The 461373-nt window shown below is 67.9% G+C and carries 406 protein-coding genes, 2 tRNA genes and 2 pseudogenes (2 of these 410 running past the window's edge); 223 read left to right on the top strand and 187 right to left on the bottom strand.

Going from position 1 to position 461373, the window contains the following annotated elements; genetic code table 11:
• The 3 genes from BAMB_RS16065 to dprA all read right to left on the bottom strand — a co-directional run.
• Positions 1-2296 carry the 5' portion of a DNA topoisomerase III gene (locus tag BAMB_RS16065; protein ID WP_011658238.1) on the bottom strand. It extends 302 nt beyond the left edge of the window, so only the first 2296 of its 2598 coding nucleotides appear in the window; it begins with the start codon at positions 2294-2296; its stop codon lies off the left edge, out of view.
• 191 nt (positions 2297-2487) lie between these two features.
• The gene (locus tag BAMB_RS16060) at positions 2488-2868 is read right to left on the bottom strand and encodes a thioredoxin family protein (RefSeq protein WP_006750078.1); all 381 of its coding nucleotides are present in this window, start codon (positions 2866-2868) and stop codon (positions 2488-2490) included.
• A 36-nt stretch (positions 2869-2904) separates the two neighbouring features.
• Entirely contained in the window at positions 2905-4218 is a 1314-nt protein-coding gene (gene dprA / locus BAMB_RS16055) for a DNA-processing protein DprA (RefSeq protein WP_041491297.1), read from the bottom strand.
• A 186-nt stretch (positions 4219-4404) separates the two neighbouring features.
• On the opposite strand from dprA, the gene def reads away from it, so the two are divergent.
• From def to BAMB_RS15985, 14 genes are all read left to right on the top strand, one after another.
• A complete protein-coding gene (gene def / locus BAMB_RS16050; RefSeq protein WP_011658236.1) occupies positions 4405-4908 on the top strand; it encodes a peptide deformylase in 504 nt (167 codons plus the stop codon).
• 34 nt (positions 4909-4942) lie between these two features.
• Positions 4943-5926, top strand: a complete 984-nt coding sequence (gene fmt / locus BAMB_RS16045) for a methionyl-tRNA formyltransferase (RefSeq protein ID WP_011658235.1) — start codon at positions 4943-4945, stop codon at positions 5924-5926.
• 110 nt (positions 5927-6036) lie between these two features.
• Positions 6037-6678, top strand: a complete 642-nt coding sequence (locus tag BAMB_RS16040; protein ID WP_011658234.1) for a LysE family translocator — start codon at positions 6037-6039, stop codon at positions 6676-6678.
• A 100-nt stretch (positions 6679-6778) separates the two neighbouring features.
• A complete protein-coding gene (htpX, locus tag BAMB_RS16035; RefSeq protein WP_006750073.1) occupies positions 6779-7636 on the top strand; it encodes a zinc metalloprotease HtpX in 858 nt (285 codons plus the stop codon).
• A gap of 176 nt (positions 7637-7812) precedes the next feature.
• Positions 7813-9201, top strand: a complete 1389-nt coding sequence (gene rsmB / locus BAMB_RS16030; protein WP_011658233.1) for a 16S rRNA (cytosine(967)-C(5))-methyltransferase RsmB — start codon at positions 7813-7815, stop codon at positions 9199-9201.
• Complete coding sequence (locus BAMB_RS16025; protein ID WP_011658232.1) at positions 9198-9791, top strand: DUF4390 domain-containing protein; 594 nt, start codon at positions 9198-9200, stop codon at positions 9789-9791. Before rsmB ends, BAMB_RS16025 begins: the two co-directional genes overlap by 4 nt.
• Entirely contained in the window at positions 9781-12195 is a 2415-nt protein-coding gene (gene esaS, locus BAMB_RS16020; protein ID WP_011658231.1) for a sensor histidine kinase EsaS, read from the top strand. The genes BAMB_RS16025 and esaS overlap by 11 nt, the downstream gene beginning before the upstream one ends.
• A complete protein-coding gene (gene esaR, locus BAMB_RS16015) occupies positions 12196-12897 on the top strand; it encodes a response regulator transcription factor EsaR (protein WP_011658230.1) in 702 nt (233 codons plus the stop codon). It begins immediately after the preceding gene.
• Between the two features lie 62 nt (positions 12898-12959).
• Positions 12960-13035, top strand: a tRNA-Phe gene (locus BAMB_RS16010).
• A 350-nt stretch (positions 13036-13385) separates the two neighbouring features.
• On the top strand, positions 13386-14120 hold the full coding sequence (queC, locus tag BAMB_RS16005; protein ID WP_011658229.1) for a 7-cyano-7-deazaguanine synthase QueC: 735 nt from the start codon (positions 13386-13388) through the stop codon (positions 14118-14120).
• A 74-nt stretch (positions 14121-14194) separates the two neighbouring features.
• Positions 14195-14827: a 7-carboxy-7-deazaguanine synthase gene (queE, locus tag BAMB_RS16000; protein WP_006755430.1), complete on the top strand. Its 633-nt coding sequence runs from the start codon at positions 14195-14197 to the stop codon at positions 14825-14827.
• 18 nt (positions 14828-14845) lie between these two features.
• A complete protein-coding gene (gene queD, locus BAMB_RS15995; RefSeq protein WP_006755431.1) occupies positions 14846-15298 on the top strand; it encodes a 6-carboxytetrahydropterin synthase QueD in 453 nt (150 codons plus the stop codon).
• 266 nt (positions 15299-15564) lie between these two features.
• Positions 15565-16350 (top strand): HpcH/HpaI aldolase family protein, encoded by a 786-nt coding sequence (locus BAMB_RS15990; protein ID WP_011658228.1) that lies wholly within the window; start codon positions 15565-15567, stop codon positions 16348-16350.
• Complete coding sequence (locus BAMB_RS15985) at positions 16347-17129, top strand: tetratricopeptide repeat protein (RefSeq protein ID WP_011658227.1); 783 nt, start codon at positions 16347-16349, stop codon at positions 17127-17129. Before BAMB_RS15990 ends, BAMB_RS15985 begins: the two co-directional genes overlap by 4 nt.
• Before the next feature lie 99 nt (positions 17130-17228).
• Here the strand turns inward: BAMB_RS15985 and rodA are convergent, their stop codons facing one another.
• The 5 genes from rodA to BAMB_RS15960 all read right to left on the bottom strand — a co-directional run bounded on the left by rodA (position 17229) and on the right by BAMB_RS15960 (position 23540).
• On the bottom strand, positions 17229-18377 hold the full coding sequence (rodA, locus tag BAMB_RS15980) for a rod shape-determining protein RodA (RefSeq protein ID WP_011658226.1): 1149 nt from the start codon (positions 18375-18377) through the stop codon (positions 17229-17231).
• Between the two features lie 11 nt (positions 18378-18388).
• A complete protein-coding gene (gene mrdA, locus BAMB_RS15975) occupies positions 18389-20659 on the bottom strand; it encodes a penicillin-binding protein 2 (protein WP_041491296.1) in 2271 nt (756 codons plus the stop codon).
• Positions 20660-20777: 118 nt separating this feature from the next.
• Positions 20778-21290, bottom strand: a complete 513-nt coding sequence (gene mreD, locus BAMB_RS15970; protein ID WP_011658224.1) for a rod shape-determining protein MreD — start codon at positions 21288-21290, stop codon at positions 20778-20780.
• Complete coding sequence (gene mreC, locus BAMB_RS15965) at positions 21287-22357, bottom strand: rod shape-determining protein MreC (protein WP_011658223.1); 1071 nt, start codon at positions 22355-22357, stop codon at positions 21287-21289. The genes mreD and mreC overlap by 4 nt, the downstream gene beginning before the upstream one ends.
• Before the next feature lie 139 nt (positions 22358-22496).
• Positions 22497-23540 (bottom strand): rod shape-determining protein, encoded by a 1044-nt coding sequence (locus BAMB_RS15960; protein ID WP_004189550.1) that lies wholly within the window; start codon positions 23538-23540, stop codon positions 22497-22499.
• Between the two features lie 368 nt (positions 23541-23908).
• Here BAMB_RS15960 and gatC point away from each other — a divergent pair, with 368 nt between their 5' ends.
• The 5 genes from gatC (at position 23909) to BAMB_RS15935 (ending at position 29035) form a co-directional block, all read left to right on the top strand.
• The gene (gene gatC, locus BAMB_RS15955) at positions 23909-24208 is read left to right on the top strand and encodes an Asp-tRNA(Asn)/Glu-tRNA(Gln) amidotransferase subunit GatC (protein WP_006477478.1); all 300 of its coding nucleotides are present in this window, start codon (positions 23909-23911) and stop codon (positions 24206-24208) included.
• A 66-nt stretch (positions 24209-24274) separates the two neighbouring features.
• Positions 24275-25765: an Asp-tRNA(Asn)/Glu-tRNA(Gln) amidotransferase subunit GatA gene (gatA, locus tag BAMB_RS15950; RefSeq protein WP_011658222.1), complete on the top strand. Its 1491-nt coding sequence runs from the start codon at positions 24275-24277 to the stop codon at positions 25763-25765.
• Positions 25766-25769: 4 nt separating this feature from the next.
• Complete coding sequence (gene gatB, locus BAMB_RS15945) at positions 25770-27245, top strand: Asp-tRNA(Asn)/Glu-tRNA(Gln) amidotransferase subunit GatB (protein ID WP_011658221.1); 1476 nt, start codon at positions 25770-25772, stop codon at positions 27243-27245.
• A gap of 126 nt (positions 27246-27371) precedes the next feature.
• Positions 27372-28211 (top strand): polyphosphate kinase 2 family protein, encoded by an 840-nt coding sequence (locus BAMB_RS15940; RefSeq protein WP_011658220.1) that lies wholly within the window; start codon positions 27372-27374, stop codon positions 28209-28211.
• Positions 28212-28261: 50 nt separating this feature from the next.
• A complete protein-coding gene (locus BAMB_RS15935; RefSeq protein WP_011658219.1) occupies positions 28262-29035 on the top strand; it encodes an exodeoxyribonuclease III in 774 nt (257 codons plus the stop codon).
• 115 nt (positions 29036-29150) lie between these two features.
• Here BAMB_RS15935 and BAMB_RS15930 read toward each other — a convergent pair whose 3' ends face one another.
• Positions 29151-30203, bottom strand: a complete 1053-nt coding sequence (locus tag BAMB_RS15930; protein WP_006755229.1) for an NAD(P)-dependent alcohol dehydrogenase — start codon at positions 30201-30203, stop codon at positions 29151-29153.
• 227 nt (positions 30204-30430) lie between these two features.
• Here BAMB_RS15930 and BAMB_RS15925 point away from each other — a divergent pair, with 227 nt between their 5' ends.
• Positions 30431-31375: an AraC family transcriptional regulator gene (locus BAMB_RS15925; RefSeq protein WP_011658218.1), complete on the top strand. Its 945-nt coding sequence runs from the start codon at positions 30431-30433 to the stop codon at positions 31373-31375.
• 54 nt (positions 31376-31429) lie between these two features.
• Here BAMB_RS15925 and BAMB_RS15920 read toward each other — a convergent pair whose 3' ends face one another.
• The 4 genes from BAMB_RS15920 to metX all read right to left on the bottom strand — a co-directional run bounded on the left by BAMB_RS15920 (position 31430) and on the right by metX (position 35743).
• On the bottom strand, positions 31430-32464 hold the full coding sequence (locus BAMB_RS15920; RefSeq protein ID WP_011658217.1) for a M48 family metallopeptidase: 1035 nt from the start codon (positions 32462-32464) through the stop codon (positions 31430-31432).
• Positions 32454-33875 (bottom strand): AmpG family muropeptide MFS transporter, encoded by a 1422-nt coding sequence (locus tag BAMB_RS15915; RefSeq protein WP_011658216.1) that lies wholly within the window; start codon positions 33873-33875, stop codon positions 32454-32456. Before BAMB_RS15915 ends, BAMB_RS15920 begins: the two co-directional genes overlap by 11 nt.
• A gap of 117 nt (positions 33876-33992) precedes the next feature.
• Positions 33993-34601: a methionine biosynthesis protein MetW gene (gene metW / locus BAMB_RS15910; protein WP_011658215.1), complete on the bottom strand. Its 609-nt coding sequence runs from the start codon at positions 34599-34601 to the stop codon at positions 33993-33995.
• Positions 34598-35743: a homoserine O-succinyltransferase MetX gene (gene metX / locus BAMB_RS15905; RefSeq protein ID WP_011658214.1), complete on the bottom strand. Its 1146-nt coding sequence runs from the start codon at positions 35741-35743 to the stop codon at positions 34598-34600. The genes metW and metX overlap by 4 nt, the downstream gene beginning before the upstream one ends.
• Before the next feature lie 645 nt (positions 35744-36388).
• On the opposite strand from metX, the pseudogene BAMB_RS36280 reads away from it, so the two are divergent.
• From BAMB_RS36280 to BAMB_RS35350, 8 genes and pseudogenes are all read left to right on the top strand, one after another.
• Positions 36389-36526, top strand: a pseudogene (locus BAMB_RS36280) (ESPR-type extended signal peptide-containing protein); the annotation flags it as partial.
• A 60-nt stretch (positions 36527-36586) separates the two neighbouring features.
• Positions 36587-49204 (top strand): YadA-like family protein, encoded by a 12618-nt coding sequence (locus BAMB_RS33055; RefSeq protein WP_050812311.1) that lies wholly within the window; start codon positions 36587-36589, stop codon positions 49202-49204.
• A 153-nt stretch (positions 49205-49357) separates the two neighbouring features.
• Positions 49358-50089 carry an OmpA family protein gene (locus BAMB_RS15890; RefSeq protein WP_011658211.1) on the top strand — a complete coding sequence of 244 codons (732 nt, stop codon included), beginning with the start codon at positions 49358-49360 and terminating at the stop codon, positions 50087-50089.
• Positions 50090-50196: 107 nt separating this feature from the next.
• Complete coding sequence (locus BAMB_RS35355; protein ID WP_011658210.1) at positions 50197-53076, top strand: Ig-like domain-containing protein; 2880 nt, start codon at positions 50197-50199, stop codon at positions 53074-53076.
• A 411-nt stretch (positions 53077-53487) separates the two neighbouring features.
• Positions 53488-55818, top strand: a complete 2331-nt coding sequence (locus tag BAMB_RS15880; RefSeq protein WP_011658209.1) for a type I secretion system permease/ATPase — start codon at positions 53488-53490, stop codon at positions 55816-55818.
• Positions 55815-57065 (top strand): HlyD family type I secretion periplasmic adaptor subunit, encoded by a 1251-nt coding sequence (locus BAMB_RS15875; protein ID WP_011658208.1) that lies wholly within the window; start codon positions 55815-55817, stop codon positions 57063-57065. Before BAMB_RS15880 ends, BAMB_RS15875 begins: the two co-directional genes overlap by 4 nt.
• A gap of 269 nt (positions 57066-57334) precedes the next feature.
• Entirely contained in the window at positions 57335-58555 is a 1221-nt protein-coding gene (locus BAMB_RS15870) for a TolC family protein (protein ID WP_041491408.1), read from the top strand.
• A 45-nt stretch (positions 58556-58600) separates the two neighbouring features.
• Entirely contained in the window at positions 58601-59467 is an 867-nt protein-coding gene (locus BAMB_RS35350) for a hypothetical protein (RefSeq protein ID WP_011658206.1), read from the top strand.
• Between the two features lie 68 nt (positions 59468-59535).
• Here BAMB_RS35350 and slmA read toward each other — a convergent pair whose 3' ends face one another.
• The 3 genes from slmA to argB are packed head-to-tail and all read right to left on the bottom strand — an operon-like array spanning position 59536 to position 61855.
• On the bottom strand, positions 59536-60201 hold the full coding sequence (gene slmA, locus BAMB_RS15865) for a nucleoid occlusion factor SlmA (protein WP_041491294.1): 666 nt from the start codon (positions 60199-60201) through the stop codon (positions 59536-59538).
• Positions 60168-60959 carry a pyrimidine 5'-nucleotidase gene (locus BAMB_RS15860; protein WP_011658204.1) on the bottom strand — a complete coding sequence of 264 codons (792 nt, stop codon included), beginning with the start codon at positions 60957-60959 and terminating at the stop codon, positions 60168-60170. Before BAMB_RS15860 ends, slmA begins: the two co-directional genes overlap by 34 nt.
• A complete protein-coding gene (gene argB / locus BAMB_RS15855) occupies positions 60956-61855 on the bottom strand; it encodes an acetylglutamate kinase (RefSeq protein WP_006754950.1) in 900 nt (299 codons plus the stop codon). Before argB ends, BAMB_RS15860 begins: the two co-directional genes overlap by 4 nt.
• A gap of 295 nt (positions 61856-62150) precedes the next feature.
• On the opposite strand from argB, the gene BAMB_RS15850 reads away from it, so the two are divergent.
• The 3 genes from BAMB_RS15850 (at position 62151) to BAMB_RS15840 (ending at position 64470) form a co-directional block, all read left to right on the top strand.
• A complete protein-coding gene (locus BAMB_RS15850) occupies positions 62151-62375 on the top strand; it encodes a cysteine-rich CWC family protein (RefSeq protein WP_041491293.1) in 225 nt (74 codons plus the stop codon).
• A gap of 132 nt (positions 62376-62507) precedes the next feature.
• Positions 62508-63914 (top strand): ATP-binding protein, encoded by a 1407-nt coding sequence (locus BAMB_RS15845; protein ID WP_011658201.1) that lies wholly within the window; start codon positions 62508-62510, stop codon positions 63912-63914.
• A 13-nt stretch (positions 63915-63927) separates the two neighbouring features.
• Positions 63928-64470, top strand: coding sequence for a response regulator transcription factor (locus BAMB_RS15840; RefSeq protein WP_011658200.1), 543 nt, complete (start codon positions 63928-63930; stop codon positions 64468-64470).
• Positions 64471-64588: 118 nt separating this feature from the next.
• Here the strand turns inward: BAMB_RS15840 and hslU are convergent, their stop codons facing one another.
• The 9 genes from hslU to BAMB_RS15795 all read right to left on the bottom strand — a co-directional run bounded on the left by hslU (position 64589) and on the right by BAMB_RS15795 (position 73866).
• On the bottom strand, positions 64589-65932 hold the full coding sequence (gene hslU / locus BAMB_RS15835; protein WP_011658199.1) for an ATP-dependent protease ATPase subunit HslU: 1344 nt from the start codon (positions 65930-65932) through the stop codon (positions 64589-64591).
• 10 nt (positions 65933-65942) lie between these two features.
• Positions 65943-66479 carry an ATP-dependent protease subunit HslV gene (hslV, locus tag BAMB_RS15830; protein WP_011658198.1) on the bottom strand — a complete coding sequence of 179 codons (537 nt, stop codon included), beginning with the start codon at positions 66477-66479 and terminating at the stop codon, positions 65943-65945.
• Between the two features lie 235 nt (positions 66480-66714).
• Positions 66715-67131, bottom strand: coding sequence for an RNA polymerase-binding protein DksA (gene dksA / locus BAMB_RS15825; RefSeq protein ID WP_006477498.1), 417 nt, complete (start codon positions 67129-67131; stop codon positions 66715-66717).
• Positions 67132-67621: 490 nt separating this feature from the next.
• Entirely contained in the window at positions 67622-68701 is a 1080-nt protein-coding gene (locus BAMB_RS15820; protein WP_041491292.1) for a CobW family GTP-binding protein, read from the bottom strand.
• Between the two features lie 192 nt (positions 68702-68893).
• Positions 68894-70108 (bottom strand): class I SAM-dependent rRNA methyltransferase, encoded by a 1215-nt coding sequence (locus BAMB_RS15815; protein ID WP_011658195.1) that lies wholly within the window; start codon positions 70106-70108, stop codon positions 68894-68896.
• A gap of 76 nt (positions 70109-70184) precedes the next feature.
• Positions 70185-71105: a tyrosine recombinase XerC gene (gene xerC, locus BAMB_RS15810; protein WP_011658194.1), complete on the bottom strand. Its 921-nt coding sequence runs from the start codon at positions 71103-71105 to the stop codon at positions 70185-70187.
• A gap of 13 nt (positions 71106-71118) precedes the next feature.
• On the bottom strand, positions 71119-71844 hold the full coding sequence (locus tag BAMB_RS15805; RefSeq protein WP_041491291.1) for a DUF484 family protein: 726 nt from the start codon (positions 71842-71844) through the stop codon (positions 71119-71121).
• Between the two features lie 37 nt (positions 71845-71881).
• Positions 71882-72751 carry a diaminopimelate epimerase gene (gene dapF / locus BAMB_RS15800; protein ID WP_011658192.1) on the bottom strand — a complete coding sequence of 290 codons (870 nt, stop codon included), beginning with the start codon at positions 72749-72751 and terminating at the stop codon, positions 71882-71884.
• A gap of 230 nt (positions 72752-72981) precedes the next feature.
• The gene (locus tag BAMB_RS15795) at positions 72982-73866 is read right to left on the bottom strand and encodes a lipid A biosynthesis lauroyl acyltransferase (protein WP_011658191.1); all 885 of its coding nucleotides are present in this window, start codon (positions 73864-73866) and stop codon (positions 72982-72984) included.
• A 265-nt stretch (positions 73867-74131) separates the two neighbouring features.
• On the opposite strand from BAMB_RS15795, the gene metK reads away from it, so the two are divergent.
• On the top strand, positions 74132-75319 hold the full coding sequence (gene metK / locus BAMB_RS15790; protein WP_006753004.1) for a methionine adenosyltransferase: 1188 nt from the start codon (positions 74132-74134) through the stop codon (positions 75317-75319).
• A gap of 110 nt (positions 75320-75429) precedes the next feature.
• On the opposite strand, the gene BAMB_RS15785 is transcribed toward metK, so the two are convergent.
• Positions 75430-75771 carry a hypothetical protein gene (locus BAMB_RS15785; RefSeq protein ID WP_006753005.1) on the bottom strand — a complete coding sequence of 114 codons (342 nt, stop codon included), beginning with the start codon at positions 75769-75771 and terminating at the stop codon, positions 75430-75432.
• A 353-nt stretch (positions 75772-76124) separates the two neighbouring features.
• Between BAMB_RS15785 and BAMB_RS15780 the strand changes: the two genes are divergently transcribed.
• Positions 76125-76898, top strand: coding sequence for a phytanoyl-CoA dioxygenase family protein (locus BAMB_RS15780; protein WP_011658190.1), 774 nt, complete (start codon positions 76125-76127; stop codon positions 76896-76898).
• Positions 76899-77115: 217 nt separating this feature from the next.
• Here the strand turns inward: BAMB_RS15780 and BAMB_RS15775 are convergent, their stop codons facing one another.
• A complete protein-coding gene (locus BAMB_RS15775) occupies positions 77116-77322 on the bottom strand; it encodes a DUF3185 family protein (protein WP_011658189.1) in 207 nt (68 codons plus the stop codon).
• A gap of 184 nt (positions 77323-77506) precedes the next feature.
• Between BAMB_RS15775 and mgrA the strand changes: the two genes are divergently transcribed.
• Entirely contained in the window at positions 77507-78550 is a 1044-nt protein-coding gene (mgrA, locus tag BAMB_RS15770; protein ID WP_011658188.1) for an L-glyceraldehyde 3-phosphate reductase, read from the top strand.
• 120 nt (positions 78551-78670) lie between these two features.
• On the opposite strand, the gene BAMB_RS15765 is transcribed toward mgrA, so the two are convergent.
• Both BAMB_RS15765 and BAMB_RS15760 read right to left on the bottom strand, forming a co-directional pair.
• Positions 78671-78856, bottom strand: coding sequence for a hypothetical protein (locus BAMB_RS15765; protein ID WP_011658187.1), 186 nt, complete (start codon positions 78854-78856; stop codon positions 78671-78673).
• 297 nt (positions 78857-79153) lie between these two features.
• Entirely contained in the window at positions 79154-80035 is an 882-nt protein-coding gene (locus BAMB_RS15760; protein ID WP_011658186.1) for a DMT family transporter, read from the bottom strand.
• Between the two features lie 1001 nt (positions 80036-81036).
• On the opposite strand from BAMB_RS15760, the gene BAMB_RS15745 reads away from it, so the two are divergent.
• Positions 81037-81249 (top strand): hypothetical protein, encoded by a 213-nt coding sequence (locus tag BAMB_RS15745; protein ID WP_006753011.1) that lies wholly within the window; start codon positions 81037-81039, stop codon positions 81247-81249.
• A gap of 58 nt (positions 81250-81307) precedes the next feature.
• Positions 81308-82330, top strand: coding sequence for a serine/threonine protein kinase (locus BAMB_RS15740; protein ID WP_082089604.1), 1023 nt, complete (start codon positions 81308-81310; stop codon positions 82328-82330).
• 73 nt (positions 82331-82403) lie between these two features.
• On the opposite strand, the gene BAMB_RS15735 is transcribed toward BAMB_RS15740, so the two are convergent.
• Positions 82404-83846 (bottom strand): coniferyl aldehyde dehydrogenase, encoded by a 1443-nt coding sequence (locus tag BAMB_RS15735; protein ID WP_011658182.1) that lies wholly within the window; start codon positions 83844-83846, stop codon positions 82404-82406.
• Between the two features lie 720 nt (positions 83847-84566).
• Between BAMB_RS15735 and BAMB_RS15730 the strand changes: the two genes are divergently transcribed.
• Positions 84567-86207 (top strand): GMC family oxidoreductase, encoded by a 1641-nt coding sequence (locus tag BAMB_RS15730; RefSeq protein ID WP_011658181.1) that lies wholly within the window; start codon positions 84567-84569, stop codon positions 86205-86207.
• 33 nt (positions 86208-86240) lie between these two features.
• On the opposite strand, the gene BAMB_RS15725 is transcribed toward BAMB_RS15730, so the two are convergent.
• Genes BAMB_RS15725 through fliF form a run of 6 tightly spaced genes read right to left on the bottom strand, consistent with a single transcriptional unit; the run spans position 86241 to position 93063 of the window.
• Positions 86241-87608 (bottom strand): flagellar hook-length control protein FliK, encoded by a 1368-nt coding sequence (locus BAMB_RS15725; RefSeq protein ID WP_011658180.1) that lies wholly within the window; start codon positions 87606-87608, stop codon positions 86241-86243.
• 31 nt (positions 87609-87639) lie between these two features.
• A complete protein-coding gene (fliJ, locus tag BAMB_RS15720; RefSeq protein WP_011658179.1) occupies positions 87640-88098 on the bottom strand; it encodes a flagellar export protein FliJ in 459 nt (152 codons plus the stop codon).
• Between the two features lie 5 nt (positions 88099-88103).
• Positions 88104-89645, bottom strand: a complete 1542-nt coding sequence (gene fliI, locus BAMB_RS15715) for a flagellar protein export ATPase FliI (RefSeq protein WP_011658178.1) — start codon at positions 89643-89645, stop codon at positions 88104-88106.
• Complete coding sequence (gene fliH / locus BAMB_RS15710) at positions 89639-90322, bottom strand: flagellar assembly protein FliH (RefSeq protein ID WP_006753018.1); 684 nt, start codon at positions 90320-90322, stop codon at positions 89639-89641. The genes fliI and fliH overlap by 7 nt, the downstream gene beginning before the upstream one ends.
• A complete protein-coding gene (fliG, locus tag BAMB_RS15705) occupies positions 90315-91310 on the bottom strand; it encodes a flagellar motor switch protein FliG (RefSeq protein ID WP_006753019.1) in 996 nt (331 codons plus the stop codon). Before fliG ends, fliH begins: the two co-directional genes overlap by 8 nt.
• The gene (fliF, locus tag BAMB_RS15700) at positions 91300-93063 is read right to left on the bottom strand and encodes a flagellar basal-body MS-ring/collar protein FliF (RefSeq protein WP_011658177.1); all 1764 of its coding nucleotides are present in this window, start codon (positions 93061-93063) and stop codon (positions 91300-91302) included. The genes fliG and fliF overlap by 11 nt, the downstream gene beginning before the upstream one ends.
• 249 nt (positions 93064-93312) lie before the next feature.
• Here fliF and fliE point away from each other — a divergent pair, with 249 nt between their 5' ends.
• The 6 genes from fliE (at position 93313) to BAMB_RS15670 (ending at position 97329) form a co-directional block, all read left to right on the top strand.
• Positions 93313-93657 carry a flagellar hook-basal body complex protein FliE gene (gene fliE, locus BAMB_RS15695; RefSeq protein ID WP_006761724.1) on the top strand — a complete coding sequence of 115 codons (345 nt, stop codon included), beginning with the start codon at positions 93313-93315 and terminating at the stop codon, positions 93655-93657.
• A 148-nt stretch (positions 93658-93805) separates the two neighbouring features.
• Positions 93806-94240 carry a flagellar export chaperone FliS gene (gene fliS / locus BAMB_RS15690; RefSeq protein ID WP_006756023.1) on the top strand — a complete coding sequence of 145 codons (435 nt, stop codon included), beginning with the start codon at positions 93806-93808 and terminating at the stop codon, positions 94238-94240.
• Positions 94237-94569: a flagellar protein FliT gene (locus BAMB_RS15685; protein WP_011658175.1), complete on the top strand. Its 333-nt coding sequence runs from the start codon at positions 94237-94239 to the stop codon at positions 94567-94569. The genes fliS and BAMB_RS15685 overlap by 4 nt, the downstream gene beginning before the upstream one ends.
• 73 nt (positions 94570-94642) lie before the next feature.
• Positions 94643-96013 carry a flagellar hook-length control protein FliK gene (gene fliK / locus BAMB_RS15680; RefSeq protein WP_011658174.1) on the top strand — a complete coding sequence of 457 codons (1371 nt, stop codon included), beginning with the start codon at positions 94643-94645 and terminating at the stop codon, positions 96011-96013.
• Positions 96010-96330 carry an EscU/YscU/HrcU family type III secretion system export apparatus switch protein gene (locus BAMB_RS15675; protein WP_011658173.1) on the top strand — a complete coding sequence of 107 codons (321 nt, stop codon included), beginning with the start codon at positions 96010-96012 and terminating at the stop codon, positions 96328-96330. Before fliK ends, BAMB_RS15675 begins: the two co-directional genes overlap by 4 nt.
• A gap of 264 nt (positions 96331-96594) precedes the next feature.
• Positions 96595-97329 (top strand): PepSY-associated TM helix domain-containing protein, encoded by a 735-nt coding sequence (locus tag BAMB_RS15670; protein WP_041491290.1) that lies wholly within the window; start codon positions 96595-96597, stop codon positions 97327-97329.
• 91 nt (positions 97330-97420) lie between these two features.
• Here the strand turns inward: BAMB_RS15670 and BAMB_RS15665 are convergent, their stop codons facing one another.
• The 8 genes from BAMB_RS15665 to BAMB_RS15630 form a co-directional block, all read right to left on the bottom strand.
• Entirely contained in the window at positions 97421-98446 is a 1026-nt protein-coding gene (locus BAMB_RS15665) for an XdhC family protein (protein WP_011658171.1), read from the bottom strand.
• Between the two features lie 288 nt (positions 98447-98734).
• Complete coding sequence (bcaP, locus tag BAMB_RS15660; protein ID WP_011658170.1) at positions 98735-100135, bottom strand: branched-chain amino acid transporter BcaP; 1401 nt, start codon at positions 100133-100135, stop codon at positions 98735-98737.
• Between the two features lie 223 nt (positions 100136-100358).
• The gene (rqpR, locus tag BAMB_RS15655) at positions 100359-101015 is read right to left on the bottom strand and encodes a response regulator transcription factor RqpR (protein ID WP_011658169.1); all 657 of its coding nucleotides are present in this window, start codon (positions 101013-101015) and stop codon (positions 100359-100361) included.
• Positions 101016-101022: 7 nt separating this feature from the next.
• On the bottom strand, positions 101023-101838 hold the full coding sequence (gene rqpS, locus BAMB_RS15650; RefSeq protein WP_011658168.1) for a quorum system sensor histidine kinase RqpS: 816 nt from the start codon (positions 101836-101838) through the stop codon (positions 101023-101025).
• A gap of 416 nt (positions 101839-102254) precedes the next feature.
• Entirely contained in the window at positions 102255-103025 is a 771-nt protein-coding gene (locus BAMB_RS15645) for a ferredoxin--NADP reductase (protein WP_006751917.1), read from the bottom strand.
• Positions 103026-103252: 227 nt separating this feature from the next.
• The gene (locus BAMB_RS15640) at positions 103253-103900 is read right to left on the bottom strand and encodes a LysE family translocator (RefSeq protein WP_011658167.1); all 648 of its coding nucleotides are present in this window, start codon (positions 103898-103900) and stop codon (positions 103253-103255) included.
• A 101-nt stretch (positions 103901-104001) separates the two neighbouring features.
• Positions 104002-104817 (bottom strand): endonuclease/exonuclease/phosphatase family protein, encoded by an 816-nt coding sequence (locus BAMB_RS15635; RefSeq protein WP_011658166.1) that lies wholly within the window; start codon positions 104815-104817, stop codon positions 104002-104004.
• Positions 104818-104822: 5 nt separating this feature from the next.
• Entirely contained in the window at positions 104823-105311 is a 489-nt protein-coding gene (locus BAMB_RS15630; RefSeq protein WP_011658165.1) for a hypothetical protein, read from the bottom strand.
• 418 nt (positions 105312-105729) lie between these two features.
• On the opposite strand from BAMB_RS15630, the gene BAMB_RS15625 reads away from it, so the two are divergent.
• The 10 genes from BAMB_RS15625 to BAMB_RS15580 all read left to right on the top strand — a co-directional run bounded on the left by BAMB_RS15625 (position 105730) and on the right by BAMB_RS15580 (position 117051).
• On the top strand, positions 105730-106710 hold the full coding sequence (locus BAMB_RS15625; protein WP_011658164.1) for an AAA family ATPase: 981 nt from the start codon (positions 105730-105732) through the stop codon (positions 106708-106710).
• A 124-nt stretch (positions 106711-106834) separates the two neighbouring features.
• Complete coding sequence (locus tag BAMB_RS15620) at positions 106835-107944, top strand: NAD(P)/FAD-dependent oxidoreductase (protein WP_011658163.1); 1110 nt, start codon at positions 106835-106837, stop codon at positions 107942-107944.
• Positions 107945-108094: 150 nt separating this feature from the next.
• Entirely contained in the window at positions 108095-108406 is a 312-nt protein-coding gene (locus tag BAMB_RS15615; protein WP_006751923.1) for a high-potential iron-sulfur protein, read from the top strand.
• Positions 108407-108597: 191 nt separating this feature from the next.
• Positions 108598-109905 (top strand): MFS transporter, encoded by a 1308-nt coding sequence (locus BAMB_RS15610; RefSeq protein ID WP_011658162.1) that lies wholly within the window; start codon positions 108598-108600, stop codon positions 109903-109905.
• Between the two features lie 315 nt (positions 109906-110220).
• On the top strand, positions 110221-111849 hold the full coding sequence (locus BAMB_RS15605) for an ABC transporter substrate-binding protein (RefSeq protein WP_011658161.1): 1629 nt from the start codon (positions 110221-110223) through the stop codon (positions 111847-111849).
• Positions 111850-111966: 117 nt separating this feature from the next.
• Complete coding sequence (locus BAMB_RS15600; RefSeq protein ID WP_011658160.1) at positions 111967-112977, top strand: ABC transporter permease subunit; 1011 nt, start codon at positions 111967-111969, stop codon at positions 112975-112977.
• A gap of 4 nt (positions 112978-112981) precedes the next feature.
• On the top strand, positions 112982-113899 hold the full coding sequence (locus tag BAMB_RS15595) for an ABC transporter permease subunit (protein WP_011658159.1): 918 nt from the start codon (positions 112982-112984) through the stop codon (positions 113897-113899).
• A 2-nt stretch (positions 113900-113901) separates the two neighbouring features.
• Positions 113902-114900 carry an ABC transporter ATP-binding protein gene (locus tag BAMB_RS15590; protein ID WP_011658158.1) on the top strand — a complete coding sequence of 333 codons (999 nt, stop codon included), beginning with the start codon at positions 113902-113904 and terminating at the stop codon, positions 114898-114900.
• Complete coding sequence (locus BAMB_RS15585) at positions 114897-115913, top strand: peptide ABC transporter ATP-binding protein (protein ID WP_011658157.1); 1017 nt, start codon at positions 114897-114899, stop codon at positions 115911-115913. Before BAMB_RS15590 ends, BAMB_RS15585 begins: the two co-directional genes overlap by 4 nt.
• On the top strand, positions 115906-117051 hold the full coding sequence (locus tag BAMB_RS15580; protein WP_011658156.1) for a TraB/GumN family protein: 1146 nt from the start codon (positions 115906-115908) through the stop codon (positions 117049-117051). The genes BAMB_RS15585 and BAMB_RS15580 overlap by 8 nt, the downstream gene beginning before the upstream one ends.
• Positions 117052-117608: 557 nt before the next feature.
• On the opposite strand, the gene pxpA is transcribed toward BAMB_RS15580, so the two are convergent.
• Genes pxpA through pxpB form a run of 3 tightly spaced genes read right to left on the bottom strand, consistent with a single transcriptional unit; the run spans position 117609 to position 120152 of the window.
• The gene (pxpA, locus tag BAMB_RS15575) at positions 117609-118373 is read right to left on the bottom strand and encodes a 5-oxoprolinase subunit PxpA (RefSeq protein WP_011658155.1); all 765 of its coding nucleotides are present in this window, start codon (positions 118371-118373) and stop codon (positions 117609-117611) included.
• A gap of 55 nt (positions 118374-118428) precedes the next feature.
• A complete protein-coding gene (locus BAMB_RS15570; RefSeq protein ID WP_011658154.1) occupies positions 118429-119499 on the bottom strand; it encodes a 5-oxoprolinase subunit C family protein in 1071 nt (356 codons plus the stop codon).
• Positions 119496-120152 carry a 5-oxoprolinase subunit PxpB gene (gene pxpB / locus BAMB_RS15565; RefSeq protein ID WP_011658153.1) on the bottom strand — a complete coding sequence of 219 codons (657 nt, stop codon included), beginning with the start codon at positions 120150-120152 and terminating at the stop codon, positions 119496-119498. Before pxpB ends, BAMB_RS15570 begins: the two co-directional genes overlap by 4 nt.
• A gap of 148 nt (positions 120153-120300) precedes the next feature.
• Here pxpB and BAMB_RS15560 point away from each other — a divergent pair, with 148 nt between their 5' ends.
• The gene (locus BAMB_RS15560) at positions 120301-120813 is read left to right on the top strand and encodes a winged helix DNA-binding protein (RefSeq protein ID WP_006751934.1); all 513 of its coding nucleotides are present in this window, start codon (positions 120301-120303) and stop codon (positions 120811-120813) included.
• Between the two features lie 68 nt (positions 120814-120881).
• On the opposite strand, the gene BAMB_RS15555 is transcribed toward BAMB_RS15560, so the two are convergent.
• On the bottom strand, positions 120882-121490 hold the full coding sequence (locus tag BAMB_RS15555; RefSeq protein WP_011658151.1) for a 5-formyltetrahydrofolate cyclo-ligase: 609 nt from the start codon (positions 121488-121490) through the stop codon (positions 120882-120884).
• A gap of 8 nt (positions 121491-121498) precedes the next feature.
• Between BAMB_RS15555 and BAMB_RS15550 the strand changes: the two genes are divergently transcribed.
• The 4 genes from BAMB_RS15550 to BAMB_RS15535 all read left to right on the top strand — a co-directional run bounded on the left by BAMB_RS15550 (position 121499) and on the right by BAMB_RS15535 (position 126621).
• Complete coding sequence (locus tag BAMB_RS15550) at positions 121499-123451, top strand: lytic transglycosylase domain-containing protein (protein WP_011658150.1); 1953 nt, start codon at positions 121499-121501, stop codon at positions 123449-123451.
• A gap of 269 nt (positions 123452-123720) precedes the next feature.
• Positions 123721-124680: a complex I NDUFA9 subunit family protein gene (locus tag BAMB_RS15545; protein WP_011658149.1), complete on the top strand. Its 960-nt coding sequence runs from the start codon at positions 123721-123723 to the stop codon at positions 124678-124680.
• A 55-nt stretch (positions 124681-124735) separates the two neighbouring features.
• Positions 124736-125383, top strand: coding sequence for a glutathione S-transferase family protein (locus BAMB_RS15540; protein ID WP_011658148.1), 648 nt, complete (start codon positions 124736-124738; stop codon positions 125381-125383).
• A complete protein-coding gene (locus BAMB_RS15535; RefSeq protein ID WP_011658147.1) occupies positions 125380-126621 on the top strand; it encodes a multifunctional CCA addition/repair protein in 1242 nt (413 codons plus the stop codon). The genes BAMB_RS15540 and BAMB_RS15535 overlap by 4 nt, the downstream gene beginning before the upstream one ends.
• Positions 126622-126666: 45 nt before the next feature.
• On the opposite strand, the gene BAMB_RS15530 is transcribed toward BAMB_RS15535, so the two are convergent.
• Complete coding sequence (locus BAMB_RS15530) at positions 126667-127476, bottom strand: helix-turn-helix domain-containing protein (RefSeq protein WP_011658146.1); 810 nt, start codon at positions 127474-127476, stop codon at positions 126667-126669.
• A 436-nt stretch (positions 127477-127912) separates the two neighbouring features.
• Here BAMB_RS15530 and BAMB_RS15525 point away from each other — a divergent pair, with 436 nt between their 5' ends.
• Positions 127913-129763 (top strand): M24 family metallopeptidase, encoded by a 1851-nt coding sequence (locus tag BAMB_RS15525; RefSeq protein WP_011658145.1) that lies wholly within the window; start codon positions 127913-127915, stop codon positions 129761-129763.
• Between the two features lie 151 nt (positions 129764-129914).
• On the opposite strand, the gene BAMB_RS15520 is transcribed toward BAMB_RS15525, so the two are convergent.
• The 3 genes from BAMB_RS15520 to flgA all read right to left on the bottom strand — a co-directional run bounded on the left by BAMB_RS15520 (position 129915) and on the right by flgA (position 132202).
• Entirely contained in the window at positions 129915-130355 is a 441-nt protein-coding gene (locus tag BAMB_RS15520; protein ID WP_006755733.1) for a flagella synthesis protein FlgN, read from the bottom strand.
• Between the two features lie 85 nt (positions 130356-130440).
• Entirely contained in the window at positions 130441-130773 is a 333-nt protein-coding gene (gene flgM / locus BAMB_RS15515; RefSeq protein ID WP_006755734.1) for a flagellar biosynthesis anti-sigma factor FlgM, read from the bottom strand.
• 118 nt (positions 130774-130891) lie between these two features.
• Positions 130892-132202, bottom strand: coding sequence for a flagellar basal body P-ring formation chaperone FlgA (flgA, locus tag BAMB_RS15510; RefSeq protein WP_041491288.1), 1311 nt, complete (start codon positions 132200-132202; stop codon positions 130892-130894).
• A 205-nt stretch (positions 132203-132407) separates the two neighbouring features.
• On the opposite strand from flgA, the gene flgB reads away from it, so the two are divergent.
• From flgB to BAMB_RS15445, 13 genes are all read left to right on the top strand, one after another.
• A complete protein-coding gene (flgB, locus tag BAMB_RS15505) occupies positions 132408-132896 on the top strand; it encodes a flagellar basal body rod protein FlgB (protein WP_011658143.1) in 489 nt (162 codons plus the stop codon).
• A 36-nt stretch (positions 132897-132932) separates the two neighbouring features.
• Positions 132933-133358: a flagellar basal body rod protein FlgC gene (gene flgC / locus BAMB_RS15500; RefSeq protein WP_006755137.1), complete on the top strand. Its 426-nt coding sequence runs from the start codon at positions 132933-132935 to the stop codon at positions 133356-133358.
• 90 nt (positions 133359-133448) lie between these two features.
• Positions 133449-134195, top strand: coding sequence for a flagellar hook assembly protein FlgD (locus BAMB_RS15495; protein ID WP_011658142.1), 747 nt, complete (start codon positions 133449-133451; stop codon positions 134193-134195).
• Positions 134196-134223: 28 nt separating this feature from the next.
• On the top strand, positions 134224-135465 hold the full coding sequence (flgE, locus tag BAMB_RS15490) for a flagellar hook protein FlgE (RefSeq protein ID WP_011658141.1): 1242 nt from the start codon (positions 134224-134226) through the stop codon (positions 135463-135465).
• Between the two features lie 20 nt (positions 135466-135485).
• Positions 135486-136244, top strand: coding sequence for a flagellar basal-body rod protein FlgF (flgF, locus tag BAMB_RS15485; RefSeq protein ID WP_006755140.1), 759 nt, complete (start codon positions 135486-135488; stop codon positions 136242-136244).
• A 35-nt stretch (positions 136245-136279) separates the two neighbouring features.
• The gene (flgG, locus tag BAMB_RS15480) at positions 136280-137068 is read left to right on the top strand and encodes a flagellar basal-body rod protein FlgG (RefSeq protein ID WP_006755141.1); all 789 of its coding nucleotides are present in this window, start codon (positions 136280-136282) and stop codon (positions 137066-137068) included.
• A 21-nt stretch (positions 137069-137089) separates the two neighbouring features.
• Positions 137090-137779 carry a flagellar basal body L-ring protein FlgH gene (gene flgH, locus BAMB_RS15475; protein ID WP_011658140.1) on the top strand — a complete coding sequence of 230 codons (690 nt, stop codon included), beginning with the start codon at positions 137090-137092 and terminating at the stop codon, positions 137777-137779.
• A 5-nt stretch (positions 137780-137784) separates the two neighbouring features.
• Positions 137785-138963 carry a flagellar basal body P-ring protein FlgI gene (locus BAMB_RS15470; RefSeq protein WP_011658139.1) on the top strand — a complete coding sequence of 393 codons (1179 nt, stop codon included), beginning with the start codon at positions 137785-137787 and terminating at the stop codon, positions 138961-138963.
• Positions 138964-139956, top strand: a complete 993-nt coding sequence (gene flgJ / locus BAMB_RS15465) for a flagellar assembly peptidoglycan hydrolase FlgJ (RefSeq protein ID WP_011658138.1) — start codon at positions 138964-138966, stop codon at positions 139954-139956.
• Between the two features lie 211 nt (positions 139957-140167).
• Complete coding sequence (locus BAMB_RS15460) at positions 140168-140923, top strand: flagellar brake protein (protein WP_011658137.1); 756 nt, start codon at positions 140168-140170, stop codon at positions 140921-140923.
• A gap of 192 nt (positions 140924-141115) precedes the next feature.
• Positions 141116-143113 carry a flagellar hook-associated protein FlgK gene (gene flgK / locus BAMB_RS15455; RefSeq protein ID WP_011658136.1) on the top strand — a complete coding sequence of 666 codons (1998 nt, stop codon included), beginning with the start codon at positions 141116-141118 and terminating at the stop codon, positions 143111-143113.
• Between the two features lie 22 nt (positions 143114-143135).
• Entirely contained in the window at positions 143136-144377 is a 1242-nt protein-coding gene (gene flgL / locus BAMB_RS15450; RefSeq protein ID WP_011658135.1) for a flagellar hook-associated protein FlgL, read from the top strand.
• A 325-nt stretch (positions 144378-144702) separates the two neighbouring features.
• Positions 144703-146007, top strand: a complete 1305-nt coding sequence (locus BAMB_RS15445; protein ID WP_006753945.1) for a solute carrier family 23 protein — start codon at positions 144703-144705, stop codon at positions 146005-146007.
• A 40-nt stretch (positions 146008-146047) separates the two neighbouring features.
• Here BAMB_RS15445 and BAMB_RS15440 read toward each other — a convergent pair whose 3' ends face one another.
• A complete protein-coding gene (locus BAMB_RS15440; RefSeq protein WP_011658134.1) occupies positions 146048-146932 on the bottom strand; it encodes a transcriptional regulator GcvA in 885 nt (294 codons plus the stop codon).
• Positions 146933-147027: 95 nt separating this feature from the next.
• Here BAMB_RS15440 and BAMB_RS15435 point away from each other — a divergent pair, with 95 nt between their 5' ends.
• Both BAMB_RS15435 and BAMB_RS15430 read left to right on the top strand, forming a co-directional pair.
• Positions 147028-147642, top strand: a complete 615-nt coding sequence (locus BAMB_RS15435) for a chromate transporter (RefSeq protein ID WP_011658133.1) — start codon at positions 147028-147030, stop codon at positions 147640-147642.
• A complete protein-coding gene (locus BAMB_RS15430) occupies positions 147639-148166 on the top strand; it encodes a chromate transporter (protein ID WP_006760173.1) in 528 nt (175 codons plus the stop codon). Before BAMB_RS15435 ends, BAMB_RS15430 begins: the two co-directional genes overlap by 4 nt.
• A gap of 48 nt (positions 148167-148214) precedes the next feature.
• Here BAMB_RS15430 and BAMB_RS15425 read toward each other — a convergent pair whose 3' ends face one another.
• Positions 148215-148556: a hypothetical protein gene (locus tag BAMB_RS15425; RefSeq protein ID WP_011658132.1), complete on the bottom strand. Its 342-nt coding sequence runs from the start codon at positions 148554-148556 to the stop codon at positions 148215-148217.
• Between the two features lie 276 nt (positions 148557-148832).
• Between BAMB_RS15425 and BAMB_RS15420 the strand changes: the two genes are divergently transcribed.
• From BAMB_RS15420 to gor, 4 genes are all read left to right on the top strand, one after another.
• The gene (locus tag BAMB_RS15420; RefSeq protein ID WP_011658131.1) at positions 148833-149681 is read left to right on the top strand and encodes a YoaK family protein; all 849 of its coding nucleotides are present in this window, start codon (positions 148833-148835) and stop codon (positions 149679-149681) included.
• 174 nt (positions 149682-149855) lie between these two features.
• Entirely contained in the window at positions 149856-150977 is a 1122-nt protein-coding gene (locus BAMB_RS15415) for a porin (RefSeq protein WP_041491407.1), read from the top strand.
• A gap of 377 nt (positions 150978-151354) precedes the next feature.
• Positions 151355-151579, top strand: a complete 225-nt coding sequence (locus tag BAMB_RS15410; RefSeq protein WP_011658130.1) for a hypothetical protein — start codon at positions 151355-151357, stop codon at positions 151577-151579.
• 251 nt (positions 151580-151830) lie between these two features.
• Positions 151831-153186: a glutathione-disulfide reductase gene (gene gor / locus BAMB_RS15405; RefSeq protein WP_011658129.1), complete on the top strand. Its 1356-nt coding sequence runs from the start codon at positions 151831-151833 to the stop codon at positions 153184-153186.
• A gap of 266 nt (positions 153187-153452) precedes the next feature.
• On the opposite strand, the gene BAMB_RS15400 is transcribed toward gor, so the two are convergent.
• The 11 genes from BAMB_RS15400 to BAMB_RS33865 form a co-directional block, all read right to left on the bottom strand.
• Positions 153453-154754, bottom strand: a complete 1302-nt coding sequence (locus BAMB_RS15400; protein ID WP_011658128.1) for an NAD(P)/FAD-dependent oxidoreductase — start codon at positions 154752-154754, stop codon at positions 153453-153455.
• Between the two features lie 25 nt (positions 154755-154779).
• Positions 154780-156099, bottom strand: a complete 1320-nt coding sequence (locus BAMB_RS15395) for an NAD(P)/FAD-dependent oxidoreductase (RefSeq protein WP_011658127.1) — start codon at positions 156097-156099, stop codon at positions 154780-154782.
• 112 nt (positions 156100-156211) lie between these two features.
• Entirely contained in the window at positions 156212-157786 is a 1575-nt protein-coding gene (locus tag BAMB_RS15390) for a DUF3138 family protein (RefSeq protein WP_011658126.1), read from the bottom strand.
• Positions 157787-157887: 101 nt separating this feature from the next.
• Positions 157888-158727, bottom strand: coding sequence for an ABC transporter permease subunit (locus tag BAMB_RS15385; RefSeq protein ID WP_011658125.1), 840 nt, complete (start codon positions 158725-158727; stop codon positions 157888-157890).
• Positions 158724-159716, bottom strand: a complete 993-nt coding sequence (locus tag BAMB_RS15380; protein ID WP_041491406.1) for an ABC transporter permease subunit — start codon at positions 159714-159716, stop codon at positions 158724-158726. The genes BAMB_RS15385 and BAMB_RS15380 overlap by 4 nt, the downstream gene beginning before the upstream one ends.
• Positions 159717-159726: 10 nt before the next feature.
• Complete coding sequence (locus tag BAMB_RS15375) at positions 159727-160881, bottom strand: ABC transporter ATP-binding protein (protein WP_011658123.1); 1155 nt, start codon at positions 160879-160881, stop codon at positions 159727-159729.
• Between the two features lie 190 nt (positions 160882-161071).
• Positions 161072-162187 carry a polyamine ABC transporter substrate-binding protein gene (locus tag BAMB_RS15370; protein WP_011658122.1) on the bottom strand — a complete coding sequence of 372 codons (1116 nt, stop codon included), beginning with the start codon at positions 162185-162187 and terminating at the stop codon, positions 161072-161074.
• Positions 162188-162249: 62 nt separating this feature from the next.
• On the bottom strand, positions 162250-163683 hold the full coding sequence (locus BAMB_RS15365) for an aspartate aminotransferase family protein (protein WP_011658121.1): 1434 nt from the start codon (positions 163681-163683) through the stop codon (positions 162250-162252).
• 37 nt (positions 163684-163720) lie between these two features.
• Positions 163721-165058: a glutamine synthetase family protein gene (locus BAMB_RS15360; RefSeq protein ID WP_011658120.1), complete on the bottom strand. Its 1338-nt coding sequence runs from the start codon at positions 165056-165058 to the stop codon at positions 163721-163723.
• Between the two features lie 29 nt (positions 165059-165087).
• Positions 165088-165873, bottom strand: coding sequence for a gamma-glutamyl-gamma-aminobutyrate hydrolase family protein (locus BAMB_RS15355; protein WP_041491287.1), 786 nt, complete (start codon positions 165871-165873; stop codon positions 165088-165090).
• A 285-nt stretch (positions 165874-166158) separates the two neighbouring features.
• Positions 166159-166341, bottom strand: coding sequence for a hypothetical protein (locus BAMB_RS33865; RefSeq protein WP_006402789.1), 183 nt, complete (start codon positions 166339-166341; stop codon positions 166159-166161).
• Positions 166342-166799: 458 nt separating this feature from the next.
• Here BAMB_RS33865 and BAMB_RS15350 point away from each other — a divergent pair, with 458 nt between their 5' ends.
• Positions 166800-167351, top strand: a complete 552-nt coding sequence (locus BAMB_RS15350) for a cupin domain-containing protein (RefSeq protein ID WP_006754613.1) — start codon at positions 166800-166802, stop codon at positions 167349-167351.
• Between the two features lie 85 nt (positions 167352-167436).
• Complete coding sequence (locus BAMB_RS15345; protein WP_011658118.1) at positions 167437-168927, top strand: aldehyde dehydrogenase; 1491 nt, start codon at positions 167437-167439, stop codon at positions 168925-168927.
• Between the two features lie 60 nt (positions 168928-168987).
• Here BAMB_RS15345 and BAMB_RS15340 read toward each other — a convergent pair whose 3' ends face one another.
• Positions 168988-169188: a heavy-metal-associated domain-containing protein gene (locus BAMB_RS15340; protein WP_011658117.1), complete on the bottom strand. Its 201-nt coding sequence runs from the start codon at positions 169186-169188 to the stop codon at positions 168988-168990.
• A gap of 330 nt (positions 169189-169518) precedes the next feature.
• Here BAMB_RS15340 and BAMB_RS15335 point away from each other — a divergent pair, with 330 nt between their 5' ends.
• Both BAMB_RS15335 and BAMB_RS15330 read left to right on the top strand, forming a co-directional pair.
• Positions 169519-169851, top strand: a complete 333-nt coding sequence (locus BAMB_RS15335; RefSeq protein WP_006488047.1) for a cupredoxin domain-containing protein — start codon at positions 169519-169521, stop codon at positions 169849-169851.
• Between the two features lie 11 nt (positions 169852-169862).
• Complete coding sequence (locus tag BAMB_RS15330; RefSeq protein WP_011658116.1) at positions 169863-170699, top strand: FTR1 family iron permease; 837 nt, start codon at positions 169863-169865, stop codon at positions 170697-170699.
• A gap of 92 nt (positions 170700-170791) precedes the next feature.
• Here BAMB_RS15330 and BAMB_RS15325 read toward each other — a convergent pair whose 3' ends face one another.
• From BAMB_RS15325 to BAMB_RS15285, 9 genes are all read right to left on the bottom strand, one after another.
• The gene (locus BAMB_RS15325) at positions 170792-171010 is read right to left on the bottom strand and encodes a hypothetical protein (protein ID WP_006754617.1); all 219 of its coding nucleotides are present in this window, start codon (positions 171008-171010) and stop codon (positions 170792-170794) included.
• Positions 171010-171477 (bottom strand): hypothetical protein, encoded by a 468-nt coding sequence (locus BAMB_RS15320; RefSeq protein WP_011658115.1) that lies wholly within the window; start codon positions 171475-171477, stop codon positions 171010-171012. Before BAMB_RS15320 ends, BAMB_RS15325 begins: the two co-directional genes overlap by 1 nt.
• A gap of 83 nt (positions 171478-171560) precedes the next feature.
• Complete coding sequence (locus BAMB_RS15315; RefSeq protein ID WP_006760978.1) at positions 171561-171881, bottom strand: helix-turn-helix domain-containing protein; 321 nt, start codon at positions 171879-171881, stop codon at positions 171561-171563.
• On the bottom strand, positions 171874-172239 hold the full coding sequence (locus BAMB_RS15310) for a type II toxin-antitoxin system RelE/ParE family toxin (protein ID WP_011658114.1): 366 nt from the start codon (positions 172237-172239) through the stop codon (positions 171874-171876). Before BAMB_RS15310 ends, BAMB_RS15315 begins: the two co-directional genes overlap by 8 nt.
• A gap of 141 nt (positions 172240-172380) precedes the next feature.
• Complete coding sequence (glmS, locus tag BAMB_RS15305; protein ID WP_011658113.1) at positions 172381-174198, bottom strand: glutamine--fructose-6-phosphate transaminase (isomerizing); 1818 nt, start codon at positions 174196-174198, stop codon at positions 172381-172383.
• Positions 174199-174248: 50 nt separating this feature from the next.
• Positions 174249-175610, bottom strand: a complete 1362-nt coding sequence (gene glmU / locus BAMB_RS15300; RefSeq protein ID WP_011658112.1) for a bifunctional UDP-N-acetylglucosamine diphosphorylase/glucosamine-1-phosphate N-acetyltransferase GlmU — start codon at positions 175608-175610, stop codon at positions 174249-174251.
• A gap of 134 nt (positions 175611-175744) precedes the next feature.
• Entirely contained in the window at positions 175745-176749 is a 1005-nt protein-coding gene (gene ttcA / locus BAMB_RS15295) for a tRNA 2-thiocytidine(32) synthetase TtcA (protein ID WP_011658111.1), read from the bottom strand.
• Positions 176746-177150 carry a dihydroneopterin aldolase gene (locus BAMB_RS15290; RefSeq protein ID WP_011658110.1) on the bottom strand — a complete coding sequence of 135 codons (405 nt, stop codon included), beginning with the start codon at positions 177148-177150 and terminating at the stop codon, positions 176746-176748. The genes ttcA and BAMB_RS15290 overlap by 4 nt, the downstream gene beginning before the upstream one ends.
• A gap of 76 nt (positions 177151-177226) precedes the next feature.
• The gene (locus BAMB_RS15285) at positions 177227-177970 is read right to left on the bottom strand and encodes an SDR family oxidoreductase (protein WP_011658109.1); all 744 of its coding nucleotides are present in this window, start codon (positions 177968-177970) and stop codon (positions 177227-177229) included.
• Positions 177971-177983: 13 nt separating this feature from the next.
• On the opposite strand from BAMB_RS15285, the gene BAMB_RS15280 reads away from it, so the two are divergent.
• Together BAMB_RS15280 and BAMB_RS15275 are read left to right on the top strand one after the other, a co-directional pair.
• Positions 177984-179174: a class I SAM-dependent methyltransferase gene (locus BAMB_RS15280; protein ID WP_011658108.1), complete on the top strand. Its 1191-nt coding sequence runs from the start codon at positions 177984-177986 to the stop codon at positions 179172-179174.
• A 195-nt stretch (positions 179175-179369) separates the two neighbouring features.
• Positions 179370-179564, top strand: coding sequence for a DUF2905 domain-containing protein (locus BAMB_RS15275; RefSeq protein WP_006754113.1), 195 nt, complete (start codon positions 179370-179372; stop codon positions 179562-179564).
• A 77-nt stretch (positions 179565-179641) separates the two neighbouring features.
• Here BAMB_RS15275 and BAMB_RS15270 read toward each other — a convergent pair whose 3' ends face one another.
• The 6 genes from BAMB_RS15270 to BAMB_RS15245 all read right to left on the bottom strand — a co-directional run bounded on the left by BAMB_RS15270 (position 179642) and on the right by BAMB_RS15245 (position 186525).
• Positions 179642-179863 carry a hypothetical protein gene (locus BAMB_RS15270; protein WP_011658106.1) on the bottom strand — a complete coding sequence of 74 codons (222 nt, stop codon included), beginning with the start codon at positions 179861-179863 and terminating at the stop codon, positions 179642-179644.
• Between the two features lie 107 nt (positions 179864-179970).
• Entirely contained in the window at positions 179971-180879 is a 909-nt protein-coding gene (locus BAMB_RS15265; protein WP_011658105.1) for a carbohydrate kinase family protein, read from the bottom strand.
• On the bottom strand, positions 180876-182156 hold the full coding sequence (locus BAMB_RS15260) for an AGE family epimerase/isomerase (RefSeq protein WP_011658104.1): 1281 nt from the start codon (positions 182154-182156) through the stop codon (positions 180876-180878). The genes BAMB_RS15265 and BAMB_RS15260 overlap by 4 nt, the downstream gene beginning before the upstream one ends.
• Complete coding sequence (locus BAMB_RS15255) at positions 182153-183172, bottom strand: LacI family DNA-binding transcriptional regulator (RefSeq protein ID WP_011658103.1); 1020 nt, start codon at positions 183170-183172, stop codon at positions 182153-182155. The genes BAMB_RS15260 and BAMB_RS15255 overlap by 4 nt, the downstream gene beginning before the upstream one ends.
• Before the next feature lie 177 nt (positions 183173-183349).
• Complete coding sequence (locus BAMB_RS15250) at positions 183350-185188, bottom strand: EAL domain-containing protein (protein ID WP_011658102.1); 1839 nt, start codon at positions 185186-185188, stop codon at positions 183350-183352.
• A gap of 293 nt (positions 185189-185481) precedes the next feature.
• The gene (locus BAMB_RS15245) at positions 185482-186525 is read right to left on the bottom strand and encodes a bile acid:sodium symporter family protein (protein ID WP_011658101.1); all 1044 of its coding nucleotides are present in this window, start codon (positions 186523-186525) and stop codon (positions 185482-185484) included.
• A 332-nt stretch (positions 186526-186857) separates the two neighbouring features.
• Here BAMB_RS15245 and BAMB_RS15240 point away from each other — a divergent pair, with 332 nt between their 5' ends.
• From BAMB_RS15240 to BAMB_RS15230, 3 genes are all read left to right on the top strand, one after another.
• On the top strand, positions 186858-187343 hold the full coding sequence (locus BAMB_RS15240; protein ID WP_041491405.1) for a hypothetical protein: 486 nt from the start codon (positions 186858-186860) through the stop codon (positions 187341-187343).
• A gap of 366 nt (positions 187344-187709) precedes the next feature.
• A complete protein-coding gene (locus BAMB_RS15235) occupies positions 187710-188786 on the top strand; it encodes a porin (protein ID WP_011658099.1) in 1077 nt (358 codons plus the stop codon).
• Positions 188787-188957: 171 nt separating this feature from the next.
• Positions 188958-189920 carry a LysR family transcriptional regulator gene (locus BAMB_RS15230; protein WP_011658098.1) on the top strand — a complete coding sequence of 321 codons (963 nt, stop codon included), beginning with the start codon at positions 188958-188960 and terminating at the stop codon, positions 189918-189920.
• Between the two features lie 115 nt (positions 189921-190035).
• Here BAMB_RS15230 and BAMB_RS15225 read toward each other — a convergent pair whose 3' ends face one another.
• Positions 190036-190995, bottom strand: coding sequence for an NAD(P)H-dependent flavin oxidoreductase (locus BAMB_RS15225; protein WP_011658097.1), 960 nt, complete (start codon positions 190993-190995; stop codon positions 190036-190038).
• A 279-nt stretch (positions 190996-191274) separates the two neighbouring features.
• Here BAMB_RS15225 and BAMB_RS15220 point away from each other — a divergent pair, with 279 nt between their 5' ends.
• Positions 191275-192171 carry an alpha/beta fold hydrolase gene (locus BAMB_RS15220; RefSeq protein WP_011658096.1) on the top strand — a complete coding sequence of 299 codons (897 nt, stop codon included), beginning with the start codon at positions 191275-191277 and terminating at the stop codon, positions 192169-192171.
• 32 nt (positions 192172-192203) lie between these two features.
• Here the strand turns inward: BAMB_RS15220 and BAMB_RS15215 are convergent, their stop codons facing one another.
• Positions 192204-192695, bottom strand: coding sequence for an Lrp/AsnC family transcriptional regulator (locus BAMB_RS15215; RefSeq protein WP_006754260.1), 492 nt, complete (start codon positions 192693-192695; stop codon positions 192204-192206).
• Positions 192696-192808: 113 nt separating this feature from the next.
• On the opposite strand from BAMB_RS15215, the gene BAMB_RS15210 reads away from it, so the two are divergent.
• Positions 192809-193711 carry a DMT family transporter gene (locus BAMB_RS15210; protein ID WP_011658095.1) on the top strand — a complete coding sequence of 301 codons (903 nt, stop codon included), beginning with the start codon at positions 192809-192811 and terminating at the stop codon, positions 193709-193711.
• Positions 193712-193954: 243 nt separating this feature from the next.
• On the opposite strand, the gene BAMB_RS15205 is transcribed toward BAMB_RS15210, so the two are convergent.
• Genes BAMB_RS15205 through BAMB_RS15185 form a run of 5 tightly spaced genes read right to left on the bottom strand, consistent with a single transcriptional unit; the run spans position 193955 to position 197032 of the window.
• Positions 193955-194161 carry a DUF1289 domain-containing protein gene (locus tag BAMB_RS15205; protein ID WP_006754262.1) on the bottom strand — a complete coding sequence of 69 codons (207 nt, stop codon included), beginning with the start codon at positions 194159-194161 and terminating at the stop codon, positions 193955-193957.
• A complete protein-coding gene (locus BAMB_RS15200) occupies positions 194158-194664 on the bottom strand; it encodes a YbaK/EbsC family protein (protein ID WP_011658094.1) in 507 nt (168 codons plus the stop codon). Before BAMB_RS15200 ends, BAMB_RS15205 begins: the two co-directional genes overlap by 4 nt.
• A 22-nt stretch (positions 194665-194686) precedes the next feature.
• Complete coding sequence (locus BAMB_RS15195) at positions 194687-195619, bottom strand: hydroxymethylglutaryl-CoA lyase (protein ID WP_011658093.1); 933 nt, start codon at positions 195617-195619, stop codon at positions 194687-194689.
• Positions 195620-195648: 29 nt separating this feature from the next.
• Positions 195649-196590 carry a 2-hydroxyacid dehydrogenase gene (locus BAMB_RS15190; protein WP_011658092.1) on the bottom strand — a complete coding sequence of 314 codons (942 nt, stop codon included), beginning with the start codon at positions 196588-196590 and terminating at the stop codon, positions 195649-195651.
• A gap of 4 nt (positions 196591-196594) precedes the next feature.
• Complete coding sequence (locus BAMB_RS15185) at positions 196595-197032, bottom strand: VOC family protein (protein WP_011658091.1); 438 nt, start codon at positions 197030-197032, stop codon at positions 196595-196597.
• A 421-nt stretch (positions 197033-197453) separates the two neighbouring features.
• Here BAMB_RS15185 and BAMB_RS15180 point away from each other — a divergent pair, with 421 nt between their 5' ends.
• A complete protein-coding gene (locus tag BAMB_RS15180) occupies positions 197454-198077 on the top strand; it encodes an RBBP9/YdeN family alpha/beta hydrolase (RefSeq protein ID WP_011658090.1) in 624 nt (207 codons plus the stop codon).
• Between the two features lie 37 nt (positions 198078-198114).
• Here the strand turns inward: BAMB_RS15180 and BAMB_RS15175 are convergent, their stop codons facing one another.
• A complete protein-coding gene (locus BAMB_RS15175) occupies positions 198115-200235 on the bottom strand; it encodes a phosphocholine-specific phospholipase C (RefSeq protein WP_011658089.1) in 2121 nt (706 codons plus the stop codon).
• 50 nt (positions 200236-200285) lie between these two features.
• Complete coding sequence (locus BAMB_RS15170) at positions 200286-200570, bottom strand: hypothetical protein (RefSeq protein ID WP_011658088.1); 285 nt, start codon at positions 200568-200570, stop codon at positions 200286-200288.
• 559 nt (positions 200571-201129) lie between these two features.
• Here BAMB_RS15170 and BAMB_RS15165 point away from each other — a divergent pair.
• Genes BAMB_RS15165 through BAMB_RS15155 form a run of 3 tightly spaced genes read left to right on the top strand, consistent with a single transcriptional unit; the run spans position 201130 to position 205127 of the window.
• The gene (locus tag BAMB_RS15165; RefSeq protein ID WP_011658087.1) at positions 201130-201885 is read left to right on the top strand and encodes a (2Fe-2S)-binding protein; all 756 of its coding nucleotides are present in this window, start codon (positions 201130-201132) and stop codon (positions 201883-201885) included.
• An 18-nt stretch (positions 201886-201903) separates the two neighbouring features.
• Positions 201904-202905, top strand: a complete 1002-nt coding sequence (locus BAMB_RS15160; RefSeq protein WP_011658086.1) for an FAD binding domain-containing protein — start codon at positions 201904-201906, stop codon at positions 202903-202905.
• Complete coding sequence (locus tag BAMB_RS15155; protein ID WP_011658085.1) at positions 202902-205127, top strand: xanthine dehydrogenase family protein molybdopterin-binding subunit; 2226 nt, start codon at positions 202902-202904, stop codon at positions 205125-205127. The genes BAMB_RS15160 and BAMB_RS15155 overlap by 4 nt, the downstream gene beginning before the upstream one ends.
• Positions 205128-205132: 5 nt before the next feature.
• Here the strand turns inward: BAMB_RS15155 and BAMB_RS15150 are convergent, their stop codons facing one another.
• Complete coding sequence (locus tag BAMB_RS15150) at positions 205133-206053, bottom strand: LysR substrate-binding domain-containing protein (RefSeq protein WP_011658084.1); 921 nt, start codon at positions 206051-206053, stop codon at positions 205133-205135.
• A 113-nt stretch (positions 206054-206166) separates the two neighbouring features.
• Between BAMB_RS15150 and BAMB_RS15145 the strand changes: the two genes are divergently transcribed.
• Together BAMB_RS15145 and BAMB_RS15140 are read left to right on the top strand one after the other, a co-directional pair.
• Positions 206167-206805: a glutathione S-transferase family protein gene (locus BAMB_RS15145; RefSeq protein WP_011658083.1), complete on the top strand. Its 639-nt coding sequence runs from the start codon at positions 206167-206169 to the stop codon at positions 206803-206805.
• A gap of 168 nt (positions 206806-206973) precedes the next feature.
• Complete coding sequence (locus BAMB_RS15140) at positions 206974-209175, top strand: TonB-dependent receptor (RefSeq protein WP_011658082.1); 2202 nt, start codon at positions 206974-206976, stop codon at positions 209173-209175.
• Positions 209176-209218: 43 nt separating this feature from the next.
• Here BAMB_RS15140 and BAMB_RS15135 read toward each other — a convergent pair whose 3' ends face one another.
• Positions 209219-210496: an MFS transporter gene (locus tag BAMB_RS15135; RefSeq protein ID WP_011658081.1), complete on the bottom strand. Its 1278-nt coding sequence runs from the start codon at positions 210494-210496 to the stop codon at positions 209219-209221.
• A 107-nt stretch (positions 210497-210603) separates the two neighbouring features.
• On the opposite strand from BAMB_RS15135, the gene BAMB_RS15130 reads away from it, so the two are divergent.
• Complete coding sequence (locus tag BAMB_RS15130; protein WP_011658080.1) at positions 210604-211650, top strand: LysR substrate-binding domain-containing protein; 1047 nt, start codon at positions 210604-210606, stop codon at positions 211648-211650.
• Positions 211651-211782: 132 nt separating this feature from the next.
• Here the strand turns inward: BAMB_RS15130 and dapA are convergent, their stop codons facing one another.
• Positions 211783-212676: a 4-hydroxy-tetrahydrodipicolinate synthase gene (dapA, locus tag BAMB_RS15125; RefSeq protein ID WP_011658079.1), complete on the bottom strand. Its 894-nt coding sequence runs from the start codon at positions 212674-212676 to the stop codon at positions 211783-211785.
• A gap of 452 nt (positions 212677-213128) precedes the next feature.
• Here dapA and BAMB_RS15120 point away from each other — a divergent pair, with 452 nt between their 5' ends.
• Together BAMB_RS15120 and BAMB_RS15115 are read left to right on the top strand one after the other, a co-directional pair.
• The gene (locus BAMB_RS15120; protein WP_011658078.1) at positions 213129-214148 is read left to right on the top strand and encodes a sulfate ABC transporter substrate-binding protein; all 1020 of its coding nucleotides are present in this window, start codon (positions 213129-213131) and stop codon (positions 214146-214148) included.
• Positions 214149-214350: 202 nt separating this feature from the next.
• Positions 214351-215316, top strand: a complete 966-nt coding sequence (locus tag BAMB_RS15115; RefSeq protein WP_011658077.1) for an ion channel — start codon at positions 214351-214353, stop codon at positions 215314-215316.
• Between the two features lie 87 nt (positions 215317-215403).
• On the opposite strand, the gene BAMB_RS15110 is transcribed toward BAMB_RS15115, so the two are convergent.
• Complete coding sequence (locus BAMB_RS15110; protein ID WP_011658076.1) at positions 215404-216018, bottom strand: glutathione S-transferase family protein; 615 nt, start codon at positions 216016-216018, stop codon at positions 215404-215406.
• 451 nt (positions 216019-216469) lie between these two features.
• On the opposite strand from BAMB_RS15110, the gene BAMB_RS15105 reads away from it, so the two are divergent.
• Both BAMB_RS15105 and BAMB_RS15100 read left to right on the top strand, forming a co-directional pair.
• Entirely contained in the window at positions 216470-217027 is a 558-nt protein-coding gene (locus tag BAMB_RS15105; protein WP_011658075.1) for a sugar O-acetyltransferase, read from the top strand.
• A gap of 2477 nt (positions 217028-219504) precedes the next feature.
• Positions 219505-223077: an indolepyruvate ferredoxin oxidoreductase family protein gene (locus BAMB_RS15100; RefSeq protein WP_011658074.1), complete on the top strand. Its 3573-nt coding sequence runs from the start codon at positions 219505-219507 to the stop codon at positions 223075-223077.
• Between the two features lie 137 nt (positions 223078-223214).
• Here the strand turns inward: BAMB_RS15100 and BAMB_RS15095 are convergent, their stop codons facing one another.
• Both BAMB_RS15095 and BAMB_RS15090 read right to left on the bottom strand, forming a co-directional pair.
• Positions 223215-224633 (bottom strand): glycoside hydrolase family 1 protein, encoded by a 1419-nt coding sequence (locus BAMB_RS15095; protein WP_011658073.1) that lies wholly within the window; start codon positions 224631-224633, stop codon positions 223215-223217.
• 332 nt (positions 224634-224965) lie between these two features.
• Entirely contained in the window at positions 224966-226633 is a 1668-nt protein-coding gene (locus tag BAMB_RS15090; protein ID WP_011658072.1) for a Na+/H+ antiporter, read from the bottom strand.
• 291 nt (positions 226634-226924) lie between these two features.
• On the opposite strand from BAMB_RS15090, the gene BAMB_RS15085 reads away from it, so the two are divergent.
• A complete protein-coding gene (locus BAMB_RS15085; protein ID WP_011658071.1) occupies positions 226925-228211 on the top strand; it encodes a sensor domain-containing phosphodiesterase in 1287 nt (428 codons plus the stop codon).
• A 98-nt stretch (positions 228212-228309) separates the two neighbouring features.
• Positions 228310-229035 carry a copper homeostasis protein CutC gene (locus tag BAMB_RS15080; RefSeq protein WP_011658070.1) on the top strand — a complete coding sequence of 242 codons (726 nt, stop codon included), beginning with the start codon at positions 228310-228312 and terminating at the stop codon, positions 229033-229035.
• 101 nt (positions 229036-229136) lie between these two features.
• Here the strand turns inward: BAMB_RS15080 and bioB are convergent, their stop codons facing one another.
• The 9 genes from bioB to aceK all read right to left on the bottom strand — a co-directional run bounded on the left by bioB (position 229137) and on the right by aceK (position 239829).
• A complete protein-coding gene (gene bioB, locus BAMB_RS15075; protein WP_006750874.1) occupies positions 229137-230156 on the bottom strand; it encodes a biotin synthase BioB in 1020 nt (339 codons plus the stop codon).
• A gap of 55 nt (positions 230157-230211) precedes the next feature.
• Positions 230212-230931 carry a dethiobiotin synthase gene (gene bioD, locus BAMB_RS15070; protein ID WP_011658069.1) on the bottom strand — a complete coding sequence of 240 codons (720 nt, stop codon included), beginning with the start codon at positions 230929-230931 and terminating at the stop codon, positions 230212-230214.
• On the bottom strand, positions 230928-232343 hold the full coding sequence (gene bioF / locus BAMB_RS15065) for an 8-amino-7-oxononanoate synthase (protein ID WP_011658068.1): 1416 nt from the start codon (positions 232341-232343) through the stop codon (positions 230928-230930). The genes bioD and bioF overlap by 4 nt, the downstream gene beginning before the upstream one ends.
• On the bottom strand, positions 232340-233686 hold the full coding sequence (gene bioA / locus BAMB_RS15060) for an adenosylmethionine--8-amino-7-oxononanoate transaminase (RefSeq protein ID WP_082089608.1): 1347 nt from the start codon (positions 233684-233686) through the stop codon (positions 232340-232342). The genes bioF and bioA overlap by 4 nt, the downstream gene beginning before the upstream one ends.
• A gap of 817 nt (positions 233687-234503) precedes the next feature.
• Complete coding sequence (locus tag BAMB_RS15055; protein ID WP_011658066.1) at positions 234504-235760, bottom strand: dienelactone hydrolase family protein; 1257 nt, start codon at positions 235758-235760, stop codon at positions 234504-234506.
• A gap of 108 nt (positions 235761-235868) precedes the next feature.
• A complete protein-coding gene (locus BAMB_RS15050) occupies positions 235869-236306 on the bottom strand; it encodes a YchJ family protein (protein WP_011658065.1) in 438 nt (145 codons plus the stop codon).
• Positions 236307-236345: 39 nt separating this feature from the next.
• The gene (locus tag BAMB_RS15045; RefSeq protein WP_011658064.1) at positions 236346-237023 is read right to left on the bottom strand and encodes an SDR family oxidoreductase; all 678 of its coding nucleotides are present in this window, start codon (positions 237021-237023) and stop codon (positions 236346-236348) included.
• Between the two features lie 129 nt (positions 237024-237152).
• The gene (gene can, locus BAMB_RS15040) at positions 237153-237923 is read right to left on the bottom strand and encodes a carbonate dehydratase (protein WP_011658063.1); all 771 of its coding nucleotides are present in this window, start codon (positions 237921-237923) and stop codon (positions 237153-237155) included.
• A gap of 79 nt (positions 237924-238002) precedes the next feature.
• Positions 238003-239829, bottom strand: coding sequence for a bifunctional isocitrate dehydrogenase kinase/phosphatase (gene aceK / locus BAMB_RS15035; RefSeq protein WP_041491286.1), 1827 nt, complete (start codon positions 239827-239829; stop codon positions 238003-238005).
• Between the two features lie 352 nt (positions 239830-240181).
• Here aceK and BAMB_RS15030 point away from each other — a divergent pair, with 352 nt between their 5' ends.
• On the top strand, positions 240182-241258 hold the full coding sequence (locus tag BAMB_RS15030; RefSeq protein WP_041491285.1) for an MBL fold metallo-hydrolase: 1077 nt from the start codon (positions 240182-240184) through the stop codon (positions 241256-241258).
• A 348-nt stretch (positions 241259-241606) separates the two neighbouring features.
• Here BAMB_RS15030 and BAMB_RS15025 read toward each other — a convergent pair whose 3' ends face one another.
• The 6 genes from BAMB_RS15025 to argS form a co-directional block, all read right to left on the bottom strand.
• Positions 241607-243247, bottom strand: coding sequence for an ABC-F family ATP-binding cassette domain-containing protein (locus BAMB_RS15025; protein ID WP_011658060.1), 1641 nt, complete (start codon positions 243245-243247; stop codon positions 241607-241609).
• Between the two features lie 190 nt (positions 243248-243437).
• Positions 243438-245033, bottom strand: coding sequence for an ABC transporter substrate-binding protein (locus tag BAMB_RS15020; RefSeq protein ID WP_011658059.1), 1596 nt, complete (start codon positions 245031-245033; stop codon positions 243438-243440).
• Positions 245034-245296: 263 nt separating this feature from the next.
• On the bottom strand, positions 245297-246070 hold the full coding sequence (locus tag BAMB_RS15015) for an SDR family oxidoreductase (protein ID WP_006750886.1): 774 nt from the start codon (positions 246068-246070) through the stop codon (positions 245297-245299).
• Positions 246071-246089: 19 nt separating this feature from the next.
• Entirely contained in the window at positions 246090-246731 is a 642-nt protein-coding gene (locus BAMB_RS15010; protein WP_011658058.1) for a thiol:disulfide interchange protein DsbA/DsbL, read from the bottom strand.
• 69 nt (positions 246732-246800) lie between these two features.
• Complete coding sequence (locus BAMB_RS15005) at positions 246801-247688, bottom strand: SPOR domain-containing protein (RefSeq protein WP_011658057.1); 888 nt, start codon at positions 247686-247688, stop codon at positions 246801-246803.
• Between the two features lie 84 nt (positions 247689-247772).
• On the bottom strand, positions 247773-249554 hold the full coding sequence (gene argS, locus BAMB_RS15000) for an arginine--tRNA ligase (RefSeq protein ID WP_011658056.1): 1782 nt from the start codon (positions 249552-249554) through the stop codon (positions 247773-247775).
• Positions 249555-249755: 201 nt separating this feature from the next.
• On the opposite strand from argS, the gene BAMB_RS14995 reads away from it, so the two are divergent.
• Positions 249756-250079 (top strand): DUF1840 domain-containing protein, encoded by a 324-nt coding sequence (locus BAMB_RS14995; protein WP_011658055.1) that lies wholly within the window; start codon positions 249756-249758, stop codon positions 250077-250079.
• Between the two features lie 113 nt (positions 250080-250192).
• Here BAMB_RS14995 and metH read toward each other — a convergent pair whose 3' ends face one another.
• From metH to BAMB_RS14970, 5 genes are all read right to left on the bottom strand, one after another.
• Positions 250193-252910: a methionine synthase gene (gene metH, locus BAMB_RS14990; protein ID WP_011658054.1), complete on the bottom strand. Its 2718-nt coding sequence runs from the start codon at positions 252908-252910 to the stop codon at positions 250193-250195.
• 46 nt (positions 252911-252956) lie between these two features.
• Positions 252957-254024 (bottom strand): homocysteine S-methyltransferase family protein, encoded by a 1068-nt coding sequence (locus BAMB_RS14985; protein WP_011658053.1) that lies wholly within the window; start codon positions 254022-254024, stop codon positions 252957-252959.
• A gap of 263 nt (positions 254025-254287) precedes the next feature.
• Positions 254288-254545 (bottom strand): BTH_I0359 family protein, encoded by a 258-nt coding sequence (locus BAMB_RS14980; RefSeq protein ID WP_006477667.1) that lies wholly within the window; start codon positions 254543-254545, stop codon positions 254288-254290.
• 246 nt (positions 254546-254791) lie between these two features.
• Positions 254792-256075, bottom strand: coding sequence for a DUF3108 domain-containing protein (locus BAMB_RS14975; protein ID WP_041491284.1), 1284 nt, complete (start codon positions 256073-256075; stop codon positions 254792-254794).
• Positions 256076-256236: 161 nt separating this feature from the next.
• A complete protein-coding gene (locus BAMB_RS14970; protein ID WP_011658051.1) occupies positions 256237-257112 on the bottom strand; it encodes an IclR family transcriptional regulator in 876 nt (291 codons plus the stop codon).
• 127 nt (positions 257113-257239) lie between these two features.
• Between BAMB_RS14970 and BAMB_RS14965 the strand changes: the two genes are divergently transcribed.
• From BAMB_RS14965 to rfaE2, 6 genes are all read left to right on the top strand, one after another.
• Complete coding sequence (locus BAMB_RS14965) at positions 257240-258232, top strand: fumarylacetoacetate hydrolase family protein (RefSeq protein WP_011658050.1); 993 nt, start codon at positions 257240-257242, stop codon at positions 258230-258232.
• A 118-nt stretch (positions 258233-258350) separates the two neighbouring features.
• Positions 258351-259178 (top strand): enoyl-CoA hydratase/isomerase family protein, encoded by an 828-nt coding sequence (locus BAMB_RS14960; RefSeq protein WP_011658049.1) that lies wholly within the window; start codon positions 258351-258353, stop codon positions 259176-259178.
• A 79-nt stretch (positions 259179-259257) separates the two neighbouring features.
• Complete coding sequence (locus tag BAMB_RS14955; protein ID WP_011658048.1) at positions 259258-260007, top strand: PhaM family polyhydroxyalkanoate granule multifunctional regulatory protein; 750 nt, start codon at positions 259258-259260, stop codon at positions 260005-260007.
• A gap of 24 nt (positions 260008-260031) precedes the next feature.
• The gene (locus BAMB_RS14950) at positions 260032-261258 is read left to right on the top strand and encodes a patatin-like phospholipase family protein (RefSeq protein ID WP_011658047.1); all 1227 of its coding nucleotides are present in this window, start codon (positions 260032-260034) and stop codon (positions 261256-261258) included.
• Between the two features lie 519 nt (positions 261259-261777).
• Entirely contained in the window at positions 261778-262656 is an 879-nt protein-coding gene (locus BAMB_RS14945) for a ferritin family protein (RefSeq protein ID WP_006755359.1), read from the top strand.
• A 165-nt stretch (positions 262657-262821) separates the two neighbouring features.
• On the top strand, positions 262822-263307 hold the full coding sequence (gene rfaE2 / locus BAMB_RS14940) for a D-glycero-beta-D-manno-heptose 1-phosphate adenylyltransferase (RefSeq protein WP_011658046.1): 486 nt from the start codon (positions 262822-262824) through the stop codon (positions 263305-263307).
• A 16-nt stretch (positions 263308-263323) separates the two neighbouring features.
• On the opposite strand, the gene BAMB_RS14935 is transcribed toward rfaE2, so the two are convergent.
• The 5 genes from BAMB_RS14935 to BAMB_RS14915 form a co-directional block, all read right to left on the bottom strand.
• On the bottom strand, positions 263324-263566 hold the full coding sequence (locus BAMB_RS14935) for a hypothetical protein (protein ID WP_011658045.1): 243 nt from the start codon (positions 263564-263566) through the stop codon (positions 263324-263326).
• Between the two features lie 234 nt (positions 263567-263800).
• On the bottom strand, positions 263801-264589 hold the full coding sequence (locus tag BAMB_RS14930) for a type III pantothenate kinase (protein ID WP_011658044.1): 789 nt from the start codon (positions 264587-264589) through the stop codon (positions 263801-263803).
• Complete coding sequence (locus BAMB_RS14925) at positions 264586-265506, bottom strand: biotin--[acetyl-CoA-carboxylase] ligase (RefSeq protein WP_011658043.1); 921 nt, start codon at positions 265504-265506, stop codon at positions 264586-264588. Before BAMB_RS14925 ends, BAMB_RS14930 begins: the two co-directional genes overlap by 4 nt.
• Before the next feature lie 196 nt (positions 265507-265702).
• Positions 265703-266542: a tetratricopeptide repeat protein gene (locus tag BAMB_RS14920; RefSeq protein WP_041491283.1), complete on the bottom strand. Its 840-nt coding sequence runs from the start codon at positions 266540-266542 to the stop codon at positions 265703-265705.
• A gap of 14 nt (positions 266543-266556) precedes the next feature.
• Positions 266557-268617, bottom strand: a complete 2061-nt coding sequence (locus tag BAMB_RS14915) for a bifunctional 2',3'-cyclic-nucleotide 2'-phosphodiesterase/3'-nucleotidase (protein WP_011658041.1) — start codon at positions 268615-268617, stop codon at positions 266557-266559.
• Between the two features lie 281 nt (positions 268618-268898).
• On the opposite strand from BAMB_RS14915, the gene BAMB_RS14910 reads away from it, so the two are divergent.
• The 10 genes from BAMB_RS14910 (at position 268899) to BAMB_RS14865 (ending at position 278012) form a co-directional block, all read left to right on the top strand.
• The gene (locus BAMB_RS14910; RefSeq protein WP_011658040.1) at positions 268899-270023 is read left to right on the top strand and encodes an MlaE family ABC transporter permease; all 1125 of its coding nucleotides are present in this window, start codon (positions 268899-268901) and stop codon (positions 270021-270023) included.
• On the top strand, positions 270020-270931 hold the full coding sequence (locus BAMB_RS14905) for an ABC transporter ATP-binding protein (protein ID WP_011658039.1): 912 nt from the start codon (positions 270020-270022) through the stop codon (positions 270929-270931). Before BAMB_RS14910 ends, BAMB_RS14905 begins: the two co-directional genes overlap by 4 nt.
• A 23-nt stretch (positions 270932-270954) precedes the next feature.
• Positions 270955-271887, top strand: a complete 933-nt coding sequence (locus BAMB_RS14900; protein WP_011658038.1) for an MlaD family protein — start codon at positions 270955-270957, stop codon at positions 271885-271887.
• Between the two features lie 74 nt (positions 271888-271961).
• Positions 271962-272600, top strand: a complete 639-nt coding sequence (locus BAMB_RS14895; protein WP_408580310.1) for an ABC-type transport auxiliary lipoprotein family protein — start codon at positions 271962-271964, stop codon at positions 272598-272600.
• Positions 272601-272619: 19 nt separating this feature from the next.
• Positions 272620-273771: a VanZ family protein gene (locus tag BAMB_RS14890; protein ID WP_011658036.1), complete on the top strand. Its 1152-nt coding sequence runs from the start codon at positions 272620-272622 to the stop codon at positions 273769-273771.
• Positions 273772-273925: 154 nt separating this feature from the next.
• Positions 273926-274243 (top strand): (2Fe-2S) ferredoxin domain-containing protein, encoded by a 318-nt coding sequence (locus tag BAMB_RS14885; RefSeq protein WP_011658035.1) that lies wholly within the window; start codon positions 273926-273928, stop codon positions 274241-274243.
• Positions 274244-274256: 13 nt separating this feature from the next.
• Positions 274257-274901, top strand: a complete 645-nt coding sequence (locus tag BAMB_RS14880) for an alpha/beta hydrolase (protein WP_011658034.1) — start codon at positions 274257-274259, stop codon at positions 274899-274901.
• A 517-nt stretch (positions 274902-275418) separates the two neighbouring features.
• Complete coding sequence (locus BAMB_RS14875) at positions 275419-276729, top strand: D-alanyl-D-alanine carboxypeptidase family protein (RefSeq protein ID WP_011658033.1); 1311 nt, start codon at positions 275419-275421, stop codon at positions 276727-276729.
• Positions 276730-276777: 48 nt separating this feature from the next.
• Positions 276778-277704 (top strand): D-amino acid aminotransferase, encoded by a 927-nt coding sequence (locus BAMB_RS14870; RefSeq protein WP_011658032.1) that lies wholly within the window; start codon positions 276778-276780, stop codon positions 277702-277704.
• Positions 277704-278012 (top strand): HP0495 family protein, encoded by a 309-nt coding sequence (locus BAMB_RS14865; protein WP_006760320.1) that lies wholly within the window; start codon positions 277704-277706, stop codon positions 278010-278012. The genes BAMB_RS14870 and BAMB_RS14865 overlap by 1 nt, the downstream gene beginning before the upstream one ends.
• On the opposite strand, the gene BAMB_RS14860 is transcribed toward BAMB_RS14865, so the two are convergent.
• Positions 277996-278982 carry a transcriptional regulator GcvA gene (locus BAMB_RS14860; protein ID WP_011658031.1) on the bottom strand — a complete coding sequence of 329 codons (987 nt, stop codon included), beginning with the start codon at positions 278980-278982 and terminating at the stop codon, positions 277996-277998. The genes BAMB_RS14865 and BAMB_RS14860 overlap by 17 nt on opposite strands.
• A gap of 102 nt (positions 278983-279084) precedes the next feature.
• Between BAMB_RS14860 and BAMB_RS14855 the strand changes: the two genes are divergently transcribed.
• The 3 genes from BAMB_RS14855 (at position 279085) to lipA (ending at position 281235) form a co-directional block, all read left to right on the top strand.
• Positions 279085-279411, top strand: coding sequence for a DUF2917 domain-containing protein (locus BAMB_RS14855; protein WP_011658030.1), 327 nt, complete (start codon positions 279085-279087; stop codon positions 279409-279411).
• Between the two features lie 83 nt (positions 279412-279494).
• The gene (lipB, locus tag BAMB_RS14850) at positions 279495-280250 is read left to right on the top strand and encodes a lipoyl(octanoyl) transferase LipB (RefSeq protein ID WP_011658029.1); all 756 of its coding nucleotides are present in this window, start codon (positions 279495-279497) and stop codon (positions 280248-280250) included.
• The gene (gene lipA, locus BAMB_RS14845; RefSeq protein WP_006753858.1) at positions 280243-281235 is read left to right on the top strand and encodes a lipoyl synthase; all 993 of its coding nucleotides are present in this window, start codon (positions 280243-280245) and stop codon (positions 281233-281235) included. The genes lipB and lipA overlap by 8 nt, the downstream gene beginning before the upstream one ends.
• Before the next feature lie 279 nt (positions 281236-281514).
• On the opposite strand, the gene ggt is transcribed toward lipA, so the two are convergent.
• On the bottom strand, positions 281515-283395 hold the full coding sequence (gene ggt / locus BAMB_RS14840; protein ID WP_011658028.1) for a gamma-glutamyltransferase: 1881 nt from the start codon (positions 283393-283395) through the stop codon (positions 281515-281517).
• Positions 283396-283465: 70 nt separating this feature from the next.
• Entirely contained in the window at positions 283466-284428 is a 963-nt protein-coding gene (locus tag BAMB_RS14835; RefSeq protein ID WP_011658027.1) for a LysR family transcriptional regulator, read from the bottom strand.
• A gap of 228 nt (positions 284429-284656) precedes the next feature.
• On the opposite strand from BAMB_RS14835, the gene BAMB_RS14830 reads away from it, so the two are divergent.
• From BAMB_RS14830 to BAMB_RS14790, 9 genes are all read left to right on the top strand, one after another.
• Positions 284657-286792, top strand: a complete 2136-nt coding sequence (locus tag BAMB_RS14830) for a 3-hydroxyacyl-CoA dehydrogenase NAD-binding domain-containing protein (RefSeq protein ID WP_011658026.1) — start codon at positions 284657-284659, stop codon at positions 286790-286792.
• A gap of 29 nt (positions 286793-286821) precedes the next feature.
• Positions 286822-288018, top strand: coding sequence for an acyl-CoA dehydrogenase family protein (locus tag BAMB_RS14825; protein ID WP_011658025.1), 1197 nt, complete (start codon positions 286822-286824; stop codon positions 288016-288018).
• A gap of 14 nt (positions 288019-288032) precedes the next feature.
• Positions 288033-289178, top strand: a complete 1146-nt coding sequence (locus BAMB_RS14820; protein ID WP_011658024.1) for an acyl-CoA dehydrogenase family protein — start codon at positions 288033-288035, stop codon at positions 289176-289178.
• A 30-nt stretch (positions 289179-289208) separates the two neighbouring features.
• Complete coding sequence (locus BAMB_RS14815) at positions 289209-290414, top strand: CaiB/BaiF CoA transferase family protein (RefSeq protein ID WP_011658023.1); 1206 nt, start codon at positions 289209-289211, stop codon at positions 290412-290414.
• A 238-nt stretch (positions 290415-290652) separates the two neighbouring features.
• Positions 290653-290958 (top strand): DUF485 domain-containing protein, encoded by a 306-nt coding sequence (locus BAMB_RS14810; protein ID WP_006754805.1) that lies wholly within the window; start codon positions 290653-290655, stop codon positions 290956-290958.
• An 11-nt stretch (positions 290959-290969) separates the two neighbouring features.
• Entirely contained in the window at positions 290970-292655 is a 1686-nt protein-coding gene (locus BAMB_RS14805; protein ID WP_011658022.1) for a cation acetate symporter, read from the top strand.
• A 353-nt stretch (positions 292656-293008) separates the two neighbouring features.
• Positions 293009-294298 carry a dicarboxylate/amino acid:cation symporter gene (locus BAMB_RS14800; RefSeq protein WP_011658021.1) on the top strand — a complete coding sequence of 430 codons (1290 nt, stop codon included), beginning with the start codon at positions 293009-293011 and terminating at the stop codon, positions 294296-294298.
• A gap of 4 nt (positions 294299-294302) precedes the next feature.
• Entirely contained in the window at positions 294303-296321 is a 2019-nt protein-coding gene (locus BAMB_RS14795) for a sensor histidine kinase (protein WP_011658020.1), read from the top strand.
• A 79-nt stretch (positions 296322-296400) separates the two neighbouring features.
• Complete coding sequence (locus BAMB_RS14790) at positions 296401-297756, top strand: sigma-54-dependent transcriptional regulator (RefSeq protein WP_011658019.1); 1356 nt, start codon at positions 296401-296403, stop codon at positions 297754-297756.
• An 81-nt stretch (positions 297757-297837) separates the two neighbouring features.
• Here BAMB_RS14790 and BAMB_RS14785 read toward each other — a convergent pair whose 3' ends face one another.
• A complete protein-coding gene (locus BAMB_RS14785) occupies positions 297838-298374 on the bottom strand; it encodes a TlpA disulfide reductase family protein (RefSeq protein ID WP_006754800.1) in 537 nt (178 codons plus the stop codon).
• A gap of 160 nt (positions 298375-298534) precedes the next feature.
• Here BAMB_RS14785 and BAMB_RS14780 point away from each other — a divergent pair, with 160 nt between their 5' ends.
• Entirely contained in the window at positions 298535-299107 is a 573-nt protein-coding gene (locus BAMB_RS14780) for a hypothetical protein (RefSeq protein WP_011658018.1), read from the top strand.
• Positions 299108-299440: 333 nt separating this feature from the next.
• On the opposite strand, the gene BAMB_RS14775 is transcribed toward BAMB_RS14780, so the two are convergent.
• Together BAMB_RS14775 and BAMB_RS14770 are read right to left on the bottom strand one after the other, a co-directional pair.
• Positions 299441-301051, bottom strand: a complete 1611-nt coding sequence (locus BAMB_RS14775) for a YifB family Mg chelatase-like AAA ATPase (RefSeq protein ID WP_011658017.1) — start codon at positions 301049-301051, stop codon at positions 299441-299443.
• Positions 301052-301306: 255 nt separating this feature from the next.
• Complete coding sequence (locus BAMB_RS14770; RefSeq protein WP_006489451.1) at positions 301307-301558, bottom strand: accessory factor UbiK family protein; 252 nt, start codon at positions 301556-301558, stop codon at positions 301307-301309.
• A 356-nt stretch (positions 301559-301914) separates the two neighbouring features.
• Here BAMB_RS14770 and BAMB_RS14765 point away from each other — a divergent pair, with 356 nt between their 5' ends.
• From BAMB_RS14765 to ptsP (BAMB_RS14735), 7 genes are all read left to right on the top strand, one after another.
• A complete protein-coding gene (locus BAMB_RS14765; protein ID WP_006398175.1) occupies positions 301915-302253 on the top strand; it encodes a P-II family nitrogen regulator in 339 nt (112 codons plus the stop codon).
• A 33-nt stretch (positions 302254-302286) separates the two neighbouring features.
• Positions 302287-303780 carry an ammonium transporter gene (locus tag BAMB_RS14760; RefSeq protein ID WP_011658016.1) on the top strand — a complete coding sequence of 498 codons (1494 nt, stop codon included), beginning with the start codon at positions 302287-302289 and terminating at the stop codon, positions 303778-303780.
• A 244-nt stretch (positions 303781-304024) separates the two neighbouring features.
• Positions 304025-305314: a glutamate--cysteine ligase gene (gshA, locus tag BAMB_RS14755; RefSeq protein ID WP_006752078.1), complete on the top strand. Its 1290-nt coding sequence runs from the start codon at positions 304025-304027 to the stop codon at positions 305312-305314.
• 25 nt (positions 305315-305339) lie between these two features.
• A complete protein-coding gene (gene gshB, locus BAMB_RS14750) occupies positions 305340-306296 on the top strand; it encodes a glutathione synthase (RefSeq protein WP_011658015.1) in 957 nt (318 codons plus the stop codon).
• A gap of 231 nt (positions 306297-306527) precedes the next feature.
• Positions 306528-306998 (top strand): PTS sugar transporter subunit IIA, encoded by a 471-nt coding sequence (locus BAMB_RS14745; protein WP_006752076.1) that lies wholly within the window; start codon positions 306528-306530, stop codon positions 306996-306998.
• Positions 306999-307072: 74 nt separating this feature from the next.
• Positions 307073-307342: an HPr family phosphocarrier protein gene (locus BAMB_RS14740; RefSeq protein WP_006752075.1), complete on the top strand. Its 270-nt coding sequence runs from the start codon at positions 307073-307075 to the stop codon at positions 307340-307342.
• A gap of 201 nt (positions 307343-307543) precedes the next feature.
• Positions 307544-309319 carry a phosphoenolpyruvate--protein phosphotransferase gene (gene ptsP / locus BAMB_RS14735; RefSeq protein WP_012364778.1) on the top strand — a complete coding sequence of 592 codons (1776 nt, stop codon included), beginning with the start codon at positions 307544-307546 and terminating at the stop codon, positions 309317-309319.
• A gap of 90 nt (positions 309320-309409) precedes the next feature.
• Here the strand turns inward: ptsP (BAMB_RS14735) and BAMB_RS14730 are convergent, their stop codons facing one another.
• The 3 genes from BAMB_RS14730 to gpmA form a co-directional block, all read right to left on the bottom strand.
• A complete protein-coding gene (locus BAMB_RS14730; RefSeq protein ID WP_011658013.1) occupies positions 309410-310162 on the bottom strand; it encodes a HesA/MoeB/ThiF family protein in 753 nt (250 codons plus the stop codon).
• Between the two features lie 103 nt (positions 310163-310265).
• Positions 310266-311807, bottom strand: a complete 1542-nt coding sequence (locus BAMB_RS14725; RefSeq protein ID WP_011658012.1) for a S41 family peptidase — start codon at positions 311805-311807, stop codon at positions 310266-310268.
• A 275-nt stretch (positions 311808-312082) separates the two neighbouring features.
• Entirely contained in the window at positions 312083-312829 is a 747-nt protein-coding gene (gene gpmA, locus BAMB_RS14720) for a 2,3-diphosphoglycerate-dependent phosphoglycerate mutase (RefSeq protein WP_011658011.1), read from the bottom strand.
• Between the two features lie 136 nt (positions 312830-312965).
• On the opposite strand from gpmA, the gene BAMB_RS14715 reads away from it, so the two are divergent.
• The 5 genes from BAMB_RS14715 (at position 312966) to BAMB_RS14695 (ending at position 315888) form a co-directional block, all read left to right on the top strand.
• Positions 312966-313388: a rhodanese-like domain-containing protein gene (locus BAMB_RS14715; protein WP_011658010.1), complete on the top strand. Its 423-nt coding sequence runs from the start codon at positions 312966-312968 to the stop codon at positions 313386-313388.
• Positions 313385-313645 (top strand): glutaredoxin 3, encoded by a 261-nt coding sequence (gene grxC, locus BAMB_RS14710; protein ID WP_011658009.1) that lies wholly within the window; start codon positions 313385-313387, stop codon positions 313643-313645. Before BAMB_RS14715 ends, grxC begins: the two co-directional genes overlap by 4 nt.
• A gap of 107 nt (positions 313646-313752) precedes the next feature.
• The gene (secB, locus tag BAMB_RS14705; protein WP_011658008.1) at positions 313753-314232 is read left to right on the top strand and encodes a protein-export chaperone SecB; all 480 of its coding nucleotides are present in this window, start codon (positions 313753-313755) and stop codon (positions 314230-314232) included.
• Between the two features lie 26 nt (positions 314233-314258).
• Positions 314259-315257 carry an NAD(P)H-dependent glycerol-3-phosphate dehydrogenase gene (locus BAMB_RS14700; RefSeq protein WP_006752067.1) on the top strand — a complete coding sequence of 333 codons (999 nt, stop codon included), beginning with the start codon at positions 314259-314261 and terminating at the stop codon, positions 315255-315257.
• Between the two features lie 106 nt (positions 315258-315363).
• Positions 315364-315888: an O-acetyl-ADP-ribose deacetylase gene (locus tag BAMB_RS14695; protein WP_011658007.1), complete on the top strand. Its 525-nt coding sequence runs from the start codon at positions 315364-315366 to the stop codon at positions 315886-315888.
• Positions 315889-315916: 28 nt separating this feature from the next.
• Here BAMB_RS14695 and trmL read toward each other — a convergent pair whose 3' ends face one another.
• Together trmL and BAMB_RS14685 are read right to left on the bottom strand one after the other, a co-directional pair.
• On the bottom strand, positions 315917-316387 hold the full coding sequence (trmL, locus tag BAMB_RS14690; protein ID WP_006752065.1) for a tRNA (uridine(34)/cytosine(34)/5-carboxymethylaminomethyluridine(34)-2'-O)-methyltransferase TrmL: 471 nt from the start codon (positions 316385-316387) through the stop codon (positions 315917-315919).
• 107 nt (positions 316388-316494) lie between these two features.
• The gene (locus BAMB_RS14685; RefSeq protein ID WP_011658005.1) at positions 316495-317307 is read right to left on the bottom strand and encodes a ComF family protein; all 813 of its coding nucleotides are present in this window, start codon (positions 317305-317307) and stop codon (positions 316495-316497) included.
• 84 nt (positions 317308-317391) lie between these two features.
• On the opposite strand from BAMB_RS14685, the gene BAMB_RS14680 reads away from it, so the two are divergent.
• From BAMB_RS14680 to BAMB_RS14645, 8 genes are all read left to right on the top strand, one after another.
• Positions 317392-318357: a methyltransferase domain-containing protein gene (locus tag BAMB_RS14680; RefSeq protein ID WP_011658004.1), complete on the top strand. Its 966-nt coding sequence runs from the start codon at positions 317392-317394 to the stop codon at positions 318355-318357.
• A 195-nt stretch (positions 318358-318552) separates the two neighbouring features.
• Positions 318553-319077: a DUF2244 domain-containing protein gene (locus BAMB_RS14675; RefSeq protein ID WP_011658003.1), complete on the top strand. Its 525-nt coding sequence runs from the start codon at positions 318553-318555 to the stop codon at positions 319075-319077.
• A gap of 57 nt (positions 319078-319134) precedes the next feature.
• Complete coding sequence (gene coxB, locus BAMB_RS14670) at positions 319135-320742, top strand: cytochrome c oxidase subunit II (RefSeq protein ID WP_011658002.1); 1608 nt, start codon at positions 319135-319137, stop codon at positions 320740-320742.
• A gap of 43 nt (positions 320743-320785) precedes the next feature.
• Positions 320786-322393, top strand: a complete 1608-nt coding sequence (ctaD, locus tag BAMB_RS14665; RefSeq protein WP_006752060.1) for a cytochrome c oxidase subunit I — start codon at positions 320786-320788, stop codon at positions 322391-322393.
• A gap of 79 nt (positions 322394-322472) precedes the next feature.
• Positions 322473-322613, top strand: coding sequence for a cytochrome oxidase small assembly protein (locus BAMB_RS34905; RefSeq protein ID WP_006752059.1), 141 nt, complete (start codon positions 322473-322475; stop codon positions 322611-322613).
• Positions 322614-322648: 35 nt separating this feature from the next.
• Positions 322649-323257, top strand: a complete 609-nt coding sequence (locus BAMB_RS14655; protein WP_006760729.1) for a cytochrome c oxidase assembly protein — start codon at positions 322649-322651, stop codon at positions 323255-323257.
• Between the two features lie 16 nt (positions 323258-323273).
• The gene (locus tag BAMB_RS14650; protein ID WP_006752057.1) at positions 323274-323474 is read left to right on the top strand and encodes a DUF2970 domain-containing protein; all 201 of its coding nucleotides are present in this window, start codon (positions 323274-323276) and stop codon (positions 323472-323474) included.
• Positions 323475-323612: 138 nt separating this feature from the next.
• Positions 323613-324470: a cytochrome c oxidase subunit 3 gene (locus BAMB_RS14645; RefSeq protein ID WP_006760731.1), complete on the top strand. Its 858-nt coding sequence runs from the start codon at positions 323613-323615 to the stop codon at positions 324468-324470.
• A 175-nt stretch (positions 324471-324645) separates the two neighbouring features.
• On the opposite strand, the gene BAMB_RS14640 is transcribed toward BAMB_RS14645, so the two are convergent.
• Positions 324646-324855, bottom strand: a complete 210-nt coding sequence (locus tag BAMB_RS14640) for a twin transmembrane helix small protein (RefSeq protein ID WP_006752055.1) — start codon at positions 324853-324855, stop codon at positions 324646-324648.
• 84 nt (positions 324856-324939) lie between these two features.
• On the opposite strand from BAMB_RS14640, the gene BAMB_RS14635 reads away from it, so the two are divergent.
• The 5 genes from BAMB_RS14635 to BAMB_RS14615 are packed head-to-tail and all read left to right on the top strand — an operon-like array spanning position 324940 to position 329022.
• Positions 324940-325650: an SURF1 family protein gene (locus BAMB_RS14635; protein WP_041491402.1), complete on the top strand. Its 711-nt coding sequence runs from the start codon at positions 324940-324942 to the stop codon at positions 325648-325650.
• A gap of 60 nt (positions 325651-325710) precedes the next feature.
• Positions 325711-326337, top strand: a complete 627-nt coding sequence (locus BAMB_RS14630; RefSeq protein ID WP_011658000.1) for an SCO family protein — start codon at positions 325711-325713, stop codon at positions 326335-326337.
• Between the two features lie 25 nt (positions 326338-326362).
• Complete coding sequence (locus tag BAMB_RS14625) at positions 326363-327475, top strand: COX15/CtaA family protein (protein ID WP_011657999.1); 1113 nt, start codon at positions 326363-326365, stop codon at positions 327473-327475.
• An 8-nt stretch (positions 327476-327483) separates the two neighbouring features.
• Positions 327484-328386 carry a heme o synthase gene (gene cyoE, locus BAMB_RS14620; RefSeq protein ID WP_006752051.1) on the top strand — a complete coding sequence of 301 codons (903 nt, stop codon included), beginning with the start codon at positions 327484-327486 and terminating at the stop codon, positions 328384-328386.
• Positions 328387-328404: 18 nt separating this feature from the next.
• Positions 328405-329022, top strand: coding sequence for an SCO family protein (locus BAMB_RS14615; protein WP_011657998.1), 618 nt, complete (start codon positions 328405-328407; stop codon positions 329020-329022).
• Positions 329023-329181: 159 nt separating this feature from the next.
• Here the strand turns inward: BAMB_RS14615 and BAMB_RS14610 are convergent, their stop codons facing one another.
• Positions 329182-329472, bottom strand: a complete 291-nt coding sequence (locus tag BAMB_RS14610; protein WP_011657997.1) for a YciI family protein — start codon at positions 329470-329472, stop codon at positions 329182-329184.
• Positions 329473-329676: 204 nt separating this feature from the next.
• Between BAMB_RS14610 and BAMB_RS14605 the strand changes: the two genes are divergently transcribed.
• Both BAMB_RS14605 and BAMB_RS14600 read left to right on the top strand, forming a co-directional pair.
• Positions 329677-331242 carry a methyl-accepting chemotaxis protein gene (locus BAMB_RS14605; RefSeq protein ID WP_011657996.1) on the top strand — a complete coding sequence of 522 codons (1566 nt, stop codon included), beginning with the start codon at positions 329677-329679 and terminating at the stop codon, positions 331240-331242.
• A 176-nt stretch (positions 331243-331418) separates the two neighbouring features.
• Entirely contained in the window at positions 331419-332234 is an 816-nt protein-coding gene (locus BAMB_RS14600; protein WP_011657995.1) for a MetQ/NlpA family ABC transporter substrate-binding protein, read from the top strand.
• A 117-nt stretch (positions 332235-332351) separates the two neighbouring features.
• Here the strand turns inward: BAMB_RS14600 and BAMB_RS14595 are convergent, their stop codons facing one another.
• Positions 332352-332660, bottom strand: a complete 309-nt coding sequence (locus tag BAMB_RS14595; protein WP_011657994.1) for a VF_A0006 family four-cysteine protein — start codon at positions 332658-332660, stop codon at positions 332352-332354.
• 204 nt (positions 332661-332864) lie between these two features.
• On the opposite strand from BAMB_RS14595, the gene imuA reads away from it, so the two are divergent.
• The 8 genes from imuA (at position 332865) to nagE (ending at position 345941) form a co-directional block, all read left to right on the top strand.
• A complete protein-coding gene (imuA, locus tag BAMB_RS14590; protein WP_011657993.1) occupies positions 332865-333572 on the top strand; it encodes a translesion DNA synthesis-associated protein ImuA in 708 nt (235 codons plus the stop codon).
• Positions 333505-334992: a Y-family DNA polymerase gene (locus BAMB_RS14585; protein WP_011657992.1), complete on the top strand. Its 1488-nt coding sequence runs from the start codon at positions 333505-333507 to the stop codon at positions 334990-334992. The genes imuA and BAMB_RS14585 overlap by 68 nt, the downstream gene beginning before the upstream one ends.
• A 6-nt stretch (positions 334993-334998) precedes the next feature.
• On the top strand, positions 334999-338214 hold the full coding sequence (locus BAMB_RS14580; protein WP_011657991.1) for an error-prone DNA polymerase: 3216 nt from the start codon (positions 334999-335001) through the stop codon (positions 338212-338214).
• A 328-nt stretch (positions 338215-338542) separates the two neighbouring features.
• Positions 338543-339277: a GntR family transcriptional regulator gene (locus tag BAMB_RS14575; RefSeq protein ID WP_011657990.1), complete on the top strand. Its 735-nt coding sequence runs from the start codon at positions 338543-338545 to the stop codon at positions 339275-339277.
• A 117-nt stretch (positions 339278-339394) separates the two neighbouring features.
• Positions 339395-340498 (top strand): N-acetylglucosamine-6-phosphate deacetylase, encoded by a 1104-nt coding sequence (nagA, locus tag BAMB_RS14570; RefSeq protein ID WP_006755180.1) that lies wholly within the window; start codon positions 339395-339397, stop codon positions 340496-340498.
• On the top strand, positions 340491-341498 hold the full coding sequence (locus tag BAMB_RS14565) for an SIS domain-containing protein (RefSeq protein ID WP_011657989.1): 1008 nt from the start codon (positions 340491-340493) through the stop codon (positions 341496-341498). The genes nagA and BAMB_RS14565 overlap by 8 nt, the downstream gene beginning before the upstream one ends.
• Positions 341499-341513: 15 nt before the next feature.
• Complete coding sequence (ptsP, locus tag BAMB_RS14560; protein WP_011657988.1) at positions 341514-344096, top strand: phosphoenolpyruvate--protein phosphotransferase; 2583 nt, start codon at positions 341514-341516, stop codon at positions 344094-344096.
• Positions 344097-344183: 87 nt separating this feature from the next.
• Positions 344184-345941, top strand: a complete 1758-nt coding sequence (gene nagE, locus BAMB_RS14555; RefSeq protein ID WP_011657987.1) for an N-acetylglucosamine-specific PTS transporter subunit IIBC — start codon at positions 344184-344186, stop codon at positions 345939-345941.
• 310 nt (positions 345942-346251) lie between these two features.
• On the opposite strand, the gene BAMB_RS14550 is transcribed toward nagE, so the two are convergent.
• The 6 genes from BAMB_RS14550 to rpoH all read right to left on the bottom strand — a co-directional run bounded on the left by BAMB_RS14550 (position 346252) and on the right by rpoH (position 353795).
• Positions 346252-348735, bottom strand: a complete 2484-nt coding sequence (locus BAMB_RS14550) for a family 20 glycosylhydrolase (RefSeq protein WP_011657986.1) — start codon at positions 348733-348735, stop codon at positions 346252-346254.
• 593 nt (positions 348736-349328) lie between these two features.
• The gene (gene cydX / locus BAMB_RS33150; RefSeq protein WP_006483737.1) at positions 349329-349451 is read right to left on the bottom strand and encodes a cytochrome bd-I oxidase subunit CydX; all 123 of its coding nucleotides are present in this window, start codon (positions 349449-349451) and stop codon (positions 349329-349331) included.
• A gap of 55 nt (positions 349452-349506) precedes the next feature.
• Positions 349507-350643: a cytochrome d ubiquinol oxidase subunit II gene (gene cydB, locus BAMB_RS14540; protein WP_006753297.1), complete on the bottom strand. Its 1137-nt coding sequence runs from the start codon at positions 350641-350643 to the stop codon at positions 349507-349509.
• 31 nt (positions 350644-350674) lie between these two features.
• Positions 350675-352252, bottom strand: a complete 1578-nt coding sequence (locus tag BAMB_RS14535) for a cytochrome ubiquinol oxidase subunit I (protein ID WP_011657985.1) — start codon at positions 352250-352252, stop codon at positions 350675-350677.
• Complete coding sequence (cydP, locus tag BAMB_RS14530) at positions 352242-352520, bottom strand: cytochrome oxidase putative small subunit CydP (RefSeq protein ID WP_011657984.1); 279 nt, start codon at positions 352518-352520, stop codon at positions 352242-352244. Before cydP ends, BAMB_RS14535 begins: the two co-directional genes overlap by 11 nt.
• Positions 352521-352859: 339 nt before the next feature.
• Entirely contained in the window at positions 352860-353795 is a 936-nt protein-coding gene (rpoH, locus tag BAMB_RS14525; RefSeq protein WP_006753294.1) for an RNA polymerase sigma factor RpoH, read from the bottom strand.
• A 360-nt stretch (positions 353796-354155) separates the two neighbouring features.
• On the opposite strand from rpoH, the gene BAMB_RS14520 reads away from it, so the two are divergent.
• On the top strand, positions 354156-354725 hold the full coding sequence (locus BAMB_RS14520) for an acyloxyacyl hydrolase (RefSeq protein ID WP_011657983.1): 570 nt from the start codon (positions 354156-354158) through the stop codon (positions 354723-354725).
• A gap of 45 nt (positions 354726-354770) precedes the next feature.
• Positions 354771-355154, top strand: a complete 384-nt coding sequence (locus BAMB_RS14515) for a nuclear transport factor 2 family protein (RefSeq protein ID WP_011657982.1) — start codon at positions 354771-354773, stop codon at positions 355152-355154.
• Between the two features lie 143 nt (positions 355155-355297).
• On the opposite strand, the gene leuA is transcribed toward BAMB_RS14515, so the two are convergent.
• Both leuA and ybiB read right to left on the bottom strand, forming a co-directional pair.
• Positions 355298-356944 (bottom strand): 2-isopropylmalate synthase, encoded by a 1647-nt coding sequence (gene leuA, locus BAMB_RS14510; RefSeq protein WP_011657981.1) that lies wholly within the window; start codon positions 356942-356944, stop codon positions 355298-355300.
• A 390-nt stretch (positions 356945-357334) separates the two neighbouring features.
• Entirely contained in the window at positions 357335-358309 is a 975-nt protein-coding gene (ybiB, locus tag BAMB_RS14505) for a DNA-binding protein YbiB (protein WP_041491401.1), read from the bottom strand.
• A gap of 189 nt (positions 358310-358498) precedes the next feature.
• Here ybiB and maiA point away from each other — a divergent pair, with 189 nt between their 5' ends.
• Entirely contained in the window at positions 358499-359143 is a 645-nt protein-coding gene (gene maiA / locus BAMB_RS14500; RefSeq protein ID WP_041491400.1) for a maleylacetoacetate isomerase, read from the top strand.
• A 109-nt stretch (positions 359144-359252) separates the two neighbouring features.
• Here the strand turns inward: maiA and ftsY are convergent, their stop codons facing one another.
• The gene (ftsY, locus tag BAMB_RS14495; RefSeq protein WP_011657978.1) at positions 359253-360413 is read right to left on the bottom strand and encodes a signal recognition particle-docking protein FtsY; all 1161 of its coding nucleotides are present in this window, start codon (positions 360411-360413) and stop codon (positions 359253-359255) included.
• Between the two features lie 201 nt (positions 360414-360614).
• Here ftsY and rsmD point away from each other — a divergent pair, with 201 nt between their 5' ends.
• The 3 genes from rsmD (at position 360615) to BAMB_RS14480 (ending at position 362164) form a co-directional block, all read left to right on the top strand.
• Complete coding sequence (gene rsmD, locus BAMB_RS14490; RefSeq protein WP_041491281.1) at positions 360615-361229, top strand: 16S rRNA (guanine(966)-N(2))-methyltransferase RsmD; 615 nt, start codon at positions 360615-360617, stop codon at positions 361227-361229.
• Positions 361230-361340: 111 nt separating this feature from the next.
• Positions 361341-361838 carry a pantetheine-phosphate adenylyltransferase gene (gene coaD / locus BAMB_RS14485; RefSeq protein WP_006398238.1) on the top strand — a complete coding sequence of 166 codons (498 nt, stop codon included), beginning with the start codon at positions 361341-361343 and terminating at the stop codon, positions 361836-361838.
• A gap of 59 nt (positions 361839-361897) precedes the next feature.
• Positions 361898-362164, top strand: a complete 267-nt coding sequence (locus BAMB_RS14480; RefSeq protein WP_011657976.1) for a YfhL family 4Fe-4S dicluster ferredoxin — start codon at positions 361898-361900, stop codon at positions 362162-362164.
• Positions 362165-362268: 104 nt separating this feature from the next.
• Here BAMB_RS14480 and hisC read toward each other — a convergent pair whose 3' ends face one another.
• The 8 genes from hisC to BAMB_RS14440 all read right to left on the bottom strand — a co-directional run bounded on the left by hisC (position 362269) and on the right by BAMB_RS14440 (position 369450).
• Entirely contained in the window at positions 362269-363336 is a 1068-nt protein-coding gene (hisC, locus tag BAMB_RS14475; protein WP_011657975.1) for a histidinol-phosphate transaminase, read from the bottom strand.
• 125 nt (positions 363337-363461) lie between these two features.
• Complete coding sequence (pth, locus tag BAMB_RS14470; protein WP_006760396.1) at positions 363462-364061, bottom strand: aminoacyl-tRNA hydrolase; 600 nt, start codon at positions 364059-364061, stop codon at positions 363462-363464.
• A gap of 129 nt (positions 364062-364190) precedes the next feature.
• Positions 364191-364799, bottom strand: a complete 609-nt coding sequence (locus BAMB_RS14465) for a 50S ribosomal protein L25/general stress protein Ctc (protein WP_006753282.1) — start codon at positions 364797-364799, stop codon at positions 364191-364193.
• Between the two features lie 161 nt (positions 364800-364960).
• The gene (locus BAMB_RS14460; RefSeq protein WP_011657974.1) at positions 364961-365923 is read right to left on the bottom strand and encodes a ribose-phosphate pyrophosphokinase; all 963 of its coding nucleotides are present in this window, start codon (positions 365921-365923) and stop codon (positions 364961-364963) included.
• 44 nt (positions 365924-365967) lie between these two features.
• Positions 365968-366044: transfer RNA gene (locus tag BAMB_RS14455), tRNA-Gln, on the bottom strand.
• 53 nt (positions 366045-366097) lie between these two features.
• Positions 366098-366979 carry a 4-(cytidine 5'-diphospho)-2-C-methyl-D-erythritol kinase gene (ispE, locus tag BAMB_RS14450; RefSeq protein ID WP_011657973.1) on the bottom strand — a complete coding sequence of 294 codons (882 nt, stop codon included), beginning with the start codon at positions 366977-366979 and terminating at the stop codon, positions 366098-366100.
• Positions 366980-367006: 27 nt separating this feature from the next.
• Positions 367007-367627: a lipoprotein insertase outer membrane protein LolB gene (gene lolB, locus BAMB_RS14445; protein WP_011657972.1), complete on the bottom strand. Its 621-nt coding sequence runs from the start codon at positions 367625-367627 to the stop codon at positions 367007-367009.
• Entirely contained in the window at positions 367627-369450 is a 1824-nt protein-coding gene (locus tag BAMB_RS14440; protein ID WP_011657971.1) for a tetratricopeptide repeat protein, read from the bottom strand. The genes lolB and BAMB_RS14440 overlap by 1 nt, the downstream gene beginning before the upstream one ends.
• Before the next feature lie 86 nt (positions 369451-369536).
• Between BAMB_RS14440 and mutM the strand changes: the two genes are divergently transcribed.
• Together mutM and mutY are read left to right on the top strand one after the other, a co-directional pair.
• The gene (gene mutM / locus BAMB_RS14435; protein WP_041491280.1) at positions 369537-370364 is read left to right on the top strand and encodes a bifunctional DNA-formamidopyrimidine glycosylase/DNA-(apurinic or apyrimidinic site) lyase; all 828 of its coding nucleotides are present in this window, start codon (positions 369537-369539) and stop codon (positions 370362-370364) included.
• A gap of 35 nt (positions 370365-370399) precedes the next feature.
• Positions 370400-371506 carry an A/G-specific adenine glycosylase gene (gene mutY, locus BAMB_RS14430; RefSeq protein WP_011657969.1) on the top strand — a complete coding sequence of 369 codons (1107 nt, stop codon included), beginning with the start codon at positions 370400-370402 and terminating at the stop codon, positions 371504-371506.
• 136 nt (positions 371507-371642) lie between these two features.
• Here the strand turns inward: mutY and BAMB_RS14425 are convergent, their stop codons facing one another.
• The 11 genes from BAMB_RS14425 to kdsD all read right to left on the bottom strand — a co-directional run bounded on the left by BAMB_RS14425 (position 371643) and on the right by kdsD (position 380885).
• On the bottom strand, positions 371643-372278 hold the full coding sequence (locus BAMB_RS14425; RefSeq protein WP_006752630.1) for an LON peptidase substrate-binding domain-containing protein: 636 nt from the start codon (positions 372276-372278) through the stop codon (positions 371643-371645).
• Between the two features lie 26 nt (positions 372279-372304).
• The gene (gene rapZ, locus BAMB_RS14420) at positions 372305-373213 is read right to left on the bottom strand and encodes an RNase adapter RapZ (RefSeq protein WP_041489859.1); all 909 of its coding nucleotides are present in this window, start codon (positions 373211-373213) and stop codon (positions 372305-372307) included.
• Between the two features lie 75 nt (positions 373214-373288).
• Entirely contained in the window at positions 373289-374257 is a 969-nt protein-coding gene (hprK, locus tag BAMB_RS14415; protein WP_011657967.1) for an HPr(Ser) kinase/phosphatase, read from the bottom strand.
• Between the two features lie 129 nt (positions 374258-374386).
• Positions 374387-374926, bottom strand: a complete 540-nt coding sequence (locus BAMB_RS14410) for a PTS sugar transporter subunit IIA (protein WP_011657966.1) — start codon at positions 374924-374926, stop codon at positions 374387-374389.
• Between the two features lie 169 nt (positions 374927-375095).
• Complete coding sequence (gene hpf, locus BAMB_RS14405; RefSeq protein WP_006477786.1) at positions 375096-375455, bottom strand: ribosome hibernation-promoting factor, HPF/YfiA family; 360 nt, start codon at positions 375453-375455, stop codon at positions 375096-375098.
• 157 nt (positions 375456-375612) lie between these two features.
• The gene (locus BAMB_RS14400; protein WP_011657965.1) at positions 375613-377118 is read right to left on the bottom strand and encodes an RNA polymerase factor sigma-54; all 1506 of its coding nucleotides are present in this window, start codon (positions 377116-377118) and stop codon (positions 375613-375615) included.
• A gap of 170 nt (positions 377119-377288) precedes the next feature.
• Entirely contained in the window at positions 377289-378065 is a 777-nt protein-coding gene (lptB, locus tag BAMB_RS14395; protein WP_011657964.1) for an LPS export ABC transporter ATP-binding protein, read from the bottom strand.
• Positions 378062-378727, bottom strand: coding sequence for a lipopolysaccharide transport periplasmic protein LptA (gene lptA, locus BAMB_RS14390; RefSeq protein WP_011657963.1), 666 nt, complete (start codon positions 378725-378727; stop codon positions 378062-378064). Before lptA ends, lptB begins: the two co-directional genes overlap by 4 nt.
• 20 nt (positions 378728-378747) lie before the next feature.
• Entirely contained in the window at positions 378748-379362 is a 615-nt protein-coding gene (lptC, locus tag BAMB_RS14385; RefSeq protein WP_011657962.1) for an LPS export ABC transporter periplasmic protein LptC, read from the bottom strand.
• Positions 379363-379365: 3 nt separating this feature from the next.
• The gene (locus BAMB_RS14380; protein WP_011657961.1) at positions 379366-379902 is read right to left on the bottom strand and encodes a KdsC family phosphatase; all 537 of its coding nucleotides are present in this window, start codon (positions 379900-379902) and stop codon (positions 379366-379368) included.
• Positions 379902-380885, bottom strand: a complete 984-nt coding sequence (gene kdsD / locus BAMB_RS14375; protein WP_011657960.1) for an arabinose 5-phosphate isomerase KdsD — start codon at positions 380883-380885, stop codon at positions 379902-379904. The genes BAMB_RS14380 and kdsD overlap by 1 nt, the downstream gene beginning before the upstream one ends.
• Before the next feature lie 125 nt (positions 380886-381010).
• Between kdsD and BAMB_RS14370 the strand changes: the two genes are divergently transcribed.
• From BAMB_RS14370 to purU, 5 genes are all read left to right on the top strand, one after another.
• Positions 381011-383017, top strand: coding sequence for a monovalent cation:proton antiporter family protein (locus BAMB_RS14370; protein WP_041491279.1), 2007 nt, complete (start codon positions 381011-381013; stop codon positions 383015-383017).
• 78 nt (positions 383018-383095) lie between these two features.
• Complete coding sequence (locus BAMB_RS14365) at positions 383096-383662, top strand: adenine phosphoribosyltransferase (RefSeq protein WP_011657958.1); 567 nt, start codon at positions 383096-383098, stop codon at positions 383660-383662.
• Positions 383663-383688: 26 nt separating this feature from the next.
• Positions 383689-384303, top strand: coding sequence for a LysE family translocator (locus BAMB_RS14360; protein ID WP_011657957.1), 615 nt, complete (start codon positions 383689-383691; stop codon positions 384301-384303).
• A 5-nt stretch (positions 384304-384308) separates the two neighbouring features.
• A complete protein-coding gene (locus BAMB_RS14355; protein WP_011657956.1) occupies positions 384309-385166 on the top strand; it encodes an NUDIX hydrolase in 858 nt (285 codons plus the stop codon).
• Positions 385167-385216: 50 nt separating this feature from the next.
• A complete protein-coding gene (gene purU / locus BAMB_RS14350) occupies positions 385217-386101 on the top strand; it encodes a formyltetrahydrofolate deformylase (RefSeq protein WP_011657955.1) in 885 nt (294 codons plus the stop codon).
• A 105-nt stretch (positions 386102-386206) separates the two neighbouring features.
• Here the strand turns inward: purU and BAMB_RS14345 are convergent, their stop codons facing one another.
• A complete protein-coding gene (locus tag BAMB_RS14345; protein WP_011657954.1) occupies positions 386207-387289 on the bottom strand; it encodes an AI-2E family transporter in 1083 nt (360 codons plus the stop codon).
• A 257-nt stretch (positions 387290-387546) separates the two neighbouring features.
• Complete coding sequence (gene uvrA, locus BAMB_RS14340; protein ID WP_011657953.1) at positions 387547-390432, bottom strand: excinuclease ABC subunit UvrA; 2886 nt, start codon at positions 390430-390432, stop codon at positions 387547-387549.
• 252 nt (positions 390433-390684) lie between these two features.
• Between uvrA and BAMB_RS14335 the strand changes: the two genes are divergently transcribed.
• Together BAMB_RS14335 and BAMB_RS14330 are read left to right on the top strand one after the other, a co-directional pair.
• Positions 390685-391872 (top strand): MFS transporter, encoded by a 1188-nt coding sequence (locus tag BAMB_RS14335; RefSeq protein WP_011657952.1) that lies wholly within the window; start codon positions 390685-390687, stop codon positions 391870-391872.
• Positions 391873-391975: 103 nt separating this feature from the next.
• On the top strand, positions 391976-392539 hold the full coding sequence (locus BAMB_RS14330; RefSeq protein ID WP_011657951.1) for a single-stranded DNA-binding protein: 564 nt from the start codon (positions 391976-391978) through the stop codon (positions 392537-392539).
• 591 nt (positions 392540-393130) lie between these two features.
• Here BAMB_RS14330 and BAMB_RS14325 read toward each other — a convergent pair.
• Positions 393131-393394 (bottom strand): annotated as a pseudogene (locus tag BAMB_RS14325) (transposase); the annotation flags it as partial.
• 634 nt (positions 393395-394028) lie between these two features.
• Between BAMB_RS14325 and BAMB_RS14320 the strand changes: the two are divergent.
• The 8 genes from BAMB_RS14320 (at position 394029) to BAMB_RS14285 (ending at position 404352) form a co-directional block, all read left to right on the top strand.
• Complete coding sequence (locus BAMB_RS14320) at positions 394029-394709, top strand: response regulator (protein WP_011657949.1); 681 nt, start codon at positions 394029-394031, stop codon at positions 394707-394709.
• Between the two features lie 57 nt (positions 394710-394766).
• Positions 394767-397142: an ATP-binding protein gene (locus BAMB_RS14315; protein WP_158380527.1), complete on the top strand. Its 2376-nt coding sequence runs from the start codon at positions 394767-394769 to the stop codon at positions 397140-397142.
• 336 nt (positions 397143-397478) lie between these two features.
• The gene (locus BAMB_RS14310) at positions 397479-398018 is read left to right on the top strand and encodes a fimbrial protein (protein ID WP_041491277.1); all 540 of its coding nucleotides are present in this window, start codon (positions 397479-397481) and stop codon (positions 398016-398018) included.
• Positions 398019-398128: 110 nt separating this feature from the next.
• Complete coding sequence (locus BAMB_RS14305) at positions 398129-398887, top strand: fimbrial biogenesis chaperone (protein ID WP_011657946.1); 759 nt, start codon at positions 398129-398131, stop codon at positions 398885-398887.
• Positions 398884-401676 carry a fimbria/pilus outer membrane usher protein gene (locus BAMB_RS14300; RefSeq protein WP_082089610.1) on the top strand — a complete coding sequence of 931 codons (2793 nt, stop codon included), beginning with the start codon at positions 398884-398886 and terminating at the stop codon, positions 401674-401676. Before BAMB_RS14305 ends, BAMB_RS14300 begins: the two co-directional genes overlap by 4 nt.
• 95 nt (positions 401677-401771) lie before the next feature.
• A complete protein-coding gene (locus BAMB_RS14295) occupies positions 401772-403196 on the top strand; it encodes a fimbrial protein (protein ID WP_011657944.1) in 1425 nt (474 codons plus the stop codon).
• On the top strand, positions 403186-404130 hold the full coding sequence (locus BAMB_RS14290; protein WP_011657943.1) for a fimbrial biogenesis chaperone: 945 nt from the start codon (positions 403186-403188) through the stop codon (positions 404128-404130). The genes BAMB_RS14295 and BAMB_RS14290 overlap by 11 nt, the downstream gene beginning before the upstream one ends.
• An 18-nt stretch (positions 404131-404148) precedes the next feature.
• On the top strand, positions 404149-404352 hold the full coding sequence (locus BAMB_RS14285) for a hypothetical protein (RefSeq protein WP_041491276.1): 204 nt from the start codon (positions 404149-404151) through the stop codon (positions 404350-404352).
• Positions 404353-404829: 477 nt separating this feature from the next.
• On the opposite strand, the gene BAMB_RS14280 is transcribed toward BAMB_RS14285, so the two are convergent.
• A complete protein-coding gene (locus BAMB_RS14280) occupies positions 404830-405051 on the bottom strand; it encodes a hypothetical protein (RefSeq protein WP_011657941.1) in 222 nt (73 codons plus the stop codon).
• Positions 405052-405266: 215 nt separating this feature from the next.
• On the opposite strand from BAMB_RS14280, the gene BAMB_RS14275 reads away from it, so the two are divergent.
• The 5 genes from BAMB_RS14275 (at position 405267) to BAMB_RS14255 (ending at position 409908) form a co-directional block, all read left to right on the top strand.
• On the top strand, positions 405267-406031 hold the full coding sequence (locus BAMB_RS14275; RefSeq protein WP_011657940.1) for a ParA family protein: 765 nt from the start codon (positions 405267-405269) through the stop codon (positions 406029-406031).
• A gap of 476 nt (positions 406032-406507) precedes the next feature.
• Positions 406508-407089 carry a TIGR01841 family phasin gene (gene phaP / locus BAMB_RS14270; protein ID WP_011657939.1) on the top strand — a complete coding sequence of 194 codons (582 nt, stop codon included), beginning with the start codon at positions 406508-406510 and terminating at the stop codon, positions 407087-407089.
• Between the two features lie 276 nt (positions 407090-407365).
• Positions 407366-408547: an acetyl-CoA C-acetyltransferase gene (locus BAMB_RS14265; RefSeq protein ID WP_011657938.1), complete on the top strand. Its 1182-nt coding sequence runs from the start codon at positions 407366-407368 to the stop codon at positions 408545-408547.
• Positions 408548-408764: 217 nt separating this feature from the next.
• Positions 408765-409508, top strand: a complete 744-nt coding sequence (gene phbB / locus BAMB_RS14260) for an acetoacetyl-CoA reductase (RefSeq protein ID WP_011657937.1) — start codon at positions 408765-408767, stop codon at positions 409506-409508.
• Between the two features lie 199 nt (positions 409509-409707).
• Positions 409708-409908: a hypothetical protein gene (locus tag BAMB_RS14255; protein ID WP_041491275.1), complete on the top strand. Its 201-nt coding sequence runs from the start codon at positions 409708-409710 to the stop codon at positions 409906-409908.
• A gap of 80 nt (positions 409909-409988) precedes the next feature.
• Here BAMB_RS14255 and BAMB_RS14250 read toward each other — a convergent pair whose 3' ends face one another.
• From BAMB_RS14250 to BAMB_RS14205, 10 genes are all read right to left on the bottom strand, one after another.
• Complete coding sequence (locus tag BAMB_RS14250; protein WP_041491397.1) at positions 409989-410318, bottom strand: hypothetical protein; 330 nt, start codon at positions 410316-410318, stop codon at positions 409989-409991.
• Positions 410302-410835, bottom strand: coding sequence for a hotdog family protein (locus BAMB_RS14245; protein WP_011657934.1), 534 nt, complete (start codon positions 410833-410835; stop codon positions 410302-410304). The genes BAMB_RS14250 and BAMB_RS14245 overlap by 17 nt, the downstream gene beginning before the upstream one ends.
• A complete protein-coding gene (locus tag BAMB_RS14240; protein WP_011657933.1) occupies positions 410832-411650 on the bottom strand; it encodes a beta-ketoacyl synthase chain length factor in 819 nt (272 codons plus the stop codon). Before BAMB_RS14240 ends, BAMB_RS14245 begins: the two co-directional genes overlap by 4 nt.
• Positions 411647-412870 (bottom strand): beta-ketoacyl-[acyl-carrier-protein] synthase family protein, encoded by a 1224-nt coding sequence (locus BAMB_RS14235; protein ID WP_011657932.1) that lies wholly within the window; start codon positions 412868-412870, stop codon positions 411647-411649. The genes BAMB_RS14240 and BAMB_RS14235 overlap by 4 nt, the downstream gene beginning before the upstream one ends.
• Before the next feature lie 63 nt (positions 412871-412933).
• Positions 412934-413836 (bottom strand): polysaccharide deacetylase family protein, encoded by a 903-nt coding sequence (locus BAMB_RS14230; protein WP_011657931.1) that lies wholly within the window; start codon positions 413834-413836, stop codon positions 412934-412936.
• Positions 413833-416313, bottom strand: coding sequence for an MMPL family transporter (locus tag BAMB_RS14225; RefSeq protein ID WP_011657930.1), 2481 nt, complete (start codon positions 416311-416313; stop codon positions 413833-413835). Before BAMB_RS14225 ends, BAMB_RS14230 begins: the two co-directional genes overlap by 4 nt.
• Entirely contained in the window at positions 416313-416957 is a 645-nt protein-coding gene (locus BAMB_RS14220) for an outer membrane lipoprotein carrier protein LolA (RefSeq protein ID WP_011657929.1), read from the bottom strand. Before BAMB_RS14220 ends, BAMB_RS14225 begins: the two co-directional genes overlap by 1 nt.
• A complete protein-coding gene (locus BAMB_RS14215) occupies positions 416954-417928 on the bottom strand; it encodes an LpxL/LpxP family acyltransferase (RefSeq protein WP_011657928.1) in 975 nt (324 codons plus the stop codon). Before BAMB_RS14215 ends, BAMB_RS14220 begins: the two co-directional genes overlap by 4 nt.
• Positions 417925-419685 carry an AMP-binding protein gene (locus tag BAMB_RS14210; protein WP_041491274.1) on the bottom strand — a complete coding sequence of 587 codons (1761 nt, stop codon included), beginning with the start codon at positions 419683-419685 and terminating at the stop codon, positions 417925-417927. Before BAMB_RS14210 ends, BAMB_RS14215 begins: the two co-directional genes overlap by 4 nt.
• 65 nt (positions 419686-419750) lie before the next feature.
• On the bottom strand, positions 419751-420395 hold the full coding sequence (locus tag BAMB_RS14205; RefSeq protein ID WP_011657926.1) for a COG4648 family protein: 645 nt from the start codon (positions 420393-420395) through the stop codon (positions 419751-419753).
• Between the two features lie 565 nt (positions 420396-420960).
• Between BAMB_RS14205 and BAMB_RS14200 the strand changes: the two genes are divergently transcribed.
• The 5 genes from BAMB_RS14200 (at position 420961) to loiP (ending at position 425302) form a co-directional block, all read left to right on the top strand.
• Complete coding sequence (locus tag BAMB_RS14200) at positions 420961-421245, top strand: phosphopantetheine-binding protein (RefSeq protein ID WP_006755109.1); 285 nt, start codon at positions 420961-420963, stop codon at positions 421243-421245.
• Between the two features lie 107 nt (positions 421246-421352).
• Positions 421353-422069: a 3-oxoacyl-ACP reductase FabG gene (gene fabG, locus BAMB_RS14195; RefSeq protein ID WP_011657925.1), complete on the top strand. Its 717-nt coding sequence runs from the start codon at positions 421353-421355 to the stop codon at positions 422067-422069.
• A 97-nt stretch (positions 422070-422166) separates the two neighbouring features.
• On the top strand, positions 422167-423459 hold the full coding sequence (locus BAMB_RS14190) for a chorismate transformation FkbO/Hyg5 family protein (protein ID WP_011657924.1): 1293 nt from the start codon (positions 422167-422169) through the stop codon (positions 423457-423459).
• A gap of 125 nt (positions 423460-423584) precedes the next feature.
• A complete protein-coding gene (locus BAMB_RS14185) occupies positions 423585-424391 on the top strand; it encodes a glycosyltransferase family 2 protein (RefSeq protein WP_011657923.1) in 807 nt (268 codons plus the stop codon).
• Positions 424392-424540: 149 nt separating this feature from the next.
• On the top strand, positions 424541-425302 hold the full coding sequence (gene loiP, locus BAMB_RS14180) for a metalloprotease LoiP (protein WP_011657922.1): 762 nt from the start codon (positions 424541-424543) through the stop codon (positions 425300-425302).
• Positions 425303-425413: 111 nt separating this feature from the next.
• Here the strand turns inward: loiP and BAMB_RS14175 are convergent, their stop codons facing one another.
• The 4 genes from BAMB_RS14175 to BAMB_RS14160 are packed head-to-tail and all read right to left on the bottom strand — an operon-like array spanning position 425414 to position 430130.
• On the bottom strand, positions 425414-427114 hold the full coding sequence (locus BAMB_RS14175; protein WP_011657921.1) for a lactate permease LctP family transporter: 1701 nt from the start codon (positions 427112-427114) through the stop codon (positions 425414-425416).
• 51 nt (positions 427115-427165) lie between these two features.
• Positions 427166-428611: a LutB/LldF family L-lactate oxidation iron-sulfur protein gene (locus BAMB_RS14170; RefSeq protein WP_011657920.1), complete on the bottom strand. Its 1446-nt coding sequence runs from the start codon at positions 428609-428611 to the stop codon at positions 427166-427168.
• A complete protein-coding gene (locus tag BAMB_RS14165) occupies positions 428608-429333 on the bottom strand; it encodes a LutC/YkgG family protein (protein WP_011657919.1) in 726 nt (241 codons plus the stop codon). Before BAMB_RS14165 ends, BAMB_RS14170 begins: the two co-directional genes overlap by 4 nt.
• A complete protein-coding gene (locus BAMB_RS14160; RefSeq protein ID WP_011657918.1) occupies positions 429330-430130 on the bottom strand; it encodes a (Fe-S)-binding protein in 801 nt (266 codons plus the stop codon). Before BAMB_RS14160 ends, BAMB_RS14165 begins: the two co-directional genes overlap by 4 nt.
• Before the next feature lie 141 nt (positions 430131-430271).
• On the opposite strand from BAMB_RS14160, the gene BAMB_RS14155 reads away from it, so the two are divergent.
• The 3 genes from BAMB_RS14155 (at position 430272) to BAMB_RS14145 (ending at position 433896) form a co-directional block, all read left to right on the top strand.
• Positions 430272-430985, top strand: a complete 714-nt coding sequence (locus BAMB_RS14155; RefSeq protein WP_011657917.1) for a FadR/GntR family transcriptional regulator — start codon at positions 430272-430274, stop codon at positions 430983-430985.
• Between the two features lie 234 nt (positions 430986-431219).
• The gene (locus BAMB_RS14150) at positions 431220-432842 is read left to right on the top strand and encodes a phospholipase D family protein (RefSeq protein WP_011657916.1); all 1623 of its coding nucleotides are present in this window, start codon (positions 431220-431222) and stop codon (positions 432840-432842) included.
• Positions 432843-433122: 280 nt separating this feature from the next.
• Positions 433123-433896: a class II aldolase/adducin family protein gene (locus BAMB_RS14145; protein WP_006497398.1), complete on the top strand. Its 774-nt coding sequence runs from the start codon at positions 433123-433125 to the stop codon at positions 433894-433896.
• A 19-nt stretch (positions 433897-433915) separates the two neighbouring features.
• Here BAMB_RS14145 and BAMB_RS14140 read toward each other — a convergent pair whose 3' ends face one another.
• Positions 433916-434917: a TonB-dependent receptor gene (locus BAMB_RS14140; RefSeq protein ID WP_011657915.1), complete on the bottom strand. Its 1002-nt coding sequence runs from the start codon at positions 434915-434917 to the stop codon at positions 433916-433918.
• Positions 434918-435331: 414 nt separating this feature from the next.
• Here BAMB_RS14140 and BAMB_RS14135 point away from each other — a divergent pair, with 414 nt between their 5' ends.
• Both BAMB_RS14135 and BAMB_RS14130 read left to right on the top strand, forming a co-directional pair.
• On the top strand, positions 435332-435766 hold the full coding sequence (locus BAMB_RS14135) for a CHRD domain-containing protein (RefSeq protein WP_011657914.1): 435 nt from the start codon (positions 435332-435334) through the stop codon (positions 435764-435766).
• Positions 435767-435868: 102 nt separating this feature from the next.
• On the top strand, positions 435869-436831 hold the full coding sequence (locus BAMB_RS14130; RefSeq protein ID WP_011657913.1) for an alpha/beta hydrolase: 963 nt from the start codon (positions 435869-435871) through the stop codon (positions 436829-436831).
• Here BAMB_RS14130 and BAMB_RS14125 read toward each other — a convergent pair.
• Positions 436801-437643 (bottom strand): EcsC family protein, encoded by an 843-nt coding sequence (locus BAMB_RS14125; protein ID WP_011657912.1) that lies wholly within the window; start codon positions 437641-437643, stop codon positions 436801-436803. The genes BAMB_RS14130 and BAMB_RS14125 overlap by 31 nt on opposite strands.
• Positions 437644-437750: 107 nt before the next feature.
• On the opposite strand from BAMB_RS14125, the gene BAMB_RS14120 reads away from it, so the two are divergent.
• Positions 437751-439346, top strand: a complete 1596-nt coding sequence (locus tag BAMB_RS14120; protein ID WP_011657911.1) for an MDR family MFS transporter — start codon at positions 437751-437753, stop codon at positions 439344-439346.
• 35 nt (positions 439347-439381) lie between these two features.
• On the top strand, positions 439382-439828 hold the full coding sequence (locus BAMB_RS14115; protein WP_041491273.1) for a MarR family winged helix-turn-helix transcriptional regulator: 447 nt from the start codon (positions 439382-439384) through the stop codon (positions 439826-439828).
• A gap of 121 nt (positions 439829-439949) precedes the next feature.
• On the opposite strand, the gene BAMB_RS14110 is transcribed toward BAMB_RS14115, so the two are convergent.
• Entirely contained in the window at positions 439950-440531 is a 582-nt protein-coding gene (locus tag BAMB_RS14110; protein ID WP_006759688.1) for a DJ-1/PfpI family protein, read from the bottom strand.
• A 164-nt stretch (positions 440532-440695) separates the two neighbouring features.
• Positions 440696-441976: an amino acid deaminase gene (locus tag BAMB_RS14105; RefSeq protein WP_011657909.1), complete on the bottom strand. Its 1281-nt coding sequence runs from the start codon at positions 441974-441976 to the stop codon at positions 440696-440698.
• 117 nt (positions 441977-442093) lie between these two features.
• On the opposite strand from BAMB_RS14105, the gene BAMB_RS14100 reads away from it, so the two are divergent.
• The 3 genes from BAMB_RS14100 to BAMB_RS14090 all read left to right on the top strand — a co-directional run bounded on the left by BAMB_RS14100 (position 442094) and on the right by BAMB_RS14090 (position 445022).
• Positions 442094-443029 carry a MurR/RpiR family transcriptional regulator gene (locus BAMB_RS14100; protein ID WP_041491272.1) on the top strand — a complete coding sequence of 312 codons (936 nt, stop codon included), beginning with the start codon at positions 442094-442096 and terminating at the stop codon, positions 443027-443029.
• 2 nt (positions 443030-443031) lie between these two features.
• The gene (locus tag BAMB_RS14095; protein WP_006759685.1) at positions 443032-444513 is read left to right on the top strand and encodes an N-acyl-D-amino-acid deacylase family protein; all 1482 of its coding nucleotides are present in this window, start codon (positions 443032-443034) and stop codon (positions 444511-444513) included.
• Between the two features lie 122 nt (positions 444514-444635).
• Entirely contained in the window at positions 444636-445022 is a 387-nt protein-coding gene (locus tag BAMB_RS14090; protein WP_006751946.1) for a RidA family protein, read from the top strand.
• A 126-nt stretch (positions 445023-445148) separates the two neighbouring features.
• Here the strand turns inward: BAMB_RS14090 and queF are convergent, their stop codons facing one another.
• On the bottom strand, positions 445149-445973 hold the full coding sequence (gene queF / locus BAMB_RS14085; protein WP_011657907.1) for an NADPH-dependent 7-cyano-7-deazaguanine reductase QueF: 825 nt from the start codon (positions 445971-445973) through the stop codon (positions 445149-445151).
• 12 nt (positions 445974-445985) lie between these two features.
• Entirely contained in the window at positions 445986-447509 is a 1524-nt protein-coding gene (gene ilvA / locus BAMB_RS14080; protein WP_011657906.1) for a threonine ammonia-lyase, biosynthetic, read from the bottom strand.
• Positions 447510-448084: 575 nt separating this feature from the next.
• On the opposite strand from ilvA, the gene BAMB_RS14075 reads away from it, so the two are divergent.
• The 12 genes from BAMB_RS14075 to nudB all read left to right on the top strand — a co-directional run.
• A complete protein-coding gene (locus BAMB_RS14075; protein WP_011657905.1) occupies positions 448085-452107 on the top strand; it encodes a DUF3683 domain-containing protein in 4023 nt (1340 codons plus the stop codon).
• Positions 452108-452192: 85 nt separating this feature from the next.
• Positions 452193-452636, top strand: coding sequence for an HIT family protein (locus BAMB_RS14070; protein ID WP_011657904.1), 444 nt, complete (start codon positions 452193-452195; stop codon positions 452634-452636).
• Entirely contained in the window at positions 452633-453046 is a 414-nt protein-coding gene (locus BAMB_RS14065) for a gamma-butyrobetaine hydroxylase family protein (protein WP_011657903.1), read from the top strand. The genes BAMB_RS14070 and BAMB_RS14065 overlap by 4 nt, the downstream gene beginning before the upstream one ends.
• A 52-nt stretch (positions 453047-453098) precedes the next feature.
• On the top strand, positions 453099-453830 hold the full coding sequence (ubiE, locus tag BAMB_RS14060; protein WP_011657902.1) for a bifunctional demethylmenaquinone methyltransferase/2-methoxy-6-polyprenyl-1,4-benzoquinol methylase UbiE: 732 nt from the start codon (positions 453099-453101) through the stop codon (positions 453828-453830).
• A 41-nt stretch (positions 453831-453871) separates the two neighbouring features.
• Positions 453872-454906: a Tim44 domain-containing protein gene (locus BAMB_RS14055; protein ID WP_011657901.1), complete on the top strand. Its 1035-nt coding sequence runs from the start codon at positions 453872-453874 to the stop codon at positions 454904-454906.
• Between the two features lie 162 nt (positions 454907-455068).
• Complete coding sequence (locus BAMB_RS14050; protein WP_011657900.1) at positions 455069-455695, top strand: ubiquinone biosynthesis accessory factor UbiJ; 627 nt, start codon at positions 455069-455071, stop codon at positions 455693-455695.
• Positions 455696-455707: 12 nt separating this feature from the next.
• Positions 455708-457285 carry a ubiquinone biosynthesis regulatory protein kinase UbiB gene (ubiB, locus tag BAMB_RS14045; protein WP_011657899.1) on the top strand — a complete coding sequence of 526 codons (1578 nt, stop codon included), beginning with the start codon at positions 455708-455710 and terminating at the stop codon, positions 457283-457285.
• Between the two features lie 17 nt (positions 457286-457302).
• Positions 457303-457929 (top strand): class I SAM-dependent methyltransferase, encoded by a 627-nt coding sequence (locus BAMB_RS14040; RefSeq protein WP_011657898.1) that lies wholly within the window; start codon positions 457303-457305, stop codon positions 457927-457929.
• Positions 457930-458025: 96 nt separating this feature from the next.
• Positions 458026-458361 carry an FmdB family zinc ribbon protein gene (locus BAMB_RS14035; protein ID WP_011657897.1) on the top strand — a complete coding sequence of 112 codons (336 nt, stop codon included), beginning with the start codon at positions 458026-458028 and terminating at the stop codon, positions 458359-458361.
• A 61-nt stretch (positions 458362-458422) separates the two neighbouring features.
• Positions 458423-459073: a DUF502 domain-containing protein gene (locus BAMB_RS14030; RefSeq protein ID WP_006751501.1), complete on the top strand. Its 651-nt coding sequence runs from the start codon at positions 458423-458425 to the stop codon at positions 459071-459073.
• Between the two features lie 67 nt (positions 459074-459140).
• Complete coding sequence (gene aspS / locus BAMB_RS14025) at positions 459141-460943, top strand: aspartate--tRNA ligase (protein WP_011657896.1); 1803 nt, start codon at positions 459141-459143, stop codon at positions 460941-460943.
• Between the two features lie 157 nt (positions 460944-461100).
• A protein-coding gene (gene nudB, locus BAMB_RS14020) for a dihydroneopterin triphosphate diphosphatase (RefSeq protein WP_041491271.1) crosses the window boundary here: on the top strand, positions 461101-461373 show its 5' portion. The gene runs 222 nt beyond the window's last position; only the first 273 of its 495 coding nucleotides appear in the window; it begins with the start codon at positions 461101-461103; its stop codon lies off the right edge, out of view.

The raw sequence follows: 461373 nt of genomic DNA, 5'->3' as shown, positions 1-461373 counted from the left end.
GGATCACCTTGCCCGAACGGAAGTCGCAGGTCTTCGGATTCGCGACCGAGTGCTCGCACACATAGCTCATCCCGTGCTCGAACACGCGGCCGTTGCATTTCGGGCACGCGCCGACCGGTTCCTGCTCGGAGAAGTCGGGCGCCTCGCCTTCCTCGCCGCCCTGGTCCTGGCCGAAGTCGAACTCGAGCTTGTAGTTCTTCGTTTCGTCGTCGAACGAGAGCTTCAGGATCGCCGAGAACGGACGGCCCATCTTGCTGCGGAAACCGGACAGCGGACCGATGGTCTTCTGCTGCAGCAGTTCCTCGACTTCCGCGATCTCGAACTGCCGGCTGCCCGGAATCTTCGAGATCGAGAACTCGCACTTCGTGCACGCGAAGCGGCGGTAGTTTTCCTTCACCTGGCCGCCGCAGTTCGGGCACGGCGTCTGGAGCGTCGCGTAATCGCCGGGGATCGTGTCGGAATCGTATTCCTTCGCGCGCTTGACGATCTGCTGCGTCATGCGGGCGATTTCCTGCATGAACGCATCGCGGCCGAGGTTGCCGCGCTCCATCTGCGACAGCTTGTATTCCCATTCGCCGGTGAGCTCGGGCGCGGTCAGCTCCTTCACGCCGAGCCCGCGCAGCAGCGTCATCAGCTGGAATGCCTTCGCGGTCGGGATCAGCTCGCGGCCTTCACGGACGAGATATTTTTCGCCCAGTAGGCCTTCGATGATCGCCGCGCGCGTTGCCGGCGTGCCGAGGCCCTTCGCGGCCATCGCCTCGCGCAGCTCGTCGTCCTCGACGAGCTTGCCCGCGCCTTCCATTGCCGACAACAGCGTCGCTTCGGAGTAGCGTGCGGGCGGCTTGGTCACGAGCGCCACGGCGGCGATCTCGTCCGTCTTCACCTTCTCGTCCTTCTGCACCGGCACGAGGTTCGCGTCCGCGCCTTCGGCGTCGCGGCCGTACACCTGCAGCCAGCCCGGCTCGACGAGCACCTTGCCTTCGGTCTTGAAGTGATGACCGGCGACTTCGGTGATCCGCGTCGTGACACGGAATTCGGCCGCCGGGAAGAACACCGCGAGGAAGCGCTTCACGACCATGTCGTACAGCTTCTGCTCCGGCTCGGACAGCGACTTCGGCGCCTGCAGCGTCGGGATGATGGCGAAGTGGTCGCTGATCTTCGAATTGTCGAAGATCCGCTTGTTCGGCTTCACCCAGCCCTGGTCCAGCACCCGCTTCGCATGCGGCAGGTAGTTGTGGCTCTCCTTGAGCATTTCGAGCGTCGACTGCACCGTCGAAATGTAGTCTTCCGGCAGCGCGCGCGCGTCGGTACGCGGGTACGTCAGCACCTTGTGCTTTTCATACAGCGCCTGCGCGAGGCCGAGCGTATTCTTCGCGGAGAAGCCGAAGCGGCTGTTCGCCTCGCGCTGCAGGCTCGTCAGATCGAACAGCAGCGGCGACAGCTGGGTCGACGGCTTCGATTCCTCGGATACCGTGCCGACCTGGTCGCGGCATGCGGCGACGATGGTTTCGGCGGCCGGCAGGCTCCACAGGCGGGAGTCGCGCCTTTCAGGATCGAACTCGTCCCGCTTGAATTTCGGGTCGTACCACTTGCCTTCGTAGAAGCCGTTCGCGCAGGCGAACGCGGCCTTCACTTCCCAGTAGTCCCGCGGGACGAAGCGGCGGATTTTCTCTTCACGTTCGACGACGATCGACAGCGTTGGCGTCTGAACGCGGCCGACGGTCGTCAGGAAGAAGCCGCCGCCCTTGCTGTTGAACGCGGTCATCGCGCGGGTGCCGTTGATCCCGACGAGCCAGTCGGCTTCGGAGCGGCAGCGTGCGGCGTCGGCGAGCGGTTGCATGTCGGTGTCGCTGCGCAGGTGCGCGAAACCGTCGCGAATCGCCTGCGGCGTCATCGACTGCAGCCACAGGCGCTGGACCGGCTGCTTCGCCTTCGCATGCTGCACGATCAGGCGGAAAATCAGTTCGCCCTCGCGCCCCGCGTCACATGCGTTGATCAGGCGGTCGACGTCCTTGCGCTTCATCAGCTTGGTAAGGACCTTCAGGCGCGATTCGCTTTTTGCAATCGGGTTGAGGTCGAAATGCGGGGGGATGACGGGCAGATGAGCGAAGCTCCATTTGCCGCGCTTGACCTCGTACTCTTCCGGGGCGGCGATTTCCAGCAGGTGGCCGACCGCGGACGAAAGGACGAATTCGTCGCTTTCGAAGTATTCGTCATGCTTGGTAAAGCCGCCCAAAGCGCGCGCGATGTCGTTCGCGACAGAAGGCTTTTCCGCAATGATCAGAGCTTTGGACATGACAGGTGTGTGTTGGTAGACCGGGTTCGCCGGCGTGGGTCCCTTTTACGACGGCTTTATAGCACACGCGGCGGCGACGGCGGCGCGGCGTGTAAAAAGCGGCTCATCATAGAGGGGGCCCGCAATGGCGGCAAGCGCCCGGCCCGGCGGCACGCGCAACGTCGCGCGAAGCCGTCTGGCCGGGGCGCGTTTTACGCCTCGACGTTCAGGATATTGCGCAATTTCGGTGCGTGCGGCGCGCCGGGTACCGCGCTCAGGTCCGACAGCATCCGTTCGACGATCGCCGCGTGCGGCAGCACCGTGCCGAAGAAGCGCGCGGTGTTTGCGTCCTCGATCAGGATCGTCGGGAAATTCTCGACGTCGAGATCGTCGAGCCGGTCGGCGTGGGTTTCGATATCGATCCACGCGAAGCAGGCGTCGGGATGGGCGTCGGCGAGCTGGTCGAAGGCCGTCCGGTAGTCGCGGCAGGTGCCGCACCACTCGGCGCACAGGCAGGCGACCAGCAGCGTGTCGGGATCGGCGAGGCGCTCGGCGATCCGATCGGCATCGGTGTCGAGATTCAGCGCGGGCATGGAATTCCTTGGGTAACGTCGACGGCATGGCCGCCCCTATTCGGGGGAATGTAGCACGCCGGACCGGGGCGGGGTGGGCGCCGCGTCAAGCCGCGCGAAGCGTCCGCCGGGCACGCTGGCGACGCGGCCGGCCAGTTCGAGCGCGAGCAACGCGCTGTACAGCACGTCGTCGGACAGGCCGCTGTGCTCGGCGAGCCACTCGTAGGTCACGGGGCCGTATCCCAGCGCGGCCAGCACGGATCGTTCGGCGGGGGTATCGGGCGGTGCGCCTTCGCTTACGGGGGACGCGGCGGCCGCAACGGCGGAGCCGGCCTTCGCGGCAGGCTCGCCCATGCGTTGCTCCGCCGTGCCGGCTGCTTCGACGTTATCGGGGCTCGATCCAGAATGCTGCGCGATGTGAGCAGTCGCTTCGCCCAGCCCGTATTCCTCCAGCACGTCGAGCGGCGCCGCGGTGAGCTTCGCGCCGTCGCGGATCAGCGCGTGGCAGCCCTGCGCGAGCGGCGCGTGGATCGAGCCCGGCATCGCGAACACGTCGCGGCCCAGCTCGTTCGCGAGCCGCGCGGTGATCAGCGAGCCGGAGCGCGGCGCGGCTTCGACGACGAGCGCGCCCACGGCGAGTGCGGCGATCAGCCGATTGCGCTGCGGGAAATGCGACGCTCGCGCCGGCGTGCCGAGCGGCCATTCGGACAGGATCGCGCCACGCGCGGCGATCTCGTGCGCGAGCGTGCGGTGCCGCGCCGGATAGACGAGGTCGGCGCCCGTCGCGATCACCGCGATCGTGCTGGCGCGGCCGGCGAGCCCGCCGCGATGCGCGGCGCCGTCGATGCCGAGCGCGAGGCCCGAGACGATCGCGAGCCCCGCATCGGACAGCGCATGCGCGAAGCGCGTGGCGTCGGCGAGCCCTTGCGGCGTTGCGTGGCGGCTGCCGACGACGGCGAGCCCCCGTGCGTGCAGCAGCTCGAGCCTGCCCTTTACATATAGCAGCGGCGGCGGATCGTGCAGGTCGCGCAGCCGCGGCGGATAGACGGGATCGTTGAGCGTGACGATCGCGTTGCCCGGTGCATCGAGCCACGCGAGCGCAGCGTCGGTGCGCGCGTCGAGGTCGTGCCGCTCGCTGGCGCGCACCGCCCGCGCCGCGGCCGCGCTGCTCGCCGCGCAGATGGCCTCGTCGGATGCGCGCAGCAGCGCCGCCGGCGAGCCGAATGCGTCGAGCAGCGCGTGCAGCACGGCAGGCGGGAGGCCCGGCGCATGCGCGAGCTGCAGCCACGCGCGCAGCGCGGAAGGGGTCAGCGCTTGCGGCGACATGAGGTTCCCCTCGAATGCGACGGCCAGCGGACAGCGTGGCGCCATGATAAAATTTTCATCATCCGAAATACTCGACAGGGCCGCGCGCCACCGGCGTCCGGCCATTTGCAGGAGGCATGACCTGCGGCATTGATATGCCGCGCGTCCGCCTCATCTTCATTGCATCCCGGCAGTGGCGCCAGCCGGCCGGATGGCCGATGCGGCCCGCCGCTCCACCGAATACCGAACACCATGGCATTGCTGAACATTCTTCATTACCCCGACAAGCGGCTGCACAAGGTCGCCAAGCCCGTCGACAAGGTCGACGACCGGATCCGCAAGCTCGTCGCCGACATGGCCGAAACCATGTACGCAGCGCCGGGCATCGGCCTCGCGGCGACGCAGGTCGACGTGCACGAGCGCGTGATCGTGATCGACATCTCCGAGGAGAAGAACGAGCTGCGCGCGTTCATCAACCCCGAGATCATCTGGTCGAGCGACGAGAAGCAGATCTACGAGGAGGGGTGCCTGTCGGTGCCCGGGATCTACGACGAGGTCGAGCGCCCGGACCATGTGCGCGTGCGTGCGCTCAACGAGCAGGGCGAGACCTTCGAGCTCGACTGCGAGGGCCTGCTGGCCGTGTGCGTGCAGCACGAGATGGATCACCTGATGGGGCGCGTGTTCGTCGAATACCTGTCGCCGCTGAAGCAGACGCGCATCAAGACGAAGATGAAGAAACTCGAACGCGCGATGTGACGCGTATTCGCCAAGCCCGCTCCCGAACGCTTTCATGACCCATACGTTGCGCGTGATTTTTGCCGGCACGCCGGAATTCGCCGCGGCCGCACTCGCCGCGATCCACGAGGCCGGTTTTCCGGTGCCGCTCGTGCTCACCCAGCCCGATCGCCCTGCCGGACGCGGGATGAAACTGCAGGCGAGCGCCGTGAAGCGCTATGCCGTCGAGCACGGGATGCCCGTCGCGCAGCCGCCGTCGCTGCGCCGCGCGGGCAAGTACCCGGCGGAGGCAGCCGACGCGATCGAGCTGCTGCGCACGACCCCCCACGACGTGATGGTGGTCGCCGCATACGGCCTGCTGCTGCCGCAGGAGGTGCTTGACATTCCGCGCGCCGGCTGCATCAACATCCATGCGTCGCTGCTGCCGCGCTGGCGCGGCGCCGCGCCGATCCACCGCGCGATCGAGGCCGGTGACGCCGAGACGGGCGTCACGCTGATGCAGATGGACGTCGGCCTCGACACCGGCGCGATGATCGACGAAGCGCGCGTCGCGATCGCGCCCGACGATACGACCGCCACCCTGCACGACCGGCTGGCCGCCGACGGCGCGCGGCTGATCGTCGATGCGCTGGTGCGGCTCGAGCGCGACGGCGCATTGCCCGCCACCCCGCAGCCGGCCGACGGCGTGACCTATGCGGAAAAGATCGGCAAGCACGAGGCGGCGCTCGACTGGCGCAAGCCGGCCGACGTGCTCGCGCGCCAGGTGCGCGCGTTCGACCCGTTCCCGGGCGGCGTCGCGACGCTCGACGGCGCGGCCATCAAGCTTTGGGCGGCCGAGCCCGTGGCGGCGCGCGGCGACGCGGCGCCCGGCACGATCGTCGACGCAGCGCCGGAAGGCGTGATCGTCGCGTGCGGCAGCGGCGCGCTACGCGTCACGCAACTGCAGAAGCCGGGCGGCAAGCGGTTGCCCGCGCGTGAATTCCTGGCCGGCTCGCCGCTCGCCGCAGGCCAGCGTTTCGCGTTGCCCGACGGGGCCTGAGCGTCATTCGACCCGACCTGCCGGTCGCGCGCAATTGCCCGAACGGCCGAGTCGCACGGCGCGGCAGGCGCGCGTAGAATTTACCTGCGCTTTCCGGTTTCGAGGTCTTCATGCTTGGCATCACCCATTTCGGCTTCTTCGTGTTCGCGGTGTTCCTGCTGAACGTCACGCCCGGCCCCGACACGGCCTACATCGTCGGCCGCAGCGTCGCCCAGGGGCGCGGTGCGGGGCTGATGTCGGCGTTCGGCATCTCGGCCGGCTGCTGCGTTCACGCGCTCGCGTGCGCATTCGGCCTGACCGCGTTGCTGGCGGCATCGGCCACCGCGTTCACGGTGATCAAGCTGGTCGGCGCCGCCTACCTGATCTACCTCGGCGTGCGGATGATCGTCGCGCGGCAGGCCGCCGAGCCGTCGGGGGCCGCAGCCGCGCAGGGCACGGCCGCAAAGCCGCTGCGCCAGCTCTTCATGCAGGGCTTCTGGACCAACGTGCTGAATCCGAAGGTCGTGCTGTTCTTCGTGTCGTTCTTCCCGCAGTTCGTGTCGGCCGACAGTCCGCACAAGGCTTGGGCGTTCCTGACGCTCGGCGCGGTATTCGTCGCGATGAGCACGGTGTGGACCAGCCTCGTCGCGTGGGTCGCGGGCAGCGTCACGCAGCGCTTTTCGGGCAAGCCGGGCGTCAAGAAGTGGCTCGACCGTACGGTGGGCAGCGCTTTCGTCGGCCTGGGCCTTCGTCTTGCAACATCGCAACGCTGAGATTGAATTTTTCGCGCAAGACCTTATCTAACAAATCGCTTACAATTTTCCGTCGCGCCCTTTGATGCGCGACGGGTCCCCTGACGGATAAGGAGTGGGTATGTTCAATTGGGTCAAAACGGCGATGCTGATGGCCGGGATCACGGCCCTGTTCATCGTGATCGGCGGCATGATCGGCGGCACCCGCGGCATGACGATCGCGCTGCTGTTCGCGCTCGCCATGAATTTCTTCTCGTACTGGTTCTCCGACAAGATGGTGCTGCGCATGTACAACGCGCAGGAAGTCGACGAGAACACGGCGCCGCAGTTCTACCGGATGGTGCGCGAGCTTGCCACGCGCGCGAACCTGCCGATGCCGCGCGTCTACCTGATCAACGAGGATGCGCCGAACGCGTTCGCCACGGGCCGCAACCCGGAGCACGCGGCGGTGGCCGCGACGACGGGCATCCTGCGCGTGCTGTCCGAGCGCGAGATGCGCGGCGTGATGGCGCACGAGCTTGCGCACGTGAAGCACCGCGACATCCTGATCTCGACGATCACCGCGACGATGGCAGGCGCGATCTCGGCGCTGGCCAACTTCGCGATGTTCTTCGGCGGCCGCGATGAAAACGGCCGTCCGGCCAACCCCATCGCGGGGATTGCGGTCGCGCTGCTCGCGCCGATTGCCGGCGCGCTGATCCAGATGGCGATCTCGCGGGCGCGCGAATTCGAGGCCGATCGCGGCGGCGCGCAGATCTCCGGCGATCCGCAGTCGCTCGCCACCGCGCTCGACAAGATCCATCGCTATGCGGCGGGCATCCCGTTCCAGGCGGCCGAAGCGCATCCGGCCACCGCGCAGATGATGATCATGAACCCGCTGCACGGCGGCGGCCTGCAGAACCTGTTCTCCACGCACCCGGCGACCGAGGAGCGCATCGCGCGCCTGATGGAGATGGCGCGCACCGGCCGCTTCGACTAACTCGCGTCGCACTCGCACCTCGCCCCGCACGCCTCGCGCTGCGGGGCGTTTCATTTGTGTGTCCGGTAAAGGGGCCGCATGGCCTCACGCTACAATGCGCGGTTTGGAATCGCGGCGGCCGCGCACGGCCGCAGGGTTCCCGCCGCTCGCGGCGCCCGTTTGCCGATTTTGCTCCGATGACACGAACCCGTTCCTCTGCTCCGTCTTCCTCCGGCCGCCCCGCGCGCCTGTCCGCGCTGCGTCTCGCGCCCGATTCGCTCGGCTTCGCGCTCGACGCGGCCGCGCAGGCAGTCGATGCGGTGCGGCGCGGCACCGCGCTGCCGGCGGCACTGGCCGCGGTGTTCGCGCAGATGCCGGCCGACGCGCAGGCGCTGGCGCGCGGCGCGACGCAGGACGTCGCTTACCGGACGATGCGGCGCCTCGGCAGCGCGGACTGGCTGATCGGCCGGCTCGTCAGCAAGGCGCCGCCCGCGCACGTGCAGGCGGTACTCGCCGCCGCGCTCGCGCTGCTGCTCGATCCGGAGGAGACGGCCGCGTATCCGGCGTTCACGATCGTCGACCAGGCCGTGACCGTGATCGGCGCGCGGCGCGAATTCGCGTTCGCGAAGGGGCTGGTGAACGCGGTGCTGCGCCGTTTCCAGCGTGAGCGCGACGCGCTCGTCGCGGCGCTGCGGGACGATCCGGTCGCCCGCTGGAACTACCGTCCGTGGTGGATCGATGCGGTGAAGCGCGCGTGGCCGGACGCATGGCAGGCGATCCTCGCCGCCGGCGAGCGCCAGGGGCCGCTGACGCTGCGCGTGAACGCGCGCCGTGCGAGCGTCGACGCGTATCTCGACACGCTGCGCGCGAACGGGATCGACGCGACCGCGATCGGCCGCCATGCGGTGCGGCTCGCATCGGCGCTGCCGGTCGATCGCATTCCGGGCTTCGCGGACGGCGTCGTGTCGGTGCAGGATGCCGGCGCGCAGCTCGCCGCCGAATGGCTCGGCGCGCGTGACGGCATGCGCGTGCTCGACGCATGCGCGGCACCGGGCGGCAAGACCGGTCATATCCTCGAGCTGGCCGGCGCGGAGGTCGTTGCGCTCGAAAGCGACGCGACCCGTGCGGCGCGCATCGGCGAGAACCTCGCGCGCCTGTCGCTCACGGCGGACGTGCGCGTCGGCGATGCCGGCGCGCCGGATGCGTGGTACGACGGCAGGCCGTTCGACCGCATCCTCGCCGACGTGCCGTGCTCGGCGTCAGGCATCGTGCGCCGTCATCCCGACATCCGCTGGCTGCGCCGCGAAGCCGACATCGCGGCGCTCGTCGCGGAACAGCGCCGCATCCTGACGGCGTTGTGGCCGCTCGTGAAGCCGGGCGGCGAACTGCTCTACGTGACGTGTTCGATCTTCCCCGAGGAGGGCGAATTGCAGGCCCGCTGGTTTGAAGCGGCCTGTGAAGATGCGGTACGATTGGACGCGCCCGGCCAACTGCTGCCCGGCGGCGTGCCCGCCGGAGCGGCCGGCGCACGCGACCAGACCACCGATCACGACGGATTTTTCTACGCGCGGTTTCAGAAACGGTGACGATCAAACACCTTTTTCCACTTCGGCTTGCGGCCGTCCTGCTGGTCGCATTGGCGCTGTGCCTGACTGTCGTTCGGCCGGCGCGCGCCGCCGAGTCGATCGCTGTGCAGCGCGCCTCGCTGCAGGCTGACGGAAGCGGCTGGAGCCTCGATGCCCGCTTCGATTTCGAGCTGAACCCGAACCTCGAGGATGCCGTCAACAAAGGCATCCCGCTGTACTTCACGACCGACTTCGAACTGAGCCGCGCGCGCTGGTACTGGTTCGACGAGCAGCCGGTGTCGGTGTCGCAGACGATCCGCCTGTCGTTCCAGCCGCTCACGCGCGAGTACCGCGTGTCGACGGGCGGGCTGCAACTCGGCTTCCCGTCGCTGAAGGACGCGCTCGCGGTCGTCCGGCACATCACGTCGTGGCACGTGATCGATCGCAACCAGGTGCGGGCCGGCGAAACCTACATGGCCTCGGTGCGCATGCAGCTCGATACGGCGCTGATGCCGAAGCCGTTCCAGGTCGACGCGGTGAACAACCGCGACTGGACGCTCGGCTCGGACTGGAAGCGCTTCAACTTCACGGTGACCGAACGTGCTAAATAAAGTGCGCCGCGCGGCCAGCGGGAAGAGCCTCCTCGTTCGCGTCATCGTAGCGACCGTCGCGCTTACCGCGCTGCTGCTGCTCGTGCTGCTCGCGGCCGCGAGCGCGAACACCGAGTTCTTCGATCGCTACTACTCGTGGCTGTACGCGATGAACATCATCGTCGCGCTCGTGTTCCTGCTGGTGGTGCTCGGGCTGATCGGGATGATCGTCGTGCGCCTGCGGAAGGGCAAGTTCGGCACGCGGCTGCTCGCGAAGCTCGCGGTCTTCTTCGCGCTCGTCGGCGTGGTGCCGGGCGGGATCATCTACATCGTGTCGTACCAGTTCGTGTCGCGCAGCATCGAGTCGTGGTTCGACGTGAACGTCGAGACCGCGCTGACGGCCGGCCTGAACCTCGGCCGCGGAATGCTCGACGCGTCGCTGTCCGACCTGCAGACGAAGGCGCGCCTGATGTCCGACCAGCTCGCGAGCGTCGATGCGAACACCAACGGCACGACGCTCACGCTCTTGCGCCTGCGCGATCAGTTCGGCGTGCAGGACGCGACCATCGTCGAGCCGAGCCGCGGCGGCTCGGGTGCGGCGCCCGACCTGCACATCGTTGCGCAGGCATCGGGCAATTTCGCCGTGCTGATTCCGGACGACCTGCCGACGCCACTGATGCTGAGCCAGGCGCGCGAGCATGGCGCGTACGCGGCGATCGAGGGCGAAGTCGACGGCGACCCGCGCGCACACGGCGCGAAGGGCGCGTTGCGGCTGCGCGTCGTGCGGCCGATCCCCGACGCGACGACGTCGCTGCTGCAGCCGGCGGAGCGTTTCCTGCAGCTCACGCAGCCGGTGCCGCCCACGCTCGCGCACAACGCCGACGCGGTGCAGCGCGCGTATCGCGAGTACCAGGAAAAAGCGCTCGGCCGCACCGGGCTGCGCAAGATGTACATCGGCACGCTGACGCTCGCGCTGTTCCTCGCGACCTTCATCGCGATGATGCTCGCGCTCGCGCTCGGCCAGCAGCTCGCGCGGCCGCTGTTCCTGCTCGCGCAGGGCACGAAGGAGATCACCGAAGGCGACTACACGCCGAAGCGCGAGATCAAGTCGCGCGACGAGCTCGGTTTCCTCACGCAGTCGTTCAACGCGATGACGCGCCAGCTGTCCGAGGCGCGGCTCGCGGTCGAGAAGAACCGGATCGCGCTCGAGCACTCGAAAACATATCTCGAAAGCATCCTCGCGAACCTGACCGCCGGCGTGTTCGTGCTCGACCGCCAGTTCCGGCTGACGACGGCCAACCGCGGCGCCGAGCGGATCTTCCGGCAGCCGTTCAGCGCGATGATCGGCACGGCGCTCGACCGGATCGACGTCGTGGCGGAATTCGGCGCGATGGTGCGCAAGGCATTCGCCGATCGCGAGGCGGCTTCCGACGGCGCGAGCGGCGATCGCGGCCACTGGCAGCAGCAGTTCGCGGTCGAGGTGCCGGGCGAATCCGATCCGCTGACCTTGCTCGTGCGCGGCACGCGCCTCGTGTCGACGGTCGAGGGGGAGGCCGACGATCCGCAGACGTCCGGCTACGTGGTCGTGTTCGACGACATCTCCGACGTGATTTCCGCGCAGCGTTCGGTCGCATGGGGCGAGGTCGCGCGGCGGCTCGCGCACGAGATCAAGAACCCGCTGACGCCGATCCAGCTGTCGGCCGAGCGGCTGCAGATGAAGCTGTCCGACAAGCTCGCGCCGCCCGATGCGGACGTGCTCAAGCGCGGCGCGACGATGATCGTCAATCAGGTGGCCGCGATGAAGCGGATGGTCGACGACTTTCGCGAATATGCGCGCACGCCGCCGGCGGTGCTCGGCAACCTGCAGTTGAACGAACTGGCGAGCGAGGTGCTCGGGCTGTATGGTGTCGGCGAAGGCAAGAGCCCGATCGTCGCCGAACTCGCGCCGTCGCTGCCGGTGATTCGCGGCGACGCGACGCAACTGCGCCAGGTGATCCACAACCTGCTGCAGAATGCGCAGGATTCGGTGGCGGAAGTCGCGCAACCGCGTGTGTTGATCGAAACCAAGACAGTAGAATATGGCGATCCCGACGCCGAGGGCAAAACGCGCGTCGCGGTACGTCTTACCGTGTCCGACAACGGGCCCGGTTTTCCGGCACGCATCCTGACCCGTGCGTTCGAGCCTTACGTGACGACAAAGGCGAAGGGCACGGGGCTCGGATTGGCCATGGTCAAGAAGATCGTCGACGAGCACGGCGCGCGGATCGATCTGCGCAATCGCATGCACGGCGAGACCGTCGAGGGTGCGCAGGTGTCGATCCTGTTCCTGCAGATGGCGAGCGATACGCCAGGCGCCGAACCCGGCGCGCAGGTCGGGACGGCCCCCGCTAAGACAAAAGCAAGTGTGCAGACAAAGGCAGCGTAAATGGCAACCATCCTGGTGGTAGATGATGAAATGGGCATCCGGGAATTGCTCTCGGAAATCCTCAGCGATGAAGGACATGTCGTCGAGGCGGCGGAGAACGCGCAGGCCGCGCGGGAATACCGTCTGAATCAGGCGCCCGATCTCGTGCTGCTCGATATCTGGATGCCCGATACCGACGGCGTCACGCTGCTCAAGGAATGGGCGGCGCAGGGCCTGTTGACGATGCCCGTGATCATGATGTCCGGGCACGCGACGATCGACACGGCCGTCGAGGCAACAAAGATCGGCGCGCTCGATTTCCTCGAGAAGCCGATCGCGCTGCAGAAGCTGCTGAAGTCAGTCGAGCACGGTCTCGTGCGCGGCGCGGCACCGGTGTCCGTCAACGCGGCGGCGAAGGCCGGCGTCGGGCAGGCTTCGGGCCCGGCGGCGGTCGCGTCCGCGGCCGCGCTGCCGACGCTCGGCGACGACATGGCCGCGGCGCTCGGTCTCGCAGGCCAGACGGCCGCGATTCCGTTCGACATCCCGTTGCGCGAAGCGCGCGATGCGTTCGAGCGCGCGTACTTCGAATATCACCTCGCGCGCGAGAACGGCAGCATGACGCGCGTCGCGGAGAAGACGGGCCTCGAGCGCACGCACCTGTATCGCAAGCTCAAGCAGCTGGGCGTCGAGCTCGGCAAGAAGCCGTCGGAAGGCGCCGCGTAAAATATTTTGCGAAAACTACTTGCGCAAAGTAACAGGGCTGGATATACTTTCTCTTCTTCGTTGGCCCGGTAGCTCAGTTGGTAGAGCAGCGGATTGAAAATCCGCGTGTCGATGGTTCGATTCCGTCCCAGGCCACCAGCAGTTCCAACCCCAAGAATCGGAAGGTTCTTGGGGTTTTTCGTTTGTGGTGGGTTTGCGCGGCATCGGTGGTGCGTCCGGCAGCATTCGCCGGAGCGTGATAAAATCCGTGCCCGCTCAATGACTTAGCGCATCGCTTCATGCGCACGGCAGGGCTGCCCGCAGGCGCCGCCGTGACGCGCGGCACCGATGCCGCGCGATGGGCGGTATAAGCGCTCCGCCGCGTTCGCGCACAACCGCGCTGCCTATACTGGTCGAGCCGGCGCAGGCCGGCACGTGTCGGGCCGCCCGGCGGCAGCCGGCCCCGGGGCGCAGCGCGACGCGAGCCTATACATTCACGGAGTATCACGGTGATTCGGACAGACGCTAAAGACGGCGCGCTCGTGCTGTTTTCCGGCGGGCAGGACTCGGCCACGTGCGTGGCCTGGGCCCTGGAACGCTATCAGACGGTCGAGACGCTCGGCTTCGATTACGGCCAGCGCCACCGCGTCGAACTCGAATGTCGCGAAGGCGTGCGCGACGCGCTGAAGCATCGGTTTCCCGCCTGGGCCGGCCGCCTCGGCGACGATCACATGATCGACCTGTCGGTGCTCGGCGCGATCAGCGATACCGCGATGACGCGCACGATCGAGATCGAGACCACGGCGAATGGCTTGCCGAACACGTTCGTGCCGGGCCGCAACCTGCTGTTCATGACGATCGCGGCCGCGATCGCCTATCGCCGCGGGCTGCGCGTGCTGGTCGGCGGGATGTGCGAGACCGATTTCTCGGGCTACCCCGACTGCCGCGACGACACGATGAAGGCGCTGCAGGTCGCGCTGAACCTCGGGATGGACACGCGCATCGTGCTCGAGACGCCGCTGATGTGGCTCGACAAGGCGCAGACCTGGCAGCTCGCCGAACAGCTCGGCGGCGATGCGCTCGTCGAGCTGATCCGCGTCGAGACGCACACGTGCTACGTGGGCGAGCGCGCGGAACTGCACGACTGGGGCTTCGGCTGCGGCGAATGCCCGGCCTGCAAGCTGCGCAAGCGCGGCTACGAGGCCTACCTGAAGGGCGAGCGGGTGACCGAAGCGCCGCTGTGACGCGGTGCGCCGGCGGCGCTTGATGAATAACGGATTCTGATCGACAACGAGCGGCGCGAGCCGGACGAAGCACGATGACTTACGCGGTCAAGGAAATTTTCTACACGTTGCAGGGCGAGGGCGCGAACGCGGGCCGTCCGGCCGTGTTCTGCCGGTTCGCCGGCTGCAATCTGTGGTCGGGCCGCGAAGAGGATCGTGCGGAGGCCGTGTGCCGCTTCTGCGATACGGACTTCGTCGGCACCGACGGCGAGAACGGCGGCAAGTTCAAGGACGCCGAAGCGCTCGTCGCGACGATCGCCGGCCTGTGGCCCGACGGCGAAGCGCATCGCTTCGTCGTCTGCACGGGCGGCGAGCCGATGCTGCAGCTCGACCAGCCGCTCGTCGACGCGCTGCACGCGGCGGGCTTCGAAATCGCGATCGAGACCAACGGCTCGCTGCCGGTGCTCGAGACGATCGACTGGATCTGCGTGAGCCCGAAGGCCGACGCGCCGCTCGTCGTCACGAAGGGCAACGAGCTGAAGGTCGTGATCCCGCAGGACAACCAGCGGCTTGCCGACTACGCGAAGCTCGATTTCGAGTATTTTCTCGTGCAGCCGATGGACGGCCCGTCGCGCGATCTCAACACGAAGCTCGCGATCGACTGGTGCAAGCGGCATCCGCAGTGGCGGCTGTCGATGCAGACCCACAAATACCTGAACATTCCCTGAGCCACGGCCTTTGACATCGTGCTGATTACCCGAAAACTCGAATTCGACGCGGGCCACCGCATTCCCGATCACCGCAGCCAGTGCCGGAACCTGCACGGTCATCGCTACGTGCTCGAAGTCACGCTGCGCGGCGATCTCGTCGATACCGAGGGGGCGCCGGACCGCGGCATGGTGATGGATTTCGCCGACGTGAAGGCGCTCGCGGTCGAGCATCTCGTCAACAAGTGGGATCACGCGTTCCTGGTCTACGCGCGCGACGAAGTCGTGCGCTCGTTCCTCGAGCAGATGGCCGACCACAAGACGGTCGTGCTCGACCGGATCCCGACGGTCGAGAACCTCGCGGCGATCGCGTTCGACATCCTCGCGAACGTGTACGACGCGCACTACGGCGTGAACCTGCGGCTGGAGCGCGTGCGCCTGTACGAAACGCCGAACTGCTGGGCCGACGTCGAGCGCGATCCCGCCCGCTGACGCGTCATTGCCGGCCCGAGCGTGCGCTCGGCGGCCGGCCGCCGGTCGCCCCGCCGCCGGTCGCTTGTAGCCGGTCCCCCCGAAGCCGGTCGCCCGCCACGCGGTGCCCGATCGGGCCCGCTTCACCTGTCTCCCCACATTTCGCCCGACGGCGCGCTATGATCGTTGCGTGGCGCAGCCTGCGCGCCCGCGATCGGGCTGCTGCCGTCCGGCCGTCCCCCGTTGCCTGTTCCGTTCGATTGCCTGTCCGCCAGGAGGCCGTATCGATGAGCACGCTCACCAATTCCCTCAAACAACGTCTGCACGACGGAGACGAGCCGCTGTACGGCCTGTGGCTGTCGCTCGGCTGCGATTCGGCGGCTGAAGCGCTCGCGCACGCCGGCTACGACTGGCTCTGCATCGACATGGAGCATGCGCCGAACGACAGCCGGGACGTCGCGTCGCAACTGCGCGCGCTGGCCGCCGCGCACCTGCCGAGCGAGCCCGTCGTGCGGGTGCCGGGGCGCGAGCCGTGGCTCGTGAAGCGCGCGCTCGACGCCGGCGCGCGCACGCTGATGTTCCCGTGCATCGAGACGGCCGACGAGGCCGCGCACGCGGTGCGGCTCACGCGCTTCCCGTCGCCGGATTCACCGGACGGGCTGCGCGGCGTGGCCGGCATGGTGCGCGCGGCGGCGTTCGGCATGCGCCGCGATTACCTGCAGACGGCGAACGCCCAGATCGCGGTGATCGTGCAGATCGAATCGGCGCGCGGCATCGACGAAGTCGAGCGGATCGCCGCGACGCCGGGCGTCGACTGCCTGTATGTCGGCCCGGCCGATCTGGCGGCGAGCCTCGGGCATCTCGGCGACAGCCGCCACCCGGATGTCGAGACCGCGATGGCGCGCGTGCTCGCGGCCGGCAAGCAGGCCGGCGTCGCGGTCGGCATCTTCGCGAGCGATACGGCCATCGCGCGCCAGTATCGCGAGGCCGGCTACCGGATGATCACGCTGTCGGCCGACGTGACCTGGCTGCTGCGCGCGACGCGCCAGGCGCTGCAGGAGGTGCGGTCATGAACGACGACGACGACGACGGCGCCGGGACGGGACGCGCGCGGCGCGCGACCGGTGTACGTGGGCGGATCGGTGCGATGCTCGGGCTGTGGGTCGTGTGCATCGCGGCGTCGGCGCAGAATGCGCCGCACGCGAAACCGGATCCGGCACACGAGACGCAAGCGGCGGTGGCCGCCTACAACGCCGGCGACTATCGCGCGGCGCTGGTGCAGTTCCACGACGCAGCCGAACGCGGCGACCGGCTCGCGCAGTTCAATTACGCGATGATGCTGCTCACCGGCGTCGGCGTGACCGCGAAAGTCGACGAAGGGCTGCGCTGGCTGAAGCGGGCGGCCGACGCGAACATGTCGCACGCGCAGTACGTGTACGGACGGATGTTCGACGACGGCGAATTCGTCGCGCGCAATCCGGCCGAAGCGCACCGCTGGTTCCTGCGTGCGGCGAAGCAGGGGCACGTGCAGGCCGCGCTGTCGCTCGCGAACCAGTTCCTCGACGGGCGCGGTACGCCGCGCGACAACCGGCAGGCGTTCGCGTGGTACAAGCAGGCGGCCGACGCGGGCGAGCCGACCGCGCAGTACGTGACCGCGTCGTTCTACGAGCGCGGCGGCGACGGCGTCACGCAGAACCTGAACATCGCGCGCGCGTACTATGCGGCCGCGGCCGCGCAGGGCGACGAGACGGCCGAGCTGAAATTCAAGGAGCTGAGCGCGCGACTGAAGACGCAGGAGCCGGCATCGGGCGCCGGTGCAGACCACGCAAGCCCACGCGCGACGCCGCAATGACGGCGGCCGGCTGAACTCGGCCTGCCCAACGAAAAACGGCGCCCGCGGCGCCGTTTTTCATTGCTGCGACTGCTCGCAGCCGCGTGCCACGCCGCAGCGTCAGCTCTTCATCAACCGCCGCTGTCGCCCGACGCTCATGATCATCCCGATCGCGACGCCGAGCGTCGCCAGCGCGGTGCCGCCATAGCTCATGAACGGCAACGGCACGCCGACGACGGGCAGCACGCCGCTCACCATCCCGATGTTGACGAACGCGTAGACGAAGAACGCGAGCGTGAGCGAGCCCGCGAGCAGCCGGCCGAACAGCGTCGCGCCCTGCGCGGCGATGTAGAGCCCGCGCGCGATCAGCGCCATGTACAGCGTCAGCAGCACGAGGCCGCCGGCGAGCCCCCATTCTTCCGAGAACACCGCGAAGATGAAGTCGGTGTGCTTCTCCGGAATGAATTCGAGGTGGGCCTGCGTGCCCTTCAGGTAGCCCTTGCCGAGTGCGCCGCCCGAGCCGATCGCGATCACGGCCTGGATCGTGTGGAAGCCCTTGCCGAGCGGGTCGGAGGTCGGGTCGAGCAGCGTGCACACGCGGTGCTTCTGGTAGTCGTGCATCAGCGGCCACTGCACTTCGGGCTGGCAGATGCGATCCTCGAACACGGCGATCGAGCCGACCGCGATCACGCCCGCGACCAGCACCGGCACGATCAGCTTGAACGACAGGCCGGCGAGGTAGATCACGAAGAGGCCGGCCGCGAACACGAGCAGGCCGGTGCCGAGGTCGGGCTGCTTCGCGATCAGGCCGACCGGCACGAGCAGGATCCCGAACGCGACGACGAAGTCGTACCAGCGCAGCCCGCCTTCGCGGCGCTGGTAGTACCACGCGAGCATCAGCGGTGTCGCGATCTTGAGGATTTCGGACGGCTGGATCACGACGCCGACGTTCAGCCAGCGCTTCGCGCCTTTCTTGGTCATCCCGAACAGCGCGACCGCGATTAGCAGCGCGACCCCGAACGTGTATAGCGGGACCGCGAAGCGCATCAGCGTCGTCGGCGGGATGTTGGCGATCACCCACATCAGCACGAACGTCAGCAGGATGTTGCGCAATTGGTCCTCGACGCGGCCCGGCATGTCGATCGCCGCGCTGTACAGCGTGACGATGCCGACGCACAGCAGCAGGAACACGATGAGGGCGAGCGGGCGGTCGAAACCCGCGAACATCTGCTTGATCTTGTCGAGCCAGGCGCGCTTGTCGAATTGCATGCCTTTCTCCGTTAATGAGCGGTGCCGGCGTTCACCGCTTTCGCGGTGGCCGAGGCACGGAAGTTGTCGTCGCGCGGCCCGGTGGCGACCGGCTGTGCGCCGCTCGCGGGCCGGTGGGGCCGGTGCGGGCGCCGGATCGGCGGCAGGCTCGCGGCCATCGGCGCCGCGGCGCTCGCGTCGGACGGCTGCGCCGCGCTCGATGCATCGGGTGCCGACGCGGCGTCCGCCGCACTTGCCGCGCTCGCCGCGGTCGGCACGACCGGCTGCGGCAGCGCGGTGAAGCCGGCCGCGACGGCGGCGGGCTTCGATGCGTCGCCGACCACGGGCGCGCTCACCGGCTCGGTCGCCGACGCGGCGGCGGCCACGGCCGCGGCCTCGTTGTTCGGGTTCTGACGTTCGACGAGGTAGTAGTCGAGCACGCGGCGCGCGATCGGGCCCGCGGCCTGCGCGCCCCAGCCGCCGTTCTCGACGACCAGCGCGACGGCGATCTGCGGATGGTCGACCGGCGCGTACGCGATGAACAGCGCGTGGTCGCGCAGGTGCTCGGCGAGCAGGTGGCCCTTGTAGTTCGAGCCCTGCAGCGAGAACACCTGCGCGGTACCGGTCTTGCCGGCCGCGAGGTACGGCGCGCCGCGGAACACCTTGTACGCGGTGCCGGACGGATTCTCGATCACGTTTTCCATCCCGCGCTTCACGACGTCGATGTCGCCCTGCTTGAGCGGAATCACTTCGCTTTCCTTCGGCACGGTCAGGTGGCGCGCGCGCGAGATCGGATCCTCGACTTCCTTCACGAGGTGAGGCTTCATCACGACGCCGTTGTTCGCGAGCGTCGCGGTGGCGTGCGCGAGCTGCAGGATCGTGTACGAGTTGTAGCCCTGGCCGATCCCGAGGCTGATCGTTTCGCCGTCGAACCACTTCTGCTGCGCGGCCTTCTTGAACGCCTTCTTCTTCCAGTCGGTCGACGGCAGGATCCCGCGCGCCTCGCCCTGGATGTCGATGCCGGTGATCTGGCCGAAGCCGAACGGCTTCATGAAGTTCGCGATCGCGTTCACGCCGAGGTCGCGCGCGAGCATGTAGAAGTAGGTGTCGTTCGACACCATGATCGCCTTGTTCATGTCGACCCAGCCCTGGCCCGAGCGCACGTCGTTGCGGAACGTGTGGCCGCCGAACGTGAAGTAGCCGGGATCCTGGAAGCCCCAGCCCGGCGTGCGCTTGCCGAGCGTCAGGCCGGCCAGCGCCATGAACGGCTTGTACGTCGAGCCGGGCGGGTAGGTGCCGTGCAGCGGCCGGTTCAGCAGCGGCTTGTCGGGCGAGTTGTTCAGCTCGTCCCAGGTCTGCTGGTCGATGCCGTCGACGAACGAGTTCGGGTCGAAGCTCGGCGACGACACGAACGCGAGCACGTCGCCCGTCTTCGGCTCGATCGCGACGAGCGCGCCGCGCTTGCCGGCGAACGCCTGCTCGGCGACCTGCTGCAGCCCGATGTCGAGCGACAGCACCAGGTTGTTGCCGGGCGTCGCCTGCGTGCGCGACAGCGTGCGCACGGGCCGGCCGCCGGCCGTCACCTCGACTTCCTCGAAGCCCGTGAGGCCATGCAGGTCGGCTTCGTAGCTCTGCTCGACGCCGATCTTGCCGATGTAGTCGGTGCCCTTGTAGTTGTTCGCGTCGCGACGCGGATCGTAATGTTCCTGGTCGCTGTCGTTCTCGTCGCTCATCGCATCGATGCGATCCTGGTCGCGCTTCGAGATCCGGCCGATGTAGCCGATCACGTGCGCGGCCGTCATGCCGAGCGGGTACTGGCGGAACAGCCGCGCGCGCACGTCGACGCCGGGGAAGCGGAAGCGCTGCGCGGTGAAGCGCGCGACTTCCGCGTCGGTGAGGCGCGTGCGGATCGGCAGGCTCTCGAAGTTCTTCGAGTCTTCCTGCAGCTTCTTGAAGCGGCGGCGGTCGCGCGCGTCGATCGGGATGATCTCGGACAGCTTGTCGATCGTGTTGTCGAGCGTGTCGTCGAGCTTCGACGGCGTGATCTCGAGCGTGTACGCCGAATAGTTCTTCGCGAGGACCACGCCGTTGCGGTCGGTGATGATCCCGCGGTTCGGCACGATCGGTGCGACCGAGATGCGGTTTTCCTCAGCCTGCAGCGCATATTTGCCGTGCTGCATCAGCTGCAGGTAGAAGAAGCGGCTCGCGAGCAGCCCGAAGCAGACGAACACGAACACGCCCGCCGCCGCGACGCGCAGGCGGAACTTCGAGAGCTGCTGTTGGGTGTCGTTGAATTCGGTCATGCGGTTACATTTGATCCGGCCCATGCACGGCGAGCGCGCGCGGACGAGGGGCCGCCCCGGAGCGCGGCGCGCGGCGGGCGTGGGGGCGGCGGGTGTTCAAGGTCGGTCCCGGTGCGGCTCAGATGGGGCGCGTATCGTCCGGGTCAACCGGGCGGCGTTGCGGCATCAGCAGCAGGTGGCTCGCGATCGGCCACAGCGCGGCCTCGACGAAGCCGTCCACCAGATAGCGCCAGCCGGGAAACGCGGCGCCCATCATCAGGCGGATCACGAACGGCACCAGCTGCGCGGCGACGAGCAGCGGCGTGACATACAGCACCTGCACGCCGATCGGCATCCACAGCACGCGGCGGTGGATCGTGATCGCCCCGTACGACAGCAGCGTATAGGCGAGCGCGTGCTCGCCGAGCAGCCCCGCGTCGTGCACGTCCATCAGGATGCCGAGCACGAACGCGACGCCCATCCCGACCTTGCGCGGCTGGTGGATGTTCCAGAACAGCAGCACGAGCGCGACGAAATCGGGCACGCCGGGCAGGCGGCCCCACGGCATCAGGTTCAGCAGGAACGCGGCGGCGAGGCTGAAGACGATGAAGTACGGGTTGACCGGCTGCAGGATGTATTGCGGACGGTTCATCGCTGGGCTCCTGGTTGCCCGGCCGCGGGCTTCGCGGCCGCGGCAGCGGGCTGGGCGGGAGCTGCGGGCGCCGCCGGCGCGGGTTTCGCGCCGGGTGCGGCCGCGGCGGCCGGCTTCGCGTTCGCGTCGGCCTTCTCGGCTTTCTCCGCTTTCTCGCCCTTCGCGGCGGCCTTCGCGCCTTTCTTTCCCTTCTTGTCGGCGGCCGGCTCCGGCTCCGCCGGGCGCGGCGGGACGTCGTTCTGGTAATGCAGCACCAGCATCTGGCGCGCGCCGCGCACGGCGGCGACCGGTGCGCAGGTCACGCGGGCGAACGCGGTATCGGCGAGCTTGTCGACGTGCACGACCTTCGCGACCGGCAGGCCCGGCGGATAGACGCCGTCGAGGCCGCTCGTGACGAGCTCGTCGCCCGCGACGAGGTCCGAGCTCGTCGGCACGAAGCGCAGATCGAGCGAATCGCCCTTCGGCGTGCCGTAGATCACGCTGCGCAGGCCGGTGCGCAGCACCTGCACGGGAATCGCGAGATCGCGGTCGGTGATCAGCGTGACTTCGGCCTGCAGCGGGAACACGCGCGTGACCTGGCCGACCACGCCGTCTTCACTGACGACCGGCGAGCCGTCCTGGATGCCTTGCTGCGAACCCTGGCCGATCACGATCTTCTGCGTGAACGGGTCGCTCGTGTCGTACTGGATCTCGACCGGGGTCGACTGCGTGGCGATGTGCTGGCGCAGTTCGAGCACCGCGCGCAGATGCATGTTTTCCTGCGCGAGCACGGCGGCCTGGTTGGCCTGCGTGGACAGTTGCAGGTTGCGCTTGCGCAGCGCGTCGTTGTCGTGGCGCAGCGATGCGCCCGTGACGGCGATGTCGGCCGCGCCCATGAACAGGTCGCGCGGCACGAGCGCCGCGCGCTGCAGCGGGTACAGCACGGTGCCGAGCACGCCGCGGACGATTTCGAGCGTGCTGAAGCGCGCGTCCGACACGAGGAGCGCGATGGCGAGGGCGACGAAGAAGATGAGCCGCGCGAGCGCGGGCGGACCTTGCTTGAAGAGGGGCGGCGGACTGTATTCCATGGTCGGCGCCGGGCGCGTGGTGATCGGTTAAATAATGCTCAGACGCGCAAACGGCGTGGCGGTTCGTTCTGAACGAGCGATCCGGCCACGCCGCGGGTGCGTCATATCAAACGGGACTGCTTAGGCGATCACTCGGCGATCACTCGTACGAGAAGATGCTGCCCAGCTTGTCCATGCGCTCGAGCGCCATGCCCGAGCCGCGCACGACGCAGGTGAGCGGGTCTTCGGCGACGAGCACCGGCAGGCCGGTTTCTTCCGCGAGCAGGCGATCGAGGTCGCGCAGCAGCGCGCCGCCGCCCGTCAGCATCATCCCGCGCTCGGCGATGTCGGCGCCGAGTTCCGGCGGCGTCTGCTCGAGGGCGATCTTCACCGACGACACGATCTGGTTCAGCGGATCGGTCAGCGCTTCGAGGATTTCGTTGCTCGAGATCGTGAAGCTGCGCGGAATGCCTTCCGACAGGTTGCGGCCCTTCACTTCCATTTCCTTGACTTCGGAGCCCGGGAACGCGGAGCCGATTTCCTTCTTGATCGCCTCGGCGGTTTGCTCGCCGATCAGCATCCCGTAATTGCGGCGGATGTAGTTGACGATCGCTTCGTCGAACTTGTCGCCGCCGACGCGCACCGAGCCCTTGTACACGATGCCGCCGAGCGAGATCACGCCGACTTCGGTCGTGCCGCCGCCGATGTCGACGACCATCGAGCCGGTGGCTTCCGACACCGGCAGGCCCGCGCCGATCGCGGCCGCCATCGGCTCCTCGATCAGGTAGACCTGCGATGCGCCGGCGCCGTGCGCCGCTTCCTTGATCGCGCGGCGCTCGACCTGGGTCGAGCCGCACGGCACGCAGATGATGATGCGCGGCGAAGGCGAGAACATGCGCGACTCGTGCGCTGTCTTGATGAACTGCTTGATCATCTGCTCGGTGACGGTGAAGTCGGCGATCACGCCGTCCTTCATCGGGCGGATCGCCTCGATGTTGCCCGGCACCTTGCCGAGCATCTGCTTGGCTTCCTTGCCGACCGCCTGGATCGTCTTCTTGCCGTTGGGGCCGCCTTCCTGGCGAATCGACACGACGGAGGGCTCATCGAGCACGATGCCCTTGCCGCGCATGTAGATCAGGGTGTTTGCGGTGCCGAGGTCGATCGCGAGATCGTTGGAGAAGTAGCTGCGCAAAAAACCGAACATTCAGAATCCTGTTTCGCTCTGGGCCGGCCCTGCATAGCGAGCGCTGAGGGCGGCAGCGGAAAAAATAACAGCCTCGGGAAGCGTGGCGGAAGCGGCCGCCGCGGCGCACGAAGCTGCGAGTGATGTCTACCGGGGATCGCACGAAGCACGCACGGCTTGCCGAAACGAGGCGAAACGGTGCGGGAAAAGGCTGCCGGGTTTGGGTCGAACGCGTAATGATACCTTATAATTTCACGGTATTTGAATCGAAACGGGCGGTATTTTTGCCGCTTCGGCCCCGATTTTTGAGGGTGGGATCGCACCCTCCAACCCCCCGCCGCAGCGCTGCTTTCGCTGCGCCGCGCAGCCTTGTTTTTTCCGGTGATCGCATGGCCCTGACCCTGACCGATGTGAAACGCATCGCGCACCTGGCGCGACTCGAAATGGCCGACGCCGACGCCGAGCACATGCTCGGCCAGCTCAATGAATTCTTCGGCCTCGTCGAACAGATGCAGGCGGTCGACACCGCCGGCATCGCGCCGCTCGCCCACCCGATCGAACAGATCCAGGAAGTCGCGCAGCGCCTGCGCGACGACGCCGTGACGGAAGTCGTCAATCGCGACGACAACCAGCGCCCGGCGCCGGCCGTCCAGGACGGCCTCTACCTCGTGCCGAAGGTGATCGAGTAAGCATTCGATGACAAGCGCGCCGGCGCCGCGCCGCGCGCCACCCAGAATTCCCAGGAAAACCACTCAATGCACGCAAAAAGCCTGACCGAACTGCGCGCCGCGCTCGCCGCCAAGGAATGCTCGGCCGTCGAGCTCGCGCAGCTCTACCTGAAACGGATCGACGCGGCACGCGACCTGAACGCGTTCGTCCACGTCGACGCCGACCTCACCCTTGCGCAGGCGAAGGCCGCCGACGCTGAACTCGCGCGCGGCGCGGGCGGCGCGCTGACCGGCCTGCCGATCGCGCACAAGGACGTGTTCGTCACGCGCGGCTGGCGCTCGACCGCCGGCTCGAAGATGCTCGCGAACTACGAGAGCCCGTTCGACGCGACCGTCGTCGCCCGCCTGCAGGCGGCCGGCATGGTCACGCTCGGCAAGACCAACATGGACGAGTTCGCGATGGGCTCGTCGAACGAGAACTCCGCGTTCGGCGCGGTGAAGAACCCGTGGGACACCAACGCGGTGCCGGGCGGCAGCTCGGGCGGTAGCTCGGCCGCCGTCGCCGCGCGCCTCGCGCCGGCCGCGACCGGCACCGACACCGGCGGCTCGATCCGCCAGCCCGCGTCGTTCGCGGGCGTGACGGGCATCAAGCCGACCTACGGCCGCGTGTCGCGCTACGGGATGATCGCGTTCGCGTCGTCGCTCGACCAGGGCGGCCCGATGGCGCAGAGCGCGTCCGACTGCGCGCTGCTGCTGAACGCGATGTCCGGCTTCGACGAGCGCGACTCGACGAGCCTCGAGCGTGAGGACGAGGATTTCACGCGCCACCTCGGCCAGCCGTGGGCGGCCGGCAACGATGCGGGCAAGCCGCTTGCCGGGCTGCGCATCGGTTTGCCGAACGAGTATTTCGGTGACGGCCTCGCCGACGACGTGCGTGCGTCGATCGACGCGGCGCTCAAGCAGTACGAGGCGCTCGGCGCGACGCTCGTGCCCGTGTCGCTGCCGAAAACCGAATTGTCGATCCCCGTGTACTACGTGATCGCGCCGGCCGAGGCGTCGTCGAACCTGTCGCGTTTCGACGGCGTGCGCTTCGGCCACCGCGCAGCGCAGTACGGCGACCTGCTCGACATGTACAAGAAGTCGCGCGCCGAAGGCTTCGGCCCCGAGGTGAAGCGCCGGATTCTCGTCGGCGCCTACGTGCTGTCGCACGGCTACTACGATGCGTACTACCTGCAGGCGCAGAAGATCCGCCGCATCATCGCGCAGGATTTCCAGGAAGCGTTCAAGTCCTGCGACGTGATCATGGGCCCGGCCTCGCCGACGGTCGCATGGGATCTCGGCTCGAAGGGCGACGATCCGGTGCAGATGTATCTCGCGGATATCTACACGCTGTCGGTGAGCCTCGCCGGCCTGCCCGGCATGAGCGTGCCGTGCGGCTTCGGTGCGAGCGCGAACGCGAAGCGCCCGGTCGGTCTGCAGATCATCGGCAACTATTTCAACGAAGCCCGGATGCTGCAGGTCGCCGACGCGTTCCAGCGCGCGACCGACTGGCACAAGCAAGTTCCGGCAGGGGTGTAAGCATATGGCTACTCAATGGGAAGTCGTCATCGGTCTCGAGACGCACGCGCAACTGTCGACCGTCTCGAAGATTTTCTCCGGCGCACCGACGCAGTTCGGCGCCGAGCCGAACACGCAGGCATGCCCGGTGGACCTGGCGCTGCCGGGCGTGCTGCCGGTGCTGAACCGCGGCGCGGTCGAGCGGGCGATCCGCTTCGGCCTCGCGATCGGCTCGACCATCGCGCCGCGCAGCATCTTCGCGCGCAAGAATTATTTCTACCCCGATCTGCCGAAGGGCTATCAGATCAGCCAGTACGAGATTCCCGTCGTGCAGGGCGGCCAGATCACGATCCAGGTGCCGGCCAACGAAAAGGCCGGCAAGCCGGCGTACGAGAAGACGGTCAACCTGACCCGCGCGCACCTCGAGGAAGATGCGGGCAAGTCGCTGCATGAAGACTTCGCCGGGATGACCGGGATCGACCTGAACCGCGCGGGCACGCCGCTGCTCGAGATCGTCACCGAGCCGGAAATGCGCAGCGCGGCCGAGGCCGTGGCCTACGCGAAGTCGCTGCACGCGCTCGTCGTGTGGCTCGGCATCTGCGACGGCAATATGCAGGAAGGCTCGTTCCGCTGCGACGCGAACGTGTCGGTGCGGCCGGTCGGCCAGGAAAAGTTCGGCACGCGCGCGGAAATCAAGAACCTGAACTCGTTCCGGTTCCTTGAAGAAGCGATCAACTACGAAGTGCGTCGCCAGATCGAGCTGATCGAGGACGGCGGCGAAGTCGTGCAGGAAACGCGCCTCTACGATCCGGACAAGCGCGAGACGCGTTCGATGCGCAGCAAGGAAGACGCGCACGACTACCGCTACTTCCCCGACCCCGACCTGATGCCGCTCGTGATCGGCCAGGACTGGATCGAGCGCGTGCAGGCCGGGATGCCCGAACTGCCGGCGGCGATCCAGCAGCGCTTCGTCGAGCAATATGGCGTGTCCGCGTACGACGCCGGCGTGCTGACGTCGAGCAAGGCGATGGCCGCGTACTTCGAGGCCGTGGTCGCGAAGGCCGGCGCCGCGAACGCGAAGATCGCCGCGAACTGGCTGATGGGCGACGTGTCGTCGCAGCTGAACCGCGACGGCATCGAGATCGACGCGATTCCGGTGTCGGCAGCGCAGCTCGCGCTGGTGCTGCAGCGCATCGCCGACGGCACGATCTCGAACAAGATCGCGAAGGAAATCTTCTCGGCGATCTGGGACGAGAAGGCGACCGACGAAGCCGCGGCCGACCGCATCATCGACGCGAAGGGCCTGAAGCAGATCTCCGACACCGGCGCGCTGGAAGCGATCATCGACGAGGTGCTCGCCGCGAACGCGAAGTCGGTCGAGGAATTCCGCGCGGGCAAGGAAAAGGCGTTCAACGCGCTGATCGGCCAGGCGATGAAGGCGACCAAGGGCAAGGCCAATCCGCAGCAGGTCAACGAACTGCTGAAGAAGAAGCTCGGCTGAACATGGCCGCGCGCCTGAACCGCGCCTGACGACGGGCCGCCGCCGAACCTGTTCGGGGCGGCCCGTCGCTTTGGTGCATGCGTTATCGTGTGCGCGTGTGCATCGCACCGTCCAACGGAGGAACGAATGGCGAAACAACCGTCGCTCGACGATTTCCGCGTGCCGTACAGCACGCGTGACAAGGAAGTTGCCGCATTCAGGCTCGATGCGTTCGATCCGGCCGCGAAGCCGTTCTCGTCGGGCTCGAAGGATGCCGACCGCGAACGGCTCAGCGCCGTGTCGACGGAGCTCGACGTGCAGCAGGAGCGCCTGCACACGCAGCAGAAGAAGCGCGTGCTGCTCGTGCTGCAGGGGATGGACACCAGTGGCAAGGACGGCACCGTGCGCGCGGTGTTTCGCGACGTCGATCCGCTCGGCCTGCGCATCGTGCCGTTCAAGGCACCGACGCCGATCGAGGCCGCGCACGACTTCCTGTGGCGCGTGCACGCGCAGGCGCCGGCCGCGGGCGAACTCGCGATCTTCAACCGCAGCCACTACGAGGACGTCCTCGTGCCGCGCGTGCTGGAGCTCATCAGCGACAAGGAATGCGAGCGCCGCTACCGGCAGATCCGCGATTTCGAGACGATGCTCGCGGAGAACGGCACGACGATCGTCAAGTGCTTCCTGCACATCTCGAAGGACGAGCAGCGCGAGCGGTTGCAGGCGCGCATTGACGATCCGACGAAGCACTGGAAGTTCGACATCGCCGATCTCGACGCGCGCAAGCACTGGGATGCATACCAGTCGGCGTACCGCGATGCGCTCGCCGCAACCTCGGCCGAGCATGCGCCGTGGTACGTGATCCCGGCGAACTCGAAAACCCATCGCAACGTGATGATCGCCGAGCTGCTGCTGCGCACGATGACCGACATGAAGCTCGAATTCCCGCCGCCGAAGCCGGAGCTCGAAGGCGTGAAGATCCGCTAGGCTGCGATCCTGTCAAACACATCGAACTGAACTGAACAACGGAACCCGACATGATGCGAGTGATTACCGCCAACCTGAACGGCATCCGCTCCGCCGCGAAGAAGGGCTTTTTTGAATGGCTCGGCGAACAGAATGCCGACTGCGTGTGCGTGCAGGAAATCAAGGTATCGGCCGACGACCTGCCGGCCGACTTCGTCGAGCCGCATGGCTTGCGGAGCTATTTCCACCACGCCGAGAAGAAGGGCTACAGTGGCGCGGGCATGTACAGCCGCCACGAGCCCGATGACGTGATCATCGGCTTCGGCAGCAGCGAATTCGATCCCGAGGGACGCTACGTCGAGGCGCGCTACGGCAAGCTGTCGGTCGTGTCCGTGTACGTGCCGTCCGGCTCGAGCGGCGAAGAGCGTCAGCAGGCGAAGTACCGCTTCATGGACGAGTTCATGCCGCATCTCGCCGAGCTGAAGAGCAAGCGCGAGGTGATCCTGTGCGGCGACGTGAACATCGTCCACAAGGAAATCGACATCAAGAACTGGAAGAGCAACCAGAAGAACTCGGGCTGCCTGCCGGAAGAACGCGCATGGCTCACGCAGCTGTTCGACGATGTCGGCTATGTCGACGTATTCCGCACGCTCGACCCGCGCCCCGAGCAGTACACGTGGTGGAGCAACCGTGGCCAGGCTTACGCGAAGAACGTCGGGTGGCGGATCGATTACCAGATCGCGACGCCGGGCGTGGCCGGCACCGCGAAGCGCACGTCGATCTTCAAGGACATCAAGTTCAGCGATCACGCGCCGCTGACGGTCGATTACGACTACAAGAAGTGATCGGCGGCGCTACGCGATGCGATGCGCGTAGCGGCCGGGCCGACCGGTAGCCAGATGCAAAACGGGCCGCATGTCGAACATGCGGCCCGTTTCGCTTGGGGTAGCGCTTGCTGCGTTACTGCTTGAGCGACGCCATGTCCACCACGAACCGATACTTCACGTCGCTCTTGAGCATGCGCTCGTAAGCGGCATTGATCTGCTGCATCGGGATCGTTTCGATGTCCGACGTGATCCCGTGCTCCGCGCAGAAATCGAGCATTTCCTGCGTTTCCGCGATCCCGCCGATCAGCGAGCCCGCGAGGCGGCGGCGCTTGAAGATCAGGTTGAACACCTGCGGCGACGGATGGTCGTGCTCCGGCGCGCCGACGAGCGTCATCGTGCCGTCGCGCTTCAGCAGGTGCAGGAACGGATTCAGGTCGTGCTGCGCGGCCACCGTGTTCAGGATGAAGTCGAAGCTGTTCAGGTGCGCGTTCATCTGAGCTTCGTCCTTCGAAATCACCACTTCGTGCGCGCCGAGCCGCTTGCCGTCCTCGATCTTCGACGGCGAGGTCGTGAACAGCACGACGTGCGCGCCCATCGCGCGCGCGAGCTTCACGCCCATGTGGCCGAGCCCGCCGAGGCCGACGATCCCGACCTTCTTGCCGGGCCCGACGTTCCACTGGCGCAGCGGCGAGTAGGTCGTGATCCCCGCGCACAGCAGCGGCGCGGCGCCGGCCGGGTCCAGCGTCTCGGGCACGCGCAGCACGAACGCCTCGTCGACGACGAGCTGGGTCGAATAGCCGCCGTACGTGATGTCGCCCGTCACGCGGTCCTGGCCGTTGTAGGTGCCGACGAAGCCGTTCTCGCAATACTGTTCGAGACCTTCCGCGCAGCTCGGGCAGGTGCGGCACGAATCGACGAGACAGCCGACGCCGACCAGCTCGCCGACCTTGAAACGCGACACCTGCGGGCCGGTTGCGGTCACGCGGCCGACGATTTCATGGCCCGGCACGACCGGATAGATCGTGTTGCGCCATTCGTTGCGGGCCTGGTGCAGGTCCGAGTGGCAGACGCCGCAGTACAGCACCTCGATCTGGACGTCGAGGTCGCGCAGCGCGCGGCGCTGGAATTCGAACGGGGCGAGCGGCGATTGCGCATCGGTCGCCGCGTAAGCGTAGGTTGTGCTCATGCAGGGGGCTCCTTGTCCGGGAAAACATCCGGCGAAACAGACTGCCGCCGCGCCATGTGGCGACGCGGCGAGACAGGTGCCCATCGTACGGAGCGAGCCGCCGCGGCGAAATACACGAAGGTCTGGAAGATTTGCCCATTCCTCTCGAATTGCACGCCAACAGCCGTCAAAACGCTTTCAAAGTGCTACATTGCAAGCCAGATTCTCTTGCCGGACAGGACGACGCGATGAGCTTCCAGCCCCTTTTCGACGATATGGGCGACCGTGTGCGGCGCCGCATGATCGAGCTGCATTCGAGCCTCGCGCCGAACGAGGGCGATACGCTGGCGGCGCTCGACGGCGTGCGCTTCTTCCGCGTGAGCCGCCCCGTGCCGCGCATGCCGGTGCTGTACGAGCCGAGCATCATCGTCGTGTGCCAGGGCCGCAAGCTCGGCTATCTCGGCGACCGCTCGTTCGTCTACGACGCGCAGCAGTATCTCGTGCTGTCGGTGCCGCTGCCGTTCGAATGCGAAACCTTCGCGAGCCCGGACGAGCCGTTTCTCGCGATCTCGATCCGCGTCGATCTCGCGGTGATCGCCGAGCTCGCGATCCTGCTCGACGAGACGCTTGGCGCGGCGGTCAGCGAGCCGCACGGCGTCTATTCGACGCCGCTCGATGCGCCGCTCGCCGACGCGGTGGTGCGGCTCCTCGAAGCGCTCGCGTCGCCGCACGACACCTGCGTGCTCGGGCCGGCGATCATGCGCGAGATCGCATACCGCGTGCTGACGGGCGCGCAGGGCGACGCGATTCGCGCGGCGCTCGCCCAGCAGCATCATTTCGGCCGCGTCGCGAAGGCGCTGCGGCGCATCCATGCGGACCTGAAGGCCGATCTCGATGTCGAGACGCTCGCGCGCGAGGCCGGGATGAGCCTCGCCGTGTTCCACGCGCAGTTCAAGCACGTGACGGCGACGTCGCCGATGCAGTATGTGAAGGCCGCGCGCCTGCACCAGGCGCGCTTGATGATGGTGCAGGACGGCGTCGGCGCGGGTGCCGCCGCCGCGCGGGTCGGCTATGCGAGCGCGTCGCAGTTCAGCCGCGAATTCAAGCGGCTGTTCGGCCGCAGTCCCGGTGACGAAGTGCGCTGGATGCGCGAGAGCGGCAGCCGGCCGGTCGAATCGGGCGTCGGCGCGTAGCGCCGCGTCACACGCTGGCGATGCCCGACGGAAAGCCGCGGCCTGCGGCGATGCTCAGCGCCGCGCGACCTTGCGTCGCTGCGCGCTGATGCCCGCATAGTCGGGCAGCGTGTCGACGCGCTTGCCCGTCGCCTTCGCATACAGCGGCATCAGGTCCTGCAGCCGGTTCAGCAGATCCTGCCGCCGCGTCGCGCCGTACGGATGCGTGTAGATGAATCCCGACGTCTTGTTCGCGCGGGTGGCCGCCGCGAGCTTGTCCCACAGCGTGATCGCCGCGCGCGGATCGAAGCCCGCGCGGGCGGCGATGTCGCCGCCGATCACGTCGGCTTCGGTCTCGTCGGTCGGGTCGTAGCGCAGCGTCTGCAGACGTGCGCCGAGGTTCAGCGCCTGCGGCAGCGGATCGCCGACGCCGAACAGCGGCGGCAGCGCGGCCGCGCGCAGCGACGTTTGCGACGCCGTGCCGAGATTGCTGCGTGCGTGTTCGCGCAGCGCATGGGCGATGCCGTGCGCAAGCAGCACGCCGAGTTCGTCGTCGTTCAGGCGGACGCGATCGAGCATCCCGCCGTACACGAGCACCTTGCCGCCCGGCAGGCACGTGACGCGGATGTCGCGCGAGCGGATCGCATTGACGTCCCACGCCCAGCTCTTCACGCGATCGTTCCACTTCACCGAATACGGCGCCAGCTTCATGACGATCGCGCGCAGGCGTTTCACGCGCGGCTGATTCGCGGGCAGCAGGCGGTCGCTGTCGGCGGCCGTTTGCACGATCTGCGCGTATTCGCTCGCGGTCAGCTGTTCGAGCAGCGGCGACGGGATCAGCGTGCGGAACGCGATCGCGTCGCCGTAGCGGACCTGCTGCGACGTCGGCGCATAGGCTTTCGACGGCACGGCCCCGCCGCTCGGCTGCGCGGCTTCGGCGGCAGACGGCGCGACGGTGGTCGCCGGCGTGGACGGCGCAGCCGCCGCGGAGCCGGCCGCGGCTGCCCCGGCGTCGGTCGGATGCGTGCTTGCCGCCGCGCCGAGCGCCGCGACGCCGACGCTCAGTGCGGCGGCGACGCGTGCGGCGCGAAGCAGGCGGTCATTGCGCACGGCTCGCCTCGCCGTTGCGCGCGACGCCGTTCCACGGCGCGATCTTGAACAGCAGCAGCATGCCGGGGATCGCGAGCGCGGTGCACACGATGAAGTAGTCGAACCAGCCGATCTTCGCGACGATGAAGCCGCTCGCGGCCGACGCGAGCGTGCGCGGCACGGACGCGAGGCTCGTGAACAGCGCGAACTGCGTGGCCGTGTAGCGCGGGTCGGTCGTGCTCGCGATGTACGCGACGAACGCGGCCATCGTCAGGCCGGTGGTGAAGGTTTCGACGCCGTAGACGATCGCGAGCGCGACCGTCATCGGGCTGAACTGCGGCGTGACGACGACGCCGAACACCGACAGCGCCGACGCGATCGCGTGGCTCGTCGATACCGTGAAGTCGTACAGCACGGCCAGCACCGGCGAGCCGGGGCCGAGCTGCGCGAGCCACGCGAAGCCGAGGGTCGACACCATCTGCAGCGCGCCGAAGATCCACAGCCCGCGGCCGATCCCGATCTTCACGAGCCACACGCCGCCGATGATGCCGCCGGCGACGCTCGCGACCAGCGCGGTGGTTTTGGCGACGATGCCGATCTCGGTGCGCGTGAAGCCGATGTCGAGGAAGAACGACGTCGACAGCGTGGTCGCCATCGTGTCGCCGATCTTGAACAGGAAGATGAACGCGATGACCAGCAGCGCGCCGGCCCAGCCGTCGCGCTGGATGAATTCGCGGAACGGCAGCACGATCGCGTCGCGCAGGTTGCGCGGCGGCGTGCCGACCACTTCGGGCTCGCGCACGACGAGCGTCATCAGGATGCCCGGCAGCATGAATGCGCCGGTGATCGCGAACACGGCGTCCCACGGCATGTGGTCGGACAGGATCAGCGCCAGCGAGCCGGGAATCAGCGCGGCGAGCTTGTAGGCGTTCACGTGCACCGCGTTGCCGAGGCCCTGCTCGGTGTCGCGCAGCAGTTCGCGGCGGTACGCGTCGATCACGATGTCGGCGCTCGCGCCGAAGAACGCGACGAGCGTGGTGAGCGCGGCGACCGTCCAGATCGAGTCGCGCGGCGACACGAAGCCGAGCGTGGCGATCGCGCCCGCGACCAGCAGCTGCGTGAGCAGCAGCCAGCCGCGCCGGCGGCCCGGCCGCCAGCCGGGCAGGCGCGGGATGTAGCGGTCCATCAGCGGCGCCCACAGGAACTTCCACGTATACGGGAACTGGATCAGCGCGAACAGGCCGATTTCCTTCAGGTTCACGCCTTCGGAGCGCAGCCATGCCTGCACGAGGTAGACGAGCGTGAACAGGGGCAGACCGGACGTGAACCCGAGGAACACGCAGATCAGCATGTGCGTGTTCAGATAGGCTCGCCAGCCGGGGTGATCCTCGTGAGCGGTGAGCGCGGGCGCCTCGTGTGGCGTTTTCGACATGGAATGGAACTGGGTAGCGTTGACTGATTGCGGCGGCAGCGCAGGCGGCGCGAGCGGCGCAGAAGGGGGCGGCCGCACGCGCGTGCGGGCCGGATCATCCGTCAACGGCCCCCGGGCTCAGCTGCGCTTGACGCGATAGACAGCAAGACTACCACGCCAGTTCGCTCCCCAACGAATCGGCTGGCCTTCGTGCAGCACGACGCGGTCGAGAATCGTGACGCCGACTTCCGGCGCGAGCGCCTCGAAATCCTCGATCGTCAGCACCCGGACGTTCGGCGTGTTGTGCCACTGATAAGGCAGCGCCTTCGACACCGGCATCCGGCCGTTCAGTACCGACAGCCGATGCGGCCAGTAGCCGAAATTCGGGAACGACACGATGCATTCGCGCCCGACCCGCGCGGTTTCGCGCAGGATCGCGGCCGTCTGGTGAATCGTCTGCAGCGTCTGCGACAGGATCGCGATGTCGAAGCTGTGGTCCTCGAACAGGCGCAGGCCGTCTTCCAGGTTCTGCTGGATCACATTGATGCCGTTCTTCGCGCTCGCGAGCACGCCCGCGTCGTTCAGCTCGATCCCGTAGCCGGTCACGTCCAGTTCTTCCATCAGCAGCGCGAGCAGCGAGCCGTCGCCGCAGCCGAGGTCGAGCACCGTCGAGCGCGGTTCGACCCAGCGCGCGATCGTGCGGAAGTCTGCGCGCGCGGACAGGGAGTTCAGGGCTTGCTGGTTCATGCGCCTACCTCGTTGGCGATTCGTTCGTAATACGCGCGCAGCAGGTTGTGATAGCGCGCATCGTCGAGCAGGAACGCGTCGTGGCCGTGCGGCGCGTCGATCTCCGCGTAGCTGACCGTGCGCTTGTTGTCGAGCAGCGCCTTCACGATCTCGCGCGAACGCGCCGGCGCGAAGCGCCAGTCGGTCGAGAAGCTCGCGATCAGGTACTTCGCCTGCGTATGCGCGAGCGCGGCCGTCAGATTGCCGTCGAACGCCTTGGCCGGATCGAAGTAGTCGAGCGCGCGTGTGATCAGCAGGTAGGTGTTCGCGTCGAAGTAGTCGGCAAACTTGTCGCCCTGGTAGCGCAGGTACGACTCGACCTCGAACTCGACGTCGAAGCTGAAGTTGTACGCGTCGAGCGCGCCGTCCGCGCGGCGCAGCGCACGGCCGAATTTCTCGGCCATGTCGTCGTCGGACAGGTACGTGATGTGGCCGATCATCCGCGCGACGCGCAGGCCGCGCTTCGGCTTCACGCCGTGCGCGTAATAGTCGCCGCCGTGGAAGTCGGGATCGGACAGGATCGCCGAGCGCGCGACTTCGTTGAACGCGATGTTCTGCGCGGACAGCTTCGGTGTCGACGCGATGTCGATGCAGTGTGCGACGCGCTCCGGATACATCAGGCTCCACGCGAGCGCCTGCATCCCGCCGAGGCTGCCGCCCATCACCGCGGCGAAGCGCTCGATGCCGAAGGCATCCGCGACGCGCGCCTGCGCGTGCACCCAGTCCTCGACGGTGACGACCGGAAAGCGCGCGCCGTATGGCTTTCCGCTCGACGGGTCGATGCTCATCGGGCCGGTCGAGCCGAAGCACGAGCCGAGGTTGTTCACGCCGATCACGAAGAAGCGGTTGGTGTCGAGCGGCTTGCCCGGGCCGACCATGTTGTCCCACCAGCCGGTGCTGCGCGGATCGTCCGCGTAGACGCCGGCGACGTGATGCGACGCGTTGAGCGCGTGGCAGACGAGCACCGCGTTCGAACGCGCGGCGTTGAGCTCGCCGTACGTTTCGACGACGAGCTGATAGTTGCCGATCACGCTGCCGCTTTGCAAGCGCAGTGGTTCGGCGAAGTGCATGGTCTGTGGAGCGACGATGCCGATCGATTCCATTCGTTCCGCCTTATGACTGGGCGGCTAAACGGTGTCGGCGATGCGCGGAGGCGAAGGTGCGCGGCTGACGACCTCTTTAGCCGCATTTGTAGTGAACCTGCCGGGACCAAGACGCATCAAGGCCCGGCCGGTTCGCGCGCCCGCAATCGAGTCAGCAAATCGGCGCGCTTCCGACCTGCCGCCAGGTGGCGGCAGTCGGCAAAGTATAGCGGATTTTCTGGCGAGGGAGCGGTCCGGAAGACCGCGCTCGAGCAGGGGCCGGCGCATGCCGTCCGGCGTCACTGTTCAGTGAAACGCGTTGTCGCCACGATTTTTTTAATACAGAAAATATCGAATTGTTCCGATAGCCGGTGCAGCGGTAAATCCTTTAAATCCCGTGACATTTATTAAAATTAAAAAGTAATTCGTACAGGTTCTAAGTGAATTTTCATACATTTAGTTCGTGTCCTGTTTTTGGGATGAGGGCATGTCAATAGAGTTTCAGCCAGCTTTCAGTATCCGGTTGAAACCCGCGATTTCGCAGCGCTGTCGACGTGATCGTCCCCTGTGTTCATGCGATTTCTCAGTATGCACGTTTCGCATTTCTTCCCGGAAAGCCGTAAGCGTTGAGCTACTTGTCACCGCTCGCCGAGTCGTCGCATCGATATGGCTTGTCAAAGCCGATGCGCGTCGAGGAGAGGTTTACCAAAGGAAAAGGTTCGTATGAACAAGTCGTATCGTGTCGTGTGGAACGCCTCGACCAGCACTTGGTGCGCGGCATCGGAAATTGCACGTGGGCGCTCGAAATCGTCGCGCTCCGCGAAATCGAAAATTGCGGTAGCCGCCGCGCTTGTCGTTGCCTCCATGGGGTCTGCGTACGCGGACGAAGTCGACGCGGCAGATCCGGTGCTCGATGATCCGACCCATCTGACCGACGTCAAGCAGGAAGATCAGAAGACGCTCAAGCGCAGTGGTCTTGATACGCGCGTAGTCGTGCCCGACAACAGCGCATACGTGAAGATCAATGCGAAGGGCGATGGCACGGATAACGCGTCGGCGACGGGCGACAACTCGATCGCGATCGGCGCCAGCGCCAGCACGCGCCCGGCTACGTCGGGTCTCGGCGGTGCGGTGGCGATCGGCAACAAGGCGACCGCGGCTGGCAACAACGTCGCATTCGGCGCCAATGCATCGGCACTCGGAGAGGAAGGCGCGATTGCGCTGGGTACCGGGGCCAATGCGGGCGGCAAGTCGTCGATCGCGCTCGGCAACGAGGCACAGGCGACCGGTTGGGGCGCCTATGCGCTGGGGCGCAAGGCGAAGGCGGCGGCGGAATCATCGCTTGCGATCGGTGATTCGTCGATGGCGACGCGGGCCGGCACGATGGCGATTGGCTCGCAGGCTGCCGCAGCCGCGGAAAATGCGATCGCGATCGGCCAGAGCGCAGCGGCGCGTGGCGCCGACTCGCTGGCACTCGGTTCGTATTCGGAAGCAGACCGCGACAATACGGTATCGGTCGGTACCGCCGGTTTCGAGCGTCAGATCGTCAACGTCGGGCGCGGCACGCAGGCGACCGATGCCGTCAACATTGCGCAGCTCAAGGACGTGACCGCCACGCTGGGCGGTAACGCTGCCGTCGACGCGACCGGCAACATCAAGAAACCGGCGTACACGATTGGCACCAAGACCTACGACAACGTCGGCGACGCGCTACTGGCGGCGTCCGAATCCGGCGGCGGCTCCGCAAACGCGGTGGAGTACGACTCCACCACGAAGAACTCGGTCACCCTCGGCGGCACTGGTTCGGCCGCGGTCAAACTTACCAACGTGCGTGCGGCCACGTTGGCGGCGAACAGCACGGACGCCGTCAATGGTGCGCAACTGTTTGCGACCAACAACCGCGTGACCAATGTCGAGCAGTCGCTGAAGGATAGCGGCGTGATCGATCCGTCGACCGGCGAGTCGCTCGCGGTCGTGTACAACGATGCGACGAAGAGCACCGTTGCGCTGGGCGGCACGGGCGGTACGGTCGTCACGAACGTGAAGGCGGGCAAGGTCGCATCGGCCAGCAAGGACGCCGTGAACGGCGGCCAGCTGTATGACGTGTCGTCGAGCGTCGCGTCCGCACTCGGTGGCCAAACGATCGTCAATGCGGACGGCACCCTTTCGAAGCCGACCTACAAGGTCGGCGACAAGACTTTCAACAACGTCGGGGACGCGCTTCAGGCCGCGGCCGCCTCGGGTGGCGGCGCCGGCGGCGAGGACGCGAACGCCGTGCACTATGACGGCGCGGGCAAGACGAGCGTGACGCTGGGCGGCGCGGGTGCATCGAATCCGGTTTCGCTGAAGAACGTCGCGACGGGCCAGGCCGCCACCGACGCTGTCAACGTAGCCCAGCTCCAAAGCGGCATGAGCGACGTCAAGGACGAGATCAAGAAGGATCTCGGCGACGGCACGCTCAACATGAAGTACATCAAGGTCAATGCCGCCGGCATGCAGGCCAATGCGCTCGGCAAGAACAGCGTGGCGATCGGCTCGCAAGCGAATGCGACGAACGTCGATACGCTGGCGATCGGTTCGGGCGCCCGGGCATCGGGCGTGAACTCAATCGCGATCGGCGTCAACTCGGTTGCCGCGGACGCCAATACCGTGTCGATAGGTGACGTGGGTGCGACGCGCCGGATCGTCAATGTCAGCGATGGCGTCGATGACACCGATGCCGTCAACATGAAGCAACTGACCAATGTGATGCATTCCGCCAATACGAAGCTCGACGCGAAGATGACGCGGATGGTGCGTGACGTCGAATCGAAGCCGGGGAGCTTCGTCGCGGTCGAAGGGTTGGGTGCGGACGGCAGCTCGCCGAACATTGCATCGATGAACGGTCGCGATCCGACCATGGGCACGGCTGCTGCCATCGGCGTGGCGAGTGGTGCTGGCGGGCTCAACGCGATCGCGGTTGGTTTGCAGGCGGTCGCGAGTTCGGACCACTCGGTGGCGATCGGCAGTATTGCCCAGACGGGAGTCGATCAGCCGTATTCGGTCGCGATGGGCAGCATGGTTACGACGAATGGTGCCGGCGCGCTGGCAATCGGTTCTCGCGCGAAGGCCAATGCCGATAACGCGGTGGCGGTCGGCAACAACGGCGTGGCAGCTGTGGGCAAGAGCTCGATCGCGATCGGCGACAAGGCGATGACGGCGGCGGGTACCGTGAACAGCGTCGCGATGGGCAAGTCTGCCAACGTCGCGCAAAACGTCACGGATGCCATTGCACTGGGTGCCAACGCGAGTGTGGCGTCGGGCAATAACGGCGGCATCGCACTGGGCGCCAATTCTGTCGCCGATCGCGGCAATGCGCTCTCCGTGGGGTCGAATTCGCTCCAGCGCCAGATCGTCAACGTCGCAAAGGGTACTAAAAACAACGACGCGGTGAACGTGAGCCAGTTGACGGGCGTGACGAATGCGCTCGGCGGCGGCGCGGGCATCGGCACCGATGGCAACATCACGGCACCGACGTACAAGGTCGGCGACACGACGTACAACAACGTCGGCGACGCGCTGGACGCGATGGCGAAGAACGGCGGCTCCGACCCGAACGCCGTGTCTTACGACAGCGCGACGAAGGACAAGGTGACGCTGGCCGGTGGCGCGACGGGTACGACGCTGTCGAACGTGAAGGCCGGTACGGCGGACATGGACGCGGTGAACGTGTCGCAGCTTAAATCGTCGGGCCTGATCGGTGAAGATGGCAAGTCACTTGCTGCAATCACTTACGACAAGAACACCGATGGCACGCCGAACTACAAGTCGGCCACGCTGGCAGGCGAAGGCGGCACGACGCTGACGAACGTGAAGGCCGGTGCACTGTCGGCGACGAGCACGGACGCGGTGAACGGCTCGCAACTGTTCGCGACGAACGAGAACCTCGGCAACCTGAAGGACACGCTGACCGATGGCGGCGTCATCGACAAGACGACGGGCGAATCGTTGGCGGTGGTGTACGACAGCACGACGAAGGACAAGGTGACGCTGGCCGGTGGCAAGACGGGCACGACGCTGTCGAACGTGAAGGCCGGTACGGCCGACATGGATGCGGTGAACGTGTCGCAGCTGAAGTCGTCAGGCCTCGTTGGTGAGGACGGTAAGTCGCGTGCTGCAGTGACGTACGACAAGAACACGGACGGCACGCCGAACTACAAGTCGGCGACGCTGGCGGGCGAAGGCGGCACGACGCTGACGAACGTGAAGGCCGGCGCGCTGTCGGCGACGAGCACGGACGCGGTGAACGGCTCGCAACTGTTCGCGACGAACGAGAACCTCGGCAACCTGAAGGACACGCTGACGGATGGCGGCGTCATCGACAAGACGACGGGCGAATCGCTGGCGGTGGTGTACGACAGCACGACGAAGGACAAGGTGACGCTGGCCGGCGGCAAGACCGGGACGACGCTGTCGAACGTGAAGGCCGGTACGGCCGACATGGACGCGGTGAACGTGTCGCAGCTGAAGTCGTCGGGCCTGATCGATGGTGACGGCAAGTCGATTGCCGCGGTGACGTACGACAAGAAGACGGATGGCACGCCGAACTACAACTCGGTGACGCTGGGCGGCGGTAAGTCGACGGGCCCGGTGACGCTGTCGAACGTTGCACAGGGCAAGGCCAACACCGACGCGGTGAACGTCGAGCAATTGACGAAAGCGATCAGCGACGTGGAAGGCGGCATGAACCCGCTGGCCGTGTCTTACGACAGCGTGACGAAGGACAAGGTGACGCTGGCCGGTGGCACGACGGGCACGACGCTGACGAACGTGAAGGCCGGTGCGCTGTCAGCGACGAGCACGGACGCGGTGAACGGCTCGCAACTGTTCGCGACGAACGAGAACCTCGGCAACCTGAAGGACACGCTGACGGATGGCGGCGTGATCGACAAGACGACGGGCGAATCGCTGGCGGTGGTGTACGACAGCACGACGAAGGACAAGGTGACGCTGGCTGGCACGACGGGTACGACGCTGTCGAACGTGAAGGCTGGTACGGCCGACATGGATGCGGTGAACGTATCGCAGCTGAAGTCGTCGGGCCTGATCGATGGTGACGGCAAGTCGATTGCCGCGGTGACGTACGACAAGAAGACGGACGGCACGCCGAACTACAACTCGGTGACGCTGGGCGGTGGTAAGTCGACGGGCCCGGTGACGCTGTCGAACGTTGCACAGGGCAAGGCCGGCACGGATGCGGTGAACGTCGATCAGCTGACGAAAGCGATCGGCGACGTGGAAGGCGGCATGAACCCGCTGGCCGTGTCTTACGACAGCGTGACGAAGGACAAGGTGACGCTGGCCGGTGGCACGACGGGCACGACGCTGACGAACGTCGCGGCGGGCAAGGTGAGCGCGGACAGCAAGGACGCGGTCAACGGCTCGCAGCTGCACGGTACGGCGCAGAGCGTGGCGGACGCGCTGGGTGGTGGCTCCGCAGTGGACGAAAACGGCAAGCTGAAGGCGCCGACGTACACGCTGGCCGATCCGGCGGACGATACGAAGAAGGTCGATTACCACACGGTAGGCGATGCGCTGGAGAACCTGGACGGTCGAGTGGCAAGCAACACGGGCGACATCACGCACATCAAGAACCAGTTCACGAACACGGGCCTGGTGGATGCGGATGGCGACACGCGTGCCGCGGTGACGTACGACAAGAACAAGGACGGCACGCCGAACTACCAATCGGCAACACTGGCGGGTAAGAGTGGCACGAAGCTGACGAACGTGGCGGCCGGTACGGCTGACCTGGACGCGGTGAACGTATCGCAACTGAAGTCGTCGGGCCTCGTTGGTGAGGACGGTAAGTCGCGTGCTGCAGTGACGTACGACAAGAACACCGATGGCACGCCGAACTACAAGTCGGCGACGCTGGCGGGCGACGGCGGCACGACGCTGACGAACGTGAAGGCCGGTGCACTGTCGGCGACGAGCACGGACGCGGTGAACGGTTCGCAACTGTTCGCGACGAACGAGAACCTCGGCAACCTGAAGGACACGCTGACGGATGGCGGCGTGATCGACAAGACGACGGGCGAATCGCTGGCGGTGGTGTACGACAGCACGACGAAGGACAAGGTGACGCTGGCTGGCGGCAAGACCGGGACGACGCTGTCGAACGTGAAGGCTGGTACGGCCGACATGGATGCGGTGAACGTGTCGCAGCTGAAGTCGTCGGGCCTCGTGGGTGAAGACGGCAAGTCGCGTGCTGCAATCACTTACGACAAGAACACCGATGGCACGCCGAACTACAAGTCGGCGACGCTGGCGGGCGAAGGCGGCACGACGCTGACGAACGTGAAGGCCGGTGCACTGTCGGCGACGAGCACGGACGCGGTGAACGGCTCGCAACTGTTCGCGACGAACGAGAACCTCGGCAACCTGAAGGACACGCTGACGGATGGCGGCGTGATCGACAAGACGACGGGCGAATCGCTGGCGGTGGTGTACGACAGCACGACGAAGGACAAGGTGACGCTGGCCGGCGGCAAGACCGGGACGACGCTGTCGAACGTGAAGGCTGGTACGGCCGACATGGACGCGGTGAACGTGTCGCAGCTCAAGTCGTCGGGCCTCGTTGGTGAGGACGGCAAGTCGCTCGCTGCAATCACGTACGACAAGAACACGGACGGCACGCCGAACTACAAGTCGGCCACGCTGGCGGGCGACGGCGGCACGACGCTGACGAACGTGAAGGCCGGTGCACTGTCGGCGACGAGCACGGACGCGGTGAACGGCTCGCAACTGTTCGCGACGAACGAGAACCTCGGCAACCTGAAGGACACGCTGACGGATGGCGGCGTCATCGACAAGACGACGGGCGAATCGCTGGCGGTGGTGTACGACAGCACGACGAAGGACAAGGTGACGCTGGCCGGCGGCAAGACCGGGACGACGCTGTCGAACGTGAAGGCTGGTACGGCCGACATGGACGCGGTGAACGTGTCGCAGCTGAAGTCGTCGGGCCTCGTTGGTGAGGACGGCAAGTCGCTCGCTGCAATCACGTACGACAAGAACACGGACGGCACGCCGAACTACAAGTCGGCGACGCTGGCGGGCGACGGCGGCACGACGCTGACGAACGTGAAGGCCGGCGCGCTGTCGGCGACGAGCACGGACGCGGTGAACGGTTCGCAACTGTTCGCGACGAACGAGAACCTCGGCAACCTGAAGGACACGCTGACGGATGGCGGCGTCATCGACAAGACGACGGGCGAATCGCTGGCGGTGGTGTACGACAGCACGACGAAGGACAAGGTGACGCTGGCCGGTGGCAAGACGGGCACGACGCTGTCGAACGTGAAGGCCGGTACGGCCGACATGGATGCGGTGAACGTGTCGCAGCTGAAGTCGTCGGGCTTGATCGATGGTGACGGCAAGTCGATTGCCGCGGTGACGTACGACAAGAAGACGGACGGCACGCCGAACTACAACTCGGTGACGCTGGGCGGCGGTAAGTCGACGGGCCCGGTGACGCTGTCGAACGTGGCCAAGGGTCAGGCGGGCACGGACGCGGTGAACGTCGATCAACTGACGGACGCACTTCGCGACGTGGAAGGCGGCCTGAACCCGCTGGCCGTGGCCTACGACACCGCGAAGAAGGACAAGGTGACGCTGGCAGGCGAGGGCGGTACGAAGCTGTCGAACGTGAAGGCTGGTACGGCTGACCAGGACGCGGTGAACGTGTCGCAGCTGAAGTCGTCGGGCCTCGTTGGCGAGGACGGCAAGTCGCTCGCTGCCATCACGTACGACAAGAACGCGGACGGCACGCCGAAGTACACGTCGGCGACGCTGGCAGGCGAAGGCGGTACGACGTTGTCGAACGTGAAGGCTGGTACGAAGGACATGGACGCGGTGAACGTGTCGCAGCTGAAGTCGTCGGGTCTGGTCGATGGTGACGGCAAGTCGCGTGCTGCAATCACGTACGACAAGAACGCGGACGGCACGCCGAAGTACACGTCGGCGACGCTGGCCGGTGTTGGCGGCACGAAGCTGTCGAACGTTGCAGACGGCACGGAGGACAAGGACGCGGTGAACGTATCGCAACTGAAGTCGACGGGCCTGATCGGTGAAGACGGCAAGTCGCGTGCTGCAGTGACGTACGACAAGAACGCGGACGGCACGCCGAAGTACACGTCGGCGACGCTGGCAGGCGAAGGCGGTACGACGTTGTCGAACGTGAAGGCTGGTACGAAGGACATGGACGCGGTGAACGTGTCGCAGCTGAAGTCGTCGGGTCTGGTCGATGGTGACGGCAAGTCGCGTGCTGCAATCACGTACGACAAGAACGCGGACGGCACGCCGAAGTACACGTCGGCGACGCTGGCCGGTGTTGGCGGCACGAAGCTGTCGAACGTTGCAGACGGCACGGAGGACAAGGACGCGGTGAACGTATCGCAACTGAAGTCGACGGGCCTGATCGGTGAAGACGGCAAGTCGCGTGCTGCAGTGACGTACGACAAGAACGCGGACGGCACGCCGAAGTACACGTCGGCGACGCTGGCAGGCGAAGGCGGTACGACGTTGTCGAACGTGAAGGCTGGTACGAAGGACATGGACGCGGTAAACGTGTCGCAGCTGAAGTCGACGGGCCTGATCGATGGTGACGGCAAGTCGCGCGCTGCAATCACGTACGACAAGAACGCGGACGGCACGCCGAAGTACACGTCGGCCACGCTGGCCGGTGTTGGCGGCACGACGCTGTCGAACGTTGCAGACGGCAAGGAAGACAAGGACGCGGTGAACGTGTCGCAACTGAAGTCGACGGGCCTGATCGGCGAAGACGGCAAGTCGCGCGCTGCCATCACGTACGACAAGAATGCGGACGGCACGCCGAAGTACACGTCGGCGACGCTGGCAGGCGAAGGCGGTACGACGTTGTCGAACGTGAAGGCTGGTACGAAGGACATGGACGCGGTGAACGTGTCGCAGCTGAAGTCGACGGGCCTGATCGATGGTGACGGTAAGTCGCGTGCTGCAATCACGTACGACAAGAACGCGGACGGCACGCCGAAGTACACGTCGGCGACGCTGGCCGGTGTTGGCGGCACAAAGCTGTCGAACGTTGCAGACGGCAAGGAGGACAAGGACGCGGTGAACGTATCGCAGCTGAAGTCGTCGGGCCTGATCGGCGAAGACGGCAAGTCGATTGCCGCGGTCACGTACGACAAAAATACGGACGGCACGGCGAACCACGAGTCGGTGACGCTCGCGGGCAAGGCGGGCACGAAGCTGACGAACGTGAAGGCGGCCGAACTGTCGGCGACGAGCATGGACGCGGTGAACGGCTCGCAGCTGTTCGCGACGAACGAGAGCCTGGGCAACCTGAAGGACGCGCTGACGGATGGTGGTGTCATCGACGAAAAGACGGGCGAATCGCTGGCGGTGGTGTACGACAGCACGTCGAAGGACAAGGTGACGCTGGCCGGCGGCAAGACGGGCACGACGCTGTCGAACGTGAAGGCCGGTACGGCCGACCTGGACGCGGTGAACGTGTCGCAGTTGAAGTCGTCGGGTCTGATTGACGAAGACGGCAAGTCGATTGCCGCGGTGACGTACGACCGTAACACCGACGGCACGCCGAACTACAACTCGGTGACGCTGGGCGGCGGTAAGTCGACGGGCCCGGTGACGCTGTCGAACGTTGCACAGGGCAAGGCCGGCACAGACGCAGTAAACGTCGACCAGTTGAACAATCTGGAAGACTCGCTGGTCAACGGTGCGATCAAGCTCAAGTACATCAAGGTCAACTCGGAAGGTCGCGAGGCAATTGCGAGAGGTCCCGAGAGCGTCGCGATTGGTGCGAACGCGTGGGCAACCAGGCCGCAAGCGATGGCATTGGGGTCGGGTTCGCGCGCGAACGGTGTCAACTCGGTGGCAATCGGCTACAACTCCGTCGCCGACGACGACAACACCGTTGCGGTGGGTAACGTCGGTGAAGAGCGCCGTGTCGTTCACCTCGCCGCTGGTGTCGACGACACCGATGCCGTCAACATGAGGCAACTGACCGATGCGATGCATTCCGCCAATACGAAGCTCGACGCGAAGATGACGCGGATGGTGCGTGACGTCGAATCGAAGCCGGGCAGCTTCGTCGCGGTCGAAGGGTTGGGCGCGGACGGCAGCATGACGAACATTGCATCGATGAACGGTCGCAATCCGAACATGGGCACGGCCGCCGCCATTGGCGTCGGGAGTGGCGCCAGCGGGATCAATTCGATCGCGGTCGGGCTGCAGGCGGTCTCGAATTCGGATCACTCGGTGGCGATCGGCAGTATTGCGCAGACCGGGGTTGATCAACCGTATGCGGTCGCGATGGGCAGCATGGTCACGACGAACGGCGCAGGCGCGTTGGCAATCGGTTCCCGAGCAAAAGCCAACGCCGATAACGCGGTGGCGGTCGGCAACAACGGCGTGGTAGCCGTGGGTAAGAGCTCGATCGCGATCGGCGACAAGGCGATGACGAACGCGGGCACCGTGAACAGCATCGCTATCGGTACGAATGCGAACGTGCAACAGAACGTGGCCGACGCCATCGCGCTCGGGGCGAACTCGCAGGCGCTGTCCTCGAACAGCGTCGCGTTGGGTGCCAACTCGATCGCGAATCGTGCGAATGCGCTGTCGATCGGCAAGGCAGGCGCCGAACGGCAGATCGTCAATGTCGCGAAGGGCACGCAGGACACCGATGCAGTCAGCCTCGCGCAGCTCAAGGGCCTCGCGGACGTGGTTGCCGGCGGTACGGGCTTCGACAAGAACGGCGACGTGACCGCACCGACGTACACGATCGACGGCAAGGAGTACCACAACGTCAACGACGCGCTGCAGGCTGCGGCGAAGAGTGGCGGTGATGGCAGCAGCGGCACGGATCCGAATGCGGTGGCCTATGACGGCGAGCTGAAGGACAAGGTGACGCTGGCCGGCCAGAACGGTACGACGCTGTCGAACGTTGCGGCAGGCAAGGCCGACACGGACGCAGTGAACGTGTCGCAACTGAAGTCGTCGGGCCTCGTTGGTGAGGACGGTAAGTCGCGTGCTGCAGTGACGTACGACAAGAACACGGACGGCACGCCGAACTACAAGTCGGCAACGTTGGCAGGCGAAGGCGGCACGACGCTGACGAACGTGAAGGCCGGTGCGCTGTCGGCGACGAGCACGGACGCGGTGAACGGCTCGCAACTGTTCGCGACGAACGAGAACCTCGGCAACCTGAAGGACTCCCTGACGGATGGCGGCGTGATCGACAAGACGACGGGCGAATCGCTGGCAGTGGTGTACGACAGCGCGTCGAAGGACAAGCTGACGCTGGCCGGCGGCCAGACGGGTACGACGCTGTCGAACGTGAAGGCTGGTACGGCCGACATGGACGCGGTGAACGTGTCGCAACTGAAGTCGTCGGGCCTGATCGGCGAGAACGGCAAGGCGCTTGCAGCCGTGACCTACGATACGCACACCGACGGCACCACGAACTTCGCTTCGGTGACGTTCGGTGGCATGAACGCCGGCGTCCCCGTCGCGCTGCATAACGTTGCTGCCGGCAAGGTATCGACTGATGCAGTCAACGTGTCGCAGTTGAAGGGCGTGACCGACATCATCGGCGGTGGTGCGGGCATTGATGCGGACGGCAAGGTTACCTCGCCGGTCTACAACGTCGACGGCAAGGATTATGTGTCGGTCGGCGATGCCATCAAGGCGCTGGAGCAGCGTGAGGGCGGCACCGGCAACGGTACGAACCCGAACGCGGTCGTCTATGACGACGCCACCAAGGCAGCGGTGACGTTGGCTGGCGCGAAGGGCACGGTGCTTCGTAACGTCGCGGACGGCTCGCTTGCCGAGTTCAGCACCGAGGCTGTCAACGGCGGTCAGGTGAATTTCCTCGCGTCGAGCATCGCGGATAGTCTCGGCGGCGGTGCGAAGTTCGACCCGGTGACCGGCGACATCTCGGCGCCGACGTATGAACTGACTGCGGCGGATGGCTTGACGAACACGTACGACAACGTCGGCGACGCGTTCAAGCACGTCGACGAGCGCGTGTCGACGCACACGAAGCAGATCGACACGCTGGAGAAGGGTGTCGCGAATGCGGTTCAGTACGACGACGCAACGCATGCCGCTGTCACGTTCGGTGGCGCAGGCGCGGCGCCCGTCATGCTGAAGAACGTCGCGGACGGTGTCGACGAGACCGATGCGGTCAACGTGCGACAACTGCGCTCGGCCGGCCTGGTCGGTGAAGACGGCAAGCTGCAGTCGGCGGTCGTCTACGACAAGAACGCGGACGGCACGACGAACTACGGTTCGGTGACGCTCGGCGGTGTCGGCGCGGCTACTCCGGTCGCCCTGCACAACGTGGCGGCCGGCAAGGCTGCGACGGATGCGGTGAACGTCAGCCAGTTGAGTGGCGTGACCGATGCGCTCGGCGGCGGTGCGAAGATCGACGAGGAAACCGGCAAGGTCGTCGCGCCGACCTACGACGTGGGGGGCAACACCTTCCACAACGCAGGCGACGCACTGACGAACATCGACAACCGGGTCACGCAGATCCAGGACAACCTTGGTGAGGCCACGAAGCTGGTCGGCGCTGTCGCATACGACAAGAACGGCGACGGCACCGTGAATTTCAACACGGTGACGCTGGGCAACGGCTTGTCGACGGGACCGGTAGTGCTGACGAACGTCGCGGACGGCAAGAGCCAGTACGACGCCGTGAACTACGGTCAGTTCTCGAAGCTGGAAGGGCGTGTCAGCAATATCGACGAACGTCTGAACACTGTGACCACACCTGGCGGCAACAACAGCGGTAACGACGGTGGGTCCGGCAGCAACCTGATCGGTGGAACGGGCGGTAGCGGCAAGGACAGCGCCGAGATCGTCGCCGCGAAACCGGGCAACGGCAACGGCAACATCGCTGTCGGCTCCGGCTCGCAGATCGTCGATGGCAAGAACAACGCCGCGGCAATCGGTGCCGGTTCGAAGGTGTCGGCCGACAACGGCACGGCGCTTGGCCAGGGTGCGTCGGTGTCGTCCGGTGCGGACAACTCGGTTGCGCTGGGCCAGGGCTCGCAGGCGACCGAGGCCAACACCGTGTCGGTCGGCTCTGACGGCCACGAGCGCCGGATCGTCAACGTCGCGGACGGGGTGAAGGCCACGGATGCCGTCAGCAAGGGGCAGTTCGACCGTGCACTCGGCGGTATGCAAGGCCAGATCAACGACATCTCGCGTAATGCCTATTCCGGTATCGCGATGGCCACGGCGCTGACGATGATTCCGGGCGTCGATCCGGGCAAGGCGCTGTCGTTCGGTATCGGTGGCGGCTCGTACAAGGGCTATCAGGCAGTCGCGCTGGGCGGTGAAGCGCGCATCACGGAGAACCTGAAGATGCGCGCCGGCGTCGGCCTCAGCAGCGGCGGCAATACCTACGGTGTGGGCGCGTCGTATCAGTGGTAAGGCGGTTGACGCGGGCCGTTCGGCCCGCGTCGTCACCTGATGCGTGGCAGGCGGGCACTTGTCGCCCGCCACGCCACGCATCACACCACGCGCAAGCGACTCCATTTCCACCGATCAATTTCCATGAGTCCGCGTCGAGCGGACTGAACCATCATGAAAACACCACAACATTTTGTTCGCCGGGGCCTGCTCGGCGCATTCGTAGTTCTGCTGAGCGCATGCGCGACGCAATCCGGCCCGACGTATACCGTTCGGGCGATCAAGGCCACCGATCAACAAGGGCCCGTGTTTCGCGTGACATGTGAGGGGCTGGTATCCAGCACGCGCTCGTGTGAAGCGGCTGCGCAGAAAGTCTGTGCCGGCAAGCCGGTTACGCCGCTGCAGGCCGTCGATCGCGTTCGTGGCGGCGCCGCGATGGGCGATCCGCGCGAATTGACGTTCATGTGCGGCGTGCCGCCTCAGGCGAGTGTCGCACCTCCTGTCGTCGCGCAACCGCAACCGGTCGTGCAGGCGCAGCCGGCGGCCGAGCCCGTCGCGCAGCGTCACGTGCTGCTGCAGGGCAGCGCGAACTTCGCGTTCGACAGCGCGGCGCTAACGCCGAGCGCCCGCCAGGAACTCGATCGCTTTCTGGACGTGAATCGCGAGGCCCGATTTCGCCGTGTGACGGTCACGGGCTACACCGATTCGCAGGGTGCGCATGCACATAACGTTCGACTGTCCGAGGCGCGTGCGCGCGCGGTGGCCACGTACCTGCGCACGGGCGGGCTGCACGCGGAACACTTCACGACCGTCGGCAAGGGCGCGGCAGAGCCGGTCGCCAGCAACGCGACGGCCGAAGGGCGCGCGCAGAACCGACGAGTCGAAATCGAACTCGAGAAGGCATAACGAACGTGATTGACGACTCCGCGGTCACCGGTGACGGTCGCCGCGGAGCGCGGATTGAAATGTCCGGATGGCTCCGGGGCATCCTGGACTGATACTAGAAGGTAAAAATGGCAGAGCAGAAAGCAACGACGCGTCCGTCGCGTCCGACAATCGAAGCAGTCACCGACAACGTACCGCCGCACACCGGCGTGATCCAAAACGGCGGCCTGACCAACGACTCGAAGCCGACGGTGAGCGGTCGCGGCGATCCTGGATCGACGATCCATCTTCTGGTGGATGGCGTCGAGGTTGGAAGCGTGGTGGTCGGTGCAAACGGGACATGGAGTGTCGCGCTCACGCAGCCGTTGAACGACGGCGAGTATCGCCTGACGGCGCGCGCGAGCAACGACGTCGGCATGAGCGTGCCGTCGACGTCGTACGGCATCCAGGTGGACGTGACACCGCCGTCGCAGCCGAAGATCGAAGCGGCGACGGAGGGTGCGCAGCCGACGCTGTCGGGTCACGCAGAAGCGTATTCGACGGTGGCGATCTACGACGGCACGACGCTGCTGGGCACGACGCAGACGAATATCGACGGAACGTGGACCTTCCAGCTGACGTCGCCCCTGTCGAACGGCACGCATGCACTGACGGTAACGGCGACGGACCCGGCGGGCAATACGAGCGCGCGCTCGGACGGTTTCGACGTGACGGTGGGGCCGGTGGCGCCGCCGGTGCCGCTGGCGAAGGCATTGCTCGACGACATGGGACACGACAGCGGGAATTTTAATTTCGACCGTCTGACGAACGACGGCACGGGCGGGCGCTTGCTGACCGGTCACCTGATTGGTGCGCTGGCGGCGGGCGAGAAGGTGCAGGTGTCGACGGACGGCGGACGGACGTGGCTTGACGCGCTGACGAACCCGGACGGCACGTGGATGGTGACGGACCTGAACGAGCACAGTGGTAACTGGACGATCCAGACGCGCGTGGTGAACGGCGCCGGCGCGGCGGGCGAGGTGAAGGTGTACGACGTCGAACTGGACACGACGTCACCCGATCCGGTGCTGAAGGCGGTGCGCTCGGGAAATGTGATCGACGTCTCGTTCGCCGGCAAGGACATGGTGGTCGGGGATGCGATCAACGTGATGATCGGCGATCAGCGCATCTCGTACAACCTGACGGCGGCCGATATCGCGGCCGGCCGGGTGAAAGTGACGATCCCGGCGGGCATCGCGGCGACGATGGACGAGCACGCGAGCTATGGTGTCGCGCTGGTGGATCGGAGCGGGAACATTTCTGACTATCTGGTGACAAGATTTGTCGAGAAAGTGAACCCGGGAACGGGTACCGATGCGGGCATCGAATATCAGACCGTGGATTTCAACGATCGCAAAACACAGGACTTCAATGGCAGCATGCCGATCGACTTCGGCTTGTTTACAGCGGTGCTCGCGAAGCCGGTGTCGGTCAACGGTAATCCGGGTGTCGAGCAGGGTATTCGTACTGGCAGCGGCGGTGGCTTCGGGCTGGGGTACAAGAAGATCGTGCCGGAAAGCGGGGAGACGGGGTTGCTGATCAACCTCACCGGGATGCCGAAGTTTTACCTGAACAACGGCGCGCACGCGCGTGCATTGACGGTCGATCTCGGCATCAGCGTCGGGGCGAGCTATGAGCGTATGACGGCCTATTTCTATGACGACGCCGGCAAGCTGATTTATCGGGAGGAGCTGAGGGTCAACGGGACAACGCCGAACGGCGAGATTCATACGTATCAGGTCGTCTTGCCGGATAACCTGCAGTTCTCCTCTTTCAGCATCGGATGGTATTCAGGCACCGGGGCACTGGGTGGCCTGAATGCGCTCTGGATCGACAATGTTGGATTTGCGGGTGGAGACTTTTCGACGTTGTCGCACGCGGTGAATGTCGACTTCAACGATAAAAAGCCGCAAGACATCAACGGAAGCATGCCGATCGACTTTGGCACGTTTACCGCCGTGCTCGGTAAGCCGGTGCCGGTCAACGGTAATCCGGGTGTCGAGCAGGGTATTCGTACTGGCAGCGGCGGCAGTTTCGGGCTGGGGTACAAGAAGATCGTGCCGGAAAGCGGGGAGACGGGGTTGCTGATCAACCTCAGCGCGATGCCGAAGTTTTACCTGAACAACGGGGCGCATGCGCACGCATTGACGATTGATCTCGGCATCAGCGTCACGCAGAGCTATGAGCATATGACGGCGTATTTCTACGACGCCGCGGGCAAGGAGATTCATCGGCAGGATCTGTTGATCAACGGGAGAACGCCGAACGGCGAGATTCATACGTATGAGGTGGTCCTGCCGGACAACTTGCAGTTCTCGTCTTTCGGCATCGGATGGTATGCGAACAATGGGGCAATAGGTGGCTTGAATGGGCTCTGGATCGACAACGTCGGTTTTTCCGGTGGCAGTTTCGCCAAATCGACCTGGGAAACGGTCACGGAACTCGTTCCTCCGGCCGACGTGCAGCACGTGCTGACGTACGCGGATGCCGAGTATTTCGGCTCGGCTCACGGTACGGAATTCCAGCTCGACAACGTGTCGTACTTCATAAACCAGCATGCCGGTTTGCATGGTGGTGCGGGCATCGATACGCTGAAACTCATGGGTGCCGGTCAGACGCTGGATGTGTCGAAACTGTTGAACGTCGGCGGCCACGACAAGATTTCGTCGATCGAGGTCATCGACATCACCGGTGCGGGCAACAACACGCTGAAGCTGTCGATGCGTGACGTGCTGGAACTCGGTCACGAGAACGTGTTCCGAACCGATGGCCACACGCAATTGATGGTGAACGGCAACGCCGGCGATCGGGTCGAGTTGTCTGGCATGGACGGGCTGGACCTCTGGCGCGGCCAATGGACGGACCAGGGCCTGATCGCAGTCAACGGCCAGGCGTACCGCGTATACGAGAACGCGGCGCTGCACGTCGAACTGCTCGTGCAATCGTCCGTATCGACCCAACTGCTTTAATCCGCGCGCGGGCCGGAATCGCGTCGAGTCGAGACGCGGTCCCGGCCCGTGTCGTTTTCGCTGGGCTGAGGCCAGCGGTTGGGTTCTTTCCGTTGTTTTTTCATGCGTAGCCCGCAGCGAGTTGCGGGCTGCGCATGTCTGCGTATTCAAAGACCTCCATTCAAACTTGTCCCAATGGTTCTGGATTCCTTTTGGGACTCGTCCCATTTTTGCGCGTAGGCACATTTCGTAAAGTTGTTGCTTTCCTGTCGCGGTTCCATTGGCGTCCTGCGATAGCCGTCCCGTCCCGTCATGCGACGGGAGACTCAGCCGCATCGGTGTATGCGCCTACCCTGTCGCTCGTGCGAAACAGCCGCGTCCTGGAGCGCGCCAGGGTTCCGTGAATTCCAGTGGCCAGATAGCGATTTCGATATGAATGCCCGACCTCCCGAGACCGGTGGCGGTAACGCGCCGAATCTTCCGGACACCCTCACCCACGACAGCCTGCTCGATTCAGTCGCATGGCTTTGCACGCACTACGGTTTGGGCAGAAGCCATGCAGTCCTTGTTTCCGGTCTTGCCAAATACGGCCCGCTGACACCATCGCAGGCGATCGAGGCGCTGACGCAGGCCGGTCTTGCGGCGAAGCTGGTGGAGCGGCCGCTGACGCAGTTGCCCGAGCATCTGTTGCCGGCCGTGCTGTTGCGCCGGAACGGTAGCGCGTGCGTGCTGCTCGGCTGGCGCATTGACGATTCGGCGGAGCAGGACGCACGCATCCGTTATCGCGCTGTGCTGCCTGAACTCGGCGATGGGCCGGTCGAATGCACCGCCGCGGAACTGGGCGAGACCTACGCCGGCTACGCGATGCTCGTGAAGCCGGCGGCGAAGGTCGACGCGCGTCCGGACGACCTGCCGACCGAACCAGCCGGGCACTGGTTGCTGCGAACGCTGTGGCGCTATCGCAGCTATTACGCGAGCGCGGCGGTCGGCGCGTTTCTGATCAACGTGCTGGGCCTCGCCAGCGTGTTCTTTACGATGAATGTCTACGACCGTGTCGTTCCGAACCAGGCGTATGTGACGCTCTGGTCGCTCGCGATCGGCGTCGCGCTCGCAATGCTGATGGAAGCGGTGTCGCGGCACGTGCGTGCCCATGTGCTCGATACCGCGGGCAAGAAGGCTGATCTGGTGCTCGGCACCCTGCTGTTTCGGCAGGCGCTGGCGATCCGGATGGAGCACCGGCCGGCGTCGGCCGGCTCCTTCGCGCACCGGTTGCGCGAGTTCGAATCGGTGCGGGACTTCGCGACATCGGCGACGCTGTCGGCAGTATCCGATCTGCCGTTCGTCTTTTTGTTCGTTGGCGTGGTGTTCGCGGTCGGTGGCCCGCTCGGCTGGATTCCGCTCATGATGATCCCGCTGATCGTCGGCCTCGGCACGATCGTGCAATGGCCCCTCGCGCGTGCGATGCGCGAAAACTTGCGTGAAGCGTCGTTGAAGCAGGGCGTGCTGATCGAGTCGATCGACGGGCTCGAGACGCTGAAGGCAGTCGGCGGCGAAGGCGCGATGCGCCACCGCTGGGAGGCGTTCAGTGCGAAGACGGCGGCCTCGTCGATGCAGTCGCGCGAGTTGTCCAGCATGGCGACCAGTTGTGTGTCGTTCCTGCAGCAGATGCAGACCGTCGCGATCGTGATCGTCGGCGTGTACCTGATCGGCGAAGGCAAGCTCACCCAGGGCGCGCTGATCGGCTCCGTGATGCTGGCCGGCCGTGTGACGGCACCGCTCGGGCAGGTCATGGGGCTTGCGCTGCGGTTTCAGCAGGCGAAGAGCGCAATGCATTCGCTCAACGAACTGATGGCGATGCCGGTCGAGCACGAGCCAGGACAGGATTATCTGGCGCAGCCGCCGCTCAGCGGCCATGTGAAGCTCGACGGTGTGTCGTTCCAGTATCCGTCGGCCGGCCTGCAGCAAAACGCGCCCGCGCTGGATCAGATATCGGTGGAGATCCGGCCCGGCGAGCGCGTCGCGATACTCGGCAGGGTCGGCAGCGGGAAATCGACGCTGCTGCGCTTGATTGCGCGGCTTTATCAGCCGACGGAGGGCAAGCTGCTCGCCGATGGGCTCGACGCCGCCCAGATCGCACCGGCCGACTGGCGCCGAACCTTCGGCTACGTCGGCCAGGACAGCCGGCTGTTTTACGGTTCGCTGCGCGAGAACGTGACGATCGGCCGTCCCGACGTGCCGGCCACGGAACTGCTGCGCGTGCTCGAGCTGACGGGGCTCGACGCGCTGGTCGCCCGGCATCCGCTCGGCGCGAATCTTCAGGTCGGCGAAAACGGCCGTGATCTGTCGGGCGGGCAGCGCCAGCTCGTCGCGCTGGCCCGCAGCCTGATCGCGCGTCCGCGAACATTGTTGCTCGACGAACCGACGAGCGCGATGGACTCCCAGACGGAGTCGCAGTTCATCGAACACTTGAAGCATGCGACCTCCGGCCAGACGCTGGTCGTGGTGACGCATCGCACGTCGCTGTTGGCGCTCGTCGACCGGATCGTGATCGTCGATCAAGGCAAGATCGTGATGGATGGGGAAAAGGCGCGTGTGCTGGCGGCACTGTCGGGTCAGCCCGAGGCGGATGAGCATCCCCCGCAGCCCGAGGCGCAGCGAAACCGTGCGCCGAAAATCCGCGTGGTCGAGCGCGGCGTGCAACCCGGTGCGTCGCCAGCGGAATCGAACGGCGGCGTGGTGTCGTCGGCTGCGGAGGCATCATGATGCGGCGCATTCGATCGATGCCGGGCCGCGGAACGGCGCCGCGCCTGCGAGCCGGCGATGCCGCCTACATGAGCGACATTCGCGAAGCGCTGCTCGTGCGCTCGTCCGCGGGTGCGCAGCTGATTCTCTATCTGATCGCAATCGTGCTCGGCGCCGGCCTGGTGTGGGCGCACTTCGCTCGCGTCGAGGAGGTCACGCGCAGCGAAGCGACGGTCGTATCGCCGAGCCGCGAACAATTGATTCAGAGTCTCGAGGGCGGCATCGTCCAGAGCGTGGCGGTGCGCGAGGGCGAGGTGGTCGAAAAAGGGCAGTTGCTCGCGAAGATCGATCCGGCACGCGCGCAATCGAGCTATCGCGAAGTGTTGACCAAGGCGCTGGAGCTCAAGGCGAGCGTGTCACGCGCGCGTGCCGAAGCCTATGGGGTGCCGCTGGACTTTCCGGAAGACGTGAAGCGCGAATCCGGCCTCGTCGCGCAGGCCACCGCAACCTACCGTGCCCGCCGCCGCGCGCTCGACGAGCAGGTCACCGCGCTGGAGAAGAGCCAGGCGCTGGTCCGGCGCGAGATCGCGATGTCGGAGCCGCTCGCGGCGAAGGGGCTGGTCTCGGAAGTCGAGATCCTGCGCATGCGGCGTCAGTCGACGGACATCGCCGCGCAGATCGCCGAGCGCCGGAGCCGTTTCACCGCGGAGGCCAGTACCGAGCTGTCGCGGCTCGAACAGGAGCTCGCCCAAACCAACGAAGTGCTGGCCGGGCGCGCGGACGTGCTGGCGCGCACCGATGTCGTCGCGCCGATGCGCGGCGTGGTGAAGAACATCCGCATCCGCACCGCGGGTGGTGTCGTGCAGTCGGGCGAACACATCATGGAGATTGCGCCGCTCGACGGCCGCGTGCTGGTCGAAGCGCGGATCAAGCCATCCGACGTCGCGTTCCTGCGGCCGGGGTTGCCGGTGCTCGTGAAGCTGAGCGCGTACGACTTCTCGATCTACGGCGGATTGCACGGGCACGTTGTCAGCCTCGGTCCGGACACGTTGAAGGATGATCAGAAGGCCGCGATGGGGCGTCCCGACGCGAACTATTACCGGCTCATGGTCGAGACGGACTCGGACGCGCTCGCCGCGGCCGGCAAGCGTCTGCCGGTATTGCCGGGCATGCAGGCAACGGTCGATATCCGCACCGGCGAGAAGACGGTGCTCGATTACCTGCTCAAGCCGATCTTCAAGGCCCGCGAGGCCTTCAGGGAGCGTTGAGCATGAGCGGATTTCGAATGAACGGCGCGTGCGTCGATGCGCGCGAATCTCGTGCGGGGCTTCGGCTCGCCGCGTCGGCGGTATTGCTTGTCTTGTCGATGTGGCAATTGGCCGGGACCGCGCACGCCGCCAATATCGTGCCGCCACGTGTTGCGATGGCGTCGACATCGACTGACGCGCAGGCTACTGCCGCCGGCTCCGATGGACCCACGGGCGCATCCGCGCCGACGCGCGATGATTCCGCGTCGGCACCTGCCGCGGGGCGCGCGATGACCGAGCGCGAATTGCGGCAGATGCTGTATGCCGCGGCGGAAGCGGCCGTCGACGTCAGTCCGCAGGTGCGGCGCCTTTACGCGGAGTACCAGGCGGCGCAGTCGGATGTCGATCAGGCGAAAGGCGCGCGTTGGCCGCAATTGCAGTTGAACGCCCAGACGCGCGCCGCGCAGTTCGGCTCGAACGCCGGCAGCGCATACGATCCAGGCAACGCGCTGAACGTGAACCTGACGACGACGCTGTTCGACTGGGGCCGCACCGAGAAAACGATCGGCAGCCGGCAGGACCTCGCGAGCGCGGGTCAGGAGCGCTACGTTGCGCAGATGGAAGATTCCGCCTATCAGGTCACGGCTACCCTCGTCGAGCTGTCGAAGCAGCGCAACATCGCCACGTTGAGTCAGCGCTTCGTCGACCGGATGGCGCGTCTCGTGCGGATGCTCGAGGAGATCGTCGCGATCGACCGCGGTCGCGGCAGCGAGCTCACCCAGGCGAAGGCCCGTTTGCTGCAGGCCGAGGCGAGTCGCGATGCGGCGCTGGCGAAATACCGAACGGTCGAGCTGAATCTTCGCAAGCTGGTGGGCGAGCGGCCGGTGCCGACGCTCATGCTGACGGACTCGCACTGGCCGCTGCATCCCGGCAATCTCGACCGGCTGATGTCCGCGCTCGATGAAAACCCGCGCCTCCGACAGGCACGCGCCGAAGCGAGCGCGGCCGAACTCAACCGCGATGCGGTGCGCGCGGCGTCCAGGCCGCAACTGAACTGGGTCGTCAGCACGAATACCGGCCAGGATGCCATCGGACGCCGCATGCCGTGGCAGACGATGCTCACGTTGACGTGGAATGCGTTCACCGGCGGCTCGGCGACTGCGGCGACGGACGCGGCGACGTTCCGTGCGTCGGCGAGCTGGAGTCAAGTCGAACAGATGCGCCTGGATCTCGAATATCAGGTGCGCAGCGCGGAGGAGGATGCGCAGGCGTTCGGGGAGCGGGCGGATCAGTATCGCGACTTGTCGGTCGAGTCGGCGCGCGTGCGCAGCGCGTTCTTCGACCAGTGGTATCACCTCGGGCGCCGCTCGCTGCTGGACGTGCTGATTGCCGAGAACGACGACTACAACAATCGCGTCAACGAGGTGGCGTACCGATTCGATGGCTATGCCGCGACGCTGCGGGGCTACGCATCGGCGGGCATGCTCGTGCAATGGTTGCGTGAGGGATGACGTATCGCGCGGTGTCCGGCACCGGCCGCGCAACGAGGGGAAATCATGAATCCTGGATCGATCGAGAACTGGTTTGAAGTGCCGCCGCCAAGAGCGGCTTCCTACCTGCCCGGTCCTTATGGCGTTCGGCACGGCGTCACCGATCGCTTCGCGCGCTCGTCGTCGGGGGCGGTCTATCTGTCGAGCCGTCGTTTTGTTATCGCCGCCGACGTGTGCGCGGCCGATTTCGGGCACGACAATCTGGCATGGAGCCGCCAGCCGCTACAGCGCGGTCGCGGCCGCAGTCGCCTCGTATTGTCCGCGATCGGCGGTGCATTGGTCGGTGCAGCGTTAATGGCGTTGCTCGGCGGGATGATGGCAGTCTGCGGCGCGGAGTTGGGCCATCCGGCGCGGGGCGGCCTGGCCGCGGGCAAGCGGGCGTCCGCGTCGGTTGTTGCGGCGGCCCACGAGGCGGTGCCGGTGCCGCCTGCAACGCCGGTTTCGGATTCAGCGCTGGCTTTGGTGCCACCCTCTGCGCCGACGGCCAGCCACGCGGATGCGTTACCCGATCCAGTCCGCGTGGCGAGCGGGCATCCGGCATCGGCATTGCAGCCGACGCCACTTCGGCGGCCCGACAGGACGGGCGTGCGCGCCCGCGAACGCGGGACGGGGCGGTCGATATCCGCGAAAGCCACGTTGCGTCGCGTGCCGGGGCAGCCTCCCCGAGTGGCGCCGGCAGAGCCGTCCGTACCGTCCGTATCGGGAGCGCCGGACCGATGCGGCGCCGACTGGCCGTGTGGCGACGCGCTGCGCGCGTTGCAGGTCGAGCTGAAGCACCGGGAAGCGAGCAAGCCAATACCGGCGGCGGTACAAAGCAATGCGGCGCAGACGTCGGTTCGCCTGACCGACCACCGGCGCGTGACCGAGTGGTAATTCGGGGGCTGTGAAAGCCGCTGCTTGCTCGGGCGCTTCAGTGTCGTGCCGGAATCCGTGTCACGCGTTCACTGCAGAATCAGCAGCAGATGCGCATCGGCCTGTTCACCCGGCACCTGCTTGAATCCGCTCTTCGCGAAACGATGCCAGCGCCCGATCACGTAGCTGACGAGCAGGCTCGCGCGCGCGGCGGGATCGTAGTCGGCCGGCAACGTGAACGGTGCGGCGCCGTCCTGCGGCGCGTTGGCCTCCGTGCGCGCGACCCTCAGGCATTGCTTGACGGTCGCCTCGATCCGGTCGAGCAACTGATTCACGCGTTCGGTGAGCCGCTCGTCCTCGCCGATCAGGGCCTCGCCGGTCAGCACGCGCGTCATCCCGGGGTTCTTCGCGGTGAAATTGAGCATCGTCAGCGCGATCGTGCGTGCCTGCAGCACGCCGTTCGGCTCCTTCGCGACAATCTGGTTGACGAGTCCGAACAGCGCCTGCTCGATGAACTCGATCAGCCCTTCGTACATCTTCGCCTTGCTGGCGAAATGCCGGTAGAGCGCGGCTTCCGACACGTCGAGCCGGGCCGCGAGCGCGGCGGTCGTGATTTTCTCGGGCTTCGGCACCTCGAGCATCGCGGCGAGCGTCTGCAGGATCATCACGCGCCGCTCGCCCGGCTTCGGGCGCGGGCGGGACGGCGTGGCCTGGTCTTCCTTTACGGCTTGGTCCTGCGGGTAAGTCGGCTGCATTTCTGTCGCCCCGATCGTGTGCCCAGTCGGAGCGATTTTAACGAACGAATGCGCTGGTCGACATAATGTGGACGGCCGATGCTCGGCAGATGGCCCGGCAGGTGGCCGGTGATCCATACGGTACCGATGCCGAGCCGCTTGTAGCGTTTCAGATGGCTGCGGGTATCTTCAACGAGGATCGCGTCGGCCAGCCGCGCGTGCGCGGCACGCAAGGCCCGGCGCAGCATCGTGTGGTCGGGCTTCGCGCGCCAGGTGCGCCGGTCGCGCATGTGCTCGATCGCGATCACGCGTTCGAACAGCCGCTCGATGCGCAGCTCGCGCAGTACCGCGCGCGCGTAGTTCTCCGGCGCGTTGGTCAGCACGAACTTGCGACCCGGCAGCGCGGCGATGATGCGCGCGAGGCCGCGCTCGGCGCGCAGCATCGCGGGCAGGTCGGCAAACGTGTGGACGACCCGCAGGAAGTCGTGCGGATCGATCGGATGATGGCGCGTGAGGCCGAGGAGCGCGGCGCCGTAGCGCTGCGTGTAGCCGGTGCGCAGGCGGTCGGCCTCGGCACGCCCGACTTGGAGCGTGTCGATGATGTACTGCGTCATCGCACGGTTGATCTCCGGAAAGATCGCGTGCGATGCGTGGTGCAGCGTGTTGTCGAGATCGAACAGCCAGACGGGCGTGCCGGCGCGCGGCCGGCTGCGGGAGATGCGCCGGCGTCGCAGCGACGCCGGCAGGTCGGGAGGCTTGGGCAGGCGGCGTGCGCTCAATGCGAGCGGATCATCGTGCCGAACGGCTGCTCGGTCAGGATTTCCAGCAGCACCGAGTGCTCGATCCGGCCATCGACGATGTGCACCGACTTCACGCCGCTCTTCGCGGCGTCGAGCGCCGACGAGATCTTCGGCAGCATGCCGCCCGAGATCGTGCCGTCCTCGAACAGCGCGTCGATCTCGCGTGCCGACAGGTCGGTCAGCAGGTTGCCGTCCTTGTCCATCACGCCGGGGATGTTGGTCATCATCAGCAGCTTCTCGGCGTTCAGCACGGTCGCGAGCTTGCCGGCGACGAGGTCGGCATTGATGTTGTACGACAGGCCGTCCTCACCGAAGCCGATCGGCGAGATCACCGGGATGAACGCGTCGTCCTGCAGCGCCTTCACGACGGCCGGATTGATCGCCTCGACTTCGCCGACCTGGCCGATGTCGATGTACTGGCCCGGGTTGTCGCGGTCCGGCATCAGCAGCTTGCGCGCGTGGATCAGGCCGCCGTCCTTGCCCGTCAGGCCCACCGCGTGGCCGCCGAAGTGGTTGATCAGCGTCACGATGTCCTGCTGCACTTCGCCGCCCAGCACCCATTCGACGACTTCCATCGTCTCTTCGTCGGTGACGCGCATGCCCTGGATGAAGGTGCCGGCCTTGCCGATCTTCTTCAGTGCCTGATCGATCTGCGGACCGCCGCCGTGGACGATCACCGGATTGATGCCGACCAGTTTCAGCAGGATCACGTCGCGTGCGAAGCCTTGCTTGAGCCGCTCTTCCGTCATCGCATTGCCGCCGTATTTGATGACCACGGTCTTGCCGTGGTAGCGACGGATGTACGGCAGCGCTTCCGCGAGGATTTCTGCTTTCAGCGTGGGGGCGATCTGCGAGAGGTCGATGGGCTCGGACATGGCGGCAGCTCTGGCTGGGAACGGTTGAAACAGGGCGAATTGTACAGGAGTGGCGCAGCGCAGCATCGGGTTTTTGGGCTGGCCGGACGGTGGGTGCCGCGGGCCGCGGGCCATACGCGGCGGCCCGCTGGCCATGGCGCCGCGCCCCGCGACGGTGACGCGGGCCGGGCGGGCGGCGCGTGTGCCCGGACGTGTTTGCGGGACGCATCGGCCGATCGGCCGACGTGCAAAATCCGTCCGCCGCGCTATGCTTGTCGCGTAGGGTGACGTTCATGCCCGTTACCGCGCCTTCGCCATGACCGATTCCGCCCTCGACGCCCGTTCGACCCCGCGCCGCGCGCGCTGCCCGCACTGCGGGCGCGGCTTCGACTGCGGCGCCGGTACCCAGCCGTTCGACTGCTGGTGCGCGTCGATGCCGGTCGTGCCCGGCGGCGCGCCTCCGGCGGCCGGCGCGCGCTGCCGGTGCCCCGAGTGCCTCGCCGACGAGATCGCGCAGCGCATGGCCGGTGCGGCCGGCTGACGGCTCAGGCTCGTGCAACCGGCCGAGACACCGGCTTGTCCGGCCGTTCCTTCGTGCGTTCGTGCGTGCGTTCGTCCGCCACGATCCGGCCCCCGGTAGAGGCGCCGTGCGCTAAACGGGTAAACTGCTCGGATGCAACGAATCACCACCACCGGGCGCGTCAACCTCAGTCACCTGTTCTGGCTGCGCAATCTTGCGATCATCGGCCAGCTCGTGACGATCGGCGTCGTGCAGACCTATTTCGGCGTGCACCTGCCGTTGCCGGCGATGCTGATGGTCATCGCGCTCGAAATCGTTTTCAACGCGCTGACCTGGGTACGCGTGCTGCGCGCGCGGCCCGAGACCGATTTCGAGCTGCTCGGCCAGCTGTGGGTCGACCTCGGTGCGCTGTCGGCGCTGCTGTTCCTGTCGGGCGGCACGACCAACCCGTTCGTGTCGCTGTACCTGCCGTCGCTCGCGATCGCGGCGGCCGTGCTGCCGTGGCACCTGATGATCTGGCTCGCGGCGTTCGCGGTCGCGTGCTACGCGGCGCTCGGCTTCGATTCGGTGCCGCTCAACATGGATAACCCGGCGAACCTGTTCGACTACTACCGCACCGGGATGTGGGTGAACTTCATGGTCAGCGTCGGGCTGATCGCGTGGTTCGTCGCGCGCATGTCGAACGCGCTGCGGCAGCGCGATTCGGCGCTCGGCGAAGCGCAGGCGCACCTGCTGCGCGACGAGCGCGCGGTCGCGCTCGGCGTGCAGGCCGCCACCGTCGCCCACGAGATGGGTACGCCGCTGTCGACGATCGCGATGCTCGCGGAGGAGCTGCGCGACGCGGCACGCGCCGATCCGGGGCTGGCGCGCTACGAGGCCGACCTGAAGGTGCTGGAAGAGCAGATGACACTCTGCACGTCGGCGCTCGCGCGCCTGCGTAGCCGCGCGAGCGCGCCGGCGAGCCGCCAGCCGGTGGACGACTGGCTCGATACCTTCGTCGAGCACTGGCGCCTGCGGCATCCGCACGTGCAGTTCGAACTGCTGGGCGCGCGCCCAGCGGGCGTCGCGCTCGACGATACGGTCGCGGCCGGCCAGATCCTGACGATTCTGCTCGACAACGCCGCGCGGGCGAGCCCGCATCGCGTGACGCTGGCCGCGAAGCTCGCGCACAACGAGCGGGCGGCCGACCAGATCGAATTCGAAGTACGCGACGACGGCCCGGGCATCCCGGCCGCGTTGCGCGAATCGCTCGGCGCGATGCCGGTCGACAGCACGCAGGGCGGACACGGAGTCGGCCTGTACCTCGCGTTCAGCGCGGCCGTGCGCCTGGGCGGCGAGATCGAGCTGTCCGATGTCACGCCGCGCGCGGCGGGCGGCAACGGGCGCGCCGCAGGCGGCGCGAATGGGCACGCCGCTGCCGCGTCGGGCCAGCGCACGACCGAACGGGCGGCAGCCGCGCCGGACACCCGCGCGGCCGGCTCGCCGGGCCGCGGCACGCGCGCGGTGCTGCGCCTGCCGGTGGCGCGCATCGCGGCGCCGGCCGCCTCAACCAACACGTAGACGGAGAAACCACATGAGCGAGAACAATTTCCTGGTGATCGACGACAACGAGGTGTTCGCGGGCACGCTCGCGCGCGGCCTCGAGCGCCGCGGCTATGCGGTCCAGCAGGCGCACGACAAGGAGGCGGCGCTGCGGCTCGCGGCCGGCGGCAAGTTCCAGTTCATCACCGTCGACCTGCATCTCGGCGAGGATTCGGGGCTGAGCCTGATCGCGCCGCTGTGCGACCTGCAGCCCGACGCGCGGATCCTCGTGCTGACCGGCTATGCGAGCATCGCGACCGCCGTGCAGGCCGTGAAGGAGGGCGCCGACAACTATCTCGCGAAGCCGGCGAATATCGAGTCGATCCTGGCCGCGCTGCAGACCAACGCCAGCGAAGTGCAGGCCGACGAGGCGCTCGAGAATCCGGTCGTGCTGTCGGTCGACCGGCTCGAGTGGGAGCACATCCAGCGCGTGCTCGCGGAGAACAACAACAACATCTCGGCCACCGCGCGCGCGCTGAACATGCACCGCCGCACGCTGCAGCGCAAGCTTGCGAAGAAGCCGGTGCGCCAGTAAGCGGCGCCCGGCGTCGGCGTGTCGCACCAACGGCACCAACGGCACCAACGGCACCAACGGCACCAACGAAAACGGGCGGCCCGCCGGGCCGCCCGTTTCGCATTCGACGCCGCGCGCGTTACAGCACGTAGCGCGACAGGTCTTCGTCTTGCGACACTTCGCCGAGCGCATGCTCGACATATTTCGCGTCGATCGTCACGCGCTCGCCGGCGTGGTTGCCGGCCGAGAACGACACTTCCTCGAGCAGCTTCTCGATCACCGTGTACAGCCGGCGCGCACCGATGTTCTCGGTCTTCTCGTTGACCGCATACGCGATCTCGGCGAGGCGGCGGATGCCGTCCGCGGCGAACTCGAGCTGCACGTCTTCCGTGGCGAGCAGCGCCTGGTACTGCTTGACGAGGCTCGCGTCGGTCGCGTCGAGGATCGCCTCGAAATCTTCAACCGACAGCGAGTCGAGCTCGACGCGGATCGGAAAGCGCCCCTGCAGTTCGGGGATCAGGTCGCTCGGCTTCGCGAGGTGGAACGCGCCGCTCGCGATGAACAGGATGTGATCGGTCTTCACCATCCCGTACTTCGTGTTGACGGTCGTGCCCTCGACGAGCGGCAGCAGGTCGCGCTGCACGCCCTGGCGTGACACTTCGCCGCCGCTGCCTTCGTTGTTGCGCGACGTGATCTTGTCGATTTCGTCGAGGAACACGATGCCGTTCTGCTCGACGTTCTGCACGGCCTTCGTCTTCACTTCCTCGTCGTTGAGCATCTTCGCCGCTTCCTCGTCGGTCAGCAGCTTCAGCGCTTCCTTGATCTTGACCTTGCGGCGCTGCTTCTTGCCGCTGCCGAGGTTCGAGAACATCGAGCGGATCTGCTCGGTCATCTCTTCCATCCCCGGCGGCGCCATGATGTCCATGCCGGCCGACGGCTGCTCGAGGTCGAGCTCGACTTCCTTGTCGTCGAGCTGGCCTTCGCGCAGGCGTTTGCGGAAGGTCTGGCGCGTCGCGTTGTTGTCGTCGTTCGCGTGATCGGCGTTGCCGCCGAAGCCGACCGCGCGCGGTTGCGGCAGCAGGACGTCGAGGATGCGGTCTTCCGCCTGGTCGGTCGCCTTGGTGCGCACCTTGCGCATCTCGGCTTCACGCGTCTGCTTGACCGAGATCTCGATCAGGTCGCGCACGATGCTGTCGACGTCACGGCCGACGTAGCCGACTTCGGTGAACTTGGTCGCTTCGATCTTGACGAACGGCGCATCGGCGAGCTTCGCGAGGCGGCGCGCGATTTCGGTCTTGCCGACGCCCGTCGGCCCGATCATCAGGATGTTCTTCGGCGTGATTTCCTGACGCAGCGGCTCGCCGACCTGCTGGCGGCGCCAGCGGTTGCGCAGCGCGACCGCGACGGCCTTCTTCGCCTTGGCCTGACCAATGATGTGCTTGTCGAGTTCCGAGACGATCTCGGCAGGGGTCATGGTGCTCATGGTGCGGTCCTTACTCGATCGTTTCGATGATGCGGTTGTGGTTCGTGTAGATGCACATGTCGCCGGCGATCTCGAGCGACTTCTCGACGATTTCGCGCGGGGACAGCTCGGTGTTCTCCGCGAGCGCGCGGGCCGCGGCCTGCGCGTACGCGCCGCCCGAGCCGATCGCGCAGATGCCGCCTTCCGGGTCGAGCACGTCGCCGTTGCCGGTGATCACGAGCGTGGTGGTGGCGTCGGCCGCGATCAGCATCGCCTCGAGGCGGCGCAGCATCCGGTCGGTGCGCCAGTCCTTCGCGAGCTCGACGGCCGCGCGGGTCAGATTGCCCTGATGCTTCTCGAGTTTCGCCTCGAAGCGATCGAGCAGCGAGAACGCATCGGCGGTGCCGCCCGCGAATCCGACCAGAACCTGGTTGTTGTAGATCCGCCGCACTTTCCGCGCGCCACCCTTCATGACGATGTTGCCGAGGGTTACCTGGCCGTCGCCGCCGAGCGCGACCTTGTCGCCGCGCCGGACTGAAACGATGGTCGTGCCGTGAAATTGCTCCATCTGCGTTCCTTGAGAAAAACGGGGAAGAGTCGGGCGGCGCGAGGCGCCGCCGCGTGAATCGCAGTGCGCCGGGGAGCGGCCCGGCGCGCGTCCGATTCATTTTAGGGCGGGCGCCGGGATATCAAGAGGCGGAAGGGGCAAATCGGCCGGCCGGGAACCGTGCCGGAAAAACAAAAAGCGCGCGGCAGGCCGCGCGCTTCCGGGAAGCAGCGTGTCAGAGCGGAACGCCGCTCGATTAGTCGCCGAACAGCTTCTGGCGCAGCTCGCGGCGCTCTTGCGCCTCGAGCGACAGCGTGGCCGTCGGGCGCGCGAGCAGGCGCGGGATGCCGATCGGTTCGCCGGTTTCCTCGCACCAGCCGTAATCGCCGGAATCGATGCGGGCGAGCGACTGCTGAACCTTCTTGAGGAGCTTGCGTTCGCGGTCGCGCGTACGCAGCTCGAGCGCGTGCTCTTCCTCGATCGTCGCGCGATCGGCGGGGTCGGGCACGATCACCGTCTCGCGCAGATTCTCGGTCGTCTGGCCGGCATTCTTGAGGATGTCCGCCTGCAACTGTTCGAGCCGATTTTTGAAGAAGGCGAGCTGATCCTCATTCATGTAATCCTTGTCGCTCATCTTCAGGATTTCGGCTTCGGTCAAGAGTTTCTTCGTCATCTGCTTGCTTCTTCAATGTGCGGCAAATCAGGAGATATTGCCTGCACTTTGGGATTACCCGCAACCGCGCTTGCAATCATTTGCGATCTGCCGCCGCGGGGCCGAAAGCCTCTGGAAAACCGGTTCTCAAATACCAGGACAGGCCTGGCGCTGATTTGCGCGCGGCGAACCGGTGCTGCGCGGCAAATCGCATCGGCCGCGGCCGGGTGGCGGATGGGCGATCCGGCGCGGTTGCGACGCCCGGTATTGGTTCAGCAAGAACCGGGCCTGTTATTGCCGTACTCCAGCGGGCACGTATTGTAACTGAATCGCAAGCGGGCGCCGTATCGGGTCGATCCCCGTCGGCTGCGCCAATATCTAGAAAATATAACGCGCAAATCGCGAAAAAGCGATGACGGTGAAACCCTTGCCGCGCAAGGCACCCGCCAAGCACCGCGGCCGCCCCTTAAGGCGGCCGCGTGAAAGGCACCCGATGCCGGGGCCGGAACGCTCAGGCGAGGCAGGCGTCGAGGCCGTCGGTGATCAGGTCCTGCGGCAGATCGACGCCGATGAACACCATCTTGTTGGTCTTCTTCTCGACCGGCAGCCACTTCGCGGCGAGGTCGCTGCCCATCATCTGGTGCACGCCCTGGAACACGACCTTGCGATCGACGCCCTTCATGTACAGCACGCCCTTGTAGCGCAGCATCCGTTCGCCGTAGATCTGCAGGATCCCGCCGAGGAAGTCTTCCAGCTTGTTCGGGTCGAACGGGCGGTCGTTGCGATACACGAACGACTTGATCTTGTCGTCGTGGTGCGCATGGTGATGGTGATGATGGCCGTGGTCGTGATCGTGCGCGCATTGGCCGTGATCGTGGTCGCAATCGGCGTGATCGTGATCATGGCCGTGCTCGTGGTGAGCGTGCGCGTGGTCGTCTTCGGCGAGGAAATCCGGGTCGATCTCGAGCTTCGCGTTCAGGTTGAAGCCGCGCAGGTCGAAGATTTCCTTGATGTCGGCTTCGCCGAAGTTGACGATCTTGATCGTCGCCTTCGGGTTCATGTGCATCAGGCGGTGCTTGAGGCCGGCGACGGTCTGGTCGTCGACGAGGTCCGACTTCGTGATGAACAGGCGATCGGCGAAGCCGACCTGGCGCTGCACGACTTCGTGTTCGTCGAGCTGCGCGTTCGCGTGCTTCGCGTCGACGAGCGTGATGACCGCGTCGAGCAGGAAGTCGTCGGCGATTTCGCTGTCGATGAAGAAAGTTTGCGCGACGGGGCCCGGATTCGCGAGGCCGGTGGTTTCGATCACGATGCGGTCGAAGTCGAGCTTGCCTTCGCGCTTCTTCGCGGCCAGATCGCCGAGCGCGCGGGCGAGGTCGCCGCGGATCGTGCAGCAGATGCAGCCGTTGCTCATCTGGATGATCTGCTCGTTCGAGTCCTGCACGAGGATCTCGTTGTCGATGTTCTCTTCGCCGAACTCGTTCTCGATCACGGCGATCTTCATGCCGTGCTGTTCGTTCAGGATGCGCTTGAGCAGCGTCGTCTTGCCGCTGCCGAGGAAGCCGGTGAGGATGGTGACGGGAGTGGCCATGTCGGTCGCCTGTGGTTCGTGAATCGGGGTCAAAACCAGGATGTGCGTCGCGCCTCCCGCTACGAGCGGGGGCGCACAACCATCCATTGAAACATACCTGTCAAGCCCACGCCCGTCGTCCGGACGACAGGCGAAAGCGCTGGCCCGCCAGATCGGGCTGGCGCGCCGGGTTGTCCGCCAAGATCGGGGCGATCAGACGATTTGCAACAGCAGGCCCTTCAGATATTCGCCTTCCGGGAACGCGGCGAGCAGCGGGTGGTCGACGCCCGCGCCGAGCCGCTTCAGGATGCGCGCGTCGACTTTCGCGTCGGCCGCCGCGCCCGCGACGATCTTCTGGAACAGGTCCATGTCGATCGCGCCCGAGCACGAGTACGTGAACAGCAGGCCGCCCGGGCGCAGCAGCTTGAAGCCGCTCAGGTTGATGTCCTTGTAGGCGCGCGCCGCGCGATCGACGCTGTCGCGGGTCGGCGCGAACTTCGGCGGATCGAGCACGATCAGGTCGAAACGCTCGCCTTCGTCGACGAGGCGGCGCAGCGTCTTGAATGCATCGGCGTCGAGCCAGGTCGCGCGTTCGGCGTCGAAGCCGTTGGCCACGACGTTCTGCTGCGCGAGCGCGAGCGCATCGCCCGACGAATCGATCGACACGACGCGTTTCGCGCCGCCCTTGAGCGCCGCGAGCGAGAAGCCGCCCGTGTAGCAGAAGCAGTTCAGCACGTCGCGCTCGGCCGCGTACTGCGCGACCAGCGCGCGGTTGTCGCGCTGATCGACGTAGAACCCCGTCTTGTGGCCGTTCGGCACGTCGACGTGATAGCGCACGCCGTTTTCGTTCGCGATCAGCGTCGCGGGCGGCGCATCGCCGGCCAGCACGCCGGTCGTTTGTTCAAGCCCTTCCTTGTCGCGGATCGACACGTCCGAGCGCTCGTACACGTTCGGGCAGCCGGTCGCGCTGGTGAGCGCCGCGACGATCGCCTCCTTCCACGCTTCGACGCCCGCGGCCATGAACTGGCAGACGAGCTGGCCGCGCGGCGTGGCGCCGGCTTCGGCCGTGTCCGCGACGTAGTAGTCGACGATCAGCCCCGGCAGCCCGTCGGCCTCGCCGAACACGAGCCGCACCGCGCCCGTGCCCGACACCATCGTCGTACGGTGCGCGACCGCGCGCTGCACGCGGCGCTTGAAGAATGCGTGATCGATCGGCTCGTTCTCGTCGAAGCTCCACACGCGCACGCGGATCTGCGACTGCGGGCTGTACGCGCCGCGCGCGAGGAAGCGGCCGTCGTGCGCACGCACGATGACGGTCGCGCCGGGCGCAGGCTTGCCGTCGACGCGGTCGATCGCATTGGCGTAGATCCACGGATGGCGGCGCAGCAGCGATTTTTCCTTGGACGGCTTGAGGGTGACGGTTTGCATGATGAGATCGAAATGGGCCGTGCGCGACGCCGGCCGTGGCCGGCCGCCGCGCGCGGCGGGTAACACGGGACGCGCGTCAGTCGCGCTTCTTCGCGCGCGGATGCGCGCTGTCGTAAATCTTCGCGAGGTGCTGGAAGTCGAGCGACGTGTAGACCTGCGTCGCGGAGATGCTCGCGTGGCCCAGCAGTTCCTGCACCGCGCGCAGGTCGCCGCTCGACTGCAGCACGTGCGTCGCGAACGAATGACGCAGCACGTGCGGGTGGACGTTGGCGGGGATGCCCGCGGCGAGCGCCGCGCGCTTCACGCGCTCGCGCACGACGCCCGGCGCCATCCGGTTGCCGCGCACGGACACGAACAGCGGATGCGGGTCGTGCTTCACGAATTCGCCGCGCACCGCGAGCCACGCGTTCAGCGCATCGATCGCCTTGCGGCCGACCGGCACCTTGCGTTCCTTGTTGCCCTTGCCGCGCACGGTGACTTCGGCTTCGGCGAGATCGAGCCAGCCGGCCGAGCGGTAGCCGTCGGCCTGCGTGTACCTGACGTCGAGCCCGACCAGTTCGGCGAGGCGCAGCCCCGATGAATAGAACAGCTCGAGGATCGCGTGATCGCGGATGCCTTCGGTCGTGCCGGCGAGCGGCGCGTCCATCAGCGCCGAGGCGTCGTCGACCGACAGTGCTTTCGGCAGGGTTTTCGGGCGCTTCGGCGCACGCACCGCGGCGACCGGGTTCGCGGGCATCTCGATGTGCTGCGCGAGCCAGCGGTAGAACGCGCGCCAGGCGGACAGCCGGTGCGAGATCGAGCGCGCCGACAATCCGCCCGCATGCGCGCGCGCGACCGCGCCGCGCATGTCGACGGCCGTCAGCGTGTCGAGCGGGCGACCGGCGGCGAGTTTCTTCAGTTCGTCGAGTTCGTGCGAGTACGCACGCAGCGTGTGTTCCGACAGCTGCCTGACGTGCTTCAGGTTCGACAGGTAGGCGGCGATCGGATCGTCGGTCATCGCGGGCGCGACATCAGTGCGGCAGCAGGCGCGTGAGCGCGGCGCTCGCAAGCGTCGCGATCTGCGCGAGGAAGTCGGTCGCCATCCCGTCGTGGAAGCGGCGCGGATCGGGCGAGCCGAGCACGAGCAGGCCGAACGCGGGCGCATCGGTGCCGGCGAGCGGCGCGCGCAGCGCGAGCAGCGCGACCGACGTGGCCGCGCCGTCGCCGGCCGCCGCGGCTTCGGCGCCTTCCGCCGCATTCGCGGCCGGTGCCGCGAGCGCGGGCGCGAGCCACTGAGCGGCTTCGAAACCGGTGTTCGCGCCGCAGTACGGCGTCGACAGCCCGTTCGTGAACAGCCGCACTTCCTCGCCGACCTGGCGCGCGAAATCGGCCTGCGCGTAGGTGTCGGCGACGTCCCACACGCGCAGCGCGGTTTGCGGCACGTCGAACACGTCGGCGATGCCTTCGGCGATCGTGCGCGGCAGCGCGTACGGGTCGCGTTCCGCGATCACGCGCGCGGTCCAGCGGCTGAACTTCGCGGACAGGCTGTCGTTCTCGTGGCCGTAGCGCACGAGCTCGGCGAGCCGGCGCTCGAGATGCTTGTTCTTGTCGCGCAACATCTCCATCTGCCGCTCCTGCAGCGAGATCGCGGCCTTGCCGTGCGGGTTCGCGAGGCGGATCGTCGCGAGCAGCTCGGCGTGCTGCGCGAAGAATTCGGGATTGGCGAGCAGGTAGTCGGCGACTTCGCGATCGTTCATGTGGCTGGAGCGTTCAGTTATCAAGGACGTTGCAGGGTCAGGCGGTGAGGTCGATCTCGCCTTCGAACACGGTCGCGGCGGGCCCGGCCATCATCAGTGCGGCAGCTTCGTCGCGCGCGCCGTCCCAGCCGATCGTCAGCGTGCCGCCGTGCGTATGGACGGTCACCGGCGAATCGAGCAGGCCGCGCCGGATGCCGGCCGCGACCGCCGCGCACGCGCCCGTGCCGCACGCGAGCGTCTCGCCCGCGCCGCGTTCGTACACGCGCAGCTTCACTTCGTGGCGCGACACGATCTGCATGAAGCCGGCGTTCACGCGCTGCGGGAAGCGCGCATGGCGCTCGATCAGCGGGCCTTCTTCCAGCACCGGATACGCCTCGACGTCGTCGACGACCTGCACCGCATGCGGATTGCCCATCGACACCGCCGAAATCCAGCGCGTCGCGCCGCCGACGTCCAGCGGCCACAGCGTGTCGCGGCCTTCGGCGCGGCCGTCGAGGCCCGATACATCGAACGGCACCTGCGCCGGCGCGAATACGGGCGCGCCCATGTCGACGACGACTTCGCCGTTGTCCTGCAGCGTCAGCGTGATCAGGCCCTTCATGACCTGCACGCGCACGCTGCGCTTGTCGGTCAGGCCGCGGTCGCTGACGAACTTCACGAAGCAGCGTGCGCCGTTGCCGCAGTGTTCGACCTCGCCGCCGTCGCAATTGAAGATCCGGTACTTGAAATCCGCGCCGTCGACGGTCGGCTTTTCGACGAGCAGCAACTGGTCGGCGCCGATGCCGAAGTGCCGGTTGGCGAGCGCGCGCACCTGCGCTTCGGTGAGCGGCGGCAACGCACGCGAATAGCCGTCGAGCACGACGAAGTCGTTGCCCGCGCCGTGCATCTTGGTGAACGAGAGTTTCACTGGGTCCGGAATTCCATGACGAACAAGGCGGCCAGCACGACGCGAGGCCGGCGGCCGTGCCGGGCGGCGTCGTTCGTCGTGCTGATCTCAGCCGCAAATGATACATGCAGCGGACAGGGGCGTCCTGCACGGCCATGCCGGCATCGCGCCGGAAATGGCGCTGCGTCGCGAAGCGGGGCTTGGGGAGGCCGGCGAGCGCATGACGGCACGCTCGCGGTCGCCCGGCGGGGTCAGTACAGGCTCGGCTCGCCGGGCGGGCGCGTCTTGAAGCGCTTGTGAACCCAGTAGTACTGCTCGGGCATCAGCGGGATCTGTTCCTCGAGGAATTCGTTCATCCGCCGCGCGTCGAGATCGTCGTCGCCGGTCGGGTAGTGATCCCACGGCTTGAATACCTTCAGCCGGTAGCCCTTGTAGTTCGGCAGCACCTCGCCGATGAACGGCACGACCTGCGCGCGGCCGGTCTTGGCGAGGCGGCCGACGGCCGTCAGCGTGCAGGCCGGTACGCCGAAGAAGGGCACGAACGTGGAGTTGCGCAGCCCGTAGTCCATGTCCGCGCCGAGCATCACGGGCTTGCGGTCGCGCAGCCAGCGCAGCACGATGCGCGCGCTGTCCGCGCGGCCCGCCAGTTCCGCGCCGAAGCGGCTGCGGCCCGCTTTGGCCGCGGCGTCGATTTCCGGGTTCTTCATCGGCGTATAGAGCGAGCCGCACATACGGCCGAGTGCGAGATTGAGCGCCATCGAGCCGGCCTCGATGCCGACGAAATGGAGACCGAGCAGGAGCGTGGGCGGCATGTCCGGATCGCTCAGGTCGATCTCGCTGTCGATCGTGAACAGCTTGCGGTAGGCCTGTTCCGACGCGAACCACTGATAGCTGCGCTCGACGTAGCTGCGGATCGCATGGCGGAAATGCTGGCCGGCCACTTCCTCGCGCCGTTCGTCGCTCCACTCGGGGAAGCAGAGTTTCAGATTGGTATGTACGATGCGCTTTCGCCGGCTGGGAATCTGGTACAGCAGCCAGCCGAGGCCATCGCCGAACCGCGCGGTCAAACCGTACGGCAGCAGGGCGAGCAGCTTCAGAAAGCCGATGGCGAGATGCGTGCCGAGGCGGCCTAGCATGCGGAATCTCCGTGGGGCCGGCTGGCCGGCACGTTGCGAACAGGGGGGTAGGACAGCGGGCGATACAGCACGGGCGGCGCTCTGTGACAATTCAAGAAAGTCGCTATAATACGGGCTTCGCCGAGTTAACTGACAACTTGCGGGGCGAAGCCGGCTGGCGCGAAGCGCGCTGCCCGGTCCTGGTAATCCGCTAAAGCGTCGCCGCTTCAGGCCCAACGAAGCTGGCTACGTGAAACCAACCGTAACCACACAGGAGCCTGAAAAAGTGGCAAACGATTATCTCTTCACGTCCGAATCCGTCTCCGAAGGCCATCCGGACAAAGTTGCGGACCAGATCTCGGACGCGATTCTCGACGCCATCCTCGAGCAGGACAAATATTCCCGCGTTGCGGCCGAAACGCTGTGCAACACGGGTCTCGTCGTCCTGGCCGGTGAAATCACCACGACGGCCAACATCGATTACATCCAGATCGCGCGCGACACGATCAAGCGCATCGGCTACGACAACACCGACTACGGCATCGACTACAAGGGTTGCGCGGTGCTCGTCGCGTACGACAAGCAGTCGCCCGACATCGCGCAAGGCGTCGATCGCGCCCATGACGACAACCTCGATCAAGGCGCGGGCGACCAGGGCCTGATGTTCGGTTACGCATGCGACGAAACGCCGGAACTGATGCCGCTGCCGATCTACCTGTCGCACCGCCTCGTCGAGCGCCAGGCCAGCCTGCGCCGCGACGGCCGCCTGCCGTGGCTGCGTCCGGACGCGAAGTCGCAGGTGACGGTTCGCTACGTCGACGGCCGCCCGGATTCGATCGACACCGTCGTGCTGTCGACGCAGCACGCACCGGACATCGAACTGCCGGCGCTGCGCGAAGCCGTGATCGAGGAAATCATCAAGCCGACGCTGCCGGCCGACCTGATCAAGGGCGACATCAAGTTCCTGGTGAACCCGACCGGCCGGTTCGTGATCGGCGGCCCGCAGGGCGACTGCGGCCTGACGGGCCGCAAGATCATCGTCGACACGTACGGCGGTGCCGCACCGCACGGCGGCGGCGCGTTCTCGGGCAAGGATCCGTCGAAGGTCGACCGTTCGGCAGCGTATGCCGGCCGCTACGTCGCGAAGAACATCGTCGCGGCAGGCCTCGCCTCGCGCGCGCTGATCCAGGTGTCGTACGCGATCGGCGTCGCCGAGCCGACCTCGGTGATGGTCAACACGTTCGGCACGGGCCGCGTGTCGGATGCCGTGATCACGAAGCTCGTGCGCGAGCATTTCGACCTGCGTCCGAAGGGCATCATCAAGATGCTCGACCTGCTGCGCCCGATCTACGAAAAGACGGCAGCTTACGGCCACTTCGGCCGCGAAGAGCCGGAATTCTCGTGGGAAGCAACCGACAAGGCACTCGTGCTGGCCGAAGCGGCCGGCGTGGAGCCGACGGCACGCGTCGCGTGAGCGTCGCCCGCCTGAAAACGAAAAACCCCGGCATGCCGGGGTTTTTTTATGCGTGTCGAGCGCCGGCGAAATGACGGCGATCGTGGCGGGCACGGCCCGCCGGCGCGGTTTCAGCGTGCGCTGAACCCGAACCACCCGTTGCTGGCCGCGAGGCGGCGCGGGCGGTTGATGCGGCGCTGCGGGCCGAGCGTGCGGCGCAGCGCGAGCGCGCGCAGCGACGACGGCTTCTGCAGCAGCGAACGCAGGCCGGCGCGGCGTGCGAACGCCTGCGCGCTCATCATCGAGAAGAATGCGTGGAACCACGCACGGATGCCGTCCAGCCGGCTGTGCGCGTGCGTGTGCCTGGCGAGCGCTTGCGTGCGGGCGCGGTGATGGCGCAGCGAGCGGGCGGGAGCGGACGGCACGACGCGCTTCGCAGCGCGGTTGAAACGGGAAGTCAGACGGAATGGCATGTGAACGATGCTTCGCTTGTATGGATGGCGCCCTTGAAGAGCGCACTGGTATGAACGGCCTCGGATGACGCAACGGATCTTACCGAAAGTCGTTGCGCGCCGCGCCCGCCAGAATTGACAGGCCGCGACAGGCTACAAGGGTTTCGTGACGCGCAAAAGTCGCGATAAACCCTTGTGCCGCAAGCGAGTCGCCGCATACCGCCTGTCGCTGAGGCTCGCGCCGCGCCGTACAGTTCCCTTGATCCCGATCAAATCCGCGATTGGCATGCCCCTGCGCACGACAATGGCGCTGTTCGCGGTATCCGGCGCCGATTTACAATCGTCAAATTCACACAATAAACGTCTGGCATCCCATGTCGTCTTCATTGCAGTCGGAATCGATCCGCGCGCAAGTCGCGGAATTGCGCGAACGCGGTTTCGTCGTCGCGCGCGGCCTCGTCAGCGAAGCGCAGTGCGCGGCGCTCAAGCGCATCGCGGAGCGCCAGTTGCAGGAAGCGGCGGAGCCGATCGAGTTCGAGGCGGATTTGCGCTACCCGGGCGCGCCCGAGTCCAAGCATGCGCCGGGCGGCCATACGGTGCGGCGGCTGCTGGACGCCTATGGGCGCGATCTGGCGTTCGCCGAGCGCGCGATCGCGCCCGAAATCGGCGCGTGGATGCGCGAGTACTTCGGCGAGCAGCCGGTGCTGTCGCGCACGCATCACAACTGCATGATGACGAAGCACCCCGCGTACGGCAGCCTGACGGGCTGGCATCGCGACTTCCGCTACTGGTCGTTCGAACGCGCGGACATGGTGTCGGTGTGGCTCGCGCTCGGGCCGGAAACGAATGAAAACGGCGCGCTCTGGCTGGTGCCCGGGTCGCACACGGCCGAATTCGGGTCGGAAGCGTTCGACGACGCGAAGTTCTTCCGCAGCGACCTGCCGGAAAACCGCAAGGTGATCGATGCGGCAACCTGCCCGCCGCTCCAGACGGGCGACGTCGTGTTCTTCCACTGCAACACGCTGCATTCGGCGGGGCAGAACCGCTCCGACCAGGTGAAGTTCTCGCTCGTCTACACGTATCACGGGGTGAGCAACCGGCCGGTGCCGGGCACGCGTTCGGCGACGAAGCCGGAAGTGCAGTTCTAGCAGCGGTTCGGACGGCGATGCAGCCGTGCCGGTCGCCCGAAGCCGGTCGCCCGAAGCCGGTCGCCCGCAGCCGGTCGCCCGCAGCCGGTCGCCCGCTGCGGCGCTGCGGCCGCGCGGGCGGATGAAGAAACGGGCGGCCTGGGCCGCCCGTTGCGTTTTGAGCCGCCCGCTCGCGCGCCGCGAATCGTCGCGTGTCGCAAGCCGCGCGGCTACGCGATCAGCGCTTGTTGCCCGGCATCGCGAGGCCGATCAGGCCGATCAGCGACGCGACGGCGCCACCGGCGATCAGCAGGATCGTCTTCGTGGCGGGCGAGCCGGTGAAGACGCGCGACATGTTGTCGTTGATCGAATGGAACGACTGGCCGCCGAAATACAGCAGCACGACGCCGCCGACGAGCAGTGCAACCGAGATGACCCGGGACATACCAACCTCGCTGTAACGGTGATTCGAGACGCCGCAGTGTAGGCGACGCGCGCGGTCGCGTCCATTGCCGTGCAGGCTCGCGCCGCGTTCGCTACCATAGCCGTCGTTGTTTCCTTCGCCGCCGGCGCGCGATGCTCGCGTGCGGCGCGCGTCCCTTCCCCCGACGTCCTGACGGAATCGACCCATGGCCTATGAAGCAGCTTCCGAACGTTATGCCGACATGCAATACCGCACCTGCGGCAAATCCGGGCTCAAACTGCCCGCGCTGTCGCTCGGTCTGTGGCACAACTTCGGCGACTCGACGCCGATCGACACGCAGCGCGACATCCTGCGCACCGCGTTCGATCTCGGCATCAATCACTTCGACCTGGCGAACAACTACGGGCCGCCGTACGGCAGCGCCGAAACCAATTTCGGCCGGCTGCTGAAGGAAGATTTCCGGCCGTACCGCGACGAGCTGCTGATCTCGACGAAGGCCGGCTGGGACATGTGGCCGGGGCCGTACGGCAGCGGCGGCGGGTCGCGCAAGTACGTGCTCGCGAGCCTCGACCAGAGCCTGCAGCGGATGGGCCTCGACTACGTCGACATCTTCTATTCGCATCGCTTCGACGCGCACACGCCGCTCGAGGAAACGGCCGGCGCGCTCGCGTCGGCCGTGCGGCAGGGCAAGGCGCTGTACATCGGCATCTCGTCGTACTCGGCCGCGAAGACGCGCGAGATGGCCGAACTGCTCGCGCAATACCAGGTGCCGCTGCTGATCCACCAGCCTTCGTACAACATGCTGAACCGCTGGATCGAGCAAGATCTGCTCGGGACGCTCGACGAGATCGGCACGGGCAGCATCGCGTTCACGCCGCTCGCGCAGGGGTTGCTGACGTCGAAATACCTGAACGGCGTGCCGGCCGATGCGCGGGTGAACAAGCCGGGCGGCGGTTCGCTGAAACAGGATCACCTGAGCGCGGACAACCTCGAGCACGTGCGCAAGCTCAACGGCATCGCGCAGCGGCGCGGGCAAAGCCTCGCGCAGATGGCGCTCGCGTGGGTGCTGCGCAATGGCCGCGTGACGTCGGCGCTGATCGGCGCGAGCCGCGCGGAGCAGGTGCGTGAAAACGTCGGCGCGCTGAAGAACCTCGAGTTCTCGGCCGACGAACTCGCGGAGATCGATCGTCATGCGACCGAAGGCGGCATCAATCTGTGGGAAAAGCCGTCCACCGATCAGGCGATCTGACCGTAGCGACGGCAGTCGATACGGAATGCGAACGATCGCATCCCGTATCGCGGCGCAAGCAAGCAAGCAAGCCGTCACGTCGCTGCGGTGCAGCGATGTGACCGGCGCGCGAACGCGTTGCTACAGCAGTGCGGGAAGGCCTTCGACGAGCAATACCGCAACGCCGACGCCGAGCATCACGCCGAGCACGCGCAGCAGGTTATGGCGGAATTGGGTCGCGCAGGGCACCGCGCCGAGAAATAGCGCGCCGGCCAGCGCCATCGGAATCAACAGGATGAAGTCGCCGATCGTGAAATAGGTCGTCATGCGTGTCTCCATAGTCGGCCGGCGCAGGCGCACGCGCCTGTACCCGCTCATGCCGGGCATTTCTAATATGTGCCGGACCGATTGCGAGTGGGGCCGGCAGTTCGAGTATAGGCAACCGCGCAGCGTTTTTCGCTATCCGAACCATTAAAAGTATGCGGGAACCCCGGGAATTCTGCATTTCCCCGTGGAATCAGACGAATGCCTTGCGCACGGCTTTCCGGCTCCTTTCCGTTTGCACCCAAACGTCGTACGTGTTCGATACGGGCCGCCGCAACCATGGGTGCGGCGGCCGTCCGCTTACGCGCGCTCGGGTTGCGCGCGAGCGGCCGGTGTGCGGAACACGAGCACGAGCCCCGCGACGATCGCCGCCATGCCGGCGAGCGCGAGCGGCGCCGGCCGGTTGCCGAGCCAGACCGCGTCCATCAGCGTGGTGACGACGGGCACGAGATAGAACAGGCTCGTCACGTTGACGAGATCGCCGCGCTGCATCAACCGGTAGAACAGCAACTGCGCGATCACCGAGATCACGATGCCGAGCCACAGCAGCGGCACGACGAACGCCCAGCTCGCATCGAGCGCGATGGGCCGGAACGGCAGGATCGCCACGCACAGCGCGAGGCCGATCGCGTTCTGCAGCGGCAGCACGTCGCCGGGCGCCGCACGCACGCGCTTTTGCAGCAGCGAGCCGACGGTCAGCGCGGCGAGTGCCGTGAGCGCGCAGGCGATGCCGATGATCGGCAGCCCGGCGCCGCCCACGCCGCGGCCCACGACGAGCGCGAGGCCGGCCAGCGACAGCGCGAGCCCCGCGACGCGCATCGGTTGCCAGCGCCGCTCGACCATCGCGAGCGTGACGATCGGCTGCACGCCGAGGATCGTCGCGAGCACGCCCGGTGCGATCCCCTGATCGAGCGCGAGCAGGTAGAAGATCGAATAGCCGCCCATCATCATCAGGCCGGTCAGCGCGGCCATGCGCCGCTCGCCGCGCGGCGGCAGCCAGCGGCCGCGCATGACGGCCAGGACGAGCAGCACGAGTGACGCGAGCGCGAAACGTGCGGTGAGAAAGACGAACGCGGATGCATGACGCAGACCGAGTTCAGCGAAGATCGCGCCGCTGCTCCACAGCAGCACGAAGAGCGACGTCACGCCATGCGCGGCGAGCGCGCGTTTGAACGAAACCATGTGAATCCACCTGTCGAACGGATCGATACGTTCCATGTCGCGCGCGCGGCAACGCGCTGTGCGTGACGACGCACGAACGGCTGCAAACGGGCGAATGGAAAACGAAAATTGAAAGCCGGCTGGTCAGCCGACGCGTGCCGCCGGCGAGGGCGGCGCGGCGCCGACGAGCGGCGGTGCGACAGGAGGAGGAAGGACCGACGGATGCGCGCACGCCTGCGGCCGCGAGTCGAACTGCGGCCGGGATTGAGCGAGTGCGGACGTGAACGGATGCATCGTGTCGAAATGCGCTTGAACGCGGATGAGCGTCAACGGTACCGCAAGGCGGCCATCCGGCGCAACTGTCTGCGCAAAGAGTCGGTTGCGTGCGGGAACGTCATGTGATGCCGCCGCGTTCGCGCAGGCGTGGCCATGCCGACCGCGAGCGCGGCGGCGAGCGCACGCAGCACGAGCATCTGACATTAGCGCGGCGTGACGGCGGCGACGAGCGTGAGCAGCGACGACAACAGCAGCGACATCGTCATCAACCAGTGGCGGCTCGCACGTTTCGACACGAAGCCCGCAAACAGTACCGCGACGCTCGCGGGCGAGTCGTTGCGCGAGCCGCGTTCGAGATAGGACGGGAGTCGTCGCTCTGCGCGGCCGCGGGCGTGGTTCCATCGGATGCGTTCAGACGAGATATCACGACGGCCGGAGCAAAGGCCAGACGATACGTGCATCGCGCAATTCGCGTGTGGATCGTATGCCCGGCGCGATTCGGCGGACAGTCACATTCGACAGGGTATGATGGGGGTATCCGCCCGTGCAAGCGCACGCGCGACGCAGTGGTTGATTGGAGACATTCGACGAATTCGCGGCACTTCGCCCGCTTCTTCTTCTTTTCGCGCTTCGATAAACCGTGAACAATGGGATCATGCGCAACACCCCGCCGAGGGCGGCGCGGATCGTGCATTTGCCGGCTCGTCAGCGGGCCGGGTTTCAAGATTCAAGAGTGGGGAACCATCATGCATGTCGGGTCGATTGTCTGCACTACCCATATCGCGGTGCCCAAGGGCGCGCGCGGCATCGTCCAGCGCCTTCTGGGCGACATGGCCATGGTGACCTGGTACGCGGGCGTGCCGGGCGAGTCGAAAGAACTCAACACCGAGCCGTTCTTTCTCGAGGACCTGATCGACACCGGCGAATCCGTGCTGCCGGCCGGCGCCGCGATTCACTGAGCACGCGCGCCGCATCGGACGCTCGTGTTTCGGCGCGGCTGACGGCACAATGCGGGGCATGACAGACGCCACTTCCGCCCCCGCTGCTCCCGCCGGCCCGCCGTTCGCCGGCCTCACGCCCGAATGCGTGCTCGACGCGCTCGACAGCGTGCTGATGCCGGCCGGGCTGCGCACCGACGGGCGCATGCTCGCCCTCAACAGCTACGAGAACCGCGTCTATCAGGTCGGCATCGAAGACGGCCCGCCCGTCGTCGCGAAGTTCTACCGGCCCGAGCGATGGTCGGACGACGCGATCCTCGAAGAACACGCATTCGTCGCCGAACTTGCCGTGCGCGAGATTCCGGTGGTGCCCGCGACCGCCTTCGACGGCCGCACGCTGCACGCGTTCGACGGCTTCCGCTTCTCGATCTTCGAGCGGCGCGGCGGCCGCGCACCCGATCTCGACCGCAGCGACACGCTCGAATGGCTCGGCCGCTTCATCGGCCGCATTCACGCGGTGGGCGCGACGCAGCCTTACGTCGCGCGTCCGGTGCTCGACATCCGCACGTTCGGCTACGAGCCGCGCGACTACCTGCTCGCGCACGATTTCATTCCCGACGATGTACGCCCTGCCTACGAGACGGCGGTCACGCTCGCGCTGGAAGGCGTCGAGGCCGCGTTCGAGCGTGCGGGCGAGATTCGCCTGCTGCGCACGCACGGCGATTGCCATCCGAGCAACGTGCTGTGGACCGACGCGGGGCCGCATTTCGTCGACTTCGACGACAGCCGGATGGCACCGGCGGTCCAGGACCTGTGGCTGCTGCTGCCGGGCGATCGCGAAGGCGCGTCGCGCGCGCTCGCGGACCTGCTCGCCGGTTATGAGGACTTCTGCGAATTCGAGCCGCGCGAGCTGCATCTGGTCGAAGCGCTGCGCACGCTGCGGTTGATCCACTACGCGGCGTGGCTTGCGCGCCGCTGGGACGATCCGGCGTTTCCGGCCGCGTTCCCGTGGTTCAACACGCATCGCTACTGGGAAGCACGCGTACTCGAGTTGCGCGAGCAGATCGGCGCGATGCAGGAAGGGCCGCTCTGGCCCGTGTGACGGCGCGCGCGGCAGCGTCGCCGCGCGGCATGTTCAAAGCGGGCCGCCACGCATCGCGCGCGGCCCGCATCGCTCAGAACTTCAGCATCATCCGGATCACCGCGGCGAAGCGCCTGCCGTAAGGCGGCGCGATCAGCCCGCGGGTATTCAGGCGCGCCTGCGTGAGCACGGGCTTCATCTTCGAGAACGTCACGAAGCCGTCGTAGCCGTGATACGCACCCATTCCGCTCGCGCCGACGCCGCCGAACGGCAAGCTGCCGCACGCGATGTGCAGCAGCGCGTCATTGACCGTCACGCCACCCGAGATCGTTTCGCGCATCACGCGGTCGACCGTGCCGCCATCCTCGTCGAACAGGTACAGCGCAAGCGGGCGCGGGCGCGCATTCACGTACGCGATCGCCTCGTCGAGCCGCTCGTACGGCACGAGCGGCAGCAAGGGCCCGAAGATTTCCTCCTGCATCAGCTGCGACGCGGCCGGCACGTGCGTGACCGCGCACGGCACGAAGCGGCGCGACGCGGGATCCGACTGCGCATCCGACAGCGGATGCAGTTGCGCGCCGGCCGCCTGCGCGTCGGTCGCAAGCTGCTGCAGCCGCGCGTAGTGGCGCGGCGACACGATCGTCGTGTAGTCGCCGTTGGTCGACAGGTCCGGATACAGCTTCGCGAAGCGCGCCCGCGCGCGCTCGATGAACGCGGCTTCCATCCCGCGCGGCAGCAGCACGTAGTCGGGCGCGATGCAGGTCTGGCCCGCGTTCAGCGTCTTGCCGCCGATGATCGCGTCGACCGCGGCATCGAAGCGCGCATTCGGGCCGATGATCGCCGGCGACTTGCCGCCGAGTTCGAGCGTGACGGGCGTGAGATTGTCGGCCGCGGCGCGCATCACGTGGCGGCCGACATGCGTCGAGCCGGTGAACAGCAGGTGATCGAACGGCAGCGCGCTGAACGCGGCGCCGATCTCGGCATCGCCGTTCACGACCGCGACGTGGTCGCGCGAGAAGGTCTTCGCGATCAGTTGCTCGAACAACGCCGACGTGCGCGGCGTCAGTTCGGACATCTTGATGATCGCGCGGTTGCCGGCCGCGAGCGCGCAGATCAGCGGCCCGGCCGCGAGCAGGATCGGATAGTTCCACGGCACGACGATGCCGACCACGCCGAGCGGTTGCGGCAGCACCTTCGCGCGCGCCGGCCGCAGCCACTTGTTCATCGGCTTGCTGATCGGCTTCATCCAGCGCTTGCCGTGCTTGAGCGCGTCGTCGATCTCTTCCTTCGCCATCCAGATTTCCGACAGCAGCACTTCCTGCTTCGCGCGGTGGCCGAAGTCGGCGCTGATCGCGTCGGCGAGTGCATCCGCGTGATCGAGCAGCATGGTGCGCAGCGCGCGCAGGTGCTGCGCGCGGGTGTCCCACTCCGGATACGGCGCGCGCAGGTAGGCCGCGCGCTGATCGCGCAGCAGCGCCGTCAGCGCATCGACCGACGGCAGCGCTTGCGGGGCCAGTTCGGGCAGGTCGTTCTTCATGTCGTCTCCTCCAGTTGGGCGTGGCACGTCGGCCAGCAGTCAGGCCGCACGTGAGCGCTCGGCGCGCGTGGCGGGGCGGATCAGGGTGGCGCGCGTCGCGCGGCGCGGGGCCGGATGCGATGCGCGGGTGGAAACAGCGTGCGGCGTGCGGCAAGCGTCGCATCCGCGCGACGGTGTTCGCGTCCGAAAACGGGGTTGCACGGCGCGCGCGTACGACCGGTTGCGATTGCCGGCTGCTGAGCGATGACGCGCTGCGGGTGCTTGCGCGCACACCGAAACGGGGCTGCGCGAAGCGCGCGTCGACCCACGCACCGGCAAGTCGGATCGCACATTCGACAGGCCGTCCAAACGGTCGGCGACACGTTGCATCGTTCGATTTCGACCGGCCGCGCGCACGGTGCCGGTCGCAACCATTCGGGCGTCCGTTTGAAATGAAATGCGGGCCGCGCGCGGTGCGTCCGGAACACCCGGTCGGCACGCGGCCTGCAGAACGTCGCGCTGCATCATCGTCTCCCTTTTTTCACGACGGCGCGGCTTCTGGCGGCCGCTGCCTCGCGTCGCATCGATCGATACATCTTAAATTTAGTTCACGCGGGCGTTTAGAGGAATCGCTCTTGAATCGGCGTGCCGCGCGCGCGACGGCCATTCCTACAATGCCCGAACATTACAAGCGGGAGCCGGCCGCGCCGGGCGCCGTTCATGACACGAAGGAGACGTGACATGCAATACGACTACATCATCGTGGGCGGCGGGTCGGGCGGCTCGAGCGTCGCCAGCCGCCTCGCCGATGCATGCCCCGACGCGACGATCGCGCTGATCGAGGCCGGCCCGCACACGGAGCGCAACCTGCTCGTCAACATGCCGGTGGGGATCGCGGCGCTCGTGCCGTTCAAGCTCGGCACGAACTACGGTTACGAGACGGTGCCGCAGCCGGGCCTCGGCGGCCGTCGCGGCTACCAGCCGCGCGGGCGCGGGATGGGCGGCTCGAGCGCGATCAACGCGATGATCTACACGCGCGGCCACCCGGGCGACTACGACGAGTGGGCCCAGCTCGGCGCGACGGGCTGGGGCTGGCAGGACGTGTTGCCGTATTTCCGCCGCGCGGAAGGCAACGCGCGCGGCGCCGATGCATGGCACGGCGCGGACGGCCCGTTGACGGTGTCCGATCTGCGCTTTCGCAATCCGTTCTCCGAACGATTCATCCAGGCCGCGCACGCGGCCGGCTATCCGCTGAACAACGATTTCAACGGCGCGACGCAGGAAGGCGTCGGCTTCTATCAGGTCACGCATCGCGACGGCTCGCGCTGCAGCGTCGCGCGTGCGTATATCTATGGCCGCAACCGGCCGAACCTGCACGTGATCACCGATGCGACGGTGCTGCGCGTGGGCTTCGACGGCAAGCGCGCGGTCGGCGTCGTGGTGTCGCGCGACGGGCGCGTCGAGACGCTCGGCGCGCGGGCGGAGGTGATTCTGTCGGCCGGCGCGTTCAATTCGCCGCAGCTGCTGATGTGCTCGGGGATCGGTCCGGCGGAGCAGCTGCGCCGGCACGGCATCGCGATCGTGCAGGACGCGCCGGACGTCGGCGCCAACCTGATCGACCATATCGACTTCATCATCAACACGCGCGTGAATTCGTCGGAGCTGGTCGGCATCTGCCTGCGCGGAATCGCGAAGATGACGCCGGCGCTCGCGCGCTATTTCTCGAGCCGCACGGGGATGATGACGAGCAACGTCGCGGAGGCCGGCGGCTTCATCAAGAGCGATCCGTCGCTCGACCGACCGGACCTGCAACTGCATTTCTGCACGGCGCTGGTCGACGACCACAACCGCAAGATGCATTGGGGCTTCGGCTATTCGCTGCACGTGTGCGCGCTGCGCCCGTTCAGCCGTGGCACGGTCGCGCTCGCGAGCGGCGATGCGCGCGACGCGCCGCTGATCGATCCGCGCTTCTTCAGCGATACGCGCGATCTCGACCTGCTCGTGCGCGGTGCGCAGGCGATGCGCCGGATCCTGTCGCAAACGCCGCTTGCGTCGCAAGGCGGGCGCGAGCTGTACACGCGGGCGGACCAGAGCGAAGCCGAGCTGCGCGCGACGATCGTCGCGCACGCCGACACGATCTATCACCCGGTCGGCACCTGCCGGATGGGTTCGGATGTGCGCGCGGTCGTGGATCCGCAACTGCGCGTGCGGGGTGTCGACGGGCTGCGGGTGGTGGACGCGTCGGTGATGCCGACGCTGATCGGCGGGAACACGAATGCGCCGTCGGTGATGATCGGCGAACGCGCGGCGGACTTCATCGTTGCGGCCCGCAAGGGCGCGGTGCCGCGCGGCGAGGCGGCCGCGGCGGTGCACGGCCGCTGAGCGGCGCGCACCGGCACGCGAGCGGCGCGATGCTCAGGCGAACGTATCGACGAGGCCCGCGCGGCTCACGGTCGCGCCGGCCGCTGCGGATTGCGCAGCGTCGACCGGTGCGTCGGCGGCTGACGATCCGGCGCGTGCGCGCGGCGACGGCCGGCCGCCGGCGAAGCTCTGTTGCGGGTTCTGCTGCTGCGACGCGAAGCCGCCGTCGCTGACGGTCGCGCTGCCCAGGCCGAGCCCGCCCGCTTCCATCGCTTCGCGCAGCTTCGGCAGCGCGGCTTCCACCGCGTCGCGCACCTGCGCGTGCTGCGAGACGAACAGCGCATGCGCGTGATTGTCCGCGACACGCAGCACGACCTGCAGCGGGCCGAGGTCCGGCGGGTTCAGCGTCAGCTCGGCGCTCTGCTGATGCGCATTCGACAGGAACACGACCTTCTGGCTCAGCGCGTCGGTCCAGTCAGCGGTGCCGACATGCGGGGCCAGCACATGGGCGTTGGCCGCGGCGACCGAGCTCGCGGCCGGCGATGCCTGGAGATTCGCCTGCGCGGCTGCTGCAGCCGTTGCGGCGGCAGCGACCGATGCGTCGGCGGCCGGGCTGGCGGCTTCCTCGGTGGCCGCGAGCGCATGCGCGGCCGGCTGGCCGGCGGCGCCCGCCTGCAGCGCCTGGGCGGTGGCTTGCGTGGGCGTCGGCTGCGGCGCGAGCGCGCCTTTCGCGTCGGCGAGCGTGCGGTCGAAGGTCGGGACTTTCGGCGTCAGCGGCGCGGCGGCCGCCGATGCGGACGTCGTCGATGCCGGCGCTGTCGCGGCCGTTGCTGCTGCCGTGCCCGTCGCGGGCATCGCGATCGCGCCCGCCCCGCCCGTCAGTTTCGCCAGCGCAGCTTGCAGCGCTTCGCGGCCCGATGCCGGCAACGCCGGCTCGGCGGCCGCATCCTTGCTGGCATGATTCGTCAGCGCGGCCGTGGCGTCGGGCTGGCCGGACACGGCCGTCGTTTGCGCGGCCGTGGCGGCGGTATCGGCAGCGGCACCGGCCGGCGCCGCGTCGTTCACGCGCGCCTGCAGCTGCGCCTGAACGGCGGCGGCCGCGGCGAGCGCGGCGGCGTCGGCGTTGGGCGTCGCATTCGCGTCGTCGGTCGACTTGTCGTCGACGCGGTCGGCGGGCTTCGCGCCGGCGGGCGACGTCGACGACGCCTGTTGCGTCGCCGTATCCGGCTTGCCGGCGTTCGCCGTGTCGTGCCGTGTGACGACGCTTTGCTTCAGCGTCTGCGCGAACGGCACGGCGGCCTGGCTGGTTGCGGCATCGTTGCCGGCGGACGTCGCGGCGGCGGACGAACCCGCGCCGCGCGCGGCCTTGATGGCGGTGCCGGCGGTGTCGAGCAGCGCGCCGAGCAGGGGCAGGGGAGGCATGGCGATTCTCTCGTTCGAAAGCGGTGAGCGGTTACGCCGAGCGGGCCGCGTCGGCCCGCATGCGCAGAATCTTCGCGGCGTGTTCGTCGGCGTCGCGCTGTTCGCGCTTCGCGGCACGCTGCGTTTCCTGCGCGACGCCGCGCGCCTGCAGGGTTTCGTATGAGCCGACGGTGCGTTTCTTCTGTTGCCAGTTCGGACGCGCCTCGTCGATGCGCAGTTCGGCCGCGGCCAGCACGGTGCGCTGCTGCGCGATCGCCGCGTCGAGCGTATCGATGAACGCCTGGAAATTGCGCCAGTTGCCGGCCGGCATCCCGTGCTGCGCGGACTGCGAAAAGCGCGCGTGGTATTCGTCGCGATAGCGCAGCAGCGCGTCGAGCTGTTCGGCGGCCGCGGTGCGGTCGCGCTGCGCGGTGCCGAGCTGCTTCGTGGCCGTGTCGAGATCTTCCTGCGCGCGGTCGAGCAGCAGTTGAAGGGGAAAGCCGTGTGCCATCGGAATCAGCCTCCGTGTACGTCGAACAGCGCATCGAGCCCGGCGAGGCTCGACGCGAACGGCGCGCATTCGCGAAAGCCCTGCTGCAGGAACGATTCGATGCGCGGATAGAGCGCGATCGCGCGGTCGAGCTGCGCGTCGCGGCCCGGTGCATACGCGCCGACCGCGATCAGGTCGCGATTGCGCTGGTAGCGCGACAGCATCTGCTTGAACTGCCGCACGCGGTCGAGATGCGTTTCGTCGATCAGCGCGGTCATCGCGCGGCTGATCGACGCCTCGATGTCGATCGCCGGATAGTGGCCGGCCTCGGCGAGCGCGCGCGACAGCACGATGTGGCCGTCGAGGATCGCGCGCGCCGAGTCGGCAATCGGGTCCTGCTGGTCGTCGCCTTCGGTCAGCACCGTGTAGAACGCGGTGATCGAGCCGCCGCCTTCGGGCCCGTTGCCGGTGCGCTCGACGAGCGCGGGCAGCTTCGCGAACACCGACGGAGGATAGCCCTTGGTCGCGGGCGGCTCGCCGATCGCGAGCGCGATCTCGCGCTGCGCCATCGCGTAGCGCGTCAGCGAATCCATCAGCAGCAGCACGTGCTTGCCCTGATCGCGGAAATACTCGGCGAGCGACGTCGCGTAGGCGGCGCCCTGCATCCGCAGCAGCGGCGACACGTCGGCCGGCGCCGCGACGACGACCGAGCGCGCGAGCCCGTCCTCGCCGAGGATTTGTTCGATGAATTCCTTCACTTCGCGGCCGCGTTCGCCGATCAGCCCGATCACGATCACTTCCGCGCTGGTGTAGCGCGCCATCGTGCCGAGCAGCACCGACTTGCCGACGCCGGACCCCGCGAACAGGCCCATCCGCTGCCCGCGGCCGACGGTGAGCAGCGCGTTGATCGCGCGCACGCCGACGTCGAGCACGCTGTGGATCGGCTCGCGATCGAGCGGATTGATCGACGGCGCCGACAGCGAAGCGTCGACCTTCGACGCGAGCGGGCCGAGGCCATCGAGCGGGCGGCCCGACGCATCGACGACACGCCCGAGCATCTCCCAGCCGACCGGCAGCCGTTTGGCGCCCGCGAGCGGATCGGCGACGGGCGCGCTTTCGCGCGGCCACACGCGTGCGCCGGGCAGCACGCCGGCGACGTCGGTGGTCGGCATCAGGAACAGGCGATCGCCGGAGAACCCGACGACTTCCGCTTCCGCGTGCGGCAGCGTGCTGCCGGGCGGCAGTTCGATCGTGCATTCGGCGCCGACCGACAGGCGCAGCCCGATCGCCTCGAGCACGAGGCCCGCGGCGCGCGTGAGGCGCCCGCACGGCCGCAGCGGCAGCGCGCGCTGGCTGCGCGTCGCGAGGCCGTTCAGGTGCGTGCGCCAGTGCGCGAGATGCGGATTGTGCGGGGCGCGCGGCGCGTCGTCCGCAGCGGGTGCCGCGTGCGGAGCGGCGCCGTGTGCGGGGTCATGCGCGCCGTCGGGGCCGAACGACGCGAGCGCGAGTTCGCGCTCGAGCGGCGTCATCCCGTCGTACAGGATCGATTCGGGCGTGGGCGTCACCATGCGCTCACCTTGCCGATCGCGGCGGCGACACGCTGCCAGCGGGTGGGCAGCGTCGCGTCGACCTCGCCCGTCGCGGCGTGCGCGCGGCAGCCGCCGCGCTCGATCGACGTGTCGGTGCGCACGGTCCAGCCGAGCGTATCGAGATCGTCCTGCAGATAGGCTTCGACGACGGGCAGGTCGGCCGGATTCACCGCGAGATGCGGCGCGCCGGACAACGCCGGTTCGGCGGCGAGCACGTCGCGCACGGCCGCGACGAGCGCCGCGGGATCGTGCTTGACGTGCTGGCGCACGACCTGCTGCGCGATGTCGAGCGCGAGTTGCGCGAGATCGGACGCGAGATCGTGCTCGGCGCTCGACACGGCTTCGCGGAACGACGCGGCGAGCGCCGCGAGCTGCGCGGCCTGTTCGCGGGCTTCGGCCTGGCCGGCCTCGAAACCCTGCTCGCGGCCCTGGTCGAAACCGGCCTGGTAACCCAGCGCCTGGCCTTCGACGTGACCGGCCGCATGGCCTTCGGCATGCGCGGCGTCGCGCACGCGCTGCAGTTCCTCGGCGAGCGCGGCCGCGGCCGCGGCCGCGTCGTCGGGCGGCGGCGGGGGCGGCGGCGGATCGAACGACGCCATCTCCCACCGCTGGTACGCGGTGAGGGTGGCGGCCCGATCGCGCACGGAATCAGACATATGCGTCTTCCGCCTTGCCGCCGATCACGATCTGACCGCTTTCGGCGAGGTTGCGCACGATCTGCAGGATGCGGCGCTGCTGCGTCTCGACTTCCGACACGCGCACCGGGCCGCGTGCGTCGAGATCCTCCGCGAGCAGTTCGGCCGCGCGTTGCGACATGTTCGCGAGGAACTTCTGGCGCAGCGCGGGCGGCGCGCCCTTCAGCGCGATGATCAGCGTTTCCGACTCGACTTCCTTCAGCACCATCTGGATCGCGCGATCCTCGAGGTCGAGCAGGTTCTCGAACACGAACATCTGGTCGACGATCTTCTGCGCGAGGTCGGCGTCGTACTGGCGCACGCTTTCGAGCACGCCTTCTTCATGATTGCTCGTCATGAAGTTGAGGATCTCGGCCGCGGTGCGGATGCCGCCCATCGGGCTGCGCTTCAGGTTGTCGCTGCCGGACAGCAGGCCGGTGAGCACGTCGTCGAGCTCGCGCAGCGCGGCCGGCTGGATACCGTCGAGCGTCGCGATCCGCAGCAGCACGTCGTTGCGCAGCCGTTCGGTGAAGCACGACGCGATCTCGGACGCCTGGTCGCGGTCGAGATGCACGAGGATCGTCGCGATGATCTGCGGATGCTCGTTCTTGATCAGTTCGGCCACCGCGCCCGAGTCCATCCACTTCAGGCCCTCGATGCCGCTCGTGTCGCTGCCCTGCAGGATCCGGTCGATCAGCACGCCGGCCTTGTCCTCGCCGAGCGCCTTGGTCAGCACCGAGCGGATGTACTCGCTGGAATCGAGCGACAGCGCGGTGTGCTGCTCGGCTTCCTTCGCGAATTCCTGCAGCACGCCCTCGACCTGCTCGCGCGTGACGTTCTTCAGCGCGGCCATCGCGGCGCCGATCTTCTGCACCTCGCGCGGCGCGAGGAACTTGAATACTTCAGCGGCCTCTTCCTCGCCGATCGACATCAGCAGCAGCGCGCTCTTGGTCAGGCCTTCAGCGTTCATCGGACACCCAGTTCTTCACGACGGTGGCGACGATCTTCGGATCCTGGCGGGCGATCGTGCGCGCGTAGTCGAGGTTGCGTTCGTAGCGGTTCTTTTCGTTCTCGAAGCCCAGCAGCAGCGGATCGGGCTCGTCGGCCCTGTCCGGGGCGGGCAGGCCGTCGAGTGCGACCGGATCGTCCGGCGCCGCGAGCGCCGGGGCGACCGGCTCGGGCGGCGGGAACGCGCGGCGCATCGCCGGGCGCACGAACATGAAATAGAGCGCCGCCGCGGCTGCCGCGATGCCGAGCCACTTCGCGGCTTCCTTCGCCATCGCGATCATGTCCGGCTGGCGCCACCACGGCAGGTCGGCGTACGGATCGCCGACGCTCGAGAACGCGCTGTTCACGACGTTCACCGAGTCGCCGCGCTTCTCGTCGTAGCCCATCGCGTCCTTCACGAGCTGCTCGACCTGCGCGAGCTTGGGCGGCGGCAGCGGCTGCATCGTCACGTGGCCCTTCGCGTCGGCGACCGGCTGGTAGTTGACGACGACGGCGACCGACAGCCGCTTCACGTTGCCCATCGGCTGCTCGACGTGGCGGATCGTCTTGTCGAGCTCGTAGTTGGTGGTCTGGTCCTTGCGGTCGCTGACGGGCGTCGACTGCGCGCCGTTCTGGCCGTTGCCGGCGACGATCGGCGCGGAGGCCGGCTGCGGCGGCGTGTTCGACAGCGCGCCCGGCACGCCCGATGCGCCGCCCTGCGCGAGCTCGGTTGCGCTGCTGGTCTGCTGGCTGCGGATCGCGGCCTGCTGCGGCGTGCCGTTCGGGCTGTAGCTTTCCGAGGTCTGCTCGAGCTTCGAGAAATCGATGTCGGCGCTGACCTGCGAGCGCGCGTTGCCGGTACCGAAGATCGGCGCGAGGATCGAATCGATGCGCTTCTGCGTATTGCGCTCGACCTGCTGCACGTACTTGAGCTGGCTCGCGTCGAGGCCGGAGGCCGACGCGGTCTGCGTCAGCAGGTTGCCGTCCTGGTCGACGATCGTCACGTTCTTCGCCGGCATGTCGGGCACGCCGGACGACACCATCCGCGTGATCGCCTGCACCTGGCCCTCGTCGAGCACGCGGCCCGGGTAGAGGTCGACGAACACCGACGCGCTCGGCGCTTCCTTGTCGCGCACGAACACCGACGGCTTCGGGATCGCGAGATGCACGCGCGCGCCGCGCACGGCGTTGATCGATTCGATCGTGCGCTGCAGCTCGCCTTCGAGCGCGCGCTGGTAGTTCACCTGCTCGGCGAACTGGCTGATGCCGAATTTCTGGTTGTCCATCAGCTCGAAACCGACCGAGCCGCCCTTGGGCAGGCCCAGCGCGGCGAGCTTCAGGCGCGTTTCATGCACCTGGTTCGACGGCACGAGGATCGCGCCGCCGGCGTCGGCGAACTTGTACGGAACGTTGGCCTGCTGGAGCGCGGCGATGATCGCGCCGCCGTCGCGGTCCGACAGGTTGCTGTACAGCACGCGATAGTCGGGCGCGCGGCTCCACAGCACGAGCGCGGTGATCGCGGCGATCGCGAACGCGACGGCGATCACGAACGGCAGCTTCGGGTTGCCCTTCATCCGCGAGATGCCGGGGATGCGTTCCGCGAAACCGCCGAACCCGAAGTCCGCGCCGGCGCCGCCTGCTCCCGGCAACGCGGCGGCCGCGGTGGCGCCTGGCACCGGGCTGGCGAGGCCCGTGCGGGCGTCGGGGTTGATCAGCGAGTTGGCCTGCGAATCCATGCGTGGAGTTTCTCCGGAGCGGGACGACTGAGCCGCTCGGACGAGCGGACGGACAATGACACGTTGCGATTATCGGGATCCGGGGGCGACTCCGATCGACCGAAAAGAGCGGGGTTTCCCCCGTACTTTCGCGGCTTTGGCGGGCGCCGCGCTGCTATCCTTTTTCGCGATCCGGCATGGTGCGCATGGTGCGGCGCCGGCGCGAACGCCCGGTGGGCCCGGGTCTCTTCTCTTATGTGTGGGGACAGCATGACTGCCAACGTCAGCGGAATCGGTTCGGTGTTGCAACAGATGCAGGCGATGGCCGCGCAGGCGGGCGGCGGCGTCGCGAGCCCGACGGCGGCGCTCGCCGGCTCGGGCGCCGCGACGGCCGGCACGTTCGCGAGCGCGATGAAGGCGTCGCTCGACAAGATCAGCGGCGACCAGCAGCACGCGCTCGGCGAGGCGCAGGCGTTCGAGGTCGGCGCGGCGAACGTGTCGCTGAACGACGTGATGGTCGACATGCAGAAGGCCAACATCGGCTTCCAGTTCGGGCTCCAGGTCCGCAACAAGCTCGTGAGCGCGTACAACGACATCATGCAGATGTCGGTGTGACGAGCCGGTCACGCCGCGGCGGCCGGGCTGGCGGCCCGCGCGCCTAAAGCTTTTCAATTCCCTTCCGATAACTCCGGTACAAGGCCGCGTCGTGCAACGCAGGGCGGCGGCCTCCGCATAGCCAACGCATCACAAGGAGAAGAAGCGCATGTTTTCCCCAGGACACGCTGGAGCCAGTGCGTACGCGCGTGTCGGCGTCGAGACGGGGGTGATGGGCGCCTCCCCGCACCGGCTGATCGCGATGCTGTACCAGGGCGCGCGGCAGGCCATCGCGCTCGCGCGCATGCACCTGCAGCAGGGCAACGTGCCCGCACGCGGCGAAGCGATCGGCAAGGCGATCGGGATCGTCGAGAGCGGGCTGCAGGCGGCGCTGAACCGCGACGCGGGCGGCGAGATCGCCGGGCGCCTGGATGCGCTGTACGCCTATATCGTGCGGCGCCTGCTGGAAGCCAACATGCACGCGAGCGACGCGATGCTGGTCGAGGTCGACGGACTGCTCGCCACGCTCGAGGAAGCGTGGACGGGCATCGCCCCCGAAGTCGCGCGGATGACCGCGCAACAGGCGGCGGACGCGGCGCGATGAATCTCAAGGCCGAATACTTCGCCCGCTACGAGGCGCTCGCGGCCGTGTCGGGCCGCATGCTGAGCGCGGCACGCGGTGCCGACTGGAGCGCACTGCCGGAATTGCAGGACGAATTCCTGCGGCTCGTCCACGGGCTGAAGGAGGCCGATCCGGGCGTCGCGCTCGACGAATCGGACCTCGGCCGCAAGCTCGGGCTGATCCGCCGCATCCTCGCCGACGACGCCGCGATCCGCGATCTCGCGAGCCCGGAAGTCGCGCGGCTGTCCGCGCTGTTCGAGGCGCGGCGCTCGACCAAGGTATTGACCGATCTCTACCGCGCGCGCGGCTAGTGCCCGTTTGCCGGGGCGGCGGTTGCCGCGCCCGGCTTCGCAACGATGTGGCTGAGGTGAGCAGGCTCCGATCATGACCGGTATCGACTCCGTTGCGGCCGCCGTGCTGGCGAGCCGCCTCGACAGCCTGCTGAGCGGCACCGTGTCGCCGTCGGCCGGCGGCGGGGCGGCGTCGCAGGTCGGCACGCCCGGCGCCGGCGCATCGTCCGCGGCGCCGGCGGGCGGCTCGCCCGTCGCGCCGCCGGCATCCGCGCAGACCGCGTTGTCCGACGTTGCGCTCGTGCTCGACGCGATCTCGCGCTCCGGTGGGGGCGCGACGCCCGTGATTGCCGGGCGCACGCCGCTGCTGGCCGATCCTTCCGTGCTGCTGAGCGCGACGGCCGTGCCGCGGGGCGGGCAGCCGCACGGGCAGCCGGCCGCGGGTCCTGCTGCGCCTGTCGCTTCTTCCGCTGCATTGCCCGCATCCGACGTCGGGGCCGCGCGCGCCGCGTCGGACGCGCCGCCCGTCGCCGCGCTGCGCGCGGCGCTCGCGCAGGCCGTGAGTGAAAGCGGCCTCTTTTACGAATCCCATCTCGCGCAGTGGCTGGCCGGCCAGCGGCCGCTCGCCGCGCTGATGCGCGAACCGCAGGCGCGCCTCACGGCCGAGCCGGTGCAGCCGGCCCCGGATGCGGCGCAGCAAGACGCGCCCGATGTGCTCGACGAACTGCTCGCGCCGCGTCTGCCGCTGCCGGCGGCCGCGCGAACCGCCGTGCAGCCGGGCGCAGCCGCGCCGGGCGGTGCGGCTGCGCACTCGCTCGCTCCCGCGCAGAACGCGCCGGCGGCCGCTCGGCCGGGCATGGCGTCGAGCACGGCCGGAACGACCGACCCGCTCGGCGACCATCCCGACGCGCGCTGGACGTCCGCGCGGGCCGAACTGGCCGCCGCGTCGGCCGATCCGCAGGCGCAGGTATCGGCTGCTCCCGTGCATCCGGCCGCCGTGCCGATCGTGCGGCAGCAGCTCGATGCGCTGGCGACCGACCAGTTCCGCTGGGCGGGCGAGGCGTGGCCCGGCGCGCGGCTCGACTGGACGATCGAGCCCGACGATTCCGGCGGCCCCGCGTCGCGCGGCGGCGACGACGCGGGGGACGGCATCGCGTGGCGCACGCGGCTGACGCTCACGCTGCCGTCGCTCGGGACGGTCGACGCGGAACTGGTGTTGAACGGCGCGCAACTCGTCGCGCGGCTGCGCGCGAATTCGGCGGGCGCCGACCGGCTCACGCGCCACGAGGCCGCGCTGCGGCAGCGGTTCGAGGGTTCGGGACTGCGGCTCGGCGGACTGTCGATCCGCGCGGTCGGCGACGAACCGGACGGCTTCGACCCGCTCGTCGCGCACGCGGCTGCCGCCGCGTATGCGCGCAGCGCGCCGGGCGGCACGCCGGGCGCCGACGACGAGACGTCGCGATGAGCATGGCATCCCGCAAGCGCGCGGCCGCGCTCGTCTACGATCCGAAAGGCGGCGATGCCGCGCCGCGCGTGGTCGCGAAGGGATACGGCCTGGTCGCCGAGATGATCGTCGCCCGGGCACGCGATGCGGGGCTGTACGTGCATACCGCGCCGGAGATGGTGTCGCTGCTGATGCAGGTCGACCTCGACGACCGGATTCCGCCGCAGCTTTACCAGGCCGTGGCGGATCTGCTCGCGTGGCTCTATTCGCTTGATCGCACCGAGCCCGAGCCGGGCGACGCCGCGCCGCGCTTTCCACTGCCTCCGCTGCGCCGCTGAACAAACGGCGCCCGGTTTCTTGCGAACGGCTGTCGCGGTCTTTCGCAATCATTTCGCCGGTATGTTCGCTCTATGCCCGTGGATCGGCGCGCAATCCACCTGCTTCATCGCTCATCGCCTGAACTTATCGCCCGCCCGCCGTGCGCGCTCCGATTGAGCCGCCGCGTCATTTGTGTAATGATATCCATTCTCATTTTCACGTTATCCGGGCGACGCGCGTTTTCCGTGCGTCGCCCGTTGCTTTGAACGAATGGACCTTCTCGCGTGAACGCGCCCGAAACGATCGCCCCGCCGCAGGCGGGCATGCCTCCCGCGCACGTTACCGTGCCGCATCCGGCCGCACGTCCGCTGAGCGACGCCGAACTGGCGGCGCGCCGCCAGCGTTCGCGCCGCGCGACCTTCATCAAATGGCTGCGCAAGGTGCACGGCTGGGTCGGGCTATGGGGCGCGGTGCTCGGGCTGCTGTTCGGCGTGACGGGCGTGCTGCTCAACCACCGTGCGCCGCCGCTGAAGATCTCGACCGGCGAACCGCAGGTCGAGCAGATGCAGATCGCGTTGCCGGACCCGGTGCCGAAGTCGCCCGCGGCGATGACGAAGTGGCTGCAGCACGAACTGCACTTCGACGGCCGGCCGGGCCGTGTGCGCAAGGAACCCGCGCAGCCGGTCGCGTGGGGCGACAAGCGCGTGATGCAGCCCGAGCACTGGCAGATGGGCCTGTTCGGGCCGCACCAGAACCTGCAGGCCGAATATTGGGTCGGCAACGGCTACGTGTCGGTGAAGCGCACCGGCAACACGTTCCTGACGACGCTGAACAACCTGCATCGCGGCGTCGGCATGAATCTCGGCTGGGTGCTGCTGATGGACACGATCGCGGGTTCGCTGATCCTGTTGTCGCTGACGGGCGTGCTGCTGTGGACGGAGCTGAACAAGCGCCGCACGGTCGGCGTCGTGCTGGTGGTCGGCTCGGTCGCCGCGGCGCTCGCCGCGGGCCTCGCCTGACGTAACGTACCTGACGTAACGGTTGAAACGCGCCGGCTCGGTGCCGGCGCGTGGTGCGCGCATCCGGCGCGACGGCCCTGCGCCGCCGCCCTCACAGGCCGCAGGTCGCGCCGTTGTTGGCCGCGATCTCGCGGGCGGCCTTCGCCCCCTCGACCTGCAGGATCGTCGGCAGCGACACGTTGTTCTTCGCGGCCGTGACCTCGGCGAGGATCGAGATCGCGATTTCCGGCGGCGTGCGGCTGCCGATGTAGATGCCGGCCGGCCCGTGCAGCCGCGCCAGTTCCGCGTCGTTCAGGTCGAATTCGAGCAGCCGCTCGCGCCGCGCCGCGTTGTTGCGCCGCGAGCCGAGCGCGCCCACGTAGAACGCGGGCGTCTTGAGCGCCTCCATCAGCGCGAGATCGTCGAGCTTCGGGTCGTGCGTGAGCGCGATCACGGCCGAACGCGCGTCGAGCTTCATGTCGAGCACGGTGTCGTCGGGCATCGTGTGCACGACGCGCGTGCCCGGCACGTCCCACGCATCCGTGTACTCGTCGCGCGGATCGCAAACCGTCACCTGGTAGTCGAGCCCGACCGCGATCTGGCACAGATAGCGGGACAACTGCCCGGCACCGATCACGAGCATCCGGTAGCGCGGCCCGTGGATCGTCACGAGCCGTTCGCCGTCGAACGCGAGCCCGTCGGTTGCCTGCGCGGGCGACAGCGACGCGCGGCCGGTCGCCAGCGTCATCGTGCGCGTGACGAGCCGGCCGGCCTCCACCTCGGCGCACAACGCGGCAATCCCGCTGTCGCGCGTGAGCGGCTCCAGCACGAGCTGGATCGTGCCGCCGCAGGGCAGCCCGAAGCGGTGCGCTTCCTCGGCCGTCACGCCGTACTTGACCGCTTCCGGGCGCGCATCGGCCGCGATGCCGCTCGCATGCACGCGGGCGATCAGGTCGTCCTCGATGCACCCGCCGGACACGGAGCCGACCACGAGCCCGTCCTCGCGCACCGCGAGCATCGCGCCTTCGGGGCGCGGCGACGAGCCCCACGTCTTCACGACCGTCACGAGCAGCACGCGGCGCCCTTCGTCGAGCCAGCGCGCGCTCGACTTCAACACGTCGAGATCCACACTTTCCATCGTCGTTACCTCATTGATTGGGCGCATTATGACGCGCCCGCCGCAGGCTTGCTTGCGGTGCGCCGACGCGTGGCCGATCGGTGGCGGGGATCGAGAGGATCGGTTCGGGCGAGCGGTTCGGGCGGCCAGCTCGGATGGCCAGCTCCCACGCCCAGTCCGGACGACCGGCTCGGACCGCCCGCTCAGGCTGCCCGCACACGCTGCCCGCCGCCCCACAAACGCAAACGGCGCGCCCGCGAGGCGGGTGCGCCGTTGCAGCGGAGCGACGCGGCGCGTCGCGGCCGGATGTCAGTCCGCGTGGCCGCGGGCGAGCTTCGAGTGGTGACGCGAATACAGGAAGTAGATCACGAGGCCGATCACGAGCCAGATGCCGAACGCGGCCCACGTGACGGGCTGCAGGTTCAGCATCAGGAACAGGCACGCGGCGACCGCGAGGATCGGCACCACCGGCACGCCCGGGCAGCGGAACGCGCGCGGCAGCTCCGGATGCGTGCGGCGCAGCACCAGCACCGCGATCGACACCATCGAGAACGCGGCGAGCGTGCCGATGTTGATCAGCTCGGCGAGCACGTTCAGCGGCACGAGCGCGGCGATCAGCCCGAAGAACAGGCCGACGAGCCAGGTCGTCAGGAACGGCGTCGCGAAGCGCGGATGCACGCGCGACAGCATCGCCGGCAGCAGCCCGTCGCGCGACATCGCGAAGATGATCCGCGTCTGGCCGTAGCTCATCACGAGGATCACGGTCAGCATGCCGAGCACCGCGCCAAGATCGATGAAGCCCGCGACCCACTTCTCGCCGGCGATCTGCAGCGCATACGAGATCGGGTGCGACACGTTCGCGTACTGGGCCGCCGGCACGATGCCGGTCGCGACCGCCGCGACCGTCACGTACAGCACCGCGCACACGGCGAGCGACGCGATGATGCCGATCGGCAGGTCGCGCTTCGGATTCTTCACTTCCTCGGCCGCCGACGACACCGCGTCGAAGCCGATGAACGCGAAGAACATCACCGCGGCCGCGCCGAACACGCCGTTCCAGCCGTGCGGCATGAACGGTTTCCAGTTCGCGGGCGTCACGTGGAACAGGCCGACCGCGATCACGAGCAGCACCACCGACACCTTGATGAACACCATGATGTTGTTGATGCGGGTCGACTCGCGGATGCCGATCGACAGCAGCGTCGTGATCACCAGCATCACGAGGAACGCGGGCAGGTTGAACCACGTGACGACGTCGGGGATCGCGCCGGGCGCGGCCGTCAGCACGGTCGGCAGCGCGAGCCCGAAGCCCTGCAGCAGCGACTGCAGGTAGCCCGACCAGCCGACCGACACGGCCGACGCCGCGAGGCCGTATTCGAGCATCAGGTCCCAGCCGATGATCCATGCGACGAGCTCGCCGAGCGTCGCGTACGAGTACGTGTAGATCGAGCCCGCGACCGGAATCGTCGACGCGAATTCGGCGTACGACAGCGCCGCGAGGCCGCACGCGATCGCCGCGATCACGAACGACAGCATCAGCGCCGGGCCGGCCTGAACGGCGCCGGTGCCGGTCAGCACGAAGATCCCGGTGCCGATGATCGCGCCGATGCCGAGGAAGGTGAGGTCGATTGCGCCGAGCGCTTTCTTGAGCCCGGCGCCATGCGCGCCGGCGATCATGCGATCGACGTTTTTCTTGCGGAAGAGGGACATTGCGGATGAGTCTCCAGCGCGCGCGAACGCGGCGGCGCCGAGTGAGAGAAGGAAAACCCGCAATTTTAGCCGATTTGGCGCGCAAGACCTGCTGCGATGCAGCGGCGCGCGGCGAAATCGTCCGAGAAAACAAGCGCTTGCGCGCAGCGTGCGGCGACCGGGGCTGAAGCGGCAGGCCGGCGCGGCCCGGCGCGCCTCCCGCGATTCCGGTGAATCCGATGAATCAGGCGCCCGATGCAGGCGCCATGTCGACGAGCCGGTTGCTCATCACGTAGAACGTCAGTTCCGCGTTGTTCGACAGCCGCATCTTCTCGAGCAGCCGCGACCGGTACACGCTGACCGTCTTCACCGACAGCGATAGCGTGTTCGCGATATCGGTGAGGCGCTTGCCCGATGCCAGCATGCAGAGCGTCTGGTATTCGCGATCGGACAGCTTCTCGTGCGGCAGCGGTTCGTTCTCGAACGACACGTATTCGGCGAGCGCCTCGGCCATCGCCGGGCTCACGTACTTGCGGCCGGCCGCGACCTGCTGGATCGCGCCGATCATCTGCGCGGCATTCACCGTCTTCGACAGATAGCCGGACGCGCCGGCCTTCAGCGCGCGCACCGCGTACTGGTCCTCGCGGTACATCGAGAACATCAGCACCGGCGTGCCCGGCAGCTTGCGCTTGATGCGCTTGAGCAACTCGATGCCGTTGGTGTCCGGCAGCGAGATATCGAGCAGGATCACGTCGAAGGTCTGGCGGTCGACGGCGGCCACCGCATCGCTGCCGGTCTCGGCTTCGGTCACTTCGCGCGCGACGCCGCGGTCGATCAGCAAGTGGCGGACCCCTTGCCGGACGATTGCGTGGTCGTCCACGAGCAGGATGTCCAGGCTCATCGCGACCTCACGAAAGCGACGCGCGGCGCGTGGCGGCCGGCACCGCGAACAGCGAGTTCCATGCGAAACGCGCGGTGATGCGCGTGCCGCGGCCCGATTCCGGCGCGCGCGTGTCGAAGCTGCCGCCGAACGCCTCGCAGCGTGCGCGCATGCCGGCGAGGCCGTAGCCGACACGCCGGCGGCGCGAGAAACCGGTCCCATCATCGGTGATGCTCAGGGACAGATGCGAGCCGTCCGTGTCGATCCGCACGTCGACGGACGCCGCGCGCGCATGCTTCGCGACGTTCGACAGCGCTTCCTGCGCGACGCGGAAGATCGCAAGGGCGCTTGCGCCGGCGAGCTGCGTGAGCCGTGCGTCGGCCGCGCAGACGAAGCTCGTGCGCAGGCCGGTGCGGGCCGCGTGGCTGTCGACCCATGCCGATAGCGCACCGACGAGCCCGCCGTCGAGCGCCGGCGTGTCGCGCTCGTCGATCAGGCGGCGGTTCGCATCGGTCGCGGCGTCGAGTGCCTGCTGCGCCAGTTCGAGCGCGCGCAGGCAGCCTTCGGGCGCATCGGCCGGCAGCCACGTTTGAACGTTTGCGAGCGCGAATCGGGCGGCGGTGAGTTCGGCGCCGAGCCCGTCATGCAACTCGCCGGCCAGATGGCGGCGGGCGGCTTCGTCGGCTGCCATCAATTGGGTGGACAGCGTCGCGATCCGGCTGGCGGATGCGTCGCGCTTGGGGAGGGTTTCGGCCACGGGTGCGGCCGCGGCGCGACTGTGCACGAGCGGCCGCGACGGGAACGGGGCGTGGGCGCCGGGGGGCGCGTTGAGCGACGTATCCATGACTCTCCCTGCTGTCAGAAAGCGATTCACACACCGGCTGGCTGCGTGGATTGGCTGCCGTTTCGATCGCGGCCGCCGCCAGAGAGTCGCCCCGGGCCGAGGTAACAAAAGTTACATCTTGTAACGTTTGATTCCGACCCTTCAACGACCATCCGAACCGCAACCGCGCCGGCCGAATCATATCTCAAAAAATCTGGAAAAGTCATGCCGGGCGGACATTTAAGGGTAAATGTGAATAATCGGAACGAACCTGTTGTAGGAAAAACACCGACACGAAAGCACCGGGCCCGCCCGTATCAAAATGTAACTATTTGAGATTAGATGGTCGCAGTTTGTTACGAATTCGCCAAGTGGGGACGAAAAAAAACCGGAGCTTTTGCCCCGGTTTCTTGATGCCGCACAAATTCGGGGATCGATCAGTCCACGAATGCGCGCTCGATCACGTAGTGACCCGGTGCGCTGTTCTTGCCTTCGACCAGGCCGGCCTGCTTCAGCAGGTCGGTCGTGTCCTTCAGCATCGCGGTGCTGCCGCACAGCATCACGCGGTCGTTTTCCGGCGAGAACGCCGGCACGCCGAGATCCGTGAACAGCTTGCCCGTCGCGATCAGGTCGGTGATCCGGCCCTCGTTGTCGAACGCTTCGCGCGTGACCGTCGGGTAGTACACGAGCTTTTCCTTGATGATGTCGCCGAGGTACTCGTGGCCGGGCAGGTCGTGCTTGATGTAGTCCATGTACGCCAGCTCGCCCTTCAGGCGGCAGGTGTGCGTCAGGATGACCTTGTCGAAGCGGTCGTAGATGTCCGGATCGCGGATGATCGACATGAACGGCGCGAGACCCGTGCCGGTCGACAGCATCCACAGCGTCTTGCCGGGCAGCAGGTTGTCGGCGACGAGCGTGCCGGTCGGCTTCTTGCCGATCAGCACCGAGTCGCCAACCTTCAGGTGCTGCAGGCGCGACGTCAGCGGGCCGTTCTGGACCTTGATGCTGAAGAATTCGAGGTGCTCTTCGTAGTTCGGGCTGACGATCGAGTAGGCGCGCGCGAGCGGCTTGCCGTCGACTTCGAGGCCGACCATCGTGAATTCGCCGTTGTTGAAGCGCAGGCTCGGCTCACGGGTGCAGGTGAAGCTGAACAGCGTGTCGGTCCAGTGATGGACGGATTGGACGGTGGCGGTGTCGTATTTGCTCATGGCTTTGAAAACGGACGCGCGTAGCGAACGCGTGTAACGGGCCCAAAAACGGGCAAAAAAACCGAGTGCGTCGGCCCGATCGCGGATCGGCCGGCCGGCGCGTCGGACACGCGCCTTCTCGATGACAGACGTTTGAGGAACTGGTTATTTTACCCTGCTTGGGACAGATGCGGGCTTGACCCGCCCGGCTGCGCGGATTTGGCGCAACGAATCATTTCAGCGAGCTTTCAACGATCGGCCGCGAGCTTCGCGCCGAGGCCGACGAGCGCGACGCCGCACAGCGCGTCGAGCGGGCGCCGCACGCGCCGGTAGCCGCGCTGCGCGCGCGGGCTCGCGAACAGGAACGCCACGCACGAATACCAGCCGGCCGACAGCACGCCGATCGTCACCAGCACCGCGCCGTTGAACCACAGCGGCACGTGCGCGGGCAGCATCGCCGCGAACACGCTGGTCCAGAACGCGCACGATTTCGGGTTGGTCAGGCAGGTGAGCAGGCCGCTGCGATACGCACGCAGATAGTCGCGCAGGCGCGGCGCGGCCAGCGGCGCGCTCACATCCGCGGTGTCTGCCGGCGCCGCGTCGCGGCGCACGCCCGAGCGCAGCAGCTTGATGCCGAAATACACGAGATAGACGGCGCCGCCGATCCGGATCGTCTCGTACAGCCATTCGACCTGGTGCAGGACGGCCGCGAGGCCGAGCATCGCGAGCGTCGCCCAGGCCATCGATGCGGTGCCGACGCCGAGTGCCGACGCCGCGCCGAGGCTGCGCCGCCCCGCGAGCGACAACTGCGAAATCATGAAGAAGTTCGGGCCGGGCGTGATCGCCGCGACGAGATAGACGACGGCGATTTGCAGCAGGATCGGCAGGTAGTTCATCGCGGCGGGGTGGCAGGCGGGCAAAGCGTTACTGTAGCGCGCGCCGTGCAACCGCGCTTGCGGTGTCAGGGCTTCAAGGGCGTCAGCGCTTCAAGGGTGCATCACCGCGGATCGAGCCGCAGCCGCGCGATATACGGCAGGTGGTCGGACAGCCAAGCGGTTTCGCCGGACGGCGCCTGCCATTCGAGCGGCGTCAGCCCGCGCACGAACATCTTGTCGAGCGCGAGCGCGGGGGAGAACGCGGGGAACGTGCGGCCCGACTGGCCGAGCAGCGTCGCGACCTCGGACATTCCGATCTCGCCGAACAACGCGACCGAATCGTTGCGCCAGTCGTTGAAGTCGCCGGCGAGCACGAGCGGATCGTCGCCCGCGTTGCGCACGATCCAGTGCGCGATCCAGTGCATCTGGCGCAGCCGCGCCGCGCGCGTGAGCGCGAGGTGCGCGCACAGCAGCGTGACGGGCCGCGCGCCGGCGAGCGTCGCGCGCGCGACCAGCAGCCCGCGCCGCTCGAACCGGTGCGCGGAGATGTCCCAGCGGCCGCCGAGGTCGAGCGGATGTGGCGACAGGATCGCGTTGCCGTGCCGCCATGACGGCTTGAACACGTTGGGCCCGAGCGCGATCTGCCAGTCGAGTGCCTGCGCGATCTCGGTGGCCTGGCAGTGCCACACGTCGTCGACCGCGTCGTCGATCGGTGCGCCGAAGCCGGTTGCAAGCATCGGGCGCGGCATGCGGCGCGCCATCGCTTCCTGCAGAAAATACACGTCGGCGTGCGTCGATTGCATCCAGTTGCGCATCGCATTCCACGCGGTGAAGCCGAGCGGCGAGCGGCCCTTGTGCAGGTTCCAGCTGACCGCGGTGATTTCGTCGGGCGCGGCGTGCGGTTCGGCGAACGGCAGGGACAGGGCGTCGGCGGACATGGCGCTCAGTCCTTCGCGACGCGCGCACGCATGCGGTAGACGAGATGCGGATGCTGCTCGACGAGCGTCCAGTCGGTCCAGGCCTCGCCGCCGACCGACAGCCCCGGATGGCTCGCGACGATCTGTCGCGGCGACGCGGGCACGCACGGATCGCTGCGCGTCGCGTTTTCGTCGTCGAGGGTTTCCTGCACGTCGAGCGCGAGCGACACCGTGTGCGCGGCGTCGTCGACGGCGAGCGGCGCGACCGTCACCGAGCGCGAGCGCTCGGTCGGCACGACGCGCGCGGCATTGCCGCAGCCGACGGGCACGGCGGACGGATAGCGATGGGTGTCGGTGCGGGTTTGACCGACGGTGGTGCGCTGCTGGAACGTGTCGATCGTCTGACCGTCGCGCACCACCTGGATCTCCCATGCGACGGCGGCCGGTGCGGGGCTCTGCGCATGGGCCGCGAGCGCGATGCTCGCGAGCAGGACGGCCAGGCCGTGTTTCAGCATGAAACTTCTCCGGAAACGCGGGGTAGCGGGGAATGGACGCACATCTTACGCCCGATCGATTTGGACGGTCGTGTGACAGGACGCGTCGCCGCGGGTTCGCAGCACGATCCGGTCCTGATAGAAAGGTAGGTGCGCGTCACGCGTTTTCAAGCGAAAACGCGCGCGAACCCGGTGACACTTGCGCGCTCGATGACGAGGCGGTTTTCGATCGCGTCCGGAGCGTAGCCAGGCCGGCGCGACGGCCGGTGAACCGTTGATGATACGCCGCGCGGCGCGACGCTGCAGTGCACGCGCGGTGTTAGCAGCAGTGTCGGACGGCTGCTTGCTTGCACGCCGATGCGGGATCGCTACACTGAAATCGTAAGGGTCTGATGGTCGTGTCTGATGGTCGTGTGATGGCAGCAGGAGCGAGGTTGGTATGACGACGGCGATGGTGAAACAGGAACTGGCGGTGGCATCCTTCAGCACGGTGTACGACCTCGAGCAGGTCGAGACCGCGCTCAACGACTTGAACGAGAGCGCGAGCGACGCACTGCGCGCCACCTACGAGCGGATGCTCAAGACGGGCAATCTGCGCTTTTGCGTGAAGCCGAACCGGATGCCGTCGTTCGACGAACTCGGCGACGCGCTGCCCAATTTCACCGAGCCGCTCGACGACGTGCGCAAGCAGGTCGCGCTGTGCCTCGAGACCGACGACCGGCTCGAACTGATGCCGATCCTGCTGCTCGGGCCGCCCGGCATCGGCAAGACGCATTTCGCGAAGGCGCTCGCGAAGCTGCTCGGCACCGCGTATCACTACGTGCCGATGAGTTCGCTGACGGCCGGCTGGATCCTGTCGGGCGCGTCGTCGCAGTGGAAGAACGCGAAGCCCGGCAAGGTGTTCGAGGCGCTCGTCAACGGCAGCTACGCGAACCCGGTGATCGCGGTCGACGAGATCGACAAGGCCGGCAGCGACGCGCAATACGATCCGCTCGGCGCGCTGTATGCGTTGCTCGAGCACGACACGGCGCGCGCGTTCGTCGACGAATTCGCCGAAGTGCCGATCGATGCGGGCAACGTGATCTGGATCGCGACCGCGAACGAGGCGCAGGCGATTCCGGAGCCGCTGCTGAACCGGATGAACGTGTACGAGATCGCGCCGCCCGATGCGGCCGGCGCGCGACGGATCGCGCAGACGATCTACGACGAGATCCGCACGTCGCACACGTGGGGGCAGCGCTTCCCCGACACGCTCGACGACGACGCGCTCGACGTGCTCGCCGCGACGCCGCCGCGCACGATGCGCCGCGCGCTGCTGCATGCGTTCGGCGCCGCACGGCTCGACGGCCGCGACGTGATCGCGCCGTCCGACATCCGCGCCGACGAGGGGGCCGCCAAGCGCCGACCGATCGGATTCTGAGGCGGCGGCGCGCGGTTCGCCGCGGCCCGCGCGTACATGCCGATACAGATGGGTTCGGCAGGCGGGCGAACCGGGACGTACAATTCCTATCTCTCCCCTCGACGCGTGAGCGACGCGAAACGCCATGGAGCAGACGGATTGTGTGGTGATCGGCGCAGGTGTGGTCGGTCTTGCGATTGCGCGTGAGCTGGCCGCGCGCGGGCGCGAAACGATCGTGCTCGAGGCGGCCGACGCGATCGGCACGGGCACGAGTTCGCGCAACAGCGAGGTGATTCACGCGGGGCTCTACTACCCGCGCGGCACGCTGAAGGCGATGTCGTGCGTGCGCGGGCGCGAACTACTGTACGAATTCTGCGAAACGCATCATGTGCCGCACCGGCGCATCGGCAAGCTGATCGTCGCGACGAGCGTCGCGCAGGTGAAGCAGTTGAAGGCGCTCGCCGCGCGCGCGGCGGAAAACGGCGTGCTCGACCTGATGCCGCTCACGCGCGCCGAGGCGCAGACGCTCGAGCCCGCGCTCGACTGCGTGGAAGCGGTGTTCTCGCCGTCCACCGGCATCGTCGACAGCCACCAGCTGATGCTCGCGCTGCTCGGCGACGCGCAGCGCAACGGTGCGACGTGCGTGCTGAAATCCCCGGTCGAGTCGATCGACGTGCTGCGCGGCGGCCGCTTCGTCGTGCGCACCGGTGGCGACGTGCCGACCGAAATCGAGGCGGCGTGCGTGATCAACAGCGCGGGTCTCGGCGCGCAGGCGCTCGCGCGCCGCACGCGCGGCCTCGACCCGCACTGGGTGCCGCCGCTCTATCTCGCGCGCGGCAACTACTTCAGCCTGTCCGGGCGCGCGCCGTTCTCGCACCTCGTGTATCCGATGCCCGACCGGGGCGGGCTCGGCATCCACCTGACGCTCGACCTGGCCGGGCAGGCGCGCTTCGGCCCGGACGTCGAATGGGTCGATGCGCTGCGCTACGAAGTCGATCCGGCGCGCGCGCAGGCGTTCTACGCGTCGATCCGCGCATACTGGCCGGAACTGCCCGACGACGCGCTGCAGCCGGCCTACTCCGGGATCCGTCCGAAACTCGCGGGGCCGGGCGAGCCGCCGGCCGATTTCATCGTGCAGGGCGGCGCGCAGCACGGCGTGCGCGGGCTCGTGAACCTGTTCGGCATCGAGTCGCCGGGGCTGACGGCGTCGCTCGCGCTCGCGCAGCGCGTCGGCGACATGACGTCGAACGCGTGACGCGCACGGGGCGGCGCCGTGTGCGAGCCCCCGTGTGAAATCTCTTATCTCCGGCATTTCGGCACGCACATTTGTGTGCATGGCGGGTATTCTGTCGGACGGCTGTCGACAGAACGGCTTTCAAACCAATAACGTTGGAGCGAGTCCCCCATGAAAACAACCCGTCGGAGTTTCCTGATCACGAGCATTGGCGCCGTGTCCGCGCTGGCGCTGTCGCGCGAAGCGCTGGCCGACGCGCCGATGCTGTCGGAAACCGATCCGACCGCCGTGGCGCTCGGCTACAAGGCCGATGCCACGAAGGTCGACAAGACGAAGTATCCGAAATACGCAGCGGGCCAGGATTGCGCGGCCTGCATGCTGTACCAGGGCAAGAAGGGCTCGGCTTCGGGCCCGTGCGGTGCATTCCCCGGCAAGCAGGTGTCGGCGAAGGGCTGGTGCAGCGCATTCTCGAAGATGGGTTGACGTGCACAGCGGCATCGTGCGGTTCCGCAATGTGGCGAAAACCGCGAAACGCCCGCCATCGGAAGATGGCGGGCGTTTTTTATGCTTGAAAACGGTTCCGTCGCTTTCTACACTCGCTGCACACCAGCGCGCCGCGGGCCCTCCGCGCGCCGCACCGCCCGACACGGCGAATTCACGAGGACGAGGCACGCATGGCGACGATTGCGAATTCAACGAAAACGGCCCGCCCCGAGCGTGCGCTGAACCGGCGCGCGGTCGTGGCGGCCGTGATCGGCAACGCGCTCGAGTGGTACGACTTCACGGTGTTCGGCTTCATGACTGTCGTGATCGCCGAGCTGTTCTTCCCGACTTCCAGTGAATATTCTTCGCTGCTGCTGACCACCGCGACGTTCGGCGTCGCATTCTTCATGCGCCCGATCGGCGGCATCGTGTTCGGGCTCTATGCGGACCGCGCGGGCCGCAAGGCCGCGCTGTCGCTCGTGATCCTGCTGATGACGGCCGGCATCTTCCTGCTCGCGATCGCACCGCCCTATGCGGCGATCGGCATCGGCGGCCCGCTGCTGATCGTGCTCGGCCGCCTGCTGCAGGGTTTCTCGGCCGGCGGCGAATTCGGCAGCGCGACCGCGCTGCTGATCGAAGCCGCGCCATTCTCGAAACGCGGCTTCTACGGCAGCTGGCAGATGGCGAGCCAGGCGGCCGCGCTGCTGATCGGCGCACTGGTCGGCGCGGCGATCACGCGCGGGCTGTCGCACGACGCGCTGCGCAGCTGGGGCTGGCGCGTGCCGTTCATCCTCGGGCTCGTGATCGGTCCGATCGGCTTCTATATCCGCCGTCATCTCGCCGATTCCGAAGCATTCCTGCATGCGCAACAAAGCGCGCGCCGCGCGACGCTCGGCGAAGTGTTCACGCGCTATCCGCGCGAGGTGCTGTGCGGGCTCGGCTCGGTGATCGCGCTGACGGTCACGATCTACGTGCTGATTAGCTATCTGCCGACCTTCGCGGTGAAGCAGCTGAAGCTGCCGTATGCCGAATCGTTCTACGCGGTGATCATCGGCAATCTGTTGCTGATGGTGCTGTCGCCGATCGCGGGCGCATGGTCGGACCGCATCGGCCGCAAGGGGCTGTCGCTGTGGTCGCTCGTGCTGACGCTCGCGCTGATGTATCCGCTGTTCGCGTGGCTCGACGCCGCGCCGAGCATCGGGCGGCTGATCGCGGTGCAGGCCGTGCTGTCGGTGACGCTCGCGGGCTACTACGGGCCGTTCGGCGCGATGATCGCCGAGCTGTTCCCGGCCAACGTGCGCTCGACCGGGCTGTCGATCGCGTACAACGTCGCGGTGATGCTGTTCGGCGGGTTCGGGCAGTTCATCGTCACGTGGCTGATCAAGACGACGGGCACGCCGCTCGCGCCCACCTATTACGTGATGGCGGGGCTCGCGCTGTCGATCGTCGCGGTCGCGTTCGTGCCCGCGCGCAACGCGGATCTCGACGCGCCGGACTGAGCCCGCGTGCAGCACGGGCACCGCATCGTTTCCAAGGCTGCAACAATGCGCGCGGCATGGCCCGAAAACGGGCTGACGTGCCGCTATCGGCGCGTACAAATTGTTTAGTTCACGAAGGAAACACGCGCCGGATCGGCGAAATGGCCGTCCGCGCGTGCAGAGGCACTTTTCGCGTGTGCCAGACATCCGCAAAAACCCGCGGAAATGCGTGTAGAAGAGTTTTTTCTCCAGCTTGTTGCAGAATCGCTAGCTCAAGTAATATCCGCGTACCCGGCCCCTGGGGGACCGGTTCCGATCTGGAAACCTGGAGGAAACATGGAATACAACCGTCTGTTGCACACCCTGCGTGTTACCGCCATTGCAGGCGTGGCAGCGGCATCGCTCGGCGTCGCGGGTTCTGCATTCGCACAGATCCCGAACAAAACGCTCGTCTACTGCTCAGAAGGCAGCCCGGCGGGTTTTGATTCCGCGCAATTCACGACCGGCGTCGATTTCACGGCCGCCACGTTCACCGTCTACAACCGACTCGTCGAATTCGAGCGCGGCGGCACGAAGGTCGAGCCGGGCCTCGCGGAGAAGTGGGACGTCTCGTCCGACGGCAAGGTGTACACGTTCCACCTGCGTCATGGCGTGAAGTTCCACACGACCGACTTCTTCAAGCCGACGCGCGAATTCAACGCGGACGACGTCGTGTTCTCGTTCGAGCGCATGCTCGATCCGAACCAGGCGTTCCGCAAGGCCTACCCGGTGTCGTTCCCGTACTTCACCGACATGGGCCTCGACAAGCTGATCACGAAGATCGAGAAGGTCGATCCGTACACTGTGAAGTTCACGCTGGCCGAACCGAACGCGCCGTTCATCCAGAACATGGCGATGGAATTCGCGTCGATCCTGTCGGCCGAATACGGCGAGCAGCTGATGAAGGCCGGCAAGGCCGCCGACATCAACCAGAAGCCGGTCGGCACGGGCCCGTTCATCTTCCGCAGCTACACGAAGGACGCGACGATCCGTTTCGACGGGAATCCTGACTATTGGAAGAAGGGTGCCGTGAAGCTGTCGAAGCTGATCTTCTCGATCACGCCCGACCCGGGCGTGCGCGTGCAGAAGATCAAGCGCAATGAATGCCAGGTGATGAGCTATCCGCGTCCGGCCGACATCGCGACGCTGAAGGCCGACTCGGGCATCGACATGCCGTCGCAGCCGGGCTTCAACCTCGGCTACCTCGCGTACAACGTCGAGCACAAGCCGGTCGACAAGCTCGAGGTGCGTCAGGCGCTCGACATGGCGATCAACAAGAAGGCGATCCTCGAATCCGTCTATCAGGGCGCGGGCCAGGCCGCCACCGCGCCGGTGCCACCGACCCAATGGTCGTACGACAAGAACCTGAAGATGCCCGCGTACGACACCGCGAAGGCGAAGGCGCTGCTCGCGAAGGCCGGCTTCCCGAACGGTTTCGACATCACGCTGTGGGCCATGCCGGTGCAGCGCGCGTACAACCCGAACGCCCGCCTGATGGCCGAGATGATCCAGGCCGACTGGGCGAAGATCGGCGTGAAGGCGAAGATCGTCACGTACGAGTGGGGCGAGTACATCAAGCGCGCGCACTCGGGCGAGCAGGACACGATGCTGATCGGCTGGACGGGCGACAACGGCGACCCGGACAACTGGCTCGGCACGCTGCTCGGCTGCGAGGCGATCAAGGGCAACAACTTCTCGCACTGGTGCTACAAGCCGTTCGACGAGCTGGTCCAGAAGGGCCGCACGACGACGGGCCAGGACGCGCGCACGAAGATCTACACGCAGGCTCAGCAGATCTTCGCGCAGCAGCTGCCGTTCTCGCCGATCGCGAACTCGACGGTCTATCAGCCGGTACGCAAGAACGTGGTCGACATGCGCATCGAGCCGCTCGGCTATGCCCGCTTCGACGGTGTCGGCGTGAAGTAACACGACCCGTGTAAGCTGTCTGCAACGATCGAGAAGGCACTATTCATCCGGCGGCGGGAGGCCAAAAGCTTCCCGTCGCCGGTCGCACATTTCCCACAAGAAAATACGAGACGCATCATGTTCACTTTCGTGTTGCGCCGCGTGGGCATGGTGATCCCGACCTTCATCGGCATCACCATCCTGGCGTTTGCGCTGATTCACCTGATACCGGGCGACCCCATCGAAGTGATGATGGGCGAGCGCGGCGTCGATCCCGCGATGCATGCGGAGGCAATGAAACGGCTCGGCCTCGACCAGCCGCTGCCGCTGCAGTACATCCACTACATCGGCCGTGCGCTGCACGGCGACCTCGGCACGTCGATCATTACCAACACGAGCGTCGCGGGCGAATTCTTCGCGCGCTTCCCGGCGACGGTCGAGCTGTCGCTGTGCGCGCTCGTGTTCGCGCTCGCGGTCGGCCTGCCGGCCGGCGTGATCGCCGCGCTGCGACGCGGCTCGGCCATCGATCACGGCGTGATGGGCACCGCGCTCACCGGCTACTCGATGCCGATCTTCTGGTGGGGGCTGATCCTCATCATGGTGTTTTCGTCGTATCTCGGCTGGACGCCCGTGTCGGGGCGCATCGCGGTCGAATACGACTTCCCGCATCCGACGGGCTTCATGCTGATCGACGCGTTGTTCGCGCCGGACGAAGGCGCGTTCAAGTCGGCGGTCAGCCACCTGATCCTGCCCGCGATCGTGCTCGGCACGATCCCGCTCGCGGTGATCGCGCGGATGACGCGCTCGTCGATGCTCGAAGTGCTGCGCGAGGACTACATCCGCACCGCCCGCGCGAAGGGGCTGTCGCCCGCGCGCGTGGTCGTCGTGCATGCGCTGCGCAACGCGCTGATCCCGGTCGTCACCGTGATCGGCCTGCAGATCGGCACGCTGCTCGCGGGCGCCGTGCTGACCGAGACGCTCTTTTCGTGGCCCGGTGTCGGCAAGTGGCTGATCGATGCGATCGGCCGTCGCGACTATCCGGTCGTCCAGGGCGGCATCCTGCTGATCGCGACGCTCGTGATCGTCGTGAACCTGGTCGTCGACCTGCTGTACGGCGTGCTGAATCCGCGCATCCGCCACACGAGGTAATTCCATGAGCAATCTGCAAAACACCCTGCCGAGCGAATCCGCGCCGGCCGGCGGCCGTGCGCTCGCGCTGCGCGAGTTCTGGGCCAACTTCTCGCGCAACCGCGGCGCCGTCGGCGCCGGCATCGTCGTGCTGGTGTTGATCCTGGTCGCGCTGCTCGCCCCGCTGATCGCGCCGCACAGCCCGGTCGAGCAATACCGCGACTACGTGAAGATCCCGCCCGCGTGGCTCGAAGGCGGCAACTGGCGCTTCATCCTCGGCACCGACGAAGCGGGCCGCGACATTCTTTCGCGCCTGATGTTCGGCGCGCGGATGTCGTTCTGGATCGGCTTCGTGTCGGTCGTGCTCGCGCTGATCCCCGGCATCGTGCTCGGGCTGGTCGCCGCGTTCTTCCAGAAGTGGGCCGACACGCCCGTGATGCGCATCATGGACGTGCTGCTCGCGCTGCCGTCGCTGCTGCTCGCGGTCGCGGTCGTCGCGATCATCGGCCCGGGCCTCACCAACACGATGTTCGCGATCGCAATCGTCGCGCTGCCGGCCTATGTGCGTCTCACGCGCGCGTCGGCGCTCGGCGAACTGCAGAAGGAGTACGTGACGGCGTCGCGCGTGGCCGGTGCCGGCACGGTGCGCCTGATGTTCTCGCAGGTGCTGCCGAACTGCACGGCGCCGCTGATCGTGCAGGCGACGCTCGGTTTCTCGTCGGCGATTCTCGATGCGGCCGCGCTCGGCTTCCTCGGCCTCGGCGTGCAGCCGCCGACCGCCGAGTGGGGCGCGATGCTCGCGTCCGCGCGCGACTACATCGACAACGCATGGTGGATCGTGACGATGCCCGGCCTGTCGATCCTGATTTCGGTGCTCGCGATCAACCTGCTCGGCGACGGGCTGCGCGACGCGCTCGATCCCAAACTGAAGCGGATGGCCTGACCATGAGCCAAGATCTACTGACTATCCGCAATCTCGCGGTGAACTTCAACGGCCTGCCCGCTGTCGACCGGATCAACCTGTCGGTCGCGCCGGGCGAGGTGGTGGGCGTCGTCGGCGAATCGGGCTCGGGCAAGAGCGTGACGATGATGGCGCTGATGGGCCTGATCGACGCGCCGGGCAAGGTGACGGCCGACGAGGTCACGTTCAACGGCGTGGACCTGCTGAAGGCGTCGCCGAAGGCGCGCCGCAAGATCGTCGGCAAGGACATCGCGATGGTGTTCCAGGACGCGCTGTCGAGCCTGAACCCGAGCTACACGGTCGGCTACCAGATCAAGGAGGTGCTGAAGCTGCACGAAGGACTGCGCGGCGACGCGCTGCACCGGCGCGCGCTCGAACTGCTCGACCAGGTCGGCATTCCCGATGCGAAGAACCGCATCACGGCGTTCCCGCACCAGATGTCGGGCGGGATGAACCAGCGCGTGATGATCGCGATGGCGGTCGCGTGCAACCCGAAGCTGCTGATCGCCGACGAGCCGACCACCGCGCTCGACGTGACGATCCAGGCGCAGATCATGGATCTGCTCGTGAAGCTGCAGAAGGAGCGCGGGATGGCGCTCGTGCTGATCTCGCACGATCTGGCTGTGGTGTCGGAGGTCGCGCAGCGCGTCGCGGTGATGTATGCGGGCGAGGTCATCGAGACCAATCGCGTGCCGGACATCTTCCGTGCGCCGCATCATCCGTACACCGAAGCGCTGCTCGCGGCGATTCCCGAGCACAATAAGGGGGCGCGTCGCCTTGCCGCATTGCCGGGCATGGTGCCGGGCCGCGATGATCGCCCGTCCGGCTGCCTGTTCGCGCCGCGCTGCAAGTACGTCGTCGACGATTGCCGCAAGGCGCGTCCGGCGCTCGACACGCTGGTGCCGGCCAACGATGCGATGCGTGCGCGCTGCATCAAGCCGCTCAATATTTCCAACCTCGACCAGACGGGAGGCGCACGATGAATGCAGTCCACGAAACGCGTGCGCCGCACGACGACGAGGAAGCGGTGCTGATCGCGGACGGCCTCGCGAAGCACTACTCGGTGAAGCGCGGGATGTTCGGGCAGGGCACCGTGAAGGCGCTGAACGGCGTGTCGTTCACGCTCAAGCGCGGCAAGACGCTCGCGGTCGTCGGCGAGTCGGGCTGCGGGAAATCGACGCTCGCGCGCCAGCTCACGATGATCGAGACGCCCACCGCGGGCAGCCTCGTGATCGACGGCAAGAACGTGGCCGGCGCGAACCGCGAGACGGTCGCCGACCTGCGCCGACGCGTGCAGATGGTGTTCCAGAATCCGTTCGCGTCGCTGAACCCGCGCAAGACCGTCGAGCAGACGCTCGGCGAGCCGCTCGAGATCAACGCGAACCTGACGGCCGCCGAACGCGCGGCGCGCATCGCGCAGATCATGCGCACGGTCGGCCTGCGGCCCGAGCACGCGAAGCGCTATCCGCACATGTTCTCCGGCGGCCAGCGCCAGCGCGTCGCGATCGCGCGCGCGATGATCCTCGATCCGCGCATCGTCGTCGCCGACGAGCCGGTGTCCGCGCTCGACGTGTCGATCCAGGCGCAGATCCTGAACCTGTTCATGGATCTGCAGGAGCAGTTCAAAACCAGCTACGTGTTCATCTCGCACAACCTGGCGGTGGTCGAGCATGTCGCGGACGACGTGATGGTGATGTACTTCGGCAGCGTCGCCGAGCTCGGCGACAAGGCGACGATCTACGCACGGCCACGGCATCCGTACACGCGCGCGCTGATGTCGGCGACGCCGGCGATCTTCGAGGAAGACCGCCGCGTGCAGATCAAGCTGCAAGGCGAGCTGCCGTCGCCGCTCAATCCGCCGTCGGGCTGCGCGTTTCACCAGCGCTGCCCATACGCGATCGAGCGTTGCCGTGTCGAGGAACCGCAGTTGCGCGACGTCGACGGACGCCGCGTGGCCTGCCATCGCGCCGAGGAGGTGGGGGAGGCGAATGCCTGATGGTTTGGCGGCGCGCGCGTCAGACGTGCGCCGTTCGGGGACTGGCAGCGCGCGCGTGATGCGCGCGTGCCGCAACGCACGGCGCTGGAGCGTGCGCACGGTCACGGGCGCGGCGCTGGCCGGCGCGTGCGTGGCCGCCAGCGTGCTGGTCCCGGCCGACGCCGCACGTGCCGAAGGGCGCGCGCCGTCGAGTTCGCCGATCCATCCGTCGCAGGTACCGCCGCCCGGCCTGAGCCTGCCGGGCTTCCACGCGCCGTCCGTGTCGAACGGCACGGTCGCGCGCGGCACGGTGCGCGTGCAGCCCGCGCGCATGCCGTTCTATGTCGCCACCCGCGGCCGGGTCACGCTGTACGTGCTCGGCACGCTACATACGGGCGACCCGTCCGACTACCCGAGTGCCCAGCCGTTCCGGCCGCGCATCCTCGGGGCGCTGGCCGCGTCGCCGACGCTCGCGCTCGAGCTGTCGCCGGACGATCTGCTCGAATCGCAGGACGACGTGTCGAAGTACGGCGTGTGCCGCTACCCGTGCCTGCAACGCCTGCTGCCCGAGCCGCTGTGGCAGCGGCTCGCCGCGCGCCTGCGCGGCAATCCGGCCGCGCTCGTGGAGATCCGCCGGATGCGGCCGTGGCTCGCGGCGCTGGTCGTCGAGACCTACGACTCGCTGTCGGCCGGCCTGCAGACCGAATACGGCACCGAGGCGCAGCTGCAGAACGTGTTCCTGAAGAAGAAGGGCGGCCGCGTGATCGGGCTCGAGACGCTGGCCGAGCAGATGCGTGCGTTCACCGGGCTGACACTCGCCGAGCAGCGCGAGATGCTCGCGCAGGACATGGTGCAGACGCCGGCGCAGAACGCGGCCGACATCAAGGCGCTGCACCGGCTGTGGCAAATTGGCGACGCCGATGCGATCGCCGCGTGGGCGGTCGCGAAGAGCGAGCGGCTGGCCCGGTCGAAGGCGCTGTCGGCGTCGATCGACAACAAGATCCTGTACGAGCGCAACCGGCGCTTCGTTGCACGAATGACGGCAATCGCCGCGCCGGACAGGCCGGTATTCGTCGCGATCGGCGCGCTGCATTTGGGCGGCCCGCGCGGCGTGCTCGAATTGTTGCGCCGGCAAGGATACCGGGTCGACGCGAACTGATCGCGCCGGATGTCGCGCACCGATCCTCCCCTGTTTGCTCGACATCGCGCGCGCGTTGCGAAGCGTCGGTGCGGCCGCGCGGTCCGATAAGGAAAACCCTCGAATCCTCAGGAAATAGCGTTTAAGACCATTGACATCCCGTTCCGCGAATCTCTATTCTTCATCCCACAAGTTGAAAAAATGAAAAGAATAGATAAGTTCTACGGGGTAGCAGAAAACAAAGCGCGGGGTTAGCGTAGCCGGCACGTGATGCGCGTGCCGGCCACGGAGTGTCTGCATGCACGGCGGGGCCAAACATCGTCGGTACAACAAATGCATGCGGCAGACTTGCGGATAAGCGACGTTCCGTCGTCCGACCGGGGGAAGCAGTATTCGGGCGGCGGCGGACGTTTTTTAATCCGGAGCAGGTTTCCGGTCACCGTCGACAGACGGTTTCGGGGGGCGAATCGACAGACGGCGAAGTCCGCGGCGATCGTGCCAACAGAAAAGCGCCACCAGGGCGCTTTTTTCTTTGGTGCGACGGTTTTGGTCGGAGGGCAGCGGGGCTTGCGCGCCGCTCAGGCGTCTTCGTCGGCCTGCAGCGCGCCGGGCGCGACCACGTCGACACCCGCCGCTTCGAGCGCCGTGCGGATCCGCTTCGCGAACGCGAGCGCATGCGGGCCGTCGCCGTGCAGGCAAACCGTCTGCGCATTGAGCGGCACCCACTCGCCGCTCACCGCGCGCACCTTCCGCTCGCGCACCATGTCGAGCGTGCGCGCAAGCACGGCATTCTCGTCGTCGATCAGCGCGCCGGGCTGGCTGCGCGGCACGAGCGAGCCGTCCGCACGATAGCCGCGATCGGCGAACACTTCCTCCACCGCGGCGAGCCCTGCGTGGCGCGCGGCCGCGACGAACACGCTGTTGGCGAGCCCGAACACGGCGAGCGACGGATCGAAGTCGTGGATCGCGGACACCACCGCGTCGGCGATCAGCGGGTCGCGCGCGGCCTGGTTGTACAGCGCGCCGTGCGGCTTCACGTGCGCGATGCGGCCGCCTTCGGCCTGCGCGATCGCCGACAGCGCGCCGAGCTGGTACAGCACGCCCGCGTAGATGTCGCCGGCCGGCAGCTGCATTTCCTTGCGCCCGAAATTCTCCGGGTCGTGAAAACTCGGGTGTGCGCCGATCGACACGCCTTTCTGCACGGCCCAGCGCACGCAGTCGCGCATCGCATTGGCGCCGCCTGCATGCCAGCCGCACGCGATGTTCGCCGACGTGACGAGGTCGAGCAGCGCCTCGTCCGATCCGCATCCTTCGCCGAGATCGGCATTCAGATCGATTTCCATGATGTTCGTCGTCCACGGATGGCGTGGCGCGTCCTCCTTGTTGCTTACGACATTGTCACGCCGCGCGCGATTGCTCGCGGCGGCGCGTTTCCTCGCGCATCTCGATCGCGACGTCGATCTGCCGCAGATACGCACGTTCCGCGCTCAGCGCGGTGCGCGCGGCGTCGCGCGTCGTGCGCACGAAGCGGATCGGCAGGTTCAGGCGCGCCTGCGCGAGTTTCCAGAGATCCGCGTGGATCACCGTGCCGATCTTCGGATAGCCGCCGGTGGTCTGCGCATCGTGCATCAGCACGATCGGCTGGCCGTTCGGCGGCACCTGGATCGTGCCGGGCAGCACCGCGTGCGACAGCAGCTCGACGGGCCGCTCGCGCACCAGCTCGGCGCCGGCGAGGCGATAGCCCATCCGGTTGCTGTTCGCGGTGACGAGCCATTCCTCGTCCCAGAACGCCTGCTGCGAATCGGCCGCGAACGACGCGTAGTCGGGGCCCGGCAGCACGCGCACGGGCATCGCCCACGGCGCGTGCGCGGGACGGTGGTGGCGGCGCGGGGGTTCGTCGACGCGCACGAACGCGCACCACATGGGCGCCTTCACGCCGAATTCGGGCGCATCGGCCGCGAGGCAGCCGGCGCCGGCCGGCGGCACGCCGACCGGAAGCCGATCGCCGTCGCGCAGCGCGCGGCCGCCGAGGCCGCCGAAGCGCGACGCGAGATCGGTGCTGCGCGAGCCGAGCATCGGCAGCACGTCGACGCCGCCCGCGATGCACAGGTAGCCGCGCATCCCGCGCTTCGCGGCCGGCAGCACGAGCGTCTGCCCGGCCTCGACCGGCAGGCTCCACCATGAATACACGGGCTTGCCGTCGAGCGTCGCGCCGAATTCGGTGCCGGTGATCGCGATGCGCGTCGCGCGCGTGAAGCGGAACGCGGCCGGGCCGATCGTGATTTCGACGGCCGCCGCGTCGGGGCGATTGCCGACCAGCCGGTTGCCGACCTCGAGCGCGAGGCCGTCGAGCGCGCCGCCCTGCGCGACGCCGAGATGGCGCGTGCCGCGGCGGCCGAGATCCTGGACGGTCGACAGCGGGCCGGCGCGGACGACCTCGATCGTGCCCGGTGCGGTGTTCTGGCTCATGTCGCGTCGACTCCGGCAATGGTGAAGCGTACGCGGTCGCCGGGCAGCAGCAGTGTCGGCTGCGCCCGCGTGGGATCGAACAGCACGTGCGACGTGCGGCCGATCAGTTGCCAGCCGCCGGGCGACGTGGCTGGATAGATGCCCGTCTGCGCACCGCCGATGCCGACCGAGCCGGCCGGCACTTCCAGGCGCGGCGCCGCGCGGCGCGGCGTGTGCAGCGACGCATCGAGGCCGCCGAGATACGCGAAGCCCGGCTGGAAGCCGACGAAGAACACGACGTATTCGCCGGCCGCGTGGCGCGCGACGACTTCGTCGGCCGACAGCCCCGTGTGCGCGGCGACGGCCGGCAGGTCGGGGCCGGCGGTGCCGCCGTATTCGACGGGAATCTCGACTTCGCGGCCCTCCGCGTGCTCGACGTCGGCGGTTTCCCACGCGTCGCGCAGCGCCGGCGTGAGCGACTCGGCCGTCGCGGCGAGCGCGTCGAACACGATCGTCAGATTGTTCATGCCGGGCACGACGTCGATCACGTCGGGCCACGCGCGCGCGACCTCGGCGACGGCCCAGACGCGGCGCTGGCAATCGAGCGTGGCGGGCGGCGGCACCTCGCAGACGAGGGCGGCATCGCCGAGCGGATAAATGCGGGGTTGCGTCATCGGACTGGCACGGTTCGGACGGCAATGTTAGCGCACATTGTCGATAAAATATCGACAACTTCCCAATAAGCGTTTTCGCCTAGCTCGTATGCCGGGGCTTCTGTCGTACACTCGGCACACCCTGTCATCCGGCTTGCGCCGCCTTTCCATGAAGCGTCCTGCGACCAAGATCGTGTCATCCGAACACCTCGTTTCCGAGTCGAGCGCCGAGCTGTCGGAACTCGAATACGGCCTCATCATGGCCGGCAACGCATTCAACCGATGGATGGTGCGCTGCATGTCGGCCGCGGGCGCGAAGGACATGACGGCGGTCGAGGTGTCGCTGCTGCATCACGTGAGCCATCGCGAACGCAAGAAAAAGCTCGCCGACATCTGCTTCGTGCTCAATATCGAGGATACGCACGTCGCGACCTACGCGCTGAAAAAACTGATCGCGCGCGGCTATGTGAAAAGCGAGAAGAGCGGCAAGGAAGTGTTCTTCTTCGCGACCGACGCGGGCCGCGAGCTGTGCCTGAAGTATCGCGAGGTGCGCGAGCATTGCCTGATCGAGACGCTGAAGGACAGCGGCCTCACCAACGCGCAGATCGGCGACGCGGCGCAACTGCTGCGCCACGCATCGGGCCTCTACGATACGGCCGCGCGGGCGGCGGCCTCGCTGTAAACGATTGCGAACGGAACGGGGAACGCGGTAACGCGCGGCATGCGGCTGGCGCGGTGTCGCGCGCCGCGTCATCCGGCGGCCGGGTAAAGCGCGGCGTCGGTGACGATCCAGCGCATCGCGAGATCGTGCGCCTCGGCCGGCAGCGCATCGACGCGGCACGCTTCATAGGCGATGCCGACCGTCACCGGCAGCGTGTCGCCCGGCCACACCGCGAGCGTGCGGTCGTAGTAGCCGCCGCCATAGCCGAGCCGGTAGCGCTCCAGATCGAATCCCACACACGGAATCAGCAACAGGTCGGGCACGACGACGACCCCCGACGCCGGCTCCGGAATCCGGTGATGCCCTTCGCGCATCGGCGTGTGCGCATCCCACGCATGGAACGCGAGCGGTGTGTGACGCTCGCCGATCACCGGCAGCGCGGCACGGCGGCCGCTGCCGGCCGCGGACCACGCGAGCACCGCGTCGCGCGCGTCGAATTCGCCCGGCAGCGGCCAGTAGAAGCCGACCGTGCGCGGCGCGAGGCGTTCGAGCAACGCGCGCAGGCGCGCGTCGAGCGCGGCGTTCGCGGCGGGCTGCGACGCGGCGTCGCGACGCGCGCCGGCCAGCGTTTTACGCAGTGCAACCTTCGGGTTCGGCACAGGGTTGCATGCTATGCTTTCGCTCAATTCGTGCTCCATTCAAAACGATGTCGAACAGCCTTTTCCGAGTATATCGCGCGGTCGCGCTCACGCTTTCCGCCGCCGCGCTCGTCGCGGGCACGGCCGCGTGCGCCGCACCGGGCGACGACACGCTCGCCGGGGATGACCAGATCTTCGTGCAGCTTCGCGAAGCCGCGCGCCGCAACGACGCCGCGAAGGCCGCGCAGCTCGCGTCGCTGATCCCGAACTATCCGGTCCCGTCCTACGTCGAGTATTTCCAGATCAAGCCGCAGCTGTTCGATTCGACGGGCCGCGCACGCGTCGACGCGCCCGACGCACCCGTGCAGTCGTTCCTGCAGCGCTACGACGGACAGGCGATCGCCGACCGCATGCGCAACGACTACCTGCTCGTGCTCGGCGCGCGCCACGACTGGCGCAACTTCGACGACCAGTACAAGCGCTTCGTGCTCGACGACGACACGCAGGTCAAGTGCTACGCGCTCGAATCGCGCGCGGCGCGCGGCGAGAACGTCGCCGACGCGGCACGTGCGCTGCTCGTCGAGCCGAAATACTACGGCGACGCCTGTGTCGACCTGATTACGGCGCTGACGGTCAACCATCAGTTCACGAGCGACGACGTGTGGCAGCAGGCGCGCCTCGCGTACGAGCAGAACTACACGACGCTCGGCGGCAAGATCGTCGACGCGCTCGGCCCGCGCCCGGTCGACTTCGACCAGGCGACCAGCGCGCCGCCGCTGTACCTCGCGCGCGGCGTCGGCCCCGACGCGGCGTCGCACCAGCTCGCGCTGATCGCGCTCGGCCGCATGGCGCGCAACGATCCGGACGCGGCGGCCGGGATGCTGACCTCCGTCGCCGGCTCGCTCACTAAGCCGGAACAGGCGATCGCGTGGGGCGCGATCGGCTACCAGGGCGCGATCAAGCGCTCGCCGCTCGCGTCGGTCTGGTATGCGAAATCCGCGAACGCGCAGCTGTCGAACCCGGGCTACGAATGGCGCACGCGCGCCGCGCTGCTCGCCGGCAACTGGCCGATGGTGCGCTGGTCGATCGAGCAGATGCCGCCGTCGCTGCGCGAGGATCCGGCCTGGATCTACTGGCATGCGCGCGCGCTCAAGCAAAGCGGCGACACGCTGCAGGCGAACCAGGAATTCGAGCAGGTCGCGGGCCAGTACAACTTCTACGGGCAGCTCGCCGGCGAAGAGCTCGGCCAGCGCACGAGCGTTCCGCCGCGCACGAAGGTGAGCGACGCCGACATCGGCGCGATGAGCAAGATCCCGGGCTTCGCGCTCGCGCAGCGCTTCTATGCGCTGAACCTGCGCCTCGAAGGCAACCGCGAATGGAACTGGCCGCTGCGCGGGATGACCGATCGCCAACTGCTCGCGGCCGCCGAATACGGCAAGCGCGTCGACCTGCTCGACCGAACGGTCAACACGGCCGACCGCACGAAGGCCGAGCACGACTTCACGCTGCGCTACCCGTCGCCGTACCGCGACATCGTCGAGCGCTACGCGCAGTCGTCGGGCCTCGACATCGAATGGGCGTACGGGCTGATCCGCCAGGAATCGCGCTTCATCACGAACGCGCGTTCTTCCGTTGGCGCGGGCGGGCTGATGCAGCTGATGCCGGCCACCGCGCAGCTCGTCGCGAAGAAGCTCGGGATGGGCACGATCACGCGTGCGCAGATGCACGACATCAATACCAACATCCAGCTCGGCACCTGGTATCTGGCGGACATCTACAACAACTTCGACAGCTCGCCGGTGCTGGCGACCGCCGGCTACAACGCGGGCCCGGGCCGGCCGCGCCAGTGGCGCCAGGTGCTGACGCAGCCGGTCGAAGGCGCGATCTTCGCGGAGACGATTCCGTTCAACGAGACGCGCGACTACGTGAAGAACGTGCTGTCGAACACCGTCTACTACGCGGCGCTCTTCGAGGGCAAACCGCAGTCGTTGAAGAAACGCCTGGGCATGATCTCGCCCTGATCCGCAATCTTCATACTGCCGCGCGACACGCGGCAGTATGCTCGAGGGGCTGTCCACGCTCATGACGGGCCAGCCCCGTCTATGATTCTCCTGGTCAGGGGCGTGAGCGTGGCCGGCCGCATTGCGGCGTCGCACGTCGCTCGTCAGGCTCGGCCGGACGGCGCGCCCCGCTTCTTGCATGCGCCCGAAGGAAGCCCCGCTGGTGACAGCCGGCACGGCTCGTTCGCAAGCCCGTCATCAGCGTGAACCGCCCGTTGGAGGACTCGACCATGGATCGCCAGACCGTCGCGCTGCTGGGCGGCACCGGCTTCATCGGCAGCCGGCTCGTCAATGCGCTGATCGACGCCGGCAAGCATGTGAGGATTGGCACGCGGCGGCGCGACCACGCGCGCCACCTGCAGATGCTGCCGGTCGAGATCGTCGAGCTCGATGCGCTCGACACGCGCACGCTGGCCCGGTTCGTCGCCGGCGCGCACGCAGCCATCAATCTCGTCGGCGTGCTGCACGACGGCCGCGGCACGCCATACGGGCCCGGCTTCGAGCGCGCGCACGTCGCGCTGCCGGCCGCGCTGGCCGCCGCATGCGTCGAAGTCGGCGTGCAGCGCGTGCTGCACATGAGCGCGCTCGGCGCCGATTCGCACGGCGCGAGCATGTACCAGCGCTCGAAAGGCGACGGCGAGGCCGCGCTGCACGCGGTCGCGGCGACCGATTCGCTCGCGCTGACGATCTTCCGCCCGTCGGTCGTGTTCGGCCCCGGCGACACATTCCTCAACACATTCGCGAACCTGCAGCGCACGCTGCCGGTGCTGCCGCTCGCGATGCCCGACGCGCGTTTCCAGCCGGTGTTCGTCGGTGACGTCGTAACCGCGTTCGTCAACACGCTCGATCTCACGGCCGCGCACGGCAAAACCTACGAGCTCGGCGGTCCGACCGTCTATACGCTCGAGCAGCTGGTGCGCTATTGCGGCACGCTGGTCGGCCGGCAGGCACGCATCGTGCGGCTGTCCGACGCGCTTGCGCAGCTGCAGGCGCGCGTGTTCGAATGCCTGCCCGGCGAGCCGATGATCACGCGCGACAATCTCGCGTCGATGTCGGTGCCCAACGTGCTGTCAGGGCCGCTCGCGCCGGAACTCGGGCTGTCGCCCGCGAGTCTCGAGAGCATCGCGCCCGCGTATCTCGGTGACGGCGCGCAGCGCTCCCGCTTCGACTGGTTCCGCTCGCGCCGCTAGGCGTCGCGGGCAGCCGCTTTCCGTCATTCACTTTCGCGCCTTTCGGAACACCGCCATGAAACTCGTCATTGGAGACAAGAATTACTCGTCGTGGTCGATGCGGCCGTGGCTGCTGCTCGCGCATTTCGGGATCCCGTTCGACGAGGTCGCGATCGAGCTGCGCCGCGACGACACGGCCGCGCGCATCCGCGAGTATTCGCCGACCGGCAAGGTGCCGTGCCTGATCGACGATCACGGCACGGCGATCTGGGATTCGCTCGCGATCGCCGAGACGCTCGCCGAGCGCTATCCGCAATTCCCGATGTGGCCGGCCGATCCGCTGGAGCGCGTCCACGCGCGCTGCATCTCGGCCGAGATGCATTCGGGCTTCGCCGCGCTGCGCACGCAGATGGGGATGAACGTGCGCGCGTCGATGCCGGGGCGCGGTGCGACGCCCGATGCGCTGGCCGACGTCGCGCGTATCGACGCGCTGTGGAGCGCGTGCATCGAGGCCTCGGGCGGGCCGTTCCTGTTCGGTGAGTTCGGAATTGCCGATGCGATGTATGCGCCGGTCGTGATGCGCTTCAACACGTATGCGCCGGCGCTGTCGCCGGAGGCAGCCGGGTATGCCGCGCGCGTGACCGCGCTGCCGGCGGTGCAGCGCTGGATCGACGCCGCTCGCCGCGAAACCAACGTGATTGCCGAATACGAACCGAATCCATGAACATCTACGCAGTAGGCGGAGCGATCCGCGACGACTTGCTCGGCGTGCCGGTGCAGGACCGCGACTACGTGGTGGTGGGCGCGACGCCCGAGCAGATGGTCGCCCAGGGCTTCCGGCCGGTCGGCAAGGATTTCCCGGTGTTCCTGCATCCGGACACGCAGGAGGAATACGCGCTCGCGCGCACCGAGCGCAAGACGGCCGCCGGCTATCACGGCTTCCAGTTCTACTTCGCGCCGGACGTGACGCTCGACGAGGATCTCGCGCGGCGCGACCTGACGATCAACGCGATGGCGCGCGAAGTGAGCCCGGAAGGCGCGCTGGTCGGGCCGGTGATCGATCCGTTCGACGGACAGGCCGACCTGCATGCACGCGTGTTCCGGCACGTGGGCGACGCGTTCGTCGAGGATCCAGTGCGGATCCTGCGGATCGCGCGTTTTGCCGCGCGCTTCGCGGATTTCACGGTCGCGGACGACACCCTCGCGCTGATGCGGCGCATGGTCGACGCCGGCGAAGCGGACGCGCTGGTGGCCGAACGCGTGTGGCAGGAAATCGCGCGCGGGCTGATGGAGGCGAAACCGTCGCGGATGTTCGCGGTGCTGCGCGAATGCGGCGCGCTCGCGCGCGTCCTGCCCGAGGTCGACGCGCTGTGGGGCGTGCCGCAGCGCGCCGACTACCACCCGGAAGTCGATACGGGCGTGCACGTGATGATGGTCGTCGACTATGCGGCGAAGCAGGGCTACTCGCTGCCGGTGCGCTTCGCGGCGCTCACGCACGATCTCGGCAAGGCGACGACGCCCGCCGACGTGCTGCCGCGCCATGTCGGCCACGAAGGCCGCAGCGTCGAGCTCATCAAGCCGTTGTGCGAGCGGCTGCGCGTGCCGAACGAATGTCGCGATCTGGCGCTGGTGGTCGCGCGCGAGCACGGCAACCTGCATCGCGTGATGGAAATGGGCGCGGCCGCGCTGGTGCGGTTCTTCGAGCGCAGCGACGCGTTGCGCAAGCCGGCGCGCTTCGCGGAAATGCTGCAGGCGTGCGAATCGGATGCCCGCGGCCGGCTCGGGCTCGACACGCAGCCGTATCCGCAGGCCGAGCGGCTGCGCGTGGCGCTGGTGGCGGCGCGCAGCGTCGACGCGGGCGCGATCGCGCGCGGTGTCGGCGACGATGTGATGCAGATCAAGGACGCCGTGCATCGCGCACGGGTCGAGGCCGTCAAGCAGGCGCTGGCGATCGGCGAATAGCGCGGAAGAAACGGGTGGCGCGGTGCGTCGCCCGGCGGCCAGCCGTCATTGCTTCGTGTGGGTGGCGGCCGGGCGTTTGCCCGTGGTCGCGCGCGGCTTGCCGGCAGCGGGCTTGGCCGCCGGCTTGGCCGCCACGCGGGCCGGCAGGTCGGCGGCAGGCGCGGCCGTGTTCGCGGCGTGCTCGTGCTCTCGTTTCTGCGCCGGTTCGCGGCGGCTCACGCGCGGCTCGCCCGGCGTCGGGCCGGCATCGCGCGCGGGCGGCCTGATTTCCATTGTCGCGGAGCCGAACTCGGCGCAACTGTCGTCGAAGAGCGGCAGCGTGCCGACCGCGATCAGTTCGGCCGGCCCGTCCCCGACATTCGCGACGCGATGGCGCTTGCGCGCGTCGAAGTGCAGCGAGTCGCCGGGCGACAGCGGGTAATCCTTCTTGCCGATCGTGTAGCAGACGCGGCCGGTCAGCACGTACACGAACTCGTCGCCGCCGTGCGCAACCCATTCCGAGCGATAGCCCTCCATCATCCGGACCTTGAGCGCGTGGATCTGGCTGCCGTCGAAGGTGGTCGACAGCCGTTCGTACCATTGCGACGTGGCGTCGACCGCGTACGGTTCGCGGCGGCCCGCGCGCGAGTCGGGCTGCGCCTGGCGCGGCTGCTCGATCAGCGTGCCGAGCGGCACGTTCAACGCCGTCGCGACGTTGACGAGCGACGACAGCGAGATCCCGGTGAGATTGCGCTCGACCTGCGACAGGAATCCGATCGACAGGTTCGCCTCGGTCGCGACTTCCAGCAGCGTCTTCTTCGCTTCCCGGCGCAGGCGCCGGATGCGCTGGCCGATACGCATGAGGTCTGAATCCATGAATCTCTTTCGTGACAACGAGTCGGGAGGCGAGCGGAAGGGCGGTGCAGTCGCCGGGACGTTGCGTTCCGCGAAGCGCACGACGCATGGCCGTCGGGACGGCGATGCCGGCGCATTGTACCGCGCGGTGGCGCCCGCACGGCGCCACGCCGCGCCTGGTCGGGCCACCCTCGCGCCGTGCCGGTAATTTTAGCCCTACGAAAATTTTGGCTTGACCTCAATTTGAGCGTGCTCTAGATTCTGTCGACGCATCAAACAAAGTTAAGTGGGACAAAAATTTTTCTCGAGACCGGCCGCCGGAAACGGCGCTGCGCCGCCGCGGCCGGCTGCCCGCGGGGCCTTGCGTCGTCCGCGCCCCGGGCGGCGCGCCGCGTCACGCGTGCGCGAGGCCGCGTGACACCGCCGGCTGCTGACAACAATCATTAGCGGGTATCCGATGATCGATCGACTGAAATACAGCTTCTCCGGCCTTCCCCCGTATGACGCGTGCGTCGCCGATACGCAGCGCGGCCTGTCGCGCGTGCTCGACGCGCTGCGGCTCGACGCCGTGGTCGTCACGTCGCAGGACGAATACATCACCGAATATCTGCCGCGCAGCAACAACCCGCGCTACGCGCTGTCGGGCTTCGACGGCTCGGCCGGCTGCGGGATCTTCCTGAGCGCGGCGACCGCGCAGGCGCTCGGCGTGCCGCCGTTCGTGCTGTTCGTCGACGGCCGCTATCACCTGCAGGCCGAACGGCAGTGCGACCCGGCCCACGTGCGGATCGAGAAGCTCGGGATGAACGTGACGATCTGGCAGGCGCTGGGCGACTGGCTCGTCGCGCACGCGAGCCGGCTTGCGCGGGTCGGCTACGACGCGCTGCGGATCAGTGTCGCGCAGCGCGACCGGCTCCTCGAGCAGACGCAGCCCGCGTCGCTCGACTGGACGAGTCTCGTCGAGCGCGAGATCGACCGCGCGATCGCGCTGCCGGGCTGGGTGGTCGAGCGGCCGATCTTCGAGCTGCCGGACACGATGACCGGCGCGAGCGTCGCGCAGAACCTCGACGCGCTGAACCGCCGGCTCGCCGCGCACACCGGCGCGGCGCCCGGCAAGACGGCGTTCTTCACGTGCGCGTCGGACGATCTCGCGTATCTGCTGAACAGCCGCGGCTATCACATCCCGAACGTGTCGTCGCATCTGGGCTTCCTGTTCGCGGTCGGCGCGCAGGTCGTGCTGTTCCTGCCGGAAGGCTGCGACCGGTGCCCGGTCGAGCTGACGTCGTATCCGGCGCTGCAGGTGATCCGGCGCGACTTCGCCGAACTCGAGCGCTTCCTCGCGTCATGCGCGGTCGACCACGTGTGCTACGGCTTCGAATCGGTCAACTGCGCGCTGGTCGAGTCGGTGCGCCGCGTGTGGCCGCATGCGCGCCACGCCGATTTCAACCCGGTCGAGGCGATGCGGGCGAGCAAGACGCCGGCGGTGCTCGACCGCTTCCGCGACGCGTTCGCGCGCAGTTCGGCGGCGATCGCCGAAACGATGCGCTGGGCGAAGACCGGCGAGCCGGGGCGGCGCCATACCGAATACGACCTGGCCCGCACGATCAACGACGCGTACGGCGCGCGTTCGGCGGTCGCGCTGACGTTCCCGTCGATCGCGGCGAACGGCGCGAACAGCGCGTTCGCGCACTACACGACGGCGAGCGCCGAGGTCGAGCTGACGGAAGGCGAACTCGTGCTGCTCGACAGCGGCGCGTATTACGACGCCGGCTTCGCGACGGACTGCACGCGGGTCGTGCTGCGTCGCACGCGGCCGGAAACGGTCGCGCAGCCGTGGCAGCGCGAGATCTATACGGTCGCGCTGAAGGCCTGCATCAAGGGGCTCGTCACACGCTTTCCGAAGACGGCCACGGGCGGCGACGTCGATGCGGCGGTACGGCAGGTGTGCCGCGACCACGGCTACGATTTCGGCCACGGCACCGGGCATGGCGTCGGGATCCACGTCCACGAGGGCGGCGTGCGGTTCGCGCCGGGCGCGAAGTACGGGCTGGTGCCGAATGCGGTGATTTCGGTCGAGCCGGGCATCTACGTGCCGGGCAAGGGCGGCGTGCGGATCGAGAACATCGTGATCGTGCGCGCGGACGACGACGCATCGGACACCGTCTCGTTCGAGAACATCGTCACCGTCGGCTACGACTGGGACCTGATCGACGTCGAGCTGCTGGACGACGGCGAGCGCGCGTACCTGCGCGACTACGAACGGGTTTGCGTGGAACGCGGCACGCAGGTCACTGCGTGTCCGTTGCTGTAAGGCGGGGAGGGGGCGCGCTGCCGCGCGGTGTGCGGGCGGCGCGTCGGAGCGTTGGCGTGATCGGTACGTCAGAGCGTCGGCGTGATCGGTACGTCGGAGCGTTGGCGTGATCGGCGCGTCGGAGCGCCGGCGTGACCGGTACGCCGGTGCTTCAGCGCATCAGCGCCGACACGCGCCCGTCGGGCCCGTAGACGCCGGCTGGCGCGGGGGCCGAGCGCAGCACCGCGAGCGCGCGCTCGTTGTAGTCCATCCGGATCCGGATCAGCATCCCGTTGGTCGCATTGGCCTGGCGCGCGCGTTCGGCGGCCTGCAGCAGCAACTGCCAGCGGCCGGCGAGGCGAGCATCGCGCTCGGCGGCCTGGTCCATGCCTTTCTTGCCGGCCGGAAAGCCGAGCGCGGACAGCTGCGTGTCGCGCGTGCGCTCGAGCTGCGCGAGCCGATCGATCAGCACGCTCTTCTTCTCGACGATGCCGGGCAGCATGTCGAGCGGCTCCGGTGTCGTGAGCGCCTTTTCCTCGTAGGCGAGCAGGGACGCGAACGCTTCGACCGTCGCGTGTTCGTCGTTGACCGTGGCCAGCAGCTCTTCTCTCATCGCGTCATGCTCGTCGCGCCGGCACGCGGTGGCGCATGCCGGCAAACCAGGGGACCGGTCAGGGCGTGACGGGCCCCTGGCCGGCTCAGTTGCCCTGCGAGCGCTGCTGTTGCAGCAGGTCGCGGGCGGTATTCAATACGCCGTCGGCGATCTTGTTCACGTCGATCGTCAGCGTGCCGTCGTTCAGCGCGTCCTTGATCGACTGGACGAGGGCCGTGTCGATGTCGGCGCTGCCCGAGGCCGACTGCGAACGCAGCTGGCCCGACAGACCCGACAGGTTCACGGTCGTGTCGCCGCCGGTCGATCCAGCGTCGGCCGCCTGCGCGGGCGACGACGAAGCCGCGCCGGATTGCGCGCGGGTCGCGCCGTTGCCGGTCGACGCGAGGGGGCTCGGTTTCGGAGTGGAATCGATCTTCACGATGGGTTTCCTGTACGGTATGACCCAGATAACGGCCGGGTCGGCCCGAACTTTAGCATCGTGAGCCCGACAGGCTCCGAATAAACAATTCTTTGCAATCTTGCGGCGGGATCCGCCCCTACAGCGGAATTTCCACGGTCCCGGCGTCCTTGACGATCGCCGTGACGATTTGCCCCGCGGCCATCCTGACCCGTATCGACTGGCCCGGCGCCGCGTTCGCGAGCGCGCTGCCCTCGGCCGAGATCGTGAAGCCGGGCCCGGCCGCGACGACCCGCACCGTCTGGCCGGCCGACACCGACGCGGCGCTCTTCAGCATGTCCTGGCGCAGCGGCAGCCCGGCCGAGATCCGGGCCAGCGCGGTCGCGCCGACCGCCTGAGCGGGATCGGTGATCACCGCGAGCGGCAGCACCGTCAGGTCGCCGTCGCGCGCGACGAGGTCGGCCACGGTGAGCGGCTCGCCGGGCGCGATCTGCCGCGCGGCGACGTAATAGGTGGCTTGCACGGCAACCTTCGCCTGCAGGTAGACGGTCCACGGCCGTTCGCCCGCGCAGCGCACGCCGACCGTCGTGCGGCCCCACAGGCGCGCGCCGGTCGGCAGGAACGGCTCGAGCGTCGTGCACGCGGCGAGCCCGCGCGGAAACGCGGTCGCGACGGTCGCGGTGGTCTTGCCCGGCAGGCCGGCGATCTGTTGCTGGAGGAACGCGAGGGCCGTGCGCCGGATCGCGTCGGGGTCCTGCTGGCCGGGCGGCGTCGCCGGCTGGGGCGCGGCGGAAGCCTGGGCCGCGGTGGTGGCAGCCGTCGGCGCGCGCGGGGCCGGTGCGGCCGGGAGGGGGCGCGCTGCCGCGACGCGCGGGGCAATCGCCGCTCGCGCCGGATTCGATGCGGGATTCGACGCGGATTCGGCCGTACCGGCGACGACGGTCGCGACGGCGCCCGGATCGGCGGCGCGCGGCGCGCCGTAACCGGTGTTCATGCGTGCGGCGGTGTTCATGCGTGCGGCCGCGTAGACGGGCCGCGGTGCGGGCGCCGGCACGGCAGCCGGCGGAGGAACGCTCGTCACGACCATCGAGCCGGCCGGCTGCGCCGCGTAGGCAGCCGCGGCAGTGCCGCCCGCACCGGTCGCCATCGCCATGCCCGCTCCCGGCGCTATGCCCACGCCAGACGCCGTTCCCGCTCCCGGCACCGTTCCCGACGCCGCGCCCGACGCCGCACCCACCGCCATCCCCGCATTCCCCCCAAACTGCCCGCCGCTCGCCGCATTCGCATGCGCGAGCGCCGTCTCGGCCGTCTCGCCGCGTCCGGGGATCACGATCATCCCGTCGTCCGCGTGTGCCGCCGGCACCGCGAGCCACAGCGCCGCGGCGAGCGCGAACGCACGCGGCACGCGCGTCCGGCGTCCGTCGTTTCCGCGAAGTGCGCTGCCTGTCATCGCCGTGTCCTCGAAACCGTTGATCCGATTCGCATTCTAGGCAGCGGGGCCGTCGCGCAAACGATGAATAGAGGGGGCCTTTGCCGCGTTATTCGCCCGATTGCCGGTTGCGCACGACGCCTACCATCGCTGTCATGGAAAAAAGCCCCTTGGGTCGCCATCCGGCGCAACGGGCGTGCAGCGCTTCATACGGAGAGACGCACACATGCTGGACAAACTCGATGCCGAATTCGCGTTCGGCCGCCAGGCGCTCGACGTGCGCGCCTATCGGCAGGAACTGCTGTCGTCGAACATCGCGAACGCCGACACGCCGGGCTATCAGGCCCGCGACGTCGATTTCGCGTCGACCCTCGCGCGCTCGCTGAAGCAGGCCCACGGCGGCCTCGCGCCGAGCAATGCCGCGCAGCTGCCGATGGCGCAGCCGGCCGGCGTGGCGAGCGGGATGACGATGGTGTCGACGGCGCCGGGCCACATGGCCGGCACCGCGAAGCTGATTCCGACGGGCGGCCCGGCCGACGACTACGGTCGTTCGCAGTACCGGATGCCGCTGCAGCCGTCGCTCGACGGCAACACGGTCGATCTCGACGTCGAGCGCGTGCAGTTCGCGAACAACGCGCTGCACTACGAAACCGGGATGACCGTGATGACCCAGCAGATCAAGGCGATGATCGCCGCGATCTCGACGAACTCGTAAGCGCGCGCCGCTTCCGTACCCGAACAAGGAGCCCTCATGCCCTCGTTGATGAACATCTTCGGCGTCGCCGGTTCGGCGCTGTCCGCGCAATCGCAGCGCCTGAACGTCACCGCGTCGAACCTCGCGAACGCCGACAGCGCGACCGGCCCCGACGGCAAGCCGTACAAGGCCAAGCAGGTCGTGTTCGCGACCGACCCGATGGGCGGCGCGCGCACCGCGTCCGGCCAGGGCGTGGGCGGCGTGCGCGTGACGAAGGTGATGGACGATCCGTCGCCGATGAAGTCGACCTACGACCCGGCGAACCCGTCGGCCGACGCGAACGGCTACGTGCAGATGCCGAACGTCGATCCGGTGCAGGAGATGGTGAACATGATCTCGGCGTCGCGCTCGTACCAGGCCAACGTCGAGACGCTGAATACCGCGAAGACGCTGATGCTCAAGACGCTGACGATCGGCTCGTAAGCCGCGCCGGGCGAGCTTCGACATCGAGACATCGAGAAAGCGAAACATCGAGACCCCAGACCCGACAGTTCCGACACAAGGCCATTCAGGATGACATCCACCAGCACGACGATCGGCGGCAACGGCACCAACGTGTCGAACCTGCCGACCGACACGATGAACACCAGCAACGTGTCGACGACCGGCACGTCGGCGAGCGACCTGCAGGCGACGTTCCTGAAGCTGCTCGTCACGCAGTTGCAGAACCAGGATCCGACGAGCCCCGTCGACAGTTCGCAGATGACGTCGCAGCTCGCGCAGATCAACACGGTGAGCGGCATCGCGCAGCTGAACACGTCGCTCACGTCGCTGTCGAGCCAGCTCGCGGCCGGCCAGCAGACGCAGGCCGCGCTCCTGATCGGCACGAACGTGCTCGCGCCGGGCAACGGCGTCGCGGTGAAGGGCGGCGCGGCGTCGCCGTTCGGCGTGTCGCTCGCGAACGACGTGTCGAACCTGACGATCACCGTGAAGAACAGCTCGGGCGCCGTCGTCAACACGATCAACGCGGGCAAGCAGTCGGCCGGCACGGTGCCGTTCAACTGGACGCCGACCGACGCAGCGGGCAACGCGCTGCCGGACGGCAAGTACACCGTGAGCGCGCAGTACACGGGCAGCGACGGCAAGACGTATGCGCCGACCGTGCTCGCGGCCGCGCAGGTACAGAGCGTGATCAAGCAGGCGGACGGCACGGCGGGGCTCGTGCTGTCGAACGGCACGACCGTGGGGCTCACCCAGGTCGCGTCGATCTTCCCGAACACCGCATCGTCGTCGACCTCCGACGCCACCACCACCAACTGATCCAGCTTTCTCGAAAACGGAGACCGAAATGGGTTATCAACAGGGTCTGAGCGGCCTCGCCGGCGCATCGAACGCGCTCGACGTGATCGGCAACAACATCGCCAACGCGAACACGGTCGGCTTCAAGTCGAGCACCGCGCAGTTCTCCGACATGTACGCGAACTCGATCGCGACGTCGGTCAACACGCAGATCGGCATCGGCACGGCGCTCTCGTCGGTGCAGCAGCAGTTCGGCCAGGGCACGATCAACACGACGAACTCGTCGCTCGACGTCGCGATCAACGGCAACGGCTTCTTCCAGATGTCGAACAACGGCGTGACGACGTACTCGCGCGACGGCACGTTCCAGCGCGACAAGAACGGCTACATCGTCAACGCGCAGGGCCTGAACCTGATGGGCTACCTGGCCGACAAGAACGGCGTGGTGAACACCGCGCAGACCGTGCCGCTGCAGGCGCCGACGACCAACATCTCGCCGACCGCCACGACCAAGATCACCGGCCAGTTCAACCTGAACTCGCAGGACAAGGTCCCGACCAAGACGCCGTTCGACGCGACCGACACCTCGACGTACAACTATTCGACGTCGGTGCAGGTGTACGACTCGCTCGGCGGCTCGCAGGCGGTCAACATGTACTTCGTGAAGTCGGCGGCGGGCACCTGGGAAGCGTATGCGGGCGTGCAGGGCGGCGCCACGACCGACCTCGGCACCGTCACGTTCGATTCGTCGGGCGCGATCAAGAGCACGACGACGGGCACGCCGGCCGTGCCGACCACGTCGGTCGGCCAGTTCCAGTTCACGGTGCCGACCACCGACGGCTCGACCACGCCGCAGCCGCTCACGCTCGACCTGACCGGCACCACGCAATTCGGCGGCAAGGACGGCGTGAACAACCTCGCGCAGGACGGCTACGCGAGCGGCACGCTGACGACCTTCTCGATCGGCGCGGACGGCAAGCTGACCGGCAACTACTCGAACGGCCAGACGGCGGTGCTCGGGCAGATCGCGATCGCGAACTTCAACAACCCGAACGGCCTCGTGAACCTCGGCGGCAACCAGTACGCGGAAACGGCCGCATCGGGCGTGCCGCAGATCTCGGCGCCGGGCAGCACCAACCACGGCACGCTGCAGGGCAGCGCGCTCGAGAACTCGAACGTCGACCTGACGTCGCAGCTCGTCAACCTGATCACCGCGCAGCGCAACTACCAGGCGAACGCGCAGACGATCAAGACGCAGCAGACCGTCGACCAGACGCTCATCAACCTGTAACGCGCGGATAACCGGCAGCCATGGACCGACTGATCTACACGGCGATGACGGGCGCGTCGCAGTCGCTCGACCAGCAGGCGATCGTCGCGAACAACCTCGCGAACGCGTCGACGACGGGTTTTCGCGCGCAGCTCGCGACCTACCGTGCGGTGCCGATGAATTTCGGCGACGGCAGCACGAGCGATCCGACGACGACGCGCACCTACGTGCTCGCGTCGACGCCCGGCGCGGACTACGCGCCGGGTCCGATCACGCGCACCGGCAACCCGCTCGACGTCGCCGTGCAGGGCGCCGGCTGGCTGGCGGTGCAGACGGCCGACGGCAGCGAGGCGTACACGCGCGCCGGCAACCTGCACGTCGATGAAAACGGCCAGCTCGTCAACGCGAGCAACCTGCCGGTGATCGGCAACGGCGGCCCGATCTCGGTGCCGCCGAACGCGGAAGTGACGATCGGCAAGGACGGTACGGTGTCCGCGCTGATGCCGGGCGACCCGCCGACGGCGGTCGCGATCGTCGACCAGATGAAGCTCGTGAACCCCGATCCGGCCACGCTCGCGCGCGGCAACGACGGGCTGTTCCGCACCGCCGACGGCAATCCGGCCGACAGCGACCCGAGCGTGGTCGTCACGCCGAATTCGCTCGAAGGCAGCAACGTGAATCCGGTGACCGCGATGGTCGCGATGATCGACAACGCACGGGCGTTCCAGCTGCAGTCGAAGCTGATCCAGACGGCCGACCAGAACGAGCAGTCGGCGAACCAGCTGCTCAACTTCAGCTGAGCGGCACGGCCCTCGCTACCAGGAGAAGATTCAACATGAACCGTTCGCTCTACATTGCCGCCACCGGCATGAATGCGCAGCAGGCGCAGATGGACGTGATCTCGAACAACCTCGCGAACACCAGCACGAACGGCTTCAAGGCGTCGCGCGCGGTGTTCGAGGATCTGCTGTACCAGACCATCCGCCAGCCGGGCGCGAACTCGACGCAGCAGACCGAACTGCCGTCGGGCCTGCAGCTCGGCACCGGCGTGCAGCAGGTCGCGACCGAGCGCCTGTACACGCAGGGCGGCCTCACGCAGACCGGCAACTCGAAGGACGTCGCGATCAACGGCGCGGGCTTCTTCCAGGTGCTGATGCCGGACGGCACGAACGCGTACACGCGCGACGGCTCGTTCCAGACCAACGCGCAAGGCCAGCTCGTCACGTCGAGCGGCTACCAGATCCTGCCGGCGATCACCGTGCCGCAGAACGCGCAGTCGCTGACGATCGGCAAGGACGGCGTCGTGTCGGTCACGCAGCCGGGCTCGAGCAACGCGGTGCAGATTGGCTCGCTGCAGATCGCGACCTTCATCAACCCGGCCGGCCTCGAGGCGAAGGGCGAGAACCTGTTCGCCGAAACCACGTCGTCGGGCGCGCCGAACGTGGCGCAACCGGGCCTGAACGGCGCGGGCGTGCTCAATCAGGGCTATGTCGAGGCGTCGAACGTGAACGTCGTGCAGGAGCTCGTCAACATGATTCAGACGCAGCGTGCGTACGAGATCAACAGCAAGGCCGTGACGACGTCCGACCAGATGCTGCAGACCGTCACGCAGATGAAGAGCTAACCGGAAAGTCCAGTCGTCGCCATGAAGCAGGTTCGCCTCCTCCCGCCAGCCCCCGTGCGCGCCGTGTGCGCGCTCGCGGTGGCCGCGCTCGCCGGCTGCGCGCAGATTCCGCGCGATCCGATCATCCAGCAGCCGATGACGGCGCAGCCGCCGATGCCCATGTCGATGCAGGCGCCCGGCTCGATCTACAACCCGGGCTACGCGGGCCGGCCGCTGTTCGAAGACCAGCGGCCGCGCAACATCGGCGACATCCTGACGATCATGATCGCGGAGAACATCAACGCGACCAAGTCGTCGGGGGCGAACACCAACCGGCAGGGCAACACCGACTTCAGCGTGCCGACGGCCGGCTTCCTCGGCGGGCTGTTCGCGAAGGCGAACATGTCGGCGGCCGGCGCCAACAAGTTCGCGGCGACGGGCGGCGCGAGTGCCGCGAACACGTTCAACGGCACGATCACCGTGACCGTCACCAACGTGCTGCCGAACGGCAACCTCGTCGTCAGCGGCGAGAAGCAGATGCTGATCAACCAGGGCAACGAGTTCGTGCGCTTCTCGGGGGTCGTCAACCCGAACACGATCTCGGGCGCGAACTCGGTCTACTCGACGCAGGTCGCCGACGCGAAGATCGAATACTCGTCGAAGGGCTATATCAACGAAGCCGAGACGATGGGCTGGCTGCAGCGCTTCTTCCTCAACATCGCACCGTGGTGATGACGATGCCGCAGCCTCTTTTCCATCGACTGTCATCCCGCGCGCAGGCCGTCGCGCGGATCGCCGCCGCGCTCGTGCTGGCAGCCTGCGCGTTCGGCGCGCCGGGCGCGCATGCGGAACGCCTGAAGGATCTCGCGCAGATCCAGGGCGTGCGCGACAACCCGCTGATCGGCTATGGCCTCGTCGTCGGCCTCGACGGCACGGGCGACCAGACGATGCAGACGCCGTTCACGACGCAGACGCTCGCGAACATGCTCGCGAACCTCGGCATCTCGATCAACAATGGGTCGGCCAACGGCGGCCCGTCGTCGTTGAGCAACATGCAGCTGAAGAACGTCGCGGCCGTGATGGTGACCGCCACGCTGCCGCCGTTCGCGCGGCCGGGCGAGGCGCTCGACGTGACCGTGTCGTCGCTCGGCAACGCGAAGAGCCTGCGCGGCGGCACGCTGCTGCTCACGCCGCTCAAGGGCGCGGACGGGCAGGTGTATGCGCTCGCGCAGGGCAACATGGCGGTCGGCGGCGCGGGCGCGAGTGCGAACGGCAGCCGCGTCCAGGTGAACCAGCTCGCGGCCGGCCGGATCGTCGGCGGTGCGATCGTCGAGCGCGCGGTGCCGAACGCGATCGCGCAGATGAACGGCGTGCTGCAGCTGCAGCTGAACGACATGGACTACGGCACCGCGCAGCGGATCGTGTCCGCGGTCAATTCGAGCTTCGGCCCGGGCACCGCGACGGCGCTCGACGGCCGCACGATCCAGCTCGCCGCGCCGGCGGATTCCGCGCAGCAGGTCGCGTTCATGGCGCGCCTGCAGAACCTCGACGTGAGTCCGGACAAGGCCGCCGCGAAGGTCATCCTGAACGCGCGTACCGGCTCGATCGTGATGAACCAGATGGTGACGCTGCAAAGCTGCGCGGTCGCGCACGGCAACCTGTCGGTGGTCGTCAACACGCAGCCGGTGGTGTCGCAGCCCGGGCCGTTCTCGAACGGGCAGACGGTGGTCGCGCAGCAGTCGCAGATCCAGTTGAAGCAGGACAACGGGGCGCTCAAGATGGTGACGGCCGGCGCGAACCTCGCCGACGTCGTGAAGGCACTGAACTCGCTAGGCGCGACGCCGGCGGACCTGATGTCGATCCTGCAGGCGATGAAGGCGGCCGGCGCACTGCGCGCCGATCTTGAGGTGATCTAAATGGCAGCGAACCTTCCGGACGCGAACGATCTCACCCAGCGCTTCGCGCTCGACGTGCAGGGCTTCGATGCGCTGCGCGCGCAGGCGCGGCAGTCGCCGCAGGCCGGCGCGAAGGCGGTCGCCGGCCAGTTCGACGCGATGTTCACGCAGATGATGCTCAAGAGCATGCGCGACGCGACGCCCGACGGCGGGCTGCTCGATTCGCACACGTCGAAGATGTACACGTCGATGCTCGACCAGCAGCTCGCGCAGCAGATGTCAAAGCGCGGGATCGGCGTCGCCGACGCGCTGATGAAGCAGCTGATGCGCAACGCGGGGCAGGGCGGCGGCACGGCGGCCGACGTCGGCGCGGCCGGGCTGGGTGCGGCGGGCCTGGGCGCGGCCGGCGCCGGCACGTCGGGCAACGAAGGCAGCCTCGCCGCGATGAATGCGATGGCGCGGGCGTATGCGAACGCGGCGAACAACGGCGGCCTGGCCGGCGCGCGCGGCTACTCGGCCGGCAGCGCGCTCACGCCGCCGTTGAAGGGCGCGAGCGGCGTGCAGGACGCCGACGCGTTCGTCGACCGGCTCGCCGCGCCGGCGCAGGCGGCGAGCGCGAGCACCGGCATTCCGGCGCGCTTCATCGTCGGGCAGGCCGCGCTCGAATCGGGCTGGGGCAAGCGCGAGATCCGCGCGAGCGACGGCTCGACGAGCTACAACGTATTCGGCATCAAGGCGAACAAGGGCTGGACGGGCCGCACGGTGTCGGCGCTGACGACCGAGTACGTGAACGGCACGCCGCGGCGCGTCGTCGCGAAGTTCCGCGCGTACGATTCGTACGAGCATGCGATGACCGACTACGCGAACCTGCTGAAGAACAACCCGCGCTACGCGGGCGTGCTGAGCGCGAGCCGCAGCGTCGAGGGTTTCGCGCACGGGATGCAGAAGGCCGGCTACGCGACCGACCCGAATTACGCGAAGAAGCTGATCTCGATCATGCAGCAGATCGGCTGACGGGCAGCCCCCGTTCCGCCGCCTCTCGGACCGCGCCCGGCACCCCGCCGCGCGCGGTTTTCAACGTTTGCGCGAAAAATATCGGCAATTCGATCTAAACTTTCGGGGAGCACTGCCGCTAAGTGTGTGAGACCTGCTACCGGGCCCTGTTCTGGCCCGGTTTTACTGCGCACCGTTCGTCCGGGCGCCCTGACAAGAAAACCGGCTAGCCATGAATATCGAAACGTCGACCGATCCGAGCCTGGATGCGGGCCATTCCGGGCCTGACTACGCCCGCCGCAATCCGCTGGAGATCGGCGTGCAGCTGCGCAATCTCGTGAATCGCGGCGACTTCCTGACCGTCCAGTACCCGGGCGGCCAGCTCGTCACGCGCCTGCTCGAGGTCGACGTCGGCGCGCGCACGTTCACGTTCGACTGGGGCGCGCTGTCCGAGCAGAACGCCAGCATCCTCGCCGCGTCGCACTGCACGTTCTCGGCCGCGCCGGAGGGCGTGCGCGTCGAATTCACCACGAGCACGCCGCGCGAGACGCGCTACGAGGGGCTGCCCGCGTTCGTCGCCGATTTCCCCGACGTGCTGATGTGCATCCAGCGCCGCGAGTACTTCCGCGTCGATGCGCCGATCGTCGATCCGTTCCTCTGCCGCGGCACGCTGCCGGACGGCGAGAGCTTCGTGTTCGAGGTGCATAACCTGTCGCTCGGCGGCGTCGGCTTGCGCACGGCCGACGAGCGCGTCGAGGCGCTCGAGGTCGGCACGCTGCTGCCGGACGTCGAGCTCGAGCTGACCGGCCACGGCAAGCTGTCGCTCGAGCTGCGCCTCGTGTCGCAGCGTTCGACGCAGATGCCGAACGGTTCGCGGCGCTACCAGCTCGGCTTTCGCTTCATGTCGCTGCCGGGCAGCGCGGAGAATACGCTGCAGCGCCTGATCACGCAGCTCGAGATGAAGCGCCGCTCGCTCGCGCGGGCCTGACGTACCCCCTCGCGGCCCCGCTCGGGGCCGCCTTCGCAGCGGCGCCGGCAGCGTCCGCCGCGGCCCTCAACCGGCGACGCGCGAGCGCGCGCCGCGCGTGCATTTTTTCCTCAATTTTTCCGATCCGCGGCCGTTATACCGGGAGTCACGCAACCCGGCGGCCGCAGCGCGGCCGGCTCATCAGGATCGCGCATGTCCAACACACTCATGAACCTCGGCGTCAGCGGCCTCAATGCCGCGCTCTGGGGCCTCACGACGACCGGTCAGAACATCAGCAATGCCGCGACGCCCGGCTATTCGGTCGAGCGCCCCGTCTATGCCGAGGCAAGCGGCCAGTACACGTCGAGCGGCTACATGCCGCAGGGCGTGAACACCGTCACCGTGCAGCGGCAGTACAGCCAGTACCTGAGCGACCAGTTGAACAGCGCGCAGTCGCAGGGCGGCGCGCTGTCGACGTGGTATTCGCTCGTCGCGCAGCTGAACAACTACGTCGGCAGCCCGACGGCCGGCATCTCGACCGCGATCACCGGCTATTTCACCGGGCTGCAGAACGTCGCGAACAATGCGTCCGATCCGTCGGTGCGGCAGACCGCGATCAGCAACGCGCAGGTGCTCGCCGATCAACTCAAGGCGGCCGGCCAGCAGTACGACGCGCTGCGCCAGAGCGTGAACACGCAGCTCACCAGCACCGTGTCGCAGATCAACACGTACACGTCGCAGATCGCGCAACTGAACCAGCAGATCGCGGCGGCGAGCAGCCAGGGGCAGCCGCCCAACCAGCTGATGGACCAGCGCGACCTCGCGGTGTCGAACCTGTCGAGCCTCGCCGGCGTGCAGGTCGTGCGCAACGACAGCGGCTACAGCGTGTTCCTCGCGGGCGGCCAGCCGCTCGTCGTCGCCGACAAGAGCTACCAGCTCGCGACGGTCACGTCGCCGTCCGATCCGAGCGAGCTGACCGTCGTGTCGCAAGGCATCGCCGGCGCGAACCCGCCGGGCCCGAACCAGGCGCTGCCGGACACGTCGCTGTCGGGCGGCACGCTCGGCGGCCTGCTCGCGTTCCGCAGCCAGACGCTCGACCCCGCGCAGGCGCAGCTCGGCGCGCTCGCCACCAGCTTCGCCGCGCAGGTCAACGGGCAGAACGCGCTCGGCATCGACCTGTCGGGCAAGCCGGGCGGCAACCTGTTCGCGGTGGCGAACCCGGCCGTCTATTCGAACCAGGGCAATACCGGCACCGCGTCGCTTTCCGTCTCGTTCGCCAACGCCGCGCAGCCGACCACGAGCGATTACACGCTGTCGTACGACGGCACCAACTACACGCTGACCGACCGCGCGAGCGGGTCGGTGGTCGGCCAGTCGACGTCGATGCCGGCGTCGATCGGCGGGCTGGCCTTCTCGTTCGCGTCGGGCTCGATGAATGCCGGCGACCAGTTCACCGTGCTGCCGACGCGCGGCGCGCTGAACGGCTTCGGCCTCGCGACGACGAGCGGTTCGGCGATCGCGGCCGCGTCGCCGGTGGTCGCGGCGGCGTCGAGCACCAACCTCGGCACGGGCAAGATCGCGCAGGGCGCGGTGAGCGCCGGCTACCAGGTCCCGACCACGCCGACCAAGCTCACCTACGACGCGGCGTCGAAGTCGCTGTCGGGCTTCCAGGCCGGCACCACGGTGACGATCGCGGGCACGCCGCCCACCTCGGTGACGATCACGAGCCCGACCGACAGCGTGCCGTACGACGCGACGGCCGGCGCGAAGCTGACGATCACGAGCACCACACAGCCGGCGCCGGCGGGCGTGATGAACGGCGTGACCGTCACGCTGTCCGGCGCGCCGTCCGACGGCGACTCCTTCACGATCGGACCGTACGCGGGCGGCACGAGCGACGGCTCCAACGCGCTCGCGCTGTCGCAGCTCGTCACCGCGAAGTCGCTCGGCGGCGGCACGACGACGCTGACCGGCGCATATGCGAAGTACGTGAACGCGATCGGCAACACGGCGAGCCAGCTGAAGTCGTCGAGCGCCGCGCAGACCTCGCTGGTCGGCCAGATCACGACCGCGCAGCAGTCGGTGTCGGGCGTGAACCAGAACGAGGAAGCGGCGAACCTGATGCAGTACCAGCAGCTTTACCAGGCGAACGCGAAGGTGATCCAGACGGCGGCGACGCTGTTCCAGACCGTGCTCGGCCTGTTCAACTGACCGGATTCGAGGAATAGAAGCGATGCGAATTTCCAGCGCCCAGTTCTTTCAGCTGAACGTTTCCCAGATGAACGATCAGCAGGCGCAGCTCGCGCAGCTGTACCAGCAGATCGCGAGCGGCGTGAGCCTGCAGACGCCGGCCGACAACCCGGTCGGCGCGGCGCAGGCCGTGCAGCTGTCGATGACGTCGGCGACGCTGTCGCAGTACGCGACCAACCAGACCGCGGCGCTCGCGTCGCTGCAGGCCGAGGATCAAGCGCTGCAAAGCGTGAGCGGCGTGCTGACCGGCGTGCAGACGCTCGTCGTGCGCGCCGGCGACGGCTCGCTCGCCGACAGCGACCGCTCGGCGCTCGCGACGCAGCTGCAAGGCTATCGCGACCAGCTGATGACGCTCGCGAACTCGAACGACGGGGCCGGCAACTACCTGTTCGCCGGCCTGAACAATTCGTCGGCGCCGTTTACCAGCAGCCCGAACGGCAGCGTCAGCTACGTCGGCGACTCGGGCACGCGCCAGGTGCAGATCGGCGATTCGAGCAGCGTGGCGCAGGGCGACACCGGTTCGGCGGTGTTCATGTCGGTGCCGTCGCTCGGCAGCGCCCCGGTGCCGTCGGCCGGCGCCGCCAACACGGGCACCGGCACGATCACCGCGGTGACCGTCACGACCCCGTCGGCCGCGACCAACGGCCATCAGTTCTCGATCGCGTTCGGCGGCACGCCCGCCGCGCCGACCTACACGGTGACCGACAACTCGGCCAAGCCGCCGACCACCACGCCCGCGCAGGCGTACACGGCGGGCGCGTCGATCGCGCTCGGCGGCGGGATGACGGTGGCGGTGTCGGGCACGCCGGCTGCCGGCGACACGTTCGCCGTGACGCCCGGCCCGCAGGCGAGCGGCGGCGCGGACATATTCTCGACGCTCGACTCGATGATCTCGGCGCTGAAGACGCCCGTGACCGGCAACCCCGTTGCCGCCGCGGCGCTGTCGAACGCGCTGATGACGGGCTCGATCAAGGTCGGCAACACGATGCGCAACGTGACGACGATCCAGGCGTCGGTCGGCGGCCGCGAGCAGGAGGTCAAGGCGATGCAGGCGGTCAACCAGACCGCGTCGCTGCAGACGACCAGCAACCTGACCGACCTGACCAGCACCAACATGACGACGACGATCAGCCAGTATCTGCAGGTGCAGAACGCGCTGACCGGTGCGCAGAAGGCCTACGTGCAGCTGCAGAACCTGTCGCTGTTCCAGTACATCAATCCGTGATGTCCACGGCGCCCGCTGCGATGTGAGCGCACGCTTACGTCGCAGCGGGCCACGGCTCACGGCTTACGGCTTACGGCTCACGGCTCACGGCTTACGGCTTACGGCTTACGGCTTACGGCTTACGGCTTACGGCTTACGGCTGCGGCTGCGGCTGCGGCCGGCCGGCGCGTGCGATCGCGCGGGGCCCGTTCGCCGCTCCTCCCGGCGCGGCCGTCGCACCGGCGGTTCGCGCTTGCCAGCCCCATTTCCGCTCCGTAAACTCGCGCCAGATTTCCAGACCGGCGCACCGTCCGCAGCCGGCGTTCGACAGGAGCCCTTTTTCCCCATGTCCGATTCCTACTTCCCGCGCTGGCGGGTGCAATCGACCGGCGCGTCGCGCGTGGTCGGCCCCGACGAACGCCTCGCGTGGCCGCAGATGGTCGCGATGGGCGTGCAGCACGTCGTCGCGATGTTCGGCTCGACCGTGCTCGCGCCGCTGCTGATGGGCTTCGACCCGAACCTGTGTATCTTCATGTCGGGCATCGGCACGCTGCTGTTCTTCGTGCTGGTCGGCGGCCGCGTGCCGAGCTACCTCGGCTCGAGCTTCGCGTTCATCGGCCTCGTGATCGCGGTGACGGGGTACGGCGGCAGCGGCCCGAACCCGAACATCGCGGTCGCGCTCGGCGGGATCGTCGCGTGCGGCGTCGTGTACGTCGCGCTCGGCGCGCTGGTGCAGGCGATCGGCACGCGCTGGATCGAGACGCTGATGCCGCCCGTCGTCACCGGCGCGGTGGTCGCGGTGATCGGGCTGAACCTCGCGCCGATCGCGGTCAAGGGCGTGTCGGCTTCGACGTTCGACTCGGTGATGGCGCTCGTCACGGTGCTGTGCGTGGGCGGCGTCGCGGTGTTCGCGCGCGGGATGATGCAGCGCCTGCTGATCCTCGTCGGGCTCATGATCGCGTACGCGCTCTACGCGATCGCGACCAACGCGATGGGCCTCGGCAAGCCGATCGATTTCTCGATCGTCGCGCATGCCGCGTGGTTCGGCGTGCCGGCTTTCCGGGCGCCCGTGTTCGATCCGCACGCGATGCTGATGCTCGCGCCGATCGCGGTGATCCTCGTCGCCGAGAACCTCGGCCACATCAAGGCCGTCAGCGCGATGACGGGCCACAACCTCGACCGCTACGTCGGCCGCGCGTTCATCGGCGACGGGCTCGCGACGATCGTGTCGGGCAGCGTCGGCGGCACGGGCGTGACCACCTACGCGGAGAACATCGGCGTGATGGCCGTCACGCGGATCTATTCGACGCTGGTGTTCGCGGTCGCCGCGCTGATCGCGATCGGGCTGGGCTTCTCGCCGAAGTTCGGCGCGGTGATCCAGACGATTCCGGGCCCGGTGCTCGGCGGCGTGTCGATCGTCGTGTTCGGGCTGATCGCGGTGACGGGCGCGCGGATCTGGGTCGTCAACAAGGTCGACTTCTCCGACAACCGCAACCTGATCGTCGCGGCCGTCACGCTGGTGCTCGGCGCCGGCGACTTCTCGCTGAAGTTCGGCGGCTTCGGGCTCGGCGGGATCGGCACCGCGACGTTCGGCGCGATCATCCTGTACGCGATCCTGCGCAAGGAAAAGGAACCGGGGCCGGTGGTTTGATTGGGGGGCGGGCGGTGCAATGCCGCCCGCCGGTGCGTCCTTACGCGCCGGTGTTCGACTGCGCCTGCAGCCACGCACAGAACTGCGCGACGAGCGGATCGTCCGCCGGCGCGCGCGGCGCGATCCACCAATAGCTGCGCGTCGCGATGCGCGGCCCGTCGAGCGGCATCACCAGGCGCCCGCTCGCGAGTTCGTCGTCGATCAGCGGCAGCGGCCCGAGCGCGACACCCAGCCCGTCGACGGCCGCCTGCAGCGCCAGGTAGAAGTGGTCGAACGACTGCCGCTTGCGCCCCTTCGGCGTCACGCCGGCCGCCGCGAACCAGTCGCGCCAGCCTTCCGGCCGCGTATCCGAATGCAGCAGCACGTGCCGGGCGAGATCGTCCGCGCGGGTGATCGGCGCGCGCTTGAGCAGCGCGGGGCTGCAGACCGGAATCACGCTTTCGTCGAGGAAGTGGCCGCTCGTGCAGTTCGGCCAGTGGCCGGGGCCGCGGCGGATTGCGACGTCGAAGCCGTCGAGCGCGTCGAGCGGCGCGTTCGACGTGGACAGCTTCAGTTCGACGTTCGGCACGTCGCGCTGGAACCGCGACAGGCGCGGCAGCAGCCATTTCATCGCGAAGGTGGGCAGCGCATTGATGCGCAGCACGCGCGCGGCACCCGTGTTGCGCAACTGCTCGGTGGCGAGCGCGATGCTGTCGAACGCGGCGCGCACGGTGTCCAGATAACGGCGGCCTTCGTCGGTGAGCCTCACGCGCTTGCCGTAGCGATGGAACACCGGCTTGCCGAGCCACGCCTCGAAGCCGGCGATCTGCCGGCTGATGGCACCGTGAGTCACATGCAGCTCGTCGCCGGCGGCGCTGAAGCTTTCGTGTCGGGCCGCTGCTTCAAAGGCCCGAAGCGCGGAAAAGGGCGGGAGATCGCGTGCCATGCTTGTGATTCTAGATCACAAGGCCCCGTCGATAAAATCGTTTTGCCGGCATTCCGAACGGCGGTAATCTCGGGGCACGTTTGATGAGGAGCCCCATGCAATCCGTTTCCCCGCCGCCCGCCGCGCCCTCGCGCCGCATCGGCCTCGCCGAGCTGTTCACCGGCTTCCTCTCGCTCGGCCTGATGTCGTTCGGCGGCGCGTTGCCGTTCGCGCGGCGCACGATCGTCGACGAGCGCAAATGGCTGTCCGCCGACGAATTCACCGATCTGCTCGGCCTCTGCCAGTTCCTGCCGGGCGGCAACGTGATCAACCTGTCGGTTGCCGTCGGCATGCGCTTTCGCGGCGTCGCGGGCGCGTTCGCCGGCATTCTCGGGCTGATCGCGGGCCCGACGCTCGTCGTCGTCGCGCTCGGCGTGCTGTATGCGAAGACGCAGGGCGATCCGCGCGTGCAGCACCTGTTCGGCGGGCTCGCCGCCGCGGCAGCGGGCCTGCTCGTCGCGATGGCCGTGAAGGTCGCGAAGCCGTTGCTGCGCGCGCCGCGCACGGCGGCAGGCATCGCGGCGCTCGCATTCGTCGCGATCGCGGTGCTGCGCGTTCCGCTGCTGACCACGATGCTGGTGCTGACGCCCGTCAGCATCTGGCTCGCGTCGCGGCGCCGCGATACACCGGCATCGCAACGCAGCGCCGCCCGCGACGGAGGCCGCTCATGAACGACACGCTGATCGCGATCGCGACGATCTTCAGCCAACTGTCGCTCCTGGCGTTCGGCGGCGGCAACACCATCCTGCCGGAAATGCAGCGGCAGGTGGTCGACGTCCATCACTGGATGAGCGCGCACGAGTTCACCGCGCTGTTCGCGCTCGCACAGGCCGCTCCCGGGCCGAACATGATGATCGTGTCGCTGGTCGGCTGGCATGTAGCCGGCTGGGCCGGGCTGCTGGTCGCGTCGATCGCGAAGTTCGGGCCGTCCTCGATCGTCACGGTGCTCGCGCTGCATGCATGGGAGCGCTTTCGCGACCGCCCGTGGCGCCGCTACGTGCAGCAGGGGCTGATGCCGGTCACGGCCGGGCTCGTCGCGGCCAGCGCGGTGCTGATCTCGGAAGCGTCGAATCGCACCGCGATCCAGTGGGGCATCACCGCCGCATGCGCGGTGCTCGCGTGGCGCACGCGCATTCATCCGTTGTGGCTGCTCGCGGCCGGCGCGCTGATCGGGCTCACCGGCATCGGTCAGTGAGCGGAAGCCGATCGGCGGCGGCCGACCGATGCCGGGCGTGACCGAACGCTACGGCGACGCCGGCCGGTCGCTGTTCACGAGGCCGAGCAGCCGGCCGCGCTCGCCGCCGACGTCCTCCGTCGCGGCCGGCCAGTCCATCACGTAACCGGCGTCGAGCGCGTCGCGCATGATCGCGTCGTAGTCGGCCTTGCCGAGCCTGCCGCTGCCGCGCATCGCATCGGCCACCTCGCGCTTCAACTTCGGCGTGAACGACGGATAGGCCGCCACCAGCGCCGCATACTGGCGCGCATCGACTTCGCCCGATTCGCGGTTGAACGCCCAGACGGCCACCAGCACGATCGCGAAGAACGGGATCACGGTGTAGCGCAGGAAGAACTTCGCGGGTGTCATGGCGTGCGGTGGCGTGTCGAGAGGGCAGCGGGGCGGGGGGGAAGCGGCGCGCGGGAGGCGGCAAGGTAGCCGGCGAACGCGGCCGGTATACTCGGCCGGTTTTCCGGTACCGACATCCGCGATGGCGGCATGCGCAGCCTGCGCGCGCCCGACGCCGACCATTATATTGGCGCGGCCGCGCGCAAGCCGCGAAGTCCGGCACCCGCCGGAACTGATGAATCAGGCGCCGCCCGCCTCGCCTCGTGCGGCCGGACGGCGCGCCCCACGGGAGGATCGATGGATCTCGACGGCGCCAGCCGCAACCTCACCGTCGCCGCGCTGCTCACGCTGTCCGGCGGCTACCTCGACGCATACACGTACGTCGGTCACGGCCACGTGTTCGCGAACACGATGACCGGCAACGTCGCGCTGCTAGGCATCAACGTCTCGGCCGGCGAATGGGCGGAGGCGCTGCATCACGTGCCGCCGCTCGGCGGCTTCGTGGTCGCGGTATTCGTCGCGCACCTGTTCGGCCTTGCCGCGCAGCGCGGCTGGATGCGTCACACCGCGTTCGTGAGCCTGATCGTCGAGATCGCGTTTCTCGGCCTCGCCGCGAGCGGGCTCGTCGGCGCGTCGAGCGCGTGGCTGATTCCCGGCATCTCGTTCGTCGCGACGCTGCAGACGCTGTCGTTCACCCATCTCGAGGAACTGTCGTACACGTCGGTGATGACGACCGGCAACCTGCGGCGCGCCGCGCAGAAGCTGTTCGTCGGGCTGATTCCGCGCTACGACGTGCTCGCGCTGCACGACTCGGCGCTGCTCGCGACGATCAGCTTCTGTTTCCTGGCCGGCGCGGTGATCGGCGGCTTCGTGACGCGGCTCGTGCCGGACGTCGCGTTGTGGGGCGCGGTGCTGCTGCTCGTCGGTGCGTTCGCGGAGATCGTACGGCGGGCGCGGCGGCGCGCGGGCGGTGAGGGTGATGCTGGCGCTGGCAGCAACGGCGATGGTCGCGTTGGCGGCAACGCCAGCAACGTCAGCACCGCCAGCACCGCCAGCACCGCCAGCACCGCCAGCAACGTCAGCACCAGCAGCACCAGCAGCAATCCCCACGACCGCACGCCACGCGACGCAAACCCCGCGCGTTAAACGTTGCGCCCGGGCGACAAAATCGCGCGCTGCCACGTTTTTCAATTTCTTTCAGCGCGCGCACTCGTCTTATGATTCAGCCCACATCGCGCACGCCATGAGCGTTCCGCGATCGCCACCCGGCCGCGCACGCGGCCGGCCATGAATGGAGACACCTACAAAAAGGGCAAGCTCATGAAGCAGACCACCCGACTCGCAGCTATCGCAGGGGGCGCGGCGCTGGCCTTCGCCAGCCAGTACGCAGCAGCACAAAGCTCGGTCACGCTGTGGGGCGTCGCCGACGCCAGCATCCGTTACCTGACCAACGCAAACGCGAAGAACGACGGCCTGCTGTCGATGGCCAACGGCGCGATCACGAACAGCCGCTTCGGCATCTATGGCACGGAAGACCTCGGCGGCGGCCTGAAGGCCGTGTTCAACCTCGAAAGCGGCGTCAACCTGCAGAATGGCGGATTCGCCGACAGCGGCCGTCTGTTCAACCGCGCAGCGTACGTCGGCCTGCAGAGCCCGTACGGCACGGTGACCCTCGGCCGCCAGAAGACCCCGCTGTTCGACCTGCTCGCGGACACCTACGATCCGCTGACGGTCGGCAACTACCTCGAAAACGCGTGGCTGCCGGTCGCGCTGGGTGGCGGCCTGTATGCGGACAACCAGATCAAGTACACGGGCAAGTTCGCGGGCCTGACCGCGAAGGCGATGTACTCGACGGGCACGAACTACGAATCGACCGGCGCCGGCGGCTTCTCGGGCCAGATCCCGGGCTCGCTCGGCAAGGGCAATGCATGGGGCGTGTCGCTGTCGTACGTGGCGGGGCCGCTGAGCATCGCGGCCGGCGCGCAGCAGAACAGCGACAACTCCGCGCGCAAGCAGACGATCTACCACGCGAACGTCGTGTACGCGTTCAGCAAGGCGAAGATCTATGCGGGCTACCTGCGCTCGAAGGACGACACCGGTTTCGTCGACAGCCTGCTCGCGCAGCAGTCGATCCCGGTCGCGAAGGGCACGGGCCGGATCGACGATGGTCCGTTCGCGGGCGTGAGCTGGCAGGTCAGCACGCCGCTGACGCTGACGGGTGCGTTCTACTACGACCACATGCGCAACGCGATGACCACGAACGGCACGCTCGCGAGCGGCAACCGCTACGCGATCGTCGGCATCGCCGAATATGCGCTGAGCAAGCGCACGGAAGTCTACGGCACCGTCGACTTCAACAAGACGAACGGCGCGGCGAACGTCGAGCTGCCGGGTCGCAGCAACCAGACCGGCATCGCGATCGGCCTGCGCAATATCTTCTGACGAAAGTCGGAAAACACACGCGCGGGCCTCGGCTCGGCGCGCATCGAAGAGGCTCCCCGCGGGAGCCTCTTTTTCTTCGTCACACGAACTTGCCGCGCGCGCACGATCATTCAGCGATCGCTCCATCGGAAACGACTCGTCCGTAAGGGTTCCGTCGGGAATCCGGAACATACTTTGACAGTGCGCGCGAAGCGTTTCCGCTACGCTGCGTGCAGGGTCGGCCGTGCGCCGCGATGCGCGCGCGGGCGTCGTTCTGCCGCGCGTTTTCGCGTGCGGCCGACCTGTGCGTAACTTGTGTATCCGGCGATGACAAACACGGTCTGCCGGTTTTTTTCGTGGGACGATGCGCTCACGCTTTTTCTTGAAAGGGGATGACGATGGGTATCCTGAACACCGTCGGTGAAATCGCCGGCGCCGTGGCGGCCGTCGAGGCAGTCGAGAAGCTCGACCCGGATGCGGGCCTGCTGACCAAGGCGGCAGCGGCCATCGCCGGCTTCAAGGGCGCCGAGGCGATCGAAGGCATGCTCGAGAAGAAGGAAGAGCAGCCCCAGCAGGCAGACGATACGCAGGCGACGGACGGCAGCGACACGTCGCAGGCCTGAGCATGGCGGCGGGGCCGCCGCGGGTGCGCCGTTCGCGCGCCCGGGCGGACCGGCGCCGCGCGGCCGGCAGGTCGGGCATGTGGTCGATCGGTGACGCATGGCACACCCGGCAGCTGGTTTGACCGGCGAGAGGCGACGTCTCTCGCCGTTTTTTATGGGGCGCGCGCGCCACGGCGCCCCGTCCCGCACGAATGCCGGAATCTTGCTATCGTGCCGTCATCCGAACTGCTGAACAACGATGAGGGCTTGCGATGGAATTCGACTACGACCTGTTCGTCATCGGGGCCGGCTCCGGTGGCGTGAGGCTCGCCCGGATGTCGGCGTCATACGGCGCGCGCGTCGGGATAGCGGAAGAGGAGCAGATCGGCGGCACCTGCGTGCTGCGTGGCTGCATTCCGAAGAAGCTGCTCGTCTACGCATCGCATTATCCGCACGAGCTCGAGGACGCGAAGGGCTTCGGCTGGACCTTCGGCGCCGGCACGCTCGACTGGCCCGCGCTGATCGCCGCGAAGGATCGCGAGATCAACCGGCTCAGCGACATCTACATCAACCTGCTGCGACAGTCCGGCGTCGAGATGCACGCGGGGCGCGCGACGCTCGTCGACGCGCATACCGTCGCGATAGGCGATCGCACGATCCGCGCGCGCCACATCGCAATCGCGACCGGCTCGCGCCCGTCGCTGCCGCCGCGGCCCGGCATCGAGCATGCGATCACGTCGCGCGAGGCGCTGTCGCTCGCGAAGCTGCCCGAGCGCATCGCGGTGGTCGGCGGCGGTTACATCGCCGTCGAGTTCGCGGGCATCTTCAACGGCTTCGGCAGCCATGTCGACCTGTTCTATCGCGGCGAGAAGATCCTGCGCGGCTTCGACGACGACGTGCGTCACTTCCTGACCGACGAGATGACCAAGCAGGGCGTCGCGATCCACGCGCGCGCGGTGGTCGAATCGATCGTGCGCGCGGACGACGGTACGCTCTTCGTGGGGGTCGGTGAGGCGCAGCACGGGCCGTACGACGCGGTGCTCTATGCGACCGGCCGCGTGCCGAACGTCGAGGGGCTCGGGCTGGAGCGCGCGGGCGTGCTGCTCGACGCGCGCGGCGCGATCGCGGTCGATGCGTATTCGGCGACGTCGGTCGCATCGATCCATGCGATCGGCGACGTGACGTCGCGGCCGCAGCTCACGCCGGTCGCGACGCGCGACGGCGCGCTGCTCGCGGCGACGCTGTTTGGCGGGCGCCGCGCCGCGACCGATCACGAATGGGTGCCGTCCGCGGTGTTCAGCCAGCCCGAGGTCGCGACGGTTGGCCTGACCGAGGCGCATGCGCGCGCCGTGTACGGCGAGCTCGACATCTACCGCACGTCGTTCAAGGCGCTGCGCCACACGCTGTCGGGTCGCGACGAACGCACGCTGATGAAGCTCGTGGTCGCGCGCGACAGCCAGCGCGTGGTCGGCGCGCACATGGTCGGCCGCGACGCGGGCGAGATCATCCAGGGCATCGCGATCGCGATTCGCGCGGGCGCGACGAAGGCGCAGTTCGACGACACGATCGGCATTCACCCGACCGCGGCCGAGGAGTTCGTGACGCTGCGGCAGAAGGTGGCGGACTAACGGTAACCGGCATGTGTTGTCGGTGCCGGCTTCGAGTGCGCGTCGCGTATCACGCGGTGCCGTACGGTCCGCATTCACCGAAGTACGGGACGGACTGAGCGCAAGTCGGCGCGCAGCGCACGGGCACCGTATTCGCCCGTCGCGCCGCCGTCATGCCGACGTGATGCGATTCGATCGAACGGCCGCGCTCGTTGCGCGGCCGTTTTCGTTTTGCCTCGGCGTGCGGCGGCGTTCACCGCTTGCACCGCATCCCCGCGGCACGATGCTCAATGCACGCCGAGCGCATCGAGCAGCCGGTACCAGCTCATCGCGAGCACCAGCGCCGGCGTGCGCAGCGTCGCGCCGCCGGGGAAGTCGCGATGCCGGATCCTGCCGAACAGGTCGAAGCGGCTCGCCTGGCCGTCGATCGCCTCCGCGATCAGCTTGCCCGCGAGCGCGGTCGTGTTCACGCCGTGTCCCGAGAAACCCTGCGCGAAATACATCGTCGGCGCGATACGCCCGAAGTGCGGCGCGCGGTTCATCGTGATGTCGACGAAGCCGCCCCATGCGTAGTCGACCTTCACGTCCGCGAGCTGCGGGAACGTCTTCAGCATGTCCGCGCGCATCGCGGCGGCGAGATTGCGCGGCGGCCGCGTCGAATAGCTGACCTTGCCGCCCCACACGAGCCGTGTGTCGGGCGCCGGCCGGAAATAGTCGAGCACGAAGCGGCTGTCGCAGATCGCCGCGCGCGCGGGCATCAGCGCGGCGGCGCGCGCTTCGCCGAGCGGCTCGGTCGCGATCACGTAGGTGCCGACCGGCATGATCTTTCTCGACAGCGCGGGCGCGAGCGTGCCGACGTAGGTGTTGCAGGCGAGCACGACGAAGCGCGCACGCACGTGCCCGTGGTCCGTTTCGACGACATGACCGCCCGCGACGTCGCGCATGCGCGTCACGCAGCTGTCCTCGTGGATCCGCACGCCGGCGTCGGTCGCCGCGCGCGCGAGCCCGAGCGTGTAGTTCAGCGGATGCAGGTGGCCGCTGTCGGGGTCGTACAGGCCGCCGCGATAGCGCGCCGACTGTACGTAATCGCCGAGTTCGTCCGCTTCGACGAAATGGAAGCGGTCGTAGCCGAAGCGCTTCGCGGCCTCGTCGCGCCAGCGCTTCAGCGCATCGGCGTCGCGCTCGGTGTTCGCGGCGGTCAAGTAACCGGACATGAGCGCGCAGTCGATGTCGTGTTGCGCGATGCGCGACTTCACGAGCGACAGCGTTTCGAGCCCCATGTCCCAGATCCGCTTCACGTCGCTTTCCGGCATGAAGTTGGCGAAGGTGTCGATGTCGCACGCGAAGCCGCCGATCAGCTGGCCGCCGTTGCGTCCGCTCGCCGCCCATCCGACCCGCGACGCCTCGAGCACGGTCACCGAATGGCCGCGCTCGGCGAGGTTGAGCGCGGCGGACAAACCAGTGAGGCCCGCGCCGATCACGCACACGTCGACGTCGGTCGCGCCGGCGAGCGGCGCGTGGCGGGTCATATCGTTGGCGCTCGCCGCGTAGTACGACGCGACGTGCGGCTGGTTGGCGAATGTCTGCATGGTCAGGAGAACAGAGAAAGAGGGCTCAGAACAGCTCGCGCACGCGGTGGTACAGCATCCCGAGTTCGAGCGCGGGCTGCCGCCACGCGTCGCCGCCGGGAAAGCGCCGGTGGCGCAACTGGGCGAACAGGTCGAACGCGCGCGTGTCGCCCGCGATCGCGCCGGCGATCGCGCGCCCGGTGATGCCGGTCAGCGCGACGCCGTGTCCGCTGAAGCCCTGCACGTAGAAGAAGTTCGGATCGAGCGCGCCGAAATCCGGCGCGCGATTGCGCGTGACGTCGACGAAGCCGCCCCACGCGTGGTCGACGCGCACGTCGGCGAGCTGCGGAAACACGCCGACCATGCGCCGCCGGATCGTTTCGGCGAGCGTGTCGGGCGATGCGCCCGCGGAGTTCGCGCGGCCGCCGAACAGCATCCGGTGGTCGGCCGACAGCCGGAAGTAGTCGAGGAAGAAATTGTTGTCGCACACGGCTTCGCGCTGCGCGATCAGCGCGTCGGCGCGCGCGCGGCCGAGCGGTTCGGTCGCGATGATGTAAGACGCGATCGGCGCGATGCGTGCGGCGGTCGCGGCCGGCAGGATGCCGCCGGGGCCCGCGTTGCAGCACGACACGACGAAGCGGCAGCGCACCTCGCCCGACGGCGTGCGCACGACCGGCCGCGCGCCGCGCACGACCTCGAGCGCGGGGGTATGCGCATGGAGCGCGACGCCTTCGCGGCGTGCGGCATCGGCGAGGCCGAGGCAATACTTGAGCGGATGCAGATGACCCGACAGCGGATCGTAGACGCCGGCCAGATAGCGGGACGACGCGATGCGCGCGCGGATCTCGCCGGTGTCGAGCCACGACAGCGACGGATGGCCCCAGCGCGAGGTCGCGGCGTCCATCCATGCACGCAGGTCGTCGATGCGACGCGGCTTCGTCGCGACCGTCAGGTAGCCGCGCGTGAAGCCGCAGTCGATCCCATAGCGTGCGATTCGCTCGGCGATCAGCGCGACGCCGTCGAGCGACAGCGACCATGCGGCGCGTGCGCCGGCGGCGCCGAGCTGCCGCTCGATCACCTCGTCTTTCGCGAACCCCGTGATCGCCTGGCCGCCGTTGCGACCCGACGCGCCCCAGCCGGGCTGGTGCGCGTCGAGCACGGCGACCGACAGCCCGCGCGCGCGGCAATCGAGCGCCGTCGACAGGCCCGCGAAGCCCGCGCCGATCACGCACACGTCGACGTCGATCGCATCCTCCAGAACCGGAGCGCCGGCCGCCGGGTCGTCGACCACCGGCCGCGTGACGGTTGCTTCGTAGTACGAGTCGCGCGCGAGCGCATCGGCGCGGCGGGTGAAAGACTGCGTCATCAAACCGACTCCCTCGAAGACGGCCGGCGCCGGTGCGCGACGCACCGCGGTCCGGCCGGGTGAAACGGCGCGGGACGCCATACGTGCGGCACGGCGCCCTGCGCGGCCAGCGTCAGAACGAATAGATGAACTGCGTCGCGAGCAGGTCGTTGGACTTGCCGTACGACCCGTCGTTGCGCAGGAACACCTTGTTGTTCGCCCAGTCGTGCCGGTATTCGACCTTCACGGTGATCTGCTGGGTCGGATAGAACAGCAGGTCGAGCGCGACGTCCTGGCGGATTGCGCCCTTGCAGTCGAAGCCCAGGCCGCCGTTCGCCTTCGACGTCGCGAGGCAGTCCGCATCGACACCGAAGCCGTTGGACGGATCCATCCCGTTGCCGTTCAGCGCGATGCCGCCGCCGCCGCCGCCGTTCTTGCGGTTCACGAGCGCATCGTAGCGCAGCGTCACGCCCATGCGGCCGACCACCGGTGCGTTGAACTTGCGGTGCGCGAGCAGCGACAGGCCGTACCACTGCGCGAGCCCGCCGTTGTACGCCGCGTGCTGCTGCTGGCCGTAGTCGAGCTCGGCGTTGTACTGGATGTCGGCCAGCGTGTAGGTCGCGTCGACTTCGCCGAAGAAGAACGTGCCGTACGCGCTCGGCGCGGCGCCGCCCGGGCCGTAGTGGACGTTGCCGTCCGGATCGATCGCGCTCGCCAGCGTCTGCCGGCCGATGTTGATCGACCCGCCGATGTCGAGTGCGCTCGACCACGTGTAGTCGGCGCGCGCGGTGAAGGTCGGCACCTTGTTGCTGGTCGTGATCGGGTCGCCGAGCGCATTGGTGCCCGTCTGCGTGACCGAGCCGTACGTGCGGTACTGCTCGTTGCCGACGAAGAACTTCCACGCCCAGTTGCCCTTCGTGTAGTTCGCGCCCGCACCGACGTAGCTGCCCGGATCGGAGAAGTCGTACAGCAGGTTGTGCGTGAGCGTGAGCATCTGGTTCGACTGCTGCACCTCATAGCCGCCGAAGCTCGGGATCAGGCCGGCGACGAGCGTGGTCGACGCGGTGATCGGCACGTTGATGACCGCGGTGTTCAGCAGGTTGTCGGTGATCGAGCCGCGCGAGTTCTGCAGCAGCGTGATGCCGTTGCCGCGGTTCGGCATCAGCGTGATCTCGGCCGACGGCGCCATCGGGCCGACGCCGAAGGTCTTCTTGATGTCGAGGTACAGGTCGCCGAACGTGCTGTTGAAGTAGTTGTACGCGTTCTCGTGGTTCGCGAACAGGAACGACGACGTGCCGGCCGCGCGGTTGTAGATGTAGGTCGGGTCGATGTAGCCCGTCACCGACAGCCCCGCGAGCGGCCCGGTGCTGGCCGCGTCCGTCAGCGAGTCGACCTTCAGCTGCTGGTTGGCGATCTGCTGCTTCATTTCGCTGACTTCGTCGTTGGTCAGCGCGGCCTGGGCACGGCCATAGTCCGGCGAGGCCGGATCGGCGGCCACGATCACCGGCCTCGCCGCGGCCGTCGCGCCGGCCTGCGCGACGGGTGCGCCGCCCGGCTTCCCGGCGAGCTGCGCCTGCATGGCCTTCATCTGCTTCTGCAACGCGGCCACCTGCGCCTGCAATGCCTTGATTTCGGCGGAGGTCGAGTCGGCCAGCGCGATGCCCGGCAACGCGCCGGCCACCAGCAGGCAGATCAGTTTCTTCTTCATTGCGGATTCTCCTTGTCGTGTGCCTGTCAATCTGCGTTTCGGTGCGCGCCGCAAACGCGCGGCGCGCAGGTCTTGTTATCGATGGATGGGGAGGAGGGGCGTCAGGCCGCCGCGAACGCCGCCTTCAGGTCGCCCACCCGACGCCGTTCGCGCGCGATCATCATCTGGTTCACGACGATCACGCCGATCGTCACCGCGGTGATGAACAGCGTCGCCAGCGCGTTCATCTCGGGATTCAGGCCGAGCCGCACGCGCGAGAACACCACCAGCGGCAGCGTCGTCGAGCCCGGCCCCGACAGGAACGCCGACAGCACCAGATCGTCGATCGACAGCGTGAACGACAGCAGCCAGCCCGACAGCAGCGCCTGCGAGATCAGCGGCAGCGTCACCACGAAGAACACCTTCAGCGGCGTCGCGCCCAGATCCAGCGCCGCTTCTTCGAGCGACTTGTTCATCTCCTTCACGCGCGACTGCACGATGATCGCCACGTACGACACGCACAGCATCACGTGACCGATCCAGATCGTCACCATCCCGCGCCCCTTCGGCCAGCCGAACATCTGCTCCAGCGCAACGAACAGCAACAGCAGCGAGATCCCCTGGATCACCTCCGGAATCACCAGCGGCGCGTTGATCATCCCCGTGTACAGCGTGAAGCCCTTGAAACGGCCGAAGCGCGCGAGCACGAAGCCCGCCCACGTGCCGATCACGACCGACGCGGTGGCCGTCAGCAGGCCGATCTTCAGCGACAGCCACGCGGCGGTGAGCAGCTCGTCGTCTTCCAGAAGCGCCGCGTACCACTTCAGCGAGAAGCCCGACCACACCGTCACCAGCTTCGACTCGTTGAACGAGTACACGACCAGGCTGATGATCGGGATGTACAGAAACAGGAAGCCGAAGGCGAGAACGCCCGTCGACAGCGGTTTGTTCGGCTTGATCATTTCGCTCCCTCCAGTTCCTTGACCTGGTAGTACTGGAACAGCGCCATCGGCACCAGCAACAGCAGCACCATCGCGACCGTCACCGCGGACGCCATCGGCCAGTCCATGTTGTTGAAGAACTCATCCCACATCACGCGGCCGATCATCAGCGTGTCGGCACCGCCGAGCAGTTCCGGGATCACGTATTCGCCGACGGCCGGAATGAACACCAGCAGGCTGCCGGCGATGATCCCGTTCTTCGACAGCGGCAGCGTGATGCGCGTGAACGCGACCCACGGCTTCGCCCCGAGGTCGTACGCGGCCTCGAGCAGCGTGAGATCCATCTTCACGAGGTGCGCATAGAGCGGCATGATCATGAACGGCAGGTACGAATAGACCATCCCGATGTAGACGCCCGCGTCGCTGTGATAAAGGCGCAGCGGCGTGTGGATGATGCCCAGCGCGATCAGCGTGTGATTCAGCAGGCCGTCGTCCTTCAGGATGCCGATCCATGCGTACACGCGGATCAGGAACGACGTCCAGAACGGCAGCATCACGGCCATCATCAGCACGTTGCGCCGGCTCGGTTCGGCACGGGCGATGTAGTACGCCATCGGGTAACCGATCAGCAGGCACAGCACCGTCGACACGGTGGCCATCTTCAGCGAGCTGAGGTAGGTCGCGATGTACAGGTCGTCCTGCAGCAGGAACGCGTAGTGCGACAGCTGCAGCGCGAAGTGCACGACGCCGTCCTTGAATTGGACGAGCGACGTGTACGGCGGGATCCCCATCACCTGGTCGGCGAAGCTGATCTTGAACACCAGCACGAACGGCAGTGCGAAGAAGATCGTGAGCCACAGGAACGGCACGCCGATCGCGACGTTGCGGCCCGACGGCAGGAAGCGCGACAGCGCGGCGAAGCGGCTGCGGCGCGCGCGGCCGGCGCCGGGGCTGCTGCTTACTGCACCGGTCGACACCGGCGCGGACGGAGTGGAAGCGGAAGTTCTGATCATGTCGTCCTCACTGCGTCAGCACGACGCCGCTGGCCGGCGACCACGACACGAACACGTCGTCGTTCCACGACGGCGCACCGTCGTGCAGCAGGTGCGAGCTCGACAGGTTCGATACGACCGTCTTGCCGCTCGGCAGCCGCACGTGATACAGCGAGTAGCTGCCCATGTACGCGATGTCGGTTACGACGCCGCGCGCCCAGTTGTGATGCGAGCCGGGCTTGTCGCGCGACACATGCACGCGCTCGGGCCGCACCGAGATGCCGACGGGCATCCCCAGCGGGCCGGTCACGCCGTGGCTCACGTACATGCGCGCCTCGAGGTCGTCGCTCTCGACGAAGATGTGATCGGGCTCGTCCTCGACCACGCGCCCTTCGAACAGGTTCGTCGAGCCGATGAATTCGGCGGAGAAGCGGCTGTTCGGGTATTCGTACACTTCGCCGGGCGTGCCGATCTGCACGATCTTGCCTTCGCTCATCACCGCGAGGCGGCTCGCCATCGTCATCGCCTCTTCCTGGTCGTGCGTGACCATCACGCAGGTCACGTCGACCTTCTCGATGATGTTCACGAGTTCGAGCTGGGTCTTCTGGCGGATCTTCTTGTCGAGCGCGGACATCGGCTCATCGAGCAGCAGCAGCTTCGGGCGCTTGACGAGCGAGCGGGCCAGCGCGACGCGTTGCTGCTGGCCGCCGGACAGCTGGTGCGGCTTGCGCTTCGCGTACTTGCTCATCTGCACGAGCGCGAGCGCGTCGGCCACGCGTTCCTTGATCTCGTTCTTCGGCGTGCCTTCCTGCTTCAGCCCGAACGCGACGTTCGACTCGACCGACATGTGCGGGAACAGCGCGTACGACTGGAACATCATGTTCACCGGGCGGCGGTACGGCGGCAGCGACGCGAGGTCTTCACCGTCGACGAGGATCTTGCCGGAGGTGGCCGTCTCCAGCCCGGCGAGCATGCGCAACAGCGTCGACTTGCCGCAGCCCGAGCTGCCGAGCAGCGCGAACAGCTCGTTCTTCGCGATCGTCAGGTTCACGTTGTCGACGGCGGTGCTGTCGCCGAACTTCTTCACGACGTTTTCGATGCGCACGAACGCATCGTTCTTCGAACGGGCCGCGGCGGCGGGTTGGGTCTGGCGTACGGCAGCGGAAGAGGGTATCGATTGCATGGGAGTCACCATTCGTTCTTCACGGATTGCTGGCGCGAGCGTCCCCGCGCGAGGCGCGCAACGCGACTCGCGGACAACGGCTCATGCCGGATGGAACAGGGCGCGCGGTGCGCGCGGGCAGACGGAGCGTTCGCGGATCCCGGGCGGGCAGGCGTTCAGCCGCTGCCTGCGCCGCCGTGACGGGGCGCGGTCAGTGGCCCGTCTTCAGCTGCGCCCAGAGACGGTTCTCGAGGCGCAGGATGTCGGACGGCATCGGCTTCATCAGCACCATCTTCCTGAGCACGTCTTCCGGCGGATAGACGGTCGGGTCCTGCGCGACGGCCGGCGTGACGAACTGGTGCGCGGCCTTGTTCGCGGTCGGGTAGAACACCGTGTTGGTGATCGCCGCGTTGACCTTCGGGTCGGACACGTAGTTGATCCACTTCATCGCGGCCTCGGGGTGCGGTGCATCCTTCGGGATCACCATCACGTCGAACCACAGCAGGCCGCCTTCCTTCGGGTTCGCGAATTTGATGTCGTACGCGCGCTTCGCCTCCGCCGAGCGGCGGTGCGCGATGCCGATGTCGCCCGACCAGCCGAGCGCGACGCACACGTCGTTGTTCGCGAGGTCGTTGATGTAGCCGGACGAGTTGAACTGGGTGATGTACGGGCGGACTTTCTTCAGGACTTCGAAGGCTGCCTGGTAGTCGCCGGGGTTGGTGCTGTTCGGATTCTTGCCCATGTATTGCAGCGTGGCCGCGAACACGTCGACGGCCTGGTCGAGGAACGACACGCCGCAACTCTTCAGCTTCTCCATGTTGGCCGGATCGAACACCAGTGCCCAGCTGTCGACCGGCGCCTTGTCGCCGAGCGCCTTCTTCACAGCCTGCGCGTTGTAGCCGATGCCGTCCGTGCCGTAGGCCCAGGGCACGCCGTACTGGTTGCCCGGATCGGCATCGGCGATCATCTTCATCAGCAGCGGGTCGAGGTTCGCGAGGTTCGGCAGCTTCGACTTGTCGAGCTTCTGGTACACGCCGGCCTGAATTTGCTTGGCCATGTAGTTCGACGTCGGCACGACGATGTCGTAGCCGGAGCTGCCCGCCAGCAGCTTCGCCTGCAGCGTGTCGTCGCTGTCGTAGTTGTCGTACTTGACGTGGATGCCCGTCTGTTTCTGGAAGTTCGGGACCGTGTCGGGGGCGATGTAGTCGGACCAGTTGTAGATGTTCAGCTCGTCGGCGTGCGCCGACGGGCTGGCGACCGACGTGAACGCGGCCGCGGCGGCAAGGGCGGCAACGGAACAGGCTTGGCGAAGAAAGCTGGAACGCATGGTGGAATTCCCCTGGATGATGGTGGCGTGCGGCGCCCGCCGCACGCCCGGAGGCAAGGTCGTTACGAAAGGCCCAGTTGCTGGGCGGTCGCATCGACGGCCTTCTTCGCCTTCGATACGAGTTCATCGATTTCCTGACGCGAGATCACGAGCGGCGGCGACAGCAGCATCCGGTCGCCGGTCGCGCGCATGATCAGGTTGCCGTTGAAGCAGAAGTCGCGGCAGATCGTGCCGACGTCGCCGCCGTTCGCGAAGCGCCGACGCTCGGCCGGCGCTTCGGCGAGCTGCAGGCTCGCGACGAGGCCGTGGCCGTGCACCTCGCCGACGATCGGGTGACGCGCGAAGGTCTCGCGCATCAGCGCCTGGAAGTACGGGCCCGTGTCGTTCTTCACGCGCTCGACGATTCCTTCGTCGCGCAGCAGCTTCAGGTTCGCAACCGCGACGGCTGCCGCCACCGGATGCCCCGAGTAGGTCAGGCCGTGATTGAATTCGCCGTTGTCGATGATCGGCCGCGCGACGCGCTCGTGAATCCCGACCGCACCCATCGGCACGTAACCCGACGTCAGGCCCTTGGCCATCGTGATCAGGTCCGGCTCGAAGCCGAAGTGCTGGTGCGCGAACCATTCGCCGGTGCGGCCGAAGCCGCCGATCACTTCGTCGGCGACGAGCAGGATGTCGTACTTGCGGCAGATCCGCTGGATTTCCGGCCAGTACGTCGACGGCGGGAAGATCACGCCGCCGGCGCCCTGGAACGGCTCGCCGATGAACGCCGCGACGTTCTCCGCGCCGAGTTCGAGGATCTTCGCCTCGAGCTGCTGCGCACGGGCGAGGCCGAACGCTTCGGGCGTCTCGCCGGCTTGCGCTTCGCCGAAGAAATACGGCTGGTCGATGTGCACGATGTGCTCGACCTTCGACGGCATCTGCTCGTGCATGTAGCCCATCCCGCCGAGCGTGCCGCCCGCGATCGTCGAGCCGTGGTAACCGTTCTTGCGCGAGATCACGTATTTCTTCTGCGGCTGGCCCTGCACGCGCCAGTACTGGTGCACGACGCGCAGCACGGTGTCGTTGCCTTCCGAGCCGCTGTTGCAATAGAAGAAGTGATTGAAGCCTGCGGGCGTGACTTCGGCGAGCAGCGCCGACAGTTCGATGATCGGCGGGTGCGTGGTCTTGAAGAACGTGTTGTAGAACGGCAGTTCCTGCAGCTGGCGATACGCGGCGTCGGCGAGTTCCTTGCGGCCGTAGCCGACGTTCACGCACCAGAGGCCGGCCATCCCGTCGATCACCTTGTTGCCGTCGGAGTCCCACAGGTAGACGCCGTCGGCCTTCACGATCACGCGGCTGCCCGCGCGATTGAGCGCGCCCATGTCCGAGAACGGGTGAATGTGGTGTGCGGCGTCGAGCGCGCGGTATTCGGCGGTCGAGCGGGCCTGCGTCGTGCGCGGTGCGACGGCCGGTGCGGCCGGCTGGATCCACGCTGATTCGTTGCGGTACGTCATGTTTCCTCCGTATTCGTTGGTACGTTCGTGCGCGCGCTTACACGTGCAGCAGCAGATGACGGCGTTCCCACGAGCTGATCACGCGGAAGAACGCTTCGTATTCGGTTTCCTTCAGCGCGAAATACGCTTTCAGGAACTTGTGGCCGAGAATCTCGCCGAGCGGCTCGCACGCGGCCATCAGCGTGAGTCCTTCCTCGAGGTTGCGCGGCAGCTGGTACGGCAGGTCGTAGCCATCGCTGACGAGCGGCTCGGTCGGCTCGAGGCGCTGCGTCATGCCGAGATAGCCGGCCGCGAGCGTCGCCGCGAGCGCGAGGTACGGGTTGCAGTCGACGCCCGGGATCCGGTTCTCGATGCGGCGTGCGGCCGGGCCCGAGTGCGGGATGCGGAAGCCGACCGTGCGGTTGTCGTAGCCCCACTGCACGTTGATCGGCGCGGCCATGAAGCGCGACAGGCGGCGATACGAGTTGATGTACGGCGCGAAGATCGGCATCAGCGCCGGCGTGTACTTCTGCAGCCCGGCGAGGTAGTTGTAGAACAGCGAGGTCGCACCGCCCGTCTCGGGCGACGTGAACAGGTTGCGGCCCGTTTCCTCGTCGACGATGCTCTGGTGCACGTGCATCGCGGAGCCCGGCTCGCCTTCCATCGGCTTGGCCATGAACGTCGCGTACATGTTGTGGCGCAGCGCCGCCTCGCGCACCGTGCGCTTGAACAGGAACACCTGGTCGGCCAGCGACAGCGCGTCGCCGTGCATGAAGTTGATCTCCATCTGCGCGGCGCCGACTTCGTGGATCAGCGTGTCGATGTCGAGACCCTGTGTTTCGCAGTACTCGTAGATGTCCTCGAACAGCGGATCGAACTCGTTGACGGCCTCGATCGAATACGACTGGCGGCCCGTTTCGGGGCGGCCCGTGCGGCCGACCGGCGGACGCAGCGGCAGGTCGGGATCCTTGTTCATGTCGACCAGGTAGAACTCGAGCTCCGGCGCGACCACCGGCTTCCAGCCCTTCGCCTTGTACAGGTCGAGCACGCGGCGCAGCACGTAGCGCGGCGAGATCTCGACCGGCGAGCCGTCGAAGTGCACGCAGTCGTGGATCACCTGCGCGGTCGGGTCGCTGGCCCACGGGATCAGGCGGATCGTCGACGCGTCGGGCACGCACACCATGTCGGGATCGGTCACGCCGGTCAGCGAGCCGTCTTCCGGATATTCGCCGGTGACGGTCTGCACCATCACGGCCTGCGGCAGGCGCATCGATTCGCCGGACGTGAACTTGTTGCGCGGCGTGATCTTGCCGCGTGCGATGCCGGCCATGTCGGGGATGATCGCCTCGACTTCGGTGATCCGGTGCTGTCTCAGAAAGTCTTCCATGTCTTGCATGTCCGTTCTCGTTGTGTGGGTCGGCGCGCTCAGGCGAGCGCGGCGGCGGCCGTGGTGTGCGTGCGGGCGGCGCGGCGGGCGCGGCAGGCGTCGCCGAACGCGCGAAAGATCGCGCTCGACAGCGGATCCTGCGCATGCCGCCATTCCGGATGCCATTGCACGGCGAGTGCGAAAGCCGGTGCGTCGACGACGCTCACGGCCTCGATCAGGCCGTCCGGTGCGACGGCTTCGACGGCGAGGCCGGAGCCGAGCTGCGCGATGCCCTGCTTGTGCAGCGAGTTCACGTGCACTTCGTCGCGTCCGCCGGCGAGCGCATGCAGCTTGCCGCCGGGCGTCAGGTGCACGACGTGCGCGGGGCCGTATTGCGATTCCATCGGTGCGGCGTCGTCCTCGCGGTGATCCGCGAAGCCCGGCACGTCGTGCACGTGCTGATGCAGCGTGCCGCCGCAGACGACGTTCAGCTCCTGGAAGCCGCGGCATACGGCGAGCACCGGCACGCCCGCCGTGATCGCCGCGCGCAGCAGCGGCAGCGTCGTCGCATCGCGTGCAGGGTCGTGCTTCGTGCCCGGGGTGCTCGGCTCGCCGCCGTACCGGTGCGGCTCGACGTTCGAATAGCTGCCGGTAAACAGCAGGCCGGCGACCGTGTCGAGCACGTCGTCGATCGACTGGCGATCGCCGAGCGCGGGCAGCACCATCGCGAACGCATGCGCGCCGTCGACGATCGCCGCAACATATTTGTCGCCGACCGTGTGCGATGCGTGTGCGCCGAGCTGCGTGAAGTCGGCGGTGATGCCGACGAGGGGTTTCCTTTCCATGACGTCAATCAGTTGTCCATAAGGCTTGCACGTGCGTTGCGCCGAAGATGGCAAAACGCGGGCGCGACAAAGCCCCGCAGCCTGGCGCAGAGCGCGAAGGCCGCTGATGAATGGGCACGACGGGGTCGCGTGGCGGCCCGCGCTGTGCGCGACGGTCAGGCCGTCGTTCGTTTCGTTGCGATGCGCGACGCGGCAATCGATGCGCGCACGCGTTCCGTCACCGCGCGAAAGAGGCGGCAGACAAACAGGCAGCTGAAACGAACGACGAGAAAAGGGGGAGAGGCGCTATGGCAGCAGCGACGCGACTTCGTCGGTATCGACGGCCACGAATGCACGTGCGGATACGGCGTTGTGACGCCGAACGGAACGACGGGACAGGATGGTGTAGATCGACAGGTGCAGCAGGCGAGGACTATGCCAGCCGCAACTGCCATCGGAAGCGGGAGCAGCGCTGCGCAAACTTCGCACATCGCCTCGATCCCACCTCACCAGAGGGCCACGGACTCTCACGATTACACTCGACTGGTTTGTTGAAAGTATTGAACACCTGATCGTTTCGGCGCGCGGGGCGTTTAAAATAATCGAGGTGTCGGGCCTGCGTCATTTGCATCGGTCGGCATCGTTTTTTACGTTGCGATAACGTGTTTCGGTGCCGATGAATGGTCAATGACGCTGACCTGAGAGCCAGCATATACGAGTCAAAAACGGCGTCAAATGTTTTTTGACGGTCCCGTGTCAGGGCTTTCCCGAGGCACTCCGAACAAAATATTCGTAAATGGAATGCGGTGTCGGGTGTTCATTATTTCGAACGCCTTTCAGGGTTTTCCCCGCTGATGCGCGGCATAAAGTGATTAGAATATTCAACGGCTGCCCCACGCGTCGTTTCACTTTTTCACCGCACTACTATCGTGTCCGAAACCGAATCGATGTCTACCGAAGTCGCCGAGCGCCTGCGTTTCGTGCGCAACAAGCATGGCCTGTCGCAGCGCGAACTCGCGAAGCGGGCCGGCGTGACCAACGGCACGATCTCGCTGATCGAACAGGGCCGCGTGAGCCCGTCGGTCGGCTCGCTGAAGAAGCTCCTCGAATGCATCCCGATGAGTCTCGCGGAGTTCTTCACGTTCGAGCTGGTCGAGTCGCGCTCGGTCGTGTCGCGCCGTGACGAGATGCCGAACCTCGGTAACGACACACTCGCGTTCCACCTCGTCGGCGCGGGCGTGAAGGATCGCAACATGTGCATCATGCGCGAGATCTACCAGCCGCTTGCCGATACGGGGCCCGAGATGCTCGTGCACGCGGGGCACGAGGGCGGCGTGGTCGTGTCGGGCCGGCTCGAGCTCACCGTCGACAGCGCGACCTGGCTGCTCGATCCCGGGGACGGCTACTACTTCGAAAGCCGTTTGCCGCACCGTTTTCGCAATCCCAGCGCGGAACAGCTCTGCGAGGTCGTGTCGGCCAATTCGCCGGCCACCTTCTGACCGCGCATCACCGCATTCGCCGCCGGCAGTGTTGCCATTGCGCGGCGCGCTGCTGCGCGAATGCCACGACAATTGAGGCATCCTGATGAACAAGTTGACTTTGGCTGACTGGCAGGACAAAGCAGCGTCGCTCGAGATCGAAGGGCGCGCATTCATCGACGGCGCGTCGCGCGACGCGCATGGCGGCAAGACGTTCGACTGCGTGAGCCCGATCGACGGCCGCGTGCTCGCGAAGGTGGCCGATTGCGGCGAAGCCGATGTGAACGCCGCGGTGGCGGCCGCGCGCCGCGCGTTCGACGCCGGCGTGTGGGCCGGACTGAACCCGCGCGCACGCAAGGCCGTGCTTTTGCGCTGGGCCGCGCTGATGCGCGAGCATCTCGACGAACTGTCGCTGCTCGAGACGCTCGACGCGGGCAAGCCGATCGGCGATACGACGACGGTCGACGTGCCGGGCGCCGCGTATTGCGTCGAGTGGTTCGCCGAAGCGATCGACAAGGTCGGCGGCGAAGTCGCGCCGGCCGATCATCATCTCGTCGGTCTCGTCACGCGCGAGCCGGTCGGCGTGGTGGCCGCCGTCGTGCCGTGGAACTTCCCGATCCTGATGGCCGCATGGAAGTTCGGCCCGGCGCTCGCGGCCGGCAACAGCGTCGTGCTGAAACCGTCGGAGAAGTCGCCGCTCACCGCGATCCGCGTCGCGCAGCTCGCGTTCGAGGCCGGTATCCCGGCCGGCGTGTTCAACGTCGTGCCGGGCGCGGGCGAACCGGGCAAGCTGCTCGCGCTGCATCGCGACGTCGACTGCATCGCGTTCACCGGCTCCACCGCGGTCGGCAAGCTGATCATGCAGTACGCCGCGCAGTCGAACCTCAAGCGTGCGTGGCTCGAACTCGGCGGCAAGTCGCCGAACATCGTGCTGCCCGATTGTCCGGATCTCGATCGTGCCGCACAGGCCGCGGCCGGCGCGATCTTCTACAACATGGGCGAGATGTGCACGGCCGGCTCACGCCTGCTCGTGCATCGCGACATCAAGGAGGCGTTCATCGAGAAGCTGGTCGCGGCCGCGCGTGCGTATGTGCCGGGCAACCCGCTCGATCCGTCGGTATCGATGGGCGCGATCGTCGACGGCGTCCAGCTCGAGCGCGTGCTCGGCTACATCGACGCGGGGCGCAAGGAAGGCACGCTCGTCACGGGCGGCGCACGCGTGAACGAGGCATCGGGCGGCTTCTACGTGGAGCCGACGGTGTTCGAGGTGAAGCCCGATGCGAGGATCGCGCGAGAGGAGATCTTCGGTCCCGTGCTGTCGGTGATCGTGTTCGACGACATCGACGAGGCGGTGAGGATTGCGAATGATACCGAGTACGGGCTCGCGGCGGCCGTGTGGACGTCGGACCTGACGACCGCGCACGACGTGTCGCGCCGGTTGCGTGCGGGCACGGTGTGGGTGAACTGCTACGACGAAGGCGGCGACATGAACTTCCCGTTCGGCGGCTACAAGCAGTCGGGCAATGGCCGCGACAAGTCGCTGCACGCGCTCGAGAAGTACACCGAACTGAAGTCGACGCTGATCCGGCTGCGCTGACGCGGCCGGTATGCGGGCGCGATGCCGAGCGGCACTGCGCCCGCGTGTGATGCACCCGCGTCAGGCCGAGCGCAGTGCCGGGTGGAAGCCCGCCGCCTCGATGATCGACTGCACACGCTCGGCGCCTTGCGCCGATTCGACCTTCACGAGCTTCGCGGCCACGTCGATGTCGAGCTTCGCGGCCGGGTCCGCCGCCGTCACGGCGCGCGTGATCGCATTGGCGCAGCCGCCGCAGGTCATGTCCTGGACTTCGAATTCCATCGTGTTCTCCTGAGTTGACGATTGACGAATACGCCCAGCATGAAGCTTGCCATGGTGGGAAGGTCAAGCGCGTTCATGACGTGCGGTCACGCAAAAGCTATTTGTAAACATGAAGTCTGACGAATGGGCGGCTTGGCTGCCCGCGTCATCCCGAACTTCTCCCGATTGACGACTGCGCATTGTTGGCGAAATCTGGCGAAGCCTTGCGCGGCAAGGCCCATGCGGAATCGACGCCGCACGATCTCCATGATCCGAGTAAGGGTACTCCGAGTTGAAAATGCGAATCGATCTTAGTATCGATTCCCCTCGATATTTCTTTTCATTACCACCATGACTCGTTTCGCCATCGGCTTCGCACTGGCCCTGTTGGGCGCATCGGCAACGTCCGCCTTCGCAGCCGACGATGTCGTCAACCTGACGCTCAAGGACCACAAGTTCTCGCCCGACGGCGTGACGATCCCGGCCGGCAAGAAGGTGAAGTTCGTCGTCAAGAACCTCGACGCGACGCCCGCGGAATTCGAAAGCGACGATTTCAAGGCGGAGAAGGTCGTGCCGGCCGGCAAGTCGGTCGAGATCCTCGTCGGACCGCTGAAGGCCGGCACCTACGAGTTCCACGACGAGTATCACGAAGCGCAGTCGAAGACGCACCTGACCGTCAAGTAACGGATATCACCATGCTGTCGACCGCCCTGATCGTCTTTCGTGAAGTGCTCGAGGCCGCGCTGGTGGTCTCGATCGTGATGGCCGCCACGAAGGGCGTGCCGCCGCGCGGCTGGTGGGTCGGCGGCGGGCTCGTCGGCGGTGTGATCGGCGCGGCCCTGATCGCCGCGTTTGCCGACGTGATCTCGCAATGGGCGTCCGGCATGGGGCAGGAAGTCTTCAACGCGGGCGTGATGTTCGTCGCGACGCTGATGCTGGCGTGGCACTGCATCTGGATGAGCAGCCACGGCCGCGAGATGGCGCTGCACATGGGCGAAGTCGGGCGGGCCGTCGCGGCCGGCAGCCGGCCGCTGACGGGGCTGGCGATCGTGGTCGGCGTCGCGGTGTTGCGCGAAGGCTCCGAGGCCGTGCTGTTCCTGTACGGCATCGCGGCGGGCGATCCGGGACAGACGCCGCAGATGATCGTCGGCGGGCTGCTCGGCGTGCTCGGCGGAGCCGGGCTCGGCTACGCGATGTACGCGGGGCTGCTGCAGATTCCGCTGAAGCGCCTGTTCTCCGTCACCAACGCGCTGATCGTGCTGCTCGCGGCCGGGATGGCGAGCCAGTGCGCCGGCTTCCTGCTCGCGGCGGGCCTCGTGCCGTCGTGGGGCGATACGGTGTGGGACACGTCGTGGCTGCTCAAGGAATCGAGCATCGTCGGCAAGGCGCTGCACACGCTGGTCGGTTATACCGCGCGTCCGGCGGGGATCCAGATCGTCGCGTACGTCGTCACGCTGGTCGCGATCGTCGTGCTCACGCGGCTCGTCGGCCGCCCGCGCACGGCCATGAGGCCGCCGCGTCCGGTCGCCTGAGCCGGCCGGCAGGTCTGAATGCAACAAGGGGCGTCGTTGACGCCCCTTGTTCTTTGCGTTGACGGTTCGCGCGCAGTTCGCGCGTGGCCCGTTCAGCGATGCCCGTCGATCCACGCGCGGGCCCATTCGAGCCCCGCTTCGCGCGCTTCATCCTCGGTATCGAACACGCCGAGCACGCCCGACGCTTCGACGAGCCGATTGTTCTGCGTGATCGTGCCGCTCGCCGCGAAGCGTTCGGGCTGCAGGATCTCGTCCTGCTGCAGGATGGCGTGGCCCCAGATCTGGTAGCCGTGATAGCTCTGCGCTTCCATTATCGCGTCACCTTCGCGGAACGGGCGTTCGTGCCGACGCGCAGCACGTTGCCGTCCGGCGTGTATTGCCGCGGGATGTGGGAGAAATTGAGCGCGTGCGGCGTGTCGGGCGCCGCCGGCTGCATCACCGTGAGCCGGCCGGGCGCGGGCTGCGCGACCGGGCGCGGTGCGACCGGCGCTTCGACCGTCGCGGCGGGCGGACGATGCGGGGCGGCCTTCACGGCTTGCGCGACGCGGCGATTGTGCGGCTTGATCGCGGCCTTCGGCTGCACGCTCGCATGTTTTTCGACGGCCTTGCCGCCGGCGTGCGCGGTCGGCGTACGGGCATCCGGCATGCGGGCATCCGGTGTGCGTGCTGCCGGATGCCGCGCCTCGGGCGGGTTCCAGACTTCGACGTAGTGCTCGGCCGCCCAGCCCGTCGACGCGAAAGTCAGCGCCAGCAATCCGCATCCAAACAGTCTTACCATGGTCTCTCCGTCATCTTGCTTGCGGCTCGCGTCGCGGTATCCGGTGCGGGATCGGCCGCCCGTGAGCATTCGGGGAAGGCGGTTCAGGAGAACACCTCGAGCCCGTGCTTCTCGACGATCTGCAGCATACGCGCGGCGATGCCGCTCGGACGCTTGTCGCCCTGTTCCCACTGGCGGATCGTCGATGTGGTCGTGTTCAGATAGAGCGCGAACACGCTCTGGCTGACGTTGACCGACTTGCGGATACGGGCGATCGCCTCCGGATCGAACTGCGGTGCAGCTTCGATGCAGAGCGCGTCGTATTCGCGCATCGTCTTCTTGTCGATCAATTGCGCGCGATAAAGGCCCGACGCGGCGCTGTGGACCGCCTCCGTCGCGTCGCTCTTGAATCGACTCTTAGCCATTGCAAATCTCCACCCACTCGTTCAGTGCGACCAGTGTCGCGATGTCGACGTCGGTGTGTCGACCGACATCCGCGGCGAGCTTCCGGAAGGCGCGCAGCTCGCGTGCATCGATGTTGTCGCGATCACGTTTCGCGAACAGGAACACGAACACCCACGTATGCCCGACCTTGCCCAGCACGATGCCTCGCTGGCGATTGTCGTCCAGGCGCTTCTTCCAGACGTTGCCGCCGAGGTCGATGCCCTGGCCCCGCGCCAGCTCCCGAACCGCTCGGCACAGGTCGCGATCGGCGATTCCCGCTTTTCCTGCTGCCTTGTGAAACCACTTCGTCTTGAACACGCGTCGTACGGAAGCAGACATGTCGAGCCAGTCGAGTTAGCACAGGATTATATACCACTACGTGGTACATATTTCGACCTGGCCGAATGGCCTGCTTCGTGCGCTGCTTCCTACCGATATGCGGCCCGGACGGGCAACGACAGCCCGTCCGGGGAACCTGCGTTACTCCACCGTCACCGACTTCGCGAGGTTGCGCGGCTTGTCCACATCGGTGCCGCGCGCGCACGCGGTGTGATACGCGAGCAGCTGCAGCGGCACCACATGCAGGATCGGCGACAGCTGCCCGTAGTGTTCCGGCATCCGGATCACGTGCAGGCCGTCGTCGTTGACGATCTGCGTGTCGGCATCCGCGAACACGTACAGCTCGCCGCCGCGCGCACGCACTTCCTGCATGTTCGACTTCAGCTTCTCGAGCAGCGTGTCGTTCGGCGCGACCGTGACGACCGGCATCGCTTCCGTGACGAGCGCGAGCGGCCCGTGCTTCAGTTCGCCGGCCGGATAGGCCTCCGCGTGGATGTACGAGATTTCCTTCAGCTTCAGCGCGCCTTCGAGCGCGATCGGGTAGTGCAGCCCGCGGCCGAGGAACAGCGCGTTTTCCTTGCGTGCGAATTCCTCCGACCACGCGATGATCTGCGGCTCGAGCGCGAGCACGCTGTTCAGCGCGGCCGGCAGGTGGCGCAGCTGCTTCAGGAATTCCGCTTCCTGCGCGGCATCGACGTGCCCGCGCAGCTTGCCGAGCGTCGCGGCCAGCACGAACAGCGCGACGAGCTGGGTCGTGAACGCCTTCGTCGACGCGACGCCGATCTCGGTGCCCGCGTGCGTCAGGAACTGCATCTCGGTGAGGCGCACCATCGCGCTCGTCGCGACGTTGCACACCGCGAGCGTATGCGTGTGGCCGAGCGACTGCGCGTGCTTGAGCGCGGCGAGCGTGTCGGCCGTCTCGCCCGATTGCGAGATCACCAGCACGAGCTGGCGCGGGTTCGGCACCGATTCGCGGTAGCGGTATTCGCTCGCGATCTCGACCTGGGTCGGGATCTTCGCGATCGATTCGAGCCAGTACTTCGCGGTGAGGCCCGAGTAGTAGCTCGTGCCGCACGCGAGGATCAGCAGGCTGTCAACGTTAGCGAACGCGGCGGGGGCCGCGTCGCCGAACAGCGTCGCGTCGAACGCGTCGGTTTGCGGCACCGTGTCGCCGATCGCGCGCGGCTGCTCGAAGATTTCCTTCTGCATGAAGTGGCGATACGGGCCCAGCTCGACCGCGCCGCCGTATGCGCTGACGACGCGGATCTCGCGCTGCGCGAGCGCGCCGTGGCGGTCGACGATCTTCACGCCGTCGAGCGACAGTTCGCACACGTCGCCTTCCTCGAGGAACGTGAAGCGGTCGGTGCTGCCGGCCAGCGCCAGCGCGTCGGACGCGAGGAAGTTCTCGCCGTCGCCGTGACCGACGACGAGCGGCGAACCCTGGCGCGCACCGACGACCGTGTGCGGCTCGTCCTTGTGGGTGACCGCGATCGCATACGCGCCGTGCAGCTGCTGCACGGCTTCGCGCACGGCGTCGAACAGGTTGCCGCGATACAGGCTGTGCACGAGGTGCGCGATCACTTCAGTGTCGGTCTGCGACACGAATTCGTAGCCCTTCGCACGCAGTGTTTCGCGCAGCGTCTCGAAGTTCTCGATGATGCCGTTGTGCACCAGCGCGAGCGCGTTCGACGAGAAGATCGGGTGCGCGTTGTGCGTGACGGGCGCGCCGTGCGTGGCCCAGCGCGTGTGCGCGACGCCGGTCGTGCCTTCGAGGTGCGATTCGTGGACCTGCGCGTCGAGATCGGCGACGCGCGCGACGCTGCGCGCGCGCTTCGGTGCGCCTGGCTCGAGCACGGCGACACCGCACGAATCGTAGCCACGGTATTCGAGGCGCCGCAATCCTTCGATCAGCACCGGAACGATATTACGCTGCGCAACTGCGCCGACAATGCCGCACATGAAACTTACCCTCTATGTGGAAACGGGCGCCGTGGGGCGCCCGCGTGATGTCAACTTTTCTTCTTGACCGGGCGGACGTAGCCGCTCTTCGCGGTCTGCGTCTTCTCGTTCAATGCGAGGACGCCCTCGGCGACGTCCTTCCAGATCGTCGTGCCGGCCGCGATCGTCACGCCGCGGCCGACGCGCACCGGCGCGACGAGCTGCGTGTCCGAGCCGACGAACACGTCGTCCTCGATCACGGTGCGGAACTTGTTCGCACCGTCGTAGTTGCAGGTGATCGTGCCCGCGCCGATATTCACGCGGGCGCCGATGTCGGCGTCGCCGATGTACGTCAGGTGGTTCGCCTTCGAGCCGTGGCCGATCACCGCGTTCTTCACCTCGACGAAGTTGCCGACGTGCGCTTCGTCCGCGAGCTGCGCGCCCGGGCGCAGCCGCGCGTACGGGCCGATCACGGTGTTCGCGCCGAGCTCGGCGCCGTCGATGTGCGTGAAGGCATCGATGCGCGTGCCGGTGCCGACCGACGCGTTGCGGATCACGCAGTTCGGGCCGATCGTCACGTTGTCGGCGAGCGTCACGTTGCCTTCGAACACGCAGTTCACGTCGATCGACACGTCGCGGCCGCAGCGCAGCGTGCCGCGCACGTCGACGCGCGCGGGATCGGCGAGCGTGACGCCGTCGACGAGCAGCGCATCGGCGACGTTGCGCTGATGGATGCGCTCGAGCTCCGCGAGCTGCGCCTTGCTGTTCACGCCGAGCGTTTCCCATTCGTCGTCGGGCTGCGACGTGACGACGTCGAAGCCGGCCTCGATCGCGAGTTCGACGACGTCGGTCAGGTAGTACTCGCCCTGCGCGTTCTCGTTCTTCAGCGCGCCGAGCCACATCGCCAGCTGGCCCGTGGGCGTGATGATGATGCCGGTGTTGATCTCGGCGATCTTCAACTGTTCGGGCGACGCATCCTTCTGCTCGACGATGCGCGTGACGAAGCCGGCCGCGTCGCGCACGATGCGGCCGTAGCCGGTGGGATCGTCGAGCGTGACGGTCAGAATCCCGTAGCTGCCGTCGCGCGCGGCGTCGACCAGACGCCGCAGCGTCGACGCGCGAGTGAGCGGCACGTCGCCGTACAGCACCAGCGTCGGTTGCGCGGGATCGAGCAGCGGCAGCGCCTGGCGCACCGCATGGCCGGTGCCGAGCTGCTCGGCCTGCACCGCGAACTGGACGTCGGGCGCGGCGACGGCGGCCTGGACCTGCTCGGCGCCATGCCCGACGACGACGACGAGCCGCGACGGCTGCAGCGTGCGCGCGGTGGCGATGACGTGGGAGAGGAGCGGCCTGCCGGCCAGGGGATGAAGCACTTTCGGCAGCGCGGAACGCATGCGCTTGCCGGTGCCTGCCGCCAAAATCACGATATTCATGGCGCCAGCTGTCAGAGGAGTTCGAAGCCGACCATTTTAGCATGCGGCCCCTGGCGTTCCGGGCCTGTCGCGGCCGGGCGACAGCGCCGGAACAGGGCCGCGGGCCGCGGTTCCGGCGGGTGTTCGGGCCCTGCTTACAGGTCGTCGAACTGGACGATCGAGATCGGTCGGGCGCCGTCGCGCGTGGCGGTGTCGTCGCCGGACGCGCACGGTTCCTCGTCGAACGCGATGTCGCCCTGCGGGTCGGCCTGGCCGGTCGCGCGCAGCGACGCGAACGGGAACTGGGTCGTGTCCATCAGGTGCGACGGCACGACGTTCGCGAGCGCGCTGAACATGTTGTCGACGCGGCCCGGGAAGCGCTTGTCCCAGTCGCGGATCAGTGCCTTCATTTCCGCGCGCTTCAGGTTCGGCTGGCTGCCGCACAGGTTGCACGGGATGATCGGGAATTCGCGCAGCTCGGCGAATTTCTCGAGATCGGTCTCCTTCACGTACGCGAGCGGGCGGATCACGACGTTCCTGCCGTCGTCCGACTGCAGCTTCGGCGGCATCCCCTTCAGCTTGCCGCCGTAGAACATGTTGAGCAGCAGGGTTTGCAGGATGTCGTCCCGGTGGTGGCCGAGCGCGATCTTGGTCGCGCCGAGCTCGCCGGCCACGCGATACAGGATCCCGCGGCGCAGCCGCGAGCACAGCGAGCAGGTCGTCTTGCCCTCGGGCACGAGCCGCTTGACGATGCTGTAGGTGTCCTGGTTCTCGATGTGGAACGGCACGCCGATCTGCGTCAGGTATTCGGGCAGCACGTGCTCGGGGAAACCCGGCTGCTTCTGGTCGAGGTTGACCGCGACGATGTCGAAGTCGATCGGCGCGCGCTCGCGCAGGCGCAGCAACACGTCGAGCATCGCGTAGCTGTCCTTGCCGCCCGACAGGCACACCATCACCTTGTCGCCCTGCTCGATCATGTTGTAGTCGCCGATCGCCTGGCCGACCTGGCGCACGATCCGCTTGAACAGCTTGTTGTTCTCGTACGCTTCCTTCTGCTCGCGGCGCGTCAGCGCGCGGCGGCCGGTGTCGGCGATGTCGGCGACGGTGGCTTCGATGGCGGCGCCATCGGCCACCGTGTCATGCGTGTGGGGGGCGTTCATGCGCGCTCCTCGTCCTTGATGCGAAAGACTTCGACGCCGACGGCGTCGCAGTCCGGATAGGCGTCCGGTTTCTCGGTACGGACACGTACCGCGCGCACGATGTCGTGCGCCAGCAGGTTCGCGGCGATCGCGTCGCACAGCGTTTCCTGCAGGTGGATGTGGCCGCGCGCGAGACACTGCGCGACGCTCTGTTTCATCAGATCGTAGTCGACGACTTCATGCAGCCGGTCGTCGACGGGGGTGGACAGCGCGAGCGGCACGAACAGGTCGATGTTGATGACGACGCGCTGCTCGCCGCGCTTCTCGTGTTCGAAGGCCCCGATCTTCATGTGCACCTCGTAGTCGCGCAGGTAGAGCCTGCGGCAGTCCGCGAGGCGGGGGTGCAGGAGAGCGGAAAACATGGTCGTCCCAGTCAAATTGGCGTGCGCGCACGCAAAGCGGCGCGGACGGCGGCGATCAGGCCGCGGTCCGCGCAATTCATTCATTCGGGCCGGCGGCGGGCGGCACCAGGTGCTCGCCGCCGTCGACGGTCAGCGTCGCGCCCGTGACGCCGGGCGCGGTCGCGAGATAGCAGGCCGCCGCCGCGATGTCGTCCGCGTGCGGCGCGTGGCCGCGCACGAGCGCCGCGACACGCACCTTCGGCGCGAGGGCCAGCGCCAGCGCGGCGGTCGCGCGGTTCAGCGCGGCCTGCATCAGCGCGTGCGACAGCCGGGCCGGCGCCGGATGAAACAGCGCCTGGTCCAGCACGTGGATCACGCACGCGCGCAGTGTTTCGTCGTCGCGCGCGGCGTCGGGCGTCGCATCGGCGAGCGCGCGGGCCAGTGCGAGCGGCGCTGTGACGTTGCGGGCAAGCGCGCCGGCGAGCGATGCGCCATCCACCGTCTGCGCGTCGTCGGTGCCGGCGCACGCGCTCACGAACACCGCACAGGCGGGCCGGCCGAGCGCCGTGCCGCAAGCGGCCACCAGCGCGCCCGCGTCGGCTTCCAGGGCCAGATCGGCGTCAAGCACGGCCGCGCGGCGGCCGCGGGCGGCGACTTCGGCGACGAGCGCGTCGCCGGCCGCGCGCGGCGCGCCGGCGCTGCGTTGCAGCGCGACGTCCCAGCCGCGCTGCGCGAAGGCGGTCGCGAGCGCACGACCGAGCGACGCGGCGTCGGCCGCGCTGTCCAGCGCGCCTGCGACGAGCGCGATGCGCGGGGTCGACGTATCGGCTGAAACGGTCATTTACAATGCCGGGATGAACCCGAAAGCTCACGAATCCGCTAGTTTACCTGCTCCCGGCCCTGACGCGCTCGCGCAGTCCGAAACGCTCGCCGCGCAACTGCGCGACGAGATCGCGGCGGCCGGCGGCTGGCTGCCGTTCGATCGCTTCATGGAGCGCGCGCTGTACGCGCCCGGTCTCGGCTATTACAGCGGCGGCGCGCGCAAGTTCGGACGCCGCGCCGACGACGGCAGCGACTTCGTGACGGCCCCCGAGCTGTCGCCGCTGTTCGCGCAGACGCTCGCGAATCCCGTCGCGGACGCGCTCGCGGCGAGCGGCACGCGTCGCGTGATGGAGTTCGGCGCGGGCACGGGCAAGCTCGCGGCCGGGCTGCTCGCGGCACTCGATGCGCTCGACGTCGAGCTCGACGAATACCTGATCGTCGATCTGTCGGGCGAGCTGCGCGAACGGCAACGCGACACGATCGCGACCGCCGTGCCGGCGCTCGCAGGCAAGGTGCGCTGGCTCGACGCGCTGCCCGAGCGTTTCGACGGCGTCGTGGTCGGCAACGAGGTGCTCGATGCGATGCCGGTGCGCCTGTTCGCGAAGTCGGGCGGCGCGTGGCTCGAGCGCGGCGTCGCGCTGGACGCGCGGCACGCGTTCGTGTTCGACGACCGGCCCGTCGGCGCTGCCGGCCTGCCCGCGGTGCTGGCGACGCTCGACGTCGACGACGGCTATGTGACCGAGACGCACGAAGCCGCGCTCGCATTCACGCGCACCGTGTGCACGATGCTCGCGCGCGGCGCGGTGCTGCTGGTCGACTACGGCTTTCCGGCGCACGAGTACTACCATCCGCAGCGCGACCGCGGCACGCTCATGTGCCACTACCGCCACCACGCGCACGACGACGCGTTCCTGTACCCGGGGCTGCAGGACATCACCGCGCACGTCGAATTCACCGGCATCTACGATGCGGGCGTCGGCACCGGCGCCGACCTGCTCGGCTACACGTCGCAGGCGCGCTTCCTGTTGAACGCGGGCATCACCGACGCGCTGGCCGCGATCGATCCGTCCGACGTCCACCAGTTCCTGCCGGCCGCGAACGCGGTGCAGAAGCTGATCTCGGAAGCCGAGATGGGCGAGCTGTTCAAGGTGATCGCTTTCTCGCGCGGGATCGACGGCACGCTCGACGCGTTCGCGCGCGGCGACCGCTCGCACGCGCTCTGACGGGGCGAGGGCCTGTTTCCATATGGAACGCACATTCCTGCGACATGATTTTTTTAATTTGGGGTTGCCACGAGAACGGCCGCTCGCCGCGTTGCGCTCCTTGCGAATACGTCCAGTATTCGCGGCGTCGCGCGCCTCGCGAGCGGCCGTTCTCTTGGCAGCGCATGCGCGTTCCATATGGAAACAGGCCCTAGCATGCTGCGCTGGCTGATGGCGTCGTTCTTCGCGGTGATGATCCTGACGCGCTGCTGGCCGTGGCTCGGCAAGCTCGGCATCGGGCGGATGCCGGGCGACGTCACGCTGACGCTCGGCGGGCGGCGCTACCCGTTCCCGTTCATGTCGACGCTGGTGGTGACGATGCTGGTGTCGATGGTCGCGCGGCTGCTCTGAGCCGCGCCGCATGCGGCGGCGCGTCGCGGTCCGGCCGCGGCGCGCGCGTGATGGTCGTGCGCATTACAGTTCGCGCATCACAGTTCAATCTCGCCGAGGATCCGGTGCGCGAGCGCCTTCGCTTCGTCGAACGCCTCTTCCTCGCTCGGGCTCGTCGTGTGGACGTCGTAGCGCATGTTCTCCGTCTCGTCGCCGTCGTCCCGGGCGAGGATCACGTAGCCCTGGTATTGCCCGTTGGCGGTGTGCTGCGTATGCGCCTTGGCCGTATAGATGCCTTTGGTGAACGTGTTCGTGTCCATCGTGCCTCTCCCGCAATAGGACACTTCATCGTAGCACTGCGGCGCAGCATGTACAGCGCCGCTAATCGGCGACCGATCAGCGCGCCGCCCCGTGCCACCTCATGCCGTCACCGTTCGAGCAGCGCGACGACCTCGTCGAGCGTCGGCGCGTGCGCGCCCGTATGCCGGCACGCGGCCGCGCCCGCCGCGAGCGCGAACGCGAGATGCTCGCGCCATGGGCGTTGCGGCGCGGCCATCAGGCTGAACAGCAGGCCGCCGATCGACGCGTCGCCCGCGCCGACGGTGTCGACCACCTCGACGCGCGGCGGGCTGGCCTCGAGCACGTCGCCGCCGGCGTAGAGCGTCGCCGCCTGCGCGCCGCGCGTGACGAGCACGGCCGCGCGCGGGTTCAGCGCGCGCACCGCGTCGACCGCGTCAGGGCCGTCGCCGCCGAACAGGTGGCGCAGGTCCTCGTCGGACACCTTGATCAGGTCGGCGAGGCTGGCCATTTTCTCCAGCGTCGGCCGGTACGCGGCCGTCATCAGGTTCCGGTAGTTCGGATCGAAGCTGATCTTCACGCCGCGCGCGTGCAGGTCGGCCGCGAGCGCGACGAGCGTGCTGGCGAGCGGCTCGCGCACCAGGCTGATGCAGCCGAAGTGCGCCCATTGCACGTGTTCGGTCCAGCCGGCCGGCAGCCGCGCCGGGTCGAACGCGAGGTCCGCGCTGGCATCGCCGATGAAGAAGTACGCGGGTGGCCGCGTCTCGTGGACGATCGCGAGCAGCGGCGCGCGCGGCACGCGCTGCAGGAAGCGCAGGTCGAGCCCGGCCGCGTCGCTGGTGCGCCACAGCACGTCGGAGAAGCAGTCCTCGCCGATCGCGCCCGCGAGCGCGCTCGGCACGCCGAGCCGCGCGACCGCGCGGGCGACGTTCCAGCCGGCGCCGCCCGGCACCGAGGTCCACTGCGCGTCGCCCGCGCGCACCATGTCGGTCAGGATGTCGCCCGCCGACACGAATGCCGGAAACGTGCCGCCGCTCATTGCGTCGGCTCGCTGCGCGCCGCGCGCGCAAGGGTCGCGAGCACGTCGTAGCACGCGCCCATCGTGTGATAGTCGGTCTTGCCGGCCGGGCTCTTCTCGTCGCTGTACTTGCGGTTGTCGCAGGTGAGGATCCGGTACCACGCGCCGTAGCGGTGATCGACGAAATGCGCCCAGCTGTAGCGCCAGATTTCGTCGTACCAGTCCCAGAAGCGCTCGCTGCCGGTGCGCGCGCCGAGCATCGCGGCCGCCGCGAAGGTTTCCGCCTGCACCCAGAAATACTTGTTGTGGTCGCAGATCGTGAAGTCGGGGCCGAAGCCGTAGCAGAGGCCGCCGTGATCGGCATCCCACGCGTGCGTGAGCGCCGCGTCGAACAGCTCGGCCGCGCGCGGCACGAGCCAGTCGAGCGGGCGGTGCCGCTCCAGGATCAGCAGCAGCTTCGCCCATTCGGTCTGGTGGCCGGGCTGGAAGCCCCACGGACGGAAGATGTTCGAGCTGTCTTCCTTGTTGTAGTCCCAGTCGACCGACCAGTCCGCATGGTAGTGCTCCCACACGAGGCCGCCCGACAGCGCGGCCTGGCGCTGGGTGATATGGGTCGCGAGCTTCTCCGCGCGGTCGAGGTAGGTGACGTGGCCGGTCGCCTCGTAGGCCGCGAGCAGCGCCTCCGTCATGTGCATGTTCGCGTTCTGGCCGCGGTACGTCGACACGTTCCAGTTCGGCGTCGCGTCGTCCGCATAGAGGCCCGCGGCCGCATCCCAGAAGCGGTGCTCGGCGAGCTCGAAGGTCGACGCGATCAGCGCGCGCGCTTCGTCGATGCCGGCCATCGTCGCGTGCGCGGCTGCCAGCAGCACGAACGCGAGCCCGTAGCAGTGGCGCGTGGCGTCGAGCGTCTCGCGCTTCGCGCCGTCGCGCCAGTCGAGTTCCCAGTCGTAGCCCTGCAGGTCGTCGTCCCAGTGCGCGTCGCGCAGGAAGCGCAGCCCGTGGCGCGCGTACTCGAGATGGCGCGGATCGCCGAAATGCCGGTACGCCATCGCGTAGTTGAAGACGAACCGGCAGCTGCTGACCAGATGCCGCGACGTGCGGTTGTAGACGCTGCCGTCGTCGCGGAAGTAGTGGTAGAAGCCGCCCGTCGGGTCGAACGCGTTCGTCGCGTAGAAGCGCAGCGTGTCCTCGATGTGCGACAGCAGGAACGACGGATCGCGGAAGCTCGCGACGAACGGCGCCGCTTGCGCGTGGTTGGCCGGCGTGGCCGTGCGGGATTGGACCGGGGGCATGTTCATGATTCGGTGACCGTGGCGGTATCGAGTGCCGGTGAGCCGGCGGGCTGGCTGCTGGCCCGCACGATCAGCTCGACGGGCAGGGAGATCTCGGTGCGCTCGGGCGCTTCGGCGAGCAGCAGTTCGACGCCGCGGCGGCCGAGCGCTTCCTTGTCGACGGCGAGCGTCGTGAGCGGCGGGTTCGCGTGCGCGGCGGCGGGGATGTCGTCGAAGCCGACGATCGCGATGTCTTCCGGAATCCGCACGCCGCGCGCGATGCACACGCGCTGCGCGGCCAGCGCGGCGGCGTCGTTGTACGCGAACACGGCGTCGGGGCGCGGGCCCGGCGCGTCGAGCAGCTGCTGCATCGCGCGCGTGGCGCCGGTGTCGGGGTCGAGCCCGGCGTCGATCGTCACTTCGTATGCGGGATCGAACAGCCGCCCGGCCTCGAAGAACGCGCGGCGATAGCCGATCGCGCGCTGCGCGATGCTGTAGTGCGCGGCGGAGCCGCCGATGAACGCGATCCGCGAGCGGCCGGTGGCGAGCAGGTGGCGCATCGCGAGCGCCGCGCCCGTCGCGTTGTCGATGTTCACCGAGCGCAGGCCGGGCGCCCACAGGTCGATCAGCACGAGCGGGCGGCCGGTCGCGGCGAGCGCCTCGATCGTCTCGGGCTCGATGAAGCCGGCCACCGCGATCGCGTCCGGCGCGTGCGGGCGCATCTGGCGCAGCACGTCGTCGTTCGGGCCGACCGTGAGCAGCGTCGGCACGATGCCGCGCTCGCGGCATGCGTCCTCGACGCCGTGCAGCACGTGCGAGAAGAACGGACTGGCGGGAAAGCGGTTGTGCTGGCGGTGCAGCAGGAAGGTGAGCCGGCGGATGCGCGGGCGCAACTGGGCCGGGTCGTAACCGAGCCGCTGCGCGATCTCGACGATGCGCGCGCGCGTGGCTTCGGACAGGCCCGGCTGGTTTTTCAGCGCGCGGGAGACGGTGCCGATCGAGACCTCTGCCGCCCGCGCTACGTCGCGAATGGTGGTGCCCATCGTTCGGGATCCGGTTTGTTTAGGGTGACGGCGATTGTATAGTAAAACTCGGCGCCAAATTCGGGCCGGATAACCGGGGAATACCCGGAAATAACGGGTTTTTACGTGCTAATCTGCGAAAACGCCGTTACTAAAAATACTAAACAAAACGCGGAAAAGGCAAGGTGAGCCTCCCATTCAACCCGCCGCCGCGAGCGGCGGCTCCCCGCGCTCGCGCAGCGCCGCGCGCCCCGCATCGAGGTCGACGACCGCGAGCCCGCCCGGCTGCTGTTTCGCCCGCCGCTTCGCGAGCGCCGCGACCGACGCGATCTCGTCGCTGCCGTAGCGCATCGCGCCGTGCGCGCCTGCCGGCACGCCGACCGCGCCGATCGCCATCGTCACGAAGCCGAAGAACGCGGGGTTGCCGTGGCGGTCCTCGCCGCGCAGCCCGCCCGCGAGCCGGTCGGCCTGCGTGTAGAAGCGCTGCGCGCCGTCGTTGAAGCGCGCGATCGCGTCGGTCGCCCGCGCGCGCCAGTCGTCGCGCTGGAACAGCACGAGGAAATCGTCGCCGCCGACGTGCCCGAGAAAATCCCGCTGCGGATCGCATACGCCGGCGAGCACCGTCGCCGCGAACTTCAGCACTTCGTCGCCCTGCCAGTAGCCGTACTGATCGTTGAACGGCTTGAACTGGTTCAGGTCGACGTAGCACGCATGGAAGCCGGCGTCGCGCTCCAGCAGGCGGTCGATGTGCGCGCTGATCGGGATGTTGCCGGGCAGGAAGGTCAGCGGATTCGCGTAGCGCGCGGCCTCGATGCGCATCTCGGTCACCGCGCGCACGAGGCTCTCGCCGGTGCCGAGCCCGAGGTAGCGGCCGTGTTCGGTGATCACGAAACCGTCCGCGAGATAGCGCTGGTCGTGGCTCGCGAGCAGCATCGCGAGCTGCTCGACCGACGTCGCGTTGTCGATCATCAGCGGCGCGTCGTTCGCGAACTGCAGGCACGGCTTCTTCCCGAACACCTCGCGGTGGTACGGCAGCGTGAAGCGGTCGATGAAGCCGCGCCGGTTCACGAGCGCGACCGGCCGCCCGCGTTCGACGAGCGCGACCGCGTGCAGGCCGGGCATCCGGTTGAACAGGTCGAGCACGTCGTTGCTGGTTGCATCGCGCGGCAGCGCCGGCGCAGGCACGAGCATCTTCGCCGCGATCGTGCCGGCCGGCCGCGCGGTGCGCGTCGCGCCGGGGAACACCGCGATGTGCGGGGTGCGGATCGCGTCGCGCGCGGCCGGCGCGACGACCGGCGACGGCCGCGCGTTCGGCCGGCCGAGCAGGAAGCCCTGCACGCAGCAGATGCCCATGTCGCGCACGACGATCAGGTCGCTCGCGTTCTCGATGCCTTCCGCGATCAGCTGCGCGCCGCTCGCGTGCGCGAAGTGCTGCATCGCCCTGACCGCCTCGAACTTGAGCGGGTCGCGCGCGATGTCGTGGATGAAGAAGCGGTCGATCTTCACGACATCCGGGTGCAGGCGCAACCACAGGTTCATGCTTGCGTTCGCGGTGCCGTAGTCGTCGAGCGCGAACTGGATGCCCGCGTCGCGCAGCGACGCGACCGCCGGCTCGATGCGCGCGACGTCCGGCATCGCGGTCTGCTCGGTCAGCTCGATCACGATGCGCTCGGCGCCGACGCCGGCCCGGCCGAGCAGTTGCCGCACGCGCTCGCGTTCGCGCACGAGTTGCACGATCGTGCCCGCGCTGAAGTTGAGGAACAGCTTGCCGTCGCAGCCGAGCGCCGCGAACGCGTCGAGGCAGGCGAGCGCGGCCGCCTGCTCGAGTGCGATGGTCGTGCCGTCGCGGGCGGCCTGCGCGAACAACGCGGCCGGCGGCTCGAGGTCGGTGCCGCTCGGGCCGCGGATCAGGCCTTCGTAGCCGACGACCGTGCCCGATCCGAGATCGACGATCGGCTGGAACACGGCGGCGAGCGCGCGCTCCGCGATCAGGCGCGTGGTGGGAGCAACGGACGAGTCAGGATGGGGCGCGGGCATGGAGGAGGGCGGCCGAGGCGACGGGACGCCCGACTTTAACGGCAGCGCGCGCGAAGAATTGAATGAAGATTTCGTGACGCGATGCACGTCGATGGTGCGGGCGTCACGTGAGGGCTGAAAGGGAACGACGCGGGGGCCGAGGCGGGAGCGGAAAAGTGCCTACCCTGGCGCGGCCAGCGATGCCGGGCGCGCCGTTGCCGCGTCGGCGCTTGCCCGCCTTCAGGGTGCCCTGCGTGCGCGCCGCGCCGGCCGCAGCATCCTGGGCCAGCGATGCCGGCCACGCCGCCTCCGCGTCAGCGCTTGCCCGCGTTCAGCGTGCCCTGCGTGCGCGCCGTGCCGGCCGCGGCATCCTCGCCGTCGCGCTCGCCGCTCAGGTCGCGCGCGCCCCAGCGCTGCGCGAGCGCCGCGCACGCCATCAGCTGGATCTGGTGGAACAGCATCAGCGGCAGCACGATCGCGCCGACCGCCTGCGCGGAGAAGATCACCTTCGCCATCGGCACGCCGGCCGCGAGGCTCTTCTTCGATCCGCAGAAGATGATCGTGATCTGGTCGGCGCGGTTGAAGCCGAGCCGCTTGCTGACGATCGTGGTCAGCACCAGCGCGATCACGAGCAGCACGACGTTGACGACCAGCAGGCCGCCGAGCGCGCGCGCCGGAATCTGGTGCCACAGCCCCTGGTTCACGGCCTCGCTGAACGCGACGTAGACGACGAGCAGGATCGAGCCCTGGTCGACGAAGCGCAGCACGCCGCGATTGCGCTCGATCCAGCCGCCGATCACGGGCCGCAGCAGCTGGCCGGCGACGAACGGCACGAGCAGCTGCATCACGATGCTGCCGACCGTACTCCACGGCGACGCGGCCGCGGCCGACTGCGACGTGATCATCAGCCCGAGGAGCGCCGGCGTCACGAAGATGCCGAGCAGGCTCGACGCGGACGCCGCGCACACGGCGGCCGGCACGTTGCCCTTCGCGATCGACGTGAATGCGATCGACGACTGGACCGTCGACGGCAGCGTGCACAGAAACAGCACGCCGGCATAGAGCGTCGGCGTGACGAGCGGCTGCAGCACGGGCTTCAGCGCGAGGCCGAGCAGCGGAAACAGCGCGAACGTGCTGAGCAGCACGACCGCATGCAGCCGCCAGTGGGTCGCCCCCGCGACGACGGCTTCGCGCGACAGCTTCGCGCCATGCAGGAAGAACAGCAGGCCGACCGCGATGTTGGTCGCCCAGTTGAACGCATGGGCGGCCGGGCCGCGGCACGGCAACAGGCTCGCGAGCACGACGGTGCCGACGAGCGCGAGCGTGAAGTTGTCAGGAAGGAAACGGGGACGGGCCATCGGGAGCTCGATTCGGAAACGGCGGCGCGCATCGCGCGCGCGAAGCCGATATTGTCCCGGCTGCTCATTCAAGAGACAAATTCATTGTGAGAATCGATTGATGAATCCATTGAATGCGGCAGGGCCACCGGACGGCGCGCGAATGAGCAGAAGAATGTTCTTCCACGATTGGCCGCGGAAGTGAAAAAACCTAGCAGTAACATGGTGTTACACCGATGCCGGCGACCTAACACTTTTTGGCTCGACACCGTTTCAGGCCGCTCATAAATTACTGCTGAAAGGCTTGCGTCAGCCGAAAAACACCGGCGGCGAGCGGTAACAGGCAATGAATGATGACGGAACGGGTGAAACTGAAGGTCGGACGATGGGTGGCAGGCGTGCTCGGCACGCTGCTGATGCCGTTCGCGCTCGCGCAACCGCCGCACGGTGGTCATGCGTTCGGCGGCCACGGTTTCGGCGGCGGCGACATGCACGCGTACGGCCAGTCGGCCGCCAGCGCGCAGGTCTGGCGCCGTGCGCTGCCGCCGGGCGGCGCGCGTGCCGGCGGCGTGAGCGGCTACGGCTCCCGCTGGGGCCTGCGGCCGACGCCGTCTTACGGCCATTACGCCGCGCAAAGCCCGTATCGCCCGATCAGCGCCGACTCGCGCCAGATGCCGCGCCCGCCGGGCGGCGGCAACGTGCCGATGCGTGCCGGCTCGATCCGCGCCGACGTCGCGCGCTACAACGAGGAGCGCGGCGGCCGTCCGATGCCGCCCCCGCGCGCGCAGGAAGAACCTGCCGCCCACTCGCCGTATTTCTCCCCGTTCTACCGAAACTGAGCGCCCCGCGCGTTCGCTGAGCGCCGCCGCGCGCTCGTCCCTCGCCGGCTGTGATGCGAATCCGCCACAGTCGCGCGCAGATTTCCGCTGATTTTCCCTCCGCATTGCGCTATCTTTCGCGCCCGGCACGGGCGCCGTCCCGCGGCCGTCCCGTCGCGTGCCTGCCCCGCGCAGGCCCGCCGCGACGCGTGCGGCCATGTGTCGATGCCGCGAAGTTAATGCCGCCGCTATACCCGCAATAAGTGCGCGCAATTTTGACCGGACAAATGATCCGTAAAGATGGCTGCGCCCCATACGACGCAAGCAATCGGCTCCAAAAAACAACGCTCGCGCCACTTATCGACTTCGACAAAACCTGGAGATCCCATGAAAGCATTCGCTCGCCGTGCGTCGCGCACGTCCGTCAAGCTGATCGCCGCGGCCACCTGCGTGGCGGCCGCCGCACCCGTCCACGCGCAGTCGAGCGTTTCGCTCTACGGTCAGGTGGACGAATGGATCGGCGCAACCAAGTTCCCGGGCGGCGATCGCGCGTGGAACGTGTCGGGCGGCGGGATGTCGACCTCGTACTGGGGCCTGCACGGTGCGGAGGATCTCGGCAACGGCTACAAGGCGATCTTCACGCTGGAGAGCTTCTTCCGCGCGCAGAACGGCCAGTTCGGGCGCTTCCAGGGCGATACGTTCTTCGCGCGCAACGCGTACGTCGGCGTCAGCTCGCCGTACGGCACGGTGACGGCAGGCCGCCTGACCACGCACCTGTTCCTGTCGACGATCCTGTTCAACCCGTTCTACGATTCGTACACCTTCTCGCCGATGGTGTACCACGTGTTCCTCGGCCTCGGCACGTTCCCGACCTATCCGAGCGACCAGGGCGCGGTGGGCGATTCGGGCTGGAACAATGCGCTGTCGTACACGTCGCCTTCGTTCGGCGGCCTGAATTTCGGCGCGATGTACGCGCTCGGCAACACGGCCGGCGACAACCGCTCGAAGAAGTGGAGCGCGCAGTTCAACTACGCGAACGGCCCGTTCGCCGCGACCGCCGTCTACCAGTACGTGAACTTCAACAACGGCCCGCAGGACCTGAGCTCGCTCGTGACCGGCATGAAGAGCCAGGGGATCGGGCTGGTCGGCGCGACCTACGACCTGAAGTACGTGAAGCTGTTCGGCCAGTATATGTATACGAAGAACGACCAGGTCGCCGGCAGCTGGCACGTGAATACCGCGCAGGGCGGGGTGTCGGTGCCGCTCGGCGTCGGCAACGCGATGGCGTCGTATGCGTACTCGCGCGACGGCGGCGGCCTCGACCAGACGCGCCAGACCTGGGCCGTCGGCTACGACTATCCGCTGTCCAAGCGCACCGACGTCTACGCCGCGTACATGAACGACCACATCAGCGGCCTGTCGAGCGGCAACACGTTCGGCGCAGGCATCCGCGCAAAGTTCTGACGAGACGATGGCGGGCGCGAATCGACACCGCGCGTGCCGCCCGCCCGTTTCCCGTCCCGCAACGGCGCCGCTTACTGTTGCGCCGTTTTGCCATTGTTGACCTTTTGGTTTCCTTGCCTTTGTTACCCTATCTCGTAATTGCATGATTCCCAGGAATTGCGAGCTAGTTCGATGGATACCCTCGTCAGCATGAATGTGTTTCGCTACGTCGTCGAAGTGGGCAGCTTCGTCGGCGCGGCGGAGCGCATGCAGATGTCGGCCGCGATGGCGAGCAAGCACGTGATGCATCTCGAGCAGCAGCTCGGCGCGCGGCTGCTGCATCGCACGACACGACGCGTCGCGCCGACCGAGGCGGGACGCGAATACTATGAGCGCCTCGTGCAGGCGCTGTCGGAACTCGACGAAGCCGGACAGGCGGTCGGCGCCGCGAGCGTCGTGCCGCAGGGCCGCCTGCGCGTGACGTCGCTGTCCGCGTTCGGATTGCGGCACGTGATGCAGGCCGTCACCGATTATGCGGGCCGGTTCCCGGACGTGATCGTCGACATGACGCTGTCCGATCGTGTGGTCGACCTGATCGAGGAAGGCTATGACGTCGCGGTGCGCGCGGCGCCGAACGGACTGAAATCCTCGTCGCTGGTCGCGCGGCAGATCGCGACCGCGCACATCCTGCTGGTCGCGTCGCCCGAGTATCTCGAGAAGCACGGCACGCCGCAGACGATCGCCGATCTCGCGCACCACAACTACCTGCGCCGCGATTCGAATTCGACGATGCTCGATTCGCTGGTGATCGACGCGGCCGCCGCGTCGCGCGTGAACCTGAAGGGCAACCTGATCGTGAACCATCTCGAAGGGCTGCGCGCGGCCGTGCTCGCGGGCGCGGGCATCGCGCTGCTCGGCACCGAGGTGGTCGGCGACGACATCGAATCCGGCCGGCTCGTGCCGGTGCTGCTCGACTCGGTGCCGCCGCACGAGGCGCCGATCTATGCGGTGTATGCGAGCCGCCGGCACGTGTCCGCGAAGGTGCGCTCGTTCGTCGACTTCCTCGCCGCGCGTTTCGAAGGGCAGTCGCTGTGCCCGTCGATCGAATCGCACCTGCGCGTGCTGCCGATCACGCGGATCAAGCGCGCGGGCTGACCGCCGCTGCCCGCCCGCGAGCGGACATGAAAAAAGCGCGAGCCGTTGTGCGGTTCGCGCTTTTTCGTTTCTGGTCCGACGTGATGCGCGGCGGTGAAGCAACCCGCCGCGTGCGTCAGCGTGCGATGCCGAGCCGTGCCTTCGCGTCGTCGTACTCGCGCTTCATCCGCTCGACGAGCTCGCCGACGCTCGGCAGGTCGTCCATCAGGCCGACGCCCTGGCCGGCACCCCAGATGTCCTTCCACGCCTTCGTCTTGTCGCCGCCGAAATTCATCTTCGTCTTGTCCGATTCCGGCAGCGCGTCCGGATCGAGGCCGGCCTTCTCGATGCTCTCGCGGATGTAGTTGCCGTGCACGCCGGTGAAGAGGTTCGTATAGATGATGTCGGACGATTTTGCGTTGAGGATCGCGTGCTTGTAGTCCTCGACCGCGTGCGCTTCCTGCGTCGCGATGAAGCGCGTGCCCATGTACGCGAAGTCGGCGCCCATCGCCTGCGCGGCGAGGATCGAGCCGCCGTTCGCGATCGAACCGGACAGCACGATCGGGCCGTCGAACATCCGGCGCACTTCGCCGACGAGCGCGAACGGCGACGTCGTGCCCGCGTGGCCGCCGGCGCCGGCCGCGACGAGGATCAGCCCGTCGACGCCGGCTTCGAGCGCCTTCTGCGCGTGACGCAGGTTGATCACGTCGTGCAGCACGATGCCGCCGTAGCTGTGCACCGCGTCGACGATCTCGCGCGCCGGCGCGCGCAGGCTCGTGATGAAGATCGGCACCTTGTGCTCGACGCACACGCGCACGTCATGCTCGAGGCGCACATTCGACTGGTGGACGATCTGGTTGACCGCGATCGGGCCGATCACCGCGTCCGGGTGCTTCGCCTTGTGGTCGGCGAGCTCGGACTGGATCTGCGTGAGCCATTCGTCGAGCAGTTCGGCCGGACGGGCGTTGAGCGCGGGGAAGGATCCGACGATACCCGCCTTGCACTGCGCGAGCACGAGTTCGGGGTAGCTGACGATGAACATCGGCGACGCGATGACGGGCAGCGTCAGGTTCTGCAGGACAGCGGGCAATGCCATGTGATGTCTCCAGTCTCGAGGGGCGGCCGGCCCCGGCGCGATCGCGCCGGCTTCGGCATGCATGCTTGGCGGTCGAACGATGCTTCGAGTGTAGCGGCGTAGCGCTGCGCCCATATTAATACGAACGGTCGTGCGATTCTACGCGAGCTTAGCAAACGGCGCGGCGTGGAGACAATCGAGTGAGTGTTCTCTTTCTACGCATTCGGGCCGCTGCCGCGCGCAGCAGGCGGCCGCGCGCTCCTACAATACCCGCCATAACAAACCGACGAGAAACAAACCATGTCGTTTGACGCGTTTGCATCGTTTCGCGTGACGATGCAGGACACCGACATCTTCGGTGTCAAAGGAGGCGCGGGGCCGCCGCTTCTGCTGCTGCACGGCCATCCGCAGACCCACATGATCTGGCATCGCGTCGCCGCGACGCTGGCGAATCACTTCACGGTGATCGCGACCGACCTGCGCGGCTACGGCGCGTCGGGCAGGCCGCCGAGCGACGCCCGGCATGCGCCGTATTCGAAACGCGCGATGGCGGCCGACCAGGTCGCCGTGATGCGGCATTTCGGCTTCGAGCAATTCCACGTGTGCGCGCACGATCGCGGCGCGCGCGTCGCGCACCGGCTCGCGCTCGATCATCCGGCGGCCGTCGAACGGATGATGCTGCTCGACATCGCGCCGACGCTCGCAATGTACGAGAAAACGGATCGTGCGTTCGCGACCGCGTATTTCCACTGGTTCTTCCTGATCCAGCCGGCGCCGCTGCCCGAAACGCTGATCGAAGGCCGCACCGATGCGTATATCGAGCGCGTGATGGGCAACCGTTCCGCCGGGCTCGCGCCGTTCGCGCCGGAGGCGCTCGCCGCGTATCGCGCCGCGCTCGCGCAGCCGGGCGCCGTGCATGCGATGTGCGAGGACTACCGCGCGTCGGCGACGATCGATCTCGAACACGACCGCGCGGATCTCGAGCGCGGCAACAAGGTCGCGTGCCCGCTGCGCGTGCTGTGGGGCGAGCATGGGATCGTCGGCCGCTGCTTCGATCCGCTCGACGAATGGCGGCGCGTCGCGCGCGACGTCAGCGGTCGCGCGCTCAATTGCGGGCACTACATTCCGGAAGAGGCGCCCATCGCGCTGATCGACGAGCTGCTCGCGTTCTTCGACGCGCGCGACGCGGCCGCGTGAGCGGCGCCGGCCGCCGCGGGTCGCGCCGACGGTCAGCGGCGCGCGGCGTCGTCTTCGACGAGCGGCGGCAGGCGGCGCGGCACGGGCGTCGATTTCACGATCGCCGTGCTCGTTTCCGCGCGCTCCGTCACCTTCGACAGGATGTCGTCGAGGTGCCCGATCGTGCGCAGGTAGAGCCGGCAGATGAAGCAGTCCTCGCCGGTCACCTTGTCGCATTCGACGAATTCGGGAATCCGCCGCAACACCTCCTCGACCAGATGCAGCTGCCCCGGCAGCGGCTTCACGCGGACGATCGCCTGCAGCGTGTAGCCGAGCGCGCGCGGGTCGAGCTCGACGGTGAAGCCCGCGATCACGCCCTGCGCTTCGAGCCGCCGCACGCGGTCGGCGGTCGCGGGCGCCGACAGCCCGATTTGCCGCGCCAGTTCGCTGGTGGCGATGCGCGCATCCTCGGCAAGCGCCGCGAGGATCGCGCGGTCGGTCGCGTCCAGTGACGCGACGGCGGGCGGGGAAAGGCGTTTCGACATGATCGCTTTGCTTTCGAAGGTGAATCGGTGGTTTCGCTTCAGTTTAGTCGTGGATGCGCGGAAAGCAAGTTCCTAGAATCGAAGTCATCTTCTCTCGTCGAATGGAGTCCCTGATGGCCTCGAACGAAACCCGCCGCGGCGCCGCCGAGATGGTCGTCGCGATGATGATGTCCGGCACGATCGGCTGGCTCGTGATGTCGTCGCAGCAACCGCTCACCAACGTCGTGTTCTTCCGCTGCCTGTTCGGCGCCGCGACGCTCGCGATCGTCTGCGCGGCGCTCGGCTTCCTGCGCCGCGCGCTGTTCTCGCCGCGCATGCTCGCGCTGGCGACGCTCGGCAGCGTCGCGATCGTCGCGAACTGGCTGCTGCTGTTCGCCGCGTATTCGCGCGCGTCGATCTCGATGGCGACCGCCGTCTACAACACACAGCCGTTCATGCTCGTCGCGCTCGGCGCGATCGTGTTCCGCGAACGGATCAGCGCATCGACGATCACGTGGCTCGCGCTCGCCTTCGTCGGGCTCGTGTGCGTGGTGCGGGTCGAGCCGGCGGTGCTCGCGGTACCCGGCGAATATCTCGAAGGCGTCGCGCTGTCGCTCGGCGCGGCGTTCCTGTACGCGGTGTCGTCGATCGTCACGAAGCACCTGAAGGGCACGCCGCCGCATCTGCTCGCGCTGCTGCAGGCCGGCCTCGGCATCGTGCTGCTCGCGCCGTTCGCCCACTTCGGCACGTTGCCGGCGACGCCCGCGCAGTGGCTCGATCTCGTCGTGCTCGGCGTCGTGAACACCGGCGTGATGTACGTGCTGCTGTACGGCGCGATCCAGAAGCTGCCGGTCGCGATGACGGGCGCGCTGTCGTTCGTCTATCCGGTCGTCGCGATCATCGCCGACCGCGTCGCGTTCGGGCAGACGCTCGCGTGGACGCAGGTGCTCGGCGCGCTGCTGATCCTGCTCGCGGCGGCCGGCGTGAACCTCGGCTGGCGCATCGTGCCCGCGCGTCGCGCGAGCGTCGGCAACTGAAACGTTCGTGCGATTCGGCGGGCAATTCTGCGTGCCGTTCCGGCTCGCTGACGGGGCCGTCTGCCGCGCTTGTTGGCGCCACGTCCGGGAACACCGATTGCCCGCGAACGAGGCTGTAGGAAGTTGTAGGGAAACACCCGATGCGACGCCGCAGCGTCGCTCGTATGATGCGGCTGTGACGTTGATCACGTTCACCGGATTCCGATCTCATGCCGTTCGCCAGACAGGCCGAACGGCATTTTTTTATGCGCCGCTCCGGGCGAGCAGGCGCCGCCGCGCGTCGAGCCGCGCGAGCAGTGCGCGTCTCGCGTCGTCGTCCGACGCGCGCCATCCCTTGATCTCGTCGCGCGTGCGCAGGCACCCCGCGCACCAGTCGGTGCGCGGGTCGATCCTGCAGACGTCGGTGCACGGCGACGCGACCGTGCCGACCACCACCGGCACGTCGCTCATGCGTCGTTCCTCAACGCGACGTCGGCGACCGGTGCGCCGGTCAACGAGACGAGCTCCTGCGGCGACAGGTTGAACACCGCGTGCGGATGGCCGGCGGCCGCCCACAGGCTGTCGAGCGCGAGCAGGTCGGCGTCGATCAGCGTGACCGGTTCGACGAGATGGCCGATCGGGCAGACGCCGCCGATCGCGTAGCCGGTGTGGTCGCGCACGAACTTCGCATCGGCACGGCCGACCGGGCCGACCTGGGCGGCGACCTTCTTCTCGTCGACGCGGTTCACGCCGCTCGCGACGACGAGCACCGGCAGCCCGTCCGATTCGCGCCGAAACAGGATCGACTTCGCGATCTGCGCGACCGAGCAGCCGAGCCCGGCCGCGGCCTCGGCGGAGGTCTTGCCGGTTTCGGCGAGCATCACGATGCCTTTCGAATGCCCGCGCTCGCGCAGCAGCAACGCGACGCGTCGCGCGGAATCGGGGAGGGAGTCGAATGAAGTGGGTGTCGTCATGGAGAATCCGTGAGTGTCGGGGTCAGACGCAGCTCGGCGCGTCGGTCGCGCTCTGCGCCTTCGCAAGCAGCGCGCGGCCGGCGCGCGACACGTTCGCGCGGCCGATCGCGTTCGAGATGAAGTCGCCGGCGGCGACCACCTGCGCGAGGTCGATGCCGGTGTCGATGCCGAGGCCCTGCATCAAATACAGCACGTCCTCGGTCGCGACGTTGCCGGTCGCGCCCTTCGCGTACGGACAGCCGCCGAGGCCGGCGACCGACGCGTGGAAGATCTCGATCCCTTCGAACAGCGCCGCGTAGATGTTCGCGAGCGCCTGGCCGTAGGTGTCGTGGAAATGGCCCGACAGCCGTTCGCGCGGAAACACGCGCGTGACGGCCGACAGTACTTCGCGCGTGCGCTTCGGCGTGCCGACGCCGATCGTGTCGGCGATGTCGATCTCGTCGCAGCCGAGCGCGGCGAAGCGTTCGACGACGTCGACGACCGACGCGACCGGCACCTCGCCCTGGTACGGACAGCCGAGCGTGCACGACACGCTGCCGCGCAGCCGCACGCCGGCATCCTTCGCGGCCTTCGCGACCGGCTCGAAGCGCGCGATGCTTTCCGCGATGCTGCAGTTGATGTTCCGCTGCGAGAACGCCTCGCTCGCCGCGCCGAAGATCACCACTTCGTCCGCGCGTGCGGCGAGCGCGTTCTCGAAGCCCTTCAGGTTCGGCGTGAGCACCGAATACACGGTGCCCGCGCGACGTTCGATGCCCGCCATCACGTCGGCGCCGTCGGCCATCTGTGGCACCCATTTCGGCGACACGAACGACGCGGCCTCGATGTTGCGGAAACCGGCGCGCGACAGCCGGTCGACGAGCGCGATCTTCACGTCGGTCGGCACGAAGGTCTTTTCATTCTGCAGCCCGTCGCGCGGGCCGACTTCGACGATCTTGACGGCGGTGGGGAACGTCATGGTTGTCTCCAGTTTGTGTAGGGCGGAATTCAGTAGCCGCGCGCGTAGTCGACGATGCCGCCGACCCGCTCGCCGCGCTCGAGCGCGCGGATCTTGCCCGCGATCTGCTCGACCGCTTCGTCGCGCAGCGTCTCGGCCGAACAGTGCGGCGTGATCGTGATGCGCGGCGCGTGCCAGAACGGATGATCGGCCGGTAGCGGCTCGTGCTGGAACACGTCGAGCGTCGCCGCGGCGAGCTGGCCACTTGCGAGGGCGTCGAGCAGGTCGGCTTCGACGAGATGCGCGCCGCGTGCGACGTTCACCAGGTACGCACCCGGCGCGAGCCGGGCGAAGGTGCGCGCCGACAGGATCCCGTCGGTATCGCGTGTGCTCGGCAGCAGGTTCACGAGCACCTTCGCGCCGTCGATGCACGCGTCGAATGCGTCGTCGCCCGCGAAGGTGTCGATACCGTCGAGCCGCTTCGGGCTGCGGCTGTAGCCGCGCACCGGCAGGCCGAGCGCGGCGAGCGCCTGCGCGACCTGCGCACCGAGCACGCCGAGGCCGAGCACCGCGACGGTGAAGCGCGCGCGCGGATGCGGTTCGAGCACCTGCCAGCGGCGCTCGCGCTGCAGCGCTTCGTATTCGTCGAAGCGGCGCAGGTAGCGCAGCACCGCGTGCGTCACGTATTCGATCATCTGCTGCGCCATGCCCGAATCCTCGAGGCGCACCAGCGGCACGTCGCGCGGCAGCGTGCCGGGATGCGCGTGCTCGAGTGCGAGCAGCGCGTCGACGCCCGCGCCGAGATTGAAGATCGCGCGCAGGCCGTCGCGCGGCGCGAACAGCTCGCGCGGCGCGCGCCACACGAGCGCGTAGTCGGCGGCGGCCGTGTCGCCCGGCTGCCATGCGCGCAGCTCGGCGTCGGGCAGCGCCTGCGCGATCGCGTCGCGCCATGCGTCGGCTTCCTGGTGCGGCGAGTAGAACAGGATCTTCATGCGCTTACTTCGCGAACAGCTGGCCGATGTCGGCGAACGCCTTGAATTCGAGCGCGTTGCCGCACGGATCGAGGAAGAACATCGTCGCTTGCTCGCCGACCTCGCCCTTGAAACGGATGTGCGGCGCGATCACGAAGCGCGTGTGCGCGGCCTTCAGTTTGTCGGCGAGCGCGTGCCATTCGTCCATCGACAGCACGACGCCGAAATGGCGCACGGGCACGTTGTCGCCATCGACCGGATTCACCGCGCTCGCGCCGGTTTCGTCCGGCGCGAGATGCGCGACGAGCTGGTGGCCGAAAAAGTCGAAGTCGACCCAGTGATCCGAGCTGCGGCCCTCGGGGCAGCCGAGCAGGCCGCCGTAGAACGCGCGGGCGTCGGCGAGGCTCGATACGGGAAAGGCGAGATGGAACGGGCGCAGCGCGCCGGCGGGCGTAGCGGACATCGGGCGTCTCCTGTCGATCGGCACCGGCGCGGCGGCGCGCGGGTTTCGATCCGATGCATGGCAAGCGGGAAGCCCACATTCTACGGTTTCGCGGCGGGTTGCGTCGCCGCGGGGGGCGCCGGTGCGCGTGGCGCGGCTCGCATGGGTGGCCGACGGCGGCCGTCCTTGGGTGCCCGTCGCCGGTGGCCATCCGCGGTGGCCTTCGCCGGGTGCCTATCGCCGGCGGCCTTCACCGGGTGCCCGTCGCCGGAGGCCGTCCCCGGGTGCCCATCGCTGGCGGCCGTCCCCGGGCGCCCGTCGCCGGTGGCCGCCCCCGGGTGCCCGTCGCGCGCAGAAGCAAAGCACAAAATATTGGTTCGGCCGCCGCGCGCGGCGCGCCACAATCGAACCTCGTCTCCAAGCAAAGCAAGCGAGGGCAATCATGCGCGCATGCAGCAAATCGGCGTGGCCGCCGCGGCTCGTGACCGTTCCGGGCCTGCACGGCAGCGAAGGCGCCCACTGGCAGACCTGGCTGGAGCGGCAGTTCCCGCGTTCGCTGCGGGTCGAACAGGCCGACTGGGACGCCCCCGATCTCGCGCGCTGGGCGCAGTCGGTGCGCGCGCTGCTCGAACGTGAGCGCGGCCCGTTCGTGCTCGCCGCGCACAGCTTCGGCTGCCTCGCGGCCGCGCATGCGCTCGCGCAATGGCCGCAGACGGCCGACGTCGCGGGCGTGCTGCTCGTCGCACCGGCCAGTCCTAAGAAGTTCACGTTCGCCGGGCCGTTCGACGCGCGCCGGCTCGCGGCGCCGTCGATCGTGATCGGCAGCGAGACCGATCCGTGGATGCCGCTCGCCGATGCGCGCACGCTCGCACAGCGGCTCGGCAGCGCATTCGTGAACCTCGGCGACGCGGGGCACATCAACACCGCGGCCGGCTTCGGCCCATGGCCGCGCGCGAAATATTTCGTCGACACGCTGGTACATTGCGCGGCGCCGCTGCGCTTTCGCGATGCGGACGACGGCTTCGACGCCGCGCTTGTCGACCGCGCGCTCGCGCACGCGATCTGACACTCACCGTCACGCGCTGCGCAGCGGCGTGACGCGGCTACGACGCCGAGACGGGCGCCACCGCGGCCGGATCCGAGTAGCTCGACCGGCCGTTCTCGACGTGACCCGCGAAGCGGCGCGAGAACGTGCCGTTCGCGCCGTCGCTCACCGTAACGTCATACCAGTGGTGGCTCGACGCGAGCGCCCACTGCTCGACGCGTTCGTCGCCGCCGTGCAGCGTCACCTGGCGCGCGGGCGCGCCGTATGCGTTGTCGGCCAGCGTCAGCGTGACGTGGCCTGCGCCATGGTTGCGCAGCTTCAGGTACAGGTTGCCGTTCGCGATGTCGTAGCCGGCCTTCACCTCCGGCTGCGCGTGGTTGCGGCGGCGCGCGGTCGCGACCGACACGTTGCCCGCGAACATCCGGACGAAGCCGTTCGGCCCGTACACCGAGAACGCATACACGCCGTTCGTCTCCGTCAGGTCGAAGTCCGCGTGCAGCACGCGGCGCGCGCCGACCGTGTAGCGCCACGGGCCGTCGGTGCGGTTCGTCGCGTACACCTGGAAGTGCGCGCCCTGGTTGCCGCGGTTCGCGAACTCGATGCGCAGCGTGTTGCCGCCGTAGATGCTCGCGTTCACATGCAGTTCGTAAGGCAGCGCGCGTGCGGGCCGCACGCCGGGCTCCTGCGGGACGATCGGCGACGGCGTCGCGGGCACGGTGGGCGCGGGTTGCGACGTGCATTGCTGGTCGGCGATCGAGCGGTACTGGCTCGTATCGGGCAGCGACGGAAACGATGCGTCGGACGAGCGGAAGTCGAACGCGGCGGTGAGGTCGCCGCACACGGTGCGGCGCCACGGCGTGATGTTCGGCTCGTCGATGCCGAAGCGCTCGCCGATGAAGCGGATCACCGACGTGTGGTCGAACACCTGGGAGCACACGAAGCCGCCTTTCGACCACGGCGACACGACCGTCATCGGCACGCGCGGCCCGAGGCCGTACGGCAGCCCGTCGGCGGTGTAGCTGCCGCCGCGCCCCGGGTTCACGACGGTATGCAGCTCGCCGTCGGTCGTCACGGTCGACGCGCCCTGCGCGGCGGAGGTGGGCGGTTGCGGCGGCACGACGTGGTCGAAGAAGCCGTCGTTCTCGTCGTACATGATGAACAGCACGGTCTTCGCCCACACGTCCGGATTCGACGTCAGCGCGTCGAGGATCTGCGACGTGTAGTTCGCGCCGTACGCGGGCGTGTATTTCGGATGCTCCGAGAACGCGGCGGGCGGCAGCAGCCACGACACCTGCGGCAGCCGGTCGTTGATCACGTCGTCCTTCAGGTTGTCGAGCGTGCGCACCGTCTGCGCGCGCTGGTACAGCGACGAACCCGGCTTCGCGTTGATGAAGTTCGTGAAGTTCTGCAGGATGTTCGTGCCGTAGTTGCCGTTGTACGGGTCAGCCCAGGTGAGCCCCTGCTGGTAGATCTGCCACGACACGCCGTGCGCCTCGAGCCGTTCGGGGAAGGTCGTCCACGACAGCAGCTGATACGCGGGCGGCAGGTCGCCGTCGACGTAGTCGGCGTTGTCGAGCAGCGGGCCGCCGAACTTGCCGGTCGGGTCGACCGTGCCCGTCATCAGGTACGCGCGGTTCGGGTGCGTCGGCCCCGGCAGCGAGCAGAAGTAGTGGTCGCACACGGTGAACGCATCGGCGAGCGCATAGTGGAACGGGATGTCCTCGCGCACGTGATAGCCCATCGTCATGTCGGTCTTGTTCGCGGGCCACTGGTCGTAGCGGCCGCCGTCGATCGCCGCGTGGGTCTTCGCCCACGAATGGTCGAGCGCGCCGAGGCACTGCGCGCTGGTCGTCTTCGTGTCGAGCCGAAACGGCAGCACCGGTTTCGTCGGGTCTTCCTTCGACGGCTGGTACCACACCGGCTTGCCGTTCGGCAGCGGGATCGGGAAGCGGTCGTTGTAGCCGCGCACGCCGCGCAGGTGTCCGAAGTAATGGTCGAACGAGCGGTTCTCCTGCATGAACACGACGATGTGCTGCACATCGCGGATCGTGCCGGTGCCGCGCGCGGCCGGAATCGCGAGCGCGCGGCGGATCGATTCAGGGAACGCGTTGAGCGCGACGGCGGCGCCCGCCGATTGTGCGACGGTATGCAGGAAACGGCGGCGGCTGGATGACGTCATGTTGTTTCACCTCGGTTCTGCGATCGGGGGACGGGACAGGAACGGCGGGATCAGTGCGATGAGGACGCGGCGACGCCGGACGCGCCCGCATTCGTCGCGGGCTTGGCGTCGTCGTCATCGTCGGGCGGGTAGTGGACGACAGGCGGCGCGAGCGGTGCGGCATCGGATGCGGCGGCGCTCGCGCCTGCACCGCTGTTGAATGCGCTCGCGGAGCCGGACGATGCGCCGGCCGGTGGCGAGCCGTCGGCCGTGTGCGCGTCGTGCGGCGCGTCGTCGCTGCAGGCGGCGACGAAGGTGGCGGCACACAGAACGACGACGAGGGCAACGCGACGCATGACTTCTCTCCTGGCAGGCGGATCGGGAAACGATTTCCAGTATGCCGGTGCGATGCGACGATTCGGTGAATCGTTTGCAACCGGGGCGTGATCGCGAAAGGCTTTCGTGAAGCTGACCGGATGCTTTCGCGAAGCATCGCATGCTCGCATGGCGGAATTTTCCAGCGGACGCGGAGGCGGCGCGTATTTACACGCGCGTGCAATGCGACGACGGACTCATTGCAATGCCTGCGGCGTGCGCGGCACCCCGAATGCGATCGGCAATCTGCGGTCGACGCGCCGCGAATCACGCCGAAAAGCGGGCGTTTTTGCCGCTTTGCCAGCGCGCGGTCAGCCACGCGCCAGCGTCGTGCCATGCATGCGTCAAGAAAGGCGGCGCGGCCAGTTTGCCGCGCGTTCGCGCCGCGTGTCGATGCCAGCGCCGCGCGTTGGGGTGCTACCCGCACATACCCGCGGCACCGGAATTGCTAACTGCGCCGATGCGCGTGCCGTCGCGCGCGGCCCTCCGCGCACGGGCGGCACATCTGCATCCATTCACCCCATGGAGCGAGCAGAAGTCATGTCCAGCGATCGATCCGATTCCCCGTCCGCCGAACCCGCGCGCGATGCCGGCCCGCCGACACCCGCGCCCGGCGATTCAGCGGCGCTGCCGTTGCCGCACGATACGCCGTCGAGTGCCGCACGGCGCCGCTTTTTGCAATCCGCGGCCGCGGCCGCGACGGTCAGCGCCGCATCGCACGTTCATCCGCAGCCCGCACACGCCGCGTCCGGCTCGGGTGCCCCGCACCGCGATCCGGTCCCGGCACAACCGGTGCATCTCGACATCAACGGGCGCGCCTACACGCTGCAGCTCGAACCGCGTGTCACGCTGCTCGACGCGCTGCGCGAATATGCGGGCCTCACGGGCACGAAGAAGGGCTGCGACCGCGGGCAGTGCGGCGCCTGCACGGTGCTCGTCGAAGGACGGCGCATCAATGCGTGCCTGACGCTCGCGGTGATGCACGAAGGCCAGCGGATCACGACCGTCGAGGGCCTCGCGCACGGCGGCGTATTGAGCCCCGTGCAGCGTGCGTTTGTCGAACACGATGCGTTCCAGTGCGGCTACTGCACGTCCGGCCAGCTCTGCTCCGCGACCGCGCTGCTCGACGAGTTCTCGTCCGGGGCCGCGAGCGCCGTCACCGACGATGTGCGGCGGCACCCGGCGCAGCTGTCGGACGACGAGATTCGCGAACGCATGAGCGGCAACCTGTGCCGCTGCGGTGCGTATCAGAACATCGTCGCCGCCGTGCGCGCCGCGCACGCGGCGCGCGGCTAGCCGACGGAGGGCACCGCAATGGAAGCGATCTCCTACGAACGCGCCACCGACGTCGCCGCTGCCGTGCGCGCGGCGCAGCGGCCGGGCGCGGCGTTCATCGGCGGCGGCACGAACCTGCTCGACCTGATGAAGGGCGGCGTCGCACGGCCCGTCGCGCTCATCGACATCACGCGCATCGCGGGCCTCGACACGGTCGATGCACTGCCCGGCGGCGGGCTGCGCATCGGTGCGCTCGTGCGCAACAGCGACGCGGCCGACCATCCGCGCATTCGCACCGACTATCCGCTGCTGTCGCAAGCGCTGCTCGCCGGCGCGTCCGCGCAATTGCGCAACATGGCGACGGTGGGCGGCAACCTGATGCAGCGCACGCGCTGTCCGTATTTCTACGATCCGGCGTTCGCGCAATGCAACAAGCGCGCGCCGGGCAGCGGCTGCGCGGCAATCGGCGGCCACAACCGGATGCACGCGATACTCGGCGCGAGCCCGCAGTGCGTGGCGGTGAACCCGTCGGACATGAGCGTCGCGCTCGCGGCGCTCGACGCCGTCGTGCAGGTCAGCGGCCCGCACGGCGCGCGGCAGATTCCGTTCGCGTCGTTTCACCGCTTGCCCGGCGATCGGCCCGATCTCGACACGACGCTCGAGCCCGGCGAACTGATCACCGCGGTCGACCTGCCGCCGCCGCGCTTCGCCGACCATGCGCACTATCTGAAGGTGCGCGACCGTGCGAGCTACGCGTTCGCGCTGGTGGCCGTGGCCGCCGCATTGCGGATGGACGGCCCGCGCATTGCGGAGGCGCGGATCGCGCTCGGCGGCGTCGCGCACAAGCCGCTGCGCGCGACGGCCGCGGAACGGCACCTCGCGGGGCGCGCGCCGACCGATGCCGCGCTGCGCGAGGCGGCCGCGCTCGAGTTGCGCGATGCGCGGCCGCTCGACGGTAACGGATTCAAGGTCGCGCTCGCGCAGCGCGCGATCGTGCGCGCGGTGACCATTGCCGCCGGCGCGACGGGAGGTGCCGCATGAACACGTTGACGGGACAGCCGCTCGACCGCGTCGACGGCGAACTCAAGGTGACGGGCGGCGCGCGTTATGCGGCCGAGTTTGCCGATGCGCGGCTCGCGCATGCGGTGCTCGTGACCAGCACGATTCCATCGGGACGCATCGAGTCGATCGACACGGCGCGTGCCCGCGCGATGCCGGGCGTGCTGCTCGTGATGACGCACGAGAATGCGATGCGGCTGCCGAACGGCGGCCGTCCGCCGCTGTCGCCACCCGCCGGGCGCCGGCTCACGCTGCTGCAGGACGACGCGGTGCGCTACAGCAACGAGCCCGTCGCGGTCGTCGTCGCCGACACGCTCGAGCATGCGACCGACGCCGCGAATGCGGTGCGCGTGCGCTATCGCGCGAGCAATGCCGCGCTCGATTTCGCGCGCGAGAAGGGCGCTGCACGCGTGCCGCCGAAGCAGCAGGGGCGCGCGATGGATACGCAGCGCGGCGACGTCGAGGCCGGCCTGCGCGAAGGCGCGGTGCGCATCGACGCGACCTACACGACGCCGATGCAGCATCACAACCCGATCGAGCCGCACGCGACGATGGCGCACTGGGACGGGCCGACGCTCACGCTGCACGATGCGACGCAGGGCGTGTCCGGCGCGAGCACCGCGGTGGCCGCGGTCTTCGGCATCGCGCCGGAACAGGTCCGCGTGATTTCACCGTTCCTCGGCGGCGGCTTCGGCTGCAAGGGATCGTCGTGGTCGCACGTGTCGCTGTGCGCGATGGCCGCGAAGCAGGTCGGTCGCCCGGTCCGGCTCGCGCTGACGCGGCCGCAGATGTTCGGCCCGGTCGGGGGCCGGCCGTTCACCGAACAGCGCGTCGTGCTGGCCGCCCGCCACGACGGCACGCTGACCGCGATGCGCCACGACTCGATCGTCACCACGTCGACCTTCGAGGACTGGACGGAGATGTGCGGGATGCCGTCGCGCATCATGTATGCGGTGCCGAACCAGGCGACCACGCACCGGATCGTGGCGCTGAACGTCGGCACGCCGACGTTCATGCGCGCGCCCGGCGAGACGCCCGGCTCGTTCGCGCTCGAATCGGCGATGGACGAACTCGCGTGGCGGCTCGGGATGGATCCGGTCGCGCTGCGGCTCGCGAATTATGCCGAGGTCGATCCGCAGGACGGCAAGCCGTGGTCGAGCAACAAGCTGCGCGAGTGCTACCGCGTCGGCGCGCAACGCTTCGGCTGGTCGCGCCGCACCGGCGCGCCGCGCACGATGCGCGACGGCGACACGCTGATCGGCCTCGGGATGGCGGCCGCCACGTATCCGGCGAACCGCAGCGAGGCGGCCGCGCGTGCGCGCATCCTGCCGGACGGCACGGCCGAAGTGGCGTCGGGCACGCAGGACATCGGTACGGGCACCTACACCGTGATGACGCAGGTCGCCGCCGATGCGCTCGGCTTCGCGCCGCAACACGTGCGTTTCGTGCTCGGCGATTCGAGCCTGCCGCGCGCGCCGGTGTCGGGCGGCTCGCAATCGGCGGCGAGCGTCGCGCCGGCCGTGCGCGAGGCCGCCCTGCAGGCGCGCGCGCAGCTGATCGCGCTGGCGATCGCCGATCCGGGCTCGCCGCTGCACGGCGCCGCGGCCGACGACGTGACGGTCGACGACGGCTGGCTCGTGCATCGCGGCGACCCGTCGCGGCGCGATCCGGCCGCCGCAGTGATCGCGCGGGCGGGCGGCCATCCGATCGACGCGCAGGCGACGACGAAGCCGGGCGACGAGAAGTCGCGCTACGCGTCCCACTCGTTCGGCGCGGTGTTCGCGGAAGTGCACGTCGACGCCGAACTCGGCACGATCCGCGTGCCGCGCATCGTCGGCGTGTACAGCGTCGGCCGCGTGCTCAATGCGAAGACCGCGCGCAGCCAGTTGCTCGGCGGGATGGTGTGGGGGCTCGGCACGGCGCTCGAGGAAGGTTCGCATCTCGACGTGCGGCACGGCCGCTTCACGAATGCGAACCTCGCCGAATATCACGTGCCGGTGAACGCGGATATCGGCGAGTTCGACGTGACCTTCGTCGACGAGAGCGACACGCACTTCAATCCGCTCGGCATCCGCGGTATCGGCGAGATCGGGATCACCGGCGTGCCGGCCGCGATTGCCAACGCCGTCTATCACGCGACGGGCGTGCGCGTGCGCGATCTGCCGATCACGCTCGACAAGGTGGCGATGCCGGCGCGGGCCTGAGCGCGTCAGCGTCGCGGCGTCCTGCGCCGCACTTCGCTGCGCAGCCAGTCGAGCCACGTGCGGATCGCCGCTTCGTGCGGATGGCCGGGGCGCCACACCACGTAGTGCGCATACACGTCGGTCACGCGCACCGTCGACACGCGCACGAGCGTGCCGGCCGCGAGTTCGGGTTCGATCAGCGAGCGGCGCGCGAGCGCGACGCCGCGTCCTTTCAGCGCCGCGTCGATCAGCGCGTTCGCATCGGTGAAGCGCGGCGCGCGCGCGGATTCGACGAGGTCGAGGCGAGCGGCCTGGAACCACGGTTCCCACGGCTGCGCGGGGTGGCGCAGCAGGGTCGCGCGCACGAGATCGGCTGGCGTGCGCGGCGCGATGCCGTCGCGATTGCGGTACGCGGGGCTCGCGACCGGAAAGACCGTCTCGTTCATCAGCTTCTCGGCGACGACGCCCGGCCAGGTGCCAGGCCCGTAGCGCAGCGCGACGTCGATGCGGTCGCGCTTGCGCAGCGGCGCGAGCGCCGCGTCCGGATGCAGCGCGATCGCGATGTGCGGATGCGCGGCCGCGAAGCGCGGCAGGCGCGGCGCGAGCCAGCGCTCGGCGACGCTCGGCAGCACGCTCACGTTCAGCGTGACGTCGCAGGTGCGCGGGCGGTCGCGCACGGCGAGCGCCGGCTCGAACGCGCGTTCGAGCACGCTCAGGCCCTGGCGCACCTGCAGCACGAGCGCGTGCGCGGCATGCGTCGGCGTGGCGCCGTTGCGCTCGCGCGTGAACAGCGGATGACCGAGCTGCGCTTCGAGCGCGCGGATGTGCTGGCTGACCGCGCCCTGCGTGAGCGCGAGTTCGTCGGCCGCGCGCGTGAAGCTCTGCAGCCGCACGGCGGCTTCGAACGCGCGCAGCGTCTGCAGCGGGGGAAGGTGGATGCGTCGCATCACGCATTAGTAGCACTAATGCCCGAGCACGACAATTCATCGTTTGTGGCGGCCGGCCGCGCGCTCCTACACTCGGTTCCGTCTTTCAACGAGTCCACCGGGCAACGCCATCCATGAACGCATATCGTCTCTATCTTTCGCCGGGCGCGTGTTCGCTCGCCGCCCACATCGCGCTCGAGGAAACCGGCGCGCCGTTCGACGTCGAGATCGTGTCCGTGCGCGAGCGGCAGAATCTCGACGCGCGCTATCTCGCGATCAACCCGAAGGCGCGCGTGCCCGTGCTCGCGATTCCGGGCGAGCCGCGCGTGCTGACCGAAACGCCCGCGATCCTCACGTATCTCGCGCGCCGCCATCCGGACGCGCAGCTGCTGCCCCTCGACGATCCGCTGCGCGAGGCGCGCTGCCACGAATGGCTCGCGTGGCTGGTCGGCTGGGTGCACGGCGTCGGCTACGGCACGCTGTGGCGGCCGGGGCGCTTCATCGGCGATCCCGCGCTGCACGGTGCGATCAGTGCGCACGGGCGCGGGCTGATCGACGCCGCGAACGCATCGATCGAAGCCGCGCTCGCCGACGGCCGCACGTGGGCCGAGCCGGGCGGTCATTCGATCGTCGATCCGTTCCTGCTGGTGCTGTATCGCTGGGGCGTCGCGATCGGGCTCGACATGACGCGGCATCCCGCGTGGACCGCGCATGCGCAGCGCGAGGCCGAGCGGCCGGCCGCTCGGCGCGCGGTGGCGCGCGAGCAGGTCTGACACGCGGCCGCGGCTGGCCGGTCGGCGGCATGGCTGCTTCGTTCGACGGGTCGTCCGACGAGTCGTCCGACGAGTCGTTCGGATAACGAAGTTCGGACGTGTCCAATTGCCGTGTCGCGCCCATTCCATTGTAATGAGAATCATTCTCAACATTGGAGTGGAGTGAACATGAGCCGTTGCATTCAGTCGCGCGCGACGCCGCCGCGCCGCGCGAGCGCGTCCGTCGCATTCGCGATGATGACCTGTGCGGCCGCGCCGGCCTGCGCGGACGAGGGCGAGCCGCGGCACGCGCCGCACCTGAACCCGATCTTCGTTCACGGCGAGCGCGACGCGGGTTCGCGCGTCGACCGCTCGGGCTCCGCCAAATATGCGACGCCGCTGCTCGACGTGCCGCAGACGATCACCGTCGTGCCGCGCGTGGTGCTCGACGAACAGCAGGCGCTGAGCCTGCGCGAGGCGCTGTCGAACGTCGCGGGCATCACGTTCAACGCGGGAGAGGGCGGCGGCGGTTCGGGCGACATGTTCAATATCCGCGGCTTCAGCGCGAATGCGAACATGCAGATCGACGGGCTGCGCGACAGTGCGCAGAACAATCGCAGCGACCTGTTCAACATCGAGGCGGTCGAAGTGATCAAGGGGCCGAACTCGGTATTCGGCGGCGCGGGCACGACGGGCGGCTCGGTGAACCTCGTCAGCAAGACGCCGAAGGCCGGTGCGTCCACGGAGGCCGGCACGATGCTCGGCACGTCCGGCTATCGCCGCGTGACGCTCGATGCGAACCGGCCGCTGCCCGGCACCGACGATCGGGCGGCGTTCCGCCTGAACGCGATGGCGCACGTCAACGAAGTGCCGGGCCGCGACGACATCCGCAAGCGGCGCTGGGGTGTCGCGCCGTCGCTGGCGTTCGGTCTCGGCACGCCGACGCGCGTCACGCTCGGCTATTTTCACCAGTACGACAACAACCTGCCCGACTACGGGCTGCCGGCGCACAACGGCCAGGTGCTGGCCGGCGTGTCGCGCGACAGCTATTTCGGCTGGCGCAATCTCGATCGCGAACGCATCACGTCGGACGCGTTCACCGTGAAGGCCGAACACGACGTGTCGTCCAGCCTGAAGGTGCAGAACCTGAGCCGCTATGCGCACCTGAATCGCGACACCGTGATTTCCGCGTCGCACGTGAACCTGCAGGGGCTGCCGCCCGGGCGCTACAAGCCGGCCGGGCCGCAGGGCTACGGCCGCGATGCGTCGACCGCGATGTGGGCGAACCAGACGAACATCACGAGCGAGTTCGCGACGCTCGGGATCGGGCACACGCTCGTCACCGGCTTCGAGATCTCGCGGGAAACGTACGGCCGCACGACCTATTCGTACGGGCTCAACCGGTTCTATCCGGCCGACGGTTTCGCGCTCGCCGCGCCGCCGGGCATCTGGCAAGGGCCCGCGCGGCGCCAGGACAGCGCGCGCAACGACACGGCGCTCGTCGTGAAGGCGCTGTACGCGTTCGACACGATCTCGCTCGGCCGGAATTGGGATGTCGACGTCGGGCTGCGGCACGACTGGATCGACGGCTGGGCGGAAAGTACGCCGGCCGGCAAACCGACCGAGCGCGCGGACAGCGGCGACCGTCATCTGAGCACGCGCGCGGCCCTCGTGTTCAAGCCGACCGACAACGGCCGCGCGTATTTCGCCTATGGCACATCGTTCAACCCGTCTGCCGAATTTCTCGTGACCACCGGCTCCGGCGTGAGCGCGGCGACCGGTGCGCTCGCCCCCGAGAAAAACGAGAGCTTCGAGCTCGGCGCGAAATGGGAAGGGCTCGCGGGCATCGCGCTGAACGGCGCGCTGTTCCAGACCGAAAAGAAGAACGCGCGCGAACGAATGGCCGACGGCGGCTACGCGCTCGTGGGCCGGCAGCGCGTGCGCGGTGTCGAACTCGGTGCCGCCGGCAAGGTGACGCCGCGCTGGGACCTGTTCGCGAACTACACGTATCTGGCGAGCGTCACGCTCAGTTCGCCGGCCACGCCGCGCCGCGGGGGCCAGGCGCTCGGCAACACGCCGCGGCATGCGTTCAACGTGTGGACGACCTATCGATTGCCGGCGGGCTGGACGATGGGCTACGGTTCGCACTTCGTCGGCCGGCGCAACGTGACGTCGCAAGGCGACGGCAAGCTTGGCGCGTACTGGGTGCACAGCCTGATGGCCGGCTACGAGGTGAGCCGCCGGCTGCGCTTCCAGCTGAACGTCGACAACCTGTTCGATCGTGCGTATGTCGAACGCGTGCGGCAGGTGTCGGGAAGCGAATCGCGATCGTCCGCGGTCGAGCTCGGCGACGGCCGCTCGGCGATGCTGTCGGCCGTGTACACGTTCTGAGGGCCCGTGCGGGTTCGGCAAGCCGGCGCAGCGCCGGCCCCCGCTAGCGGGCAAACAGCGGGTACGTCGCGCCCGCGATCAGCGCGGCGGCGAGCCAGACCACGCTCCACGAACTGACGGCGAGCAGCGGCGGAATCGCGAGCGGCGTGGCGAACAACCCGAGATAGACGATCGTGTTCGCCATCCCGAGCGCGGTGCCCGCGTGGTTCGCGCCCGCGAGCGTCGCGAGTTCGGTGTACGCGACGCCGTGCCATGCCGACACGCAAATACCGGCGAACACGAGAATCGCGACGATCGCGGCGAGCGGCACGTGCGGGCTGCCGGCGGTCGCGGCCGCGAGCAGCGCGAACGATCCAGCCGCCACGCACACCGACCCGCGCAGATACGCGCGCCGGTTGCCGTGGCGGTCGGTATGACGACCGCTCCAGACGCGCATCACCATCGCGCCGACCTGCAGCGCGACCATCGCCGCGCTGATGCCGGCGAGGCCGAGCCGGCCGAAATCGTGCAGGAACACGGTCGCGAACGTGAGCACCGCGAACTGCGGCGCACATAGCGCGCCGATGCCGAGCACGATGCGCCACACGCGGCCGCTGGCGAGCGGGCTGCGCGCGGCTGCGGCCGCGGCCGGCGGTTGCTGCGTGGCGGGGCGGTGCGCGGTGGGGCCGTGCGCGGCGGCCGGCGCGTCGGGCGGTTCGTGCAGCCAGCGCCACGTCAGCGCGGCCGATCCGGCACACAGCAGCATCAGCGCACCGTACACCGCGGCGAAGCCGGCATGCGATGCGAGCGACGGCAGCAGCGCCGCGCCGACGCCGCCGCCGAGCGGCACGGCCGTCTGGCGGATGCTCATCGCGAGCCCGCGTTCGCGCTCGCCGAACCAGCGCATCACCGCGCGTCCGCTCGAGCCGTTCACGCTGCCGCCGAGCAGGCCGACGCAGCACATCGCCGCGACGACGCGCATCAGCGGCGGCACCGCATGCGCGCTCGGGACGATCGTGATCACCATCAGCGCCAGCATCGCGGCCGTCGCGACGAGGCCGGTGAGCAACACGCGGCGGTCGCCGAAACGGTCGGCGGCGATCCCCCACGGCAGCTCCGACAGCGCGACGCCGAAGCCGAGCGCGCCGAGCACGAGGCCGAGCGCGCCGTTGTCGAGGTGGTAGGCCGAGCGCATCCACACGGCGGTGGTCGGAATGCCGGCCGCGGCGGCGGAAAAGCTCATGTTCGCGGCGACGCCGGCCGCGAGCACGCGCCAGCGATGGGCCGGGCCGCGCGCATCGTGCGCGGGCGAGGACGGGGAAGCGAGGCAGGAGGTATCCATGGCGACAGAGCCCGTTCGGAAATTGACATCGCCAGTGTGGCGACCTACATTCATCCTGAAAATCGGAAAGTTTTTGATGAATCGTTCGATAAAACGGGATGGTTGAGATGTCCGGACAAGACAATGCCTACGGCGCGGCGTCACTCGCGGCACCCGACGCCGCGCTGGCCCGACCGAACTTCGACGTCGCCGCGTTGCGCAGCCTGGTGGCGGGCGTGGATCTCGGCAGCTTCGCGAAGGCTGCCGATCGCGTCGCGCGTTCGTCGTCGGCGGTGAGCGCGCAGATCCGCAAGCTCGAGGAGCAGGCCGGCACGCCGCTGTTCGTGAAGGCCGGGCGCGGGCTTGCGCTGACCGACGCCGGCGACGCGATGCTGCGCTATGCGCGGCGGATGATCGAACTGAACGACGAAGCGGCCGCGGCCGTGCGCGGCGTGAATCTCGACGGCTGGGTGCGGGTCGGCCTGCAGGAGGATTTCGGCGAGGCGATCCTGCCCGACGTGCTCGGGCGTTTCGCGCGTGCGCATCCGAAGGTGAGGATCGAGGCGCGCGTCGCGCGCAACGCGGAGCTGCTCGAGCGGCTCGACGCGAACCAGCTCGATCTCGCGCTGGTGTGGGGCGATCCGGCGTCGGCGACGCTCGTGTCGCGCGCGGGCATCGACAGCGACGCGATCGCGCAGGTGCCGATGCAGTGGATCGCGGCGGTGGGCGCGGCGGGCTTCGGCATGCCGGACGGTGGCGGCCCGGCGGATGGGGGCGACGACGGCGACGCGAGTCTGCGTGCGATGCGCGCGTCGGCCGAGCCGCTGCCGCTCGTCGTGTTCGACCGGCCGTGCCGGTTCTTCGGCGCGGCGACCGACGCGCTCGACCGCGCGGGCGTGCCGTGGCGCGTCGCGTTCACGACGCCGAGCCTGGCCGGGCTGTGGGCCGCGGCGTCAGCCGGCCTCGGGCTGACGGTGCGCTCGCATTATGGGTTGCCCGCGTCGGTGCGCGTGCTCGACGCGGCGTCGTTCGGGCTGCCGGAACTGCCGAGCCTGCCGCTGATGCTGCTGCGGCGCACGTCGTCGGCGACGCCGACCGTCGAGCGGCTCGCGCGGATCGTCACGCAGGCGGTGCGGGACGCGACGCAGGCAGAAGTGGCGATGCTTGCGGCGTAACGGAACGTTCCGAAGCAGCGGCTCGGTATGCGTCGGCACGCCTCTGCCGATCGGCCGAATGGAGCGATCAGGCGTGCGGATGAGCGCTTCGTCAGCAGCGCCCATTGTCCGAGCCGCGCGTCGCGTCGCGGCCTATGCGGCGGCGCTGTCCGGCGCGATTGCTCCGAGCGTGGCCAGAATTTCGGCCAGCCTGCCCCGCAAGCCGTCGCTCGCCGGCACGAACGGCAGCCGCAACCCGTCCTCGCACCACCCCTGCGCGGCCAGCACCGCCTTCACCGGGGCCGGATTCGGCTCCGCGAACAGCGCCGCGACCAGCGGCTGCAGCGCGACCGACAGCTCGCGCGCGTCGGCGAGCCGGCCGTCGCGCAGCAGCGCATGGATGCGCACGTGCCACTCGGGCAGCACATGCGCGCTGCTCGCGATTGCGCCATGCGCGCCGGCACACAGCGCAGCGAAGTTCTGGTTGTCGTCGCCGGAAAGGATCGCGAGCGGGGTGTCGTGCACGAGCCGGCTCATTCGGTCGAGCGTGCCGCCGCATTCCTTGATGCCCGCGACGCGCGGGTCGCGCGCGAGCGCCTGCAGCGTCTCCAGTTCGACGTTCACGCCGGTGCGGTACGGGATGTTGTAGACGAGGACCGGCAGGTCGGCCGCGTCGACGATCGCTTCCACGTGGCGGCGGATGCCGTCCTGCGTCGGCCGAACGTAGACGGGCGGCGTGACGAGCAGCCCGTCGGGCCGCAGCGCGGCGAGCTCGCGTGCGCGGGCGGCCGCGAAGTGCGTCGCGCTCGCGGTGAGCCCGACGACGACCGGCAGGCCGGGCACCGCATCGCGCAACGTCGCGAACACGGCGTCCTGTTCGCGCGCGTCGAGCAGCACGCCTTCACCGGTCGTCGCGCCTGCGACGAACCCCGCGATACCCGCCGCCGCATAGTGACGCGCGAGTCGCGCGAGCGCGCCGTGGTCGACCTCGCCGTCATGGAACGGCGTGATGATTGGCAGCCAGATACCTTCGAAACGTGTGTGCATGCAAAGCCTCATGGTGGAAACGGAGTGGGAAGGAACCGTTCCGCCGGCGATGTGCCGGAGCGAGGCGTGCGAGCGAGGAAAAGAAACGACCTGCGGGCATCCCGTCCGGCATTCGCCTGACGGGACGCGACATCCCCGTCAGTCGAGGAGTCGTTTTTTCAGTTTCAGCCCGGCCGCGCGCGCACCTGCCGCGATGGCGGCAAGGATCGACGACGAGCGCAGGGCAGCGGACATGGATGAACCGTGAAAAGGGCTGAGCGGCGATCTTAACATCGGAGCCGGCGCGCACGCGAGCGTGCATGCGCCGGTTAGCAGAATTCGAGATTTGCTTTCCACGACAGATTGGAAGGCGCGCAGCGCCCGGCCGCTAGAATGCCCGCTTACGTTTCGATGACAGCGCGCACGCGTGCCGTCACGCACCTTCAACACCACTGGAAACGGGGCATATCACGATGGCAAGCATCAAGGGGATCGGTCGCTGGCTGCACACGGGCACCGCGGCGGCGCTGGTCGTGGCGGCAACGGCCGCGCACGCGGACACGTCGATCCTGAACGTGTCGTACGACGTGACGCGCGAGCTGTACAAGGACATCAACTCGGGCTTCGCCGCCGCGTACAAGCAGAAGACGGGCGAAACCGTGACGATCAAGCAGTCGCACGGCGCGTCGAGCGCGCAGGCGCTGTCGGTACTGCAGGGGCTGCAGGCCGATGTCGTGACGATGAACCAGCCGAACGACATCGACCTGCTCGCCGAGCGCGGCCAGTTGCTGCCGAAGGACTGGCGCGCGCGGTTCCCCGACAGCAGCTCGCCGTACTCGACGACGATGGTGTTCCTCGTGCGCAAGGGCAACCCGAAGGCGATCAGGGACTGGAGCGATCTCGCGAAGCCGGGCGTGCAGGTGGTCATCGCGAACCCGAAGACGTCCGGCAACGGCCGCTACGCGTATCTCGCCGCATGGGGCTACCAGAAGCAGAAGGGCGCGACCGACCAGCAGGCGCTCGACTTCGAGAAGGCGATCTTCCGCAACGTGCCGGTGCTCGACTCGGGCGGCCGTGGCGCGACGACGACCTTCACGCAGCGCGGCATCGGCGACGTGCTCGTCACGTTCGAGAACGAAGTCGCGCTGATGGACACGGGCGCGTCGGGGGCGGAATTCGACGCCGTGTACCCGTCGGCGAGCATCCTCGCGGAGCCGCCCGTCGCCGTCGTCGACAAGGTCGCCGACAAGAAGGGCACGCGCAAGATCGCGCAGGCGTATCTCGACTACCTGTACACGCCGCAGGCGCAGGAGATCATCGCGCAGCACCATCTGCGCCCGCGCGACGCGAACGTGCTGAAGAAGCATGCGGCCGAGTTCAAGCCGCTGAAGACGTTCAGCGTCGAACAGGTTTTCGGCAGCTGGGCGAACGCGCAGAAAACCCACTTCGCCGACGGCGGCACGTTCGATCGCGTGATTGTCGACCGCAAGTAGGCACGCCGCACGCCGCGTGCGTGCCGGCAGGATGACCGCGCAGCCGGCCGCCGATGCGGCCGGCTTTTTTTTCGCGCCGGCGCGCGCAAGGCCACTGCGCATCGCTCGCGCCGCACGCGCAACGCCGCCCCGCATCGTTGCGCATTCCCGGCCGCCGCCCCGCGTGCTACGCTCATCGCCTTCTTGCTTCCGGCCTCGCGCGATGAACGTCGATTCGTCCTCCCCAGCTTCCCGCGGCCGTGGCCGCAAGCTCTGGTCGGGCACCCGCCCCGTTGTCGCATACGGGATGCCGCCGCTGGGCTGGCGCGACCTCTATCACCGTGCGCTGACGGTGAGCTGGCCCGTATTCTTCCTGTCGCTCGCAATATTGTTCCTGCTGCTCAACGGCGGCTTCGCGGCGCTCTATCTGCTTGGCCACGACGCGATCGCGAACCAGTCGCCGGCAGGCTTCGTCGGCGCGTTCTTCTTCAGCGTCGAGACGCTCGCGACGGTCGGCTACGGCGACATGCATCCGCAGAGCGTCTACGCGCACGTGGTCTCGACGTTCGAGATCTTCATCGGGATGTCGGGCATCGCGCTGGCGACCGGGCTCGTGTTCGCGCGGTTTTCGCGGCCGCAGGCGAAGATCCTGTTCGCGCGGCTGGCGATCGTGCGCCCGCTGAACGGGCGGATGACGCTGATGGTGCGTGCCGCGAATGCGCGCCAGAACGTGATCGCCGAAGCGCAGGCCAAGCTGCGGCTGATGCGCGTCGAGGGGACGCACGAGGGTTACACGCTGCGCAAGATCCATGACCTGCCGCTCGTGCGCAGCGAGCATCCGATCTTCCTGCTCGGCTGGAACCTGATGCACGTGATCGACGAAACGAGCCCGCTGTTCGGCGAGACGGCCGAATCGCTCGCCGCGCGCGACGCGACGCTGCTGATCACGATCGAGGGCTCGGACGAGACGACCGCGCAGGTCATGCAGGCGCGCTACTCATGGACGCATGCGGACATCCGCTGGCGTCACCGCTATGTCGACCTGATGCATGACGAAGACGGCATCACGCATATCGACTACACGCATTTTCACGAGGTCGTGCCGGTCGACGCCGAGAGTGACGAACGCGGTTCGCCGGGTGTGATCGAGAGCGGCCCGGCGGCGCAGGCGTCCGGGCCCGCTGCATGACGTTGGCGACCGGCGCTAACGGGCGCCGGCGCCCGGATGCGGCCGCCGCCACCGACCGCCGCCACCGACTGCCGCGCCGCGCGCGCGTTACGGATGCAGCAGACGCGCCGCTTCCCGCTGTTCGACCGCCATCGCGCGGCGATGGCCGTCGCGGTCCTCGGCGCGCGTGACGTAGTCGCCGAGCACGCCTTCGTGCGGCAGCAGGTGCGCGTCGAACGCGATCTTCAGCGTGCTGGCGAGCAGCAGGTCGGCCGCGGTGAAGCGGTCGCCGACGAGCCAGCGGCTGTGAGCGAGCGTTTGCGCGAGCGCACGTTGCACCCGCGTGATGTTGCCCCAGCCGAACGCGACCGGATTGCCCGACGCGCCGGTGAATTTCTCGGCCATCGCCGGTTCGAGGCAGGTGGGTGTGAAGAACATCCACTGCAGGAAGCGGCCGCGCAGCGGATCGTCCGGCGCGATGCCGAGCCCGGCGCCAGGGCAGCGATCGGCGAGATAGAGCAGCACCGCGCCCGATTCGGCGAACGGCTCGCTGCCGTCGTCGAGCGCGGGCAGCTTGGCCATCGGATTGACCTGGACGAACGCGTCGCTCCCCTGTTCGTGCGAACGCAGGTCGATCGGCACAAGCTCGTAGACGGCGCCGATTTCCTCCAGCATCCACAGCGCCCGGAATGCCCGGGTTTTGGGCCAGTAGTAGAGCTTCATCGCGCCTCCGCTTTTGGATGTGCGTGTCGGTTCGGGGGATGCTCAAGCGTACCCGAGCGGAAGAGGTTCGGACAGGGGCGGGCGGTGCGTCGCGGCGGATCGTGGCTCGGTGGCGGATGGCGCGTCGCGCGGGTTCGATCGGTTAGGAATGGGCGGGGAGTTTCCCGCAGAGCCCCGTTCGACGGTAGTTCATGATTTAACTAGTAATAAATTAACTAGTTATGAATCGATGAAAGATTGCTCGGCTGAAACGAGCGCGACTACAGGGTTATGGCGACCTTTGGGCCGTGTCTGCGCACCGGCGCATGAGCCCCGGACGATGGTCGTCGACGGACAATGAAACGCGGAAAACCGGGTCATCTGGCGCGGGTCGCCCGAATCGTCGAATTCCAAGACCACGGAATCGCATGCACTGCATGCCGATTCGATCGCACATGGAGAACAGCAACGAATGGCGAACGACGATCGCACCACGATCATTCCCCGGCGCACGCCGGAATCGGCCGCGATGCGGGCCGAGCTTGCGCGAACGATGGTAATCGTCGCCCGGCTCAACCGTCTGACGTTCGACGATGCGCCCGAAGTCCGCACTTTGTTCGGAGAACTGATCGGCACGCCGATGGACGACGGCTTCATGCTGATCCCGCCGTTCTACGCGACGGGCGGTGCCGACACACGAATCGGCCGCAACGTGTTCATCAACCAGAACTGCACCTTCTATGACCTTGGCGGACTCGACATCGGCGACGACGTGATGATCGGGCCGAACGTCAGCCTCATCACGTCGGGCCATCCGGTCGAGCCGTCCCGCCGGCGCGACTTCGTCGTCGCGCGGCCGATCGTGATCGGGAACAACGTGTGGATTGGCGCGGGCGCGACGATCATCGGCGGCGTGACGGTCGGCGAGAACTCGGTGATCGGCGCGGGTTCCGTCGTGACGCGCGACGTTCCGCCGGATACGCTGGTCGGCGGAAACCCGGCGCGGATCATCCGTTCGATTGCCGAGTGACCGGGGCTGCGGGCCGCGCCCGCGGCGGTGCGCATGTGGACAACAGGGTTTTCGGTGCACTCAAAACGCTGTGGATGCGAACGGTGAGTGTGTGGCCGGAGGCAGAATCGGCGGGGCTTCGCGGCATTCGACATCGGTTGCGGGCAGGTGCATGAGCCGACATTGCCGATGCGCGGGCCGCACATTCCTGCGCGGCGTCGGCTGTGGATATCCAGGCGTCCAAATCACTCGACGCGCTGTGATTTTCATCGGTGAGCGCAACGCAGGGTGTGGACAACCGAGGCCCCGAACGACGAAAAATGCTGTGCTTTCGAAGGGTGAGCGTCGGCGGCCGGTTGCGCGTGAGGCTTGCCTGGTGCGGACTTCCGGGAGTCGTGCGGATGTCGCACGAGAATTCGGGGCGCCGCGCATTCTAACGGCACGCGCGGATCGGCGATAGATCCGGACGCATATCGCGGTGTGGATATCTCGCACCCGAATTCACTCGAAGCGCTGTGTATTTCAATGGTGAGCGTCGGTGACCGATTGCGCGTGAGGGTTGCCGGGTGCGGACTTCCAGGCATCGCGCGGGTGTCGCGCGAGAATTCGGGGCGCCGCGCATTCTAACGGCACGCGCGGATCGGCGATAGATCCGGACCCGTATCGCGGTGTGGATATCTCGCAGCCGAATTCACTCGAAGCGCTGTGTATTTCAATGGTGAGCGTCGGCGGCCGATGCGCGTGAGGCTTGCCTGGTGCGGATTTCGAGGCATCGCGCGGGTGTCGCGCGAGATTCGGGGGCGCCGCGCATTCTAACGGCACGCGCGGATTGGTGATAGATCAGGACGCATATCGCGGTGTGGATATCTCGCAGCCGTATTCACTCGAAGCGCTGTGTATTTCAATGGTGAGCGTCGGTGACCGATTGCGCGTGAGGCTTGTCCGGTGAGGACCTCCGCGAGTCGCGTGGGTGTCGCGCGAGATTCGGGGGCGCCGCGCATTCTAACGGCACGCGCGGATTGGTGATAGATCCGGACCCGTATCACGGTGTGGATATCTCGCAGCCGAATTCACTCGAAGCGCTGTGTATTTCGATGGTGAGCGTCGGCGGCAGATCGAGCCGCGTGCCCGTTTCCGATCGTCGACACGGTTTCGAGGGTCGCGCATTCTAACCGCACTCGGGATCGCGCGGTCCATTCGAGTCCGTGAGCCGATGCGGATAGCCGGTCGCGGAAGCTAGTCGGCGTGCTGTGTATTTCCGCGGTGAGGGCGGCTGTGCCGCGTCTGCGCGAATTCGGATGCATGGGCCGCCGAACGGTTTGGGAGCGCGGGCGTTCGCGCTGAAGCGGCGCCCTCGGGCGACAGGATCCCCACGCTCACCCTTGAATTTCACAACGTCTCGGCTGCTCTCGGGTTGGGCTGTCCACATCCGAATCAGCGCCGTCATTCGATCGTCGCGCCGCCGCTCACCGATGGAATTCACAGTGTTTGGTGTCGTCGCGGATCGAGCGATTCGCACCCGAATCGGCGTGCTCGTTTGATTGTCTGCTGTCCCTCACCGTCGAAATTCACAGCGTTTAGGGTCGTCGCGGAGTGGGCTGTTCGCCCCCGAATTGGACGCCCTTGTTCGAGCGCGCGCCGCCACTCACCGTCGAAATTCACAGCGTTTGGAGTCGTCGCGGAACGAGCTGTCCACACCCGAATCGGCATCCTCATTCGAGCGCGTGCCGTCACTCACCGTCGAAATTCACAGGGTTCGGAGTGTCCGCGGGCGGCGATATCCACACCCGGATTGGCGCCCCGTTCGACCGCGCAACCGCACGCACCAAGGCCGGACGGACATGTGGATATCCTGCAGCCGAATCGACTCACGACCCTGTGCATCCGGAAGGTGAGAGCGAACGTCCCAGCGGCGAGGGAGGGATGCGGCGGTGTGGATATCTCCTGCCGGCATCGAATCGTCGCGCTGTGGATTTCAACGGTGAGCGTCGGAATCCGCTTGAGCTGCGGACCGATCGAGGTGTGGACATCCGGCCCCCGGCGCGACTCGAAACCCTGTGCGATTGAACGGTGAGCGCGATCACCAACTCGGCCGGCAACCCCCGGCATTGTGGACATCCCGAGCCCGCAACCAATCCGAACGCTGTGCATTCCATCGGTGAGCGCGCGGCCGTTTCGCGCCCAAACCCTTGTCGCACGGGCCGCGAGCACCCGCCGTCGCGCCCGCGCGCTGCGTCCCGCTCATCTCCAGCCATTTCGACGCAAGCGCCCCCCCATCCCGACCGACCCCCAACCGCCGCCCACCATCCCGCGCGAAAACTCTCTCAATTCCCGCCCGAAACCTGCGCAGTTTTTCTCACTTCGGCGCCGCCCGAGCAAGATGAGAAAAAACTTTCTCGCGTCCCCGCGAAAAAATAGAGCCATCCAGCCACCTCCGGCCGGCGTCGTCCGACGCCCCGGTGCGCGGCCCAGAACAGCACAATCAGGAGACATCCCCCATGACCGCCCGCCTGCCTGTCGACGGTACGCCCGCTCTATCCGACTATCGTCTGACCGACAACCTGACCGCCACGCGCGGCCGGATCTTCCTCACCGGCACGCAGGCGCTGGTGCGCCTGTTGCTGATGCAGCGCGCATCCGACGTCGCGCAGGGACTCAACACGGCCGGCTTCGTCAGCGGCTACCGCGGTTCGCCGCTCGGGATGGTCGACCAGCAGCTGTGGAAGGCGCAGAAGCTGCTCGACGGCAGCGGCGTGCGCTTCCTGCCCGCGATCAACGAGGAACTCGGCGGCACCGCGGTGCTCGGCACGCAGCGCGTCGAGGCTGACCCGGAGCGCACCGTCGATGGCGTGTACGCGATGTGGTACGGCAAGGGCCCCGGCGTCGATCGCGCCGGCGACGCGCTGAAGCACGGCAACGCATACGGTTCGTCGCCGCACGGCGGCGTGCTGGTGGTGGCGGGCGACGACCATGGCTGCGTGTCGTCGTCGATGCCGCACCAGAGCGACTTCGCGATGATCGCGTGGCACATGCCGGTCGTGAACCCGTCGAACATCGCCGACATGCTCGAGTTCGGCCTGTACGGCTGGGCGCTGTCGCGCTATTCGGGCGCATGGGTCGGCTTCAAGGCGATCTCGGAGACGGTCGAGTCCGGCTCGACCGTCGACCTCGACGCGCTGCAGACGCAATGGCCGGCGCCGGCGGGCTTCACGCCGCCGGCGGGCGGCCTGCACAACCGCTGGCCCGACCTGCCGAGCCTTACGATCGAGGCGCGCCTCGCCGCGAAGCTCGACGCGGTGCGCCACTTCGCGCGCACCAACAGCATCGACAAGTGGATCGCGCCGAGCGCGCAGGCGAACGTCGGCATCGTCACCTGCGGCAAGGCGCACCTCGACCTGATGGAAGCGCTGCGCCGTCTCGACCTGACGGTGGCCGACCTCGACGCGGCCGGCGTGCGGATCTACAAGGTCGGCCTGTCGTATCCGCTCGAGATGACGCGCATCGAGACCTTCGTCGACGGGCTCGCCGAAGTGCTGGTGATCGAGGAGAAGGGCCCTGTCGTCGAGCAGCAGATCAAGGACTACCTGTACAACCGCGCGGACGGCGCCCGCCCGCGCGTGCTCGGCAAGCACGATGCGCAGGGTGCCTGCCTGTTGTCCGAACTCGGCGAGCTGCGGCCGTCGCGGATCCTGCCGGTGTTCGCCGAATGGCTCGCGCGCCACAAGCCGGCGCTCGATCGCCGCGAACGCGTCGTCGATCTCGTCGCGCCGCGGATCCTGTCGAACGAGGCGGACGCGGTGAAGCGCACGCCGTACTTCTGCTCGGGCTGCCCGCACAACACGTCGACGAAGGTGCCGGAAGGCTCGATCGCGCAGGCCGGCATCGGCTGCCACTTCATGGCGTCGTGGATGGAGCGCGACACGACGGGCCTGATCCAGATGGGCGGCGAGGGCGTCGACTGGGCTGCGCACGCGATGTTCACCAACACGAAGCACGTGTTCCAGAACCTCGGCGACGGCACCTACTTCCACTCTGGCATCCTCGCGATCCGCCAGGCGGTCGCCGCGAAGGCGAACATCACGTACAAGATCCTCTACAACGACGCGGTCGCGATGACGGGCGGCCAGCCGGTCGACGGCAGCATCTCGGTGCCGCAGATCGCGCGGCAGGTCGAGGCGGAAGGCGTGTCGCGCTTCGTGGTGGTGTCCGACGAACCGGAGAAGTACGACGGCCATCACGGGCAGTTCCCGGCCGGCACGACGTTCCATCACCGCAGCGAGCTCGACACCGTGCAGCGCGAGCTGCGCGAGACGCCGGGCGTCACCGTGCTGATCTACGACCAGACCTGCGCGGCCGAGAAGCGTCGCCGCCGCAAGAAGGGCGAGTTCCCCGACCCGGACAAGCGCCTGTTCATCAACGACGCGGTGTGCGAAGGCTGCGGCGACTGCGGCGTGCAGTCGAACTGCCTGTCGGTCGAGCCGCTCGAGACGCCGCTCGGCCGCAAGCGTCGCATCGACCAGTCGTCGTGCAACAAGGACTACTCGTGCGTGAACGGCTTCTGCCCGAGCTTCGTGACGGTCGAAGGCGCGGCACTGAAGAAGGCCGCGGGCGCGGCGTTCGACGAGGCGGCGCTCGCCGCGCGCGTCGATGCGCTGCCGGTGCCCGCGACGCATCTCGACGCGGCGCCGTTCGACATGCTCGTGACGGGCGTCGGCGGCACGGGCGTCGTGACGGTCGGCGCGCTGATCAGCATGGCCGCGCATCTCGAAGGCAAGAGCGCATCGGTGCTCGACTTCATGGGCTTTGCGCAGAAGGGCGGCTCGGTGCTGTCGTTCGTGCGGATCGCGTCGAGCGACAAATGGCTGAACCAGGTGCGCATCGACACGCAGCAGGCCGACGTGCTGCTCGCGTGCGACATGGTCGTCGGCGCGAGTGCCGAGGCGCTGCAGACGGTGCGCCACGAGCGTTCGCGGATCGTCGTCAACACGCACCGGATTCCGAACGCATCGTTCGTGCAGAATCCCGACGCAAACCTGCACGCGGATGCGCTGCTCGAGAAGATGCATCACGCGGCCGGCGACGGCTACCTGTCGAGCTGCGACGCGCAGGCGCTTGCCGCGAAATTCCTCGGCGACTCGATCGGCGCGAACATCCTGATGCTCGGCTACGCGTGGCAGCTCGGCCTCGTGCCGGTGTCGCTCGCCGCGATGATGCGCGCGATCGAACTGAACAACGTCGCGGTGCCGATGAACAAGCTCGCGTTCTCGATCGGCCGGATGGCGGCCGGCGACGCGGCGGGCCTCGATGCATTGTGGAACGCGCGTCACACGGTGGCCGCGCAGGCCGCGCCGGAGACGCTCGCCGAACTGATCGCCGATCGCGAAGCGCGCCTCGACGCATACGGCGGCGCGCGTTACGTCGAGCGCTACCGTGCGCTGGTGAACGCGGCGCGCGCGAAGGGCGACGACGCGCTGACGCGTGCGGTTGCGACGACGTTCTACCGGCTGCTCGCGGTGAAGGACGAGTACGAGGTCGCGCGGCTGTATGCGGACGGCGCGTTCCGCACGGCGCTCGAAGCGCAGTTCGAAGGCGTGCCGGGGCAGGCCTATCGCGTGAAGTTCAACCTGGCGCCGCCGACGGTCGCGAAGGCCGGACGCGACGGCAGCGCGCCGAAGAAGCGCGTGTTCGGCCAGTGGATGTGGCCGGTATTCGGCATGCTGGCGCGCGTGCGCAGCCTGCGCGGCACGTGGCTCGATCCGTTCGGCCGCACGGCCGAGCGCAGGATGGAGCGCGCGCTCGCGGACGACTACGAGACGACGCTCACGCGCGCGCTCGCCGCGCTGACGGCCGGCAATGCCGCGCAGGTCGCGCAGCTGGCCGACCTGCATGCCCGCGTGCGCGGCTTCGGTCACGTGAAGGTGCGCAATCTGGCCGGCGTGAAGCGTACGGAGCGTGAGCTCGCGCTGCAGCTCGGCATCGACGCGGCGACGAGCGCGGCCGTGCAGCACGCGCTCGACGAGATGAAGGGCGCGGGGATGCTGAAGGGCATTCCGGTCGTCGTCGCGAAGTAACGCGAACGCGCGGAGCGGCGATTCGCTGCGGGGACCGGGGGACGACGCGCCCGCCCGACGGCGGGCGGGGCGCCGCGGGCAGGCGGGCGCGTGGGTTCGCAGGCCGCCCGCCTGCCGGCCCGCGCGCCCTACGCCGCCTACGCGACGCGATTGCCGGCGATGCAGCGCGAGTAGTACGCGAGGCTGCGTTTCGGCACGCGTTGCTGCGTTGCCGGGTCGACGTGGATCAGCCCGAATTTCTTCGCGAAGCCGCTGGACCACTCCCAGCTATCCATTCCGGCCCAGTAGAACACCCCGCCGAGGCGCACGCCCTGCCGATACGCGTTGTGCGCGGCGTTCAGGTAGCTCGCGAGGTAGTCGATACGCGGGCCGTCGTCGACGATGCCGCCGCTCGGCGCGGGCTCGGCGATCGCGAACCCGGTCTCGGTGACGACGATGCGCGGCGCGCCGTAGTCGCGATGGACGCGCAGCAGCATCTCGGACATCCCGTACGGCTCGACCGGATATCCCAGCGTCTGGGTTTCGTTCGCCGGGCTGGCGGCCAGCGCGAAGCCGGTGCCGTTGGCGCCGGCCTTCACGTAGAAGCAGTTGTAATACTGCACGCCGAGGAAATCCGGGTTCGCCGCGATCGTCGCCATGTCGCCCGGCTGCACGAGCGGCGCCAGCGCCGCCTGCAGCTCGGCCGGATAGCCCTTGCCGTACAGCGGGTCGAGAAACGCGCGATGCCAGATCGCGTCGAACTGCGCGGCGGCCGCCTGATCGGCGGCCGCATTCGTGGCCGCATGCACCGGCCGCCCGCTGATCGTGGTGCCGACCTGCGCCGCGCCGCGCACGTTCGAACGCACGGCCTGGAACATCAGCCCCTGCGCGAGGTTCTGATGGTGGATCGCGGCGAACATCGCCCCCATGGACTGCGCGCGCGGCGGCGACGCGCCGTACGCGTAGCCGGACAGCGCGACGCCGTTGGGCTCGTTCAGCATCATCCAGTGCTTGACCCGGTCGCCGAGCCGGCGCGACACCTGCTGCGCGTAGTCGGCCAGCCGGTACGCAATGTCGCGGTCACGAAAATCTCCGGCCCACACCGGAATGTCCCAGTGAAACAGCGTCAGGTAGGGCGTGAGGTGCCGCTCGAGCATCGCGTCGACCATGCGATCGTAGGTGGCGAGGCCCGCTTCGCTCGCCGCGCCGGGGCCGTCCGGCTGCACGCGCGGCCACGCGGTCGAGAACCGGAATCCCTGGACGCCCGCGTTCGCGAGCAGCGAGAGGTCGCCCGGGTAGCGTTTCTCGAATTCGATGCAGCGCGCATTCGTCGAGCCGTCGGCGATCGTGCCGGGCTGGTCGGCGAACACGTCCCAGTTGCTGCGCCCGCGGCCGTCGCGGCTTTCGATTTGCGGCGCGGCGGTGGCGACGCCCCACACGAAGTCGTCGGCGAAGCGGGCGGAGGCGTCGGAGTCGATCGAATCGCCGCCGCAGGCGGACAGCATGCCGCTGCCGAGCATGGCGGTGCCTTGCGCCAGAAATCGTCGGCGGCTCTGAAGCGAGATGGGTTTGATCATGGGCTTACTCGTTGTGCGGCGAATGGCATCCGCGTTTTGATTAGGATTGCGATTAAAGAGGCATGGGGCGCAGCGAAATGCGCGCGCGCCGGATCAATGCGTCCGGCCCTCGACGTTCGCGGAAGACACATGGGATGAGCGGGCCGGATGGAATTGCCAGGCCCGGCACGCATGCGGGCGCCGGTATCGTGACGGCCCGCAACACAGGATACGGATGTCTCGTTTAAGTTTTTTGAATATGCCGCCAATTGAATGCCGGCTTCTAGAGGGAAGCGTCTAGTCCCGCGTTGCATGCGACGGGCGTCGCAGCAGGCCGCTGCGCGGCCCGAGCGTCAGACGATCCCTTTCTTGCGCGTCGACAGCGCCGTTTCCGACAGGTCGATCTCGCGGATCAGCTTCGTCAGCGTCTCGTCGGAAATCTTGCTTTCGCCGCGCAGCCGGTACAGCACCGAGCGTTCCGCGCGCACCGCCGCGATCCGCATCTGCAGTTCCATCGTCTCGGTCTGCTTCGCTTCCGCGCGCGGCGTCGGGCCGTCCTCGGCGAGTGCGGCCAGGCGGCGGCGGTACTGATCCATCACGCGCGCGGAAATGTCCGCGCAGCGCGCGGCGCCCGATTCGTCGAGATCGGCCGAGATCGCGTCGTGCGACGAGTCGATCGCGCGAATCGCGGCCTGCGCGGCGGCCGCGCGCGCGGTGCGTTCCTCGTCGGCGAGCGGGTTGCGCGTCGAGCGCACGCCGCGCAGCAGCAGCGGCAGCCCGATCACCGCGACGATCAGCGAGCCGAGTATCACCGCCGACGCGACGAAGATCGCGGTGTCCCGCCCCGGCAGCGGTGAGCCGTCGGACAGCGCGACGGGAATCGACAGCACGCCCGCGAGCGTGACCGCGCCGCGCACGCCGCCGACCGTCATCACCGCGATCGTGCGGATGCCGGCCATCGTGCCCGCGAGGCCGTGGCGCGCGGCGCGGCGGCTCGCGATCCAGCGCAGCAGCCAGACCCACAGGAAGCGGATCGCATACAGCGCGAGCATCATCGCGCACACGTTGAAGATCATCCGGCCGACGAGCGCGTCGCTCGTGTGGTGCGCGTCGACGAGCGCGCGGCCGATGATGTGCGGCAACTGCAGCCCGAGCATGATGAACACCATGCCGTTGAACACGAACTCGATCATCGCCCACGTGCTTTCGGCACGCACGCGCGACGCGACGGTGCTTTTGCGGGAGAAGCTCGTGTAATTCATCATCATCCCGGCCGACACGGCCGCGAGCACGCCCGACAGGTCGAGGTGCTCGGCGAACAGATAGGCGGCGAACGGCACGAGCAGCGTCATCACGATCCCGGGGGCCGGGTCGCCTTCCTGCTCGGCGTTCAGGAAGCGCGTCGACAGCGCGCTGAACAGCCACGCGACGACCGCGCCCGTCGCCAGGCCGCCGGCCGCGACGATCACGAACGTGATCGACGCGTCGCGCAGTGAGAACACGCCCGTGAGCGCGGCCGCGACTGCGAACTTCAGCGCGACGAGGCCCGACGCATCGTTCATCAGCGCTTCGCCTTCGAGGATGTGCATCAGTTGCGGCGGAATCCGGCCACGGCCGGCGATGCCCGACAGCGCGACCGCGTCGGTGGGCGACAGCACGGCCGCGAGCGCGAACGCGATCGGCAGCGGCAACTCGGGTATCAGCCAGTGCGCGAAGTAGCCGACTGCGAGTACGGTCATGAACACGAGCCCGAACGCGAGCATCAGGATCGCGCGGCGCTGCAGGTACAGCTCGCGTTTCGGAATCCGCCAGCCGTCCGCGAACAGCAGCGGCGGAATGAACAGCAGCATGAAGATTTCGGGATCGAACGTGACGTGCAGGTTGAGCTTCGGCCACGCGAGCATCGCGCCGAACGCGATCTGCATCAGCGGCAGCGGAAGCCGCAACGGCAGCACGCGCGTGGCCGCGCCGGACAGCGCGACGGTGAGCAGCAGAATCAGGACTGTGAAGACGATTTCCATCGATACGGCAATTGTGGAGAATGAAACGACCGGACGGAGTTTAGCGTGACGACGTGACGGGCGCGTTCGAGTGCGCCGGTGCGCGTGCACGCAAACGGTGCATCCCGCCCGCGCCACACTGGTGCGGCGGCGCCGCACGCAGGCGTGGCGCGCGTGTTCAGCCCTTGCACGAAGCTTGCTTGATGCTTGCGTACCGTCCGGCACCGGCCGGACAACCGAGGATTCGACCATGACATTGCGCGCGCCATCTCGAACCACCGCCGCGTTCGGCTGCACCGCCAGGAGGAAGCCATGACGATCGTGCAGCAGGAGCGCCCGGCCACCGCGTCGCCGTATCGTTTCGAGCGGGAGATGAGCTCCGGCCTCGAACGTCTGGCGACGCGGCATCGCGACCTGTCGCTCACGACCGTGTTCCAGCCGATCTTCAGCTTGTCGCACCAGCGTGCGGTGGGCTACGAGGCGCTGTTGCGCGCGCATGACGCGCTCGACCGCGCGGTGTCGCCGCTCGACGTGTTCGGCGAGGCCGCGCGCCAGGGCGAGTTGCTGCAGCTCGACCGGCTCGCGCAGGCGCTGCATCTCGAGAACTTCGCGCTGCTCGGCGCCGAGCGCGAGTGGCTGTTCCTCAACGTGCATCCGGGCGTGCTCACCGATCCGTTCCAGGCCGCCGCGCTGCTCGCGAACCTGAAGCGGATCGGCATGCCGCCGCGTCGCGTCGTGCTCGAAGTACTCGAGCAGCGCGCGGAAGACGTCGAGCGGCTCGCCGAGGCCGTGCGCGAGTTCCGCGCGCAGGGCTTCCTGATCGCGCTCGACGATTTCGGCGCCGGCCACTCGAACCTCGAGCGGATCTGGCAGCTGAACCCCGACATCGTGAAGCTCGACCGGATCATGCTGTCCCACGCGGCGCACCGCACGGGGCTCACCGCGATCCTGCACGGGCTCGTCACGCTGCTGCACGAGGCCGGCAAGCTGGTGCTCGTCGAAGGGATCGAGACCGAGCACGACGCGCAGATCGCGCTGTCGTGCGAGGCCGATTTCGTGCAGGGCTATTACTTCGGCCGCCCGGCGCCCGGGCTGCCCGACAGCGCGGCGGCGACCGGCTGCATCGGCGAGCTGACCGAGCGCTTTCGCGAGCAGACCGAAGCGCGCGAGCGGCGCGACGCGCAGCGGCTCGCGCCGTACTTGCGCGCATTCGAGCGCGCGGCCGAGCGGGTGGCGGCCGGCGAGCCGCTCGACGAGGTGTGCTGGAACTTCCTCGCGCTCGACGCCGCCGCGCGCTGCTTCCTGCTCGACGCGCGGGGCCGCCAGGCAGGTCGTAACGTCGTGTTGCGCGCGGACCGCGCGCTCGCCGAGGCGCGCTTCTCGCCGCTGTCGGATGCGCAGGGGGCGAACTGGCTGCGCCGGCCGTACTTCCGCACGGCGATCGCCGAGCCGGGGCGCGTGCAGGTGACGCGTCCGTACCTGTCGATCAACGAGGCGCAGCCGTGCGTGACGCTGTCGGTGGCCGTGCGCATCGGCGACGCGCAGCACGTGCTGTGCGGCGATATCGACTGGTTCGACGAGGAGGTTGGCGGCGCGTAGCGCGGGAGTCGGGCGGGCGTCGGGCGGGCGTCGCGCTGGCGCGGTTCACGCCGCTCGGCTAGGATGCGCGAATTGTCCTGACGATTCGCGAGCCGCCGATGAACCGTACCGCCCGTTCCTCCGTCCTCCTCGAAGTGATCGCCACGACCGTCGGCGACGCGAAGGCCGCCACCCGCGCGGGCGCCGACCGCCTCGAACTCGTGACCGCGATCACCGAAGGCGGCCTGACGCCGAGCGTCGGCCTGATCGAGGCCGTCGTGGCCGCGGTGCCGATTCCGGTCAACGTGATCGTGCGCCCGCACAGCCGCTCGTTCGTCTACGACGCCGACGACCTGCGCGTGATCGAACGCGACGTGCGCGCGGCCGTCGCGGCCGGCGCGAACGGCGTCGTATTCGGGGCGCTCGATGCGCGCGGCGACGTCGATCTCGACGCGCTCGCCCGCATCGCGGCCGCCGCTGACGGGCGCGATCTGACGTTCCACCGCGCGTTCGACGTGTCACGCGACCTGAACGCCGCCTTCGACGCGCTGCTGCGCGTGCCGGCCGTCACGTCGGTGCTGACGTCGGGCGGCCATCCGTCGGTGCTCGACGCGGTCGCGACGATCACGCGGATGGTGCGGCAGGCGGCCGGCTCGACCTGCACGGTGCTGGCCGGCTCGGGGCTGACGGTCGATGCGGTCGGCGATTTCGTCCGCGCGACCGGCGTGCTCGCGGTGCATTTCGGCTCGGGCGTGCGGGTGCGCGGCGAGGTGCTGGCGCCCGTCGACGCCCAGCAGGTCGAGCGCGTGCGCGCGGCGCTCGACGGCGCGGCGGCGCACGTGTGACGCGCACGCTTCGCGACGCGCAGCGCGACCCGATGCGGACGATCGGGCAAGAAAAAGCCGGGGCATGCCCCGGCTTTTTCGTTGGTACGCGGTGCTGCCGCTTACGCGTTCGCCTGCATCGCGTCCGCGTCGCTCGCGCGGATGCCGAGGCGCTCGAACAGCGCGCGATCCTTCTGCGACTGCGGGTTGCTCGTCGTCAGCAGCTGGTCGCCGTAGAACATCGAGTTCGCGCCGGCGAGGAAGCACATCGCCTGCAGCCCGTCGTCGAGCTGCTCGCGGCCGGCCGACAGGCGCACGACGGCCTTCGGCATCGTGATGCGCGCGACCGCGATCGTGCGCACGAATTCGAACGGGTCGAGCGGTGCGGTGCCTTCGAGCGGCGTGCCTTCGATCGCGACGAGGTTGTTGATCGGCACCGAATCCGGATACGGGTTCAGGTTCGCGAGCTGCGAGATCAGGCCCGCGCGTTCGCGGCGCGATTCACCCATCCCGATGATGCCGCCGCAGCACACGTTGATGCCCGCGTCGCGCACGCGGTCGAGCGTGTCGAGGCGATCCTGGTACGTGCGCGTCGAGATCACCTGGCCGTAGAACTCCGGCGACGTGTCGAGGTTGTGGTTGTAGTAGTCGAGGCCCGCGTTCGCGAGTTCCTGCGCCTGTTCGTCTTCCAGCATGCCGAGCGTCATGCAGGTTTCGAGGCCGAGTTCCTTCACGCCACGCACCATCTCGGTCAGCGCTGGCATGTGGCGCTCCTTCGGGTTGCGCCATGCGGCGCCCATGCAGAAGCGGCTCGCGCCGTTCGCCTTCGCCGCGCGCGCGGCGTCGAGCACCGCGTCGACGTCCATCAGCTTCTCGGCCTTCAGGCCCGTGTCGTGGTGCGACGACTGCGAGCAGTAGCCGCAATCTTCCTCGCAGCCGCCCGTCTTGATCGACAGCAGCGTCGACAGCTGCACCGCGTTCGCGTCGAAGTGTTCGCGATGCACCTGCTGCGCGCGGAAGATCAGGTCGTTGAACGGCAGCTCGAACAGCGCGACGACGTCGGCGACGCGCCAGCGCTGCGAGGCCGGAGCGGCGACAGGAATCGCGTCGGGTTGCACGGTGGCGGTCTGGGCTTGGGTCATATCGTTTTCCTGTCCTGGACGGGGATGAGGGATCGGGGGATCTGTTTCTGTTGGGTCAATGCTGCGCGGCGCGCAGCGTCTCGACGAGCGCGGCGATGTCGAGCATCGCCGCGGCGGATTCGGCGGCGGCCGGGCTCATGTGCGGAATGCGGCCGAGCAGCGGCGCGCCGTGCTCGCGGGCGAGCCAGTCGCGAATCGTCGCGACGTTCTCGTCGGCGTACGACATCGCCGGGTCGACGTGGTTCGCGACCCAGCCGGCGAGCGTGAGGCCGCGCTGGCGAATCGCGTCGGCGGTGAGCAGCGCATGGCTGATGCAGCCGAGCCGCACGCCGACGACGAGCACCACCGGTAGGCCGAGCGCGACCGCGAGATCGGCCGTGTCCTGCGTGTCGGTGAGCGGCACGCGGAAGCCGCCGACGCCCTCGACGACGACGACGTCCGCGCGCGTCAGCGCTTCGCGATGGCACGCGACGATCGTGTCGATGTCGAGCGTCACGCCTTCCTGCGCGGCGACGATGTGCGGCGCGGCGGGCGCCTTCAGCAGGAACGGCGTGCGCAGCTCGGGCGGCAGCACGACGTTGGCGGCCGCGTCGAGCTGGTCGGCGTCCTCGTTGCGCCAGACACCGTCGCGTTCATACGCGCCCGCCGCGACGGGCTTCAGCGCGGCTGCACGCAGGCCATGCCGCGCGAAGCCGTGCAGCATCGCAGCCGAGACGAAGGTCTTGCCGATTTCGGTGTCGGTGCCGGTGACGAACAGCGAGAGCGGGGCGGTCATGCCGCAGTCTCCCGCCGGGCCGCCCCAAGGGAGGCTGCAGCCCCCTCGGGGGGCAGCGAACGCAGTGAGCGTGGGGGTTGTTCTGCATCCCGCCGGGCCGCCCCAACGGAGACTGCAGCCCCCTCGGGGGGCAGCGAACGCAGTGAGCGTGGGGGCTGTTCTGCCTCCCGCCGGGTCTGCCCCTCGCTGGCTTCGATCAAGGCTGCTTCGAGCCGTGCGAGATCGTCGAACGAATGCGCGGCCGACAGCGATACGCGCAGCCGCGACGTGCCGACGGGCACCGTCGGCGGCCGGATCGCGGGCACCCACAGGCCGTGCGCGTCGAGCGAGCGCATCGCCGCGAGCGTCGCATCGTTGCTGCCGATCACGAGCGGCTGCACGGCAGTGTGCGAGTCGACCGGCTGCCAGCGCGTCATGCGCAGCAGCGCGCGCGTGCGTTCGATCAGCGCGGCGAGATGCGCGCGTCGCGCGTCGCCTTCGTCGCCGGCGATCACCTTCAGGCTCGCCGATACCGCATGCGCGACGGCCGGCGGCGCGGCCGTCGTGAAGATGTAGCTGCGCGCGCGCTGGATCATCCATTCGATCACGGTCTCGTGCGCGATCACGAACGCGCCCGCGACGCCGGCGGCCTTGCCGAGCGTGCCGACGTAGATGAGATTCGGCGAGCGCAGCGCGGCGGCCGCGAGCGCGCCGCGGCCCTGGGGCCCCAGCACGCCGAAGCCGTGCGCGTCGTCGACGACGAGCCACGCGCCGTGGCGTTCGGCCAGCGCGACGAGTTCGGCGAGCGGCGCGATGTCGCCATCCATGCTGAACACGGTGTCGCTGACGATCAGTTTCGTTTCGGCGTCGGACGCGTCGAGCAGCGCGGCGAGCGCGGCCATGTCCGCATGCGGGTAGACCTGCACGTTCGCGCGCGACAGCCGCATGCCGTCGATCAGCGACGCGTGGTTCAGCGCATCGGAGAAGATCGTCGCGTGTTTGCCGGTGAGCGCCGTCATCGCGGCGAGGTTCGCCATGTAGCCGGTGCTGAAGTACAGCGCGCGCGGCGCATCGGAGAAGCCGCCCGCGAAGCCGGCGAGTTCGTCCTCGAGCGTGGCATGCGCGCGCGAATGGCCGCCGAGCAGATGCGAGCCGCCGCTGCCGGAGCCGTAGCGCCGCGCGCCTTCGGCGAACGCGGCGACGAGCGCCGGGTGCGCGGCGAGGCCGAGATAGTCGTTACTCGCGAAGCCGACGATGTCGCGGCCGTCGACGCGCATGTGCGCATCGCACGCGGTGTCGGCGGTGCGGCGCACGCGGCGCAACCCTTGTGCGTCGAGCTCGGCGAGGCCGCGTTGCAGCGTATCGAGCAGGTTCGTCGTTGCCGCCCCCTCGGGGGGCAGCGAACGAAGTGAACTTGGGGCCGTTTGTGTCATTGCATGATCTCCGCGAGCGTCGCATCCAGCGTGTCGCGCGTGCGCTGCGCAAGCCACGCGATGTCGTCGTCGCTCATCACGTACGGCGGCATCAGGTACACAGTCGTGCCGATCGGACGCAGCAGCAGTTCGCGTTCGAGCGCGCGCTCGAAGAAGCGCCGCGAGAAGCCGCGTGCCGCGTCGCCGTCGAGCGCGACGTCGAATGCGAACAGCGTGCCGCGCTCGCGCAGGTGACGCACCTGCGGGTGCGCGTCGAGCGGCGCGAGCGCGGCGCGCATCGCGGCCGACTTGCGCGTGTTGGCGGCGAGCACGTCGTCGCGCGCGAACAGGTCGAGCGTCGCGACCGCCGCGCGGCACGCGAGCGGGTTGCCCGTGTACGAATGCGAATGCAGGAAGCCGCGCGTCGTGTCGTCGTCGTAGAAGGCCGCGAACACGTCGTCGCGCGTGAGCACGAGCGACAGCGGCAGGTAGCCGCCGCTGATGCCCTTCGACAGGCACAGGAAATCGGGCCAGACGCCGGCCTGTTCGCACGCGAAGAAGGTGCCGGTGCGGCCGCAGCCGACCGCGATCTCGTCGGCGATCAGATGCACGCCGAATTCGTCGCACAGCGCGCGCAGCCCGCGCACGTACGACGGATCGTGCATCGCCATGCCGGCCGCGCATTGCACGAGCGGCTCGACGATCAGCGCGGCGATCCGGTCCGCGCGTTCGGCGAACAGGCGCCGCACGTCGTCGAGCGCGCGGCCCGCGACGTCGGCGGCCGTTTCGCCCGGCTGCGCGCCGCGCGCATCGGGCGACGCGACCACGTGTGCGTTGCGGATCAGCGGATCGTACGCATCCTTGAACAGCGCCACGTCGGTCACGCCGAGCGCGCCGATGGTCTCGCCGTGATAGCTGTTCGCGACGCACACGAACTCGCGCTTGTCCGCGCGGCCGCGGTTGCGCCACGCGTGGAAGCTCATCTTCAGCGCGATCTCGACCGCCGACGCGCCGTCCGACGCGAAGAACGCATGGCCGAGCGTGCGCGCGGTGAGCGCGTGCAGCCGCTCGGCGAGTTCGATCGCCGGCTCGTGCGTGCAGCCGGCGAGCATCGCGTGCTCGAGCGTGTCGAGCTGGTCCTTCAGTGCCGCGTTGATGTCCGGGTTCGCATGGCCGAACAGGTTCACCCACCATGAGCTGATCGCATCGAAGTAGCGGCGGCCGTCGCGGTCGTACAGCCACACGCCCGCGCCGCGCGCGACGGGAATGAGCGGCAGGCGCTCGTGGTGCTTCATCTGGGTGCAGGGATGCCAGACCGCGCGCAGGCTGCGCGCGACCCAGTCGTCGGTGGCTGGCGTACTCAAGGCGACTCCGGGGGGTAAAACGGCGGCGGGCATCGAACGGATGCCGCGCGGCGACAGACGGAAAACGCGCTGAGATTAGCGTGTTCCGCCGCGCGTTGCACTACCGGTTACAAACGCCGCAAAGCCTTGTCGGGCGGGAGTTCGGCGCAGATCCGGTGTGCTCGGAACGGTACGCGCCAGATATCCCGAAATGAGCGCAGATGACGACGTTCGAGTGAGACCCCCTGACAGAAAAAAATCGTGAGGCGGACCGGCGCGCGAGGACCAAAAATCGGGGCGGGAAGGGAAAAGGGGCGCGAGGCGCGACGCCGATGCAAGGGGCGGGCGAAGGGGATCGGGAAAGGCGCTGTGAAACGGCTTCACGGAGATCGTGGGGCGGCGCGCTTCGGCGGCTCACATGATCCGGCGCGCGGGCGCGAACGCCGCTGCGGGCCGCGCGAACATTCAGTACAGGGAGAGGAGCGAGAAGGGGCCGATGCCGAAAGCCCCGGATGCTGGCCGTCGCGATATGTGAACGCCGCTACAGGCCGCGCGAGCGTTCAGTACAGGGAGCGGAGCGAGAAGGGGACGATGCTGAAAGTCCCGGACGCCGGGCGTCGCGATATGCAAACGCCGCTGCGAGCCGCGCGAGCGTTCAGTACAGGGAGCAGGGAGAGGAGCAAAGGGGCTGATGTCGAAAGCCCCGGATGCCGGGCGTCGCGATATGCAAACGCCGCTGCGCGCCGCGCGAGCGCTCAGTTACCGGGAGCAGGGACAGAAGCGAAGAAGACGATGCCGAAACCGCCCGATCCTGGGCGTCGCCATCCGCCATCCGCGATCAGCGCGAAGCCAGCGCGTGCGTATCGGCGTCGCCGTTGTCGGCCGTCTGCGTCGCGCCGTTCCACACGACGCGGTCGTTCACCGCATACAGCCGGCACGCACCCGCACCCTGCTTCGTGCAGTTGTCGAGCGCGAGCGCCATCGGGTCGTCGCCGCCTTCGGCCCACGACCACGCGCCTTCGGCGGACACCGCGAACGCGCGGCTCGGATGCTGGCTCAGGAAGCGGCGATAGCCTTCGCGGCCGGCCGCGTCGAGGAACGGCACCGCCTCGACCGCATCGATCGACGCGTAGCCGGTCGCATTCGGCTCGTGCGGGTTCGCGACCGCATAGCGCACCGAGGTCGGCAGGCTCAGGTCCGCGAGGAACGCATGCACGGCCGGCCACCACACGGGCACGCCGTCGCGATCGACGATCAGCCGGTGCGCGTCGTCCTTGTAGCGGCCGAAATCGATGAACTGCGCCTGCGTGCCGTGCGACACGTACGCGTCGTGCATCTGCGCGACGAGCGCGGGCGTCCACACCGAATCGTTGTCGCCGTACAGCCACAGCGAGCGCACGGCCGTATGCGCGCCGTACTGGTCGAATGCTTCGACGAGATTGCGCTGCCAGCCGTCGCAGAGATCCTGGCGCAGCCCGCCGGAGAAGTTGATGATGCCGCGCACGCCGGGCGCCGCTTCGGTGCCGTACGCGACCGACGCGAGGCCGCCATGCGACGTGCCGGCGACGACGATGCGCGACGCATCGATGTACGACTGACGCGACATGTAGCGGACCGTCGCGGCGACGTCGGCGGCCTGCGCGAGGCCGTTCTTGCGGACGTTGCAGCCTTCCTGCTGGTACGTGCCGCCCGACCCGGCGAAGCCTTGGCGGTTCGGCGCGATCACCGCATAGCCGCGGCGCACGAATTCACGGGCGAACGCGAGCGGCCGGCTGCGCGGCTGCAGATGCAGATCGCCGGTGTTCTTGCCGTGGTTGAAGACGACGAGCGGGAACGGGCCGGGGCCGTCCGGCTTGAACAGCGTGGCCTCGAGCATCACGGTGCCCGACGCATCGGCCGGAATGCTGATGACTTGTTCGTTGAGGTTCGCGGCAACTTGCGGGAGGCGCGAATCGCCGTAATCGAAGCGCTCGGCATGGGCGAGCGAGCCGGCGGCTGCGGCCGCGCCGGTATTTGCGTTCGGCAGCGCACCGGCCTGAGCGGCCGACAGCGCACAGGCCGCCATCCATCCCACCAATACTTTGCTGAACGCCATTCGTAAGCCCTGCCATGCAACATGACCGATCCGAGGGGCCATCGTAGCCCGACAAATTCAGGTTGTGCAATGCGGGAATTACCCGGCGTCTGACACGGCAACTATTTGTCAGCGTTCACTTACTTCGCCGTCGACATAACGCCAGAAACCGTGCTCGTCGCGGGCGAAGCGACTCGTCTCGTGGAGCCGGTACGCGCGCCCGCCGACCTTGTAGCGGGCCACGAACTCGACCTCCGCGTGCCGTTCGTCCAGCAGCGCGTGGCGTTTGACCGCCAAGCCGAGCCAGCGCGGCGCGTCGGGCGCATTCGGGTCGGCATCGAGATCGGCCGGGCAGGTGCGTGCGTCCCAGGTCGCGCGCAGGTAGTCGGTCGCGCCGAGCACGTACGCAGTGTACCGCGAGCGCATCAACTCGAGCGCGGTGGGCGCGGCTTCGCCGCCGTCGATGAAGCGCCCGCAGCACGCCGCATAGCGCGGCGCCGGGGCTTTGCCGGCGGGAGTGGGGGACGCGCCGCCGCACGGGCACGCGTCAGGTCGGTTCAAATTCATGCGAATCGTGAATTAACGACGCCGGGTTGTCATGCCGGCTCACCAACTGAGCTCGACGCCGTCGTACTGGAAGAAACGGCCGTTGGCGCGGGACACGTCCGCGCCGGCTTCGGCGATCACGCGGCGCATGCCGGTCACGCTGGTTTCCGGATCGATCGCGGCCTGCGCGCCGCCCATGTCGGTGCGCACCCAGCCGGGATGGAGCGAGATGCACGCGGCGTGGCGCGTCTGCAGCGACGCGATGCGCAGCACGTCGTTCAGCGCGGCCTTGCTCGCACGGTACAGCCAGCCGGTCGTGCCGGTCGCTTCCGCGATGCTGCCCATCCGGCTCGAGACGACGGCCAGCACGCCGCGCGCGTCCTCGACGAGCGGCAGCAGGATCGGCAGCAGCTGCATCGGCCCGCGCACGTTCGTATGCATCACCGCGTCGAAATCCTCGGCGCCGATCGTCTCGACGCCTTCGGTGCGCGGCCCGTACACGCCCGACACGAGCACGGCCGCGTCGAGCCGTTCGCCGTCGAGCTTCCAGCCGAGCGCCGCGATCTGTTCGGGTTGCGCGATGTCGAGCGCATACGCTTGCGCGCCGAGTTCGCGCAGCGCGGCGAGCGATGCGTCGTCGCGGGCGGTCGCGATCACGTTCCAGCCGTCGCGGCGGTATTGCCGGACGAATTCGCGCCCCAAGCCGCGCGATGCGCCGACGATCAGTACGGTTTTCATGTTCGCCGCTCCTTTGCGTTGCACCGCCGTGGCGGCAGTGTCGGTGTCAGATCAGTTCGCTACCCGTCGCGGCCAGGCTCGCGTGCATCTTCAGCCGGAGGACGCGCGGCGCGTGTGCGCCGGCGCCGGTTACTTCGCGTCGCCGCACGCCGGCTTGAGCGTATCGGCGACCGCCTGCGCGACGTCGTCGAGCTGCGCGGCGTCCGCCGCGACCATGTCGTTGTCCGGCGCATGCTGGCCGCGCGCGGTGAGCGCCGCGACGCAGCGCTTGTAGGTTGCGTCGAGCGCGTCGAAGTTCGACACGGCCATCCCGAGGTTGCGCATCCGCCCGTCGTGCACGCCGTACACGAGGCCGTGCACGGTGAGCGACTGGCCGCGCGCCCACGCGTCGTTGACGATCGTCGTGCGGCACACGTTGACGACCTGCTCGATCGAGTTCAGTTCGATCAGGCGGCGATAGCGCGCCTCGCCGACCGGCCATTCGTCGAGCAGCGCCGCGTGGCGTTCGCGCACGTCCTGCACGTGGTGCAGCCAGTTGTCGGCGAGGCCGACGCGGCGGTTGTGCAGCGCTGCGTTCACGCCCGAGCAGCCGTAGTGGCCGACCACCATGATGTGCTTCACGCGCAGGATATCGACCGCGAACTGGATCACCGACAGGCAGTTCAGGTCGCTGTGCACGACGACGTTCGCGATGTTGCGGTGCACGAACACTTCGCCCGGCGGCAGGCCGATGATCTGGTTCGCGGGCACGCGCGAATCCGAGCAGCCGATCCACAGATATTCCGGCGCCTGCTGGTCGGCGAGACGCGCGAAGAAGTCGGGATCGTCGGCGAGCTGGCGCTTGACCCAGGCGTCGTTGTTGTCGAACAGGTGTGAAAGCGGATTGTCTTGAGTATTCATCGGGTGTGGATTCCGTTGGCGGAAAGCGGGTCGATAACGGTTCGATTCGATTGGATCCGGGCGTGCGATTCGGCCTGCGTCATGCAGCGCGCTGCGCATTGCCCGCGCTGTCGCCGTCGCCTGCGTCCGGCGTCGCGTCGAAGCGATCGGGGTAGCGCACGCTGAAACGCAGCGACACGTCGTACGGGAAAAAATCGGGCAGCTCGCCCTGCAGCAGCTTGTCCTTGCTGGCCTGCCACAGCGAGGCTTCGAAAAAGTCCGCGTGATGCTTCATGAAGACGGCCCGCACGCGCGGGTCGCCGAGCAGGAACGGTCCGTAGGTTTCCGGAAAGATGTCGTGCGGGCCCACGGTATACCACGGTTCGCCGGACAGTTCGTCTTCCTCGTTGCGCGGTGGCGGCACGCGCCGCACGTTGCAGTCGGTCAGGTATTCGATCTCGTCGTAGTCGTAGAACACGACGCGGCCGTGGCGCGTGACGCCGAAATTCTTGTACAGCATGTCGCCGGGGAAGATGTTGGCCTTCATCAACTCCTTCACCGCGTTGCCGTACTCCTTCACGCCGTGCTCGATCTCGGCGTCGGTGCCGTTCTGCAGGTACAGGTTGAGCGGGATCATCCGACGCTCGATGTACAGGTGCTTGATCACGAGGTTGCCGTCCTCGTATTCGAGCAGCGACGGCACCTCCTTCTCCAGCTCGCGCACGAGCGCATGGTCGAGCCGCGAGATCGGCAGCGCGACGCTCGAATACTCGAGCGTGTCGGCCATCCGTCCGAGACGGTCGTGGCGCTTCACGAGCTGGTACTTCTCCATGATCTGCTCGCGCGTCGTTTCCTTCGGCGGCGGGAAGTGATCCTTGATGATCTTGAACACGTACGGGAACGACGGCAGCGTGAACACGAGCATCACGAGGCCCTTGATCCCGGGCGCGATGATGAAGCGGTCGCTCGAATGCGACAGATGGTGCAGCAGGTCGCGGTAGAACAGGTTCTTGCCTTGCTTTTGCAGGCCGACCGACGTGTAGATCTCGGCCTTCGGCTTGCCCGGCATGATCGTGCAGAGAAACTCCACGTACGCGGACGGCACGCCCATGTCGACGAGGAAATACGAGTGCGAGAAGCTGAAGATGATCTGCAGCAGGTCGCGGCGCAGCAGCAAGGTGTCGAGCGCGAGCAGGCCCGGGCGCACGTGGCGGATCGGCACCGCGAACGGCAGCACGCGATCGGCGTTGATGATGCGGCCGACGATGTACGCGCTCTTGTTGCGGAAGAACAGCGACGACAGCACGTGAATCTGGAAATTCGGCGCGGCGTCGAACTCGCCGAATTCGTCGGTGATCGCCTGCATCACGCAGCCGATGTCGCGCGTGAGATCCTCGAACGGCGGCTCGAGCTGGAAGTTCGTGACGATGCGCTCGAGCGTGGCCGCGAGCCCGTCGGTGCCCGGGTAGTACGCGCGATAGGTCGGCTTCGCGGCCGGCTCGTCGTTCTCGAGGTATTCGGTCGAGATCGCGGGCCGCACGAAGATGAAATCGTTGCTGAAATACGAGCGGTGCAGGATCTTGCAGCACACCGAATTAAAGAACGTTTCCGCGCACTCCGGCTGGCGGTGCGACGTGAGCAGGCCGATGTAGTGCAGCTTGATCTGCTGCCACACTTCGTCGTCGATGTTCTCCGCGTCGTATTCGTCCTGCAGCACCTCGACGCATTCCTGCACACGATCGTCGTACGACGTGATCCGCTCGCGCGCCAGCCGCTGCAGCCCGTGCCAGTCGGCGCGCTCGTATAGCGTCTTCGCGTCGACCGCGGCTTCCCGGAAGATCCGGTAGTGACGGTCGAAGTTTTCGAGCATCGTCTGCGCGACGTCGAAACCGATCTGCGACGACAGCAGCTTGGGGAAGTGATTCATTGCGTGCAGGCTCGTTCGAGAGGGACTGTAAGCACCCGCCATTTTAGCGCCCAAGTCGGCATTTCAACGGGTTTCGGGGTCCGGCGCCAAGCGCCGTCAATGCGCGGGTTGTGCGCGGTTGCATGCCGTTCGGTGCATCTTCGCGTAAAGATACGGGTACGGAACGGATTCTGACACGAACTTTTTTGCGCGGCCGACGCCCGCCGGGCACGCGTTTCACGCGACGGCGATAGAATCGACGCGATGCCCGCCGCGGGCTGCCGCCCGCGCGCTCATGCAATCGCATTGCCCCCGCATACGTACCCCGCATTTGCAGCTGCATCTGCAACGACAACGACGAGACACCCGACCGATGAACGCACTGGAACACCAACTCGACTATCCCTTCGCCGACACGCTGCCCGCCGCGGGCGACACGTTCGAGGTCGCGCCCGGCGTGCGCTGGCTGCGCATGCCGCTGCCGTTTTCGCTCGATCACATCAATCTCTGGCTGCTGCGCGACGAGATCGATGGGCAGGCCGGCTGGACGGTCGTCGACTGCGGGATCTCGTCGGACGCGATCCGGACGCACTGGGAACAGATCTTCGATCGGCATCTCGACGGGCTGCCGGTGCTGCGCGTGCTCGTCACGCACTGCCATCCCGATCACTTCGGCCTCGCGAACTGGTTGTGCGAAGGCGGTGACCAAGGCCGCTGGAACGTGCGGCTGTGGATGACGCTCGGCGAATACATGTTCGGCTGCCTGATGGCGGCCGGCAACGGCTCGAACGCCGGCGGCGCGGCCGCGGCCGATCACTTCGCGCGCCACGGCCTGACCGATCCGGCCGCGCTCGAGAAACTCCGCAGCCGCCGCAGCTACTACTCGGATCTCGTGCCGGCCGTGCCGCCGCGCTACCGGCGCCTGCGCGAAGGCGACGCGGTGAAGATCGGCGCGCGCACGTGGCGCGTCGTCACCGGCTACGGCCATTCGCCTGAACATTGCGCGCTGCACAGCGAAGCGGACGGCGTGCTGATCTCCGGCGACATGGTGCTGCCGCGCATCTCGACCAATGTGTCGGTGTTCGATCTCGAACCGGAAGCGAACCCGCTCGCGCTGTACCTCGAATCGCTCGGCCGCTACGAAACGATGGCGCCCGACACGCTCGTGCTGCCGTCGCACGGCAAGCCGTTCCGCGGCGTGCGCACGCGCATCGCGCAACTGCGCGCGCACCACGACGCGCGGCTCGACGAAGTGCGCACGGCTTGCGCGGAGCAGCCGATGAGCGCCGCCGACATCGTGCCGATCATGTTCCGCCGCCGCGAGCTCGACATCCACCAGATGACGTTCGCGCTCGGCGAAGCGCTCGCCCACCTGAATCTGCTGTGGCTCGCGGGCGAACTCGTGCGCGAGCAGGGCGACGACGGCGTGATTCGCTACGCGCGGGCCTGATCGCCCCGGCCGCTCGATGCGCGGCGCTACGTCGTCGCCGTTTTCGCTTCAAGCGCCGTAGGCCACGCGATCCATGCCACGCAAACCGGATCACGCGTGGGCTTGCGAAGCTCGACGCATGATCCGGCTGACGGGAGAGGGGTGCATGGAAATGGATATCGATCCGCGCGCTCTATCGACGACACCGTGCTCGCGCTCGGTTTGATCGACGATTCGAGCCGCTCGGCAAAGCGAAATCCGCCGCCCTGACCGACCCTGGCGTGCGCGAATCGAAGCGCCTTTTCAGGCAGCGGCGCGCCGATTCCAATCCGGACGTCACGCGCAAAGGCGAGCGGTCGTGATCGTCGATCACGCGACGGGTTCGTAACGCCACCCGTCGCGCTGCCATTGCATCGTGTGCGTCGGTTCGAGCGCCGCAAGAAACGCGGCGTCGTGCGACGCGACCACGATCGCGCCGGGGAAGCCGGCCAGCGCGGCTTCGATCGCGCGCACCGATTCGAGATCGAGGTGATTGGTCGGCTCGTCGAGCAGCAGCAGCTGCGCGGGCGTGCCGCGCCACAACGCGCACGCGAGCGCGGCCTTCAGCCGTTCGCCGCCGCTCAGGCGGTGCACCGGCTGCGTCGCGCGTGCGGCATCGAGCTGCAGTAGCGCGAGCCGGCTGCGCAGTTCGCCTTCGGCGAGCGGCGTATCGAGCAGGCCCAACTGCTCGACGATCGAGCGCTCGGGGTCGAGCAGCGCGAGCCGCTGGTCGAGATACGCGGCGCTCACATGCGTCGTGCACGCACCGGAGCGTGGCGCGAGTTCGCCGGCGAGCATGCGCAGCAGCGTCGATTTTCCGCAGCCGTTCGGGCCCGTCAGCGCGATGCGCACCGGGCCGCTGGCCGACCACGTGATCGCGTCCGCCCGCCCGGCGGCATGCCACGGCAATTGCGCACGCTCGAGCGTGAACAGCTGGCGGCGGGCGCTGACCTCGGTGCCCGGCAACGACACGAGCACCGGCGCGTCGGCTTCGACGCGTGCGGCCGCCTCCTGCACGCGCTCGTCGAGCGTCTCCTTGAAGTCGTTCTGATGACGCCGGACCTGCCCCATGATGTTGCGCGCCGCGCCCTTGCGACGCTGACGTGCCATCGACGACAGGTTGGCCGCCTTCGCGTCGCGCAGCGCGCCGGCCGCGTGGCGCTGGATCGTGTCGTGTTCCTGTTCGAGCCGGCGTCTCACGCGCCCGCGCTCTGCATGCGCATGCTCGAGCGCGGCCTGCGCGGCATCCTGTTCCGCGTCGCGCTGGGCGCGGTACAGCGCGTAGTTGCCGCCATACGCGCGCACACCGTGCGGCGTCAGTTCGACGATGCGCTGCACGTGCGCGAGCAACGCGCGGTCATGGCTGACGATCACGACGCCGCCGCGCCAGCCGTCGAGCGCCGCGCGCAGCCACGCGCGGCCCGCTGCATCGAGATGGTTGGTCGGTTCGTCGAGCACCAGCAGCCCGGCGTCCGACAGCAACGCGCCGATCAGCGCGACGCGCGCCAACTGGCCGCCGCTCAGCGCGTGCGCCGGCGTGTCGGCGCGCACGTCGTGCAGCCCGGCCGCGTCGAGCGCCGCGCGCAGCCGCTCGACGAGGTCCCAGCGATCGCCGATCAGGTCGAAGTCGAGCGCGTGCGCGCGGCCGTCCGCGAGGCGCGCCAGGGCCGCGAGCGGCGCATCGAGCGCGGCGATTTCGGCTACGGTGCGCGTGCCGGCCGGCGCGTCGTCGTGCTGCTGCGCGACGTACACGACGGGCGTGTGCCGGTCGATCGTGCCCGCGCTGGGCGTGCGCCGGCCCGCGATCAGTTGCGCGAGCAGGCTCTTGCCGACGCCGTTGCGGCCGACGATGCCCGTCGGCGTGCGATCGATGGAAAGGTCGAGCGAATCGAACAGCGTGACGCCGTCGTCGAAGCGGAAGGAAACGTGATGAAGCGCGACGAGCGCGCCGATGGGCGTGGCAGCAGCCATAAGCACCTCCGAAAATGTGTGAAACCCTTCGCGCGGCGTGCGTGGCACGGCGGCGAAAACATTTTTGGGAAGGCTTAGTTGTTCACTTTGGCTGGCGTCCGGTATGAGGAATGAGCGCGCAGTGTAGCAAGCACGCCGCGCGGGCCGCAAGCGACGGGCCGGGATGCCGTCGCTTGCGCGCCACGCGCGGTTACTGCACGGAGACGGTCGTGAAGTTCTGGCGGCCGAACGGACTGACGTGATAGCCGCTCACGTTCGGGCGCGTGAGCGCGGCGGCGGTCGGGTAGCCGAGCGGAATCCACAGCGCCTGGTCGTGGATCACCTTCTGCGCCGATTCGTACAGCTTCGCGCGCTTGGCCTGATCGGCGGTCGCCTTGCCGTCGGCGATCAGCTTGTCGAGCTGCGCGTCGCAGAAGCGCGCGAAGTTGATGCCCGACTTCACCGCGTTGCAGCTGAACAGCGGCGACAGGTAATTGTCCGGATCGCCGTTGTCGCCGGCCCAGCCCATGAACAGCATGTCATGCTGGCCGAGCTTCGCCTGCTTGATCAGCTCGCCCCATTCGATCACCTTCACCTCGGCCTTCACGCCGATCTTCGCGAGGTCGGCCTGCAGCAGCTCCGCGCCGGCCTTCGGGTTCGGGTTCAGCACGCTGCCCGTCGGGCGCGTCCAGATCGTCGTCGAGAAGCCGTTCGGGAACCCGGCCGACGCGAGCAGCTGCTTCGCCTTCGCGGGATCGTACGCATACGGCGCGATGTCCTTCGCGTAGCTCCACGTGTTCGGCGGATACGGGTTGTTCGCGGCGGTCGCCGTGTTGTCGAACACGACCTTCAGGTAGGTCGTGCGGTCGAACGCGAGGTTCAGCGCCTCGCGCACCTTCTCGTTGTCGAGCGGCTTCTTCTGCGTGTTCAGCGCGACGAACGCGGTCATGAACGCGGGCGTCTGCACGACCTTCAGCGCGCTTTCGCCCTTCGCGGCGAGCACGTCCTGCGGCTTCGGCGACAGCGCGATCTGGCATTCGCCGGCCTTCACCTTCTGCATGCGCACGGACGCGTCCGGCGTGATCGCGTAGATCAGCCGGTCGACCTTCGGCTTCGTGCCCCAGTAGGTCGGGTTCACGTCGTAGCGGATCAGCGCGTCCTTCGTGTAGCTCTTCAGCACGAACGGGCCGGTGCCGACCGGCTTCGCGTTTAGATCGGCCTGCTTGCCGGCCTTCAGCAGCTGGTCCGCGTATTCGGCCGAGTAGATCGACGCGAAGCCCATCGTCAGGATCGACACGAACGTCGCGTTCGGCTCGTTCAGCACGAACTTCACCGTGCTGTCGTCGACCTTCGTGACCGACTTCACGAGCTTCACGAGGCCCATCGACTGCGCGTGCGGAAAGCCGCTCGCGCCGGCCACCTTGTGCCACGGGTTCGCGTCGTCGAGCATCCGCGAGAACGTGAACACGACGTCGTCCGCGTTCAGCGGGCGGCCCGGCTTGAAGTAGTCGGTCGTCTGGAACGCGACGTTCGGCCGCAGGTGGAACGTGTACGTGAGACCGTCGGCGCTGGCTTCCCATTTGTCGGCGAGCGCCGGCACGACCTTCTTCGCGGCTTCGTCGTACGACACGAGCGTGTTGAAGATCACGTCGGCCGACGCATTGGTGGTGACGAGTGAGTTGTACTGCACGACGTCGAAGCCGTCCGGGCTCGATTCCGTGCAGACGGTGAGCGGCTTGGCGACGGCGAGGCCGGGAGCGGCGAGGGCGGCGGCGAGCGCGGCCGCGGTGAACAGCTTGGCGTGCATAGGTTCTCCCACGTGACTTGTGATTTTTGCCGGATGTCGGAATGCATGCGGAATGCAGGCGCGGCCCGGTGGTGGACGGGGCGGCGCGGCTGGCGAATAGCATACCGGCAAAGCGCGCGGCGCGTGAAAAAAGGCGTCGGAACGCGGTGAATTGAGCGAACAACGGCTGCGTTCGCGACGGAATGCGTGCTGGGGCTGCGGGGCGGGAGGGAGAAGGCGCAGCGCCGGTCCGGCACGCACGGCGTGCCGGATGCGCGACGCACTCAGTGCGCGCCGGCCTTCGGCTTGCGCGGCGCCTTCTCGAACAGGCGGTCGTAGAGCCAGCGCGGCAACACGTGCAGCACCTTCGCGACGACGCCCATCTGCCACGGAATCACGCGGAACGCGTGCTGCCGCGCGATCGCCTGCGCGGCGCGGGCCGCGAAGCGATCGGCGTCCATCAGGAACGGCATCCGGTACGGGTTGTGCGCGGTCATCGGCGTGCGGATATAGCCGGGAGCGATCGTCACGACGCCGACACCGGCCGGCCGCAGCTCGACGCGCAGCGCCTCGAGATACTTGATCGCGGCCGACTTCGACGCGCTGTATGCGCCGGAGCCCGGCAGGCCGCGCACGCCGGCGACGCTCGCGACGCCGACCAGCGTGCCGTGGCGCGCGGCCGTCATCGGGCCGACGAACGGCTCGAACGTCGCGACCATCCCGTAGTAGTTGATGTCCATCACGTCGCGGAACGTGGCGAGGTCGCCCTGGCCCGTGACGGCGCCCTGGCTGATGCCCGCGTTCGCGATCACGACGTCGGGGCAGCCGTGCGCGGCGATGAACGACGCGGCGGCCGTCGCGAGCGCATCGGCGTCGCGCACGTCGGCGGAGTAGACGGAGACGGACAGCTTGGGGAAGCGTCGCGCGAACGCATCGAGGGCATCGGTGCGGCGCGCGACGAGGGCGAGCGTGGCGCCCTGGCGGGCGTATTCCTCGGCCATCGCGAGGCCGAGGCCGCTCGACGCGCCGGTGATGAAGACCTTCAGCGGAGTAGTCATGCCGGCGCGCGGGCGGGGATCAGAGCTTCTTGTCCTGAACCTGCTTCACGAGGTAGTCGAGCACTTGAGCGGTGCCCGGGATGCTGTTCGTGTAAGCCGGGCCCGTCTTGTACTTGCCCTGGACGACGACCGTCGGCACGCCGTCGATCGCGTAGCTCTTCAGCAGCTCGGCCGACTGCTTCACCTGGCCCTGCACGCTGAACGAGTTGTACGCGTCCATGAACTGCTTCTTGTCGACGCCCTGCGTCGCCAGGAAGTCGGCCTGCGCCTGCGGCGTCAGCAGGTAGTTCTTCTGCTTGTGGATCGCGTTGAAGATCGCCGGCGTGACCTTCTCCGAGATGCCGAGCGCGGACACCGCGTAGAACAGCTTCGAGTGCGGGATGAAATCGTCGCGGAACGCGACCGGCACGCGCTTGAAGTCGATGTTGTTGCCCTGCTTCTTCACCCAGGCCTCGATCGTCGGCTCGAATTCGTAGCAGTGCGGGCAGCCGTACCAGAAGAACTCGATGACCTCGACCTTGCCGGCCGGCGCGGACACCGGCTGCGGCGACTTCATCACCTCGAAGTCCTTGCCGGACACGGGCGCGGCGGGCGACGCCTGGGCGAAGCCCGCGGCGGCCAGGCCGAGGGACAGAAGGAGCGTGCTAAGTAGTTTTTTCATGTTGTAAGCGTCGAATCAGTTGCTTGGATGACGAAACGTAACGGGTTCTGCGTGGGCGCGGCTGGTTGCTTACTGCTTCGTGAAGCGGATCACCGCCGTGTCGACACCTGCATCGGACAGCCGCTGACGGGCCGAGTTCATATCCTCGAACTTCGAGAACGGGCCGACGCGCACGCGGAAATAGGTCACGCCGCTGACATCGCGCTTCGACACCTTCGACTCGAAGCCCTGGAAGCCGAGGCGCGCGCGCTGCTGCTCGGCGTCGCCTTCCGTCTTGTACGCGCCGACCTGCAGGAAGTAGCCGGTGTTCGCGTCGTTCGCGGTCGGCGGCTTCGCTGCCGCGGCGGACGTGGCGGATGTTGCGGACGGCGCCGGCTTCGGCGTGTTCGCGGCCAGTTGCTGTTGCTGCTGTTTCTGCGCGGCCGCCTGCTGCGCCTGCTTCTGCGCGGCGAAGCGCGCGAGATCGTCCTCGCCGCCTTGCTGCTGTTGCTGCGCTTGTTGCGTCTTCTTCGGCGGCGGCGTGTTGTCGGCCGGCTTCGGCGCGACGGCGACGCCGTTGCCCGACGTCGCATTGTTCGAGGCCGTGGTGTTGGAGCCGTTCGCGTTGCCCGACGGCGGCACCTCGACGATCTGCGGTTCGGGCAGCAGGCCACCCTGGGTCTGGTTCGCGGCCTGGCCGGGCGCGGTGTTGGGCGGCGCGGGCTGCGCGGCCTGAGGCACCGGCTGGCCGGGCGTCTTGCCCTGCAGCGCGCGGTTCGGGTCGAACTGCTGCGGCTGGCTCGCGCCGGTGTCGGTCGGCGGCGGTGCGACCTTCGACACGAACGGCGACGGCGAACGCGTGATGTAGAGCGCCACCACCACCGCGATCGCGAGGCCGACGATCAGGCCCAGCACGATTCCAAGAAATGTCCCTCCGGCTTGTTTCGATTGCTTCGAAGTTCGGCGTGGTTGTGCCATTGCTTGAGTCACCTGCAAAAAGAATCGTGAAAAGGCCGGGGCAGGCGCTCCTGCCGCGGCCATTCGCTGCCCCGTTCGGGCCGCTTACATCTTGGCGGGCGCGGACACGCCGAGCACCGCCAGACCATTCTCGAGCACCTGCCGGGTCGCGGCGAGGAGCGCGGCGCGCGCGTTGCGCGGTGCTTCGTCGTCGACCAGCACGCGCTCCGCATTGTAGAACGAGTGGAATTCACCAGCGAGATCGCGCAGGTAGAACGCGACCGCATGCGGCGCGAGTTCCTTCGCCGCGTGCGTGAGCATGTCCGGATACTCGGCGAGCTTCTGCATCAGCGACACGGCCTGCGCGCTCGTGAGTTGCGACAGGTCGGCGCCCGGCAGCTGCGCCACGTCGACGTTGTAGCGCGACTTCAGTTCGTTGAGCACCGAGCAGATGCGCGCATGCGCGTACTGGACGTAATAGACCGGATTCTCGTCGTTCTGTTTCAGCGCGAGGTCGATGTCGAACACGAATTCGGTGTCGGCCTTGCGGGAGATCAGGAAGAAACGGACCGCGTCGCGGCCGCGCGTGATGGTCGCCTCGTCGATCAGGTCGGGTGCCGCTTCCTGGCCCGGCGCCGCGCCGCCCGACCATTCGATCAGGTCGCGCACCGTCACGTAGCTGCCCGCGCGCTTCGACAGCTTCACTTCCTGGCCGTCGCGCATCACGGTGACCATCTTGTGCAGCACGTAGTCGGGATAGCCCTTCGGGATGCCGACGTGCAGACCCTGCAGGCCCGCGCGCACGCGCGCGATCGTGCCGTGGTGGTCCGAGCCCTGGATGTTGATCACCTGCGTGAAGCCGCGCTCCCATTTCGTCACGTGGTACGCGACGTCCGGCACGAAGTACGTGTACGTGCCGTCCGACTTGCGCATCACGCGATCCTTGTCGTCGCCTTCGTCGGTCGTGCGCAGCCACAGCGCGCCGTCCTGCTCGTAGGTCATGCCGGCCTTGACCAGCGCATCGACCGTCTTCTCGACCCGGCCTTCGCTGTACAGCGACGACTCGAGGTAGTACTGGTCGAACTTCACGCCGAATGCCTGCAGATCCATGTCCTGCTCGTGCCGCAGATACGCGACCGCGAACTTGCGGATCGCGTCGAGATCGTCGATGTCGCCCGCGCCCGTGACCGGCTCGCCATCCTTCGCGGCGACCGTCTCGCGGTTCAGGTAGTCGCGGGCGATGTCGGCGATGTATTCGCCGTTGTACGCGGCTTCCGGCCAGCCCGCGTCGCCCGGCTTCAGGCCGCGCGCGCGCGCCTGCGTCGAGATCGCCAGGTTGCCGATCTGCACGCCGGCATCGTTGTAGTAGAACTCGCGGTGCACCGCGTAGCCCTGGCTCGCGATCACGTTCGCGAGCACGTCGCCGAGGGCCGCCTGGCGGCCGTGGCCGACGTGCAGCGGGCCGGTCGGGTTGGCCGACACGAATTCGAGCAGCACCTGCTTGCCCTTTTCGCGGTCCGACGTGCCGAACGCGCGGCCCTGCTCGAACACGGCGGCGATCACCGCCTGTTTCGCGGCGGCCGTCAGGCGCAGGTTGATGAAGCCGGGGCCGGCGATGTCGGCCGCATCGACGAGCCCTTGCGCGGCCGGCTGGGCCGTGAGGGCGGCGACGATCTTCTCGGCGAGCTGGCGCGGGTTCGTGCCGAGCGGCTTGGCGAGCTGCATCGCGACGTTGCACGCGACGTCGCCGTGCGCGGCGACCTTCGGGCGCTCCAGCGTGATGGCCGGGGCGACGAACGCTGCGTCGGCGCCTTTCAGCGCGTGTGCGACCTGCGTGACGCTATCCGCGAGCAGGGCTTCGAGGGTCTGTTTGTGTGCTGGCAGCATGCTGGTAGAAGGCTTCGTTGGTGGCTGCCGGAAACACCGGCCGGCCGGCGCGCTTTTTAAGCGCGCGTTTCAGGGATCGCAGAATTTTAACAGGTGCTAATATGCCGCTCAGGCGCCCCGGCTTCGTGAGGCCGCACGCCGGTCTGCCGGCGTCCCCCCAACCGCGCCGGGCAGGCACAACAAGATGAAAAGGGAATTGTCATGATTACGTTCAAGAGCAAGGCGGCACAGGATCTCGACGTGCTGAAGGATTTCGCCGTGTATGTGCTGGGTCTCGTCGGCAAGCAGCTGGGCGAGCGCGGTGTGATTACGCACGACGAACTGGACCACGCAATCGCCAAGCTGGAAGGCGCGGTCGCGCAGGCGAGGCAGGAGCGCGCCGAGCACGCGGGCCACTTCCACGAGGACGACGACGACCACGCGCACCACGAAGTGCCGCCGAGCCTCGCACAGCGCGTCGCACCCTTCCTCACGATGCTGCGCGAAGCGAAGGCCGGCCAGGCCGACGTGCACTGGGGCTTCTGAACTTCCTTGCCCGCCCGATCGAAAGATCGTCGGCAACGCAAAAAAAGCCCGCTTTCGAGCGGGCTTTTCATTTCCTCTGACGAAATGGCGGGCCGCCCGCCCGCCGGCATCGGTCAGAGCTGCGGCGCGAGCGCGCGCCGGGCGTCGGCGAGCGACAGCGACATCCGCCGCGCGTAGTCGTCGAGCTGATCCTGCCCGATTTTGCCGACCGAGAAATAGCGGCTGTCCGGATGCGCGAGATAGAAGCCCGACACGCTCGCCGCCGGCAGCATCGCCAGCGATTCGGTCACGCTCATTCCGATCTCTTCCGCATGCAGCGCGGCGAACATGTCGCGCTTCACGAGGTGGTCGGGGCAGGCCGGGTAGCCGGGCGCCGGGCGGATGCCCGCGTACTTTTCGGCGATCAGCGCATCGTTGTCGAGCGTCTCGCCGCTCGCATAGCCCCACAGCTCGCGGCGCACGCGCGCGTGCATCGCCTCGGCGAATGCTTCCGCGAAGCGGTCGGCGAGCGCCTTCAGCATGATCGCGCTGTAGTCGTCGTGGTCGGCCTCGAACTGCTTTTCCTTCACGTCGACGCCGAGGCCGGCCGTGACCGCGAACATCCCGATGTAGTCGGCGACGCCCGATTCCTTCGGCGCGATGAAGTCGGCGAGCGAGCGGTTCGGGCGCATCACGCCGTCGACCACCGGACGCACGCTCTGCTGGCGCAGGTTGCGCCACGTGAGCAGCACTTTGGAGCGCGAATCGTCGGTGTAGATCTCGATGTCGTCGTCGTTGACCGTGTTCGCCGGCAGCAGCGAGATCACGCCGTTCGCGGTGAGCCAGCGGCCCTGGATCAGGCGGGCGAGCATCGACTTCGCGTCGGAGAACACGCGCCGCGCCGATTCGCCGACGATCTCGTCGTTCAGGATCGCCGGGTACGGGCCCGCGAGATCCCAGGTCTGGAAGAACGGGCCCCAGTCGATGTAGTTCGCGAGCTCGTTCAGGTCGTAGTTCTTGAACACGCGGCGGCCGATGAACTTCGGCTTCACGGGCCGGTAGCCCGCCCAGTCGAGCTTCGCCTTGTTCGCGCGCGCCTCGGCGAGCGTGACCATCGGCTGGGCCTTGCGGTTCGCGTGCTGTTCGCGGATCCGTTCGTAATCCGACTTCAATTCGTCGAGGTACTTCGTCGCGCCTTCGTCCGACAGCAGGCTCGATGCGACCGACACCGAGCGCGATGCGTCGGGCACGTAGACGACCGGGCCTTCGTAATGCGGCGCGATCTTCACGGCCGTGTGCACGCGCGAGGTCGTCGCGCCGCCGATCAGGAGCGGAATCTTCTTCACGCGGAAGTAGTCGTCGCGCTGCATTTCGGACGCGACGTACGCCATTTCCTCGAGGCTCGGCGTGATGAGGCCAGACAGCCCGATGATGTCCGCGCCCTCGACCTTCGCCTTCGCGAGGATCTCGTTGCACGGGACCATCACGCCCATGTTGACGACTTCGAAGTTGTTGCACTGGAGCACGACCGACACGATGTTCTTGCCGATGTCATGCACGTCGCCCTTCACGGTCGCGATGACGATCTTGCCCTTCGCGCGCACGTCGCCGCCCGCTTCGGCGAGCAGCCGTTTTTCTTCCTCGATGAACGGGATCAGGTGCGCGACGGCCTGCTTCATCACGCGCGCCGACTTCACGACCTGCGGCAGGAACATCTTGCCCTGGCCGAACAGGTCGCCGACGATGTTCATCCCGTCCATCAGCGGGCCTTCGATCACGTTGATCGGGCGGCCGCCGGCAGCGGCGATCTTCGCGCGCACCTCTTCCGTATCCTCGACGATGAAGTTCGTGATGCCGTGCACGAGCGCATGCGAAAGCCGCTTCTCGACCGGCTGATTGCGCCACTCGAGGTTCTCTTCCTTCTTCGCGCCGCCCGCCTTGAACTTGTCGGCGATTTCGAGCAGGCGGTCGGTGGAATCGTCACGGCGGTTCAGGATCACGTCCTCGACCCGCTCGCGCAGTTCCGCGTCGAGATCGGCGTACACGCCGAGCTGGCCCGCGTTCACGATGCCCATGTCCATCCCCGCCTGGATCGCGTGGTACAGGAACACGGTGTGGATCGCCTCGCGCACCGGGTCGTTGCCGCGGAACGAGAACGACACGTTCGACACGCCGCCGCTCACCTTCGCGTACGGCAGGTTCTGCTTGATCCAGCGGGTCGCCTCGATGAAGTCGACCGCGTAGTTGTTGTGCTCCTCGATGCCGGTCGCGACCGCGAAGATGTTCGGGTCGAAGATGATGTCTTCCGGCGGGAAGCCGACTTCGTTCACGAGAAAGTCGTACGAGCGCTTGCAGATCTCGGTCTTGCGCGCGTAGGTATCGGCCTGGCCCGTCTCGTCGAACGCCATCACGACCGCGGCCGCGCCGTAGCGGCGGATCAGGTTCGCGTGATGGCGGAACGCTTCCTCGCCTTCCTTCAGCGAGATCGAGTTCACGATCGCCTTGCCCTGCACGCACTTGAGGCCGGCCTCGATCACTTCCCACTTCGACGAGTCGATCATGATCGGCACGCGCGCGATGTCCGGCTCGGATGCGATCAGGTTCAGGAAGCGCACCATCGCCGCCTTCGAATCGAGCATCGCTTCGTCCATGTTGATGTCGATCACCTGCGCGCCGTTCTCGACCTGCTGGCGCGCGACGGCGAGCGCCTCGTCGAACTGGCCGTTCAGGATCATCCGCGCGAACGCCTTCGAGCCGGTGACGTTGGTGCGTTCGCCGACGTTGATGAAGAGCGTCCCGGACGTGACGTTGAACGGCTCGAGGCCGGCAAGGCGCATCATGTGATCGGTCATGGCGGTGCGAATTCGTGTGAGGTAGGGCGGGCGTTGGGGCGGTCGGTCAGGCGGCGTCGCTGTAGTGGCTCGGCCAGCGGCGCGGTTTCACGTCGGCGAGCGCCTTCGCGATCTCGGCGATGTGCTCGGGCGTCGTGCCGCAGCAGCCGCCCGCGAGGTTGACGAGCCCGGCTTGCGCGAATTCCTTCAGCAGGCCCGACGTGACGTCCGGCGTCTCGTCGAAACCGGTGTCGCTCATCGGGTTCGGCAGGCCCGCGTTCGGGTAGCACGACACGTAGGTGTCGCACAGCTTCGCGAGTTCGGCGATGTACGGGCGCATCAGCGCCGCGCCGAGCGCGCAGTTCAGGCCGAACGTGAGCGGCTTCGCGTGGCGCAGCGAATTCCAGAACGCCTCGACCGTCTGGCCCGACAGGATGCGGCCCGACGCGTCGGTCACGGTGCCCGAGATCATGATCGGCAGGCGCTCGCCGGTGTCCTCGAACAATTCGTCGAGCGCGAACAGCGCGGCCTTCGCGTTCAGCGTGTCGAAGATCGTCTCGACGAGGAACAGGTCGACGCCGCCGTCGAGTAGCGCCTTCGCCTGCTGGTAATACGCGCTGCGCAGTTCGTCAAACGTGACGTTGCGCGCGCCCGGGTCGTTGACGTCCGGCGAGATGCTCGCCGTCTTCGGCGTCGGCCCGATCGCGCCCGCGACGAAGCGCGGTTTGTCCGGCGTCGCGTAGCGCACGGCCGATTCGCGCGCGAGCCGCGCCGATTCGACGTTCATCTCGACGACGAGGTCTTCCATCCCGTAGTCGGCCTGCGCGACCGTCGTCGCGCCGAACGTGTTGGTTTCGACGATGTCCGCGCCGGCCGCGAAGTACTGGTCGTGGATCTCGCGGATGATCTGCGGCTGCGTGAGCGACAGCAGCTCGTTGTTGCCCTTGATGTCGCGCGGGAAATCCTTGAAGCGCTCGCCGCGATAGGCGGCCTCGTCGAGTTTGTAGCGCTGGATCATCGTGCCCATCGCGCCGTCGAGGATCAGGATGCGCGATTTCAGCAGCGCGGGCAGTTCGGCGCCGCGCGTGTAGCGCGCGTCGAGCGGGACGGAAGCAGCGAGAGGGGTCGCAGACATGGCGGAAGACCGGCGAAGACGGGAAAACCGTCATTGTAGCCGGTGCGCCGGGGCGCCGCCCGGGCTCGCGCGGCGCGGGCAGCGGGGCCGGCGCGACGCGCGCGGGCGAGGGTTGTTCGCGCAACGAAGGCGCGCCCGGCCGCGCACGGGCCCCATCAAACGAAAACCCCCGCCGGCGAACCGGACGGGGGCGTGGATCAGAGTGCTCGCGGCGCCGCGCAACGCGCGGCGATGGGCCCGGCGATGCGCCGGACCGGATGTCGTCAGTGCAGGACGACGGGCATCATCATCAGGCTGTCGAACTGTCCGAGGAATTCGTCCACTTCGTCGAGCGACGGCTCGTCCTCGATCAGCTGCTTCACGTGTGCGCGGAAACGCTCGGCAAGTTCGCCGTCGATGAAGATTTCGCGCTGCGCGTTCTTGTCGACGATTTCGTATCCGCCGGCATTCATCAGATGGTGACCGGCCTGCGGCGCAAATTCGACGACGCAGTAATTGGGGCTGTTGTAGATCATTTGCATGGCGGCACTCCTCTTCGCAGTGGCATCTGGCCTTGTTGCTCCGTAGGTGGGGCAGGCCGTGCCGGTTTCAAGGGGCTTGCGCTGCACACCCCGTTCTCCCGTTTGCGTGGGGTGTATTGGTTAGAAGCCGATGTCTATCAAACGTTTCTTATTGTGATCCGGTGCACTGAAATAGTTGTTAAAGAGTGTCATCGGCCATTTTCGGCCAACAACTTTAATCGGTCGAAATTGCCGATCTGTTGGTCATCACGGCGCGGGCGGCGTCGACGCAGGCGGTGAACCCGTGGGCGCCGACGGTTGCACGTCCGCCGGCGGCGCGGGTTGTGGCGGTTGTGCCGGCTCCGCGGCGGGTGCCACGGTGGCCGGGGTACTGGCGGGCGCGCTGTCGGGCGCATTTGTTGCGCGTGGCGTCACCCCGTCGGCCGGTGCGTCCGGCGGCGCAAGCCGGCCATGCCAAAGCAATTCGATCTGCGCACCGTTCGGTTCCGATTGTACGAGCCTTGCGGGCAACCAGTCGAGCGACGGCGCGAGCCACATGTCGATGCGGCGCGTGTCGCCGGCGCGGCGCGGCAACCGCATGAAGTGGCGCGCGCGCACGATGCCCGTTTGCGTCTGCACGTCCTCGTCGCCGATCACCGTGATCGGCCAGGTCTCGCCGCTGTTGTTGTCGATCACGAAGAACTGTTGCGTGACGCCCGGCTTGTACGCGGACGGATTGCCGCGCACGAGCCCCGACAACTGCATCAGCATGCTGAAGCGATCCTGCACGCCGTCGGGCAGCGGCGCGTTGTTCGGCGTGCGCGTGAAGACGACCTGACGAATCTCGCGGTTGAAGATCGCGATGTCCTCGGGGCGCTTGCCGCGTTTCTCGACATATCGGTCGGGGGCCACACCGAACGCGTCGATGCGGCCTTCGCTGCGGTACGTGAACGGACCGACGAACGGCACGGGCATCGACACCGACAGGTCGTAGGTGTGTCCGTCGGTGCGCCAGTGGATCGTGCCGATCATGTTCTGCATCCCGTTGTAGAACGTATCGTATTGCAGATCGCCGGATGACGGCGCCACGAACTTCACGCCGCTCGTCGCGGGGCCCGGCGTGGCGGCACTGCTGGCGCCGTCGGCCGGTGCCGCATTCGCGCCCGATGCGCCTGCCGTGCCGCTCGCGGCGGAGGCGGCGGCCGGCGGCGGCTCGCCGTGCTCGGCCGTCTGCGTCGACGTCAGCACGGGCTCGGGCGACGGCGCGAGCTTCGGTGCGGCGGGAGCCGGCTTCGCCGGCGCAGGCTCGGCATGATGTTCGGCTGGAGGTTCGACCGGCTTCGGCGCGGGCTGGCGCTCGATCGGCTGCGGCTTCAGCAATTCGATCTGCACCGGGATCTCGGCGGGTGCGGGCGGCGTGAACGATTCGCGGTTGCGCGTGAGCCACAATGCGGCGAGCGCGTGCAGCACCAGCACGACGACGATCGCGATGCCCGCGCGCAGCCAGTGGCGGGGCAGGACGTGACGAGGACGGGTGTCGGCAGGCGGCATCGGCGAAAACGGAACAGGGTTGGGGCAGTCGTGGCGGATCGTGCATGACGTACATCGCAACGGCACATCACGATCGCACGTCACACCCATCGGACCGCCGGCCGCGCCGCGCGTTCGCGCTGCATCGCGCGCATTCGTCCGGGTGTCGCGCGCGTCGCGTGTCAGGCGTCGCGCGCGTCCGGACTATAGCCGAGTTCGTAAGACAGTTTCTGCGCGCACGCGCGCAGCGCGGTGTCCATCTCGCCGCCCCACGCGATGTCGAACGTGCCTTCCTGACCGAGCGCGACGATCGCGAGCGCCAGTTCGCCGACCGCATCGAACACCGGCATGCAGAACGCGTGGATCGTCGGCAGCAGCATCCCTTCGACGCGCGCGGCCTGATGCGCGCGCACGTCGGCGAGCACCGCGTCGACTTCCTCGAGCGTGCGCGGGCCGCCGTGATGCGGCGAGCGGCGCGTATCGGCGAGTTCGCGTTCGAGCATCGCCGCGGTCTTGCTGCGCGGCAGGTACGCGGCGAACAGCAGGCCCGTCGCGGAGCCGAGCAGCGGCATCACGTCGCCGAGCTTCAGCGACGCCTTCGCGGGGTGGCTCGACTCCATCCAGTGCACGATCGTCGGGCCCTGATTGCCCCACACCGCGATGCCGACCGTCTGGTCGACGCGGTCGCGCAACTCGGTCAGCGCGATGCGCGCGAGCTTCACGCCGTCCACGCGCGCGAGCCGCGCGAGGCCCATCTGCAGCGCGAAGCCGCCGAGTTCGTAGCGGCCCGACACGGGATCCTGCGACACGACACCGAGCCGCGAGAAGCTCACCAGGTAGCGGTGCGCCTTCGCAGGGCTCATGCCCGCGCGCTGCGCGAGATCGCGCAGCATCATCGCGCGCGGCTCGCTCGTCAGCACCTCGAGCAGGCGAAAGCCGACCTCGATCGACTGGATGCCGGAGCGGACCTTCTCGCCGCCTTCGCCATGCTCGCCGGAGCCGGTGTCGTCGGTGTCGGAATCAGCGAGATCGTCGTCGGGAAGCGGGTTGGCGGGCATGGGCAACGGGGGCGCGGCGAAGCGGCAAGGGTCGGGACGAAAGCGGCACGCACGATCGTGGCGCGCCGCGCGGATTCACCATCGTAAAATAGATTCCCTCCATCGTCACTACAACGGCAGACACCCCATGAAACTTGCATCGCTGAAGGACGGCACGCGCGACGGCCAGCTGATCGTCGTGTCGCGCGACCTGCACACCGCGGCGATCGCCGATGCGATCGCACCGACGCTGCAGCGCGTCCTCGACGACTGGGCGTTCTACGCGCCGCAACTGCGCGACCTGTCCGACGCGCTGAACCACGGCCGCGCACGCAACGCGTTCGCGTTCGATCCGGCGAACTGCATGGCGCCGCTGCCGCGCGCGTTCCAGTGGGCCGACGGCTCCGCGTACGTGAATCACGTCGAGCTCGTGCGCCGCGCGCGCGGCGCCGAGATGCCGCCGGAGTTCTGGACCGATCCGCTGATGTACCAGGGCGGCAGCGACGACTTCCTCGGCGCGCGCGACGACATCGTGTGCGCGTCCGAGGAGTGGGGCATCGATTTCGAGGCCGAAGTCGCGGTGATCACCGGCGACGTGCCGATGAGCGCATCGCCCGACGACGCGCTGAAGGCCGTGCGGCTCGTCACGCTGGTGAACGACGTGTCGTTGCGCAACCTGATTCCGGCCGAGCTCGCGAAAGGCTTCGGCTTCTTCCAGAGCAAGCCGGCCACCGCGTTCGCACCGGTCGCGGTGACGCTCGACGAGCTCGGCGACGAATGGCGCGAAGGCCGCGTGCATCGGCCGATGATCGTCCACTGGAACGGCAGGAAGGTCGGCCAGCCCGACGCGGGCACCGACATGGTGTTCCACTTCGGCCAGTTGATCGCGCATGCGGCGAAGACGCGCAACCTGCGTGCCGGCTCGATCGTCGGCTCGGGCACCGTGTCGAACAAGGACGCGAAGCGCGGCTATTGCTGCATCGCCGAGAAGCGCTGCCTCGAGACGATCGAGCACGGCGCGCCGCAGACCGAATTCATGCGCTATGGCGACACCGTGCGCATCGAGATGTTCGACGCGGCCGGCAAGTCGATCTTCGGCGCGATCGAGCAGTCGGTCGCACCGCCCGACGGCGCGGCCTGACGCACGCGCGAAGCCCGGCTCCCGGCCCGCGCGCCGGGTTTCGCCCGATGTTTGCCCGCGCGGGCTTGGCTACACTCGATTCAGGCGTTTCAAACGCCTCAAGCACCGGGAGCTGCGCATGGCCGATCTTGCCGCATACGGCGGTTACGAAGCATTGAAGGTGACGCGCCGCGAGCATGGCGTGCTCGATATCGTGATGAGCGGCGAGGGCGCGAATCGCAGCGGCCTCGCGACCGCGAACGAACGCATGCATCGCGAACTCGCCGACATCTGGCGCGACGTCGACCGCGATCCCGACACGCGCGTCGCGGTGATCCGCGGCGAGGGCAAGGGCTTTTCGGCGGGCGGCGATCTCGCGCTCGTCGACGCGATGGCGAACGACTTCGACGTGCGCGCCCGCGTGTGGCGCGAAGCGCGCGACCTCGTCTACAACGTGATCAACTGCAGCAAGCCGATCGTCTCCGCGATGCATGGCCCGGCCGTCGGCGCGGGGCTCGTCGCCGGGCTGCTCGCCGACATCTCGATCGCCGCGAAGGATGCGCGCATCATCGACGGTCATACGCGGCTCGGCGTCGCGGCCGGCGATCATGCGGCGATCGTGTGGCCGCTGCTGTGTGGGATGGCGAAGGCGAAGTACTACCTGCTGCTGTGCGAGCCGGTGAGCGGCGAGGAAGCCGAGCGGATCGGCCTCGTGTCGCTCGCGGTCGAGTCGGCCGACCTGCTGCCGAAGGCGTACGAAGTCGCGGAGCGGCTCGCGCACGGGTCGCAGTCGGCGATCCGCTGGACCAAGTACGCGCTGAACAACTGGCTGCGCAGCGCCGGGCCGACGTTCGATACGTCGCTCGCGCTCGAATTCATGGGCTTCTCGGGGCCCGACGTGCAGGAAGGCATCCGCTCGCTGCGCGAGCGGCGCCCGCCCGACTTCCCCGGCGACGCACCGTTCTGACGCGCGCTATCATCGAACCAGGGCGGCCGCGCGACCCGCGCCGGCCGCTTCGCTCACCCAGTCAACCAGGATGCCCGTAATGACGAACGAAGCCTCCGGCTCCAATCCTTTCGCCGGCTTTGCCGGTTTCAAGCCTGCCGACATGCTCGACCGGATGTGGGACATGATGCGGATGTCGCCGTTCGGCGGGATGGCGTCGTTTCCGGGCGCCGCCTCGGGGTTGCCGCCGTCGCTGTCGAGCATGTCCGACATGATGGCGCCGCTCACGAGCGTCGAGGAGCTCGACAAGCGGATCACCGATCTGCGCGCGGTCGAGCAATGGCTCAAGCTCAATCTCGGGATGCTGCAGTCCGCGATCCAGGCGCTCGAGGTGCAGCGCGCGACGCTCGCGACGCTGCGTGCGTTCGGCGCATTCGCGCAGAGCTCGATGTCGGCGGCCGAGGAAGCCGCGATCGCCGCCGCGCAAGCGGCGTCCGCGCCGCGCGCCGATGCGCAGCAAGCGCCGGGTGCTGGCGCTGCCGACGCGCCGCCGGCCGGCGACGCCGCGCAGCAGGCGTTCGACCCGGCCGGCTGGTGGAACCTGCTGCAGGCGCAGTTCAACCAGCTCGCGAGCCTTGCGATGACGCAGCCGGGCGTGCAGGGCGATCAGCCGGACGATGCGTCGCCCGCGCAGCCCGCGCCGACGACGCCGGCAGAACCGCCCGCACCGGCCGCTGCCGCCGCGCCGCGCAAGCCGGCCGCGAAGCGCGCGAAGCCGTCCGGTTCGGCCGCGGCGCGCGCGGCGGCCGCTTCGTCGCCCGAAACTCGTCCGCCGAAGCGCTCGACCTGACGCGAACCGGATGGCAGGTCGATCATGCGGCTCGCGCTCGTTCTGATGGGGGGCGGCGCTCGCGCCGCCTACCAGGTCGGCGTGCTGAAGGCGCTGGCCGAGATCGCGCGCGAGGCCGATCCGCAGCGGCATACGGTGCCGTTTTCGGTCGTATGCGGCTCGTCGGCCGGCGCGATCAATGCAACGTCGATCGCGAGCCACGCGGACGATTTTTCGCACGGCGTGCGGCGCCTGCTCGAATTCTGGGAGCCGCTGCGCGCGGACTACGTGTATCGCACCGACTGGCTCGGCATCGCGGCGGCCGGTGCACGCTGGCTCGCGGCGATGAGTTTCGGCTGGGCGGCACGCCGTTCGCCGCGCGGGCTGCTCGACAACGCGCCGCTCGCGCACCTGCTCCAGCGCGAGCTGAGTTTCCACCGGATCGAGCAGATGCTCGAGAGCCGGCTGCTGCATGCGCTGTCGATCACGGCGCTCAGCTATTCGAGCGGGCGGCACCTGACCTTCTACCAGGCCGCCGAGCCGATCCAGGCATGGCGGCGCGCGCAGCGCACCGCGCGGCTCGTCGACCTGTCGGCGTCGCACCTGCTCGCGTCGTCGGCCATTCCGTTCGTGTTCCCGGCCGTGCCGCTCGTGCTCGACGGACAGGTCGAATACTTCGGCGACGGGTCGATCCGGCAGGTCGCGCCGCTGTCGCCGGCGATCCATTTCGGCGCGAACCGGATCGTCGTGATCGGCGCGGCCGATCCGCGGCCCGAGATTCCCGCCGCGAACGGTTCGGGACGGGTGCGCGGCTATCCGACGCTCGCGCAGATCGGCCAGCAGGTGCTCGCGAGCGTGTTTCTCGACTCGATCGGCGCGGACATCGAGCGCATCGAGCACATCAACCGGATGATCGAGCACCTGCCGCAGCAGGTGGAAGTGGACAGCGGCTGGCGGCATGTGGACGTGCTCGCGATCGCGCCGTCCGAGCGCATCGAGCTGATCGCCGCGAAGCACCTGAAGCAGATGCCGGCGACGATGCGCGGGCTGCTCGGCGCGATCGGCGGCAGCCAGCCGGCCGGCGCGTCGTTCGCGAGCTACCTGCTGTTCGAGGAGGCGTTCACGCGCGAGCTGATCGAGCTCGGCTACCGCGACGGGCGCGCGCAGCGCGACACGCTGGCGGAGTGGATCGCGGGGGCCGATGGCTGCAGCGCACCGCCCACCGGCATGCCGCCGGATGGCGGTATCGCGACGGGTGAAATACGGGTCTGATGCGAATCTGGCTGCCGGAAACGGCGCGGAAGCAAATGCGCCTTACAGATCGGTTGCGTTTTCGCGACGCCCGCCCGCGACCGATCGCCGCACCGCCGTGGGCGGCGCACGACCGGCCCGGCGTCTCGGAACCGTCATGGGTGCGTGCTATCATGGCCGCCGCCGTATACACCATATCGAGCAGCCTGCCGTCCGGCAGCCGTACGGGGAACCCGTCCGGCAGCCGTACGGGGAACCCGTCCGGGAGCCGTGTGACGCCGGGGCCGGCTCGTCAACGAGCCGGCTTGCGCCGGCCCCCACATGAGGCACGCGCGGCCGGTTCCGTTCGAGCGGAGCGGGGCTGCGGCGTGCGTCGAGGCGGCGGCGCGGCCGCCTGGCAGCCGGATGCGGAATCTGCGTCCGGCGGCTGGATTCCCGCGTAAAATTAGAGTCTTGGCTGCGAAAAGCGCGCTCGCGCGCGTACGCGGCAACAGTCACGTTTAGAGAAGTCGCATTGCGCAGAACAGGGGTGGGACCATCATGAACACCATGCTTTATCCGGAACTTTACAGGTCGCTCGAAGCTGTCCGCTGGGACATGGAGAAGGACATTCCGTGGGACAAGTTCGACGCTTCGCTGCTCACCGACGAGCAGGCGAAGACGATCAAGATGAACGCGATCACCGAATGGTCGGCGCTGCCCGCAACGGAAATGTTCCTGCGCGACAACCAGCACGACAGCGACTTTTCGGCGTTCATGAGCGTGTGGTTCTTCGAGGAGCAGAAGCATTCGCTCGTGCTGATGGAATACCTGCGCCGCTTCCGTCCGGAAATGGTGCCGACCGAGGAAGAGCTGCACGCGGTGCGCTTCCAGTTCGATCCGGCGCCGCCGCTCGAGACGCTGATGCTGCACTTCTGCGGCGAGATCCGCCTGAACCACTGGTATCGCTGCGCGGCCGACTGGCACACCGAGCCGGTCATCAAGCACATCTACGAAACGATCTCGCGCGATGAAGCGCGCCATGGCGGCGCTTACCTGCGCTACATGAAGAAGGCGCTGAACAACTGCGGCGACGTCGCGCGCGCGGCATTCGCGAAGATCGGCGTGCTGATGGCGTCGGCGCGCCGCACCGAGAAGCCGCTGCACCCGACCAACCTGCACGTGAACCAGGCGCTGTTCCCGCGCGACACCGTGCAGTCGCGCCTGCCCGATCCGGAATGGCTCGAGCGCTGGCTCGACGAGCAGATCCGCTTCGACGGCGAGTGGGAAAAGAAGGTCGTCGACCGGATCCTGCACAACCTGTCGATCCTGTTCGAGCGCACGTTCGCGACCGCGCAGGAGCTGAACCGCTATCGCAAGGAAGTCACCGGCCGCCTGCAGTCCGAAAGCGGCCCGTCGTCGGCCGCCCAACCGGCCTGAGGCCGCGCGGCGGCGCAGCCGCCGTGACGCTCCGCCGGTTGCGATCGTCGCAGTGAATTCCTGCATGAAGCCCGCCCGGCCCGCCGGCGGGCTTTTCATTATCTGGCGCCGCCGCGTCCTGTCGCGACGTGCACCGCGCGCCGCTCACGCCATCCGAACTCCATCATGTCCGCTACCTTCGAACGCAAGCTGATCACCCGCGACGCCCTGGTTGCCCTGCGCGCTTCGCTGCCTTCGCCCGTCGTGTTCACGAACGGCGTGTTCGACATCCTGCACCGTGGCCACGTCACGTATCTCGCCGATGCGAAGGCGCTCGGCGCGTGCCTGATCGTCGGCGTGAACAGCGATGGGTCGGTGCGCATGCTGGGCAAGGGCGACGACCGTCCGATCAACCGCGAGGACGACCGGATGGCGCTGCTCGCGGCGCTGGAGAGCGTCGACTGGGTCGTGAAGTTCGAGGAAAAGACGCCGGTGTCGCTGATCGAGGCCGTCCGTCCGGACATTCTCGTGAAGGGCGGCGACTACGACATGGACGCGCTGCCGGAATCGGCCATCGTGCGCGGCTGGGGCGGCCGTGCGCTCGCGATTCCGTTCGCGCATGACCGCTCGACCACCGCGCTGCTGAAGAAGGTGCGCGCGCAGCAGTCCTGATGCGTACGCCGCGCCGTCAGGGCGCGGATGCCGCGAGCGGCGCCTCCGTGAGAGCCGGCGCGGCGATCGGAGCGCCGATCACGGGCTGATCGGTCGCCTGCGCGAGCGGCATCGCATGCACTGCATCGGGCCGCACCTGCCGGGACAGCACGCCCGGTTCGCGCGCGCCGGCCGCCGGCGGCGGCCCGAACACGCCGCGCACCGCCACGAACGCGAGCAGGTTCGCGAGAAAGAGAACAGCGATCAGCCAGCGCAGCATCGTCGACACTCCTCGTCGTGGTTCAGTCGTTCAGTCGTTCAACCGTTCAGTCGGGCCTGCTGCATGGCAAAGGTTGCCGTTGCAGCCGGCCATCGTTCGCGACGGCCGGGCCGCGTGGGCGGCCGGCTGCCTGCATGGGCGCACACACCGCGCCCGTTCTTCCATCCTTCCCGTGACGAAGCAACGCAGCCGGGCATCCGTCGACGCGGTCGGCGCGATGCCGGCCGGTTTCCGTCAATCCTGCGCCGCCCCTTCCGCGGCGATCAACGCAAGGCCCGACAGGATCAGCGCGTCGTGCCGCGTATGCGGCAGCGTCAGCGCGCGCGCGACGTCGTCCGCCGCGCCGCCTGCCAGCACCAGCCGCACGGGCGCCTGCCACGCATCGGCGAGATCGCGCCATGCGCGTTCGATCAGCCCGGCCTGCGCGTACAGGCAACCCGCCGACAGCGAGCGCGGCGTATCGACCTGGAACGGCTCGGCCTGCGCGCCGGCGAGCAGCCCGCTCGCGATGTCGGTGGTCAGCGTCGGCAACTGCGCGGTGTGCGTGCCGAGCGCGCGCATCATCAGCGCCCAGCCCGGCGCGATCAGCCCGCCGGTGAAGCGACCGTCCGCGCGCAGCGCTTCGAGCGTCGTCGCCGTGCCGAATGTCGCGATCAACAGATGCTCGCCCGGAAACGCCGCACGTGCGCCGATCAAGCCGGCCCAGCGATCGCTGCCGAGCTGGTCGGGCGTCGTGTAGCCGTTCGTCACGCCGCATTGCGCGGGTTGCGAGCGGATCGTCGTGCGCGGCAGGCCCGGCCAGCATGCGTCGAGCAGCGCGTCGAGCCGTGCGGCCACGTCGGCGCCCGCGACGTTCGAGATCCATGCGCCATGGGGACGCGGCAGGGCCGACCAGTCGGGATCGGCGCCGCCGTCGCGCGTATGGCCGAACGCGCCCGTGTCGACGAGCGTGCGCCGCGCATCGGCGAGCGCCCACTTGATCCGGCTGTTGCCGGCGTCGATCAGCAGATGCGGGTCGTTCATTGCGCTTCGCGCAGCGATACGTCGCCGGCCGCGATCGCCAGCACGCCGTCGGGCGTGTCGAGCAGCAACTGGCCGGTCGCGTCGATGCCCGTCGCGACGCCGCGCGCGCGTTCGACGCCCCGTTCGAGCAGCACGACTTCGCGTCCGGCGTACGCGTGCAGCGCGTGCCAGCGCGGCAGGAACGGCGCGAGCCCGTCGGTGCCGAACTGCGCGAGGGCGGGCGTGAGCGCGTTCAATGCGGCGGCGAGCGTATCGGTGAGGTTGGCCGATGCGCACGCGGCCGACAGCGCGGCCGGCGGCAGCCCGCTCGCGAGCGTCGCTTCGCGCGCGCGCAGCGCTTCGACCTGCGCGGCGACGGCTTCCGCGCCGCGCACGTTGATGCCGAAGCCGATCACGACGGCGGTCGCGTCGGCGGTGCTCCACACGGTTTCGATCAGGATCCCCGCGAGCTTGCCGACGATGTGCGACGTACCGTCGTCGGTGGCCGTCAGCAGCAGGTCGTTCGGCCATTTGAGGGCGACACGCGAGCGGGCGTCGAGCGGCAGCGCGGCGAGCCCTTCCGCGAGCGCGACGCCGATCGCGATGCTCAGGCCGGCGAGCGCGTCGACGGGGCGCGGCACGATGCAGCCGACCGAGCACAGCAGCGCGTTGCCGGGTTGCGCGAACCACGGGCGGCCTTGCCGACCGCGGCCGGCCGTCTGCTCGAACGCGACGCGCACCAGCGGCGCGGGCAGCGCGCTCGCGGTGCGCGGCAGCGCCTTCAGGCGCGTCGCGACGTCGGCGTTGGTCGAGCCGGTGGCGGCGACGATGTCGAGCGGCCACGCGCGCGGCGCGGCATCCAGGTGCGCCTCGAGCCGGTTGCGCGCGATGCGCGCGTCACCGGTATCGGGCGTGTCGGAGGAGGTGGGGGCGTTCATGGCGCATATTGTAGCGACAGGGGGGCGGTGCGTGCCGGGCGGCGGTTTGGCCGCGGCGTTCGACGGTGCCGCGTTTGCCGCGCCGCGCGCAGCGGTCCGTCCCCCCGTATCAGACGTGGCATCCCTGGTTCGATCGCGGGATGTCACGTGCGTCGGTCCGCGGCGGACTGGCGGCCCGCCGCGCATTGCCGCACCGTCACGGCGCCACAACCGGATGCTTCAACGCGTGCGCGGTCTCGATCCACTGCGCGTGGAACTCATCCGCATCGGGCTTGAGCCCAAGCTCACCGTTGCGATACGCCATCGCGAGCGTCTGCACGGCTTCCGGCAGCTCGTGTTCCGCCGCACGCCGATACAGCGCAAGCGCCCGCGCCTCGTCGCGCGGCACGCCGCTGCCGTCGCGGTACGCGTTTGCGAGCATGAAATCCGCGGCGGGGATGTCGGCGCGCGACGCGAGCTCGAACCAGTGCGCGGCCTGCACGGGGTCGGCCGCGGTGCCGTAGCCGCTGCGATAGATCAGCCCGAGGTAGTACGCGGCGGCCGGGTCGCCCTGGCCGGCCGCTTCGCCGAGCAGCGCGCGGGCGCGCGCGTAGTCCTTCGGGATGTCGCCGCTGCCGAGCAGCAGCGCCTTGCCGAGTGCGAGCTGCGCGCGTCGCGCGGCGGATGAGTCGGCCTTGCCGTCCGCGGCAGTTTCCAGCCATCCGCGCCCCTCGTCGCGCAGCCCCGGCTCGCGCGCATCGACGAGCGCGATCCCGAGCGCCGCCTGCGCATCGCCCGAACCGCGCCGTGCGAGGGTGCGCAACTGCGCGAGCGCATGCGGCTCGACGGCCTGCGCGACCATCGCCTGCCATTCGTCGAGCTGAGCGGCGCTCGGCGCGGGGCCGGCGGCCCGCCAGCCGGTCGTCGCGACGACGGCCGCGACGGTCACGGCCGCCGCCGCGAGCAACGCGGCCGGCGGGAGTTTCGCGCGCAGCAGGCGCCGCGCGGCGGCGGTGAAGCCGGCCTCGGCCGGCCGCATCGTCCGGATCGGTTGCATCGCGGGTCTCATGGTCATTGCGTGAGGTCGATCTCGTAGATGGCGAGGTTCTTGCCCGAGCCGTCGTCGGCCGCGACCTGCGTGAGGCCGCTCAGGCCGGCTGCCGCCGCGTCGCCGAGCCGATTCGGCGCCGACGTGAACCGCACGTGCGCGACCGAGCTCGCGAGCTTCGTGAAGCGCCAGCTGCGCTGCGCGCCGTCCGCCGCGCGCGTGATCGCGCCGCGCTTCTTGATGAACGAGATCAGCACGTCGCGGTTCGCGTCGGGCGACGCGAAGATCGTCTTGCTGCCGTCGAGGCCCGGGAAGTTGCCGCCGCCGCTCGCGCGGTAGTTGTTGGTCGCGACGATGAACTGCGCGTTCGGGTCGATCGGCGCGCCCTGGTACGTCAGGTTCCTGATCCGGCTGCCGACCGGCTGCGTGACGTCGATCTCGTACGCGAGATCGGCGGACGTGAACATGTCGAAGTTGTAGCCGGGGAAGCTGCTGACGAGCGGCTGCACGGTCGCCTTGCTCGGGTCGATCGTGTTGAAGCGCTTTGCGGCCGTCTCGAGCCAGTTCTTCACGTCGCTGCCGCTCACCTTCACCGCGTACACGGTGTTCGGGTACAGATACAGGTCGGCCGCGTTGTTGATCGCGAGCGCGCCCGGCGCGACGTCGGTGTAGTCGCTGCCCCCGCCGAAACCGCTCTTGAACGGCGCGCTCACCGACAGCACCGGCAGCGACGCGTATTGCGGCAGGTTCGCCTGCACGTAGGTCCGCACGTAGTCGGCCTGCGCCTCGTTGACGATCTGGATCGCGCCCGGATCGCCGACGTCCGCGAAGTACGAGTTCATCCGGTAGTCGGTCGAGCCGATCGGCGTCTTCACGTAGTCGATCGTCGCCTGGTGCTCGGCGGCGATCGCGGCGGAGACGGATGGGTCGGCGGCGACGTAGCTCTTGTCCGCGTTCTGGATCGGCCGCGCCTCGACGGTCGTCAGCGACTTGTCGACGCTCCACGCGTGGCCGTCGAACTTCAGGCCGAGCTTGATCACGCCGAGATGCTTGCCCCAGAAGTTGGCCATCACCGTCGGCACGCCGTTGACGGCGCCCTTCGCCTTGTCGACGCCCGGCAGGTTGAACTGCGGCACGGTGCTGTTCGCGTCCGGGAACACCTGGTGCGAGTGGCCGATCAGCATCGCGTCGATGCCGGGCACCTTCGACAGCCACCAGCTGCCGTTTTCCATCGTCGGCGAATAGGCCGAGTTGTCGAGGCCGCCGTGCGAGATCGCGACGACGAGATCGGCGCCTTTCGCGCGCATCTCCGGAATGTACTTCTCCGCCGCTTCCTTCAGACCGGTCGTATAGACCTTGCCGTCGAGCCAGCGCTTGTCCCAGTTCATGATCGCGGGCGGCGTGAAGCCGATGATGCCGACCTTCACCGGCGCGCTGACGGTCTTGCCGTCGGGCGTGACGGCCGTCACCGTGCGGGTCAGGATCGTGTACGGCGTGAACAGCGGCGCGTTGGTCTTCGCGCTGATCACGTTCGAGAGCACCTGCGGGAAGTTCGGGCCCGCGCACTTCTTCTGCTGCGCGGGGGCCGGCAGCCCGTCGACGTCGAACGTGTTGCCGGTCACCTGCGACAGGTACGGCAGCCCGTAGTTGAACTCGTGGTTGCCGATCCCGCCGCCGTCGAACTTCGCGGCGTTCATCACCTTGTAGATCGCGAGCGTCTGGTCGCAGCCGATCGGCTTGACGAGCGCCTGGTAATCCGACAGCGCGGTGCCCTGGATCGTGTCGCCGTTGTCGAGCAGCAGCGTGTTCGGGTACTGCGCACGCGCCTGCGCGATCAGCGTCGACACGCGCTCGAAGCCGAGCGAGTTGTCCGCGGCGAGCTTGAAATAGTCATATGACAGCACGTTGGTGTGCAGGTCGGTCGTTTCGAGCAGCGCGAGCGTGGCGGTCGTCCCGGCCGGCGCCTGGGCCTGCGACGGCGGAGCGGTGACGTCGTCGCCGCCACAGCCGGCGAGGGCGAAGGCGAGGCTGGCGAGCGCGGCGGTGGAGCCCGCGCGGCGGCGGGAAAGCGGGGGGAGACGCATCGGTTGTCCTGTTCGGTGTTCTGTTCTATGAGTCGCGACGATGAAGCGCGAAGTGCGCAACGAAATGACGGCGCGGGCGCCGACGGCCTGATGTGCGCGCGTGAGAGTATCGAAAGGAAACATGACGGAGGAATGAAAGGTCGCCAGCGAGGCAAGCCGATCCAGGCCACCCACGTCCAGGCAGGCGCCTCGGGCCGGGCGCCGCGACGGAAATCCTCACGTCGCTGCGCCGGGCGGTTCGCTACAATGGCCGCTGTCATCCTTTTGCAAACAATCCGCCCTTGGACTTCGAGACTCCTCCCGGCCTGTCGGTCGACGCCGGCGGCCAGGGCCAGACGGTGCGCCTGTACGGCCAATGGACCGCGCTCGCGCTCGCGCGCAACCGTGGCGCGGTCGCGCGCCGCGTCGCGGGCATCGCGTCCGGGCGCGTGAGCGAATGGGATCTGTCCGGCATCGAACGGCTCGACCACGTCGGCGGCCAGGCGCTGTGGCGCGTGTGGGGCCGCAAGCTGCCGGACGGCGTCGCGCTGAGCCCCACGCAGCGCACGATCTTCGAGCGCATCGAGCGGCTCGACAGCCAGCGCGAGGCGCCCGAGCGCGTCGTGCACTTCGGCCCTATCACGCGCCTGGGCTTCATGCTGTTCGCGTTCGCCGAGCACCTGCAGGGCGGCATCGCGATGTTCGGCCTCGTGATCCTCGACGCGCTGTCGGTGCTGCGCCGTCCGAAGACGATGCCGTGGAAGGAAACCTCGGCGAACATCTACAGCGCCGGCGCGCAGGCGCTGCCGATCACCGCGCTGGTCGCGTTCCTGATCGGCATCGTGCTCAGCTACCTGTCCGCGCAGCAGCTGCAGACATTCGGCGCGAACCGCTACATCGTGAACATCCTCGGGCTGTCGGTGATCCGCGAGCTCGGCCCGGTGCTGTCGGCGATCCTCGTCGCGGGCCGCTCGGGCTCGGCGATCACCGCGCAGATCGGCGTGATGCGTGTGACCGAGGAGCTCGATGCGATGCGCGTGATGGGCATCCCGCACGGGCTGCGGCTGATCCTGCCGCGCGTGCTCGCGCTTGGCGTCGCGATGCCGCTGCTCGTGATGTGGACCAACATCATCGCGCTGACCGGCGGCGCGCTCGCCGCGAAATTCGTGCTCGGCATCGACATCAACTATTTCGTGCGCTCGCTGCCGGGCGTCGTGCCGATCGCGAACCTGTACATCGGCGTCGGCAAGGGCGTCGTGTTCGGCATGCTGATCGCGCTGGTCGCGTGCCATTTCGGTTTCCGGATCAAGGCGAACTCGCAAAGCCTCGGTGAAGGCACGACCACGTCGGTCGTCTCGTCGATCACGGTCGTGATCCTCGCCGACGCGGTGTTCGCGATCATGTTCCAGAACGTGGGGCTCGGATGAACGCGTCGAACGACCCGGCGGCCGGTGCCGCCAGCGCCCATACGGCGGCAGCCGGAACACCGCCGGCCGCCGCGCCCGGTGACGACTTCGTGATCGAGGTGCGCAACCTGACGAAGCGCTACGGGCGCAACATCATTCACCAGAAGCTCGATTTCGACGTGCGGCGCGGCGAGATCGTGGCGATCGTCGGCGGATCGGGGTCGGGCAAGACGACGCTCGTGCGGCAGATCCTCGGCCTCGAGCGGCCGACGTCCGGCACGATCAAGGTGTTCGGCGAGGACACCTCGAAGATCGACGACGCGAGCGCACGGATGATGCGCACGCGCTCGGGGATGCTGTTCCAGCAGGGTGCGCTGTTCTCGTCGATGACGGTGTTCGACAACGTCGCGCAGCCGCTGCGCGAGCTCGGCCGCGTGCCGCCCGACCTGCTGCACGACATCGTGATGCTGAAGCTCGAGATGGTCGGGCTGCCGTGCAAGCACGCGTCGAAGATGCCGGCCGCGCTGTCGGGCGGGATGGTGAAGCGGGTCGGCATCGCGCGCGCGATCGCGCTGGAGCCCGAACTGCTGTTCCTCGACGAGCCGACCGCCGGCCTCGACCCGCAGGCATCCGACGAATTCGTCGAGCTGATCGCGACGCTGCACCGCACGCTCGGGCTGACGGTCGTGATGGTGACGCACGACCTCGACACGATGGTCGCGCTGTCGACGCGCGTCGCGGTGCTCGCCGATCGCAAGGTGCTGGTCGCCGCGCCGGTCGAGGAGGCCGCGAACGTCGACCATCCGTTCATCCACGAATATTTCCTGGGGCTGCGCGGGCGCCGCGCACTGCAGGCGCTGCCGCCCGAGCGGCGCGCGAAGCTGCCGAAGGCCGCCCTCGAACCGGCGCTCTCGAGCGTCGAGCTGTAACGGCAAGGACAAGGAATCTCCTGATGGAAAACAAATCACATGCGTTCTGGGCCGGCCTGTTCACGATCGCGCTGACGCTGGCGATCGCGGGCACCGTGTTCTGGTTCAACGTCGACCGCACCGTGCGCGTGCCGTACGACCTGCTCGCGCGCACCAACGTGACGGGCCTGTTCCCCGATGCGGCCGTGCGCTTTCGCGGGCTCGACGTCGGCAAGGTGCAGTCGATCGGCTTCGATCGCACGCATCCGGGCCAGATCCGGATCCGGATTCTCGTCGACCGCGATGCGCCGATCACGCAGTCGACCTACGGCAGCCTCGGCTTCCAGGGCGTGACGGGCATCGCGTTCGTGCAGCTCGAGGACACCGGCCGCGATCTGGCGCCGCTGCCGTCGTCGCCGAAGTCGATCGCGCAGATTCCGATGCGGCCGAGCCTGTTCGACCAGATCCAGGAGCGCGGCGACGTGCTGTTGCGGCAGCTCGAGCAGGCGGCGGAAAGCGCGAATGCGCTGATGTCGCCGGAGATGCGCGAGCAGTTGCGCGCGACGGCCGAAAGCCTGCAGCACGCGGCGGACGGCGCGGCGACGCTGTCGAAGCAGCTCGCGCCGGCGGTGGCCGCGCTGCCGCAGACGATGCACCAGGTCGATCGCGCGATGGCATCCGCGAACACGCTGCTGCAGCCGAACGGGCCGCTCGTGTCGAACCTGAACAAGGCCGGCTCGGCCGCGGAGCAGGTCGGCGTCGCGCTGAACGACCTGAACGCGCGGGTCCAGTACGACACGCTGCCGCGTTTCAACACGCTGGCGGACAGCGTCGGCGATGCGTCGCGGCAATTGAAGGACGTCGCCGGTGAACTCGGCCGCAACCCGAGCAGTCTGTTGTTCGGTTCGCCAGGCGCCGCGCCCGGGCCCGGCGAAGCAGGCTTCGTCTGGCCGGGCTCGGGTGCGGCCGGCAAATGACGGGCAGCGCCAGCCCATCGACCGCCCGGCCCGGAGCGAGGCCGGGCACTGACGCCATCGAAACCGGAAACATCATGCAGGAACATGCCATGCCACGAATCCTTGATCGCGCGCTGCGTCCGGCCGCGACCACCCTCGCGATACTGATGCTCGCATTCGCCGCCGGCTGCGCCGGCAATGGCACCGCGCTGTCGAACGTCCGCTACGACCTCGGGCCGGCCGCGTCGGTCGTGACGGCCGGCACGGGCCCCGCGCTGAAGGTGCTCGACGTCGCCGCGCCCGACGCGCTCGACACCGACAAGTTCGTCTACCGCCTCACGTATGCGGATGCGCAGCGCACGGCCGTCTATCGCGACAGCCGCTGGACCGCACCGCCCGCGCAACTGCTCACGCAGCGGCTGCGCGGCGCGCTGTCGTCGCGCGGCGCGGTGCTCGAAGGCTCCGACGGCGTGCGCGCGCCGACGCTGAAGGTCGACCTGAACGAATTCGAGCAGGTGTTCGACGGGGAGTCGCAGAGTCACGGCGCGGTCACCGCGCGCGCGACGCTGATGCAGGACGGCAAGGTGCTCGGCCAGCGCACGTTCGTCGCGCGCGCGCCGTCGAGCACGCCCGATGCGGCCGGCGGCGCGCGTGCGCTCGCGGCCGCGAGCGACGAGCTCGTGTCGCAGATCGCCGCGTGGGTCGGCGTGCAGGCGTACGCGGGCAACCCGTGACGCGCAGCGTGCAGCCGCGATGAGCGCGCCGGTCACGCCGCGCGCGTCGTCGCTCGCGCGACAGGCGTTCGCCGCGTATGCGGCGCTCATCGTCTATGCGTCGCTGTATCCGTTCGACGGCTGGCTGTCGCTCGGCATCGGGCCGTTCGACTACCTGTTCGCGCCGATGCAGCGTTATGTGACCGCGTTCGACGTGGTGACCAACGTGCTCGGCTATTTGCCGTTCGGCGCACTCGGCGTGCTCGCGCTGCATCCGCGCTGGCGCGGCGTGGCCGCGACGCTGATCGTGGGTGGCCTCGGCGTGCTGCTGTCGGGGGCGATGGAGGCGCTGCAGACCTATCTGCCGATGCGCGTCGCGTCGAATCTCGACCTCGCGGCCAACGCGCTCGGCGCGCTGTTCGGCGCCGCGCTCGCGGCCCCGGCCACCGGCGCGCTGCTCGACCGCGGCGCGCTGCGCCGGCTGCGCTTCGCATGGTTCGAGAACGACGGCGCGACGCCGCTGCTGCTCGCCGCGCTGTGGCCATTCGCGATCCTGTTTCCGTCGCCGTTCCTGTTCGGCATCGGCGACTGGCCGGCCGCGCTGTGGGAGCGCGCCGACGGCTCGATGCAGGACGCGCTGCTCGCGTGGCTGCCGGCCGCATGGCGCGTGAGCGAGTGGCCCGAGCGCGTCGACGGCTGGCTGTCCGACTCCGCGTGGGAAGCCGTGCTCGGCGGGTTGATGCTGTTCGCCGCGTTGGCGATCGCATCGCTCGCGATGCGCGCCGGCGCGCCGCGCGTGCGACTCCTGATCGCGTTCGTCGCGGCCGCGCTCGCGCTGAAGGCGGGCGCCACCTTCATGCAGTCGAGCACCGGCCTCGTCGTCGTGTGGGCGACGCCGGGCGCGCGGCTCGGTATCGAGCTCGGCTTCGCGGCGGCGCTGGTCGCGTTGCGCGTGCCGGCCACGTGGCGCGCGCTGCTCGCGGCCGCCGCGCTGCTGGCCTGCGTGGCGCTCGTCAACCTGCTGCCCGTCAACCCGTTCTTCGACTTCACGCTGTCGGGCTGGCGGCAGGGCCGCTACGTGCACTTCAACAGCATCGCGCGCTGGCTCGCGTGGATCTGGCCCTACGCGGCGCTGATCTGGCTCGGCCAGCGGGTCGAGCACGCGTGGCTGCCGGGCGCGCTGCGGCGCTGATGCGCTGAGTCGGCACGCGGGGCAGGGCGGCCACGGCCCGCTCGCCGGCAGCGCCGCGCGCCGCTCGTTATAATCGTCCGCACATCCGTTGCCGCGCGCGACGGCAATCGCCCCTCTTTCCGCCCGGCACCGCGCCGGGCCGCTCGTCACCATCATGGATTCCTACTACCAGCACCACGTCTTTTTCTGCCTGAATCAGCGCGACCCGGGCGCCGAGCGTCCGAGCTGCGCGCAATGCAATGCGCAGGCCATGCAGGAATACGCGAAAAAGCGCGTGAAGGAACTCGGCCTCGCGGGGCCGGGCAAGGTCCGCATCAACAAGGCCGGCTGCCTCGACCGCTGCGAGGAAGGGCCCGTGATGGTCGTGTATCCGGAAGGCACGTGGTACACGTACGTCGACCAGGCCGACATCGACGAGATCGTCGAATCGCACCTGCGCGACGGCAAGGTCGTCGATCGCCTGAAGATCTGAGCGGGCCGGCCGAATGAACGTTCATACGCAGAAGTCGCTGATCGCCGGCCCGGCCGGGCAGATCGAAATCGCGGTCGACCTGCCGGATGCCGTGCGCGACGGCAGCGCCGCGCCGCGCGGGATCGCGCTCGTCGCGCACCCGCATCCGCTGTTCGGCGGCACGATGGACAACAAGGTCGCGCAAACGCTCGCGCGCACGCTGGTCCAGCTCAACTACGTGGTGTACCGGTCCAACTTCCGCGGTGTCGGCGCGACCGAGGGCGTGCATGACAACGGCATCGGCGAGGCCGACGACCTGCTCGCGGTGCTCGCGCACATGCGCGCGCAGCCGGCGCAGGCGGAGCTGCCGCTCGTGCTCGCGGGCTTCTCGTTCGGCACCTTCGTGCTGTCGCATGTCGCGAAGCGGCTGCGCGACGCGGGCGAGACGATCGAGCGGATCGTGTTCGTCGGTACGGCCGCGAGCCGCTGGCAGGTCGCCGACGTGCCCGAGAACACGCTCGTGATCCACGGCGAAACCGACGACACGGTGCCGATCGGATCGGTCTACGACTGGGCGCGGCCGCAGGAGCTGCCGGTCGTCGTGATCCCCGGCGCCGAGCATTTCTTCCATCGCAAGCTGCACGTGCTGAAGCGCATCATCGTCGACGCGTGGCGTTGAAGCGTTGATACGTTGAAGCATCGATGCGTGTAGCGCGGCGCGCATCGGCGTTGCCGCGCCACCACGATGCCGCCGCTCGCGCGGCATCGCGTCGCACCGTATTGCACCGTGTCGAACCCGGTCGCACATGCCCGCCGCCGCCGCGCGGCGCCCCCGTCCCGCACCGCACCCGAGCACGCGTTTCGCGCGGCTTCGGGCGCGATTATCCGCAGCGAAGCCGCGCTATCCTCCCGAATCCCGCGTGCGGCCACCCGCACGGTTCGCGAAAACGTCGTTCGCGGCCACGTATAATGGCCGCATTTCGCGTCGCCCGCGGCCCGGCCGGGCCCATGCGGCGCTCGTTTCGCCGCCTGTCAGCCCGCTCGCGACGGCCGCGAACCGAACGCGTCCGCACGAGTCCAACCGGCGCGTTTCGCGCCGTCCGACGCAGTCGGACGAATGCCCGGAACGCCCGCCGCCTTGCCGTTCAACCCTGCGCGTTTCGCGCCGCACTTTCTGCCACCAGCCTGAATCGATCATGCGTCTGTCTCCCCAAGGCCTCAAGTCCCTCGCTTCTTCCATCGCCTTCGGCACCGCCGCGCGCAACGTCGCGCTGGGCGTGATGCTGCCCGTCGCGCTCGCATCGACGATCGTCGTCGCCGAGGCGAAGCCGGCCGCCAAGGCCAAGGCCGCGCACGCGGCGCCGGCCGCCGAGCAGTTCACCGGCGCGCCCGCGACCTTCATGCCGGGCGCGGTGCCGCCGCCGGGCGTGAACGCGCGCTCGTGGGTGCTCGTCGATGCGACGAGCAACACGGTGCTCGCATCGGGCAACGCCGACGAACGCGTCGAGCCCGCATCGCTCACGAAGCTGATGACGGCCTACCTGGTGTTCGAGGCGCTCGACAAGAAGAAGATCTCGATGGAGCAGATCATCACGCCGAGCGAGGCAGTGCGCCGCGTCGGCCTCGACGAGTCGCGCATGTTCATCGAGGCGAACAAGCCGGTGTCGGTGCACGACCTCGTGTACGGGATGATCATCCAGTCGGGCAACGACGCCGCGATCGCGCTGGCCGAACTGGTCGGCGGCAGCGAAGGGCAGTTCGTCACGCTGATGAACGCCGAGGCGCAGCGCCTCGGCATGAAGGGCACGCACTTCGCCGACGTGAACGGCATGCCCGATCCGAACCACTACACGACGGCCGGCGACCTCGCGAAGCTGTCCGCGCACCTGATCCGCGATTTTCCGCAGTACTACGGCATCTTCTCGGAGAAGGAATTCAAGTACAACAACATCCGCCAGGGCAACCGCAACCGGCTGCTGTGGCTGGATCCGACGGTCGACGGCCTGAAGACGGGCCACACGCAAGCGGCCGGCTACTGCCTGATCGCATCGGCCAAGCGCGCGATCCCGGGTGTCGACGGCCAGCGCCGTCTCGTGTCGGTGATGATGGGCGAGCCGAAGGAAGGCGAGCGCACGCAGGACAGCATGAAGATGCTGAACTACGGCTATAGCGCGTTCGACGCGGTGCGCCTGTTCAAGGGTGGCCAGGCGATGTCGACGCCGCGCGTCTACAAGGGCAAGGAGAGCACCGTGCAGGTCGGCGTGAAGAGCGACCAGTGGGTGACCGTGCCGCGCGGCCTGGGCGACAAGGTGAAGCCGGAAGTCGACGTCAACGCGCCGCTGATCGCGCCGCTCGCGGAAGGCCAGCAGGTCGGTACCGTGAAGCTCGTCGCCGACGGCAAGACGCTGTCGGAGTTCCCGGTCGTCGCGCTGCAGCCGGTGCCGGAAGCGGGTATCTTCGGGCGTATCTGGGACTCGATCCTGCTGATGTTCAGCAAGAAGAAGTAGGCGCGACGGGCCTTTGTTTTCACGACTTCATCCCCATCTGGTATAGCTATGAGCCAAGCCGAATTCGAACCGATCGTCTACCTCAGCGTGTCGTCGCAGGAGGAACTGGTGCCGCTGTCGCAAGCCCGTGTGCCGGTGCTCGACCGCGGGTTCATCTTCGGCGATGGCGTGTATGAAGTTGTCCCCGTTTATGCGCACGACGGCGCGCACGTGCCGTTCCGGATCGAACAGCATCTGGACCGGCTCGCGCGCAGCCTGAAGAAGATCGGCATCGACAACCCGCACGACGCGGCCGGCTGGCGCGCGCTGATCGAGCGCCTGGTCGCCGCGAACGCGGAAGGCCTGGCCGACGGCAATGCGCTCGTCTACCTGCAAGTGACGCGCGGCGTCGCGAAGCGCGGCCACGCGTTCCCGGCCGATGCGGTGCCGACGGTGTTCGCGATGACGAGCCCGCTGCGCCTGCCGTCGGACGACGAGCGCGCGCGCGGCGTGCGCTGCGTGACGGCCGAGGATCGCCGCTGGCTGCATTGCGACATCAAGTCGATTTCGCTGCTCGGCAACGTGTTGATGGCGCAGCATGCGGCCGAACGCGATGCGTTCGAGACGATCCAGCTGCGTGACGACAAGGTGACCGAAGGGTCGTCGTCGAACGTGTGGATCGTGAAGAACGGCGAGCTGATGGCCCCGCCGCGCAGCAACAAGATCCTCGAGGGGATCCGCTACGCGCTCGTCGAGGAGCTGGCCAATCAATGCGGGATTCCGTTCGTCGCGCGCGAACTCAGCGAGGTCGAGCTGCGCTCGGCGGACGAGATCATGATCACGTCGGCCACGAAGGAAATCCTGCCTGTCACGTCGCTCGACGAACTGCCCGTGCAGGGCGGCAAGCCGGGCCCCGTGTTCGCGGCGTTGTACGACGCGTACCAGCGTGCGAAAGCGCGCGAGTTTGAACAGTTTGACCTAACCCGGAGGAAATGATGAGCGAACCGACCAAAACCATCGAGGTCACCGGCGCGATCGATACCCGGAAGGAGTCGCTGCTGGAGTTTCCGTGCGATTTCCCGATCAAGATCATGGGCAAGGCGCACCCGGAATTCAAGGACACGATCTTCAAGGTCGTGGCCGTTCACGACAACGAGATCGACGTGGAGAAGATCGAAGAGCGTGTGTCGAGCGGCGGTAATTACACCGGCCTCACGATCACCGTTCGCGCGACGAGCCAGGAACAGCTCGATAACATCTACCGCGCCTTGACCGGCCATCCTATGGTCAAGGTTGTGCTCTAAGTCCCTTCCATCCGCCTTCCTGCGCGCACTCGGCGGGGGTCTTCCCCGCCGCGCGCCGCGCATCCAGTTCGTCGCACAGCAGCTTGAATTGCGCGACTTCCTCGAACATCCACGCCCTGAATGCCTGCACGCGCGGCGCATTCAGCAGCGGCGGCGGACACACGAAAAAATAGTGCCACGGGCTCGCCCCGTCGATGTCGAACAGGCGCACGAGGCGCCCGTCGAGCAGGTCGTGCACCGCCAGCGAACGCCGCACCAGCGCGATGCCCTGGCCTTCGATCGCGGCCAGCAGCAGGTTCGACGAATCCTGATACAGAATCCCGCGTTTCGGCTCGGTCAGCGTGTCGAGCCCGGCCGCGTCGAACCACGGCCGCCACAGCTCGTCGTCCGAGCGCAGCAGGTTGTAGTGCACGAGATCGGCGGGCGTCTGCGGCAGCTTGCCGCCGTTCAACGTCGGCGCGCACGCCGGAAAGAACACTTCGTCGAACAGCGGCTCGACGTGCAGCCCCGGATAGTTGCCGAAGCCGAAGCGGATCGCGAGGTCGACGTCGTCGCGCGCGAAATCGGTCAGATTGTTGGTTGACTGCAGTTCGACGTCGATTTCCGGATGCCGCTCGATGAACGTGCCGATGCGCGGCGTGACGAAGCGCGCGGCGAACGACGACAGCATCGACACCACCAGCCGCCGGTCGCGGTCGCTTGCCCGCACCTCGCGCGTCGCGTCGGCCAGCATCATCAGCGCGGTGCGCACCTGCTGCGCGTAGCGCATGCCGGCGCCGGTCAGGCACAGCCGCTTGCCGTTGCGCGCGAACAATTGCACGCCCAGCTCCTCCTCGAGCGCGCGCACCTGATGGCTGACCGCGCCGTGCGTGACGAAGAGTTCGTCGGCGGCGCGCGAGAAATTCTCGTGACGTGCAGCGGCTTCGAACGCCCGAATGGCGTTCAGCGCAGGGAGCTGGCGGAGGTCCATTTGCTAATTTTCCTCACATCGACGTGAAAATTGGTCGTTTGGTCGGGCGCCTTTAAGTGACTACGATTGTAGCCATCGAAGCACTTATTGGCGGAGTCGATCATGCAAGAAATTTCTTCAAGCATCACGTTCGAAATCCCGGCGGGCGAAACCGTGCCGATGAAGGTGCAACGCAGCACGCGTCTGACCGTGCAATGCGGGCCGGTGTGGGCGACGCGCAGCAACGACGTCGAAGACTACTTCCTGGTCGACGGCGAGACGCTGCGGCTGCGCCGCGGCGAGCGGCTGTGGCTCAGCGCGGAAAGCGGGCAGGGCGCCCATGTGGCGTTCTCGGTGTCGCGGCCGGCCGCGGAAGTCGCGCGCGGCGTGCTGGCCCGGGTGCGCGACCGTGTGAATGCGCTGGTGCACGACGGCTGGCGCACCGTCTGACGGACCTTTCCTCCGACGGATCCTCGTGATCCGTCCCTTTCCCCGGCCGGCGAGACCCATGGGTTTTCGGTAAACTACCGCCCATGTCCGTCTCGCCGGTTTCCATCGTGTCCACGCCCGTCGCCGTTTCCGAATCGCCCGCCGGGTCTCCGGTTCAGCCCGCCGTGCCGGTCACCGTGCGCTGGCGGGGCAGCGAGGCGTACCAGACGAGCTTCGACGCGATGCGTGCGTTCACCGACACGCGCACGGCCGACACAGGCGACGAAATCTGGGTCGTCGAGCATCCGCCCGTCTACACGCTCGGCCAGGCCGGCGACCCGGCCCACCTGCTGGTGGCCGACAGCGGCGTGCCGCTCGTCAAGGTCGACCGCGGCGGACAAATCACCTACCACGGCCCCGGCCAGATCGTCGTCTACCTGCTGCTCGACCTGCGCCGGCGCAAGCTGATGGTGCGCACGCTCGTGACGAAGATCGAGGAGGCCGTGATCGAAACCCTCGCGGCGTATAATCTCGCTTCGGTCCGCAAGGCGGGCGCGCCGGGCATCTACGTGGCTTCCGGCGTGCACGAAGGCGCGAAGATCGCGGCCCTCGGGCTGAAGATCCGCAACGGCTGCAGCTATCACGGGCTGAGCCTGAACGTGAAGATGGATCTGCGCCCGTTCCTTGCGATCAACCCGTGCGGCTATGCCGGACTGGAAACCGTCGACATGGCGAGCCTCGAGGTTGCCGCCGACTGGAACGACGTCGCCCACACGCTGGTGGGGCGTCTGATTGCCAACCTCGATGGCGAATCCGCGGCCGCCGACAAGCCGCAGGCACTGGAACATTCGAATGACTGACGTTACCGCTTCCCCCGCACCGGCCGATTCGGCCGCGACCGCAGCCTACGATCCGACCGCCAAGCAGAAGGCGCAGGCGAAGACGGCGCGCATCCCGATCAAGGTCATTCCGATCGAGAAGCTGAAGAAGCCGGAGTGGATCCGCGTGAAGGCGGCCACCGGCAGTTCGCGCTTCAACGAGATCAAGACGATCCTGCGCGAGCACAACCTGCATACGGTGTGCGAGGAAGCGAGCTGCCCGAACATCGGCGAATGCTTCGGCAAGGGCACCGCCACGTTCATGATCATGGGCGACAAGTGCACGCGCCGCTGCCCGTTTTGCGACGTCGGCCACGGCCGCCCCGATCCGCTCGACGCGGATGAACCGAAGAACCTCGCGCGCACGATCGCCGCGCTGAAGCTCAAGTACGTGGTGATCACGAGCGTCGACCGCGACGACCTGCGCGACGGCGGCGCGGGCCACTTCGTCGAGTGCATCCGCGAAGTGCGCGAGCAGTCGCCGGAAACGCGCATCGAGATCCTGACGCCCGACTTCCGCGGCCGTCTCGACCGCGCGATCTCGATCCTGAACGCGGCGCCGCCCGACGTGATGAACCACAACCTCGAAACGGTGCCGCGCCTGTACAAGGAAGCGCGCCCGGGTTCGGACTACGCGCACTCGCTGAAGCTCCTGAAGGACTTCAAGGCGCTGCATCCGGACGTCGCGACGAAGTCGGGGCTGATGGTCGGCCTCGGCGAGACGGAAGAGGAAATCCTGCAGGTGATGCGCGACCTGCGCGCGCACGACGTCGACATGCTGACGATCGGCCAGTACCTGCAGCCGTCGGAGCACCACCTGCCGGTGCGTGCGTACGTGCATCCGGATACGTTCAAGATGTACGAGGAAGAGGCGTACAAGATGGGCTTCACGCACGCGGCGGTTGGCGCGATGGTGCGTTCGAGCTATCACGCCGATCTGCAGGCGCATGGAGCCGGGGTGGTCTGAGCGCCGCGTCCGCCTCTCTGCGGCAGCCACGCAGTCGAAAAGAAAAGCCCGCAGCGATGCGGGCTTTTTCGTTGGCGCGGCTGCTGCTCTGCTCGCGCATGCGTACGACAATCGTCATCTGACCGGATGCGCGATCCGGTTCAGCGAAAGGCATTGCGGTGGAAGCGGGAAGGGCGCTCGGAGCGTATCTTGTTCACCCTGTCTGGGCATGGCCATTTTCGGCATGAGCAAGGTTGCCAGTCTGATACCGCATGCGCGGGCCGCACCGCTTCCGCAGCCTCAATCCCCCATCGCGACTCCTTCGCGCCGCGGATCCGCGCCGCCGAACCACACCGTCTGACCCTGCAGGTTCAGCCGCTGGATCCCCTGCAGTCCCGAGTTCAACTCGACGACCTGCACGTCGTGCCCACGTCCCTTCAGCCCGTCGACGAGCGCGTCCGACACGCGGCCGCGCTCGAGCTGCGTCGGTCCGTTCGTCGACCCGACGTTCGGCAGCGCGATCGCCTGCTGCATCGTCATCCCCCAGTCGAGCACGCCGATCAGCGTTTTCGCGACGTGGTTGATGATCGCGGGGCCGCCGGCCGAGCCGACGATCATCGTCACCTGCTTCGTCTTCTGGTCGAACACGAGCTCCGGCGACATCGCCGAGCGCGGCCGCTTGCCGGGTTGCACACGGTTCGCGACCGGCCGGCCGTTCTCGCTCGACACGAACGAGAAATCGGTGAGCTGGTTGTTCAGCATGAAGCCGCGCACCATCAGCCGCGAACCGAACGCGTCCTCGACGCTGGTCGTCATCGACAGCGCCTGACCGTAGCGGTCGACGATCGCGATGTCGGAGGTCGACGGCAATTCGGGGCTGCGGTCGTCGGCCAGCGCGAGCGCCGCGCCCTGCGGCGTGCCGGCCTGCGCGACGCCCATGCTGTTGTCGCCGATCAGGCGCGCACGCTGCGCGAGGTAGGCCTTGTCGGTGAGGCTCGCCCAACTGCCGCCCGGCAGCGGCGCGAAATCGGGATCGGCGACGTAGCGCGCGCGGTCCGCGAACGCGAGGCGGCCGGCCTCGCTGAACAGATGCGCGGCGAACGGCGTCGGCTCGTAGCCGACCTCGTTGCGCACCGGCTTCTGCGCGCCGATCTGCTGCCAGTCGGGCATCGTCTCCAGGATGCCGAGCATCTGCGCGATCGCGAGGCCGCCCGACGACGGCGGCGGCATCCCGCACACCACCGAGCGCCGGTAGTCGGTACACAGCGGCGCACGCACCTTCGCCTTGTAGCGCGCGAGATCCTGCAGCGACAGCAGACCCGGATTGGTCGGGTGCTTGCGCACCTTCGCGACGATGTCGCGCGCGATCGCGCCGGTGTAGAACGCGTTCGCGCCGCGGTCGGCGACCTGGCGCAGCACGGTCGCGAGCGCGGGGTTCTTCAGCACGGTGCCGGCCGCCTTCGGCGTGCCGTCGTCGTTGTAGAAGTACGCGCGCGCGGCCGGGTCGTTCATCAGGTACTTGTCGTTCGCGATCAGCATCGCCAGCCGCGGGCTGATCGTGAAGCCGTGCTCGGCGAGCCGGATCGCGGGCTGGAACAGCCGGCGCCACGGCAGCTTGCCGTGCGCGCGATGCGCGGCGTCGAGCATCCGCAGCACGCCCGGCGTGCCGACCGAGCGCCCGCCGACGACACCTTCGTAGAAGCGCATCGGCTGGCCGGTCGGCCCGTAGAACAGGCGCTCGGTGGCGGCGGCCGGCGCGGTCTCGCGGCCGTCGTACGCCTGCGTCGCGTGGCCGTCGAAATACAGCATGAACGCGCCGCCGCCGATGCCCGACGATTGCGGCTCGACGAGCGCGAGCACCATCTGCGTCGCGATCGCCGCGTCGATCGCGGTGCCGCCGGCCTTCAGCATGTCGTAGCCGGCCTGCGTCGCGAGCGGGTTCGCGGCCGCGATCATCGCGTGCTGCGAGGTCCAGCCCGGCTTGTCGGTCCAGCCCGACGACAGTTCGGGGGAGTGAACGCCGGGCAGCGGCACGGCGGCGCCCGATGCGGCGGCGACCGGGACGACGGCGCCCGACGGCGCGGACGGTGACGTGCAGCCGGCACCGAAGGCGACGAGTGCGAATGCGACTGCGGCGGCGAGCGTCCAGGGACGCGAATGCGGACGAATCCGATCGAACATTGAACCCTCGGCAACGGTGAATTCGAAGGCGGCGGCGTGTGCGCGGCACGCGCTCCGCACGGGCGGCGCGCTATTGTCGCCGTGCGGGCGGCGGATTGTCATCCGACAGGAAACCCTGACGCATCGCGCCCGGCCCGCCCCGGCCGGTCTTTCCGGCCTGTTCGAGGATGAACTCTATGAACGTTGCGGTCGCACGCGTGTGGTGCCGGTTGGGCATGTACAGCATGTACATGTGCGTGCCGAAGATGCTGAGCCGGTACGCGTCGAGCGACGTGACGACCATGCCGCGCCGCATGTCTTCCTGCACCACGTAGTCGGGCACGATGCCGACGCCGATCCCGGCGAGGATCGCCTGGCGCAGGAACAGGAAGTTCTCCGAAATCAGCGTCGGCTCGAGCAGCACCTCGTGGCGCTCGTCGCCGAGATACGCGGCGATCCGCAACTGCCGCCCCATCACGGTCGCGGTGACGACCGGCGCGGCGGCCAGCGCGCCGAGGCTCGCCGGCATCCCGTGCGCGGCCGCGAACGCGGCCGACGCGCACGCAACGTAGCGCACCGCCCCCATGTCGCGCGCGACGAGGTTCTGCGGCGGCTCCGGCATCACGCGCACCGCGATGTCGATCTCGTCGCGCATCAGGTCTTCCACGCGATTCTCGAACACCACGTCGAGCACGATGCCCGGATGCAGCCGCTTGAACGCCAGCAGCCAGTCGGACATCACCATCTGCCCGTAGCCGCTCGGCACCGACAGCCGCACGCGGCCCTGCAGGTCCTGGCCGAGCGTCGTCACCGACTCCTGCGCGGCCAGCAGTTCGTTGCGGATGCGCCGGCCGTGCTCGTACAGCTTCAGCCCGATCTCGGTCGGCTCGATGCGGCGCGTCGTGCGGCGCACGAGCTGCTGGCCGATCGAGCGTTCGAGCTGGTTCAGCCGGTAGCTGACGTTCGCGCGGCTCACCTTGAGCCGCTGCGCGGCCTTGCTCAGATTGCCCGCGTCGAGGATCTCGACGAGCAGCGTCAGCGCGTTCAGGTCCATGTCCGGTGTCTCCTGATCCGTCCCGTTTAACGGTTCGAAAGCATTCAATGTCAAGTCAGACTTGACAGCTTGTAAAGGCATGCGGGAATTGTCAATGAATCTCGATCAATCGAGAATCGAGTCATCCCCGGCAACCACGCCGGATCGTTTCCCGCCGCGCGGGATCCCGGAACCGGCGCCGCCGGCCCGTCCCGCGGCTGCCGCCCGGCGTACCGCACTGGAGACACGATGCATTCAACCGCTTCCCCCGAACCCTCCCGCGCCGGCACCGTCACGCGCGAACGGCGCGACAAGGTGCTCGTCGTCACGATCGACCATCCGCCCGTCAATGCGTTGTCCGCCGACGTGCGGCGCGGCCTTTCCGACGCGCTCGACGCCGCGCAGACCGACGACGCGATCCGCGCGGTGCTGATCGTCGGCGCAGGCCGCAACTTCATCGCGGGCGCCGACATCCGCGAATTCGGCAAGCCGCCGGTGCCGCCGTCGCTGCCCGACGTGTGCGAGCAAATCGAGTCGAGCGCGAAGCCGGTCGTGGTCGCGCTCCACGGCGCGACGCTCGGCGGTGGCCTCGAGGTCGCGCTCGCCGCGCATTACCGGCTCGCGGTGCCCGGCGCGAAGCTCGGGCTGCCCGAAGTCACGCTCGGCCTGCTGCCCGGCGCGGGCGGCACGCAGCGCGCGCCGCGCCTGATCGGCGCGAAGGCCGCGCTCGACCTGATGCTGACGGGGCGTCACGCAAGCGCCGACGAAGCGCTCGCGCTCGGCCTCATCGATCGCCTCGCGCACAGCGACGACACGCTCGCCGAAGGCCTGGCCTATGCGCAGGAACTCGTGTCGCTCGGCGCGCCGGCACGGCGCACGCGCGATGCGCGGGGGCTCGCCGATCGCGTGAGCGCGCAGGCCGCGATCGACGCGGCGCGCGCCGATTTGCCGAAGAAGTCGCGCGGCCTGTTCTCGCCGGCGAAGATCGTCGACGCGGTCGAGGCCGCGCTCACGCAGTCGTTCGACGCGGGGATGAAGCTCGAGCGCAGCCTGTTCCTGCAGTGCATCGACAGCCCGCAGCGCGCGGGCCTCGTGCACGCGTTCTTCGCGGAGCGTGAGGCGGCGAAGGCGCCCGAGGCGCGCCGCGCGAGCGCGCGTCCGGTCGAGCGGATCGGCGTGGTCGGCGGCGGCACGATGGGCGCGGGGATCGCGGTCGCGGCGCTCGATGCCGGGCTGCCCGTGACGATGATCGAGCGCGACGAAGCGGCGCTCGCACGCGGGCGCGCGCACGTCGAGAAGGTCTACGACGGTCTCGTCGCGAAGGGCCGGATGACGCCGGCCGCGCATGCGGCGCGGCTTGCGCGCTTCAAGGGCAGCACGTCGTACGACGCGCTCGCGCAGGCCGACGTCGTGATCGAGGCCGTGTTCGAGGACATGGCCGTGAAGCAGGCGGTGTTCGCCGAACTCGCGCGCGTGTGCAAGCCGGGCGCGGTGCTCGCGACCAACACGTCGTATCTCGACATCGACGAGCTGGCGGCCAGCATCGACCGGCCGGCCGACGTGATCGGCCTGCATTTCTTCTCGCCGGCCAACGTGATGAAGCTGCTCGAGATCGTCGTGCCGGCCCGCGTGAGCGCGGAGGTCGTCGCGACGGCGTTCGCGCTCGCGAAGCAGCTGAAGAAGACGCCGGTGCGCGCGGGCGTGTGCGACGGCTTCATCGGCAACCGGATCCTCGCGGTCTACCGCACCGCGGCCGACTACCTGATGGAGGACGGCGCGTCGCCGTACCAGATCGATCGCGCGGTGCGCGAATTCGGCTTCCCGATGGGACCGTTCCAGGTCGTCGATCTCGCGGGCGGCGACATCGGCTGGGCGACCCGCAAGCGCCGCGCGGCGACGCGCGACCCGCGCGCGCGCTACGTGGAAATTTCCGACCGGCTGTGCGAGCGCGGCTGGTTCGGGCAGAAGACCGCGCGCGGCTACTACCTGTACCCGGACGGCGCACGCGTCGGCACGCCGGACCCGGAAGTCGAGGCCATCGTCGCCGACGAGCGCGCGAAGAAGGGCATCACGCCGCGCGCGTTCAGCGACGACGAGATCCTGCGCCGCTACCTCGCCGCGATGATCAACGAAGGCGCGAACGTCGTGCACGAGAAGATCGCGCTGCGCCCGCTCGACGTCGACGCGGTGTTCCTGCACGGCTACGGCTTCCCGCGCTATCGCGGCGGCCCGATGCACTACGCGGACACGGTCGGCCTCGCGAACGTGCTCGCCGACATTCGCGCGTTCGCGAACGAGGATCCGCTGTTCTGGAAGCCTTCGCCGCTGATCGTCGAGCTGGTCGAGCGCGGCGCGGATTTCGCGAGCCTGAACCACATCGACTGAACGCCCACCGCCTTCGCAACGGACTTACGATGGACCTCAATTTCACTCCCGAAGAGGAAGCGTTCCGCGCGGACGTGCAGCGCTTTCTCGCCGCCGAACTGCCGGCGCGCACCGCGCGCAAGGTGAAGGGCGGCCTGCATCTGACGCGCGACGACATGCGCGAATGGCACGCGATCCTGAACGCCCGCGGCTGGCTCGCGAGCCACTGGCCGCGCGAGTTCGGCGGCCCCGGCTGGAGCGTCGCGCAGAAGTTCCTGTTCGACAACGAATGCGCGCTCGCGGGCGCGCCGCGCATCGTCCCGTTCGGCGTCAACATGCTCGGGCCCGTGCTGATCAAGTACGGCAGCGAAGCGCAGCAGCGCCACTGGCTGCCGCGCATTCTCGACGGCACCGACTGGTGGTGCCAGGGCTATTCGGAGCCGGGCGCCGGTTCCGATCTCGCGTCGGTGAAGACGAGCGCGGTGCGCCACGGCGATCACTACGTCGTGAACGGCCAGAAGACGTGGACCACGCTCGGTCACTACGCGAACATGATCTTCTGTCTCGTGCGCACCGCGACCGACGTGCGCAAGCAGGAAGGCATCAGCTTCCTGCTGATCGACATGAACACGCCCGGTGTCGAAGTGCGTCCGATCATCACGTTCGACGGCGAGCACGAGGTGAACGAAGTGTTCTTCACCGACGTGCGCGTGCCCGTGGAGAACCTGGTCGGCGAAGAGAACCGCGGCTGGACCTGCGCGAAATACCTGCTCACGTACGAGCGCACCAACATCGCCGGCATCGGCTTCTCGACGGCCGCGCTCGAGCGGTTGCGCGCGGTGGCCGCGAAGGTCACGAAGAACGGCCGGCCGCTCGCGGACGATCCGTTCTTCGCGGCACGCGTCGCGCGCGTCGAGATCGAACTCGAGAACATGCGCACGACCAACCTGCGCGTGCTGGCCGCGGTCGCGGGCGGCGGCGTGCCGGGGGCCGAGAGCTCGATGCTGAAAATCCGCGGCACGCAGATCCGCCAGGAGATCACCGCGCTGATGCGCCGCGCGATGGGGCCGTACGCGCAACCGTTCGTCGACGATGCGCTCGACGCCGACTACGACGGCGAGCCGATCGGCCCGGAGGAGGCCGCGAGCGCCGCGCAGCAGTACTTCAACAACCGCAAGCTGTCGATCTTCGGCGGCTCGAACGAGATCCAGAAGAACATCATCGCGAAGATGATGCTCGGGCTGTAACGAGGGACGCGACGATGGATTTCCAGCACACAGAAGACCGCCGGATGCTGGCGGACACGTTGAACCGCTTCATCGCCGAACAGTACGCGTTCCCGGTGCGCGATCGCATCGCGCAGTCGGCCGACGGGTTCGATCGCACGATGTGGCAGCGCTTCGCCGAACTGGGCGCGGTCGGCGCGCTGTTCGCCGAGGCCGACGGCGGCTTCGGCGGCGCGGGCTTCGACATCGCCGTGGTGTTCGAATGCCTCGGGCGCGGGCTCGTCGTCGAGCCGTTCCTCGGCGCGCTGCTCGCGGGCCGCGCGCTGTCGCTCGCCGGCGGCGCCGCGCATCGCGAGCGGCTTGCCGCGCTGATCGACGGCAGCGCGAGCGCCGCGTTCGCGCACGACGAGCCGGGCTCGCACTACGAACTGACGACGGTGCGCACGCGCGCCGAGCGTGTCGGCGACGGCTGGGTGCTGACGGGCGCGAAGGGCGTCGTCGACCAGGCCGCGCAGGCGGCGTTCTTCGTCGTCAGCGCACGCGTGTCCGGTCACGACGACGACGCGGCCGGCATCGGCCTGTTCGTCGTGCCGGCCGACGCGCCGGGCGTGTCGCTGCGCGACTACCGGAAGATCGATGGCGGCCGCGCGGCCGAAGTGCGTTTCGAGCGCGTCGCGCTGCCGGCCGATGCCGCGCTCGGCGCGCCGAATGCGCACGACGGCGAAGCGGGCGCCGCGCTGCTCGAACGCGTGCTCGGCTACGGGCTGCTCGCGCTGTCGGCCGAAGCGCTCGGCGCGATGGACATCGCGAAGGAATACACGCTCGACTACCTGCGCACGCGCAAGCAGTTCGGAATGCCGATCGGCAGCTTCCAGGCGCTGCAGCACCGGATGGCCGACCTGCTGCTCGAAGTCGAGCAGGCGCGCTCGGCGGTGATCAACGCGGCCGCGCAGCTCGAGGCGCCGCGTGCGGTGCGCGAGCGCGCGCTCGCGGCGGCCAAGTACAGCATCGGCCGGATCGGCACGCTGGTCGCCGAGGAAAGCATCCAGCTGCACGGCGGGATCGGGATGACGTGGGAGCTGCCGCTGTCGCACTACGCGAAGCGGCTGGTGATGATCGATCACCAGCTCGGCGACGAGGATCATCATCTCGCGCGCTATATCGCGCTGTCGAAACAGTAAAGACGAACGACGCGAATGGAGGAGACAACGATGACGAACGACCCGCGCGCATTGCCGCTGGCCGGCGTGAAGGTGCTCGATTTCTCGCGCGTGCTCGCGGGCCCGTGGAGCGCGATGGTGCTCGCCGATTTCGGCGCGGACGTGATCAAGATCGAGCATCCGGCGCGCGGCGACGACACGCGCGACTGGGGGCTGCGGATCGGCGACACCGAGACGACCTACTTCAACAGCGTGAACCGCAGCAAGCGGTCGATCTGCGTCGACCTGCAGACGGAAGCCGGGCGGCGCATCGCGCGCGAGCTCGCCGCGCAGGCCGACGTGCTGATCCACAACTTCAAGGCCGGCGGCGCGGAAAAGCTCGGGCTCGGCTACGACGCGCTCGCCGAGCTGAATCCGCGGCTCGTGCATTGCGCGATCTCGGGCTACGACCGTTCGGGCCCGGAGGCCGCGCGGCCCGGCTATGACCTTGTCGTGCAGGGCGAGGCGGGGCTGATGGCGCTGAACGGCGAGGCCGACCAGCCGCCGCTGAAGTTCGGCGTCGCGGCGGTCGATCTCTTCACCGGCATGTATTCGGCGCAGGCGATCCTCGCCGCGCTGTACGAGCGCCATGCGACGGGGCGCGGACGGCGCATCGAGATGGCGCTGTTCGACTGCGGGCTGATGATCACCGCGTACTACGGGCTCGACGCGCTGCTGATGGGCGAGGATCCGCCGCGCTACGGCAACGCGCATCCGTCGATCGTGCCGTACGGCGTGTTCGATGCGGCCGACGGCCCGCTCGTGATCACGGTCGGCAACAACACGCAGTTCGCGCGTTTCTGCGACGCGATCGAGCGGCCCGACCTCGCCGCGGACGAACGCTACAGGACCAACCTCGGCCGCTCCGCGAATCGCGCCGAGCTGCTGCCGGAGATCCGCCGCGAGCTTGCGCGCCGGCCGCGCGCAACGCTGCTCGCGGCGCTTTCCGGGGCGGGCATTCCGTGCGGCGAGGTGCTCGGGCTGCACGACGCGCTGACGTCCGAGCGCGCGACCCGCGCGGGGCTCGTCACGCGGCAGCCGCATCCGGTCGCGGGCGGCGTCGACGTGCTCGCGCCGCCGTACCGCTTCGACGGCGCGCGCCTGCCGGTGCGCGGTGCGCCGCCGGTGCTCGGCGCCGATACGGACGACGTGCTCGGCGGCTGGCTCGGGCTGTCGACGGACGAGCTGGCGCGGCTGCGCGCGGATCGCATCGTGTAGATCGCTTTTGCCGCCGCGGCGCGGGCGGAGCAGTCGCGCGCCGGTCATCCAACAGACACCGCTCGCAATGACGAGGCGGTTGCCCGGCGGGGACTGGAGTTAGCGCCAAGCGCCAACACCGGTCGACCGCGAAGCATGGGACCCGGGTAAGTGCTGAAGCACTAACTCTGGTCGACCGCGAAGCATGGGACCAGAGTAAGCGCTAAAGCGCCAACTCTGGTCGACAGGAGGAGACACCATGGAGCTTTCCGTCATCGAATCGGTCACGGCGTGCCGTGACTACCAGCAGCTCGTGCGTGCGCGGCGCCGCTTCAGCTTCACGCTGACGGCGCTGATGATCGCCACCTACTACGGCTTCATCCTGCTCGTCGCGCTCGCGCCGCACGTGCTGGCCGCGCCGCTGTACCGCGGCGCGACGACCACGGTCGGGATCGTCGCGGGCGTCGCGATCATCCTGGTCGCGATCGGCCTGACCGCGTGGTACGTGCTGCGCGCGAACCGTGCGTTCGACCGCCGCGTCGCCGCGATCCTGCAGCGTTCCTGATGGAGGCCCCCATGCGACTCACTTCGAGCGCGCTCGGCGCGCTGGCCGTTCTCGTTTCCTCCACTGCGCACGCGACCTCCGTCGCGGGCCCGATGCCCGACAAGGTCGAGCTGAACCCGGTCGCGATCGCGATGTTCTTCGCGTTCGTGTTCGCGACGCTCGCGCTCACGCGCTGGGCCGCGCGCCGCACGCGCTCGACGCGCGACTTCTACACGGCCGGCGGCGGCATCACCGGGCTGCAGAACGGGCTCGCGATCGCGGGCGACTACATGTCGGCCGCGTCGTTCCTCGGGCTCTCCGGGATGGTGTTCATGTTCGGCTTCGACGGGCTGATCTACTCGATCGGCTTCCTGGTCGGCTGGCCGTTCGTGATGTTCCTGATCGCCGAGCCGCTGCGCAATCTCGGCAAGTTCACGTTCGTCGACGTCGTCGCGTACCGCTTCGCGCAGCGGCCGATCCGGCTGCTGACGTCCGCGAACGCGCTGACGATCGTCGTGCTGTACCTGGTCGTGCAGATGGTCGGCGCGGGCAAGCTGATCCAGCTGCTGTTCGGGCTGTCGTACGGCACGGCCGAACTGATCGTCGGCGTGCTGATGGTCGTCTACGTGTTCTTCGGCGGGATGACCGCGACCACCTGGGTGCAGGTGATCAAGGCCGTGCTGCTGCTGTGCGGCGCGACGCTGCTCGTATTGCTCGCGCTCGGGGAATTCGGCTTCAGCGTCGACGAGATGTTCCGCCGCGCGGTGGCCGTGCATCCGGGCGCGCTGTCGATCATGGGCCCCGGCAAGCTGATTCGCGATCCGGCCAACGCGCTGTCGCTCGGCATCGCGCTGATGTTCGGCACGGCCGGCTTCCCGCACATCCTGATGCGCTTCTTCACGGTGCCGAACGCGAAGGAGGCGCGCAAGTCGGTGCTGTACGCGACCGGCTTCATCGGCTACTTCTATTTGCTGACCTTCGTGATCGGCTTTTCGGCGATCGTGCTGCTCGCGCAGCATCCGGAATTTTTCCGGCTCGGCGCGAACGGCACGTTCAACCTGACGCACGACCTGCTCGGCGGCTCGAACATGGTCGCGGTGAAGCTCGCGCAGGCGGTCGGCGGCAACTGGTTCTACGGCTTCATCGCGGCCGTCACGTTCGCGACGATCCTCGCGGTGGTCGCCGGGCTGACGCTCGCCGGCGCGACCACGATCTCGCACGACCTGTATGCGCAGATGTGGGCGCGCGGCAAGCCCGACGAGCGGCTGGAAATGCGCATCTCGCGCGCGGCGACGATCGGGTTGTCGGCGATCGCGATCGCGTTGTCGATCCTGTTCGAGCACGTGAACGTCGCGTTCATGGTCGGCCTCGTCGCGGCGGTGGCCGCCAGCGCGAATTTCCCGGTGCTCGCGATGTCGATCTTCTGGCGCGGGATGACGACGCGCGGCGCGGTGCTCGGCGGCGGCCTCGGCCTCGCGTCGGCGGTCGCGCTCACGGTGCTGTCGAAGTCGGTGTGGGTCGACGTGCTGCACCACGCGCACGCGCCGGTGTTCCTCGACAATCCGGCACTCGTGTCGGTGCCGCTCGCGTTCTTCGGGATCGTGGTCGGCTCGCTCGCGGACCGCGGCGAGCGCGCGCGGCGCGAGCGCGACGCGTTCGCGCAGCAGGAGTTCTACGCGCAGACGGGCGTGCTGGCCAGCCGCGCCGTGCAGCACTGATCCGTCCGATGAATGGGCAATCCGTCCGGATCGCCGGACGGATATTTTCCGGAAATCCGGAATCCCGGATTTCCTTGCCTGCCGTATTATGAGAAATACAATGAAAACAACGGCTTGAGGGGTTCCGGAAACCTGGCATCGACCTTGCGATATAAACAGCACGGCCGTCCCCCCGGCCTGACTATTAAACCAAGGAGACAATCGATGACCAATGCCTTCCTCCCCTGTCGGATGACTTGAGGCATCGCTTGTTGCGGCACGGCAGCCGCGCGGGCGAATGTTTCTTTCCCCTGACATTCGCCTGCGCGCGTGACGCCGTTTCCACCGGCTCATCTACTTCAGCAGGAACCATCGTGAAGAAGAAACCCTTCTACAAAGTGCTCTATGTGCAGGTGATTTTCGCCATCATCGTCGGCGTGATCCTCGGCCACTTCTATCCGGCGCTCGCCACCGACATGAAACCGCTCGGCGACGGCTTCATCAAGCTGATCAAGATGGTGATCGGACCGATCATCTTCTGTACGGTCGTCACCGGCATCGCCGGCATGGAGGACATGAAGAAGGTCGGCCGCGTCGGCGGCAAGGCGCTGCTGTACTTCGAGGTCGTGTCGACCTTCGCGCTGCTGCTGGGCCTGGCGGCCACGCACATCCTGCGTCCGGGCGTCGGCTTCAACATCGATCCGGCGACGCTCGACGGCAAGGCCGTCGCATCGTACGCGGCGAAGGCGCACGGCCAGTCGACGGTCGACTTCCTGCTGCACATCATCCCGAACACGATGGTCGATGCGTTCGCGCAGGGCGAAATCCTGCAGATCCTGCTGATCGCGCTGCTGTTCGGCAGCGTGCTCGCGCACCTCGGCGAGCGCGGCAAGGTCGTGACCGACTTCATCGACGGTCTCACGCGCGTGCTGTTCGGCATCGTGCACATCGTCACGAAGCTGGCGCCGATCGGCGCGTTCGGCGCGATGGCGTTCACGATCGGCAAGTACGGCGTCGGCTCGCTGGTGCCGCTGCTCAAGCTGATCGGCACGTTCTACCTGACGTCGATCGTGTTCGTGCTGGTCGTGCTCGGCACGATCGCGCGCGTCACGGGCTTCTCGATCATCCGCTTCGTGTCCTACATCAAGGAAGAGCTGCTGATCGTGCTCGGCACGAGCTCGTCGGAAGCCGCGCTGCCGCAGCTGATGGAAAAGCTCGAGAAGGCCGGCTGCTCGCGTTCGGTCGTCGGCCTCGTCGTGCCGACCGGGTACTCGTTCAACCTCGACGGCACCAACATCTACATGACGATGGCCGTGCTGTTCATCGCGCAGGCGACCAACATCGAACTGACGTGGATGCAGCAGCTCACGCTGCTCGCGGTCGCGATGCTGACGTCGAAGGGCGCGAGCGGCGTCACGGGCGCGGGCTTCATCACGCTCGCCGCGACGCTCGCCGTCGTGCCGACGATCCCGCTGTCGGGCATGGTGCTGATCCTCGGCATCGACCGCTTCATGAGCGAATGCCGCGCGCTGACCAACATCGTCGGCAACGGTGTCGCAACGGTGGTCGTGTCGGCGTGGGAGAAGGAGCTCGACCGCAACAAGCTGCGCCAGGCGCTGACCGGCGGCGGCGAAGTCAAGACGACCGAGGCGGCCGGCGTCTGACACCATGAGCGAGCAGGCGGCGGTACCGCCCGCGGCGGCCGCGCCGCGCGGCGGCCGGGGCGGCCAGGGCGGTGATGCGGAGCCCTATGACACAATAGGCGATCCGCATCGCCAGGAAGTCACGTCCGTGAAGCGCCGCCTGCTCATCCTCGTCGTGCTTGCCGTCGCGCTCGCGGCGGCGTGCGCGCTGACGTGGACCATCACGTGGCGGCGCGGCGTCGCGGAGCTGCAGCGCAACGCCGCGGTGCGGGTCGACCGCACCACCAACGCGCTCAAGAGCACGCTCGACCGCTACGAATCGCTGCCTTATCTACTCGGCAGCCATCCGTACGTGCAGGACCTGCTCGCCGAGCCGAAGCGCGCCGATTTCACCGGGCGCGCGAACCGCTATCTCGAAGATCTCAACGAACACGCGCACGCGACCGTCACCTACGTGGTCGGCGCGGACGGCCTGTGCGTCGCCGCCAGCAACTGGCGCGCGCCCGACAGCTTCGTCGGGATCGAATACCGCTTCCGTCCGTATTTCATCGACGCGATGAACGGCCGGGTCGGCCGCTTCTTCGGGATCGGCACGATCTCGCGCGACCCCGGCTACTACATCTCGCAGCCGGTGTGGCGCGACGGCAAGATCGCGGGTGTCGTCGTCGTGAAACTCAATCTCGAATGGTTCCAGGGCGCCGACGCGTCCGAACCGCTCGTCGTCGCGGACGATCACGGCGTCGTGTTCCTGTCGTCCGTGCCCGCGTGGAAATACCACACGCTGCATCCGTTGACGGGGCCCGTCGCCGCGTCGATCTACGAGACGCGCCAGTACGCGCAGCAGCCCGTCACGCCGCTGCCGCTGCGCGTCGAGCAGGTGCTCGGCGCGGACGCGGAGATCGTGCGCCTCGGCCCGGGCCTGCGCGCACCGCGCTTTCTGGCGAGCAAGCGGCGGATCGGCGAACCCGACTGGCTGCTCGTCACGCTCGCGCCGATCGCCCCGATCGACGCCGATGCGCGCAACGCGACCATCGTCACGGGCTTCGGCTTCGTGTCGGTGGCGTTGCTCGCGTTCTACTGGCGCATGCGCCGCGCTCGCGTGCGCGAGATGATCCGCGGCCGCGCGCTGCTGCAGCAGGCGTATGCGGAGCTGAACCGGCGCGTCGAGGAACGCACGGCCGATCTGTCGGAGGCAAACGAGCAGTTGCAGAAGGAAGTCGGCGACCGGATCCGCGCGGAACAGGAATTGCGCGCCGCGCACGACGAACTGATCCAGGCGAGCAAGCTCGCCGCGCTCGGCCAGATGGCGGCCGGCATCACGCATGAACTGAACCAGCCGCTCGCGGCATTGCGCAGCTTCTCCGACAACACGCGCGTGCTGCTCGATCGCGGCGAGCAGGCGGCCGCGCGCGAGAACCTCGAGGCGATCGCCGCGCTGACCGAGCGGATGGGCAAGATCACCAACCAGCTGAAACTGTTCGTCGGCCGCGCGAAGCCGCGCAACGAACAGGCGCTGGTCGTGCGCGCGCTGCGCAGCGTGCTGTCGCTGCTCGGCGAACGGCTGCGCGGCGTCGCGCTCACGCTGACGCTGCAGGATGCGACCGTGTCGCCCGCGCAGGATGCGCCGCTCGACCTCGCGCGCGATTACCCGGACCTCGTCGCCCGCTGCGAGGACTTGCGCCTCGAACAGGTGCTGATCAACCTGCTCGGCAACGCGCTCGACGCGGTCGCGGGTGTCGCCGCGCCGGCGATCGAAGTGACGATCGCGGTGTCGGTCGCGACGCTGGCGGTCGAGGTGCGCGACAACGGCCCGGGCATCGCGCCCGACCTGCTGCCGCGCTTGTTCGAACCGTTCTTCACGACCAAGGAAATGGGGCGCGGGCTCGGGCTCGGCCTCGCGATCTCGTCGTCGATCGCGAGCGACGCGGGCGGCGCGCTGACCGCGCGCAACGCGCCGTCCGGCGGCGCGCTGTTCGTCTTGACGCTGCGGCGCACGCGCACGCATCATCCGGACTCCCTGTCCGAGCCGGCGGGCTCGCGCTAGGGCCCGTTCGCCGCACGACCGGCATCAACGAGAGCCGCGCGCTTCCCGCCGCGCGGCGTGTCAGGAGCAAGTGACTACGATGGCCAACCGGCTGCAAGTGATCTATATCGAAGACGATGCGCTCGTTCGCCGGGCGAGCGTGCAGAGCCTCCAGCTCGCGGGGTTCGACGTCGTCGGGTTCGAATCGGCCGAGGCGGCCGACAAGGCGATCGTCGCGGAAACCGCCGGCGTGATCGTCAGCGACATCCGGCTGCCCGGCGCGAGCGGGCTCGACCTGCTCGCGCAGTGCCGCGAGCGCGTGCCCGACGTGCCGGTGATCCTCGTCACCGGCCACGGCGACATCTCGATGGCCGTGCAGGCGATGCGCGACGGCGCGTACGACTTCATCGAAAAGCCGTTCGCGGCCGAACGGCTGATCGAGACCGTGCGCCGCGCGCTGGAGCGGCGCGAACTCGTGCTCGAGAACCATGCGCTGCGGCGCGAGCTGGCCGGGCAGAACATCGTCGCGCCGCGCATCATCGGCCGCAGCCCGGCGATCGAACAGGTGCGCAAGCTGATCGCGAACGTCGCGCCCACCGACGCCTCGGTGCTGATCAACGGCGACACCGGCGCCGGCAAGGAGCTGATCGCGCGCAGCCTGCACGAGCTGTCGCCGCGGCGCGACAAGCCGTTCATCGCGGTGAACTGCGGCGCGCTGCCCGAGCCGATGTTCGAGTCGGAGATGTTCGGCTACGAGCCCGGCGCGTTCACGGGTGCCGCGAAGCGCCGCGTCGGCAAGCTCGAATATGCGTCCGGCGGCACGCTGTTCCTCGACGAAATCGAAAGCATGCCGCTCGCGCTGCAGGTGAAGCTGCTGCGCGTGCTGCAGGACGGCGTGCTCGAGCGGCTCGGCTCGAACCAGCCGATCCGCGTGAACTGCCGCGTCGTCGCGGCCGCGAAGGGCGACATGAGCGAGCTCGTCGCCGCCGGCACGTTCCGGCGCGACCTGCTGTACCGGCTCAACGTCGTGACGATCGCACTGCCGCCGCTCGCCGAGCGCCGCGAGGACATCGTGCCGCTGTTCGAGCACTTCATGCTCGACGCGGCCGTGCGCTACGGGCGGCCGGCCCCCGTGCTGACCGACCGGCAGCGCGCGAGCCTGATGCAGCGCGACTGGCCCGGCAACGTGCGCGAGCTGCGCAACGCGGCGGACCGCTTCGTGCTCGGCGTCGCCGACATGCCGCAGGATGCGGGCGCGAGCGGCGACGATGCCGAGAGCGACCAGACGCTGAAGGAGCGCATCGAGCAGTTCGAGCGCGCGGTGATTGCGCAGGCGCTGAACCAGACGGGCGGCGCGGTCGCGGCGACGGCCGACCGGCTGCATGTCGGCAAGGCGACGCTGTACGAGAAGATGAAGCGCTACGGGCTGTCGGCGAAAGGCGAAACCGAGCGCTGAAAAACGAACGGACCGCAGTGCGGTCCGTTGTGCGGAGCAGGGCTGCGTGCGCCCTGCGAGCGGGGAATCAGATGGCGGCGCTCAGGCCGCGTTGCCGTCGAGCGCCTTCTTGAGCAGCGCGTCGAGTTCCGCGAACTGCGGTGCGCCGACGTAGCGCTTCAGGATCTTGCCGTTCTTGTCGACGACGAAGGTCGTCGGCGTGAGCTGCACGTTGCCGAACTGCTTCGCGACGCTGCCGTCGTCGAGCGCGACCTTGAACGGCAGCTGGCGCGTCTGCGCATAGTTCGCGACGTACATCGGCGGATCGTAATTCATCGCGACCGCGACGAATTCCAGCCCCTGACCCTTGAAGCGATTGTAGGTCTCGACCATCTGCGGCATTTCCTGCATGCAGGTCGCGCAGCTCGTCGCCCAGAAATTGACGAGATAGACCTTGCCCTTCAGGTCGCCGGCCGTCGACACCTTCTGGCCCGACAGCAGCGTGAACGTCGCGTCCGGCACGCTGGACTTGCCGTTGAACGCAAAGAAGCCGGCAACGGCGATGGCCGCGACGACGACGGCCGCCACGATATAGCGGGCGGGGCCGGTGCGGCGCTGGGCGGGAGGCGTGGTGTTCATCTGGTGCTCTCGGAGTCGGTCGATGACGCGGATCGATGCAAAGGACGTCGAAATTCGGCGCTCATTTTAGCGCGAATGCGCGGTACGCACCGGCGGCGGCCACTAATCCGCGGTGTCGGCCTTCGCGGATAATGAGCGTTTTGCCTGCTCGATCCCTGCCATGCCGAAGGAAGTCATCGATTCGTTGCGCCCCCTTTTTCGTCCGCTGCGACACTTCGCCGCGCTCGCGTGCGTGAGCGCGGCGCTGACTGCGTGCTCGCCCTCCTATGACTGGCGCACGCTGCACAACGACGCCGGCTATACGATCGACCTGCCGGCGAAGCCGACCGTCGAGGACCACCCGATAGCGGTGGGCGGCGCATCGATGCCGATGCGGATGCAGGCCGCGCACGTCGACGGCGCGGTGTTCGCGGTCGGCACGCTGACGCTGCCCGATGACCGCGACGACACGCGCCGCGCGGCGCTCGAGTTCCTGCGCGCCGGGCTGTCGCGCAATCTCGAAGGCGCGCCGCGGACGGCCTCGGTGCCGGTGCCGCTCGCGGCCGGCGGTGCGGTGAACGGGCTCGAGCTGCGGGTCGCGGGCGCGGCCAGCGGCGGCGACCACGCGCAGAAGACGATCGTCGCGCGGCTCGTGGCGCGCGGCCGGCATGCGTATCAGGCCGTCGTGATCGCCGACGGGCCGCTCGCGCAGGAACAGCTCGACCAGTTTTTCGGCTCGTTCAAACTGGACTGACACCGGCCGGCGAGGGCGCTCTGACACGTTGTGATAACTGAAAGTTCATTCGCAGCTTTCGACGCTAATCTCCGGATTTTGCGGGGATTTTTCAGCTATCCACAGCGCATGTGGATAACTTTGTTGAAAAGTTGGGCGAATCGCGCGCAAAGCCGCGCCGGACGGCCTTCCGGTGCATTCGGCGACTTCCGCGCCCTTTAAGAAAAATCAATAGAAACAAGGGGATACGGATTTCGCGATAGCAAGGCGCTCGCGAGCGGCGATCCGGGGCCAGATTCGCTAAATTGTGCATAAGTCAAGTCTTGACAGCCGGATTTTGTCCCCCGAGGGCGCTCACAGCGCCGTGAGCGCGCGCCGGTAGCGGATCGCCTCGGCGATCTGCGCGGCCGTCGGCAACGGGTCGCCGGCCAGGTCGGCGATCGTCCGCGCGACCTTCAGCACGCGGAAATACGCGCGCGCCGACCAGCCGAAGCGCTCCCCCGCCTCGCGCAGCAGCCGCTCGCCGTCGTCGGTCGGGCGGCACAGGTCGTCGGTCTCGCGGCCGCTCAGCATGTGATTCGTCTTGCCCTGCCGCTCGAACTGCAGCGCACGCGCCTGGGCGACCCGCGCAGCGACCGTGGCGCTCGATTCGCCGTGCGCGGTCGCGCGCGCGGCGAGTTCGGCCGGCGACAGCGCGGGCAGGTCGATCTGGATGTCGATCCGGTCGAGCAGCGGCCCCGACAGCTTGCGCAGGTAGCGTGAGGCGACGTCCGGCGAGCAGCGGCAGCGCCCGGACGGATCGCCGTGCCAGCCGCACGGGCACGGATTCATCGCGGCGATCAACTGGCACGCGGCGGGGAAATCGGCCTGCTGCGCCGCGCGCGAGATCGTGATGCGGCCGACTTCCAGCGGCTCGCGCAGCATTTCCAGCACGTGCCGGTCGAATTCGGGCAACTCGTCGAGAAACAGCACGCCGAGGTGCGCGAGCGTGATCTCGCCCGGCTGCGGTGGGTTGCGGCCGCCAACCAATGCAGCGGCGCTCGACGAATGATGCGGCGAGCGGAACGGCCGCCGCCGCCACTGCGCGGGCGAGAAGCCGAGGCGGCTCGCGGAAAGGAGCGCGGCCGACGTCAGCGCCTCGTCGTCGGTCAGCGGCGGCAGGAGGCCCGGCAGCCGCGCGGCCAGCATCGACTTGCCGGCGCCGGGCGGCCCGATCATCAGCATGTGGTGTCCGCCCGCGGCGGCCACTTCGAGCGCGCGCCGGGCGCCGCGCTGGCCGATGACGTCCGCGAGATCGGGGGCGGCCGGCGCCGGCTCGCCGTCGAGGCAGGGCGCCGCGACCGGCGCGAGCCGCGCGTCCGGCGCACCGGCGAGGTGCGCGCACAGCGCGGGCAGGTCGGGCGCGCCGAACACCGTGACGCCCGGCACCAGCGCGGCCTCGGCGGCGCTGTCGAGCGGCAGGTACAGCTCGGGCGGGCGCGACGCGGCCGGCGGGCCGGCCGCTGGGTCGGACATCGCGTCGGGCCGGGCGCCGGAACCGACGCTTGATCCGGTTTCACCCGCGCGCCAGTCGCGTGCCGCGCCGCACGCCATCGCGAACGCGCCGCGCATCGGCCGCAGCGCGCCGGTCAGCGACAGCTCGCCCGCGAATTCGCGGCCGGCCAGCGCGTCGGCCGGGATCTGGCCGTTCGCGGCGAGGATGCCGAGCGCGATCGGCAGGTCGAAGCGGCCGGACTCCTTCGGCAGGTCGGCCGGTGCGAGGTTGACCGTGATGCGGCGCACGGGGAATTCGAATCCGCAGTTCTGCAGCGCGGCGCGCACGCGCTCGCGGCTTTCGCGGACTTCGAGATCGGGCAGGCCGACGATCGAGAACGACGGCAACCCGTTGGCAAGATGGACTTCGACGGTGACGTCCGGCGCGCGGCCGGCCGCCGGCGCGCGACTGCGCACCACGGCGAGCGACATGGCGAGGCTCCTGTAAATGAAACGGACGGGCAACGGCCGTTCAGGGCCGCATGCCGCGGGAATCGGAGGAATCGGTGCGCGCTTGCCGGCGTGGCGCGAGAAAGAACGAGGAACGACGAACTGCGAAGAGCGAGGAACTGCGAAGAGCGGGGGACTGCGAAGAACGACGAAACGGCTTGCTGACTGTCCGACTGGCGGGGGGCGGGCGCGGGCCGCACGAGGCGGCCCGCGCCCGGACCGGTCGGTCAGGGGGCGTCAGGCCTGGGGCGCTGCGAGCTTCTGCTCGAGTTCCGCGACGCGCTTTTCGAGTTCCTCGAGACGCACGCGGGTACGGGCGAGCACCTGTGCCTGCGTGTCGAACTCCTCGCGCGTGACGAGATCGAGCTTCGAGAAGCCTTGCGACAGCATGGCCTTCACGTTGCGCTCGACATCCTTGGCCGGCGAGTTTTTCAGCAGGTCGCTGACGCGCGACTGCAGGTCGTTGAAAACATCGCTGGGTTGCTTCATGAGATATCCCTTCCTTGCACAAAAAATGTGCATCTTCAGTTGCGTACGTGCCCATGATGCACGCATGACCGGAAATGGTGCGCCGCTGGCGCGAATTCCGGGCATGGCGCCCGCATGGGTGAATGGCCCGGTGAACCGGGACGTGCGTGCACTCTAGCAACGATCCTTTCGACGCGCCAGCAAACCGGGCCCACGTTGACCGTTCGGCCGGGCTTCCACACCTTTCAACGGGTGATGCGTCCCCTTTTAGGAGCCGTTCGAGACGGTCCTCGCGCAAACATGGCATGCGAGTTGCTGGGAAGAGACCGTCACACCATTCCAACCAATTCGACGGGACCACCCAGCGAGAGGACTTCATGAAACTGATTACCGCAATCATCAAGCCGTTCAAGCTCGATGAGACGCGCGAAGCGCTCTCCGCGCTCGGCGTCTCGGGCATCACGGTGACGGAGGTGAAGGGCTTCGGGCGCCAGAAAGGGCACACCGAGCTGTACCGCGGCGCCGAATACGTGGTCGACTTCCTGCCGAAGATGAAGATCGAGGCGGCCGTGTCCGACGATCTCGTCGACCAGGCGGTGGAAGCGATCGAGCGGGCCGCGCGCACCGGCAAGATCGGCGATGGGAAGATCTTCGTCACGCCGATCGAGCAGGTGATCCGGATCCGGACCGGGGAGACCGGCGCAGACGCGCTGTAACAGACAAAGACAAGCAACAAGAGGAAACCCGAGATGCGCAAACTTCTGATGTCCCTGCTGATGGCAGGCTCGCTGATCGCGGCCGGTGTCGGCCCCGCGCTCGCGGACGACGCGGCCTCGGCCGCGGCTGCGTCCGCGCCCGCCGCAATGGCGTCCGATGCAACGGCAGCCGCTTCGGCCGCCACCGAGGCATCGGCGCCTGCCGCTGCTGCCGCCCCCGCGTCGGCCGCCGACGCATCGGCTGCCGCGGCTGCGTCCGCGCCGGCCGCACCCGCCGCGCCGACCGCGCCGTTCTCCGTCGATTCGTCGAAGATCAGCGCCGGCGACACCGCGTGGATGCTGACGTCCACCGCGCTCGTGCTGTTCATGACGATCCCCGGCCTCGCGCTGTTCTACGCGGGCATGGTCCGCAAGAAGAACGTGCTCGCGACCGTGATGCAGAGCTTCGCGATCACCGCGCTGATCACGGTGCTGTGGACGGTGGTCGGCTACAGCCTCGCGTTCACGCCGGGCAACGGCTTCATCGGCGGCCTGTCGCGCGTGTTCCTGCACGGGATGACCTACGTGAAGGGCGACAAGGCGACCACGCTGACCGTCAGCCACCTGGCGACGACGATTCCGGAATCGGTCTACTTCGTCTACCAGATGACGTTCGCGATCATCACGCCGGCGCTGATCTGCGGCGCGTTCGCCGACCGGATGAAGTTCTCGGCGATGCTCGTGTTCATGACGCTCTGGTCGCTGATCGTCTACGTGCCGATCGCGCACATGGTGTGGGAGCCGACCGGCTGGCTGTCGGCGGACGGCGTGCTCGACTTCGCGGGCGGCACGGTGGTGCACATCAACGCCGGTATCGCGGGCCTCGTGTCGTGCCTGATGCTCGGCAAGCGCGTCGGCTTCGGCCGTGAATCGATGGCGCCGCACAACCTCGTGCTGACGATGATCGGCGGCTCGATGCTGTGGGTCGGCTGGTTCGGCTTCAACGCGGGTTCGGCAGTTGCGGCCGATGGCCGTGCCGGCTTCGCGATGCTGACGACGCAAATCGCGACGGCCTGCGCGGCGCTCGGCTGGATGTTCGCCGAGTGGCTCACGCACGGCAAGCCGTCGGTGCTCGGCATCGTGTCGGGCGCGGTCGCGGGTCTCGTCGCGATCACGCCGGCGGCCGGCTTCGTCGGTGTACCGGGTGCGCTCGTGATCGGCATCGCCGCCGGCGTCGTGTGCTACTGGTCGGCGACGTGGCTCAAGTCGAAGCTCGGCTACGACGATTCGCTCGACGCGTTCGGCGTGCACGGCGTGGGCGGGGTGCTCGGCGCACTGCTGACCGGCGTGTTCGCGGTGAAGGACATCGGCGGTTTCGACGGCAGCCTGCTGCTGCAGGCGAAGGGCGTGCTGATCACGCTGGTGTACAGCGGCGTGCTGAGCTTCGTGCTGCTGAAACTGATCGACCTGACGATCGGCCTGCGCGTGAGCGAAGAGGAAGAGCGCGAAGGCCTCGACGTGGTGCTGCACGGCGAGCACGTCGAATAAGTCGTACGGATGACGGCGGGCCGCCGCGCAGACGGCGCCCGCCACGAATGAGCGCAGCGACTTCGGCCCGCCCCACCCGGCGGGCGTTTTTTTCTCCTGCGTCGTGCCGCCGCAGCGCATAACCCTTCGACCTATCGGGTCAATAGCCGAAAACTTCCTCCAAATCCTTGTGAAGCCGGGAACAATCCCCAAATGGGCAAAGCAATTGCTCTACAATCTTCATTCTCCCGCTCGCGAGTGATTCATGGTTCCCCACCTCGTTACCGCGTTGAACGGTCCGCTGCTCGAACTCGAGCAGAAGATCCTCGACGCGACGCCTGCGATCGAACGCTGGTTCAGGCTCGAATGGCAGGAACACACCCCGCCGTTCTATTGTTCGGTGGACCTGCGCAACGCCGGCTTCAAGCTGGCGCCCGTCGACGCGAACCTGTTCCCCGGCGCATTCAATAATCTGCCGTCCGAAGTGCTGCCGCTCGCCGTCCAGGCCGCGATGGCCGCGATCGAGAAGATCTGCCCGGACGCGAAGAACCTGCTCGTGATCCCCGAGCTGCCGACCCGCAACGCGTTCTACCTCGAAAACGTCGCGCGGCTCGCGACGATCATGCGCCAGGCCGGCCTGAACGTGCGCTTCGGCTCGCTCGATCCGAGCATCACCGACATGACGCCGATCACGCTGGCCGACGGCCAGAAGATCGTGCTCGAGCCGCTCGAGCGTTCGCAGCGCCGCCTCGGCCTGAAGAATTTCGATCCGTGCTCGATCCTGCTGAACAACGACCTGTCGGCCGGGATTCCCGCCGTGCTGGAAAACCTGCACGAGCAGTACCTGCTGCCGCCGCTGCACGCGGGCTGGGCCGTGCGTCGCAAGTCGACGCACTTCTCGTGCTACGACGACGTCGCGAAGAAGTTCGCGAAGATGGTCGGCGTCGATCCGTGGATGGTGAATCCGTATTTCGCGCATGTCGAAGGCGTCGACTGGCAGGCGCATGAAGGCGAGCAGGCGCTCGCCGACGCGATCGACGGCGTGCTGAAGAAGATCGCGCGCAAGTATCGCGAATACGGGATCAGCGAAAAGCCGTACGTCGTCGTGAAGGCCGACGCCGGCACTGCCGGGCGCGGCGTGATGACCGTGCACGACGCGGCCGAGATCGGCCGGATGTCGAAGGCCGAGCGCACGCAGATGGCCGAGTCGAAGGCCGGCCTCGCGGTGCGCGACGTGATCGTGCAGGAAGGCGTCTATACGTTCGAGCGCGTCGGCGACGAAGTCGCGGAACCGGTCGTGTACATGATCGACCGCTACGTGGTCGGCGGCTTCTACCGCACGCACGGCGGCCGCGAGCGCGACCAGAACCTGAACGCGCCGGGCATGCACTACGTGCCGCTCGGCTTCGAGCACACCGCGCTGCCGGATGCCGGCGCCAAGCCGGGCGCCGCGCCGCCGAACCGTTTCTACATGTACGGCGTCGTCGCGCGCCTGTCGCTGATCGCGTCGTCGATCGAACTGGAAAAGACCGATCCCGAAGCCATCCAGGTGTAACGGCTTCGCTACGTACAGGACCCGCATGGACATTCTCTTTATCGCCGACCCGCTCGAGCGCTTCAAGATCTACAAGGATTCGACCTACGCGATGATGGCGGAGGCCGCGCGGCGCGGGCATGCGATCTACACATGCCAGCCGCACCAGCTCGCGTGGACGGGCTCGGGCGTCGAGGCGGACGTGCAGCGCGTGACGATCGTCGGCGACACGACCGACCTGCATCGCCATCCGTGGTACGAGGCAGGCGCCCACGAATCGCGTCAGATGACGTCGTTCGGCGCGGTGCTGATGCGCAAGGATCCGCCGTTCGACATGGAGTACGTGACGGCGACCTGGATGCTCGAGCTGGCCGAGCGGGCAGGCGCACGCGTGTTCAACAAGCCTCAGTCGATCCGCGATCACTCGGAGAAGCTCGCGATCGGCGAGTTTCCGCAGTTCGTCGCGCCGACGCTCGTCACGCGCGACGCCGCGCGCTTGCGGGCGTTCCACGCCGCGCACGGCGACGTGATCGTGAAGCCGCTCGACGGGATGGGCGGGATGGGTGTGTTCCGCGTGAAGGCCGACGGGATGAATCTCGGCGCGATCATCGAGATGCTCGGTCATGACGGCACGCGCTCGCTGATGATTCAGAAGTTCATCCCCGAGATCACGGCCGGCGACAAGCGCATCCTGCTGATCGCGGGCGAGCCGGTGCCGTATTCGCTCGCGCGGATCCCGCAGGGCAGCGAGGTGCGCGGCAATCTCGCCGCGGGCGGGCTGGGCGTCGCGCAGCCGCTGACGCCGCACGACCGCGAGATCGCCGAGACGCTCGGGCCGGTGCTCGCCGCGCGCGGGCTACTGCTGGTCGGGCTCGACGCGATCGGCGACTGGTTGACCGAGGTGAACGTGACGAGCCCGACGTGCTTCCGCGAAATCATGGAGCAGACGGGTTTCGACGTCGCCGCGATGTTCATCGACGCGCTGGAGCGGGCGGCCGCGTAGCCCGCTTCGCGCGCAATTCCGGCGGCGGACGCGCAGGCCCCCCGTCGCCGGAGCCGTTCGACCGGCCTGCTACAATGCCCGCTTGCCCGGTGCCGCGACCAGCGCGCCGAAGGCCCGGCGGTCGGGCCGAAACCGTTGCAAGGCTGAACATGAAACGATTCCCATACTCGCTATGCTCGTGGCCCCGCCGCGGGGCGTCGGGCCGCCAGGGGCGGCCGGAGGCGGTCTGACATGGCCGGGATTCTGATCATCGCGCACGCGCCGCTCGCCACCGCGTTGCGGGACTGCATCGCGCACATCTACGGCGGCGTGCCCGCGCGCATCGGCTGTATCGACGTGCTGGCGGACAGCGACCCCACCCAGGTGATGGCGTTCGCGCACGCGGAGCTCGCGCGGCTCAGGGAAGAGAACGGCGTCGTCGTGCTGACCGACATGTACGGCGCGACGCCCGCGAACATCGCGGGCCAGCTCGCGAAGCTCGATAACGTGCGCGTGCTGGCGGGCGTGAACCTGCCGATGCTGGTGCGGGCCGTCTGCTACCGTACCGTGCCGCTCGACAAGCTCGTCGACAAGGCGCTGTCCGGCGGCGCGAAGGGCGTCCATGAAGTGGCGGCCGGCACGCCGCCGCCGCCGACCGAAGCCGGCTGCGGCCAGTGCGCGCCGATTCCGCCCGAGCCGCAACCGCGCACCGAATCGCACTGAGCGCCCGTTTTCCCGTTTTAGACCGAGCCGCCGACGCACGTCGCCGGCGGCCTCGACCGACCCGACCGAGAATCATGCTTCAACAAGAAACCACCATCGTCAACAAATTGGGGCTCCATGCACGCGCATCGGCCAAGCTTACGCAACTGGCCGGCAACTTCCAGTCGGAAGTCTGGATGACGCGCAACGGGCGCAAGATCAACGCGAAAAGCATCATGGGCGTGATGATGCTCGCGGCGGGCATCGGCAGTTCGGTGACGATCGAGACCGAAGGTCCCGACGAGCGCGAAGCGATGGATGCGCTGCTCAAGCTGATCGCGGACAAATTCGGCGAAGGTCAGTGATCCCCGCGCGGGATCGTTGCCGTTTCCGAGCAGAATGCCGCGTTTTCCGCGGCATTTTTTTCGTCCCGAGCATTGGTGCGGAACGCACAATGCTGCGGTGCATGCAGCCAGCATGGAGGGACGGAATTTATAATCGCTACCCGGGGTCATAAGCGCATCGCAGCGGTGTGCCGCGGCTTTACTTGTACAGAGGAGGTGCGCGTGTCCTTCACGCTGCATGGCATTCCCGTCTCACGTGGTATCGCGATCGGGCGAGCGTATCTGATCGCGCCGGCGGCGCTCGACGTCGCCCATTACCTGATCGAGGCGAACCAGATCGACGCCGAGGTCGAGCGTTTTCGCACGGCGCGCGAAGTCGTGCATCGCGAACTCAACGCGCTGCGCGCCGACCTGACCGACGACACCCCGAGCGAAGTGGGCGCGTTCATCGACGTGCACACGATGATCCTGAGCGACGCGATGCTCGTGCAGGAAACCATCGATCTGGTGCGCACGCGCCGCTACAACGTCGAATGGGCGCTGACCGAGCAACTCGAGCTGCTCACGCGCCATTTCGACGACATCGAGGATGAATACCTGCGCGAGCGCAAGGCCGACATCGAACAGGTGGTCGAGCGCGTGCTGAAGGCGCTCGCCGGCGCGCCGTCCGCGTCGCAGGCGCTCGATCGCGCGGCCGCGCGCGGCCAGAACGAGATGATCGTCGTCGCGCACGACATCGCGCCGGCCGACATGATGCAGTTCAAGTCGCAGTCGTTCCAGGCGTTCGTCACCGATCTCGGCGGCCGCACGTCGCACACGGCGATCGTCGCGCGCAGCCTCGGCATTCCGGCCGCGGTCGGCGTCCAGCATGCGAGTGCGCTGATCCGCCAGGACGACCTGATCATCGTCGATGGCGACCAGGGGATCGTGATCGTCGATCCCGCGCCGATCGTCCTCGAGGAATATTCGTACCGCCAGTCCGAGAAGCTGCTCGAGCAGCGCAAGCTGCAGCGCCTGAAGTTCTCGCCGACGCAAACGTTGTGCGGCACCAAGATCGAGCTGTACGCGAACATCGAGCTGCCCGACGACGCGAAGGCCGCGGTCGAGGCCGGCGCGGTCGGCGTCGGGCTGTTCCGCTCCGAGTTCCTGTTCATGCATCAGAAGGAGATGCCGGAAGAGGAGGAGCAGTTCGCCGCGTACAAGCGTGCGGTCGAGTGGATGAAGGGCATGCCGGTGACGATCCGCACGATCGACGTCGGCGCGGACAAGCCGCTCGAGGCGCTCGACGAAGGCTACGAGACGGCGCCGAACCCCGCGCTCGGCCTGCGTGCGATCCGCTGGAGCCTGTCCGAGCCGCAGATGTTCCTCACGCAGCTGCGCGCGATCCTGCGCGCGTCCGCGTTCGGGCAGGTGAAGATCCTGATCCCGATGCTCGCGCACGCGCAGGAAATCGACCAGACGCTCGACCTGATCCGCGAGGCGAAGCGCCAGCTCGACGACGCGGGGCTCGCGTACGACCCGAACGTGCGCATCGGCGCGATGATCGAGATCCCGGCCGCGGCGATCGCGCTGCCGCTGTTCCTGAAACGCTTCGACTTCCTGTCGATCGGCACCAACGACCTGATCCAGTACACGCTCGCGATCGACCGTGCGGACAACGCGGTCGCGCACCTGTACGACCCGCTGCATCCGGCGGTGCTGCACCTGATCTCCTATACGCTGCGCGAAGCGAAGCGCGCGGGCGTATCGGTGTCGGTGTGCGGGGAGATGGCGGGCGATCCGACGCTCACGCGCCTGTTGCTCGGGATGGGGCTCACCGAGTTCTCGATGCATCCGAGCCAGTTGCTGGTCGTGAAGCAGGAGATCCTGCGCGCGCATCTGAAGGCGCTCGAGAAGCCGACGGCCGACGTGCTGGCCGCGTTCGAGCCCGAGGAAGTGCAGGCGGCGCTCAAGCGGCTGGCGGTCGCGGAGCCGCGCGCGGACGACGCGGCCGCCTAGGCGACGCGGGGCCGCGCCGTGAAACCGCCGCGAAAGTAGCGAAACGTCACGGTCATGCATGCGGCCCGTTCGGCGCATGCATCGCGCGCGTCAGTGCCGGCCCTGGCACACGGGGCAGTCGGCCTGGCGCGCGATCTTCATCGTCGTCCATTCCATCCGCAGCGAATCGAGCATCATCAGCCGGCCGTTGAGCGTCGTGCCGATCGCGCCGATCACGCGCAGCGCTTCGGCGGCCTGCATCGCGCCGATGATCCCGACCGTCGGCGCGAACACGCCCATCGTCGCGCACGCGACTTCCTCGAACGGCTGGTCTTCCGGAAACACGCACGCGTAGCAGGGCGCGGCCGGGTCGCGGAAGTCGAACGTGCTGATCTGGCCGTCGAAGCGCAGCGCGGCGCCCGACACGAGCGGCACGCCGTGCGCGACGCACGCGCGGTTGATCGCATGGCGTGTCGCGAAGTTGTCGGTGCAGTCGAGCACGACGCCCGCCCGCGGCACGTGTTCGTCGAGCCACGCATCGTCGACGCGCGCCGCGACCGCATGCACGGTCACTTCCGGGTTCAGCCGCGCGAGCGTGTCGCGCCCCGATTCGACCTTGCTGCGCCCGACGGAGGCCGTCGCGTGCAGGATCTGCCGCTGCAGGTTCGTGAGATCGACCGTGTCGGCGTCGACCAGCGTGATCGTGCCGACGCCGGAGGCCGCCAGATACATCGCGGCCGGCGAGCCGAGCCCGCCCGCGCCGACGACGAGCGCATGCGCGTCGAGGAAGCGCTGCTGCGCCTCGATGCCGATTTCGTCGACGAGGATGTGGCGGGAGTAGCGAAGGAGTTGATCGTCGTTCATGGGAGTCGTGAGCGAGGCGGCGGACGTAGCGTTATTTTAGGCGCGCATGAAAAACGGGCCATCGCGGTCTTCCCGCGATGGCCCGTCGGATGCCGGCCGGCGCTTACTGCGGTGCCGACGCGGGCTTCGGTGCGGCGGCCTTCGCGCCCGACGCCTTCGCGGGCGTCGCGGCCTTGGTGGCCGGGCTCTTCGTCGTGCTCTCGGCGAGGCGCGACTTCGATTCCTGCACCGGCTTGCCTTCGAGCTTGTTGAGCGCCTGCTGCATCATGAAGTCGTCGGCGCTGCCGAACTCGATCGGCTTGCGATCGCGGTCCTTCTGGCGCTGCTCCGGCGTCTTCTTGTCGTTCTGCTCTTCGAGGACGCGCAGCTGATCCATCCGGCGCTGCTCGCGCTCTTCCTGTTCCTTCTTCTCGTTCGGATCCTGCGTGTTCGCGAGGTGGTTCGTATAGTCGACCTCGCGCGTCACGAGCACGTCGTCCGGATCGCCGTCCGCGTACTGATCGACCGGCACGTCGGGCGTGATGCCCTTGTTCTGGATCGAACGGCCGCTCGGCGTGTAGTAGTAGGCGGTCGTCAGGCGCAGCGCGGTGTCGGCCGTCATCGGACGAACCGTCTGCACCGAGCCCTTGCCGAACGTCGTCTTGCCCATGATCTGCGCGCGCTTCGCATCCTGCAGCGCGCCGGCGACGATTTCCGACGCGGACGCCGAATACGCGTTCGTCAGCACGATCATCGGCACGGTCTTGAAGACCGGCGGCAGGTTCTTCAGCGGATCGCCGTCGAAGGACGGCAGGCGGTAGTTGTCGTAGGTGTCGCGGTAGACCTGCTTCGAATCCGGGATCTGACCGTTGGTCGACACGACGACGGAGTCGGGCGGCAGGAACGCGCCGGCGACGCCGACCGCGCTCTGCAGCAGGCCGCCGCCGTTGTTGCGCAGGTCGACGATCAGGCCCTTCAGGTTCGGCTGCTGGCGCGCGATGTCCTGCAGCTTCGCGGCGAGATCGGGCGTCGTGCGCTCCTGGAAGCTCGTGATCCGGATGTACGCGTAGCCCGGGTCGAGCAGCTTCATCTTCACGCTCTGCACGCGGATGACCGCGCGCGTGACCGTAATCGGGAACGTGCGGTCGTCGCTCTTGCGGAAGATCGTCAGCGTGACCTTGGTGCCCGGCTCGCCGCGCATCTGCTTGACGGCCTTGTCGAGCGTCATGCCGCGCACCGGCTTGTCGTTGATGCGCGTGATCAGGTCGCCCGGACGGATGCCGGCGCGGAACGCGGGGGTGTCCTCGATCGGCGAGATCACCTTGACGAGGCCGTCTTCCTGCGAGATCTCGATGCCGAGACCCGCGAAGCGACCCTTGGTCTGCTCCTGCAGCTCGTCATAGTCGGTCTTGTCGAGGAACGACGAATGCGGGTCGAGGCTCGACACCATGCCCTTGATCGCCGCCGTCAGCAGCTTCTTGTCGTCGACCGGCTCGACGTACTCGCGCTTGATCTGGCCGAACACTTCCGCGAACAGGCGGAGCTGGTCGAGGGGAAGCGGCGCAGTGGCGGTCTGCTCGGCCGACGCCGAAACCTGCAGCGTGGCGAACACGCCCGTGGCGAGGCCCGCGGCAATCAGGCCGATGTTCTTCAATTTCATTCGCATAGAGAGTCTGGTGCGGTCGGGAAGCGCGTGGCGGTAGCGGGGATGTAGCGGACAAGTATAACTGTTCGTCCGAATACTCAGTGGAACGCTGCGGAAATGGTCCAGGCGCGGCGGTCCCGAGGCCCCGGCCCCCGGGCCCTGGCCGGGTGCCGCCGGACGCGCAGCGGATTCGAAAGCGGATTCGACAGCACAGGGGCCGCGAAGGTTCGCGCCGCCGCGCGCGCGGGCGGGCCCCGAACAGGCCGCGCGACGCGGCCCGCCCGGCGTGACGGGTGTCAGCCCGCCTTGCCCTGCTTCGCGACGGCGGCCTGCGCCTTCGCGATCGCGTCCTGGTCGCCGAGGTAGTAGTGCTGGATCGGCTTCAGGTCTTCGTCGAGTTCATACACGAGCGGCACGCCGTTCGGGATGTTCAGGCCGACGATGTCGCTGTCCGAAATGCCGTCGAGGTACTTGATCAGCGCGCGCAGCGAGTTGCCGTGCGCGGCGATCAGCACCTGCTTGCCCGAGCGGACGGCCGGCGCGATCGATTCGTTCCACAGCGGCAGCACGCGCGCGACCGTGTCCTTCAGGCACTCGGTGAGCGGCAGCTGTTCGCGCGGCACCTTCGCGTAGCGCGGGTCGTTGAACGGCGCGCGCTCGTCGGTCGGCTCGAGTGCGGGCGGCGGCGTGTCGTAGCTGCGGCGCCACACGAGCACCTGGTCGTCGCCGAACTTGGCGGCCGTTTCCGCCTTGTTCAGGCCCGACAGCGCGCCGTAGTGGCGCTCGTTCAGGCGCCACGAGTGGACGACCGGCAGGTACATCAGGTCCATCCGGTCCTGCACGTGCCACAGCGTGCGGATCGCGCGCTTGAGCACCGACGTGTACGCGATGTCGAACGTGTAGCCGGCCTCCTTGAGCAATTCGCCGGCCTGGTAGGCCTCGTTGCGACCCTGTTCGGTCAGGTCGACGTCGACCCAGCCGGTGAAGCGGTTTTCCTTGTTCCACGTCGATTCGCCGTGGCGGATGAGAACGAGTTTGTACATGGATCTTGCGGTCGGTAGTGATAGGGAAGCGGGGCGCGTCGCGCGGTACCCGGCCCGGGTCCGCCATCGCGCAAGACGGTTATTTTATAATGGCCGGATTGTCCTTTTCCGATTTCTCTTTTTCCGGCGGATTTCCGTGACGTTCTTCACCGATTACACGAACCTGGCCCTTATCGCGATCCTGCTGGTTTCCGGCGGCCTGCTTGCATGGCCCGCGCTGCGTCGCGGCCGCGGCGGCCTGTCGGCCGCGGAGGCGACGCAGCTCATCAATCGCCGCAACGCGGTCGTGATCGACCTGCGGGCGGCGACCGACTTCGCTGCCGGCCACCTGCCGTCGGCGCGCCAGGTCGCCGCCGGCGAGATCGGCGCGAAAATTGCGCAGGTCGCTAAAAACAAGAGCACCCCGGTGCTGCTCGTCTGCCAGAACGGCCAGCAGTCGCAGAAGGCGGCGCGCGAGGTCCAGGCGGCGGGCTATGCCGAGGTGCACGTGCTCGAGGGCGGCGTCGCCGCGTGGCAGCAGGCCGGGATGCCGGTCGTCAAACAAGGAGTCGCGAAGTGAGCAAGGTATTGATGTACAGCACGCAGGTGTGTCCGTATTGCATTCAGGCCGAGCGCCTGCTGAAGCTGCGCGGCGTCGAGCAGATCGAGAAGGTGCTGATCGACCGCGATCCGGCCCGCCGTGACGAAATGATGACGCGCACGGGCCGCCGCACGGTGCCGCAGATCTATATCGGCGAGACCCACGTCGGCGGTTACGACGATCTGTCGAAGCTCGACCGCGAAGGCGGCCTCTTGCCGCTTCTGCAAGCAGCCTGATTAGGGCAGAATGGCCGCCGGCCGCGCCGCGGCTTGGGCGCACAGGATTCAACCGAGGCGGCCGGCGCGAAGCCGGGCCGCCCCGTCACCACTTTTAGGGAAACACCATGTCCGACGTCGAAAATCAACCGTTCTTCAACATCCAGCGCGTCTACCTGAAGGATATGTCGCTCGAGCAGCCGAATTCGCCGGCGATCTTCCTCGAGCAGGACATGCCGTCGGTTGAAGTCGAAGTCGACGTGAAGGCCGAGCGCCTGGCGGAAAGCGTGTTCGAAGTCGTCGTGTCGGGCACCGTCACCGCGAAGGTGAAGGACAAGGTCGCATTCCTGATCGAAGCGAAGCAGGCCGGCATTTTCGACATTCGCAACATTCCCGATGAACAGCTCGACCCGCTCGTCGGCATCGCCTGCCCGACGATCCTGTTCCCGTACCTGCGCTCGAACATCGCCGACGCGATCACGCGTGCGGGCTTCCCGCCGATCCATCTGGCGGAAATCAACTTCCAGGCGCTGTACGAGCAGCGTCTCGCGCAGCTTCAGCAGCAGGCCGGCGCAGCAGGTGCGCCGAATGGCACGACGCTGAACTGACGTTTCACTCCGGACCGGTGCTGGGTATGAAAGTAGCCGTTCTCGGCGCCGGTGCCTGGGGCACCGCGCTCGCGGGCCATCTGGCCGCGCGGCACGATACGCTTCTCTGGGCGCGCGACGCCGCGCTGATCGCCGGGCTGCAGGCCCGGCACGAAAATTCCCGCTATCTGGACGGCATCGCGCTGCCCGATGCGCTGCGCTACGACGCCGATCTCGGCGCCGCGCTCGCGCACGGCGCCGCGGACGACGCGCTGTGCGTGATCGCCGCGCCGGTGGCCGGCCTGCGCACGCTGTTCGGCGCGATGCGCGACGCGGGCTGCGTGCCCGCGCATGTCGTGTGGGTCTGCAAGGGTTTCGAGGCCGATACGCATCTGCTGCCGCATCAGGTGATCGCGGCCGAACTGCCGGGGCAGCACAGCAATGGCGTGCTGTCGGGGCCGAGTTTCGCCCGCGAGGTCGGGCTTGCGCTGCCCGTCGCGCTGACGGTCGCGAGCACGTCCGCCGAATGCCGCGAGCGCACGCTCGCCGCATTCCATCACGGCGCGATGCGGATCTACACGGGTGACGACGTGGTCGGCGTCGAGGTCGGCGGCGCGGTGAAGAACGTGCTGGCGATCGCGACGGGCATCGCCGACGGGCTCGGGCTCGGGCTGAACGCGCGTGCCGCGCTGGTCACGCGCGGCCTCGCGGAAATGTCGCGCCTCGGCGTCGCGCTCGGCGGCCGCGCGGAAACCTTCACGGGCCTCACGGGCCTCGGCGACCTGATCCTCACCGCGACGGGCGACCTGTCGCGCAATCGCACGGTCGGCCTGCAACTGGCGGCCGGCCGCTCGCTGAACGACATCCTCGGTGCGCTCGGCCACGTGGCCGAAGGCGTGCGCTGCGCGCAGGCCGTGCTCGCGCTCGCGCGCGCGCAATCGATCGAAATGCCGATCACCGAAGCCGTGTGCGGCGTGCTGTTCGACGGCGTCGCACCGCGCGATGCGGTCAGCGGCCTGCTGCGGCGCGACGCGCGCGCCGAATAACAGCGACGAAACCCATCGATTTCTTGCGGCCGCGCGTGCTCGCGCAAAGCGGGCGGCGCCAAAGCGCACTACGCTTGAACAGTCTCCGGCATTTCGGGAGGGTGTCATGCTTCGGATCGGTTCCACCACGCTCGACGCGCAACGCGTCGACATCACGACGCTCGACGTCGACGCGATCGTCAACGCCGCGAACGGTTCGCTGCTCGGCGGCGGCGGTGTCGACGGCGCGATTCATCGCGCGGCCGGCCCCGGCTTGCTGGCCGAGTGCCGCACGCTCGGCGGCTGCGCGACCGGCGACGCGAAACTCACGCGCGGCCACGGGCTGCCGGCGCGGTACGTGATTCATGCGGTCGGCCCGGTATGGCACGGCGGTGGGCGCGGCGAGCCCGATCTGCTCGCCGCGTGCTACCGGCGCGCGATCGAGCTGGCCGAGGAGGTTGCGGCGACATCGATCGCATTCCCGGCGATCAGCTGCGGCATATACCGCTATCCGGCCGACGAGGCCGTCGACATCGCGGTCGGCACGGTCGTCGACATGCTGCCGCAGGCGCCGAACCTCGCACGCGTGGTGTTCGCGTGTTTTTCATCCGACATCTACGACCTGTATCGCGCGCGGCTCGCGCGCAGCTAGCGCGGGCGGCCGGGCGGGGCTGGGCGTGTCACGCGCCGCCTTCGAAGCCGGCCTGGCGCCACGCCTCGAACACGACCACCGCGACCGTGTTCGACAGGTTCAGGCTGCGATTGCCCGGGCGCATCGGCAGGCGCACGCGCTGTTCGTTCGGGAAGCGCTCGAGCACGTCGGCCGGCAGGCCGCGCGTTTCCGAGCCGAACACGAACCAGTCGCCCGGCACGAACGCGTGGTCGTGGAAGCGGCCCGAACCGCGGGTCGTGAACGCGAACATGCGCGCGGGATCGGGCGCTTCGGCCGCGACGAACGCGTCCCAGTCGCGGTGCACGCGCATTTCCGCGTACTCGTGATAGTCGAGGCCGGCGCGGCGCATCTTCGCGTCGTCGAGCGGAAAGCCGAGCGGCTCGATCAGGTGCAGGCGCGCGCCGGTGTTGGCGCACAGGCGGATCACGTTGCCGGTGTTCGGCGGAATTTCGGGCGCGACGAGGATGACGTTGAACATGGTTGGGTCTGGCTGGGCCGGCCGGGGCGGCGCAACGTGCACGCGATCCCTGCCGGCCGGTTCGTGATGGCCGTCGCCGCGTGCGGGCGGCCGGCCTCTCTATCTAATTAATCCCTGGCGGTGCGCAGCGCAACCAGATTCGTCACGCGCGCGGCGCCCGCCGCCTTCAATGCCTGCGCGGCGGCCGCGAGCGTCGCGCCGGACGTCATCACGTCGTCGACGAGCGCCACGTGGCGGCCGGCGAGATCGTCCGTCACCGCGAACGCCGCGATCACGTTGTCGCGCCGCGCGCGCCGGTCGAGCCGCGACTGCGGCGCGGTTTCGGTCACGCGCGCGAGCAGTGCCGCGTCGGCGCGCACGCCGAGCCGGCGCGCGAGCGGACGCGCGATCGCCCATGCCTGGTTGTAGCCGCGCGCGACGAGCCGTCCGTGCGACAGCGGCACCGGCGCGATCACGTCGAAGCCGCCCGCCGTGCGCAGCGCGTCCGTGTCGTCGATCCGCTGCGCGAGCCGGGCCGCGAATTCCGCGCCGAGCGCGAGCCGCGCATGAAACTTCAGCCCGCGCGCGAGCCCGTCGAGCGGCGCGCGGTAATCGGCGAGCGCGAGCGTCGCGTCGAACGGCGGCGGTGTCGCGCGGCATGCATCGCACCGGTAGGCGAACGAAGCCGCGACGCCGGCGTGCCGGCCACGCGATCCGCGCGGTCGCGGCCGCCCGCTGCCGAGCGGCACCGCGCAGACGTCGCAGCGCAGTCGTGCTTCATTCCAGTACGCGGCGTCGCAGGCGCTGCAAATCACCGCGTGTGACAAATTGCCGCACAGTGCGCACCGATTCGGCAACGCGAGCGCGACGACGCGCACGGCGAGCGCACGAACCCGCGACAAAACGACGCGCATCTGGCGCGAGGCGAAACGGCGATCCATTCGCGAAGACTCCTGGGGGCCCCGTCTCGCTGAAGGCCGCGAGGCGAGCGAGTATACTTCGGGCTCTTCGCCAGTGTGCCCGACATGTCCCCAGCTTCGACTTCAACCGGCCGTCCGGCCAATGACGCCCGGCGTTTGCGGCGGATCTTCGATCGCCGCGCCGCCGCGTTCGACGCGGTCGCGTTCCTGCCGCGCGAGATCGCGCAGCGGATGAACGAGCGCCTCGAATACATCAAGGTGAGCCCGGTGGCCGTGCTCGATGCGGGCTGCGGCGCGGGCGACGATCTGCCGGCGCTGCGCGCGCGCTTTCCCGAAGCCCCGGTGTTCGGCGTCGACCTGTCCGGCGCGATGCTCGCGCGGGCGGGGCAGCGCGAGGTCGAGCAGACGAGCTGGCGCCGCTGGCTGCCCGCGTCGCTCGGCCGGGCACTGGGCCAGCGCGGCCCGCGCGTCGCGCACGCCGACTTCTCGGCGCTGCCGTTCGCGGCCGGCGCGTTCGACCTGATCTGGTCGAATCTCGCGCTGCACTGGCATTCGCGTCCCGACACGGTGTTCCCCGAATGGCAGCGCGTGCTGCGCGTGAACGGCCTGCTGATGTTCAGCACGCTCGGCCCCGACACGTTGCGCGAGCTGCGCGCGGCCTGCGCGGACGCCGAAGCGGCGCTCGGCATCGCGCCGCCCGCGGCGCGCGTGATCGATTTCGTCGACATGCACGACCTCGGCGACATGCTCGTCGAGAGCGGCTTCGAGATTCCGGTGATGGACCAGGAAGTGCTCACCGTCACGTACAAGACACCCGATTCCCTGCTGGCCGACGTGCGCCGCTGGGGCGCCTATCCGTTCGAGCGCGCGGCGCCGCAGCGCGCGACGCGGCGCTTTCGCGCGGCGCTCGGCGACGCGCTGGAAGCGCGCCGGCGCGCGGACGGCACCATTCCGCTCACGTTCGAGGTGATCTACGGCCACGCGTGGAAGGCCGTGCCGCGCACGACTGCCGAGGGGCACGGGATCGTGCGCATCGAAGATATCGGCAAGGGGCGTCCGAAGAATCGGTAAAGCGGTAAAGAGGGGTTTTGTTATGTCCGAAATTAGCGGTGCAAAGCGGGGTCGAATTGACGCGAAAAACGGCCGGAAAGCTTGTGGCGCTTGGCTCGCGGGCCGATAGCCGCTTGCTTGTGGATGCCATTGAACCCGCCTATAATGCGTCAGCTTGTCGTCCCGGGGTCCCCGCAATACGGGGCGACGAGTCCGATGCAGGCATGCATCGCATGCCATTCGCGTGAGGCGGCGATGGGAGCAGCGAGGGGTTTGGCGGAGACGACGAACGGTGAACCGGTCCTCGCAGACTGGCTCATGAAACGCAATTGTTCGGTGTCGCCGCGCCAGTTCGTGCTGTTTTACGCGTCGCTCGCGAGCTTCTCGCTGGTGATCGCGGCATTGCTGATGTGGCGTGGGGCCTGGCTCGTCATGCCCTTCACCGGAATCGAATTGCTGGCGGTCGGCGTCGCGTTTGCGATCTATGCCCGTCATGCGGTCGATTACGAGCGCATCAGGCTGTTTCCGCACCGGCTCGTGATCGAGCGGATGGATGCGGAGCGGTTCACGCAGATCGAATTCAACCCGCGCTGGGTGCGGGTCGAGCCGGGTGCGACGCCACGCGATCCGATTCGACTGGTATCGCGCGGGCAGACCGTCGTAATCGGGCAGCATCTCGCGCAGCACAAGCGTGCGCAGTTCGCCGACGAACTGCGCGTGTCGCTCAGGCGCTGCGGCTGACGAGGCGCGGGCACCGGCCGGAACAGGCCGGCGGCTTGCGACGGGGGAGGGGTTTGAATGGAAATTTTGGGTAAGGATGCTATGAAAACAATCAAGCGAGCCCTCACGGGCGTGCTGGCATGCAGCGGATTGCTCTTTGCCGGCGCTGCTCTGGCGGTCGGTGATAGCCCGGGCGGCCCCCGCGTCAACGAGATCAACTTTCAGCCGCCGGTCACGAAGATCGCCGAGGAGCTCTACGATCTCCACACGATGATGCTGATCCTGTGTACGGTGATCTTCGTCGGCGTGTTCGGCGTGATGTTCTATTCGATCTTCGCGCACCGCAAATCCAAAGGCCACAAGGCCGCCAATTTCCATGAAAGCACGACCGTCGAGATCATCTGGACGATCGTGCCGTTCGTCATCGTCGTGCTGATGGCGCTGCCGGCCACGAAGGCCGTCGTCGCGATGAAGGACACGACCAACGCCGATCTCACGATCAAGGTCACCGGTTACCAGTGGAAGTGGGGCTACGACTACGTGAAGGGCCCGGGCGAGGGCATCGGCTTCCTGTCGACGCTCAGCACGCCGCGTGACGAAGTGATGGGCAAGAAGCCGATCACCGAGACGTACCTGCAGGAAGTCGACAACCCGCTCGTCGTGCCGGTCAACAAGAAGATCCGCATCATCACGACCGCGAACGACGTCGTTCACTCGTGGTACGTGCCCGCATTCGGCGTGAAGCAGGATGCGATCCCCGGCTTCGTGCGCGATACGTGGTTCAAGGCCGACAAGGTCGGCACGTTCCGCGGCTTCTGCACCGAGCTGTGCGGCAAGGAACACGCGTTCATGCCGGTCGTAGTCGTTGTGCTGTCGGACGACGACTACGCGAAGTGGGTCACCGCGCAGAAGGCCAAGCTGGCCGGCGCCGCGGTCGATCCGAACAAGGTCTACACGATGGCCGAACTCGTCTCGCACGGCGAGGAAGTCTACAAGGCGAACTGCGCGGCCTGCCACCAGGTGAGCGGCAAGGGCCTCGGCGCATTCCCGGCGATGGACGGCAGCCCGATCGTGAACGGCCCGATCGCCGGCCACGTCGAGCGCGTGCTGCACGGCAAGGGCGCGATGCCGTCGTGGGCGTCGCTGTCGGACCTCGATATCGCATCGGTCGTCACGTACGAGCGCAACTCGTGGGGCAACCACAAGAACGATCTGCTGCAGCCGAAGCAAGTGGCTGACGCGCGCAACGGCAAGATGCCGGAAGATACGGCAGGCGCCGCGGCACCGGCCGAAGCGGCCTCGGCACCGGCGCAAGCCGCGTCGGGCGCGGCCGAGCAGTCGGCGGCGGCATCGGCGGCAGCGCCGGCATCGACCGCGCTGTCGACGGTCTACTTCGAAACGGGCAAGAGCGTGCTGCCGGCCGACGCGAAGGCGGCGATCGCCGCAGCGGCCGACTATGCGAAGGCACATCCGGACGCGAAGCTCGCGCTGTCGGGTTTCACCGACAAGACGGGCTCGGCCGACGCGAACGCCGAACTCGCCAAGCATCGTGCACAGGTCGTGCGCGACGCGCTGAAGGCAGCAGGCGTGGCGGAAGACCACATTATTCTCAAAAAGCCGGAAACGATCACGGGCGGGGCTGACGCGAAGGAAGCCCGGCGAGTCGAGATCGGGCCGGCGGCTTGACGTGTCGCTGAGTTAGTCGACGTATTCGCATTAGGAGATTCTCATGTCTAGCATCGGGCACGACGTAGTCGCGGACCACGCGCACGACGACCACGCGCACGAAACACCGCATGGCTGGCGGCGCTGGTTGTTCGCCACCAACCACAAGGACATCGGTACGCTGTACCTGTTGTTCTCGTTCATCATGTTCCTGTCGGGCGGCGTGATGGCCCTCGGCATCCGTGCCGAGCTGTTCGAGCCGGGCCTGCAGATCATGCGTCCGGAGTTCTTCAACGAACTCACGACGATGCACGGCCTGATCATGGTGTTCGGCGCGATCATGCCGGCGTTCGTCGGCTTCGCGAACTGGATGATTCCGCTGCAGATCGGCGCGTCCGACATGGCATTCGCGCGGATGAACAACTTCAGCTTCTGGCTGCTGCCGGTCGCGGCCGTGCTGCTGGTCGGTTCGTTCTTCGCGCCGGGCGGCGCGACGGCCGCCGGCTGGACGCTGTACGCACCGCTGTCGACGCAGATGGGCCCGGGCATGGACTTCGCGATCTTCGCGGTCCACATCATGGGCGCATCGTCGATCATGGGCGGGATCAACATCGTCGTGACGATCCTGAACATGCGCGCACCGGGCATGACGCTGATGAAGATGCCGATGTTCGCGTGGACGTGGCTGATCACCGCCTACCTGCTGATCGCCGTGATGCCGGTTCTGGCAGGCGCGATCACGATGGTGCTGTTCGACCGCCACTTCGGCACGTCGTTCTTCAACGCGGCAGGCGGCGGCGACCCGGTGATGTACCAGCACATCTTCTGGTTCTTCGGCCACCCCGAGGTGTACATCATGATTCTGCCGGCGTTCGGGATCGTGTCGCAGGTGATCCCGGCGTTCGCACGCAAGACGCTGTTCGGCTATAGCTCGATGGTGTACGCGACGGCTTCGATCGCGATCCTGTCGTTCATGGTCTGGGCGCACCACATGTTCGCCACGGGCATGCCGGTCACCGGCCAGCTGTTCTTCATGTACGCGACGATGCTGATCGCGGTGCCGACGGGCGTGAAGGTGTTCAACTGGCTCGCGACGATGTGGCGCGGCTCGATGACCTTCGAAACCCCGATGCTGTTCGCGATCGGCTTCCTGTTCGTGTTCACGTTCGGCGGCCTGACGGGCCTGATGCTGGCCATGGCGCCGCTCGACATCCAGTACCACGGCACCTATTTCGTGGTGGCGCACTTCCACTACGTGCTGGTGGCCGGGTCACTGTTCGCGCTGTTCTCGGGCTGGTACTACTGGGCGCCGAAGTGGACGGGCTGGATGTACAACGAGACGCGCGGCAAGATCCACTTCTGGGCGTCGATGATCTTCTTCAACCTGACGTTCTTCCCGATGCACTTCGTCGGTCTCGCGGGCATGCCGCGCCGCTATGCGGACTACCCGGCGCAGTTCACGGACTTCAACCAGGTGGCGACGATCGGCGCATTCGGCTTCGGCCTCGCCCAGGTGTACTTCCTGTTCGCGGTCGCGCTGCCGGCCTACCGTGGCGGCGGCGAGCTGGAAAAGGCGTCGGACAAGCCGTGGGATGGCGCGACGGGCCTCGAATGGACGGTGCCGAGCCCGGCTCCGTTCCACACGTTCGAGCAACCGCCGCACGTCGAATAAGTTTCACCTGGCGTTCCGCCGTTGCCTGCCGCGCAGGCAGGCGCGGCGGGCGCGGAATCGAGTTTCAGCGAAGTTTCAGATGAACCGGAATCCACAAGAAAGACGAACGCCCGAGCAGATTCGCGCGGGCAACAAGCGGCTCGGCCTCACCCTGCTCGTCATCGCCGCCGTTTTTTTCGTGGGTGTCGTGATCAAGCAGTGGTGGCTGTCCACCCACTGATGCAGTAACTGACGCAGTAGCGAGGAAGTCGTCGTATGTCGAAGCCGGAAGAGGGCGCCGCCGATCGCGCGTTCAATCGTTCGATGCTGGTGAAGCTCTTCGTCGTGGCCGGATTGATGTTCGGCTTCGGCTTCGCGCTGATTCCGATGTATCGCGCGATTTGCCAGATCACCGGCATCAACAACCTGGTGCAGCGGGATGTCAGCGAGCGCGAGGCGAAGAACTCGCAGGTCGACTATGGCCGCACGGTGTCGGTCGAGTTCGATGCGAATGCGCGCGGCCCGCTCGGTTTCAAGCCGGAGCACAACAGCCTCGACGTGCATCCGGGCGAACTGACGACGATCGTCTACGACGTGACCAACGGGCAGGGCCGGCCGGTGGTGGCGCAGGCGATTCCGAGCTACGCGCCGAAGCAGGCGACGGAGTTCTTCAAGAAGATCGAGTGTTTTTGCTTCACGCAGCAGACGCTGGCCGCGAACGAGTCGCGCAAGATGCCGGTGGTGTTCGTGATCGATCCGAAACTGCCGAAGGACGTGAAGACGATCACGCTGTCGTACACGTTCTTCGAACTGAATACGCCGGCCGAGCCGGCGCCGGCACCGCGCAAGACCGCGGCGCAGGGCGCGGCGAAACCGGACGCATGACGAGGGAGACGGGGCGATGACGGAGACCAAGCGGAGCGGGTCGTTCGGCCAGGCGGTGCGCGCGGTGTTGTGGTCGTTCTTCGGGGTGCGCAAGCGGCGCGACCTGGAGGCCGATGCGACGCAGCTCAATCCGCTGCATGTGCTGATCGTCGCGTTGATCGCGGCCGGCGTGTTCATCGGCGTGCTGATCCTGATCGTGCGTGCGGTCGTGGGCTGAGGCCCGCGGCCACGAAAGAATGCAGTGCGTGGCGCCCGGGCGCCGCGTGCGGGAAAGAGCGGCGGCGGTCGCGCCGCGCAAGAAATACAGCCGGAGCGGTTTCCGGTACATAAATTGGACTGAAGTGGAGAATCAAGCATGAGCGGTCAAAACCAGACCCCGTACTATTTCGTGCCGCATCCGTCGCAGCATCCGATCAGCGCGGCCATCGGCCTGCTTGTCATGCTCGGATCGGTGGCGCTGTGGATCAACGGTCACGACTGGGCGCCGTACACGGCGCTGCTCGGCCTGCTGTGGTTGCTCTTCACGCTGTATCACTGGTTCGGCGACGCGATCGCCGAGTCGGAAGGCGGTCATTACGGCAAGAACGTCGACAAGTCGTACCGCTGGAGCATGAGCTGGTTCATCTTCTCGGAAGTCATGTTCTTCGGCGCGTTCTTCGGCGCGCTCTTCTATGCGCGTGAAATCGCGCTGCACCAGCTCGGCAGCCTCGACTACAAGCTGATCTGGCCGGATTTCTCCGCCGTGTGGCCGAACGAAGGCCCCGCCGCGCTCGCCGGTCACTTCAAGACGATGGGCCCGTGGCCGATCCCGACGCTGAACACCGCGTTCCTGCTGTCGTCGGGCGTGACGCTGACGATCTCGCACCACGCGCTGCGCGACAATTACCGCAAGAAGGCGATCGCGTGGCTCGCCGCGACGCTCGCGCTCGGTATCTGCTTCCTGTTCCTGCAGGGCTTCGAGTACTATCACGCGTACAACGAACTGAACCTGACGCTGAACTCGGGCGTGTACGGCTCGACGTTCTTCCTGCTGACGGGCTTCCACGGCTTCCACGTGTTCCTCGGCGGCACGATGCTCGCGGTGGTGCTGGTGCGGATGATCCGCGGCCACTTCAAGCCGGATCACCACTTCGCATTCGAAGGCGCTGCTTGGTACTGGCACTTCGTCGACGTCGTCTGGCTCGGCCTGTACGTCGTCGTCTACTGGCTGTAAATGGAACAACGGCCCGCGCAGCGATGCGCGGGCCGTTTTCATTGGCGAACGCGACGCAGCGGCCGGCTGCTTGCGCTCGACGCCCCCGGCGCCGCCGCGACTCAGTCAGGCGGCGCTTTTGCTTGGTGGCGCCGCCATGCGGCGAAATGTCACGGCAGCCGGCGTGGCGAATGCATCAACGCCCGATCGGCAGGCCGGTCGAATGGATCCAGCCCATCCAGTTCGCGAACAGGATGAACAGGAACAGCGACACCGACAGCCCGACGCGGGTGGCCAGCGACCAGACCATGCGCTTCGTATGGCCGCGGTCGTGCATCATGAAGTAGAGCGCCGAGCCCATGCTGGCGATGATGAGGACGAAGGCGATGGGAACGAGGATGTGCATGACACGAACCGGACGACGGCAATTCGAAAGGAAGAGGATAATTATCGCACTTCGCTTTCGCGAATGCGCCCGGCGGGCGGCCCGATGAAGATCCGCTGGCTGCCTGCGCTGCTGATTCTCGTCGTCGTCGCGGTCACGATCCGCCTCGGGTTCTGGCAGCGCGACCGCGCGCACCAGAAGGAAGCTCTGCAGGCGAGCGTGGTGCGCTACGAGCACGCGGCGCCCGTCGACGTCGGTGCTCAGCCGATTCCGCTCGCGTCGATCGAGTTCCACCGCGTGCGGGCGCGGGGCCGCTTCATGCCGGAGCAGGCGGTGTTCCTCGACAATCGGCCGTATAACGACCAGCCGGGTTTTTACGTCGTGATGCCGTTTAAACTCTCGGGCGGCGGCGTCGTGCTGGTGAACCGCGGCTGGCTGCCGCGCAACATCGCCGATCGCACGGCGATCGAGCCGTTCGCGACGCCCGACGGCGAGATCGAGATCGAAGGCATTGCGCGCGCCGACGCGTCGCGTGCGTTCGAGCTCGGCGAAGGCGGCTCGGCCGCGCACCAGAAAATCCGGCAGAACCTGGACGTCGCCGCGTATGCGAAGGAAACGGGGCTGCCGCTGCAGCCGTTCGTGATCCAGCAGACGAGCGACGACGGCGACAAGCTCGTGCGCGACTGGCCGGCGGCGACGACCGGCGTCGAGCGCAATTACGGTTACATGTTTCAGTGGTGGGCCATGGCGGCCGCCGCGCTCGGCTTCGGCCTGTACGCCGCGCGGCGTGCGGCGAAGAAGTCGGCCGGCGCGTGAGCGCCATGCCCGGACGCGGCGGCGGCGCCGCGGGTTCGTTTCGAGAGGTCTGATTTGTCCATGCAATCTTCCCGTCAGGGTCCGGCCGCGACGCCGGTTTCGCCGGCGGCCCGCAAGCGCGGCCGCTGGATGCTCGTGCTGCTCGGGCTCGTGTGCGCGGCGCCGATACTCGCGTCGTATTTCACCTATTACGTGATCAAGCCGAAGGGCGGCTCGACCAACTACGGCACGCTGATCGAGCCGCAGCGGCCGATCCCGGCCGACCTGCAGGTCACCGACGAAACCGGCAAGACGGTGCCGCTGTCGTCGCTGCGCGGCGTGTGGCTGTTCGTGATGACCGACCGCAGTGCGTGCGACGACGCATGCGCGCAGAAGCTCTATTTCATGCGCCAGATCCGCGTCACGCAGGCGGGCGAGCGACACCGGCTCACGATGGTGTGGCTGCGCAGCGATGCGGGCGCGGTGCCGCCGAAGGTGCTGGAAGCCTATCCGGACACGCGCCGGCTGGTCGCCGATCCGGCCGCGGTCGCCGCATGGCTGCCGGCCGATGCCGGCACGAAGGACAGCGACCACCTCTACATGGTCGATCCGAACGGCAACCTGATGATGCGTTTCCCGAAGAACCCGAACCCCAGCAAGATCAAGGCGGACGTCACGAAACTGCTGAAGTGGTCGAGCATCGGCTAAGGCGAGACAACGAGGCAACCATTCGATGTCGTATCTACTGCAACTCGGCCTGATCGGCCTGTGCATCGCGCTGCTGCCGCTGTCGTACGTGTGGGTGAAGGCCGACGACGACAAGTTCCGCAAGCTGGTGTGGATCACCACGTTCCTGACGCTCGACCTGGTGATGTTCGGCGGCTTCACGCGGCTGACCGATTCGGGGCTCGGCTGCCCGGACTGGCCCGGCTGCTACGGCACGTCGTCGCCGTTCATCGCGCACGCCGCGATCACGGCCGCGCACCAGGCGATGCCGACCGGCCCCGTCAGCATGACGAAGGCGTGGATCGAGATGATCCACCGCTATTTCGCGATGGCGATCGGCGTGCTGATCATCGCGCAGGTCGTGATCGCATGGTCGGCGCGGCTGCGCCGCCGCCCGCTGCACGTGTCGCCGTGGTGGCCGACGAGCCTGCTGCTGCTGATCGTCGTGCAGGGCGTGTTCGGCGCGTGGACGGTCACGATGAAGCTGCAGCCGGTGATCGTCACGACCCATCTGCTGCTCGGTCTCGCGCTGCTCGGCACGCTCGGCTGGCTCGCCGCGCGGCAGACGCCGCTGCCGTCGCATGATCCGGAGGCCGGCCGCTACCGCGCGGCCGCGCTCGCCGCGCTGGTGCTGCTGGTCGTGCAGATCGCGCTCGGCGGCTGGGTGAGCACCAACTACGCGGTGCTCGCGTGTACCGATTTCCCGACCTGCAACGGCCAGTGGCTGCCGTCGATGAACTTCGGCCAGGGCTTCCATCTGTGGCGCGCGCTCGGGATGACGAAGGACGGCGAGGCGATCACGCAGGACGCGCTGGTCGCGATCCACTGGACCCATCGCACGTTCGCGTTCGTCGTCGTCGCGTATCTGGTCGCGTTCGCGCTGAAGATGCGCCGCTTCGAGTCGCTGCGGCGGCCCGCGAACGGCGTGCTGCTGGTCGTCGTGCTGCAGTTCCTGACGGGCCTGACCAACATCGTGCTGCAGTGGCCGCTGCCGGTCGCCGTCGCGCACAACGGCGGCGCCGCGATCCTGCTGCTGCTCGTCGTCATGTTAAACTTTCGCATCCTTTCAAGCCGCCCCGGCCGTGTCGTGCAGCCCGCGCGCGACGCCGCCCCGGCGTGACCGTCCCCATGCAAAGCACCCTCTCCCAATCGCCCGGTAGCCGGTTTTCGCAGTACATGGCGCTGACGAAGCCGCGTGTCACGCAGCTCGCGGTGTTCTGCGCGGTGATCGGCATGTTCCTCGCGACGCCGGGCATGGTGCCGTGGCATGTGCTGATCGGCGGCACCATCGGCATCTGGCTGCTGGCCGGCGCCGCGTTCGCGATCAACTGTCTCGTCGAGCAGAAGATCGACGCGATGATGCGCCGCACCGCGTGGCGTCCGTCCGCGCGCGGCGAGATCACGACCCCGCAGATCCTGCTGTTCTCGGCCGTGCTCGGCAGCGTCGGCGCGTGGACGCTGTATACGTTCACGAACCCGCTGACGATGTGGCTGACGATCGCGACGTTCGTCGGCTACGCGGTGGTCTATACGCTGCTGCTCAAGCCGATGACGCCGCAGAACATCGTGATCGGCGGTGCGTCGGGCGCGATGCCGCCGGCGCTCGGCTGGGCCGCGGTCACCGGCGCGGTGCCCGGCGATGCATGGATCCTCGTGCTGATCATCTTCGTGTGGACGCCGCCGCATTTCTGGGTGCTCGCGCTCTATCGCCGCAAGGATTACGAAAACGCGGGCCTGCCGATGCTGCCGGTCACGCACGGCGAGAAATTCACGCGGCTGCACATCCTGCTGTATACGGTGATCCTGTTCGCGGTCACGCTGATGCCGTTCATCTCCGGGATGAGCGGCGTCGTCTACCTGGCGAGCGCGGTGCTGCTCGGCGCGGTGTTCCTCGCGTATGCGTGGAAGATCTACCGCGATTATTCGGACGAACTCGCCCGCAAGGCTTTCCGCTACTCGATCGTCTACCTGTCGCTGCTGTTCGCCGCGCTGCTCGTCGATCACTATGCGCGCCCGCTGCTCGGCGTGTAACCGCACGGTTTGAACGCAATGCTCCATTCACGGTTCGGGCGCCGCGCGCGCCAAGGCTGGATGCTCACCTGCGCATTCGCGGCAGCCACGCTGCTCGCGGGCTGCGACAACGCGCCGAAATTCCAGAATCTCGACATCACCGGCAACACGCAGTTCGGCAGCGATTTCTCGCTGCCCGACACGACCGGCAAGGTGCGCACGCTCGCCGACTTCAAGGGCCGTGCCGTCGTGATGTTCTTCGGTTATACGCACTGTCCGGACGTGTGTCCGACCACGATGGCCGAACTGTCCGAGGCGCTGAAGCAGCTCGGGCCCGACGCGGCGAAGCGCGTGCAGGTGTTGTTCGTCACCGTCGATCCGGAGCGCGACACGCCCGCGCTGCTCGGCCAGTACGTGCCCGCGTTCGATCCGTCGTTCATTGGCCTGCGGCCGGCCGACGAAGCGCAGCTCAAGAAGGTCACGAAGGATTTCCGCGTGTACTACGCGAAGGTGGCCGGCAAGACGCCCGGCAGCTACACGATGGATCACACCGCCGCGAGCTACGTGTTCGATCGCGACGGCAAGCTGCGCCTGTTCGTGCGCGACGGCCAGGGCCCGGGCCCGTGGGTCCACGACCTGAAACTGCTGGTCGACTGAGCGGCGCGCGCCGCATGATCGCCCGGGCGCCCGCCCGGCGACACGCGTGACGGCCGCGACGCGCCGTCACGCATGCTTCCTTCTTTCCCTCGATCTGCATTCGCCGCGTCGCACTGCCGCGGCGGCGTGCTTGCGCACGTGCAGCGGCGCTCGCGCGCGTTACGGCAGCGCCGGCACGTTGAAACCCTGCGCGGCACGCGTGATCTTGAATTCGGTCACCCGATACGTCGCGAGCCCTTCGGTCACGAACGGATCGGTGTCGAGGATCGCGTCCAGTTCGTCGCGATCGATGCGGGCCGCGAGGATCACGCCGCCTTTGCGCGGCACCTTCGGCCCCGCCGCGATGAAGATGCCGCGCTCGAACAGCGGCTGCAGATACGCACGGTGGCGTTCGAGCGCATCGTCGATGTGTTCGAGCGACGCGTGGTAATGGATGTCGATGACGTACATGGATGGCCCCGGAATGTCGCCGGTGCGTGTCGCGCCGGCCAGCCGGTCTTTTTAGCACAGCGGCTGCTCCATGTCGTGCCGGCCGTCGTGCGTCGGCCGCGTGTATTCAAGTTGTAAGTCTCGCTGCCGTAAATACGGGGGCAACCGTTTGCGCGCGACCGGCCGTTCGCGCGCACGGTATCGACTTCGACGACGAGGCAGCAGATGAGCAGAATGAGTTTGAACCGCAAGCTGTGGCTCGCGCTTGCGCTGGTATGGATCGGGCTACTCGGCGTCGGCGCATGGAGCGCGTACGAGACGCGCGCGACGATGCTCGCCGAACGCAAGGCCGGCATCGCCAACCTGGTCGAATCGGCGGCCGGCATCGTCAACGCCTATCACGCGCTCGCGCAGAGCGGCACGCTGCCCGAGGCCGACGCGAAGCGCGACGCGCTCGCGAGCCTGGCGGCGATGCGCTACGGCGAGTCGGGCTACGTGTTCGTGATGGATTCGAAACCCGTCGTGCTGATGCATCCGACGCTGCCGAAGCTGGTCGGCACGCAGGTCGGCGACTATCTCGATCCGGACGGCAAGCCGCTGTTCGTCACGATCCTGAACGCCGCGAAGGCGACCGGCAGCGGCTTCGCCGAATATCGCGGGCGGCTGCCGCACAGCGAGACCGCGGTGCCGAAGATCAGCTACGTCACGCGCTTCGCGCCGTGGGACTGGAACATCTCCAGCGGCGTATTCCTGAAGGACATCGATACCGTCTACTACCGGACGCTGTTCGGTCACCTCGCGGTCGTGCTGGTGATCGGCTTCGTGATCAGCGCGGCGATGCTCGTGATCATCCGCAACGTGCGGGGCCGCCTCGGCGGCGAGCCCGATGAAGCGGCCGCGCTGGCGAGTCGCATCGCGCAGGGCGACCTGACGCGGCCGGTGCCGGTGCGCGCGGGCGACAGCACGAGCATGATGGCGGCGATGCACGACATGCAGGCGCGCCTTCAGGCGACGATCGGCGGGATCCGCCAGGCGGCCGAGTCGATCGCGTCGGCGAGCCGCGAGATCGCGTCCGGCAACGACGACCTGTCGCAGCGCACCGAGGAGCAGGCCGCCTCGCTGGAAGAAACGGCCGCGAGCATGGAGCAACTGACCGCGACGGTGAAGCAGAACGCCGACAACGCGCGGCAGGCGAGCGGGCTCGCGAACAACGCATCGGAGATCGCGCGGGCGGGCAACGACGTCGTGAACCGCGTGATCGGCACGATGGGCGAGATCGACGACAGCTCGCGCAAGATCGCCGACATCATCGGCGTGATCGAGGGCATCGCATTCCAGACCAACATCCTCGCGCTGAACGCGGCGGTCGAGGCCGCGCGCGCCGGCGAGCAGGGGCGCGGCTTCGCGGTGGTCGCGGGCGAGGTACGTTCGCTCGCGCAGCGCAGCGCGACGGCCGCGAAGGAGATTCGCGAGCTGATCGTCGCTTCGGTCGAGCGCGTGCGCAACGGCTCGACGCTGGTCGGCCAGGCCGGCACGACGATGGGCGAGATCCTGCAGGCGGTCGCGCGCGTGACCGACATCATGGGCGAGATCGCGGCCGCGTCCGAAGAGCAGGCGAGCGGCATCACGCAGGTCGGGCGCGCGGTCACGCAGATGGACCAGGTCACGCAGCAGAACGCGGCGCTGGTCGAAGAGGCCGCCGCGGCCGCGGCGTCGCTTCAGGAGCAGGCCGGGCGGCTGCGCGGCGCGATCGGCGCGTTCCGGGTCGGCGATGCCGGCGGCCTTCGCTGAAGTGCAACTAACGGCCGAGTCGCCCGCACGCTGCCGGCACGGCCGCGGTGCATACCCATATGAGCGGGATGTATTTCACTTCCGGCCGATCCTGTGACACCATTTGCCCCTTCCTGCGAGTCCGGGCATACCCGTATCGCGCCCCCATTTTCAGTTAGCAAGAAAGCGAGAAACAGATGAAGCGTCGCAGTCTCCTGAAGGTATTTTCCGTGCTGGCCACCGGTGCCGCGCTGACGCTGTCGGCGGGTGCGCACGCCGAAGACAAGGTGATCAAGGTCGGCACGGTCGCCGGTCCGGATTCGGAAGTGTGGCAGGTCGTGCAGAAGGTCGCGAAGGAGAAGCAAGGCCTGAACGTGAAGGTCGTCGAGTTCAACGACTACGTGCAGCCGAACGCGGCGCTCGATTCGGGCGACCTCGACGCGAACAGCTTCCAGCACCAGCCCTACCTCGACAGCCAGGTGAAGCAGCGCGGCTACAAGCTCGTCACCGCGGGCCTGACCTACATCTCGCCGATCGGCGTGTACTCGAAGAAGTTCAAGTCGCTGAAGGACCTGCCGCAAGGCGCGAAGCTCGCGGTGCCGAACGATCCGTCGAACGAGAACCGCGCGCTGCTGCTGCTGCAGACGCAAGGCGTGATCAAGCTGAAGGCGGGCGCCGGCACGGGCGGCAACAACGCGACGGTGCTCGACATCGCCGAGAACCCGAAGAAGCTGAAGATCTCCGAGCTCGACGCCGCGCAACTGCCGCGGGTGCTGTCGGACGTCGACGCGGCCGTGATCAACACGAACTACGCGCTCGCCGCCAACCTGCAGCCGACCAAGGACGCGATCGCGCTCGAATCGCTGACGAGCCCGTACGCGAACGTGATCGCCGTGCGCGCGAAGGACAAGGACCAGCCGTGGGTGAAGAAGCTGGTCAAGGCGTACCAGTCGCCGGAAGTGCGGGAATTCATCAAGAAGCAGTTCAAGGGCTCGATGGTCGCGTCGTTCTGAACGCCGCACCGCGGTCGGACCGCTGAAACCTGAAACGAAAGGGCCTGTCTCGCACAGGCCCTTTTTCATTGGCGTGGCCGCTGGACGGCCACCCGGCGCCAGGCGGTCGGCGCGTGCTCACATCTCGCCGCGCCGCGAGCAGATCGACATGATCTGCTGGATCGCGTAGTTGTCGCGTACGCCCGGCAGCGACTGCACGACGCACTCGTGAAAGCGCCGCTCGCGTGGCAGCAGCATCGCGTTGTTGCGGTACAGCGCATCGCACGAGCGCTGGATCAGCTGGGCCGCCGCGCCGTTACGGCTTTCGCGCAGCGCGTTGAGCATGCAGTCGTCGTACTGCGCGTAGTCGTCGCCCAGCGCGAATGCCGCGCCCGGCAGCACCAGTGCAATGGCCGCACACGCGAGCGCACGGATCGCCCGTTTCATGTGCCCTCCGAAGGTGGGGATGGGGTCGGCGGACAGCATAGCGTAAAGCCGCAAGCGCGGCTGACGCGTTGCGCCGATACCGTGCGCGGACCGCCGTCGGCTTCCCCTGTTTTTCCTCCGACGAAAGTACCGGTTTCGTACCAGTACTGTGCGACGCGAGCGCATTGCCATATACTGTATATCCATACAGTTGTGGGTGGCGTCATGCTCGCATCCTCCATTTCTCCCGAATCCCTGCATCCGTCGCTCTGGCGCGGCTCGCAGCTGGCGCGCGGCGGTCCGCGCACGATCGACACGGGCTTCGCGCCGCTGTCCGCCGAACTGCCGGGCGGCGGCTGGCCGGTCGGCGGCCTCGTCGAACTGCTGGCCGCGCAGCCGGGCTGCGGCGAGATGCGGCTGCTCGCGCCGGCGCTCGCGCGTACCGTCAGCGCACGGCGTCCGCTCGCGCTCGTCGCGCCGCCGCACTCGCCGCATGCGAGCGCGCTGGCCGGTCTCGGCGTGCCGTCCGACGCGCTGCTGTGGCTGCGCGCCGGCAGCCGCACCGATGCGTTGTGGGCCGCCGAGCAGGCGCTCAAGACGGGCTGCTGCGGTGCGCTGCTGCTGTGGCAGGACGCACGGCCCGACGCGCTGCGGCGTCTACATCTCGCGGCCGCGCGCACCGGCGACACGCTGTTCGTGATGCTGCGCCCGCTGGCGGGCGCGCGGCAGCCGTCGCCGGCCGTGCTGCGCGTCGCGCTGCATCCGATGCCGGGCGGTGTGTCGCTCGACATCGTCAAGCGTCGGGGGCCCGCGCGCAGCGAGCCGCTCACGCTCGATTTGCCATCGCCCATCGTGGAGAGCCGCTATGCGCGTCTTGCTCGGCATCCATCTGCCGCGCCTGCCGCTCGACGTGTGCGCCCCGCCGCCGTCTGACGCAGAGGCCGGTGCGGCCGGCTGCGCGGTGCTCGAGCAGGGTGTCGTGCTGATCGCCGATGCGGCCGCGCGCCGGCAGGGCGTGCGCGCGGGCATGAAGCGCGGCGGCGTGCTGACGCTCGCGCCCGACACGCGGCTCGTCGAACGCGATCCCGCCCGCGAGGCCGATGCGCTGCGCGCGGTCGCGCTCGCGTTGCTGCGCTTCTCGCCGTGCGTCGCGCTCGACGACGAAGCGACGCTGCTCGTCGACGTCGGCCCGAGCCTGCGCCTGTTCGGCGGCCTGCCGTCGCTGTGCCGCCAGGTGCGCGCGACGCTCGCGGCGCTCGGCTATGCGGCGCGCCTGTCCGCCGCGCCGACCGGGCGCGGCGCGTGGCTGCTCGCGCGCACGTCGGCGCGTGCGCGTATCCGGCGCCGCGTGGCCGGGCCGGCTTCGCTTATCCGTGCGCTCGATCGTTTGCCGTGCGTGCTGCTGCCCGACGCGCGCCCGTATGCGGGCTGGTTCGACGGCCTCGGCTGCCGCACGCTCGCCGATCTGCGCCGCCTGCCGCGCGCGGGGCTGCAGCGCCGCTGCGGCCCCGCGCTGCTCGCCGCGCTCGATCGCGCGTACGGCGATGCGGTCGAGCCGCTCGCGTGGATGGCCGTGCCGCCCGTGTTCGACGTGCGGCTCGAATTGGCGGAACGCGTCGAATACGCGGAAGCCGTGCTGTTCGTCGCGCGGCGGCTCGTCGTGCAGCTGTGCGGCTGGCTGGCCGCGCGGCAGCTGTCGCTGGCCGCGATGACCTTCGAGCTCGAGCACGAGCGCGGCCGCCAGGCCGTGCCGCCGACGCCGCTCGAACTCGCGTTCGCCGCGCCCGTGCGCGACGAAGCGCACTTCATGCGGCTGCTCGGCGAGCGGCTCGCGCGCGTCGAGTTGCCGGCCGCGGTGATCGCGGTGCGGCTCACGGCCACGCGTGTCGAATCGGTCGCGCCGCCGGCCGACGATCTCTTTCCCGAGCCGGGCGGCACGAAAGAAACGCGTGCGCGGCTGTTCGAGCTGCTGGTCGCGCGGCTCGGCGCGGAGAACGTGCTGCGCGCGGCCCCCGTTGCCGATCACCGGCCCGAAGCGGCGAACCGCTGGCTGCCGCTCGATGCGCAGGCGGGCAAGCCGGCAGGCGGCCTGCCGGCTGCGCCGCCGCGTCCCGCGTGGCTGCTGGCCGAGCCGCAGCCGCTGCTGATGCGCGCGAACCGGCCGGTGTTCCATACGCCGCTCAGGATGATGTCGTCGCCCGAGCGGATCGAGGCCGGGTGGTTCGACGGTCAGCTCGTGGCGCGCGACTACTACGTCGCGCAGGACGAGGCCGGCGCGTGCTACTGGGTCTTTCAGGAGCGGTTGAGCAGCCAGGCGGATCCGCACTGGTTCCTGCACGGCCTGTTCGGGTGAGCGGCGATGGTTGCCGAATTCAGTTGGCTGCCCGATTACGCGGAATTGTTCTGTCGTTCGAACTTCTCGTTCCTGCATGGCGCGTCGCATGCGGAGGAACTGGTCGAGCGCGCCGCCGAGCTCGGCTATCGCGGGATCGCGATCACTGACGAATGCTCGCTCGCCGGCGCACCGCGCATGCATGTCGCGGCGAAGGCGCAAGGGCTGCCGCTGATCGTCGGTTCGTTCTTCGAAGTAACGCCCGATGAAGTCACCCCCGGCCACGATCCGGGCCCCGGCGCGTTCGGGCTCGTGCTGCTCGCGCAGAACCGCGAGGGCTACGGCAACCTGTCCGAGCTGATCTCGTGGCGGCGCATGGCGTCGCCGAAGGGCACATACCGGCTGACGTCGAGGATGCTGTCGGCGCCGCCCGCGGAGTTCGCCCACTTGCGCGGCATGCCCGACTGCTTCGCGATTCTCGTCCCCACGTATCCGGTGCGTGCGGACGTACTCGATGCGCAGGTCGCCTGGTTTCGCGCGACGTTCGGCGCGCGGGCGCGACTCGGGCTCGTGCAGCTGCAGCGCCCGCTCGACGGCGCGCAGCGCGAGGAGATTCGCGCGGCCGGCGAGCGGCGCGGCGTGCGTATCGTCGCGCTCGGCGACGTGACGATGCATCGGCGCTCCTGCAAGCCGCTGCAGGACGTGATGACGGCGATCCGCGTCGGGATGCCGGTTTCCGAGTGCGGGTATGCGCTCGCGCCGAATGCGGAACAGCATCTGCGCGCGCGTGGGCGCATCGCGAAGCTGTTTTCGCCGGAGGAGCTCGACGAGACCTGCGCGATTCTCGATGCGTGCGACTTCAAGCTCGACTCGCTTCAGTACGAGTATCCCGACGAGATCGTGCCGAAAGGGCTCACGCCGACGCGCCATCTGGAACAGGAGACCTTCGCGGGGGCCGCCGCGCGTTATCCGCAGGGCATTCCGGAGAAAGTCGAGAGGCAGATCCGCTATGAACTCGACCTGATCGCGCGGCTGAGCTACGAACCGTTCTTCCTGACCGTCTACGACATCGTCAAATACGCGCGCAGCCAGAACATCCTGTGCCAGGGCCGCGGCTCGGCGGCGAACTCGGTCGTGTGTTATTGCCTCGGCATCACCGAGGTGAATCCCGAGCAGAGCACGATGCTGTTCGAGCGCTTCATCAGCGAGGAGCGCGGCGAGCCGCCCGACATCGACGTCGACTTCGAGCATCAGCGCCGGGAAGAGGTGATCCAGCATATCTACAAAAAATACGGACACGATCGCGCCGCGCTCGCGGCGGCCGTCTCGACGTATCGCCCGCGCGGCGTGCTGCGCGAAACCGGCAAGGCGCTCGGTGTCGATCCGATGCTGGTCGATCGCGTCGCGAAGGCGCATCGCTGGTTCGACGGCAGTCGCGACCTGCTGCAGCAATTCGCGTCGACCGGGCTCGACCCCGCCACGCCGATCATTCGCGCGTGGGCCGAACTGGCCGGCCGATTGCTGAACTTTCCGCGTCACCTGTCGCAGCACTCGGGCGGCTTCGTGATCAGCCGCGGCAAGCTCACGCGGCTCGTGCCGGTCGAGAACGCGGCGATGGACGGGCGGCGCGTGATCCAGTGGGACAAGGACGATCTCGAGGCGCTCGGGCTGATGAAGGTGGACGTGCTCGCGCTCGGCATGCTGTCGGCGCTGCATCGCGCCTTCGACTTGCGCACCGCGTGGCGCGGGCCGCAGGAGGACGGCCAGCCGTTCACGCTGAAGCACATTCCGCAGGATGACGAAGCAACCTACGACATGATCTGTCGCGCCGATACGGTCGGCGTGTTCCAGATCGAATCGCGCGCGCAGATGTCGATGCTGCCGCGCCTGAAGCCGCGCAACTATTACGATCTGGTGGTCGAGGTGTCGATCGTGCGGCCGGGGCCGATCCAGGGCGGTGCCGTGCATCCGTACCTGAAGCGGCGCAGGATCCAGGCGGGCGAAGAGGAAGGGGAGATTACCTATCCGAGCGATGCGCTCAGGGTCGTGCTCGAGCGCACGCTCGGCGTTCCGATCTTCCAGGAACAGGTGATGCAGATCGCGATCGTCGCAGCCGGTTTCACGCCCGGCGAGGCCGACCGGTTACGTCGTGCGATGGCGGCCTGGAAGCGCAGGGGCGATCTCGGCCCGTATCACGACAAGATCGTGAACGGCATGCTCGAACGCGGCTACACACGCGAATTCGCCGAACAGATCTTCGAGCAGATCAAAGGCTTCGGCGAATACGGTTTCCCCGAAAGCCACGCAGCCAGCTTCGCGAAACTCGCCTATGCCAGCAGCTGGCTCAAATGCCACGAACCGGCGATCTTCCTCGCCGCGCTGCTGAACAGCCAGCCGATGGGGTTCTATCCACCGTCGCAGCTCGTGCAGGACGCGAAGCGTCACGGCGTGCAGGTCCTGCCGATCGACGTCACGCTCAGCAACTGGGAGGCGTCGCTCGAAGCGCTGCCCGATCAGCCGCCGCCGCACGGCCAGCCCGCCGTGCGGCTCGGCCTGTCGCTCGTGCGCGGCCTCGGCGAAGCCGCCGCGCGCCGTATCGAAGCGGCGCGCGCGGCCGGCCCGTTCGACAACGTCGACGTGCTGGCCCGCCGCGCGCAACTCGAACGCCGCGATCTCGAGGCGCTTGCCGCCGCGAACGCGCTCGTGACGCTCGCCGGCCATCGTCGCGATGCGTTGTGGCAGGCCGTCGCCGCGGCACCCGAGCGCGACCTCCTCGCGGCCGCGCCGATCGACGAACCCGAGAAACCCGCGCTCGGCGCACCGTCGGAAGCCGACGACATCCTCGCCGACTACGACACCACTGGCCTCACGCTGAACCGCCATCCCGTCGCACTGCTGCGGCCCGCGTTGCGCGCGCAGCGGCTGTCGTCCGCGGCCGAGCTGCGCGATCGCTCCGACGGCCGGCTCGCGCGCGCGTGCGGCATCGTGACGGCCCGCCAGATGCCGGGCACCGCGAAAGGCGTGATGTTCATGACGCTCGAGGACGAAACGGGGTGCGTGAACGTGATCGTGCGACCCGAGCTGCTCGCGCGGCAGCGCCGCGAAACACTCGATTCGCGGCTGCTCGCGGTGTCGGGCGTGTGGCAGGTCGTCAGCGACGTGAGGCACCTCGTCGCGCAGCATTTCGAGGATCTGACGCCGCTGCTCGGCGGCCTGCGCACGTCGAGCCGCGAATTCCATTGAGATCCCCGGGCACGTGCCGCCGGCCCCGCGCGGCGCGTGTCGCACGATGCATACCAGTCGGCTCAACTGGTTCTATCCGGGTCTCCTATTCGCCGCCAAAAAACGGCCGAATCGCGCACCGGAACTGTCCCCTTGCATACCAATCCGGGTAAATCCCTATCCCGCATCGCGTTGTAAACAAAGGCTTTCCCGTTACTAAAACGCTTGCCGGGCAAGGCTTCCGGCGATTTCCGCCACGCTAATACCAGTTCGTTGACTGGTATTATGGTGGTTATATAATGCGTTCACTTTCGACGGTCCGAGATCGTCGTCCGACACCCGGAGGCACATGGAAACCGGCTGGTCCGAACTGGCGCCCGATCCCCTCGACGACACGCCGCTGTATCTGCAGCTCGCCCGCAACCTGGCGAGCGCGATTCACGCCGGCGCGTGGCGGGCCGGGGAGGCGCTGCCGTCGGAGCGGTTGCTGTCGGGGTCGGTCGGCGTGTCGCGGATCACGGCCCGCCGTGCGCTCGCGCTGCTGGTCGAGCAGGGGCTGATCAAGCGGGCGCGCGGCGCGGGCAGCTTCATCACGCCGCGTGTCGCCGATCCGCTGTCGCGCCTCGTCGGCTTCACCGCGAAGATGCAGCAGCGCGGCTTCGTGCCCGATTCGGTGTGGCTGTCGCGCACGCTGCGCGCCGCGAGCCGCGACGAGATCACGCATCTCGGCCTCGCGCCCGGCGCGACGGTCGCGCGGCTCGAACGGCTGCGCCGCGCGGACGGCATCGTGATGGCCGTCGAGCATTCGACGCTGCCGGCCGCGGTCGTGCCCGATCCGCAGGCGCTCGGCGCGTCGCTGTACGAATATCTCGACGCGCGTGGGATGACCGTGGTGCGCGCGCTGCAGCACTTTCGCGCGGCGAACGCGACGCACGAGATCGCGAAGTGGATGGCGGTGAAGCCGGGCTCGGCGCTGCTGGTGATCACGCGCATCGGCTACGGCGTCGATCAGCGCGCGATCGAAGTGACCGAAACGTATTGCCGCGACGACTATTACGACTTCGTCGCGGAACTGAAACGCTGACGCGCGAGACTGCCCGCGCGCCGTGTTCGACCGAACACGACGAAGCGCAACGAAGCGCAACGGATTTGCAAATCGCGACGCGGATGTCCGCGTCACCAGATCATCAAGAGAAACGTCATGCTGACTGGAAACATCCTTACCCCCGACGGCTGGATTCACGGTTCGCTCGACAGCGAGAACGGCCGCATCACCACGCTCGACGGCACGCCCGCCGATCCCGCGAAGAACGACGCGCCGTACATCCTGCCGGGCTTCATCGACCTGCACGTGCACGGCGGCGGCGGCGCCGACGTGATGGAAGGCGGCGACGCGATCGAGACGATCGCCCGCACGCATGCGCAGTTCGGCACGACGAGCCTGCTCGCGACGACGATGACCGCGCCGCGCGACGAACTCATGGAGGTCGTCGCCAATCTCGGCAGCGTCGCGCGCACCCGCACGCCCGGTGGCGCACGCGTGCTCGGCGTGCACCTCGAAGGGCCGTACATCAACCCCGGCAAGCTCGGCGCGCAGCCGGACGCGGCCGTGTCGGCCGTGCTCGACGAAGTGCTGAAGTACCTGTCGATCGCGCCGATCCGCGTCGTCACGCTCGCGCCGGAAATCGCCGGCCACATCGAGATCATCGGCGAGATGGCCGCGCGCGGCGTGCGCGTGCAGCTCGGCCATTCGCTCGCGACCTACGACGACGCCGTCGCCGCGCTCAAGCACGGCGCATGCGGCTTCACGCACCTGTTCAACGCGATGTCGCCGCTGCATCACCGCAATCCGGGCCTCGTCGGCGCGGCGCTCGCGCATGCCGAGTACGCGGAAATCATCCCCGACCTGCTGCACGTGCACCCGGGCGCGATTCGTGCGGCGCTGCGCGCGATCCCGCGCCTGTACGTCGTGACCGACAGCACGTCGGCCACCGGCATGCCCGACGGCGAATACCGGCTCGGCAGCCAGCACGTGACGAAGTGCCTGGGCGGCGTACGCCTCGCCGACGGCACGCTCGCCGGCAGCACGCTGACGATGGACCAGGCGCTGCGCAACCTCGTGTCGCTCGGCTTGCCGATCGCCGACGTGTCGAACCGGATGTCGCGCTATGCGGCCGACTACCTCGGCATCGCCGATCGCGGCCGCCTCCAGCGCGGCGCATGGGCCGACCTCGTCGTGTTCGATCGCGACCTGAACCTCACCGCGACCTACGTCGAAGGAGAATCGATTGTCGAATATGCTTAACGAAGCGCGCGAGTCCGCCCAGGTCGTCGCCGCGCAACTCGCCGACACCACGCGCGTCGAAGCGCTCGCCGGCCAGCTGCTCGATCACCCGCCGGCCGTCGCGCTGACGGTCGCGCGCGGCAGCTCGGATCACGCCGCCAGCTATTTCGCGAGCCTGACGATGAGCCGCCTCGGCGTGCCCGTCGCGTCGCTGCCGATGTCGGTCGCGACGCTGCAGCAGGCGCCGCTGAAGGTGCAGGACCAGCTCGCACTCGCGTTCTCCCAGTCGGGCAAGAGCCCCGATCTCGTCAACACGATGGCCGCGTTGCGCGAAGCCGGCGCGCGCACCGTCGCCGCCGTCAACGTGCTGCCGTCGCCGCTCGCCGACGCGTGCGAGCACCAGTTGCCGCTGCTGGCCGGCCCCGAGCTGTCGGTCGCCGCGACCAAGAGCTATATCGCGATGCTGTCGCTGTCCGCGCAGATCGTCGCGTACTGGCAGCGCGACGCCGCGCTGGTGACCGCGTTGCGCGGCCTGCCCGACGTGCTCGCGCAAGCCGGCCAGCTCGACTGGTCGCCGGCCGTCGCCGCGCTCGCGGGCATCGAACGGATGATCGTGATCGGCCGCGGCCTCGGTCTTGCGATCGCGCAGGAAGCCGCGCTGAAACTGAAGGAAACCTCCGGCATCCAAGCCGAGGCGTTCTCGAGCGCCGAAGTCCGTCACGGCCCGATGGAGCTGATCGACCGCGACTATCCGCTGCTGGTGTTCGCGCCGCCGGGGCCCGAGCAGGCCGGGCTGCTGCAGCTCGCGCAGGACATGCGCGCACGCGGCGCCGCCGTGCTGCTCGCGGCGCCTGCCGGCACGCCCGGCGCGACCTTGCCGCTTGCGCAGTCCGCCCATTCGGCGCTCGACCCGATCGCCGCCATTCTTTCGTTCTACGTGATGGCGGCGGATCTCGCCGTCGCGCGCGGCCGCAATCCCGATACGCCGCGCCACCTGAACAAAGTCACCGAAACGCACTGATAGCCGAGACAGCCGATGAGACGCGCCGAGGAGTCCCAGTTGAAGAGTTCCACCCATGATCCGATCGTCCTGCATGCCCCGCTGACCGGGCCGATCGTCGCGCTGGCCGATGTGCCCGATCCGGTGTTCTCCGGCGGGATGTTCGGCGACGGCATCGGCATCGACCCGCTCGCGGGCCGGCTCGTCGCGCCGTGCGCCGGCGTCGTGTCGCATCTCGCGCGCACCGGCCATGCGTTGACCATCACGACGCCGCAGGGCGCGGAAGTGCTGCTGCACATCGGCATCGACACCGTCGAGCTGAACGGGCAGGGTTTCACCGCGCATGTCGAAGCCGGCGCGCGGGTCGCGGCGGGCGATCTGCTGATCGAGTTCGACCAGGACGCGGTCGCGCGCAGCGCGCATTCGCTGGTGTCGGTGATCGCGATCGCGAACTCCGACGCGTTCGAGGTCGTCGAGCGCGCGAGCGGTTTCGCGACCGCCGGCGAGACGCCGCTGCTGACGCTGCGCGGCAAGGGCGAAGCCGCCGCGCAGGCGGCGCAGGCCGGCGCCGCGGCAATGCAGGAAGTGCGCCGCGAGCTCGTGCTGACGCAACCGGGCGGCCTGCATGCACGCCCGGCCGCACGGGCGCGCGAATCCGTGCGCGGCATCGACGCGACCGTCGACGTGCAGTTCGACGGCCGCAAGGCGTCGATCACGAGCGTCGTGGGCCTGCTCGGCCTCGGCGCCGGCGAAGGCGCGACGATCGAACTGATCGGCCGCGGCGCGTACGCGCAGCAAGCCGTCGAAGCGGTCGAACGTGAATTGCTGCGCGAAGCGCACGGCGAAGTCGAGGAGAAGCCGGCGCGGCTGCGTTCGCCGGCGCCGCAGATGGCCGTGCGCAATACCGGCGCGTCGCTCGACCCGAACACGCTCGCGGGCGTATGCGCGGCGCCCGGCATCGCGGTCGGCACGCTCGTGCGTCTCGACGATGCGGACATCGTGCCGCCCGAACAGGCGTCCGGCACGCCCGCGTCGGAAAGCCGCCGGCTCGACCAGGCGCTGAAGGCGGTCGACGCCGAACTCGACGAAACGGTGCGCAACGCGTCGGCGCGCGGCGCGGTGGGCGAGGCGGGAATCTTCGCGGTGCATCGCGTGCTGCTCGAGGACCCGACGCTGGTCGACGCGGCGCGCGACCAGATCAGCCTCGGCAAGAGCGCGGGCTTCGCGTGGCGCGCGACGATCCGCGCGCAGATCGACACGCTGTCGAAGCTCGACGACGCGCTGCTCGCCGAGCGCGCCGCCGACCTGCGCGATATCGAGAAGCGCGTGCTGCGCGCGCTCGGCCACACCAGCGGCGCGACGCGCGCGCTGCCCGACGAGGCCGTGCTCGCCGCCGAGGAATTCACGCCGTCGGACCTGTCGTCGCTCGATCGCCAGCGCGTGACCGCGCTCGTGATGGCGCGCGGCGGCGCGACGTCGCATGCGGCGATCATCGCGCGCCAGCTCGGCATTCCGGCGCTCGTCGCGGTCGGCGACGCGCTGTACGCGATTCCGGACGGCACGCAGGTCGTCGTCGATGCGAGCGCGGGCCGTCTCGAACACGCACCGACCGCGCTCGACGTCGAGCGCGCGCGCCACGAACGCCAGCGTCTGGACGGCGTGCGCGAAGCGAACCGGCAGATGGCCGGCGCCGCCGCCGCGACCACCGACGGCCGCGCGATCGAGGTCGCCGCGAACATCGCGACGCTCGACGACGCGAACACCGCGGTCGACAACGGCGCGGACGCGATCGGCCTGCTGCGCACCGAGCTGATGTTCATCCATCGCCAGTCCGCGCCGAGCGCGGTCGAGCACCAGCAGAGCTACCAGTCGATCGTCGACGCGCTGCAGGGCCGCACCGCGATCATCCGCACGCTCGACGTCGGTGCCGACAAGGAAGTCGACTACCTGACGCTGCCGCCCGAACCGAACCCGGCGCTCGGCCTGCGCGGCATCCGCCTCGCGCAGGTGCGCCCCGACCTGCTCGACGATCAGCTGCAGGGCCTGCTCGCGGTGTGGCCGTTCGGCGCGGTGCGCATCCTGCTGCCGATGGTGACGGATGCGGGCGAACTCGTGCGGCTGCGCAAGCGCATCGACGAATTCGCGCGTGCGCAGGGCCGCACCGAGCCGATCGAGGTCGGCGTGATGATCGAGGTGCCGTCGGCGGCGCTGCTTGCCGACCAGCTCGCGCAGCACGCGGATTTCCTGTCGATCGGCACAAACGACCTCACGCAGTACACGCTCGCGATGGACCGCTGCCAGGCCGATCTGGCCGCGCAGTCCGACGGCCTCCATCCGGCCGTGCTGCGCCTGATCGACATCGCGGTGCGCGGCGCGGCGAAGCATGGCAAGTGGGTCGGCGTGTGCGGCGCGCTGGGCGGCGATCCGCTCGCGGTGCCGATTCTCGTCGGCCTCGGCGTGACCGAGCTGTCGGTGGATCCGGTGTCGGTGCCGGGCATCAAGGCGCGCGTGCGCCGTCTCGATTACCAGCTGTGTCGCCAGCGTGCGCAGGATCTGCTCGCACTCGACTCGGCACAGGCGGTAAGGGCAGCAAGCCGCGAGGTCTGGCCGCTCGACTGAACGTCGACGGCGGGCGCGCGACCCGTTTCACCACGAAAGCAATTCGTTCAACGACGATTAACGACGAGACATGGACTGGAGGACTGAATGGACGGGAATCCGTTTCTGAAGATACAGGGCCTGGGCCGGGCGCTGATGCTGCCGATCGCGGTGTTGCCGGTCGCCGGCATCCTGCTGCGGCTCGGGCAGCCGGATGTGTTCAACATCAAGATGATCGCCGACGCCGGCGGCGCGATCTTCGACAACCTGCCGCTTCTGTTCGCGATCGGCGTGGCGGTCGGTTTCGCGAAGGACAACAACGGCGTGGCGGCACTCGCGGGCGCGATCGGCTACCTGATCGAAACCGCGATCATGAAGGACATCGATCCCAAGCTGAACATGGGCGTGCTGTCCGGGATCATCGCGGGCGTGGTCGCGGGGCTGCTGTACAACCGCTACAAGGACATCAAGCTGCCGGACTACCTCGCGTTCTTCGGCGGCAAGCGGTTCGTGCCGATCATCACGGGGCTGGTGTGCGTGATACTCGGCATCGTGTTCGGATACGTGTGGCAGCCGGTCCAGCACGCGATCGACGCGGCCGGCCAGTGGCTCACGACGGCGGGCGCGATCGGCGCGTTCGTGTTCGGCTTCCTGAACCGCCTGCTGCTCGTCACGGGCCTGCACCACATCATCAACTCGCTCGCGTGGTTCGTGTTCGGCAACTTCACGCCGCCGGCCGGCGGCGAGATCGTGCACGGCGACCTGCACCGCTTCTTCGCGGGCGATCCGACCGCGGGCACCTTCATGGCCGGCTTCTTCCCGATCATGATGTTCGGCCTGCCGGCCGCGTGTCTCGCGATGCTGCACGAAGCGCCGAAGGAGCGCCGCGCGATGGTCGGCGGCCTGCTGTTCTCGATGGCGCTCACGTCGTTCCTGACCGGCGTGACCGAGCCGATCGAGTTCAGCTTCATGTTTCTCGCGCCGGTGCTGTACGTGATCCACGCGGTGCTCACCGGGCTGTCGCTCGCGATCTGCCAGCTGCTCGGCGTGAAGCTCGGCTTCACGTTCTCGGCCGGCGCGATCGACTACGTGCTGAACTACGGGCTGTCGACGAAGGGCTGGATCGCGATTCCGCTCGGCATCGCGTACGGTGTCGCGTACTACGGGCTGTTCCGCTTCTTCATCCGCAAGTTCAACATGGCGACGCCGGGCCGCGAGCCGGCCTCGGCCGATGCGGCGACCGAGTCGTTCGCGTCGGGCGGTTTCGTCGCGCCGGCTGCCGGTGCCGCGGCGGCCGCGCCGCGTGCGCTGCGTTACATCGCCGCGCTTGGCGGGGCAGGCAATCTGACGGTCGTCGACGCATGCACGACGCGCCTGCGCCTGAGCGTCGTCGACCCGGAGAAGGTGTCGGAGCCTGAGCTGAAGTCGATCGGCGCGCGCGGCGTGCTCAAGCGCGGCGGCAACAGCGTGCAGGTGATCATCGGGCCGGAGGCCGACATCATTGCCGACGAGATGCGTTCGGCGATCGGCAGCGGCGCAAGCGGCGCCGCGGCGCCGGCCACGGCCGCGCAGCCGGTCACGGGCGCGGCGGCCGGCCCGCTCGATCCCGATCCGCTGCGCTGGCTCGCGGTGTTCGGCGGCGCGACCAACGTCGCGACGCTCGACGCGATCGCGACCACGCGCCTGCGTGTCGTCGTGCGCGACGCATCGGCGGTCGATCGCGAGCGCCTCGGTGCACTCGATGTCGCATGGGTGTCGCCGGATACGTTCCACATCGTCTGCGGCAACGCGGCGGCACGCTACGCCGAACAGCTCGGCGCACGGCTGCCGTCGACGGGCGGCGGCGCGGCCGCGCAACCGGCCTGATGCGCTGAGGGCGGCCCGCTCCGCCGGGTCGCAGGGCAGCAAAACGAAAACGGCTTGCGATGCGTCGCAAGCCGTTTTTCATTGGCGGGAGCGTATGCGCGATGCGTTCATCTGCATCGCGCATCACTCAGACGGTCAGTCGCTCAGCGGTCAGTCGCTCAGCCGCTCAGCCGCTCAGCCGCTCAGCCGGTCAGCCGCTCAGCCGCTCAGCGGTCGGCGGTCGGCGGTCAGCGGTCAGCGGTCGGCGGTCAGCGGTCGGCGGTCAGCCGGTCAGCCGGTCAGCCGCTCGACCGCACAGCCGCTCTACCATTCACGGATTCATCAGCGTGAAGGTCGGCTTCCGATAGCCAATGCCGGCACGGTCGAGCTTCGGCAATTCGCGCTGCGTGACCAGCGTCGCGAAACCGGCCCAGTCGCGCTGCAGCGCGGCCGTGTCGACGCGGTGCGTGTCGCCGCGCTTGTAGCGCACGCCGGCCGTGTACGGCAGCTCCCAGTCGGCGCGGTGCCACGCGCGTTCGGCGAGCGCGAGCAGGCGCGGATACACCATGTACTCGAGGAACGTGTCGTTGCGCATCACCTCGCCCCAGGCCTGCCCCTGAATACCTTCGATGCGCGGCGCGGGGCCCGTGCCGGTCACCTCGAACGCGTTGCCGTCGCGATCGCCCATCACTTCGGCGTTCTGCGGCAGGTTCTCCGGCGCGAGCGAGAACACCTTGTACTCGTCGGTTGCCTGCGAGCCCCAGTAATAGCCGCGCTCGCGCGGGTTCAGCGTGTACGGGAAGTCGAAGTACAGGTAATCGGGCAGCGCCAGCACCGTCTGGTAGCCCTTGCCGCTCAGGTCGCGCGCGCTGTCCGACGCGCCCCAGAAGATCGTGTCCCACAGCGACACCATCACATGCCGCGTGCTGAAGTCCTGCGGCCCGTTCGCGTGCTTGATGCCGTCCTGCCACGCGGCCATCGTGCCGATCCCGTTCGCGTCGACCGCTGCGCTCACCTGTTTCGCGAAGCGCGTCGGCAGCTCGTCGATCGACTTGATCTCGCCGCGCTGGAGCAGCGCCGTGCACGCGGGCGAGCGCGCCCACGGCTTGTCCTGCGCGGCGAGGTCGATGCGCCCCTTGTTCGGATCGGTGCCGTTCAACGGCTGGAAGCCGCCGCCGAGCAGGATGTTCTTCGCTTCGTCGCCGCCGTAGTGCCAGATGCGCAGCGGCGCCTGCGCGTCCGCATGCATCGCCGCGATCTCGCGGATTACCTTCGACGCGAAGTTGAGCGCGCCCGGCACGCACGGGTTCAGGTCGCTGCGCCGGTCGTAGAACTGCACCGTCGTCAGGTTCGACGTGTCCTGCGGATCGAGCAGCCGATACGCGTTCGCGTCCTGGTCGCGGCCGGCCGCATGCAGCCGGCGGTAGCGCGCCTCCATCGACACCACGGCCGCGCGCGCGTGCGCGGGCATGTCGATTTCGGGAATCACGTCGATGAAGCGGTCGGCCGCATAGCGCACGAGCGCGACGTAGTCGGCGCGCGTCAGGTAGCCGCCGCCCGAGCGATTGTCGGGGCCGGAGCCGAGTTGCGGCAGCAGGCAGCGCGTCTCGCTCGGGTCGTGGCAGCGGCGCGCGCCGATGTCGGTCAGCTCGGGCAGGCCGGGAATCTCGATGCGCCAGCCTTCGTCGTCGGACAGGTGCAGGTGCAGGCGATTGAGCTTGTATGCACTCATCTGGTCGATCAGGCGGCGCAGCGTCGCCGGCTGCTTGAAGTTGCGCGCGAGATCGACGTGCATCCCGCGATGCGTGAAGCGCGGCGCATCCTCGATGAGCAGCGCCGGGATCGTGCCGCCGCCGGCCGGCGCGAGCGAGAACAGCGTCTGCACGCCATAGTAGAGGCCGGCGCGATCGTAGCCTTCGATGAGGACGCCGCGCGGCCCGATCGCGAGCCGGTAGCCGCCCGGCGTCGCGATGTCGGCCGGCAGCCGGCGCGGTGCGACCGCGCCGAGCACCGGCACGCGTGCGCCGTCGAGACCGAGCGTCGTCGCGCGCTCGCGCAGCGCCGCGACCTGCGCGTCGGGCAGGCCGGCCAGCAAGAGCTCGACGCCGCGTAGATCGAGCGCGCCGGGCAGCGGCTGCTCGCGCTTCACGCTCGGCAGTGCGCGGCTCGCGTCGGGCCGCGCGGCGACGGCCGGCGCGTTGCCCGTCGAGTTGTTCTGCGCGTCGGCCGGCAGCGATTCGACGTAGCGAAGCTCGTTGTCGGTGTCGTTGTAGCGGAGCACCGCAGGCGATGCGCCGTCGACGACGACGTACGGCCGCGGAATCACGTCGCTGTAGCGCCGCACCCAGTATTCGGCGACGAACGGCAGCTCGATGCGTTCGCCGGGCGCGAGCCGTACCGATCCCGGCTGCGGTGTCAGCTCGTACAGGTCGCCGGTGAGCCGGCGCAGCGCGAAGCCCGGATGATCGATGCGCAGCAGGCGGCGGATGCTGTGCAGGTAGAGCTTCCAGCCGCCGTCGGCGATCGGCTGGTGGCCGCGGTTTTGCAGAAACAGGCGGCCCGTCGCGCAGGCCGCGCCGTCGGCGCCGAGGTCCGCACACGGCACGCCGGCCGCGGCCGCGTGGTTGTTGTCCACGGACACGCGCAACGCGAGGCCGTTCGACAGCAATGCCGCGAGATCGGCCGGCTGCATGGCCGCCCGGGCGGTGCCGGCGATCGCGCCGGCGGCGGTTTGCACCGGCGCGGCGCAGGTCGCGGCCGGCAACAGCGCCGCGATCAGCAAGCCGGTCAGCAGGGAGGGCAACGTGCTCTTCATTCGAACTCCTGAGAAAAAAGGGGGGGCGTCGCGGCGTCGTGGGACGACGTCGCCGCGGTCGGGTCTTTCAACGGAGCTGCGGGGACACCAGCGCCCGGCGCGAGGCGGTCGCGCCGGACGTATTCGGCACGCGGGTCGCGTGCGTTACGGAACGGGAGGCGGGCACGCGTGCCGATCCGATCGGCGAGGGCACGTCGGCGCGTTCATCGGGAAGGGGCGGCAGAGGAGGCGGCGTGGATGCGCACGTCGCCGACGGTATCGAGGTGGTCGTGCGCGACGGCAACGGCGAGCGCCGTCACCCGGCAAGCAGCTGCCGCACGCAAGCGGCGACGCGACGCGCACGCGCGCGCCCCACACGGGATTCGCATGTCTCCCCCACTCAAATGGATTCGGCCTATTGGCGGCCGCGTCCAACGATCATATGAAACCTTTTATTGGTATTCAAGTGGTATCAATCTGGCGCTAAATTGGGATCGACCGGCCGCGCGCGCCTTCGCTGCCCGGACGAAAAAAAACCTCGCATGAAGCGAGGTTCATTCCGGACGCAACGGCGGCGCGGCGCAGCGAGGTGCGTCGCCGCCGCCGCGCACGCGTCAGTCGCGGCGTGCGCGCACCGGCGCTTCCTGCGGCTTCTGCCGCGCTTCGAGCCACATCGCGTTGACGATGCCGAACGACAGCGCGACGCCGATACCGAGAATCCAGCTGAAATACCACATGATCCGACTCCTTGCGAAACGGTGGGCGAGGGCGCGTGCGCACCCCCGGCCGGGTTCAATACATCGAGTGTTCGTTCTCTTCGAGCGTCTGGCGCGTGACCTTGCCGCGCATCACGCGATAGACCCAGCTCGTGTAGAGCAGGACGATCGGCAGGAACACGATCACCGCGAACAACATCACCTGCAGCGTCATGTGGCTCGACGTCGAATCCCACACGGTCAGGCTGCTGCGCGGGTCGAGCGACGACGGCATGATGAACGGGAACATCGAGAAGCCCGCGGTCAGGATCACGCCGGTGATCATCAGGCCGGTGCAGAAGAACGCCGTCTTTTCCTGTCGGGAGCCGGCGAGCAGCAGCGCGAGCAGGCCGCCCGCGATCCCGACCAGCGGCGCCGCCATCATCCACGGATACTCGCCGTAGTTCGCCAGCCACAGGCCGGAGCCGGCGGCGACATCCTTCAGCAGCGGGTTCGCGACCGTGTCGTTCGGCGCGGCGTGCGTGATGTGGAAGCCGCCGATCGTCGATGCGACCAGCACGCCGGCCAGCACGAACAGCACGACCGCCAGGAGCGCCGACACGCGCAGCGCGATCGACGCGCGGCGCGCGATCACGCCGTCGGTCTTCATCTTGATGAACGCGGCGCCGTGCGCGACGAGCATCGTGAGGCTGACGAGCCCGCAGAGCAGCGCGAACGGGTTCAGCAGCGCCCAGAAGCCGCCGTAGTAGGTCACGCGCAGGTCGCTGTCGAACTTGAACGGCACGCCCTGCAGCAGGTTGCCGAACGCGACGCCGAACACCAGCGCCGGCACGAAGCCGCCGACGAACAGGCCCCAGTCCCAGCCCGCGCGCCAGCGCGGGTCGGGCCGCTTGCTGCGATAGTCGAAGCCGACCGGCCGGAAGAACAGCGCGAACAGCACGAGCAGCATCGCGAAGTAGAAGCCGGAGAACGACGCGGCGTAGACGAGCGGCCACGCGGCGAACATCGCGCCGCCGGCCGTGATCAGCCACACCTGGTTGCCTTCCCACGTCGCGCCGACCGTGTTGACGATGATGCGGCGCTCGTCGTCGGTCTTGCCGAGGAACGGCAGCAGCGCGGTCGCGCCCATGTCGAAGCCGTCGGTGACGGCGAAGCCGATCAGCAGCACGCCGACGAGCAGCCACCAGATCAGCTTGAGAGTTGCATAGTCCATAGCGATTCCTTGTTCCGTTGCGGGCGCGTGCTCAAACCGTGGCACGCTCGCCGGCGGCGATTTCGTGGTGATAGCGGCCGGTATGCAGCGACGACGGGCCGAGGCGCGCGTACTTGAACATCAGCTTGATCTCGATGACGAACAGCGCGGTGTAGAACAGGATGAAGCCGGCGAGACTCAGGTACAGGTCGCTCGGCTGCAGGCTCGACGCGGACAGATGCGTCGGCAGCACGCCGGCGATCGTCCACGGCTGGCGGCCGAGCTCGGCGACGATCCAGCCGAATTCGATCGCGATCCACGGCAGCGGAATCGCCCACACCGCGTAGCGGAGGAACCAGCGGCGGTTGTCCTGCAGCAGCTCGCGGCGCGCGCAGAACCAGAACGCGGCAACGAACGTCGCGACGAACAGGAAGCCCAGGGCCACCATGATCCGGAACGAGAAGAACACGGGCGCGACCGGCGGGATCGTCTTCTTCGCGGCGGCCTTGATCTGCTCGGGCGTCGCGTCCGTCACGTTCGGCGTGAACTGCTTGAGCATCAGCCCGTAGCCGAGATACTGCTTGTGCTCGTCGAACAACGCGCGGGTCGCGTCGCTCGTGTCGCCCTGCTTGATCTTCTGCAGCGCGCCGTACGCGAGCATCCCGCTCTGGATGTGCTCCTCGCTGCGCTTCGCGAGCTCGCGCAGGCCGATCACCGGTTCGTCGATCGAGCGCGTCGCGATCAGGCCGAGCGCGTACGGGATCTTGATCGCATAGTCGGTGCGCTGCTCTGCTTGATTGGGGATGCCGATCAGCGTGAACGACGCGGGCGCCGGCTGCGTTTCCCATTCGGATTCGATCGCGGCGAGCTTCATCTTCTGCACTTCGCCGGTCGTATAGCCCGATTCGTCGCCGAGCACGATCACGCAGAGCGTCGCCGCGAGGCCGAAGCCGGCCGCGACCGCGAACGAGCGCAGCGCGAAGTCGACGTCGCGCTTCTTCAGCAGGTACCACGACGACACGCCGAGCACGAACATCGCCGCCGACACATAGCCGGCCGACACGGTGTGAACGAACTTCACCTGCGCGACCGGGTTGAACAGCACGTCGAACAGGCTCGTCATCTCCATGCGCATCGTCTGGTAGTTGAACGCCGCGCCGACTGGATTGTTCATCCAGCCGTTCGCGACGAGAATCCACAGCGCGGACAGGTTCGAGCCCAGCGCGACGAGGAACGTGACCATCAGGTGCTTGACCTTCGACAGGCGGTTCCAGCCGAAGAAGAACAGGCCGACGAACGTCGATTCGAGGAAGAACGCCATCAGGCCTTCCACCGCGAGCGGCACGCCGAAGATGTCGCCGACGTAGTGCGAGTAGTACGACCAGTTCGTGCCGAACTGAAATTCGAGCGTGATGCCGGTCGTCACGCCCATCGCGAAGTTGATCCCGAACAGCTTGCCCCAGAACTGGGTCATGTCCTTGTAGACCTGCTTGCCCGTCATCACGTAGACGGCTTCCATGATGACGAGCAGCCAGGACAGGCCGAGCGTCAGCGGCACGAACAGGAAGTGGTAGAGCGCCGTGATGCCGAACTGTAGACGTGACAGATCGACGACTTCGCTACTTATCATGGTGGTCTCCCTCGGTAGATGCAGGAGCCGGCACCGAGAGCAGCTTCTCGGCGACGACGGCAGGCGGCAGTGACATGTGCTCGGCCTGCGGATGATTGAAGAATGCGTATTTGAGCGACATCAGGAGGATCAGCTTGACGATCAGCACCAGCGTGATGTCGCGCATGAGGGTTGGGCCGCGCGCCCACCCGGTGATGCGCGCGCGCCAGCCGACCGTGCCGGCGGCCTGCGGGGGAGGCGGCGCAGGCTCTTTGTTGATCGAGATCAAGGCGATTATCCTGAATCGATTTACGTGGGTTTTGGGGCGACTTTACGTCGGATTTATGACGGCACTTAAGCTGTTTTAATCCTTTTAAGCCGACATGCCAATTTTAAAACGCCGGCTTTCCGCTGCCGAGTGCCGCGCTGCGGCAGACCGTCGCGAATCGCGGGTCAAAACTTGAGGTAGATCAACGGTATGCGGAAGGGGCGGGAAACCGGCCGATAGCCGGTCAATAACGTCGATCAATTAGCGCGGCGACGCGCGAAACGACAGACAAACGACAGACGAAAAAAAACCGCTGCCAGTCGGGCAGCGGTTTTGGGTGAAGCGTGCTGAATCGCGGATTTATGCGTATTCGGCGAGGGCGGTGCGCATCTTCTTCATGGCGCTCGCTTCGATCTGGCGGATGCGTTCCGCCGACACGCCGAATTCGGCCGCGAGATCGTGCAGCGTCGAGCCGCCCGAGCCGTCGTCGTCGACGTTCAGCCAGCGCGCCTCGATGATCCGGCGGCTGCGTGCGTCGAGCGCCTCGAGCGCCTGCGCGATGCCGTCCGTCTGCAGCATGTCGCGCTGACGCGCGGCAAGCACGGCGCTCGGCTCGTTGTGCGAATCGGCCAGGTAGGCGATCGGCGCATACGACTCCTCGCCGTCATCAACTTGCCCCTCGAGCGCGATGTCGCCGCCCGACAGGCGCGTTTCCATTTCGGTGACGTCTTCGCGCTTGACGTTGAGCTCCTGCGCGAGGCCGTCGATTTCCTCGGGCGTCATCGCCTGCATGCTCTTCTTGTGGCTGCGCAGGTTGAAGAACAGCTTGCGCTGCGCCTTCGTCGTCGCGACCTTCACCATCCGCCAGTTGCGCAGGATGTACTCGTGGATCTCGGCCTTGATCCAGTGGATCGCGTACGACACCAGGCGCACGTTTTGCGTCGGGTCGAAACGCTTCACCGCCTTCATCAGGCCGATGTTGCCTTCCTGGATCAGGTCGCCGTGCGGCAGGCCGTAGCCGAGATAGTTGCGCGCGATCGACACGACGAGCCGCAGGTGCGACAGCACGAGGCGGCGGGCCGAGTCGAGGTTGTTGTCTTCGCGGAATTCGGTCGCATAGCGGCGTTCTTCCTCGGCGGTCAGCAGCGGGATCCGGTTGACGGCCTGGATATACGCGTCGATGTTGCCAAGCTGGCCCGGCAACATCGATTGAGTTGCGAGCGCCAGCGAGCCTGCCGATTCGGCCTTGGCCGGCGTCGGGCTCAGGGTGTTCGGAAGGGTCAGGGCGTGGCTCACTAAAAAACTCCTTTGGAATCAGGGACAAACCCCTGGTCTCGGATGAGATTCCGGGGCCCATCTTAGCACTCCCGGAATCCGAGTGCTAATCCTTAGAGGGCGCGTGGGCATCCGAGTTCCCGGTTTTTCTATCGAACTTGTCGAGTCGATAGTCTAATTTGCGACCGGGGTTGCGAGGGGAAGTTCCGTAAACCGTTGTTTCTGATGGTAATCAGTAGACGTTTTCGATTTTTGTAGTTTTGGAAGCAAACAATTTCGCTTCGTGATGCCGATCCGAAAAGTCCTTTACCATACCATTCAGTTCGCTCGGGCCGGCCGCTGCGGCAAGGCTCCATTCAACCCGCAAAGTTGGAGTGTCAGATGAACAATAAGAAGAATCGCCGGTCCCCTCGCCGGCTTGCGCTGGATGCGCTGCTGGCGGCATCGCTGCTAGGCGGATCGGGGGCCGCATTCGCGGACCGGTGGGGGATCCAGGCGGGCGGCGGTTTTTCCGATCGCCACGGGATCGACAAGGCCGATCTCGCGGTGGTGTGGGATCCCGGCTGGAACTGGTGGGAAATCGGCGGCTGGCACTTCACGTTCGTGATGGAAGGCCACGCCGGCTACTGGCATACGGGCGGCAACGTTCACGCCAATATCGGGGAGTTCGGCGCGACGCCGATGTTCCGTTTCATCAAGAGCGCGGGCCAGGTTCGCCCGTTCATCGAGGCCGGCGCCGGCATCCGCTTCCTCACGCACCCGACGATCTCGAACGATCTGTCGTTGTCGACCTCCTTCCAGTTCGCGGATGTGGTCGGCGTCGGCGCGCAGTTCGGAGAACGCCAACAGTATCAGCTCGGTTACCGTTTTCAACATGTGTCTAACGCGGGTATCAAAGAGCCGAATCCTGGTATAAATTTCCACCAGTTCTACGTGCAGTACAACTTCTGATCCGCACGCCCGCGCACGGCGGGCGCGTTGCCGAGGAGTCAGGCGATGACGAAGGTGGTCGATGCGATTCGCGCACTCGAGCGCGATCGGTTCCGGGCGATGGTCGACGGGGACGGCGAGGCGCTTGACGCGCAATTGTCGGACAAGGTGTTCTTCGTGCACACCAACGGCAAACGCGAAACCAAGCAGCAGTTCATCGACGCAATCGTCGCCGGCCGCCGCCGCTATCGCCAGATCGAAATCCAGTCGCAGGACCTGCTGACCCTCGGCGACGCCACCTGCGTCGTCACCGGGCGCGCGCTGATCGAGATGGAAACGAACAACGGCGGGCTGGTGTTTCCGATCGCCTATACGGCCGTCCACACCCACGAGCAGGGCCACTGGCGCCTGCTGGCGTGGCAGGCGACGCGGTGCGCGACCGAGACATGAGCGCGCGTGGCGCTCTTTTTCATGTCCCCACCGAAGCGGCCTCCTGGGCCGCTTTTTGCTGGCCCGTGCGGCGCGGATCGCGCGGCGCACGGGCGGTCACGCACCGCTCCCTGACGTTCGAACCCTGAAGTGAAACCCGGTGCTCAGGCCGCCGCGCGTCGGTCGGCGCAATGCCAGGCCGAACGGTTGATCGCGCTGACGACCGCGTCGAGCGCGGCGCTCGCCGCATCGGCGTGCACGCCGACGCCATGCCGCAGCGGCGCATCGCCGATCCGGCAGCCGACCGATACCGCGATCCTGCCGTCCGTCGTGCGCGCGTGTTCGCACGACGCGACGTCGATCGTCGCGCCGGCCGCCGTCGCGAAGGCCGCGGCCATCCGTCGCACGGCATCTTCGGGCGTCGCGTCGGCCGGCGGCGCAGCCGCGATGTCGCGATTCTGCCAGCGCGCGGCGTCGCCGTGGCGTGCGGCCGGGCCGGCGGTTTCGAAGAACTCGCGGGCGAACAGCGCGCAGATCGCATCGCCGGTCACTTCCTCGCCGGACGCGTCGGCGAGCGTCTGCACCGCGTGGCTGAATTCGATCTGCACGCGGCGCGTCGGCGTGAAGCCCATCCCGCGTTCGAGCAGGAACGTCGCGCCGCCCTTGCCGGACTGGCTGTTCACGCGGATCACCGCGTCATAGCTGCGGCCGAGATCGGCCGGGTCGATCGGCAGATACGGCACTTCCCACACCGCGTCGGGCCGCTGCTGCGCGAAACCCTTGCGGATCGCGTCCTGGTGCGAGCCGGAGAACGCGGTGAACACGAGGTCGCCCGCGTACGGATGGCGCGGATGCACCGGAATCTGGTTGCAGCGCTCGACCACGCGGCGCACCGCGTCGATGTCGGAGAAATCGAGGCCCGGGTCGATGCCCTGCGTATAGAGGTTCAGTGCGAGCGTGACGAGATCGACGTTGCCGGTGCGCTCGCCGTTGCCGAACAGGCAGCCCTCGATGCGGTCGGCGCCCGCGAGCAGCGCGAGTTCGGCGGCCGCGACCGCGGTGCCGCGATCGTTGTGCGGATGCACGGACAGCACGATGCTGTCGCGATACGCGAGATTGCGGTCCATCCACTCGATCTGGTCGGCGAACACGTTCGGGCTCGCGGCTTCGACGGTCGCCGGCAGGTTGACGATCATCTTGTGATCGCGGGTCGGCCGCCATGCCTGCGCGACCGCGTCGCACACTTCGCGCGCGAACGTCAGTTCGGTCATGCTGAAGGTTTCCGGCGAGTACTGATAGGTCCAGTGCGTGTCCGGACGGGCCGCCGCATGTTCCTTGATAAGCCGCGTGCCGTCGACCGCGAGTGCCTTCACGTCGTCCTTCGACATCCCGAACACGATGCGGCGGAACGACGGGCAGATCGCGTTGTACAGGTGCACGATCGCGCGCGGCACGCCTTCGAGCGCGTCGAAGGTGCGTGCGATCAGGTCTTCGCGCGACTGCACGAGCACTTCGATCGTCACGTCGTCGGGGATGCGCTTGTCGTCGATCAGCTTGCGCACGAAATCGAAGTCGGTTTGCGACGCCGACGGAAAACCGACTTCGATCTCCTTGAAACCGATCGCAACCAGCATGTCGAAGAACTCCAGCTTCTGCTCGATGCTCATCGGCTCGATCAGCGACTGGTTGCCGTCGCGCAGATCGGTGCTCATCCAGACCGGCGCACGCTCGATGGTGCGGGTCGGCCAGCGGCGGCCATTGAGGCGGACGGGTTCGAACGGACGGTACTTGTCTTGCGGGTTGCGCTTCATCTTCGGGACCTCGGGTCTCAAGTCGCGAGCGAAGACGGGCGGCAGGAGCGACGGTTGGCGCTGCCTCGCACCGTGGCGCGGGAAACGCGCCGCGGATGCGGATGATCTTCGCGAATCGACCGACGGATAGACGGACGAATGCTGACGACTTCGGGTTGTAAAAACTGCGAGAAGGGTGCTGCGAGGAACTGCTGGAGGGACCGTGCGGACAGCACACGGCGCTACGAGAGCCTTAGGCTAGTCGTAGCGATAGCGACCGCGCTAGGCGGCCGGAGGTAATTCGGAGGGTGTTCGGAAAGGAACGCATGGCGACAACTCTATGCCAGGATGCGTGCGCGTGTCAAATGGTCGGTTCAAAGGTCGGCGCGAAAGGGCCGACCCGGGGGCCGTTCACGGTGCGGTCCGGACGATCCCCACGATCGTCGCGACCTGCCGCGCAAGCGCGTCGGGCACGGGGATCTCGCCGCGCAGCACGGCGTCCGTCCAGGCAGCTGTCGTCTCCGCGTCGCGCGATTCGGGCAGTGTGACAGGCGGCGCGTCGGTCGACGAGCGCTCGGCCTCGATCAGCGTGTCGCACACGCCGTCGTGCAGCCAGTCGACCTGCACCTGGCGCCGCGTGTCGGCCGCCGCTTCGCCTTCGGTGCCGCGCGCGAGCAGCGCACCGCCGAGCGCGGCGTCCGGATGATCGCGGAACAGTTGCGCGAGGCTCTCGCGGTACGGCGGATGCGTGTAGTTGACGAGCCGCAGCCCGGCCGGCGCGAACGGCTGCAGGATCTTCACCAGCGTGTGCGTGGAGTTGCGCACGCCGAGCACGCGGCGCATCGACAGCAGGTGCGCGATGCGCGGTGCCAGCGCTTCGGTCGGCGCGAACGCGACGCGGCGCTCGGCGAGCGTGTCCTCGATCGCGTCGTGCGACGTCGACGGCGCGATCGACAGCGCCGAGAAGATCTCCGCGCTCGTCACGCGGCCCGGATCGCGCTCGACGCCGTGCACGAGCACCGGCACGCCTTCGCGCGCGAGCAGCAGCGCGAGCAGCGGCACCAGGTTCGGCTGCTTGCGCGCGCCGTTGTAGCTCGGAATCGACACCGGGCGGAACGCGGCATCCTGCACGTGCACGGGTTCGAACGACGCCTGCGCGGCGGCGAGCATCGCGGCCAGCTCGTCGGCGCTTTCACCCTTCAGGCGATAGGCGATCAGGATCGCGCCGAGCTCGACGTCCGACACGCGGCCGTCGAGCATCGCGCGATAGAGCTCGAACGTGTCTTCGGCGGACAGCGCGCGTGCGCCGTTCGGGCCGCGGCCGATTTCCTTGATGAAGCGGGCGCAAGGGAACGGCGAGGCTGCGGAGTCGTGGGGAGCGGTCATCGGCGTGGGGCGGGCGGCCGGCATCGGGCCGCGCTATGAACGGTAAGGAATGCCCCGAGTATCGCATGGGCGCGGCGCGCCCAAGCGCGCGGCCGCGCGCGCCGGCACCGCGCGGCGCGCTAAACTCGGGATCCCGGCGGTGCCGTGCGCATCGCGTTGCCGGCCGAATACGACTACGAGAGACATCCCATGAAGCTCTACAGCTATTTCCGCAGTTCCGCGTCGTACCGCGTGCGAATCGCCCTGAACCTGAAGCAGCTGCCGTACGAAACGGTGCCCGTGCATATGCTGCGCGACGGCGGCGAGCAACTGAAGGACGCGTACCGCGCGGTGAATCCGGATGCCGTCGTGCCGACGCTGATTGACGGCGATGCCACGCTGCAGCAATCGCTCGCGATCATCGAATATCTCGAGGAAACGCATCCCGAACCCGCGCTGCTGCCGAAGCAGCCGGTCGACCGCGCGTATGTGCGGGCGATCGCGCTGCAGGTCGCGTGCGAGATCCATCCGCTGAACAACCTGCGCGTGCTGAAGTACCTGAAGCACACGCTGAAGGTGCCGGAGGAAGCGAAGAACGAATGGTACCGGCACTGGATCGAGGCGGGTTTCGCGTCGCTCGAGACGCGCCTCGCGAACGATCCGCGCACCGGCAAGCTTTGCTTCGGCGACACGCCGACGCTCGCCGATATCTGCATCGTGCCGCAGGTGTTCAACGCGAACCGTTTCTCGATCGACACGACGCGCTTCCCGACGATCCAGCGGGTGGCCGATTATGCGTCGACGCTCGACGCGTTCAAGGCCGCCGAGCCCGGCGTGCAGCCCGACGCCGAATGAACGCCGAGTGACACCGGGCGATGCCCCGGCCGCGGCCCCGGCTGGCGGTGGCCGGCGCGCATGAAAAAGGGCGCCCGAAGGCGCCCCGTGCGATGCGGGCCGGCGGCGTTCAGTCGAATAGCGCGTCCGCGAATTCCACGGCGTTGAACGGCTGCAGGTCCTCGACCTTCTCGCCGACGCCGATGAAGTAGACGGGCACCGGGCGCTGCCGCGCGATCGCCGCCAGAATCCCGCCCTTGGCGGTGCCGTCGAGCTTCGTGACGATCAGGCCCGTGAGGCCGAGCGCATCGTCGAAGGCCTTCACCTGCGTGAGCGCGTTCTGGCCGGTGTTCGCGTCGATCACGAGCAGCACCTCGTGCGGCGCGCCGTCGTGCGCCTTCGAGATCACGCGCTTCACCTTCTTCAGCTCTTCCATCAGGTGCAGCTGCGTCGGCAGGCGGCCGGCCGTGTCGGCCATCATCACGTCGATCTTGCGCGCGCGCGCGGCGCTGACCGCGTCGAAGATCACCGCGGCCGGATCGCCGCTTTCCTGCTGGACGACCGTCACGTTGTTGCGCTCGCCCCAGACCGCCAGCTGTTCGCGCGCGGCCGCGCGGAACGTGTCGCCCGCGGCCAGCAGCACCGATTGGTCGAAGCTCTGCAGATGCTTCGCGAGCTTGCCGATGCTGGTGGTCTTGCCCGCGCCGTTCACGCCCGTGATCATCATCACGAGCGGCTGCGCGCGGCCGAGCATCAGCGATTTCTCGAGCGGCTTCAGCAGTTCGACGAGCAGATCGTGCAGCGCGCTCTTCACCTGCTGCGGATCGGTCAGCCGGCCCGTTTTCACTTTCTCGCGCAGCGCACCGAGCAGGTACTCGGTCGCATCGACGCCGGCGTCGGACATCAGCAGCGCGGCTTCGAGTTCTTCGTACAGATCCTCGTCGATCTTCGTGTTGACGAACACGCCGGTGATGCTCGAACCCGTCTTCGCGAGCCCCGTTTTCAGGCGGGTGAGCCACGATTTCTTCGCGGAGGCGTCCTGCGTCGGCGGCGGCACGATCTCGACCGCTTCGACGACGTCGTCGCTGCCGTCGTTGGTCGGCGTGACCGTCATCACGACGGCCGGCGCGGCCGGTTGCGGTTGCGCGGGGGCTGGCGGGGCTTCGATCGCCTGACGGGCATCGGCGGCGGGCGCATCGGACGGCTCGTCCGGTTGCAGCGCGTCGGCCGATTGCGATTCCGTGGAGTCGGACTCCTGCGTTTTCTTGAATCGTTTGAAGAAGCTGAACATGGTCTGACGTCGGGAAGAGGGCGGGGCGCCGCGGGCTGGCGCGCGGCAGGGGCTGTCGGGCGTGCGCACGGCGGCCGAAACAGTGCATTTTATCAGTGCGGCGAGGCACTCGCGTCAGCCGGTGCCGCCGCTGTGGTAACGTGCGCCTGTTTGGCGGTGCGCCCCCGTGCGCACCCGGTCCCTCCGTCGTCGATATTCCGTATGTCCCGTTCCTCTTCCGGCCGCCCGGCGGCCCCCGCCAGCCGCGGCAAGCCGCACACGATCCGCATCATCGGCGGTGACTGGAAACGCACGCCGCTCGCCGTGCTCGATCTCGACGGCCTGCGGCCGACGCCCGATCGCGTGCGCGAGACGCTGTTCAACTGGCTCGGCCAGGATCTCGACGGCCGGCGCTGCCTCGACCTGTTCGCGGGCACCGGCGCGCTCGGGTTCGAGGCCGCGTCGCGCGGCGCAGCGAGCGTCGTGATGGTCGAGCGCCACCCGCGCGCGGCGCAGCAGCTGCGCGCGATCAAGGACAAGCTCGGCGCGCGCGCGGTCGAGGTCGCGGAAGCCGACGCGCTGCGGCTCGCGGCCGGGCTGACCCCCGGCGCGTTCGACGTCGTGTTCCTCGATCCGCCGTTCGGCGAGCCGGCCGTGCTCGAGCGCGTGATCGCGCTGGCGGCGCCGCTCGTCGCGCCGGACGGCCTGCTCTACGTCGAGACGGGGGCGGAGCTCGACCCGGCCGCGCACGAAGCGCTCGCCGGCTGGCAGGTGGTCAAGCACGGCAAGGCCGGTGCGGTTCACTACCATTTGCTGCAGCGCGAAAATGATGAATAATGCGCGTTCCATACGAGGCGGCGCGCCGGACAGGCGACGCGTGCCCATCTCGGCAGTGGCGTGCGCATCGCACGGCTGCCACCCCGTTTGCGTGATGACAGGAGGAGCGACATGGTAGTCGCCGTGTATCCCGGTACGTTCGATCCGCTGACGCGCGGGCACGAAGACCTCGTGCGGCGTGCGTCGAGCATTTTTGATACGCTGGTGGTCGGTGTGGCCGACAGCCGCGCGAAGAAGCCGTTCTTCTCGCTGGAAGAACGTCTGAAGATTGCGAACGAGGTGCTCGGCCATTATCCGAACGTGAAGGTGATGGGGTTCAAGGGCCTGTTGAAGGACTTTGTCCGCACCAACAACGCGCGCGTGATCGTGCGCGGCCTGCGTGCCGTGTCCGATTTCGAGTATGAGTTCCAGATGGCGGGGATGAACCGCTATCTGCTGCCTGACGTCGAGACGATGTTCATGACGCCGTCCGATCAATACCAGTTCATCTCGGGGACGATCGTGCGCGAAATCGCGCAGTTGGGCGGCGATGTCAGCAAATTCGTGTTCCCGTCCGTCGAGAAGTGGTTGACCGAGAAAGTCGCCGCGATGGGAGGCCCGGCCGCATGATGCGGCGCCGGCCGGTTTCATTGCGAAGCCGGCCGCTGGCCTGAAGAAGTGAGATCAGTATGTCCTTGATGATTACCGACGAGTGCATCAATTGCGACGTGTGCGAGCCAGAGTGCCCGAACGGCGCGATTTCGATGGGCCCGGATATCTACGTGATCGACCCGAACAAGTGCACCGAGTGCGTCGGCCATTTCGACGAACCGCAGTGCCAGCAGGTGTGTCCGGTCGAATGCATTCCGCGCGATCCGCAGCATGACGAATCGCACGCGCAGTTGATGGAGAAGTATCACGCGTTGACCGCCGCGAAGGGCGACGCCGCGCAGTGATCCAAGCGTGACCCCGCAGTGACTCCGTCGTGACGCGTGCGTCACGACGTCACGATTTCCTCGACCGGCGCCTCTCGGCGCCGGTTCCGCTTCCCGCTTGTGCTTCAGCCGATCAGTTCGCGCAACGCCGCGACGAGCGCGTCGCATTCCGCGTCGGTGCCGACGGTGATGCGCAAGTGCTGGTCGATGCGCGGCGCGCGGAAGTGCCGCACGAAAATTTCCCGATCCTTCAGCTTTGCCGCGATCGCGCCCGCATCGTGCGCGGGGTGGCGCGCGAACACGAAATTCGCGGCCGACGGCACGACGTCGAAGCCGAGCGCCTCGAGCGCGTGCGTGAGCCGCGCACGCGTGTCGATCACACGCCGGCAGGTCGCGTTGAAATAGTCGGTGTCTTCGTATGCGGCCTGGGCGGCGGCCTGCGCGAGCCGGTCGAGCGGATACGAGTTGAAGCTGTCTTTTACGCGATTGAGCGCGTTGATCAGCGCCGCATCGCCGAACGCGAAACCGACGCGCATGCCCGCGAGCGAGCGCGCCTTCGACGTCGTGTGCACGACGAGCAGGTTCGGATAGCGGTCGATCAGCGTGATCGCGGATTGCGCGCCGAAATCGACATACGCTTCGTCGATCAGCACGACCGACGACGGGTTCGCGGCCGCGATCCGTTCGATGTCCGCGAGCGGCAGCGCGCGCCCGGTCGGCGCGTTCGGGTTCGGAAACAGCACGCCGCCCGCGTCGTCGAGGTAATCCTCGACACGGATCGAGAAGTCGTCCGCGAGCGGCACGACCGTGGTCTCGACGCCGTACAGGCGCGCGTAGGTCGGATAGAAGCTGTACGAGATGTCGGGAAAGCGCAGCGGCCGGTCATGCTTGAGCAGTGCCTGGAATGCATGCGCGAGCACTTCATCGGAGCCGTTGCCGACGAAGACCTGTTCGGGCTTGATGCGGTGATGGGCCGCGACCGTCTCGCGCAGTGCGCGCGCGAGCGGATCGGGATAGCGGCGCAGCGTGTCGCCGGTGTCGCCGAGTTCGCGTGCGATCGCCGCGACGACGCGCGGCGAAGGCGGATAGGGATTCTCGTTGGTGTTCAGCTTGACGGGGTGTGCGAGTGCGGGCTGTTCGCCCGGCACGTAAGGCACGAGTTGCTGAACGAGGTCGCTCCAGTAACGGCTCACCGCTTGGCTCCTGACGGGCAAAAACGACCAGATTACCGCATGTGCGCGACGGGGTGCGCAATTGCACAGGACCGGGAGGCCGCCCGGCGCCGCCGCACGGCACGTTGCACCATGCCGGGGCGGCTTCAGTTGCGATGCAGCTGCATCGTCGCGCGGTCGAGCTCACCCTTGACGACCATCGGCATCACGGCGAGCGCGCGCTCGATCGATGCGTCGATCACGTCCTGCTCCTCGCGGCGCGGCGGCTTCAGCACGAAGTTCGCGACGTCGGGCTTCGCGCCGGCACGCGCGCCTTCCGGAATCAGGTCGCGCGGATGGCCGATGCCGATGCGCAGCCGCCAGTACTGCTGCGACGACAGGTGCGCGGAGATGTCCTTCAGGCCGTTATGGCCGCCGCTGCCGCCGCCGAGCTTCAGCTTCACGGTGCCGGGCGGCAGATCGAGCTCGTCGTGTGCGACGAGGATCTGGTCGGGCAGGATCTTGAAGAAACTCGCGAGCGCGACGACCGACTGGCCGGAGCGGTTCATGTAGGTTTGCGGCTCGAGCAGGTGGACTTCCTCGCCGTGCAGGCGCGCTTTCGCGTAGAAGCCGTGGAAGCGGCGCTCGTCGCGCAGCGTCGCGCCGGCTTCGCGGGCGAGCTGGTCGACCAGCCAGAAGCCGGCGTTGTGGCGCGTCGCGGTGTATTCCGCCCCGGGATTGCCGAGGCCGACGATCAGTTTGATCATGACGTTTCGTAGGCGGCAGCGCCGCCTGGGCGCAGAAAAAGAAAAACCCGCCGGGCGAGCCGCGGCGGGTTGCGTCGACCGTTTCGTGAAACGGATCGAACGGGCGCGAGGGCAGCGCGTGGGCAGCCCTTAGGCAGCCGGCGTTTCGCCTTCGCCTGCTGCGTCCGACACGGCGCCAGCCGGGATCGTCGCCGATGCGACAACCGGGTTTTCCGCGTCGATGTGCGCGACCAGCGCCACGCCCTTCGGCAGAGCGATGTCCTTCGCGTGCAGCGACTGACCTGCTTCGATCTTCGACAGGTCGACTTCGAGGAATTCCGGCAGTGCCGACGGCAGGCACTCGATTTCGATTTCCGTCGCGACGTGCGAGACGACTGCGCTCGACAGCTTCACTGCCGGGCTGACTTCAGCGTTCAGGAAGTGCAGCGGCACCTTCGTGTGCAGCTTCTTCTTCGCGTCGACGCGTTGGAAGTCAACGTGCAGCACGAGTTGCTTGAACGGGTGGTATTGCACGTCGCGCAGCAGAACCTGTTGCGACTGGCCGGCCACTTCGAGATCGAGGATCGACGAGTGGAAGGCTTCCTTCTTCAGTGCGTGCCACAGCGCGTTGTGATCGAGTTCGATCTTTTGCGGGGCTGCTTCGCCACCGTAGACGATACCCGTGGTCTTACCAGCGTTGCGCAGGCGGCGGCTCGCACCCGTACCTTGCTCTTGGCGCTCGAAAGCGACGACTTTCATGTGATTCTCCATTAGCTGCCCGCGACCAGGCAGTAAAACGGGGCCTGCGAAATGGCGGCCCCTGATGAAACGGGCGGGGTTTCGTCTATCCCGTCCGATTGTGCAAAAAGCGAAGCGTTGCCGCTTCGCTTTCCGCGCATGCTTTTTTTGTCGTTACGCGATCAGGATTCCGCGAACAGCGACATCACCGAGTCGCCGCGACGGATTCGCGAGAACGTTTCGGCCAGCAGGCTCGCGCTCGTCAGCGAGCGGATCTTCGAGCAGGCCAGCGATTCGGCCGACAGCGGGATCGTATCGGTGACGACCAGCTCGTCGAGTTCCGATGCGGCGATACGCTCGGCGGCGCCGCCCGACAGAACCGGGTGCGTCGCGTACGCGAACACCTGCTTCGCACCGCGATTCTTCAGAACTTGCGCGGCCTTGCAGAGCGTGCCGGCCGTATCGACCATGTCGTCCATGATCACGCAGGTGCGGCCTTCGACTTCACCGATGATGTTCATCACTTCGGCGACGTTCGCCTTCGGACGACGCTTGTCGATGATCGCGAGATCGCAGTTGAGCTGCTTCGCGAGTGCCCGGGCGCGGACCACGCCGCCGACGTCCGGCGACACGACGAGCAGATCCGAGTAGTTCTGCTTGCGCAGGTCACCCAGCAGGATCGGCGTTGCGTAGATGTTGTCGACCGGGATGTCGAAGAAGCCTTGAATCTGGTCGGCGTGCAGATCCATCGTGATGATCCGCTCGACGCCGGCGATTTCCAGCATGTTCGCGATGACCTTCGCCGAGATCGCGACGCGCGCCGAGCGCGGGCGACGGTCCTGGCGGGCATAGCCGAAGTAGGGGATGGCAGCGGTGATCCGGCCGGCGGACGCACGCTTGAGCGCGTCGACCATGATCATCAGTTCCATCAGGTTGTCGTTCGTCGGCGCGCACGTGGATTGCAGGACGAAGACGTCCTTGCCGCGCACGTTTTCCTGGATCTCGACTTGAATCTCGCCGTCGGAGAAACGGCTGACCATTGCTTTGCCGAGGGGGATTCCAAGGATATTGACGACTTCCTGTGCGAGCGCGGGATTCGCGTTGCCAGTAAAGACCATCAGGCCATCAAGGCTGTGGCTGCTCATCGTGCACCTGCTTCAGGCTTGGGCGGGAAATGCGGGAAAATTTTTGGCAGGGGAGGAAGGACTCGAACCCTCGCATGCCGGAATCAAAATCCGGTGCCTTGACCAACTTGGCGACTCCCCTACACTTAACTGATAACTTCACCGGACTTGTAGGCCATCCGGCAAAGCAAAACTTCATGACGCGAAAGCGAAGAGCGGATGCTCGTTCAGGCTCTCGGCAACTGCACCGTTCCAACCGGTGGGCAGCTGGGCTTTCGCCGCTTCTGCCTCGTGCTTGCTTTGAAACGCTGCAAACACGCTTGCTCCGGAGCCGGTCATCCTCGCGGGGGTCACATTATACAACCATTTGACCACCTGCGCAACTTCCGCGTACTTACTTGTCACAACTTGCTGCATATCGTTCCGGCCGAAACTGTCTGGCCATCCCGCATCGCTGTTTTGCTGTGCAAGAAAGTCAGCAATTGTGACTGGCTTCGTATTTCTTGTCAACAACTCATCTGAAAAAATTTCAGCGGTGGGGACATGAACTCGCGGCGTCACAACCAGGAACCAGCGAGTCGGCAATTCTACCTCAGCTAATTCTTCTCCGATACCCTCTGCGAACGCATTTTTTCCAAAAACAAAAAACGGGACGTCGGCGCCGAGTTTTACCGCGAGCGATTGCAGTTCGGTGCGCGACAGGTCGAGCTGCCACAGGCGGTTCAGCGCGAGCAGCGTCGTCGCCGCGTCGGAGCTGCCGCCGCCGAGGCCCGCGCCCATCGGCAGGCACTTGTCGATCTCGATGTCGACGCCGGCCGTGGTGCCCGTATGCGCTTTCAGCAGGTTGGCCGCGCGCACGACGAGATCGCTTTCCTCGGGCACGCCCGGCACGTCGGTGACGCGGGCGACGCGACCGTCGTCGCGCAGCGTGAAGTGCAGCGTGTCGCCCCAGTTCAGCAACTGGAACACGCTTTGCAGATCGTGATAGCCGTTCGGGCGACGGCCGGTGATGTGCAGGAACAGGTTGAGTTTCGCGGGCGCAAGGCAGTTGCGCAGCGAGCGGGTCGAATCGGTCATGCGTATGTCGGGGCTAGGTTCACGTGCTTACTGGTCGAGCACGAGCTTGATGTCGAGCGGCGGCGTCGCGCGCACGAGGTTCACGCGTTTGACGCCGGTGGCCGGTGCGTCCGCGTAGGCGAGGTAGTCGATCGTCCAGCCGTCCTGGCGAATCTGCTTCACGTGCGTCGTATCGGCCGGGTCGCGCACCGTCTGCGCGGGCGTCGCGGGCGCGGGCGTCGGCAGCAGCCAGTAGCGCAGGCCGGCCAGCGGCAGCGAGAAGCCGAGCGTGTTCTGCATCAGCTCGCCGACGTCGGTCGCGTATTGCGGCTGGCGGTTCGGCAGTTCGAGCGTTGCGGTCTGCGGCGTCGATTTCACGATTGCGAGTGTCTGGCCGAGCGGGCTGCGCAGCTCGAGCGACACGTCGTCGCCGTGCTCCAGCCAGTCGAAGTTGCCGTACACGTTTTGCTGCCTGCCGAGGCGGTCGTTGTACTGCACCGCGAAGCGGCCATGGTATGCATGCGTCGCGGCCGTCTGCAAAGGGGCGCCGGCCGGCGCGTTCGCCGACGGCGGCGTGCTCGCGCAGCCGGCGAGCGCGAGCGCCGCGCCGGCCGCGGCCAGCGTGCGCAGCGCGCGGGAAGACAGGGAAAGCATCGGGAACATCCGCATCAGAGGCCGTTGATCTGGAGGCGCTTCAGCGTCTGCACGAGCGTGTCGTTGTCGGGCTCGAGCTTCTGCGCGGCGCGCCATGCGATGCGCGCGTCGTCCTGCGCGCCGCTTTTCCACAGCACTTCGCCGAGGTGCGCGCCGATCTCGGCGTTCGGCTGCAACTCGAACGCGCGCTGCAGCACCTTGGCCGCGCCGGTCGTGTCGCCCATCCGGTACTTCACCCAGCCGAGGCTGTCCATGATGTACGCGTCGTTCGGTGCGAGCGACAAGGCCTTGTCGATCAGCTTGCTGGCCTCCGGCAGGCGCTGATTGCGATCGGCCAGCGAATAGCCGAGCGCGTTGTACGCCTGCGGGTTGTCGGGCTGCGTGCGGATCAACTCGCGCAGCTGCTTTTCCATCGTCGCGTAGTGGCCGGTCTTTTCGGCCGCCATCGCGTAGTCGTAGCGCAGGTCGGGATCGTCCGGGAAGTCCTGGACCGCCTGGCCGAGCCGCGCCTCGGCTTCCGGATAGCGCTTCGCGGTGAACAGGATCGACGCGTCGGTGCGCGCGACCACGGCCGCATCGCGCGGATCGCTGATCGGCAGATCGTCGAGTACCTTGCGGGCCGCGTCGGTCTTGCCTTGTTTCTGCAGCAGCTGCGCGCGCGTGATCTGCGCCGGCAGATAGTGCTGGCTCGTCTGGTCGACCTTGTCGAGCCATTGCGACGCCTGCGCGTCGTTGCCCTGCTCGATCGAGATCTGCGCGAGGTAGATGTAGCCCTGGCCGACGTCGAGGTTCGACTGCTTGTCGCCGAGCTGCACGTACTGTTTCAGGTACGCGCTCGCGTCGTCGAGCTTCTTCTGCTGGATCCTGATCAGCGCGAGCGCCATCAGCGGCGTCGGATCCTTCGAGTCGAGCTTGCGCATCGTCTCGAACTGCTTCTGCGCGTCGTCGAGGCGGTCGTCGGCGAGATAGAGCTGCGACAGCGCGAGCCGCCCGTCGCGCGACTTCGGATTCTGCTGAACATATTTTTCGAACGACGCGATGCCGGCCGCGCGCTCCGCGGGGCCCATCTGCGACAGCATCAGCGCCGCCGGCAGGTAGTCGGGGCGGATCTGCAGCGCCTGCTTCAGCGAGCGCGCCGCGCCTTCCTTGTCGTCGACCGCCAGTTGCTGCCGCGCGATCGCGAGCTGCGCCTCGGGGCGGTTCATGTCGTTCTTCAGCATGTCCTTCAGCACCGCGAGGCCGCCGACGCGGTCGGAGCCGCGCACCAGCAGCGCCTGCAGCGCGAGGATCGCGGGGCCGCGGGTTTCGCCGGTCGCGCGGGCCAGCTCGCGCGCGAGCATCGGCTGCGCGTCGGCCGGCTTGCCGGCGAGCACCAGCAGCGCGGCGTCGACTTGCGATGCGCGATTCGAATCGGGCGCGTACTGGCGCCACAGATTGGCCGCGGAGAGCGCATCCGCCGGGCTTTGCGCGCCCAGTGCGATCTCGGTCGCACGCTGCGCCATGCGCGGATCGCGCGTGTCGCGGGCGAGGGCGAGATAGGTTTGGTAGGCGGGCGCCGGCTGGTTGCGCTGGAGCGCGACTTCGGCGGCCAGCACCTGGTAGACGATCTGGCTCGTCAGCGGGACGCCGGGGAGATTCTTCTGCTCGTCCGCCATCACATGCTCGAACGCGCCCTGCGGCTGCGCGTCGTCCGATGCCGGATCCTGCGCGTGAGCCGGGAAGGCGGTGAGGGTCCAGGCGGCGAACAGCGCGGCGCCGAGCGCACGGCGGACCGGGAAGACGCGCGCGCCGTGCTCGGCGGCGGGGCGCTTCAGAAGCAGCTTCGAGGGCAGAGTCATGGAAATCCGTTCGATGTTTCAACCGATTGTAACGCGCTCGCTACAATACACGCACGATCGTGAATGCCGTTTCAGACCCGCAAAACATGCCAGAGTTGCCAGAAGTCGAAGTCACGCGCCGGGGCATCGAGCCCTTTGTCGCGGGCCGCCGCGTCGAGCGTGTCGACGTCCGTACCGCGATGCTGCGCTGGCCCGTGCCGGCGGGGCTCGCGGAGCAATTGCGCGCGCGCGAGGTGCTCGCCGTCGAGCGTCGCGGCAAGTACCTGCTGTTCGAGGTCGACGCGGGCTGGTTCATCGTGCATCTCGGGATGACGGGCACGCTGCGCGTGCTGCCCGCGGCCGGCGTGCCGGTCGCCGCGAAACACGACCACATCGACTGGATCTTCGACGAGTTCGTGCTGCGCTTTCGCGATCCGCGCCGTTTCGGCGCCGTGTTGTGGCACCCGCGCGAAGCGGGCGACGTGCATGCGCATCCGCTGCTCGCGAGCCTCGGCGTCGAGCCGTTCTCGCCGGCATTCACCGGCGCGCTGCTGCACGCGCGCACGCGCGGGCGCACGGTGTCGGTCAAGCAGGCGCTGCTCGCGGGCGACATGGTGGTCGGCGTCGGCAACATCTATGCGTCGGAGAGCCTGTTTCGCGCCGGCATCCGGCCGACGACCGCCGCCGGCAAGGTCTCGCTGCCGCGCTACGAGCGACTGGCCGATGCGGTGCGCGCGACGCTCGCCGACGCGATCGAGCGCGGCGGCAGCACATTGCGCGACTTTGTCGGCAGCAACGGCGAAAGCGGCTATTTCCAGCTCGACTGCTTCGTCTACGACCGTGCGGGGCTGCCTTGCCGCGTATGCGGCACGCCGATCCGCCAGATCGTGCAGGGCCAGCGCTCGACCTATTTCTGCCCGACCTGCCAGCGTTGAGCCCCGTTGAAACCTTTTTTCAAAGATTCGAACACTTGAAGCCGCCCCGCATTGCTCCCGCTCCGTTCCCCGTCACGCCGCTGCACCGTACATTCGCCACGCGCCTGATCGCATGGCAGCGCACGCACGGCCGCCACGACCTGCCGTGGCAGAACACCCGCGATCCGTACCGGATCTGGCTCTCGGAAATCATGCTGCAGCAGACGCAGGTATCGACGGTCATCCCGTACTACCTGCGCTTTCTCGAACGTTTTCCCGACGTCGCCGCGCTCGCGGCCGCCCCGGCCGACGACGTGATGGCGCTGTGGGCCGGCCTCGGCTACTACTCGCGCGCACGCAACCTGCACCGCTGCGCGCAGGTCGTCGTCGCCGAGCATGGCGGTGTATTCCCGCCAACGCCCGACGCGCTCGCCGAACTACCGGGCATCGGCCGCTCGACGGCCGCGGCGATCGCGTCGTTCGCGTACGGTGCGCGCGCGACGATCCTCGACGGCAACGTGAAGCGCGTGCTCGCGCGGGTGTTCGGCGTCGAAGGCTTTCCGGGCGAGAAGCGTGTCGAGAACGACATGTGGGCGTTGGCCGAATCGCTGCTGCCCGATGCCGCGAACGAGGCCGACGTAAGCGCCTATACGCAGGGGCTGATGGATCTCGGCGCGACGCTGTGCGTGCGCGGCAAGCCGGATTGCGCGCGCTGTCCGTTCGCGGGCGACTGCGTCGCGCAATCGACGGGCCGGCAGCGCGAACTGCCGGCCGCGCGGCCGAAGAAGGCCGTGCCGACGCGCAAGACCTGGATGCTCGTGCTGCGCGACGGCGACGCCGTGCTGCTCGAGCGGCGTCCGCCCGCCGGCATCTGGGGCGGCCTGTGGTGCCTGCCGCAGGCGGACGGCGATGCCGCGCTCGCGGCACTCGCACGCGGCTTCGGCGGCGGCGGCCCGGTGCCGCTCGCACCGTTTACGCACACGTTCACGCATTTCCGGCTCGAGATCGAGCCGCGGCTGAGCGACATGACGAACGGCGGGCTGCCGGCCGCGCACGCGCAGGATGCCGAGACGGCGTGGGTGCCGCTGAGCGGGCTCGCTGCTTACGGCGTGCCGGCGCCGGTGCGCAAGCTGCTCGATGCGCTGAGCGGGCCGCTGCTGTAACGAAAGGGGAAGGGGGCGCGCTCGGGCAGGCGCCCGGTCGCCGCAGGGCATCCATCCGTTCGGCGACGGGCGGCGGCGGCACCGCTGCAACGCTCAGACGCTCAGACGCTCAGACGCGACCGGGTGGCCGCGATGCCTACAGCCATCCGTGCCGGTCGAGCACGTGGTGCACGGCATCGATCCGCGCGCCGACATCCGGAAACTCCATCAGCTTCTGCCGCGCGCGCAGGTCGAGCGGCAACAGTTCCGCGAGGCGGTTCGACACCCAGCTCGGATCGTCGAGGCGGAACGGTTCGGCGAACGGCAGCTTGCCCGGTTCGGATTTCTTCAGCGCTTCGATGATGCGCTCGAGCACCTCGGCGCACGAGCCGAATTGCGCGAGCGCCTGCTCGCCTTCGAGTGGGATGTCGTCGGGCAGCGGCTCGGCGATCCCGACCAGCAGCCCGTTGCCTTCTACGCGATACGACAGCAGCTCGAAACGCTGCGTGCCGATCGCCTCCAGGTACAGCATCCCGAATTCGCCGGTATCGCACTCGGTGATGCGCGCCATGCAGCCGATGGTTTCGGGCACCGACACGGCGCCGTCCTGCGCGACTTCGGGGCCGCTCTTCAGCAGGCACACGCCGAACGGTGCGTCGTCGCGCAGGCATGCGCGCGACATGTCGAGATAGCGCGCTTCGAACACCTTGAGCGGCAGCCAGCCACCGGGAAACAGCACCGTGTGCAGCGGAAACAGCGGCAGGTCGATCAGGGTGGTCGATAGGGTGGACATGGCGCGCCGGGGAGAGGGCGGTGTCGCTAAGGTCGGTCGACCTCGGTGACGAGCCGCGACGACGCGTCGACATCCACTGGCGCGTCACGATGCCGCACGATCACGTTCGCATCGTGCGCGAGGCGCGCGGCGAGCGTTTCCGCGATGAACACCGAGCGATGCTGACCGCCCGTGCAGCCGATGGCGACGGTCAGGTAGCTGCGGTTGTCTTCGCGAAAGTGCGGCAGCCATTTCATCAGGAACGCATGGATGTCGTCGATCATCTGGTGGACGATCGGCAGTGCGTCGAGAAAGGCGATGACCGGCTGGTCCAGCCCGGTGAGCGGGCGCAGCTCATGGTCGTAGTACGGATTCGGCAGCGCGCGCACGTCGAACATCAGGTCGGCATCGAGCGGCACGCCGCGCTTGAAGCCGAATGACTCGAACATCACCATCAGGTCGTTGTTCTTCTGCTCGATGAAGCGCTTGACCCACGTGCGCAGCACGTTCGCGCGCAGGGTGCTCGTATCGATCTGATGACCGAATTCGGCGAGCGGCGCGACCAGGTCGCGCTCGCGCTCGATCGCTTCCTCGAGCGACGACAGCAGCCCGATGTTCGCGTCGTGCGACGGCGAACCGGACAGCGGGTGGCGTCGGCGCGTTTCGGAGAAGCGCTGGATCAGCGCCTGCGTGCTCGCGTTGAGGAACAGCACGCGGACATCGTGCTCGAGCGACAGCGAGCGGATCAGGCCGGGCAATTCGTCGAGCGACGCGCTCGAGCGCGCATCGATTGCGACCGCGAGCCGATGCTGGCCGCCATCGGCCAGGTAGCGGGCGAGTTCGGGGAGCACGTGCGGCGGCAGGTTGTCGACGCAATAGTAGCCTGCGTCTTCAAGCGCATTCAGCGCGACGGACTTGCCTGAGCCGGAGATGCCGGTGATGAGGACGATACGCATGGGAAGCTGAGAATCCTGACGTTTCATCATAGCACCGGCTCGACGCGTCGGCGCTGCGAGGCCGGCGCGGGGTGGTTACACGAGCTTGCCGGGGAACTGACTGTCGGGATCCTGCATCGCGAGTCGTTGCCGATCCATGAAATCGCGCAACGTGTCGATGCCGCGCAGTTGCAGGATCGTGTTCCGCACGGCCGCCTCGACCAGCACCGCGAGGTTGCGGCCGGCCGCCACCTGGATCGTGACCTTGCTGATCGGCAAGCCGAGCACGTCGACCGTCTGGCTTTCCAGCGGCAGCCGCTGGAATTCGCCGTCCGGGCGGCGCACGAGCTGGACGATCAGCTTCAGCTTCATTTTCCGGCGCACGGCGGTTTCACCGAAGATCGTCTTGATGTCGAGCAGGCCGAGGCCGCGCACTTCGAGCAGGTTCTGCAGCAGCGGCGGGCAGCGGCCTTCGACGAAATCGGGGCCAAGTCGGACGAAGTCGACGGCGTCGTCGGCGACGAGGCCGTGGCCGCGGCTGATGAGTTCGAGGCCGAGTTCGCTCTTGCCGAGCCCGGAGTCGCCGGTGAGCAGCACGCCCATCCCGAGGATGTCGAGGAACACGCCGTGCAGCGTCGCGCGCGGTGCGAGGATGCGCGACATGTAGAGCCGCAGGCTGTCGATCACCGCGGCGGCCGACATCGGCGTCGTGAACAACGGCGTGGACGAGCGCGTACAGCGCAGCACGAGTTCGGGCGGCGCGGCGGCGCCGCCGGCGACGACGAGAAACGGCGGTTCGAGCGCGATCAGCTCGGCCATGTGGCGCGAGCGGTCTTCGTCGGTCTGCCGCTGGTAGTAGTCGATTTCGGCTTCGCCGAGCACCTGGATCCGGTTCGGGTGGATCAGGTTCAAGTGGCCGACGAGGTCGGCGCTCGACGTCGCGTTGGCGACGGTGTCGGACGAAAAACCGCGCTCCCAGCCTTCATGCCCCGTGAGCCAGCTCAGTTTCAGCGTGGCCGCGTTGTCGTCGAAGATGCTCTGGGCGTTGATGCTGGACGTATCCATGACTTTCGTCACTCCAATGAGCCGGTGCATGTGCGCGGCGACGGGCGTCGCCATGCCGGACCGGCGCCGGGCGGCCCTGGACGGCGGTGCGTGCCGCCTCGTTCGGGAAAATATTCCGCCCGGATCAACTCAAGGTTGCCACTGAGTGAGCACGCGATGCAACTCGGCGAGATCTGTTTCGTTGTGCAGACGCTCGCGCGCGTCGCGATCGGATAGCAGTTGCGCGATTTCCGACAGGATCTCGAGGTGCTGTTGGGTAGCTTGCTCGGGGACGAGCAGGAAAATCAGGAGACCGACCGGCTGGCCGTCGGGCGCTTCGAACGGGATCGCATCGGCGAGCCGCACGAATGCGGCGAGCGGGTGCTTGAGCCCCTTGATGCGCCCGTGCGGAATCGCGACGCCTTCGCCGAGCCCGGTCGAGCCGAGGCGCTCGCGCGCGAACAGGTTGTCCGTGACGGTGCTGCGGGCGACGCCGTTCTGATTCTCGAACATCAGCCCGGCTTGTTCGAAGACGCGTTTCTTGCTGGTGACGGAGAGGTCGATGACGACGTTCTCTATGGGCAGGATTTTGGCTAGGCGATTCATGTTGGCAGGCGATAGGGCGGCCTGGGGTCTCCTTGCGGCGGCAGACTGATTTTCCATGTTCGGCGATATCAAGGCGTTTGGCATCGGCAACCTGCAACGCAGCTACCGCATTCAACGCCCCCCGGCGATAACCGGGACATTATAGAGCACAGCCGCGTGCGTGGCGCGGCATGGACGGACCGGTCGCACCACTGCCGCTCGGACTCAAAAAAAACGCCCGGCGAACCGGGCGGCGTGGGTGTTGCGGTGAACGTTATTGCGGCGGCAGTTCGATCTGGTCGATCGACGGCTGCAGCTTGATCGGGTCGTGCGCATGGGTCTGCAGACGCTCCATGTGCTTGACGACCTGGCGGTCCAGCTTGTCGATCAGCAGATCGATCGCAGCGTAGAGGTTGCCGTTTGCGCTTTCGACGAAGATGTCCTTGCCCTTCAGGTGCAGATTGATTTCCGCGCGCTGCTGCTTGTCCTTTTCCTTGTGGTTGTCGACCGAGAGGATCACAGTGCCATCGATCACCTGATCGCTATGGCGTAGCACCCTATCCAGCTTGGTGATCACGTATTCGCGAATTGCAGGCGTGACTTCGAGATGATGTCCACTGATCTTCAGGTTCATAGTGCTTCTCCAAGCGAGTGACCACCCGGCCGCATCGAGGCGGCGCTCCGGTCGACTTGCCCTTGCCGCACGTGGCGGCAAATTCGCGGACAGGTCGCCCGGCTGTCCCCCGTGTGCGCGGTGGCCGGAAGACGCCTACCGCCGGGCAGGCAGCAGGCTAAAGAGACTTGCGCAGATTCACTGCCGGGATTTTGAGGGCTTCGCGATACTTGGCAACCGTGCGGCGCGCAACCACGAAACCCTGTTCTGCCAGCAGCTCGGCAATGCGGCTGTCCGAAAGTGGCGATTTTGGGTCTTCAGCTCCTATCAGTTGCTTGATCAGGGCTCGGATGGCGGTCGACGATGCGGCGCCTCCGGTGTCGGTCGAAACGTGTGACCCGAAGAAGTACTTGAATTCCAGCGTACCGAACGGGGTCAGCATGTACTTGCCTGTTGTCACACGGCTGACAGTCGACTCGTGTAGGCCCAGCGTATCAGCTATTTCCCGCAAAACCAAGGGGCGCATGGCGATTTCACCATGCGCGAAGAAATTCTTTTGACGTTCGACAATGGCCTGCGCGACACGCAGGATCGTGTCGAATCGCTGCTGGATGTTCTTGATCAGCCAGCGTGCTTCCTGGAGCTGCTGCTTGAGCGACCCGGCCGACGGATCGCCGCGGCTGTTGCGCAGGATGTTCGCGTACAGGTTGTTGATCCGCAGGCGCGGCATCACTTCCGGATTGAGTTCCGCGAGCCAGCCCTGGCCGGCCTTCTTCACGATGATGTCGGGCACGACGTAGTCGGCCTCGGCCTTGCCGTACGCGGCGCCTGGGAACGGCTCGAGCGAGCGGATCAGCGCGTGCGCGTCGCGCAGCGCATCGTCGCTCGCCTTCAGGTGCTTGCGCAGCCGCGTGAAGTCGCGCGCGGCGAGCAGCTCGAGGTGCTGCGACACGATCTCCAGCGCGAGCGTGCGGGTGGGGGACGCATCGAGGCGCAGCAACTGCAGCTTCAGGCATTCGGACGCCGAGCGGGCCCCGACCCCGGCCGGGTCGAAACTGTGCAGCAGCGCGAGCGCCGCATTCAGTTCGTCGCAGTCGACTTCCAGTTCCGGCGGCAGGTCGGAGAGTACTTCGTCGAGCGACGCGGTCAGGTAGCCGTCGTCGTCGAGCGATTCGATCAGGAACATCACGAGTGCGCGATCGCGCGGGCTGGCCTGCGTGACGCGCAATTGGGCGGAAAGGTGGTCGCGCAGCGACGTCGCGGCTTCCTGCACCTGCAGCGGCGGGAGGTCGTCATCGTCCGATGCGCCGCTCGAGCGGCCGTACTCGTCCAGATTCCACTGCGGGCCGTCGCCGGCGTCGCCCGACCCGTAGCCGTCGTATTCGTCGGCGCCGGCCGGCTCGTCGCGCTCGGCGCGCTCGCTCGACTGGCTGCTGCCGTTCGCGGGGCCCGGCTCGATGTTCTGTCCGGAAGGCCCCTGCGCGATCAGCGATCCGTCCGACGCGACACGCAGCGGACTCGTGATCCATTCGTCTTCGTTTTCGAGCAACGGATTTTGCGCGACGGCCATCGCGACTTCCTGCTGCAGTTCGAGCGTCGACAGTTGCAGGAGCCGGATCGACTGCTGCAGTTGCGGGGTCAGCGCCAGGTGTTGCGACAGGCGGAGTTGAAGGCTGGCTTTCATGGCAGAGAGGGAGTCATACCGGCAGTTTGCCACGACCGACCCGCATTGAGCCATCGGCGATTACGCGCGGCGCGGCGCCCGGCCGCGGGGAGGGCCGCCGCGCGGGGCACACGGGCGCAGCCCCGCGCGGCGATGCCGGACGGGGTGCAGCCAGCCACAAAAAGGGGAGGTTACATGCGGAAGTGTTCGCCGAGGTACACGCGGCGCACGCTTTCGTTTTCGATGATTTCGCTGGGCGCGCCGGCGGCGAGCACCGAACCGTCGCTGATGATGTACGCGTGGTCGCAGATGCCGAGCGTTTCGCGGACGTTGTGATCGGTGATCAACACGCCGATGTTGCGCTGCTTCAGGAACTTGACGATCTTCTGGATCTCGAGCACCGCGATCGGGTCGACGCCGGCGAACGGTTCGTCGAGCAGGATGAAGTTCGGGCTGGTCGCAAGCGCACGTGCGATCTCGACGCGACGGCGCTCGCCGCCCGACAGCGACAGCGCCGGGTTCTCGCGCAGATGGCCGATCTGCAGCTCGTCGAGCAGCTCCTCGGTGCGCGCGGCGATCGCGTCCTTCGACAGGCGCTTGCCGTCGTCGCCGTGCTGCAGCTCGAGCACCGCGCGGATGTTTTCCTCGACGGTCAGCTTGCGGAACACCGACGCTTCCTGCGGCAGGTACGACAGGCCGAGCGATGCACGCTTGTGGATCGGCAGCAGGCTGATCGAGCTGCCGTTCAGCGAGATCTCGCCCGCGTCGAGCGGCACGAGGCCGACGATCATGTAGAACGACGTCGTCTTGCCCGCGCCGTTCGGGCCGAGCAGGCCGACGACTTCGCCGCTCTTCACGTCGAGCGACACGTCCTTGACGACCGTGCGCGAGCCGTAGCGTTTTTTCAGGTTGCGCACGACGAGCGAGCTCGTCGCGCCGGCCGGCTGGCGATTCGGTAGCGCGCTCATTGTCCCGGCGCTCCCTGGATCGTGGTCGACGGCGACAGCTTCGCCGGCGCGCCGTTCAGCTGGCCAGGGCCGCCGCTCTTCGGCGACAGCATCGCGCGCACGCGGCCGTTCGGATTGCCCGGCGCCGCGACGTCCTTGCCGCCCTTCGCGGTGTAGAAGTCGCGCTGGCCGTCGTACGTGATCACGCTGCCGTGCACGGTGTCGGCGATCGTCGACGTGCCCTGCAGGCGGCGCACGGTCGCGGCGGTCGTCAGGGTCGTCAGATCCTGCTTGCCGTCGTAGTCGATGCGCTCGGCGTCGCCGTCGATGTACTCGTCGAGACCTTCGCGCTTCTGGCGGAACGTCGCGTGCTTCTTGCCGCTGCCGAACGACGTTGCGTACTGATAGCCTTCCGGATCCTGGCGCACTTCGACGCGATCGCCCTTGATGATGATCGTGCCCTTCGTGATCACGACGTTGCCGGTCGCGACCGTCACCTGCTTCAGGTCGTCGTAGGTGAGGTTGTCCGCCTCGACGTTGATCGGCTTGTTCTGGTCAGCCTTCTCGGCATGGGCGAGCGGCGCCAGCCCGATGAGCGGGAGCGCCACGAGCGTCGCGGCGAGCGCGGCGCGGACGGCGCGCGCAGCGCCGCCGGAATTCTGTCGAGGGAACGGTTCGTTCATGCAGTCACGTGAGGGATGCGTCACCTGGATTGACCTTTCGAGCCGCCGGACGTGTCCGCCGCGGCGATCGTGCCGCGCACGTTGCCGTAAAGCTCGATGACCCGGGTGACGTTGTTGTACTTCATGCCGTCGGTCGCGTTGACGAGCGACAGGCCGCGCTGAAGTTTAACCGGCTTTTCGGTCTGGATCACATCGTCATTGACCAAGATCCGGAAATGCTGGGAATCGGCCTGCATCTGCGGATCGCCGCCGCCGGCCACGCGCAGGATGCGCGCGTCGTCGTACAAGTCGACGATCGACACGTCGCCGTTGACGGTGCCGCGCTTCGCGGTGGTCGTGACGACCGGCTTGCCGGGCTGGAATGCGCGCATGGCCGGAGCGGTCAGGTCGCTGTTGTCGGTGTCTTCATAGTGGACCAGCTTCGCGGCCGTGAGCCGGTACTGGGTCGTGCCCGACTGGTCGAGCTCGGTGACCGAGAAGTTGTCCGCGAAATAGTCGGGCGTATGGCGCTTCGGCTGCGCGGCGCCTTCGCCGGGCGGCGGCAGCGTCGCCTGCAGCAGCCACCACGTGATGCCCGCGAGCGCGGCGACCGCGATCAGCGGCAGCAACTGGGTCCAGCGGAAATGCGTGTTCATCCGTCAGGCTCCGCAGGCAGCCGCGAGCAGCGCGTCGTAGCGGCGCTGCGCGCGCAGGATTGCGTCGCACACTTCACGCACCGCGCCGTGGCCGCCGCGGGCCTCGGCCACCCAGTGCGCGCGGGCGATCACCTCGGGGTGCGCGTTGGCCGGCGCGGCCGCGAAGCCGCAGCGCAGCAGCACCGGCAGGTCGGGCCAGTCGTCGCCCATGTAGCCGCATGCGTCGGCGCCGATGTCGAGCGACGCGGTCAGCTCGGCGAACACGGCGAGCTTGTTCTCGACACCCTGGAACAGGTGCGCGATCTTCATTTCCTTCGCGCGCGCCGCGACGATCTCGGAGTTGCGGCCGGTGATGATCGCGGTCGCGATGCCGGCCTCGCCGAGCAGCTTCACGCCATGGCCGTCGAGCGAATTGAACGACTTCATCGCGTCGCCGGCCGCGGTAAACAGCAGGCCGCCGTCGGTCAGCACACCGTCGACGTCGAAAATCATCAGCTTCACGCGGCTCGCGCGTTCGGCCGCAGTCAGCGCTGCGCTCATCAGATCACCTTCTTCGAAAACAGGTCGTGCATGTTCAGCGCGCCGATCAGCGCGCCGTGGGCATCGACCACCAGCATCTGGTTGATCCGGTGGCGCTCCATCAGTTCCACGGCTTCGACCGCGAGATGTTCGGGGCCGATCGTACGCGGTTCGCGCGTCATCACGTCGACGATCGGCAGCGTGCGGAAATCGCCTTCGCGCGCGAGCACGCGGCGCAGGTCGCCGTCGGTGAAGATGCCGGCCACGCGGCCGTCGGGGCCGACCACGGCCGTCATGCCCAGCCGTTTCGCGGTGATCTGGAACAGCGCGTCCGACAGCGTGGCGTCGAGCCCGACGCGCGGCACGTCGTCGCCCGAGCGCATCACGTCGCGCACATGGGTGAGCAGGCGCCGGCCGAGCGCACCGCCCGGATGCGAGCGCGCGAAATCCTCGGAGCCGAAGCCGCGCGCGTCGAGCACCGCGACGGCGAGCGCGTCGCCGAGCGCCAGCGCGGCGGTCGTGCTCGCGGTGGGCGCGAGGTTCAGCGGGCACGCTTCCTTCGACACCGCGGCGTTCAGGTTCACGTCGGCGAGCGTGCCGAGGCTCGATTCCGCCCGGCCCGTGATCGCGATCAGCTTCGCGCCGATCCGCTTGACGAGCGGCAGGATCGCGACGAGTTCTTCCGACTCGCCGGAATAGGAGATGCCGATGAAGACGTCGTCCGACGTGACCATCCCGAGGTCGCCATGGCTGGCCTCGGCCGGGTGGACGAAGAAGGCCGGCGTGCCGGTGCTCGCCAGCGTGGCCGCGATCTTGCGGGCGATATGCCCCGATTTGCCGATGCCGGATACCACGACGCGCCCGCGGCAGCCGAGCAGCAGCGCGACGGCCTGCACGAAGTCGCCGTCGAGCTGGTCGCGCAGCGCGCGCACGGCGTCCGCCTCGATGTCGAGCACGTCGCGGGCGAGCGCGAGCGCCCGGTCATCATTGATTTTCGCTATCATGCGCGGAGTATAGCAAAGGCGTTTGTTCGCCGCGCCGTGCCTTCGGACTCGTCCGAGGTCGCTTGCCCCCCGCCACCACCCGCGCCCGCATTGCCGTGGCCCCGACGAACGAGGACGCTTTGCCTGTGATTTCCCCGCTCGAAATGACCCTGCTGCTGCTGCTGGCCTCGGTGGTGGGCGTCGTCGTCTTTCGTTCGTTGAACCTGCCGCCGATGCTCGGCTACCTGACCGTCGGCATCCTGGTTGGCCCGCACTCGCTAGGCATCGCCGCGGACCTCGAACGGGCCGAGCACCTCGCGGAATTCGGCGTGGTATTCCTGATGTTCTCGATCGGCCTCGAATTCTCGCTCGCGAAGCTGAGGGCGATGCAGCGGCTCGTGTTCGGGCTCGGGCTGCTGCAGGTGGTCGTGACGCTCGTGCTCGCGGTCGCGCTCGGCGCGCTGTTCGAGCGCTGGGTGCACATCACGTGGCAGGGCAGCGTCGCGCTCGGCGGCGCGCTCGCGATGTCGTCCACGGCGATCGTATCGAAGATGCTCGCCGAGCGGCTCGAGATCGAGACCGAGCACGGCCGCAACATCTTCGGCGTGCTGCTGTTCCAGGATCTCGCGGTGGTGCCGCTGCTGATCGTGATCGCCGCGTTCGGCGCGGAGTCGTCGAAGGATCTCGCGATCACGCTCGGCTTCGCGGCGGTCAAGATCGTGATCGCGCTCGCGCTGCTGCTCGTCATCGGCCAGCGCTTCATGACGCGCTGGCTCAACGTGGTCGCGCGGCGCCGCTCGCAGGAACTGTTCGTGCTGAACCTGCTGCTCATCACGCTCGGCGCCGCGTTCATCACCGACCGCTTCGGGCTGTCGCTCGCGCTCGGCGCGTTCATCGCGGGGATGCTGATCTCCGAGACGCCGTTCCGTCATCAGGTGGAAGAGGACATCAAGCCGTTTCGCGACGTGCTGCTCGGGCTGTTCTTCGTGACGACCGGGATGCTGCTCGATGCGCGCGTGATCTGGGAGCACCCGTTGCTCGTGCTCGGCTTCTTCGTCGGGCAGATCCTGTTCAAGGGGACGATGATCGCGGGGCTCGCGCGCCTGTTCGGCGCGACGCCGGGCGTCGCGATGCGCACCGGCATCGGGCTCGCGCAGGCCGGCGAATTCGGCTTCGTGCTGCTGAACCTGATCCTCGACCGGCATCTCGTCGATTCGACGCTGCTGCAGGCGATCCTCGCGTCGATGCTGCTGTCGATGCTCGCCGCACCGTTCCTGATCCAGAACGCCGACCGGATCGTGATGCGGCTGTCGTCGACGGAATGGATGCAGCAGTCGCTGCAGATGACGCGGATCGCGACGCAAAGCCTCAAGCAGCGCGGCCACGTGATCATCTGCGGCTACGGCCGCGCGGGCCAGAACCTGGCGCGCATGCTCGAGCAGGAAGGCATTTCGTATGTCGCGCTGGACCTCGACCCCGATCGCGTGAGCGCGGCCGCGACCGCCGGCGAATCGGTCGTGTTCGGCGACGCGGCGCGTCGCGAGTCGCTGCTCGCGGCCGGTATCCATCGCGCGGCGGCCGTCGCGATCACGTATGCGAACACGCCGTCCGCGCTGCGCGTGCTGCACCACGTGCACGAGCTGGAGCCGACGCTGCCGGCGATCGTGCGCACGGTCGACGACGCCGATCTCGAGAAGCTGCTCGCGGCCGGCGCGACCGAGGTGATTCCGGAAATCGTCGAGGGCAGCCTGATGCTCGCGTCGCACACGCTGGTGCTGGTCGGCGTGCCGATGCGCAAGGTCGTGCGGCGCGTCGAGGAGATGCGCGACGCGCGTTACCAGCTGCTGCGCGGCTATTTCCACGGCGCCGACGACGCGGACGACGACGATCACGAGCAGGTGCGGCTACAATCGGTGCCGGTCGACGCGCGCGCGGATGCGGTCGGGCGCTCGCTGGAGGAGCTCGGGCTGTATGCGCTCGGGCTGGAAGTCACGGCGATCCGCCGGCACGGGATTCGCGGTGTCGAACCCGACCCGCTGACCAAGCTGCGCGCGAGCGACATCGTCGTGCTGCGCGGGCTGCCCGAGGCGCTCGCGCTCGCGGAAGAGCGGCTGTCGCGCCATCGGCGCGAGCCGCCGGCCGCGGTCGCCTGAGTCGCGCTTCGTTGACCTGACCCGTATTGATTCGAAACGGTGCCCGATCTTCGCGCACCGTTTTTTTCGGAGAGTTTCATGCCGCATTCGTCGCCGGGCGCACCGCTCGATCCGGTCGCCTTCATCCACAGCCAGATCCGCACCGTGCCCGACTGGCCGCAGCCGGGCGTGCAGTTCCGCGACATCACGACGCTGCTGCAGAGCCCGAAGGCGCTGCGCATCCTCGTCGACCTGTTCGTCGAACGCTATGTCGATGCGAAGCTCGACTACGTCGCGGGGCTCGACGCGCGCGGCTTCATCATCGCGCCGATCGTCGCGTACGAGCTGAGCGTCGGTTTCGTGCCGATCCGCAAGGTCGGCAAGCTGCCGTACAAGACGCGCTCGGAGTCCTACGACCTCGAATACGGCAGCGCGACGGTCGAGATCCACGAGGACGCGTGCCGCCCCGGCGACCGCGTGATCATCATGGACGACCTGATCGCGACCGGCGGCACGATGATGGCGGGGCGCAACCTGCTGCAGCGGCTCGGCGCGGTCGTCGTCGAGGGCGCGGCGATCATCGACCTGCCCGATCTCGGCGGCTCGACGCTGCTGCGCAACGCGGGGCTGCCCGTCTATACCGTCACCGAATTCGCCGGCCACTGAACGCCGGCCCACGCCGCGAGGTCACGATGCCCAACTTCATGTTGTTTCTCGCCACGTCGATCGCGATCACGTTCGCGCCCGGTCCCGACAACCTGCAGGTGCTCGCACGCGGCATCTCGCAGGGCCGCGCGGCCGGCTTCGTCGCGGCGCTCGGCTTCACGGCCGGGATCCTGTTCCATACGACGCTCGCGGCGCTCGGCGTCGCGGCCGTGCTGCGCTCGTCGCCGGTCGCGTTCCAGATGCTCAAGCTCGCGGGCGCCGCGTACCTCGTGTGGATCGGCATCAAGGCGCTGCGCAGCCAGGGCCTCGCGAACGCGCATGCGCGTGCGCCGCAGCCGCTTCGCGCGATCTTCCGGCAGAGCGTGATCGGCAACCTGATGAATCCGAAGGTCACGCTGTTCTTCGTCGTGTTCCTGCCGCAGTTCGTCGATCCGCACGGCGCGCAGGGCGTGACGCTGCAGATGTTCGAGCTCGGCGCGCTGTTCATGCTGCAGACGGCCGCGATCTTCTCGCTGTTCGGCGTCGGCGCGGGCGCGATCGGCACATGGCTGAAGCGCCGTCCGAAGGCCGGCGTGTGGCTCGACCGCATTGCCGGCGCGACCTTCATCGCGATCGGCATCCGCGTGGCGCTGAAGGACTGAACCTGATGACGTTTCCATGCATCGCGGCCGCGCGCCGCTTCGATCCGGCCGCGCACCTGCGTTTCGAGATCGCGGGCGAGCAGGTCGGCTGGGTGCGTCGCCGCGACGTCGCGAAGCTCGAGCGCTGGCCCGACGTGTTCGAGCTGAGCGACGAGCGCGTCGTGCTGTCGGCGCGCTATGACACGGTCGATGCGCGCAGCATGGCGCTCGCGAGCGCGATCGGCGCGCTGGCGGCCGAAGGCGCGATTCCCGGCTGGCGCGACGAGATCTATGCGCTCCGCAACCGCTTCGACGATCCGCCGCTCGCGTATATCGAGCGCGCCGCGTCGCGTTTTTTCGGCACGCAGACTTATGCGGTGCACCTGAACGGCATCGTAGAATATGCGGCTGCGCCGGGTTCGCCCGCCGCGCCACAGATGTGGCTCGGCCGCCGCAGCGCGACCAAGGCCACCGACCCCGGCATGCTCGACAACGTCGTCGCGGGCGGCATCGGCTGGGGCTTGGGCGTTCACGAGACGCTCACCAAGGAATGCTGGGAAGAGGCCGGCATGCCGGCCGAACTGGCGGCGCGCGCGATCGCGGGCCGGGCGGTGCAGGTGCTGTGCTCGCTGCCGGAAGGCACGCAGTCCGAACTGATCTTCGTGTACGACCTGCCGCTGCCGCGCGACTTCGCGCCGCACAACCAGGACGGCGAAGTGGCCGAGCACCTGCTGGCCGGCGTGCCCGAGGTGATCGGGTGGTTGCGCGAAGGCCGCGCGACGATGGATGCGAGCCTCGCGATACTCGACACGCTGCTGCGCCACCGCTGGCTCGCGGCGGCCGACGCGGCGGGCATCGACGCGCTGTTCGCGCCGGCCGCGTAACGCGCCGGACGGCCTATTTGACGAATACCGAAACGAAGGGAGTAGCGGTCATGTCGACCGATCACAGCTTTATCTTGAAACTGTCGTGCCCCGACCGGCACGGCATCGTTCACGCGGTCTCGGGCTTTCTGTTCGAGCGCAGCAACAACATCCTCGACTCCGCGCAGTTCGGCGACAGCCGCACCGGCGAGTTCTTCATGCGCGTGCACTTCGAGCAGGATGCCGACGGCGCGGATGCCGCGTCGGCGCTCGACACGCTGCGCCAGGAATTCGCGCCGCTCGCCGAGCAGTTCGCGATGCGCTGGGAGCTGCACGACGCGGCCGTGAAGCCGCGCGTCGTGATCATGGTGTCGAAGATCGGCCACTGCCTGAACGACCTGCTGTTCCGCTACCGCACCGGCCAGCTGCCGATCGAGATCCCGGCGATCGTGTCGAATCACAAGGAGTTCTACCAGCTCGCCGCGAGCTACAACATCCCGTTCCATCACTTCCCGCTGGTGGGCGGCTCGTCCGATGCGGCGAAGGCCGCGCAGGAAGCGCGCGTGCTGGAAGTGATCGACGAGCACCAGGCCGATCTCGTCGTGCTCGCGCGCTACATGCAGATCCTGTCGCCGAACATGTGCCAGCAGCTCGCCGGCCGCGCGATCAACATCCATCATTCGTTCCTGCCGAGCTTCAAGGGCGCGAAGCCGTATTACCAGGCGTTCGACCGCGGCGTGAAGCTGATCGGCGCGACCGCGCACTACGTGACGACCGATCTCGACGAAGGCCCGATCATCGAGCAGGAAGTCGAGCGCGTCGACCACAGCATGACGCCCGACCAGCTCACCGCGATCGGCCGCGACGTCGAGTGCGTGACGCTTGCGCGTGCGGTGAAGTGGCACGTCGAGCACCGGATCGTGCTGAACGGGACGAAGACCGTCGTGTTCCGCTGATCGGCGGTGCGCGTCGGCCATCGGCCATCAGCCGGCCCCGCACGTAACAACGCCGCGCCCTGGATGGGGCGCGGCGTTTTTGTTTATCGCGTGACGCGCGGCGCGTCAGATCAGCCGCAGCATGTACAGCTCGCGCTTCAGGTACGCATAGAAGATCGGCGCGGCAATCACGCCCGGCAGCCCGAACGCGGCTTCCATGATCAGCATCGCGAGCAGCAGCTCCCATGCGCGCGACTCGATCTGGCCGCCGATGATCTTCGCGTTCAGGAAATATTCGAGCTTGTGGATCACGACGAGGAACGCGAGCGATGCGATCGCGGTGCCCATGCTGACCGACAGCGACACCGCGACGATCAGCGTGTTAGAGATCAGGTTGCCGATCACCGGCAGCAGCCCGACGATGAACGTGACGAGCACGAGCGTTTTGGACAGCGGCAGCCGCTGGTGGAAGATCGGCAGCGCGACGAGCAGGTAGATGCCGGTGAAGGCCGCGTTGATCGCCGAGATCTTGATCTGCGCGAACACGATCCGGCGGAACGATTCGGCGAAGCGCGACACGCGCGTGACGAGCGCGGTGGACAGCGGCCGGCGCACCTTGCCGTGCTCGACGCCGATCGCGATCATCGCGCCGATGATCATCCCGAACAGCACATGGCCGAAGCCGCGCGCGACGCTCTTGCCGCCTTGCTGGAGCTGATCCATGTGCGAGTGCATCAGCAGAGCCGCCTTGGCTTTCATCTGTTCGACGTCGACGGGCAGCAGGTTCGCGATCCAGGCCGGCGTGCGCGCGCGCGTCTGCTCGACGATCTGCATCAGCTGGCCGAGCAGGCTCTGCAGGTTCGGCACCGTGTGCTCGAAGTGATCGATGATGCCGATCGTCAGGCCCGTGAGCCCGCCGACGATCGCGATCGACAGCAGCACGACGGAGACCCAGCGCGCGCGCATGCTTGTCGTGTGGCGTTCGATCACCGGGGCGATCGTGTGGATCAGCTGATAGACCAGCAGGCCGGCCAGCAGCCCGCCCAGCAGCTTGAGTTCGATGACGAGCACCATCGCGACGAGGGCGAACAGATAGCTGCCGATCTCGATCGCCGACAGCTTCGGCAGACTGAAGTCGCTCGTCAGCCGCACGCTGCGCAGGTGGGGCTCGCGGCTCTGCGCGTCGCGCGACTCTTGTTGCTTCTCCATCGTGGATTCCTGTCGTTCGTGTGTCGCGCCGCGCGGTGGGCGGCAGGACGGTGCTCGCCCGGCGTCGCACCGGATTGGTGCGGATAGCGAACCTTACGACCGTAAAGTATAGCCGCCATTATGGTCTGTCACGGGACAGTTTGGCTCGTGGTGTATACGCAGAAGGGAAAACGAGGGGGCCGGCGCCACGGGGCGGGCGCCAGCAGGGGCGCCGGCAGGGGCGCGGCCGGGGCGGCCGCGCGCGGGAACGGAAGCGCTCAGCCGGCCGCCGCCTTGCGGGGCGAACGCTTGAGCAGCGGCGCGAGGTACTTGCCGGTGAAGCTCGCCTTGGTCTTCGCGATCTCCTCGGGCGTGCCCTGCGCGATGATCTGGCCGCCGCCGGCACCGCCTTCGGGGCCGAGGTCGATCACCCAGTCGGCCGTCTTGATCACGTCGAGATTGTGCTCGATGATCACGACCGTGTTGCCCTGGTCGCGCAACCGGTGAATCACCTCGAGCAGCAGCGCGATGTCGTGGAAGTGCAGGCCGGTGGTCGGCTCGTCGAGGATGTACAGCGTGCGGCCCGTGTCGCGCTTCGACAGCTCCAGCGACAGCTTCACGCGCTGCGCCTCCCCGCCCGACAGCGTCGTGGCCGACTGGCCGAGGCGGATGTAGCCGAGGCCGACGTCGAGCAGCGTCTTCAGCTTGCGGGCGATCACCGGCACCGCGCTGAAGAATTCGTACGCCTGCTCGACCGTCATGTCGAGCACTTCGCTGATGTTCTTGCCCTTGTAATGCACGTCGAGCGTTTCGCGGTTGTAGCGCTTGCCGTGGCACACGTCGCACGGCACGTAGACGTCCGGCAGGAAGTGCATCTCGACCTTCAGCACGCCGTCGCCCTGGCACGACTCGCAGCGGCCGCCCTTCACGTTGAACGAGAAGCGGCCCGGATCGTAGCCGCGCTCCTTCGCGGTCGGCACGCCCGAGAACAGCTCGCGGATCGGCGTGAACAGGCCCGTGTAGGTGGCCGGGTTCGAGCGCGGCGTGCGGCCGATCGGCGACTGGTCGACGTTGATCACCTTGTCGAAGTGTTCCAGCCCCTCGATCGCCTCGTGCGGCGCCGGCTCGGCCGACGAGCCGTACAGGTGGCGCGCGACCGCGTGATACAGCGTGTCGTTGATCAGCGTCGACTTGCCGGAGCCCGACACGCCGGTGATGCAGGTCAGCAGGCCGACCGGCAACTCGAGGTCGACGTGCTTCAGGTTGTTGCCGTGCGCGTCGACGATGCGCAGCATCCGCTCGGGATCGGGCGCGAACCGCTCGTCCGGATACTCGATCGTGCGCTTGCCGACCAGATACTGGCCCGTGAGCGACTGCGGGTTCGACTGCACCTGCTTCGGCGTGCCTTCGGCGACCACCACGCCGCCATGCTCGCCCGCGCCGGGGCCCATGTCGACGACGTAGTCGGCCGTGCGGATCATGTCCTCGTCGTGCTCGACGACGATCACCGAGTTGCCGAGGTCGCGCAGGTGCTTGAGCGTCGCGATCAGGCGGTCGTTGTCGCGCTGGTGCAGGCCGATCGACGGCTCGTCGAGCACGTACATCACGCCGGTCAGGCCCGAGCCGATCTGGGACGCGAGCCGGATGCGCTGCGCCTCGCCGCCGGACAGCGTCTCGGCGCTGCGCTCGAGCGACAGGTAGTCGAGGCCGACGTTGTTCAGGAAGGTCAGGCGCGCGACGATTTCCTGAATCACCTTGTCGGCGATCTCGCGTTTCGCGCCGTCGAGCGACAGGCCGGCGAAATAGCCGAGCGCGTCGCGCAGCGGCCAGCCGCTGATTTCATAGATGCCGCGCGCGTAGTCGCCCGCGCCGACCCGCACGTGGCGCGCCTCGCGGCGCAGCCGCGTGCCTTCGCACGACGGGCACGGCTGGTTGTTCTGGTACTTCGAGAGTTCTTCGCGCACCGCGACCGAATCGGTCTCGCGGTAGCGGCGCTCGAGGTTCGGGATGATCCCTTCGAACACGTGCTCGCGGATCGTCGTGCGGCCGCGCTCGTTGATGTACGAGAACGGGATCGTCTGCTTGCCCGAACCGAACAGCAGCACCTTGCGGATTTTTTCCGGCAGATCCTCGAACGCGGCGTCGATGTCGAATTCGTAGAACGCCGCGAGGCTCTGCAGCATCTGGAAGTAGAACTGGTTGCGGCGGTCCCAGCCCTTCACGGCGCCCGCGGCGAGCGACAGCGACGGGTGCGCGACGACCCGCTTCGGGTCGAAGAACGTGATCTGGCCGAGGCCGTCGCATTCCGGGCACGCGCCCATCGGGTTGTTGAACGAGAACAGGCGCGGCTCGAGCTCCTGCAGCGAGTACGAGCAGATCGGGCACGCGAACTTCGAGCTGAACAGGTGCTCGTGGTCGGAATCCATCTCGAGCGCGATCGCGCGGCCGTCGGCGAGGCGCAGTGCGGTCTCGAACGATTCCGCGAGGCGCTGCTTCATGTCCGGGCGCACCTTCAGGCGGTCGACGACGACGTCGATCGTGTGCTTGTCGTTCTTCTTGAGCTTCGGCAGCGACTCGACCTCGTAGATCTTCGCGACGCCTTCGTTCGCAGTGCCGCCGCCCGAGCGCACGCGAAAGCGCACGAAGCCCTGCGCCTGCATGTCCTCGAACAGCTCGGCGTGCTCGCCCTTGCGGTTCGCGACGACGGGCGCGAGGATCATCAGCTTGGTTTCCTCGGGCAGCGCGAGCGCCGCGTCGACCATCTGCGACACGCTCTGCGCCTCGAGCGGGATGTCGTGGTCGGGGCAGTAGGGCGTGCCGACACGTGCGAACAAAAGTCGCAGGTAGTCGTGGATCTCGGTGACCGTGCCGACGGTCGAACGCGGGTTGTGGGACGTCGCCTTCTGCTCGATCGAGATCGCGGGCGACAGGCCCTCGATCAGGTCGACATCGGGTTTCTCCATCAACTGCAGGAACTGGCGGGCGTAGGCGGACAGGCTTTCGACGTAGCGGCGCTGGCCCTCTGCATAAAGGGTGTCGAACGCGAGCGACGACTTGCCCGACCCGGACAACCCGGTAATCACGATCAGCTTGTGGCGCGGCAGGTCGAGATTGACGTTTTTCAGGTTGTGGGTGCGTGCCCCACGGATACGGATCTGTTCCATGAACCTGGCGAAAATGGAGGGAACCAAACCTGCTACTATAACGGCTTTTCGAGGCCGTCGTTGGGGGCCCCCAGCCTTTGCAGCAACTGGCAGCAAGGCGGTGCCCACGCCGGGGAAGCGGCCGCGCCGCACGGCCCGCGGGCTCCCGTCGGACGTCCCGGAAAGCGCCAGCCAGGCCTGCCGGGCCGGTGGCCCTGATCTTCCGCCGCCCGCCGCCGGGCGGACATTCCGATCATTCGAAATTCATTCCCGATGTCCAATCCGTCCGCCACGTCTTCCCGCATGAGTGCGCCCGAACTGCGCGCGACCACGTCGCTCGCGGCGATCTTCGCGCTGCGCATGCTCGGCCTGTTCATGATCATGCCGGTGTTCTCGGTCTACGCGAAAACCATCCCGGGCGGCGACAACGTGCTGCTCGTCGGTATCGCGCTCGGGGCCTACGGCGTCACGCAGTCGCTGTTCTACATCTTCTACGGGTGGGCGTCCGACAAGTTCGGCCGCAAGCCGGTGATCGCCACGGGCCTCGTGATCTTCGCGCTCGGCAGCTTCGTCGCCGCGTTCGCGCACGACATCACGTGGATCATCGTCGGCCGCGTGATCCAGGGGATGGGCGCCGTGTCGTCCGCGGTGCTCGCGTTCATCGCCGACCTGACCTCCGAGCAGAACCGCACCAAGGCGATGGCGATGGTCGGCGGCTCGATCGGCGTGTCGTTCGCGGTCGCGATCGTCGGCGCGCCGATCGTGTTCCACTGGGTCGGGATGAGCGGGCTGTTCACGATCGTCGGCGTGCTGTCGATCCTCGCGATCGGCGTCGTCGTGTGGATCGTGCCCGACGCGGCGAAGCCCGTGCACGTGCCGGCACCGTTCGCCGAGGTCCTGCACAACGGCGAGCTGCTGCGCCTGAACTTCGGCGTGCTCGTGCTGCACGCGACGCAGACGGCGCTGTTCCTCGTCGTGCCGCGCCTGCTGGTCGACGGCGGGCTGCCGGTCGCCGCGCACTGGAAGGTCTACCTGCCGGTGATGGGGCTCGCGTTCGTGATGATGGTCCCGGCGATCATCGTCGCGGAAAAACGGGGCAAGATGAAACCGGTGCTGCTCGGCGGGATCCTCGCTATCCTGATCGGCCAATTGTTGCTGGGCAGCGCACCGCATACCATTCTCATTGTGGCGGCGATCCTGTTCGTGTACTTCCTGGGCTTCAACATCCTGGAAGCATCGCAGCCGTCGCTCGTGTCGAAGCTCGCGCCGGGTTCGCGCAAGGGCGCGGCCACGGGCGTCTATAACACCACGCAATCGATCGGGCTCGCGCTCGGCGGCATCGTGGGCGGCTGGCTGCTGAAGCACGGCGGCGCGAACACCGTCTTTTATGCGTGTTCTGGGCTCGTGGCGGCGTGGCTTATAATCGCGGCCAGCATGAAAGCGCCGCCGCGCAAGGCCTGAACCTACTGTTCGGACACGCACGGGCGGCGCTCGCCGGCTTGTCCGGCGGGCCGCTCCGACGTCTTTCGCGGGCGGCCCGGCATCGAATTTACTGGAGAAACACATGGCATCCGTCAACAAGGTCATCCTCGTCGGCAATCTCGGCGCCGATCCTGAAGTCCGTTACCTGCCGAGCGGCGACGCGGTTGCGAACATCCGTCTCGCGACGACCGATCGCTACAAGGACAAGGCGAGCGGCGATTTCAAGGAAATGACCGAGTGGCACCGCGTGGCGTTCTTCGGCCGTCTCGCCGAAATCGTCAGCGAATACCTGAAGAAGGGCTCGTCGGTCTATATCGAAGGCCGCATCCGCACGCGCAAGTGGCAGGGCCAGGACGGCCAGGATCGCTACTCGACCGAAATCGTCGCCGACCAGATGCAGATGCTCGGCGGTCGCGGCGGCGCGGGCGGCGGCGGTGGCGGCAGTGACGAAGGCGGTTACGGCGGCGGCTACGGTGGTGGTGGTGGCGGCGGTCGCGGCGGCGAGCAGATGGAGCGCGGCGGTGGCGGCGGGGGTGGTCGTGCCGGCGGCGCACCGCGCGGCGGCGCAGCAGGCGGCGGCCAGAGCCGTCCGAGCGCGCCGGCAGGCGGCGGCTTCGACGAGATGGACGACGATATTCCGTTCTAAGAGGAACGTCCGCATCCCGCATCAGGAGGGACCCGAAGATCCAGACCAAGCTAGTTGCCTGGCCAGGATCTTCGGGTCTTTTTTCGTTTACTCATTTTTTCGATCCAGGCGGACCGTGCCTGGTCGGTAAGAAATGGGTTCCGTGCCTCGAATGGAGCCTAGCGTGACCCGATACGCAATTCGTGAAGTTCGTCTTGAAAACGGCGAACGCTTACCTCTCTTGGTGCACGGAGACCCACGGTTTGCCAGTACCGGAGATCGTGGAATATTCCATAGCGAAGCCACCTGCGCGTGGGCTTCGACGAACGAGGATTCACCACCGAGCCGAAGCGCTCGGGCTAACGTTCCAGTTTCCCGGTGATCGCAGCATCGATCTCATTTCGAGGAAGAACGGTCAGATCTTTTGTCTCTAAACGAGTTAGTCGCGCTGGCGGACTGGTGCCGAACGCCCAGGGGGACACGAGCAACCAAATTGGTGGTTGTTCGCGCATCATGCCCACGATGCCGCGGCTACTGGCCGAACTTCGGCCCTCAATGAACAACGCGTGCACGCGACTGCGTAGTGCCATCCGACATCAAGAGCGCGGTAGCCTTTTTTAAAATGGCCTTCTCCCGCTCGAGGCGTTCAATGCGTGCCTCGAATTCCTCGATACGTTGTTGATCCGGCGTAATCGCCTTGCCCTGCGGTGTGACGCCTTGGCGCTCTAGTTGAAGCTGCTGCACCCCACGACGCGATACCGATTCGCCGACGTCGACTGAGCGGCTCGCCTCGGTATAGCGATAGCCTTGGTCGAGCACTAGGCAGGCAGCTTGCTGTTTGAACTCCGGGGAAAACGTACGACGTTGTTTGGTCATCGGACATCTCTTCATGGCGAGCATTCTCGTCTAATTCAGTGCCCGGATTCATTAGACCACTACAAGGACACACCCCCAAGAGATATGCGATATTCCACAAATTAATCGTGCAAATAATGTATCAATCTCTTCTTGGGGGGAATACATTGTTTGATAAAAATCAAACTTCGTTCGGTTGAAAAAAACTGCTTCACTCCAATTTTCCTTCCCGGAGGGTTGCGTTTTTTCTTCCGAGCACCCTGTCATACGGTCCGGACGCAAGCCAAGCGTGCCCTGTCTCAACTCACATGCCTCGACGAGCCAAATTACATGCCATTTTCAGCACTTAAATTTTTTTCACATTTTTTAAGAGCAATCCAGATGGAAAGGGCGTCGGCGTGCCTTATTTTCTTTTTTGATATAAGGGGCGCCGCCAGCACCCGGTTTTCCAGGCCTGGACCCAGAAGGGGCAAGGTTTTCCGAGGCAGATCGGCTCGTCGTTCCGAGTCCGGTCGCACGCCAACTTCCACGCGACCATTCCCGGTGCCTTGCGATGCATGTGCCGGCGGGTTGCCACGCCGCCGCTGCGTTGCGCATCCGCTGCACTTCTCGCGCGGGAATTGGCCGGCCGGATTACACCTGGAACAGGAAAACGATGAATACAACCGACACAAAGATTACCGTCGCGCTGCTCGACGATCACCCGATCGTCACGTTCGGGCTCGCGCTGCGCCTGCAGGACGAAGCCGACATCACGATCGTCGGCTGCTACGCGTCGGCGAGCGACCTGATCGCGGCCTTCAGCGTACGCACCATGCATATCGACGTACTCATCACCGACTATCAGCTCCGCCCCGGCGATATTGACGGCATCAACCTGATCCGGCTGCTGAAGATCAAGATGCCTGCCGTGAAGATCGTCGTGTCGTCGGTATTCCACACGCTGTCGACGGTCATGCTCGCGATGAACGCTGGCGTACGCGGCTTCGTCGGCAAGGAGGAACCGCTCGAGCATCTCGTGAAGGTCGTGCGTGAGGTCGCGCGCGGCGCGCATCGCGTCAACAGCCTGCTCGACGCCGAAGCGGGCGCATATCATGCCGCGTCCGTCGCCACGGCGAAAAACGGGACGTCCCGCGCATGCCAGGCACCGGTAACCCTCACGTTGCGGGAGCGCGAAGTGCTGCGCTGTTTCGCAACCGGCATGTCGGTGTCCGACATCGCGGCCAAATTCCGCCGCAGCCTGAAGACTATCAGCACGCAAAAGCAGTCGGCCTACAGGAAACTGGGCATCCGGACCGATTTCGAACTCTACGCGATCGTCGACAAGCTCGACTGACCGCCGATGGCTTTCCTCCTGTCTCGTATACCGGGTCTGCGCCGTGCAATAGCGATCGTGCTGGCGTGCTTGCCGCTCGTCGGCCCGTATTCGCCCGCACGGAGCGCCACGCCCGTCTTCACGCCGGAGGAGCGCGCGTGGATCGCGCTCCATCCGGTCGTGCGCGTATCGTTCTATCGCGACTGGCGACCTATCGAATATGTCCGCGACGGCCGGATGCAGGGTGTGACGGCAGGCTACCTCGCGGCCGTTGCCAACATGACCGGCCTGCGCTTCGAACTCGTGCCGACACGCACGCGGACCGACGGACGCCGCGCACTCGTCGACGGCCGGGTCGACCTAATGCCAAGCTTGTCGGCGCAGACGCTCCCGCCGTCGCTCGAAGGCCGCGTGTTGCGCACGCGCGAATACTTCATCAGCTCGACTGTGCTCGTTGGCCGCACGTCCGAAGCACGCGTCCTCCGTCTGCAGGATCTCGACGGCCGGACCGTGTCGATCAAGCGAGGCGGCGCGAGCGAGCGGATGCTGCATGCGCGCTTCCCCCATATCCGGACGCTCCCGCGCGACACGACCGAGGAAATGCTGCGCGACGTGAAATCTGGCCTCGCCGATTTCGCGTTGCTATGCGCGTGCTCGGCGCAACCGTTCCTGCATCGCCAGTACGCCGGCGAGCTGCACGCGAGCGGACCGATCGCAGACCTGCCCGTGATCCTGTTGATGGGCGTGCGTCGCGACGACGCGATACTGAAATCGATCCTCGACAAGTCGCTCGATTCGATCTCGGTCGGCCAGGCCAACGCGATCGTACGCCGGTGGTTCGAGCAGACCGACTACGGTTCGCCGACGCTCGGCGCGATCGTCCGGTATCACGCGAAAGAGGTCGTGCTGTCGGTGCTGTTCGTGCTCGCGCTCGTTGCGGCGACGTTCCACGCTCACGTGCAGCGCCGGCGCGCGCGGCGCAGCGAACACAACCGATTGCGCTTCCTCGCTGTCCTGAGCCACGAGATTCGCACGCCGCTCAATGCGCTCATCGGCTCGGTCGAGTTGTTGCGCCAGACGACGTCGCGTGAACAGGCCGACCTGCTGCACATCGCGGGCACCGCGTCCGAAGCGCTGTCTGCGTTGCTCAACGATATCCTCGCGCTGGCACGGATCGAAGCCAACGAGATTCGCCTGTGCCGCACCGCGACCGACCTCGCCGAACTGACGCGCCAGACGGCCGACGTGATGCGGATCCGCGCGCGGGAAAAGGGTCTCGCACTGACCATCACGCCCGACGACGCATTGCCGGCTGCTCTACTGATCGACACGGCGCGAGTCCGGCAGATTCTGTACAACCTGATCTCGAATGCGATTCGCTTCACCGAAACAGGCGCGATCGACATCGCGCTGTCGTTCGCGCCACCCGACGCGCCGTCGCAGCCCGGTACGCTGACGATTGCCGTGTCGGATACCGGCATCGGCATCGCACCGGCCGAGCAGGCCGCAATCTTCGACGCGTTCCGGCAGGTTGAAGCGGGCCAGGGGAGGCGGCAGGGCGGAACGGGGCTCGGGCTCACGATCTGCCGGATGCTCGCGGAACTGATGGGCGGATCGATCGCGATACGGAGCACGCCCGGCGTCGGCTCGGTGTTTGCCGTTACGCTGCCCGCCCGCAGTGTCGCCGCAGCCTCCGACGCGCCTGCGCTGCCACCCGCATCGGACGACGGCGCGGTCGAGCCACCGCACGAACACCGCCAGCCCGTGATCCTGGTGATCGACGATCACCGCACCAATCTCGCCGTTCTCGATCGCCAGATTCGCGCGACGGGATGCGTACCCGTGCTCGCGGAAACAGGCAGGCAGGCGCTCGAATCGTTCTCGACTGGCCGCTTCGATCTCGTGCTGATGGATGTGGATCTCGGCGATATCGACGGCTTCACGCTGACCCAACGTTTCCGCGACCTCGAAGCCGGCGCCGGTACGCATACGCCGATCGTGTCAATCTCGGCCTCGTCGGAACCCGATCATCACGAACGCGCACTTGCGTGCGGCATGGACGGCCTGCTGGACAAACCGATACGCGCGGACGTACTCCGCACGGTCGTCTCGCTGTGGTGCGATCTCGACCTGCGCCAGCAGTCGCCTGCTCCGACGCCGACCCAAGGCGCAGCGAATCTCGCTTCTACCTATGCGGCGTTGCTGCAGACGGACCTGAACACACTGGATGCGGCGCTGCAACGCGCCGATCGCATGGAGGCACTTGCCATCCTGCACCGGATCAAGGGCGCCGCACTGATCATGGGCGACACGTTCACGGCAAGCGCGTGCACGCGCTTGCAAGCGTGCTTGACAAGCGGCAGCGCACACGACGACGAATGCCGGCGTGCGTTCGCGTCGTTGGGCGCGCGGTGCTTGCCAAGCAAGGGCGAAGCGCAAGACGCGATGCACTGAACGCTGTGCCAACACCGGCAAAGCCGGCGCGTGCCCACCGTCGAATCGACAAGTCAATTTAACAAAGATTCGGAGCAATCCTATTTCTTGCATCACCCGCGAAAAATAACATCGACGGCGTGATGAATTCGGCTCGCAAGCAGCTCGGAACAGGTCCGGCATCCGGGCGACGTCATGCCGATCATCTTTTATCGATAAGGAGTGCCATATACGGGGGATACCGAGATACCACACGAGACATTGACCTTCCTCGAGGCCGGCCGCGCCATGCGTCGTAGCTCCGGCGACCGCCCGGACCGGGCCGCCCATATCAATCGAACGAAAGCAGACACGCTCATGAAAAAGAATCTTCTTGTCCTGATGCTCGCAGCAGCACCGGTTTTCGCGTTCGCGCAAAGCAGCAACACCATTCAGTTCCAGGGCGAAGTGACCGATCAGACCTGCGCAGTCACGGTCAACGGCAATGCGTCCAGCCCGACCGTGCTGCTGCCGACCGTGTCGACGGCCGATCTGGCCACCGCCGGCGGAACGGCCGGCGAAACCCACTTCACGCTCGGCCTGAGCGGCTGCACGGCACCGACCCAGACCGCCCGCGCGATCAATACGGTGTTCGTCGGCAACCAGGTGACGACCAACGGCAACCTCGGCAATACGGGCACGGCTACCAACGTCGCGCTGCAACTGCTCGATCCGGCCAATGCCACGACGCCGTTCAACCTAAGCGGCGCATCCGGCTACGCAGCACCGGGCCTGAGCCTCGCAGTCGGTGACACGTCGGCGTCGTACGACTTCGCGGTGCGCTACATCACCGAGAATGGCAGCGCGACGGCTGGCTCGGTGCTCGGTAGCGTGCAGTACGCGATCAACTATCAGTAATCGCCCGATGCGGCGCTTCGCCCTCCTGCCTCGAAACCTCGCGCGAAGCCGCCGCGTCCCTACACGCTCTCCAGACCAGACAAAAACCAGACCCCTACCCGGGGAAGCCGATGAACCGACCGTACACCCTGAATGTGCTCGGCTCGGCGCTGCTGGCGATCTGCGCTTGCCACGCAAGCCTTGCCGCCGCCAGCGTCGTGATGACCAACACGCGCGTGATCTTTGCCGGCGACGCGAAAGAACAGAACCTCCAGTTCACGAACCTGGACGAATCCCCGAGCGTCATGCAGGTGTGGGTCGATGCCGGCGACGCGAAATCGACGCCCGATGTCGCCGACGCGCCGTTCTTGGTCAATCCGCCGATCTTCCGGATCGAACCGAAGACCGGGCAGACGGCCCGGCTGATCTTCGTCGGTCGCGATCTTCCTCAGGATCGCGAATCGATCTTCTATCTCAATAGCCTGCAGATCCCGTCGCTGAATTCGGCCTACGCGAACCAGAACCGAATGCTGGTGATGCTGCGCAACCGGATCAAGGTGTTCTACCGTCCCGCGACGATCGAAGGCGCGTCGGAGACGGCGCCGGACAAGCTCGCGCTGCGTCTCGACCGGCACGACGGCAAGATATGCGTCGTGCTGGACAACCCCACTGGCTACTTCGTGTCGGTCCTCGGCGGCAGTGCGACCTGCGGCAAGCAGGTCGCCACGTTCACCGCGGACATGGTCGCGCCGTACTCGACCGCGCGGTGGGTGCTGAACGGCGCCTGTCCGTCCGGGCCCGACGCGGCGAAGATCACGATCCGCTATGTCAACGACTACGGCGCGATCGACACGCACGAATATCGCTCGACCGGCTGGCCCGAGAAATGACGCGGGCCCGTCGAAGCGGCGGAAACACCCGATACGCCCGCCGCACCGGACCTCGCACCGCGCCCGTCCACGCAGCCGCACCGGCGGGCGAAGGGCCCTGCTACGCGTTCCTGCCGCTGCTCGTCGTGGCGCTCGGCTTCGTGACGCCCGCCCACGCGCTCCAAGCGGCGCCAGTCGGCCGCGAGGCCGACGGCGCAACCGCTCTCGCGTACAACTTCGACAGCCGGCTGCTGCTGGGCACGCCGCTCGGCGTCGCGAATATCGAGCGCTTCAACCGCACGCATGCCGTCGATCCCGGACGATACCAGGTCGATCTGTACGTGAACGATCGCTTCGTTTCGCGGCGCGACATCACGTTCCGCAATACAGATGACGGCGCGCTTTACCCGTGCCTCAGCGATGCACTGCTGACGTCCGCGGGCGTATTGCTGCGCGACGTCGCGGATGCCCGCTTGCCGCACGCCGCGGCCGGACAGGCTGCGCCCGACGGCACGCAACCTTCACCCGAACCAACACCGGATCACGCGGACGCGCTCCCGGCGGATGCACCGACGGCATTCTGCGGCCCGCTGACGAAGCGCGTGCCGGGCGCGCAGACCACGTTCGATCTGACGCGCCTGCGGCTCGACATCACCGTCCCGCAGTTCGAGATGAGAGTCGCACCGCGCGGCGCAGTCGATCCCGCATCGCTGGACGCGGGCGAAGCCGCCGCGTACGTGAACTACGACGCGAGCTACTACACATCTTCGGCGTACGGCGTGCGCGCGAATTCGGTCTACACGGGCCTCAATGCAGGCGTGAACGTCGGCCTGTGGCGTGTGCGCCAGCAGTCGTCGTTCACCTACAATGGAGGCACCGGCAACAGCATCTCCCGCTGGAACAACATCCGCACCTATGCGGAGCGGCCGCTGATCGGCATGCGCAGCCAGCTCACCATCGGCCAGAGCTTCACGAGCGGCAGCCTGTTCAGCACGGTGGGCTATACGGGCGTGCGCCTGGAATCCGACGATCGCATGCTGCCCGACTCGATGCGCGGCTACGCGCCGGTCGTCAATGGCGTCGCGCAGACCAACGCGCGCGTCGTCGTGAACCAGAACGGCCACGTGATCTACCAGACGACGGTGGCCCCCGGGCCGTTCCGGATCGCGGACCTGAATCCGACCAGCTACCAGGGCGATATCGACGTCGAGGTGCACGAGGCGAACGGCCAGGTGTCGCGCTTCACGGTGCCGTTCTCCGCAGTGCCGAATTCGATGCGCCCCGGCCTGTCGCACTACAGCGTCACGCTCGGCCAGGTGCGGCAAATCGAAGGCTCGCACGCGAGATTCGCCGACCTGACCTACCAGCGCGGCCTGACCAATTCGCTGACGGCCAACGGCGCCGTGCGCGTCTCGCTCGACTATCAGTCGGTGCTGGCCGGCGCCGTGCTAGGCACGCGGATCGGCGCGTTCGGCTGGAACACGACCTGGTCTCACGCGCGCAACGCGCAGGGCGGCTGGCTGAACGGCTGGATGAGTGCCATCACGTACAGCCACACCTTCACGCCGACCCAAACGACCTTCTCGCTGGCCGGCTATCGCTATTCGACGAAAGGCTATCGCGAGTTCATCGACGCGCTCAGCGCGCGCGAAGCTTACCGGCGCGGCGAAACCTGGGCGTCGTCGACCTACCAGCAGCGCGACCAGTTCACGCTCAACGTGAACCAGGATTTCGGCAAGTACGGCGCACTGTCGCTGTCCGCCACGACCAGCAGCTACTACGAGTCGCGGCCGCACGACACGCAGGTCCAGCTCAGCTACAACAACCACTACCACTCGATCAGCTACAACCTGTCGTTCGTCCGGCAGAAGACGGCCACCGTCGTCGCGCCGGGCAGCGGGCCGATGCAGAACCTCCTGCCCGGCTACGGACGGGCGGGCGCGGACACGCGGACGAGCAACGTGCTGATGCTGACCGTCTCGATCCCACTCGGATCGGGGCCGCGCACCGCATCGCTGTCGGGCAGTGTGTCGCACGGCAACGATCAGGGCACGTCGTACCAGGCGTCGCTCAGTGGCATTGCCGACCGCGCCCAGACGCTCAGCTACGGCCTCAGCCTGTCGGGCGAAACGCGCAACGGCGCGCGTACCTACAGCGGCAACCTGCAGAAGAACCTGTCAATGATCACGGCGGGCGCGAGTTATTCGAACGGCGATCATTTCTGGCAGGTCGGTGCCACCGCGCGCGGCGCGATCGTCGCGCACCGCGGCGGCGTCACGTTCGGGCCGTATCTCGGCGATACGTTCGGCATCGTCGAGGCCAAGGGTGCGCGAGGCGCGACCGTGCGCAGCGGGATGGGCGCGCGCGTCGACCGCTTCGGCTACGCGATCGTGCCGTCGCTCACGCCCTACCGCTACACGGACGTTGCGCTCGAAACACAAGGCATCGACCGCGACACTGAACTGATCGGCAACCAGGTGCGGGTCGCGCCGTATGCGGGCTCGGCCGTGCTGCTCAAGTTCGCGACACTGACCGGCCATGCGGTCCTGATCCAGGGTGCGCGCGCCGACGGCGAACGGCTGCCGCTGGGCGCGAACGTGCTGGACGGCAAGGGCACGTCGATCGGCGTGGTCGGGCAAGGCGGGCTCGCCTATGCGCGCGTGCCGTCGGCGCACGGTACGGTCAGGGTCCGCTGGGGCAAGCGGCGTGAGGACCAGTGCGCGATGCGCTACGACCTGCCCGCGCAGTCGGCGACGAAGGCGCCGATCGTGCGCATTCGCGCGCAATGCCTGCCGCTCGCGCTGAAATGACCGGCTGCGCGGACCACCGCCGCTCGCCCCCGCGTGGCGTTCATCGAAACCGGTCGCGACGCATGTCGCGATCGACCTCAAGAGGAGTGTCATTCATGCCGTACCGTTCGACCGAAGGTGGCCGATCCGTCACGCGGCGATATCGTGGCGCGTTGCTCGCCGCGCTGGCGATCGCGGCACTCGCGCTCGGAGTCTCGCCCGCCCGCGCGGCGTCCACGTCCCGCGGCTGCTTCAGGATCACCGGGCTGACCACCGGCGTCAATTCCGCGTACTACACCGACCCGGGCACGATTGCGCGGCCTTGGGCCGGCGCACCCGACACCGCGGGCGCTGGTGCATACAAGATGACGATCAACGTCGATACGTCGTCGTTCGTCCCGGAAGGCACGCTGATCGCCAGCCTCGTCTCGCCGGTCTACAACCTCGGCGCGAACGGCGCCGGCAGCTACAGCCCCGAGCAGGTGCTGTACCGTTGCTCGCCCGATTCCGCCGGTACGATGTTCGAATACTTCGCGACCAACGGCGACAACGCGAGCGCCGGCGGCAACGACGTCAGCGCTGTCTCGGGTATCCCGGGCACGTACCAGTCGCGGTATGCCGGCGTCGTGTTCCGCGTCACGAACGCGACGACCGGGCAGACCGCGACACGCTACTGGCAGGCTCGGCCGCTGACCGGCCTCGACGTCGACAGCCAGGGCTGGTTCCTCGTCAAGGCCAAGAATTTCAGCGCGTACAAGGTCGAGCTGTTCAAATGCAGCTCGTGCCCGAACGGCGGCAACCGGTCGACGGGCGCGTGGGCCGAATCGCAGCCGTTCGCGTACAACGCGTTTCGCGGCGGCGCATCCGGCATGATTCCCTCCAGCGGCCTGTTCGTCGGCGCCGATTCTGCGACCAATTATTCGGGCTGGTACGGTGACTGGCCAGCCGCGATCAATCCGTATGGCAACATCACCGTGCGGCGCTCCGCGACGTGCGCGGTCACCAACACTACGCCGATGATCCTGTTTCCGACGATGTCGGTCAGCGAGCTGACGCAGGGCGGCTCCCGGCAATTACCGATCACGGTGCGGATTGAATGCCAGAGCGTGACGCCGAGCGGCATGAGCGCCTTCGTGAGCGGGACAGCGGCCAACCAGACCGCGCTCGGGCTCCTCGCGCCGCCGGCGAACGTCCAGCAGGCAATCAATGCGGGCCTGAAGATGTCGGGCAGCGGCGTCACGTACCTGCTGTCGAACGGCTATGGCACCGACCCGGGTGTCGCGACCGGCGTGGGCGTCGCGCTGTCGCGGCCGGGCGGCGCAGCGCTGAATTTTCTGAGCAACCAGTACGTGACGACCGGCGGCGCCGCGGACGGCTGGGATCCCGTGCTGAACGACGCAACGGCAGAGTCGACCGTCAACGGGCAGACGAGCTACACGCGCGTCATCAACGCGACCTTCAAGGCGTTCGCGCCGGGTTCGACGCCGGTGACGGCGGGCCGCTACAACGCCACCGCGCAGGTGATCGTCCGTGTGCAATGACGTCCGCCGGGGCACGGCAATTGTCGCGCTGCGCTTGCGCTGGGCATGGTGCAAGCGGCAGGTCGGCCGCCACATCGCGTGCACCGCACTGTGCGTCGCGGCAGTCGCCGGCGGCCCAATCGCCCTCGCCGTCGCCGGCGTGACGCCGGAAGTCTCGCGCATCGTCTTCGCCGCCGACGGGGCCGAACAGTCGGTCCAGCTCTACAATCTGAACGCGTACCCAGTACTCGTCCAGGCCTGGATCGACGGCGGCGACATCCTGTCGGTGCCGCAATCATCGAGTGCGCCGGTCGTCGCGTTGCCACCGATCTTCCGGATGGCGCCGCACGATCAGACGAGCCTGCGGTTGATCAATGCCGGCGAGCCACTGCCGACGGACCGTGAATCGCTGCTCTGGCTCAACCTGTACGAGATCCCCTCCACGCCGAAGGACTGGGTGCATGACAGACAGACCGTGACCGTCACAATGCGCACCCAAATCAAGCTGTTCGTGCGCCCGGCGGGCCTCGCCGATCCGGGCGTGAGTCGGCTGCGGAAACTTGTGCTGTCGCTTGCGACCGCCCGCCGGGGGCTCGTATTGACGATTGACAATCCCACGCCGTATTACGCGACGATCGGCGCTGTGCAGGTCACGCTGGGCGACACCGCGAAGCAGGCGGTCCCGGACATGATCGCGCCTTTTTCCCGCACAACCGTCGCGTTCGACGCGTGGTATGCATCCCCCGGCGCAGCCGCGCGCGTCACCTTCACGCTGATCGGCGATGACGGCAATCCTGACGCAGACACCCGCACGGTGCGTGTCGGCGCGTGTCCAGGTGGTGTTGCGTGCGACTCCGGTCGGGCATCCGATGCCGTGCAGGTCCTTTCCCCGCCGATTCGAACGCAACGTGAACGCCAACCGACCGACTCATGCACATCGGCGCAGATCGATTAGGCGACACGCTACGGCAATATGCAGCAGGCGACAAACCAGCAGATCGCGCTCGAACGGGGCGGGGCCAACTGCACGGACACCGGCCATTTCGCCCAGCCCGCGCACAAAGTCGACGACTGCCGGTGCGATGTCCAGAAAGCGCAGGATGCGGTGCGTGAGGTCGAAACGGACCTGCATGTAGCCGACATGCACGGCGACGCCCGCAAGCTCGCCGCCAAATAGCACTACCCGGATGCTCCAGGGAGTCTGTCAACGCGAGTCCAGCGGAAAGCTGCTAACGAAAGAGCGCGGAAGCGGTTCGGGAGCCCACTTCCGCTACACTTCGCTATGTGGCTTTGACAAACGTAGTTCGGCGGGCTGCCGAGATCAGTGAAGAATCAAATGGTTACCGGGAAATTTTGCGGTGGCATGTTCCGCTAACCGTTCTGAGAGGAACGTGAGTTACCGCTGTACGGACGGCCCCGAACTTCCGAGCTAAATCAGTGATTTGGCCTGGAACTTCGGGTCTTTTTTCGTGTGCAGGTTTTTCGATTCGGCTGGAACGTGCCTAATCGGATGGTTCCGTTCCGTCGAACGGAGGCTGGCGTGAGGCGATACGCAATTCGGGACGTGCCGATGGCATCGACCACGGCCTTCGGCGGAGCCATCAATGCGATGGCGTCGCGCGTGCACGCCGAACGGGCCCGGAGAACCAGCGAATTACGCTTCCGTGATCGCGACCAGGTTGCTGACGCGCTCAACCGACTTTCCGCCCTTCGGCCAGCGCACCAACGCGTCGCTACCGTGGACCGACAGGACCACACCGTCGCTGCGGTCGACCGTGCCCGTGAACGTGACGCGGTTCACTTTGGCCGCGGGCGCGAACGTCGCCTTGCTGCGGCCCGGCAGCATGTCCATCAGAAACGAAAATACGGGGTACACGATTGCTCCTTCGCGAGCTTGAACTAAGGGTTTTCCCCTAGTTTAGCACCGCGCATGCGGCACTGCAACATTTCGGCCTCGTGCGTTGAGGGCGTGCCGCGTGCCGGCAACGTTTTCATTTCTGGTGCGGTGCCGCGCATCTGACTTATGTCACCCCGTCGCCACGATTGACCGGCTAAACTGCTTCTTTCGACGTTTCGATCGAAGGAGACACCATGCGGCGGGTCGTATTCAACCAGAAGGGCGGCGTGGGCAAATCGACGATCGTCTGCAACCTGGCGGCGATCAGCGCGAGCGAAGGATTGCGCACGCTCGTCATCGACCTCGACGCACAGGCGAATTCCACGCGCTATCTGCTCGGCGACGCCGCGAGCGACGTGCATCCCGGCGTCGCCGAATTCTTCGAGACGGCGCTGACGTTCAACTTCCGGCCGGTCGACGTCGCGTCGTTCATCCATCCGACGCCGTTCGACGGGCTCGACGTGATGCCCGCGCATCCGGACCTCGACACGCTGCACGGCAAGCTCGAGTCGCGCTACAAGATCTACAAGCTGCGCGACGCGCTGAACGAGCTCGACACCTATGACGCCATCTACATCGACACGCCGCCCGCGCTGAACTTCTACACGCGCTCGGCGCTGATCGCGGTCGAACGCTGCCTGATTCCGTTCGATTGCGACGACTTCTCGCGCCGCGCGCTCTACACGCTCCTCGAGAACGTGAAGGAAATCCAGCAGGACCATAACGCGGCGCTCGAGGTCGAAGGGATCGTCATCAACCAGTTCCAGCCGCGTGCGAGCCTCCCGCAGCGGCTGGTCGACGAACTCATCGAAGAAGGATTGCCGGTGCTCGCGTCGCGGCTGTCGGCGTCGGTGAAGATCCGCGAGTCGCATCAGCAGTCGACGCCGGTGATCCATCTCGAGCCGGCGCACAAGCTCGCGCAGGAGTTTCGCGCGCTGCATCGCGAGCTGGTCGGGTGACGCCGTCGGCATTATCGCGGCAATTCATCCGATAATTGAATTGATTGTTAATAATTCCGATTACGATTTCGGAAATAATCGCGATAACGATTTCAGAATCAGCCCAAAGAAAAACGATTACATAGCGGATTGGGCTGTTTTCATGCACACCTATTTTCCCATAACGGAAATAATGACGCGGTAAATATTGCGACGCAGTCGGTGCATGCTGCTGTAAAATTGAGAAAATCGTTTAAACGTGAGGCGTTGCAGCCCGGCCCCATTGTGCAAGGCCCGGCCGGGAGGCGGTCGTTTCGATTCGTAAGGGTTTTCACCTAGCATTAATGCCATTTAATTGACAATTAATGCATCTAAAATGCCTTCTTCAACTTCTCGCATTCAATGCCGTGTGCGGGTTGAAAATAAGGGAGCAGGCTGTCGATCTGACTTCCATTTCCTTGTGTCGTCTCTCGCAATTGCCAACAGGAGCATACCCGATGTCCGTATTTGCCCCCGAAAAACTCGCCGCCGATTACCAGTCCGGAATCGCCGCATGGTTCGCGCTTGCCCGTCCGGCCATCAACGGTTTCGAGGCTGTCGTCGAGCTCAATGTACAGGCGGCCAAGACGGCGCTCGAGGAGTACGAGGACAAGCTGAAGAACGCATTCAATATCAGCAACCCGGCCGCGGGCTTCGCGCAGCAGGTCGCCGTACCGCAGGAAGCGGCCGGCAAGGCGGTCGCGTACGGCCGCCATCTGTTCGACATCGCGGTGTCGACGCAGGCCGAGTGGGCGAAGGTCGCGCAGGTTCAGTACGAGCAGAACGACAAGCGCATGAAGGACGTGTTCGGCGAACTGTCGAAGCACGCGCCGGCCGGTTCGGCCCCGGTGGTCGCCGCGCTGAACTCGGCGCTGTCCGCGGCGACGGCCGCGGCCGACACCGTGCGCGCAGCGGCGGGGCAGGCGATCGAGGCCGCGCAAAGCGGTTTCGACGCGGTCAGCGAAACGGCGGCGCGCGGTGCCAAGCAGACGGCCACCGCCGCACGCAAGGAAGCGGCTTCGCGCGACTCCGCTGCGTGAGCGCGTGTCGCGCGCAGGCGCGACACGAGTAAGGAATGAGCGGTGCCGGAAGGCGCCGGCCGCCGCGTGTGCCGCGTGGCGGCCGGCGAGCTTTCCGCTCGCCGCGGCGTGCCCGGACACGGCCGGAGCACGCGGATGTGCCGCGCGCATGCGCGCGCGAACGTGCAGCCGCATCGCGAGCCGCGCGGCGCTCACACGCCGTCGCCGGCCGCAGTGCCGTGCCGGCACCGGCACACGATTCGGATCGACCCATTGATTTCAAAGCAGGAATTGAACATGACGGACGTAGTGATCGTATCGGCCGCGCGGACCGCGGTCGGCAAATTCGGCGGCTCGCTCGCGAAGATCGCGGCACCGGAACTGGGCGCGACGGTGATTCGCGCGGTGCTGGAGCGCTCGGGCGTGAAGCCCGAGCAGGTGAGCGAAGTGATCACGGGTCAGGTGCTGGCGGCAGGCTCGGGGCAGAACCCGGCGCGTCAGTCGCTGATCAAGGCCGGCCTGCCGAGCGCGGTGCCGGGCATGACGATCAACAAGGTGTGCGGCTCGGGCCTGAAGGCCGTGATGCTGGCGGCGAACGCGATCGCGGCGGGCGACGCGGAGATCGTGATCGCGGGCGGCCAGGAAAACATGAGCGCGGCGCCCCACGTGCTGCCGGGCTCGCGCGACGGGTTCCGGATGGGCGACGCGAAGCTGGTCGACACGATGATCGTCGACGGCCTGTGGGACGTGTACAACCAGTACCACATGGGCATCACGGCGGAGAACGTCGCGAAGGAATACGGGATCACGCGCGACGAGCAGGACGCGTTCGCGGCGCTGTCGCAGAACAAGGCGGAAGCCGCGCAGAAGGCCGGCCGCTTCAACGACGAAATCGTGCCGGTGTCGATTCCGCAGGGCAAGGGCGAGCCGCTGCAGTTCGCGACCGACGAGTTCGTGCGCCACGGCGTGACGGCGGAATCGCTGGCGGGCCTGAAGCCGGCGTTCGCGAAGGAAGGCACGGTGACGGCGGCGAACGCGTCGGGGCTGAACGACGGCGCGGCGGCGGTGCTGGTGATGTCGGCGCAGAAGGCGGCGGCACTGGGCCTGACGCCGCTGGCGCGGATCAAGGCGTACGCGAATGCGGGCGTGGATCCGAGCGTGATGGGCATGGGCCCGGTGCCGGCATCGCGCCGCGCGCTGGAGCGTGCGGGCTGGACGCCGGGCGACCTGGACCTGATGGAAATCAACGAGGCCTTCGCGGCGCAGGCGCTGGCCGTGCACAAGCAGATGGGCTGGGACACGTCGAAGGTGAACGTGAACGGCGGGGCGATCGCGATCGGTCACCCGATCGGCGCGTCGGGCTGCCGGATCCTGGTGACGCTGCTGCACGAGATGGTCAAGCGTGACGCGAAGCGCGGGCTGGCGTCGCTGTGCATCGGCGGCGGGATGGGTGTCGCACTCGCGGTCGAACGCGGTTGAGTCAGGCCTGACGAACATGCACGCGTGCGGCGCAGGCCTGCGCCGCGCACGCGCGAAGCAGGTTGCGCGCGCAACGGGCAACCCGCGACAGGTGTGATGTTCCGGTGCGCGCCGCGTCAGCCACGCGGGCGGGCGCGCATCGAAGCGGTGGGGCGGCGGCATGTGCCATGTCGTCGCCGCGCACCATTGATTACTTTACTTCTCGGTAACTAATAGGATGACTAAGCGAATTGCAGTTGTGACGGGTGGGATGGGCGGTCTTGGCGAAGCGATCAGCATCCGGTTGAACGACGCTGGCTACCAGGTCGTTGTCACGTATTCGCCGAACAATACCGGTGCCGATCGCTGGCTGACCGAGATGCACTCGGCCGGTCGCGAATTCCATGCTTATCCGGTGGATGTGGCCGATTACGATTCGTGCCAGCAATGCATCGAGAAGATCGTCCGGGAAGTCGGCCCGGTCGACATCCTGGTGAACAACGCGGGCATCACGCGCGACATGACGCTGCGCAAGCTCGACAAGGTCAACTGGGATGCGGTGATCCGCACCAACCTCGATTCCGTGTTCAACATGACGAAGCCGGTTTGCGACGGCATGGTCGAGCGCGGCTGGGGACGCATCGTCAACATCGCGTCGGTCAACGGCTCGAAGGGTTCGATCGGCCAGACCAACTACGCGGCCGCGAAGGCCGGCATGCACGGCTTCACGAAATCGCTCGCGCTCGAGACCGCGCGCAAGGGCGTGACGGTGAACACCGTGTCGCCGGGCTATCTCGCGACGAAGATGGTCACGGCGATCCCGCAGGACATCCTCGACACGAAGATCCTCCCGCAGATTCCGGCGGGCCGGCTCGGCAAGCCCGAGGAAGTCGCGGGGCTGGTCGCGTATCTGTGCTCGGAGGAGGCCGGCTTCGTGACGGGCTCCAACATCGCGATCAACGGCGGCCAGCACATGCAGTGACGCGCGGCGGCCCGGGCGGCGTTCGCGCGTGCGTCCGGGCCGTGCTCCCGCTGTATCCAGCGCCGGAGCGGCGCGGCATGCGTGCGGTGATGGATCACGGACGCAGGTTCGCCGCACATGCGGCGGGCCGGATGCGTCCGCGCTCCAGCTACCGCGTCGCGGCAGGCGTGCCGCCCCGGCCTCGCATTCCGGAGGAGGCATGGGTGAAACCTGGATGGGACTCGCGATCGGCGGCTCGGCACTGGCCGTCGCGCTGACGATGGCGATCGCGCTTCACTGGCTCGAGCGGCGCCGCGCGCGGCTGCTGCGAAATTTCGATCATCGCGATTGCTGGTTCGTCGCGTACGGCAAGTGCCTCGCGCGCAGGCCGGCGCGGCGCACGCGCAACGGCGCGCGATGACGAAGCGGTGCGGCAGCGGCGCACTCACGCGTCGTGCCGCATCCCGCGCATCCTGCCTGCGCTGCGCGGGATGCTCACCCTCAATTGCTCTTCTGCGCGCCTTCGCCCGAATCGTTCTTGTGGAAGATTCGCTTCGTCGTGCGCTTGGTCGCATCCCAGCCCTCGCGCGACACATGCGCGATGCCGTGACCGACCGTCTTCGCGGCGCTCGCGGTCGCATGGCCGAAGCTGCGTGCAGCCTCGCCGGTCTTGTGCGCCGCTTCCTTCGAATCGCGCTTGATGTCCTGCTTCACTTCCGACATGTCCGCGTGCGCGATCGGGCTGATCAGCGCGAGGACGATTGCGCTGCAAATGAACTGACGTGCTTTCACGACCTGGTTTCCTTGGGCAAATTCATCGGGGGCCTGCATGGCCGGCCGGCGGCGGAACGCGTGCGCCGGCCGCCGATGCATCGAGCATCACTACCGCGCGGCCGCTGAGCAGCACGCGATCGTCGCAGCGCAGCGCGAAGCCGTACAGCACGGAATGGTCGTCGCCGCCGATGCGTTCGGCGTCGACGATCAGCGGCAGCGCGAACGTGTCGAGCCGATCGACGAACGCGTCGACGTTGCGCACGCTCGCGAGATAGCCGGCGCGCGGCCGTGCTTGTTCCGTGTGCTCCTGTTGCGTCCCGAGCAGCGCGCCGTGCACGGCCATCGCCTGCGCCGCATATTCGACTCCGCAGACCGACGCGAGCCGGCCGCGCGAGCGCAGCGGGTTGTGCGGATCGCGATGGCTCGTCGCGCTGCAGCGAATGCGCGCGGCATCCCATGCTTCGACGCGATCGAGTACGCACATCGCGCCGTCGTGCGGGATGTGCGCGGCGATCCATGCACGATCGAGCGTCGGCGGCGGCGGCTGCGTCGGCGTCGAGACGGGCGCCGTCATCGCGCGTGCTCCGCGTCCGCATCGGGCAGCGCGATATCGACCTGCACGCGCGTGTCTTCCAGATAGTCGAGCACGACGCGCGTCGCACGCCGCGCGGCGAGCGCGTCGAGCAGCGGCAGCGCACGCGCGGCCGGATTGCCGGTGCGCAGCGCGTCGAGTTCGCGGTTCGCGAGCGTCGTCGCCGGCGCGTCGGTCAGCTGCACGTCGATGCGCGCGAGCGTGCGTTCGCTTGCGTCGGGCGCGAACACGAACGCAACGCCGAATGCGTCGACGATCGGCCGCACCGCGCGCAGCGGTTCCGGATAGTCGGTGTCGTAGGCGATCAGCAGGCTCGGCACGCGATCGACCGTGACCTGGCACAGGCTCTCGAGCAGGCCCGCGGCAAAGCTGCCGTCGTGCGCGCACAGCACGTTCGACGTCGCCATCGCACGGGTGGCGATGCTCCAGTAGCCGGCCGGCGCGTTGTGCACGGAGTTGTGAAAGCGCGTGGGCGACAGTTGGCGGTCGTCGCCGGCGAGGGTCTCGCAGATCGCGTGGCAATTCTGGCCGTCGCCGCCGGACGCGCTGAATACGGTCGCGAGCGTGGCGGGATCGCGCCCGCTCGCGGCTGCCGCTTCGAGCCCGACCGCGAGCGCGACGCGCACCACGGGGCCGGTGCGGCGGCGTTCCGCCGGCGGCAGGCCGGCCGGCGGCGGCAGCACGGTGCGCGCCCTCGCATAGGGCGTGCGTCCGGCGAGCACGTCGGCCGCGTGCGGCCAGTCGTTCAGTCCCGGCCCGATGAGGCCGACACTTTCGATGAAGGCGGTGACGGTCATGTCGGCTCCCGGCGGCGGGCGTGCTCGGCGCGGCCGAGGATCAGGCTGCAATTCGTGCCGCCGAAGCCGAACGAATTGGACAGGACCGCACGCAGGTGCGCGTCGCGGCTCGCGAGCACGTAGTCGGCGGCCAGCGCCGGATCGGGTTGCGTCGTGTTGACGCCGGCCGGCACGAACTGCTCGCGCAGCGCGAGCGCGGCGACGACCGCTTCGAGCGCGCCGGCGGCGCCGAGCGTGTGACCGGTCGCCCCCTTCGTCGAGCTGCACGGCGTGCGTGCGAGCAGTGCGCCCACGGCGCGGCTTTCGGCGGCATCGTTGCTGGGCGTCGCGGTGCCGTGCAGGTTCACGTAGTCGATGTCGCTCGCGTCGAGGCCGGCCGATGCGAGCGCCTGTTCGATCGCGACGCGTGCGCCGAGCCCGTCCGGATGCGGCGACGACATATGATGCGCATCGCTCGATTCGCCGACGCCGAGCAGCAGGATCGCGTCGCCATCGAGCGCGGCGCGTGTTTCCGGCACGCGTTCGAGCAGCGCGAACGCGGCGGCCTCGCCGATCGAGATGCCGTCTCGCGCGACGTCGAACGGCCGGCACGGCTTGCGCGACAACAGTTCGAGCGAATTGAAGCCGTACAGCGTCGTCAGGCACAGCGAATCGACGCCGCCGACGACGGCCGCATCGATCAGCCCCGCTTCGATCATCCGGCGCGCGGAGCCGAATACCTTCGCGCCGGACGAACACGCGGACGAGATCGCCGTCGCCGGCCCGCGCAGCGAGAAATACGCACGCACGAATGCAGCCGCCGAATACGGGTTGTGGGTATGCGCATAGCGGAACCCGGCGGGCAGTGCGCCGCTCGCCGGATCGCGTTGCTCGTACGCGCGTTCGGTCTCGAGGATGCCGGACGTGCTCGTGCCGATGAACACGCCGACGCGGGCGGCGCCGTGGCGCGACACGGCCGCCGCGACGCGCGCGTCGAAGCCGTCCTGCACGAGGCCGAGCTGCGCGAGGCGGTTGTTGCGGCAGTCGAAATCGGAGAGATCCGCGCGCACGGGCTGCGCATCGACGCCGTCCACCGAGCCGATCCAGGTGTCGAGTTCGGCGCGTTCGAAGTCGCACGGCGTGAGAGCGCCGCGCGCGTGGCGCAGCGCGTCGAGGGTCGCGTCGAGGCCGCGGCCGATGCAGCTGGTGGCGGTGAAGTGCGAGAGCAGCAGAGGTTTCACGAGGGTCGCATCCGGTGGCCGGAACGGGCGCCGCAGCAGGGCTGGCGGGCGCGCCGCGCATGGTCAGATTTTATCAAACGGGGGTGCCAGCATGCCCGGCTGGCCGGGCGCTTCGGGCGCTTCGGGCGCTTCGGGCGCAAGCGCGGCGCGCAGCGTGGTCCACTGCAACCGCGCATCGGCGGCCGCGCGCAGCAACGCCGGCAGCACGTCGAGCACGACCGGTTCGCCGCGCGCATCGCGCGCCGCATGGCCGTCATGCACGAGCAGGATGTCGTGTGGCGCGAGGCCGTTCAGCAGGCGGCGCGTGACGGTGTCCGCGTCGTGCTCGCGCGTGTCGAAGCCGCGGCGCGTCCAGCTGGCGAGCTGCAGCCCGAGCTCGCAGAGCACCGGCTCGAGAAACGGATTGCGCAGGCCGGCCGGCGCGCGGAAGAAGCGCGGTCGCATGCCGGAGATCTCGGTCAGCGTCTGCTGCGCGGCGGCGATTTCGCGCCGCAGCGCGGCGGGCCCCGACAGCGAGAACGTATGCCGGTGCCGCTGGCTGTGGTTCTCGACCGCGTGGCCGCGCGCGATGATCGCTTCGATCCATTGCGGATGGCGTCGTGCGAGATCGCCGATGCAGAAGAACGTCGCGCGTGCATCGTAACGATCGAGCAGGTCGAGCACGCGCGGCGTGACGTCGGGGTCCGGGCCGTCGTCGATCGTCAGCGCGATCCGGCGGCCGGCACCGGCCGGCAGCCGCGTCCAGTTCGGCCCGAGCAATGCGCTGCGCGGCCACAGGCCGGCGGCCGTCAGCGCGAGATGCGAGGCGACCACGCCGCCGGCGGCCCACGGCCACGCGGCCGGCTGCGCGACGACGGCCGCGAGCGCGCCCGCATGCAGCGCGGCGGTGCCCGCGATCAGCGGCGTTGGCTTCCAGCGGCGCGCATCGCCGGGCTGCGGCGGTGAAACGGATGACGGCGCGTTCATGCGCGAGCTCCTGTCGGATCATGGGGACGGCCGTTCGCGGCCGCGACGCGCGGCGCGAGAATCGCCGCGAACGCCAGCGCGAGCATCGCGCCGGGGCCGACGGTCAGCCCGAAGGTTTCGAGCAGCGGCACGCGCGACAGCGCGAGCAGGCCGAAGCCGGCGACCGTCGCGAGGTTCGCGATCAGCAGCGATACGAGCGTGTACGGCGTGACCGGTTGCGCGTCGTCGCGCTTGCAGAAGAACAGCGCATAGTTCGAGCCGACCGCGACGATCAGCAGCATTCCGACGAGGTGCAGGATCGTCAGTTGCACGCCGGCGAGCGCGAAGCCGGCCGTCACCACGATCACGGCCGCGACGAGCGGCGCGAGCGCGCGCACGACGCGGCGCGGCGAGCGCAGCGCGATCAGCAGCAGCACGGCGATTGCCGCGAAACCCGCGAGCGACAGCCGGATGTCCTCGTGCACGTAGTTCACGTACAGGCGATCGGCCTCGGCCTTCATGTCGACGAACAGCGCGTCGGGTACGCCGGCGCGCGCGACGGCCGCGCGGATCGGCGCGACATCGAGTGCCGGCGCGGCGGCTGACGCAGTGCGCGTAGCGTCCGGCGCGCGCAGCGGCAGCATCGCGCTCCAGCGGCCCGCGCGCTCGGTCAGCAACGCGTCGACGGCGAGCGCCATCGACGTGCCGCGCAGGTCGGCGCGCGTGAGCAGCGGCGCGTGGCGCGCGGCTTCGACATCGGCGACGAACGGTGCGAACAACTCGGGCCTGACCGAGATCGGCTGGTTCGCGACGGCCGCGTGCATGCGGGCGGCGAGCGCCTCCGCGTCCGGCAGGCTCGCCTGGCGCGCGCGCTGCGCGGCGTCGCTCGGCAGATAGCGCGCGGGACTTTCGAAGCCCGCGAGCGCGCCGCGATCGACGAGCGGCTGCAATTGCGCGGCAACCTGTTCCGCGCGTTCGAGCGCGGCCTGTTCGGTCGGCGCGGAAATCACGACGAGGTAGCGCACGTCCGGTGCACCGACATCGGCGCGCAGGCGCGCGTCGAGTGCCTGCGCGCGGGCGGGAACGGGGCTGAGCGCCGCGAGCTCGCGGCTCCACAGAGATTCGCGATGCAGCACGAGCGTCGTGCACGCGGCGAGCACGAGCACGGCGAGCGGCCAGCGCAGCCGCGGCGCCGCGGCGGCCGCACGCGCGAGCACCGCGCCGATGCGCGACACGTCGCGAATCGCGACGTGCTCGCCGCGCAGGTGCGGCAGCACGTAGCGCGTGACGAGCGCGGCGGCCGTCAGCCCGACGATCGAATAGAGCCCGAGCTGCACGAGGCCCGGAAAGCCGGAGAACAGCATCGACGCGAAGCCGCACACGGACGTGAGCACGCCGAGCCGGATCGTCGGCCAGTATGCGGCGAGCCACGCGCGCATCGCGTCGGCGGGCCGCGCGGCGCCGCGCGAGCCGACTTGCGCCGATTGCACGAACAGGTAGATCGAATAGTCGACGGCCTCGCCGATCAGCGTCGTGCCGAAGCCGAGCGTCAGCCCGTGGACGGTGCCGAACGCGACGCTGACCGCCGCGATGCCGGCCGCGATGCCCGTCAGCACCGGCAGCAGCCCCAGCGCGAGCGTGCGCGGCGAGCGGTACAGCGTCAGCAGCAGCGCGACGATCAGCACGAGGCTCGCGGTCGACAGCCGCTCGACGTCGTGCCGGATCGTGTCGCGCGTATCGACCGAGAACACGCCGGGGCCGGTCATCGCGAGCGTGTACGCGGCCGGGTTCGGCAGCGTCTGCGTCGCGGCGGAGAACGCGCGGCGCACCGCGTCGATCGCGCGTGCCTGCGCGTCGGTGTCGGAGCCGGCGGCGGCCGTCTGCACGACGAGCACCGCGCGCGTGCCGTCGCGCGATGCCCACACGCCGTCGCGCACGGCGGGCTGCGCGCCGCTGTCGAGCTGGTCGACGAGCGCGGTCACTTCGCCGGTCGGGTCGTGCGGCAGCATCGCCTTCGCGACGAGGCCCGCCGACGAGCCCAGCAGGTCGAGGCTGTCGCCGAGCGCCTGGTGCAGGCCGTCCGCGCTGAAGCGTTGCGGCGTGACGGCCGGGCTCAGCAGGTAGCGATGATCGAACACGAACTGCTGGTCGCGCGCGTCGTTCACGGCCTCGCCGTTGTTGATCGCGGAGAATTGCCGGTCGGCGCGCAGCGTGCCGGCGACGCGCCGCGACAGCGCGGCGCGCGTGGCCGCATCGCCGCCGTCGATCGCGACGAGGATCAGCCGCGACACGATGCCGTCGCGCAGTTGCTCGACGAGCACGCGCTGCCCGGCGCTCGGCGCGCGCGGCAGGAACGCGGACAAATCGGCCGTGAAATTCGCGCGGGCGATCGCGATCGCGCATGCGACGAGCGCGAGCAGCCACACGAGCACCGCGCGTTGCCGCCAGGCGGGCAGGCGCCGGGTGACGGGAGCGGTCGGCCGGGTGCGTTCGTCCATCAGTTCGCCGGGACGGGTTGCAGGCGCATCGTCGAATGGTCGCCGTCGGCCTGCCGGATCGCGACGCTGCGCAACACGTCGCGCGTGCCGTCGAGCGTGATCGTGCTGACGACCTTCAGCATCCGCGAATCGAGCGGCGTGAGCGTCAGCGTCCAGTCGTCGCCACGGCCGGCGAGCGCGACCTTGTACACCTGCTCGAGCGCGTAGCGGTTGCCGGCGAGCGTCGCGCGGATGCTGTCGATGAAGGCGCCGAGCTCGGGGTAGCGCGCGAGCGCGAGCGTGAATTTGCGGTTGTTGCGCTCGACGGTGAGCATGTCGCCGTCGACGACGAGATGTTCGGGCTTCGGGCTCAGCGTGTGCTTCTCGAGATGGTCGGGCGCGACGAACACGAGCTCGCCCGACGATTCGAGCGGCTGCGCGGCGATCGACAGCGTCTTCGTCTCGGTGAACGTCGCACGCCCGGACTTGTGCTGCGCGAGCGTCGACATCAGCCGGTCGAGGGTCCATGCCGAACCGGTGTCGGCCGCCTGCGCGGGCAGCGCGAGCGCGACGGCCGCCGTGACGGCGAACAGGCGCGCGGCGCGGCGCGGCGCGAGCAGGAGCGACAGCGGCAACAGTGACAGGAAGCGGCGAACGGCGGTCATGCGTCGGAATCCCTCGGGGTGGGCAGCCCGGTGCACGCGCACGCATCGTCGCGGCGCGCGGCGGCGTCGCCGGTCTGCCAGAAATCGAAATAGTTAAACCAGTTGTACGGGGCCGCGCGGCAATACCGGTCGAGCAGCGCGACGTAGCGCGCGAGCGCCGCATCGACGGCCGCCGCGCGCGTGTCGCGGCGCACGTCGGAGAAATCGGCGAGCGTCTCGAAGTGCACGTCGTAGCGATTGCCGTCGCGATAGAGGCCGGTCATGAACAGCACCGGGCGCCGCAGCATCGCGGCCATGTAGAGCGGCCCGAGCGGGAACGCGGCCGGCGCGCCGAGCAGCGGCAGCCGCCGCATCGACGCGGCCGCGTCGTCGAGCAGCGTGCGGTCGGCGAGCATCCCGACCATGCAGTTCGCGTCGAGGCGCTCGCGCACCTTCAGCATCGAATCGACCTGCCCGAGCGGAATCACTTCCGGCTTCGCGGCCGGATTCACGGCGGCGAGCGTCGCGTTGATCTTGCGCGCGTTCTCTTCGAACATCGTGACGACGACGCGCAGGTCCGGCCGCGTGCGGCCGATCGCGCGCACGACTTCGAAGCTGCCGAGGTGCGCGCCCATCAGCACTGCGCCGCGCCCCCCGGCGAGCGCGTCATCGACCCGCGTTTCGCCGTGCAGCCGGATGTCGAACAGGTCGAAGCGGCCGTTCATCAGGTAGATGCGGTCGTGGATCGTCGCCGCGAACGTGAACACGTGCCGGTACACGTCGCGCCAGCGCGCCGGACGGCCGAGCACGCGGCGCAGGTAGTCGCGCGACGCCGCGCGGGCGACCGGCGAGAACAGCACGAAATAGGCCGCGATGGCGTGCAGCACGACGCGCGACGGCCGCCGGCCGAACCGCAGCGAGATCCAGGCCATCGCGCGCAGCAGCGCCGCGTTGCTGCGTTCCTGGCGCTCGGCCCATGCGGTGCGCTTCATGGCTGCGCGCCTTCCGGTGCGGCTGGCGGCGCGGACAGCACGCCGGTCGCGACGTCGCGCGTGCCGGCGCGCAGCGTGAAGCGGATTGCACCGCCTGCCGCCGCATCGAACGCGAGATCGAGCGGTTCGCCGGGCGCGACCGGGCTCAGGAATTTCGCGGAAGCGAGCCGCCACGTATCCAGCGGGCGGTTCAGCGATGCGCCGAGCGCGGCGATCGCGTGATCGAGCAGCACGACGCCCGGCACGATCGGATGACCGGGGAAATGACCGGGCAGCGCAGGGTGATCGGCGGGAATCGTGAACGCGAGCGGCGCATCCGTCTCGCTGCGATCGCGCACGTCGGCCGTGGCGGCGCGCGTGTGCCGTGCGACGAGCGCGGCGAGCACGTCGCGCGGCAGCTTGCCCGTTTCGTTGCGCGGCAACGTATCGACGAACACGAGCGGACGCGGCATGAACGCGGGATCGATCCGTTCGCGCAGCGCGCGCTGCAGATCGGCCGCGGCGAGCGTCGGGGCGACCACGAGCGCGACGAGGCGCGTGACCGGTTCGCGGGTCGCATCGGCGTGGGCCGGCGCGGCTTCGTCCGGCATGAAGAACACGCCGTCGACGACGCCGGCAATCGCGTTCAATTGATGATTCAGATAGGCGAGCGACGTGCGCTTGCCGGCGATGTTGACGAGGTCCGCCTTGCGGCCATGCAGCAGGAACCGGCCGTCGCCGAGCAGCTCGAGCGCGTCGCCCATCGGCACGGGGGCCTCGACGTGTCCGCCCGATACCCACATGGTCGGGCCACTGTCGTCGGCCGCGGCCTCGCCGTGCGACGCGTCATGCGCATCACGCGCATCGAGCCGGATGCCCGGGAACACTTGCCAGGTCGCGCCCTGCGACGTGCGGCGCGTCGCGATCTGCCCGGTCTCGGTGCTGCCGTAGATTTCGACGAGCGGCGCGCCGAGCGCGGCCTCGGCTTCGCACGCGAGTTTTTCCGACAGCGGCGCGGTGGCCGACAGCACGAGCGCGGCCGGCGGCAGCGCATGGCCGGCCGACAGCAGCGCGCGCAGGTGGATCGGCGACGTGACGAGCACGCGCGGCTGCGGGATCGCGTCGAGTTCGTCGCGAATGTCGCGCGGATAGAACGGCTGGCGATTGCTGAACGCGAGGCCGCCGATCAGCGCGAGCAACACCGTCGACTCGAAGCCGTACATGTGCTGCGCGGGCACGGTGCCGATCAGCGTGGCCGCGCGGCCGTCGAGCAGGCCGAGGCGGTCGGCCGCCGCGCGCACGCAGCCGACCAGGAAGCCCCAGGTCTTGCGGTGCGGCACCGGCGCGCCGGTCGAGCCGGAGGTGAACACGTACGCCATGATCCGCGCTGCGTCGATCCGCGGCACCATGCAGGGTGTGTCGTCGCGGAGGTCGCCGGCGGAGGCGTCCGGATACGCGAAGCGCGGCAGGTCGATCGTGCAGTCGGGCGCGTCGTGCAGGCAGAACGCGTCAGGTGCGAACGACGCGAGCTGGCGCACCATCTCCGGCGTATGCGTCGACGGCAGCAGGCTGATCCTGCCGGACACAAGCGCCGCGCACAGGCTGACCGCGAAGCGGTAGCGGTCGCGGCACACGTTGAACACGTGGCCGCCGGCGGGCAGCGCGGCGGCCACGCGCGCGACGTCGGCGACGAACGCGCGCACGGTGACGGGCGCGCCGTCGCGCCAGGCGATCGTCTGGTCCGGCGACGAATGGAATACCAGCGGGTGAGTCGGCATAAATCGGCTAGAGCGGGAAGCGGTGACCGGCGCGGCCGCGATGCGGCGCCGCGCCGGCCATGAATTCATCGTGACGGTTGCGTCGACGCGCGGTACGCGCGCACCGCGTCGACCATCCGCGCCCGAGCATCGTGCGGCAGCGCGAAGCGCCGGCACGCATGCTCGGCGGCGAACATCACGGCGACGAGCGGCAGCGACAGGTAGTTCGCGAACGTCGACCATGCGACGATCGGCGCGGTCGCGAACATCAGCGTCGACACGGCGGCGATCGCGACGAAGAACAGCGTCCACGCGAGCGTGATGCGCCGCGTGTAGCGCGCGACGGCTGGCGTGATCGTGCCGTGGATCATCGTCGCGAACCGCGTGCACAGCGGCACCTGGCCGGCCGCGAGCGTGCGGCCGAACAGCAGCGCCATCGCGAGGTTGAAGCTCACGTGTTCCAGATACAGCCCCCATTCGAAATGGCGCGCGAGCGGGATGCGCGCGGCCCACAGCGCGACGGCGGCCAGTACCCACGCCGGCACGAGCCACGCGCGCCGCGGCGAGCGCCATGCCGCACCGAGCGCGAGCAGCAGCGGCGGCACGAGCGCCATCGCGAGGCCGACGCCATGCGCGCCGGGCGTCGCGGCCGCGTAATGCGCGCCGATCTGGTACGCGGCCACCGCGGCGAGCGCGCCGACACCGCGCACGATCGCGAGCGGTGTGCTCATCGCGGCGCTCCCGGCGCGTGACGTGCGCACGCATCGCCGCCGGCGGCCGCGGCACGGCGGCGCACGGGCGGGCAAACGGCGGCGAGGCAAATGGACGGGCGCGGCATGGCTGCTGGAAACATCGGGCGTATCGTGAGGCCGGACGCGTTCGTCGGGCCGTCAAACATCATATGAATGGCGGCCGGGACGCTTGTCCGGGCCGGCTGTCGTGCCCGCCATTTTAGGGCCGCTGCGTGGCCGTTCGAGACCGGCGCGGCCGGGTTTTGTAACCGAATGTATGGCAGCGCACCGACGCTTTCGCGGCGGCGATCCATTTCCATCCGCAGCGGCTCAAGCGTCTGCTGCGATCGGGGCCCGAAACCGGCCGTGGCGCGGCCCTTCAGTCTGTAACCATTCACGGTATACGCACCGATACCCATCCACTAGAATCCGCGTAACTTTTACAAACGACCCCCAATAACGCAGGCGGGGAAGCCGGCAGACGCCGGAGGGACGGAGATTCGCGCGGGCTTCGCACGCGCCGGGCATGCATGACGGTTGCCGTTTCCGGGTGCCTCCCGCCGCCATGGGCCGCCTGCCCGCAAGCATGATGAACGCACTGGAACAAGAGCTCGCCACGCTGATCATCGGCGAACTGAATCTCGAAGACGTCCCGCTCGAAACGGTGACGGCCGGGACCCCGCTGTATGGCGAGGGCTTCGGGCTCGACTCCATCGACATCCTCGAAATCGCGCTGCTGATCTCGAAGAAATACGGCTTCGAGCTGCGCTCGGACAATCCGGACAACAAACAGATCTTCGCGACGCTCGGCGCGCTTGCCGCATACGTCGCCGCGCATCGCACGAAGTGACGGGCGCGCACGGCGCGGCACACGGATGATTACCGCACGCGGCGGCCGTCGCTGGACGACAGGCCGCCGCGTCGATCGAGGTGAAACGCGATGAACGGAGCAAGTCGATGCGGGCGCTCGTAACGGGCGGCAGCGGCGCACTCGGGCAGGCGATCTGCACGGCGCTCGCGCAGGCCGGTCACGAAGTCTGGGTGCACGCGAACCGGAATCTCGCGCAGGCGGAGGCCGTCGCGCAGCAGATCGTCGCGGCCGGCGGTACCGCGCATGCGATCGCGTTCGACGTGACCGATGGCGACGCGACGCTCGCCGCGCTCGCGCCGTTCGTCGACGACGCGCCGGTGCAGATCCTCGTCAACAACGCGGGCATTCACGACGACGCGCCGATGGCCGGCATGTCGCGCCGGCAATGGCACAGCGTGATCGACGTGACGCTCAACGGTTTTTTCAACGTCACGCAGCCGCTGTTGCTGCCGATGATCCGCACGCGGCGCGGACGGATCATCAACATCGCGTCGGTCGCGGGCGTGACCGGCAACCGCGGGCAGGTCAACTACGCGGCCGCGAAGGCGGGGCTGATCGGCGCGACGAAGTCGCTGTCGCTGGAGCTTGCGTCGCGCGGCATCACGGTGAACGCGGTCGCGCCCGGCATCATCGAATCGCCGATGGCCGACCTTGCGTTTCCCGCCGAACGGATCAAGCAGCTCGTGCCGGCGCAACGCGCGGGCCGGCCCGACGAAGTCGCGGCGATGGTCGCGTATCTGGTATCCGATGCGGCCGCCTATGTGACGGGGCAGGTGCTGTCCGTCAACGGCGGGCTCGCATGACGACGCGCGCGGCGTCGGCTTGACGCGAAGCAACGGCGCGCAACGCGGCGCGTGGCCCCCATGCCGCGAGCCCGCGCCGCATAGTGAGGAAATCGAAGTGTCAGTGCATCCAGTCGACGCCGAACGGCAAGCATGTTCCCTGTCGTCCGCCCCGAACGCGGTCGCGCCCGGACACACGGCAGCCGCGCCTGCCGCATCACGAGCGGGCATCCCGCCCGCGGCGAACGGCGGCAGCCGTGCGCTGCGGCTCGCCCGGATCGATCACGCACGGCTGGCCGCGCTGCTGCACGATGCGCACCAGCGCGGCGACGCATTCGAGCACCTGTTTCCCGGCGCGCTGGGCGTGGTATGCATCGGCGCGGCCGGATCGCCGGCCGATGCGATGGCACGCATGCTCGCCGTCGCCGCGCCCGAGCTGCCGCTCGCACCGGTGCCGATGACGCTGCTCGATGCCGGCGGCCACGCACACGGCGACGCGGTCTGCGAAATCTGGCAGTGCGACGCGCCCGACTTGCGCAGCGCGCGACGCGGCGCGCTGCAATATCGCTACAGCGAAACCGCGGGGCTAGTGTTCGGCAGCATCGTCGTGCAGGAAACGCAGGAAGCGATCGATATGGCGGATCGCGACGGCGGCACGCCGCTCGAACGTGCGACATACGATGCGTACCGCGCGCTGTTCGACGTGCTCGATACGCTCGGTCTGCCGCATCCGCTGCGGATCTGGAACACGGTGCCGGCGATCAATGCGCAGCAGTTCGGGATCGAACGCTATCGTCAGTTCAATATCGGCAGGCAACGCGCGTTCGACGCGTGCCGCCGCGCGCTGACAGGCGGTGTGCCGGCTGCCTGCGCGCTCGGTTCGGTCGTGCCGGTCGCGGGCGACACGCCGCCGGCCGCGCCGCTCGCGATCCATTTCATCGCGAGCCGCACGCCGGCCGATCCGGTCGAGAACCCGCGCCAGGTCAGCGCGTATCACTACCCGGCAGAGTACGGCCCGCGTGCGCCGACGTTCGCGCGCGCGGCCGCATGGACCGACGGCGCTGCGGCACCGCTGCTGTTCGTATCGGGCACCGCCAGCATCGTCGGGCACCGCACGCTGCATCGCGGCGACGTCGTCGCGCAAACGCGCGAGACGATCGCGAACCTGGCGGCCGTGCTCGAGCAGGCGGCGCGGCAGGGGCACGGCCCGTTCACGCTCGCGGACCTGAGCTATCGCGTCTACGTGCGCGACGCCGGCGACACCGCGGCGCTCGCCGCGATCGAACGCGCGCTGCGCGATGCGGCCGGCGCCGACGTGCGCGCGCTGTTCGTCCACGCGCACGTGTGCCGCGACGATCTGCTGGTCGAGATCGACGCGAGCGCCGGCCATCCGCTGGAGCAACTGTCGTGAAGCGGGCGGGCCTGTCGCTGCGCGAACCGTCGCCGCATGCGGGCGACGTCGAGGAAGCCTGTCGGCGCGCGCCGCCAGGTCATACACTTTTGTCAGGATCATCGTCTTCGCAATCGGCCGTTCCCATGTCCAAGCTGCACGCGTCGTCCACCCATCTCGTGTTGATTCCGAGCTACAACCCGGGCCTCAAGGTCGACACGACCGTGCGCAACGCCCGTGCGCAGTGGAACCCGGTGTGGGTCGTCGTCGACGGCAGCACCGACGGCAGCGCCGAGCGGCTGCAGGCGATGGCCGAGCGCGATCCGGGGCTGCGCGTGATCGTGCTGCCGGAGAACCGCGGCAAGGGCGCGGCGGTGCTGGCCGGCCTCGACGCGGCGGCCGCGAGCGGCTTCACGCACGTGCTGACGATGGATTCCGACGGCCAGCATCCGGCCGAGCTGATTCCCGAATTCATGGCCGCATCGCAGGCGAGCCCGGACGCGATGGTGCTCGGCCTGCCGAAGTTCGACGCGAGCGCGCCGCAGCTGCGCGTGCAGGGCCGGCGGCTGTCGAACGGCTGGGCTGACCTCGAGACGCTGTGGGCCGGAATCGGCGATTCGCTGTACGGCTTTCGCGTGTATCCGGTCGCGCCGCTCGCCGCGATCATGCATCGGCAGCCATGGATGCGCGGCTTCGACTTCGATCCGGAAGCGGCCGTGCGGCTGTGCTGGGCCGGCGTGCGGCCGATCCGCATCGAGGCGCCGGTGCGCTACTTCGGCGCGCACGAGGGCGGCGTGTCGCATTTCCACTACGGTCGCGACAACGCGCTGCTCGCGTGGATGCACCTGCGGCTGTTCGCCGGTTTCGTGCTGCGGCTGCCGCTGCTGGCCGCGCGGCGGCTGATGCGGCGGCCGCGTTCGGCGTTCAGCCGGTCGCCCGGCCGCGGCGATTGACTGCGGTTCGTCATCAATCCGCCGAGAAAGCGCGCCGTTCATTCCGGATCGACCGGTCATCAATCTGTCATTCGATGTAAACATCTGGTAATTTTCTGCCGGATTATGCAAAATCGCCGCTCCCAACTACAACTACCGAGGGATCCGGGATGCATATCAAGAAAGCAGCGGCAGCATGTGGCATGGCGTTCCTGTTGAGCGCATGCGGCGGCGTGCAGAATCTCGACGCGAACAGCCTCACGTCGGCGGGGACCAACCTGTACAAGGCGGCGACGCTGTCGGACAGCGACATCGCGGCACTGTCGAACGACTCGTGCAAGTCGAGCGACGCCGAATCGAAGATCGCCGCGCCGAACAGCGCGTACGCGAAGCGTCTGACGAAGGTGATGAAGGGCTTCGGCGACATGACGCTGAACGGCCAGAAGATCAACTACAAGGTCTACATGACCAAGGACGTCAACGCTTGGGCGATGGGCAACGGCTGCGTGCGCGTGTACAGCGGCCTGATGGACATGATGAACGACGACGAACTGCGCGGCGTGATCGGTCATGAAATGGGCCACGTCGCACTGGGTCACTCGAAGAAGGCGATGCAGACCGCCTACGCGGTCAGCGCGGCGCGCACCGCGGCCGGCGCGGCATCGCCGGGCGTCGCGACCCTGACGAGCTCGCAGCTCGGCGACATCACCGAGAAGTTCATCAACGCGCAGTTCTCGCAGACGCAGGAAAGCGCGGCCGACGACTACTCGTTCGACCTGATGAAGCAAAAGAGCATGAACCAGAAGGGCCTCGTCACCGCGTTCCAGAAACTCGCGCAACTCGATGGCGGCAAGAGCTCGATGATGAGCTCGCACCCGTCGTCGTCGAGCCGTGCGCAGCACATCCAGGATCGCATCGCGAAGGGCAGCTGATCGCCGATCGCGGCGCCGGCTTCGTCCGGCGCCCGGGATGAACCAAACCCCACGCTTTTTCGGGCGTGGGGTTTTGTTTTTGGAGGCCCGGAAAGCGGCCGCGCCGCGTGCTTACGGCACCATTCCCGGCAACACGTAGGCCTGCACCAGCGTGATCAGGCCGACGATCACCGCGAACAGTAGGCTGTGGCGCACCGTGAAGCGGAACAGATCGGACTCCTTGCCGACGAGGCCGGTCGCCGCGCATGCCACCGCGATCGACTGCGGCGAGATCATCTTCGCGGTCACGCCGCCCGTCGTGTTCGCGGCGACCGCGAGCGTCTCTGGCACGCCGAGCTGGTGCGCGGTCGCCTGCTGCAGCGAGCAGAACAGCGCGTTGGACGACGTGTCCGAGCCGGTCAGGAACACGCCGAGCCAGCCGAGGAACGGCGAGAAGAACGGGAACGCGGCGCCGGTGCCGGCCAGCATCAACGCGAGCGTCGACGACATCCCCGAGTAATTCGCGACGAACGCGAACGCGAGCACGAGGCCGATCGACAGGATCGGGCGCGTGAGTTCCTTCAGCGTCTCGCCGAACGTGACGAGCGCGTCGCGCGGCTTCATCCGCAGCAGCGCCATCGAGATCAGCGCGGTCACGAGGATCGCGCTGCCCACCGCCGACACGAGGTCGAGCTTCAGCACTGCGTCGAGTGCCTTCGGCGTCGCGGCGATCGGCGCGGTCTTCACGACGAGCTGGTCGAGCCCGGCCACATGGAACTTCAGGACGGTCGACGCGAGCGCGCCGTGCGCGGCGAACAGCGCCTTGAACGGCGCGATGCTCCACACGGTGACGACGGCCGTCAGGATCAGGAACGGCGACCACGCGCGCACGGTCTGCGCGAGCGAGTACGGCGACGCCTGGCGGCTTGCGCCCGAACCGTTGCCGCCCGCGCCGAACCCCGCGAGCGCCGCGCCGCCGCCGGACGCGACGACGCCGCCTGCCGTCTGCTTCGCGCTGCTCGGCTGCCACACCTTCAGGAACACGGCCAGCGACACGAGGCTGACGAGCGACGACGTGATGTCCGGCAGCTCGGGCCCGATGTGATTCGACGTGAAGTACTGCGTGATCGCGAAGCTGCCGCCCGCGACGAGCGCGGCCGGCCAGGTCTGCCGCACGCCGCGCAGCCCGTCCATCATGAACACGAGCCAGAACGGCACCGCCAGCGACAGCAGCGGCAGCTGCCGGCCGGCCATCGCGCCGATGTGGAGCGGGTCGATGCCCGTCACCTGCCCGGCGACGATGATCGGGATGCCCATCGCGCCGAACGCGACCGGCGCGGTGTTCGCGATCAGGCACAGTCCCGCCGCGTGCAGCGGCTTGAAGCCGAGGCCGACGAGCAGCGCGGCCGTGATCGCGACGGGCGCGCCGAAGCCGGCGGCGCCTTCGAGGAACGCGCCGAACGAGAAGCCGATCAGCAGCATCTGCAGCCGCTGGTCGTCGGTGATCGACAGCACCGATGCGCGGATGATGTCGAACTGGCCGGTCTTCACGACGATCTTGTACAGGAACACGGCCGCGACGATGATCCACGCGATCGGCCACAGGCCGTACGCGAAGCCGAAGCCGGCCGCCGCGAGCGCCTGCGGCACGGGCATCCCGTACGCGAGAATCGCGACGCCGAGCGACAGCAGCAGCGTGATCGCGGCGGCCACGTGCCCCTTCATCCGCAAGGCGGCTAGCGCGATGAAAAAGAAGATGATCGGAATTGCGGCGACGAACGCCGACAGCCCGAGGCTGCCGAGCGGCGTGTAGATCTGATGCCAAACCTGCATGGTTGTCTCCTCCATGGATTTATCGGGGTACGGGTTTGAAAGCGGGGTGTTCTATTCGGGCTGGCCGCGCGCGCGCAGCAGGTCGGACAGGCTGCGCGGCGCCGGCTCGAGCGGCGTGCGGTGCTGCGTCCAGCCCATCTGCTTCGCGGGCGTGAGCGCGCGCAGCCGCGTCGCGGTCCAGCGGAACGCGCGATACGCGCGCGGATGCGCGAACGCGCCCGACCAGAAGCGCCACACGAGGTCTTCCGCGCGGTTGTAGTTCGCACCCTGGCCGCGCAGCGGATGCGCGACGGGTTCGTCGGGCTTGCGGTTCGCCTCGGTGCGCAGCCGCACCAGCAGCTGCGGGATCGGAATCCGGACCGGGCACACCTCGCCGCATGCGCCGCACAGCGTCGACGCGGTCGGCAGGTCGGCCGTCGCGTCGAGGCCGAGCAGGTGCGGCGAGATGATCTTGCCGATCGGGCCGGGATAGGTCGTGCCGTACGCATGGCCGCCGATGCGCGTATAGACGGGGCAATGGTTCATGCACGCGCCGCAGCGGATGCACTGCAGCGTCGCGCGCAGCTGTTCGTCCGCGTAGGCCTGCGTGCGGCCGTTGTCGAGCAGCACGAGATGCAGCTCGCGCGGGCCGTCGCGTTCGCCTTCGCGGCGCGGGCCCGAGATCAGGTTGAAGTAGGTCGTGATCGCCTGGCCGGTGGCCGAACGCGTCAGCAGGCTCGACAGCGGCACGATGTGCTCGAGCTTCTCGACGACCTTCTCGATCCCCATGATCGCGACGTGCGTATCGGGCACGGTGGTCGACAGCCGGCCGTTGCCCTCGTTTTCGACGAGCCACAGCGTGCCCGTGTCGGCCGCCGCGAAGTTCACGCCGGACAGGCCGATGTCGGCTTCCGCGAACGCGCGGCGCAGCGCGCGCCGGCCGGTCTGGATCAGCTCGTCGACGTCCTCCGTGTAGCGCGTGCCGGGGATGTGCCGCTCGAACAGCTCGGCGATGTCGCCGCGCGTCTTGTGGATCGCCGGCATCACGATGTGCGACGGCTTCTCGCCCGCGAGCTGCACGATGAACTCGCCCATGTCGGACTCGATGCAGTCGACGCCGTGCTCCGCGAGGTAATGGTTCAGCTCGATTTCCTCGCTCGCCATCGACTTGCCCTTGATCACGCGGCGCGCATGGTTCGCCTGCGCGATGCCGAGCACGATCGCGTTCGCGTCGGCGGCGGTCTCCGCCCAGTGCACCTGCACGCCGGCGGCGGTGAGCTTTGCCTCCAACTGTTCGAGCAGCGCCGGCAGTTGCGCGAGCGCGTGCTGCCGCACGGCTTCGCCGAGATCGCGCAGCTGCTGCAGCTCGGTGTCGTCGGGGAACTGGGACGTACGCTTGCCCTGCAGGAAGTCCATCGCGCCGCGAAAGCTTTGGCGCAGCGCGGGATCGTCGAGCGCGGCGCGCGCACGGGCCTTGAAGTCGCCGGGGGCGACGAATTGCAGCGGTTGGTCGCTCATCGCGGCAGCTCCTGGCAGGCGGTTGCGGCCGGTTCGGCGGCCGGCCCGGTGACGATCACGACCCAGAGGTTGCGCGGGCCGTGGGCGCCGTACGCGAGGGTCTGCTGGATATCGGATGTCTTCGACGGGCCCGACACCAGTACGACGTTGGTCGGCATGCCGGCGTGCCAGCGCTCCGCGTGCACGGCCGCGTGAAGGTCGGCATGCAGCGTGTTCGCGTGGACGAGCGCGACGTGCAGCGGCGGCACCAGCGACACCGTGCGCGGCGTGCCGGCATCGGGCGCGAGCACCACGGTGCCGGTCGCCGCGATGCCCGAGCGCGCAACGGTGAAGCCCGCGTCGATCGTGTCGAACAGCTCGGCTTTCCACGCGTCGATCGGCCGGTCGAACGGCACCGGCGCGACCGCGTCGGGCAGCGCCCGTGCGAGCGCCGCAGATTCGGCGCGGGTCGGGTCCAGCAGCAGGCGGCGCACGCCCGCGTCGGCCAGACGTGCGGCAAGCTGCGCGGGCCACGCGTCGGCGCTCGCGCACCAGACGTCGGCATGCGACGCGGCGAGCGCGGCCTGCATCGTCTGCGCGAGTACAAGCGGGTCGGGTGCGGCGGGCGCGCGCCGTGCGGCGTAATGTGTGTCGATGCGCGCATCGAGCGCCGGCGCGGCGTTCGCGGCGACGCTGGGCGCGGCGGCGCGCAGGCGCGCGAGGATCGCGTCGCGCGCGCTCATTGCGAATCCCCGCGCAGCGAGCCGGCACCTGCCGTGCGGCGCCACAGGAAGCTCGCGAGATGCTCGACGGGCAGGGGAGCGCCAGCCTTTTCGGCCGCATGACCGATGTTCAGCAGGCAGCCGCAGTCCGCCGACACGAGGCGCTCGCAACCCGTCGCGCAGGCCGATGCGACCTTGTCGCTCACCATCGCGCCGGAGATGTCGGGATGTTTCAGCGAGAACGTGCCGCCGAAGCCGCAGCATTCCGACTCGCGTTCATGTTCGATGCGCGTGACGCCCGGCAGCGCGTCGACGAGCGCGACGCCGTGCACGCGGGTGCCCATCTCGCGGCGGGCCGCGCACGACGTGTGCAGCACCACGCGTTCGTCCGGGCCGGCATTCGCGGTGACGGCATCGAGCCGCACGTGGAGCACATGGACGAGGAATTCGGCGAGTTCGTAGGTGCGCTCCGCGATCGCGCGGGCCTTCGGGCCGTGCACGGGATCGTCGGCGAACAGCGCGGGCCAATGGTGCCGGATCATGCCCGCGCACGAGCCGGACGGCACGATCACCGGCCAGGGCTCGGCGAACAGGTCGAGCTGCGCGGCCGCGACACGGCGCGCCTCGTCGGGATTGCCGCTGCTGTACGCAGGCTGCCCGCAGCAGCTCTGGCCGCGCGGATAGTGGACGGTCAAGCCTTCGCGTTCCAGCAGGCGCACCGTGTCGAGCCCGGCTTCGGGGACGAACAGGTCGACCAGGCAGGTCGCGAACAGGTAGACGTGCGCGGGGGCGGCGGTGGGGTAGTGCCTTTCGTTCATGTCTCGCTCCAGGTGCGGCGGCCCGGCATGCGCATGCGGGACGACGATTTCGCTTTCGCTGCATAATTCCCGCGACGGCGCCGAAGCTCAAATTGGTTGGGCCAATCGACGCGACCGGATATTCCGGATGGGGAGACGGTGATGGCGGCGATGACGGCACGGGGCCGGACCGAAGTGGTGATGCGCAAGATCGAGACGGCGCTGCTCGACGGCACGTGGCAGGCCGGCGCGCGGCTGCCGGCCGAGCGCGTGCTCGCGCAGCAGTACGGCGTCGCGCGCAACACGGTGCGCGAGGCGACCCAGCGGCTCGTCGCGCGCGGGCTGCTGCAGAGCCGGCGCGGCGCGGGCGTGTACGTGACGGACCAGCTGCGCGCGGGCATCGCGTCGCCGTGGGGCCAGCTGGTTGCCGACCACCCGGCGTTGCGCGACGACATTCTCGAATTCCGTCGCGTGCTCGAAGGCGCGACCGCGTATTTCGCGGCGCTGCGCGCCGACGCGAGCGACCGGCGCCGGATCCGCGCGCTGCTGCGCGAACTCGAAACCGCGCACGCGAACGACGATGCGGCCGTCGAGGCATCGGCCGATGCGAAGCTGCACGAGGCGATCGCGCTCGCGTCGCACAACACGATGTTCCTGCACCTGCACACGAGCGTGATCGGGATGCTGCGCGAGCACATCTCGATCAACGTCGCGGGGATGACGACGCACGAGCAGGCGTCCGAGTTGCTGCTGCAGCAGCACCGGGTGGTGTGCGACGCGATCTGCGCGCAGCGGCCCGAGGAGGCGCGCACCGCGATGCAGACGCATATCGACTACGTGCGCAGCCACTTCGAGCGAAGTGGCGACGCGCCGTGAGATTGGTTGGACCATGGCCGCCTCAGGCCCGCACGGCGGAGGGTCGCGAGTCGCAGGCCGCCGGGCCGGGGGGGCGCCGCGGGCGACGCGCGTTTTGCTGCGGCGCGGCGCCACCCGCGCCGGCCGCGCGATTGACCGGTTCATCCGGCGCCCACTAGAATCGGCTGGAGCCGCCTGTCAGCCGCGCGCCGCGGCGATCGCGGACCCATTGATCCGCCTGTCGAGGAAGTTTCCGTGCTTACGTCTTTGATTCGGCGCGCGCCGGCCGCGCTGTCGTGGCGCGCCGTGTGCCGCCCGGCCCGCGCGCTGATCGTCTGCGCGCTGCTGCCGCTCGTCGCCTGCGCGACGCACCCGCCTGCCACCTCGCTCGATCGCCCCGTGTCCCACGCGTTGTCTGCCGATACCGCGACCCCGCTGCGCGATGCGCTGGCCGCGCCGGAAGCCGCGCATCCGGGACAGTCGGGCTTCCGCTTGCTGGCCGACGGCGCCACCGCGTTGCAGATGCGCATCGCGCTCGCGCGCGCGGCGACGAAGACGCTCGACATGCAGTACTACATCGCGACCGAGGATACGACCGGCAAGCTGCTGCTCGGCGCGGCGCTGTATGCGGCCGATCGCGGCGTGCGCGTGCGGATGCTGGTGGACGACCTGAACTTCGACGACATCGACCGCGTGATGGCCGCGCTGAATACGCATCAGAACATCGAGATCCGCGTGTTCAACCCGTTCGGCGCGTCGCAGCGCGGCATGGTCGAGCGCACGGCCAACTTCTTCACGCGGATCGACAGCTTCACGCGCCGGATGCACAACAAGGCGATGATCGCGGATAACCAGCTCGCGATCGTCGGCGGCCGCAATCTCGGCGACGAATATTTCAGCGCGAGCCCGACGCTGCAGTTCCGCGATCTCGACGTGCTCGCGGCCGGCCCCGTGACGCACGACATCTCGAAGAGCTTCGACGACTACTGGGTGAGCGCGAGCAGCTATCCGCTGCGCGTGCTGAATCATCAGAAGTTCGATCCGAAGGATCTCGACGCGATGCGCGACGAGCTGCGCGAGCACTGGCGCAAGAACGCCGATCCGTACAACGCGAAGCCGCTGAACGCGACGCCGCTCGCGCAGCAGATCGCGCGCGACCAGCTCGAGCTCGTGTGGGCGCCGGCCGAATTCAAGGTCGATGCGCCGGACAAGATCGCGCGGCCGACCGACGCGTACGTGAGCCCGCCGATGCAGCGCCTGGGCGAGCTCGCGCGCGGCGCGCGCAAGGAATTCCTCGCGTTCTCGCCGTACTTCGTGCCGCACGACGCCGGCGTGAAGATCCTCGGCGATACGACCGCGCGCGGCGTGCGCGTCGCGATCGTCACGAATTCGCTCGCGGCGACCGACGCGGTCGCGGTGCAGGCCGGCTATGCGCCTTATCGCATCCCGTTGCTGCAGCGCGGCGTCGAGCTGTACGAATTCAAGGCGCAGCCCGACCAGCCGCCGACCCGGCTGTTCGGCTCGCGCTCGCGGGCGAGCCTGCATGCGAAGGCGTACGTGATCGACCGGCAAATCCTCGTGATCGGATCGCTGAACCTCGACCCGCGCTCCGCGCACCTGAACACCGAGCTCGCGCTCGTGATCCACAGCCCGGTGCTCGCGCAGCAGGCCGCGGCGATCTTCGCGCGCGTGACGGCGCCCGACGAAAGCTATCGCGTCACGCTCGCGAAGCAGGCTGACGGCGGCCGGCCTTCGCTCGAATGGACCGGCATCGACGGCGGTCAGCCGAGCACGTATCACGTCGATCCGCACGCCGGGCTAAAGCGCAACGTAATGACCGGCATCTTCATGTTGCTGCCGGTCGACGACCAGCTGTAAGGGCCGGAACGGCTCAGGCCAAACCCGCGATTCCGGTGCGCGGGGAAAGGTGATATGGTTGTGTGCGCAACGATATGCGCATCGTGAAGGCGGCGGGCGGCTCGCGCAACGCGGGCCGGACCGGCACCGAACGACGCGCCCAACCACGCGCCGAACCACGCGCCTGACGACGCCGAACCAGCCGCCACGCAGCCCAAGCCGCGTGCGGCCCCAGCAGACGCCCGACGAAGCGCGCAGCCGCCGCCCGCGCGGCCGCGCCCGTCCGCCACCGGAGTGCCCCATGCAACGTGTACCGAATCAGCCGTTCACGCGTCCCGCCCGTTTCTCCGAGGCCGAATGGCAGGCGCGCGTGCAGCTCGCGGCCGCCTACCGGATCTTCGACCATCTCGGCTGGACCGAGCTGATCTACAACCATATCTCGCTGCGCGTGCCGGGCGAGGACGGCCATTTCCTGATCAACCCGTTCGGGCTCCATTACCGCGAGGTATGCGCGTCGAACCTCGTGAAGATCGACATCGACGGCAACGTGATCGGCCATTCCGACTGGCCGATCAACCCGGCGGGCTTCACGTTCCACAGCGCGATCCATGCGGCGCTGCCCGACGCGCACTGCGTGATGCACGTGCATACGACGCCGACGATGGCCGTGTGCTGCTCGCGCGACGGGCTGTCGTTCTCGAACTTCTATTCGGCGCAGCTCTACGGGAAGATCGCGTATCACGATTTCGAGGGCATCACCGTGCATCTCGAGGAAGGGCGGCGCATCGTCGAGAGCGCCGGCGGGCGGCCCGTGCTGCTGCTGCGCAACCATGGGCCCGTGACGATCGGCGCGACGCTCGCGCAGACCTTCTCGCTGATGTGGCTGCTCAATCGCGCATGCGAGGTGCAGGTCGCGACCCACGCGATCGGCGACGCACTGCCGATCGCGCCGCCGGTGCTCGAGGGCTGCGTGCGCGATTCGCTGAATTTCGATCCGAAGCACGGCGCGGGGCAAGACGCGTTCGACGCCTTGCAGCGCATCGTCGATCGCATCGATCCCGGCTATCGCGCGTGATGCAGGCGGCGCGCGCCGGCTAGAACCGGTAGCCGAGGCCGGCCTGGATCACGTCGGTGTCGCGATCGTAGCGCGTGACCACGCGGTTCCACGTGACGCGTGTGAGCCAGCGGTCCGAGATCCGGTAGCTCGCCGAAATCGACACGATGCCGGAGAGCCGGCCGCCGGCCGCGTTCGGCTCGGCTGCGCGATTGTGCTGATCGACCGTGACGTACGCGCCGGCGCCGGCCGACAGCGTGACCTTGTCGTTCAGGAATGCGCGCGTGAGCCACAGCTGGGATGCGATGCCGTTGCGACGGACGCCCTGTTTCGCGCCTTCGTACAGCCACGTCGCGGTCCAGTCGATCGAGCGGGTGAGGCCGCGCCGATATTCGAGACTGCCGCCGAGCGTCGACGGCGACGAGCGGCTGTTGAGGATCGTCTCGCCGAGCATCGCGGTGACTTCGTTGTTCGTGACCTTGCGCGTGCGCGCCAGCGCGGTGTCGCGCGGGCCCGGCGTGTCGGGCGCATCGAGCTGGTAGCCGACGCCGAACATCACCGACGTCGTGGCCGGGCCGCTGAACACCTGCGCGCGATTGAGCTGCAGCTGCGCGATCCAGCGGTGCGACGTGTAATACGCGGCGCGCACGCTCATCAGCACGCCCCAGCCGTGCGTGTTCGAGTAGCCGCGGCCTTCGCCGGCCGGCACGGTGTCGAAGTAGCGATACGGGCCGACGCCGGCCGACAGCACGAAGCGGCGATGCTCGAGCGGCACGCGGCCCCAGAACTGCACCGCCTGGCCATCGCGGTGATGATTCGGTATGTGGCCCTCGTTGTACCAGGTAAACCCGAGCGCGGTATGCGCGCTCAAGCCTTCCTGATAGTCGAACGCCCACGCATACGAGCGGTCGCCGCCGCCCCACAGCGAGCCGGCGAACAGCGAGAATTCCTGCGCGTCGGCAGGTGCGCCGTAAAACGCGGCGATCGAGCAGAGGCTCGCCAGCAGCGGGCGGACACGGACGGGGCGGGTCGGGCAGGGCATCGGGAGGTGGGCCGGCACGGTTCACTTTCCAGTCACGACAACACCCGGGCATTGTCCCGCGCGCGCAAGCCGGTGTCGACGCGGGTTTGCACAACAACCTGTTACGGAGCATGGCCGTGCGCGCGGTGCGTCGTCACGTCGTCGCGTCGGACGGTGGCCGTGCCGCGCGGGCAAAAAAAACGCGGCCGGATGGCCGCGTGAATACTCGCAGACTCCTTCGGACGAAGGAAACAAGCAACTGTGAAACGAAGTGTAGCGAAAGGCCGCGCGCGGATTCAGCGCTCCCGCTGGAAAGGTCTGTTCCAGATTCCGGCAGGCGCCGACGCCGCATGGGGCTGCCGGATCGGCGGCGATCGTCTACCATCATGTCACGTCCCCATCCGGGTGGCGTACCACGTCGTTCAAGGAGGATTCATGCCGAAGCTGCGTTTGCTCCAGGTGGCGTTGCTCGCGGGCGTGCTGGCCGCCGGCGGTGCCGCTGCCGAAACGGTGCGCCTGTCCGCCAACCTGCAGCCGTCGAGCGAGGTGCCGCCCACCGCGACGAAGGGCTCCGGCGCCGTCGACGCCACCTACGACACGGCCACCCACATGCTGCATTGGACGGCGACGTACGAACACCTCACGGGGCCGGCGACCGCCGCGCACTTCCACGGGCCCGCGCCGGTCGGCCAGAACGCCGGCGTGCAGGTGCCGGTCCCGAAGGACGAGCTGGCGAGCCCGATGAAGGGGGCGAAGGAGCTCACCGACGCGCAGGTGACCGACCTGATGAGCGGCAAGTGGTACTTCAACGTGCACACGAAGGAGCATCCGTCCGGCGAGATCCGCGGCCAGATGATGCCGGCGAACTGAGCCGGCCGGGCGCGCGCCGGCGTTTGATATAGAGGCTCCCGTCGAGCGGCGCGGCGGCGATCGCACGTACCATCGTCACACTGCGATGACGGAGTGTGTTCGATGAGTTGGCAAAGCAAGTTCGCGTGCTGGCTGCTGCGCTGGCAGTTTCGTCCCGAGACGACGCGCCCGGTGCTCGATCCTGCCCGCGCGCGGCGCTTCACCGACCTGAGAATGATCGTGCGGCGTCGCGCGCCGTCGGGCTACCGGCTGCGCGAGTGCTATGGTCCCGGCGACGCGCCGCTGCGCGGCGAATGGCTCGAACGCACCGACGCGGTCGCGACTCGCGGGCCCGGCCGCACGCTGCTGTACTTCCACGGCGGCGGCTACTACTTCTGTTCGACGAAAACCCATCGGCCGCTCGTGTTCGGCCTCACGAAGCGCGCGGGCGTGCGCGCGTTCTCGCTCGACTACCGGCTCGCCCCCGAAAACCGCTTCCCGGCCGCGCTCGACGACGCGCTGGCCGCCTACCGGCAATTGCTCGCGCTCGGTACGCCGCCCGAATCGATCGTGTTCGGTGGCGATTCGGCGGGCGGCGGCCTCGCGCTCGCAACGCTCGTTGCGCTGCGCGACCGCGGCGAACCGTTGCCGGCCGGCGCGATCCTGTTCTCGCCGTGGACCGACCTGGCCGGCACGGGCGGCACGATGCGCAGCAACGACGGCCCCGATCCGATGTTCGCGGGCGCGGCGCTGCCGAAGGCGGCGAAGCTGTATCTGGGGGATGCATCGGCCACGCATCCGTACGCGTCGCCGTTCTATGCGGATTTCACCGGGCTGCCGCCGCTCTTTATCCAGGTCGGCAGCACCGAGGTGCTGCTCGACGATTCGCGCCGCGTCGCCGACAAGGCGAAGGCGGCCGGCGTGCCGGTGGAGATCGAGGTGTGGCCCGACATGCCGCACGTGTGGCAGCTGTACGCGCCGATGGTGCCGGAGGCGCGCGACGCGCTCGACCGGGCGGCCACGTTCCTGCGTCGCGTCGCGGTCGAGCGGGCGGTTCAGCGCGTCGGCGAGCCGTCGATCGCCTGATACGCGGCTTTGACGGCCACCGAGCCGTACTTGCGCTCGAGCCGGCGCACGGTGAAGTGGCCGTGCGCCATCTGCTGGAAGTGGTCGATGAACAGCGTGTTGACGGTCGCGCCGAGCACCGCGCCGATCGCCGGGATCGACTTCGCGGCCATCTGCTCGGTGACCTGCACCGAGAAGCGTGACGCGACCGTCTGCACGAGCTTGAACACGGCCGCCGAGCTGTGCGCGGCGATCCCTTTCGTCGTGATGTCCGACGATGCCTTCGAAATCGCCTGCGCGAGCGCGCCGCGTAGCACGAAATAGCCGAGATCGGCGTCCTCCTCGTCCTTGTCCGGGTTGCCGCCCATGCCGAGCACGGCCAGGCACTGCAGCTGCGTATCCACCGAGCCCAGATCCTCGCCCTCGCTGCGCGCGATGTCGCACACCGAGCGGAAGATCAGCGTCGTCGTCACCGGCAACTCGACCGGCAGCGCAAGGAAGCCGAATGCGCCGCCCGCCGCGCCGGTCGTCGCGACCGCGAGCTTGTGCAGCAGGTTGCTCGGCTTGTCCGGCTCGGCATCGGGCGTCTGCGGCTTGCCGAGCGTGCGCAGCGCGATGTTCAGGCACTTGCGCAGCGCGAGCTGCGTCGCGTCGTTGATCTTGCCGGTCGCGAAGTCCGGCAGCCGCGCGATCATCTTCTCGACCGGCGCGCCCAGCATGCCCGTCAGCTTCATCGTCAGCGACGGGCTTTCCAGCACCTGCTTCGCGCGCCGCAGCGCGTCCTGATCCTCCGGCGACAGCGTCGCGGCAGGCGTGATTGAAATCGGTTCCATCTTTCTCCTTGGCGGCCGGGGCGGGGTGAACCGTCGCCATCCTAGATTACTCCGGCGTGCTAGAATTTTGAGATTGTTTGACTCGTCAAAAGTTGCATCAACAAAAAATGGCCGTCCATACTGCCGCCCACCATTCGAGCGGGCAAGTCCTGCCGTTCCGTGAATCGCTGCTGGCGATGATCGGGATCTCGTTCGTCACCATGCTCGTCGCGCTCGACCAGACGGTCGTCGGCACCGCGTTGCCGACCATCGTCGCCGAACTCAGGGGCTTCGACCTGTACGCGTGGGTGGCGACCTCGTACCTGCTCAGTTCCGTGATCACCGTGCCGATCTTCGGCCGCCTCGGCGACTATTACGGCCGAAAGCCGTTCGTCATCGCGTCGATCGTCGTGTTCACCGGCGCGTCGGTGCTATGCGGAATGGCGAACGACATGCTGTATCTGGTGCTCGCGCGCGGGCTGCAGGGGATCGGCGGCGGGATGCTGGTGGGCACCGCGTTCGCGTGCATTCCCGACCTGTTCCCCGATTCCATCGTGCGGCTGCGCTGGCAGGTGCTGATGAGTTCCGCGTTCGGCATCGCGAACGCGGTCGGGCCGTCGCTCGGCGGGATCCTGACGCAGTCGTTCGGCTGGCGCTCGGTGTTCTACGTGAATCTGCCTATTGGCCTGCTGTCGCTGTTCTTCGTGTGGCGCTACCTGCCGCACCTGCGGCACGTCGAGCACGACCGCAAGATGCGCCTCGACTGGCCCGGCGCACTGCTGATCGCGCTGTCGCTCGGCGCGCTGCAGCTGTTCGTCGAATGGCTGCCGAAGTACGGTGTCATGAGCTGGGCGTCGCTGCTGCTGGTCGTCGCGGTCGGCGCCGGTGTCGGGTTGTGGCAGTGGGAAAAGCGCTGCGCGCAGCCGATCCTGCCGTTCGACATGTTCGGCAACCGCGCGCTGTCGGCGCTGTTCGTGCTCGCGATCCTCGCCGGCTTCTCGATGTTCTCGCTGCTGTTCTACGCGCCGCTGCTGTTCCAGGGCGGCTTCGGGATGTCGCCGAAGGAGGCGGGGCTCGTGATCACGCCGCTCGTCGTGTTCATCACGATCGGCAGCATCATGAACGGCCGCGTCATCACGCGCATCCGCCATCCGAACGCGATGCTGCACGTCGGTTTCGTGCTGTTCGCGATCGCGTGCGCGGGCATCGTCGTGTCGACCCACGCGACGCCGACCTGGATGCTGATGGCGCTGATGGTGGCCGGCGGCATCGGTCTCGGTTTCGTGCTGCCCAACCTCACCGTGTTCGCGCAGCAGACGGCCGGCCGCGAGCACCTCGGCATCGCGACCGCGCTGCTGCAGTCGCTGCGGATGGTCGGCGGGATGCTCGGCACGGCGCTGACGGGCACGCTCGTCAACCAGATGTATTCGAGCGGCGTGCGCGATGCGCTGTCGGGCGACCACGCGCTGCAATGGCATGCGCGGCTCGCCGATCCGCAGATCCTGATCGATCGCGCCGCGCAAGGCGGTCTCGTCGCGGAGCTGACCCGCGCCGGGCATAATGGCGCGCTGCTGCTGGAAGCGGCCCGCGAATCGCTGGTCGGCGCGATTCACCTGGGCGTCGCGATGGCGGCCGTCGTCGCCGTGGTGTCGGTGTGGCAGTGCCGCCGCGTGCCGCCGATCGCGCTGCGGCGCAAGATCGAGCCGCATGTCGCGGCCGATTGACCGATTCAATGATTCACCGGACACGAATTCACCGCATGGAAGAACAGGACCGCGTCGCGATCTTGCAGCAATTCGGACGCACGTATCGCGCGTTCATGACCGCGTTCGAAACGAACGTCGGGCAGCCGATGCCGCGCTGGCGGATCATGGTCGCGCTGCACACGATGGACGGGCATGCGTCGCAGAAGAAGCTCGTCGAAGTGCTGCGCATCGATCCGGGCGCGCTCACGCGCCAGCTGAAATCGCTCGATGCGCTCGGCTGGATCGAGCGCGCGTCCGATGCGCGCGACAACCGCGTGACCAACGTCACGCTGACCGACGCCGGCCGCGCCGCGTTCGACGCGTGCCTGCCGCGCCGCAAGGCGTTCCTCGAACAGACGATGGCGCAATTGCCGGACGACGTGCTGAATGCGCTGTCGGGCGCGCTGGCGATGCTGGAGTCGCGGATCGCGGATGTCGGCTCGCCGCCGGCATCGCATTGACGAGCAGGGCGGCAAGCGGCGCGACGGCGCGCACGCGGCGTTCGGTCGCGGCCGGCGCGGCGCACCGGGCGCACGAACCCGCCGCCGCCCGGCGCTTCACCTCATTTCATTTCAACTGCATTTACAGCTCGATGCGCGTGCCGAGCAGCACGAGGAACTGCGCGAGCCAGGCCGGATGCGCGGGCCATGCGGGTGCGGTGACGAACGGCGCGTCGGTCACCGCCGCATCGACCGGGATGTCCGCGTATTCGCCGCCCGCGAGCTTCACTTCGGGCGCGCAGGCCGGGTAGGCCGAGATGCGCTTGCCGCGGATCACGTCGGCGGCCGCGAGCAGCTGCGCCGCATGGCAGATCGCGGCGATCGGCTTGCCGGCTTCCGCGAACGCGCGCACCAGCGCGATCACCTTCGAATCCAGGCGCAGGTACTCGGGCGCACGGCCGCCCGCGATCGCGAGCGCGTCGTAGCCCGATGCATCGACGTCGTCGAACGTCGCGTTCAGCGTGAACAGGTGACCGGGCTTTTCGGTGTAGGTCTGGTCGCCCTCGAAATCGTGAATCGCGGTCTTGATCTTGTCGCCCGCGCGCTTGCCCGGGCACACTGCATCGACGTGATGGCCGACGGCCTGCAGCGCCTGGAACGGCACCATCGTTTCGTAGTCTTCGGCGAAATCGCCGGTCAGGAACAGGATCTTCTTCGCGGCCATGGCTTTCTCCATTGAACAGCATTGAGGGCCGTTCGCGCCGCGCGCGGCAGACGGGCGCTACGGCGGCGAAGCGGGCCCGAGGACGAAAGCGCAGTGTACTCCGGCAGATTGAAGCGCGCGTGACGGCCGCCCCGCGCGGGCGGCGGGGCGGCGTGCGCGGGGCGTCAGAAGAAGGTTTCGACGACTTCCGTCACGCGGAATTGCGGATCGAGGACGAGCAGCTGGCGCCACTTGTCGAACGTCAGGCACGGGTGCGAAATGTCGAACGCGACCATGTCGCCGACCTTCACGTCCGCGCCCGGCGGGATCTGCAGGTACGCGTGCTGGTCCATCATCCCGGTGACGGCCCAGCCTTCGCTCGCGGCGACGTCGCGCGGCGCGCTGTCGCGGCCCGGGCGGAAGTGGCGCGCCGGCTCGGGCAGGCCCGCGTCGAACGCCGCGTCGCGCTTGCCGAGCGCGATGATCGCGCGATCCTGCTCCGGCACCGACTGAACGTACGCCCACAGCTGCAGTGCCGGCAGCAGCCCTTCACCCATCCTGCGGGCGATCGGGTTGCGCGCGAACACGTCGGTCTGCGCCTTCTTGTAGATGCCGACGTCGTGCGTCAGGTAGCAGCCCGGACGCAGCACGACTTCCGCGAAACCGGCGTCGGACGCCTTCGCGAATTCCTCCGCGACCACGTCGTACCATGCCGAGCCGGCGCCCGACAGGATCGCCGGCGTGCGCGCGAAACGGCCGGCTTCGGCCAGCTCGCGCGTGAGCGCGACCGCGTCCTGCAGGAACGCGCGGATCTCGCCTTCCTCCTTCAGCACGCCTTCGTAGAGTTCGATGCCGGCCAGCTTCAGCGTGTCCGGATAGCGCGCGATCGCGTCGAGCACGGCCTTGCGCTGCGCGGCATCGCGCACGCCCGCGCGGCCGCCCGGCACGCCGAGCTCGAGCAGCACGTTCAGCGTTTTCTTCGCGTCGCCGAAGAAGCGGCCGAGCTGGTCGACGCCGTCGGCCGAATCGACGAGGCAGAAGAATTCGAAGTCGGGGTCGGACAGCAGCTCCGCGATGATCGTCATGTTCTGGCGGCCGACCAGCTGATTCGCCAGCAGCACGCGCCGCACGCCGCCGTGATACGCGGCCTGCGTCTGGTGCGCGGTCGCGAGCGTGATGCCCCATGCGCCGGCGGCGAGCTGGCGGCGGAACAGTTGCGGCGCCATCGTCGTCTTGCCGTGCGGCGCGAACTGGGCGCCGTACTGCTGGACGAACGCCTGCATCCAGTTCAGATTGTGTTCGATGCGATCCGCGTACAGCACCGCGGCCGGCAGGCTGACGTCTTCCGCGAGCAGGTTCCACTCGAGGCGGGTTGCGTCGCCGAGCGGCACGCTCGCGCTCGGCAGGTTGCCGAGGCCCTTGCCCAACGGATTGATTGTCGGTTCCTGATAGTTTGTAACTTTCATGTCATCCCGCTCCATCATCGCTATGCATTGCACTGAAGTTGACATGCCGATGGTACAGAAAGTAGCATCGGCGCGGTGATGTTATTTAGTAACATAAAGCGCCCACCCTTTCAGCAGATGAATTCGCGAACCACCCCGTCAACGCCATTCGCCGCCGACCCCACGGCTGCGGTCGCCCCGCCGCTCCTCGATATCGTCGCGCGCATCGCCGAATGCGCGCCCGAGCTGCGCGAAGCCGAACGCAAGGTCGCGGCATACATCCTCGCCGATCTCGCGCGCGCCGCGCATGCGAGCATCGGCGCGCTGGCGCGCGACGCGGGGGTCAGCGTCGCGACGGTCACGCGTTTCGCGAAGGCCGTCGGCTGCCGCGACGTGCGCGAACTGAAGGTGCTCGTCGCGCAGGCCGCGGCCGTCGGCCAGCGCTTCCTCGTGCCGTCCGACGCGCATCCCGCCGAAGACGCGAGCCCCGCATCGGTCGTCTACGACGAGATTCGCGTGGCGCTCGCGCACAACCACCAGCTGCTGCGCAACACGTCGTTCGACGCGGCGGCCGACCTGCTGGCCGGCGCGAAGATGGTCTACGTGTACGGGCAGGGCGGCGGTTCGACCGCGCTCGCCGACGAGCTGCGCTTCAGGCTCGTGCGCTTCGGCCGGCCGGTCGCGAGCTACCAGGACAGCCTGCTGCAGCGCATGGTGGCCGCGACGCTGTCGCGCGACGCCGTGGTCGTCGCGCTGTCGGTGAGCGGGCGCGTGCCCGAGCTGCTCGAGAGCTGCCGCCTCGCGAAGCGCTACGGCGCGACGCTGATCGCGATCACCGCGCCGGCTTCGCCGCTCGCGAAGCTCGCCGACCACCTGATCCCGGTCGTCGCGTTCGAAACCGATTTCATTTACAAGCCTTCGACATCGCGCTACGCGATGATGATGGCGATCGACGTGCTCGTCACCGGAGTCGCGCTGCGACTCGGCGATGCGGGCCGAGAATCGCTGCGCCGCATCAAGCATGCGCTCGATGCGCACCGCGGCGGCGGAGACCGTCAACCGGTAGGAGACTGACCATGCATTCGCATCCCGAAGCCGCCGATACGCTGATTGTCGGTGCGCAGCTGTACGACGGCACCGGCGCACCGCCCGTCACGCGCGACGTCGCGATCCGCAACGGCGTGATCGCGGCCATCGGCAACCTGTCGAACTGGCTCGCCGAAACCGTCGTCGATGCGAACGGCCGCGCGCTCGCGCCGGGCTTCGTCGACGTGCACACGCACGACGACACGCACGTGATCCGCGCGCCGGAGATGCTGCCGAAGATCTCGCAGGGCGTGACGACCGTGATCGTCGGCAACTGCGGGATCAGCGCGTCGCCGGTGACGCTCGCGGGCGATCCGCCCGATCCGATGAACCTGCTCGGTGATCGCGACGCGTTCCGCTATCCGACCTTCGCCGCCTATGTCGCGGCCGTGAACGATGCGCGTCCGGCCGTCAACGTCGCGGCGCTCGTCGGGCACACCGCGCTGCGCAACAACCAGATGGACCGCCTCGACCGCGCGGCGACCGACGGCGAAATCGCCGGGATGCGCACGCAGCTCGAGGAGGCGCTCGCGAACGGGGCGCTCGGGCTGTCGTCGGGCCTGGCCTACGGCTCCGCGTTCGCGGCTCCGGCCGAGGAAGTGATGGCGCTCGCCGAGCCGCTCGCGAACGCGGGCGCGCTGTACACGACGCACATGCGGACCGAATTCGACGCGATCCTCGACGCGATGGACGAGGCCTATCGCGTCGGCCGTCATGCGCAGGTGCCGGTCGTGATCTCGCACCTGAAGTGCGCGGGCCCGTCGAACTGGGGGCGCAGCACCGAGGTGCTCGCGTCGCTCGAAGGCGCGCGCCGCTACCAGCCGGTCGGCTGCGACTGCTATCCGTACAGCCGCAGCTCGTCGACGCTCGACCTGAAGCAGGTGACGGGCGACATCGACATCACGATCACGTGGTCAGAGCCGCATCCGGAAGTCGCCGGCAAGCTGCTGAAGGCGATCGCGGCCGACTGGGGCGTGACCGAGCAGGAGGCCGCGCAGCGGATCCGCCCGGCCGGCGCCGTGTACCACAACATGTCCGAGGACGACGTGCGCCGGATCCTGTCGCACCCGGCGACAATGGTCGGCTCGGACGGCCTGCCGAACGATCCGCTGCCGCACCCGCGGCTGTGGGGCGCGTTCCCGCGCGTGCTTGGCCATTACGTGCGCGACACGAACCTGCTGCCGCTCGAGGAAGCGATCCGCAAGATGACGTCGCTGTCCGCGCGCCGCTACGGCATCGCGCGGCGCGGCGAGGTGCAGGTCGGCTACCACGCGGATCTCGTGCTGTTCGATCCGGCGCGCGTGATCGACGCCGCGACGTTCGACAAGCCGCAGCAACCCGCGCACGGGATCGACGCGGTGTGGGTGAACGGCGTGCTGACCTATGAGAACGGCCAGCCGACCGGCGAGCGCGCCGGCGGTTTCGTCGCACGCGGCGAGCGCGTGCCGGCGAGCGCCGACGCCGCGTTCTGAGCGCGGTCTCCAACCGATTTGCCGCGTGCGCCATGTCGGCGCGCGCATCCGCAACCGTGCGTTGCATGGGCCGGCGCGGGCGCTGACGTGCCGATGCCGGTCGACAAACCAGGAGTGAAACGATGAAGCGATATGGCGTGGGCGAAGCGAAGGGTACCGGCGGCCAGGTGATGCCGTTTGCACGCGCGGTCGAGGCCGACGGCTGGCTGTACGTGTCGGGCCAGACGCCGATGGTGAACGGCGAGGTCGTCGAAGGCGGGATCGTCACGCAGTCGAAGCAGACGATCGAGAACGTGATCGCGATCCTGAAGGAAGCCGGCTACGGCCTCGAGCACGTCGTGCGCTGCGGCGTGTGGCTCGACGACGCGCGCGATTTCGCGTCGTTCAACAAGGTGTTCGTGTCGTACTTCGGCGAGCATCCGCCGGCGCGCGCGTGCGTGCAGTCGAGCATGGTCATCGACTGCAAGGTCGAGGTCGACTGCATCGCTTACAAGGCGCCGGCGAAGTAACGCGCGCGTTTCCGGCGCACACAGCAAAACAGCCCTGTCGGCGCGAGCCGGCGGGGCTGTTTCGTTACGGGCTCGTGATTGCCGGTGGCTGCGGCTCGCGGCGATTGCCCGCCAATACCGCTTCAGTTACTGCCGCGCAGTCCGCGCATTATCCGGCATCGGCTGGTTGTAATTCGTACGGAACGGGTTGATGTCCAGCCCGCCGCGGCGCGTATAGCGCGCATACACCGCCAGCTTCAACGGTTTGCACGCGTGCAGGATGTCGAGGAAGATGCGCTCGACGCACTGCTCGTGAAAGCCCGTGTGATTGCGGAACGAAATGATGTAGCGCAGCAGGCCCGCATGGTCGATCTGCGGCCCCACGTAGTGGATCTGCACGCTGCCCCAGTCGGGCTGGCCGGTGACCGGGCAGTTCGAGCGCAGCAGGTCGGACACGAGCGTCTCCTCCACCGGCGCTTCGTCCTGCGCGGCCGACAGCAGCGACGGATCGGGTTCGTACACGTCGGTGTCGAGGTCGAGCCGGTCGAGCGACAGCCCGTCGAGCTCTTCCATCTGAAGCTTGCCGAAGTCGTGCGGCGACACGAGCTGCACCGACACGCTCGCGCCGCACGCGGCCGACACGTCGCGCTTCAACGTGTCGCGCACCGCGTCGAGCGAGTCGAACTTCGATTGGGCGAACGAGCCGAGATACAGCTTGAACGACTTCGATTCGACGATGTTCGGCGATTCGGCCGGCACGTAGAACGTCGCGACCGCGACCTGCGGCTTGCCGCGCGCGTTGAGCCACGACAGTTCGTACGCGTTCCAGATGTCGGTGCCGAAGAACGGCAGCGCCGACGTGATGCCGAGCTGCTCGCGCGCGCCGGCGCGCGGGATCGGGAACAGCAGCGACGCGTCGTACTGGGCGGCATAGACGGTGGCCTTGCCGAGCGGGGAATGTTCGGGATTCATTGCACGAAGCCTTTACGACAGGAAGAGCCGGTACGCCGGATTGGCGCTCTCTTCGACATACGGATAGCCGAGCGCCGCGAGGAAGCGTTCGAACTCGGCGCGATCGACCTGCGGCACCTGCAGCCCGACGAGGATCGAGCTGTAGTCCGCACCCTGGTTACGGTAATGGAACAGGCTGATGTTCCAGTCCGGCGCCATCGACGACAGGAACTTCATCAGCGCGCCCGGCCGTTCCGGGAATTCGAAGCGGAACAGGCGTTCGTCGAGCGCGAGCGGCGAGCGGCCGCCCACCATGTAGCGGATGTGCTCCTTCGACAGCTCGTCGTGCGTCAGGTCGACGGTCTTGAAGCCGTGCGACTCGAAGTTCGCGGCGATCTCCGCCGATTCGCCGCGCCGCTTGATCTGCACGCCGACGAAGATATGCGCGGCCTGCGCATCGGCGATCCGGTAGTTGAACTCGGTCACGTTGCGTTCGCCGACGAGCGAGCAGAAGCGCTTGAAGCTGCCGCGCTCCTCGGGGATCGTGACCGCGAACACGGCTTCGCGCGCCTCGCCGACTTCCGCGCGTTCGGCAACGAAGCGCATCCGGTCGAAGTTCATGTTCGCGCCCGACGTGACCGCGACGAGCGTCTGGTTCTCGATCCCTTCGCGTTCCGCGTAGCGTTTCGCGCCCGCCACCGCGAGCGCGCCGGACGGCTCGAGCACGCTGCGCGTGTCCTGGAATACATCCTTGATCGCCGCGCACAGCGCGTCGGTGTCCACCGTCACGACGCCGTCGAGGAGCTCGCTGCAGAGCCGGAAGGTTTCCTCGCCGACGAGCTTCACCGCGGTGCCGTCCGCAAACAGCCCGACTTCGCTCAGCTCGACGCGCTCGCCTTTTTCCAGCGACTGCGCCATCGCGCACGAATCCTCGGCCTGCACGCCGAACACCTTGATCTCCGGCCGCACCGCCTTCACGTACGCGGCCACGCCGGCCGCGAGGCCGCCGCCGCCGATCGGCACGAAGATCGCGTGAATCGGGCCCTGGTGCTGCCGCAGGATTTCCATCGCGATCGTGCCCTGGCCGGCGATCACGTACGGATCGTCGAACGGGTGGACGAACGTGAGGTCGCGTTCGGCCTGCACCTTCACGGCATGCGCATACGCATCGCTGTACGACTCGCCCGCCTGGATCACCTCGACGCTCGGGCCGCCGTGGGCGCGCACCGCGTCGACCTTCACCTGCGGCGTCGTGACGGGCACGACGATGACGGCCTTGATGCCCATCCGGGCCGCCGAGAACGCGACGCCCTGCGCATGATTGCCGGCCGATGCCGTGATCACGCCGCGCGCGAGCGCGTCGGCCGGAATGTGCGCCATCTTGTTGTACGCACCGCGCAGCTTGAACGAGAACACCGGCTGGTTGTCCTCGCGCTTCAGGTAAACGGGGTTGCGCAGTCGGGCCGACAGGTTGCGGGCGGGTTCGAGTTCCGTCTCGAGCGCGACGTCGTAGACGCGCGCGGTGAGGATTTTCTTCAGGTAATCGTGGGATGCCATGGGCGCTCGCGTGCGGTGCGGAAGCAGACGGTAAAACGTCAATGATAGCGCCAAGGGTCCGCCCGCACGCAAGCGGCATGCCGGGCGCACCGTCGCGAAACCGCGCGGGCGGCCGTGTTTGCCGCGTGACGCGTCCCTGTTTACCGGCTTAACCGCATGGTTACCGACCGGACGGACGGCGAATGTCGCCGCAAAATCGTGCCGAACCAGGCCTGGTGCGGGTTGCGGCGAAAGCCCCACGAGCTGTCCGGCCTGTCACGGACGGCGCGATCATGGGTTAGAATTCTGTTTTGAATCAAGGATCGGAAGATGCAGAGGCACCCTCGGATCGCCCCGTTGAAGCCGACGCCGCGCGCAGCCAGCCCTGCGGCGGAACGGCATGCGCGCCGCGCGCGATCGTGCTGATGGCTCCGAGTGCCGCCAGGCCCTGCCACCCCGGAACGGTGAGTCCAGACCCGCTCCGGCCCCATGCGAAATAATCGCGTGCCTGGCAACAGAACAGATTTCCCCAAGATTGCGCCTACGCGCTTGCCGACGCCCGTGCACGGTGTATCGGCCCTCCGAGTCGTCCGAACATGAACGCACCACAAGTTTTCGATCCGCATGGCGCGGCCGCCGCCGTCGCCGCCGACCCCGCGCCCCGACTGCGCGAGATTCCCTATAACTACACGTCCTTCTCCGACCGCGAGATCGTGATCCGCCTGCTCGGCGCGGACGCGTGGTCGGTGCTCGACGAGCTGCGCGCCGAACGCCGCACGGGCCGCTCGGCCCGGATGCTGTATGAAGTGCTCGGCGACATCTGGGTCGTGCGCCGCAACCCGTACCTGCAGGACGACCTGCTCGACAACCCGAAGCGCCGCGCGCTCCTGATCGAGGCGCTGAACCACCGTCTGACCGAGATCGGCAAGCGCCGCCGCGCCGACCTGACCGCGCACCACGACGACGCCGGCCGCGAACGCGCGGAACGTGTCGAGATGCTCGAGGCCGCCGCGCAGCGCGCGGTCGACGAATTCGCCGACGAATTCGACAAGATGGCCGACCTGCGCCGCCGCGCGACCAAGGCGCTTGGCCGCTGCACGCAGAAGGACAACATCCGCTTCGACGGGCTGTCGCGCGTGTCGCACGTGACCGATGCGACCGACTGGCGCGTCGAATACCCGTTCGTCGTGCTGACCCCCGATACCGAAGCCGAGATCGCGGCACTGATCAAGGCCTGCTTCGAGCTCGGCCTGACCGTGATCCCGCGCGGCGGCGGCACCGGCTACACGGGCGGCGCGGTGCCGCTCACGCCGTTCTCCGCGGTGATCAACACCGAGAAGCTCGAACAGCTCGGCGCGGTCGAGCTCACCGAACTGCCGGGCGTCGCGCACAAGGTGCCGACGATCTTCTCCGGCGCGGGCGTCGTCACGCGCCGCGTGACGGAAGCGGCCGAAGCGGCCGGCTACGTGTTCGCGGTCGATCCGACCTCGCTCGACGCATCGTGCATCGGCGGCAACGTCGCGATGAACGCCGGCGGCAAGAAGGCCGTGCTGTGGGGCACCGCGCTCGACAACCTCGCCTGGTGGCGGATGGTCGACCCGGAGGGCAACTGGCTCGAAGTCACGCGCCACGAGCACAACCAGGGCAAGATCCACGACATCGCGGTCGCGCGTTTCGAGCTGAAGTGGTTCGACGGCGCGTATGCGCCGGGCGAGAAGCTGCTGAAGACCGAGATGCTCGAGATCGAAGGCCGCCGGTTCCGCAAGGAAGGCCTCGGCAAGGACGTCACCGACAAGTTCCTCGCCGGCCTGCCGGGCGTGCAGAAGGAAGGCTGCGACGGGCTGATCACCTCCGCGCGCTGGGTGCTGCACAAGATGCCCGCGCACACGCGCACCGTCTGTCTCGAATTCTTCGGCCAGGCGCGCGAGGCGATCCCGAGCATCGTCGAAATCAAGGACTACCTGTTCGAGACGTCGAAGCAGGGCGGCGCGATCCTCGCGGGCCTCGAGCACCTCGACGAGCGCTACCTGCGCGCGGTCGGCTACGCGACCAAGAGCAAGCGCAACGCCTTCCCGAAGATGGTGCTGATCGGCGACATCGTCGGCGACGACGCCGATGCGGTCGCGCAAGCGACGTCCGAAGTGATCCGGATGGCGAACGGCAAGAGCGGCGAAGGCTTCGTCGCGGTCAGCGCGGAGGCGCGCAAGCGCTTCTGGCTCGACCGCAGCCGCACGGCCGCGATCGCGAAGCACACGAACGCGTTCAAGATCAACGAGGACGTCGTCATCCCGCTGAACCGGATGGGTGAGTACACCGACGGCATCGAGCGGATCAACATCGAGCTGTCGCTGAAGAACAAGCTGCAGCTGGTCGACGCGCTCGAGGCGTTCTTCCGCGCCGGCAACCTGCCGCTCGGCAAGACCGACGACGCGAACGAGATCCCGAGCGCCGAGTTGCTCGAGGATCGCGTGCAGCAGGCGCTGGAGCTGCTCAAGCGCGTGCGTGCCCGCTGGGAATTCGTGCGCGACCGGCTCGACCAGCCGCTGCGCGAGGCGCAGCACTACCTCGTGCAGCTCGGCTACGAGGCCCTTGCCGAGAAGTTCGCCGATCGTGCTGACGACCAACCGGGCGCGACCGTGTTCCACATCACGCAGGACCGCACGGTCCGCATCTCGTGGAAGCAGGAGATCCGCGCGGAGCTGCGCGCGATCTTCAACGGCGGCGCGTTCAAGCAGATCCTCGACGAAGCGCAGGCGATCCACAAGCGCGTGCTGCGCGGCCGCGTGTTCGTCGCGCTGCACATGCACGCGGGCGACGGCAACGTCCACACCAACATCCCGGTCAACTCCGACAACTACGAGATGCTGCAGGACGCGCACGCGTCGGTCGCACGCATCATGAAGCTCGCGCGCTCGCTCGACGGCGTGATCTCCGGCGAGCACGGGATCGGCATCACGAAGCTCGAGTTCCTGACCGACGACGAGATCGCCGAATTCCGCGCGTACAAGCAGCGCGTCGACCCGCACGGCCGCTTCAACAAGGGCAAGCTGCTCGACGGCGCCGACCTGCGCAACGCGTACACGCCGAGCTTCGGGCTGATGGGCTACGAGTCGCTGATCATGCAGCAGTCCGACATCGGCGCGATCGCCGATTCGGTGAAGGACTGCCTGCGCTGCGGCAAGTGCAAGCCGGTGTGCGCGACCCACGTGCCGCGCGCGAACCTGCTGTACAGCCCGCGCAACAAGATCCTCGCGACCTCGTTGCTGGTCGAGGCGTTCCTGTATGAGGAACAGACGCGCCGCGGCGTGTCGATCAAGCACTGGGACGAGTTCAACGACGTGGCCGACCACTGCACGGTGTGCCACAAGTGCGCGACGCCGTGCCCGGTGAAGATCGATTTCGGCGACGTCACGATGAACATGCGCAACCTGTTGCGCAAGATGGGCAAGAAGAAATTCAACGCCGGCAATGCGGCGGGCATGTTCTTCCTGAACGCGACCAATCCGCAGACGATCAACCTCGCGCGCGGCGCGATGATGGGCGTCGGCTACAAGGTGCAGCGCTTCGCGAACGACATGCTGAAGAAGGTCGTGACGAAGCAGACGCAGCATCCGCCGGCGACGGTCGGCAAGCCGCCCGTGGTCGAGCAGGTGATCCACTTCGTCAACAAGAAGATGCCGGGCAACCTGCCGAAGAAGACGGCGCGCGCGCTGCTCGACATCGAGGACAACAAGATCGTGCCGATCATCCGCAACCCGAAGTCGACGACGGTCGATTCGGAAGCGGTGTTCTACTTCCCGGGCTGCGGCTCCGAGCGCCTGTTCTCGCAGGTCGGCCTCGCGACGCAGGCGATGCTGTGGGAAGCGGGCGTGCAGACGGTGCTGCCGCCGGGCTACCTGTGCTGCGGCTATCCGCAGCGCGGCTCGGGCCAGTACGACAAGGCCGAGAAGATCGTCACCGACAACCGCGTGCTGTTCCACCGGGTCGCCAACACGCTGAACTACCTCGACATCAAGACGGTGGTCGTGTCGTGCGGCACCTGCTACGACCAGCTTGCAGGCTACGAATTCGACAAGATCTTCCCGGGCTGCCGGATCATCGACATCCACGAGTTCCTGCTCGAGAAGGGGATGAAGCTCGACGGCGTGACGGGCACGCGCTACATGTATCACGACCCGTGCCATACGCCGATCAAGACGATGGATCCGGTCAAGCTCGTCAACGAGCTGATGGGCGCGGAGAAGGACGGCTACAAGATCGAGAAGAACGATCGCTGCTGCGGCGAATCGGGCACGCTCGCGGTCACGCGTCCGGACATCTCCACGCAGGTCCGCTTCCGCAAGGAAGAGGAAATCCGCAAGGGTGCCGCGAAGCTGCGCAGCATCCCGGTCGTGGCCGGCAACGCGCCGGCGCCGGCCGCGGCCGCGAACGGCCCGGACGTGAAGATCCTGACGAGCTGCCCGTCGTGCCTGCAGGGCCTGTCGCGCTACAACGAGGACGCGAACATCGAGGCCGACTACATCGTGGTCGAAATCGCGCGCCAGGTGCTCGGCGAGAACTGGATGGCCGACTATGTCGCACACGCGAACAATGGCGGGATCGAGCGCGTGCTGGTCTAATGCGGGCATGACGACCGCCCGGCCGGGCTTGGGATGAGCGGGCGCTGGCGCATGAGCGCCGGCGCCCGTCCACATGGGAGCGACGATGGAATGCGTGTTTTGCCGTGAAGACGGCGGCGAGGTGCTCTGGCAGGACGACATGCTGCGCGTCGTCCTTGCGGCGGGCGAGCACGACTACCCGGGCTTCTGCCGGGTGATCTGGGGCGCGCACGTGGCCGAGTTCTCCGATCTCGGCGAGCCCGAGCGGGCACATCTGATGCGCATCGTCTACGCGGTGGAGCGCGCCGTGCGCCGCGTGATGCAGCCGAACAAGGTGAATCTCGCGAGCCTCGGCAACATGGTGCCGCACGTGCACTGGCACGTGATCCCGCGCTTCTCGAACGACGCCCATTTCCCGCAGCCCGTGTGGGCGCCGCGCCAGCGCAGCGTGTCCGAGGCGCTGCTGCGCTCGCGCGCGGCGCAGGCCTCGCTGCTGCACAATGCGGTGCGCGAGGAAATTCAACGAACGACCGATTCGAGGCAGCCATGAGCGGTTTGACTTCCACGACGCCGATTCCGTCCGGCGTCGTCGTGCACGCGGTGTCGCGCGTGCTCGAATTGCAATACCCGAACGGAGAGAACTTCCGGATCCCGTTCGAGCTGATGCGCGTCTATTCGCCGTCGGCCGAGGTACGCGGCCACGGGCCCGGCCAGGAGACGCTGCAGACCGGCAAGCGCGAGGTGACGATCACCGCGCTCGAGGGCGTGGGCAACTATGCGCTGCAGCCGACGTTCTCCGACGGCCATTCGACCGGCATCTACTCGTGGGATCTGCTGTACGAACTGGCGACGCAGCAGGACGCGCTGTGGCGCGACTATTTCGACAAACTGAAGGCGGCGGGCGTCGAGCGCGACGCGCCGATGCAGGCGGCACCCGCGCCGCACGGCCACTGCCACTGATATCGACGGCGCCCGCTCGGCGCCGTCTTGCCATTTACTGAGGATCAACGCGATGAGTAAAACCCACTTCGGCTTCGAAAGCGTCGAGGAAACCGAAAAAGCGAAGAAAGTGGCAGGCGTGTTCCATTCGGTCGCGAGCAACTACGATCTGATGAACGACCTGATGTCGGCCGGCATGCACCGCGCGTGGAAGGCGTTCACGATCGCGCAGGCGAACGTGCGCCCCGGCTTCAAGGTGCTCGACATCGCGGCCGGCACGGGCGACCTGACCAAGTCGTTCGCGAAGGCGGCCGGCCCGACGGGCGAGGTCTGGCACACCGACATCAACGAATCGATGCTGCGCGTCGGCCGCGACCGGCTGCTCGACAAGGGCATCGTGACGCCGTCCTTGCTGTGCGACGCGGAGAAAATTCCGTTTCCGGACAACTACTTCGATGTGGTCACGGTCGCGTTCGGGCTGCGCAACATGACGCACAAGGACGCCGCGCTCGCCGAGATGCGCCGCGTGACGAAGCCCGGCGGCCGCGTGATGGTGCTCGAATTCTCGAAAGTCTGGGATCCGCTGAAAAAAGCGTACGATCTGTATTCTTTCAAAGTATTACCGTGGCTTGGCGACAAGTTCGCGAAAGATGCTGAAAGTTATCGGTATCTTGCTGAATCTATCCGGATGCACCCCGATCAGGACACGCTGAAGACGATGATGGAACAAGCGGGCCTCGATGCCGTCAAATATTACAATTTGTCAGGTGGCGTGGTAGCTTTACACCTAGGAACCAAGTACTAAGGGGTTCTTCCCATACATTCGCCTTACATCTGGAGAAACTGATGTCCGAATCGCGTTCGTTGTTCAACCGTAGCAAGCCGTCGAAGCCGTGGGCTCGACGGGCCGGCACGCTGCTGATGGTCGGCCTGCTCACGGCCGGCACGTTCGCATCGCTCGACGCCGAGGCCAAGCGCATGGGCGGCGGGCGCAGCATCGGCCGTCAGAATTCCACCGTCACGCAGCGCCAGGCCACGCCGCCCGCGCAGCAGCCGATGCAGCAGGCCGCACCGAATCAGGCGCAGCGCGCGAACCCGGCCGCCCCGGCACCGGCCGCGCAGCCGAACCGCTCGCGCTGGCTCGGGCCGATCGCCGGTCTCGCGGCCGGCCTCGGCATCGCGGCGCTGCTGTCGCACTTCGGCCTGGGCGGCGCGTTCGCGAGCATGATGGCGAACGTCATCGTGATCGCACTGCTCGCGATGATCGGCATCTGGCTGGTCCGCAAGTTCATGAACCGCCGCCGTTCGCAGGAGCCGGCGTATTCGGTCGGCGGCTCGGCATCGTCGTCGGGTGGCTACTCGCAAAGCCCGTCGTTCCAGCAGGGCAGCACCGGCAACAACTATGCGGGCAGCGGCAGCAGCTATGCGAACGAAGCGCAAGGCGTGTTCGGCGGCGGCGCGGCGGCTGCCGGTGCGGCGGGCGCGATGGCGGCCGCACCGCTGCAGGTGCCGGCCGGCTTCGACACCGAAGCGTTCCTGCGTAGCGCGAAGGTCTACTTCGTGCGCCTGCAGGCGGCATGGGACCAGGGCAACCTGGCCGACATCCGCGAGTTCACGACGCCGGAAATGTTCGCCGAGATCAAGATCGATCTCGATTCGCGCGGCAACGAAGCGAACCAGACCGATGTCGTGCAGCTCGACGCGGAGCTGGTCGCGATCGAGGATCGCGGCATCGAGCAGTCGGCGAGCGTGCGCTTCCACGGGCTGATCCGCGAATCGGCGAACGCGCCGGCCGCGCCGCTCGACGAGGTGTGGAACCTGTCGAAGTCGGGCAGCCAGGGCTGGCTGCTCGCGGGTATCCAGCAGATCAACACGCACTGAGCGTGACCGGCGGCCGGCTTGCCGGCTGCCCGGGCGACGGTCGTCGCACTGCGACCGCTTGCCGCCCGGGTGTGCGGTTGGCCGCGGTCTGCCGACGATCCGACGTTACAATAGAAACCCGCGTAGGCGCCCGGCCTGCGCGGGTTTTTCTTTCCCAGCCCGATGACCTTTGCCGCCAAGCCTTTTGCTGCTGCTGTCAATCACCTGCTCGCGCGCGAATCGTGGGCGCGCGACCGCCTGATCCCCTACGCGGGCAAGACCGCCCGGCTCGACGTGCCGCCCGTCACGCTCACGCTGCTCGTGCAGCCCGACGGTTATCTATCCGCGGTGGACGCGCACGATGCGCAACACGTCGACGTGTCGATCGCGCTCGCGGGCGACGCGGTCGCCGCGTTCCTGCAAGGCGGCCAGCCGGCCGTGATGAAGCACGTGAAGATCGAGGGCGACGCGGAGTTCGCGACGCAGATCGCGAAGCTGGCCGAGCACCTGCGCTGGGAACCTGAAGAAGATCTCGCGAAGCTGGTCGGCGACGCGGCGGCGCACCGGATCGCGACGGTCGTGCGCGACGCCGGCGCACGCGCGCGCCGCACCGGCCGCAACGTGCTCGATTCCGTCGCCGAGTACTGGCTCGACGAGAACCCGCAAGTCGTTCGGCGCACGGTGCTCGGCGGCTTCGACGCCGAACTGGCGCGTGCGCGCGATGCGCTCGCGCGGGTCGAAAAACGGATCGAGCGACTCGAACAAAAAATCGGCGCGCGCACGGGTTCCGGCCCGCGCGGCGCGCACTGAGGGCCGCAGGGCATGCGCATTTTCCGTTTCATCAAGATTGTCTACACCGTCATCCGCTTCGGCCTCGACGAGGTGATGCTGTCCCGGATCGACGACCGACGCGTGAAGCTGCTGCTGCGGATCACGACGATCGGCCGCCGCTATTCCGATCCGCCCGCCGTGCGGCTGCGTCACGCGCTCGAGAGCCTCGGCCCGATCTTCGTGAAGTTCGGCCAGGTGCTGTCGACGCGCCGCGACCTGCTGTCGGTCGATTTCGCGAACGAACTCGCGAAGCTGCAGGACCAGGTGCCGCCGTTCGATTCGGCTGTCGCGATAGCGATCATCGAGAAGTCGCTCGGCGCGCCGGTCGACGAGCTGTTCGACGAATTCGAGCGCGAGCCGATCGCGAGCGCGTCGATCGCGCAGGTGCATTTCGGGAAGTTGAAGCAGGGCGTGCACGCGGGCAAGGCCGTCGCGGTCAAGGTGCTGCGCCCGAACATGCTGCCGGTGATCGATTCCGACCTCGCGCTGATGCGCGACATCGCGACGTGGACCGAGCGCATGTGGGCCGACGGCCGGCGCCTGAAGCCGCGCGAAGTCGTCGCCGAATTCGACAAGTACCTGCACGACGAGCTCGACCTGATGCGCGAGGCCGCGAACGGCAGCCAGCTGCGCCGCAACTTCGCGGGCCTCGACCTGCTGCTCGTGCCCGAGATGTTCTGGGATTTCTCGACGTCGCAGGTCCTCGTGATGGAGCGCATGACCGGCGTGCCGATCAGCCAGGTCGAGACGCTGCGCACCGCGGGCGTCGACATCAAGAAGCTCGCGCGCGAAGGCGTCGAGATCTTCTTCACGCAGGTGTTTCGCGACGGTTTCTTCCATGCTGACATGCACCCGGGCAACATCCAGGTGAGTCTCGACCCGAAGACCTTCGGCCGCTATATCGCGCTCGATTTCGGGATCGTCGGCGCGTTGTCGGATTTCGACAAGAACTACCTCGCGCAGAACTTCCTCGCGTTCTTCAAGCGCGATTACCACCGCGTCGCGACGCTGCACCTCGAATCGGGCTGGGTGCCGCCCGAGACGCGCGTCGAGGAACTCGAAAGCGCGATCCGTGCGGTGTGCGAGCCGTATTTCGACCGCGCGCTGAAAGACATCTCGCTCGGCCAGGTGCTGATGCGCCTGTTCTCGACGTCGCGCCGCTTCAACGTCGAGATCCAGCCGCAGCTCGTGCTGTTGCAGAAGACGATGCTGAACGTCGAGGGGCTCGGCCGCTCGCTCGATCCCGAACTCGACCTGTGGAAGACCGCGAAGCCGTATCTCGAGCGCTGGATGACCGAGCAGATCGGCCTGCGCGGCTGGTACGAGCGCTTCAAGGTCGAGGCGCCGCAGTGGAGCAAGACGCTGCCGCAACTGCCGCGCCTGATCCATCACGCGATGGCGGCGCGCCACGATGCGCCGCGTGCGGCGAGCGAAGACCTGATGCGTCAGGTCCTCATCGAGCAGAAACGGACCAACCGGTTGCTGCAGGCATTGCTGATCTTCGGTCTTGCCGTCGGCGTCGGGGCGCTCGTCGCGCGCGTGCTGCTCGCGCTCGCGTACGGCGCGTGACCGACAGGAGCCGCGCGATGTCCGAACCGAAGCAACCGTCCACGCCGGGCGCCGCCGATTTCGCGACGCGCGACCCCGGCGACGCATCGTTCTGGGACGAGCGTTTCGCGCGCGGCGTGACGCCGTGGGAATTCGGCGGCGTGCCGGAAGGGTTTCGCGCGTTTGCGCAGCGGCTCGGGCCGTGCGCGGTGCTGATTCCCGGCTGCGGCAGTGCGCAGGAGGCCGGCTGGCTCGCGCAGGCCGGCTGGCCCGTGCGCGCGATCGATTTCGCCGCGCAGGCGGTGGCGGCCGCGAAGGCGCAGCTCGGTGCGCATGCGGACGTCGTCGAGCAGGCCGATTTCTTCATGTATCGGCCGCCGTTCGACGTGCAGTGGGTGTACGAGCGCGCGTTCCTGTGCGCGCTGCCGCCGAGCCTGCGCGCCGGCTATGCGGCGCGGATGGCCGAACTGCTGCCCGCCGGCGCGTTGCTGGCCGGTTATTTCTTCGTGACGAAGAAACCGAAGGGCCCGCCGTTCGGCATCGAGCGCGCCGAACTCGATGCGCTGCTCGCGCCGCACTTCGAGCTGATCGACGATCTGCCCGTGACCGATTCGCTGGCCGTGTTCGAAGGACACGAGCGCTGGCTCACGTGGCGCCGTCGCTGAAGCCCGGCGCGTCGCGGCCGTTGCCGGAGCGCGCCGGGGTTTCGGATATAATTCAAGGTTTTGCAAGCCGTTTCCAGTTTCCGCGGGAAAAATATCATGCCGATCTACGCCTATCGATGCGAAGCGTGCGGTTTCGCGAAGGACATGCTCCAGAAGATGAGCGACGCGCCGCTGTCGCAGTGCCCCGAATGCGGGAAGGATGCTTTTCGCAAGCAGGTCACCGCCGCCGGCTTCCAGCTGAAGGGCTCCGGCTGGTATGTCACCGATTTCCGCGGTGGCTCGGGCGGCACCAGCGCGCCGGCGACGGCGACGGGCGAAGCGGGGGCTGCGGCACCCGCCACCGCTGCGCCGGCGGCCGCCGCCACGAGTTCCGAAAGTACGACGACGAGCGCCGCGCCGGCCCCGGCTGCGGCGCCCGCCGCCGGCAGTTGACAGTCGCGGCCCGTCCGGGCCGCGTCCACACCGCGCTTCCGGCGCGGTTCATTGACGGCAGATGATGAAAAAGACGACCCTGAAATCGGTGTTTCTGACCGGCCTGCTGGTTCTCGTCCCGCTCGCGATCACGCTGTGGGTGCTCGGTCTCATCATCGGCACGATGGACCAGACGCTGCTGCTGCTGCCCGAATCGTGGCAGCCGGAGCGGGCGCTCGGCTTCCGCCTGCCGGGGCTCGGCGCGGTGCTGACGCTCGCGTTCATCTTCGTCGTCGGGCTGGCGACGCAGAACTTCATCGGCCAGAAGCTCGTCACGTGGTGGAACGCGGTCGTGCGTCACATCCCGGTCGTCGGGCCGATCTACACGAGCGTCAAGCAGGTGTCGGACACGCTGCTGTCGAGCAGCGGCAACGCGTTCCGCAAGGCGCTGCTGATCGAATACCCGCGTCGCGGCTCGTATACGATCGCGTTTCTGACCGGCGCGCCCGGCGGCGACGTGGTCAACCATCTGACGGAAGAGTACGTGAGCGTGTACGTGCCCACGACACCGAACCCGACGTCGGGCTTCTTCCTGATGCTCCCGAAGAGCGAAGTCATCGAACTCGACATGTCGGTCGATGCCGCGCTCAAGTACATCGTCTCGATGGGCGTCGTGGCGCCTTCGGCGCCGGCTCCGGTGCCCGCCCGCCGCCCCGTCGAGCCGCCGCTGTAAGTAAAGAATCATCGCCCGGGCCGCGCGTTGCGGCACCCGTTGATCAAACCGAACGAAAGCAAACATCATGTCGATGCGTACTGAATACTGCGGTCTCGTGACCGAACACCTGCTGGGCCAAACCGTGTCGCTGTGCGGCTGGGTGCAGCGCCGCCGCGATCACGGCGGTGTGATCTTCATCGACCTGCGCGATCGTGAAGGCCTCGTGCAGGTGGTGTGCGACCCGGATCGCGCGGAAATGTTCGCGACCGCCGAAGGCGTGCGCAACGAGTTCTGCGTGCAGATCAAGGGTCTCGTGCGCAACCGTCCGGAAGGCACGGTCAACGCCGGCCTGAAGAGCGGCAAGATCGAAGTGCTGTGTCACGAACTGAACGTGCTGAATGCGTCGGTCACGCCGCCGTTCCAGCTCGACGACGACAACCTGTCGGAAACGACGCGCCTCACGCACCGCGTGCTCGACCTGCGCCGTCCGCAGATGCAGCACAACCTGCGCCTGCGCTACCGCGTCGCGATCGAAGCGCGCAAGTACCTCGACGAGCAGGGCTTCATCGACATCGAAACGCCGATGCTGACGAAGAGCACGCCGGAAGGCGCGCGCGACTACCTGGTGCCGTCGCGCGTGAACGCGGGCCAGTTCTTCGCGCTGCCGCAGTCGCCGCAGCTGTTCAAGCAGCTGCTGATGGTCGCGAACTTCGACCGTTACTACCAGATCACCAAGTGCTTCCGCGATGAGGATCTCCGCGCCGACCGCCAGCCGGAATTCACGCAGATCGACTGCGAGACGTCGTTCCTCGGCGAGCAGGAAATCCGTGATCTCTTCGAAGACATGATCCGTCACATCTTCAAGACGACGATCGACGTCGAACTCGACGCGACATTCCCGGTGATGCCGTACTCGGAAGCGATGGCGCGTTTCGGTTCGGACAAGCCGGACCTGCGCGTGCAGCTCGAATTCACCGAGCTGACCGACGCGATGAAGGACGTCGACTTCAAGGTGTTCAGCACGCCGGCCAACGCGAAGGACGGCCGTGTCGCGGCGCTGCGCGTGCCGAAGGGTGGCGAGCTGTCGCGTGGCGACATCGACGGCTACACGGAATTCGTGCGCATCTACGGCGCGAAGGGCCTCGCGTGGATCAAGGTCAACGAGAAGGCGAAGGGCCGCGACGGCCTGCAGAGCCCGATCGTCAAGAACCTGCACGACGCATCGATCGCGGCGATCCTCGAGCGCACCGGTGCTGAAGACGGCGACATCATCTTCTTCGCGGCCGACCGCGCGAAGGTCGTCAACGACAGCCTCGGCGCGCTGCGCCTGAAGATCGGTCATTCGGAATTCGGCAAGGCGAACGGCCTCGTCCAGGCCGGCTGGAAGCCGCTGTGGGTCGTCGATTTCCCGATGTTCGAATACGACGACGAAGATGCGCGCTACGTCGCGGCGCACCACCCGTTCACGAGCCCGAAGGACGAGCACCTCGAGTACCTCGAGACCGATCCGGGCCGCTGCCTCGCGAAGGCGTACGACATGGTGCTGAACGGCTGGGAAATCGGCGGCGGCTCGGTGCGTATCCATCGCGAGGAAGTGCAGAGCAAGGTGTTCCGCGCGCTGAAGATCGGCGCGGAAGAAGCGCAACTGAAGTTCGGCTTCCTGCTGGACGCGCTCCAGTACGGCGCGCCGCCGCACGGCGGTATCGCGTTCGGTCTCGACCGCATCGTCACGATGATGGCCGGTGCCGACTCGATCCGCGACGTGATCGCGTTCCCGAAGACGCAGCGTGCGCAGGATCTGCTCACGCAGGCGCCGAGCCCGGTCGACGAGCGTCAGCTGCGCGAACTGCACATCCGTCTGCGTCAGCCGGAACAGCCGAAGGCGTAACGCCTGTCGCAGGTCGTGCGCGCGGCGACGCGCGCACGACACCCCAACGAAACAGGCGCCGCGATGCGCCTGTTTCGTTTTTTGCGGTACAGTCGCAGCACTTGCCGCACGTTCGGGCACAGGCCCGGCGCACGGCCCTGTGTCGCATGAAACAAAGATGACGAAGCCGCCGAAAATTCCCGAATCCGTTCTCGTCGTGATCTACACGCCCGAACTCGACGTGCTGGTGATCAAGCGTGCCGACCAGCCCGATTTCTGGCAATCGGTGACCGGATCGAAGGATGCGCTCGACGAGCCGCTCGCGCTCACCGCCGCGCGCGAAGTCGCCGAGGAAACCGGCATCCTGGTCGGTACGCACGACGTGCCGGCCACCGCGCTGATCGACTGGCACCACCAGATCGAATACACGATCTATCCGCAATACCTGCAT

Source organism: Burkholderia ambifaria AMMD (assembly GCF_000203915.1).
Lineage (GTDB): Bacteria > Pseudomonadota > Gammaproteobacteria > Burkholderiales > Burkholderiaceae > Burkholderia > Burkholderia ambifaria.
This window is presented reverse-complemented; position numbering and strand designations above follow the sequence as displayed.

Coding starts and splice junctions, on each gene's coding strand:
- BAMB_RS15415 (WP_041491407.1), top strand. CDS start 149,856: ATGAAGCAGACCACCCGACTCGCAGCTATCGCAGGGGGCGCGGCGCTG.
- lipA (WP_006753858.1), top strand. CDS start 280,243: ATGACTGACGTTACCGCTTCCCCCGCACCGGCCGATTCGGCCGCGACC.
- BAMB_RS15820 (WP_041491292.1), bottom strand. CDS start 68,701: ATGGCCACTCCCGTCACCATCCTCACCGGCTTCCTCGGCAGCGGCAAG.
- BAMB_RS15570 (WP_011658154.1), bottom strand. CDS start 119,499: ATGAGCCAGAACACCGCACCGGGCACGATCGAGGTCGTCCGCGCCGGC.
- BAMB_RS14760 (WP_011658016.1), top strand. CDS start 302,287: ATGCGCAAACTTCTGATGTCCCTGCTGATGGCAGGCTCGCTGATCGCG.
- lptC (WP_011657962.1), bottom strand. CDS start 379,362: ATGAACACGCATTTCCGCTGGACCCAGTTGCTGCCGCTGATCGCGGTC.
- fliS (WP_006756023.1), top strand. CDS start 93,806: ATGTTTTCCCCAGGACACGCTGGAGCCAGTGCGTACGCGCGTGTCGGC.
- BAMB_RS14855 (WP_011658030.1), top strand. CDS start 279,085: ATGCAAGAAATTTCTTCAAGCATCACGTTCGAAATCCCGGCGGGCGAA.
- BAMB_RS14640 (WP_006752055.1), bottom strand. CDS start 324,855: ATGCACATCCTCGTTCCCATCGCCTTCGTCCTCATCATCGCCAGCATG.
- BAMB_RS15150 (WP_011658084.1), bottom strand. CDS start 206,053: ATGCGACGCATCCACCTTCCCCCGCTGCAGACGCTGCGCGCGTTCGAA.
- BAMB_RS15525 (WP_011658145.1), top strand. CDS start 127,913: ATGATCGATCGACTGAAATACAGCTTCTCCGGCCTTCCCCCGTATGAC.
- gatB (WP_011658221.1), top strand. CDS start 25,770: ATGGCTACTCAATGGGAAGTCGTCATCGGTCTCGAGACGCACGCGCAA.
- BAMB_RS15050 (WP_011658065.1), bottom strand. CDS start 236,306: ATGAATTTGAACCGACCTGACGCGTGCCCGTGCGGCGGCGCGTCCCCC.
- BAMB_RS15915 (WP_011658216.1), bottom strand. CDS start 33,875: ATGTCGAAAACGCCACACGAGGCGCCCGCGCTCACCGCTCACGAGGAT.
- uvrA (WP_011657953.1), bottom strand. CDS start 390,432: ATGGAACAGATCCGTATCCGTGGGGCACGCACCCACAACCTGAAAAAC.
- BAMB_RS15430 (WP_006760173.1), top strand. CDS start 147,639: ATGAACGACACGCTGATCGCGATCGCGACGATCTTCAGCCAACTGTCG.
- BAMB_RS14245 (WP_011657934.1), bottom strand. CDS start 410,835: ATGACGGCGCCCGTCTCGACGCCGACGCAGCCGCCGCCGCCGACGCTC.
- BAMB_RS14900 (WP_011658038.1), top strand. CDS start 270,955: ATGGAAAACAAATCACATGCGTTCTGGGCCGGCCTGTTCACGATCGCG.
- argS (WP_011658056.1), bottom strand. CDS start 249,554: ATGCTGCCAGCACACAAACAGACCCTCGAAGCCCTGCTCGCGGATAGC.
- lptB (WP_011657964.1), bottom strand. CDS start 378,065: ATGAGCGCGCTACCGAATCGCCAGCCGGCCGGCGCGACGAGCTCGCTC.
- BAMB_RS15780 (WP_011658190.1), top strand. CDS start 76,125: ATGTCGTCTTCATTGCAGTCGGAATCGATCCGCGCGCAAGTCGCGGAA.
- BAMB_RS14185 (WP_011657923.1), top strand. CDS start 423,585: ATGTCCAAGCTGCACGCGTCGTCCACCCATCTCGTGTTGATTCCGAGC.
- BAMB_RS15535 (WP_011658147.1), top strand. CDS start 125,380: ATGAACATCTACGCAGTAGGCGGAGCGATCCGCGACGACTTGCTCGGC.
- BAMB_RS15005 (WP_011658057.1), bottom strand. CDS start 247,688: ATGGCACAACCACGCCGAACTTCGAAGCAATCGAAACAAGCCGGAGGG.
- BAMB_RS15275 (WP_006754113.1), top strand. CDS start 179,370: ATGCTGCGCTGGCTGATGGCGTCGTTCTTCGCGGTGATGATCCTGACG.
- BAMB_RS15625 (WP_011658164.1), top strand. CDS start 105,730: ATGACGACGGCGATGGTGAAACAGGAACTGGCGGTGGCATCCTTCAGC.
- BAMB_RS14410 (WP_011657966.1), bottom strand. CDS start 374,926: ATGCCAAACGCCTTGATATCGCCGAACATGGAAAATCAGTCTGCCGCC.
- purU (WP_011657955.1), top strand. CDS start 385,217: ATGTCGACCGATCACAGCTTTATCTTGAAACTGTCGTGCCCCGACCGG.
- BAMB_RS15255 (WP_011658103.1), bottom strand. CDS start 183,172: ATGGGCACCACCATTCGCGACGTAGCGCGGGCGGCAGAGGTCTCGATC.
- BAMB_RS15520 (WP_006755733.1), bottom strand. CDS start 130,355: ATGAGAGAAGAGCTGCTGGCCACGGTCAACGACGAACACGCGACGGTC.
- BAMB_RS15760 (WP_011658186.1), bottom strand. CDS start 80,035: ATGGTTTCGTTCAAACGCGCGCTCGCCGCGCATGGCGTGACGTCGCTC.
- bcaP (WP_011658170.1), bottom strand. CDS start 100,135: ATGTCCCTCTTCCGCAAGAAAAACGTCGATCGCATGATCGCCGGCGCG.
- BAMB_RS14740 (WP_006752075.1), top strand. CDS start 307,073: ATGCTTCAACAAGAAACCACCATCGTCAACAAATTGGGGCTCCATGCA.
- lipB (WP_011658029.1), top strand. CDS start 279,495: ATGTCCGTCTCGCCGGTTTCCATCGTGTCCACGCCCGTCGCCGTTTCC.
- BAMB_RS14695 (WP_011658007.1), top strand. CDS start 315,364: ATGCTTCGGATCGGTTCCACCACGCTCGACGCGCAACGCGTCGACATC.
- BAMB_RS15090 (WP_011658072.1), bottom strand. CDS start 226,633: ATGGAAATCGTCTTCACAGTCCTGATTCTGCTGCTCACCGTCGCGCTG.
- BAMB_RS15135 (WP_011658081.1), bottom strand. CDS start 210,496: ATGGATACCTCCTGCCTCGCTTCCCCGTCCTCGCCCGCGCACGATGCG.
- BAMB_RS15765 (WP_011658187.1), bottom strand. CDS start 78,856: ATGACGACCTATTTCACGATCGGCGACTTCATCCTGTTGATTCCGATG.
- BAMB_RS14585 (WP_011657992.1), top strand. CDS start 333,505: ATGCGCGTCTTGCTCGGCATCCATCTGCCGCGCCTGCCGCTCGACGTG.
- BAMB_RS14630 (WP_011658000.1), top strand. CDS start 325,711: ATGCAATCTTCCCGTCAGGGTCCGGCCGCGACGCCGGTTTCGCCGGCG.
- BAMB_RS14255 (WP_041491275.1), top strand. CDS start 409,708: ATGGGTGAAACCTGGATGGGACTCGCGATCGGCGGCTCGGCACTGGCC.
- coxB (WP_011658002.1), top strand. CDS start 319,135: ATGGAAATTTTGGGTAAGGATGCTATGAAAACAATCAAGCGAGCCCTC.
- flgC (WP_006755137.1), top strand. CDS start 132,933: ATGCCCTCGTTGATGAACATCTTCGGCGTCGCCGGTTCGGCGCTGTCC.
- BAMB_RS14575 (WP_011657990.1), top strand. CDS start 338,543: ATGGAAACCGGCTGGTCCGAACTGGCGCCCGATCCCCTCGACGACACG.
- BAMB_RS15555 (WP_011658151.1), bottom strand. CDS start 121,490: ATGGAGCACGAATTGAGCGAAAGCATAGCATGCAACCCTGTGCCGAAC.
- BAMB_RS15160 (WP_011658086.1), top strand. CDS start 201,904: ATGGAAGCGATCTCCTACGAACGCGCCACCGACGTCGCCGCTGCCGTG.
- phbB (WP_011657937.1), top strand. CDS start 408,765: ATGACTAAGCGAATTGCAGTTGTGACGGGTGGGATGGGCGGTCTTGGC.
- BAMB_RS15400 (WP_011658128.1), bottom strand. CDS start 154,754: ATGCAGACATTCGCCAACCAGCCGCACGTCGCGTCGTACTACGCGGCG.
- imuA (WP_011657993.1), top strand. CDS start 332,865: ATGCTCGCATCCTCCATTTCTCCCGAATCCCTGCATCCGTCGCTCTGG.
- BAMB_RS14860 (WP_011658031.1), bottom strand. CDS start 278,982: ATGGACCTCCGCCAGCTCCCTGCGCTGAACGCCATTCGGGCGTTCGAA.
- rqpR (WP_011658169.1), bottom strand. CDS start 101,015: ATGAGCCTGGACATCCTGCTCGTGGACGACCACGCAATCGTCCGGCAA.
- BAMB_RS15870 (WP_041491408.1), top strand. CDS start 57,335: ATGACCGAGCGCGAATTGCGGCAGATGCTGTATGCCGCGGCGGAAGCG.
- BAMB_RS14210 (WP_041491274.1), bottom strand. CDS start 419,685: ATGCCGACTCACCCGCTGGTATTCCATTCGTCGCCGGACCAGACGATC.
- BAMB_RS14635 (WP_041491402.1), top strand. CDS start 324,940: ATGAAGATCCGCTGGCTGCCTGCGCTGCTGATTCTCGTCGTCGTCGCG.
- BAMB_RS34905 (WP_006752059.1), top strand. CDS start 322,473: ATGAACCGGAATCCACAAGAAAGACGAACGCCCGAGCAGATTCGCGCG.
- can (WP_011658063.1), bottom strand. CDS start 237,923: ATGAATACTCAAGACAATCCGCTTTCACACCTGTTCGACAACAACGAC.
- BAMB_RS15730 (WP_011658181.1), top strand. CDS start 84,567: ATGCAATACGACTACATCATCGTGGGCGGCGGGTCGGGCGGCTCGAGC.
- fliJ (WP_011658179.1), bottom strand. CDS start 88,098: ATGGCACACGGCTTTCCCCTTCAACTGCTGCTCGACCGCGCGCAGGAA.
- BAMB_RS15225 (WP_011658097.1), bottom strand. CDS start 190,995: ATGGCATTGCCCGCTGTCCTGCAGAACCTGACGCTGCCCGTCATCGCG.
- BAMB_RS14700 (WP_006752067.1), top strand. CDS start 314,259: ATGAAAGTAGCCGTTCTCGGCGCCGGTGCCTGGGGCACCGCGCTCGCG.
- BAMB_RS14995 (WP_011658055.1), top strand. CDS start 249,756: ATGATTACGTTCAAGAGCAAGGCGGCACAGGATCTCGACGTGCTGAAG.
- bioF (WP_011658068.1), bottom strand. CDS start 232,343: ATGACACAAACGGCCCCAAGTTCACTTCGTTCGCTGCCCCCCGAGGGG.
- pth (WP_006760396.1), bottom strand. CDS start 364,061: ATGATCAAACTGATCGTCGGCCTCGGCAATCCCGGGGCGGAATACACC.
- BAMB_RS15020 (WP_011658059.1), bottom strand. CDS start 245,033: ATGCACGCCAAGCTGTTCACCGCGGCCGCGCTCGCCGCCGCCCTCGCC.
- BAMB_RS14625 (WP_011657999.1), top strand. CDS start 326,363: ATGTCGTATCTACTGCAACTCGGCCTGATCGGCCTGTGCATCGCGCTG.
- phaP (WP_011657939.1), top strand. CDS start 406,508: ATGTCCGTATTTGCCCCCGAAAAACTCGCCGCCGATTACCAGTCCGGA.
- flgB (WP_011658143.1), top strand. CDS start 132,408: ATGCTGGACAAACTCGATGCCGAATTCGCGTTCGGCCGCCAGGCGCTC.
- BAMB_RS15665 (WP_011658171.1), bottom strand. CDS start 98,446: ATGGAAAGTGTGGATCTCGACGTGTTGAAGTCGAGCGCGCGCTGGCTC.
- BAMB_RS15840 (WP_011658200.1), top strand. CDS start 63,928: ATGAGCGAGAACAATTTCCTGGTGATCGACGACAACGAGGTGTTCGCG.
- BAMB_RS15580 (WP_011658156.1), top strand. CDS start 115,906: ATGCCTGATGGTTTGGCGGCGCGCGCGTCAGACGTGCGCCGTTCGGGG.
- BAMB_RS15350 (WP_006754613.1), top strand. CDS start 166,800: ATGTCTACCGAAGTCGCCGAGCGCCTGCGTTTCGTGCGCAACAAGCAT.
- loiP (WP_011657922.1), top strand. CDS start 424,541: ATGCATATCAAGAAAGCAGCGGCAGCATGTGGCATGGCGTTCCTGTTG.
- BAMB_RS15325 (WP_006754617.1), bottom strand. CDS start 171,010: ATGGAAGCGCAGAGCTATCACGGCTACCAGATCTGGGGCCACGCCATC.
- BAMB_RS15615 (WP_006751923.1), top strand. CDS start 108,095: ATGAAAACAACCCGTCGGAGTTTCCTGATCACGAGCATTGGCGCCGTG.
- BAMB_RS15230 (WP_011658098.1), top strand. CDS start 188,958: ATGGATACCCTCGTCAGCATGAATGTGTTTCGCTACGTCGTCGAAGTG.
- BAMB_RS15875 (WP_011658208.1), top strand. CDS start 55,815: ATGATGCGGCGCATTCGATCGATGCCGGGCCGCGGAACGGCGCCGCGC.
- BAMB_RS14865 (WP_006760320.1), top strand. CDS start 277,704: ATGAGCGAACCGACCAAAACCATCGAGGTCACCGGCGCGATCGATACC.
- BAMB_RS14520 (WP_011657983.1), top strand. CDS start 354,156: ATGAACAATAAGAAGAATCGCCGGTCCCCTCGCCGGCTTGCGCTGGAT.
- BAMB_RS14355 (WP_011657956.1), top strand. CDS start 384,309: ATGACGTTTCCATGCATCGCGGCCGCGCGCCGCTTCGATCCGGCCGCG.
- flgF (WP_006755140.1), top strand. CDS start 135,486: ATGGACCGACTGATCTACACGGCGATGACGGGCGCGTCGCAGTCGCTC.
- BAMB_RS15375 (WP_011658123.1), bottom strand. CDS start 160,881: ATGCAATCGATACCCTCTTCCGCTGCCGTACGCCAGACCCAACCCGCC.
- BAMB_RS14365 (WP_011657958.1), top strand. CDS start 383,096: ATGCCGCATTCGTCGCCGGGCGCACCGCTCGATCCGGTCGCCTTCATC.
- gor (WP_011658129.1), top strand. CDS start 151,831: ATGGAATTCGACTACGACCTGTTCGTCATCGGGGCCGGCTCCGGTGGC.
- BAMB_RS14890 (WP_011658036.1), top strand. CDS start 272,620: ATGAGCGCGCCGGTCACGCCGCGCGCGTCGTCGCTCGCGCGACAGGCG.
- BAMB_RS15190 (WP_011658092.1), bottom strand. CDS start 196,590: ATGAAGATCCTGTTCTACTCGCCGCACCAGGAAGCCGACGCATGGCGC.
- htpX (WP_006750073.1), top strand. CDS start 6,779: ATGTTCAATTGGGTCAAAACGGCGATGCTGATGGCCGGGATCACGGCC.
- aceK (WP_041491286.1), bottom strand. CDS start 239,829: ATGAATCACTTCCCCAAGCTGCTGTCGTCGCAGATCGGTTTCGACGTC.
- ftsY (WP_011657978.1), bottom strand. CDS start 360,413: ATGTTCAGCTTCTTCAAACGATTCAAGAAAACGCAGGAGTCCGACTCC.
- lptA (WP_011657963.1), bottom strand. CDS start 378,727: ATGAACGAACCGTTCCCTCGACAGAATTCCGGCGGCGCTGCGCGCGCC.
- BAMB_RS14220 (WP_011657929.1), bottom strand. CDS start 416,957: ATGACCGCCGTTCGCCGCTTCCTGTCACTGTTGCCGCTGTCGCTCCTG.
- BAMB_RS15080 (WP_011658070.1), top strand. CDS start 228,310: ATGAACCGTACCGCCCGTTCCTCCGTCCTCCTCGAAGTGATCGCCACG.
- BAMB_RS35355 (WP_011658210.1), top strand. CDS start 50,197: ATGGCAGAGCAGAAAGCAACGACGCGTCCGTCGCGTCCGACAATCGAA.
- BAMB_RS15645 (WP_006751917.1), bottom strand. CDS start 103,025: ATGAGCAAATACGACACCGCCACCGTCCAATCCGTCCATCACTGGACC.
- BAMB_RS15985 (WP_011658227.1), top strand. CDS start 16,347: ATGAACGACGACGACGACGACGGCGCCGGGACGGGACGCGCGCGGCGC.
- BAMB_RS14830 (WP_011658026.1), top strand. CDS start 284,657: ATGCATTCAACCGCTTCCCCCGAACCCTCCCGCGCCGGCACCGTCACG.
- BAMB_RS14400 (WP_011657965.1), bottom strand. CDS start 377,118: ATGAAAGCCAGCCTTCAACTCCGCCTGTCGCAACACCTGGCGCTGACC.
- BAMB_RS14285 (WP_041491276.1), top strand. CDS start 404,149: ATGCAGCAGGCGACAAACCAGCAGATCGCGCTCGAACGGGGCGGGGCC.
- coaD (WP_006398238.1), top strand. CDS start 361,341: ATGGTAGTCGCCGTGTATCCCGGTACGTTCGATCCGCTGACGCGCGGG.
- BAMB_RS15180 (WP_011658090.1), top strand. CDS start 197,454: ATGCGCGCATGCAGCAAATCGGCGTGGCCGCCGCGGCTCGTGACCGTT.
- BAMB_RS14110 (WP_006759688.1), bottom strand. CDS start 440,531: ATGGCCGCGAAGAAGATCCTGTTCCTGACCGGCGATTTCGCCGAAGAC.
- rsmD (WP_041491281.1), top strand. CDS start 360,615: ATGTCCCGTTCCTCTTCCGGCCGCCCGGCGGCCCCCGCCAGCCGCGGC.
- cydB (WP_006753297.1), bottom strand. CDS start 350,643: ATGGACTATGCAACTCTCAAGCTGATCTGGTGGCTGCTCGTCGGCGTG.
- maiA (WP_041491400.1), top strand. CDS start 358,499: ATGAAGCTCTACAGCTATTTCCGCAGTTCCGCGTCGTACCGCGTGCGA.
- metX (WP_011658214.1), bottom strand. CDS start 35,743: ATGGAATCGATCGGCATCGTCGCTCCACAGACCATGCACTTCGCCGAA.
- BAMB_RS14905 (WP_011658039.1), top strand. CDS start 270,020: ATGAACGCGTCGAACGACCCGGCGGCCGGTGCCGCCAGCGCCCATACG.
- BAMB_RS14380 (WP_011657961.1), bottom strand. CDS start 379,902: ATGAGCGCAGCGCTGACTGCGGCCGAACGCGCGAGCCGCGTGAAGCTG.
- BAMB_RS15010 (WP_011658058.1), bottom strand. CDS start 246,731: ATGAAAAAACTACTTAGCACGCTCCTTCTGTCCCTCGGCCTGGCCGCC.
- BAMB_RS14165 (WP_011657919.1), bottom strand. CDS start 429,333: ATGAGCGCGCGCGACGCGATCCTCGCGCGCCTGCGCGCCGCCGCGCCC.
- BAMB_RS15425 (WP_011658132.1), bottom strand. CDS start 148,556: ATGACACCCGCGAAGTTCTTCCTGCGCTACACCGTGATCCCGTTCTTC.
- BAMB_RS14820 (WP_011658024.1), top strand. CDS start 288,033: ATGGATTTCCAGCACACAGAAGACCGCCGGATGCTGGCGGACACGTTG.
- BAMB_RS14295 (WP_011657944.1), top strand. CDS start 401,772: ATGCCGTACCGTTCGACCGAAGGTGGCCGATCCGTCACGCGGCGATAT.
- BAMB_RS15935 (WP_011658219.1), top strand. CDS start 28,262: ATGATGCGAGTGATTACCGCCAACCTGAACGGCATCCGCTCCGCCGCG.
- BAMB_RS15285 (WP_011658109.1), bottom strand. CDS start 177,970: ATGACCGTTTCAGCCGATACGTCGACCCCGCGCATCGCGCTCGTCGCA.
- BAMB_RS15740 (WP_082089604.1), top strand. CDS start 81,308: ATGACAGACGCCACTTCCGCCCCCGCTGCTCCCGCCGGCCCGCCGTTC.
- rapZ (WP_041489859.1), bottom strand. CDS start 373,213: ATGCGTATCGTCCTCATCACCGGCATCTCCGGCTCAGGCAAGTCCGTC.
- ispE (WP_011657973.1), bottom strand. CDS start 366,979: ATGACCGATTCGACCCGCTCGCTGCGCAACTGCCTTGCGCCCGCGAAA.
- pxpB (WP_011658153.1), bottom strand. CDS start 120,152: ATGACGCAACCCCGCATTTATCCGCTCGGCGATGCCGCCCTCGTCTGC.
- BAMB_RS15805 (WP_041491291.1), bottom strand. CDS start 71,844: ATGAACGATCGCGAAGTCGCCGACTACCTGCTCGCCAATCCCGAATTC.
- BAMB_RS15340 (WP_011658117.1), bottom strand. CDS start 169,188: ATGGAATTCGAAGTCCAGGACATGACCTGCGGCGGCTGCGCCAATGCG.
- BAMB_RS15055 (WP_011658066.1), bottom strand. CDS start 235,760: ATGGCGTTCAGCAAAGTATTGGTGGGATGGATGGCGGCCTGTGCGCTG.
- BAMB_RS15605 (WP_011658161.1), top strand. CDS start 110,221: ATGGAATACAACCGTCTGTTGCACACCCTGCGTGTTACCGCCATTGCA.
- cydX (WP_006483737.1), bottom strand. CDS start 349,451: ATGTGGTATTTCAGCTGGATTCTCGGTATCGGCGTCGCGCTGTCGTTC.
- BAMB_RS14675 (WP_011658003.1), top strand. CDS start 318,553: ATGCAGGCATGCATCGCATGCCATTCGCGTGAGGCGGCGATGGGAGCA.
- fabG (WP_011657925.1), top strand. CDS start 421,353: ATGCGGGCGCTCGTAACGGGCGGCAGCGGCGCACTCGGGCAGGCGATC.
- BAMB_RS14965 (WP_011658050.1), top strand. CDS start 257,240: ATGAAACTTGCATCGCTGAAGGACGGCACGCGCGACGGCCAGCTGATC.
- BAMB_RS14300 (WP_082089610.1), top strand. CDS start 398,884: ATGACGCGGGCCCGTCGAAGCGGCGGAAACACCCGATACGCCCGCCGC.
- BAMB_RS14980 (WP_006477667.1), bottom strand. CDS start 254,545: ATGCAAATGATCTACAACAGCCCCAATTACTGCGTCGTCGAATTTGCG.
- secB (WP_011658008.1), top strand. CDS start 313,753: ATGTCCGACGTCGAAAATCAACCGTTCTTCAACATCCAGCGCGTCTAC.
- BAMB_RS14130 (WP_011657913.1), top strand. CDS start 435,869: ATGAGTTGGCAAAGCAAGTTCGCGTGCTGGCTGCTGCGCTGGCAGTTT.
- BAMB_RS15890 (WP_011658211.1), top strand. CDS start 49,358: ATGAAAACACCACAACATTTTGTTCGCCGGGGCCTGCTCGGCGCATTC.
- BAMB_RS14480 (WP_011657976.1), top strand. CDS start 361,898: ATGTCCTTGATGATTACCGACGAGTGCATCAATTGCGACGTGTGCGAG.
- BAMB_RS15140 (WP_011658082.1), top strand. CDS start 206,974: ATGAGCCGTTGCATTCAGTCGCGCGCGACGCCGCCGCGCCGCGCGAGC.
- BAMB_RS15435 (WP_011658133.1), top strand. CDS start 147,028: ATGCAATCCGTTTCCCCGCCGCCCGCCGCGCCCTCGCGCCGCATCGGC.
- BAMB_RS14615 (WP_011657998.1), top strand. CDS start 328,405: ATGCTCCATTCACGGTTCGGGCGCCGCGCGCGCCAAGGCTGGATGCTC.
- BAMB_RS14170 (WP_011657920.1), bottom strand. CDS start 428,611: ATGAGCGACCAACCGCTGCAATTCGTCGCCCCCGGCGACTTCAAGGCC.
- BAMB_RS14775 (WP_011658017.1), bottom strand. CDS start 301,051: ATGTCGCTCGCCGTGGTGCGCAGTCGCGCGCCGGCGGCCGGCCGCGCG.
- BAMB_RS14160 (WP_011657918.1), bottom strand. CDS start 430,130: ATGAACGAAAGGCACTACCCCACCGCCGCCCCCGCGCACGTCTACCTG.
- ybiB (WP_041491401.1), bottom strand. CDS start 358,309: ATGACCGCTCCCCACGACTCCGCAGCCTCGCCGTTCCCTTGCGCCCGC.
- BAMB_RS14915 (WP_011658041.1), bottom strand. CDS start 268,617: ATGCGTCTCCCCCCGCTTTCCCGCCGCCGCGCGGGCTCCACCGCCGCG.
- BAMB_RS15470 (WP_011658139.1), top strand. CDS start 137,785: ATGCCGCAGCCTCTTTTCCATCGACTGTCATCCCGCGCGCAGGCCGTC.
- flgJ (WP_011658138.1), top strand. CDS start 138,964: ATGGCAGCGAACCTTCCGGACGCGAACGATCTCACCCAGCGCTTCGCG.
- BAMB_RS15270 (WP_011658106.1), bottom strand. CDS start 179,863: ATGGACACGAACACGTTCACCAAAGGCATCTATACGGCCAAGGCGCAT.
- BAMB_RS15030 (WP_041491285.1), top strand. CDS start 240,182: ATGAACGCACTGGAACACCAACTCGACTATCCCTTCGCCGACACGCTG.
- BAMB_RS14880 (WP_011658034.1), top strand. CDS start 274,257: ATGAACGTTCATACGCAGAAGTCGCTGATCGCCGGCCCGGCCGGGCAG.
- BAMB_RS14515 (WP_011657982.1), top strand. CDS start 354,771: ATGACGAAGGTGGTCGATGCGATTCGCGCACTCGAGCGCGATCGGTTC.
- BAMB_RS15845 (WP_011658201.1), top strand. CDS start 62,508: ATGCAACGAATCACCACCACCGGGCGCGTCAACCTCAGTCACCTGTTC.
- BAMB_RS14240 (WP_011657933.1), bottom strand. CDS start 411,650: ATGACCGTCACCGCCTTCATCGAAAGTGTCGGCCTCATCGGGCCGGGA.
- flgA (WP_041491288.1), bottom strand. CDS start 132,202: ATGACAGGCAGCGCACTTCGCGGAAACGACGGACGCCGGACGCGCGTG.
- BAMB_RS15420 (WP_011658131.1), top strand. CDS start 148,833: ATGGATCTCGACGGCGCCAGCCGCAACCTCACCGTCGCCGCGCTGCTC.
- BAMB_RS15185 (WP_011658091.1), bottom strand. CDS start 197,032: ATGTCCGCTACGCCCGCCGGCGCGCTGCGCCCGTTCCATCTCGCCTTT.
- BAMB_RS14070 (WP_011657904.1), top strand. CDS start 452,193: ATGGAATGCGTGTTTTGCCGTGAAGACGGCGGCGAGGTGCTCTGGCAG.
- mgrA (WP_011658188.1), top strand. CDS start 77,507: ATGGCCTATGAAGCAGCTTCCGAACGTTATGCCGACATGCAATACCGC.
- BAMB_RS14815 (WP_011658023.1), top strand. CDS start 289,209: ATGACGAACGACCCGCGCGCATTGCCGCTGGCCGGCGTGAAGGTGCTC.
- BAMB_RS15330 (WP_011658116.1), top strand. CDS start 169,863: ATGCTGTCGACCGCCCTGATCGTCTTTCGTGAAGTGCTCGAGGCCGCG.
- BAMB_RS15775 (WP_011658189.1), bottom strand. CDS start 77,322: ATGTCCCGGGTCATCTCGGTTGCACTGCTCGTCGGCGGCGTCGTGCTG.
- BAMB_RS14265 (WP_011657938.1), top strand. CDS start 407,366: ATGACGGACGTAGTGATCGTATCGGCCGCGCGGACCGCGGTCGGCAAA.
- BAMB_RS15195 (WP_011658093.1), bottom strand. CDS start 195,619: ATGACGTTCCCCACCGCCGTCAAGATCGTCGAAGTCGGCCCGCGCGAC.
- ctaD (WP_006752060.1), top strand. CDS start 320,786: ATGTCTAGCATCGGGCACGACGTAGTCGCGGACCACGCGCACGACGAC.
- BAMB_RS15360 (WP_011658120.1), bottom strand. CDS start 165,058: ATGCAAGACATGGAAGACTTTCTGAGACAGCACCGGATCACCGAAGTC.
- BAMB_RS14825 (WP_011658025.1), top strand. CDS start 286,822: ATGGACCTCAATTTCACTCCCGAAGAGGAAGCGTTCCGCGCGGACGTG.
- ptsP (WP_011657988.1), top strand. CDS start 341,514: ATGAGACGCGCCGAGGAGTCCCAGTTGAAGAGTTCCACCCATGATCCG.
- BAMB_RS15025 (WP_011658060.1), bottom strand. CDS start 243,247: ATGGCTGCTGCCACGCCCATCGGCGCGCTCGTCGCGCTTCATCACGTT.
- flgL (WP_011658135.1), top strand. CDS start 143,136: ATGCGAATTTCCAGCGCCCAGTTCTTTCAGCTGAACGTTTCCCAGATG.
- BAMB_RS15115 (WP_011658077.1), top strand. CDS start 214,351: ATGAACGTCGATTCGTCCTCCCCAGCTTCCCGCGGCCGTGGCCGCAAG.
- BAMB_RS15445 (WP_006753945.1), top strand. CDS start 144,703: ATGTCCGATTCCTACTTCCCGCGCTGGCGGGTGCAATCGACCGGCGCG.
- hslV (WP_011658198.1), bottom strand. CDS start 66,479: ATGGAGCAATTTCACGGCACGACCATCGTTTCAGTCCGGCGCGGCGAC.
- BAMB_RS15850 (WP_041491293.1), top strand. CDS start 62,151: ATGACCGATTCCGCCCTCGACGCCCGTTCGACCCCGCGCCGCGCGCGC.
- BAMB_RS15310 (WP_011658114.1), bottom strand. CDS start 172,239: ATGTCTGCTTCCGTACGACGCGTGTTCAAGACGAAGTGGTTTCACAAG.
- BAMB_RS14125 (WP_011657912.1), bottom strand. CDS start 437,643: ATGGAACCGATTTCAATCACGCCTGCCGCGACGCTGTCGCCGGAGGAT.
- BAMB_RS14655 (WP_006760729.1), top strand. CDS start 322,649: ATGTCGAAGCCGGAAGAGGGCGCCGCCGATCGCGCGTTCAATCGTTCG.
- BAMB_RS15530 (WP_011658146.1), bottom strand. CDS start 127,476: ATGGATTCAGACCTCATGCGTATCGGCCAGCGCATCCGGCGCCTGCGC.
- BAMB_RS14945 (WP_006755359.1), top strand. CDS start 261,778: ATGAACACCATGCTTTATCCGGAACTTTACAGGTCGCTCGAAGCTGTC.
- BAMB_RS15745 (WP_006753011.1), top strand. CDS start 81,037: ATGCATGTCGGGTCGATTGTCTGCACTACCCATATCGCGGTGCCCAAG.
- BAMB_RS14035 (WP_011657897.1), top strand. CDS start 458,026: ATGCCGATCTACGCCTATCGATGCGAAGCGTGCGGTTTCGCGAAGGAC.
- kdsD (WP_011657960.1), bottom strand. CDS start 380,885: ATGATAGCGAAAATCAATGATGACCGGGCGCTCGCGCTCGCCCGCGAC.
- BAMB_RS15290 (WP_011658110.1), bottom strand. CDS start 177,150: ATGTTTTCCGCTCTCCTGCACCCCCGCCTCGCGGACTGCCGCAGGCTC.
- BAMB_RS14745 (WP_006752076.1), top strand. CDS start 306,528: ATGGCCGGGATTCTGATCATCGCGCACGCGCCGCTCGCCACCGCGTTG.
- dprA (WP_041491297.1), bottom strand. CDS start 4,218: ATGGCGCCACGCTGTCCGCTGGCCGTCGCATTCGAGGGGAACCTCATG.
- BAMB_RS14335 (WP_011657952.1), top strand. CDS start 390,685: ATGTCCAATCCGTCCGCCACGTCTTCCCGCATGAGTGCGCCCGAACTG.
- BAMB_RS15155 (WP_011658085.1), top strand. CDS start 202,902: ATGAACACGTTGACGGGACAGCCGCTCGACCGCGTCGACGGCGAACTC.
- BAMB_RS14320 (WP_011657949.1), top strand. CDS start 394,029: ATGAATACAACCGACACAAAGATTACCGTCGCGCTGCTCGACGATCAC.
- BAMB_RS14100 (WP_041491272.1), top strand. CDS start 442,094: ATGAATTCGCGAACCACCCCGTCAACGCCATTCGCCGCCGACCCCACG.
- BAMB_RS14250 (WP_041491397.1), bottom strand. CDS start 410,318: ATGCAGGCCCCCGATGAATTTGCCCAAGGAAACCAGGTCGTGAAAGCA.
- BAMB_RS14050 (WP_011657900.1), top strand. CDS start 455,069: ATGACCTTTGCCGCCAAGCCTTTTGCTGCTGCTGTCAATCACCTGCTC.
- nagE (WP_011657987.1), top strand. CDS start 344,184: ATGGACGGGAATCCGTTTCTGAAGATACAGGGCCTGGGCCGGGCGCTG.
- BAMB_RS14680 (WP_011658004.1), top strand. CDS start 317,392: ATGTCCCCAGCTTCGACTTCAACCGGCCGTCCGGCCAATGACGCCCGG.
- BAMB_RS15100 (WP_011658074.1), top strand. CDS start 219,505: ATGACCGCCCGCCTGCCTGTCGACGGTACGCCCGCTCTATCCGACTAT.
- BAMB_RS15815 (WP_011658195.1), bottom strand. CDS start 70,108: ATGCAAACCGTCACCCTCAAGCCGTCCAAGGAAAAATCGCTGCTGCGC.
- BAMB_RS14135 (WP_011657914.1), top strand. CDS start 435,332: ATGCCGAAGCTGCGTTTGCTCCAGGTGGCGTTGCTCGCGGGCGTGCTG.
- BAMB_RS33055 (WP_050812311.1), top strand. CDS start 36,587: ATGGGGTCTGCGTACGCGGACGAAGTCGACGCGGCAGATCCGGTGCTC.
- BAMB_RS15245 (WP_011658101.1), bottom strand. CDS start 186,525: ATGGCCCGTCCCCGTTTCCTTCCTGACAACTTCACGCTCGCGCTCGTC.
- BAMB_RS15440 (WP_011658134.1), bottom strand. CDS start 146,932: ATGGCACGCGATCTCCCGCCCTTTTCCGCGCTTCGGGCCTTTGAAGCA.
- dksA (WP_006477498.1), bottom strand. CDS start 67,131: ATGACGAAGAAACTCTTGACCGAAGCCGAAATCCTGAAGATGAGCGAC.
- BAMB_RS15250 (WP_011658102.1), bottom strand. CDS start 185,188: ATGCCCGCGCCCCATCCTGACTCGTCCGTTGCTCCCACCACGCGCCTG.
- ubiE (WP_011657902.1), top strand. CDS start 453,099: ATGAGTAAAACCCACTTCGGCTTCGAAAGCGTCGAGGAAACCGAAAAA.
- BAMB_RS15085 (WP_011658071.1), top strand. CDS start 226,925: ATGACGATCGTGCAGCAGGAGCGCCCGGCCACCGCGTCGCCGTATCGT.
- BAMB_RS15345 (WP_011658118.1), top strand. CDS start 167,437: ATGAACAAGTTGACTTTGGCTGACTGGCAGGACAAAGCAGCGTCGCTC.
- gshA (WP_006752078.1), top strand. CDS start 304,025: ATGGTTCCCCACCTCGTTACCGCGTTGAACGGTCCGCTGCTCGAACTC.
- bioB (WP_006750874.1), bottom strand. CDS start 230,156: ATGACCCAAGCCCAGACCGCCACCGTGCAACCCGACGCGATTCCTGTC.
- rfaE2 (WP_011658046.1), top strand. CDS start 262,822: ATGTCCGCTACCTTCGAACGCAAGCTGATCACCCGCGACGCCCTGGTT.
- BAMB_RS14200 (WP_006755109.1), top strand. CDS start 420,961: ATGGGCCGCCTGCCCGCAAGCATGATGAACGCACTGGAACAAGAGCTC.
- BAMB_RS15620 (WP_011658163.1), top strand. CDS start 106,835: ATGGAGCAGACGGATTGTGTGGTGATCGGCGCAGGTGTGGTCGGTCTT.
- BAMB_RS15120 (WP_011658078.1), top strand. CDS start 213,129: ATGGCAAGCATCAAGGGGATCGGTCGCTGGCTGCACACGGGCACCGCG.
- BAMB_RS15235 (WP_011658099.1), top strand. CDS start 187,710: ATGAAAGCATTCGCTCGCCGTGCGTCGCGCACGTCCGTCAAGCTGATC.
- BAMB_RS14095 (WP_006759685.1), top strand. CDS start 443,032: ATGCATTCGCATCCCGAAGCCGCCGATACGCTGATTGTCGGTGCGCAG.
- BAMB_RS14205 (WP_011657926.1), bottom strand. CDS start 420,395: ATGAGCACACCGCTCGCGATCGTGCGCGGTGTCGGCGCGCTCGCCGCG.
- BAMB_RS15795 (WP_011658191.1), bottom strand. CDS start 73,866: ATGCTAGGCCGCCTCGGCACGCATCTCGCCATCGGCTTTCTGAAGCTG.
- BAMB_RS14310 (WP_041491277.1), top strand. CDS start 397,479: ATGAAAAAGAATCTTCTTGTCCTGATGCTCGCAGCAGCACCGGTTTTC.
- fliH (WP_006753018.1), bottom strand. CDS start 90,322: ATGTCTGATTCCGTGCGCGATCGGGCCGCCACCCTCACCGCGTACCAG.
- rsmB (WP_011658233.1), top strand. CDS start 7,813: ATGACACGAACCCGTTCCTCTGCTCCGTCTTCCTCCGGCCGCCCCGCG.
- BAMB_RS15130 (WP_011658080.1), top strand. CDS start 210,604: ATGTCCGGACAAGACAATGCCTACGGCGCGGCGTCACTCGCGGCACCC.
- gpmA (WP_011658011.1), bottom strand. CDS start 312,829: ATGTACAAACTCGTTCTCATCCGCCACGGCGAATCGACGTGGAACAAG.
- fliK (WP_011658174.1), top strand. CDS start 94,643: ATGACCGGTATCGACTCCGTTGCGGCCGCCGTGCTGGCGAGCCGCCTC.
- BAMB_RS14610 (WP_011657997.1), bottom strand. CDS start 329,472: ATGTACGTCATCGACATCCATTACCACGCGTCGCTCGAACACATCGAC.
- BAMB_RS14975 (WP_041491284.1), bottom strand. CDS start 256,075: ATGCCGCCTGCCGACACCCGTCCTCGTCACGTCCTGCCCCGCCACTGG.
- BAMB_RS14935 (WP_011658045.1), bottom strand. CDS start 263,566: ATGCTGCGCTGGCTGATCGCTGTTCTCTTTCTCGCGAACCTGCTCGCG.
- BAMB_RS14465 (WP_006753282.1), bottom strand. CDS start 364,799: ATGAAAGTCGTCGCTTTCGAGCGCCAAGAGCAAGGTACGGGTGCGAGC.
- metW (WP_011658215.1), bottom strand. CDS start 34,601: ATGAACCAGCAAGCCCTGAACTCCCTGTCCGCGCGCGCAGACTTCCGC.
- BAMB_RS14580 (WP_011657991.1), top strand. CDS start 334,999: ATGGTTGCCGAATTCAGTTGGCTGCCCGATTACGCGGAATTGTTCTGT.
- BAMB_RS15205 (WP_006754262.1), bottom strand. CDS start 194,161: ATGAGCGACGTGCCGGTGGTGGTCGGCACGGTCGCGTCGCCGTGCACC.
- BAMB_RS15170 (WP_011658088.1), bottom strand. CDS start 200,570: ATGCGTCGCGTTGCCCTCGTCGTCGTTCTGTGTGCCGCCACCTTCGTC.
- mutM (WP_041491280.1), top strand. CDS start 369,537: ATGCCAGAGTTGCCAGAAGTCGAAGTCACGCGCCGGGGCATCGAGCCC.
- fmt (WP_011658235.1), top strand. CDS start 4,943: ATGACCCATACGTTGCGCGTGATTTTTGCCGGCACGCCGGAATTCGCC.
- BAMB_RS15260 (WP_011658104.1), bottom strand. CDS start 182,156: ATGAACATGCCCCCGGTCCAATCCCGCACGGCCACGCCGGCCAACCAC.
- BAMB_RS15725 (WP_011658180.1), bottom strand. CDS start 87,608: ATGCCTCCCCTGCCCCTGCTCGGCGCGCTGCTCGACACCGCCGGCACC.
- BAMB_RS15685 (WP_011658175.1), top strand. CDS start 94,237: ATGAATCTCAAGGCCGAATACTTCGCCCGCTACGAGGCGCTCGCGGCC.
- fliF (WP_011658177.1), bottom strand. CDS start 93,063: ATGGATTCGCAGGCCAACTCGCTGATCAACCCCGACGCCCGCACGGGC.
- BAMB_RS15365 (WP_011658121.1), bottom strand. CDS start 163,683: ATGACGTACCGCAACGAATCAGCGTGGATCCAGCCGGCCGCACCGGCC.
- BAMB_RS14810 (WP_006754805.1), top strand. CDS start 290,653: ATGGAGCTTTCCGTCATCGAATCGGTCACGGCGTGCCGTGACTACCAG.
- BAMB_RS15990 (WP_011658228.1), top strand. CDS start 15,565: ATGAGCACGCTCACCAATTCCCTCAAACAACGTCTGCACGACGGAGAC.
- BAMB_RS14955 (WP_011658048.1), top strand. CDS start 259,258: ATGACGAACGAAGCCTCCGGCTCCAATCCTTTCGCCGGCTTTGCCGGT.
- glmS (WP_011658113.1), bottom strand. CDS start 174,198: ATGTGCGGCATTGTCGGCGCAGTTGCGCAGCGTAATATCGTTCCGGTG.
- BAMB_RS35350 (WP_011658206.1), top strand. CDS start 58,601: ATGAATCCTGGATCGATCGAGAACTGGTTTGAAGTGCCGCCGCCAAGA.
- BAMB_RS14885 (WP_011658035.1), top strand. CDS start 273,926: ATGGATTCCTACTACCAGCACCACGTCTTTTTCTGCCTGAATCAGCGC.
- BAMB_RS15315 (WP_006760978.1), bottom strand. CDS start 171,881: ATGGCTAAGAGTCGATTCAAGAGCGACGCGACGGAGGCGGTCCACAGC.
- BAMB_RS14330 (WP_011657951.1), top strand. CDS start 391,976: ATGGCATCCGTCAACAAGGTCATCCTCGTCGGCAATCTCGGCGCCGAT.
- BAMB_RS15610 (WP_011658162.1), top strand. CDS start 108,598: ATGGCGACGATTGCGAATTCAACGAAAACGGCCCGCCCCGAGCGTGCG.
- BAMB_RS15960 (WP_004189550.1), bottom strand. CDS start 23,540: ATGTTCGGTTTTTTGCGCAGCTACTTCTCCAACGATCTCGCGATCGAC.
- fliE (WP_006761724.1), top strand. CDS start 93,313: ATGACTGCCAACGTCAGCGGAATCGGTTCGGTGTTGCAACAGATGCAG.
- BAMB_RS15735 (WP_011658182.1), bottom strand. CDS start 83,846: ATGAAGAACGACCTGCCCGAACTGGCCCCGCAAGCGCTGCCGTCGGTC.
- BAMB_RS14730 (WP_011658013.1), bottom strand. CDS start 310,162: ATGAACGACGATCAACTCCTTCGCTACTCCCGCCACATCCTCGTCGAC.
- BAMB_RS15145 (WP_011658083.1), top strand. CDS start 206,167: ATGAACGCATATCGTCTCTATCTTTCGCCGGGCGCGTGTTCGCTCGCC.
- BAMB_RS14440 (WP_011657971.1), bottom strand. CDS start 369,450: ATGACTCTGCCCTCGAAGCTGCTTCTGAAGCGCCCCGCCGCCGAGCAC.
- BAMB_RS15280 (WP_011658108.1), top strand. CDS start 177,984: ATGAACCCGAAAGCTCACGAATCCGCTAGTTTACCTGCTCCCGGCCCT.
- glmU (WP_011658112.1), bottom strand. CDS start 175,610: ATGAATATCGTGATTTTGGCGGCAGGCACCGGCAAGCGCATGCGTTCC.
- BAMB_RS14960 (WP_011658049.1), top strand. CDS start 258,351: ATGGCCGATCTTGCCGCATACGGCGGTTACGAAGCATTGAAGGTGACG.
- BAMB_RS14725 (WP_011658012.1), bottom strand. CDS start 311,807: ATGCGAATGAAATTGAAGAACATCGGCCTGATTGCCGCGGGCCTCGCC.
- BAMB_RS15210 (WP_011658095.1), top strand. CDS start 192,809: ATGGCCTCGAACGAAACCCGCCGCGGCGCCGCCGAGATGGTCGTCGCG.
- xerC (WP_011658194.1), bottom strand. CDS start 71,105: ATGACCGACGATCCGATCGCCGCCTACCTGTCGAACCTGAAGCACGTC.
- BAMB_RS14145 (WP_006497398.1), top strand. CDS start 433,123: ATGCAACGTGTACCGAATCAGCCGTTCACGCGTCCCGCCCGTTTCTCC.
- BAMB_RS15385 (WP_011658125.1), bottom strand. CDS start 158,727: ATGATCAAGCCGAACAAACCGCTGTCGACGGGCGTTCTCGCCTTCGGC.
- BAMB_RS15880 (WP_011658209.1), top strand. CDS start 53,488: ATGAATGCCCGACCTCCCGAGACCGGTGGCGGTAACGCGCCGAATCTT.
- BAMB_RS14805 (WP_011658022.1), top strand. CDS start 290,970: ATGCGACTCACTTCGAGCGCGCTCGGCGCGCTGGCCGTTCTCGTTTCC.
- mreD (WP_011658224.1), bottom strand. CDS start 21,290: ATGAACCGTCCGCAATACATCCTGCAGCCGGTCAACCCGTACTTCATC.
- leuA (WP_011657981.1), bottom strand. CDS start 356,944: ATGAAGCGCAACCCGCAAGACAAGTACCGTCCGTTCGAACCCGTCCGC.
- gshB (WP_011658015.1), top strand. CDS start 305,340: ATGGACATTCTCTTTATCGCCGACCCGCTCGAGCGCTTCAAGATCTAC.
- BAMB_RS14785 (WP_006754800.1), bottom strand. CDS start 298,374: ATGAACACCACGCCTCCCGCCCAGCGCCGCACCGGCCCCGCCCGCTAT.
- BAMB_RS14875 (WP_011658033.1), top strand. CDS start 275,419: ATGCGTCTGTCTCCCCAAGGCCTCAAGTCCCTCGCTTCTTCCATCGCC.
- BAMB_RS15215 (WP_006754260.1), bottom strand. CDS start 192,695: ATGTCGAAACGCCTTTCCCCGCCCGCCGTCGCGTCACTGGACGCGACC.
- rqpS (WP_011658168.1), bottom strand. CDS start 101,838: ATGGATACGTCGCTCAACGCGCCCCCCGGCGCCCACGCCCCGTTCCCG.
- BAMB_RS14650 (WP_006752057.1), top strand. CDS start 323,274: ATGACGGAGACCAAGCGGAGCGGGTCGTTCGGCCAGGCGGTGCGCGCG.
- BAMB_RS14230 (WP_011657931.1), bottom strand. CDS start 413,836: ATGAACGCGCCGTCATCCGTTTCACCGCCGCAGCCCGGCGATGCGCGC.
- ggt (WP_011658028.1), bottom strand. CDS start 283,395: ATGTTCGATCGGATTCGTCCGCATTCGCGTCCCTGGACGCTCGCCGCC.
- BAMB_RS15175 (WP_011658089.1), bottom strand. CDS start 200,235: ATGACGTCATCCAGCCGCCGCCGTTTCCTGCATACCGTCGCACAATCG.
- BAMB_RS14225 (WP_011657930.1), bottom strand. CDS start 416,313: ATGGACGAACGCACCCGGCCGACCGCTCCCGTCACCCGGCGCCTGCCC.
- BAMB_RS14920 (WP_041491283.1), bottom strand. CDS start 266,542: ATGCAACCGATCCGGACGATGCGGCCGGCCGAGGCCGGCTTCACCGCC.
- BAMB_RS15460 (WP_011658137.1), top strand. CDS start 140,168: ATGAATATCGAAACGTCGACCGATCCGAGCCTGGATGCGGGCCATTCC.
- BAMB_RS15015 (WP_006750886.1), bottom strand. CDS start 246,070: ATGACTACTCCGCTGAAGGTCTTCATCACCGGCGCGTCGAGCGGCCTC.
- BAMB_RS14780 (WP_011658018.1), top strand. CDS start 298,535: ATGCCGAAGGAAGTCATCGATTCGTTGCGCCCCCTTTTTCGTCCGCTG.
- BAMB_RS15675 (WP_011658173.1), top strand. CDS start 96,010: ATGAGCATGGCATCCCGCAAGCGCGCGGCCGCGCTCGTCTACGATCCG.
- BAMB_RS14215 (WP_011657928.1), bottom strand. CDS start 417,928: ATGAAGCGCACCGCATGGGCCGAGCGCCAGGAACGCAGCAACGCGGCG.
- BAMB_RS15200 (WP_011658094.1), bottom strand. CDS start 194,664: ATGACGACACCCACTTCATTCGACTCCCTCCCCGATTCCGCGCGACGC.
- BAMB_RS15600 (WP_011658160.1), top strand. CDS start 111,967: ATGTTCACTTTCGTGTTGCGCCGCGTGGGCATGGTGATCCCGACCTTC.
- BAMB_RS14970 (WP_011658051.1), bottom strand. CDS start 257,112: ATGCCCGCCAACCCGCTTCCCGACGACGATCTCGCTGATTCCGACACC.
- BAMB_RS15785 (WP_006753005.1), bottom strand. CDS start 75,771: ATGCCATTCCGTCTGACTTCCCGTTTCAACCGCGCTGCGAAGCGCGTC.
- BAMB_RS15545 (WP_011658149.1), top strand. CDS start 123,721: ATGGATCGCCAGACCGTCGCGCTGCTGGGCGGCACCGGCTTCATCGGC.
- BAMB_RS15095 (WP_011658073.1), bottom strand. CDS start 224,633: ATGATCAAACCCATCTCGCTTCAGAGCCGCCGACGATTTCTGGCGCAA.
- flgK (WP_011658136.1), top strand. CDS start 141,116: ATGTCCAACACACTCATGAACCTCGGCGTCAGCGGCCTCAATGCCGCG.
- rodA (WP_011658226.1), bottom strand. CDS start 18,377: ATGCAATTCGACAAGCGCGCCTGGCTCGACAAGATCAAGCAGATGTTC.
- trmL (WP_006752065.1), bottom strand. CDS start 316,387: ATGTTCAACGTCATCCTCGTCGCGCCCGAAATTCCGCCGAACACCGGC.
- slmA (WP_041491294.1), bottom strand. CDS start 60,201: ATGCAGCCGACTTACCCGCAGGACCAAGCCGTAAAGGAAGACCAGGCC.
- BAMB_RS15240 (WP_041491405.1), top strand. CDS start 186,858: ATGACGGAACGGGTGAAACTGAAGGTCGGACGATGGGTGGCAGGCGTG.
- BAMB_RS15265 (WP_011658105.1), bottom strand. CDS start 180,879: ATGAGCGGCGGCACGTTTCCGGCATTCGTGTCGGCGGGCGACATCCTG.
- queE (WP_006755430.1), top strand. CDS start 14,195: ATGACTTACGCGGTCAAGGAAATTTTCTACACGTTGCAGGGCGAGGGC.
- BAMB_RS14870 (WP_011658032.1), top strand. CDS start 276,778: ATGAGCCAAGCCGAATTCGAACCGATCGTCTACCTCAGCGTGTCGTCG.
- flgG (WP_006755141.1), top strand. CDS start 136,280: ATGAACCGTTCGCTCTACATTGCCGCCACCGGCATGAATGCGCAGCAG.
- hpf (WP_006477786.1), bottom strand. CDS start 375,455: ATGAACCTGAAGATCAGTGGACATCATCTCGAAGTCACGCCTGCAATT.
- bioD (WP_011658069.1), bottom strand. CDS start 230,931: ATGACCGCCCCGCTCTCGCTGTTCGTCACCGGCACCGACACCGAAATC.
- BAMB_RS14345 (WP_011657954.1), bottom strand. CDS start 387,289: ATGGAGAAGCAACAAGAGTCGCGCGACGCGCAGAGCCGCGAGCCCCAC.
- BAMB_RS15320 (WP_011658115.1), bottom strand. CDS start 171,477: ATGGTAAGACTGTTTGGATGCGGATTGCTGGCGCTGACTTTCGCGTCG.
- BAMB_RS15045 (WP_011658064.1), bottom strand. CDS start 237,023: ATGAAAACCGTACTGATCGTCGGCGCATCGCGCGGCTTGGGGCGCGAA.
- metH (WP_011658054.1), bottom strand. CDS start 252,910: ATGACCGATCACATGATGCGCCTTGCCGGCCTCGAGCCGTTCAACGTC.
- BAMB_RS15585 (WP_011658157.1), top strand. CDS start 114,897: ATGAATGCAGTCCACGAAACGCGTGCGCCGCACGACGACGAGGAAGCG.
- def (WP_011658236.1), top strand. CDS start 4,405: ATGGCATTGCTGAACATTCTTCATTACCCCGACAAGCGGCTGCACAAG.
- BAMB_RS14120 (WP_011657911.1), top strand. CDS start 437,751: ATGGCCGTCCATACTGCCGCCCACCATTCGAGCGGGCAAGTCCTGCCG.
- BAMB_RS15540 (WP_011658148.1), top strand. CDS start 124,736: ATGAAACTCGTCATTGGAGACAAGAATTACTCGTCGTGGTCGATGCGG.
- BAMB_RS14645 (WP_006760731.1), top strand. CDS start 323,613: ATGAGCGGTCAAAACCAGACCCCGTACTATTTCGTGCCGCATCCGTCG.
- BAMB_RS14140 (WP_011657915.1), bottom strand. CDS start 434,917: ATGCCCTGCCCGACCCGCCCCGTCCGTGTCCGCCCGCTGCTGGCGAGC.
- BAMB_RS15925 (WP_011658218.1), top strand. CDS start 30,431: ATGAGCTTCCAGCCCCTTTTCGACGATATGGGCGACCGTGTGCGGCGC.
- BAMB_RS14055 (WP_011657901.1), top strand. CDS start 453,872: ATGTCCGAATCGCGTTCGTTGTTCAACCGTAGCAAGCCGTCGAAGCCG.
- BAMB_RS15165 (WP_011658087.1), top strand. CDS start 201,130: ATGTCCAGCGATCGATCCGATTCCCCGTCCGCCGAACCCGCGCGCGAT.
- dapA (WP_011658079.1), bottom strand. CDS start 212,676: ATGCACACACGTTTCGAAGGTATCTGGCTGCCAATCATCACGCCGTTC.
- aspS (WP_011657896.1), top strand. CDS start 459,141: ATGTCGATGCGTACTGAATACTGCGGTCTCGTGACCGAACACCTGCTG.
- BAMB_RS15940 (WP_011658220.1), top strand. CDS start 27,372: ATGGCGAAACAACCGTCGCTCGACGATTTCCGCGTGCCGTACAGCACG.
- BAMB_RS14115 (WP_041491273.1), top strand. CDS start 439,382: ATGGAAGAACAGGACCGCGTCGCGATCTTGCAGCAATTCGGACGCACG.
- BAMB_RS15635 (WP_011658166.1), bottom strand. CDS start 104,817: ATGTCCGCCGACGCCCTGTCCCTGCCGTTCGCCGAACCGCACGCCGCG.
- BAMB_RS14770 (WP_006489451.1), bottom strand. CDS start 301,558: ATGAAGCAACCCAGCGATGTTTTCAACGACCTGCAGTCGCGCGTCAGC.
- fliG (WP_006753019.1), bottom strand. CDS start 91,310: ATGAACGCTGAAGGCCTGACCAAGAGCGCGCTGCTGCTGATGTCGATC.
- BAMB_RS14360 (WP_011657957.1), top strand. CDS start 383,689: ATGCCCAACTTCATGTTGTTTCTCGCCACGTCGATCGCGATCACGTTC.
- nagA (WP_006755180.1), top strand. CDS start 339,395: ATGCTGACTGGAAACATCCTTACCCCCGACGGCTGGATTCACGGTTCG.
- hprK (WP_011657967.1), bottom strand. CDS start 374,257: ATGGATACGTCCAGCATCAACGCCCAGAGCATCTTCGACGACAACGCG.
- BAMB_RS15335 (WP_006488047.1), top strand. CDS start 169,519: ATGACTCGTTTCGCCATCGGCTTCGCACTGGCCCTGTTGGGCGCATCG.
- BAMB_RS15550 (WP_011658150.1), top strand. CDS start 121,499: ATGTCGAACAGCCTTTTCCGAGTATATCGCGCGGTCGCGCTCACGCTT.
- BAMB_RS15630 (WP_011658165.1), bottom strand. CDS start 105,311: ATGCTGAAACACGGCCTGGCCGTCCTGCTCGCGAGCATCGCGCTCGCG.
- BAMB_RS14895 (WP_408580310.1), top strand. CDS start 271,962: ATGCAGGAACATGCCATGCCACGAATCCTTGATCGCGCGCTGCGTCCG.
- fliI (WP_011658178.1), bottom strand. CDS start 89,645: ATGGTGACGCCCACGCCCGAATCGATCCTGTACGACGGGATGACGCCG.
- BAMB_RS14930 (WP_011658044.1), bottom strand. CDS start 264,589: ATGAACGACCCGCATCTGCTGATCGACGCCGGCAACAGCCGGATCAAG.
- esaR (WP_011658230.1), top strand. CDS start 12,196: ATGGCAACCATCCTGGTGGTAGATGATGAAATGGGCATCCGGGAATTG.
- BAMB_RS14790 (WP_011658019.1), top strand. CDS start 296,401: ATGGCCAACCGGCTGCAAGTGATCTATATCGAAGACGATGCGCTCGTT.
- queF (WP_011657907.1), bottom strand. CDS start 445,973: ATGAATCCCGAACATTCCCCGCTCGGCAAGGCCACCGTCTATGCCGCC.
- BAMB_RS15410 (WP_011658130.1), top strand. CDS start 151,355: ATGGGTATCCTGAACACCGTCGGTGAAATCGCCGGCGCCGTGGCGGCC.
- gatC (WP_006477478.1), top strand. CDS start 23,909: ATGGCCCTGACCCTGACCGATGTGAAACGCATCGCGCACCTGGCGCGA.
- BAMB_RS14535 (WP_011657985.1), bottom strand. CDS start 352,252: ATGATAAGTAGCGAAGTCGTCGATCTGTCACGTCTACAGTTCGGCATC.
- mreC (WP_011658223.1), bottom strand. CDS start 22,357: ATGGAATACAGTCCGCCGCCCCTCTTCAAGCAAGGTCCGCCCGCGCTC.
- BAMB_RS15640 (WP_011658167.1), bottom strand. CDS start 103,900: ATGAACTACCTGCCGATCCTGCTGCAAATCGCCGTCGTCTATCTCGTC.
- BAMB_RS14595 (WP_011657994.1), bottom strand. CDS start 332,660: ATGAAACGGGCGATCCGTGCGCTCGCGTGTGCGGCCATTGCACTGGTG.
- flgE (WP_011658141.1), top strand. CDS start 134,224: ATGGGTTATCAACAGGGTCTGAGCGGCCTCGCCGGCGCATCGAACGCG.
- BAMB_RS16060 (WP_006750078.1), bottom strand. CDS start 2,868: ATGCCCGCGCTGAATCTCGACACCGATGCCGATCGGATCGCCGAGCGC.
- BAMB_RS14175 (WP_011657921.1), bottom strand. CDS start 427,114: ATGCAGGTTTGGCATCAGATCTACACGCCGCTCGGCAGCCTCGGGCTG.
- BAMB_RS15560 (WP_006751934.1), top strand. CDS start 120,301: ATGAAGCGTCCTGCGACCAAGATCGTGTCATCCGAACACCTCGTTTCC.
- ubiB (WP_011657899.1), top strand. CDS start 455,708: ATGCGCATTTTCCGTTTCATCAAGATTGTCTACACCGTCATCCGCTTC.
- pxpA (WP_011658155.1), bottom strand. CDS start 118,373: ATGGAAATCGATCTGAATGCCGATCTCGGCGAAGGATGCGGATCGGAC.
- BAMB_RS14155 (WP_011657917.1), top strand. CDS start 430,272: ATGGCGGCGATGACGGCACGGGGCCGGACCGAAGTGGTGATGCGCAAG.
- BAMB_RS14925 (WP_011658043.1), bottom strand. CDS start 265,506: ATGAACGCCCCCACCTCCTCCGACACGCCCGATACCGGTGACGCGCGC.
- BAMB_RS16040 (WP_011658234.1), top strand. CDS start 6,037: ATGCTTGGCATCACCCATTTCGGCTTCTTCGTGTTCGCGGTGTTCCTG.
- BAMB_RS15355 (WP_041491287.1), bottom strand. CDS start 165,873: ATGGAAAGGAAACCCCTCGTCGGCATCACCGCCGACTTCACGCAGCTC.
- flgH (WP_011658140.1), top strand. CDS start 137,090: ATGAAGCAGGTTCGCCTCCTCCCGCCAGCCCCCGTGCGCGCCGTGTGC.
- BAMB_RS15370 (WP_011658122.1), bottom strand. CDS start 162,187: ATGCGTTCCAGCTTTCTTCGCCAAGCCTGTTCCGTTGCCGCCCTTGCC.
- BAMB_RS15390 (WP_011658126.1), bottom strand. CDS start 157,786: ATGAAGAAGAAACTGATCTGCCTGCTGGTGGCCGGCGCGTTGCCGGGC.
- BAMB_RS15495 (WP_011658142.1), top strand. CDS start 133,449: ATGACATCCACCAGCACGACGATCGGCGGCAACGGCACCAACGTGTCG.
- BAMB_RS14605 (WP_011657996.1), top strand. CDS start 329,677: ATGAGCAGAATGAGTTTGAACCGCAAGCTGTGGCTCGCGCTTGCGCTG.
- BAMB_RS15590 (WP_011658158.1), top strand. CDS start 113,902: ATGAGCCAAGATCTACTGACTATCCGCAATCTCGCGGTGAACTTCAAC.
- ttcA (WP_011658111.1), bottom strand. CDS start 176,749: ATGAACGCCCCCCACACGCATGACACGGTGGCCGATGGCGCCGCCATC.
- BAMB_RS15110 (WP_011658076.1), bottom strand. CDS start 216,018: ATGAAGCTCTACTACTGGCCCAAAACCCGGGCATTCCGGGCGCTGTGG.
- cyoE (WP_006752051.1), top strand. CDS start 327,484: ATGCAAAGCACCCTCTCCCAATCGCCCGGTAGCCGGTTTTCGCAGTAC.
- BAMB_RS15220 (WP_011658096.1), top strand. CDS start 191,275: ATGTCGTTTGACGCGTTTGCATCGTTTCGCGTGACGATGCAGGACACC.
- mrdA (WP_041491296.1), bottom strand. CDS start 20,659: ATGACCGAATTCAACGACACCCAACAGCAGCTCTCGAAGTTCCGCCTG.
- BAMB_RS14685 (WP_011658005.1), bottom strand. CDS start 317,307: ATGGATCGCCGTTTCGCCTCGCGCCAGATGCGCGTCGTTTTGTCGCGG.
- BAMB_RS14795 (WP_011658020.1), top strand. CDS start 294,303: ATGAGCGAGCAGGCGGCGGTACCGCCCGCGGCGGCCGCGCCGCGCGGC.
- BAMB_RS15595 (WP_011658159.1), top strand. CDS start 112,982: ATGAGCAATCTGCAAAACACCCTGCCGAGCGAATCCGCGCCGGCCGGC.
- BAMB_RS15105 (WP_011658075.1), top strand. CDS start 216,470: ATGGCGAACGACGATCGCACCACGATCATTCCCCGGCGCACGCCGGAA.
- BAMB_RS14075 (WP_011657905.1), top strand. CDS start 448,085: ATGAACGCACCACAAGTTTTCGATCCGCATGGCGCGGCCGCCGCCGTC.
- BAMB_RS14030 (WP_006751501.1), top strand. CDS start 458,423: ATGATGAAAAAGACGACCCTGAAATCGGTGTTTCTGACCGGCCTGCTG.
- BAMB_RS14565 (WP_011657989.1), top strand. CDS start 340,491: ATGCTTAACGAAGCGCGCGAGTCCGCCCAGGTCGTCGCCGCGCAACTC.
- gatA (WP_011658222.1), top strand. CDS start 24,275: ATGCACGCAAAAAGCCTGACCGAACTGCGCGCCGCGCTCGCCGCCAAG.
- BAMB_RS14040 (WP_011657898.1), top strand. CDS start 457,303: ATGTCCGAACCGAAGCAACCGTCCACGCCGGGCGCCGCCGATTTCGCG.
- BAMB_RS14835 (WP_011658027.1), bottom strand. CDS start 284,428: ATGGACCTGAACGCGCTGACGCTGCTCGTCGAGATCCTCGACGCGGGC.
- BAMB_RS14600 (WP_011657995.1), top strand. CDS start 331,419: ATGAAGCGTCGCAGTCTCCTGAAGGTATTTTCCGTGCTGGCCACCGGT.
- lolB (WP_011657972.1), bottom strand. CDS start 367,627: ATGCGGATGTTCCCGATGCTTTCCCTGTCTTCCCGCGCGCTGCGCACG.
- BAMB_RS14065 (WP_011657903.1), top strand. CDS start 452,633: ATGAGCGGTTTGACTTCCACGACGCCGATTCCGTCCGGCGTCGTCGTG.
- BAMB_RS14090 (WP_006751946.1), top strand. CDS start 444,636: ATGAAGCGATATGGCGTGGGCGAAGCGAAGGGTACCGGCGGCCAGGTG.
- BAMB_RS15395 (WP_011658127.1), bottom strand. CDS start 156,099: ATGACGCAGTCTTTCACCCGCCGCGCCGATGCGCTCGCGCGCGACTCG.
- BAMB_RS14305 (WP_011657946.1), top strand. CDS start 398,129: ATGAACCGACCGTACACCCTGAATGTGCTCGGCTCGGCGCTGCTGGCG.
- argB (WP_006754950.1), bottom strand. CDS start 61,855: ATGTCCGAGCCCATCGACCTCTCGCAGATCGCCCCCACGCTGAAAGCA.
- BAMB_RS14950 (WP_011658047.1), top strand. CDS start 260,032: ATGCGGCTCGCGCTCGTTCTGATGGGGGGCGGCGCTCGCGCCGCCTAC.
- BAMB_RS14105 (WP_011657909.1), bottom strand. CDS start 441,976: ATGAAAGTTACAAACTATCAGGAACCGACAATCAATCCGTTGGGCAAG.
- hslU (WP_011658199.1), bottom strand. CDS start 65,932: ATGAGCACCATGACCCCTGCCGAGATCGTCTCGGAACTCGACAAGCAC.
- ilvA (WP_011657906.1), bottom strand. CDS start 447,509: ATGGCATCCCACGATTACCTGAAGAAAATCCTCACCGCGCGCGTCTAC.
- BAMB_RS14460 (WP_011657974.1), bottom strand. CDS start 365,923: ATGAGCAGCCACAGCCTTGATGGCCTGATGGTCTTTACTGGCAACGCG.
- BAMB_RS14985 (WP_011658053.1), bottom strand. CDS start 254,024: ATGTCTGCGACCCCTCTCGCTGCTTCCGTCCCGCTCGACGCGCGCTAC.
- BAMB_RS15930 (WP_006755229.1), bottom strand. CDS start 30,203: ATGAGCACAACCTACGCTTACGCGGCGACCGATGCGCAATCGCCGCTC.
- BAMB_RS14550 (WP_011657986.1), bottom strand. CDS start 348,735: ATGAAGAGCACGTTGCCCTCCCTGCTGACCGGCTTGCTGATCGCGGCG.
- BAMB_RS14765 (WP_006398175.1), top strand. CDS start 301,915: ATGAAACTGATTACCGCAATCATCAAGCCGTTCAAGCTCGATGAGACG.
- BAMB_RS14275 (WP_011657940.1), top strand. CDS start 405,267: ATGCGGCGGGTCGTATTCAACCAGAAGGGCGGCGTGGGCAAATCGACG.
- BAMB_RS14425 (WP_006752630.1), bottom strand. CDS start 372,278: ATGTCCACCCTATCGACCACCCTGATCGACCTGCCGCTGTTTCCGCTG.